We start from the raw sequence: 456,788 nt of genomic DNA on the forward strand, positions 1-456,788 counted from the left end.
GCAACTCGGACAACCCTCTTCCACCCACCCCCACGAAGCAGAAACCGGCCCGCACCCCCTCCCCGTAGCGCCCGCCCGCACACCGCCCACCCGAACTATGGTGTCCCGCCACATACACCCCTGACCTGCCCCTTCCTACGGTATGGCGACACGGAAACGTCCCCGCCAACTGTCCGGAAGTGGTACCCATGGCCGCCGCAGCAACCGCTCCCCCACCCCCGTCCAACCTCCGCCGCATCGTCGCCGCGAGCCTCGTCGGAACGACCGTCGAGTGGTACGACTTCTTCCTGTACGGATCGGCTGCCGCGCTGGTCTTCAACAAACTGTTCTTCCCCGGGACCGACCCGCTCGTCGGTACCCTGCTCTCCTTCCTCACGTACGCGGTCGGCTTCGCCGCCCGGCCCATCGGCGCCCTGGTGTTCGGCCACTACGGCGACCGGCTCGGGCGCAAGAAGCTGTTGGTGCTCAGTCTGCTGCTGATGGGTGGCGCGACGTTCGCCATCGGGCTGCTGCCGACGCACGCGACCATCGGGACCGCCGCTCCGGTCCTGCTCACCGTCCTGCGTCTGGTGCAGGGCTTCGCGCTCGGCGGCGAGTGGGGCGGGGCCGTGCTGCTGGTCTCGGAGCACGGTGACGCGAAGCGGCGCGGATTCTGGGCCTCCTGGCCGCAGACCGGCGCTCCGGCGGGGCAGTTGCTCGCCACCGGCGTGCTCGCGGCGCTGACGGCGCTGATGTCCGATGCGGCGTTCCTGAGCTGGGGATGGCGCATCCCCTTCCTGCTCTCCGGCCTGCTCGTGATACTCGGCCTGTGGATTCGTCTCTCTGTCGATGAATCACCTGTGTTCAAGGCCGCTCTGGCCCAGGCGGCGGCACGCAGGGAGAGCGCCGGGGCGGCCGAGAAGATGCCCATCGTCGCCGTACTGCGCCATCACTGGCGGGACGTTCTGATCGCCATGGGCGCGCGCATGGCGGAGAACATCAGCTACTACGTCATCACGGCGTTCATCCTCGTGTACGCGACCACGGCCGTGGAGCTGAGCAGGCAGACGGCGCTCAATGCCGTACTCATCGCCTCCGCCGTGCACTTCGTGGTGATCCCGATGTGGGGCGCGCTGTCCGACCGGATCGGGCGCAGGCCGGTCTATCTCATCGGCGCGGTCGGCGTGGGGCTGTGGATGTTCCCGTTCTTCGCGCTGATCGACACCGGGAGCTTCGGCTATCTGCTGCTCGCCATCACCGTGGGGCTCATCTTCCACGGCGCCATGTACGCACCGCAGGCGGCCTTCTTCTCGGAGATGTTCGCGACGCGCATGCGGTACTCGGGGGCGTCCATCGGGGCGCAGTTCTCGTCGGTCGCGGCCGGAGCGCCGGCGCCGCTGATCGCCACCGCGCTGCTCGTCGACTACGACAGTTCGACGCCCATCGCCCTGTACGTCATCGCCGCCGCCCTGCTCACTGTGGTGGCGATCGTGTGCGCGAAGGAGACCCGTAGCCGGGACCTGTCGGACATCGGGCCGGCTCCGGAGGACGGACCGGGCGCGCAGGCCCCGCTGCCCGCCGACGCGCGCAGCGTCTGAGAGGTCGTTCCCTCTCGTCGGGCCGTGCGGAGCGGGCCGCCCCTCACCTCATCGGTGAGGGGCGGCCCGCTGCGGTCCGGTGCCCCGTGCCCTACGGCTGCTGGGGGGTGGGTTCGAACCAGGTCGGTCCGTCGGTGAGGGCCTGCTTGATCCGGAACAGGGAGAACTCGTTCAGCGGCGGCAGGGTGTCGACGGAGAACCAGCCCACCTCCAACGACTCGTCGTCGTTGACGCGCGCCTCACCGCCGGTGGCCCGGCAGCGGAACGTGAGGTCGAGGTACTGGCACCGGTCGCCGTTCGCGTACTGGACGGGCTTCAGTGCCTGGGTGAGCACCACCCGCTCCGCCACACAGTGCACGGCCGTCTCCTCGTACACCTCGCGTTCGGCTGTCGCCGCGGGTTCCTCCCCCGGTTCGCAGATGCCGCCGATGACAGCCCATTTGCCGGTGTCGGCGCGCCGCCCGAGCAGCACCCGGTCCTCGTCGTCGAAGACGACCGCGGTGACTCCGGGCAGCAGGAGCAGCTGATGGCCCGCGGTCGCGCGGATGTCTCGGATGAAGTCGGGAGTAGCCATGCGCCGAGCCTACGTGTCCGTACCACCGGCCACGGGGCCGGTGGATCCTCGCAGCCTGCGGGCGCGCACGCCCCGGACCGTCACCCAGCCGAGGCCGGCCACGGCGATCAGCGCGAGGACGCCCTCGGGCAGCGGGCCCATCCGGGTCGCGGGGGTCAGCGAGGACCGCAGCGGCACCTCGTCGACGAGGGCGGCCGGGGTGAACATCTCCGTCTTCTGCACGATCGTCCCGTCCGGCCGGATCACGGCGCTGACGCCGCTGGTGACGGGGACGACGACGGACCGCCCGTGTTCGACCGCGCGCACCTGGCTCATGGCCAGTTGCTGGTACGTCATCTCGCTGCGCCCGAAGGTCGCGTTGTTGCTCGGTACGGCGATGAGCCGGCCGCCGTGCTTGACGGTGTCGCGCACCGCGTCGTCGAACGCGGCCTCGTAACAGGTGACGAGCCCGACCTTCGTACCCGCCAGGTCGAACACACCGACCGTCTTGCCGGGTCCGAAGTCCCGCTGCACCCGGTCGACGTCCTTGCTGAAGATGCGGACGAACGAGCGCATCGGCATGTACTCGCCGAACGGCTGGATGTGGCGCTTGTCGTACGTGGCGACGGGGCCGTCGGCCGGGTCCCACTGGATGAGGGTGTTGCGCAGGGGCCCCTCTTCGGGAGAGACGACGGCGCCGATGACCGTGGGGACGCCGATGGCCCTGACGGCGTCGTCGATCACGATCCGGGCGTCGGGGTTGCGGTACGGGTCCAGGTCGGAGGAGTTCTCCGGCCACAGGACGAAGTCGGGCTGGGGCACCTTGCCCGCCTTCACCTCCCGCGCGAGCTGTTCCGTGCGGCGGGCGTGGTTGTCCAGGACCGCGCGGCGCTGGGCGTTGAAGTCGAGGCCGAGACGCGGCACGTTGCCCTGGATCGCGGCGACGGTCGCGGTGCCCTCCTCCGCCGAGGCGTCGACGAGGGGCAGGGCGGCGAAGGCCGCCGCCACGGGTACGGCGACGGTCACGGCCGCCGCGGCGACCGCGGCCCGGGGGACGGTGCCGGTGGCGCGGTACTGGCGGAAGCGGCGTACCGCCTCGAAGAGCCCGAAGCCGCACAGCACGACGGCGAAGGAGAGCAGCGGGGTGCCGCCCAGGGCCGCGAGCGGCAGGAACACGCTCTCCGCCTGGCCGAAGGCGATCTTCCCCCAGGGGAAGCCGCCGAACGGCACCCGGGCCCGGAGCGCTTCGTCCAGTGTCCAGACGGCGGCGGCCCAGACCGGCCAGTAGGCGAGCCGGCTGACCGCGCTGATCCCGACGCAGCCCACCGCGATGAAGAGCGCTTCGGCGGCGGCCAGCGCCAGCCACGGTACGGGGCCGACCTCCTCCCCGGTCCAGTGCAGGAGCGGCAGCATGAAGCCGAGGCCCGCGAGGAGACCGAGCCCGAACGCCGCCCGCAGCCTGCGTCCGAAGAGGACCCAGCCGAGGAGGGCGAAACCGGGCAGAACCAGCCACCACAGGGGGCGCGGCGGGAAGCTCGCGTACAGCAGCGCACCGGAGAGTGCTGCGGCGGCCGGGCGGGCGAGCCGCGGCCACAGCTTTCTGCCGCGGGACGCGGGGGCGGGCGGCGGTTCGTCTACGGAGGTGATGGTGGCGCTCACCTGGCGGAGTCTACGGCGGCGGGCTGTGGGCGACGGAGCCCGGGACGTCCCGGCCGGGTCGGGTGACGGACGGGAAGCGCATGATGCCTCAACGTTTCTGCCTCTTTCCCCCACACATCGGCCCGTCGGCCGTTAGCGTGTGCGCCAGTCGCTGCCGACCGGCCTGATCCGGCCGTCGTGGGCGGGACGGTCGAGGTCGGGGGGTCGACACGATGACCGCAACGGTGGGCCGGTACGGCACGAGCGAGCGCGGCAACGCCTCCGACGCGGCAGGAGCCGTGATCCTCGCCGCCTGCGCGATCTGGTCGCTGGTCAGTGCCGCGGGCCGCGACACCCGGCCGGAAGGCGTACTGCTCGCGCTGCTGGCGGTCGCGGCCGGCTTCGCCTGCGGCCGGATCTGCGGGACGCTCCTCCCGGTCGTCGCCGCCTCGGCCGCCGCGCTCGCCGCCCTGGTCATGGCCCTGGTCTCGCGCCACGGGATGCCGGGCGCCACGGCCGCGGCCGACATCACCCCGGGGCACACGGGGGCCGCCGCCGCCCTGCTCGTACTGGCCGCGGGTTCGGCCTGCTGCGCGGCTGCCGCGGCGGGCCGGACCTCGCTGCGCGTCACCCTGCGGCTGCTCGCTCTCGGCACCGCGTGCGCGGCGCTCACCCTCGGCTCGGTGTTCGGCTTCATGGCGGCCCTGGGGGTGCTGCTCTGCTCACTGGCCGCCGGCCGGATGCGCCGCAGACTGCTGGGTCTCGCCGGGCTGGGGCTGGTCGCCGGGCTCATGGTGGGGCTGTCCTGGGCGGTGGCCGAGGACGCGTTGCCGAAGGGCCTCTCGGTCTCGCTGGAGGGGCCGCTCACCCGGAACCGGGTGCTGCTCTGGCACGACGCCATCGAGCTGGCGAAGGAGAACCCGCTGCTCGGTGTGGGACCGGACCGCTTCGGGGAGCTGAGCCCCACCGCCCGGGAGTCCCTGCACTCCGACGGCAAGCCGCACTCCGCCCCCTTCCAGCAGGCCGCCGAGCAGGGAGTGGTGGGCGTCGGGCTGCTGGGGACGGCCTACGGCTGGCTGCTGTACGTGCTGTGGCGTTCGCCGCGGACCACTGCCGTCGTCCTGACGGCGGGTGCGGCGCTCACCGCCCTCGCGGCCCTGGCGGTCGTCGGCAACGCTCTGAGCTTCACACCGGTGACGGCGGGAGCGGGGCTGCTGGCGGGACTGGCCTCGGCGCGGCGCCCGGTGGGCGAGGACGCCGGGCTGCCGGGTGAGCCGGCCGGAAGTACCCCGCCGGAGACGTGAGACACCTGTGCGCCGGTCCCGGGTGGCCGCCCGCCGCCCTGCCTGCGTCAGGCCTCCGTGGGCCGGGGCCCCGTCGTCGGCAGGTGCAGCCGGTCGCGGATGAACCGGACCGCCGCCTCCGCGTCGTCCACCGTGACGGTGAAGGTCCTGCCGTCGCCGAGCCTCAGCACCAGGCCCTCGCCCCGGCGCACCACCACGGCCGTGCCCTGCTCGGGGCGCCAGCGATAGCCCCAGCCGCCCCATTCGCGCGGGGTGACCTTGGGGGCGAACTCCGCGCCCACCACATGGGTCAGCAGGATGCGGCGGCGTGGCAGGCCGATGTGGCCGCAGCGCACCTCCAGGGCGTCCCCGTCCACCTTGACCGCCACATGGACGAAGGCGAGGGTCCCGAACAGGATGAGCAGTCCGGCGGCGACGCAGCCGATCACGGACATCAGCAGAGGGGCGATGCCGGAGGTCCAAGCCGAGTCGACGGCGAGCTCGATACCGAGGGCCATGCAGCCCGCGCCCGCGGCTGCGAGCAGCCACTGGCCACGGTTGGTGGCGCGCCCGGTCCAGACCGTGGACGGGGCCTCGCTCGAACCGTGGCTGCCCTTGGTGATGTGGTCCCTCATGCCAAGCAGCGTACTCAGATTCCGTGCGCCGGGGAGGGTCCTCGCGCCCGGCCCGAGGCGGTTCTGCGCGTCAGCGGACGGGCGCGAGCGCCTTGAGCAGGCGCCCTTCCTCGTAGGCCAGAGCGGCTTCCGGCAGGTCGGCGGCGCGTCCGCTGAGGATGACGGCGAGCGTGCCGGCCGGTTGGGCCGACGGAGCGGTCCCGGCGCCGATACGGCGCAGCGCCTGGGCGGCGACGGCATCGGCCGAGCCGTGCAGCGCGACCGGGGCGCCCCCGGTCTGCTGGACGGCCGCGCGGATGCGTTCGCCGACCAGCTCGTAGTGGGTGCAGCCCAGGACGACGGTCCGGACGTCCGGCGGGGTGAGGGCCGCCGCCGCGGCGATGGCCCGGTCGATGCCCGGCTCGTCAGCGTGCTGTACGGCGTCGGCGAGGCCGGGGCAGGGCACCTCGGTGACGGCGACGGAGTCGGCGAAGTCACGGATGAGTGCGCGCTGGTACGGGCTGCCGGTGGTCGCCGGGGTCGCCCAGATGGCGACGGGGCCGCCGCCCGTGGCCGCCGGCTTGATGGCGGGCACGGTCCCGATGACCGGCAGCGCGGGCTCCAGCTCGGCGCGGAGGGCGGGCAGCGCGTGGACGGAGGCCGTGTTGCAGGCGATGATCAGCGCGTCCGGCCGGTGGACGGCCGCCGCGCGGGCGACGTCGAGTGCGTGCGCGGTCACGTCCTGCGGTGTACGCGGTCCCCAGGGCATCCCGTCCGGGTCGGAGGAGAGCACCAGATCGGCGTCCGGCCGCAGCCGGCGCACCGCCGCAGCCGTCGGGAGCAGGCCGATTCCGGAGTCCATCAGGGCGATCTTCACCCGGTCACCATAGTCGACGCCCCTTGCGGCCCCGCAGAAGTGGGGCAGACTTCGGCGGATGAGCGCCGTTGCCTGGATCGCCGTGGGATCGCTGGTCGTGTGGGTGTGGCTGCTGCTGGGCCAGGGCTTCTTCTGGCGTACCGACCAGCGGCTTCCCCGGCGTGCGGACCCGGTGCGCTGGCCCTCGGTGGCCGTCGTCGTCCCGGCCCGGGACGAGGCCGACATGCTGCCGGTGAGCCTGCCGTCACTGCTCGCGCAGGATTATCCGGGCGAGGCCGAGATCTTCCTGGTCGACGACTGCAGCAAGGACGGCACCGGTGATCTCGCCCGCACCCTGTCCGTACGGTACGGAGGGCTGCCGCTCACGGTCTCCTCGCCGGGTGAGCCGGAAGCGGGCTGGACCGGCAAGCTCTGGGCCGTGCGGCACGGGATCACGCTGGCCAAGGCCCGGAAGCCGGAGTTCCTGCTGCTGACGGACGCGGACATCGCCCATGAGCCGGACAGTCTGCGGGAGCTGGTGGCCGCCGCGACCGCGGGTACCGGGGCCGGTTTCGACCTGGTCTCCCAGATGGCCCGGCTGCGGGTGGTCAGCACCTGGGAACGGCTGATCGTGCCGGCGTTCGTCTACTTCTTCGGACAGCTCTATCCGTTCCGGCGGGTGAACCGGGCCGGCTCGGGGACGGCCGCCGCCGCGGGCGGCTGTGTGCTGCTGCGCACGGAGGCGGCCGAGCGGGCGCGGATTCCCGAGTCCATCCGGCAGGCCGTGATCGACGACGTGTCGCTGGCGCGTGCCGTGCAGCGCAGTGGCGGCCGGATCTGGCTGGGGCTGGCGGAGCGGGTGGACAGCGTGCGCCCGTATCCGAAGCTCGGGGATCTGTGGCGGATGGTCTCGCGGAGCGCGTACACGCAGTTGCGGCACAGTCCCCTGCTGCTCGCCGGGACGGTGCCGGGCCTCGCGCTCGTCTATCTCGCACCGCCCGTCACGCTGGTGACCGGGCTGCTGACGGGAGACGCCGTGGCGGCGTGGGCGGGCGGTGCCGCGTGGGCGGTGATGGCGGGGACGTACATGCCGATGCTGGCGTACTACCGGCAGTCGCTGTGGCTCGCGCCGCTGCTGCCGGTCACCGCGCTGCTGTATCTGCTGATGACGGTCGATTCGGCCGTGCAGCACCACCGCGGGCGCGGTGCGGCCTGGAAGGGGCGTACGTACGCCCGTCCCGAGGCCGCACCGGACCGGTGACGCGTGCGGCGCGGATTCACTTGCGGCCCGGGGTCCAGTTCATTCCCCAGCCGTAGGCGGCGTCGATGGTGCGCTGCGGGCTCACTCCGCGCTGCGGGACCAGATAGCGGGCCTCCCGCTGCACGGTGAGGTCTCCCCCGTTGTTGGTGATCAGTGCGAGCGCGCAGACGGTCGAGGGCACGGTGCACTCGTCGAGGGAGAAGTCGATGGCGGCGCCGTGCTGTGGCTGGAGGGTGACCGTGGCATGGAGATCGGCGAAACTCCGGGCTCCCTCGTAGATGGTGACGAAGATCAGGAGGCGGCGCAGCCGGTCCTTGTGGTCGAGGTTGACCGTGAGGTTCTCGCCGGTGGAGAGGGCGCCCGTACGGTCGTCGCCGTCGAGATGGACGTAGGGCGGTCGGCTGAGGGAGCCGAAGGAGTTTCCGAGCGCCTGGACAACTCCCTTGCTCCCGTCGGTGAGTTCGTAGAGTGCGCAGAGATCGAGATCGAGGTCGGCGTGCATCGCGACGGCTCGGCCGAGCTTGGCGCCCCAGCTCTTGAACTGTTTGCGCACTTCCCAGTTGAGGTTCACGCGGAGCGCGCCGGAGGTGCCGCCCTGTTTGGACAGGGAGACGGTTGGCGTCTCCTTGGTGAGCGTGACCTTCGTGAGTCTCACGGGCTGCGTCGCGGGCGTGACCGGCGGTGCGGCCGGTACGGGCGGCGGTGCCATCGGGACCGGCGGGGTCGGACTCAAGGTCCTGTGTGACGTCTGGGGCCGGGGAGACTGCTGCGCCTGCTGTGGTTCGTCGACGGAAATACCGAAGTCCGTGGCAAGACCTTCGAGCCCGGTCCTGTATCCCTGGCCGACGGCCCGGAACTTCCAGGCTCCCTGGCGCAGGTAGAGCTCACCCAGGATGAACGCGGTCTCGACGGTCGCGTCGGTGCTCTCGAACCGGGCCGTCTCCGCACCGCTCGCCGTGTCCACGACCCGTACGTACAGTCCCGTCACCCGGCCGAAGTTCCCGCCGTCCGCCGAGGCCGCGACGACGATGCGGTCGATGGAGGGCTCGATACGCGAGAAATCGACGGCGAGGGTGTCCGTGACCCGGTCGCCATCGGCCGCCTTGCCCTCGTGACGCACCGCGCCCGATGCGTGGGCCGGCTGGTTGTAGAAGACGAAGTCCGCGTCGCTGCGTACCTTGCCGGAGGCGAGAAGAAGTGCCGAGGCATCCACGTCCGGTGCTCCCGGGGTTTTGTGCCACCCCAATTCGACCCGCACGGCCTGAGCCGGCACCGGAACATTGGTTCCTTTAAGCATGGTCATGCTCGCCCCCATCGCGAGTCCGGCTACCCGAATGCGTTTCCCGGGACAACCTAATCCCCGGTGTGCCGGGGAGCCCACAACCGTGACGGGTCCGGCCGGGCGATCCGCCCCCGCCCGAAGGCCGTCGATCCGACTCGCGGCCTTGTCACGACTGTTGTCCTCCTTGACGATGACGGGCCGATCGGCCTGGGGGACACTGCGCTGATGAGCGACGGAGCATCTCGGACACCGCAGGAACGGGCCCTTGGCCATGTCGCGTCACTCGCGTCGGGCCCTCCGGTGGACCCGGTGCTGCGGACGACCCTCAACTTCCACCCGGACCGTATGCTGCACGGCACGTCGATGCTGGATGCTCTGGCCGAGGACGGTGTCTACCGGTCGCAGTTCGTCACGGGGACCAGCAACGGCGGACTGACCGCGCGTCCAGGCGGAGACCGGTGGCGCTGGGAGAGCCGGATCTTCAACGGCGCGTACGACGAGGCGCCTACTCAACTGCGGCCCGTATACGGGGCGTTGAACTTTCGCCACAAGCCGGTCGGCGCAGCGCCACGGTTCGGCTCCGCCCACTTCCGGCTGACTGCCCAGACGCTGGCGCGGACCACGCTCTGCTACCCGGACAGTTTCCTTCAACCCTCGGATTTCGGTGTCGCGGACCGCATGGGGCTCATCGAGATCGCCCTGGCCGACAGCCAGGACGACCTCGACGACTACATCGAGGCCCAGATCCACGGACCGGTCCGGCCGAAGGACCATGTCGAGGCGCTGGTCCTGGACCCCTGCTATCGAGGCACGGCCGTCGAAGTCGCGGCCCTGCGCCTCGGCTGCCCCGTGGAGTGGCACCCCGGATTCCGCCTCGGGATCGAGGAACTCCGCCGCCACCCCGACTACCGAGGTCAGGAGTACGTCGACCTGGGCACTCGGCTTGCCGTCGACGGCGTACTCGATCCCCGCATCGTCGGAAACGCCGCACGTGCAGGCCACTACGATCCACAGGCGCTCAAGAAGGTGTGGCACTATCTGGCGCGCTTCGGGGCGCCAGGCAGGACCGCCGACGCATCGGTGAGGACGGAACCGGAGGAGCGAGTCGTACTCGATGGCCTTCATTGAGCGACTGATGCCCGAGAGCCGGGCCTCGGTGCTCTCTCAGCCGGCGTGAAGGATCCGAAAGCGATCGGGTTCCGCCGGATCTCGGTCAACGACCTGGATGGGCGTCCTGGCCCATTGCCACACGCTGATGCCCGGCATGCGGGAGAACCGGATCTGCCCACGGGTGCCTTCGACGACAACGCGTGGCCAGGACATGGCGATGCGCGCCCGGTCCGCGCCCTGACGACGCAGTACGTCGGCGAGGACGGCGACCGTGTCGTAGCCCTCGAAGGCGACGAAGGAGGGTGCTTCGGCCAGCCGCTCGCGGAGGGTCGTCCCGACTCGTGCGCCGAGGGGGCCGAGGCGCTCGGGCAGGTAGCGCAGGAACGGGATGCCGGCGCCGTCGTCGCCCAGCAACGTCGCCCATGCGGCGAACTCCGGTTGCCCGGCCGGAGCACCGATCATGATCCCGGCGAGGCGCTGGTCGCGGCGGACCGCCTCGACGATCGGCACGGCGGGGTCCGGGTGGCCGACCAGGAGGAGGAGGGCTGTCGCACCACTGCCGACCAGTTCGTCGCACACGGCCGCGGGGGTGAGCGCACTCATATCGAGCTCGACGACGGTGCCGCCCCGTGGAGCGAGGTGGTCCCGCAGAATGCGCGTCCCGGATGCCCAGTAGACACTCGGCTGGGCAGCTACGGCGATGCGGTCGTGGCCCGCGCCGAGGAGGAAGTCCGCGTAGAGCTGCCAGCCGCGGGACTGCGGCGGGGCGAGGCGCGCGACCCAATCCGTCGGCTGTTCGGTGAGCGCGTCGAGAACAGCTGACGAGCAGAGGAACGGCAGTCCGAGGGCGTCGGCCCTGGCGGCAGCGGCGCGAGCGACGACACTGTGATACTCCCCTGCCAAGGCGGCCACCCCGAGGCGAGCCAACTCGTCCACGGCCGCCGCGGCCCTCTGCGGATCGGCTGCGGTGTCCCGGACCACCAGCTCAAGTGGTCTTCCGACGATCCCTCCGGCGTCATTGACGTCGCGAACGGCCAGCTCGATTCCGGCGAGCAGGTGCCGGCCCGCCTCGGCCCAGCCGGGCCGGCTGAGCGGAACGAGAGCGCCGATCCGTACGGGTGATCCGTCGGTCCGATCCGTTTCGGAAGCCGATGGTGGTGTGCTCATGCGGTGGCGTCTCCCTTGTGGCAATTCGGTCGCAGGGTGCCCGAATCGCCGAGTAGCAGGACCCGGTGGAACGCATCCGTCTCGTCTCGCCGTGGCGGGCGCACCTGCGTGATCACGCCGGATATTGCATCCACCGTCGTCGCCGACAGGCAACTGATTATGTGTTCGGGTGCGCGGACCCGAGGCGTACGGAACGGCTCGTCGAACAGCGCAACGCGCTGCACCTGGGCGGAGACCGCGTCCTCGTGGCCGTCTCAGCGGCCGGTCGGGAGCGTGGTCGCGAAGTCCTCGAACCAGGCGAGCACGTCGGGGTGGGTGACCGTGCCCTCGGCGGTCACGTCAGCGGCGCGGTTCCCCTGGATGATGCGCTTGACGGGGACCTCCAGCTTCTTGCCGGTCAGGGTACGGGGCACGGCGGCGATCGGAATGATGGCATCCGGAACGTGCCGGGGCGAGAGTTCGTCCTTGATGAACGTCGCGATGGTGGTCCGGAGCGTGGCGTCGAAGGCTGCCCCTTCGGCTACGACGACGAAGAGGGGCATGAAGTAGCCGCCGTCCGGCAGTTCGGCGCCGATGACCAGGCTGTCCGCGATCTGTGGGAGTTGCTCGACGACGGCGTAGATGTCGGCGGAGCCCATCCGCACGCCCATCCGGTTGAGCGTCGAATCCGAGCGTCCGGCCACCACGACCGACAGGTCGGGGTCGATCGTGACCCAGTCGCCGTGCCGCCACACCTGGGGATACACGTCGAAATAGCTCGCCAGATAGCGCAGGTTCTCAGGGTCGTCGACGAAGTGCAGCGGCATCGAGGGCAGCGGCGCCGTCACCACCAGTTCCCCCTGTTCTCCGACCAGTGGCTGTCCGGAGGCGTCCCAGGCGGCGAGGGAGACGCCGAGTGCGGGACACTGGATCCGGCCGACGCGCACCGGCAGCAGGGGGGAACCCCCGGCGAGGACCGAGCAGATGTCGGTTCCTCCGCAGATCGACTGCAGCCACGCATCGGGGGCGAGGCGGTCGTAGACCCAACGCCATGTGCTGCCAGGAAGCGACGAGCCGGTCTGCAGCACGGACCGCAGAGCGCTCAGGTCGGTCTCGGCCGCCGGGTGGGCATTCGCCTTCTCCGCAGCGACCAGGTAGGCCGCACCCACGCCGACCATCGTCGCCCGGGTCTGCTCGGCCACCTTCCACACGCCGTTGACGTCGGGGTACGTGGGGCTGCCGTCGTACAGGACGATCGTGGCGCCGTGCAGCAGGCCGCCGACCATGAAGTTCCACACCATCCAGCTGGTGGAGGTCTGGAAGAAGAAGCGGTCGTCGCTCCGCAGATCGACGCCGAGGCCCAGAGCCTTGAGCAGCTCGACGACGATGCCGCCGTGGCTCTGCACCATGCCCTTCGGTACGCCCGTGGTGCCGGACGACCACAGGATCCACAGCGGGTGGTCGAAGGGGACGTCGGCGAAGCTGAGCTCCGCCCGCTTGTCGAGCAGCGCGGACCAGTTGTGCTGCACCACCTCGGGCCGCCGGCACCACGAGGTGGGAGGGGCGGACGCATAGAGGTGGTCGACCGCGATCAGGTGCCGGACCGTGGGCAGTCCGTCCACGATCTCGGCGGCCGACGGACGCCGGTCGAACTCCTTGCCCCCGTAGGAGTAGCCGTCCGCGGCCACCAGCACCGTGGGCTCCGCCTGCCGCAGCCGAGCGAGCACGCCGGGCGTGCCGAATTCCGGCGAGCACACCGTCCACACCGCGCCGACAGCGGCACTGGCCAGCAGCGCGACCACGGCGTGCGACGTGTTGGGGAGATACCCGGCGACGCGGTCACCAGGACCCACGCCCATCGCTCGCAGAGATGCGGCGACAGCGGCGACGTCGCGTCCGAGCTGCTGCCACGACGTCTCCTCGGGAACGCCGTCTTCCGAGACGCTGATCAGGGCCGGGCGCTCGTCGGTCGAGCGGGAGAAGCACCGCTCGGCGAAGTTCATCCGCGCTCCCGTGAACCAGGTGGCTCCGGGCATCGACGCGTCAGCCAGCACCTCGTCGTAGCCGCTGACGGCATCGAGGCCGTAGAACTCCCAGATCGCGGACCAGAAGGCAGATGTGTCGGTGGTGCTCCATCGCCACAGCTCCGGGTAGTCGGAGAAGGTCAGTCCCCGTGTTTCGCTCAGCCGGCGCATGAAGGCGGCCGTGTTGGAGCTTTCGGCGGTCGCGCGGCTCGGGGACCACAGCAGGTCGGGATCGGTGCTCATCAGCGCCTCCGGGGGCAGGGTGCGGTTTCGGGCCGTCGCGTCCATGACCCGTGCGGTGGGGACCGGTGCGTCGGTCAGGCGGACATGTCGGCCGGGGTCCGGCCGAGCTCGCGGATGAACTCCTCCGCCCGGGGCCATGCGCCGTAGCCGGAGGCAGGGTTGAGGTGGCCGACCGGGCCGAGGTCCACGAGGCGGCTGCCCCACGCCCGGGCGAGACCGGCGACGCGACCGGCGTCGGCCAGGGGATCGTTCGTACTCGCCGCGACGATGCTGCGGAAGGGCAGAGCGGTCCGCGGCACGGGTGTCCAGCCGTTGTCGCGCAGGGTCTCCAGGCTGGTATAGCCCTCCGGCATCGTGGTCTCGAAGTCGGGTGGCGTCGCGAGCAGCGCTCCCCTGACCGGACGCCGGTGTCGTTGTGCCCAGTGCACAGTCGTCATTACACCGGCGCTGTGGGCGACGATGACGACCGGCCCGGAGATGTCCGACACCAGCTCGTCCAGTGCGGCGACCTGGGCGTCGCAGCTCAGTCTGTCCTTCTCCAGCGGGGGGAGGGTCCGGGCATCGGCGATCTTGTCGGCCAGGACGGTCTGCCAGTGCTCCGGCACGTGATCACGCAGTCCGGGGACGATCACGACCGTCGGTTCCGTGGTGAGGCTCATGACTGCAACTCCGCCTTCTTGAGCGCCGGATCGGGGAGCAGCCCCAGGCGGCGCAGATCTCTCTCGTAGGAGAACATTCCGATCGTGAAGACCACGCTGGTCACCAGGGCTACGAGCGGGATCAGCCGCAGGGCGCCGAGGAGGCCCAGGTGGTCCGCGAGCATGCCCGTCACCGCGGGCCCGGGGGCGAGCCCGAGCAGGCTGTTGGCCAGGGTGAGCGTGGCGAAGGCCGTCGCCGCGATGGCGGCGGGGGTCAGATTGGCGACCATCGCGGCCGCCGGTCCGGCGGTGCCTGCGGCCACCAGGGTCCCGCCCCCGATCAGCAGGAGTTGCAGCGGGCCGGCCGGCAGGTGGAATCCCGCCATCAGCAGCACGAGCGACCCAAGACTGCACGCGATCGCCACCGCCCACTTCCGGGCTGCGGCCTTCCGGCTGAGGCGGTCCGCGACGATCCCGCAGAGGATCATGCCGGCGCCACCGATCAGCGCGAAGACCCCTGCGACGAGGCCGGCTTCACCAGGAGGCATGTCGTAGTACCGGTTGAGGAAGCTGGGCATCCAGGCGAGCAGGGCCATGGCAATGAACATCTGCAGCCCGCTGCCGACGTACGCGCAGACCACGGAGACCGACGAGAACAGCCGCGGCAACTGGGTTCGGACGGGGGCACGTTCGCCGGACATCGACGTGTTCCGCTTCGTCGAGGCCGACCCCAGTCTCTTCTCTGTGATGAGGAAGCCGTAGACGGCGGCCAGCCCGAGCCCGAAGAGTCCCATCACGCCGAAGGCCCAACGCCAGCCGAGCTCCTGGGCAACGGCACCGCCGATCGACACCCCCAGCACGGATCCGAACGAACCTCCCGCGATGAAAGCCCCGGAGAGCGTGGCCCGCACGCCGACAGGAAACACGCTCAGGACCACCGCGATGCCCACACTCCCGTACGCCGCCTCCCCGACGCCGACCATGAACCTGCCGAGGAGCATCTGGCCGTAGCTCGCGGCGATGGCGCAGCCCAGCGTCGCCAGGCTCCAGGCTGTCGCCGAGAGGACGAGGATTCTGACCCGTCCCCAGCGGTCGGCCAGCAAGGACAGAGGAAACGTGAGCACACCGACCATCAGGGCCACGACGCCGCTGAGCGTGCCCAACTTGGCGTCGGAGACCAGCCATTCAGCTTTCAGCAGGGGAAAGACGGCGTTGAGGACCTGCCGCGACATGTAGTCGGACAACAGCAGCCCGAAACTCAGGGCGAAGACCAGCCAGGCGTAGCGACGGGACACGGCCGGCGGGGCGGGCGACGTGTCCGGCACCGGTGTGCCGGCAGTCTGAAGTCTCATGGGCGTCACCTTTCGTCTCTGGTCAGGGCTCAGAACGTGGCGTCGCCGACGATCCCGGCGCGCTCCATCTTGCGGACGGCGGGCCAGTAGTCCTGGACGGCGTAGTGCTGGGTGGAGCGGTTGTCCCAGATGGCGACGCTGTTCTTCTCCCAGCGCCAGCGCACTTGGTACTCGGGGACGGCCGCCTGGCTGATCAGGTAGTTCAGAAGGTTGCCGGCGCCGGGCGCGTAGTCCTGGCCGAAGCGCACGTTCTCCGGCGTGTGGTAGTTGACGAAGTGCGTGGTGAAGGCGTTGACGAAGAGGATCTCCTCGCCGGTCTCCGGATGGGTGCGCACCACCGGGTGCTCCGGGTCCGGAAAACGGGCCTTCAGTTCGTGGCGTTGCTCCGCCGCCATCGCGGCGCCGAAGGTCGCCTCGATGCTGTGCCGCGCACGCAGGCCCGCGACCTGGGCCTTGATGTGCTCGGGCAGCCTGCGGTACGCCTCGGCCATGTTGACCCAGATCGTGTCACCGCCCACCTCCGGTGTCTCCACGCAGCGCAGTACCGCGCCCATGGGCGGGGCCGCGCGCCAGGTCGCGTCGCAGTGCAGGGCGTTCTCGTAGTGCTCGGGCTTGCTGTCCAGGTCCTTGTAGATACGGACGAGGCCCGGGTGGGCGGGGTCGCTGCCGGCCACCGGGTGGTCCTCCAGCGGACCGAAGCGCGCCGCGAAGGCGACGTGTTCGGCGCGGGAGATGTCCTGGTCGCGCAGGAAGAGGACCTTGTACCGCAGCAGCAGTTCCTTGATCTGCGTGAACAGGTCGTCGTCACGCGAGGCTTCGCCGAGGTTCACGCCGAAGAGTTCGGCTCCGATGGTGCAGGTCAGCGGCTCAACCCTGATCGAGGCACGGCGTCCGCCGGTGCGCGCCGGAGCCGGCGCGCCTTCCCTCGGGTGCATGGTCTGGGGCATCGTGCTCACTCCTGGTTGTCGTGGAATTCGTGCCATGGGATACGCGAGGTGCTCGGATGCGGCGTACTCAGACGACGAAGACGGAGGATCCCGTGGTGCGCCCTCCTTCGAGATCGCGATGGGCCTGTGCCGCGTCGGGAAGGGCGTACCGCTGGTTGGTCTCGACCTTGATACGTCCGGACTCGACGTGTCCGAACAGCTCACCGGCCAGCGCGGCGCGCTCCGCCGGCTCGGCGATGTAGTCGGCCAGAGCCGGCCGCGTCACGAACAGCGAGCCGTGGATGGCCAGTTGCATGGCGTCGAGCGGCGGCACCCCGGAGGCCGTGCCGAAGCACACCAGCAGGCCGCGGCGCTGCAGGGAGGCCATGGATCCGGCGACGGTGTCCTTGCCGACGCTGTCGAAGACGACCGGGACGCCCTTGCCGTCCGTAATCTCGCGCACCCGCTCGGCCACGTTCTCCCGCCTGTAGTAGACGATGTGATCGCAGCCGTGGGCGCGGGCGACCTCGGCCTTCTCCTCGCTGGAGACCGTCCCGATCACGGTGATGCCGAGCAGCTTCGCCCACTGGGAGAGGATCAGGCCGACGCCGCCCGCCGCCGCATGGAGCAGTACGGTGTCGCCGGACTTCAGCGGGTGGATGCGGCGCAGCAGATAGGCCGAGGTGAGGCCGCGCATGGTCATGGCCGCCGCGGTCTCGCAGCTGATCCCGTCCGGCAGTTTGATCAGTGAGTCCGCGGGCATGACCCGCTCCGTGCTGTAGGCGCCCAGGGGGCTGCCGGTGTAGGTGACCCGGTCTCCCTCGGCGACGTCCGTCACGCCCTCGCCCACGGCCTCGATCACACCCGATGCCTCCACACCGAGACCCGCGGGCAGCGGAGCCGGGTACAGGCCGGTGCGGAAGTAGGTGTCGGCGAAATTGAGTCCGACGGCGACGTGCCGGATGCGTACCTCGCCCGGGCCCGGCTCGCCGGTGGTGACCTCCTCCCACCTCATGACGTCGGGGCCACCGGTTTCATGGAAGCGAATGGCATGTGCCATGACGTGCTCCGTTTGCTCGTGTGCAGGGCTGAGTGGGGTGGTGCGGGGCGGCGGCGGAATGGCCGCCGCCCGTGGGGGGGGTGGGTCAGTTCGTGGCGTCGCGCAGCATGGAGCCGCGCTGTCCGGGGCGGCGGTTGGGCACCATGCCGAGCCGCGCCAGGGTCTCGTCGGCGTCCGCGTACCATTCGCCGATCCGGTAGATCCGCTTGGCGTCCTGCCCGGTGGCGACCTCACGGCCCAGCGCATCGGCGATCCGGACCATCTGCTCGACCTGCTCGACGGACGACATCCGCTCGCCCTTGCGCTGCCACAGGTTGTCCTCGTTGCCCACCCGCACGTGCGCACCGAGGGCGATGCCGACCGCGCCCATCGGCGCCACCGCGCGCATGGATGCCTCGATGGTGAGCACGGCGCCGTCCGGGACGCGGCGGATGAACTCGACCAGGTCGGCGGGGTGCCGACCGGCGAACCCACCGCCGATGGCGACGTAGTTCAGCACCAGCGGTCCGCTGTAGATGCCCTTGCGGATCAGCCGTTCCACGGTCTCCAGCTGTGCCATGTTGGCGAGTTGGAAGTGCGGCTGGACGTCCTTGGCCCGGAGCCGCTCGAGGTGTTCGAGATAGAAGTCCGGCCCGGCCTCGACCACCATGTCCCGGTATGCCTTGTAGTACGCCGGCTTGGCGATCGAGGTGCCCTCGATGTCCTCGTCGTCGAAGAGCTCGACGATGTTCATCTGGTTGGTGTTGATCGCGATCGTCACCTGGTCGGGCCTGGGGGTGATCTCGGCCAGCATGTGGCGGGTGTCGTAGCTGAGCCACTTGGCGTCTCCGCCCTCGTCCTCGGGGGCGAAGGAGATGGATCCGCCGATCTGCAGGACCATGTCCGGCACGGCCTCGCGCAGCCGGGCCATCAGCTCGTTGAACATGGAGAGGCGCTTGGAGCCGTGGCCGTCCAGCTCGCGTACATGGATGTGCAGCACCGTGGCGCCGGCGTTGTAGCAGTCGACGGCCGCCTGCACATGCTCGTCCATGGTGAGCGGGAGGTCGTCGGCGTCACCGGGCAGCCACTCCGGCCCGTAGGGCGCGGCCTGGATGACCAGCTTCTCCTGGTTCTCCGGGTACAGGGAGTCGTCGAAGAAATGCATGGTCCATCTCCTTTGTGGGGCGGGCTTCTGTCGGTCGGTGCGTTCACCCGCTGCCCGCGGCGCTGCCTGCGGCGTGGTGCCAGAAGGGCAGGCGAGATGCGGGGGCGAGGGCGCTGAAGGGATTCCCGGGGTCGCCGATCGCTCGGATACGATCAGCGGGCGGTGTGGAGGGATCACGCGGCGTCGGGCAGGGATTCCTGCTCGTCCTCGTGGGCCGACCATGTCCCTTGCGGTAATCCCACGTTAAGGGCGGGTTACGGGACGCGCTTGACCGAAAGTGACAGAAGACTTGACGCTTGGGGACACGCCCGGGCTCGCGCCCGGCCGCCTCCCGTCAGTCCTCGCCCGGGCGCCGCTGCACGGTCCCGCGGACTCGCCACTCCCTGGGACTACAGCCGAACCGCTCGCGGAACCAGCGCGAGAAGGCGCTCGGTGCGGAGAATCCCAGCAGTCCGGAGATCTCCGTGAACGATCGGCGTGGGTTCGCGACGAGTTGTTCCGCGAGCTGGATGCGTGTCGCGTTCAGAACCGAGGAGAACGTCTCGCCCGAGACCGCCAGATGCCGGTGGACCGTCCTCCGGTCGACGCCGAGGCTGTCCGCGACCTGCTCGATCGAACAGCGCCCGGTGGGCAGCAGGACTTCGATCAGCTCGCTCACGCGGTCCAGCACGGTGGTGTCCCTGGACACCGCGATGGACTCGAAGTACTGCCGGGCGTAGGTCCGCAGCAGCGGGTCCGACATGGGGTTGGGTGCCTTGAGATCGCTGGCGTAGAAGACGATCCCGTTGAATTCCCGCCCGAATTCCACCACGGGGCCGAAGACGCGCCGGTGGGTGGCGATATCCGCCGGCGCGTCGTGGGTGAAGCACACGGACAGCGGTTGCCACCGGTCACCGAGAAAGCTGCGGAGCACGCCGTGGAAGGCCCCCACGGCCAGCTCGGTGGCCTGACGGGTGGACATGGCCTCACCCACTTCGAGGCTCACCTTGAGGGTGGCCAGGCCGCTCGCCTCGGAGAGCCGGCTGTGGAGCATCTCGTTGTACATGTACTCGTGGCGGACGAGGAGTTCGAGGGCGCTGCGGACATCGGGCTCGTCGCGCAGGACCAGACTGATCGGGCCGAGATTGGACACGCGGCGTCGCTCGGCGAGGAGCAGGCCGAAGTCCTCTCGATGCGAGGACGCCGCCGAGCGTTCGAGCAACTCGATGACCGCCGCGCCGGGGATCCACCGGTCCGGGACCGCGAGGCCGACGGGGTCCAGGCCCACGCGCTTCATCAGGGCCCGGGGATCGAGACCGAGCGACTGGCTGACCTCGACATAGCTGCTCAGCGCTGCATTGCGGACAAGAGGCTTCATGGGCGCACTCCAGGGGGGCTCTGTCCCCAAGTGATAAGTGAGATGTCACTTCACGTCAAGTAACGGATCACGTGGTGACCTAGCGTTGCACCACCGCAGTGGAACTCTCCGCCTGGACGCGGCGACCCGGCCGGTCGGAAATCCAGCGGACCACACCCTCGCAGATGACCAAGGGGGCCACCATGGAAAACGTGATCAACACACTGCGTCGGCCCCATTCCGGGCCGGCCGTGTGGAAAGGGCCGGAGCTGGCCGACTCGGGAGAATGGGTCCTACGGCTCTCACCTGCGCAGATCGACGAACTCGACAGGGCTCTGCACGCGGTGCACGAGCAGAGCCTTCCCCTGTTGAAGGTCACAGCCGGTGACTTTCCGCTGCCTACGCTGGCCGGTGAGCTGGAGCGCATCGCTGACGTACTGGAGAACGGACGGGGCTTCGTACTCGTCAAACGCATTCCGGTCGAGCGTTACGGGCAGGCCGCGGCGAGCACGATCTTCTGGGGACTGGGACGCCATCTCGGGACACCGGTCTCACAGAACGCGTCGGGCCATATGCTCGGCCATGCCCGGGACACCGGCCGTAGCCTGGCGGACCCGGCGACGCGCGGATATCAGACCCGCGCCGGCCTGCCCTTTCACACCGACGGTTCCGATGTCCTCGGACTTCTGTGCCTGCGAGGGGCGCGCTCCGGCGCGCGGAACGCCGTCGTCAGCTCGGCAGCGGTCCACAACGCCGTCCTGGCGCGGCGGCCGGATCTGGTCGAGCGGCTGTATCACACCCATTTCTTCGATCGCCGGGAAGAGCACGCCCCCGATGACCTCCCGTACACCGCGCTGCCGCTCGCGTCCTGGAGCCGGAGCAGGCTGAGCATGCGCTACAACCGCTGTTATCTGGAGTCCGCGCAGCGCTTTCCCGGCGTTCCCCGCCTCGACCCGAAGGACAGGGAACTGTTCGACCTCGTCGACGCATTGGCGGAGTCACCGGAATTCCGGCTCGATATCGACTTCGAGGTCGGCGACCTGCTGTTCGTGAACAACCACACCGTTCTTCATTCCCGTACCGGGTACGAGGACTTCGCCCAGCCCGACCTGAAGCGCCACGTCCTACGGCTGTGGCTGTCCGTGGGGCAGGGAGGCGGCGGGGTCTCCCCTCGCGACATCGTCGGGACACAGAATTCCGCGCGTCTCCGCCACCTCCGGTGACTGTCAGCGCCGACACCCCGCCAACCCAGCCCGAAGAGGAAACGACATGGACAACCTCGCCGCACTCCTGACGAAGTCCGCCCGGTCGGACGGCGACCGCGTCGCCGTTCGCCAGGACGACATCGCCCTCACCTACGGCCAACTCAACGACGCGAGTGCCCGGTTCGCCACCCTGCTGCGGAGCAAGGGGGCACGGCCGGGCGATCGCATCGCGTTGGTCATGCCCAACGTCGCCTGGTTCCCGGTGGCGTACTACGGCATCCTCCGTTGCGGTGGCGTGGTCGTACCGATGAATCCGCTGTTGAAGGCGCGTGAAGTCGGGTTCGTCCTCCGGGATTCCGGTTCCCGGCTCGTGGTGACATCCCCTGACTTCACGCACGAGGTCGAAGCAGCCGCGGCGGAAGCCGGGGTCGGCTGCCTGGTCACCGACACGACGACGTACGACGCCTCGGAGCAGGACTCCGAAGGCATGTACCGGGTCGCCGACCGGGCGGCGGACGACACCGCCGTGATCCTCTACACGTCCGGCACGACAGGAACCCCCAAGGGGGCCGAGCTGACCCACCGCAATCTGATGACCAACGCGGCCACCACGGCCGAGACGCTGCTCCACATCGGGCCGGACGACGTGCTGTTCGGGGGCCTGCCGCTGTTCCACGCCTTCGGGCAGACCTGCGCCCTCAACACCGCCGTCGCTGCGGGCGCCACCCTGACCTTGTTGCCGCGGTTCGAGCCGGCCAGGGCGCTGGAGATCATGCACCGGGACGGAGCCACCGTCTTTCTGGGCGTCCCCACGATGTACTCGGCCCTGCTCAGCAGCAAGGTTCGCGACGGGCACGGTCTCCCACGTCTGCGTCTGGCCGTTTCCGGCGGTGCTTCTCTGCCGGTCGAGGTACTGCACACCTTCGAACGGGAATTCGCCGTCACGGTACTGGAGGGCTACGGCCTCTCGGAGACTTCACCGGTCGCTTCGTTCAATCCTCCGGACCAGCCGCGCAAGGCCGGCTCGATCGGCCTCCCGATCCGCGGTGTCGAACTCAAACTCGTGGCCGACGACGGCACTTCGGTGGCTCCGGGCGAGGTGGGCGAGATCGCGATCCGGGGCGAGAACGTGATGAGGTGCTATTGGAACCGTCCGGAGGAGACCGCGGAAGCCGTCCGGGACGGGTGGTTCCACAGCGGTGATCTCGCCCGTGTCGACGACGACGGCTATTACTTCGTCGTCGACCGGAAGAAGGACCTCATCATCCGTGGCGGATACAACGTCTATCCGCGCGAGATCGAGGAAGTGCTCTACGAACACCCGGCCGTCGCGGAAGCCGCGGTCGTCGGCGTGCCGCACGGGATCCACGGGGAGGAGATAGCCGCTGTCGTCACTCTGCGGGACGGTTCCCGGGTCACCACCGACGAGATTCGCGACCATGTCAAACAGCGGGTGGCTGCGTACAAGTACCCACGGATCGTCACCTTCACCGACGCGCTCCCCAAGGGCGCAACGGGCAAGATCCTCAAGCGGGAGATCGTCGTCGAGCAGAAGGCTCCCAGGGACTGAACCGGCCGGATCGCGGAAGCGGTCACTCACCGGCGGGGTGCCGCTGCTCGTGGGCGGAGAGTTCCTCGGCGAGGATCGGAACCCCCATGTTGCAGGCGTGAATGCCGAGCACGGTGGTCAGCTTGAGCACTTCGAGGATCTCTTCCCGGGTCACGCCGAGCTCCAACGCGGCTCGTATATGGCGCCTGACCCCGGGCGAGTACATATGGGTGGAGGCGGCATCCACGGCAATGCACAACAGCTCCACGACCTTCGGCTCCAGCACCCCGTTCCTCCAGGGCATCGTTGCCGTGTTCATGAACTCCTCGGTCCACTCGGGATCCCATGCGTACAACTGGTCCCACAGCGGATTCCAGCTGCCGTTCGCCCGCATCCGGCCAACGGTTGTCGAAGAACTCTCCATGGTGTGCCCTTCCCCAGCAGGAGTGGATCGACGGCAACACTAGGCTTCTGGGGCTCCCGTGACTTGACCTCAGGGGGCAGGTGATGTGCCACTTCGAGACATCGTCGGCGAGGGCTCAGGGGATCTAGGGTCTTTCGTTTGGATCAGGCCGGATCAGGGAGCGGGGTCTGGTGTGGGCAGCTGCAAGGCGGAGGAGGGAGTCGACGCGGAGCGTCGGCGACCGACGACAACGCCGGAGGGGGCCCCTCCCTGCTCGAGCGAAGCCGAGAGCTCGGGGGAGCGCGCGCCAAGGCACGCGAGCCCGGCATGATCCAAACGAGAGGCCCTAGTTACCGTCTCGCCGTTCTGCGAGCCGGCCCAGCAGTCCGCCGGCTTGAGCTCGTTCTGACGCCCGGCCAGGAGTACCCCCAGTGCCGCCGGCGCCCAGGCCCTCGATCGGGTCACGCCTGCAGCGAGCGCCACGGGCGGGTCATGCGTTCGGCGGGGGTGCCGTCGAGTACGCGGGCGGTGCGGGAGGCGGGGTCGAGGACCACGGTGGCCAGGCTCGCCCAGCGCCGGCCCGTCGGGGCGGTCATGTCGGGGAGGCAGGTCACCGGGGGCTCCCCCGGTCCGGTGACCAGCCGTTCGGTCAGTTCCTCGGCATGGTCGACGGGGTCCCGCGTGAGCCGGTCGCGGAGAAAGGCGTATCGCTGGCCCGAGTCGGGCTGGTAGAGCCAGGTCTTCTCGTGCGTGGACGGCACCGTGGTGAGGAAGTGGTTGGTGCGCAGATGTGTTCCCTCCTCCACTTCGGGAACCTCGAAGATGCCCACCGGGCTGAGGTCGAGAAGCACGGCGCTGTGTCTGTCGAAGAGGGTGAAGGATCCGGACGAGGTGAGCGGGGCGTCGTGCAGGATCTCCACCGCGTGCTCGCTGCACTCGGCCTCTTCGAGAACGAGGGCAGCGAGCACGTGCATCGGTATGCCGCCGACGCGGTCGTCCCGGTGGCCGAGGATGTTGAAGTGGAGGGCGAGTCCCGCGCTGTTCACGCCGATCTTGGCGAGGATGCCGTGTTCGGTGATGCCGACGTACCGGTGGTCGCCGCCGGCACTGTCGAGGGTGTGCCAGGAGGAACTGAGCTCGACGTGCCAGTCCCAGGTCTGCACGCCGATGCGGGTGGTGCTGCCGTCGGGCGTGCGGAGACGCCGCACGATGGTCGAGCACTCGCCGGGCGGGACACTACGGCTACGGGCGAGGATTTCGGTACGGGCGTTGAGCGCGGCGACCTGCCAGGCTTCGACCCGGGCCCCGTCGGCGACGCCCTCGATCTGCTTGCGCAGGGCGGGGCGGAAGGCGCCGACGGCATCGAGTGCGCGGCAGGCGTCGTCGCGGACGGTTGCCGGTCCGATCCCGGCGAGGGTGAAGAGGCGGTCGTAGACGTCGAGGGTGCTGTGCAGACCGTCGGCGAGCTGCCGGCCCCGTGACCGTCCGCGCAGGTACGGGTCGGTGGCGTCCGCGGTCACGTGCGGGCGGGCGTCGGGGCGGGCGTACGGTGCAGAGGTCACGGAGCACCTTCCTGGGGCGTGTGGTGGAGGACGGAACCACCGACGATCGTGGCGAGGACGGGGTTGCCGGCCTGTTCCTCAGGGGTCAGGCCGAGGGGGTCGCGGGCGAATACGGTGAGGTCCGCCAGGTAGCCGGGGGCGATCCGGCCGAGCTGGTCGGCGGCGCCCGCGGCGACGGCGGGTGCCCGGGTCATCCCCGCATAGGCTTCCCGGGCGCTGATGCGCTGGCCGGGTTGGACGGGTGCGGTCATCGGCTGGTCCACGGGCCGACGCAGCTGCGCGTCGGAGAGGGCGATGCGCGGGTCGCCGATACCGATGGGCCAGTCGGATCCGAGGGCGACGACGGCACCGTGGTCGAGCAGGTCGCGCGTGCGCCAGCCATGGGCGGCCCGCTGCGGCCCGATCCGGTGGGACCAGTTGTCGCTCTGGTCGGCCCTGGTCATGCGGGTTGCGTGCACGGGCTGAAGGCCGGCGACGACGCCGAGGGCGGCGAAGCGGGGAAGAAGGTCGTCGGGAATCGACTCGATGTGCTCGATCCGGTGGGGGGCGGATGCCGCGTGGCCGGTCTCCTCGATGACGTCGAGGGCGGTGCGTACCGCCCGGTCGCCGATGGCGTGCGTAACGGTGGGGATCCCACGCTCGGTGAAGAACCGGATGGCCTCGCGGTAGCGTTCCATGTCCTTCCACAGGGGGCGGCGGTTCTGTCCGAAGACATCGGGGTGCTCGAACCAGGCGGAGCCGTTGTCAGCGGTGCCGTCCAGCATGAACTTGGCGCCCGCGACGTTCCAGCGGCGCCCGGCGAGGCCCTGTTGGGTGGCGACCGTCTCCCAGACACTCCGCGTGGAGTCGGCGGGAACGAGCGGTGAACAGCGCACGCGCAGCGGCAGGTCCCCGTTCTCCTCGATGCTCCGGTAGACGTCTTCGGACGGTGCGGTGAAGTCCAGTGCGTGCAGCCCGGTGAGGCCCGTGGCCGCGAAGGCGCGTAGCCGGTTGCCGACGTGCTGGGCCGCGACGGGAAGCGGTACGTCGGGGTAGTGGGCGAAGACGAGTTCCATGGCCTGGAGTTCAAGGACGAAGCCGGTGGGCCGGCCGTCGGGGCCGACGACGATCTCGGATGCGTCGTCGAAGGTCTCCGCGCCGGTGAGGCCGATGTGGCGGACCGCGGCGGGGCTGACCACGAGGGCGTGCGCGTCACGCGTCATGAGGGAGATGGGCACACCGGGAAAGCGTCGCTCCAGCGAGTGACCGTCGGGTTCCCCGCCGAAGACGTTCACGTCGAGGTCGAATCCGGTCACCCACGACGCGGGGCCCTGGTCCGCAAGTCGCCGCGCTATCCGTAGGTGCACCTCGTCGAGGGTGGTCGCTCCGCCGAGGTCGAGGCCGGTTCCGACCTCGATGGCACCCCACACCGGGTGGGCGTGGGCGTCGGTCAGGCCCGGGGTGAGGGTCGCCCCGGGGAAGTCGAGCACTTCGGTGGTGTTCCCCTCCCAGTGGCGCAGGACGTGGTCCCCGCCCACGGCGACGATCCGGCCGTCATGGATGGCCACCACGGTGGCCGTGGCTGCAGCGGGTACGGAGTCGAAGTTCTCCACCCGCGCGGCACGCACGATGAGGTCGGCGTTCACACCCGGCTCCGTCCGCGCTGAACGGTCGCACTCGAGAAGACGCCGCATGCGCGTCCCAGGAACCAGTACAAGGCCGCGGAGCCGAGAACACCGACGGGTATCGCGAGGTTGAGTCCGCCCATAGCGGAGGCGAGCGGCCCGTCCCAGGAGGTCGAACCGGCACACAGTGTCGCGGCGGTGGCGCCGGCCAGGGTGGCCAGTGCACCGGCCCAGTTGACGCCCGCGCGGTACCAGAAGGGGCTGGTGCGGCTCTCGTCGTGGAGCTGCTCGCCGTCGTAGCGGTTGCGTCGGAGGATGACGTCGGTGGCGTAGACGGCCATGCATGGGCCGGTGATCACCACGACCAGCTCCGTCATGGTGTTGACCGAGGTGAGGAAGTCGAAGACCAGGAGAGCGAAGAGGGTCATGGTGGTGCCGATGACACCGATGACCAGCACGGCGATCGTCCGGGGCAGTCGTACACCGATGGACTGCATCGAGAGGCCGGAACTGTAGGCGGTGATGCCGTTGTTCGCCACGGTGTTCACCACCACGGCGGTGACGAAGGCGGGAACGAACCAAGGCGGCATGATGCTCTCCAGTGCGGCCTGCGGGTCGCTCATGTCGAGCGTGGTCGCCGCGAGGGCACCGATCGCCGTGAAGACGACGCTCGGCAGGAAGGCGCCGAACGCGGTCCACAGCGCGATGGCACGTCCACTGGTCTGCCGCGGCAGGTAGCGGGCGAGGTCGGGGCTGTTGGAGTACGACAGGGGCGCGGAGGCGACGATGGTGAGGCCGGATGCCAGGGCGACGGCGTGTTCGAGCCCGGTGAGCGGTTCGGCAGGCGTGTAGGACCAGTCCGTGTGCCCGAGGACCATCACGCTCAGGGCAAGGAACACCAGGGTGAGGAAGATGGTCAGCGCGCCGTACAGACGGACGATCGTCGCGTGCCCGTAGATGGCGATGAGGATGGTGACGCCCGCGATCAGACAGACCACCGCGGCATCCAGGGACGCGGACTGCGGTACGCCCAGCTGGGCCGTCATGCCGAGGCCGGCCAGGGAGGCCGCCGACCAGTTCAGTGCCAGGTAGAGCGCGGCGATGAGCCAGCCGGTGAGCGCGACGACGATCTTGTTCCCGACCACGCCGTACATGGCCCGGGAGATCACGGAACCGGAGGTGCCCGCGGCGGGGCCGCTGACGGCGATGAAGCCGGTCAGAAGCCAGAAGAGGTTCCCGGCGACGATGACGGCCATCGCCTCGGCCAAGGGCAGCCCCATCAGGATGAGGGTTCCGCCGACCACGAAGCTCAGGTAACTCACGTTCGGCGCAGCCCAGATGGAGAACAGCTCACGGGCTGTGCCGTGCCGCTCCGAGTCGGGCACGACGTCGATGCCCCGGCTCTCGAGCGAGCCCGCTCGGTCACGTCCGGGAGCGGTTACGGCCGTGACTGGGCCTTCCGGAGAACGCTGCATGGGAGGTTCCTTCGACGAGACGAAACGACGGCACTGTCCTCGCCGCCGAGGGTGCGGCCAGAGGCGACCACGTCTTATTGGTGGAGACACCAATAAGCTATTGGTGCGTTATCCAATAGGGTGATGTGCATGACGTCAACCCCCAGGCCGGCGCGGACCCGCAAGACTGCGGAGGAGCGGCGGACCGAGATCCTGCAGACCGCTGCCCGTCTCGCACTGGAACGGGGCATCGAGCGCGTGACGATGCAGCTCGTCGCCGACGAGCTAGGGGTACGACCAGGTCTGATCAGCCACTACTTTCCGACGATCGACGACCTGCTGTGCGAGGCCTTCGCCCGAGCGGTCACAGGCGAACGCGACGCCCTGCTGCCGTCGACGGAGGCCGGCCTACCGCCGACGCGCCGGCTGAGCCTCCTGCTGAACCGCCTCGGGAGCGAGGACTTCGTCGCTCTCGGCAGGCTGTGGCTCAACGCCCGCCACCTTTCCCGCTACCGCCCCAACCTGCGGCGCACCGTTGCCGAGCAGGAGGCGATCATGCGTGACACCCTCACCGCCGTGATCGAGGACGGCGTACGAAGTGGCGACTTCGCCCCCAGCGACGCCCTGGAAGCCTGCGTGATCATCCTCGTGACGATCGACGGCCTCGGCAGCTACGCGAACGACGACCTGGGATTCACCCACCCCGCACTCGACACGATCGTGTTCACCACGGCCGAGCGCGAACTCGGCCTCCCCCCTGGCGCCTTGAGCGACAGCGACTGACCTCCGCCTACGGGCGTCGCGCCGTGACGGGGCGCCGCCCAGGGAACCGATCAGCCGGGCAGCGCTCTCCTGGGATCGGCCGGAGCCATGTCCCGTGCGATCTCGCGTGCTGTGCGAGCGAAGAGTTCCGTCGCACGGTTGCCGCCGTCGGACCGCCACATCAGGCTGTATCCGAGGGGCTTGTCTCCTGCCACCGGGACGTAGGAGATGCCGGGACGGCCGTGGTAGAGGGCGATGTGGGCCCCTGCCAGGAGGGCCCCCTTGCCACCGGCGACGAGCGTCAGTGCCTCCTGGAAGTTGGTGACGGACGGGCCCTGCTCGATCGGCCTGCCGCTGGGGGTGCGCGTCGGCAGCTGATGATCCAGCCAGTACTCCGGGATGTCTCCCGCGATCGTCAGCAACGGAACACCGGTCAGGTCTTCGAGCGTCACCGCGTCCCGTCCGGCCAGGGGGTGCCCGGCGGCGACCGCCAGCACCCTGTCCTCGGCCAGAAGCGTCGGTCCGCGGGTCAAGTCGTCCTCCTGGACCGGGAAATCCGTCAGCTGGAGGTCGAAGTCGCCCTTCCGCAGCATTCCGTACGGGTCGGAGAGCGGCACCTCGCAGACCTCGACGGTGAGTTCGGGATGGCTGACGCGCAGCTTCTCGGTCGCCTTCATCACCATCTCTCCGGCCAGGGGTGTCGAGAAGCCGACGTGCAGGACCCCCTCGATGCCGCGTGCAGACGTGACGGCTCGTGCCAGGGCGTTCTCGATGCCGCGGTAGTGGGGTTCGAGGTCGTCACGGAGGCGGCTGCCCAGGGCGGTGAGGGCCACGCTGCGGCTCGTGCGCGTGAACAGCGGCGCTCCGACGCGGCGCTCCAGCTTCTGGACGAGCTGGCTCACCCGGGCGCGGGAGAGGCGCAGGCGGGTGGCGGTCCGGCCGAAGTGCAGTTCTTCGGCGAGTACGAGAAAGCATTCGAGTTCGCTCTGGTCCACGTACGTCTCCGGATCGCGTGGGACATGGATCGGTAAGCCTGGCTTTCCGAACGTTGCGATCATCGCTGTTGTTCCCGTCCGAGACGTAGCGAAAGCTTGAGGCATCACCAACACCGTCCACTCCGGAAGGAGTTCATCGTCATGAGTGTCTTGAGTACGTCGAACGGGATGAGCGCGAGCAAGTGGGGCGTCCTGCTCGTGCTGTGCGGCGCGATCTTCCTCGAAGGTATCGATGTCGCCATGCTCAACGTGGCGCTGCCGGCGATCCGGGCCGACCTCGGCCTCTCCACCGGTGAGCTGCAGTGGGTCATGAGCGCATACGTCCTCGGTTACGGCGGCTTCATGCTCCTCGGCGGACGCGCGGCCGATCTGTTCGGACGCCGCCGGATGTTCCTCCTCTGGCTCACCGTCTTCCTGCTGTTCTCCGGGCTCGGCGGATTCGCCACCGAGGGGTGGATGCTGATCGTCGCGCGATTCGTCACGGGCGTCGCCGCGGCCTTCATGACCCCTGCGGGTCTTTCCATCATCACCACCGGCTTCGCCGAGGGCCCGGAACGGAACAAGGCCCTCCTCATCTACTCGGGCACCGCTGCGGGAGGGTTCACGATCGGGCTGGTCGCCGGTGGGCTGCTCACCGCCGTCGGCTGGCGGTGGGTCTTCTTCGCCCCGGTCGTCCTCTCCTTCCTCATCCTCGTCGCGGCTCTCGCCTTCGTCCCCACGTCGGAACGCCCGGACAGAACGGGTAAGCGCGTCGACGCCGCCGGTGCGCTCACCGTCACCTCGGCCCTCGTGCTGATCGTGCTGGGTATCGAGCGTGCGGCCCACGCCGGTTTCGCGGCCAGCGCCGGCACCTTGCTCGCCGGGCTGGCGTTCCTCGCGGCCTTCCTCCTCATCGAACGGCGCTCCGCCGAGCCGCTGGTCCGCCTGGGCATCTTCCGCAACGGCTCCCTGGTGCGGGCGAACCTCTCGGCGATGCTGTTCGCCGCCGGGTTCTTCGGCTTCCAGTTCCTGGTCGTGCTGTACCTCCAGGAACTGCGCGACTGGTCGACACTGCAGACGAGCTTCGCGATGCTGGTCATCGGGGTCGACGCGATTCTCTCGCCGACCCTCACCCCACGGCTGGTCAACCGCTTCGGCAACGCCAAGGTGATCTTCGGGGGGCTCCTGCTGGCGGTGCTCTCCTACGGGCTGTTCCTCCCCCTGGGCGCGGACTGGAGCTACGCGGCGATGTTCCCGAGCCTGATCGTCCTCGGCCTCGCGTTCTCCCTGGCGTACGGCCCGCTCACCATCGTGGCCACGGAAGGGATCGCCGAGGAGGAGCAGGGGCTCGCGGGCGGACTCCTCTACACCGCCTTCCAGTTCGGCGCCGCCCTCGGGCTCTCCGCGGTCACCGCGGTCAGCGTGGCGGCCACGCACGCGGAGACTCCCGCCGCACTGCTGGACGGCTACCGGGCCGGCCTGCTCGTCCCGTTCGTGGCGGCGATCCTCGCAGCTGCCGTCAGCGCGTTCGGTCTCCGCACCCGGCGGGGCACTGGGCCGGCCCCCTCGATGGGCGCAGCCGCTGAACGTACCGACGTCCCCGTCTCCCGCTGATCCTGAAAGGACCGACTCATGACCACCACCGTCAGCGAGTTCTCCGAGATCCAGGACTCCTTCCTCGACTACGTCCGCGACATCAAGTACGCGACCATGATCACCGTCGACCGTCGGAACCGCCCGCGCGCCCGTGTGCTGCTGCCCGTGTGGGAGATCGTCGACGGCGGGCCGGTCGGCTGGCTCGCGGCGTACCGGACCCCGGTCAAAAGCGCGCACCTCGCGGGCAACCCCCACACGACGTACTCGTACTGGAATCCCCGCCAGAACGCGGTCTTCGTGGACAGCGTCTCCACCTGGGCCGACGACGAGGAATCCAGACGTCACGCGTGGGACCTGTACAAGCGGGGCGGTCCGCCGGGGGTGGGCTACGACCCGGTCCACTACTGGCGTGGCGGTCCCGACGATCCCGGCTACCACGTCCTGCGGATCGATCCCTGGCGCATACAGCTCGTCCGCGGGTCCGATCTGCGCAGCACGCTGTGGCGGGGGCAGGACCCGGCCCCGGGGGTCACCTCGTCCGCCGCCCCGGGGGACCCGGACGAGGCCGCCACCAGCTGAATCCTCATGAGAGGGACGGATGCCCCGCTCCGACGGGGGCATCCGTCCCTCTCACGCGTCGTTCCCGCTCCGGCGGGCGAGGGCCGGTGGTGTCACGGCCGTGATCACCGTCCCTGCGGCTCCCGCTACTCGTCGATCGCCGCCCCGAACTGCGCATCGGCCGCCGGCGCCCCGAGACGTGCCCCGTCGTAGCTCCACGTGCCCCTGGCGACCAGCCCCGTCGACGACGCAGGAACGACCCATACGAAACCGTCGTTGGTGTTCTCGCCCGGGGCCGCCGCCAGCAGGCCGAACAGGCCGTCCTTGTCGGCGTCGATCAGCCGGACCTGGCCACCCCAGCGGTCCGAGGTCTCGGCGACGCCGGGGATGTCGGCGAGGTTCTGGTCGAAGCTCTTCACGCCGACGTCGGTGAGGCCGAAGGGCGCGCCCCGCATTACCCACACCCCGCCCGCGTCGGCCACGGTGCCGATGTCCTCGCCGGGAGCGCCGACCGCGAGGTCCGGCAGGCCGTCGCCGTCGGTGTCGCCGGCCGACAGCTCGGCGCCCCACTGGTCTCCCGCCTCGGCGACACCGGGAACGCCGGGAGAGTCCTGGGTCCACGTCTGCACCTCCTCCGGTTCGAGGCCGGACAGGTCGCCCCGGCCCAGATAGACGGAGATGCCGCCGCCCAGCGGCGAGCCCACACCTGTGTCGCCGATGACGAGGTCGTCCTGGCCGGTGCCGTCCCAGTCACCGGAGACGATGGCCGGCCCGCCCCCGAACGTGCCGCCGTCACCGAGGTCGGCGATGTCCTGGGCGCCGTGCAGCACCTGCACCGAGCCGATGCCCGGCTGATCACCGGTGGTGACCCCGGAGATCGCCAAGTCGGCCCAGGAGTCCTCGTTGTAGTTGCCGTGGCTGAGGTTGCGGAACTCGAAGCCGGTGTCCAGCGGTGCGAAGTCCCGTGCCCGAACGCTGCGGTCCGACACCTGCAGCCGCTGCGCCGTCGCGCCGGGCGGGGCGGTGAAGAACAGCAGCGCGTCGTCCGCCAGTACGGCGATCGAGTCGCGCGGATGGGCGTTCGGATCGGCCGGGTCCGGGGCGAAGTACCGGGCCGCTTCGATCCCCCGCCCGAAGTTCGCGCCCGCCCGCAGCTCGTCGGGGTCCTGCAGCCAGGTGCTGTCGGCCCCGTGCAGCCCGGTCGGGGAGCCCCAGAAGACGGTCGCACCGCCCGCGTCGGACAGTCCCCCCAGGTCCTCGCCGGGAACGCCGACGATCACGTCGTCGTACCCGTCGTTGTCCAGGTCCCCGGAGGCTGTGGCGCGCCCGAAGCCGTCGCCGGCCTCGGCGCCGCCGGGTACGCCGGAGGAGTTCTGGTGCAGGACGGTCCGCTTCGTGGTGCTCAGACCGTTCGCCGAGCTGTACTGCACGCTGATGTATCCGGCACCCTTGACGCCGCTGATCGCCGCCCCCGGGGCGCCGATCAGCACGTCGTCGAAGCCGTTGCCGTCGTAGTCGCAATTGCGCTGCTGCCAGCCGATGGACGGGAAGGGCACCGCGGCGTGTGCGGCGGGGGCCTCGAAGACGGCGCCGCCACCGAGGGTGAGGAGTGCCGCGGCCGTAAGGGCCGCGCTTTTGATGTGACGCACAAGAACCTCCGTGGTCTCCTGGGTTGCCAACGGCGTCCCTGCTCAGCCGCGGTGACGGTGCCTGGGAGGCAGCGGAGGTGCGCGGTCGGTTCCCCGGGCGGGACGCCGGAGCACCGACCGGTGCAGGGAGGGAAGTGCCGGGCAACGCTGCCGCGCCCATCGCCGAACGGCGTGGAATCGCGTGCGGCGTCCCCCGTCGGGTACTGCCGTGAGGGCAATGCCGTATTGCACTCACCCAGAAGACATCCCAGGTTCGTCCAGGGTTGTACGCATCGCCTGACGATCGCCCGATTCGGTGCGGTCCCGGGGAGGCGTGCGTGGACGAACTCAGACGTGCAGGGTGGGCCGGTAGACGAGCTCCTGGATGTCGCCGTCGAGCGTCCGGTGCTCGATCAGCTCGAGGTCGAAGTCGGCCCCACCCCGGAAGACCGGGTCCAGCCCGGTCCGACCGGTGATCACGGGGAAGAGCGTCACCTGGACGCGGTCGACCAGACCGGCGGCCATCAACGCCCGGTTCATCGACAGGCTGCCGTGCGAGCGCAACGGCACCTCGGACTCCTCCTTGAGGCGAGCGACGACGTCGACGGCATCGCCGCTTTCGACGTGCGCATCCGGCCAGTCGAGAGGCCCTTCCAGCGTGGTCGACACCACCGTTGCCGGCAGGCCCCTCATCTGCGTGACCCATGGGTCACGCACCTCGGACTCCTCGGTGCTCGCGGCCAGCATCCGCGCGAACAGCCGATAGGTGTTGGCTCCGAAGACCATCCGCTGCTCCTCGCCGTACAGGGCGAGGCGGTGGTCGAGAAGCTCGGGGCCCTGCTTGCCCCAGTAGCCGGTCCAGTTGCCGCCGGCGGCGCCGAAGCCGTCGAGGCTGGAAAAGACGTCGAATGTATAGCTGACGGTCATGATGCTCTCCTCATGTGCGGCACATCGTGCGTCGGGGATACGGGGCCGGCGACCACAGCGCGACTCCGCGGGGGTTCAGGGCGGATTCGGTCGTCGGACACGGGCTGCCGATGCTGGCACGAGTGAGGGTGTGCGAGTCGCGATTCGGCGCCGTTTTGGCCCGACTGCTCCCGTTTCACCCCACGTCGCAGGACCGTGCGCCGGGTGATGTCTTCTTATCGGCGTACACGCGCGTCCGCTCAGGACGGTGCAAGCGAACGCGCTCGGCCCCATGACCGGGTAAGGGTGCTCGGGGTAATCGGGAGGCGATACGGCTGCGGGATGCGGACCACTTCGACGGGTGATCGTGATGCGGCCCGTCCTGGAGATGTACGCGCTCGACGGCTTCGACCTCTGGTCTGTCGCCGAGATCAAAGCATTCGACTTCCTTCCTCTCAGTGGCGAGCTCTCACTCTCCGAGGTCGGAACGGCGGTAATGGGCGTCACCTTCCTGCCCGGTTGTCGCGACGGCCTGGAGGACCGGCGCGACTGTGACAAGCTCGGCATGGACGGAACCCTCCTCGGATTCGGCCACGCCCCCGTGTCGCCGCTTGCGGAGCGATTCGGCGAGACCGTCCGGCTCACCGTCAACGCCGAGCCGGGCGACAGTCCGGCGATCGAACTGCGCGTGTCCGAGCTCCGCGACCTGCTCACCGGTACCGAGCGCGACCTGGCCGACTTCCTCGCGCCGGCGGCCGACTGGCCCTCCGCCACGAGGGCGAGCCCCTGGACCGTCATCGTATGCAACGCGGTGAACACGTTCGTGTTTACCTGCCTGGGACTGGGCACTTCGACGTCCAGGTGCGGGCGTTGAGAAGCCGTGCGCTTTCCGTTCGGTGGTTGATCAGTCGAGCGGAAATGCCCCCGCTGTTAACGGGGGCTTTAACGTTGCCTTGGCGGGCCGGGCCAACAAAAGCAGCGTAAAACGGATAACCCCAAGATTGGGGCTCCCCAATCAGCACATCGTGGGCTTAACTTAGGTGCCATGACCTCCCCCCGCTCCACCTACGGCGGCGGCTACTACGCCGCACCGTCGTTCCCCGACACTCCGATCTACGACTCCTTGGTCGCGGAGCGGGGCACCCCTCAGATCGCGCCGATCCGAGTGCCTGCCGCCTACGACACCGGCAACAGTTATCTGCCGGCCCTGCCGTCGGCGCTGCCGGCCCTTCCCGCGGCTCCGTCCCAGCCGTCCTACGGGTACCCGCAGTCTGCGCCTCAGCAGTACCAGCAGGCGCCGATGCAGCCCGCACAGCTGCAGCACGCCCCTGCGCCGTACATCCCGCAGCAGCCTCAATCGCCCCGCGGTTATCAGCAGCAGCCCCAGCCGCAGCGTCCCGCGCCGAGCACGGGCTACGAGTCGATGCGTCCCGCTTCGCCCCGGCCTGCCCCGGTGCCGTCTCCGTACGAGGACCCGTACAACCGTCCGTACCAGGGCCGGGGATACTGACCGGCTGGCAGGATGGGCGCATGGATCTTCCCGTGCTCCAGGCCGTCCATATCCATCCGGTCAAGTCACTGGCCGCGTGTGCGCGGAGTGAGGCCGCCGTCGAGCCATGGGGACTCGACGGCGACCGCCGCTGGATGCTCGTCGACGCGGCGGACAAGGCCGTGACCCAGCGCCAGCGGGCTCGCATGGCGCTGATCTCCGCCGAGCCCCTGCCGGGCGGTGGGATCGAGCTGTCGGCGCCGGGGAGCGCTCCGCTGACCGTGCAAGTGCCCGCGGCGGGCCGCACGGTGGCCGTTGACCTGTTCAAGCAGAAGATCGAGGTCGTGGAGGCGGCGACGGCCGCCCATGAGTGGCTCGGCGCGTTCCTCGGGGCGGAGGTCCGGCTCGTCCACCTCGACGCGCCCGCGCACCGCAGGCCCATTCCGCCCGAACACAGCAGACTCCTGGATCCGGCGCACGCGCGCCCGGGCGAGACCGTCAGCCTCGCCGACGAGTTTCCGCTGCTGCTCACCACTCTCGCCTCGCTGGACGCCCTCAACTCCCTCGTCGCCCAGGGCGAACGGCCTGACGAGGGGCCTCTGCCGATGAACCGGTTCCGGCCGAATGTCGTCGTGGCGGGCACCGCCCCGTGGGTGGAGGACGACTGGCGGCGCATAGCCATCGGTGAGGTCACCTTCCGCGTGGTGAAATCCTGCGGGCGCTGCGCCATCACCACCACAGACCAGGCGACGGCGGAGCGCGGCAGGGAGCCCCTGCGGACGCTCGCCCGTCATCGCCGCATCGGGAACGACCTCGTCTTCGGGCGGCATCTGATCCCCGACGGGACCGGAGTGATCCGCGTCGGGGACCCTGTCCGCATCCTCGACTGACAGGCCTCCACCGGGCGGCCGGCTGCCGCCCGGCTGCGGCTGATTCCAGGGAACTCTGCCGGAGTGCCCGGACGTTGGGCAGCGTGAGGTTGCTCTCTCTTCGCCTCTCCGGGGTGCGAACCCTGCCGTATCGGGTTATCACGGATACGGAAGGGGGTGGCGACTGTGCGAGCGGTCCCGGGAGTCTGGCGGTGGCGGCACAATCCGCTGCGCCGTGCCACCGACCGCTTCGAGGCGTGGGTGGCCCTGCTCGCTCTGCTCCTGATGCTGCTGGTCGCGCCGGTGGTCGGCTGGATGTGCGGTTCGCTCACGGACGACGCGCTCCAGCGTTCGGTACGGGCCCAGCACGCCGAGCGCCATGTCACGACGGCCGTCGTGGTGCGCCGGGCGGACCGGCCGGGCCAGTTCGTCGGCGATTCCGAAGTGGCGTCGGAGCGCGCCGCGCAGACCTCGGTGGTGGCCCGCTGGCGGACCCCCGACGGCACCGTGCGAACGGGACGGGTGACGACCACGTCCAAGGTCACGGGTCCCGGCTCCCAGGTGCGGATCTGGACGGACGAGCAAGGCAGGCCGGCCCTGCGCCCGATGGACGCACCCACCGCGCACACCCACGCGGCACTGGCCGGATTCGGTGTGTTCCTCCTCTCCGCCGGCCTGGTCGAAGCGGCCCGCCGGGTGATCGTGTGGCAGCTGCGGCTGCGGCGGTACGCCCAGTGGGACCGGGCCTGGGCCAAGGCCGGTCCGGACTGGGGCAGGACCGGCACGGGCAGCTGACGAAAGGGTTCCGGGCGGCCTCCGGCCCGACCCCGTGGGGCTGATGAGCAGCCGACTCGTCAACTCCCGCCCGTCGCGCGCGCTACGGTGGACCGGCCCGCCCGACTCCTCGGCAGGCGGACCCGGACTCAGCGCTGCCGGAAGGCCGGCGGCTCCGGCATCGCACGGGATGCGGACAGGCACGAGGCAGCGCACACAGCACGAGGTGGGGGCACAGCAGCGCCATGGCACAGGGCACGGTCCAGGTGACGCACACCGGCACATCGCGATGGCGGCGCCGCACGGGTGAATACGCTTCGCTCACCGCAGCCCTGGAGGCCGCGGCCGAGGGCGATGTGCTCACCATCGCCCCCGGGACGTACCGGGAGAATCTTGTGGTCCACCGCGCGGTGACGCTGCGCGGCCCCGAAGGGTCCGTCGGTTCCGTGCGGATCGCGCCGATCGACGGCGTACCCCTGACCGTGCGGGCCTCCGCCGTCATCCAGGATCTTCATGTGGAGGGCCAGGACTCCGCGGCTCCCGCCGTGCTCGTCGAAGAGGGCACTCCGGAGCTCTCGGATCTTCGGATCGTGACGAGGTCGGCCGCCGGGATGGAGGTGCGGGGTGCCGCCAGGCCCTCCGTGCGCCGCTGCACCGTCGACAATCCGGCCGGGGTCGGCATCGCCGTGCTCGACGGGGCGGGCGGGGTGTTCGAGGAGTGCGAGATCGTCTCGGCCGGGCAGTCCGGTGTGTCCGTCCGCGACGGCGCGCGTCCCCGGCTGGAGCGCTGCCGCGTCCACCACACGTCGGGCGCCGGGCTGAGCGTGACCGGCGAGGGCAGTTCCCTGGAGGCCGTGGGCTGCGAGGTGTACGAGGTCAAGGGCAGCGGGGTCCAGGTCACGGCCCGCGGCACCGCCCATCTCACCGACTGCACCGTGCACCGCACCGCCGCGGACGGCATCACGCTGGACACCGACGCGGTCCTCACCCTCGCCGACTGCGACATTCACGACATCCCCGAGAACGCGGTGGATCTGAGGTCCCGTTCGGTCCTCACGCTGACCCGTTCCACCGTGCGCAGGTTCGGCCGCAACGGACTGTCGGTCTGGGACCCGGGCACGCGGGTGGACGCCAACCAGTGCGAGATCCACGACAGCACGGGCGACTACCCGGCGGTCTGGGTCAGCGACGGTGCGACCGTGATACTCGATTCGTGCCGCGTCCACGACGTGCCCGACGCCCTCTTCGTCCTCGACCGGGGCTCTCGCGCCGACGTGGTGGACAGCGACCTCTCGCAGATCCGCAACACCGCCGTCTCCGTGAGCGACGGAGCGACGGCGCAGCTGGACGACTGCCGCATCCGCGAGGCGTCCACGGGCGCCTGGTTCCGCGACCACGGCAGCGGCGGCACGCTGAACAACTGCACGATCGACGCCGCGCAGACCGGGGTCATCGTCACCAAGGGCGCCGACCCCACCATCGAGCGCTGCACCGTCACCTCGCCCGCCGAGGCCGGTTTCTACGTCTCCGCCGAGGGGCGTGGCACCTTCGACAGCTGCCGGGTCACCGGGAGCGAGGGCTACGGCTTCCACGTCATGGACGGCTGCCGCACCACCCTCAGGCGCTGCCGGACGGAACGGTGCGCCCGGGGCGGCTACGAATTCGCCGAGGGCGGCCTGTCCCAGGCCGACGGGTCCGGAGCGGGTCCGGTGGCGGAGGACTGCACGAGCGACGAGAGCGCCCTCCGTGGCGCCGGTACTCCCCCTCCCGCGGTCCTGACGGCGACCCAGTCGACGCCGGGGCTGCTCAGCGCGATGCCCGACCAGCGCGTGCACGCCGCCGACCCCGCCCCGGAGGCTCCGGCCGAACCGGTACGCGACTCCGGGGCCGTCCTCGGTGAACTGGACGCGCTGGTGGGCCTCGACAGCGTCAAGCGCGAGGTGCGGGCCCTCACCGACATGATCGAGGTCGGCAGGCGCCGCAGGGAGGCCGGGCTCAAGGCGGCCTCGGTCCGCCGCCACCTCGTCTTCACCGGCTCCCCCGGTACGGGCAAGACGACGGTGGCGCGGCTGTACGGCGAGATCCTGGCCTCCCTCGGGGTGCTGGAGCGCGGCCACCTGGTCGAGGTGTCCCGGGTGGACCTCGTCGGCGAGCACATCGGCTCCACCGCCATCAGGACCCAGGAGGCGTTCGACCGGGCGCGTGGCGGGGTCCTCTTCGTCGACGAGGCGTACGCCCTGTCGCCGGAGGACTCCGGCCGGGACTTCGGCCGCGAGGCGATCGACACGCTGGTGAAGCTCATGGAGGACCACCGGGACGCGGTGGTGGTGATCGTCGCCGGCTACACCCACGAGATGGAGCGGTTCCTCACCGTCAACCCCGGTGTGGCGTCCCGTTTCTCACGGACCATCACCTTCAGCGACTACCTGCCCGAAGAGCTGCTGCGCATCGTCGAGCAGCAGGCGGACGAGCACGAGTACAGCCTGGCGGACGGAACCGGGGAGGCGCTGCTCAAGTACTTCACCGAGCTGCCCAAGGGTCCCGCCTTCGGTAACGGCCGCACGGCCCGCCAGACCTTCGAGTCGATGGTGGAGCGGCACGCGGGGAGGGTCGCCCAGCTCGCCGAGACGAGCACGGACGACCTCACCCTGCTCTATCCGGAGGACCTTCCCGAGCTGCCCTGAACCTCCGCATCCGCCTGCCGGGGCAGGACCGCGTCGAGCTGTTGGAGAAGGGCGGCGCGCTCCTGCGCGAAAACGGGGTCCGCCTGGTAGTCGGAGTGCCCCAGGATCGGTTCGGGCAGCGGGAGTTCGGCGGTACGGCCGTAGACCAGCGGGTCCTTCAACGGCCCCCGGTCGACCTCCTGCCTCGCGCCCTCCTCGATACGCACGGGGCCGCCGATCGGGTCGGTGGCGCGCCACAGGTTGCGCCAGCAGTGCACGGAGCGGTGCAGCCCCTCCAGGGCCACGGGGCCGAAGTACGCGGGGAACCAGCGTCCGTACAGCCGCTCGATCGGCGAGCCGTAGGTGAGCAGTGCGACCCTTCGCCGGGTCGCGTCGGGGAGTTGCCAGACCGCGGACGCGGCCAGGACGCTGCCCTGGGAGTGGCCCGAGATGACGAGCCGGCCGCGGGTGCGTCCGGTCCAGGCGGACATCCGGGAGGACAGGTCGGGAACGGCCCGCTCGGCGTAACAGGGCGGGGCGAAGGGGTGGGCGGCGCGCGGCCAGAACGTACCGACGTCCCATAGGATGCCGATGGTGCGCCTGGCGGAGACGTCGCGGTAGGCGCGCCGTCCCCAGGTGACGAAGAGGATGAAGCCGACGCCGATCATCCAGGAGCCGGTCGACTGCGCCGCTTCGGCCATCGATTCGATGACGGGGCTGGCTCCGTCCATGGCCAGACCGGGCACCTGTCCGGTGGCCCAGGACCCGGCGACCGCTCCCGCGCCGAGCAGGAGGGTGGCGCCGGAAAGAGCGCCGAGGAGCCGGGGTGCGGAGTCGGTGAGCGCGGCGGTGGCGCGGGTCCTGGCGATCCGCCGGGTCCGTTCGGGGTCGGGCCGCTTCTCCCCGTACTCCGCCTCGACGGCGGGGCCCGTGCGGCGGGCGTTGCGCACGGTGCGGACGATCAGGGCGAGGACCGGGACGAGCAGGAGCAGGAGCAGGACGGGGATGACGGACGCCTGCCAGCTCAGCAGGACGGGCGGGCCCTCGATGACGGATCCGCGGCCCATGCCAGGGGTGCCGGAGCCGTCGAGCCAGTCGGCGACGCGCTGGGCGACCCCGCCGGTCATGACGCCGCCGAGTGCGCAGGCGAGCATCGCCACCGCGGGTCCGCCCAGTCCGTGCAGGGAGGTGCGGGGTTCGGGGTTGCGGGCGTAGAGGCTCAGGGCGACGGCGGCGAGAGCGACGACCAGGGCGCCCTGGCCGATGGCGAGGACCCGGAAGGTGACCTCGCCGGGGAGGACGCCGTCGGACACCCAGCCGGGGCGCGACCAGGAGGCGTACACCGCGGCGACGAGGAGCAGGGCGAGGGCGGTGGCGGGCAGGAAGGTGACGACGGCCCGGTCGATTCTGTTGTCGACGCGGCGTTCGCTGCGGCCACGGCGGCAGACCACGAGGACGACGACGAGGCCGCACGCCACGAGAGCCGCCTCGAACAGGCCGCCGAGGGTGCCGGACACGGGACTGCCGCCGGCCCGGTCGTGCCGGGCGGCGGCGCCCCCCACGGAGGCGGCGACGGTGAGGAATCCGGCGGCGGTGTGGGCTGCGCGCAGACGGGCGACGAGCCGGCGTCCGTACCAGAAGCCGGGCCGGCCGAGCGCGGGGCGGACGACCGGCGGGACGGCGGTTCCCGCCGGAGCCGGCTCCTGCCCCGGCGTGTCCGCCTCCGTCGGTTCCGTTGCCGTGCGGTCCTCCTCCGGTTCGGCTCCGGAGAGGGGGCGCTGCGACTCGTAGGCGCTCCAGGTCCGGTTGGACAGGTACCAGAGCAGTCCGACCAGGGCGGCGGGCACGAGCGCGGCCACCACGAGCCGCCGGCCGGGCTGCGACCACCAGCCGCCCTGGGCCGTCGAGAGGAACCCCAGCCAGGAGCGGCGCCCTGAGCACTCCGGTGTGCCCGCGCACTGCCAGGCCGCCAGGTCGAGGGCGACTTCGCAGGCTGCTGCGGTGAGGAGCACGGTGAGGCTGAGGGCGACCAGGCGCACGAGCAGCCCGTACAGGCGGATCGCCCGGGTACGGCCGGGGGCGCTGGGCCGCATCCAGTGGGCGAGGTTCACCACCATGAAGGGCAGCAGGAGCAGCCAGAGGGCGCGGGAGCCGTTGCCCGACGTGAGGTTGGACCAGCAGTACGCCTCCGCGACGGGTTCGTCGCGGTGGCGTTCCGGGTCCTGCTCGGCGGCGATGTCCTCGGTACGCCGGTAGATGGCCGCCGTGGCGTCACCGGTGACGCGGGTCGTGCGGGGGTCGCGCAGCATCGCCTCGGGAGTGGTTCCGCCGACACCGTGGACCAGGAGTTCCAGCGCGGCCCCGGTGCTCTGCGGGGGCGGGATGGCAGGGGGCAATTCGATGACTCGCTCTCTGGGCCGCGCGGCCCGTGGACCGACGGAGGAGGGACGGGGAAGGGACGGGGACCGCGCGGGGCGGTGCGAGGTCACCAGAATCGCGGACCGGAGCCGCTCGTGGCGCCGATCTCACGGAATCTCCCCAGTGACGCGGCCGAAGGGGGTGCGTGGCAGGATGAGTACGTCCGGCAGCCGCTGCGGGACCGTACGACCAGAGGGAAGGACCGGACCCGGCGTTGAGCGAGAATCAGAATCTGCTCGCGGAGCAGCGGCGTGCCCTGATCCTCGACGAGGTGCGCAAGCGTGGCGGGGTCAGGGTCAACGAACTGACCCGCAGGCTGAATGTCTCCGACATGACGATCCGTCGGGATCTGGATGCGCTGGCCCGTCAGGGTGTCATCGAGAAGGTGCACGGCGGCGCGGTTCCGCTGGTCGAGACGAGCACGCACGAGCCCGGTTTCGAGGCCAAGTCGGCGCTGGAGCTGAGCGCCAAGGAAGACATCGCGCGGGCCGCCGCGGCCATGGCCGCGCCCGGCAGTGCGATCGCCCTGTCCGGCGGGACGACCACGTACGCGCTGGCCCAGCAGCTCCTGGACGTACCCGATCTGACGGTCGTGACGAACTCGGTGCGGGTCGCCGACGTGTTCCACGGTGCGCAGCGCACGGCGGCGGCGGGCGGTTCCCGGACGGGCGCCGCCACGGTCGTGCTGACCGGTGGCGTGCGTACGCCTTCCGATTCCCTCGTCGGCCCCGTCGCCGACCGGGCGATCGCTTCGCTCCACTTCGATGTGCTGTTCCTCGGGGTGCACGGCATCTCGGTCGAGGCCGGGCTGTCGACCCCGAATCTGGCGGAGGCCGAGACGAACCGTCGTTTCGTGCGCGCCGCGCGCCGGGTCGTCGTGGTCGCGGACCACACCAAGTGGGGCACGGTGGGCCTGAGTTCGTTCGCCGGACTCGACGAGGTGGACACCTTCGTCACCGACGCCGGGCTGTCGGCCGGTTCACGCGCCGAGATCGAGGAGCACCTGCCGGGCCTGGTGGTGGCGGGCGGCTCCGCCGACGCGGTCCTCTAGGGAGTGTCCGGAGGTTCCGCTCAGCTGGCGGCGGGCCCGGGACGTCCTAGGATCTTGCTGTGGCCGTCTTCCGGATCGAGCGTTTCACTCCCCTCCCCGCCGCCGAGGCATGGCGCCGGGTGACCGACTGGGAGCGGCACGGCGCGTTCGTCCCCCTCACCTCGGTGACCGTCCCCACCGGTCTGCCCACCCGGATCGGCACGGTCTTCGTGGCCCGGACCGGCCTGGGTCCGCTGGCCTTCGACGACCCGATGGAAGTGGTCAGGTGGACACCGCCCGCCGCCGGGCGGGCGGGCCTCTGCCAGTTGGAGAAGCGCGGTTCGGTGGTTCTGGGGCGCGCGGCGATCGACGTCTACCCGACGGGTTCGGGTTCCCATGTGGTGTGGGTGGAGGAGCTGCGCGTCCGTCTGCTGCCGCGCTGGGGCGATCCGCTGGTCGCCTCCGCGGGCCGCCGGGCCTTCACCCGGGTGCTCGACAGGCTGCTGGACGAGGTGCCGGTCCACCACCCTTAGGCCCTCTCGCAGGGGGCGGTGTGACCGTCACATCATTGACTCGTTTGTCGGTGTGACGGTTTTCGCCTACGGCTCAGAGGGCACCGAATTCATGCCGATCCACCACCCGCAGCAACCGCAGCACCTTTCCGAGGGCGGCAGCGCGCATTCCGGAGTGCAGCAGGCCGAGGCCGCGCTCGTGGAGCACTATCCGCGTCTCGTCCGGCTCGCCTATCTCGTCCTTCCGCCGTCGCTCGGCCGGCACCGGCGGGTGCTCGCCGCGCACGGGACGGTGCAACGGGCACTGCCCGGTCCCCGAACGAGCCCCGAGCAGCCTGCCGTTCCCGTTCTCTCGCGGGTTCCGGCGCAGACCCGGGGCGCCATACCGGCAGGGGGCGCGGACCGGCAGCCGGCATCCCCCGCGTACGTCTGGATGCGGCTGCGGGTGATCCGTACCGCGCTGTCGTACGAGCAGCGGCCCCGCTGGTGGCCCGCCCGGCTCCCGGCGCCGGCCGCGCTGCGTCCGACGGCCCCGGTCGTCTGGGGCCTGCGGCTCTTCCCCCGGGCCGGCGGCGTCGAGGAACTGGTGCTGGACCGGGCGCTCTCCCAGGTGCCGGGCACCGTGCGGGCGGCGTTCGCCCTCCAGACGCTGGAAGCCCTGTCCGAGGCGGAGGTCCGTGCGCTGCTGGGGCAGGCGGGCGCCACCGATCCGGCGCTCGCGGTGCGCGCGGCGGGGCGGCTGATGGCACCCGACCGCGCGGCATCCGAAGTCCTGCTGCGTTCCGGCGAGTTCGATCCCTGCACGGTGCAGACACGACCGAGTGATCTGCTGCGGCGCAGGCACCGGCTGCGGGCCGTGGCGGCAGCCGCCGCCCTGTGCGTGGCCGCAGGCGCGCTCGTCGTGGTGGTCCGGGACGGCTCCACGGGTGTCGTGGACGGCGGGCCGGCGGGGCAGGCGGCGTCCGCCCCGGCGCTCGACCCCGCGGGCCTGCTGCGGACGGCGCCGGAGGTGTGGGCGGACACCTCGCGCGTCGACTTCACCGCGTGGCCCGCCCGCGGTGACCGTACCGACGACCGTGAGCTGCTGGGCCGGGCCCTGCGCGTCTGGGGGCTGACGGCGCGTACCGCCACGGTCTCCACCACCCCGGGCACGGTCGCGGCACCGCCCGTACAGCCGCCCCGGCTGCTGTACGCGGGCGAGGTGGACGGTGCGGCCGTGGTGCTCCTCCACGACGGCGGCGTACGTCTCGTGCGGTACGCGGAACCGCTGTCGGGACGGGGTGAGCCGGCCTTGGACTTCGCACGGACGGACGACGCAGGTGTGACGACGGGAGCCGCCGTGGTGGTCAGCCGCGGAGGCGACGGGGCGAGGTTCCTGCTGGCTCCGTGGATCGCGGAGAGCTCCACGCGCGACCTGCTGGCACCGGACGTCCCGGCCCGCGCGCTGGTCGTCGGCCGGGACGGGGTGACGGCCGCCGTGCCGCGTCCCGCGCCGAGCGGCGCCTGCGACACCTGGCCGGCGCTCCAACTGCGGTCCTCGGAGCGCATCGTGGAGAAGCACGCCTTCCTCCTCACGGATCTCGGCGATCTGGCTCCGGCACACCTCACCTACACGCCTCGTCCGGCCGAGGGGGCGCCGCCGCGTCAGCCGCGCGAGGCGACCGGTGCTCCCGCGCTGCTGAGCTGGGCACGTACGGCGTGTTCGCTGCGGGCGGTACGCGGCAGCGGCGTACAGGCGGTCAACAACTGGGAGTTCGCCGAGCAGACCCTTCCGGAGACCCGCGCTTCGGCGGGCTGGCTGTGCACCAGGGCGGACACCTGGCGGGGGCCCGGCCGTGTGCTGGTGCAGTTCGTCCAGCCCGGCCCCTCGCGCACGGCACCCGCTGCGGTGGTCGCCGACCGCGACGACACGGCACTGTGCAGCAGGTTCGGGCAGCACATCCTGGCGGGCACGCACTGGAAGGCCCCGTCGGGCCGCTGGTACGTCCTCGCGGCGGGGAGCCGGGCGGTGAGCCGGATCGAGGCGAGCGGCGCGGCACGCGGCACCGCGAACGGGACGACGCTCGCGGTACGGGCTCCGCGGAACGCGTCGGTCGGCCTGACGGCCCGGCTGCGGACGGGTGGAACGCTGGCCGCGGTTCGATGAGAGGAGCCGGGCGGGACTTCGCGGACATCCCACAGGCGCACCGTGGCGGACATCTGGCGGCCGGGCCGCTATCGTGTGCGCGGTTCCGCCCTGCCGACAGCACCGGAGGTGCGTTCATGGCACGCCGACTCCGCTCCGTAGGACTCGACTTCGTCGATTCCGCCCCGCTGCGCCTGGTCTTCGCCTCCGAGGTGTCCGCGCCTCCGGACGTGGTGTACCGGGCGCTCGCCGAGGAGGTGGAATCCTGGCCGGGCTGGTTCACCTCGGTGACGCGGGCCCGGCCCGTCGACGGGGGCGCGGGCCGGGAGGTCCGGCTCAAGGGCGGCACCGTGTTCCGTGAGACGGTCCTCGCGAAGGAACCGGGCGAGCGGTACGCGTACCGGGTGGACGAGACCAACGCCCCTGGCGTGTCGGCCTTGTTGGAGGAGTGGCGGCTCACTCCGGCCGGGACCGGGACGCGGGTGCAGTGGACGTTCGCCACGGACGGGGGCGCGCTGTTCCGGTTCGGGGTGCGCCTGGGGCGGGCAGGGCTCGGCCGGGCCTTCCGCGGCGCCGTGGACAGGCTCGGGCGGCGGCTGGCCGGGACCGCCGCCTGATCCGGCCCCGTCCTGACAGAAGGCTCAGGCGGGCCAGTGCCCGGTGGCCAGGAAGTGGTCGATGGTCTCGGTGTACGGGGCGATGTCCAGGCCCTGACCACTGAGCCAGCTGTCGGAGTAGTACTTGTCGAGGTAGCGGTCGCCCGGGTCGCAGATCAGCGTCACGATGCTGCCGGTGCTGCCCTGTTCCACCATCTCGGCGACCAGCTTGAAGGCGCTCCAGAGCCCCGTACCCGTCGATCCGCCCGCCTTGCGGCCGATGGCGCGTTCCAGCGCGCGTACCGCGGCGATGCTGGCCGCGTCCGGCACCTTCATCATCCGGTCGATGGCGCCGGGCAGGAAGCTGGGTTCCATCCGGGGCCTGCCGATGCCCTCGATGCGGGAGCCGCAGTCGCTGGTGGCCAGCGGGTTGTGGTGGGTCCAGCCGTCGAAGAAACAGGAGTTCTCGGGGTCGGGCACACAGATGCGGGTGTCGTGCTGCATGTAGTGGACGTAGCGCGCGATCGTCGCCGAGGTGCCGCCCGTCCCCGCCGTGGCGACGATCCAGGCGGGCTCCGGGTACCTCTCCAGCCTGAGCTGCTGGTAGATGGACTCCGCGATGTTGTTGTTGCCGCGCCAGTCCGTGGCCCGCTCCGCGTAGGTGAACTGGTCCATGTAGTGGCCGCCGGTCTCCGCCGCGAGTGCCGCGGACTCCTCGTACATCTTCCGGGAGTCGTCGACGAAGTGGCACTGTCCGCCGTGGAATTCGATCAGCCGGCACTTCTCGGGGCTGGTGGTGCGCGGCATCACCGCGATGAACGGCACGCCGATCAGCTTCGCGAAGTACGCCTCCGACACGGCGGTCGAGCCGCTGGACGCCTCGATGACCGGTTTGCCCCTGCGGATCCAGCCGTTGCAGAGCCCGTAGAGGAACAGCGAACGGGCGAGCCGGTGCTTGAGGCTGCCGGTGGGATGCGTCGACTCGTCCTTGAGGTAGAGGTCGATGCCCCACTGTTCGGGCAGCGGGAAGCGCAGGAGGTGGGTGTCGGCCGAGCGGTTGGCGTCGGCCTGGACCTTGCGTACGGCTTCCTTCAGCCAGGCCCGGTACTCCGGGTCGGTACGGTCGATGTCCACGGTCGCCGCAGCCCCACCGTCACGTCTGTGCCCACTGGTGTCCATCAGCGCATTCCTCCTCGTGTCACCGGTACTCGCCGACCCCCACGATATTCCCCCCACCTGCACAAACGTTGACTTTGATGCTCCATAGCCCTGCCTTGGTGCTGACCGGCCGACACCTGGTGCCGACGGCCGGAGCCGGGCAGACTGCACAGGAGGAGAACAGTCACGAAGGGGGCGATTCGCCGTGCGGGAACCGGAGTTCAGCGCGAGCGGGGTCAGGATCGAACGGTGGGCCCGCTCGCTCACGAAGGCCGGCTGCGTCGTCGTCAAGGACGGCCGCGTGGCTCTTCTGACGAGCAACGGCAGGGAGATCGACAGCGCTCCGGTGGGGGCGGTCCGGGTGGGCAGGGGGTGGTTTCCGGCGGCGGACTCGGCGATCGCGCGGCTCAACGGGGTGCGCTACCGGCTGACGATGGGGCAACGGAGCCGCAGGCACGACGGGGCGGCGCCCGCCCGGCGCCTTCTCGACGTACTGCGCAGCGCGGGGGCCGCCAGCCGCTGACGGTGACGGCCGGACACCGCGAGTTGCGGAGCGCGACCGCCTGGGTCACTCTGGACCCACGTCACTGATGGTGCACCGGCGGTGACACTGTGATCCAGTCTCCGCCGGAGCGCGACAAACAGACCAGAGACAGCAGCCAGCCATCTGCTGGATCCGTTCCTTCGTCTTCTTCCGGACCTATTTCGGGGAGTCGCAGCCGTGATCAGCGAGCCAAGCAGGCACTGCGCGGTGGAGCTCCATGCCCTGCCGTCGCGGATCGGTCAGGTCCGCAGAATAATCTCGGCGCAACTGCGCTACTGGCATCTCGATCCTCTGATCGACCATGCAGCGCTCGGCGTCACCGAACTACTGACCAACGTCCACCGGCATGCCCAGCCGGACAAGGCGTGCACCGTCGAGATCGAGCTGCTGCTCGACCGGCTGACGGTCTCCGTCCACGACCACGACCCGCGGCTGCCCACCATGGGCAACGCCGACTCGGACTCCACATCGGGCCGCGGACTTGCACTGATCGCCGCCGTCAGCGAGAGCTGGGGCGTGCGGTCGGCCGACGGGGCGGGCAAGGTCGTCTGGTTCACCCTCCCCGCACCCTGTCCCGTGTCCACCCTGCCGCCGCTCGCGGTGTACGGGTCGACCACCGACGGGCCATTCGCCTACGTGCCGTTGGAACCGGCGGCACACGTACCCGCCCGGTCGGCCGTCGTCGGCTGACCGGACGGGGGCGGGCGCACCGCGTGCGCCCGCACTACTCGGTGGCGACGGCACGCAGTACGTCGAGGCGTGCGGCGCGCCGGGCGGGCCGCCATCCGGCCAGCGCGCCGGCGGCGAGCCCCACCAGACCGACGACCAGCAGCCTGCCCGGTGCCGGGGCGAAGGCGAAGGCGGTGTCGCCCGAGCCTTCGGACGCCTCGACGAGGACCCAGCCTAGGAAGGTGCCGAGCAGCAGGCCGCCCGCCGTTCCGAACGCGGCGACCAGGACGGATTCCCAGCGGACCATGGCCCGTAGCTGGTTCCTGGTCTGTCCGACGGCCCTCAGCAGGCCCAGTTCCCTGGTCCGTTCGTGGATGGCCAGGGTGAGGGTGTTGGCGATGCCCAGGAGTGCGATCAGCACGGCGAGCGCCAGCAGGGCGTAGATCAGCGTGAGCATCATGTCGATGCCTCCGGCCGAGGACTGCGCGTACTCCTCGCGGGTCTGGACCTCCGGACTGCCGTGGGCCGCCGCGGTCCGCTCAACGGCGGCCTTTCCCTCGTCGGCGCCCACACCGTCCTCGAAGGCCACGGCAATCAGGGAGTCGGAGTCCTGCGCCCGGTGCGGCGCCCAGGCCGCGCGGGTGACGACGTAGTCACCGGCGAGCTCGGACTGTTCGAAGACGGCGCGGACCGTGAAGGTCTGCCGGGTGCCGTCGGCGAACGTGAGCCGGGTGGTGGAGCCGGTGCGCAGGCCGCGCTTGTCGGCCTCCGTGTCCGACAGTGCGATGCCGTCCGTTCCGAGCGCGTCCAGGGACCCGTCGACCGCTCCGAGGTCCAGGACTTCGGCGAGGGCGGCCGGGTCGGTGACGGTGAGGGCGCGCCCCGCGCCGTCGACCTCCGCGACTCCCTTGCCGAGGCCGACCGCGGTGCGGACCTCGGGCAACCGGTCCACGGCGGGCGCGAGCTCCGGACTGAGCCCGCTGCCTCCGGCACCGAACGCGGGCGCACTGATCGCCACGTCTCCGGCGAAGGACCGATCCACGGTCTCGTCCATGGTCGCCTTCAGCGAGGCGCCGAAGACGGTGAAGAGGGAGACAACGGCGACCCCGGTCATCAGTGCCGTGGCGGTGGCCGATGTGCGCTTCGGGCTGCGCAGCGCGTTGCGCTTGGCCAGCGCGCCCGTGACGCCGCGCAGCCGGTCGAGCGGCGCGCCGATGACACGTACGGCGTACGAGGAGGCGACCGGACCGAGCACCACGAAGGAGACCAGTACGAGGACGGCTCCCGTGCCCGACAGCCAAACGGACGGGGTGACGAGGACGCCGGTCAGGGTGACGGCGACCGCGACGGCGAGCAGCGCACCGCCGGCGACGACCCGCTTCCGGGAGGCCGCGGAGTCGTCGACCGCGGTCTCGCGCAGGGCGGCGAGCGGGGCGATGCGGCCGGCGCGGAGGGCGGGCACGAGGGCGGAGCCGAGGCAGACGAGGATGCCGACGCCCAGGGGCAGGAGCATGGAGAGCCCGCTGATGACCAGCGCGCCTTCGGGGAACGGGAATCCGACGGCGGGGAACAGGGCCTGGAGTCCCGCGGCCATCGCGATACCGCCGACCAGACCGGCCGCCGACGCGACGATCCCGACGACGGTGGCCTCGGCGAGGGTCGAGCCGACGATCTGGCGGCGGGAGGCGCCCAGTGCGCGCAGCAGCGCGTTCTCGCGGGTGCGCTGGGCGACGACGATCGCGAAGGTGTTGTGGATGGAGAACGTCGCGACGAGCAGCACGATCCCGGAGAACACCAGGAGCAGTGTGGTGAACAGGCTCAGGAAGGCACCGGAGATCATGTCCTGGTTCTCGGTGGCGGACGCCTGTCCGGTGATGGCCTCCACACCGTCGGGCAGGACGGGGCGGAGCGCGGCGACGAGTTCCCGCTGATCGGTCCCGGGGCCGGCCCGCACCTGGATGCTCGCCGCCTCGCCGGGCCCGGGCATGAGGTACTTCTCGGCGTCGGCCTGCGTCATGCCGGTGTAGGTCACCTGGGCCATGCCGTCCTCGCCGCCGAAGGTGGCCAGTCCGACGACGGTGACGCGTACGGGTTCGGGGGTGCGCAGTACGGTCGTGTCGCCGATCCTCAGCCCGCCCCTGTCGGCGGTGCCGCGGTTGACGACGACCTCGCCGGGCGCCGAGGGCGCGCGTCCCTCGGCGAGCCGGTAGGGGTTGAGTTCGGGGTCGTCGATCCAGTTCCCCGCGACGGTGGGCGGCCCCTGACCGCCGATGGGTTCGCCGTCGGAGCCGATGAGCTGGCCGGCGCCCTCGATGCGGGGAGCCGCGGCGGCGACCCCGGGGATCCGCTCGATCTGCCGCACCAGGCCGGTGCTCACGGGGCGCCGGGTGCCCTGGGTCTCGCCCTCGACGGTGACCACGTCGGCGCTGCGCACGACCGCGTCCGTACCACTGGCCGCGGTGCCGAACATGCTGTCGAAGCCGGCGCGCAGGGTGTCGCCCATGACGAGGGTTCCGGCGAGGAAGGCCACTCCGAGCAGGACGGCGGTGAACGTCCCGGCGAAGCGCCGTTTGCGGGCGCGGAGCGAGGAGAGGCTGAGGCGCACGGAGGCGCGGGTACGGGTCACGACGACACCCCCGCCCTGCCCGACGGCGCGTCGAATGCCTTGAGACGGTCGAGTACGCGCTCCGCCGTGGGCTCCTGCATCCGGTCGACGAGCCGCCCGTCCGCGAGGAAGACGACCTCGTCGGCGTGGGCGGCGGCGACCGGGTCGTGGGTGACCATGACGACGGTGCGGGAGGTCTCGCGGACCGTTCGGCCCAGGAGCCGCAGGACCTCGTCGCCCGCGCGGGAGTCGAGGTTGCCGGTCGGTTCGTCGGCGAAGACGACATCGGGGCTGCCCGCGAACGCCCTGGCCACGGCCACGCGTTGCTGCTGGCCGCCGGAGAGTTCGCTCGGCCGGTGGTGCAGCCGGTCGCGCAGCCCGACGGTGTCGATTAGGGCGTCGAGCCACTCACGGTCGCCCCGCTCCCCCGCGAGGTCCATCGGCAGCGTGATGTTCTCGGCGACGGTGAGGGTCGGGAGGAGATTGAAGGACTGGAAGACGAACCCGATGCGCTGCCGCCGCAGGAGGGTGAGCCTGCGGTCGTCGAGCGTGCCCAGATCGGTGCCGCCGACGAAGGCGGAGCCGGACGTGAGCGTGTCGAGGCCGGCGGCGCAGTGCATCAGAGTCGATTTGCCCGAGCCGGAGGGCCCCATGATCGCGGTGAAGCGGCCGGGCGGAAAGCCGATGCTCACCCCGTCCAGGGCCCTGACCTCGGTGTCCCCGGAGCCGTAGACCTTCACGGCGTCGACGACCTGAGCAGCTGTGGTGGCCGCGGAGGGTGCGGTGCGGGCGGTGGCGGTCATGCCGCACCGTCCTTCGTGCGGCCGAACTGCTCGTCCAGGACGGAGAGCCGGCGCCAGTACTCCTCCTCGTCGATCTCCCCTGCGGCGAAGCGCCGGCCGAGGAGCGCGATGGGCGAGGAGACACCGGGGCCGCCCTCGCCCTTGCGGGCCTGCCAGGGGGCCCGGCGTCCGCGCAGGACGGTGCGGCGCAGGAGGGTCACACCGCCGATGACGACGGCCGCCCAGATGATCGGGAAGAGGAGGATCCAGGGTCCGGGTCCGCCGGAGTGCGCCAGGGTGTTCATCTCGGTCAGCTCCCTCGTCAGAGGTCGTGGCTCGCGTTCTTCTGTCGCTTACGAGCCTGTCGCGACAAGGGGGCCGAGTCGTCGTACGGCCAGCGGCACTGCGCGTACCCCCGCGGGAGTACGCGGGGGCGCGGGGCCTGCTCCCCACGGCGCTCACGCCTCGATTCCCGAGGTGCTCACGCCTTGATCCGCCGCGGTGGTCATGCCTCGATGGATTCTGTACCTACTGGTATGTACAGTGCTCGCATGAGCACTCCGGACCGTCTGATCGAAGCCACCCAGGAGCTGCTGTGGGAGCGCGGCTACGTGGGGACGAGCCCCAAGGCCATCCAGCAGCGGGCCGGCGCCGGCCAGGGCAGCATGTACCACCACTTCGCGGGCAAGCCCGGTCTGGCGCGCGCGGCAATCCTGCGCACCACCGCCCAACTCCGCAAGGAGGCAGGAGAGTTGCTCGACGCGCCCGGCACGGCGCGGGAGCGGATCTCCGCGTATCTGCTGCGCGAGCGGGACGTGTTGAGGGGCTGCCCGGTGGGACGGCTGACGATGGACCCGGAGGTCATGGCCGGCGACGAACTGCGCGCGCCCGTCGACGAGACCCTCGCCTGGCTCCGGGGAAGACTCGCCGAGCTCGTCCAGGAGGGCGTGGACCAGGGCGAGTTCGCGCCGGGCATCGTCCCGGAGGAGATCGCGGCGGCGCTGGTCGCGACCGTCCAGGGCGGCTACGTGCTCGCACGCGCCTCGGGCTCCCCCGTCGCGTTCGACGCGGCCGTCGCCGGTCTGCTCTCCCTGCTCACGTCTCGTCACCCCGCCGCCTGAGGAGCGCTCCGTGCACGCCATGCAGTACGAGATCACCCTTCCCGCCGACTATGACATGGGGATCATCCGCGAACGCGTCGCCATGAAGGGGCACCTTCTCGACGCATTCCCCGGTCTCGGCCTCAAGGCGTATCTGATGCGCCAACGGGGCGAGCACTCGCCGGTCAACCAGTACGCCCCGCTCTATCTCTGGTCCGCCCCCGAAGGCATGAACGCCTTCCTCCTGGGGCCCGGATTCCAGGGCGTCGTCAACGACTTCGGAAGGCCCGCGGTGCGGCACTGGGCGGGTCTCTCGTACGCGGAGGGACGCGCGGCCTCCGCACGCCCCCGTACCGCCGTGCGCCGTCGCGAGCAGCTCCCGGAGACGGCCGACCCCGGGGCAGCGATCCCCGCCGCGGCGGAGGAGTCGCTGCGGCAGGCCACCCTGCCGGGGGCGGTCGCCACGGCGCTGGCCCTGGACCCGGCACGCTGGGAACTGCTTCACCTCAGCCTCTGGGAGCAGGAGGCGCCCGAGGTGGCGGGTGACCGGTTCGAGGTACTGCACCTGTCCGAACCGGAGCGGGACCGGCTGGACAGGGGCAGGCAGTGGTGAGCACGGTCCGGAGGGCGCTCGGCGCTTTCCCCGCCGGGTAGCTGGGGGGCGCCCCGGCTGGAGCACGTTCTCGGGAAGGGGCCGCCGGACACCGTGCCGACCGGCAATCCGGCACGCGCGTTCGTGTACGGTCCGCCGCCCCATTCGGGGCAGGCGCGGCGGACCACCCCCCGTCCGAGCCAGGTCAGGCGAGCGCGGCGAGCGGGTCGTCGAGCACGGGCTGCCAGGCGAGTTCGGCCGCGCCCACCAGACTGTTGTGGGCCAGGGTGCACGGCAGGATCGGCACACTGCCGCTGCGCCCCCACAGGCTGCGGTCGGCGACCACCGCTCGGAGCCGCTCCGGGTCGGCGTCGAGGAGGTCGCGGTGGAGTCCGCCGAGGATGATGCGGTCCGGGTTGAGGATGTTGACCAGGCCGGCGAGTCCCAGGCCGAGCCGGTCGATCAGCTCCTCGGCTGCGTTGCGTACGGCCGCGTCCTCGTACTCGGTACGCAGCAGATCACCGGCCTGCTTGAGCAGCGACTCCTCCGGCCCCGGTTCCCGGCGGGCGGTGGTGAGGAAGGCGAGCGGGTCGGTTTCGACGTCCAGGCAGCCGCGGCCACCGCAGTGACAGGGGCGCCCCTCGGCGTTCACCGTGAGGTGTCCGACCTCCAGGGCGAGCCCGGAACTGCCGCTGTGCAGACGCCCGTCGAGAACCAGTGCGCCGCCCACACCACGGTGTCCGGTGGCGACACAGAGCAGGTGCTGGGCGCCACGTCCGGCGCCGTGCCGGTGTTCGGCGAGGGCGGCCAGGTTGACGTCGTTCCCGGTGAACGCGGGACCGGTGATGCCCGTCTCGCGGACGCAGTCGGCAAAGATCTCGCGGACGGGCGAGCCGGCGGGCCAGGCGATGTGCAGCGGATTGAGGGCGGTGCCCTCCGGTTCCGCGACGGCGGAGGGGACGGCGAGTCCTGCGCCGACGCAGCGCAGTCCGCTGTCGTGCAGCAGCCGTGCGCCCGCGGCGACGACCTCGCCGAGGACCTGGGCGGGGTCGGCCATGACGGCGACGCATCCGGGTGCGGTGGCGACGATCCGGCCGCCGAGTCCGACCAGCGCGGCACGGAACCCGTCGGCGTGGACCTGGGCGGCGAGGGCCACCGGGCCGGTCTCGCTGACGGCGAGCCGGTGCGAGGGGCGGCCCTGCGAACCGGCTGCGGAGCCGGGGCTGGAGTCGACGCGGATGAGCCCGAGCGCCTCCAGCTCCGCGGCGACCGCGCCGGCCGTGGCGCGCGTGACGCCGAGTTCCGAGGTCAGTACGGCGCGCGTGGGCGCGCGTCCGGTGTGGACCAGTTCGAGCGCGGGTCCGAGCGCGCTGCGGCCCCGCTCCAACTTTGTCCGGGTAGTGGTCGCCTTGCCGTTCATGGGGGCGAGTCTCCCATGATCCGGAGCCTCTGCCGACGCCCAGGTGCCGTGCGGTGCCTGCCGTGGGCCATGACGGGCGGCCGTCTTGCATCCACTGTCCGGGCACCCCTATGCTGAGTTTGTGCCGCAACTAAACAAACTGCGGACGGCCCTACCGGGGGGATCTGGCGGAGACACCGCCCCACCCTCGTCGGCCCGACTCCGTACCGCCCTGACCATATTCTTCGCCCTCGACGGCTTCCTCTTCGCCGGCTGGGTGGTGCGTATCCCGGCCATCAAGCACCAGACCGGCGCCACGGCCTCCACCCTCGGGCTCGCCCTGCTGGGCGTCTCCGCCGGCGCCGTGATCACCATGATGCTCACGGGCAGGCTCTGCCGGCGCTACGGAAGTCACTCCGTCACCGTGATCTGCGGCGTCCTGCTCCCCCTGAGCATCGCGCTGCCCGCCCGGACCCACTCGCCGCTCGCCCTCGGGCTCGTACTGCTGGTGTTCGGCGCCGCGTACGGCGGCATGAACGTGGCGATGAACAGCGCCGCCGTCGATCTGGTCGCCGCCCTCCGCCGCCCCGTGATGCCCAGCTTCCACGCCGCGTTCAGCCTCGGCGGCATGATCGGCGCCGGCCTCGGCGGACTGGTCGCGGAACGCCTCTCCGCCGCCACGCATCTGACGGTGCTCACCTGCGTCGGTCTGTTGGTCACCGCGGCGGCGGGACCGACGCTGCTGCGCCACAAGGGCGCCTCGGCGGCCCCTGCCCCCAGCGGGCCGTCCGCATCCGCCGCCCCGCGGCGGATGTCCGGGCGGGCCCGCCGGTTCGTGCTCCTCTTCGGAGTGATCGCGCTCTGCACCGCGTACGGCGAAGGCGCGCTGGCCGACTGGGGCGCCCTGCACCTGGAGCAGGACCTCAAGGCCACACCCGGCCTCGCCGCAGCCGGATACTCCCTGTTCGCCCTGACGATGACCATCGGCCGGCTCACCGGCACGGCGCTGCTGGAACGACTGGGCCAGACCCGGACGCTCGCCCTGGGCGGCGCGACGGCAGCGGCGGGCATGCTGCTCGGAGCGCTCGCACCGACGGCCTGGCTCGCTCTCGCCGGCTTCGCCGTGACCGGTCTCGGACTGGCCAACATCTTCCCCGTCGCGGTCGGCCGGGCCGGAGAGCTCGCCGGTCCGAGCGGAGTGGCAGCCGCGTCGACGCTCGGCTACGGCGGAATGCTCCTGGGCCCGCCCGCCATCGGCTTCCTGGCCGACTGGTTCTCCCTGCCGGTGGCGCTGACGACGGTGGCGCTCCTGGCCGCTGCCGCGGCGGTGCTGGGGTACGGCGCACGCAACGCCACGCACGCGTGACATCGGGCCGGACCCACGGTCCGGCCCCTGGCAGAATCACGACATGGAGATCGTCGAGCACATCAACTCAGTTTCCGAACAAGGCCGTTCACTGGCATCTGCGGCCGAGGAGGCTGGACCCGGTGCAACGGTGCCGACCTGCCCCGGCTGGCAGGTCCGCAACCTGCTCCGCCACACCGGCATGGTGCACCGCTGGGCTACCGCGTTCGTGGCCGAAGGCCACACGGAGTACCACCCGGACGGCGGTGAACCCGATCTGGACGGGGCCGAGTTGCTCGCCTGGTTCCGCGAGGGCCACGGCCGGCTGACCGACGCGCTGAAGGCCGCGCCCGACGACCTCGACTGCTGGACCTTCCTGCCCGCACCGTCCCCGCTGGCGTTCTGGGCACGACGACAGGCCCACGAGACCACGATTCACCGGGTGGACGCCGAGTCGGCACGCGGCGGGCCGCTCTCCCCCGTCCCGCACGCCCTGGCCCTCGACGGGATCGACGAACTGGTCACCGGCTTCCACGCCCGGCCGAAGAGCCGAGTGCGGACCGACACGCCACGCACCCTGCGGGTGCGCGTCACGGACGCGGACGCGGCGTGGACCGTACGCCTGTCGGCCGGCCCCCCGCAGGCCGTACGCGGCGGGACCTCCTCGGAACAGGAGCCCGTCGACTGCGAGTTGAGCGGAACGGCCGAGCAGCTGTACCTCGCACTCTGGAACCGTCTGCCGCTGTCGGCGGTCACGCTCACCGGCGATCGCGGACCGGCCCTGCTGTGGGCGGAGAACTCCGGGATCAACTAGGAGCTGTCCGGCCGACCATGGTCATGGGCGGTCCGGCATGATGCCGGGATGAGCACCATCGTCGAGTTCTTCACGGCTCCGGATGACGCGTCAGCAGCTCTGGTTCTTCAGACCGGGCCGCGACGCGCATTCGAGTCGCTCTCTTTCGGTAACTTCGATCCCGAAGAGGCTGTGATCGAGTGGGAGTGCCTGTTTGTCGGCGTCAGCTTCGACGGCCTCGTCGAAGCTGACGAGCCTCGTCTCATCGCTGGCCAGCACGATGATGGGTGTGTCGTCTTCGCGATCTCGCCTCGTCTGTCCGCAGCGCTCGCCGAGGCCGAGCGGTCCGAGTTGAAGGGTGCCGCCGCCGCTTGGTCCTTGCAGCGAGCGGAGGACGGCGAGGCCATTGACGCGGAGATCGCCGAAGTGATCCTGAGTGATGTAGCCGATCTCGTCAGCAGGGCCCAACGCCAGGGCCAGAATGTCTATTGCTGGGTCGCGTAGGAGTTCACGTTCGGAGCCAGATTGCAACGGACGCCGTGGTGGCGGTGCCGAGGAAGACATAGCCGCGCTGGTCGTAGCGCGTGGCGACAGCTCGGGACTGTTTGAGGCGGTTGATCGCACGCTCGACGGTGTTGCGCTTCTTGTACCGCTCCTCGTCGAAGGCTGGTGGCCGTCCGCCACGTGAGCCTTTGCTCAGGCGGGCGGCCTGGCTGTCGACCTTCTCCGGGATGGTGTGCCGGATGCCCCGCCCTCGCAGGTAATCGCGGCATGGCCTGTTGCTGTATGCCTTGCAGCCGCCAGGCTGTCTGGCTTTCTGCGGGGACTTCCCGGCCCGACGCGGGGGACGCGGATCTTCTCCAGGACGGGCATGAACTGGGTCCAGTCCGCCCGCTGTCCTGGCGTAACGATCAGGGACAGTGGGCGGCAGCGGCCGTCCGCGCTCAGGTGGAGCTTGCTGGTGAACCCGCCCCGCGAGCAGCCCAGGCCCTCGCCTCCCGCACCACCTCCACCCGGCGGGCGACCAGGCTCTGCCACGGCGTCTCGACCTGGTGTTCCATCCCTGAGGCCCCCTTTGATCCCGGGGCCGGCGGTGGGTCGGTGCGGGCGTCGGCCGCCTGCTGATGCGCACGGACGATGGTGGAGTCGACCGAGATGCCCCAGTCGATCTCGCCTACGGCATCGGCCGCGGCCTGGACCTGCTGGAGCAGACGCTCCCAGGTGCCGTCGGCCGACCAAAGGCGATGGCGTTCATAGACGGTCTTCCACGGACCGAACCGTTCGGGCAGATCGCGCCACTGCACCCCGGTCCGCACCCGGTGCAGGATCCCGTCGATCACCTGCCGGTGATCCCGCCACCTTCCACAACGCCCGTTGCTGACTGGCAGGAACGGCTGCAGCCGTTCCCACTCGGCATCACTCAGATCGCCCCGCCCCATGCCCACAGGAACGACTCGGGCACGGAGTAGTCACATGACCGGCCGGACAAGTCCTAGGGTCTTTCGTTTGGATCAGGCCGGACCCCCGCGAGCCCGGCATGATCCAAACGAGAGGCCCTCGTCCTGATGCGCAACGGGCGCCTCCGCGGCGCCCGTCCCCCCGCCGCCGGGTTCAGCCCTGCGGCCCGTTCAACATCCGTGAGAGCACCGAGCGTTGCAGCGGCCGGGCCTCCGCGTGCACGGCCCGGCCCTTGTCCGTCAGCGTGACACGCACGCCGCGCCGGTCCTCGCTGCACATTCCCCGGCAGACCAGCTCGTCCTTCTCCAGCCGGGCGATGAGGCGCGAGAGCGCGCTCTGGCTGAGATGGACCCTGGAGGCGATCTCCTGTACGCGGTACGCGGCGCCGCCGTCCTCGGCAGCGCCCTCCGCGAGGACGTCCAGCACCTCGAAGTCACTGGCACCGAGACCGTGCCGGTGCAGCGCGCGGTCGAGCTCGCACAGGGTCCTCGCGTGCAGCGCGAGGATGTCGCGCCACTCGTCGACGAGTACCCGCTCGGACTTGTTCCCTGCCATAACCGCACGTTAGCAGAGGAGACACACTTTGTTGCAAGAGAATTAAATGCGCTTGCATTCAATGCACGTGCATGTACTGTCTCCGCATGACCTCTCCGCTCAACGTCCCCGATTCGCAAGAGCGTTGGAGCCCGCGCCTCTGGGGCACCTTGCTGGTGCTCTGCGGCGCGATGTTCCTGGATGCTCTCGACGTCTCCATGGTCGGCGTCGCCCTCCCGTCCATCGCCGACGACCTCGGTCTCGGCACCTCAAGCCTTCAGTGGATCGTCAGCGGCTACATCCTCGGCTACGGAGGGCTGCTCCTTCTCGGTGGCCGTGCGGCCGACCTGCTCGGCAGGCGCCGCGTCTTCCTGATCGCCCTGGCCGTGTTCGCACTCGCCTCGCTCCTCGGTGGACTCGTCGATTCGGGTCCGCTGCTCATCGCCAGCCGCTTCATCAAGGGACTCAGCGCCGCGTTCACCGCGCCGGCCGGTCTCTCGATCATCACCACGACCTTCAAGGAGGGCACACAGCGCAACCGTGCCCTGTCCATCTACACGACCTGCGCGGCCACCGGTTTCTCCATGGGCCTCGTCCTGTCCGGCCTGCTCACCCAGCTCTCCTGGCGCTGGACGATGCTGCTGCCCGCGCCGATCGCCCTGCTGGCCCTGGTGGCCGGCCTGAAACTGATCCCGCACAGCGACCGCGACCGCACCAGCCGTGGCTACGACCTGCCGGGCGCCGTCACCGGCACGGCCTCCATGCTGTTGCTGGTCTTCACCGTCGTCCAGGCCCCCGAGGTGGGCTGGGCCTCCGCCCGCACCCTGCTGTCCTTCCTCGCCGTGGTCGTCCTCCTCACCACCTTCGTCCTGATCGAGCAGCGCACGGCGAGCCCACTGATCCGGCTCGGGGTGCTGCGCTCCGGCAACCAGATCCGGGCGCAGCTGGGTGCGGCGGCCTTCTTCGGCAGTTATGTCGGCTTCCAGTTCCTGGTCACCCAGTACATGCAGTCGCTGCTCGGCTGGTCCGCCCTGCAGACCGCGCTGGCCTTCCTGCCCGCGGGCGTACTGGTCGCCCTCTCCTCCACGAAGATCGGCGCCGTGGTGGACCGGTTCGGCACGCCGCGCCTGATCGCGGCCGGCTTCGCCTTCCTCGTCGTCGGCTACGCGCTCTTCCTGCGCATCAGCCTCACCCCGTCCTATGCGGCCGTCATCCTGCCCTCGATGCTGCTGCTCGGCGCGGCCTGCGCGGTGGCCTTCCCCTCGCTCAACATCCAGGCGACCAACGGAGTCGACGACGACGAGCAGGGCATGGTCTCGGGACTGCTCAACACCTCCTTCCAGGTGGGCGGTGCCATCTTCCTGGCCGTCGTGACGGCCGCCATCACCGCGGACGGCAGCGGCGACGGCTCGCCGCAGGCCGTGCTCGACAGCTTCCGGCCGGGCCTGGTCGTGGTGACCGTCATCGCGCTCGCCGGACTGCTGATCACCCTGACGGGCCTGCGTCGGGACCGCCCCGCACAGCACACGGTGCTCGTCGCCTCGTCCGAGGGGGACCGCGCGGCGGCAGCGGCGACAACGGCCGCAGCGGGCCCGGCCGTCGGCACCGGAGCCGCGAAGGTCCGGGACTGATCCGCCGACAGGGGGTGCTGGCCGAGGGCGCGTTCTTGCCGCCGGCCAGCACCCCCTGTGACACTTCGGGCATGGGACGACGCAGCCAGGAGGATCGCGACGCGATCACCGTCGAGATCGGCTACGCCTTGGTGAGCGCGTCCTTCGTCGCGGCTGCCGGATTCGGCGGCACAGTCGCCCCGGCCCTGTTCCTCGATCTGCCCGGCACCGTCGAACGCGTCCTGACCATGGCCGGCGGCACGATCGCCGCGCTCGCCTTCATCGCCCGTGTCGTCCATGTCCTGTGGCGATTCCCGCGCCGGACCGACGGGCACGCCCTGCCTCAGCAGTCGACGGGGACGTCGCCGCAGCCGCAGTCGTCCGATCAGCCGAGCCAGCCGGGCCGCACGAGTCCCGACTCGTAGGCGAGAACGACCAGTTGGGCCCGGTCCCGGGCGCCGAGCTTCACCATGGTCCGGCTGACATGGGTCTTGGCGGTCAGCGGGCTGACGACGAGCCTGCGGGCGATCTCCTCGTTGGAGAGACCGATCCCGACCAGTGCCATCACCTCCCTTTCCCGATCAGTGAGTTCGTCCAGGGCCGTCGCCTCCGCAGGCTCCTTGGAGCGGGCTGCGAACTCGGCGATCAGACGGCGCGTCACCCCGGGCGACAGCAGGGCGTCTCCACCGACCACCGCGCGTACCGCCCGCAGGAGTTCCTCCGGTTCGGTGTCCTTGACCAGGAAGCCGGAGGCTCCGGACCGGATCGCCTCGAAGACGTACTCGTCGAGCTCGAAGGTGGTGAGCATGACCACCTTCACCTCGCCCAGCCCGGGGTCCTCGGTGATCGTGCGCGTCGCGGCGAGACCGTCCAGGCGCGGCATGCGGATGTCCATCAGCACCGCGTCGGGCCGCAGTTCACGCACCAGACGGACGGCTTCCACGCCGTCGGCGGCCTCCCCGGCCACCTCGATGTCCGGCTGGGCGTCCAACAGCGCCCGGAAGCCGGCCCGAACCAGCAGTTGATCGTCGGCGAGCAGTACGCGGATCACGGTGTCTCCTCTTCCGGCGGCGCCGCCGGGTCCTGCGAACCGGCCGGCAGCGGGAACTCCGCGCTCACCCGGAAACCGCCTCCGGGCCGGGGCCCCGCCTCGATGGTGCCACCGAGCGCCGCCGCCCGCTCCCGCATTCCGACGAGTCCGTTGCCACTGCCCCCGGCGTCGTCGCCGGTCGCGGGGCCCACGTCGTCGATACGCAGCCAGAGGCGCCCGGCTCCGTAACCGACCCGGACCGCCGCCGTGCGCGACCCCGAGTGCCGCACCACGTTCGTCAGGGCCTCCTGCACGATGCGGAAGGCGGCGAGATCGGTGCCGGGCGGGACCGCACCACGCTCCCCCTCGGTCTCGACGGTGACCGACAGCCCGGCCCCCGACGCCTGTTCCACCAGTTCGGGCAAGCGGTCGAGTCCCGGGGCCGGGGCCAGGGGGGCGTCGCCCGGGGTCCGGAGATTGGCGAGCACCTGACGCACCTCGCCCAGGGCCTCCTTGCTGGCGGACTTGATGGTGGTGAGCGCGATGCGCGCCTGCTCCGGGTCGGAGTCGAGCAGCGCGAGGCCCACCCCGGCCTGGACGTTGATGACGGAAATGCTGTGGGCGAGGACGTCGTGGAGCTCCCGGGCCATCCGCAGCCGTTCCTCGTCGGCCCGCCGCCTGTCCGCCGCCTCCCGCTCCGCACGCGCCGCCGCCCACTGCTCACGGCGTACCCGCAGGAGCTCGGCGGCGGCGACGATCGCGATCACCCAGGCGGTGACGACGGCCTCCTGACCCCAGCCGGCCGCGGTGTCGCCGGATGGCGGCAGCCATCGGTAGAGCCAGTGCGCCAGGAGCAGATGACCGGCCCAGAGCACCCCGAGCGACCACCAGGCGGCGCGCCGGTGCCCGGAGACGATGGCGCTGAAGCAGCCCACGGCCACGGCGACGAAGACGGGGCCGTACGGATAGCCCGCGCCGAGATAGACGAGAGTCGCGGCGGAGGTGACCGTCAGCGCCGCCACCGGGCGGCGGTGACGGAACAGCAGCACCGCGACGGCGACGAACAGCAGAATCCGTGCGAACACGTCCAGCGGCCGGCGGTCCTGCGACTCCGCCGCGAAGGTCGTACCCGCCATGACGAAGGCCAGGAGTGCCACGGTCGACGGCCACGGCAGCCCCGCGGCCGTCCGCGCCCCGTCGACCGGCCCACCGGCCCCGGACAGCCAGCGCGGCAGCCTTCCGCGCTCCCCCGGCCTGCCGGCCCCCCGGTGGGGACCGTCACTTCTGCGCGCTCGCTGCTCTTCCATGGCGGCCACGCTAGACGGACGGCCGCCCGGCGGGCGTCCGCCGGGCGTGGTGATCAGTGGTACTCCCTGGGGAGTACTCCGGGGCGGGCCGACGGCGCGGGGCGGTCCTGCGGGACGCCGCCGGGCGAGGGGTGGCCCGGCGCGCCGGCCCGGCCCCGTCGGCGCCGGTCAGTCGTGCCGGGGCCGGGTGGGGGCCGGGTTGGGTACGTCGGTGATCCCGACCGCACGGGCGAGATCGCCCGCGGCCTGCCGGAACATCGCCTCCCTGGCCTCGACGACCCGGTTGAACTGGCCGAAGACCTCGAAGGAGATCAGGCCGAAGAGCTGCGCCCAGGCCGCGACCAGTGCGACGACGACGGCGGGCGGCAGGTCGGGGGCGAGGTCGGCTGCCATCCGGGCGGCCTCGGGGCGCAGTTCCTCCGAAAGCGGCGGAACCGCAAGCCCGTCGGCGCGGTAGGCGTCACGGACGAGGCCGATGAGGACGAGCCCCACGCGGGAGGCGGGGCCGACGGTGTCCTGCGGGGCGATGTAGCCGGGGACGGGCGACCCGTAGATCAGCGCGTACTCGTGGGGGTGGGCGACGGCCCAGTCCCGTACGGCGCAGGCGACCGCCGTCCAGCGCTCCCGATACCCGCCGACGGCCGCACCGGACGCCCTGGTTCCCGACGCCCTGCTGCCGGACGCGCTGCTGCCCGACGCCCCGGTTCCAGGCGCCCCCGCAGGCCCTCCGGCGGCATCCCGGGCGGCCTCCGCCGTCTCGCCCACGGCGTCGTAGGCATCGACGATGAGCGCCGTCAGCAGTTCGTCACGGCTGGGGAAGTAGCGATAGAGCGCCGAGGAGACCATGCCCAGTTCGCGGGCGACCGCTCGCAGGGACAGCTTCGCGGCGCCGTCCGCCGCGAGCTGCTTCCGCGCCTCGTCCTTGATGGCGGCGGTCACTTCGATGCGGGCGCGTTCCCTGGCCCCTTTGATCTTGCTCATGACGTCCACTCTCCCACGAAAACAGAGCACCGGCCAATATAGAGAGCAGTGCTCTTGCTTTTGCGCACCCGTCTCGTACACACTGATCTCAAGCGAGAGCACCGCTCTCCAATAGCCGGAGGTTCCCATGTCGCAGCCGTACTACCTTCAGGGAAGCCCGTTCGCCATCCGGATGAACAGCGCCATCGGCTGGCTCGCCCGGCACGGCATCAGCCTGCTCGGCACGGCGGAGATGTCGGTGCGCGGCCGGAAGAGCGGTCAGATGCAGCGCATCCCCGTGAACCCCCACGTCCACGAGGGCGCGCAGTACCTGGTCTCGGCCCGCGGCCACTCCCAGTGGGTGCGCAACATGCGGGCCGCGGGCGGCGGTGAGCTGCGCGTGGGCCGCAGAACCCGGACCTTCACGGCCGTGGAGATCGCGGACGACGAGCAGAAGATGCTGATCGTCCGCGCCTACCTGGAGCGGTGGGGCTGGGAGGTCAACCAGTACTTCAAGGGCATCACCGCGAAGTCGACCGACGCGGAGCTGCTCGCGGCCTGCCCCGACCACCCCGTCTTCCGGATCACCGTCCAGGGCTGAGCAGCCCGCCACCGGACCGCTCGGCCACCGGAGAAGCCCCGCCTCCGGACCCGCCCCGGCCATCGGAGAAGCCCCGCTCCCGGACGGACCCGCCCGGCCACCGGGACCCCTCGGTTTCGGCCTCGCGACCCCGGTGCCCCGCTAGCGGTCCATCGCCGACAGCGCCCGCTGCGCCAGCGGGTGCGTACGGACCAGCTCGGCGAGCGAGGTCGTCCCCCGCGTCACGCCGGCGAACGCCGTCCAGGCCGGCCGGAAGCCCGTCAGCACGGCGTGCAGAACCCCGGGGCGGCGCTCGAACAGCTTGAGCATGCGACGGCCGACGCTCATCTCGACGCCCAGCCCCGCCTTGATGGCGAACGCGTAGTTGAGGGCCTGGCGCCGGGCATCGACCGCGTCGTGCGACTCCGCGATCCGGACCGCCCACTCACCCGCGAGGCGCCCGGAGCGCAGCGCGAACGAGATCCCCTCCCGGGTCCACGGCTCCAGCAGTCCCGCCGCGTCCCCGCACACCACCACCCGGCCGCGCGAGAGCGGTGAGTCGTCGCTGCGGCAGCGCGTGAGATGACCGGAGGAGATCTTCGGCTCGAAGCCGGCGAGCCCGAGCCGGGCGATGAAGTCCTCCAGATACCGCTTGGTGCCCGCGCCGTCGCCGCGCGCCGAGATCACACCGACCGTCAGGGTGTCACCCTTGGGGAAGACCCACCCGTAACTTCCGGGCATCGGGCCCCAGTCGATGAGCACCCGCCCCGCCCAGTCCTCCGCGACCGTCTCCGGAACCGGGATCTCCGCCTCCAGACCAAGGTCCACCTGGTCGAGCTTGACCCCGACGTGTGCTCCTATGCGGCCCGCGCTGCCGTCGGCACCGACGACCGCCCGGGCGAGCACGGTCTCGCCGCCGGTGAGCACCACGGCGACCGTACGCCGGTCCGGCACGGCCGAGCCGTGCTGCTCCACGCGCTGCACCGCGACGCCGGTGCGCAGTTCGGCGCCCGCCTTCTGTGCGTGCTCCACCAGACCCGCGTCGAACTCGGGCCGGTTGATCAGCCCGAAGAGCATGCGCCTGGAGCGGCGGGTGCGGGCGAACTTCCCGTTGAGCGAGAAGGTGACGGCGTGGACCCGGTCCTGCAGGGGCAGTTCGAAGCCCGGGGGCAGGGAGTCACGCGAATACCCGATGATGCCGCCGCCGCACGTCTTGTACCGGGGCAGTTCGGCCTTCTCCAGCAGGAGCACCCGTCGGCCCGCGACGGCCGCCGCATACGCCGCGGAGGCTCCGGCCGGACCCGCGCCGACTACGACCACGTCCCATACCGACTCCGGTACCGACGGCTCTTCGTGCTCACGTCCGGCGTCTGCGTTCTCGCTGCTCACGATGTGCTTCTGCTCCCGATCCGACCAGTGGCCCCAGCTGCTCACGGCATCCTACGGCGCGTTGCGGCCGAGCCCCCCTGTGGGAGGATCGGCCATGCTTTTGTCGTACATTCGACGCCGCACCCACAGCGTCACCCACGATGCGTACACCACCGCGCCGTAGACATAACGTCGCACCCACGAGGAGCGTGCCCATGACCGCCCGTCCGATTCCCGAGACCGTCGCTTCGCTGATGCCCCGCGCCAAGACGGAGCTGGCCGAGCTGGTGGCGTTCCGGTCGGTGGCGGATCCCGCGCAGTTCCCGAAGAGCGAGTGCGAGGGGGCCGCCCGCTGGGTCGCCGACGCACTGCGCGCCGAGGACTTCCAGGACGTCGCCCTGCTCGACACGCCTGACGGCACCCAGTCGGTCTACGGATCCCTGCCCGGCCCCGCCGGTGCCCCGACCGTGCTGCTCTACGCGCACTACGACGTACAGCCGCCGCTCGACGAGTCGGCCTGGCTCTCCCCGCCCTTCGAGCTGACCGAGCGCGACGGCCGGTGGTTCGGCCGCGGTGCCGCCGACTGCAAGGGCGGCTTCATCATGCATCTGCTCGCGCTGCGCGCCCTCAAGGCGAACGGCGGCGTCCCGGTCTCCGTCAAGGTGATCGTGGAGGGCTCGGAGGAGCAGGGCACCGGCGGTCTGGAGCGGTACGCGGAGGCGCACCCCGAGCTGCTCGTCGCCGACACGATCGTCATCGGTGACACCGGGAACTTCCGGGTCGGCCTGCCCACGGTCACCGCGACGCTGCGCGGTATGACGATGCTGCGGGTGACGCTCGACACCCTCGAAGGGAACCTGCACTCGGGGCAGTTCGGCGGCGCGGCCCCCGATGCGCTGGCCGCGATGATCCAGCTGCTGGCGTCGCTGCGCGCGGCGGACGGCACGACCACGGTCGACGGCCTCACCTCGGACACGACGTGGGAAGGGCTGCAGTACCCGGAGGGCGAGTTCCGCAAGGACGCGAAGGTCCTCGACGGTGTGGAGCTGATCGGTACGGGCACGGTCGCGGACCGCATCTGGGCGCGGCCGGCCGTCACCGTCATCGGTATCGACTGCCCGCCGGTCGTGGGAGCCACGCCGTCGGTCCAGGCGAGCGCGCGGGCCCAGATCAGCCTGCGGGTTCCGCCGGGCCACGACGCCGCCGAGGCGACGAAGCTGCTGACCGCGCACCTGGAGTCGCACGCCCCGTGGGGTGCGCGGGTCGCCGTGGAGCAGGTCGGCCAGGGCCAGCCGTTCCGCGCGGACATCACCAGCCCCGCGTACACGTCGATGGCGGACGCCATGCGGGTGGCGTACCCGGGCGAGGAGATGCAGTCCTCCGGCATGGGCGGCTCGATCCCGCTGTGCAACACCCTCGCGGGCCTGTACCCGGAGGCGGAGATCCTGCTGATCGGTCTGAGCGAGCCCGAGGCGCAGATCCACGCGGTGAACGAGAGCGTGTCGCCCGAGGAACTGGAGCGGCTCTCGGTCACCGAGGCGCTGTTCCTGCAGAACTACGCGGACTCCAAGAGGGCCTGACCCCGGCCACGGCCGGTTCCCGGCGAAGTCGCCAGGAGCAGATTTCCGTGCGGCGGACCTGAGCAGCTGCCTAGGTTCGCCGCATGGAACTCGTCGAGGTGCTCCCTCAGCTGCACATGTTCCGCTTCCGGATCGGCCAGGCGTATCTCTGGCGGGACGGCGCGGACCTGACCCTGATCGACGCGGGCGACATCAACGCGGCGTCCGCCATCGAGAACGCCGTGCGCGGTCTCGGCCTGGACCCCGCGGGGATCAGCCGGATCGTCGTCACCCACGGTCACCGCGACCACTACGGTGCCGCCCAGGAACTCGCCGACCGGTACGGCGCCGACATCCTGGCCCACGGCCTCGACGCCCCGTCGATCCGGGGCGAGGAGCCGGTGCCCGATCCCGTACTCCTCGACTGGGAACGCCCGTTGTACGCGAACGGGCTGACCGTCCCCCCGGCTCCGCCGACCCGGGTCGACCACGAGGTGGCGGACGGCGACGAGCTGCCGTTCGGCGGGGGCGCCCGGATCGTCCACGCCCCCGGCCACACCCCTGGCTCCATCGGCATCCATCTGCCGTACTACGACGTGCTGTTCACGGGCGACTCCGTGGCCGGCGTCGACCAGGCGATGCTGGGCGTGTTCAACACCGACCCCGCTCAGGCCCAGGACTCGTTCCGGCGACTGGCCGCGCTGGCCCCGTCCGTCGCCTGTTTCGGCCACGGCGACCCGCTCACCGCCGACGCGCCGGCGATCCTGCGGGCAGCCGCCGACCGGGACCCGGCAGGGTGACGGGCCGGCCTGACCGGCGGCGTCGGGCCCGCCGGGCGGTGCCGGTCACCCCACCGGCACCCCGGCCTCCAGATTGAGCACCGAAGAGCGCTCGCGGGCCCGCAGCGCCCACCGCAGGCGTTCGTAGCGCGTGGGCGGCAGCATGGACGCCGCCTCCTCCTCGGTGACGAACCGCCATCCGCGCAACTCGGCCCCTGGCAGCACTAGTTGATCGGCAACCTCGCGGCGCAGCAGGCCGCCGTCGAAGAGGAAGCGCAACCCGCCGTAGCCGGGCGGTCGCGGCGACTCCCAGTCGATGACCAGAAGCTTCGGCACCGTGTCGAGGCGCAGCCCGATCTCTTCGGCGACCTCCCGGATTCCGGCCTGCGCGGGAGCCTCGCCCGCCTCCACGACGCCGCCGGGGAATTCCCAGCCGGGTTTGTACGTGGGGTCGACGAGCAGGACCCGGTCCTGCTCGTCGAAGAACAGGACTCCGGCGGCGACGGTCTCCGCGGTCGGCTCCGGCGTCTGGACGATGCCGCACTCCCTGGCCGCCCCGGTGCGTACGGCCTCGGCGATGCGCTCGGCCGTCTCGTGCGGGGTGAGGGTGCTGGTGTCGATCGTGTGGGCGTCGGCGGTGATCCAGCCGAGGGCCGCCCGGTAGGGCTCGATGTGGTCCAGGGCCCAGTCCTGGATGCGTCCGCCGGGCTCAGGACGGTCGGCGAACTCCTCCCGGCCGGAGATCCGTTCACGCAGGATCGTTTCCTCCGGCGAGAGGAGCACATGACGCACGGGTATCCGCCGGGCGGCGAGTCCTCCGAAGATCTCGTCGCGGTACTCCTGGCGGAGCAGGGTCATCGGCACGACGAGCACCCCGGGCAGCTCGGCGAGGAGCGCGGCTGCCGTGTCCACCACCATGCGCCGCCAGATCGGCAGGTCCTGGAAGTCGGTGACCTCGGCGAGCCTCTTCTGCGGCAGCAGGTGACTCAGTCCCGCACCGGTCAGTTCGGGATCGTACACAGTGCTGTTCGGGAGCAGATCGATCAGTTCGCACGCGGCGCTCGTCTTGCCCGCACCGAACGCACCGTTGATCCAGACGATCATTCGTACTCCAAGACGGGAAGGCCTCTGAACAGGGACGGAGCAGCATCGTGCAAGTCATCTGGGAGCGACATGGGAAAGGAAGGCGTCCACAACCCCGCACCCACTACTTCTTTCTCCCATACGCGCCGAAGGTAGTCCACGATTCCCTCCTCCATCGCGACCGTCACCTCGCTGTACACACCCTCCACACCCGGAAGCTCATGCCCCATTCGGGCCTCCACCGCCACGCGCGGAATGCCACCCGACTCAGCGCGTGGCCGTCTCCGTACGCGAGGGCACCATCTCCTCCTCCCCACTGCTCAAGCGCGGCGTCATCGCCGACAACGACCCCATCGAGCAGGAGAAGGCGATGAAGTTCAACGCGCTGCTCACGAACGCCGTGCTCTTCCACAGCGCCCTGGACATCGCGGAGATCGTGCGGCAGCTGCTGGAGGAGGGATGGGAGATCGACCCGGAAGACCTGGCGCACATCTCGCCGTACCTGACCGAACACATCAACCGGTTCGGCGAGTACAGCACCCACGAACTCGGCATCCAGCCCGAGGCGTACGACCCGAAACTCGACGTCGACTTCACCCCGCTGCGCGAGCAGGACCTGACCCCCGCCGGCCTCGGCCAGGCCGCCTGAACCGTGAGGTGAACTAGCTGGTGACGTCCTTCACGGGAGCGGACCGGTATACCCCAGAAACCTGCTGCGAGGGTCAGCCTCCAACACCGTGGCCTGGGCAGATGATCCGATAGCGCTGCCGTGGGGACGGGGTTTGTGACGGTTCTCGTAAGCCCTCGCCGTATTTCAGAGGGATACCCGCGCTGTTCTGCCAGCGGCAGAACACCAGCCGGACCGGGCTCGACGATCACTACAGTCCAGTCTCATGAGGACGATTACGACGCGTACGGTCGAGTATCCGGCCGACGGTTTGACGATGATCGGGCACCTCGCGCTCCCGGCCGGCGTCGACCGCCGGCCCGCGGTGCTGCTCGGACCAGAGGGCATGGGGCTCAGCGACGTCGAGCGCCGCCGGGCCGATGCTCTCGCCGAACTGGGATATGTAGCGCTGGCCTTCGACCTTCACGGCGGGCGCTATTTGGGCGACCCCGAGGAGATGCTGGCCCGTTGCCTGCCGCTGCTCGCTGATCCGGACCGGATGCGGGGCATCGGCCATGCGGCGCTCGACGTGTTGCGCACCGAACCGCGGACCGACCCCGACCGGATCGCCGCCGTCGGCTACGGCACCGGGGGCGCCGTCGGGCTGGAACTCGGGCGCGGCGGCGTCAGCCTGCGCGCGATCGGGACAGTCAACGGACTGACCACGGGCCGACCGGGCGAGGCGGCGCGCATTCGCTGCCCGGTGTGGGCCGGGGTCGGGTCGGAAGACCCGATCATGCCGCCCGCGCAACGGAACGCGTTCACCGCTGAGATGCAGGCCGCGGGCATCGACTGGCGCCTCGCGGTCTACGGTGGCGCCTTGCACGCCTTCCACCACCCGCCGGTCGATCACCCCACGGTCCCCGGCGTCGGCTACCACCCACAGCACGCGCAGCGAGCCTGGCGCGACGTCGTCGACCTGCTCGCCGAGTGCCTGCCCGTGACGGAGGATCTGGGGCATGTCCCAGGTAAGCATGCTGGCGCCGGGCACTGACAGTCCCCTCCCCTCAAGTCCGCACAGCAGAACCGCATTCGGGCGGATGCTCGATCGCGGATACGCGTTCGCAACTGCCGCAGTAGATGCCGGATTTACCCCGACAGAGCCCCTACCGTGATCACCGCGACCTGCGGCGGGCCATTCCGGCCGCCGGGGCGAGGTGTACGCATTTACTGCGGCAGCCGGTCAGAGGTCTGCTCAGACCCGTGCGCACCTCAAGAACTCACAGTTTCCTCGGGGAATTCTCCGACGGAGTGGCGACGGACGGCACCGTTTTCCGACGAGTCGCGGTCGCGGTGGCCTCATGCGGTCCGGGTGCGTCGCGCTCGGCTTCGAGCCAGCCCAGCCGAGCCGCCTGGAAGCCCAGCTGTACGCGATTCTGTACCTTCGCGACGTCCATCAGGTGCCGGACCCGGCGCTGCACCGTTCGCAGGGATCCGCGGAGTTGGGCGGCGATCGCTTGGTCGGTGAGGCCGGTCAGCGACAGGCTGAGGATCTGTGCATCCAGATCATCGATGCCGGACGCGTTCTGCAAGGCCCCGGCAGAGGTGACAAACTGCGTCGCCTTCTCCCATTCGGACTCGAACAGTGCTATCAGCGCGTCGAGCAGGCTGCTCGAGTACACGAGCAGGGCTTCCGCCGGTGCTGCATCGGTCCGACCGAGGAGTGGAACAATGGCGAACTCGCGGTCTACGATGAAGAGTTTCAGTGGCACGGTCTCGGCGAATCGGACCTCCTCTCCTGCGGCCCGCGCACGGGCAATCTCGTCGAACGACGGGACTCCCTCATTGAGCATCGCATTCTCGGGCACCGGGCGTTCGAGTACCACGCGGTAACGGACACCGCGCGCGATGACAGCGCCGTCGGTCCTGTTGCCGACCACGAAGACTGGCGCCTTGACGAAGTTCATGACCTCCTTCCGTGCACCGAGTTGTATTTGTCCGACACGCTCGCGAATGGCCTCGGTGCCGTGGATCACATCAATGACGTCACCGACGCCGCGCCCGAGGGCCGCCGAGCGGTAGATTTTGTCGAGGGAGTCGAGTTCGAGTTCCGCCCGCTTGAGCTCGTTCTGCCGCTGGCGCAGGAGTGCCTGCAGCGCCGCCGCCGGCGGGGAGGCCACGAATCGAGTGGGATCCCCGAGGCTGCGCGTGGCGAGTCTCCGGTCTTCGAGCACGCCGAGGATGCACACGACCTGGCGGGCTTCGCGGCCGACGGACTCGGCGAGTTCGGCGGGGGTGGCGGAGGCTACCGAGATGAGCGCGCGGTAGGTCTCCGACTCTGCGGTGCTTAGTCCCAGCACGTCCGAAAGCATGGTACTCCTCCGCGAATTGGTCGGCCCTGGCTATTTTGGCTGGGTTTGATTTTGATTCCCTGATGGCCGGTCGGCGAAGTGTCGGCTGCCTGCGGGAAAGGGCGATCGGGCACGCTGGGGCGGCCCTCCGACTCCTCGGCTCGCGGTTTGGCGGCCCTGGACGAACGTGCGCTGGGCCGGATCGCCGGCGCGGGCGCGGGCCCCACGATCTGGACTGCTGGGTCCGCCTGCCGGCCGTGCACAATCGGTCCGACTTCAAGCGGGGAGCGGGCCGGCGAGTTGAACCGACTTGGGCTGAACCGGGCAGTTACTGGCCACCGGTCCGCGATCGTTGGCCCTGCCCGTATTCGGCGAGGCTTCGCCGAATACGCGGGAGACGGCCGGGGCGAGACTCACGTCTCGCCCCGGTCGCGGCCCTCCGGTTGGGTTCATCGCTTCACCGGTTCACCTCAGCGCAGTTGGTACGCCTTGGGAATCGTCTGCTTGACGGTGTCCCCCGCACTGTCGGTCGCGGTGATCCGCAGTCCGACTTCTCCGGGAGCCTCGTCACGCTTCGGGTGCTCGATTTGCGCGGTGAACGTGTTCTGCTTGTCGGCCTGGGTGGTGATTGCCGGCTGCCAGGTCTTGCCGCCGTCGACGCTGGCCTCGACCCGCAACTTCGTCACGGTCGGTGGCTTGCTGAGCCGATCCTGGTAGTAGCCGGTGACGGTGATGGAGTGGAGGCCGCCGGCCTTGGCGGTGTTGTCCAGATCAAGGCCCAGGTCGTACCGCAGGAAGATCAGCGGCTCCGGACGGCACTTACCAGGATCCTTGACGATGGCGTCCGCGATGCACGGTTGCGACGTCGGCGTGTCTGCCTTGTCCGGCCGGTCGGACGTGTACTCCCACACGGTCTTGACCCCGTTGGTGTCCGCCTCGTACGAGTAGCGGGCTGATTCCGCAGGCAGGTCGTACGTGATGACGTCAGCGCTACCGCAACTCGTCATCGCGAGCACCCCGAGGGCTGTCAGCGCCGCAAGGTTCACTGTCCGGCGCCACTTCGATGGCACGGTCGCGTTCATCGGACCGGTCTCCTTTCTCGCTTCGGTCATCACCGCTTGCTCCCCGACACCAGGTTCGGCGCGTTGCCGGGCTCGCCGAGCTGGAAGGCGAACTCGAGGGGTACGAGCCGTTGCTCGAGTTCGTCGCCGGCCTGGTTGGAAAGGCGGACGTCACAGGTGGTACAGGTCCCTATCCCGTAGAGGAGCGGGAACAAGACCGTTTCGTTGACCATGCCGATCACGGCCTGCCGGCCGCCTCCGCTGCCGGTCAGGTACATGGTCGGCCAGAATCGGTCGGCCTCCCGGCAGCCGGCGCACGGCAGGCCGACGCTGTTGGTGAAGCCCGACTTGGTGCGGACCTGGGGCACCGCGCCGGGCAGGGACGGGCCCGTGCTCCAGTTGATCGTGTTCTTCCTGTCGAGCGCCAGGTCCTGGGTTTCGCCCGGGCGCGATCCAGTCGCCAGCACGGACGGCCCGACGTAATGCCTGGTGGCCAGCTCAAATGTGTCGACCGCGTGGTCGTCCCGCGTGACCCACGTGGTGAGCTGCCGTTGGCTGGCCGGCTTGGGCAGGTCCATCTCCACTGCAACCGGGCCGGCGTCGGTGGTCCGGCTCCAGCCGAAGTAGGAAGTCACCCCGAGCCGGTCGGCGTGGATACGGTGGTCGACACGGTCGAGCTCCTCGGGCAGGACCTGGTGCGGCAGGCTGGCGGGGATCCGACCGTTGGTGCTGAACGCCAGCGCGTAGCTCTTCGACACCTCGCTGTTGCCGCCGAGTTCGACCTGGACGCCGGGCGTCGCCCCGCCCTCGATCCGCCGGATCAGCGTGGCGGCCTCGGCCGGGGGTACGGTCACGATCGGCAACGCCGCGTACTCCTCGACCGGCGGGCAGCTGTCCGGACCGTTCTCGCAGTTGTAGTGCCGGGTCCCGTACGACTCCAGGGTGACCCGGTCGGTCCCGCCGGCCACCAGCACCCCGATCGCACCCGCCGCGGCAGCCGCGGCCACTCGCTCACGGAGTGCGGTGAAGTTGCAGGTCGTCGTGCAGATGTCGGTCGGCCGCACCAGCACCAGCGCGCCCTTGGCGTCGACCTTGGCGAGCTCCTCGGCCGAGCCGGTGCCCGCGTAGACCACGGGCTTCTGACCATTGGTGGGCAGTCGAGGGATCGTCAACTGCACGTGGCGGACCTGGTTCCTTCCGTCTTCCTTCCATCCCTGGGTCCCGCCGTGGATGGAGGTGTCCGGCGTCGCGTAGCGGGCGCCGAGGTCGAAGGAGTCACCGTTGCCCGTGACCTTCATCGTTACTGACGGCGGTACCAGGACATGCTGGCTGTTGAAGGAGAGCGTGCCGAGGCTCACCTCGCTGGTCGGCAGTGCCCACCAGTTAGGTTCACCGGGACCGTAGGTGGTGCCGAGCTTTGCGGCAAGCCCCCAATTGCCGTCCACAGAGGCCCGCTTGATCTGGAAGGCCGCGCCGTATGTCTCCGTCGACTCCGGGGCGTTCACTCTGATCGGCTTGGCCTTCCGCAAGTCCAGCTCCACCGTGGTCGCCCCGGTGACCTGCACCTGCGGTGCCATCGGTGCGGCCCTGTGCAGCTCACCGGCCGCGTCCCGCCACGTCATCGTGAGCGCCGACGCGACAGTACCGGCGAAGACCCTGGCCTTGATCGTCTCGCCCCCCGGTGCCACCTGCGGGTCCTCGTAAAGGCCCAGCTTGTCCTCGTTCATCGGGACGATCAGCGCGTTGCCGTACCGGACGTCGGTGGCGCCGGCCGGAGGAATGACCTTGATGGTCAGGTCGTGACGGATCGGCTCCAGGAACGCCGAGATCCGCGACGTTCCCAGCGTCGTCCCCGTGCTGTCCTTGGCGGTCAGGGCGCCTGCGTATCCACCGTACTGCCCGGCATCCTCTGCCAACTTGGCGTTCAGGGTCACCGCGACGTCGGTCGAACCCTTGGCGGGCACGGTCACCTGGTCGGCGCTGAGCGTGAACAGCCCCGCCGGCGTGGGCTTGCCCGCGTAGGAGGCCGAGGCGGAGAGCGTCAGCGTGATCGGCTCGTCGGTCCAGTTGGTGTAGGTGACCGTCTTGGACGTCGACGAGTGCGGGAACTCGAAGCGGCCGAAGTTCAGGTTCCCGTCCGGGATGATCTTCGGATCGATCGCACGGGCCACGTCCACCCGGCCGGCCCCCTGCGCGTACACGTCGTGGCCCAGGTCCTTGGCGGTGGCCATCAGCAGCGCCTTGATTTGCCGCCCGCTGAAGTCCGGGTACTTCTGGGCGATGATCGCCGCGGCGCCGGCCATGTGGGGCGTGGCCATGGAAGTGCCACTGGCGGACGTGTAGTAGTCGTCCACGACCGTGCCCATCGCGGTGCCCTTGGCCCGGGCGGCGGCGATGGCGACGCCCGGAGCCGCGATGTCCGGCTTGGCCCCGCCGTCCCCGATCCGAGGTCCGCGGCTGGAGAAGGGGGCCATCTGGTCGCTCTTGTCCACGGCCGCGACCGTCAGCGCCTCGTCGGCTGAACCCGGCGACCCGACCGTCTTGGCGTCCGGGCCGTTGTTGCCCGCGGCAATGACGAACAGGGTGCCGTAATCAAGGCTGAGCTTGTTCACCGCCTTGCTCAGCACGTCCGTTCCGTCGGAGGCCGGGCCACCGAGGCTCATGTTCACCACATCGGCACCGGACTGGGCGGCCCACTCCATGCCGGCGATGACCGCGTCGCCGGAGCACGAGCCGTCCGAACCGCAGACTCTGCCGATGAGCAGATTCGCACCGGGCGCCACACCGCGACGCAGCCCGTCGGAGGCCTCTCCGGTGCCGGCGATCGTGGACGCCACATGGGTACCGTGCCCGTGTTCGTCCACCGCTCCAGTCGGGCTGCCGGTGAAGTCAACCGCCTCGGCGATCCGGTCGGCGAGATCGGGGTGGGTGGCATCGATGCCACTGTCCAGCACCGCGACCTTCACGTTTGAACCGTCATAGCCGCGGCTCCAAGCGGCGGGCGCGCCGATCTGCGGTACGGACGTGTCGAGCTGAATCTTCGTCAGCTCGTTCAGCCACACCTTTTTCACTCCGGCAAGCGGGCCGACGGTCCGAGCGGCGGAGGCGGACTTGCCGGCGTTCTTCTCCCGTACCTCTCGCCACCACTCGCCGTTGCCCTTGATGGTCATCGAGCGGGCGTTGATGCTCTTCAGGACGCGCTTAGCCTTGGTACCGGCGGCGGTCGGCGCCGTCCGAGCGCTGGTCTTTCCGGTGTACGCGGCGATAGCCGGGACCTCACCGGTCGTACCCTCGGCCGCCCAAGCGGCCAGCTTGCCAAGGTTGAAGAGCTCCCAGTCCAGCAGGTCGGCACGGATCAACGGCAACACGTCATCCGGTACGACGTAGACCTGGCCGCTCCTGGTGATGGTCTGGAAGAGCACCGACTCGTTCCCGGGCCGCGTTGCCTGCTCGATCTCGTGGACGACCGGCTTCCCGTCCGCGGTGACACCGATCTGCACCTTGTCGCCGGTCATCAGCGTCAGTGACAGCTTTGCCTGAGTTCCGGCGGCGGCGCGGAGAAGGCTGCTGTCGCCGACCGAAGTGGGCAGGACCTGGTTGAGGGTGGTAGGGGCAGACGGGGCGGGGGTTGGGTCGGCAGCATTCGCCGAGGTGGTCGGTATGACCATCCCGAGGACCGTGATGCCGGTGATCGCGACGGCGAGCCGTTGCCCGAAACGCCTCATCGCCAGGCCTCCTGAGATGCCGTTCTGTGAGCTTCTCCGTAAATCTGCTGTATGGATTGCACAAGCGACTCCCAGTCGTCGTGGCAAAGAATCAGTTCAGACAGATACTCAGGCTCGGCATGGGCAAAGACAACTGATAGGCAGTGGCGTATTTCCTCCTTGTCGGAAACCCGCCACAACAGCCGTCCGGACAACCGACGGGGAACCACCGAGCCGCTCTGGCGATGCTCTTCGGGCGCAACGGAGAGCCACTTCAAGATGCGCGGCAAGTCCCCGGCAATCCAACCCCGGAGAATTCACGGACAGGAAAGACTGCCGGGGCCACATAAAGCCCCAAGGCTGTGAAGATATGCGCATTCCGGAAGGGACCCGTACTTTGTCGGCAGCGGAATTCCAGGTGCGGTTCCCGCACCTGAATGGGCTTCAGCGGCGGTTGATGCCGGGGCCGAGGCCCGGTCGCCGGGCCACGGCGTAATCAAGGTGGCTGCGCCCCTGGCACAAGGACATGCCTCGCGCCAGGGGCGCAGTCAGCAACTCAGGGTCTGCCGCGAGGGTCAGCGCACGGCGTAGGCCCTGATCAGGGTCTGCTCGATCTTGCTGCCGTTGGCGTCCTGTGCCTCGACGCGCAGCGACACATGGCCCGATGACGGATTGCGGACGGACACCTTGTAGTTGCCGTCGGTCTTGGTCTTTACCGTCGCGGGGCTCCAGGTGGCACCGTCGTCGGTGGACACCTCCACCTCGACCCCGTCGATGTCCGGGGTGGCGCCGGTCTGGAGCGCGAACGCCAGATCGAAGTCGTCCGCGCCCTGGGCGACTGCCCACTCCATGCCGGCGATGACCCCCGACTGGGGGCCACTGCCGCCGCTGTTGAGCACCTTGCCGATGTACAGGTCGGCGCCCGGCGCCACCCCCTTGAATGCGCCGCCCGACGCGGCACCCGAGCCGACGACGGTCGAGGCGACATGCGTGCCGTGACCGTGGTGGTCGACCGCATCGGGGTCGTCGGTGAAGTTCTGTGCCTGCTTCACCCGCCCCGCCACATCAGGGTGGTTCGGGTCGATACCGGTCTCGAGGACGGCCACCTTGGTGCCGGTGCCGTCGTAGCCGGCCGCCCACGCCTCCGGCGCGCCGATCTGCGGGACGCTCTGATCCAGCGTCACCTGCACCGGCCGGTCGAGCCAGAGCTTCTTGATGCCGTGGGCAAGCTTCGGCGCGGTCGTCGCGGCGCCGTCGTAGTCGACCGCCTCCCAGAACGTTGCCGCCTTCTTCTTGCTCGCGCGCAGCGCCACCGCGTTGGCGCTGGGCAGCTCGTCGGCCTTCACCGAACCGGCCGGCGCGGCCTGCCTGAGGGCCTTGCCCGCCTTGCCCGGCTTGCCCGCGAAGGTCGCCATCAGCGGCACGGCGGGGCGGTGCGCGTCGTCGTAGCCGTACTCGACCAGCTTGGTGACAGAAGCCTTGCTGACGTGGGGCCGGGCGACGGTTCGCAGACCAGGCCCCGGCCGGCGCGGGCTGCGGCGCCCGCATGGGGCTAACTGGCAACGGGCGAAGGTGCTGTTGTCCACGCGGTTGAGTGTTGTTCCCGCACCGGCTACCGGACTACTGGGCAGATGACCCAACTTTGCCACCACGCACCCACCTAGGGCCTTTCGTTCGGATCAGGCCGGATCAGGGAGCGGGGTCCGGTGCTGATCCAAACGAAGCCCTAGCGGCCCTCGACGGCCGGGTCATCGATGACGGCGCCGGCTTCGACGACCCTCACGGCCAGCGCCGTCCGGGACGACACCTCGAGTTTGCGCATCGCTGCTCCCACGTGCCGCGCGACCGTCTTCGGCGACAGGACGAGGACACCAGCGATCTCCCGGTTGGTCCGGCCCCCGACGAGCAGCCGGACCACGTCGCGCTCCCGGGGAGACAGTTGATTGCCGTAGCTTCGCCGCCCACCCTGCCACGACGGACGCTTCACCTCGGCACCGTGTGCACGCAGCGTATGCATGACGCGCTCGGCATCGCGACGAGCGCCGAGGGTGGACAACCCCTGGAAGGTCTCCGCAAGAATGGAGAGCGCCGCATCCGACCGGTCCGCACGCAGCAGACAGTCGGCCTGTCGCTCGCGGCTGAGCAGGGCGTCGTACGGCCGCGGGAGGTCCTGCCACGCGTCGGCGGCACGCGCGAACAGTTCGGCGGCGCCGAGGGGATCGCTTTGATACTGGGCCAGGATCGCCCTGCAGGTCGACACGGCGGCGTGCGGGCCAGGTGCACGGCGATCGCGCACTCCCGCTGCGAAAGCGTCGACCAGGTCGCCGGCTTCGTCGGAGCGGCCGGCCATGAACAGCGCCTCGGCCCGTACCGGGGCGAGTTCGGTGGCCCAGATCCAGGTGCCTTTGTGTTCCAGGAACCGGATCGGCTTGTCGGTCAACTCCAGCACATCATCGATCCGGCCGGCGCCGAGCCGAAGCCTGGCCAGGGCGCCGGCAGGTTCGACGGAGTGCTCCGCCCCGCCATGGCGGTCCGCCTGTTCGAGGACGAGCCGCAGGCACGCGTCCGCTCGGTCCCGATCACCGCGGGCCGCGTACAGCAAGCCGGTGACCATGGCCGGCGCCAGGCGACTGACCGGCTGCAGGAGTTCCTCGTCACCGGCCAGCGATCCGGCCCGGTCGGCCAGCCCGTCCCAGGCCCCGGTGAGCCAGTCCAGCTGAGCCAGCGTCGCCTGCCCGACCCTGCGAAGCTTCAGGTACTCATACCTGTCGGCCAGGCCAACGGCGCGCGTGAGCAACCGCCTTGCCTCCGGGTACCTTCCCCAGATCAGCGCCATGTGCCCGACGTTGAGTCGGCCGATCGTAATGTCCTGCCTCTCCTCGGTGGTGGACGCGTCATCGGCGATCAACGCCGCCTCCGCCCACCCCTCCTCCTCACCGAGCAGCAACAGCCCGCTCGCCCGTCCGACCCGGATCTTCATCCGGTCCCGCGGCGCCATCGAGGCCGGCACCTGCGCCACGCGCCGCAGCCACCTGAGGTGTTCGGCCGCCGGTGTCGTCGTCCCGTACGGCAGGCCGAGGAACATCATCGCGCGGGCCGCCTTCGCCGGGTCGTGCCCGAGGTCGGGCAGCGCGCATTCCGCCTCGATCCGCGACTGCTCGAACGCCTCCATCTGCTGCAGCAGACGGGCCACATGGAAGCGGATCTCCGCTGCCTCGTTCGGCGCCGGCTCACCGGTGTCCAGCACGAGGCGGAGGGCGTCCATCAGTTCGCGGTATCTTTCGTGCCCGCTGAGCAGAGCGAACGGAACTTTACTGGTCAGCCGGACCACGTCGGCGGGCGGCAGATCGGCGTTGGTGAGCAGATCGTGCAGCAGGACGACCGCCGTCGCATCGTCACCCGAGGCCAGGGCGAGGTCGGCAGACTGTTCCGCGTACCGGCACCATGCCGTCATGTCGCCGGCCTCCCGGAAGTGGCGCGCCAGCTGGGCGACCGGGGACGGGGTGGCGCCTTCGAGGACGTGCGCGACACGCAGGTGCATCGCCCGTCGCTGCGGCGCAGGAATCGCCTCGTACACCGCGCGGCACGCCAGCATGTGCCGGAACGAGACCAGCCCGCTCGCATCCTCCCTCAGCAGCCCTGAACCCACTGCCTCCGCCAGGCCTGCCAGCCGGCTCGCCGGATCGCCTTCCGGCGCCATCACCTCGACGACGGCGCCCTCGGGGGCGGGGGCCGTGAGTACGGCGGCCGCGCGCAGCGCCGCCTGCGCCGCGGGGCCGAGCCGGGCACTGCGTTCCAGCACGGCATCCCGCACCGTGGGCGGTACGTCGATCTCACTCGGCCGGTGCCGCACCCAGGAATCACCCCGCCTGGTCAGGTCGGCGCGGTTCCACATCAGCCGGACGGACTCCTCGATCGCGAGCGGAAGCCCATCGGTCCGGTCGTGCAGGAAGGTCGCGAACTCGTCGGAAACCCGTTCCCCACCGAGCATCGAGGACACCATTTCGGCAGTCCCGTGGACATCCAGCGGCTCCAACGTCAGCCGCAGCCGCGCCGCTCCCACCGGTTGGCGCGACGTCAACCGCAGCAGCAGGGAGTCCGGCGCGATCTCCTCCGGACGGTAACTCACGAGCAGGCTGACCCGTTGCCTTTGGCGTGATGCCAGGAACAGCAGAAACTCCAGGGTGGCCTCATCTGCCCAGTGCACGTCCTCCACCGCGAGCAACCCGATCTCGAGCCGTTCGAGGATCTCCTCGATGGCCCGGAACAGCCGGTGCCGTGCCGCTGCCGCGTCTTCCGCCGGGTCGGGTGCCGGCGGCAGCGCCGACGCCCACTCGGGGAACAACGGCCGGAGCGCCCCCGCCAACCCGCTCAGGCCGAGCCCGGCGACATCCTCGGTCGCCGGTCGGATCGCGTCCACCACCGGACCGAGCGTGAAGGGCTGCCGAACGGCCGGGCAGGTCGCCAGCAGTACCCGCTGCCGGGCCGGGGTATGCGTCGCGAGCAGCTCCTGGACCAGCCGGCTCTTACCAATCCCGGCCTCGCCCTCGACCAGCACGATCACCGGCGGGTCCAACAGCACGGCCCTCAGGGCGGCGAGCTCGCGCTCGCGTCCGATCAAGCCGGGTGACGCGATCGCCGGCAGGTTGCGTGGGTCAGAACCGCAGGGAGACATTTGCCCTATCACGGGAGAGAGCCGACGGCATTCCCGAAACGTCGTGCCGGGTCGGGTGGTCAGGGAGCAGCGTGAGTAGAGGTTACAAGGCGGGATGGCGGGCAGGTAGGCCACGGCGGAAGCAGCACCAGGTGGGACCGAGAGTCTTGTGGGACTGTCCTCGGGTGTGCCCGGGGCAGGCGGCGGCGCCCCGGGTGCGCCGCCGTGGCCCTCCAGTGCATCGGCTTCTGCGGGCGGCGCGTTCGCGGCGGTGTGTGCTGCGATGTTCCGTGCCTGTGATCCGGCCGGCCCGCTCGTGCCTGCGCAATGCGGACGGCATCGAGGATGAGGCGGGTATCGGCGTCGGGGTGGGAGGTCATCGCAATGTGGCGTCCGCCGCTCTGCCGAGCGGCGGACTCGCGCGCGGCGCGATGGCCGAAGTGAGGGTCGCTCCCGGTCCCGGCGGTCCGTGTCCGAGTCGTATGAAGTGGGCTCGACAACAATCAGGACGTCTCGCCCGTCGGCGCGGAGCAGCGTCGCCACTCGGGCACTCGCGTCGTCAAGTTCCGCGTACGTCAGGACTGCCTCGGACTCGTATACGGCGACGCGACCGCCGTGCACCAGGAATGTGGCGAGGTTGGTCAAGTCGTTGCCTCCTTGGGTCGGCACGGCCGGCGCGTCTGCCGCGGGCCCGGTGCCGCGCGCCCTGTCCGTGGTCGAACGGGGGATCATCCGCCAGGGTGTCCTGCGCGGTCGCCGGCTGGCCGTGGGTCACGTGCGGTGCAACCCGCGGAACCACAACGATAGGTCGCGCGACATCCGAGCACTTGACGTGGCGGGACAGTCGACTTGCCTTTCGGGGACAGGACCGAGAGGAGCGCGATGAGACCGCTTGTTCGCACCGCGGCGCTCAACGACTATGCGCAGTTGAGCCAAGCTGGGCATCGACCCGCAGTTGCTGATGCAGAGCGTGGGCCTGGACGTCGCCGCCCTGACCTCGCAGGACAGGTAGATCTCCGGTGCGGCCGTGGTCAGTCTGCTGGAACTCTCGGCGGCCGACTCCGGCCGTGAGGACTTCGGCCCGCGGATGTCCGAGCTCCGGCAACTCGGCAGTCTCGGCCCCATCAGCCGCGCCCTCCGCGAGGAACCGCACGTCCGCAGTGTGCTGGAGCTGCTGCTGCGCCATGAACACATGTACAAGGAGGCACTGCTGTTGCCAATCCCAGGTTCTCCGCCTCGGGCCGCTCAGCGCGCCGCCGCACCATCAGGGTGCGCACTCGAGGTGTCGTCCCGGACGGCGCCGGCCGTGAGGGTCGTCGAAGCCGGCGTCGTCATCGATGACCTGGCCGTCGACGGCCGCTGGGGCCTCTCGTTGGGATCATGCCGGGCTCGCGGGGTCCGGCCTGATCCGAACGAAAGCCCCTAGGTGGGTGCGTGGTGGCAAAGTTGGGTCATCTGCCCAGTAGTCCGGTAGCCGGTGCGGGAACAACACTCAACCGCGTGGACAACAGCACCTTCGCCCGTTGCCAGTTAGCCCCATGCGGGCGCCGCAGCCCGCGCCGGCCGGGGCCTGGTCCGCGAACCGTCGCCCGGCCCCACGTCCGCAAGGCTTCTGCCGCACGGTCGAATCCGACGGGCCGCCTCGACCGGCCCAGCCGTCCTGGCTCTTGATGCAGCGAGGTTCCGGGACGAACCCCGCAGGCTGATCGGCCGGTGGCGGATCGCTGCCGCCGCAGCAGGGCGCGCGGTCCGCAGCCCAGGCGCTACGGCACCGATCGCTCCGGAGAGCAGCACCGGCCCGCACCAAGTGAGGAGGCGCTTGTGCATTCCTCACCACGTTCACGGCGAACTCGAAGGAACGGCATCTCACGAGGCCTGGCGATGAGGCGCTTCGGGCAACGGTTGGCCGCCGCGATCACCGGCATCACCGTCCTCGGGGTGGTCATATCGACCACCCCGGCGAATGCCGCCGGCCCGCCCCGTCTGCCCATACCGCCGTCAACCAGAGCCTGCCCGACTTCGGTCGGCGACAGCCTTCTCCGCGCTGCCGCCGGAGCGACCGACAGTGCTGGGGACACCGCCACGCAGACGATTCCCGAAGCGTCCCAACGCGCTGAGGTGAATCGATGAAGCGATGAAACCAACCCGAGGGCCCGGCCGGGGCGAGACGTGACTCGCCGCAGCCGTCTCTCGCTTATTCGGCCAAGCCTCGCCGAATACGGGCGGGCCAATGCTCGCAGACCCCGCTCAATCCTCGCCTATCGATTGGCGATGGCTGCCCTGCCGGGCCGCCGGTCGACTCGCACGCAGAAAGGAATTCACGTGACGCGCAGACGTCGCCAATTGCTCGCCGCACTCGTGGCCGGGATTCTCGCTGTCTTGGCCTGTGTAGTGGCAACTTATCCGTCAGGAACCGGAGCACAGGTCGAGCTGGGTCAGGATCTGGACAAGCTGCACCAGGCCGCCCCTGGTGCCCTGTTCGAGGAAGGCGGGGAATCCGGCGAGGAGGGCGAGGAAAACCCGGGATCCGCCGGGCAAGCCGCATTCCTCCGGCGCGCCTACCCCGGTGACACCATCACCGTGGCGCAGATGAACGGCGCGCGCGCCGCCTACCGCACGGCCAAGGGCCGCTCGTTCCCGACGGGCAAGGGAAAGAAGGGCACTTGGGTCTCGGTGGGGCCCAAGGAGGCGGTCTACCCGTACTCCGAGAACCGCGACTCGTCCAGCTATCTGCCCAACGAGTACGTCGCGGGCGGCCGTACCACTGCAGTGGCGATCAGCCCCACCTGCGTACCGGGTCGCTGCAAGATGTGGATCGCGGCCGCCGGTGGTGGCGTCTGGCGGACCGACAACGCGCTCGCCGACGAGCCGCCCTGGCGGTACCTCGGCGGGCCGCTGGGCATCAACGCCGCCGGTTCGCTGACCATCGACCGCAACGACGCTACCGGCAACACGGTCTACGTCGGCACTGGCGAGGCCAACGGCTGCTCCTCCGGTTGCGTGGCCGGCGTCGGCATCTACAAGTCCACCGACGCCGGCGAAACCTGGACCGGGCCACTGGGCCAGGCGGAACTCGGTGGCAAGGGCATCGGCCAGATCGCGATCGAGCCGGGTGACCCCCGGACGATCTACGTCGGCACCAGCACCGCGATGCGCGGTGTGTCGAGCGTCTGCTGCTCCGGGATCAGCCGTCCGGTGCCCGACTCGGCCAAGTGGGGCCTCTACAAGTCCACTGATGGCGGAGCCACTTGGGCCTTCGTCCACAACGGGTCGGCCGACGCCGCGGACTGCACCGGCAGCCAAGCCGAGTACAACAACGAGACCGCCTGCTCGCCGCAGGGTGTCCAGGGCGTCGAACTGGACCCCAGCGACCCGGAGACCGTGTACGCGGGCTCGTGGGCGCGGGGCATCTGGCGGTCGCCGGACGGCGGTGCCACCTGGACGCAGATCAAGCCGTCGCTCAACGCGACGATCGCCTATACCCGGCCCGCCTTCGACGTGACCCGGCTGCCGAACGGCAAGACCCGGATGTACGTCCACGAGGGCAACATGAGCAAGCCGGCCTCCCGGCTGTTCCGCAGCGATGACGTGGCCACCGGCACCCCGGCCTTCACCGATCTGACCAGCTCCGACGTCGCCAACCCCGGGTACGCCTGGCTAGGCCTCTGCGGCCAGCTGTGCTGGTACGACATCTTCGTCCACACCCCGGAGGGGCACCCTGACGTGGTCTACGTCGGCGGTTCCTACTCCTACGGTGACACCACCGCCAACAAGAAGGCGGTGGTGCTCTCCACCGACGCCGGGGAGAGCGGTACCGACATGACGTTCGACGGCACCGACGAGCTGCATCCGAACGGCCTGCACCCGGACCAGCAGGCCCTGGTGACGAACCCCAACAACCCGTTCCAGTTCTTTGAGGCCAGCGACGGCGGCATGATGCGGTCCAGCGGCACGTTCGTCGACCGCTCGGCGTGGTGCGACAGCCCTCGCCGGATCATGAGCGAGAAAGCGAAACCCCGCTGCAGGCAGATGCTCTCCCGCATCCCGAGTGAGCTGCAGAGCCTCAACAAGGGACTGTCCACCTTGCAGTTCAACAGCCTGTCGGTCAGCCCGCACAACAGCGGCCTGCTACAGGGCGGGACACAGGACAACGGCACCTGGCAGACCGACGGCAGCCCGAACCTGTGGCGGAACACCGCGATCGGCGACGGCGGCCAGTCGGGCTTCGACGTCGGCCGGCCGGAGTTCCGCTTCCACACCTTCTCCGGCACGGCTGTGGAGGTGAACTTCAGCAACGGGAACAGCGACGACTGGATCTGGACCAGCGACCCGATCAACGGGAAGGCCTTCACCGAGTTCTACGCGCCGGTCATCAGCGACCCGAAGGTCAGCGGCACGATGTTCGCCGGCGCGGGACGGTCGGTCTACCGGACCAAGACGTTCGGGCTCGGTGACCGGACGCCCGAGGAGGCCAATCGGCTCTGCAATCTCAGGACCCGCGACCGCACCGTGGTGTGCGGCGACTGGGTCGAGCTCGGGTCCGACCCGCTCAACGCCACTTCCTGGGGCGACCGGTCCGGGCGCGGGGTGGTGGCCGTCGAGCGCACCACCGCCGACACCGCGACCGCTTGGGCGGCGACGGCCACCGGCCGGGTGTTCATCTCCCACAACGTCGACGCGGAGTCGGCGACCTCGGTCTCCTGGACCCGGATCGACGACGACGCGGTGACCCCGAACCGGTTCATCAGCAGCATCCACGTCGACCCCGCTGACGAAAACCACGCCTGGATCTCCTACAGCGGCTTCGACTCGGCCACGCCGACCACAACGGGGCACATGTTCGAGGTCCGGTTCGACCCGGCGACCGGCACGGCCAGCTGGACCGACCGCTCGTACGACTTCGGTGACACACCGGTCAATGACCTGGTGCGCGACGACGCTACCGGTGACCTCTACGCGGCAACCGACTTCGGCGTGCTGCGGCTCGCGGCCGGGACCACGACGTGGACCAAAAGCGCTCCGGGGATACCCAACGTCGAGGTGGCGGGCCTGACCGTCGTGCCGGGCAAGCAGATCCTCTACGCCGCGACCCACGGGCTCGGAGCCTGGCGGCTCAATCTCGGCGCTGAATGACGCTCAAGAAACACCGCGAGGGGCCGCACCCGCGGCCCCTCGCCCTGGATCAACTCGCGCCACAGGGTGGGGCCCGGCCCGCCTCCCAGAGGTGGCAAGGCTTAGCTGATGTGCAGCTGCATACAGAGAAAAGTGAGAAAGATGATCAAGCGTCGAATGGCCCTCGCGGCAGGTGTCGCGGCCCTCCTGGTCGGCTGCGGAACCACGGCCGTGCCCGCCACCAGCGGCGACACGACCATCCGTGTCCAGGTCTCGGGCGAGCCGGGGGAGACTGCCGGATATAGCGCGATAGCGAAAACCTACGAGCAGAGCCATCCCGGGACGAAGGTGCACATCGTGCCCGTCGCGGAGAAGTCCGATCACCTCACCCGCCTGTCGACAGCGTTCGCCGGCGGCAATCCGCCGGATGTCTTCCTGATCAACTACCGGGAGTACGCCCAGTTCGCGGCCCGCGGCGCGATCGAACCGATCGGCCCTCGCCTGGCCGGCGTCGGCGTGGACACCGCGGACTACTACCAGCAGCCGATCAGCGCGTTCACGTACGACGGGCAGGTGCAGTGCATGCCCCAGAACCTCTCCTCGCTGGTCGTCTACTACAACCGCACGCTGTTCGCCAAGGCGGGTATGCAAGCCCCGACGCCGGGGTGGACCTTCGAGCAGTTCAAGGAAGCGGCCATCCGACTCACCGACGACGGCGTCCATGGCCTGGGATTGGATCCCTCCCTCGTGCGCCTTGCTCCGTTCGTCTGGAGCAACGGCGGCGACATCGTCGACGACCCCGAGCACCCGACGCGACTCACGCTCGACACACCCGCTGCTCGGCAGACCCTGGAGTCGCTGGTGCAGCTCGTGCGTGGCGATGGAACAGGACCGGACAGAACGGAGCTCGCGGGTCAGGACCTGCAGGCCCGATTCGCCTCCGGCAAGCTCGCGATGTTCCTCGATTCCCGTAAGGAAACCCCGGCCCTGCGCGAAGTACAGGGTCTCGACTGGGACGTCGCCGCCCTGCCGGTGACCCGCAAGCCGGCCGGCGTCCTGCACTCGGACGCCTACTGCATCGCCCGCAAGTCGAAGCACCACGACGAAGCCGCCCGCTTCATCGCCTTCGCCATCGGGAAGGACGGCCAGCGGATCACCGCGTTGAGCGGACGTGTGGTGCCCTCCCTTCGCGAGGTCGCCAAGTCGTCGGCCTTCCTCAACCCTGTCAGGAAGCCGGCCAACTCCCAGGCGTTCCTTGACGGCATTCCGCATCTCAAGAGCCTCCCGGTCCTGGCAACCTGGCCGGAGATCGAGGACATAGCCGGCGAGGAACTGGCCCGCGCCTTTTACGACGGTGCACCCCTGGATGACGTGATCAAGCGGATCGACGAGCGCACCCGGCCGTTGTTCACCTCCAGTGACGGCACCCGATGAGGAGGCTTCTGTCAGTGCTGATCACCGCAGGGGCCGGCGTATCCCTGCTGACGGCCTGCACCCTCCCCACGTCAAACACCGAACCCGGGCCCGGCGCGGCAGAAGCCGCTGCCATCTGCCCGAGCCCCAGCCCGGCAGCCGATATCCCGGACATACCGTCCGGGTTCAAGGCCGACGAGCTCGGTGTGGTCACCGCCGTCAGCAAGCAGCCCGACTTCACCTCTGTGGTGATCTCCACCCGGGCATCGTTCCGGGATGCCGTCATACGCATGCACAAGCTGGTGGACGAAGCCGGCTTCACCGTCCTCAGCGCGGAGGATGACGGTATCGACGTGGAGGTCTTCGTCAAGACACCCCACGGCCAGGGGATCATCAGCATGGCCGAGGCGCCGTGCGGCCAGGTCATGACGAATGCGGAACTACCGGAGCCCCCGAAATGACAGAGCATCGGGAGGCATCTGTACGGCGATCGGCTCGACTTCGCGGCAGCACGGCAGGACGGGCCTTGGCGGCCTGCATGGTCGGGGTCGTGTTCCTCTCCCCGCTGGCCATCATGGCCGTCGGCTCGCTGCGCAAGCCTGGACTGCCGCCTCCTGGCGGGCTCGAACTCCGGCCGGACGTGTTCTGGTCGGGTAACTACGGGACCGTTGCGGGGCTGATCCCGCTCGGCCAGCAGCTGCTGAACTCGGTCCTCGTCGTGTCAACCGCGGTACCGGTCACCGTACTTGTCGCCTCCTGGGCCGGGTTCGCGATCGCCATGGCGCGCCCCGCCGTACGACGCCCGCTGATCGGCATCGCGCTGGTGATGCTCAGCATGCCCGCGTCCGCCATGTGGGTGCCGCGCAAGGTGATGCTGGAGCAGCTGGGGCTGACCGACCACACCCTCGTCGTCGCGCTGCCCGCGGTCATGGGAACCACACCGTTCTACGTGCTGCTCTTCGCACTCGCCTACCACCGCATCCCACGGTCCTTGTACGAGGTCGCGGCAGTCGAACAGGCATCGGCGTTTCGTATCTGGAGGTCGGTCGCATTCCCACTCGCCCGGCCGACCATGTTCGCCGTGGCCGCGCTCGCCTTCGCCGCCTACTGGGGGAACTTCATCGACCCGCTCATCCTGCTCACCACGGAGGACGACTGGCCAGTCGCACTCGGCCTGCGCACCCTCGCCGCACTCGAGCCGACACTGCATCCGCTCTACATGGCAGCAGCCGTCATGGCCACCGCCCCCGTCGCGCTCGCCTTCCTGGCCGCACAACGAGCGCTCGCCCCCCGCCGCGGCTTGGAGACATGACCATGGGCATCGCAATCCACGGTGCACACAAGTCCTACCGTTCACGCCGTAAGCAGTCCATCACCGCCCTGACCGAGGTCGATCTGCAGGTGGCCAGGGGCGAGCTCATGGTGGTCGTAGGACCGTCAGGTTCCGGTAAAAGCACTCTGCTCAGAGCAACCGCCGGACTCGAGGCACTCGACGCCGGTCGAATCGAGATCGGCGGACGCGACGTCACGACGGCCGCACCGGGCGATCGAGACATTTCACTGGTCTTCCAGGACTACGCGCTCTTCCCCCACCTCACCGTCGCCGAGAACATCGCCTTCGGCCAGCGCGCCCGAGGCGTGCCCAAGACCCAGATCACCACCGACGTCGATCAGGCCGCATCCATGCTCGGCCTCACCGCCGCTCTGGCCCGGTACCCCCGCGAACTGTCAGGTGGAGAACGCCAACGCGTAGCACTCGCCCGGGCCATGATCCGCCGGCCCAATGCCTTCCTCCTCGACGAACCCCTCGCCAACCTCGACCCCGACCTGCGACTGCGCACGCGCGCCGAAATCCGCGAACTCCAGCGCCGCCTGGGCGTGTCGATGCTTTACGTCACCCACGACCAGACCGAGGCACTTGCTCTGGGCGACCGTATCGCCGTCGTCCGAGCAGGCCGCATCGAGCAGGTGGGCACACCTGACGAGCTCTACGCGCGCCCAGGCACGGCATTCATCGCACGCTTCATCGGAGCTCTGCCGATGAACCTGCTGCCACCCGAAGCGCTGGGCCGCGAGAACGGTCCGGTGACCGGCATCCGACCTGAGCGCACACACCTGGCACCTGCCGGACACGGGCATCTGACGGGACGCGTCGCCGCCGTGGAGCCAAGCGGCGAAGAGACGGTCCTTCACGTCGTGTGCCCCGACACCACGCGCATTCTGGTCAGGGTGCCGTCCTCGGCCGCTGTGCCCCGGCCCGGAAGCGAGACCGGCATCACCTGGAGCAACGCCGACGAACACCACTTCGCTTCGGCCGAAGGACCGCGCACCGCATGAACGATCAACACTGCCGACCCACTCGGCCCACTCCTCACCGCAGATGGGGCAGCGTGCGCACACCCTCACTCAGACATCGGCCGACAGCACTGGCCCTACCATGGCTCGCCGCCACAGCCCTTCTGGTGGGCATCCCACTCATCGGCTCGGCATGGCTCGCCTTCACCGACTACTACGGTTTCGGCGCCCCCTCATTCACCGGCCTCGACAACTGGCACCGACTCGCCACCGACGAAACCTTCTGGCACTCTCTCGCCAACTCGGCCAAGATCGCAGCCATAGCCATACCCCTGCGAACCGCACTCGCCATCGGCTGCGCGTTGCTACTCCACCGCCGCAGCAGCGTGAACAGCGCCGCCCGCACCGCAGTATTCCTGCCGTCCATCATTCCTGACGCCGCATGGGCTCTCCTGTGGCTCTGGCTGCTCAACCCTCTTTACGGGCCGCTCCCCCTCACCCTCGAAGCATTCGGCCTCCCCTCACCCGGCTGGTTCACCGACCCTGCTGCAGCACGAGGCGGACTCGCGCTCGTCGCATCCCTCCAGATGGGCGAGGGTTTCCTCGTCGCCCTCGCAGCCCGCCGCCTCCTGCCACGCTCCCTGCACGAAGCCGCCGCCATGGAAGGCGCGGGACGCACCTTCACCTTCAGACGCATCACGCTGCCGCTGATGGCACCGATCCTTACTTTGCTCGCACTGCGGGACGTCGTCCTCCTCCTGCACACCACGTTCATCCCGGCCCTGCTGATCACAGCCGGCGAACCGCACTCCGCGACACTGGTGGCACCGCTCTACGTCTACCGCCGCGCATTCCTGTACGGCGAGCTCGGGTATGCCAGCACCCTCTCGATCACGCTGCTGGTCACCGCTGCTGCCGTCGCAGCCGCTCAGCTGATCGTTCTTCACCGCACCCGTCTTCTCGAGCTGCTCTGACCCGAATCCGCAGGCAGTGGCGGAGGCCGGCGGCTGATACGTCGAGACGTGCGCTTCCGGTTTGAGACGACCGGCTACACCAGCAGGACTTTGCTGTCCGACCTGGGACACCGATGAGCGGGGGTGGACGCCGACCGGCTCCACCAAAGTCAACGGTTGCAGCCAGGACGATGACTGCAGGACCCGGCGCTTATGACCGTTTCCGCCTCCCTAGGCGCTATGGATCAGGGGGCAGCCAGGTAGCGGGAAGGGTGACGACGGCGGGAGGGGGAGCACCGGTGGATTCGAGGAGCCCGTGAGGAGCTGAGCCCGTCGCAAGATCGAAAGACACGCTGCCGCCGGAGTACGTGACGCTGAGGAAGGACACCGCGCTGCCGGAGAACGTGGCGTGTTTGAAGCTCACCCTGCCGCCGGAGAACACAGAGCTCGAGAAGATCACGTAGCCGCCGGAGAACGTGCATTGTCGAAACTGGCCCCGCCGCTGGAGAACTCGGTGCCCATGAAGAACACCCTGCTGCGATCAGAGAACGTGGCCTTGTCCAAGTCCAGTGTGCCGCCAGGGGAGAACTTTGCGTTGCTGAAAGACACCCTGCCGCCGCAGAATCTGGCCGCAGTGAAGATCACCCTGCCGCCCAATAGCAAGCGTGGCGCTGGCGAAGTCCAGGTTGCCGTCGGAGAACGTGGCACCGGTGAAGTCCAGCCAGCCGTCGATGCTTGCACCAGTGAGGTCGAGGTTGTGCCCTTGCCAGGAGCGGCTGGTTCCCTGAGGACGTCGATAGTGATCGCCGATGAGACGCAAGATCGTGTGCCGCACCTCGCGTTGTTCACGGTACCGGTTGCTCTTGTCCTCGTGGGCCTCGCGCTGCTCGTCGGTGAGCGAGGTGCCGTCGGGCGGGTCGCCGGGATCAGGAGAGAAAGGCAGGCGAAGGTAGGCGCATAGGACGTCGATGCAGGTCTGGCGTAGGTCCCGCGTGGGTGCGTCGTCGGCGAGGCCGGCCAGAGCGTGAACCCCGCCCAGCCGGACGGGCGGGGAGGCGGAACCGAGTTTGTCGATGGCCTGGGAAAAGCGTTCGGTATGGAGCCGGGTGGCCTCACGGTGGGCGCCAGCCTCGTCGACGCGCTGGCGGCGGTAAGCCACGACCAGGGCGACGAGCGCGCCCGCCCCGGCGACCACCCCGAAGGAGAGCTTCACCAAGTCGAAGAGCGTCGACGCGTCGAGCTTCTCGGTGGTGTCGATTCCCGTGAAGCCCAACAGGACCACCAGGCCGTAGAAGATGCCGCCTGCGACCAGGACGGCAGCAGCGAAGGTGACGGTCAGAGCCCGGCCGACCTTCCACAGGCGCAGTTCCCGGTTGTCTGCAGTTGATCGCAGCTGTCGGTTGGTCGTCACAGAGACGTAGACAAGGCTCCGAGATCCACGGTTGCAGTGAGCCATCTGCGGATGCACCGCTCCACGTCAGGGCCAAGGCGCACGCACCACCTCGTGTCAGCGGCCAGCCATCGCCATAAGCCAGAGACCTGCAAGGACACGCCCTACTTGATCGACCGTCACTGCTACCAGCTGACTGACTTCAAGCAGACACATCGCATCGTCCTGGTCCACGTCGTCACCGCGTCGCGCACCAGCTGGCGCATCATGCGCACCTCGGCCACCGAGGCGCGGGTGCCAGCCCCCGTACGCGATACGGACTGGGTCGCCAACCGCTCCCGGGGAGCACGGACGTTCCCTGCGCGTAGCCTCCGCCACATCCCTCCAACGCCAACCCGGCAAAGCAGAGCCCTTCCCCGCGCAGTCGGCGACCCGGCCGTATACCGTGCATGACATCCCATCTCCGTGCAGATGATCTTGGATTCCGGCCGGACGGCACACGCGTGATCAACCGATGGGCAACAGTGCCGGCCACCACGCGGGCACATCACCCAATGCGCATGCCTGCCTGGTGGCCCCCGCCAGAAGGTGCCACACCGTCATCGCAGGCCAGAGCAGCAGTACGGCCAGGGCGAGCACGCCGAGAGCGGGAACCAGCACTCGCTGCGCGTCCGGAGGCCCGCTCAGTCCGATCCACGCCGCCACTCCGGCCAGACCCATCACGGTTGAACTGACCAGGACATGGAGCAGGGTAGAGCCCGGCTCCCCCACTCCGCAGTCCCGCCAAGCATGGCCGAGCAGGAGCCCATGAGCATAGAAGCAGAGAACGAATACGAGCCACGGCGCCAACGAGGGCTCCCGGCCGTCCCTCCGCAGCAATCGGCTGCCCCAGCCGTCCGCCAGACACCGGAACAGATACCACCACGCCGACAGACCGATCACGCCAAGCACCAACCGCGCCGGTGGACCGATATCGGCAACAACTGCCTGGCCCGGCACTCCCACCGCGACGATCGCCGCGAACAGCACCAGGCGCCAGTCGATCCATATACGCCCTTGCAACAGACCTCCAACGAAGCGGATGCGCGACCGCCGGCCGGGCGCACATGCGCCCGGCCGGCGGTCAGCCTACGGGCCGGTTCCACCCGGTCGACTGCTGTGCTCGGTCATCATTGGACCCAGAAGTCCCGCTCTCCGTGTCGGCGCCAGTCGTTTGACGGGCTGCCCCAGTTCTCCCAGAACTTGAGGTTCTGGATCTCGTCGTCCGACGGCGGGTTCACTGAGAAGTCGACGGCTGTGGCCACCAAACCGACCGGGGTTCCGAGAAGTTTCCCGAACGACTTCTGGAGGACTTCTTGAGCCGCCAGTTTGGAAACCGCTTCGGCCCCGGACTCCGCCATCCCGATACAGCCGTTCCAGCACCCGGCTTCCGCACGGTGACCTGGCCGTCGGTCGGGTGTCCCTGGCAGAGATCGCAGACCGGTTCGACACACCGGCCTACGTCCTGGACGAGTGAGGTCCGCGGGCGGTGCCGCGCCTACCGGGACGCCTTCCCAGAAGCGGACGTTCTCTACGCCGCCAAGGCATTTCTCCCCCGCGCGATGGTGCGCTGGGTGGAGGAGGAAGGTTTGGGCCTGGACGCGAAGCTCAGCTTGCCGAACTGCTGACCCGACGCGGGGCCCTCGACCTGCCTTGACGCATCCGCCAATTGCTTCGGAGAGAAGAAGCCGATTCCTTCGTAAACACCTCGTGCAACGTCTCTCTACCGGGGCTGACCGTTCACATTGTCCTCGAACAGTTCCCGGGTACGGCGCAGCAGCGCTGTCCGTACGTCGTCCGGTGACAGGACCCGCAGCGGTGTGGCCAGGCTGAGGAGATACTTCGCGAGCCCGTCCGCGTCGGGGCCGCCGATGTCGACGATCGTGGCGTCGCTGCCCTCCGGGCGGTGGGTACCGACCGTCGGCGGGATCAGCCGAAGCGCCTGCTCCACAGGCAGAGGGAGGCGGATCGTCACGTAGAGCGGGTAGGCGCCCGTCGCTATGGCGCGGGAAACAAGCAGAGCCGGGTCAGGTGGGTCGACGAGTTCCACCTGGCGCCCTGTCGGCTGTATCCGGCCGACCCTGTCGGCCCGGAAGGTACGCCACTCTTCGCGGGTCACGTCCCGGGCGACGAAGTACCAACGGCGTCCCGTGTGCACCAGGCGGTACGGGTCGACGTCCCGGACCGTGGCCTTCCCTTCCCGATCGCGGTAGGACAGGCGGCTGCGCTCGCCCCGGAGACACGCGCCGGCCAATTCCAGCAGCATGCCGGGCGCGATCTGCGGCTCGTCGAGCCTTGTGGTGTGAACGAAGGCGGCGTCCATCTCACCCAGCCTGTCCGCGATCCGGCGTGGCAGAACCTGACGCAGTTTCAGTAGGGCGGACAGCGCGGCCTGGTCGCTGCCGAGGACGCCGCTGAGCGCGGCCTCGCGCAGCGCGACGGCCACGGCGAGTGCCTCTTCGTCATCGAGGACCAACGGCGGCAGCCGTGCTCCGGCGCGGAGGCGATAACCGCCCCATGGCCCGGGGTCGGACTCGACTCCGTAGCCGAGTTCTCGGAGCCTGGCGATGTCCCGCCGCACCGTGCGCTCGGTGACGGTCATCTGGTCGGCCAGCTCGCCGCAGGTCCACGACGGTCGCACGGACAGCAGTGAGACCAGTCGCAGCAGACGGGCGGATGTGCTGATCACGTTCCGAAGTGTCCCGCATAACCAGGACCGAATCTGTCCTGGTCCCGTCATAGCGTCTTCCTCATGAGCACTGGAAACCCGTCCGCACCCGCGATCCACTACTCGGCCGTCACTTTCGACTGCCCGGACCCCGCCGAACTGGCCCGCTTCTACGGCGATGCCCTCGGCCTGCCCGTCGCTTACTCCAGCGACGACTTCATCCTGCTCGGCCAGGAGGGCTCGGCCGGACTGGGGTTCAATCGGCTGACCGACTACAGGCGTCCCACCTGGCCGGACCCTTCCCAGGAGAAGCAGGCCCACATCGAACTGGGCGTCGACGACCTGGAGTCCGCGCAGGCTCTCCTGCTGGCCCTGGGCGCTGTCGAGCCCCCGACTCAGCCCCAGCCCGACCGGTGGAGGGTCCTGCTGGACCCCGCTGGCCACCCGTTCTGCATCACCACTCTGGTCTGAACATGATCGGCAGACTGATGACCATGACCGCGCATCCGGGCAGGGGTGGCGAACTCGCCGCCGTCCTGCTGAGGGTCGCGGAAAGGCTGCACGGCTTCCCTGGCTGTGAGATCTACCTGATCAGCCAGGACACAGCAGACCCGGACACGGTGCACGTCACCGAGGTCTGGCAGGACGACACCAGCGCGCAGGCCGCCCTTGCCGCTCCGCCGCCCGCCGGCGGCCCCGGCCCCGCAGAAGTCCTCGCGCTGCTGTCGTCCCCACCGCACCGCACAGACCTCACCGTCCTCGGCGGAGTAGGCGTTCCCACCGCCGACGGCCAGCCGTGACAGACGCCCCTGGTCGCAGGAAGAATGCACTCCCGTGAGCCTCCACTACGAAGTCGTCTTCACGTGCTTCCTCCGGGACGACACGCCCGACACGGTCCTGGCAGCCCTGCGATGGCACCTCGGCCTGGCCCTCGAGCGTCCACCAGAGCTCGACGCGGAGGAGCACTCGTATCCACTGCTCTCCCCGGATCCGGACAGTCGCCTGCCAGGAGGCGATTTCGTGTCCCTACGACGCCAGTCCCGAGGCTTCACGCCCGGTGGTGAGCTCCACGCATGGGGACTGTTCAGCCGCAACCTCTGGCTCGACGACATGATGGGTGACCTCTACACCGTCCTGGACCTGGTCGCACCCCACGTCGAAGAACCTGGCTACAGCGGGTACTTCCGGGAGGAGTTCGACACCGAGCCGACCGTCTTCACGTTCCGAGACGGCACCTTCGGGCCACTGAAACTCTGAATCCAGTTCAGTCCCTGAACGCCGAAAGGGTTAGAAAAACAAGCTGAGAGACCGCACCTTCCGACCGCTTCCCGTGCGCGAACAGATGATCCACAAGCCGGGAATGGCCAAGCACCGTCGGCCAGGCGGCCCTGAAGCCGGCACTGGGGCCGATCTTCGAGGCGGGTTTCCTCCCGTGTTCCTACGGGTTCCGCCCGAAACACCGGGCTCATGACGCGCTTGCCGAGAGCCGCCCCCGCTGTGCGAGTCCTCCGGGCCGGGACCGGGTGGGAACGGCCGTAACGGGAAGAGCGGGACGTCGTTGGAGCCATCATCAACAGGGACGACGAGGGGGGCGCGCCATGCGCCGGACAGTGCTTGAGCAGTTTCCCGCGGGCGGTCCGCGGGGCAGCTGGCCCGCGGAGGAGTTCGCGGCGGCCCGCCGCGGGGAGGGCATGGCAGCCGAAGTGGTGATGGACCTGGAGCAGGACGCCTTCCTGGTGATCGTGCCCCAGCAGGCGACGGACCGAGGCCGCCGAAACCCCTGACCGCCGGGGTCGGGAAACGGTCCAGGGGGTGCCCGGCCTGACGATCCGGGCACCCCCTGGAAGTCCTGGGCGGGGCCTCTACCGGACGGCCGCGGCCGGGGATCCCTTCGCTTCCGCCCGCTTCTCCTCCGCCGCCCAGGCGGCGGCTGCGGCGCCCACCAGGCCCGCGTCGGTGCCCATCACCGCGGGCGCGACCTTGAGGTGCCTGACGAAGGAGAGCGTGGCGTAGTCGCGCAGGGACCGCCGCAGCGGCTCGAAGAGGACCTCACCGGCTCCGGCCACACCCCCGCCGATCACTGCGATGTCGATCTCGGCGAGGGTCGCGGTGGCGGCGATTCCGGCGGCCAGCGCCTGGGCGGCACGCTCGTACGAGGCGATGGCCACCGGGTTTCCGGCCCGGGCGGAAGCGGCGACTGCCGCGGCGGTGCTGTCGCCGTCCGGGCCCGGGAGCCAGCCGCCCTCAAGGGCACGGCGCGCGATGTTCGGCCCGCTGGCGATGCGCTCGACGCAGCCGCGCGCACCGCAGGGGCAGAGGTCGCCGTCCAGGTCCACGCAGATGTGACCGATGTGACCGGCGTTTCCCGTGGGGCCCGGGTGCAGCTTCCCGCCGAGCACCAGGCCCCCGCCGACTCCGGTGGAGACGACCAGGCAGAGCGCGTTGTCGTACCCACGGGCGGCACCGAGCCAGTGCTCGGCCGCGGTCATCGCGACGCCGTCGCCGACCAGCGTGACGGGCAGCCCGCCCGTCGCCGCGGCCACCCGGTCGACCAGGGGAAAGTCCCGCCAGCCCGGGACGTTGACCGGGCTGACCGTGCCGGCCGACGCGTCCACCGGACCCGCGCTGCCGATCCCGACGGCACCGGCCCGCTCCCACAGCGAGGACGCCTTCAGCTCGGCGAGGACGTCGGCGACCGCCCCCATCACCGCCTCGGCACCCTCACGGGCGGGCGTCGGACGCTGCGTCCGCACGAGGAGGGCGCCGTCACCGTCCACCAACCCGCCGGCGATCTTGGTGCCGCCGATGTCGAGCGCGGCGACGAGGTCGGTATGCATCGGTGTGGGCTCTCCGGATGGTGAGGGGGCGGACCTGCGCGTTCAGTCAATAGTCTGCACAGTCTCCATTCAGCTGACAACGTTGTCCAGGGCCTATGCTCGACGCCACAGCCTCCGGCACCCCTCACGGCACCCTCGCGCGGGGGCCGGATCACCCTCACCCGACGACAGGACAGCGCACCGTGGCCGAGACCGCCCGTCACTCCGAGAACCGCTACGGCAACCGGCCGACCATGAAAGATGTGGCAGCCCGCGCCGGAGTGGGCCTCAAGACGGTCTCCCGGGTGGTGAACAGCGAGGCCGGCGTCACGCCCGACACCGAGCGTCGCGTCCAGGAAGCGATCGACGCCCTCGGCTTTCGCCGCAACGACAGCGCGCGGGTCCTGCGCAAGGGCCGTACCGCCTCCATCGGGCTCGTCCTGGAGGACCTGGCCGACCCGTTCTACGGTCCGCTGAGCCGCGCCGTCGAAGAGGTCGCCCGCGCCCACGGCGCACTCCTGATCAACGGTTCCAGCGCCGAGGACCCCGAGCGCGAGCAGGAACTGGTCCTCGCGCTCTGCGCCCGCCGGGTGGACGGCCTGATCGTGATCCCGGCGGGCGACGACCACCGCTACCTGGAGCCCGAGATAAAGGCGGGCATCGCCACGGTCTTCGTGGACCGCCCGGCCGGCCGGATCGACGCCGACATGGTCCTCTCCGACAGCTTCGGCGGCGCACGCGAAGGCGTCGCCCACCTCATCGCGCACGGCCACCGCAGGATCGGCTTCATCGGTGACCAACCCCGCATCCACACCGCGACCGAGCGACTGCGCGGCTACCACGCGGCGATGACCGACGCCGGCATCACCGTCGACGACGCCTGGGTCTCCCTCGGCTCGACCGACCCGGCCCGGGTCCGGACGGCGGCCGAGACGATGCTCTCCGGCCCCGAACCGGTCACCGCCCTCTTCGCAGGCAACAACCGTGTGACGGTGACGGCGGTACGCGTCCTGGCGGACCGCGAACGACCCGTCGCCCTGGTCGGGTTCGACGACATCGAGCTGGCCGACCTGCTCGGCATCACCGTCATCTCCCAGGACGCCGCCGCGGTCGGCCGCACGGCGGCCGAACACCTCTTCCGCCGCCTCGACGGCGCGGACCACCCCCCGGCCCGCGTCGAACTCCCGACGACACTGGTCCCCCGCGGCTCCGGCGAACTCCCGCCCGCCTGAGGGCCCTTCGTGCGGCCGACGCGCGCCGGGCGGGCGACAACCAGGGCGTCCCCCGCTACGGTGCCGTGACCGTCAGGCCGCCGCGGCGCGGGGAGGCGAAGGCGTCGAGGTCGGCACGGGTCAGGCCGGTGAGCTGGGCCACCTCCGCCGTGTCGAGTGCTCCGCAGTCGATGCCGCGCAGCAGGTAGCCGCTGAGGGCCTTGGCGGTCGCGGGTTCGTCCATCACGTCGCCGCCGGCCTTGGCCACGTAGGCGGCGAGGCGGGCGGCGGCCTGCTCCAGGCCCTCGCGGTAGAAGGCGTAGACGGCCGCGTAACGGGTCGGCAGGTGGCCGGGGTGCATGTCCCAGCCCTGGTAGTAGGCGCGGGCCAGGGCGCGGCGGGTGAGGCCGTAGTGGAGGCGCCATGCCTCGTGGACCTGGTGGGTGGGGCCGACGGGCAGCACGTTCGTGGAGCCGTCGGAGACGCGTACGCCGGTTCCCGCCGCGGCGACCTGCATGACGGCCTTGGCGTGGTCGGCGGCCGGGTGGTCGCTCGCCTGGTAGGCGGCGCTGACGCCGACGCAGGCGCTGTAGTCGAAGGTGCCGTAGTGGAGGCCCGTCGCGCGGCCCCGGGCGGCGTCGATCATGCGGGCGACGGCCGCGGTGCCGTCGGCGGCGAGGATGGACTGGCTGGTCTCGATCTGGATCTCGAAGCCGAGCCGCCCCGACGGCAGCCCGTGCGCGGTCTCGAAGGCTTCGAGCAGTTGGACGAAGGCGGTGACCTGCTCGGGGTAGGTCACCTTCGGCAGGGTCAGGACGAGCCCGTCGGGCAGACCGCCCGCCTGCATCAGGCCGGTGAGGAAGACATCGGTCGTGCGGATGCCCCGGTCGCGTACCGCGGCTTCCATGCACTTCATCCGGATGCCCATGTACGGGGCGGCCGTGCCGTTCGCGTACGCCTCGGAGACCAGCCGGGCGGCGCGGGCGGCGGCCTCGTCCTCCTCGGCGTCGGAGCGGGGTCCGTAGCCGTCCTCGAAGTCGATGCGCAGGTCCTCGACCGGCTCGCGCTCCAGCTTGGCGCGTACGCGGTCGTGGACGGGGCCCGCGAGTTCGGCCGGGATGCCGAGCACCTCGGCCAGGGCCGCGGCGTCGGGGGCGTGCTCGTCGAGGGCCTTCAGCGCCTGGTCGCCCCAGGAGCGGATGGTTCCCTCGGTGAAGACGTCGCCGGGGACGTAGACGGTGTGGACGGGCTGGCGGGTGCCGGGGTCTCCCGGGTAACGGCGGGCGAGTTCCGCGTCCACCGACGTCAGGGAGGCACTGATGCCCTCGCTGACCGCACCGGCGAGGCTCGTTGCCACCTTCTCCTGCTGACCCATTCCCACACCCTCCAAACGCTCACTGTTTCCGCTTCCCGGAATCAGTAATCCACATAGCGAAGTTAGTAGGCGGCTGCGACCTGCGTCAATGGTTGCCCGAAAGCGGCCGGGGCCGCGCGGTGAGATCACCACGCGGCCCCGGTCCTTCGGAACTTTCCCAGCTCAGCCCTTGCGGGTCTGGATTTCCTGGGTGAGTTGGGGGACGACGGTGAAGAGGTCTCCGACGATGCCGTAGTCGACGAGGTCGAAGATGGGGGCTTCGGCGTCCTTGTTGATCGCGACGATGGTCTTGGAGGTCTGCATGCCTGCGCGGTGCTGGATGGCGCCGGAGATGCCGGAGGCGATGTAGAGCTGGGGGGAGACGGACTTGCCGGTCTGGCCGACCTGGTTGGTGTGGGGGTACCAGCCGGCGTCGACGGCGGCGCGGGAGGCGCCGACGGCTGCGCCGAGGGAGTCGGCGAGGGCTTCGATGATGTGGAAGTTCTCCGCGCCGTTGACGCCGCGTCCGCCGGAGACGACGATCGCAGCTTCGGTGAGCTCGGGGCGGCCGGTGGATTCGCGGGGGGTGCGGGAGGTGACCTTGGTGCCGGTGGCCTGGGCGGAGAAGGTGACGGGCAGGTTCTCCACGGTGCCGGCGGCGGGTGCGGCCTCGACGGGAGCGGAGTTCGGCTTCACGGTGATGACGGGGGTGCCCTTGGAGATACGGGACTTGGTGGTGAAGGACGCGGCGAACGCGGCCTGGGTGGCGACGGGGCCCTGCTCGCCGGCTTCGAGGTCGATCGCGTCGGTGATGAGGCCCGAGCCGGTGCGGACCGCGAGGCGGGCGGCGATCTCCTTGCCCTCGGCGGACGAGGGGACCAGCACGGCGGTCGGGGACACGGCCTGGAAGGCGGCGTGCAGGGCGTCGACCTTGGGAACGACGAGGTACTCGGCGAACTCGGGGGCCTCGGCGGTCAGGACCTTGACCGCGCCGTGCTCGGCCAGGACCGTCGCGGTCTGCGCGGCGTTCGTGCCGAGCGCGACGGCGACCGGGTCACCGATCCGGCGGGCCAGGGTCAGCAGCTCCAGGGTGGGCTTGCGGACGGCACCATCGACATGATCGACGTAGACGAGGACTTCAGCCATGGGAATGCTCCTGCGTGGATGAGAGAAGAGACGGGGTCGTGCAGGGGGCCGGGTCCTAGATGAACTTCTGGCCCGCGAGGAACTCGGCGAGCTGCTTGCCGCCCTCGCCCTCGTCCTTCACGATCGTGCCCGCGGTGCGGGCCGGGCGCTGGGTCGCGGTGTCCACCACGGTCCAGGAACCCGCGAGACCGACCTCGTCCGCCTCGATGTCCAGGTCCTCCAGGTCCAGGGACTCCACCGGCTTCTTCTTCGCCGCCATGATCCCCTTGAACGAGGGGTAACGCGCCTCGCCGGACTGGTCGGTCACCGAGACCACCGCCGGGAGCGAGGCCTCCAGCAGCTCCGAGGCACTGTCACCGTCACGACGCCCGGTCACGACAGTGCCCTCGACCTTGACCTCGGACAGCAGCGTGACCTGCGGGACACCCAGCCGCTCCGCGAGGATCGCCGGGAGCACACCCATCGTGCCGTCCGTCGAGGCCATACCGGCGATCACCAGGTCGTAACCCGTCTTCTCGATCGCCTTCGCCAGCACCAGCGACGTCGCCATCACATCGGAACCATGAAGATCGTCGTCCTCGACATGCACAGCCTTGTCCGCACCCATCGACAACGCCTTGCGCAACGCGTCCTTCGCGTCCTCCGGACCCACCGTCACCACCGTGACCACGGCATCATCCGCACCATCCGCGATCTGCAGCGCCTGCTCCACCGCATACTCATCCAGCTCCGACAACAGACCGTCCACATCCTCACGGTCCACCGTCAGGTCATCGGCGAAATGCCGGTCACCAGTCGCGTCGGGCACATGCTTCACACAGACAACGATCCTCAAGCTCACGCCGGCTCTCCTACTGCATCGTCATTTCCGGGCTGCCTTGTTGCTCGCAGCATAGGCGCCTGATGGGGCGGTTTCCGGTCGTGGCGACCGGCGCTCCGAACTGAATATTACTAATCAGTACACCCAGTGCGTCACCCATAAGCAAGCGCTTGGACTGTGATCTGCCCAACGCACCGGACCCCTGTTGCGCCTGGGGCGGATCAGTCTCGCAGAGCGGTGAAGCGACCCTGGTGATAGACGAGCGGACGGCCGCCTCCGGCCGGGTCTCCGGCCACGACCTGGGCGATGACGATGCGGTGGTCCCCCGCCGGAACCCGTGCCACGACACGGCAGACCAGCCAGGCGAGGACTCCGCCCAGCACCGGCACACCTTCCGGTCCGCTACGCCAGTCGGTGGACGGACCGAAGCGGTCGGCACCGCTGCGCGCGAACGTGGCCGCCAGTTCCTGCTGATGCTCGCCGAGTATGTGGACACCGATGTGCTCCGCCTCGGAGACCACGGGCCAGCTGGAGGACGAGGTCCCCACCCCGAAGGAGATCAGCGGCGGCTCGGCGGCCACGGAGTTGAGGGAGGTGGCGGTGAATCCGACCGGCGACTCACCGGCCGCGGTGATCACGGCGACGCCCGCGGCGTGCTGCCGGAAGACGGAACGGAGGAGGGCGGGCGAGGCCGTCCGGGGGACGTCGAGCTCGGGCGAAGCCGTCATGGAACTGTCCTTCTGCTGTGGGTGCGTACGGGGCCGTGGGTGCTCAGACACCCGGACAGCGCGCACTCGCGTTACGGGCCAGGTCGACGTGGACCCGGCCGTAGAGAAGGAGTTCTGGCGGCATAGCGTCAGACTGACGATGCGTGGCGGGTGCAGTCAAGTGCGTTCCGCAATGTGGGAGATGCATCACGGTCCGTCACATCGCCTGCCCGAGAGCCGCGACGACGTCGACGGTGCGTGGCTGCCCCGCCGCGCGGCGGACGATCCTGCCCTCCGCGTCGAGGACCAGCACGGTGGGCGTCCTGGTGATCTCCAGGGTGCGCACCAGAGTGAGATGTGCCTCGGCGTCGATTTCGACGTGGGCGACTCCTTCGACCATCCCGGCCACCTCGACGAGGGTCCGGCGGGTGGCCCGGCAGGGCTGGCAGAAGGCGCTGGAGAACTGGACGAGTGTGGCCCGCTCCCCCAATTCCACGCCGAGTTGGGACGCGTCGAGCCTGTCGGCACGTGTCCGTCCGTCCACCTTCCGCCTCCTGTCAGAGCTCTTCGCAAAGGGTCAGCACCGGGCAGCCACGAGACATTCCCGGAGGTACCACGTGATGAGAATCTCGCGCCCCGTACCCGCCGGGGCTGGCCACGGCGTCGCGCATGGGGCACGATCGGCCCAATGCCGAAAACCTACGGCTGCGTAACTTCCGCCGGGAGAACCTCCCCAGGCATTGAAGAAGGGTCTTCTCCAGATGGCAGAACTCGTCTATCGGCCGGTCATCGGCGCCGCTCTCACCTTGTTCAAGGCGCTGGACCTGAAGATCGACACTCAGGGTTCGGAGCACATCCCGAAGACCGGCGGTGCGGTTCTGGTCAGCAACCACATCAGCTACCTGGACTTCATCTTCACGGGCCTGGGCGCCCTGCCGCAGAAGCGGCTGGTCCGCTTCATGGCCAAGGAATCGGTCTTCCGCCACAAGGTCTCCGGTCCCCTGATGCGGGGCATGAAGCACATCCCCGTGGACCGGAACCAGGGTGAGGACGCGTACGCGCACGCACTCGCCTCGCTGCGGTCCGGCGAGATCGTCGGAGTGTTCCCCGAGGCGACGATCTCGCAGTCGTTCACGCTGAAGAGCTTCAAGTCGGGCGCGGCACGGCTGGCACAGGAAGCCGGCGTACCGCTGATCCCGATGGCGCTGTGGGGCACCCAGCGGATCTGGACGAAGGGCCGGCCCCGTAACTTCGGCCGCAGCCACATCCCGGTCACCATCCGGGTGGGCGAGCCGATGGAGGCCCCGACCGACCAGTACGCGGGCGCGATCACCCGGCGCCTGCGGGACCGGGTGCAGGAGCTCCTCGAAGCGGCGCAGCGCGCCTATCCGGTGCGCCCCAAGGACGCCGGCGACACCTGGTGGGTCCCGGCCCACCTCGGCGGTACGGCTCCGACGCCCGCCGAGGTGCGCGAGCAGGGCTGACCGCCCGGCGTCAGTTCGGGGTGTGGACGGTGATCCGCGCCCCGGGACTCAGCTTCTCCAGCGATTCGGCGAGTTCGGTGCCCGCGGCACGGAGCTCGCCGATCGTCATGGGGGCGAGCCGCTCCAGCAGGAACACGGCGTTCACGGATTCCTCGGTGAGGCGCGTGCGTACCCCCTGGCGCCAGTTCCAGCGGCGGCAGGTGACGCCCTCGTCGTCGCACCAGACGACTTCGCCGGGCTCCGGGTGGTCGGTGACCTCTTCGCCCCCCGCGGCCGTGAGGAAGGGCTCCTGCCCCGTGGCGCGTACGAGTCGCATGGCGCCCTTGATGCGGTCGGCGTCCTCGCCGCCGACCGGGATCAGATGGGCGACGCTGACCGCGTTGTAGGCGTCGACGAGCCGGTTGATGCGTGGCAGCCCGCCGTCGGCGAGTGCGCGCTTGGCGAGGGCCTCGGCGGAGTTGCGGGTGCGGGAGGGCTTGGCGCCGAACGCCGTGTAGACCTCGCGCCAGGCCGCGACGTGGGGGTCCTCGTGCGGGGCCCGTCCGCCGAGGCGTTCGGCGAGCCGGCGCGCGGCGTCGTCCAGCAGGGCGGCGCTCGCGTCGTCGCTCGGACCGTTGACCAGGCCGTGCGCCTCGATGACGAGGTGGGCGAAGCCGGGTGCGAGGGTGCGTACGTCGTCGGAAACAGTGAAAGTCGGGGTCATCGTCTGCCTTGCCTTCGGCGCGGAACGGTCAGAGTTCGGTGGGGAGGGTCCGCCACAGCTCCGGGCGGTCCGCGGCGGTGCGCAGGGCACCGAGAATCGCCGGGTGCGGTGCGGCATACAGTACCGGATAGTCCATTTCATTGAACTCCGGACGGACGACCCAGGCCAGCCGCTCCTCGTCCAGGGAGAACCGCGCGTCCACGCCCGGCTTGTTGCCCCGCGCGTCCTGACGGGCCCAGCGCTCCCGGCCCGGCAGTTTCAGCGCGATCAGCCCGTGGACGGAGGGGTTCGTGCCGTCGTCGTCGGCGAGCCGCTGGTAGCAGAGACCGGCCGGGATGCCCGCCGCGCGCAGCAGCGCGGCCAGGGCGTGCGCCTTGGCGTAGCAGACGCCGGTGCGGGCGCCGAGGACGTCGGAGGCGCGCCAGGTGACCCGCAGGTCCCCCGAGTCGGCGGAGTGCTCGATGGAATCGCGTACGAAGCCGAAGGCCGCGGATGCGTATGTATATGCGTCGATCGTTTCGGACCGGAGTCGTTCGGCGGTCTTCCGCACACAGGGGTGTTCATGATCGATGACGTCATCCGCAGCAAGATATGCGGAGATGTCAGAAATCTGCTGGGTGAGCTCCATAGTCGCGGAGCATACGGAAGCGGTCGACCGGAAGCCAATGACTTTCCGATCGACCGCATATGTATGCGAAGACTACTTCGCCATTTCTTCCTTCAGCGCCTGCACGAAGGCGTCCACGTCTTCCTCTGTCGTGTCGTACGCGCACATCCAGCGGACGTCACCGGCCGCCTCGTCCCAGAAGTAGAAACGGAAACGCTTCTGCAGCCGTTCGCTCACGTCGTGCGGGAGCCGCGCGAACACGGCGTTGGCCTGGACGGGGTGCAGGATCTCCACACCGTCCACGCCACGGACCCCCTCGGCCAGCCGCTGGGCCATGGCGTTGGCGTGGCGGGCGTTGCGCAGCCAGAGGTCGCGCGCCAGCAGTGCTTCCAGCTGGACCGAGACGAAGCGCATCTTGGAGGCGAGCTGCATCGACAGCTTGCGAAGGTGCTTCATCGCACGGACCGAGTCCGGGTCGAGGACGATGACCGCCTCACCGAAGAGCGCGCCGTTCTTGGTTCCCCCGAAGGAGAGGACGTCGACGCCGACCGTGTTGGTGAACGTACGCATGGGCACGTCCAGCGACGCGGCGGCGTTGGCTATCCGGGCCCCGTCGAGGTGCACCTTCATGCCGTGCCCGTGGGCGTGTTCGCAGATGGCGCGGATCTCGTCGGGGGTGTAGACCGTGCCCAGTTCGGTGTTCTGGGTGATCGACACGACCTGCGGCATCGCCCGGTGCTCGTCGTCCCAGCCGTACGCCTGCCGGTCGATGAGCTCGGGTGTCAGCTTGCCGTCGGGCGTCGGCACGGTGAGCAGCTTCAGGCCGCCCATCCGCTCCGGGGCGCCCCCCTCGTCCACGTTGATGTGCGCGGACTCGGCGCAGATCACGGCGCCCCAGCGGTCGGTCAGCGCCTGGAGGGCGAGGACGTTGGCACCGGTGCCGTTGAAGACCGGGAACGCCTCGGAGCCGGCACCGAAGTGACTGTGCACGACGCGCTGGAGGTGCTCGGTGTAGTCGTCCTCGCCGTAGGCGACCTGGTGGCCGCCGTTGGCGAGGGCGAGGGCGGCGAGAACCTCGGGGTGCGCGCCCGCGTAGTTGTCACTCGCGAATCCGCGTACCTGCGGATCGTGGTGTCGGCGCGCGTCGGTCCTCACGGTTGCGGGGTCAGCCACAGGCGCTTTCCGTTCACTTCTCCGGCGGGCATGTCCCAGACGCCGGCGATGGCCTCGGCCAGCTCCTTGACGTCGGTGAAGCCCGCGAACTTCGCATTCGGGCGCTCGGCGCGCATCGCGTCGTGCACCAGTGCCTTGACGACCAGGATCGCAGCCGCGGTCTTCGGACCTTCGTCACCCCCCGCCTTGCGGAAGGCGTCGGCGAGCGCGAGCGTCCACGCCTCGGCCGCGGCCTTGGACGCGGAGTAGGCGGCGTTGCCCGCGGTGGGAGCGCTCGCTCCCGCCGCGCTGATGAGCACGTAGCGGCCCCGGTCACTGCGCTGGAGGCCCTGCTGGAAGGCGAGCGAGGTGGACTGGACCGTGCGGATCAGGAGCTTCTCCAGAAGATCCCAGTCCTTGAGGTCCGTCTCGGCGAAGGTGGAGCTGCCGCGCCAGCCGCCGACGAGGTGCACCAGGCCGTCGATCCGGCCGAACTCCTTCTCCGTCTTGTCCGCCCAGTCCCGGGCTGCTGCCAGGTCGAGCAGATCGACGGTGTCGCCGGTGACGGTCGCGCCGCCGTGGGCGTAGCGTGCGGCATCGACGGCCTCCGCGAGCCGCTCGGCGTTGGCGTCGGACGCGACGACGATCGCGCCGGCCTCGGCAAGTCTCAGCAGGGTGGCCCGGCCCGCCGGTCCGGCCGCTCCTGCCACGGCGATGACCGCACCTTCGAGCGCGCTCCCGTTGCCGTCAACCGTTCCGGTCATGGACTCCGCCTCCTTGGGACGAGCGCTCACGCGGCTGCCTGCTCGGCGTCGGCCGCGGTGATCCCCTTGGTCGAGGCGATCACGTTCTTCAGCTTCTTGGAGAGTGCCTCATAGAACATGCTCAGGGGAAACTCGTCCGGAAGCACGTCGTCGACGAGCTTGCGCGGCGGCTGGGTCAGGTCCAGGGCGTCCGGTCCCTTGGCCCAGCGGGAGCCCGGGTGCGGGGCGAGGTAGGTGGACACCAGGTCGTACGCGGCGAACCAGTGGACCAGCTTCGGGCGGTCGATGCCGTCGCGGTACAGGGTCTCGATCTCGGCGCAGAGCTGGTTGGTGACCTTGGGAGCCCGCTCCCAGTCGATCTTCAGCGTGTTGTCCGTCCAGCGCACCACGTCGTGCTTGTGCAGGTACGCGAAGAGGAGCTGGCCGCCGAGACCGTCGTAGTTGCGGACGCGCTCGCCGGTGACGGGGAAGCGGAACATGCGGTCGAAGAGCACCGCGTACTGCACGTCACGGCCGTGCGCGTTGCCTTCGGCCTCCAGCTTCACGGCCTCCTTGAAGGCGGTGAGGTCGCAGCGCAGCTCCTCCAGGCCGTACATCCAGAACGGCTGGCGCTGCTTGATCATGAAGGGGTCGAACGGCAGGTCGCCGTGGCTGTGGGTGCGGTCGTGGACCATGTCCCAGAGCACGAACGCCTGCTCGCAGCGGGTCTGGTCGCCGATCATCTCGCGGATGTCCTCGGGCAGCTCGACGCCCAGGAGGTCGACGGACGCCTCGGTGACCCGGCGGAAGCGGGCGGCCTCGCGGTCGCAGAAGATGCCGCCCCAGCTGAAGCGCTCGGGGGCCTCGCGCACGGCGATGGTCTCGGGGAAGAGCACCGCCGAGTTGGTGTCGTAGCCCGAGGTGAAGTCCTCGAAGGTGATACCGCAGAAAAGCGGGTTGTCGTAGCGCGTGGCTTCGAGGTCGGCGAGCCACTCGGGCCAGACCATCCGCAGCACGACCGCTTCGAGGTTGCGGTCCGGGTTGCCGTTCTGCGTGTACATCGCGAAGACGACCAGGTGCTGGAGGCCGTCGGCGCGGTTCTTGGCCGGCTGGAAGGCCAGCAGCGAGTCCAGGAAGTCCGGGACGCCGAAGCCTTCGGCGGCCCAGCGACGCAGGTCCGCGACCAGGGCGCGGTGGTACGCGGCGTCGTGCGGGAGCAGCGGGGAGAGCTCCTCGATCGCGGCGACCACACGATCGAGCGTCGCGGCAGCGGTCGCGGGCGACGGCGCGTGCTCGGCGGCGAAGTCGATGGATCCGTCCTTCGACTGCCAGGGACGGATCTCCTCCACGGCCTTCTTGAGCGCGGGCCAGGCAGCGTGCTCGACCACCCGCGGGGCGGTCGCTATGACGCCGTCGGCGACGTCGTGCACAAGAATTTCCGTCATAACACTTCCTCCACGGGAGAACCTCGCGTTAAGCAACCGTATCTGTGTGCGGGTGCTCAGGACAAGTGGAGCTCAGAAGATTATCCTGCCGACCCCCCGTTCTCACCGCTGTTTTTCCTGCGCGGTGACCCGACGGAACGGGTTCCGTCCGGCTCGCCCAGGCTTCCGAACGGCAGGCGACACAACGCAGTTGCCCCGTGCACGACCGGTCCTTCCGCAGGGACGGGCCACTAGGCTCCGCACTGCCGCAGTGCCGTATTGCCGTAGTGCCGCGTGGGTAGGAGCCGCACGCGGGGAGCCGTCGACGGAAGCGAGATTGCCTTGACTTTTCTCACCATCGGTCATCGCGGGGTCATGGGTGTCGAACCGGAGAACACCCTGCGGTCCTTCGTCCACGCGGAACAGGCCGGCATGGACGCCATCGAGCTCGACCTCCACCTGAGCAAGGACGGCGCGCTCGCCGTCATGCACGACGCCGCGGTGGACCGCACGACCGACGGCACGGGGCAGATCGCCGAGAGGACGATGGCCGAGCTGCGCGGGCTCGACGCCGGGCAGGGCGAGCGGGTGCCCGTCTTCGAGGAGGTCCTCGACGCCGTCGCGGCACCGCTCCAGGCGGAGATCAAGGACGTCGCCGCCGCGCGGGCGCTCGCCGAGGTGATGCTGCGACGCGATCTCGTGGAGCGGGTGGAGGTGTCGTCGTTCCACGACGAGGCGGTCGCCGAGATCGCACAGCTGGTGCCCGGCGTGCGGACGGTGCTCATCGCCAGCCGCTGGGGCGGCGACGTGGTGGAGCGGGCGAAGGCGGTGGGCGCGGCGACACTCGCGCTGAACATCCGCCGTCTCACGCTGGAGACGGTCGAGGAGGCGCACGCCGAGAACCTGAAGGTGATCGGCTGGGTGGTGAACACCCAGGACCAGCTGCGCCTGGTGCGCGCGCTCGGCCTCGACGGCGCGACGACCGACTTCCCGGAGATCCGCCGCGCGGGCCGCTTCACCGCGTAACGGGCGGCGGCTCCGCGCGGGCGTGGACAGGGGTGGAGCGGGTCGAACCGTGCGGGCGGATCAGGCCGCGGGAAGGTCCTTGATCAACAGCTCGAACGCGAGATCGTCGCGCTGGGGAACGCCGAAGCGCTCGTCGCCGTACGGGAAGGGGGTCAGCTTTCCCGTACGGCGGTAGCCGCGGCGCTCGTACCAGGCGATCAGCTCCTCACGGACGGAGATCACCGTCATGTGCATCTCCCGCACGCTCCAGCTCTCCACCACCGTGCGCTCGGCCTCGGCGATGATCACCTTGCCGAGGCCCGCCCCCTGGAGTTCGGGCCGGACCGCGAACATGCCGAAGTAGGCCGCGTCACCCCGGTGTTCGAGCTGACAGCAGGCGACCGGCTCCCCGTCGCGCTCCACCACGAGCAGGCGGCCGGAGGGCGCGGTGACGACGGCGCGTACCCCGTCCGCGTCCGTCCGCTGCCCCTGGAGAATGTCCGCCTCGGTGGTCCACCCGGCCCGGCTGGAGTCGCCGCGATAGGCGGACTCGATGAGCCGCACGAGCGCGGGCACGTCGTCCTCGGTCGCGTCGCGGAAGGTGAGCTGTCCCGAGTCCCGGGGCGGGGCCGTGTCCATGGTGATGCTCTCCGTTTCTGTGCTGCCGACGGTGCGGCACGAGACTAACCCGGCCCCGACCGCCCCCCGCAGGCCCGTCCGCGCTCCCCCTGCACCTCAATGCGCCGGGTACGGGGGTGCGGAACGCGGGCATCGATGGGGCGACACCGGTTTCGTACGCCTGAGGGGGAGGTGCGCCGTGCACGGACCGGCGCTGTCCGGCTGGCTGCTGATGGTGTTGTGCGCGGTGGCGGGCGCCTCCTGTCTGTCACGTACGCGCGTCACCACGGGGGAAGAGCGCAGAGCCGCGCGCGCCGAGGCGGTGATGGGCTTCGGCATGGCCGCGATGGCGGTGCCCGCCGCGCTGCTCACGCCGCCGTCCTGGGCCTGGGCCGTGTACGCCGTGCTGTTCGGCGGAGCCGCGCTGCAAGCCCTGCGGTCCGTACGGTTCGGGGGGCACCACCTGCACCACCTCGTCGGGTCGCTGGCGATGGTCTACATGGCCGTGACGATGGCCCCCGGAGCGGGTCACGGCGGGCACGGCGCCACCCCGTCCGCCGGAGGCATCCCCCTGCTGACCGGCCTGCTGCTGGCCTACTACGCGTTCTACGTCCTGCGATCGGCGGGCCGCCTGATCCCCGTGGCCGCAGCCGCCGGAGCCCCGGGAGGCGGCCTGGGCCGGGGGCCGCAGCCGGAGCTGGCACTGGCCTGCCGGCTGACGATGGGCATAGCCATGTTCGCGATGTTGCTCACCCTGTGAGACAGAAGGCCCGCCGGACCGTGTCCTACGTCACTTGCCGAACGCAGCCATACCCGTGAGTACCCGGCGCTCAATAGGCTGACCGCATGTTGGTCTCCCTCGTGCTGCTGCTGCTCGGCGCACTGGCCGCTCTCGTGACCCCCCGCCTGATGGCGCGGGCACAGTGGCCGGAGCGCGAGCCGGTGGTGGCCCTGTGGGTCTGGCAGTGCGTCGTGGCGGGGGTACTGCTGTCGTTCGGGCTCTCCATGACCTTCAGTGCGTCCGCCGCCTGGCAGGCGGTCCGGGGGCATGTGTTCGCGCCCGCGCCGCACGCGGTGGTCGAGGCGTACGCCCTGGCGGCGTACGGCCCCTGGTCGGCCGTCATCGCCGTGCTGTTGGCTCTCGGGGGCGCGTGGACGCTGGCGATGCTGGTACGGGAGATCCGCCGGGCGCAGTCGCGGCGCGCGCGTCGTCGCACGGAACTCCTGGTCCGTTCCCCCCTGATGCCCGGCGAGACCCCCGGCAGCGAGCGGCTCGTGGTGCTGGAGGGCGACCGCCCCGACGCCTGGTGGCTGCCGGGCGCCGCACCCCAACTGGTCATCACCACTGCCGCACTGGGCCGCCTGAAGGGCCGTCAGCTGGACGCGGTCCTGGCGCACGAGCAGGGGCACGCCCGGGCGCGGCACGACTGGCTGCTTCACTGTTCGGGCGCTCTGGCCACGGGATTCCCGCAGATTCCGGTGTTCGCCGCGTTCCGTGACGAGATGCACCGTCTCGTCGAACTCGCCGCGGACGACGTGGCATCGCGCCGCTTCGGGCGGCTCACCACCGCGCTCGCGCTGGTCGGGCTCAACGAGGACCGGGGCGTGTTCGGTCCCTGCCCGTCGACGGACGCACAAGTGCCGCTGCGGGTGAACCGGTTGCTGGCACCGACGGAGCGGCTCACCGCGGGCCGGAAGCTCCGGCTGACCGCGGCGGCCACGCTGTTGCCCGTCGTACCTCTGCTGGTGGCATTCGCTCCGGGACTCAGCGCCCTGGGATAGCCGGTCGCGGGGGCCGTCGGCGAGGATCACCCCATGCGCCTCATGGACCGCCCCCACCTCCACTCCCCCGACCATCGCAGCGCGGACCCACGCCTCGTGCGCACGGGTCTCGTCTGCGCGGCCCTCTCGGTGGCCCTCGTGATCCTGGTGGCGGTGAGCTGGTCCCCCCTCATGTCGTTGGACCGCACGATCGCCGACACCCTGCACCGCAACGCCGTGAACGAACCGGCACTGGTGCAGGTCAACCGCGTGCTGACCGACTGGGTGTGGGACCCCTGGACGATGCGCGCCGCGATCGCCGTCACGGCGATCGCCCTGTGGTGGCGTGGCTCCAGGTGGCTCGCCGTCTGGGTGGCCGCGACGAGCGCGCTCTCCACCCTCGTACAGCAAGTGCTCAAGGCGGCTGTCGACCGGGAAAGGCCCCGGTGGCCGGACCCGGTGGACTCCGCGCACTACGCGGCCTTCCCCTCGGGACACGTGATGACCGCGGTGGTGACCTGCGCGCTCCTGCTGTGGCTGCTGCGGCTGCACGGAACGGGACCGCTGGTGTGGCGGACCGCACTGGTGGTCGCGGTCGTGTCGGTCGTCGGCGTCGCGTTCACCCGGATCTACCTCGGGGTCCACTGGATGACCGATGTGGTGGGCGGCACGCTGCTGGGGGTGACCATGGCCGTGTTCTCGATCCTCGGCTACACCGTGTTCCGGGATCGCCGGGCCGACGGGCGGAAGGAACGGGGGAGGCTGTCCCGGGCCGATCGAGGCCACGGGCACCGTCACACCGATGGGATTCAGCCATAAACCCGGCCGATGTGGAGATGTGAGGGATATCCCCGTCGCACAATGTGTCGGATTGTCGGATCGGGGTCGTAGCCTTGTACGTATGCCCACCACTCCGACCTCGTCCGACTCCGTGCGTTCCGCCTCCGCCGTCAACGAAGCAATTCGCGACCTGTGGCAGCGCTCGGGCGGATACCTGACCCCGGACGACGAGGCGGAGTACCAGCGACTGCTGGTGGAGTGGGCAGCGGCTGCGGGCACGGTCGTGCGGTCCGCCGCCTGACGGACGAAACGTTCCGCTTCGCGGGACGCGCTGTGCGATGCTGCTGGGATGATCGACCGGCCCACCGTGCTCATACACCGCCTGGCAGGCCGGGACCTCTCCCCCGCCGACGGGCTCTCCGCGCTGCTGACCGCGTACCACTTGCGTACCGAGGCCGAGAAGGGCCTCACCGTCGACCGTGCGGACGCGCTGCCCGCGCGCTATCGCGCGGAGATCCTGTCGCCGCAGAGCGCCTTCGCCGACGACGTCGTGGTGATCGCCAGAAGCGAGGGCGCGCCAGTGGGCTGCCTGGTGGTGACCGCCCCGGTCGACGGGCGGACGGAGATCAAACGGCTGTGGGTGGATCCTGCGATGCGGGGCGCCGGCATCGCGTCCTCGCTGGTCGGGTGCGCGCTGGATCACGCGGCACAGATCGGCGCGGGTCCGGTGGCGCTCTCCGTGTGGAGCTGGCGTACGGGAGCCATCGCGCTCTACGAGCGGCTCGGCTTCACCACGGTCGACTCGTGGGACGCCCGCGACGGGCTGGTCTGCATGGAACACGCCTGAATCCGGCGATCCCCCGCATCGCCGGAGCCGGACGGACACCGCGTCGGCCGGCCCCCGGAGGGTCCGGCCGACGCAGGGATACGGCGTGTCCCCGTGGTGCTCATCAGGTGATGAGGCACTCCGCCGGGCGATGCACGGCCCGACGGGTCACCTCACGTACGCGTCCGGAACGACAGACCCTAGCGGTCGAAGTAGTCCGGCTGCGTCTGGACGTTGAGCTCGTCCAACCGCACCCTCTTCGCCGGGTCGGTCCGCCGGTCGTCGAGCTTCAGCACGTCGAAGCCCTTGGCGATGTCGTTGCTGTAGATGTGGCCGTTGTAGTAGTACGCGGACCACGGACCGGCGGTGGTGACCCGGTCCAGGGTGACGGGACCGCGCTCGAAGAACGCGATCTCCTTCGGCTCGGCGGAGTTGGTGAAGTCCCACACCGAGACGCCGCCCTGGTACCACGCCTGGACCATCAGGTCGCGGCCCTTGACCGGGATGATCGAACCGTTGTGGGCGACGCAGACCTCGGCGTCGGCCTGGTGGCGATCGATCTTGAAGTAGCTGCGGAAGACCAGCTTGCGGTGGTCGCCGCGGCCGACGATGTCGTAGATGCCGTCGGCGCCACGGTTCGGGCCGATCGCCTCGTTGCAGGTCGCCGCGCCGCCGCCACCGAGCTCGTCGGTGAAGACGACCTTGTTGGCACCCTGGTTGAAGGTCGCCGAGTGCCAGAACGCGAAGTTCACGTTGTCCTGAACACGGTCGATGATCTTCGGGTTCTCCGGGTCCTCGATCGAGAACAGGAGGCCGTCACCCATGCAGGCGCCGGCAGCCAGGTCCTTCGAAGGCAGCACGGTGATGTCGTGGCAGCCGGTCGTCTTGGAGACGCCCGGGTTGGTCGGCGCGCCCGGGTTCCCGCCGTCCGCGAAGAGCACCGGGAAGTTCACGATCCGGGCTTCCTCGGGGGCGCTGCGCGGCACCTTGATGACGGAGATTCCGTCATGCGGCGGCTGGCAGTCGGGGAACGTCTCGTTCGGCGAGTACGAGGAAACGTAGATGTACACGTTCGAACGCTTGGGAACCAGCGTGTGGGTGTGCGAACCGCACGCGGTCTCGACAGCGGCGACGTACTTCGGGTTGGTCTTGTCGCTGATGTCGAAGATCTTCATGCCCTCCCAGGAGGACTTCTCCGTGGCGGGCTGAGAGGTGCTCGCACACGAGTTGTCGCTGCGCGAGGAGTCGGTGGAGAGGAAGAGCAGGTCGCCGGAGACCGTGATGTCGTTCTGCGATCCGGGACAGAGCACCTGCGCGACGGTCTTCGGGGACGACGGCCTGCTGATGTCGTAGATCACGAAGCCGTCGTAGTTGCCGGAGAAGGCGTACTTCCCCTGGAACGCCAGGTCCGAGTTGGTGCCCTTGAGGGCGTCCTTCGGAACGTTGGCGAGGTGCTTGATGTTCGGGCTGTGGACGATCTCGTCCACGCCGGGTATCTCGCCGCTCTGGATCGCGGCCGTGGCTTCGGCCTCCTGGCCGGCGGAGATGCCCTTGCGGGTGGTGGGGGCATCACCGGGATCGGGCGTCGCGACGGCGGTTCCGGCGGTCAGCAGAGTGGCGAAGAGCCCGGCCGCGGCTGCTGCCACACCCAGACGTCTGCGCCGCACGCGGGTGGTGTGCAACGAGGTCACTGTGTCCTCCCTAGTATCCGTTCATAGTTGAACGGGTTCACGGACCCCGGCAGTATCGTCCCTTCCATGTGCACATCAACAGATGGCAACAGAGACGTAATAAAAGTTTTTGATCACTGCCCTGTGGAAGCGTGTTAGGACGGTGTGCAACACACCCATGTGGCACAGGAGGTCGCCGTGTTGATCCGCCGTCAGACCCGACGCATGCGCGGAGCCGCTCTCGCGACAGCGGTCGCAGCTGCCCTTCTCACCCTCGGCGCCTGCGACTCGGGGAGCGGGGACAAGGACGCGAACGCCAAGGCGGACAAGGGCCCTTCGGTGGTGGCGCCCGGAAAACCGGGCGAGCCCGCCCGGCGCCTCTCCGCCGACGAGGCCCGGAAGGAAGTCGGGGTTCCGGCCCCCAACTCCGCGGACTTCCGCTACGCGCAGATGATGATCGAGCACCACGCGCAGGCTCTGGTGATGACGGATCTCGTCGCCGACCGCGCGGGCTCCTCGACGGTCGAACGCTTCGCGGATCGCATCGCATCAGGTCAGAAGCCTGAAATCGCCGCGATGGAAGGTTGGCTGAAAAAGAACGGTGGGGACAAGCGCAAGCCGACCCACGACCACTCCACGATGCCGGGCATGGCGACGGAGGCGCAGCTGAAGGAACTGCGTGCCGCACGCGGCAAGACCTTCGACGAGCTCTTCCTCAAGATGATGATCACCCACCACCAGGGAGCGATCACCATGGCGACGGAGGCCCTCTCCGAGGGCAACGACGTGCCGATCGAGGAGATGGCGACGGATGTCGTCGCCCAGCAGACGGTGGAGATCGACCGGATGCGCTCCCTGCTGAAGTGACGGCCGCGGCGGCCGGAGAAGCCGGGCCCGCGACCCTCCCTCGATCCGTGCGGCGGTGCGATGCTGGAAGCAGCCCGCGGGAAGAGGTGCGCCGTGCTCCGTGTCGCCGTCATCGGTTCGGGCCCCAGTGGGGTCTACACCGCCCAGGCCCTGACCCAGCAGACCCTGGTGCCGGACGTGCGGGTGCACGTCCTGGACCGGCTGCCGACGCCGTACGGGCTGGTGCGCTACGGCGTCGCACCCGACCACGAGAAGATCAAGTCCCTCCAGAACAGCCTCCGGGCCGTTCTGGAGGACGAACGGATCACCTTCGTCGGCCATGTCGAGGTGGGCGGGGAGACGGGGCTCTCACCCGACCGGCTCAATGAGCTCTACCACGCGGTCGTCTACTGCGTGGGGGCGGCGACCGACCGCGGCCTGTCGGTGCCCGGCGAGGATCTGCCCGGCAGCTTCTCCGCCACGCAGTTCGTCTCCTGGTACAGCGCGCACCCGGATGCGGTCGTCGACGGTTTCGCGCTCCGGGCCCGCTCCGCCGTGGTGATCGGGGTGGGCAACGTGGCGGTCGACGTGGCGCGGATCCTGGCGCGCGGCGCGGACGAGCTCAGATCCACCGACGTGCCACCCGCCGCGCTGAGCGCGCTCGCGGGCAGTCTCGTGCGCGATGTGCACATCGCGGGCAGGCGCGGCCCCTCGCAGGCCCGGTTCACCACCAAGGAGCTGCGGGAACTCGGCGCGCTGCCGCGGGCCCGGATGCTCGTGGACGCCGCGGAGCTCGCCCGCGACCCGGCGTACAGGGCACCCGCGGGCGGCCCGGACACGCCACCGCTGCCCGCCGTGGTGCGGCGCAATCTCGAAGTCCTCCGCGGCTGGGCCACGGAGCCGCCGTCCGCCACGGCCGAGCGGCTCCGCCGCATCCATCTCCGGTTCTTCCTGCGGCCGGTGGAGCTGCTGGAACGCGCGGGGCGGGTCGCGGGCGTGCGGTTCGCGCACACGATGCCGGACGGCGCGGGCGGCGTACGGGACACGGGTACGTACGAGGACGTCGAGGCCGGGCTCGTCCTGCGGGCCGTCGGCTACCGGGGGCTGCCGCTGCCCGGCCTGCCCTTCGACAGCGCGCGCGGAACCGTGCCCCATCTGGCGGGGCGGGTCCTCAGGAACGGGGCGCCCTCACCCGGTGAGTACGTCGCGGGGTGGATCAAGCGGGGGCCGACCGGCGTGATCGGCTCGAACCGTTCGTGCGCCAAGGAGACCGTCGCCTCACTGATCGAGGACGCTCCCCTCCTGCTGCGGCGGTCCGTCGCGGCCGATCCGCTCAACACCCTGCGGAGCTGGGGGCTGCGGCCCGTCGAATGGGACGGCTGGCTGGCGATCGAGCGCGCCGAGGCGGCACTCGGGCGCTCGCTCGGCCGCGGGCAGGTGAAGATCCCGGACTGGGCCGGTCTGCTCGACGCGGCGCGGGGCGACGCGGACTGATCCGGGACGACGGGGGTGCGGGCCGCCGGACGCGTGGGTCAGCCCGGAAGTACGGCGCCGAGGCGTTCCGCCTGCCGGTCCGCGGCGGCGAGCACGGTGGCGAGGAGTCCCGGGAAGAGTGCGTCCAGGTCCTCCGTGCGCAAGCTGCTCACCTTGGCGGTGCCCCGGTAGGTCTGGTGGATGACCCCGCTCTCGCGCAGGACCCGGAAGTGGTGCGTGGTGGTGGACTTGGACACCGGAAGGTCGAACGTGGAGCAGGCCAACTGATCCTCCGTACCCGCCAGTTGCCGGACGATGCGCAGCCGGACGGGGTCGGCGAGGGCGTGCAGGACGCCCTCGACACGGATCTCGTCACGGGCGGGATGGGCCAGTGCGCGGGAGCCGGCCGCGGTCTCGGGGTCTGCGGTGGTGGCGCTTGCGGGGGTCACGGTGGCTCCACTTCGTCCAGGGAACTCCATTGTACGAGAGTCGTCGTAGTTCCGGGACAGGGAGGCGCCGGGGCGGTTGCGCCGCCCAAGAGCCGCGCCGCACCGGTCACTTCCGTGTCGCCACGACCAGCCGGGCACGGGGGCTGCCGTCCGGACGGGTGCCGAGGTCGGTCAGCGGCACCAGCCGCACGGTGAATCCCGCACCGACCAGATCGTCGAGGACATCGGGGAGCGGAAAGGTCCGGTAGTACATGACGAAGGTCGGCCGCCACAACGCGTTGCGCACCCGCATCGCCAGGTCGAAGCCCAAGAGCGTCCAGTACGTCTTCGAGCCCACCGCGGGCGGCGCTCCGATCGGAAAGACGAACCGGCCGCCGGGCCGCAGCGAGGCGTACACCTGCGCGAAGAGGGCAGGCCGCTCCTTCGGCAGGAAGTGCCCGAACGCTCCGAGGCTGAGGGCCACGTCGAAGGCGGGCGCGAACGGCAGGGCCAGCGCGTCCGCCCGCACCCAGTCGACCGCCGGACCGGTGCCGGACCTGTCCTCGCGGGCCAGGGCGGACCGGCCGGCGGCCAGCATGCCCGCACTGAAATCGACACCGGTGACCCGCTCACCGCACACCCGGCGCAGCACGCTCACCCCCGCCCCGGTGCCGCAGCAGACATCGAGTCCCGTGCCGAACGGCCCGAGCGGCCGGAGCTCACGGGTGACCGCGTCGAGCACGCGGTCCGGGGTCCGGTAGGGGGTCAGGTCGAACTTCGGGGCGAGCAGGTCGTATCCGCGCTCGATGGAGGAGAGCGCCTGGACGGCCAGTTCGCGGAGCGTGGGGCCCTCTGGAGTGAACATCGCGGGTCAGCGTACCCAGCACGGGCCCCGGAGCGGGGCGGGACGCGGCGTCAGACGGCCCAGCCGTACTGCTCGGGCACGTGCACCGCTCCACTGCCCAGTTCGCGCGCGGCGTTGCGGGCGAAGTAGGGGTCCCGCAGCAGTTCCCTGCCGAGCAGCACGGCATCCGCCCGGTTGTCGGCGAGGATCTTGTCGGCCTGGACGGGGTCGGTGATCAGACCGACCGCGGCCACGGGGAGACCCGCCTCGGCGCGGACGCGCTCGGCGAACGGCACCTGGTAGCCGGGGCCGACGGGGATGCTCGCCCGGGGCGCGAGCCCGCCGGTCGAGACGTCGAGCAGGTCGACTCCGTGCGCCCGCAGCTCGCGCGCGAAGCGGACCGTGTCGTCGCCCGTCCAGCCTTCCCGCTCGTCGTCGGCGTTCTCGGTGAGCCAGTCGGTGGCGGAGATCCGGAAGAACAGCGGAAGTTCCTCGGGCCACACCGCGCGCACCGCGTCGACGACCTCCAGCGCGAAGCGGGTGCGGTTCTCGAACGAGCCTCCGTAGGCGTCGGTGCGGTGGTTGCTGTGCGGGGAGAGGAACTCGCCGATCAGATATCCGTGCGCGCCGTGCACCTCGGCGACCTGGAAGCCGGCCGCCAGCGCCCGGCGGGCGGCGTCCGCGAACTGCGCGACGATGTCGTCGATCTCCTCCGCGGTCAGCTCATGCGGAGCCGGGCGGTCGTCGTCGTACGCCACGGGGCTGGGGGCGACGGGACGCCAGCCCTCGCTGTCCGGTGCACCGGCGTCGATCGGGCCGCCGCCGCGCCAGGGGCGTTCCGTCGATCCCTTCCGGCCGGCGTGGGCGAGCTGGATCCCCGGGATGGTTCCCTGGCCGACGAGGAAGTCGGTGATCCGGCGGAACGCCTCCACCTGCGTGTCGTTCCAGAGGCCCAGGTCCGCGGGGCTGATCCGGCCCTCCGGGCTGACCGCCGTGGCCTCGACCAGGATGAGGCCGGTGCCGCCCGCGGCGCGCGCCCCGTAGTGCGCGAAGTGCCAGTCGTTGGCGACGCCCGCGTTCGGCCCGAAGACCTCGGCACTGTACTGGCACATGGGTGCCATCCAGATGCGGTTGGGAATGGTCAGCGATCGCAGGACGTAGGGCTCGAAAAGGGCGCTCACGAAGGACTCCGTTTCACCTGATGCGACGGGCACGGCAGACGCGGCGGACCAGCACCGCGCCTTGTACGAGAAACACCGTACTACGACGATCGTCGAATTACGAAGCCTCTCGTACAACCAGGACCCGCGCCCTCCCGGCGCAGCCCGCTCAGGCTTCGGCCGGCGGGCGGTACCGCAGCGTGATGTCGGCGTCGGCTGCGTACGCCTGGGTCCAGCTGCGCCCGGCGCCCGACTTCCAGGTCACCTGGGAGGTGGCCCCGTCGTTCCTGACGCTCTCCACCGTCATGGCCCGGTCCCCGTCGCGCACGTCCCCCCGGCGCAGCTCGTGCGCCTTGACGGTGACGGGCTCCGCCGACGGTGCCCGCTCCGCCTCCTCGGCGGCCCGGACGAGCGCGGCGGCGAGCTCCCTCGCCACCCCCGGCGCGCAGGACCAGGAGAGCCCCTCCGGGAGCGCGGCGAACCGGATGCCCACCCGGGCCGCGTCCGGGGCCACCTCGACGGGCACAGGGCGCCCCTGGGCGTCCTCGATCTCGATACTCATGGCTGTCGCCTCCTCGTCCCGCGCACGACCTTAGCCGTGACCTGCGGGAACCCTGACGGGGCGGACTCCCGTGCGCACCGCCTCGGCCGTCAGCCCGCGTAGACGTCCAGGCGGCCGCACATCCCGAAGCGTCCGAGGGCGAAGGGCTGTTCCGCGTGGACGGAGGCGTCGGCGAGATGGCCGGGGTCGGCGACCGCGAGGGCGTCGAGCTGGGTACGGGTCGCCTCCGCCGCGGCAGCCGCACCCCGCAGCCAGCGTTCGCGCCAGTCGTCCGTCCGGGGGCGGACGAGGGCAGCCGCGGCCCGGTGGAAAGCGGCCAGGGGCCCTGGGTCGCCCGCTTCGGCGGCGTCACGGAGGGCGAGGAAGCCCTCCACGGCGAGGTCGCGGCGGGCGCGCGCCGCCTTCTCCTGCTCGGCCTCGGTGCCGTCCACCGGTAGGTCCACGACCTCCCGGTAGACGGCGGGACCGGCCAGGAAGCGGGGCGGGAGGGTGAGCACGGCGTCCCCGGCCTCCGGCAGACCGCTGTTCTGCATGAGGACGACGATGCGCAGGCCGTCCTCGTTGACCAGGCGGTGGATGGTGCCGGGCGTGAACCACACGAGGGCTCCGGGAGAGAGCGGTGTCTGCCGGAACCCGGTCGCGGTGAGCGTCTGCACGGACCCCCTTCCGCCGACGACGACGTACCCCTCGGAGCAGGTCAGATGGAGGTGCGGGGTACCGCCGCGCAGACCGTCCGCGGCGGGCCAGTCGTAGACCCGCAGATGGGAGACGGCCACCGCACCCGGCAGCCCTTCGAAAGTCACCACAGGAGCTCCTCGGTGTCGACGCCCGGCTCGGTAAGCGCTTTCTGACGGCGCACGCTAGGCCGCGCCGGGAACAGGGTCAAGAGGGCCTGCCGGGACCCGGGGCCGCACTCGGCTGCGGAACCGTGCCATCGCCGCTCCGACCTGCGGGAACGGCTTCTCTGCGCGCCACTGTCAGTGGCCGGGTGCAGACTGGCCCGTATCCGACTCAACGGCGTTTCGGGAGGTCTCTGTCATGACCGACGTACTACTCACCGTAGGCACCCGCAAAGGACTCTTCATCGGCCGCAGGCGCGACGGTGCGTGGGAGTTCGACGGTCCGCATTTCAACGCCCAGGCGATCTACTCGATCGCGATCGACACCCGCCGTGACACCCCCCGGCTGCTCGTCGGCGGCGACAGCGCGCACTGGGGCCCCTCGGTGTTCCACTCCGACGATCTGGGTGCGACCTGGGTCGAGCCCAAGCAACCGGCGGTGAAGTTCCCCCAGTTCACCGAAGCCTCGCTGGAGAGGGTCTGGCAGCTCCATCCGGCCGGCCCCGAAGCGCCGGACGTGGTGTACGCGGGCACCGAACCGGCGGCCCTGTTCCGCTCCGAGGACGGCGGCGAGTCCTTCGAGCTGGTGCGCCCGCTGTGGGAGCACCCGACTCGTTCGAAGTGGGTGCCCGGCGGGGGCGGCGAGGGCCTGCACACCATCCTGACCGACCCGAGGGACCCCCGGGCGGTCACCGTCGCGGTCTCCACGGCGGGGGTGTTCCGCACCAAGGACGGCGGTGAGAGCTGGGCCCCGGCGAACAGAGGGGTGTCGGCGGTCTTCCTGCCGGACCCGGATCCGGAGTTCGGCCAGTGCGTCCACAAGGTGACGCGGGACGCGGCCGATCCGGACCGGCTCTATCTCCAGAACCACTGGGGCGTGTTCCGCAGCGACGACTCCGGGGACTCCTGGACGGACATCGGCGAGGGTCTGCCCTCCGACTTCGGATTCGCCGCAGCCGCCCACCCGCACCGCGGGGAGACGGCCTACATCTTCCCGATCACCGCGGACTCCGACCGCGTCCCGGCCGATCGCCGCTGCCGGGTGTTCCGTACGAGCGACGCGGGCCGGACCTGGGAACCGCTGTCGTCGGGGCTTCCGCAGGGCGCGCACTACGGCACGGTCCTGCGCGACGCGCTCTGCACGGACGACGCCGACCCGGCGGGCGTCTACTTCGGCAATCGCAACGGCGAGGTGTTCGCCAGCGCGGACGACGGCGACACCTGGCAGCAGCTCCTCTCGCATCTGCCGGACGTGCTGTGCGTACGGGCGGCGCTGATCGGCTGACCGGCACCTCACCGCGGCGCGGGGGGACGACGACGCCCTCACAGGTCAGTTGATCGGTGTGGTCGTATCACCAGTAGAGTGCGGCCCGTGGCAGCACGACCGTTGAAAGAAATCGTCGAGCCCGGGTGGGCGCAAGCCCTTGAGCCCGTGGCCGAACGCGTCGCCGCGATGGGCGACTTCCTGCGCACCGAGATCGCCGCGGGGCGCACCTACCTGCCCGCGGGACCGCATGTCCTGCGTGCGTTCCAGCAGCCGTTCGACGAGGTGCGGGTTCTGATCGTCGGTCAGGACCCGTATCCCACTCCCGGGCACGCGATCGGTCTCAGCTTCGCGGTGGCGCCGGACGTCAGTCCGCTGCCGGGCAGTCTGGAGAACATCTTCCGGGAGCTGCACGCGGACCTGGGACTCCCCAGGCCGTCCAACGGCGATCTGACACCGTGGACGCGCCAGGGGGTGCTGCTGCTCAACAGGGCGCTGACCACCGCACCCCGGCGGCCCGCGGCCCACCGCGGCAAGGGCTGGGAAGAGGTCACGGAGCAGGCCATCCGCGCGCTGGTGGCGCGGGGCACTCCCCTCGTGTCGGTGCTGTGGGGGCGTGATGCCCGCAATCTGCGCCCGCTGCTGGGCACCTACCCGGCCATCGAGTCCTCGCACCCCTCCCCCATGTCGGCGGACCGGGGCTTCTTCGGCTCACGGCCCTTCAGCCGGACCAACGAGCTGCTGGAGCGCCAGGGAGCGCAACCAGTCGACTGGCGGCTTCCGTGACGGCTCCCCCGGGCGGGTACGTCCTCGGCGTCGACTCCGGCGGATCGGGGCTGCGGGTGGCGCTCGGGTTGGTCGGGGACGAACAGCCCGTTTCGACGACGGTCTGTTCCGAACCGGTGCGGACGGGGTCCGGCGGTATCGACGCGGACCATCTGCTGGCACAACTGCTGCCCGCCGTCCGGCACCTGCTGGACGGTGCCGCGGAGCGCCGGGAGGACGGCCCCGCCGGCATCGCCGCGTTCGCGATCGGGGCGGCCGGGATGGCGACGCTCGGTGAGCAGTTGCGCGCGGAGCTGCCCGGCGCGCTCGCCGCCGAACTGGGCGTGCGGCGGATGGCACTGGCCGCCGACGCGGTGACCGCGTACGCGGGCGCGCTCGGCCAGCGGCCGGGCGCGGTGGTCGCGGGCGGCACGGGCATGATCGCGCTCGGCACGGACCTGTCGGACTGGCACAGGGCCGACGGCTGGGGACATCTTCTGGGTGACTGCGGGGGCGGGGCCTGGATCGGGCGGGCCGGGCTCGACGCGGCCATGCGCGCCCACGACGGACGGCGCGGCGGGTCACCCGCCCTGCTCGCCCGCCTGGTGGCCGTCTTCGGTCCGGCGACGGACCTGCCCGGCCTGCTCTATCCACGCACGGACCGGCCGGCGCTGCTCGCCTCCTTCGCCCCCGAGGTCGCGGCGTGCGCCGGGGACGATCCGGTCGCGGCGGGCATCCTGCGCGAGGCGGCGGCCCATATCGCCGAGACGGCCGCCGCGGTGTGTCCCGAGGCCGGACCGGAGGGTGCGGAGCAGCGCGAAGTGGCCCTCACCGGTGGCCTGTTCCGGATGGGTGACCCCCTCCTCGCGCCCCTGCGCGAAGAGCTGGCGCGACAGGTGCCGCAGGCGGTGGTGGTGCCCGCCGCGGGCGACCCGCTCACCGGTTCCCTGCGCATCGCCCGGGCGTTGGCGGGCCCCGGTCTCCGACTGCCGCTCCACCCGACCCTGCTGTTCGTGCCGAACGCGGCACCCGAGACCACGAGCGGGTCCGCGCAGGGGCATGGGCCGGGTGCCGATTAGGGATACGAGGAGCTATTCGGGAAGACATTCCGGCCGACAGAGCGGGGCAGTTGACCGCTATGCGACTCAACGGACATTAGCGGACAGATAACGCCTGACTGGGCCCTCCCCGAACAGAGGAGCACCCAAAACCAGTAGCATGCGGCGCCATGAGCACCCCCACTGGGCCCGCTTCCGGCCTGCCTGTACGAATGCCGCGACCTCGCCAGTCCGGACGGCACCGCCGCCCGGAGCCCGTGGTCGCACCCGAGGGCGCTGCCGCGCTCGTTCTTGCCGTTCCCGGTACCCCTTCTTCGGCCACGCGCAGCCTGGCCGAAGAGGTCATCAGCATCGCCCGTTCCGAGCTCCCCGGCCTGAATGCCCGGATCGGATATCTCGACGGCGACGACGCCGAGTACCCCACTCTCGCCTCCGTGCTCGCCCACGCCGCCGCAGAGCGCGTCGCGCGGTACGAGCAGGGCATCGCGGCGGGCCGTGAGGTCACCGCCCCCGAAGGTCCGTCCGCCGTCGTGGTGCCGCTTCTCGCGGGACCCGACAACGCCCTCATCCGGCGGATACGGCAGGCAGTGATGGACAGCGGCACGCAGGTGGAGCTGACCGACGTGCTCGGCCCGCACCCGCTGCTCGCCGAGGCACTGCACGTGCGCCTCTCGGAGGCCGGGCTGGCGCGCGCCGACCGCGCCAGGCTGTTCACCGTGGCGACCGCGGCGGACGGCATCGTGCTGGCCACCGTGGGCGGCGACGAGGCCGTGCAGGCCGCCGGGATCACCGGCATGCTGCTGGCCGCGCGCCTCGCCGTGCCGGTGATGGCCGCCGCGCTCGACGTGGAGGGTTCAGTCGCCTCGATCGCCGAGCAGCTGCAGAACTCCGGCTCGGCCCAGCTGGCGCTGGCGCCGTACCTGGTGGGCCCGGAGATCGACGCGAGCCTGCTGGACGCCGCGGCGAAGGAGGCCGGCTGCGCGACGGCCGAGCCGCTGGGCGCCTACCCGGCCATCGGCAAGCTGGTGCTGTCGCTCTACGCGACCGCCCTCGGCATCACCCCTGCGACGCCGCAGGGGGCGCAGGGCGCCCAGGCGCACTGATCCGCCACTGACCCGACGCACGTCGGCCGGTGCGGTACGGACCCGGGATTCCGGGTCCGTACCGCACCGGCCGTTTTCCTTGCGCGCGCCCGCCGGGGCGCGCGAGGCCCCCGGACGTCAGGCGAAGGCCACGCAGGACGGCGCGGGGACGTCCAGCGAGCCGGCGTGCTGGGGGATGCCCGTCGCGGCGTCCACGGCGAACCAGCTGACGTTTCCGGAACGCTCGTTGGCGGCGTACAGCCACTGCCCCGTGGGGTCGAGGGCCAGGCCACGGGGCCAGTGCCCACCACAGCCCACGGACGCGGCCAGGGCGGCCTTCTCGCCGGTCACGTCCAGGGTGAGGACCGAGATGCTGTCGTGCCCCCGGTTCGCGACCCACAGGAACCGCCCGTCGTGCGAGACGACCGCCTCGGACGGGTACGTGCGCTGCTCGGGACCGGTGATCACGTCGTCGGGCAGAACGGCCGTGACGGCGACCGGTTCGAGGACGCCGGTGGCCGCGTCCCAGGCGCAGACGGTGAGGGTCGGGTCGAGTTCACCGACGACATAGGCGAAGCGGCCCGCGGGATGGAAGGCCAGATGGCGGGGGCCCGAACCGGGGCTCAGCGCCGTCTCCCCGTGCAGCCTCAGCTGCCCCGTGTCCGGGTCGACCACGCAGACGCGCACCGAGTCGGTGCCGAGGTCGACGCTCAGCAGCCACTGGCCCGACGGGTCGGCCAGCACCCCGTGGGCGTGCGGGGCGGTCTGGCGGGAGGCGTCCGGCCCGCCGCCCTCGTGCAGAAGAACCGATTCGGCAGGGCCGAGCGAGCCGTCGCCCCGCACCGGGAGCACGGTGACACCGCCGGAGCCGTAGTTCGCCGTGACCACACGGCCGGCGGCGAGCGTCAGATGCGTGGGACCGTCCGCGCGCACGGACTGCGGGGTGCCCAGCAGGCGCGGTACGTCACCTGAGACGTCGAAGGCGGCAGCCGCTCCCTTCGAGGTCTCGCTGACCGCGTAGAGCGCCGTTCCGCCCGGCCCGGGGCCGAGGCCGCTCACCAGGTACGACGGGTCGGGGAGGACATCGGTGGAACCCAGCACGGTCAGCGCACCGGTCTCCCGGTCCACGGCGGCGGCGGTGATCCCCTGTCCGCCCGCCGAGGTGAACGACCCAATGAATGCCCGCCCTGCGCTGTTCCCGCTCATCGCGATACCCCTCTTCACCGTCTGCCGCGATCTTTGGGCCGACGGTAGCAGGAAGCACTTTCTGGTCCAGACCAATTGGGATCACCGGCGAACCTTTCCGGCGGCCCCCGAGGCGGCGCGGTCAGGCGGTGACGAGCGGCGCGCGCGGGGAGGTCCGCAGGGGCGCGGCAAGATCGCCCAGCGCCCGCTCCAGGGCGTGCAGGTGGGCGAGTGCGGCCTCGGCGCCGGGGTGGTGGTGCGGGGCCTGCTGAGGGACGGACAGACGGTCGGTCAGGGCCTGTCCGGGCGGCGCGAGCGCCAGCACGGCGGCCTCGACCCGGTGGCAGGCCGCGGTGAGCCGCGCGTCGTGGGAGGCGTCCGGATCGGCCGCCACCGTGGCGAGACCGCGCACCTCTCGGGCGCAGGCGTCGAGCAGCTCCAGCACCTGCCGGGCGCGCGCCTTGCGTGCCCGCAGCGGACTGGCGGGGTGCACGAGCGGGGCCAGCGACAGCCTGGCCCGACCGAGCAGCAGTTCCAGTTCGGCGGCGAGCGGTGCCGGGTCCGCCTGCTCGTCACCGGCCAGGCGCATCGCGGCGGCGCCGGTGCAGCGGTGCACACAGTGCAGCGCGCGCTGGATCCACGCCTCGGTCGTCGCATGGGTGGTGACGGGCAGGATCAGGGCGACTCCGATGACCGCGCCGAGAGCGCCGGCGGCCGTCTCCTCGAAGCGCAGCCACAGCAGTCCCGGGTGCAGGACGCCGAGGAGCCCGTACAGCAGCCCTGCCATCACGGTGACGAAGAACGTCATCCAGCTGTACGAGGGCCCGGCGGTGTAGAAGATGCCGAAGACGCACACGGCGACGAGGGCCGCCGTCGGTGCGGGTGCGCCGTGCAGCGGTACGGCGACGAGCAGGCCCACGGCGATCCCGGCGACCGTTCCCACGACCCGGCGCAGGCCGCGGACAAGCGTCTCGCCGCGCGAGGCCGTGTTGACGAAGATCCACCAGGCGGTGCCGACGGCCCAGTACCAGCGGTCCGGGGAGAGCAGCAGGCCGACCGCGAGCGCGATCGCACAGGCCGCCGTGGCCTGGAGCGCCTGGCGGGTGGTGGGCCTCGCGAGCCCCCGTCCGGAGAGCGGGGCGGGCTGGGCGGGCGGCGGGGTACGCCGCTCGATGCACCAGGCCCCGAAGCGCACGGCGCAGGAGGCCGCCACGGCCAGCGCCACCGCTCCGTACAGCTCGGGCAGCTGTCCGGGGACCGCGTGCAGGAACTGGGTGCTGAAGAACATCATGAAGCCGAAGATCCCGAGCGCGTGCCCTCGGGGGCCCCAGCGGCGCGCGTACACCCCGGCGAAGACGACGGCGAGCCAGCTGACGGACCGCAGCAGCGGCTGCCCGTGCAAGGTGCTGGCCAGGGCGAGGACGGGGAATCCGACGACCGGCAGCAGCACGGTCGTCACGGCCTGCCTGCGGACGGTCGGGTCACCGACGGTGAACAGCGCCAGGAGCGCGGCGAGCCCTCCGGTGATGGACGCGGTCAGGGACAGGCCGGCCAGTTCGGCGGCGGCCACCGCCAGCCCGATGCCGAGCACCGCACGCAGCGAGACCCGCAGTCGTACACGCCCCGGATCAGGGGCCACGAACATCCTCTTCACGACGGTCGGACCGCCCCCTTCGGCTGGAGAACACCCTCTTGTGAACGGCAAAGGCGCCGCGTAACCGGAAGCGGCTTCGTCGCCGTCCGGCGCTGCGCAGCGCCATGGATGAGTCCAGGAAAGCATCCTGCGGGACAGTGGCTCAACTCGACGAGCGTGTGCTGTGCCATTGGTACAGTGAGGATTCGTTTTACCGAGCCAGGAAGAGGCCAACGGACCATGGCTGTGGATTCGCTCGACACCCGCATCCTGCGTCTGCTGATCGAGCAGCCGCGCACCAGCGCGCGGGAGTACGCGCGCATCCTCGGGATCGCCCGCGGCACGCTCCAGGCCCGGCTCGACCGCCTGGAGCGCGACGGTGTGATCACCGGCACGGGGCCCGCGCTCTCCCCCGCCGCCCTCGGCCATCCCGTGCTCGCCTTCGTCCACCTGGAGGTCACCCAGGGACACCTGGACGAGGTGGGTGAGGCCCTCTCCGCCGTGCCGGAGATCATCGAGGCGTTCTCGACGACCGGCGGCGGCGATCTGCTGACCCGGGTCGTCGCCCGCGACAACGGACATCTGGAGGATGTGATCCAGCAGCTGATCCAGCTTCCGGGCGTGGTCAGGACCCGGACGGAGGTGGCGCTGCGCGAGCGGGTGGCGCACCGCGTGCTGCCTCTGGTCGAAGCGGTGGGCCGGACCGCCGGCGGCACGGACTGACCCTGCCCGGCATGCTGGGAGCCATGAGCTCACCGCGCACCCAGGTCCCCCGCGTCATCTTCGATCTCGACGGCACCCTCGTGGACAGCGAGCCGAACTACTACGAGGCGGGCCGCCGCCTCCTCGCCCGGTACGGGGTGGCGGATTTCAGCTGGGAGCACCACACCCGCTTCATCGGGATCGGCACCCGGGAGACCCTGACCGCGCTGCGCGCCGAGTACGGGATCCAGGCGCCGGTCGACGAACTGCTGGCCGGCAAGAACGCCCTCTATCTCGAACTGGCCGGCTCCTCCACCGAGGTCTTCCCCGAGATGCGCGCGCTCGTGGAACGCCTGCACGGTGCGGCTGTCCCGATGGCCGTGGCCTCGGGTTCGTCCCGCGAGGCGATCGGGGCGGTGCTCGCCGTCACCGGTCTCGACGCGTACATCCCCCTGTACGTCTCCGCCGAGGAGGTCCCGCACGGCAAGCCGGAGCCCGACGTGTTCCTGGAGGCCGCGCGCCGGATGGGAGCGGAACCGGCCGACTGCGTCGTGCTGGAGGACGCGGCTCCGGGCGCGGCGGCGGCGCACGCGGCGGGCATGCGCTGCCTGGCCGTCCCCTACGTGACCGCGACGGCGGGCGACCCGGCGTTCCTGGCGGCGGAACTGCTCTTCGCGGGCGGGCAGCGCGAGTTCACGGCCCGGGCCGCGTACGAGTGGCTGCTCCCGACGGGCGGCCCCGGGGCCGCCGTACCGATTGGCTGATTGCCGCCCCCACCAGGGCATCCCGTCCGTGGTGGCAGGTCACCGGTGCCAACTGCGGTCCCGCAGGCCGATATCCTGACCGGGCCGCGCACGCCTTCCTCGTCCTGATCCCGATGAGCCCGAAGAGGTCGCTTCCGCGGCTGTCGAAGCGGGCCACAGTTCGAGATTGGTGCACAGGTGCTGGTAGCTGGTCGGTACCGGTTGATATCCCCTATCGGCCGCGGCGGCATGGGCGAGGTGTGGCGCGCGACGGACGAAGTGCTCGGCCGCGCCGTCGCCGTGAAGCTGTTGCTGGGCGACCGGGACGACGCGTCGTCGGCCGCCCGGTTCCGCCTGGAGGCACAGACCGCCGCGCGGCTGAGTCACCCTCACCTGGTGGCCGTGTTCGACTTCGGGGCCTGGGAGGACCGCTTCTATCTCGTCATGGAGCTGGTCGAGGGCAGGAGTCTCAGTGATCTGCTCGCGGCCCAGGAGACGGTCCATCCGGAGTACGTGGCGCGGATCGCGGGCGAGGCCGCCGCCGGCCTGGCCGCCGCCCACCGGCAGGGCGTCGTCCACCGCGACATCAAGCCCGGAAACCTCATGCTGGACGCCGAAGGGTCGGTCAAGATAGGCGACTTCGGGATCGCCCAGTTCGTCGACGATCCCGCCACGGCACTGACCACCGCCGGACAGATCGTGGGCACGAGTCTCTATCTGGCCCCGGAGCGCGCGCTCGGCCGCACGGCCGACTCGGCGTCGGACATGTACTCCCTGGGCTGTGTGATCTACCAACTCCTGTTCGGCCACCCGCCGTTCCGCTCCGACACGGCGACGGCGACGCTCTATCAGCATGTGGACACCCCGCCCGTGCCGCTGCGTCAGCGGGGCGTGGACATCTCCCCGGCGTTCGACGCCTATCTGCTGAGCCTGCTCGCCAAGCAGCCCGAGGACCGGCCCGGCGCCCAGCAGGTGTCCGACTGGTTCCGCACCGATGCCTGGCGCGGGCGCCCGGAGCCCCTGCCTCCGCACGTCGCCCCCGCTCCGGTGCACACGTCGGCACCCTCCCCGGCGCGCGCGCCGCTCACCTCGCCGATGTCCGCGGGTACGCAGCGGTCCGGGGCCGGGCCGGACACCGCGGGCGGTTCCGCGGGCCCCACGACGTACCGGCTGCCGCAGGCCACCGGCCGAAGACGGGCTCCCGCACCCGCCCGCAGGCGGAGCACCCGTGAGGCGATCCGGCGCCGTCCACGCGTGGCCAGCGCCATCGCGGGGACGGCCGCCTTCATCGCTGCCGTGTACCTGGGCATGGTCCTGTTCGCGCCGGACCCCAGCTCCGCCGACACACCGGCCACCGACCCCACGGCGACGACCGGGCCCGTGACGCCGGCCGAGGGCGGGACGGCATCGGACGCTCCGGCCGAGGACGCCGGGCAGCAGGACGGCGTCGCCACCGAGGACGAGCAGGGCAAGGACCACAAGGACCGCCCGAAGGACAAGGACCGCAGGGAAGAGGACCAGAACGACGACTGAGGCCCGGCACGGTCCGGTGGGTTGGTTCGCCACAACCGATGACCCGGGCATGCGCGTCATACAGGGCATACCGTCGGTCCGCGGTGAATGCTGGTCGGGCGTACGCCGTGTCCGGCCGGCCCGTCCGGCTCCTCCCGCCGCGTGCGCCGATGCCGATGCCGACGAACGGGGAATTCGATGCGTGTCCGTCCTGCCCTCGCCGCCTCATCCGCGGCCGTCCTCGCCCTGCTGGCCACGTCCGGCGCTCCCGCCGCCGCCGCCCCAGGCCCCGCCGTCTGCGCGGAGAGTGCGCTCAGGGTGACCGCCACCGCCTCGCCCGACGTCACGGACGTGGTGCGGATCAGCGTCACCAACAAGGGCGCACGGCCGTGTGTCGTCGACCGGATTCCCACCGTGACCTTCGGGGACCTGGACGGTGCGGCGCTGCCGGTGCCGGACACCACGAGCGCGGCGTACCGGCTGGGCGGGGGGCGCTCCGCGTACGCGGCCGTACGCACGCTGGACCCCGCATCGACGGAGCTGCGCCTCGTGGACGGCATGACCGTCGCCGGGCATCCCGCGCACTACGGGCGGACGTTCGACGCCGCCGCCCTCGGGATGCCGGACGGGATCCGGGTCCGGGAACCCGTCACCACGTGGTGGCACTCCACGCAGGACCGGGCCGACGCGGTGCTCGCCGAGCACACCCGCTGATACGGAGTCCGGCCGGTGGCCCCGCCGCCCACCGGCCCACCGCCGTGCGGTCCACCGCCCCGGGCCGCACAGTGGAAGAAGGAGCTGTGGGCGGGAGGACCTGGCGTGAACACCGACGACGCACGGCGGACCGGTACAGGTCCGGAGCAGCACGGGAACGACGCCGCGACGGGTGACGCGCCCCGGTTCGTGGTGCAGATCCACGACGCCCGCCGCATGCACTTCGACTTCCGGCTGGAGGTCGACGGCGTACTGAAGTCCTGGGCGGTGCCCCGGGGCCCCTCGGACAATCCGCGCGACAAGCGGCTGGCCGTTCCGACGCAGGACCATCCGCTGGAGTACCGCGAGTTCGAGGGCGTCATTCCGCAGGACGAGCAAGGGGGCGGCACGGTCATCGTCTGGGACCAGGGCACCTACCGGCCGCTCAGCCACGACGAGCAGGGCACGCCCGTCTCGTTCGAAGAGGCCCTGGAGCTCGGTCACGCGACGTTCTGGCTGGACGGTGCCAAACTCCGCGGCGAATTCGCCCTCACCCGCTTCCGGGTGGGCGACGAGGCGCCGGGCGGGGGCCAGGTCGCCTGGCTGCTGATCAAGGCGAACGACAACCGGGCCGTGCACGACAGGCCCGGCACCCCCAACCCGTACCACGCAAGGTCGGCCCGCACCGGGCGCACACTGCACCAGGTCGAGGCCGCGGAGCGCGAGCACAGCGGCTGAGGCGCGGGACGGCAACGGGCGGCCGAGGTGTCCAACCGTGCGGCCGGGCCGCTATCCGTCCTCGGTGGAACGGATGTCCGCGAGCGCGTCGAGATAGAGATCCCGTTTGTCGGGGCGGGCCCGGCCGGCCGCGTGCCGGAGTGCGGGTACCGCCGCGGCGCCCATCCGGCGGAGCCCCTCGGCCGCTGCCCTGCGTACGACGGGCCGGGGATGGTCCAGCAGGACCGTCAGTGCGGGGACGGCCGGTTCCCAGCCGGCGTGGGTCAGGGTCCGGATCGCCAGGCGCAGGATGTCCGGCTGGGGGTCGTCGAGCAGGATCGCCGTGTGGTGCAGATGGGTGTGCCTCTCCAGCATCCGGCGCGAGGTCCGGTGGGCGTGGAGGCGGACCCCCGGCCTGGGGTGGGTCAGCAGGTCCTCGATCAGCTCCCGCAGTGCGGGGTCGTGGTCCGGGGCCGGGCCGCTGTGCTCCTCGGCCAGGCGGGTGAGGGCCCGGCGTACCCGTGCCGGATCGCCGGTGCGGGCCAGTTCCAGCAGGTCCTCCCGCGTGGGGCGGCTCCCCGTACCGGCCAAGCCGTCGCGGTGACGGTCCAGCGGTGTTCGCGGCGCGGCGATGTCCTCCCGTGCGGCATCCTCGCCCCGCAGCGGTCCGTCGACGAGGCGGAGTCCGTCCGCCAGGTCGTCCCGTCCTTCGGTACGGAGCCGTCGGCAGACCCGCGTCAGTGCGGACGTACGCAGCAGCGCAGGGCCGGACAGGAGGTCCAGATAGCCCCATGCCCCGTCGGCGAGGTGGCCGTCGAGGCTCTGTGCCAGCACGTCGGCGGGGGCGTTGCGCAGCGCACGCCCCGCGTCCGCCCGGAGGGCTGCGGGGCCGTGTTCCCACCACTCCAGGAGCAGCGGAATCAGCGGGACCAGGGGCCAGGAGCCGAGACGCAGCGCGACGTGCACGACCCGTTCCCTCACGATCCCCTCGCTCCGCAACTCCGTGTCGCCGAGGGCGGTCAGGGTCCGGGCCATCGCCTCGTCGACGCGTACGGTCACGCGGCCCCGGAGGAAGGCCCGGAGCACGGCCAGGGACGCCTCGGGCTCGGGCCAGGTCAGCAGCTCCCGCGCGGCGGCGTTCCGGCGGTCCGGGGCGTCGGCCTCCAGCATCGTCAGCAGACGGGCGCGCAGGGCGGTCGAGCGCGGCTGGTCGAGGTCGTCGTACCGCACGGACCTGGGGTCTTCGGACCGGGCGGAGGCCGTCTCCGCCATCGTCCACGGGGGCACGTCGAGGGGCTGAAGGTCCGTCATCCAGTCCAGGAGAGCGGCCCGGACACCTGCGTCGGCACCGGGAAAGACGTCGACGAGGGCGCTCAGGCGAACCCTTGAGTCCGGAGTGCTCCCGGAGTCGCGGCGGCGGAACTCCTCCAGGGTCTGCCGCGTACGCAGGGCCGTGTCCAGCGCCGTACGCCAGGCCGCGGCGTCGGACAGGGAGCGCTCGTGGACCGGTGTGCCTGTCCCGGCGCCCCGCTCGACGGCCTCGGGCGGCCCCACCGTGAACGCCTCGCGCAGCACGGCGGTCTCGGCCCGCCACGGATCCGCGCCGAGCCGGGCTGCCGCGAGCGCGTGGTCGAGGTCACCGCGGAGCAGCACCGCACCGCAGCCCCGGAGCAGGGTGAGCGTGGCCGTGCTTCCCGCGAGGGCGGGCGGCTGTGCACGTACGGCGTCGGCGAGGGCCGGTCGGGTCGCGGCCGGGAGCCGGGGCGCGACGGCCACGAGTACGCCGAGGAGCTGGTGCCCGTACGAGAGCCCGCCGGTGTCCCTGCCGTCGCCCGCCGTCCGTCCGAGCTCGTCGGTCAGGAGCCGGGCGGACCGGGCGAAGGCGGTCAGTTCCGCGTCGGCCCAGGGTGCGGGGCACAGCCGCAGCGCGAAGCGCAGAACGCGGTGCCGGCCCGCCGCGTCCGGCGTGGCAACGGCCAGCCGCAGCCACTGCGCCAGCGTCGGCCGCAGGTCCCGCATCCGACCGGGGGACGGCGGAACGGGGCGTACGGCGAGGCGCAGGGCGACCGGATCGCTCCACTCCCCGGCAAGGAGCGAACTGACGTCGGCGTCCGGGGATTCCCGGGGCCCGGGCCCCGGAGCCGTGGGTGCGGTGACGCCGTGCCCGGCCATCGCCTCCGCGAGGTCCCCGGCCGTCCCGGAGCCGAGGGTGACCCGGCCGGCGGCAAGCAGGGTGAGCAGGGCGGGTACGGCCGGGGATTCCTGCTCGTCCAGCGCCAGGACGGAGCGTGCCGACAGCATGCCGTCGAGTGCCTCCAGCAGGAGGGCGCGGGTTCTCTCGTCGTCGGCTCCTTCGGCTGCCGCGAGGACGGTCGCCGCGAACGCCCCGCCGAGGACAGCGCGCAACGCCTCGACGAGGGAGGCCCGCAGACCCGGATTGTCGTGGCGGCCCAGGACGGAGAGGAGCTTCGGTACGGCGGCGGGGGCGCCGGCCCGTGCCAGGGCCGAGGCCGCGGTCTTCCTGACGTTCATGGTGGGGTGATCGAGGCAGGCGGCGATCGGCAGGCAGGCCCAGCGGGCGCGCGCGTGTCCGAGGGCGAGGAGCGCCTGGCGTACGGTCTGGACGTCCTGCGCCCGGGTCAGAGCGATCAGGGTCGCCGACAGTGCCTGCGCGTCGTGCCCCTCGGCGTCCCTGGCGAGCAGCGCGATCACCTGCTTGCGTACGTGCCGGTCGCGGTGGCGCAGGAACCGGTGCACGCGGGGACGGGTGTGCGCGGAGGGTGCCTGGAGCAACAGCTTGAGCAGGATGGCCTGTTCCCCGGCGGACAGCCCCGGCCGCTCCAGCAGATCGAGCGCCAGGGAGGCGACGAGCGCGTGGCCCGCCTCGCGCGCGTCCGCCGTGCCGAGCAGGCAGACCGGCCGGATTCGCTGCCGCGCGCGGAGCCGACCGCCGAGGGCGTGCACCGCGTCGACGATCTCCTGGGGCACGGACGGCTCGCCGACGGCTCGGCCGTCGTCCGTCGGCGGGTCGTCGGCCAGTGCTTCCCACGAGGCCGCGAGTCCGCCCACGACGCGCAGCAGCAGATCGGCGACGGCGGGCAGAGCGCCCGCGCTCCCGCGCGCTGCCAGCCCGCACAGGGCCACCACCGGGTCGTCGGGGTCCGGGCGGGAGCCGAGGAGGGCGAGTTCCTGCTCGTCGGGGCCGCCGAGATCGGCGGCGATGCGGGCCGGCACCTCGGCGGGATCGAGGCGGCCGAGGATGTCGCGCCGCCGTCGTGGATCCGCGTTCAGGTGCCACAGCAGCTCAAGCGCCCGGTTCCGCACGGAACGGAACGGCGGTGCGATCGCTCCGGCGGCCGTCGTCAGCCCCAGTCCTTCGGCGAGCGCCGCCACCGTACGCTGCCCCCCTATGGCCTCCAGTGTGTCGAGGGCTGCCCCGGGGACGACGGGCAGCAGCGCCAGCACGGCTTCCTCGGCGTCCGTATGACGCAGTGCGCGGATCGCGTCGAGGAACGGCCCGGGTTCGGGCGCCGACGGGAGTACGCGGGTGAGGGCCGCCCCGATCGGGAGCTCCCCGGTGCCCTGCCCGGCGAGGGCGACGAGCAGGGCGAGCCGGCGCGGCCAGCCCGGATCGTCGGCGGGCGCGTCCACCAGTTCGCGGAACAGCTCCTCACGGCAGGTGAACAGCACGGTCGCGAAGGCATGGGCCGGGATCGAGTGGTCGGCCAGCGCCAGGCCGACGAGAGCGCGGACGTGCCGGACGCCGGGGAAGTGGCCGCGCCGGTGGAGGCCGCGCAGACAGGCCGTCACGGGACCGCCGAGAAGCAGCGGATCCTCCGCGGCGATCGCCGTCAGGTCATCGATGTCCCCGCGTTCCGCAAGACCGCCCAGGAGCTCCATACCCCGCCGGCGCAGGCCCGGCGGATGTTCCGGATCCTCGGTCACCTGCCGGAGCACGGAGGCGTGCCCGTGGTGGGCCGCGGCGTCGAGCGCGGCGGCGGCCACCTCGGGGCTCGTGGTTTCCCGGCCGGTGGTGAGGAACGCGGCGAGACGTACCGCAGGCAGTGGCTCCGTGGCGGCCCACGGCTCGGTGAGTGCGGCCAGCGCCGCGGTGACCACGGCAGCACTGTCCGCGTCGAGCAACCGCGTCAGGTGCGCGCGCACCTGCGCGGGAGCCAGAAGTCCGGCGTACAGACCCTGCCGGGCCAGCCGCAGGGACTCGGCCTGCAGAACGGAGTCGCCACTGCCCACCAGTTCGGCCACGAGGTCCGCAGGACGGTGCGCGTGCGCGACGTCCGCTTCCCGTACGGCCTGGTAGAGCGGCTCCCCCGGGATCTCGTCCCGGATCACTGCCGGTCCGTTGAGCAACTCGGCCCGCAGCCAGGCGATCCGGACCCGTGCGGGCAGCGCGGCGGCACGCCACTCGGGCCGGCGGCGCCCCCGCAGATGAGGGCCGAGCCGCTCGTGGAGCTCCGCCAGGACGAGCCATTCCTCCGGTGACTCGGCCGCCCCCCGGCCGGGACCGGGATCGGGGAGCAGCGTGGCGAGTTGGGCCAGGTCCGCCCCGCGCGTGCACCGGTCCGGCGCGACGCGTTCGGCGAGCATCGTCAGTCCCAGATACCGCACGCGCCGGTCGCGGTGCCGGACGACGCGTCCCAGAACGGCCGTCGGGCAGGTCCGGGGGTCGAGGTGGCGGGCCAGCCATCCGACGTCGGCCTGCCGGATCGCCTGATGGAGCTGTTCGTCTGCGGGCGTCGTCACACCCGGATACTAGGCAGGCCGCCCGCGGCCCCTCCATCGAGTTGATGCCCCCTGGCGTCAGGGGACCGCGGCTCCTTGTGCACGGCCCTGGCCGCGAGTTGCTCGCGCAGCCGGGTCAGTCGGGCGATCTCCGCGTCGAGTACGGCGAGGCGGCGCTCCACGACTCCGGCGCCACCCCTGTCCGCACCACACCCGTCCGCCCCGCGCACATCTGGCCCGCCCACATCTGGCCCGCCCACGTCAGCCCCGCCCACGTCCCCGAACGTTCCGCAGCGCCGCTGGGGGTCCTCCAGCAGCAGGTCCAGCCGGTCCGCGCAGCTGTGTACGTCCTCGACGGTGAGGCCCTGCGACAGCAGCACGCGGATGACCCGGATCCGGGCGACGTCGCGCGGGCCGTACTGGCGCTGCCCCGTGGCGCTGCGTGACGGCGGGGGCAGCAGCCCCCGTTCCTCGTAGAACCTGAGCGCCCGCGGCGTGGTCCCCGCCGCTGCCGCCGCGTCCCCGATCCGCATCCGCCACCCCCACTGCTCCCGATGCTTCTACGACACGACTACAACTCCACGACCACGGCGCCGAGATGCTGTCCGACCATCACCTCGTGCAACGCCTGCGCGGCACGGTCCATGCCCGCGATGCGCACATGGGGGAAGGTGATCTCCCCGGACCGCAGCAGCGGCCCGAACCGCCGGTTCCACTCCGCGTGGGCTTCCGGGTGGTCGAGTCCGCTGATCCCGCGCAGCGTGATCCGCTTCACGACGAGCTGGAACGAGTCGATCTCGACGGGGGCCGTGGTGCCGCTCCCCCGCTCCGACAGCTGCCCGGACAGCGCTCCGACCAGCGCGAACCGCGCACCTGGACGCGCCACCCCGATGGCCGCGCGCAGCTGTTCGCCGCCCACCATGTCAATGAGGACGTCGATGCCGTCGGGCGCCGCCTCGGCCAGCCGGGCGGCCGTCGATCGGGCGTCATCCCTCAGCACGACGGCGTCGTATCCGAGATCACTCGTCATACGTTCCGCCTTCGCGGGCGAACCGGTGCTTCCGATCACCCGGCCCGCGCCCAGCAGACGGGCGATCTGTCCCGCCATGGATCCGACCGCACCGGCGCCTCCCGAGACGAACACCGTCTCACCGGGCCGGAGTTCGGCGCCCCGGGTGAGCGCCGCGTAGGCCAGCGGCCCCTGGGAGAGGTGAGCGACCGGGTCCGGCAGCGTGTCGTCGAGCCGGGTGTATCCGCCGGCCGGCACCACGGCGAACTCACGCCAGCCGAGCCAGTGCGAGACCAGCTCACCGACCTGCGGTCCGTCCGCCCCGCCGGCCTCCACGACCTCGCCGACGGCCGCCCCGAACAGCGTGTCCCCGGGCAGCAGCCCGGGGAAGGGTGCCCCTTCCACTCCGCCGCCGATCACCGTACGCAGGGCGGGGAACACCTGGAAGTACCGGTTGCGCACGAGCACGTCGCCCTCGCCCGGCCGCGGCACGGGCTTCCGGACGAGGCGGAAGTGCTCGGGGCGCGGGAGCCCTCCGGGCACGGCGGCGAGCTGGACCTCCCGGGAGGTCCGGGGCAGCGGAAGGACGGCGGTCATGGGTGAACTCCTCGTCTACAGGCTCCCGTTCGGCCGGGCCGGCCGGCGAGCACGCAGACGCTAAACCCTCACCCGCACGTCAAGGTCAACCCCTGACGGGAAGGGCGACGGCCTGCTCCGCCACTCTTCGCCCGGCCCGGCGGACCGCGGGGCCCATCGCGCAGGACGCGGCGAGGAGGAGAGCGCCGAGCAGGAGCCAGCCCGGCACCCCCCAGGTCACCAGCAGGGTGGTCAGCAGCAGGGGGCCCAGGGTGCGGGCGGCCGTCACACTCGTACCGAAGAAGCCCTGGTACTCGCCGATGCGGTCGGCGGGTGCCAGATCGAAGCTGATCTGCCAGGAGCCCGCGGACTGGAGCATCTCCGCGAGCACGAGCAGCAGCGAGGCACCGACGAGGACCGCTGCCGCCGCCCAGGGCGGCACGCCCGCGGCCGACAGGGCGAACACCCCGCACGCGGCGCACATGACGAGGCCCGAACGCCGCACGGCCCGTACGGCCGAGGGCAGTCCGGTGACACCCCGGGCGGCGCGCACCTGGAAGAGCGTCACGGCGAGGGTGTTGAGGACGAACAGTGCCGACACGAGCCAGTCCGGCGCCTGTGTCCGCTCGGTGATCCACAGCGGAATGCCCAGGCTGAGCAGGGGCATGCGCAGCAGCAGGACCGCGTTGAGGAGCGTGATCACGGCATAGGGGCGGTCGCGCAGCACCGCAGGTCCCCGGGTCCCGGCCGACGGCAGGGGCGGCGGGGCGGGCAGGCGCAGCAGGACCAGTGCGCAGATCACGAAGCTGACGGCGTCCAGCGCGAAGACGGCGAGATAGGCGGACCGGGTGCCGTGGTGCAGTGCGAGACCGCCGAGCGCGGCACCGACAGCCAGTCCCGCGTTGAGGGTCGACTGCAGATGGGCGAGTACGCCGGTCCGCTCCTCCTTCGTCACGAGTCCGGCCAGCAGGGCCTGGCGCGCGGCGGCGAGTCCGGACTGCGTGATCGCGTACAGCGTCGCAGCGGCCAGGAACAGGACGAAGGACCGGATCAGCAGGAACGAGGCCACGGCCGCCGCCGTACCGAGTGCGAGCACGACGGCCGTTCCGCGCGGGCCCCGCCGGTCGGCGAGCCGTCCGAGCGGCACACCGACGAGCGAGCCGAGCGCCCAGGCGATCGTCAGCCCGAGGCCGACCCTGGACGGGGCCAGACCGATGACGTACGTGAAGTAGAGCGCCGAAGTGACGTAGTAGGCGCCGTCTCCCACGGAGTTGCTGAGCTGGGCGACGGCCAGGATCCGGGGCGGTCCTGCGGTCGGCAGAAGCCGGTGCGTTGTCATCACGGACATGACACTACGGACGGAATGGCGCCCCCTTCTGGACCAATGACGACTCAGGAATCTGGGCCAATCGCCCCGCCTTCCGTCCGAGGTTCCGCCCGATCGACGGATCGCGGCCGGGCATTCGCCACCGCCTCCGTCACGGCGTCCGTCAGGCCGTGAACGGCGGCATCCGCCCGTCCTGCCTACCGGGCTCTGCCGGCGGTGCACCGCCGGCACCGGAAGGCGGCGGCGAGGAGGGGCGCACGAGTGGCCCGCACCGGTGCCTTCGTGCAGCATGGTGGCGAGGACCGGCCGCGTGTCCGCGCACGCCGCGGGGCGATCGGCCGGGCCACCCATGCACAAGTCCATGCCAGGAACCCCGACGATGGCGGCACAGCACCAGGCGGAGGGCGCCACGCGCCGGCCGACGCCCGTGTGCGCCGCACACCGTCGCCCCGGGCGCCCGCGAGGGCCGGGCGGCATCATGCCGGTCCGGTCTGGAGGTGTACGCACCGTGACCGTCTCGCATTCACAGCAGAGGTCTCCCCAGCAGAGGTCGACGACGGGCGCCTCGGGTTTCGGTGCGCCGTGCTGGGCGAGCCTCGCGACGCGTGATCTCGCCTCGGCCCAGGACTTCTACGGTGCGGTGCTGGCCTGGACGTTCCGCGACACGGACCTGGGTGACGAATTCAGCGTGGCCCTCTCCGACGGGGTGCCGACGGCCGGTCTGGGAGAGCTGGCGGCCACCCTGCACATCGCGAACGACTGGACACCGTACTTCGCCGTCCCCGACGCCGATGTGGCCGGTGCCCGTATCAGGGAACGCAGCGGAACCCTCGCCGTCGGACCGATCGACTTCCCGATCGGGCGTGCGGCGATCGGCGCCGATCGCGACGGCGCCCGGTTCGGCATCTGGGAAGGGCGGCTCGTCGCCGACTGGCAGGCGTGGCGCGAGCACCGCCCCTGGTGGCTCGACCTGACGACCCCCAACCCCTTCGAGGCCGCCCTCTTCTACGGCGAGATCCTGGACTGGGCGTCGGACCGTCCCGGCTGCTGCGACGTCGGCTACGAGCACGACGACGTGGTGCTGCGCGACGAGGGCCGCGTCGCCGCCCTGATCACCGCGGGCGCCGAGAAGAAGGACACCGGCCCGGGGAGCGGACCGCGCTGGAACGTACATTTCCCCGTGCAGGACATGGAGGCGGCGCTGGAGGCTGCGGCACGCCACGGCGGCCGGGTCATCGATCGACGCGTCTCGGCCCGCGACGACGGTGCCACCCTCTGCGACCCCGACGGGGCCGTGTTCTGTATCGCCGCGGCGACCAGCCCCCCGCATGCGAACGGCATCGACCGGATGTGACACAAGGTCGTGAAGCGGCGGTCATGAGCGCCTGAACGGGCCATGACCGGCCCTCCGAGCACCCCTGATCACTGAGCGTGTCCGTACCGGATGCGCGGCTGGGACGACGCTGGTTCTCTGTCACTGTCCCCCCTCCCCCGACCCAGGAGTGACCATGAACGCTGCTTCCCGGCCCGCGGGCCGTTCCCAGCAAATGCGCCAGAAGGCAAGCGAGTTGAGCCAGGCCGCGGAGCGCACGACCGACCCCGAGCACCGCGTGCGACTCCAGCAGAAGGCCCAGCGGCTCCTGACCGAGAGCGAGCAGGACGGCAACGAGGCCGACGAATGGGTCGGCGGACGGTGACGGCTGGGGCCCTTCCGGACCAGGCCGGACCGGCGGGGCCGGGCGGTGTTCACCTACCCGCCCGGCCCTCGGACGGCACGGACGGCGAGCCGCCGGAGCACGGGAACCGGAACCGCTCCACCGGCAGGGGAACCGCCGGCACGTCTGCTGCGTGATGATGGACAGGAGAGTCATCGCCGCAGCAGAGGTGAACCGGCGCCGCTCCACGGGGCCGGCTCGGAAGGGGCGGCCGTCATGCACACCTCCGGAATCAAGAGGCCGGTCGCAGCCTCACTCGCCGCGCTCACCCTCGTCATCACGGCAGCGTGCGCCGGCTCGGGCGGAGGCGGGGCAACTCCCTCTCCGGACGGATCCGTTACGCCGACGACATCCGCTGCGCGCGCCGACGTCCTCGCTGTGAAGATCGACAACGTCGCACCCGCCCGGCCGCCGACCGGCCTGGAGAACGCCGACCTCGTCTACGTGGAGCAGGTGGAGGCAGGACTCAGCCGGATACTCGCCGCCTACTCCTCCGACGTGCCGTCCGTGATCGGCCCCGTACGCAGCGCCCGCGAGACGGATCTGGAACTGCTGAGGCAGTTCGACAAGCCCACGCTCGCCTACTCCGGCGCCCAGTCACGACTCCTGCCGTCGATCGAGGCGGCCCCGCTCGACCCGCTGCCTCCGTCGAAGGCGCCGAACGCCTACTTCCGCAGCCCCGACCGTGCTGCACCGCACAATCTCTATCTGCGCCCCGAGAAGATTCCGCACGACTCCACCGACGTGAACGCGGCCGAGGACATCGGGCTCCGCTTCGCTGCCGCACCGGCGGGCGGCACACCCGTCGACGAGCGCACCGTGGCCTACCCGTCGGCACGCTTCACCTTCACCTGGTCCGCGGACAGCGGCCGTTGGCTGATCGGCATGGACGGCAGCCCGGCTCGAACGGCCTCCGGAGAACGGCTCGGAACGGCCAACGTGCTCCTGCAGAACGTGGACGTGCACCCCTCCCGGTTCCGGGACCGGGGCGGGAACACCACGCCCTTCACCGAGACCGTGGGCTCCGGCTCCGCTCGTGTCCTGCGCGACGGCACGGCGTACGACGTCTCATGGGAGCGGGACACAGCCGCTTCGGCGACCGAGTTCACCACCAACGACGGCAAGCCGATGACGTTCGCCGACGGCCAGATCTGGATCGTGTTCGTACCGAAGTGATCCCTGGGACGCCGGAGGGACGTACGCCTCCGGCCCTGGGCTCCCCCGCTACAGCGGGCGCTGCCAGGTCTGGCCGACGAGGTCGTGCCCGAAGCTGTGGTGGGCCTCCTCGGCGACCAGCTCGAAACCCTGCTGCTGATAGATGCGCCGGGCCGAGCCGAGGACGTCGTTGGTCCACAGGGTGATCCCCTCGTACCCGGTCTCCCCCGCGAAGCGCAGGCACTCCTCGACCAGACGACGCCCCAGGCTCAGTCCACGCGCGGCGGGATCGACGAGCAGCAGACGCAGCTTCGCGGTTCGCTCGTCGCCGCGTACGCAGAAGACGCAGCCGACCCGCACCCCGTCGACCTCGGCGATCCACGCCTCCTGCGGTCCGGGGTCCTTCTCGTCGGTGTAGTCGGCGACGATCCGGGCCACGAGCGCCTCGAAGCCGGTGTCCCAGCCGAACTCCCTCGCGTAGAGCTCGCCGTGCGCCATCACCACCCAGCCGAGGTCCCCGGGCCGGCCCAACGGCCGGATGACTGCTTCGCGCTCTGCCATGACTTTCTCGCTCCCGCTTCACTGAAACGACTGTTTCAGTAGACTAGCCCGGTGACCCGATCCGCGACAAACCCCTCACCACGACAGCAGGAACTCCTGGAAGCGGCGTACGCGTACGCCCTGCGCAGCGGCCTGGGCGACCTGTCCCTGCGCCCGCTCGCCGAGGAGATCGGCTCCAGCCCCCGCGTCCTGCTCTACCTCTTCGGCAGCAAGGACGGCCTGATCCGCGCCCTGCTCGCGCGGGCCAGGGCCGACGAGCTGGCCGTCGTCCAGGAACTCACCGACGCGCGGGAGCGGCCCGAAGGTCTGGAGCCGGTCGCCCGTGAGCTCTGGCGGTGGCTGTCCGAGGACGCCCACCGCGGCCTGCTGACGCTCTGGGTCGAGAGCTACGCCCGCTCCCTCATCGACCCGGCAGGCCCCTGGTCCGGATTCGCCCGCGACACGGTCGGCGACTGGCTCACGCTGCTCGCCGCCGGCCAGCCCCCCGGGATCCGCGGCACCGAAGCCGGGCGCGCACAGTGCACGCTCGTGCTGGCCGTCCTGCGGGGAGCGCTGCTGGATCTGCTCGCCACCGGCGACACCGCGCGCACGAGCGCGGCGGTCCACCTCCAGCTGGCCGCGATAAAGTGACGTCACCTCATGGATGCGGAAACGGGATACGAGATGACCACCGTCCCCCCGGGGACGGTGACGCTGTCCGACCGGCGGACGCAGCGCCGTTGGTCGGTCGGGATCTCCCCGTTCGAGCTCGCCGCGGTCCCGGTCACCCAGGCGCGGTACGCACAGGTCACCGGCGGGCGGCCGAGCACCGCGCACGGTGACCGGCTGCCCGTCGAGGGCGTTTCGTGGCTGGACGCGGTCCGGTTCTGCAACGCCCTGTCCGGCGCCGAGGGGCTGACGCCCGCGTACGGCATCCGCGGGGACGACGCCCAGGACGTCGAGTGGGACGCCTCCGCCGACGGATACCGGCTGCCGACCGAGGCCGAGTGGGAGCACGCCTGCCGTGCGGGGACGACGGACGCGCGGTACGGCCGCCTCGACGAGATCGCCTGGCATCGCGGCAACTCGCAGGAGCGGATGCACGAGGTCGGCGGCAAGCAGCCCAACGCGTGGGGCCTGCACGACATGCTGGGCAACGTGTGGGAGTGGTGCTGGGACGTCTACGACCCCGAGGTCTACGGAACCTACCGAGTGCTGCGCGGCGGTGGCTGGTTCGACGAACGGTGGAGCTGCCGGGCGTCGGTACGCCGCCGCAGCCACCCGACGTTCCGGATCGACGACGTGGGTTTCCGCCTCGCACGGTCCGTCGCGCGGTGAAGAGCGCCGGGTGACCGTCGGGGCACGGCACCCGGGCGGTTCAGCGCCACTCGTCGTGGACGACCTTGTCGACCGTCTCCAGGACCACTTCGCCTGCGCTCAGGTCGGCACCGGACGCCGGGCGCACCCGTGCACCGGGCCAGATCAGCTGCGGCGGGGTGCCGATGACGCGGCAGCGGAACATGAAGCCCTCGGGGAACCGAACGAGGGACTCGTTGCGCGCCAATTCGGTGTAGCGGTGCACCACCGTCGCCCGGACCACGACCCCGTAGCCGGTGCTCTGCTCTGATTCCAGGTCGCTCGATGCGCAGACGGGACACAGGAGCCGCCGGAAGGAGGCTGTTCCGCACCAACGGCAACGCTGATAGATGAGACCGGTTCTCTCGCGCACCGCCGTAGCGGTACCGCTTCCTGGCTGGGACACGTGTCGACCCCCTGCACTCGGCTGGTGAGCGTCGCGCCATCACGCGACGCCCACGCACCATATGGCACTGAGTGCCGAACAGTAAAGGTACTGAGTGCCTTTACTCGTCAGCCGGAGCCGAGAGCGCACTCGATCTGCTGCACCACCCGCCACATCGGGGCGCCCTTCGCGGCCACCATGACGATCACGTCGCCACCCGCGTCCACCTGCACGTCCCCGCCCGCGCCCCGGCCCTCGGCACGGTCCGTACCCCGGTCCGCGGCCCCCGCGGCTGCCGGCAGTCCGGCCGCCTTCCCCCATACGTCACGCACCAGACCGAGGGCCTGGTCCACGGCGACCTCCGCGTCGCCCACTCCACCCGAACGGAGCCAGGACCGCAGCGCGTTGTTGTGCGCGGCCACGACCGCGGCGGCCACCACGTCGGCCCGCAGACCACCTTCGGACGCCTCGGCCCAGCGCCCGCGCAGATAGCCGGCCAGCGTGCGTTCGTACCGGCGCACCACGGACAGCTCGTACGTGCGCAGCCCAGGAACCTCCTGCGTCAGCCCGTAGCGCTGTACGGAGAATTCGGGGTTCGCCGCGTACATCCGCATGACGAGCCGGGCGGCGTCGCACACCGCGCCGACCGGATCGGGATCGTCGCGCCGCTCCTCCAGGAGTGCGGTCATGTCGGCCAGACAGCGCTCGTGGTCGGGGAAGACCGCGTCCTCCTTCGACGGGAAGTACCGGAAGAACGAGCGGCGCCCGACGCCCGCCCGCGCCACGATGTCGTCCACCGTGGTCTGCTCGAAGCCGCGCTCCAGGAACAGCTGGAAGGCGACCTCGGCGAGCGCCTGCCGCATGGGCACCTTGACGGGGGAATCCTCGGAGGCCGGTTCGGCTGCCGCCCTGCGTCGTTTGCGCGCTTCAGTCATGCCGGGAACGTAACACCGGAATGCACTGATTGGCACTAGGTACCTTGCATGAGGGTACTGAGTGCCATAATGTCGATCGTACGAACCGCATCAGCTAGGAGAGCCGGCGTGAGCTTGAGGATCGTTGTCTGTGTGAAGCATGTGCCCGACGCGACTGGTGACCGGCATTTCGCCGATGACCTGACGGTGGACCGTGAGGATGTGGACGGTCTGTTGTCGGAGCTGGATGAGTATGCGGTGGAGCAGGCGCTGCAGATCGCGGATGGTGCGGATGATGCCGTGGTCACGGTGGTGACGGTGGGTCCGGAGGACGCGAAGGACGCGTTGCGCAAGGCGTTGTCGATGGGTGCGGACAAGGCTGTGCATGTCGAGGACGACGATCTTCATGGTTCCGATGTGATGGCGACGTCGCTGGTGCTGGCGAAGGCGATCGAGAAGACGGGTTACGACCTGGTGATCGCCGGTATGGCCTCGACGGACGGCACGATGGGTGTGCTCCCGGCGATCCTCGCGGAGCGGCTGGGTGTCCCGCAGGTCACGCTGCTGTCCGAGGTCAAGGTCGAGGGCACTGTCGTGACCGGGCGTCGTGACGGTGACAGTGCCTCGGAGCTGCTGGAGGCCTCGCTCCCGGCGGTGGTCTCGGTGACCGACCAGTCCGGCGAGGCGCGTTACCCCTCGTTCAAGGGGATCATGGCGGCGAAGAAGAAGCCGGTGGAGTCCCTGGACCTGGAGGACCTGGACATCGAGGCGGACGAGGTCGGTCTCGCGGGTTCCTGGACCGTGGTGGACACCGCGACCCAGCGCCCGGCCCGCACCGCGGGCACGATCGTGAAGGACGAGGGCGAGGGCGGCAAGCAGCTCGCCGAGTTCCTCGCGGGCCAGAAGTTCATCTAGGACCCGGCCCCCTGCACGACCCCGTCTCTTCTCTCATCCACGCAGGAGCATTCCCATGGCTGAAGTCCTCGTCTACGTCGATCATGTCGATGGTGCCGTCCGCAAGCCCACCCTGGAGCTGCTGACCCTGGCCCGCCGGATCGGTGACCCGGTCGCCCTCGCGCTCGGCACGAACGCCGCGCAGACCGCGACGGTCCTGGCCGAGCACGGCGCGGTCAAGGTCCTGACCGCCGAGGCCCCCGAGTTCGCCGAGTACCTCGTCGTTCCCAAGGTCGACGCCCTGCACGCCGCCTACCAGGCCGTGTCCCCGACCGCCGTGCTGGTCCCCTCGTCCGCCGAGGGCAAGGAGATCGCCGCCCGCCTCGCGGTCCGCACCGGCTCGGGCCTCATCACCGACGCGATCGACCTCGAAGCCGGCGAGCAGGGCCCCGTCGCCACCCAGGCCGCGTTCGCCGCGTCCTTCACCACCAAGTCCCGTATCTCCAAGGGCACCCCCGTCATCACCGTGAAGCCGAACTCCGCCCCCGTCGAGGCCGCACCCGCCGCCGGCACCGTGGAGAACCTGCCCGTCACCTTCTCCGCCCAGGCCACCGGCACCAAGGTCACCTCCCGCACCCCCCGCGAATCCACCGGCCGCCCCGAGCTCACCGAAGCCGCGATCGTCGTCTCCGGCGGACGCGGCGTCAACGGCGCGGAGAACTTCCACATCATCGAAGCCCTCGCCGACTCCCTCGGCGCAGCCGTCGGCGCCTCCCGCGCCGCCGTCGACGCCGGCTGGTACCCCCACACCAACCAGGTCGGCCAGACCGGCAAGTCCGTCTCCCCCCAGCTCTACATCGCCTCCGGCATCTCCGGCGCCATCCAGCACCGCGCAGGCATGCAGACCTCCAAGACCATCGTCGCGATCAACAAGGACGCCGAAGCCCCCATCTTCGACCTCGTCGACTACGGCATCGTCGGAGACCTCTTCACCGTCGTCCCCCAACTCACCCAGGAAATCCACACCCGCAAGGGCTGAAGCACGCTGCGTACTTGCTGCCCCGAGGGCCCGTGGTGATCGTCACCACGGGCCCTCGGCCGTTCCCGCGCGGCGCGGGAACGCCTTGCCCGGCCGGTCCGGTGGCGTGACCTGGCGGAGCCACGAGCCGGGCCCGGCGGAACCTGCACACCGAATGCGCAGTCCGGTCACGGCCTTCCACCCGCGGCCACAGGCCCGGACCAGTGCGCAGCGTCTTTGGTGCGGAAGTGTCCGACTTCAAGCAAAAGGACTTCCGACCAAAGGGAATTCAATTGGTGAAGCTCATGGAGGACCTGCCCCCAAAACATGAACACGCCTGCACGCAAAGCTAGGTGATGGAGGGAAGAACCCCAGATCAGACGCCTTTCGATTGGCTGTGCCCGGCGCCCTCGTGCTTTGATCCTGACCCATGCGGGAGCCGCGAAAAGCGGTTCTCGACAAGGCACGAATTCCACACGAAGGGCAGCGCTCATCATGAACTTCACCCCCCAGGTCGAGACCGCCGAGATTTCCGACGCCGACCTCGACAACGTCTCCGGCGGCCTCGTGGGCGGCGTGCTCGGCAACGTCACCGCCACGGCCGACTCGATCGCCCCGGTCTCCGGCATCGTCGGTTCGGTCACCGGTGTGAACACCGGTGCCGTCAGCGGTCTGGCCACCGGTCTCGTCTCCGGTCTCTGAGACTGTGCGTGCGCCCCGGAACCCTTCGGTTCCGGGGCTCATCGCCGAAAGCGACAGGTGAGGGAAGAGTTCCGTGCGCTTCCGCCAACAGGCCCTTTCCAAGCTCCAGTCGCCGGAGGAGCTCGACCTCCCGGTGCGTTTCGCCCGTCCGCAGGGCCGGCTCGTCCTGGGTGTCACCCTGGCCGTCATGGCCGCGGCCTGCTTCTGGGCCACGACGGGCACCGTCTCCTCCACCCGGAGCGCGCCCGGCATCCTCACGTACGCGCAGGGCAGTTACGTGCTCCAGAGCCCCGTCGCGGGCCAGATCACCGACGTACTCGCCGAGGAGGGCCGGACTCTCCCCGCCGGTTCACCCCTGCTCAAGGTCCGTACGGAGCAAGGGGACCGGGTCGTACGCACGATCGCCGCGGGCCGGCTGACCGCTCTCTCCGCCACGATCGGAGCCGTGGTCGCCACCGGAGCGGACGTGGCGAGCGTGGAGCGGATCGACGGCGCCGACGATCCCCTGATGGCGGTCCTGTACGTACCGGGCGACAGCGGCCAGGCCGTACCCGTGGGTGCCTCGGTCGATCTCACCGTCCAGGGCGTGCCCGCCCAGCAGTTCGGAGTGCTGCGCGGCCGGGTGACGGCCGTCGGCAGGGTCTCGCTGACCAGCCGGCAGATAGCCCGTTCCCTCGGTGACGACCAGCTCGGCGAGCAGTTCTCGCTGCACGGCAGGCCGGTGGCGGTCCTCGTGAAGCTCGAACGGTCGCCCGCGACGAAGTCCGGCTACCGGTGGTCGTCGCACCAGGGCCCCCCGTACGCGATCGGCTCCATGACCCCGGCCACGGGCGTCGTCCACCTGGCCGACCAGCGCCCGATCGATTGGCTGCTCCCTTGACCGCCCCGCACGCCTCCCCCTCGACACAGCAGCTCCCGCCGCCCGGCCGCGGCCGGCACCGTCCCGGCAAGGCGCCCGGCGACAGGGGCCGTTCACGTGCCCGGTCGGCGCCGAAGGGGCCGAAGCCGAAGACCGTCCGCAGCCCGACCGTCCTCCAGATGGAAGCCCTGGAATGCGGCGCCGCCTCCCTGGCCATGGTCCTCGCGCACTACGGCAGGCATGTCCCCCTGGAGGAGCTGCGGATCGCCTGCGGCGTCTCGCGCGACGGCTCACGCGCCAGCAACGTACTGAAAGCGGCGCGCAGTTACGGGCTGCGGGCCAAGGGGATGCAGATGGAACCGGCCGCCCTCGCGGAGGTCCGGGCCCCGGCCATCCTGTTCTGGGAGTTCAACCACTACGTCGTGTACGACGGCATGGGACGCCGGCTCGGACGGCGCGGGGTGCACATCAACGACCCGGACAAGGGCCGTCGGTTCGTCACCACGGAGGACTTCGACACCAGCTTCACCGGCATCGTCCTGGTCCTCGAACCCGACGACGGATTCCGGCGCGGCGGCAGGAAGCCCGGCATCATGGGGGCGTTGCCGGCCCGGCTGCGCGGCACCTCCGGCACGATGCTGGCCGCGCTGCTCGCCAGCATCCTGCTCGTGGCCGTCGGAGCGACGCTTCCGGCGCTCAGCCGTACGTACATCGACATGTTCCTGATCGGTGATCAGCGCTCCCTGCTGGGCGTGCTGTTCACGGCGATGGGCACCATGGTGGCGCTCACCGTCGTCCTGACCTGGCTGCAGCAGGCGAATCTGCTGCGCGGGCGCATCATCTCCTCCACGCTCGGCAGCGCCCGGTTCTTCCGGCATCTGCTCAGGCTGCCGGTCACCTTCTTCTCCCAGCGCAGCCCCGCGGACCTCGTCCAGCGTCTCCAGTCCAACGACGCGGTGGCCGAGACCCTCGCCCGGGATCTCACAGCTGCGGGTGTGGACGGGATCGTCGTCCTCCTCTACGCCCTCCTGCTCTGGACGTACGATCCGCAGCTGACCGTCATCGGTGTGGGCCTCGCCCTCCTCAACGTCGTCGCGATGCGCGTCGTCGTACGTCTGCGGGCCACCGGTACCCAGAAGCTGCGGGCCGACAGCGCCCGGCTCACCAACACCTCGTACACCGGCCTGCAGTTGATCGAGACGATGAAGGCCACCGGGGGCGAGGACGGATACTTCCGCCGCTGGGCCGGGCAGCACGCGACGACGCTCGACGAGCAGCAGCGCCTCGGTGTGCCGAGTGCGTGGCTGGGCATCGTCGCTCCCGCTCTGGCCACGTTCAACAGCGCGCTGATCCTCTGGATCGGCGGGCTGCGCGCGGTCGAGGGCGCCGTCTCGATCGGGCTGCTGGTCGCCTTCCAGTCCCTGGTGACCCGGTTCACCGCCCCGGTCACCCGGCTCAACGGGGTGGCGGGGCGCATCCAGGACTTCGCGGCCGACGTGGCGCGGCTGAAGGATGTGGAGAACTTCCCGGTGGATCCGCTCTACTCCCGGGAGGAGACCTCGTCGAGCACGCGCAGGCTGAAGGGACATGTGACGCTGGACGAGATCACCTTCGGCTACAGCCCGCTCGACAAGCCGCTGCTGACCGGCTTCTCGCTGTCCGTCGGACCGGGGCAGCAGGTGGCGCTGGTCGGCGGGTCCGGCAGCGGCAAGTCCACGGTGTCCCGGCTGATTTCGGGGCTGTACAGCCCGTGGGAGGGCACGATCCGCATCGACGGACAGCGCCTGGAGGACATTCCCCGCAGTGCGCTGGCCGCCTCGGTCTCCTTCGTCGACCAGGACGTCTTCCTCTTCGAGGGAACGGTCCGGGACAACGTGGCCCTGTGGGACCCCTCGGTCCCGGACGAGGCCGTCGTCGCGGCCCTCCAGGACGCGGCGCTGTACGAGGTCGTCGCCCGCCGGCCGGGCGGCATCCACGGCCGCGTGGAGCAGGACGGGCGCAACTTCTCCGGCGGTCAGCGGCAGCGTCTGGAGATCGCCCGGGCGCTGGTGCGCCGGCCGAGCGTCCTGGTGCTCGACGAGGTCACCAGCGCCCTGGACGCCGAGACCGAGCAGCTCGTCATCGACGCGCTGCGGCGACGGGGCTGCGCCTGCGTGGTGATCGCGCACCGGCTCAGCACCGTCCGCGACAGCGACGAGATCGTGGTGCTGGACCACGGCCGCGTGGTGGAGCGCGGACGGCACGAGGAACTGGTCGCCGCGGCGGGACCGTACGCCCAGCTGGTCAAGGAGCACTGAGGTGGTATCCGTACACCCGGTCGCGGACCCCGGAGCCATGGGGCACGACGCGGTCATCGGCGCGCTGGGCGGCCTCGGCCGGCAGATCGAGTGCACCGGTCTGCGCAGCCTCTCCCTGGAGGGGCCGCAGGTGCTGTGGCTCGTCCTCGGCGGCGCGCTGGACCTGTTCGCGGTCGACACGGTGGAGCAGGGTCACTGGCATTTCCTGGGCCGGCTGGAACCTGGGACGCTGCTCCTGGGACCGGTCGAGGGGCCGCAGCACACCCTGATCGGCAGGCCGCTCCAGGGCTGCGTGCTGCGCCGGATCGCGCTGCGGGAGCTGTACCGGCCCGAGTATCCGCACCCCGGTACCCACGAGGGCCAGTACCTCAGCCGGTACGACACCGGGGACGGCACGCTGAGTCTGCTGGAGCACGCCTTCTCCCTCGGGGTGGGTCGCGGTCAGCGCGTCCTGTTCGAAGCCCCGCTGGACGGCCGGACCGCTCTCGACGAGACGCCGGCCGACGACGACGTGCTGTGGCTCCCGGTCTCGCCGGGCAGTGTGCAGTACGGCGCCGCGTTCAGCGCGGAGGCGGCCGGTGATCTGCTCGTCGACGGCGAGCTGTGGCAGGGCATGGTCAACCGGCAGTACCGGTTGCTGTCCGCGCTGGACCGCTGGATCGAGCGGCTGGAGCGTGCGCACGAGGACCGGGCGGCGGCCGGCATCAAGGCGGGCGAAGCCGTACGGGACGAGGCCGACCGGGCTCTGCTCACCTCCATAGGCCGTAGCGGGAGGGCCGCGGCCCCTGCCGCGGGAGCCGGTGACGACGCCACGTACGCGGCCTGCCGGCTGGTCGCGGGTGCGGCCGGCATCACGCTCGCGCAGCCCCCGCCGGGTGACGTAGTGAACGACCGGACGGACCCGGTCGAGCGGGTCGCGGTCCACTCGCGGGTCCGGACCCGCGCGGTCCGGCTCACCGGCCGCTGGTGGCGGGAGAACGCCGGCCCGCTGGTGGGCCACCGGTCCGCCACGGGCACCCCGGTCGCCCTGCTGTGGCGCCGGGGCCGCTACGAGGCGGTCAATCCGGTGACCGGCCGCAGGACCCGTGTCGACAGCAGGCATGCCGGTGACTTCGAGCAGCGCGCCGTCATGTTCTACCGCCCCCTGCCCGAAAGGCCGTTGAGCAAGTGGCGGCTGCTGCGTTTCGGTCTGCGCGGTACGGGGGCCGATCTGCGCAGCCTGGCGCTGGCCGGGCCGGTGACGGTCGGGCTCGGCGCGCTGGTCCCGGTCGCGACGGGGCAGATCCTGGGTGTCCATGTGCCCAACGCCGAGACCGGCCTCATCGCGCAGGTCTCACTGGCCGTGATCATCGCCGGGGTGGTCTCGGCCGCCTTCATGCTGCTGCAGAACCTCACGGTCCTGCGGATGGAGGGCCGCATCGAGAGCACCCTCCAACCGGCGGTGTGGGACCGGCTGCTGCGGCTGCCGACCTCGTTCTTCGCCGAGCGGTCCACCGGGGAGCTGGCGAGCGCGGCGATGGGTGTCAGTGCGATCCGGCGCGTCCTGTCGGGTGTCGGGCCCGTCGCCCTCCAGGCGGGCACGGTCGGCGCGATGAACCTATTCCTGCTGTTCTGGTTCAGTGCGCCGCTGGCGCTGGCCGCGATCGGGATGCTGATCGTGATCTCCGCGGTGTTCCTCACCATGGGGATGTGGGAGCTGCGGTGGCAGCGCAGTCTGGTGGAGCTCGGCAACAAACTCAACAACCAGGCGTTCCAGACGCTGCGCGGGCTGCCCAAACTGCGTGTGGCCGGGGCGGAGAGCTTCGCGTACGCCTCCTGGGCCCGGGAGTTCGCCCGCAGCCGTGAGCTCCAGCAGCGGGCCGGCCGGATCAAGAATCTGACGACGGTCCTCGACGCGACCTATCTGCCGCTGTGTTCACTGGCCATGTTCGTCCTGCTGGCGGGGCCTGCCCGGGGGTCGCTGTCGGCGAGTGCCTTCCTGACGTTCAACACCTCCGTGACGATGCTGCTGGCCTCGGTCACCCAGCTCACCGGGGCGTTCGTCTCGGCTGCGGCGGCGCTGCCGATGTTCGAGCAGATCAAGCCCCTGCTCGACGCGGCACCCGAGGTGCGCGGTGCGAGCACCCAGCCGGGGCCGTTGTCCGGGGCGATCGAGGTCAGAGGGGTCTCCTTCCGGTACGCCGACGACGGTCCGGCGGTGCTGGACGAGGTGTCGCTGACGGTGGGGGCCGGCGAGTTCGTGGCGGTGGTGGGGCCCAGCGGCTGCGGGAAGTCGACGCTGCTGCGGCTGCTCATAGGCTTCGACCGGCCCGCCACGGGGAGTGTCCTGTACGACGGTCAGGACCTGGCGGCGCTCGACCAGGCGGCCGTACGCCGCCAGTGCGGGGTCGTGCTGCAGAATGCCCAGCCGTTCACGGGATCGATCCTGGAGTGCGTCTGCGGCTCCGAGGTGTTCACCGAGGAGGAGGTCTGGGAGGCCGCCGCGCTGGCGGGTCTCGCCGAGGACATCAAGCGGATGCCGATGGGGCTGCACACCATGATCTCCGGCGGCGGCGCGATCTCCGGTGGTCAGCGGCAGCGGCTGATGATCGCCCAGGCGCTCGTGCGCCGTCCCCGCATCCTGTTCTTCGACGAGGCCACCAGCGCCCTGGACAACGAGACCCAGCGCATCGTGATCGAGAGCACCCGGGCGCTGCGGGCGACCCGGGTCGTGATCGCACACCGGCTCTCCACGGTGCTGGACGCCGACCGGGTGATCGTCATGTCGGAGGGCCGCGTCGTACAGCAGGGTCCGCCCGCCGAGCTGCTCGCGGACCCGGGCGGACGGCTGCACGAGTTGGTGCGGCGCCAGATGCAGTAGGGGCCCGGTCCGTCCGGGCCGAATCTCCCGGCCGAATGGGGGCGTCCTGGTCCGGCGCGGGGCACGGATCCGCACCCGCTCCTACGCTCGGTGGCAGGGCGCGTGCGGAGAGTTCCGGTCGGGGGTGACGGAAGCCTGCCGGGCGGCCATGGGAAGCACCCCCCGAGGAGAGCCGTCATGACCGAAGCAACCGATCCCGTCGAGGCCGACCGGGCACTCAAGACCAGACACCGGAAGATGTGGGCCCTGGGGGACTACCCCGTGGTGGCCGCCCGGCTGATCCCGGACCTCGGCCCGGACCTGGTCCGGGCCTGCGGTGTACGGAGCGGCGAGCGCGTCCTGGACGTCGCGGCCGGATCGGGCAACGCCGCCATCCCCGCGGCCCTGGCCGGCGCGGAGGTCGTGGCGTGCGACCTGACGCCCGAACTGCTGGCGGCCGGGCAGGAACTGGCGGCCGTGCGCGGTGTCGGGCTGGAGTGGAGGGTGGGGGACGCGGAGGCGCTGCCCTTCGACGACGACGCGTTCGACACCGTGATGTCGTGCGTGGGCATCATGTTCGCCCCGCATCACCAGGCAGGGGCCGACGAGCTGGTCCGTGTCTGCCGTCCCGGCGGCACGATCGGCCTGCTCAACTGGACCCCGGAAGGGTTCATCGGCCAGATGTTCGCCGCGATGAAGCCGTACGCCCCCACGCCGCCGCCCGGGGCGCAGCCCCCGCCGCTGTGGGGGCGGGAGGACCACGTCCGTGCGCTGCTCGGCGACCGGGTGACGGACGTCGAGGTGCAGCGGCGGACCGTACGGGTCGATCTGTTCGGGAAGCCCGGTGACTTCAGGGAGTTCTTCAAGGCCAACTACGGGCCGACCATCGCGACGTACCGGCACATCGCGGAGGACCCGGAACGGGTCGCCGCTCTGGACAGCGCTCTCGACGACCTCGCGTCGCGCCACACCGACGGGGCGGGCCCGACGGGCATGGACTGGGAATACCTGCTGGTCACCGCACACAAGCGCGGCTGACCGACCCGGCGGGCGGTGGCGCCGGGGCCCTGCCGCGGCCTCGGTGCGCCCCCCTGCCGCCCGCACTACATTACCGACCGGTATGTCGTGACTTATTGCGCGACTGACAGTAGAACTCGTTCCCATTCCATCGAGAGTGAGGAACGTGAAATGAGCGATCCCAGCCCCGGCGGCAGCACCGCCAAGGGTGTCTCGCGCCGCCGTCTGATCACCGGAGCCGGCTCCGTTCTCGGAGCCGCCGCCCTTGCCGGCCCCTTATCCGCGACCCGCTCGTGGGCCGCCGCCGCCTCCTCGGTGATCGGCACCGGGGAGCACGTACCGGCCCTCGTGATCGGCACCGGGTACGGCGGCTCCGTCGCCGCCCTGCGTCTCGCGCAGGCGGGTGTCCCCGTCCACATGGTCGAGATGGGCATGGCCTGGGACACCCCGGGTGCGGACGGCAAGATCTTCGCCAACACGACCACGCCCGACCACCGGTCGTTCTGGCTCCGCACCAGGACCAAGCAGCCCCTCAGCAACTTCCTCGGCTTCCCCATCGACAAGGACGTCTCCCGCTACACCGGAATCCTGGACGCCGAGGAGTTCAGCGGCATCACGGTCTACCAGGGCCGCGGCGTCGGGGGCGGCTCGCTGGTCAACGGCGGCATGGCCGTCACGCCCCGGCGCGAGAACTTCGGCGCCGTCCTCCCCACGGTCAACGCCGAGGAGATGTACAGCACCTACTACCCGCGAGCCAACGCCGCCCTCGGGGTCAGCACCGTCGACCCGGCCTGGTTCGAGTCCGCCGACTGCTACCGCTACGCCCGCGTCGGCCGCAAGCACGCCCAGCGCTCGGGGTTCCCGTTCGTCTTCGTGCCCGACGTGTACGACTGGGACTACATGAAACAGGAGGCGGCGGGAACCGTCCCCAAGTCGGCCCTGGCCGGTGAGATCCTCTACGGCAACAACTACGGCAAGAAGTCGCTCCAGCAGACCTACCTCTCCCGGATCAGGGCGACCGGCAGGGTGACCATCTCACCGCTGCACAAGGTCACTTCCGTCACCGCGTCCCCCGGCGGCGGCTACACGGTCGTCATCGACCAGCTCACCACCACCGGTGCCACGGCGGCCACCAAGACGGTGACCGCGGACAAGGTGTTCTTCGCGGCCGGCAGCGTCGGCACCAGCAAGCTGCTGACCGGCCTCAAGGCCACCGGCGCACTGCCCGCCCTCAACGACGAGATCGGCAGGGGCTGGGGCGACAACGGCAACGTCATGTGCGGGCGCGCCAACCACATGTGGGACCCCACCGGCGCCCTGCAGTCGAGCATCCCGTGCTCCGGCATCGACAACTGGGCGGCGGGCGGCGCGTTCGCCGAGGTCGCCCCGCTGCCGACGGGGATCGAGACCTACGCGTCGTTCTACCTGTCGATCACCCGGAACCCCAACCGGGCCCGGTTCACCTGGAACGCCGCGGCGGGCCGCGTGGACCTGGACTGGCAGACCGCCTGGAAGCAGCCGTCCATCGACATGGCCAAGACGATCTTCGACAAGATCAACGCCAAGGAGGGGACGATCTACCGGACCGACCTCTTCGGCCTCTACAAGATCTGGGGCGACCACCTCACGTACCACCCGCTCGGCGGCGCGGTGCTGGACAAGGCCACCGACAACTACGGCCGCCTCCGCGGCTACTCCGGCCTGTACGTCATCGACGGCGCGCTGATCCCGGGCAACACGAGCGTCAATCCGTTCGTCACCATCACCGCGCTCGCCGAACGGAACATCGAGAGGATCATCGCCACCGATCTGTGAGGACCCGTACGAAGGCCCCGCGTGACGACCTTCCGTGGGGTTCGGCCGGCCCACCCGTACCGCATCAGTGCCCGGGCAGCACGCACACCGTGTCGAGGCCCAGCACGTGGTTGAGCCGGCCGAACGCCAGCCAGGAGCCGATGCTCATGCTGAGCTCGACGATCTCCGACTGGCTGTAGTGCGCGGTCATCCTGCTCCAGAACTCGTCGTCGATACCGTGGTGGTCCACTGCGTACCGCTCCGCGTACTCGGCGGCCAGCCGCGTCCGGTCGTCGAAGACCTCGGTGGTACGCCAGTCCGTCACCGCCTCGGCGAACTCCTCCTCGACCTTCTGTCCGTCGCGTTCGGTCCGCCAGTCCAGGCAGAACGCGCACCCGTTGATCTGTGCGACCCGCAGCCGCGCGGCCTCGAACTCGCGGAGGCCGAGCGTCGTGTGGGCGTACACCGCCAGGGAGAAGTTCGAGGCGGCGATCCCGATGCCGGGAACCATGTCGCCCCACACGTACTCGATGGGGTTCTTGCCCTCGGGGATGTCGATGTTCATCACTGTCTCCTTCCGAGCCTGCCCACCGCGGGGCGCAGCGGGACGTCGAGCGCGTCGTACAGTCCGGGGTCCGCGGCCACGAGCCAGTCGATGGCACCGACCAGCCGGCCGACCGCGGTGGCGTTCCCTCCCGCGGAACGGTTCTCGCCCTCGTCGTCGGCCACGACCGTGACCTCGATCCGCGGACGGCCTTCGATGATCACGCGGTGCGCACCGTCGCCGTCGGGCGGTGCCGGCCAGTCCGGCGCGCAGGACGGATGGATACGGGTGATGTGCTCGACGACGATGCGGGGCTCGCCCCCGACGATGCCCTGGACCTCGAACCGCACCGCGCCCTGCGTACCGGCCTCGAAGTCGCCCATCGTCCTGGTGCTCACCGTGGCGTCGAGCGGACGCCGGTGCATGGTCTCGCGGATCTCGTCGAGCTCGACGCCCAGGGCCCTGGCCATCAGCCGTATCTGGCCGCCCCACACCATGGTCGGGACGGACGGCGCGAGCATCAGCGGCTGGTAGTCCATCGGCCGGCCCATGCCGATGAGGTCCCTGACCGACTCCTCCTGCTCGTACGTGGAGTAGTCGAAGATCTCCTGGCAGCGAACGGCGTCCACCACGGAGCCGAGGCCGCTGGCCAGCAGCGGCAGCACGTCGTTGCCCCAGCCGGGGTCGACGCCGGAGACGAACAGTGAGCCGCCGCCCTCGGCGATGGCCGCCAGCACCGGTTCCCGGAGTTCCGGCGGGGCGTTCACCGGGTCGTAGAGCCCGTAGACGGCCGGGGTGACGACGACGGCCCCCGCCCGGATCGCCCGGCAGATGTCGGCGAGTGCCTCGTCGAGGCGGATGTCACCGGAGGCCGCGTACACCACGGCGCCCGGCCGCGCGGCCAGTACCGCGCCGATGTCGTCGGTCGCCGCGACCCCGAGGTCCCGGCCGAGGCCGCCGAGATCGCCCGCGTCGCGGCCGGTCTTGGCGGGGTCGTGGACGAGCACGTCGGTCAGTTCCAGTGCCGGATGGGCATCGACGGCACGGATGGCCGCGCGTCCGACATTTCCGGTACCCCAGACAACCGTGGAAATCATGCGGCGGAGGGTAGCGCGGTGCATGACAGGTTCCTAGGGCCTGTCGTCAAACTGCCGTCGTTCGGCCGAAGGCCGGGCCGTGCGGTGTCCGGTGCGTGCGATCGCAAGGCGCCAGGATGTCCTCGTAGCGGAGCTAGCGGAGCTACGAGGACATCCCGGCAACGCCGCGAGCGTGCGTGCCGGACACCGCGCGGCAGACGGCAGTTTGACGACAGGCCCTAGCCCGTCACCCATCCGTCCGAACCGGAACGAAAGGCGCTAGGACACTCCCTAGGACCGCCGGCGGGGCTTGCCGCGTTTGGCGCCCTTGGAGCCCGCGGAACCGCTTCGGGGGTTCTTGCCTGCCGAGGACCTGCCGGCGGCGGGCTTCCGCTTGGCCGCCGCGGTCTCGGCGCGCTTGCTCTTCGGCTGCGGCGGGGTCGGGGGACGGCCCCGTGTGCTGTTCACGGTCCGGCCGCGGACGATCCCGATGAACTCCTCCACCAGGTCGGTGGTCTCCTCCTCCGGCCACGACAGGGCGATGCGGGACTCGGGAGCCTCCAGGACCGTCCGGTAGGTGAGGTCCTTGCGGTGGTACAGACGGGCGAGCGACTGCGGGACGACGAGCACGCCCACCCCGGCCGCCACCAGCTCGATCGCGTCCTCCGTCGTGGCGGGGCGCTCGATCGCGGGCCTTCCCGGCAGGGCGCCCTCCCAGTCGAGGGTGTCGTCCAGGGGATGCAGCACGATCTCGTCGGCCAGATCCGCGGCGGACACCTCCTCCACCGCTGCCACGAGGTGGTCCTTCGGGACCACGACGACGGTCGCCTCGGTGTACAGCGGGATCGCGCTGAGGTCCGTCCGGTCGATCGGCAGCCGGACGAAACCGGCGTCGGCCGCACCGCCCCGCAGTGCGTCGGGGGCTTCGGCGGGGGATACCGCGACCAGGGTCAGCGGGACGTCGGGCAGCCGCTCGTTCCAGATACGCACCCACTTGGTGGGCGTCACCCCCGGAACGTACGCGAGCCGGAACGAGGGGCGTACTTCCGGGCTTGTCACCCCGCCAGGTTACCGGTCGTGGTCGGAGGTAGCGCACATGCTCGATACTCTTGACACCATGACGTCGCACCAGAGCACCCAGACGATGAAGCCCGCAACAGCGGCAAAGAAGCTGGGTGTGTACCTCGAAGCCACCCCCGCCGAGTTCCAGGAGGGTGTCGTCTCACGCACCGAGCTGAGTGAGCTCCAGGCCAATCCGCCCGAGTGGCTGCTGGAACTGCGTCGCAACGGCCCGCACCCCCGGCCCGTGGTCGCGGCCAAGCTGGGCATCTCCATCTCGGGCCTCGCCCGCGGCGGGATCACCGACGCGCTCACCACCGAGCAGATCGACGCGCTCAAGGACGACAGCCCCGAGTGGCTGCAGAAGGAGCGCGCGACCCAGGCCGAGGTCCGCAAGGAGACCGTCCGCATCAAGGAGAAGAACGCGGAGCGCGAGGCCAAGGCCCGCGAGCCGCGCGACTGACCCCGCACTTGGGTGAGCCCTCGGGCCTCTCGTTCGGATCATGCCGGGCTCGCGCCTGGTCCGAACGAGAGGCCCGAGGCGTTCCGGGACCCGTCCGGCCGGCAGGACCGGCGCGCGCGTGCCGTGCGCCGGAATCCTGAGGCGGCGGCACGCCCGGAATGCGCGTGACCAGGAGCGCTGAAACCATGGGCGGATGGAGTCAGACCGAAAGGGCGGCATACCGAAGCCCGTCAGCGAGGAGGTCCGGTGACCGCTGGACAGCACGTTCTGCGGGGCCGCACCGCCGTGGTGACCGGCGCCGCCCGCGGTGTGGGAGCGGCCCTCGCCAGAGAGCTGTCCGAGCGAGGCGCCCGGGTGGCCCTGCTCGGGCTGGAGGAGGAAGCGCTCGCCGCCGTGGCCGCGACGCTTCCGACACCGGCGCTGGCCCGGTACGTGGACGTCACCGACGACGCGGCGATGGCCGAGGCCGCCGAAGAGGTACGCCGCCGGCTCGGCGAGGCGTCCGTCGTGGTCGCCAGTGCGGGGGTGGCCGAGGGCGGCCCCTTCATCGACTCCGACCCGGCCACCTGGCGCCGTGTGATCGAGGTCAACCTCGTGGGAAGCTCGGTCACCGCGCGCTCGTTCCTGCCCGACCTGCTCGACACCCGGGGCTACTACCTCCAGATCGCCTCACTGGCGTCGATCGGCTCGGCGCCGATGATGAGCGCCTACTGCGCCTCGAAGGCCGGTGTGGAGTCCTTCGCCCACTCGCTGCGCGCCGAACTCGACCCGCGTGGCGTCGGCGTGGGCACGGCCTATCTCAACTGGACCGACACGGACATGATCCGCGACGCGGACCAGCACCCCGTACTGCGTGAACTGCGCGCCCACATGCCCCCGCCGGCCCGGAAGATCTATCCCGCCCGGTACGTGGCCGAGGCCCTGGTGAACGCCGTCGAGCGGCGCGCGCCCACCGTGTACGTGCCCCGGTGGCTGCGGGGCGTACAGGTGGTGCGCGCCGCTCTGCCCGGTCTGGTCGTCCGGTACGCGCGGCAGGAACTGACGCGCTCGGAGTTCTCCGGAACGGGCCTGCTGGGAGCGGGCGGACGCGCGGCGGCCCAGAACCTCTGAAGGGCCTCGGCGCGACGTATCCGACGTCAGGGCGCCCCGGGAAGCGGAGCGCGCGGAGCCGTACGTCCGGGCACGGAGCCGGCCTCGGCGAGCCAGGCGCCGGCGATCAGTTCGTGGCCGGACGGACTCGGGTGGACCCCGTCCGGGGCCAGTGCCGCCGCCCCGCTCTCCGCGGCGGCGCGGGGCATGAACAGGTCCGCGCGGACCACCTGCGCCCGGTTGGCGCGCGCCGCGCGCAGGACCGCGTCGGTGCGGGGCGCCAGGTCCTCGTACCAGCCCTCCTGGTCCGAGGTGACCGGAAGCAGGAAGGGCGTGATGACGACCAGCCGGGCGGTGAGCTTGCGCCGGGTGTACGCGAGCAGGCCGTCGAGGCTCGACTCGAACTCGTCGACCGGGCTGACGAGCCCGCGGTCGTAGCGCCGCCAGGTGTCGTTGATTCCGATCTTGACCGTGACGACGGTGGGCCGCTGCTCGATGACGTCGGTGGCCCAACGGGATTCGAGGTCGTACACCCGATGGCCGCTCACGCCCTTGTTGATGACCGTGGGGCCCGGGCCGGTGCCCGCTCCGGCCCGCAGCACGCGCGCGATCTCACGGACGTAACCGTTGCCGAGCGAGGCAGGGTCCGTACGGTCGCGGCCCGCGTCGGTGATGGAGTCACCGATGAACAGGAGTGTGTCGTCTGCCGTGAAGTGCATGCCTGCCTCCTTGTTGAGCGTGTCGGTCGTCCTGGCCCCTGGGGTCACCGCGCGCGTCTCGGCCTGCGGGTCACCGCGTCCCGCAGGGTCCCGGCCTCGCGTGCCAGTACGGCGGGGTCGGCGCCGGGCACGAACTCCAGGAGCGCGTCGGGTCGCAGTCGCTGCTCGCGCAGAACGTCGAAGACCCCCGCCCACAGGTCCTCGCGCGCGGCGAGCGGCAGTCGGTGATTGCCCGGCCACCATGAGAAGACGTGTACCGCGCAGACCCGGTCCCCGAGTGCGGAGAGCCCGGCGAGCGCCGTGTCGTCGGGAGCGTCCTGGGGCGGCTGCCAGTACGTGCGGAGCTGGGGCGCGCCCACCTCGTCCAGCAGCCGGAGGGTCGATGCGACGGTGTCCGTCAGGGTCTTCGCGTGGAACTCCAGGCCGAGTTCGAGGCCGTGGTCGGCCGCGATCCGGGACGCCTCCCGCAGACCCGCCACGACTCCCCGCCGCTCGGCCGGCGAAGCCTCCCCCGATCCGGCGTCACCGGCCCAGACCCGCATCCGCGGTGCTCCGAGGAGCACCGCGGTACGGGCGAGCGCCGGGAACCCCGCCAGTTCGCCCGGAGCGGCACGGAAGTACGAGCCGTACGAGCAGCAGACGAGTCCGTGCCGGTCGGTGGCGTCGCGGACCGCGCGGACCGTGTCCGGTTCGTGCGGAGGCGCGTGCACGTCCGCTCCCCACTCGACCAGTTCGAGGCCCGCTTCCGCGGCCCGGCGTGCGACGTCCGCGGCGGGGAGGTGCCGGAAGGTGACGGAGCACAGCCCGAGCCGGGGCGCGGTCGGGGAAGGCGTCACGACGCGTTCGGACCCACGTCCGCCGTCGTGAGGGGACGGCGGAGCGGCGCCGCCGTCGCGTACTCGTCGGCACCGATGTCCCGGGTGGTGCCGCGCGGGTGGCCGTCGACGTCGTCGGTCACGCCCGGGCTCCCCCACGTCGCGGCGCCGATCGCCGGGCTGCCCGCCGACAGCCGGGACACCCCGTCGGACTCCGGCTGCAGGGCCGGGTCGACCAGGGTGTAGCCCCCGGAGGGGATGTTGCCGACGGTCGCGGCACCCCACAGGATGTTGCTCTGCCAGGTGAAGCCGGTGGTGGCCCCCATCGCGACCAGGCTTCCCGTGTCGGCGACCAGCACGTTGTCGGCGACGACGACGTTCTGGGGCTCGTAGACGCGGGTCTCGCCCGAGAGCGTCTCCGCGTTGCCGAACAGGGTGTTGTGCACGATCACCGCCCGGTCGCAGGCATCGTTGCCGCGGCGCTCGTCGGCCGTCTCACCCGAGTTGTGGTCGCGGGTGCTGCCGCTGCCGATCACCATGGCCCGTCCGGAGAGACCGGCCACATAGTTGTTGGCGATCAGATGGTCGTTGCCGTACAGGCGCAGTCCCTCCTTGCCGCCGAGCACGTAGTTGCTCTCCACCCTGGTGCGGTTGCCGTGGCGCAGGACGATGCCGCCGAGGCTGTCGCGGATGGTGTTGTAACGGACGGTGTTGTCCGAGGACTTCACCGAGATGGCTTCGGGGTCTCCGTCGCAGCGCTCGAACAGGTTGTACTCCACGACCGCGTGGGCGCTCGACAGCGCCCGGGGGCTGACGCCGAGACGGATCGGCTCCCCGCCGTTGGCGCCGGCGAAGGTGTGGTCGGAGAAGTGGTTCCTGAGGATGTGCACGTTCTGCGCCATGGACGAGGTGCCCCCGCCCTCCACTCCGAGGAAGATGCCGAGCGTGGTCTTGCCGTGGAAGTGGTTGCGGTCGACCTTGCTGCCGTCCGCGCGCACCATCACCCAGTGCAGGCCCTCGATGTCGGCGAGCTGGAAGTCGTTGCGGGTCAGCCGGATGTTCGAGCAGTCCGCGGGCAGTTCCAGGGTGGTGCTCTGCCGGAAGCCGAAGCCGCTGACCGTGATGTTGCTGGATCCGCTGAAGACGAAGCTGCGCTCGCCCTTGAGCACCGCGCCTCCGCGGGACGCGGAGACGATCGTGATGGGTGCGGCCGGCGTGCCGTTCTTGCCGGTGACGTCGATGGAACTGCCGGACGGGACGGTGTAGGTGCCGTCGGCCAGGACGATCCGGGCTCCCGGCACCGCGTTGTCGATCGCGTTCTGAAGGTCGCTCAGGGAGCTGACCGTGGCCGTTGCGGCCCGGCGGGACGACGCGGCGTTCGCCGTGTGCAGGGTGCCGAGGGGGACGGCGGCGAGGGCCGCTCCGAGGACGGTGCCGGTGAGGAACGTGCGGCGTTGCATGATGCCTCCGGTGAAGTGGGTGGTCGTGCGGCGCGGACGCGGTGTCAGCCGCCGGCCGGGGTGTCCAGAAAGAGCTCGATGACGGGCACGAGTGTGTCGGGGCGCTGGACGGGGAGTTGGAGCGTGAGCGTGCCCGCGGGCTGTCCGCCCATCTCGGTGTTGAGCGCGGGCTCTCCGGGGGCGATCTCGATCCGGGTGATCTCGGACGCGTCGTTCAGGAGCTGGGCGTAGCGCACCCGGCCGGCCAGTCCCGGCAGGTGGAGATGGCGCAGCGGCCAGGAGAACAGGTGGACGTAGAGCCGGTCGCCGCGCTGGGTGTAGCGGCAGTCGGAGGGGGCGGTGTACGCGGACGGGCCGCAGCCGCGGACCGACCGCTCGTGCAGGTCCGTCCACCGGGCCAGTTCACCGAGGACGGCGACGGCCCGCGGGTCGAGGTCGCCGCGGCCGGTGGGGCCGACGTTGAGCAGCAGGTTGCCGCCCTTGGACACACCGTCGACGAGCATGCGGACCAGCAGGTCGGCGCTCTTGTGGTCGAGGTTGTCGCGGTCGTAGCCCCAGCTGCCGTTGAGGGTCTGGCACGCCTCCCACACCACGGGCCGGCCGTTCCTGGTCATCGGACCGGAGGGCTGGTACTGCTCGGGAGTGACGAAGTCGCCGGCCAGGCCGGTCCGGTCGTTGACGAGGACGTGCGGCTGGAGCTCGCGGATCATCTCCAGGAGCCCGGCCGAGTCCCAGTCGTCGGGGCCCTTGCCGCCCCACCAGTGGCGTCCGGCGTAGGAGAAGTCGAAGAACAGGTAGTCGACGGGTCCGAAGCCGGTGAGCAACTCGCGGACCTGACCGTGCAGATACTGCTGGTAGTCGCGGATGTCACGGTCGGCCGCCGCGGCTTTGAACTCCTCGTCGTCGCGCTGCGGGTGGGTGCCGTCGACCGGGAAGGAGGGGTGGTGCCAGTCGATCAGCGAGTAGTAGAAGCCGACCTTGAGCCCCTCGGCGCGGCAGGCCCGGACGAACGGCTCGACGAGGTCGCGGCCGTACGGGGTGTTGGTGACCTTGTAGTCGGTGAGGGCGCTGTCCCACAGGCAGAAGCCGTCGTGGTGCTTGGTGGTCAGCACGACGTACCGCATGCCGGCCGCCTTGGCCGCCCTCGCCCACCGGACCGGGTCGTAACGGTCGGGGTCGAAGTGGTCGAAGTAGACCTGGTACTGCTCGTCGGACTGCTTCTCCCGGTTCTTGACCCACTCGTGCCGGGCGGCGAGGGAGTACAGGCCCCAGTGGACGAACATGCCGAACCGGTCGGTGGTGAACCACGTCGTGTCCGGAGCAGTGGCCGGAGCCGGTGCGTCGGCGGGCACGGACGGGGACGCCGATCGGGTGTCAGCGGTCGAGGTCACGGGGGGTCGCTCCTTGGGTTCGTCGGATGGTGGCACGGCGGCGGGGTCGGTGCTGGGGGGTACGGGGCGGGTGGCGGACTGCTTGCCGGGTCAGCCCTTCAGGGCGCCGGAGGACAGGCCGTGGACGAAGGAGCGCTGGAAGAACAGGAAGACGACCACGGAGGGGAGCAGGGCCAGCAGGGAAGCCGCCATCACCACTCCGGGAGTGACGTCGGGATCGATCCGCAGCGTGCGCAGCGCCAGCGGGAGCGTGTAGGAGGAGGAGTCGGTGGCGACGAGGAGGGGCAGCAGGTACTGGTCCCAGATCATCGTGAAGCCGAACACCCCGATGACGCCCAGCGCCGGCTTGCACATCGGCAGAATGATCTGGGCGAAGATGCGCAGATCGCCGGCGCCGTCGATGCGGGCGGCCTCTTCGAGTTCCCGGGGCACGTCCTTCATGAACTCGGTCATCACCAGGATGGAGAAGCCCCAGGCGCCCAGCGGGACGATCATCCCGGCGAGGGTGCCGATGAGGTTGAAGTGGACGACCGGCAGGTCGGCGAGGATCAGTGACAGCGGCAGGGCCAGGATCTCCTCGGGCAGCATCAGCGTCGCCAGGATCGCCACGAGGGCGACGGTCATTCCGGGGAAGACCTTCCTGGCCAGCGCGTAGCCGGCCAGGACGGAGACGGCCACCTGGAGCAGCAGCCCGCCGCCGACCACGAAGAAGGAGTTCAGCAGGTACGCCAGGACGCCCTGGTCGAAGGCGATCCGGAAGTTGTCCAGGGTGACGCCCGAGGGGATGACGCTCAGCTGGGTCGGGTCCTTGACCCTGCTGAAGGCGCTGACCAGCAGGGCGAGCAGCGGACCGGCGAAGACGATGAGGACCAGGACGTACGTGGCGGCCTTCAGTATCCGCCCGCCCGGGCTCCTGGCCTCGGTCAGGCCCAGCGCGGTCTCGTTCGGCGTGTTCACTTGCTCTCCCTCCGTCGCACCAGGTGGACGACGACCGTCAGGATCAGCGTCGCGATGAACAGCAGAACTGCTCCCGCCGCGCCGACCCCGAGCCGGTTCTGCTCCAGCCCGAGCTTGTAGATCAGGGTCATCACGACCTCGGTAGAGCCGTCGGGACCACCGTTGGTGAGCAGGAACACCTCGGTGAACACGCGCAGTCCGCGTATCGCGGCGAGGATGAACAGGATGGTGAACACCGACCGCAGGCCGGGCACCGTCACGTGCCACACGCGCTGCATCCTGGAGGCGCCGTCGACCTTCGCGGCCTCGTACAGGCCGCGGTCCACGCTCGCGAGCCCGGCGAGGAAGATCATCATGTCGTACGGTGCGCCTCGCCAGATGCCCGTGACCATGATGGACGTGATCGAGGTGTCGGGGTGGTTGATGAACCCGGAGGGTCCCATCCCCACCAGGCCGAGGAGGGAGTTGAGCATGCCGTCCTCGGTCGGGTGGTACATGATCCGCCACAGCTCGGCGACGACGGCGATCGGTACCACGACCGGCAGGAACGCCGCGGAGCGCACGAACCCGAGCCGGCGGCCCTGCCCCTCCATCAGGAGGGCGAGCACCAGGCCGAGGAGCATGGAGCCCGCCGTCTGCCCGACGGCGAGGACGACCGTGTGCCAGACGGCCTCACGGAATCCTTCGGAGCCGAGCACGGTGGAGTAGTTCTCGGTGCCGACCCACCGGTTCCCGAGGTAGGGCTGGACTTCCTGGAAGGACATCGTCAGCGCGTTGGCCATCGGGATGAACTTGAAGTACAGGAAGAGGAGCAGGGCCGGGGCCAGGAACAGCCAGGGCGTCCACCAACGGCCCGCCCGGCGGCTGTGCCTGGGGCGGCCCGCGGCGGTCCCGGGGGCCGGGCGCCCCGTTGGGCCGGTGACCCGCCCCCCGCGCAGCGGGGCGCGTTTCACCTGGTCGAGGCTCATGACGCGGCGATTCCCTGTTCCTTGAGGATGTCGCCGAGCTGCTTGTCGAGATCACGCAGCTCGGTGCCGGTGTCCAGTTCGCAGTCGGCCAGCAGTGCGTTGATGGTCTCCGCCGTGGTCTGCCGCACGGCGGTCCAGTTCGGGATCGAGGGGGCGTACCGTCCGGCGGAGCCGTAGATCTCGGCGTAGGTCTGCCAGCGCGGGTCCGTGCGGATCGTGGAGATGTCGACCGTCTTGTTGACGGGCAGTTGCACGGTGAAGCCCGTCTCGCCCGTCATTCCGGTCCGCTGCCCCTCGGCGGAGATGGCATAGCCGGCGAAGGCGTCCTGGCCGGCCTGGTTCTCGGAACCCGCCATGAGATAGACGGAGCCGCCCTCGGCGAGCACGGTCGCGTCCTTCGGTCCCTTGGGCATCGGGACGACCTCGTACTTGTCCTTGCCCAGGACCTCGTCGAAGCGGGGCAGCAGGTACGGGCCGACGGCGAACATGCCGGTCCGTCCCGACTCGAACGTCTCGTTCGTGGGCGGGGTGTCCATGGTGACGGCGCCGGGCTGGATGGCCTTGGAGGTGCAGCCGAGGTCGCGGAACCACTGGACGGCCTTCACCGATTCCTTCGTGGTCATCGCGGGCTTGTACGTGCCTTTCCCGGTCTCGGTGATGAAGTCCCCGCCCGCGGCCCAGAGGAAGTTGGAGAAGTACCAGGAGGCGTATCCCCGCTTGGTCGACAGCGGCGCGGCCAGGCCCGAGGTGTTCTTCTTCCCGTCGCCGTCGGGGTCCTTGGTGGTGAACGCCTCGGCCATCGCGGTGAACTCGTCCCAGTTCGTCGGGACTTCGAGCTTCAGCTTCTCGCGCCAGTCCTTGCGGATGAGCAGGGCGGTGGCCTGCGCCGAGTACGGCAGGCCGAACTGCTTGCCGTCCAGGCTCTTTCCGGATGAGAGGCCCTGGTCGATGAGCTCTCCGGTGTTCTTGATCTTGCCGAGGTCTATCTCCCGGAGCAGGCCCTGACTGTGCATGGCGCCGAGCTGCGTCACGTCGTTCATGACGATGTCGGGGAGGTTCTTCTGTGCCGCCCGCTGCTGCAGCTTGGTCTCGAAGTCGTCGAAGATGGCGGTGACTTTGACCTTGTAGCCGGTGGACTTCTCGAAGGCCGCGGCGAGTGCGAGCGTGCCCTTCTCCCCCGGTCCACCCGGTGTCGTCCTGGTCCAGAGCTCCAGGGGCGCCTTCGCGTTCTGCTCGACGTCCGCCCCCGCGGGACCCGATGTACAGCTGGTGAGGATCAGTGTCGAAGCGAGGAAACCCGCTCCGACCCACCGCGATCTCTGCATCACAACTCCCGTTTCACTGCATCACAGCGGCCTCTGGTAAGCGCTTGCCGGGGACGCTAATGGGGCATCAAATCCCGCGTCAATACTCCGATGAATACAAAATTCTGGCGACGCCTCATGCCGGACCGGCCGTACACCTCCCCGTACACCACTCCCCCGGCCACCGCCGCCGGACCGGGCCGGAGATCACGACACCCCACCCTCTGACCCCGAATTCTGGCTGTACAGGGCAGTGCACCAGCCGGATTCACTTCGATCACGTACGATGCCGACCCCTCGCAGGGCCACCAGGACACCCGTAACTCCGCACCCCTTGAAGCCACTTCAATCATCCGATGTATCGTCACGTTTGAGCGGACTGGCCGAAATATCGAACAGGCCGCGCCAACCTTCGACACACAGTCGGACACGTCCACACACACCCGACCGGCCGCCGGGCCGCGGGCCGAATCGCTGACACAACGTCAGCGCAGTAGCCGAGGAGCGTCATCGCCATGGACGAGACGGCACCCAGACCGACAGCCCTCCTGGTCATGGAGGAGGAACGGAGGGCGGACGTCTATCCGCCCGAGGTGCTGGCCGGCATCGATCTGCTCGTGGACCGGCAGGGCCCGCCCCTCACCCGCCAGCACCTCGACGACCGTCCCGAGGAACTGCGTCGCACGGAGATCCTGTTCACCGGCTGGGGTGCTCCGGTTCTCGACGCCGCCTTCCTGTCCCGGGCCCCCGGGCTGCGCGCCGTGTTCGTCGCGGCGGGCTCCGTACGACACCTGACCACGCCCGCGTTCTGGGAGCGCGGCATCCCGATCGTCTCCGCCGCGGCGGCGAACGCCACCCCGGTGGCGGAGTTCGCCCTCGCGCAAATACTCCTCGGACTGAAGCAGGTCCACCGCATCGGCCGCGAGGTGACCGCCGGTCGCCGCTACCCGCAGCAGGACCCCAGGGTCCCGGGCGCCTACCGCTCACGCGTGGGTCTGCTGGGCCTCGGCCACATCGGCCGACTCCTCGCGGCGCACCTCAGCCGCTTCGACGTCGAGGTCCTCGCGACGGACCCCCTCACCCCTGCCGACACCGCACAGGAGCTGGGCGTACGACTCGTCGGCATCGAGGAACTGTTCGCCGACTGCCACGTCGTCAGCCTCCACGCACCGCTCCTGCCCGAGACCCGCGGCTCGGTCGGAGCGCTCCTGCTGAACTCCCTGATGCCGGGCGCGACGCTGATCAACACGGCCCGGGGCGCGCTCGTCGACGAGGAGGCACTGGCGGAGGTCATGCAGGCCAGGCCCGACCTCACCGCCGTACTCGATGTCACGCACCCGGAGCCCCCGGACCCCGGCTCACCGCTCTTCACCCTCCCCAACGTCCTCCTGACACCCCACCTCGGCGGCGCGCTCGGCGCCGAACGCAACCGGCTCGGGCACCTCGTCCTCGACGAACTAGGACGCCTCCTGGACGGCCGGCCCCTCCTGCACGCCATCGATCCCGCTCACGCCGCGTCCCTGGCCTGACGCTGCGGGGAGCGGCCCGGGCCGGGTCCTTCTTCAGCAGGTGCCGTGCGGCCTCCGCCTGAACATTGACCTCCTCCTCGGCGCAGGCCACCCGGGCGTAGTCTTCGCTCAGATGGCGACGGTGGGGGGCGGAACGGATGACGGCTGAGCCGGCGCAGAGGTGGGATTCGACCCTCGATTCGGTCGTGGTGTACGCGCGGGGCGCGGTCTGCCGACGCCTGGCCCGGGGCAGCGTGTCGCCCGACGGCCGGGTACGGGTGACGGGGCTGCCCCGCTCCCTCGACCCGCTCTCCCTGCGGGCCCGGGTCCTGGACTCTCCCGGAGTGCGCGTCACCGAGGCCCGCGTGGAGATCGGGGCCGAGCCGCTCGGCAGGGAAGCGCCCGATGCGCTGCGGCGCGAGGTCGACCGGCTGACCGACGCGTGCGAGGCGGCGCAAGAGCGCCGGGACCGACAGCTGGGCCTGATCGAGGAGATCAGGGCTCTCCACCCGGTCGCGCCCGCCCGCAGGCGCGAGGAATCGCACCGCCGCACCCCGGTCGACGCGTGGCTGGAGCTTGCCGACTTCGTCGACGAGCGCCTGGCGGGACTGCACACCCGCCTCCTCGCGACGGAAGAGGAACTGCGCACCGTCGACCACGAGCTCACCATCGCCGTCGACAGGCTCGCCCGCGCCTCCACCGACGCACCGTCAGCGCACGTGGAGACCACGGTCTGCGCGGTCCTGACCCTCGACGGAACCGGTGAGGCGGAGGTGGAGGTGGAGCTGCAGTACGGGGTGCCGGGCGCCGTCTGGGTTCCGGCCTACCGTCTCGCCTACCGTCAGGGCGACGGCAGCGGACGTCTGGTGCTGCGCGCCTCGGTCGCCCAGCGGACCGGCGAGGACTGGACCGGCGTACGCGTGGGGCTGGCCACGGCAGACCTTCGGCGCCGCACCGACCTGCCGCGCCTGCGCTCGATCCGGATCGGGCGCAGTCAGCCCGCCCCCGCGCCGTCCGGCTGGCGCGAACCCCCGGCCGGGCTCGTCGACCTGTTCTCCGGGTACGACGCGGCAGGCCCCCGCCCGGCCCCGACCGCCGCAGCCGCGTCCCTCCGGACCGGCGCCCTGGCCGGAGGCACCGCGGGCGGCTACGCGTCCGGTCCCGTTCCACCACCGCCGCCTCCCCCGCCCGCACCGCAGAGCTACGGCGCTCCGCCGGCCACGGGCCCGGCGCCCGGCGGCGTATCCGGCGGTTTCCCGGAGGTCGTCGGTGCCGGGATGCCCGCCCTCGCACCGCCGATCGGGTCGCGGCCGGGCAGCATGCCGCGTACCGGCGCCCCGTCCTTCGCGGGTGCCCGCGCCGCCGTGCCGCCCGCGGCTCCCGGATCGGCTGCGCCGCCCTCTTCTCCGGCACCTGCGGCCGGTCCGCCGCAGCCGAGCGGCGCGGAGCTCGACTACGCGGCCCTTGTCCTGTGCGGCCCGGACGAGCAGGACGGCCGCAGGGGCCGGCTGTTTCCCGGCTCTCCCTTCGACCCGGTGGCGGCCGAGCACCGCCGCCGCGCCGAGACGGTGGCCTCGCTGCCGCTGCCCGGACAGGCCGTGCGGCCCCGTGAGTCGGCGGGTTCCTTCGACCAGCGCTTCGATGCCACCGCCCGCGCCGACATCCCGTCGGACGGGACCTGGCACACCGTCACCGTCTGCGAGATCCCGGTCGGCCTGCGTACCGAGTACCTCTGTGTGCCGTCCGTGGAGCAGACCGTGTATTCGACGCTGGTGCTCTCCAACACCGTCGACCAGGCGCTGCCGGCGGGCCCGGTGGAGGTCACCGTCGACGACGACTTCCTGCTGACGGCCGCACTGCCCACGCTCGCCCCCGGCGGTGTCCGGCGGATGGGGCTCGGGCCGGCCGAGGGCATCCGGGTCACCCGCCGTACGCACCTGCACGAGTCGACCTCGGGCCTGCGCAACACCACCACCGTGCTCGACCACCGCGTCCACGTGGAGCTGGCCAGCCGGCTCGCGAGGCCCGTCACCGTGGAAGTCCGCGAGCGGGTACCGGTCACCTCCGATCCGGACGTCCGGATCGAGGAACGGGCGGACTGGACGGCACCCGAGGAAGGCACGGGGCCCGATCGGCACGCACCGGGCACCCGCGTCTGGCGAACGGACCTGCCCGCAGGTGCCACGGCCGCCTTCGACGGCGGCTACGAGATCCGCATCCCGGCCGGCAAGGCTCTGGTCGACGGCAACCGCAGGAGCTGACACACGCCATGTCCACCACCCCGAAGCCGATCGCCCTCCCCGTCACCGCCGTCACCTGCCTAGAGGATCGCGCCCACATCGAGCGCGCCGTCGTGCTCGATCTGGAGGCCGGGGTCCAGCGGCTGCGTCTCGGGCCGGTCAGTGCGCTGGCCGTCGACCGGACGCTCCACGCCGAGCTGACCGCCGATCACCTCGCGAGCGTGCTCGACGTACGGATCGTCCGCAGCTGGACGCCGCGCGGGCCGATGGCCTCGCCCGAGGACGACTCCGCCCTGCGCCACCGCGTACACGCCCTCGAAGAGGAGCAGGTGGCACTGGAGCAGCGACGCGACCGGCTGCGGGCCCGCCTCGGACTGCTCGGCCGGCTCGCCGCCGATCTGCTGCGGGAGATCGGCGAAGGCGCAGGCTCCGGGGAGCCCGACCGTCCCCGCTGGGCCCGCGAACTGGACCGGGTCGACGACGAACGCGACGAGCACGGCGAGCAACTCCGCGCTGTGGAAGCCCAACTGGACGCTCTCGCTGTCGAACTCGGCAAGGCCCAGGAGGCCATGCATCTCTCCGAGGAGGAGCCCGCCGAGCTGGTCGGCCATGTCGAGCTGACCGTGGAGGCCGCGGTCGCCGGGCCGGTCGGCCTGCGTCTGAGCCACCTCACCCCGTGCGCGCTGTGGCGGCCCGCCTACCGGGCCGTGCTCGACGGCGAATCGCTGACGCTGGAGACCGAGGCGATGGTCTGGCAGCGCACCGGTGAGGACTGGTCGGACGTACGGCTGACGCTGTCGACGGCCCGCTCGTCGCTGGCCACCGAACCACCACGGCTGGGCGAGGACCGGCTGACGCTCGAGGACCGCTCCCCGGCGGAACGCCGCACGGTCGACGTCGAGCTGCGCGAGGAGGCCATCAGCACCCTCGGCCCTGCCCCGGTGCTCGGCCTTCCGGGGGTGGACGACGGGGGCGAGGCGCGGGTGCTGAACTCCCCCGCGCCGGTCTCGGTGCCCGGCGACGGCCGCGCCCACCGCGTACCGCTCTCCGCGTTCACCACCGCCGCACCCAGTGAGTACGCCTGCTCACCGGAGTTGTCACCCCTGGTCACCCAGGTGGTGCGCTTCGACAACGTGTCCGGCCACGCGCTGCTCGCCGGGCCCGTGGACCTGGTCCGCGACAGCGGATTCATCGGCCGCGGCACACTGGACTTCACGGCCCCCGGCGCCCCCGTCGAGCTGGCCTTCGGCGGCTGTGACGACTCGGGAGTGGTCCGGCATGCCGAGGAGTCCCGCACCTTTGCGGGTATCACCCAGCGGACGGTGGTCACCCGCACGGTCCGGCTGCACCTGTCCCGGTTCTCCGCACCTGGGGAACACGACGCGCGGGTGGTCGTCGTACGGGAGCGAATCCCTGTCTCCGAGGTCTCGGCGGTGGAGATCCGCCTGCACGAGGACGCATGTTCCCCGGCGCCCGACGCGGTCGACGCCGACGGCATCGCCCGCTGGAACGTCACCCTCCCACCCGGCAGCCGCCGTACGGTCACCCTGGTGTACGCGCTGTCGGCGAGCGCCAAGGTCACCGGCCTCTGAGGCCGCCGGTGGGCAGGATCGGGCACGGTTCGGGCACGCACACCCCGTACCGGAACTTCCCCACCGGAAAGACCTTCATCGAGGCCGCGTACCCGCGTTGATGCCGGCCATCGCCTCGGGCCGAGGGAAAGACCGGGTGCCGGACGTACCGGGTGAGTTTGGCGAAACCCGGGGAATAAGTGGCGACAGACGATGGGAGGTTGCCATGGATGGCAGAGATCTGGAACTCGGCGAGCTTCTGGCCGCCGCGGAGTCCGCGCCGCCCGGGGAGTCGGTCGGTGTGATCGCGCACGATCTGCGCAAGCGCTTCGGGGCAGAGTGTGTGTCGTTCCTGTTCGTCGATCTCATGGGGCAGCGGCTGCTGCGCCTGACCGCGCCCGCCGAGGGTGACATAACGGACGCTGCGGAGCGTATCGATCTGCAAGGCAGCGTGTACGACACGGTGCTCCGCAGCCAGCGCCAGTACGTGGAGCCGGACGGTCAGGGCGGACAGCGCGTGATCTCGCCGGTGAGCAATCGTGGCGACTGCATCGGTGTGCTGGAAGTGACACTGCAGTACGCCGACGACGCGGTGCTCGGACAGATCAGCGACGCAGCCCACGCGCTGGCCTACATCATCGTCACGGACCGCCGCTTCACCGACCTGTACCACGCCGGCCGGCGCACCACTCGGACCAGCCTGGCCGCCGAGATCCAGCATCAGCTGCTCCCTTCGGCCTCCTGCTGCGAGGCTCCCCAGTTCACCCTCGCCGCAGGTCTCGTCCCGGCCGACGACATAGGCGGCGACACCTATGACTACACCCTCGATCAGGACACGCTGTACCTGTCCATCACCGATGCCATGGGTCACGACACCGAATCCGCCCTGCTGGCCACGTTGGTCACCGCTGCCCTGCGCGGCGCCCGCCGCACGGGAGGCGACGCGCTGCATCAGGCCCAGAGCGCTCACGAGGCGCTGCTGAGCAACAGCCGCGGGCTGGCCACCGGACAACTGCTGTGCATCCATCTCGAAACGGGCACCTGCGAACTGGTCAACGCGGGACATCCCTGGCCTCTGCGCCTGAGGGACGGTGCTGCCGAGGCCGAGGAGGTCCAGCTCGCCGTGAACCTGCCGTTCGGCGTCGCAGCGCCCACCTCCTACCAGCTCCAGGAGCTTCAGTTGCTCCCCGGCGACCGCTTGGTCCTGCTCACCGACGGCATGCAGGATCGCGGTGCCGCAGCGGTCGATCTGGCCTCTCTCGTGGGCGACACCCGAGCCTCGCATCCCAGGGAGGCCGTTCGCGCCCTGACCACAGCGGTCCTGGATGCCTGCCGGGGCAACCTCAAGGACGACGCCACTGTCGTCATCCTGGACTGGCACGGTGCCGAAGGGTTCCCTCCGCGAGGCGCTCGCGCAGCGTATGGCGACTACGAATCGGCAAGCAGACCATGAGAGGCCCGGAAGGTCGTCCCCGTCATGACCGCTCCTCCGGGTCCTCGAGGAGCTGCTCCGTCCAGATGGTCTTGCCGGAGGCGGTATAACGGCTGCCCCAGCGGTGGGTGAGCTGGGCGACCAGGAACAGCCCGCGGCCACCCTCATCGGTGAGGCGGGCCCTGCGCAGATGCGGCTGCGTCTGGCTCGGGTCGGACACCTCGCAGATCAGTCGTCGGTCCTTGATGAGACGAAGCAGCACCGGACCACCGGCGTAGCGCATGGCGTTGGTGACCAGTTCACTGACGATCAGTTCGGTGGTGAACACGAGTTCGTCGAGTCCCCACCGGGTCAGCTGGCCGGCCGCCTCGGCCCGGGCATCCGCGACCCGCTCCACGTCCGCGGGGAACTCCCACGAGGCCACCGCTCCTTCGGTCGAAGCCCATACGCGCGCCACCAGCAGTGCGGCGTCGTCGTCCGGCGGCTCGCCGAGGAAGGGAGCGAGGACGGCCTGCCCCAGGTCCTGCACCGGAAGCGGACGCCGTCCGCTGGGCGGCGCCCCGGTCCCGAGCTGCTCGACGACGACATCACGCGCGCCGTCCTTGGCGAGTGACCCGGCCAGAAGGGCGAGGACGTCTCCGGGTGCGATGTCCAGCTCGATGGGTTCGAACGGAGCGCCTCCGAGCCCCAGGGCAGCTCCCACGGGGAGCTCCACCGTGCCGGCGGCGCCACCGTCCGCGGGTGCCAGCAGCGGGGCCGGATGCCCGGCGCTCGCCATCGAGCACCGGCCGCTGACGGGGTCGTACACCGCGTACAGGCAGGTGGCGCCGCGCACGGAGCCGTCCCTCGCCTCCGGCAGTTGCTGTTCGGCGAGCCGTACGACCAGGTCGTCGAGGTGGGTGAGCAGTTCGTCGGGGGCGGGGTCGAGGTCGGCGAGAGTACGTACGGCGGTCTGGAGGCACCCCATGGCAGCGGAGGCGTTCAGCCCGTGACCGACGACGGTGCCGACCACGAGCGCCACCTGGGTGGAGGACAGGATGATGACGTCGAACCAACTCCCGCCCGTACCCGCCGCCGTGCGACCCGCTACGTAGAAGCCTGCTGTGTCCGCCGCGGTCACCGCCACCACGGGCTGGGGGAGGAGGCTGCGCTGCAGCGCCTCGGCCATACGGCGCTCCCGGGTGTAGCGGCGGGCATTGTCGATCGCCAGGCCCGCCCGGGAACCGATGTCCGAGGCGAGCGCGGCGGCCTCCTCGTCGAACGGCGCCCGTTCCGCCGTGCGCCAGAGCGCGACCGCGCCGAGCACCCGGCCTCTGGCGTGCAGGGGCACGACCATGAACGACGTGGCGCCCGGGGCCTGCAGCAGCCGCTTGCGCCTCTCGTCGTCTCCGATCCGCGCCCTGAGCTCGGAGACGTCGCGGTCGAAACGCGCGGTGCCCGCCCGGAGCAGGTCACCCTCCGCGCCCTGGACCCGGACGACCGAGTCGAGGGGATACAGCCCGGCGGGCCAGTGACCGTCCCGCGCGACCGCCGCGACACGCAGCAGCGTCGCGCCGGTCAGCAGATCGCCTGGTTCCTTTCCCACCAGGACCGTCTCCGTCACGTCCACCGCGGCGAGATCCGCGAACTCGGGGACGAGCAGGTCGGTCAGTACCTCGGCGTTGCGCCGCACGTCCAGGGACTGGCCGAGGCGGGCGGACGCCGCCGCTACCAGGGCCGAGTGCCGGCGCGAGCGCTCCTGCTCCGTCACGTCGGTGAACGTGACGGCGACACCGCGCAACGTCCCGTCCCTGCCCCGGAGCGGCATCGCCGAGATCGACACGCTCCGCTCACGGTGGGGGCTTACGGCGAGCCGGGCGCTGCTCACGAAGTCGATGAGCGCCTCACCGGTTTCGGCGACCTGGCGCAGGCCGCCTTCGATACGCGCACCGTCCTCGGGTACGAGCAGAGTTTGCAGGCTCTGCCCCAGCCGACCTCCCGAAAGCTGCGAAAGCACCGGGTCGGGATCGCCGGGCGCGGGATTCGTTCTGGTCACGCGGAGGTCCGTGTCATGAATGGCGATGCCGATCCCGCTCTGGGTGAACATGGCCCGCAGCAGTGCCTCGTCCTCGTCCCGCCGATCGGCGACGGCCGCCGGCATGATCCGCATGAGGAAGGCCGGCCGTGGCGAGGCTTCCACCGGCAGCAGGTCCAGACGTACGGCCAGCGGCTCCGGGCACCTGCGCCGAAGCCTGGCTTGCACGGAGGTGAAGGAAGGGTCCGGAGCGCGCTCGCGCAACTTCTGCCAGACACCCGGCTCAGCGAAGAGGTCGTCGGCCCTCGTGCCGCGCAGCTCCTCCGCAGGAACCCCGATCAGCGCCACGGCGTCGGCCGTGCACCCCCGGATCGTCCCGTCCTGGTCGACCACGAGCACCGCGGTGTCCTCCGGCCGCCCGGGGCCCGAGCCTGGGCCTGGAGTCTGCTCGCTTCCGCTCACTCGTCGATCACTCCCGGGCTGCGGTCACACCAGCTACGGCCCCTGCGTTTCGGCATCTCTACCGGGACCGTGCGCGCGCAGCCCCTGCCGGCTCTCCACCGCCATTGTTCCGCAGCCCGTCCCCGTCCGCCTTTCGGCCGGAGACGCGGGCAAGGGCCCCCGCACCGCCCGGCGGCGGGCCCGCGGACGCGGGTCCCGGTGCCGTAGGCAGTGCAGCTCCGGTTGTCGGCGCCGGACGGCCGGCGGACGGTGCCGCCGGGGTCAGCCCGACTTCGGCGGCTTCTGCGCGTCGAAGGCGAACAGCGTGTTCTTCGCCGCGGCCACGATCACCGTACGCCCCGCAACGGTCACGCGCGGGCTTGCGCCCTGCTCGCCCGTCAGACCATCGGCCTGCGGGTCTGTTGTCCACAGGGGCTTGCCGTCGTCCGGCGCCAGCGCGACCACCCGGCCGGTGGCCGAGCTGAAGTACAGCGCGCCGGCTCCCGCCGCGGGACCCGATGCGCCCTCCACGCTCGTCTGCCGCGACCACTTCTTCCGGCCGGTCGCGGGGTCGAGCGCCGTGACGAGACCGGTCTGCCCGCTCACGTAGACGGCGCCGTCCGCCATGCCGGGCGTCCCCGCGTACGTCTCGGCCAGTCGGGAGTACGTGACCTTCCGCGAGGCCGGGTCGACCCGCGCCACTCCGTCGTACCCGGCCAACGCCGCTCCCTCCATGTGTTCCTGAAGGAGTACGAGCCTGCCGTCGGCGAAGCCCATCGGCACGGCGGGGCCGTCTACCGCGATGGGCGTGCCCAGCGTCCCCGAGGCGAGATCGACCGTGTGCAGGGTGGGGTGGCGCACCTCCAGGGCATCCAGCTCCGCGTCCGTAGCGCACATCGCCAGGACCTGTGGCCCCGCCGGGACGGGAGCGCACTGCGTGCCCGCGGGGAAAGAGGTCCTCCAGGTGACCTCACCGCTGTGGGCGTCCCGGGCCTCGAAGCGGGAGTTGGAAGCATCGACCGTCACGACGGCGGAGCCGACCACGACGGCGTCCTGGGTCCGGCCCGTGACGGCCGTCGACTGGGCGCCGGACGGTACGGACCACAGCTCCCGGCCGTTGTTCGCGTCGATGGCCACCACCTCGCTGGAAGGGTCCTGCGGGGCGTCCTGGGCGGCGAAGCGGTAACCGAGCACCGTGTCGTCGGTGGCGCCCACCAGGTGCATGCCCTGGACGGGGACGCCCGGGCTCTTCGCCGTCCACACCCGCGAGCCGTCCAAGGCGCTGATGCGGGCGGCCACAACACCGCCGCCCCCGCAGAACAGCGCGTCGCCGCGCGCGACGCAACGCAGCTCGTCGGGGATGTCCTCGCGGCCGCCCGGCACGGTCGTGCGCCACGGCTCGAAGCCGTCCGGAAGGACGGCTCCCGGCGCCGCCACGCTGTTCTTCCTGTCGCCGTCGCTGTTCCCCCCGAAGCCGCCCGCCTGCAGCGCGGCGACTCCCCCGCCGATCGCTGCGACCGCGACCGCCGCCGCGAGCACAGGACGCCACCGGCGACGCAGACGGCGCCCAATGGGAGTGCCGGTGCTCCCTGTATCGGGACCTGCCGGGGCGGTGGACGGAGCAGTCGGCGCAGGAGTAGCCGGCGTCACGAGGTGATGCTGGGTGATCATGTCGCGGGTGCGGCCCGCGCCGCCCCCGTTCGCGTCGGTCCCCCCGAGATCGGCCGGCAGGTCCCGCAGCAGCACGAGGAGTTCGTCCGCCGAGGGGCGCCCCTCGGGCTCCTTGTCCAGGCACAACTCGACGACCGCGCGCAAGGCCGCCGGCACGGCATCCAGCGTCGGCTCCTCGTGCACCACCTGATATGCCGTCATGTACGGGCTGTCCGCGTCGAAGGGACCGTGACCCGTCGCCGAGTACACCAGCAGCGTCCCCAGCGAGAAGACATCGGACCGCGGCCCCACACCACGCGGCGCCTGCAACTGCTCCGGCGACATGAAGGGCGGCGTACCGATGACCCGCCCGGTCATCGTCAGTGTCTGCTGGTCCACGGCGCGCGAGATGCCGAAGTCGATGACGCGCGGGCCCTCGGGCGAGAGGACGACGTTCGAGGGCTTCAGGTCACGGTGGACGACGCCCACCCGGTGGATGTCGCGCAGCGCCTCCGCCAGCCCGATGGCGAGCCTCCTCAGCTCCGCTCCGTCCAGCGGGCCCTTCGTGGCGATGTGCTGGGCGAGCGTGTGCCCCTCGATATAGGTCGTCGCCATCCACGGCTGCTCGGCCTCAGGGGCCGCGTCGACCACGGCGGCGGTGAACGCACCGCTCACCCGCCTCGCCGCCGCCACCTCCTGCCGGAAACGGGTGCGGAACTCGTCGTCCCCCGCGAACTGCTGGTGGATCAGTTTGATCGCGACAGGTCGTCCCGAGCTCGTACGGGCCAGGAAGACCGTGCCCATGCCACCCGAGCCGAGCCGCGCCTCGAGCGGATAACCGCCGATCTCGACTGGATCGCCTCCGCGCAGCGACACTCTTCCCGTCCTCCCGTTCCCCGTGCACGTCTGCCACCACGGGCCTGCGTATCTGTCCTGCACACAAACTAGCCGCAGGGCAGTACGGCAGAGCAACGCGGGTGACGAACAGGGAGCTCGGTGTCCCTCCCTTGGGGAGATCACCCTCGCTGACGGCCGACTGCCCGAGGAAGCTCAGCCGCACCTGCCCGTGGCGCAGGCCGCCGGGACGCCGGACTCCCGCTGCGGGCGTGACCCTACGCTCCGCGTGTGCGGGTGCAGCGGCGGGCGAAGTCGAGCGTGCGGGTGTAGCACTCCTCGACGCCCTCGTCGGAGATGCCTACCCACAGGTGGTTGCCGCCGGTGACCAGACGGAGGTCGGGTTGATGACCGGCCTCTCGGAGGGCCTGGGCAAGGCGGACGGACTGCCGGACGGGGATCAGGGCGTCGTCCGTGCCGTGCAGGATCAGGAAGGGCGGCGCATGCGGGCCGACGTGTGTGACGGGGCTGGCGTCGCGGGCGGCCTCGGGCCGGTCCGCCGGGGCGCCTCCGAGCAGCAGGGCCTCGAAGGTGGACGGGTCGTGGGCGTCGTACGTGCCCGCCGGCCGATCCTCGGCGAGTGCGGGCAGGTCCGTGGGGGCGTACCAGGTGACACAGCCGGCGACGGTTCCGGGCGGCAGGGTGAGCGCGCTCAGTGCGGCGAGGTGTCCGCCGGCGGACTCGCCCCACAGGACGGTACGGGTGGCATCGAGACCGAGGTCGGCCGCGCGGGTGCGCAGCCAGGTCACCAGGGCGGTCAGGTCCTCTGTCTGGGCGGGGTGGGGGGCCTCGCCGCTGAGGCGGTAGTCGGGGCAGACGACGGCGAACCCGGCCTGGGCCAGCCGGGCGAAGGGGCCGGGCTCACCGGACCGGAAGCGGGGGCCGAGGTCGTCGCGCAGTCCTGTGCGCCAGGCGCCGCCGTGGACGAAGACGACGACCGGCACGGGGCCGGGCGCGGTCTCGGGCAGCCACAGGTCGGCGGTGAGCGGGCGGCTGCCTTCGGGGACGGCGTAGACGGCGCCGCGCAGCAACCGGACGCCGTCGGCGGGGTGGGCCGGGTGCGGCAGCGGCAGGACGGCCGGATCGGGCGGGGCCAGCAGATGGAACGGGAAGGGAGCGGTGCCGGTCACCGTGCCGGTCCCGTCGTTTCAGCGCGCCGTGCGGGCAGGATGCGGTGGGCGTTGGCGGTGGTCAGCGTCCGCCAGTCGGCGGAGCCCTCCGGGGCGGGAGCGGCGTCCAGGCTCGCGATGTGGGCCTCCACACCGGCGGCGGGGGTCCAGCAGTGGTCGCTGCCGTACAGGAGCCGGTCGTTGCCCACAAGGCCCTGCAGGGCCGGGAGTTGGCGGGGCAGGGCGGGGCCTGCCACGTCGTAGTAGAGGCGGCCCAGTTGTTCGACGGCGCCGGGCGACTCGGTGCCGGCGGGCATGAACATCTTCATGAACCCTTCGATGCGGTCGGCCAGCACCGGCAGGGCGCCACCGCAGTGCGGGACGATCACGGTGACGTTGCCGTACCGCTCGAGAGTGCCGGCCATGAGCAGGTCGGTGACGGTGCGGGCGGTGTCGAAGATGAACTCGACCATCGGGCGGGGACGGCCGAGGGCGGACTGCTCCCAGCACACGGGGGAGGTCGGGTGGAGGAAGACGACCGCGCCGCGCCGGTCGAGTTCGGCCCAGACGGGTTCGAGGTCCGGGTTGCCGAGATAGGTGCCGTGGGTGTTGGTTTCCAGGACCACGCCGTCGGCACCCAGAGTGTCGAAGGCATGAGCGATCTCCGCCAGGGCTCCGTCGACGTCCGGCAGGGGAAGGGAGGCGAACAGGCCGAAGCGGCCGGGGTGTTCGCGTACGGTGTCGGCCCCGTCCTCGTTGACCTCCCGTGCCAGGCGGCGGGCAGCGGCATCGTCGCCGAAGTGGATGCCCGGGGAGGAGATCGACAGCACCGAGGTGGCGATTCCACAACGGTCCATCAGTTCCACGTGCGCGGCGGCTGACCAGCGGGGCCAGGCGGGCACCCCGTCGGGGAGTTCGTGCCCGGCCTCGCGCGCCTGACGGACGTAGGAGTCGGTGACGAAGTGGGCGTGGACGTCGAGGTACCCGGGGGCGCCGGCGGACATGGGCGGTTCCTTACTCTGGGACGGACGGCGAAGGGGTGGTGCGGCGGCGGGTCAGGCGGTTGCGGAGAGCGGTGGCGGCACGTTCGCCGAGCACGATGCCGGCCAGCCCGGTCAGGCCGATGAGGGGTGGGGCGGGCGAGGTCAGGTCCAGCGCCCAGTACACGGCCCCCATGAGCAGCCCGGCGGTGAAGGCGAGCGCTGCTTGCCGAAGGAGGGGGCGGGTGATGCCGGGGGCCTTCATCCGGCCTCCAGTGCCATCTGGCCCAGCAACATGCCCAGCAGGCCGACCAGGGCGATCGGGGGCGGTGCGGGTGACGTGACCCGCACCGCCGCGTACAGCACGCCGACCAGAACGCCGGCGAGCAAGGCTTTGACGTACGGCACGGGGATTCTCAGCTTCCCGTGCGCCACTTGTGGTCGGGCAGGAAGTTCACGTCGTACTGCTGAGGCACCGTTCCGAACTTCTGCGGTTCGGGGATGAACGGCCGCTGCGGCAGGCCGTGTTCCTCCGTGGGGGTGCCGAGGTTCTCGAAGAACCGCTCGAAGGTTCCGCCCGGACCGGCGGCGACGCCGACGATGCGGCTGTGGTGGCGTTCGATGCGATAGGCGTGCGGGCAGTTCTTCGGCACGAAGCCGAAGTCGCCCGAGGTGAGGACCTTCTCGTGCTGCCCACCCTCCAGGTCCTCGACGAACAGGCGCACCGCGCCGTCGGTGATGTAGAAGACCTCGTAGGTGTCCGGGTGGGAGTGGGCGGGGATGACGTCGCCCTTGGGTCCCTCGCAGGTGAAGAAGTTGAAGGTGTTCTCCGTCTGCTCGCCGCCGGCGTAGACGGTGAACATGTCGGTGAAGAGATGAGCGCGGTCGCCCATGCCCTTCTCGATGAAGTACGGCTTCCCCGGCTCGGGCGGAATGTGTGAGCGCTCGCGGTATCGGGTGGCGAACTCGATGGTCATCGTGGTCCTTCCTGACTGCGGACGGCAGAGGGCGGCGCGCAGCGGGTGGCTGGGTACGGTGAAGAGAAGGCGGCCGACGGACGCCGCGTGCCTCGAGGTCGGCACGACGGAGCCGGAACCTTGGCGTCTCGTCGTGCGGTGAGGCGCTCTTCAGCCACGCTAGGGCCGGCGAAAGGAGCTGCTCGGCGTAGAGTCGGGCAGGCGATGAAGAAAAACGGACAGATCGCGGCCGGAGGCGGTGCGGCCGGGATCCCTGTCGTGTCCTACCGCCCGAGCCCCGGAAGACCACCGGGTCTGGAGATCCTCGACCTTCCCGGGCTCACCGCCCGTGCGGTCGAGCGCGGGATTCCCGTCACCGAACCCGCGCGTCCGGCGTTCCACCTGATCGTCGCCATGCACGGCGGGCAGCTGGAGTGCTCGGTGGACTTCACGTCGTACACGCTGGGCGCCGGCGACTGGCTGTGGGTGTGGCCCGGGCAGGTCCTGCAGTTGGCGGACGGACCGGGGGACGGCGATGCCACCGTGCTGGTCTTCCCGACGGGCTTCCCCAGCACCGCGGCCTACGCCTTCGTCCGGGACGGCGAGCACCTGCCGAACCGCCGCATCACCCCGGGCCCCGCGCGCCAGGCGGCCCTGCTCCGCCTCCTGGACGCGCTGGTGGAGGAGCACGACGATCTGTCCGGCCTGCCGCTGGAGGCGTACGTCGAGACGCTGGCCGACCTGCTCTCGGTGATCCTCATCCGGCTCGTCCACCTCGGCGATCCGCGACGGCACGCCCGTTCCGGTGGCAATGCGCCCTTCCACCTGTTCTGCCAGGCCGTCGAGGAGGGCTTCGGCCGCACCCACCGGGTCGAGGACTACGCCGCCCAGCTCGGTTACAGCTCGCGCACTCTCACCCGCGCCACCCAGGCGGCCCTCGGCTGCGGCGCCAAGCGCTACGTCGACGACCGGGTACTGCTAGAGGCCAAGCGCCTGCTCATCCACAGCTCGCTGCCGCCGGCCGCCATCAGCAATCGGATCGGTTTCGCCTACCCGACCGTCTTCAGCGCCTTCTTCCGTCAGCACACCGGCATGACGCCGACCGAGTTCCGGGCTCTGGCCAAGGGCTGAGGTGGGGGACGACGTCGTTCCGACCCTCAGGACGGATGACATGGCATCGCGCGAAGATGTCGCTCAGGCCATGAATCCCGGGGGCCTACGAGCACACCGCTGGAACCCGAGGTGTGCGGACCGTTCGCCGCCTGCGAACGGTCCGCACGCCCGTGGTCAGAGCTGGTTGATCGCGCGCATCGCCAGGCCCTCGGTGCCGGCCCAACCGTTCACCCGCGCCGCGTCGTCGTAGGAGACGGAGGAGAGGCCGTCGGGCAGGTCGAAGATGAGCGTGCCGTTGAGTTCGGTGCCCTCACCGGCGACCAGGGTGGCGGTGAACCGGTCGGACTGGTCGTACTCCGCCTCGCCGCCCTCGTCGTTACCGAAGACGTACAGGCCCGCGTACGCCGTGCCGTCTCCTTCGACGACGACGGGCTCGGTGTCCGGCTCTCCGAGCGTCTCGACGGTGGAGGCGTCGTTACCGGCCCCGAGCCGCACCAGCGGTGCCTCGTTGAGGACGCAGGGCTTCTTGTTGCCGTTGGTGACGGTCAGCAGGAAGTGGCGGGGGGTCTCCCCGGACGAGTCCTGCAGCTCGACCGCGGTGTTGAGGTCGGTGACTTTGCAGTCCTCGTAATCGGTGCCGTTGCCCCCGCCGGTTTCGCCGCCGCCCCCGGTCGTGTCGCCGGCCGAGCCGCCACTGCCGCTTTCGGTGGCGGAGTCGCCCGACGCCTCGGGACTCTTCGACTCGCTCTCCCCGGCCGACGCGGAGACCGACGGGGCGGCGTTGTCCTCGCCCCCGGAAGGCTCGCAGCCGGTAGCCCCCAGCAGCGCCGCGACCGCGGCGGCCCCCAAGAGGGTGCCGCGCAGGCCCTGACGTATCGATCCGACTCTCACTGTCTTCGAGTGCACGCTGTGTTCCCACTCCCCCGGGACCAGCCCTTACGACCGGTCGTGGCCTCAAGCTCTACACAGCCATTCTGGTTGTCGGCCCATCAGTCGGTCACCCCGGATCCGGGGCTGTTACAGCCCTCGGACGAACCGATGCCTTGGTGTGACAGAGCGTCAAATGAGCGTCGCCGGCGGGCGCCACTGCACCAGTCCGGGTCCGCCACCGTATGCCGTCTATCAGCTGCCGCCGGGCCCACACCGGCGGACGGCCCGGCTTGATGCCATGCGGCAGTAACGGCTCCAGCCGGGCCCACTGGCTGTTCGTCAGGTCACCACGATCCACAGCACGTGATCATTCACAACCAAGATCCACTTTCGCGATAGATCGCCCCTACGGGGTAATGTCCCGCGAGTGGAGATCGTGGAAATGACCTCGCTGGAACGTCGCCTCTGTCAGGCATTCCCTCGCGGCGAACCGATCGACCTGCGCCAGTCCCAGGACGAGAACCCCGAACAGCCCAGCGCCTGGGGTCCCGAACGGACCGTCCGCGCCGAGGTCATCCGCACCCTCCTCCTCGGTGGTCCGTCCGAACCCGGCGAGGTGCCCGCCCTCCACCTCACCGGTGCGCGGATCACCGGCCTCCTGAATCTTCAGCACGCAGAGATACCGCACCCCATCCGCCTGAACGTTTGCCACTTCGAGCAACCGCCAGACTTCCGCGGAGCGCAGACCCGCCAGCTTGATCTCAGTGCGTCCTGCCTCCCCACCCTCATGGCCACCGCCATACGCGTCGACGACGACCTCCGGCTCACTGGCTGCTGTATCCCCGGAAGCGTGCAGCTGGGCAGCGCACAGGTCTCCGGCGGAATCTTCCTCGACCGCGCCCGCCTCGGCGTCGACGGCGGGTGCGTCCTCCAGCTCAGCCATGCCTCCGTCGGCAACGACATCTGGGCACCCCAACTGGTGGCCCACGGCGAGATCCGCATCGGAGCCGCCCGCATAGAAGGCGCCCTTGATCTCGAAGACGCCCACATCAAGAACTCGGCAGGTGATGCCCTCAACGCCGCCCACCTGACGGTCGGGACCAGACTCAACGCGGGCGGCCTCGTGGCCGAAGGCCGCGTCAGACTCACCGCCACCAAGGTCACCGGCTGGCTCACCTTCATGGAGGCCCGGCTCCGCAACCCGGGCGGTGTCGCACTGGGCATCAGTAGCTGTGAGGCAGCAGGGTTCTCACTCTGGGACGCGGCTCCAGTCTCAGGCCACGTCAAAATGCACTACGCCAACTTCAAGGTCATCCACGCCAAGCCCGAAGTCTGGCCCGTCACGGTACGTCTGGAGGGCCTGACGTACGAGACCCTCGCCCCGCGGCTGCCGGCCGCACAACGACTCGCCCTGCTCGAGCGAGACGAAGACGGCTTCGTGCAGCACGCCTACGAGCAACTCGCGGCCTCGTACCGCCGCGTCGGTGACGACGCCGAAGCCCGTGCAGTCCAACTCGCCAAGCAACGCCGGCACCGGACCACGCTGCCCTGGTACGGAAAACTCTGGGGCTACCTCCAGGACGCCACTGTCGGCTACGGTTTCCGCCCCATTCGTGCTGTGGCCTGGCTCCTGGCTCTTCTGCTCCTCGGCTCAGTCGCCTACGGACTGAACCATCCACCCGCGGCCGAGCGGGGCAAAGGCCCGGAATTCAACCCCGTCATCTATGCCCTCGACCTCCTCCTGCCCATCATCGACTTCGGCCAGGAAAAGGCATTCACTCCGACCGGCCCTTACCAGTGGCTGTCCTATCTCCTGATCGCAGCAGGTTGGATCCTCGCCACAACCATCGCCGCCGGAGTGACCCGCAATCTCAACCGCCAATAGCCCGTCCTGCCTGCAAGCGAGGCGACCGTGTTGGTCGCAGTCCACAGTGAGGGGCTGTGACCAGTACCTTCGCAACAGGCCCTAGTGCATCAGCTCGGAGTGGGGGTGCTCTGGCGCTGCCGGACAGATGTAGAGCTGCTGGTCGTAGCCGCTGCCGATCTGGACGGCGGTCGGTTGCCTTGGAGCAGGGTTGGTCCCGAGGGGCGCGACGCGGGCATCGCGGGTGACGCGACCGCGGTCGTGCACCTCAATGCCTTGGGCGCGGAAGAAGTCGATCACGGCCTGACCCTCCGGCCCGGTGTGGCTGGAGGACGGACCGGTGTGTTCTCGGTCTTCGAAAACTTCGTTCGGGAGCCAGCTGCTGTCGTCGTCGCCCTCGAACGTGGCCATGGTCAGTAGGGCATCCATGTCGCTGCCGCAGGCAGGGCAGAGCCGCGGGGTGGGGTCGGTGGCGCCCCAGCGAGGCCAGCCGCCGACTTTCCAGCCGGGTGCGGCGGCCAACTCACGGTCGTAGAACTCCTCCGGGGACGACGCGTAGTCGTCCACATCGGTGACGGCTGCCTGCCATTCGCTCCAGGTCCCGAGCTGCTCCTGGAATTCCTTGCTCAACTCCAGGTGGTCGGGGTATTCGGTGACCTGCTCCGGGTTGAGCAGGCACGGCTCGGGCAGGTAGTTGTCGAACTGCATCGCGGGCGGCTCGGGGGGTGTGGTGAGGATGTCGGTGACCGTGGCTGCCGACCGCCAGAACAGCGCGGTCCTGGGCATGATCGGGTGATCGAAGGGACACCACAGGACTTGGAGCAGGTCCGCTCCTTCAGGCGCGTGCAGATCGGGCACGTCCCGCAGGTACAACTGGGCGACCGGCAGCATGGCTATGGACCCCTCGTACGGTGCGATGGCCACCCTCAGGGGAAACTTCCGAGGGGGGCGGATTCGCTCCAGGGCCTCTCGCTCCTGCGGGGTCAGGCCCCTGCCGCGCGAGGCGGCACGGATCTGCCGTTCCAGCCTCACGTCCGCTGGAGACAGAGCCTCGTTCATTCCGTCCACCACATGAGGGCCGTCGCAGTGCGGCCACGGCTCGTCGGCGGGCCATAGCAGCGGTCCGCCGATGGAACTGTCCTGCGGTGACGGAGACCCCGGGCGGGGGTGCAACCTAGTCGCCGTGCGCGCCAGCGGCGCCAGCTGAGGAAAGACCGCTGTGACGTCGAACGGCCGCGGTGGAGTGGTCGGAGTTCTGTTCACAGCCGCGATCTTGCCAACTCACTCTGACAACGCTCGCAGCCACCTCGGAGCAACCTCTCCCCCAGGCGAAACCCTGCAGGGTTGACCTGCACCTCTCAGGTACTCAAAACACTCGCTGAGAGAACCGTCAGATCATCGGGGCGCGCGCTTCACACGACAGACCGGAGAAGGCGAAGGAAGCCTTCAAGCACTGGCTCCTGAGAGCGCGAACCCGCCCTCCACGATGTGCCCAACACGGCCTGGCCACACGCATATAGGGGGCACGGACGTGTGAGGCGTGCGTCGGGTCGGACCGGGACACCCTTCCCTCCGGCACCGGGTTCGCTTCCGCCCGGAGCTCAGCTGACGTCCCCGCCATGCCGAGGCTTCGGAGCACCTGGTGGCACGAAGCACGCGGTGACTGTCTTGCCCGACGCCTGCGGATGCGTGGCCCAGCCGTCGGCGAGCGCGTCGACGATGGCCAGTCCGCGGCCTCCGGTCGTCGTGAGGTCTTCGGGCTGCTTGGCAGGGGGAAGGGGGTCGGAGTCGTGGACACTCACATGCAGGCAGTGGCTGTCCCAGGTGAGGACCAGCTGGGCGTCGCTGTGCGCGTGCACGTGCGCGTTGGTGATCAGCTCGGAGACACTGAGCAGTATCGCGTCCACTGTTTCGGGGGCGCTCTCGGTCCACTCCAGGGACATCAGGTGCCCCTGCGTCCACCGCCGACCGGCCCGCACCCCTTGCGACACCGGAAACGATTGCGCCCATCCCACCGCGCGCAGCGACGTGTTGTCCTTCCCCATCGGTCCTCCCTCACTCCGCTCTCTTCCTGCCCTCCTACCCCCGGCTTCGAAGGGCACCCCGGAATCCTCGTCACAGAGCCCGGCCGACGTCCCGAAGCCGAAGCGGAAACGAGGTCTGCCCTTCGGATGTCAGGGCACACGCACATCACCCCCTTCGAGAGGAGCACACCATGACCGGCATAGCCGCAGCCGTCCTGTTCGCCATCGCTTTCCTGATCAACGCAGCAGACATCACCACCAACGACGTCTTGTCCTCCGTGAACCTCATGCTCCTGGGCCTGACACTCCTTGCCCTGCACACCGCCGGAATCGGAGCCGGCCGCCGCCGCCCCTCCCGCAGACGCTGACGGCGCCGGCGGGACCCGGCGCGGGAGAGCGCTCATCAAGCCTTCTCCGTCGAAGTGCGCCCTGTGGCATCGGGTCACCGTAGGAGTGCGTCGAGAACCGTGCGGTCCCAGGACCTGTTCTGAGTCCGGATCACGGGAGTGTCCGGCAGACGCCGGCATACCCAACCTCTTGTCAGACACCGCTGTTTGTCAGACACCGCTGTTACGTTGGCGCGAGGATCTTGATTCGACCTCCGGAGAGGGCGTATGTACGACGAACGGCTCGCCGAGTTCTCCCGCGAGCGGCTGGACGGCCGTCCGGTACCCGACGATCTGCGCGTGCTGCTGGTGGCGCAGTGGGAGGGCCGCACCGACTTCACCCGCCTGCTCGACCTCGACTTCTTCGAGTCGGGAGAGGTCCACCCGCTCCTGGACACCAGCTATCTGAGCGAAAAGGAACGCGCGGACCCGGAGATGCAGGCCGTCAACGCCGCAGCCGCGGAGATGGCCACGTACGTCAAGCTCGTGGCGAAGGGCGGAAAGGGGTGGATCGGCTACTGGCTGCACCCCGACGAACCCGCGGACCGTGCCTGGCTCCTCGTAGAGCTGGACACCGAGTTCACCTTCTGGAGCCCGGTCGGCCTCACCCTGGCCGAGGGGGCCGCCGCCGAGCGGGCAAGCTACCAGGATGAGCCCGACGAGCGAATCGCGTTCACACAACTGGCCGCCGAACTCGCCGAGCTGGGCCTACCGCTGGGCACCCAGGACTACGACGCCCTTGATGACACCGAGTACAGGGTGGTCCCGGAGAAACTCATGGAGGAGCTGACCGAAGCCGAACGCGAGAAGCGCGGTCTTCGCTGAGCGGGAGACGCCGGCGCCCTGGTGCCACAAAGGCCCGCCATGCACCCGGAACCTCTCCAGTTGGGCCCGGTGCAGTGTTCGTTCGAGTCGAAGTTGGGCGTGAGCGTCCGAACAGGCTACCGGCGCGCGGGGGCTGTGGCTCCGGTGGCCGCCGGCTCTTCTGGCAATTCGTCGGCGATCAACGGCAGGTCGGTCTGCTCTGATCCGACTACGCTGGTGGCGTTTTCACACTTGAACGAAGGACACAAATGGCTCGCCCTTACAACCCCGGACCGAAACAGTTCGTCTTCGCTGTCGGTGATGGCAACGACCAGCAGGTCTCCGTAGGCGACCCTCAGGAAGCGTACGTAGCATTCTCCGCGTTCTTCCGAAATCGAGATTCTGATACCTACACCATCGAAGATGAACCCGCGAGCCAAAGCTTGGTGCTCATGCCCGGTCAAGGTGTGATCGCCCGGATCGAGGCGGCGGCGGATCAGTCTCGGACGGAATACCTCCAGGTCGATAGGGCCAATCGCTACCTGCCGAGCGCGATGCTGTTTTTCGAGAACGGATATTCCGGCCTCGACTACTTCGGCCAGTGGTTCTCGGACCTCGCGGACCTCGACGCGTCACCGGAGACTCGCGGTGCTACCCGCGCCGCCACGTTCACGACCGAAGCCGCGGCAATCGAAGAAGTCGGTCGGATCTGGGGAGATTCGGGCATCGTAGACCCGAGCGACCAGTACTACGTCTTCTTCGACTCGCATGATGTCGGCGATGACCGAGCTGAACGAGCCGAACTGCTCAAGTTGATCGAATTCCTCGGTATCGAACGAGTCGACGCCCCGGCCGAGGCCGCCGATGGCGAAGTCTGGGTGCGCACCGACACGCGCCTCGACGCCGAATTTGAACGGTGGTCATGAACAGATGGTTCGGGATGGGGCTGCAACATCGCCCAAGGTCTGACTCGACCATGACGGGCCTGCTCGCTCCGGGTGGCGTGGGTGTACACGAAAGCGGCTGGTCAGATCGGTGTAGGCAGGACTCGCCAGTCCCTTCTGATGGGGAAGACTGAGTCCATGAGAGACATAGTCTTCACGCGCAGGAGCGGCTGGATCCCGAACGTGATCCGCGAGGCCGGTGAACTGAAGCTGACGCTCGGTGCCGGGGCCGACGCCAACCATGAGCCTCGCACGTTCACGTTCTCGATCGGGGAAGCCCATCTTGCGGTGATCCGGGAGGACCTGGCCAGACACCTGCTGCTGTGGAGTGCGGTCCTTCCCCTGTGCGACGCCGCCGGCACCCGGGACCGGCTCGACGAGAACGCTGCCGTCGCACTCCTGGACCCGATCCTCCTCTCCGCGCCCGCGGACGTCGACGCGCTCTTCCAACGCATCCAGTGGGACAGGGGTCGGCTCATCGCCCATGGGGCTGACATCGATCTGCTCGAGCGCGGTCAGGTCTGCGCGGCGATGGGCGCGGCGACAGAGACGTCCAACGGGAAACGAGCTCAGGAGTACCACGCGAACCGCCGTCGCGCCGAGCGCGGAGCAGTACTCGGTCCACTCGACGCCGCGATTCTGAGGTACACGGGCCAGTACCTGCACGGTGCGACGATTCCGAAGCGGATGCCCGATGCCGTCGCCCCCGCGCTGCTGCCGGAGGTCATGCGTGTGATCGCCACCGCGGAGCAGGCATGCGCCGGGATGCGGATCGGCCGCGATCCGCGACGGGGCAAGCGCGCCACGGACAAGCGCGACTGGGACCGGATGGCGACGACGGTCGACGCGGCCGTGCGCCGTGCACACCCTGAGCTCGTCGATGACGCGGTGCATACCGTGAGCTTCCTGATGTGCTCGGAGGCCACGGACCGCTCCAGGAGCACGCCCATGGAGGATGACGAGGAGGCTGCCGACACCCGCGCCGACTTCGGCGAGAGTGCAAGGAAGACGATCCTGTCGTTCACCGACGACAAGGGCGTCGAGAAGAAGTGGATCCAGGACAATCACCGCACTGCCACCGCGGAATTCTGGGAGTTCGTCGGCGATCGCTCTGCCGCGGACAACGAAGTGTTCACCATCGAGGACGAGGAAATGGGCGAAGGGATCCAGCTCCACTTCTACGCGGACTCCATCGCCCGGGTCACGACGGTGCACGAGGGTGAAGGCGGCGGGTCGGATCCGGAGTACCGGGTCGAGTACAGCCTGGTCGACGGGATCGGCGGGTACCGGACCCTGGTGAGCGCCTTCGTCCGCGGCGGCTGCGCCGCACTCGAACAGCACGGCTCTTGGATCTCGGATGCCGCTGAGTTCGAGCGCGCGCGCCGGCGGCGCGACGCCAAGTAGTCCGCCGATGCTTGCCCTCACCGGTGCTACCCGCCGCTGGGAACCCAAACGGCTCCGGCTCCGACTGTTCACCAGCGCCGCCCGACTCGTAAGACGACCACTGCCCCTCCGCTCCTGGACCTCGCCCGCGAGTATTCGCTCCTTGTATTTCCAGAGCTTCTCCCGCTCCTCCCACATCAGATTGTCAGCCAGCTTGTTCACCTCTTCCCACGCGGTAGACCCGCCCGGCAGAAGGCGCCCCTGACTCGTCGTGCGATCAACCCACGCCATCGGATTCCGGCCGGTAGACCCGAAGGCACCGACAACCACAGCAGAGCTCTGCCACAATCCCTGCCAGGACGAACTACTCGTCCCCATCGGCTTGCGAGGAAGGATCAGCAGTGGCGCAGAGCCGCAAGGGGCATTACCGGGCAGCGACTTACGTCAGGCCTACAACGGTCTCCCGACGCATGAAGAAGCCCGCCACTTGGGTCGTGGTGACTCTTGCAGTGGTCGCCATTGCCGCCTGGAACACCCTCTTCGGCGGCGGTTCCGATGCTCCCGCTACAACACCCAAGCAGACGACTCCCACTGCCCAGGTGTCGCCGGCCCGATAGGCCGAGCGCTCAACCCCGCTCGGGACGTACGGTACTACCGTCCTTCCTCCGCCAGAGTCTCCCTGGCCATGTCTGGGGCTTCCGGTCTTCTGCAGCAGAAGGCGTCAAGTCCTGCTCTCTGTCGTCCTGTTCCACGCGGATTCTCTTCCACACCTCCTTCCACTGCCGCACCTGGTCCTCAGGTACTCCGCACGCCGACAAGTACGTGGGGATCGCAGTCCATGTACGCGGAAGCGTCTCGCGATTCAGCAAGTTGCTGACCGTGCCGTCCGCAATCTTGCGGCCCGATCGTTGGCTGATCGCCTTCTGCGACAGCCCGGACACCACCCGGACATCCCCGAGCCGCGCGATGAACCCCTCGGCTGTCCGGATACCACCGGGCGAGGGCCAGGCGCGGAGGGACGGATCCGGGCCACCGGACGTACTGACGGGAGAGTCCGGGTCGAACGCTCGGTTTCGACCGAGAGCCAGTCGGGCTCCCGTGTTCCGATTTCTGGCCTGTGGCTCGGGGCGCGACTGAGCGGCCAACGACACCCTCAGATGCCGATACACCGCGTCGAGCTCCAGCAACTCGGGACCGCCGACTATTCCACTGCGCAGAACTTCCAGCAGTTGCCCGGTGAAGGCCGTGTAGGTCTCACCTGGCGGAGCGAGAGCGGCACTCGTTTCCGAGGATGCGGCCAGAAGGTAACTCCCCTCCACTGAAGCGTGATCGACCAGCTTCGGGGGGCCGCCAGCCATGGTGCCCAAGGCGAGTCCGCTGAAGCAGCAGTCCAGCAGGAGAACCTGCCGTTCCGAGCGCCCCGCCAGGACTGCCTGGCGTAGCCACTCATAGTGGACAGACGACTCCGGCCAGTCCTGCTGGGATTTGGGCAACGCCAGCTGCAAACGGCTTTGCAGATCCACCAGGCCGTGTCCGGCGTAGTACACCAGCAGGGTGTCCCGGGCCTCCAGGGAAGCAGCCCGCAACGCGGCCATCACCTCGTCGGTGGACCCGGGGTTCGCCAAGATCACACAGTGCTCCGGCCGCAGCCCCCATGAGGTGGGCGACGCGAGCGCTTCGGCGAGTGCGGCCAGATTGTTGGTAACGGCCGGCAACGGCTCAAGGTGATCGAATCGGCTCGATCCGATGAGGACGGCACGCGATGCTCCCGGATCAGGCAACACACTCACTCGCCTCAGCTCTCCCCGCTCTGTCCGTCGTCCAGGACACGGATCACACGCCGCACCTCGTCGTCGCTGCAGTTGGTGAGCGCGATGGTCGTGTCGTCCCTGGTGATCGTGATCTGCGGGCTCTGCGGTCGAGTCCGCTTCCAGGCGATGACAGCCATCACGAATGAGGCCGCACTCCAGCCATTCTCGGTAACCATCTTGATTACTTCCAGGGTCGCCCCCATCTGCCCCGGCTGAGGGTGCCCGTCCGCTTTCACCTCCGAAGTGGAGGACCGCCGTACGGCTGCGTCGTTCCGCAGCCAGGCATGCAGCGACCGCAGTTCGCCCGCACCTTGCTCCATACGCAGATCGACGTGCATTGACGCCTCCTGACTCCCGATCTGCTGTCCTACTCGGACCTGCCGATACATCGTCGTTCAAAGTCCCGGCGGGCGAGGACATTTCCCCGGAACTTCCGCATGGTCAAGGCCAGCCAGGAGGGGCGTGACCGCCGAGGGCGCCACCACCGGCGACGGCCCCGCGCCCCCGCCGCCGACACGGCCGGCTCCCAACGCGGGGGCCGTCGCGGACTCCGTGCGTCGGTCAGTACAGGGTCCAGACCTGGTGGCCGCCACCGGTGGCGGCCCACTGCTGGAGGCCCGTGCCGGGCCCGGTGGACGAGCGCCGGCTCAGGCTGAACTACGCGCACGTCAACTCCTGACCTCGTGAGGGTCTGCCGCACGATCGGGTGACATCTGAAGTGACCTGTCCTGTAGGGCAGGTGGAAAGAATGTCGCTGCGCCCGTCGTGGACACGTCGCGTGCTGTGTACTGCACAGCGATCGTGGGTCGCAATTTCGGTCCCGGAAATTCGTCCGGGCGCTTGGACGGCACCAGATCGCCGGCTCGATAGGGCGAGGCGGGGCGGCAGGCGACAACGCGGTCGTGGAGTTCTTCTTCAGCCTGCTGCAGAAGAACATCCTCGATCGTCATAACCACACCGGCCCTCCAAGCCGCGTTCCCGAACCCGTCTCCCAGCCCTGCAGCAGACCCGACCGTCCGGCATGATGCTCCCTTCAGCTACGCACCGAGGGGGACCACCTATGAAAAATGACGAAGTCGCGGACCTGACGAACTTCCTCCAAGCTCGTATTGACGAGGACGAAGCTGGGGCACAGGCCGTGAAGCCCGACTCGGCCGAGGGCACCGCAGGGCTGAAGGCCCGGGTTCTCGCAGACATCTCCGCCAAACGTGGTGTCCTGCGCTTTGTGGAGCAGATGCAGCAGGACGCAGAGCAGGACGACTTCATGGTTCACCGTCCCGCCATGATTGTGCTCTCTGCGACTGCGTTCCCGCTCCGCCATCTCGTTGCGGCATACGCCTCACACCCCGACTTCCGGCCTGAATGGTTGCCGAACGAGGAGGAAGTCGAGCCGGACCCGAAACTCAGTCGCTCCGCCCGGGCATAGGTCGCAGGACTTACAAAGAGATCAAGGCCCGTCACGGCTTCACGCGATGGCGGGCCTTCACTCCCCTGTCACCCTCGGCCGGCACTCGCCGGCATAACGACGCGTTCGGCCAGGCCGCGTCAGGCGTGGCCGAGGAGTTCCTCGCGCCGGGCCAGCGTCCAGGGGCGCTAGTCGTCACGGTCAATGGGCAGCCTCCCGTGGTCACCCATGTCATCGCCTTCGCCCGGCGGTCTCCCGCGCCGCGGATGGCGAGGTGAAGGGCAAGTTCCTCGGCCGTGCAGGTGGGCTACAGCCGCTGCCCACGTTCGAGTTCACCAGCGAAATCACCGGCGGCGCCACTGGAGGTCGGCGGCGAAGGCCAGCTTCGATAGACAGGCGAACGCTCCCCAGGGGCCATCGTGCTCGTTCGGCACCACGGGCCTATCACCGAGTTGCTCGCGGGTGACATCCCCTAGGCAAACATCGCCGCGCAGCATCGCTGACCCAGTCCTGCCCAGAACTGGGCTCTCTCACTCGGTGCGGCCGGACATCACTCCTACGTGACGACAGACGCAGCCCTACCCGAAGAACGACAGACGAACGTGACGGTTTGCATTATCGCGATTCGTATCCACCAACCTCCGTTAAGGCAACCCTGAGGATAGCTGGCCACACCAATGAGAGATTGGTTGGGATTCGACTCTCCGGGAAGCTGCCACTGCTGATCCGCGAGGCACGCACATCGTTCAGACCCGAGCTACTGTGCTGACCACCCTCGCCGTAGGGCTGGACGTGATAAAGACCGTCACGTGCGAACAAGCGGCACTTCGTAGGAGTTCGACTCGGCGGACAGAGTCATCTGCCAACGATACGGTCGCGCTCGTCCTGGGATCTCTCGGCCTCGCGGTCGACCTACGCTGCAATCCAACGACGACACGACAGAACGGTCTTCCCCTCAGCGCACCGCGGGACGTCAGGGAAGCGCGACGAGGGCCGTGGCGTGGTGTCGAGGCTCATGTCCTGAGCGCATTCCGCGATCGTCCGTGCGGGACAAGCGGAGCCACTGGTGAAGGGTTGACGACCGGTCGGGCCATGTGGTTGTGGCCGTTGCTTGGAGTAGCGCAAAGATCCGAAACCGGCCGGCCGTACCCGGATGGCGGCTAACGTGGATGTGACGGATCACCTGAATGCTGGGGGCGGCATGGGACTGGCGAACGAAAAGATCATTTCCCAGGTGGAGGACCTGCTGCGGGGCATGGTCGTCATTCCCTCCATCCAGCGCGACTTCGTCTGGATGCGGCCTGACGTACGTGATCTCTTCGATTCGCTCTACCGGGGCTATCCGGTCGGCGCCCTGCTGCTGTGGAAGACCGGCCTGAGCGTCCCGTTCAAAACTGCCGCCGTCGTCCAGACCGACAAGACGACGCACCAACCCCTCTATCTGCTGGACGGACAGCAGCGGCTGACCTCCCTCGCCTGGGTCTACCGACCTCAGTCGAAGGCCGACGGTCGGCACATAGACCTGCGCTTCGACGTGCGTACCGAAGAATTCGTCACCCCGAGCGCCGTGCAGCGCAAGGATCCGCTCCTGATCCCGGTGTCGACGCTCCTGCAGGAGAACGTGCAGTTCTATCCGGTCCTGATCAAGGCCGGGGTGTCCCCCGACGACCCGGACTTCGGCACCTGGATGCAGCGGCTGCAGAAGGTGAACAACATCCGGTATCACCAGATCGCCGTCATCACCTATGAGTCCGACGATTACGAGGAGGTCGCCGAGCTCTTCGCCCGGCTGAACAAGGGCGGCCGACGGCTGTCCAAGGGCGATCTCGTGTACAGCGCCATCGCGGCCCGTTGGTCCGCCGGCCTGGACACCATGGATGCCTTTCACCAGGAACTGCGGGACAGCGACTTCGACCTGAACAGGGAAGCCGTCCTGCGCCTCATGAGCCTCCTCGCGGGCACCGGCGCCCATCACATCAAGCTCATCGGAGCGGAGGTGGACGAGACCGCGCTGAAGGAGGCATGGCACGCCACCGAGAGGGCCCTTCGCTTCGCCATCGACTTCCTGAAAGGCGAGTGCTCGATCCCCCGGTCCGAGATCCTCTCCTCGCCGAATGTCACGATCGTGCCTGCCCTGCTACTCCACCATCGGAGCGGCAAGCTGCGTCCGGGAGAGGCGCAGCTGCTGCGTCGCTGGGTGTACACGGCTATGGCCTTCAGCCACTACTCGCTGCAGGTCGAGGGCAAGCTCGACGCGGAGGCCCGGCTGATCAGGTCCCGTGCCGGGGAGGACCTGTTCGCCGAGCTCATCCGTCGTGCCTCCGGCCCCCGCTCCCTGGACAGCGCCCTCCACCCTAGGGACCTGGAGCAGAAGTACTCCACGCACGCCTTCTTCAAACTGCTCTACATCGCCGCGCTGCGGGACAGGGCGCGGGACTGGGCGACCAACATCGCCATCAACGATCAGCCGATGAGCAGCGGTTCCAGGATCGAGTTCCACCACGTGTTCCCTCGCGCCCGGGTCCAGGGGACGTACGCGAAGGAGGAGTGGAACAGCCTCGCCAACCTGGCCTTCGTCACCGGTCAGACCAACAAGATGATCTCCTCCGGGCTGCCAGCCGAGTACATGGCGGGCATCGCGCCGGAGCGCCTGGCCGAACAGTGGATCCCCAGCGACCCGGAGCTGCGGTCCCTGGACCGGTTCCCCGACTTCCTGGCTGCGCGCAGGAGCCTGCTGGCCAACGTCCTCAACGAACTCCTGGGTCTGCCCGCTTATGCCGGGGGGACCATCCGTCAGGACTCCGACGAGATGCCCGCCGACGAGACCGTGATCGCGGAAGATCCTTCCGCGCCCGCACTGGTCAAGGCAGACGTGCAGGCGTTGCGCACGGAGCAGGGCGTCGAGTTGCACGCCGTCTACGAAGGTCGGCGCACCACCGCCTACTACGATCCGCCGTCCCGCACCGTGACGATCCCCTCCGGCCCCGGCCGCGGCGTGTACGAGTCCCCCAGCGGGGCGGCGGTAGCCGTGGTGCGGGCTCTCAACCCGCACGTCAACCCGAACCGTAACGGGTGGTCGTTCTGGACCGTCACGGCCACGGGGACGCTCCTGCAAAGCATCCGGTGACGGACGGCAGCCACGGCTGTGCACGTTGTCTGCTGCCCGTCCTACGTCAGACATCTCGATCAACAGCCCGGGGATTCGCTCGTTGCACTCCACGGCCATCACCCGATCGGTGGCCAACTCGAAGAAGCTCAGTGTTCAGCATGGATGCAGGTGCCGTATCACCACCAGACCAAGAACCCGTCGGCAGCCTCACTCCGGGGGCAGTTGGCGCGGCCGGACTTGCTATCTACAGTCCGCAAAAAGTCGGCGTTCTATCCGAGGAAACTCAACCGCACCCGCCGCTCCGCATTGTCGACGTTCGTGTCCACCAGGCAGACCGACTGCCACGTACCGAGCTCCAGCCGCCCCCCGATCACCGGCAGCGTCGCATGCGGCGGGACCAGCGCGGGGAGTACGTGGTCGCGGCCGTGGCCCGGGCTGCCGTGGCGGTGCTGCCAGCGGTCGTCGGCGGGGAGCAGGGTGTGGAGGGCGGCCAGCAGGTCGGCGTCGCTGCCCGCCCCGGTTTCCAGGACGGCGATTCCGGCCGTCGCGTGCGGCACGAAGATGTTGAGGAGGCCGTCCCGGCCGTGGGCGGCGGCGGTGAGGAACTGTTCGCACTCCGCCGTCAGGTCGGTGACGGTCTCGGCCGTCCCGGTGGTGACGGTCAGGACGCGTGTGGTGAAGGTATCCGGCATGGTGCCATTCTCCCTCTCACGCGCTGGGATCGCGCGTCCACAGAACGAGACGCCATTGACCGGTTCCGTTCCGCGTCGCTACGTTCTGCGCCATGTTCCGTTCAGCTCTGCTCACTTCGCGCGGTCACATCGACCTGCTGCGGGTGGCCTCCGCCGCGTGTTGTCGCGGCTGCTGACGTTCTCTCAGCGCTTCTCCCTACGGTGACCGGGTGCGTGACGCGCCCGCTCCTGCCGTACGCGTCCGCGCACCGCCTCACCCTCCCCCTCCTGTTGCGCCTGCCGTTGCACCCGCGCGTCCGCCTGTCCTAGCGGACCCGCGCCCGGCATGGTGCGGCACGGCGTACGGGGCGTGAGGGGTGCGGCCCCCGCGTTTCCCTGCTCATGGAGTCCTCATGACCGTTGACCATGCCCCGCCGGATATATCGCCGGTATCCGGTAAGTCCTTCCCCTCCCCCGCGCCTCCCCTCGATCTGGAACCGGTCCTGCCAGAGGCGGCATCAGGTCTGCGGCTCGGTTCGGTGCCGCGATGGATACGGCGCACCATCGGCCCGCTGCTGCTTCTCGCGCTGTGGCAGGTGTCCAGCGCCACCGGGGTCCTGCACCCGGACGTGCTTGCCTCTCCCGGCACCATCGCCCGTGCCGGTGCGGATCTGATCGCGGACGGCACCCTGCCCTCCGCGATGGGTGTGTCGCTCCGGCGGGTCGCCGTGGGGCTGCTGCTCGGCGGGATCATCGGCACGGCACTCGCGCTGGTGTCCGGGCTCTCCCGGCTCGGCGAGGACCTGGTCGACGCGACCGTGCAGATGCTCCGGACGGTTCCCTGGGTCGGCCTGATCCCTCTGTTCATCATCTGGCTCGGGATCGGCGAAGCCCCGAAGGTGGCACTGATCGCGCTCGGGGTCGCCTTCCATCTGTATCTGAACGTGTATGCCGGAATCCGCGGTGTCGACGCCCAACTCATCGAGGCAGGGCAGTCGTTGGGGCTCGGCCGGTGGGGTCTGATCCGGCATGTGGTGCTGCCGGGTGCGCTGCCCGGCGCCATGACGGGGCTGCGCTACTCGCTCGCGACCGCCTGGCTGGCGCTCGTGTTCGGCGAGTCGATCAACGCCGACGCCGGCATCGGGTTCCTGATGAACCAGGCACGGGAGTTCTTCCGGACCGACGTCATCGTCGTCTGCCTCGTCGTCTACGCCTTCCTCGGCCTCACCGCCGATGTCATCGTCCGCATTCTCGAAAGGCTGCTGCTGCAATGGCGACCGACCTTCACGGGCCAGTGACCGCCCCCGGCGCCGAGCCGGACCCCGCCGTACGGATCGAGGGGCTGACCCGGTCCTTCGCCGGAAGGCCCGTGATCGACGGGCTCGATCTGACCCTGCGGGCAGGGGAGTTCACCGCCCTGCTCGGGCGGAGCGGCTGCGGGAAGTCCACTCTGCTGCGGGTGCTCGCCGGGCTGGACCGCGAGATCAAGGGCACGGTGCTCGTGCCCAGGCGGCGGGCCGTCGCCTTCCAGGCCCCGCGGCTGATGCCGTGGAAGCGGGTGTGGCGCAACGTACTGCTCGGGCTGCCGGGCAACCCCGAACGCGCCGTGGCCGAGAAGGCGTTGGCGGAGGTGGGGCTGTCCGAGCGTTCGGGCGCCTGGCCCAAGACGCTCTCCGGCGGCGAGGCGCAGCGCGCTTCGCTGGCCCGGGCTCTGGTGCGCGAGCCCGATCTGCTGCTGCTCGACGAGCCGTTCGGCGCGCTCGACGCACTGACCAGGATCAAGGCCCAGCAGTTGGTGGCCGAGCTATGGCAACGGCGTGGCTGCGCCGTGCTGTTGGTCACCCATGACGTGGACGAGGCGCTCCTGCTCGCGGACCGGGCCCTGGTGATGAGGGACGGCGGGATCGCCTACGACACCCCCGTGGACCTGGACCGGCCGCGCGGTGTCGGCAGCCCCGGATTCGCCGCCCTGCGCTCGCGACTGCTGGCCGAGCTGGGCGTCGAGAGCCCGTCCGCTCCGGCCGAGGCCGCCTGAACCGGACCACCACTCACTCCATACCACCTCCCGAAGGAGAAACCATGAGACGCCGTACCCTGCCCGCCCTGCTGCTGCCGTTCACCCTGCTGCTCGCCGCCTGCGGCGGGACGTCCTCCGCCGACACCGGGAGCACCACGGACGGCTCGGGCGCCGTCACGCTCAACGTCGGTGACCAGAAGGGCGGTTACGAAGCCATCCTGCGCGCTTCCGGAGAGCTCGACGACCTCGACTACCGCATCAAGTGGTCCACCTTCACCTCCGGACCACCCCTGCTCGAAGCGGTCAACGCAAAGGCCGTGGACATAGGAGGGGTCGGCAACACGCCGCCGGTCTTCGCCGCCGGCGCCGACTCGAAGATCGTCGTGGTGGGAGCCACCCATGGCTCGTCGGCCGGTGAGGTGATCGTGGTTCCCGGGGACTCGCCCCTGAAGAGCCCCGCGCAGCTCAAGGGCAAGTCGATCGCGGTGGCGCAGGGCAGCTCCGCCCACTACCAGTTGGTCGCCTCCCTGAAGAAGTCCGGCCTGTCCGTCTCCGACGTCGAGCTGAACTATCTGCAGCCCGCCGACGCGCTGGCCGCGTTCAGCCGGGGCAAGGTCGACGCCTGGGCGATCTGGGACCCGTACACCTCGCAGATCCTGCGCACCACGAAGGCCCGGGTACTGACCACCGGCGAAGGCGTGGTCAACGGGCTCGGCTTCCAGGTCGCCTCGCCCTCCGCCCTCGCGGACAAGAAGAAGTCGCGGGCCATCGGCGACCTGCTGGTGCGTCTGGAGCGGGCGCAGGGCTGGGTGTTCAAGCACCCCGAGGCGTGGGCGAAGGTCTGGGCGAAGGAGACGGGCCTGCCGTACGAGGTGGCGCTCGACGCGGTGAAGCGCAGCTACGGCACGCGGGTCCCGGTCGCCATCGATCCCGCCGCGATCGCCTCCGAACAGGCGATCGCCGACACGTTCGCCGAACTGAAGCTGATTCCCCGCCGCTTCACCTTCGAGGACTACGTCGACACCCGCTTCAACCGTGATCTCCCCCCTTCCTCCACCGCTCCGCGTTCCTACGGAAAGGCATCCTCATGACCGTCTCCCTGCACTGGTTCCTGCCGACGGGCGGCGACGGCCGGACTCTGGTCGACCGGCACGCCTACACCGACGGCGGAATCAAGCGCGACCGGATCACTCCCGTCAGCGGCATCCGCGCGCCCGATATCGAGTACCTGATCCAGATCGCCAAAGCGGCCGAACAGCTGGGCTTCGAAGCCGTACTGACGCCGACCGGCACCTGGTGCGAGGACGCCTGGCTGACGACGGTCGCGCTGGCCCAGCACACCGAGCGGCTGAAGTTCCTCGTCGCCTTCAGGCCCGGGGTCATCTCCCCCGTGCTCGCCGCGCAGATGGCTGCCACGTACCAGCGGATCACGCGGGGGCGGCTGCTGCTCAACGTGGTGACGGGCGGCGACTCCACGGAGCAGCGGCGCTTCGGGGACCACCTGGACCACGACCGGCGCTATGCCCGTACCGCCGAGTTCCTGTCGGTGGTGAAGGGCGCGTGGAGCGGGCGGCCGTACGACTTCGCGGGCGAGCACTACCAGGTCGACGGTGCGCTGACGGCACTGCCGCCCGACCCACTGCCGGAGATCTTCTTCGGCGGTTCCTCGGCCGCGGCCGGGCCGGTGGCGGCGGCGCATGCCGATGTCTATCTGACCTGGGGCGAGCCCCCGGCCGCCGTCAAGGAGAAGATCGACTGGATCCGGCGGCTGGCGGAGGAGCAGGGACGCACCGTCCGCTTCGGGATACGGCTGCACACCATCTCGCGCGACTCCTCGCGCGAGGCGTGGGCGACGGCTGACCGGCTGCTCGGCGATCTCGACCCCGAGACGATCGCCGCGGCGCAGCAGGCGCTGGGGCGGAGCGAGTCGGTGGGCCAGCAGCGGATGCTCGCGCTGCACGGCGGATCCCGCGACAAGCTGGAGATCTCGCCGAATCTCTGGGCGGGTGTCGGTCTGGTACGGGGCGGGGCGGGAACGGCCCTGGTCGGCAGTCATGCGGAGGTGGCCGACCGGATCGAGGAGTACCACGCACTGGGTGTGGAGCACTTCGTGCTCTCCGGATATCCGCATCTGGAGGAGGCGTACTGGTTCGGCGAGGGCGTGACGCCGGAGCTGGCGGCGCGGGGGCTCCTGTCATCGGTCCCGGCCTCACCGCTGCTCTCGGTGCCCGCGGCCAACGGGCGTCCGGCATCGGCCCCGGGCGGCGCTCCGCTACTCGTCGCCGGGGGCCGCTGAGCGGAACCCGGCCGACGAGTCCTGGATCTTCCCGGGCACGGGAAGATCCAGGACCCGGACGCAGTTGGTAGAAGCGTGAACAACTTCGGGATGCGTGAGCTGGACGTGGTCGTGGTGGGCGCCGGGCAGGCGGGCCTGTCGAGCGCCCACCACCTGCGGCGGGCCGGGCTGGAGCCGGACCGCGACTTCGTCGTCCTCGACCACGCCCCCCGGGCGGGCGGCGCCTGGCAGTACCGCTGGCCCTCCCTCACGTACGGCAAGGTCCACGGCATGCACGCCCTGCCGGGCATGGAGCTGACCGGCGCCGACCCCGCCCGGCCCTCCTCCGAGGTGATCGGCGAGTACTTCGACGCGTACGAACAGCACTTCGACCTGCGGGTCCACCGGCCGGTGGAGGTGTACGCCGTGCGCGAGGGGGACGGCGGCCGGCTGCTCGTGGAAACCTCCGAGGGGACGTACGCCACCCGTGCCCTGATCAGTGCGACGGGCACCTGGGACCGGCCCTTCTGGCCGCGCTACCCGGGCCAGGAGACCTTCCGGGGACGCCAGCTGCACACGGCGGGCTACGCGGGGCCCGCCGAGTTCGCCGGGCAACGGGTGGTCGTCGTCGGGGGTGGCGCCTCCGGCACCCAGCACCTGATGGAGATCGCCGACGTGGCGGCCGAGACGTTCTGGATGACCCGCAGGCCCCCGGTGTTCAGGGACGGGCCGTTCGGCGAGGAGCAGGGGCGCGCCGCCGTGGCCATGGTGGAGGACCGCGTACGGCGCGGACTGCCGCCCCGGAGCGTGGTGAGCGTGACCGGGCTGCCCCTCACGGAGGCGGTCCGGGACGCGCGCGAGCGCGGAGTCCTCGACCGGATCGAGATGTTCGACCGCATCACTCCGGCCGGGGTCGCCTGGGACGACGGCCGGACCGTGGAGGCCGACGTGATCCTGTGGGCGACCGGATTCCGGGCGGCCGTCGACCATCTGACCCCGCTGAAGCTCCGCGAGCCCGGCGGCGGCATCAAGCTCGACGGCACCCAGGTGGTACGGGACGAGCGCATCCATCTCGTCGGGTACGGCCCGTCGGCCAGCACGATCGGGGCCAATCGCGCGGGACGGGCCGCGGTCCGTTCGGTGATGCGCCTGCTGGACCGGGCCGGTCGGGCCGAGCCCGCCCCGGTCCCCGCCTGACGCGAGCGCCGGGCTCAGCCCGTGGTGGCGGAGCTGCGGTTGCGGTTGAATTCCTCGACGTTCGTGAGCTGCTCGTCATAGCTGTCGGTGAAGCGGGTGTCCCCCGGCCCGACGGTGACGAAGTACAGCCAGGGTCCGGGCGGCGGACTGATGGCCGCCTGCATGGCCTGCTCCCCCGGGTTGCCGATGGGGGTCGGCGGGAGCCCCTTGCGCTCGTAACTGTTGTACGGGCTGTCGATCTTCGTGTCGCCCGTGGTGGTGTCCAGGGTGGACCGCTTCAGCGCGTAGTTGAGCGTCGAGTCCATTTGCAGCGACATGTCCTGGGCCAGCCGGTTGTAGACGACCCTGGCCACCTTGCCCATGTCGGAGACGGTGTCGGCCTCCGCCTGGACGACCGAGGCGATCGTCACCGTCTGGTAGACCGAGACGCTGTTGCGCTCGGCCCCCGCGGTGATGTGGTCCGCACCGAACCGCTTGACCGCCGTGTCCACCATGTAGCGCAGCAGGCTCGCGGGCGTCGTGTCCTCATCGACGGGATACGTCGCCGGGAAGAGGTAGCCCTCGGGGTTGCCGCCTGCCGCGTCCGGGAGCGACAGTTCGGCCGTGGGGACGGCCTTCTCCGTGGAACCCGGCGCCAGACCGAGCGCCTTGTCCGCCGCCTCGTACACCTGGGAGGCGCGCCACCCTTCGGGGATCACCAGGGAGCGTGCCTGCGCCTTCTCCTCATCCGAACCGAGGACCAGCAGGGGCACCAGCACCGCTGCCGCCAGGACGAGGACGGCGCCGATGAGCATCACCAGCCGCCCGCGCCGGGTCGGGCGGAGTCTGTGGCGGGGCGGGGCGGACCGGGACTCGTTCACCATGCGGGCACGTTAACCCGGACATATGCACCAATCCGGCATCTGGCGACGGACGACACGAACCGCACAGGCATCACCAGAACACGCGAACAAGGAATCGGGTGTTCGCTCGAACGCGTGGTCGCATCGGTTTTCGTTGCTCAACTCCGCTGCGGAGCCTGATGATTACAGGGCGCAAGCGACGGGCTGCAGACCGCGACCGCGCAGTCCCACATATGCACCACGCACAAGGAGAAACACCAGATGAACTTCCTCACCAACCTGCTCGCCGGCGTCGTCCACTTCGTGGGTTGGCTCGTCTGACCATCGCTCCACCGGCGCCGCCGCTCCCCGTCCCACGGGAGCGGCGGCGCTGCCGTGTGCGGTCCCCCTCAGCCCTGGGACGGCCCGGCAGCCGGCCCCGCGAAGGGCGGCAGGGCGGCGAATCCGGGGTCGACCGTGACGGACTCGGCGAGTGCGTCGAGGATCCTGCGCACGCGACTGAGCGGATGGTCCGGGAACTCGGCGTCCCACCGGGCATGGTCGGCCACATGGAAGGGAAGCCCGCCCTGGACATCGGGGGCGTACGGATGCGGGCGGAAGTACTGCTCGGGGCCGACCTTGGCGAGCACCACGGCTTCGCGCATCCCCGTCATGCCACGTTCGACGGCCTGGATCTTCACGACGGTGCTGCATCTCGCGCGCGGCACCGTGAAGCTGCCGATGAACGCCTGCCCGCTGGGCGCGCCGGGCAGGGGCAGCTTCAGTATCTGGCGCAGGGCGGGGACACCACCGAGCTTCTTCACCGATGCTTCGATCAGCCCGCCGCCGACCTGTGCGGTGTAGCGGGTGAGCGAGCTGCGCAGGGTCGGGCCGTCGTCCAGTCCGGCTGCCAGATCCGGGGGCAGGTCGAAGAAGTGCAGCGTCACCACGTCGCCGTCGTCATTCGCCCAGGCATCGGTGTCCACAGGCCGGAATCCGGGGAGTTCGACCCCGTACAGAGCTCTCATGCGCGGCGATCATGCCCTACGCCGGTCCGGCGGCCCACTTCGGGTCCTGGTTCACTGTGCGACCGGTGCCGGTTCCCGTTGGGTGTCGCGGCGGATCAGGGCCGCGTACCGGCCCTCCCGGCCGAGGAGCTCCTCATGGGTGCCGCGCTCCGCCGTGCGACCACCGTCCAGGACGATGATCTGGTCCGCGCCGCGGACCGTGGACAGCCGGTGCGCGATCGTGAGTGTGGTGCGTCCGGCGGAGAGCGCGTCGATCGCCGACTGCACGGCGTGTTCCGTACGCGTATCGAGCGCGCTCGTGGCTTCGTCGAGGATCAGCACAGGAGGGTCCCGCAGAATCGTGCGGGCGATCGCCAGCCGCTGCTTCTCGCCGCCGGAGAAGCGGTAGCCCCGCTCTCCGACCAGGGTGTCGTACCCGTCGGGCAGCGAGGCGATGTGGTCGTGGATCTGTGCGGCGCGGGCCGCTGCCTCGATCTCCGCGTCGGTCGCCTCCGGCTTGGCGAAGCGGAGGTTCTCGGCGACGGAGGCATGGAAGAGATAGGTCTCCTGGGAGACCACACCGACGGCCCTGGCCAGGGTGTCGAAGTCGAGGTCCCGGACGTCGACGCCGTCGATCGTGACCCGGCCGCCGGTGACGTCGTACAGCCGGGGGACGAGATAGCTGAGGGTCGACTTGCCCGAACCGGTGGGTCCGACGACGGCCAGACTGCTGCCGGCGGGCACGGTGACGTCGATGCCCGTGAGGGTGGGTCCGCTCTTCTCGTCGTAAGCGAAGTCGACCTCCTCGAAGGCGACCTCGCCGCGGATCTTGTCCAGCCGCACCGGCTTCTCGGGCTCGGTGATGTCCACCTTCAGGTCGAGGTACTCGAAGATCCGCTGGAAGAGCGCGAGGGACGTCTGCATCTGCACTCCGGTGGAGAGCAGGCTCACGGCGGGCCGGAACAGGCCCTGCTGGAGCGAGACGAAGGCGACGAGCGTGCCGAGGGAGACGGCGGTGGCACCCGACTGGAGTGTCATACCGGCCGCCCAGTAGATGACGGCGGGCATGGCCGCCATCACGATGCCGATCGTCGACATCCGCCAGCGCCCGGCCATGCTGGAGCGCACTTCGAGGTCGACGAGACGCTCGGACTCCTCGGCGAAGCCCTTGGTGAGCGATTCGGAACGCCCCATGGTGCGGCCGAGGAGGATGCCGCTGACCGAGAGGGACTCGGTGACCGTGGCGGCCATGGCGGCCATCTGCTTCTGGCGCTGCGTCGTGATCCTCTTGCGCTCGCGGCCCACCCGTCGGCTGATCCACACGAAGACAGGCAGCAGAAGCAGCGAGACGACGGTGAGCCGCCAGTCGAGCGCGAGCATGGCGACGACGGTGGCGATGACCGCGGTGAGGTTGGAGACCAGCGAGGTCGCGGTCGAGGTGACCGTCGCCTGCATGCCGCCGATGTCGCTGGCGATGCGGGACTGCACCTCGCCCGTGCGGGTCTTGGTGAAGAAGGCCAGCGGCATCCGCTGGAGCTGGGTGTAGACGGCGGTGCGCAGGTCGTGCATGACGCGCTGGCCGACCGTCGTGGAGATCAGGGTCTGCACCACGCCGAAGACGCTGGTCATCACGGCGGTGAGGATCATGCCGAGGGCGAGCAGCGAGAGCAGGCCCGTGCGGCCCTGGGGAATGGCGGTGTCGAGGATCTCGCGCAGCAGGAACGGCGAGGCCACCGACACCAGCGACGAGGCGCCGACCAGTAGACCGACCAGCGCGAGGCGGCCACGGTAGGGGCGGAAGAGACGGAAGATGCGGCGCAGCTCTGCGGGCGGCTGGGCGGCATCCTTGGGCGGGGGCGTCCACGCGGGTTCGTCGGGTTTCATGGGCTCCTTCGGCAGACGTGCGGCAATGGAATTTCGAAGAGCATAGCTCATTGTTACCTATACTCACAATGAACGGAGTCCTGATATTGTTCCTTCATGGACTCCCCCGATTCCGACGGCCTGCTGGCCGAACAGCTGCTGCGGCTCACCCGCAGGCTCCACCGCATCCAGAGCCGCCAGCTGGAGCCGATCGGCATCACACCCGCACAGTTCCGGCTGCTGCGCACCGTCGCGCACTACGACGGCCCGCCCCGGATGGCCGATCTCGCACAGCGCCTGGACGTCGTCCCGCGCGCCGTGACCAGCCTGGTCGACGCCCTGGAGGCCGGCGGCCGGGTGCGCCGCGCACCGGACCCGGCCAGCCGCCGGGTGGTGCGCGTCGAGATCACCGACGAGGGCCGCGCCACTCTCCGGTCCCTGCGCAGCGCGCGCCGGGCCGCCGCAGAGGAGATCCTTGCTCCATTGACCGCCGATCAGCGTGAGGTGCTCGGCGGCCTGCTGTCCGCTCTGGTCGACGGGATGCCGGAGCGCCGCTGCTGAGACGGCGCCGAGCGCCGCACCGCCGAGGGGACCTGCCATGCCGCTGCTGGAACCGAAGCCGGAATCCCTCCGTCCTGGCACGGCGCGCACGCCGTCCCACGACCGGGTCCCCGACCGGATGGCGCAGGGCACGCCGGAGCCCCTGCGCTCGGAGCTGGTGGCCCTGCTCGGCGCCGACAAGGTGCTGTGGAAGATCTCCGACCTCGTGCGGTACGCCTCCGACGCCAGCCCCTACCGCTTCCTCCCCCAGGTGGTGCTCGTCCCGGAGGACATCGACGACATCTCCGCGATCCTCTCCTACGCCCACGGCAAGGGCCGCGAGGTGGTGTTCCGGGCCGCGGGCACCAGCCTGAACGGCCAGGCCCAGGGCGAGGACATCCTCGTGGACGTACGCCGTCACTGGACGGGGGTCGAGGTCCTGGACGGCGGGGCGCAGGCCCGGATCGGACCCGGGACCACCGTCCTGCGGGCCAACGCCGCACTCGCCGCGCACGGCCGGCTGCTGGGTCCCGACCCGGCCAGCGCCATCGCGTGCACGGTCGGCGGGGTCGTCGCCAACAACGCTTCCGGGATGACCGCGGGGACGACCCGGAATTCGTACCGCACCCTCGCCTCGCTCACCTTCGTGCTGCCCGGCGGCACCGTCGTCGATACGGCGGACCCGGCCGCGGACGACCGGCTGGCCCGTGCCGAACCGCGCCTGTGCGAGGGCCTGCTCGCGCTCAAGGCGGAGATCGAGGCGGACGAGGAGCTCACCGCCAGGATCCGCGCCAAGTACGAGATCAAGAACACCAACGGATACCGCCTCGACGCGTTCCTCGACGGTGCGACGCCCGCGGAGATCCTTCGTGGGCTGATGGTCGGCTCCGAAGGCACCTTCGGCTTCATCTCCGAGGTCGTCTTCGACACGCTGCCCCTGGACCGCAGGGTCTCGTCGGCGCTCCTGTTCTTCCCCTCGCTGTCGGCCGCCGCCGCGGCCGTTCCCCGCTTCAACGAGGCGGGCGCGATCGCCGTGGAGCTGATGGACGGCAACACCCTGCGTGCCTCGGTCAGCGTCAAGGGGGTCCCGGCCGACTGGGCGGCCCTGCCCAAGGAGACGACGGCGCTGCTGGTGGAGTTCCGCGCCCCCGACGAGGCCGGACAGGAGGCGTACGAGAGGGCGGCGGCCGAGGTCGTCGCCGGTCTGGAACTCGTCACGCCGGCCCTCTCGGTCACCAACGCGTTCACCCGCGACACCGCGGCCATCGCCGGTTACTGGAAGGCGCGCAAAGCCTTCGTCACCGCGGTCGGCGGCTCCCGCCCGTCCGGTACGACCCTGATCACGGAGGACTTCGCCGTGCCGCCGGCGCGCCTCGCCGAAGCCTGCCGGGCACTCCTGGAGCTCCAGGCCGAGCACGGGTTCGACGCGGCGGTCGCAGGCCACGCGGCCCACGGAAACCTGCACTTCCTGCTCGCCTTCGACGCCGCGGAACCCTCCGACGTCGACCGGTACGCCGCCTTCATGGACGACTTCTGCCTGCTCGTCGTCGACCGGTTCGACGGCTCGCTGAAGGCCGAGCACGCCACGGGGCGCAATATCGCGCCGTTCCTGGAGCTGGAGTGGGGCTCGAAGGCGACGGAGCTGATGTGGCGTACGAAGCAGGTCATCGATCCCGACGGAGTGCTCGCTCCCCGCATCGTCCTCGACCGTGACCCGAAGGCCCATCTGCGCGGGCTCAAGACGATCCCGAAGGTGGAGGCGGTCGCCGATCCGTGCATCGAGTGCGGCTTCTGCGAACCGACCTGCCCCAGCGAGGACCTGACCACCACACCGCGCCAACGCATCGTGCTGCGGCGGGAGATGATGCGCCAGAGCGACGGCGCCCCGGTGGAGGACGGTCTGCTCGACGCGTACGGGTACGACGCGGTGGACACCTGCGCGGGCGACTCCACCTGCAAACTGGCCTGCCCGGTCGGCATCGACACCGGGGCGATGATGAAGGACTTCCGTCATCGGCGGCACTCCCCGCGCGAGGAGCGGATCGCCGCGCTGACCGCGAAGAACTTCGGGGCGGTGGAGACCGCGGCCCGTCTGGCGGTGGCCGCGGCCGACCGCATCACCGACCGGATCGGCGACCGCCTGCTGGAATCCGTCACCGGGCTCGCCCGCAAGGCCGTGCGCCCGGACCTGGTGCCCGAGTGGCTGCCGGAGATTCCCGGCGCCGCCGCCCGCAAGCCGCCCCGCACGTCCAGGGTCGGCGCCCACGCCGTCTACTACCCGGCGTGCGTGAACCGCATCTTCGCCGGCCCCGATCCGCAGCAGCCCTCACTGGCCGAGGCCGTCGTCGCCGTCTCCGCCCGCGCCGGAAAGCCCGTGTGGATCCCCGACGACGTCACGGGCACCTGCTGCGCCACGATCTGGCACTCCAAGGGCTACGACGAGGGCAACAGGGTGATGGCCAACCGCATGGTGGAGGCCGCCTGGGGCTGGACCGCGGGCGGAAAGCTCCCCCTGGTCGTCGACGCCTCGTCGTGCACCCTGGGCATCGCTCACGAGGTGGTGCCCTACCTCACCGAGGACAACCGGGAGCTGCACCGCGAGCTGACCGTCGTCGACTCGCTCGTGTGGGCGGCGGACGAGCTTTTGCCGGAGCTGACGGTGCTTCGCAGGACCGGTTCGGCGGTCCTGCACCCGACCTGCTCGATGGAGCACCTGGGCGACGTCGGGCATCTGCGCAGGGTCGCCGAGGCATGCGCCGATGAGGTGGTCGTACCGGACGACGCAGGGTGCTGCGCCTTCGCGGGCGACCGCGGCATGCTGCACAAGGAACTGACGGCTTCGGCCACCGCGAAGGAGGCGGCGGAGGTCGGCGCCCGTGCGTACGACGTGTATCTGTCGGCCAACCGGATGTGCGAGATCGGGATGGACCGGGCGACGGGGCAGCGGTACCACTCGGTGCTGATGGAGCTGGAGCGGGCGACCCGCCCGTAGGTACGGAACGCCGCGACGGCGGCGGCCGGATCTGGCCCCCGGGAGGCCCCGGCGCGGAAAACCGTTTGCCTCGGACCAGGGCAGGACGCGAACCTTGCACGGTTTGGTCCCCCACCCATCCACTGTTTCCGAGGTCCACGGACCTCCGCCCTTCCGAGCCCTGGGACGTCATGCAGATTCGCGATCTTCCGTACTCAGATCCTGGCGATCCGGATGTCCGGTCAGGTCCACGGTTCCTGTTCTGGCTCGGGCGCAATCAGCTCGCCGGACAGCTCAAGTCCCTTTCCTGGGGACTCCTTCACCAGTGCGCCATCGCCGGGCTCCCGCTCACCGTCGGTCTCGCGGTCCAGGCGGTCATCGACCGCTCGGGCGGCGGCCTCGCGCGGGCGGGCGGCCTGATCGTGGCGCTCGGCGTGCTCATCGCGGTCGGCGACACGATGCTCCACCGGACCGCCGTCACCAACTGGATCACCGCCGCGGCCCGGGTGCAGCAGCTCCTGGCCCGCAAGACCGCCGAGCTCGGTTCGGCGCTCACCCGCCGGGTCGCCGCCGGTGAGGTCGTCGCCGTCTCCACCGGCGATGTCGAGAAGATCGGCTGGTTCGTCGAAGCCCTTTCCCGCTTCGCCGCCGCAGCGACCGCGCTCGTCCTGATCTGCGTCGGACTCGTCGTCTATCTCCCCACGCTGGGCGTGCTGGTGGCCGTCGCCATGCCGGTCCTGGCCCTGGCCGTACTGCCCCTGCTCCCCCGGGCCACCCGGCGTGCCGACGTCCAGCGCGAGAAGGCGGGCAAGGCGACGGAGCTGGCCTCCGACACAGTCGCCGGTCTGCGGGTCCTGCGCGGCATCGGCGGTGAGGAGCTCTTCCTCGGCCGCTACCGGCGCGCTTCCCAGGAGGTGCGCAAGGCCGCCGTCCGCAGTGCCCGGATGTGGGCGCTGATCTCGGCGATCCAGGTGTTCCTCCCGGGCGTACTGCTGATCTCCCTGGTCGTGTACGGGGCGACGCTGGCCCGGGACGGCCGCATCGACGTGGGCCAGCTGGTCACCGTATACAGCGCGGCGACCCTGATGCTGTTCCCACTGCGGCACTTCGAGGAGATCGCCATGGCGTACTCCTTCTCCCGGCCGTCCGCGAAGCGCGCGGTCCGGGTGCTTTCCCTGCATCGCAGCGAGCAGCCCTCGACGACCGAGGACATGGCCCCGAGCGGCGACCTGTACGACCCGGCCACCGGTCTGATGGCCCCCGAGGGGCTGTTCACCGCCGTGGTGTGCGGCGATCCCGACGAGGCCGGGCGACTGGCCGAACGGCTGGGCGGTCACGTCCAGACCGAGGACGACCCGGACGGCGCCGCCCCGAAGCCGAAGGCACCGTCGGTGCTGCTCGGCGGCGTGGCCCTGGACGAACTGCCGCTGGACCGCGCACGGACCGCTGTGCTCGTCCAGGACAAGGATCCGGTGCTGCTCTCAGGGACGCTGCGCGAGTTGCTCGACGTTCCGTCCTCAGGTCTCGTGACCGCCGAGGACGCCCTGTCGGCGGCCCAGTGCGCCGATGTGCTGGACGCGCTGGCGCAGGCTTCGCCCGACACGGACGGCGATCCGATGGGGACCCGGATCACCGAGCGCGGCCGTTCGCTCTCCGGTGGCCAGCGCCAGCGGCTCGCCCTGGCCCGTTCGCTGGTCACGGACCCGGAGGCGCTGGTGCTCGACGAGCCGACCTCCGCTGTCGACTCGCACACGGAGGCCCGGGTGGCCGCCGGCATCAAGCGGCTGCGTCAGGGCCGCACGACCGTGGCGTTCGCCTCGTCGCCGCTGCTGCTCGACCTCGCCGACCGGGTGGTACTGGTCCACGAGGGCGCCGTCGTGGCCGTGGGCCCGCACCGCGAACTGCTGCGCGACGAACCCCGGTACCGGGCGGTCGTCACACGCGAGACCGAGGACGAAATGGCGGCCCTGACCGCACAGGAACAGATCACGGCGCCCGGACGGGCCGCCGTGATCGAGGAAATCGAGGAGAGGGCATGATCGGCGTCGCACCACCGGCGTACGACCCGGCCGCCCCGGAGTCGGCGACGACCCTGCCGGTCGGCACACCGACGACCGTGCGCGGTTACGTACGCGACCTGCTGCGCCGCCACCGCAAGCCGTTCGCCGTGCTCGTCTCGGTGAACGCGGTCGCGGTGATCGCCTCGATCACCGGCCCGTATCTGCTGGGCGGGCTGGTCGAGGACCTGTCGAACGGGGTCACGGACCTCCATCTGGAGCGCACCGCCGCGGTGTTCGCGCTCGCGCTCGTCGTGCAGACCGTGTTCACCCGGACCATGCGCCTGCGCGGCGCGATGCTCGGTGAGGAGATGCTGGCCGATCTGCGCGAGGACTTCCTCGTCCGGTCGGTCGGACTGCCGCCGGGCGTCCTGGAGCGGGCCGGGACGGGCGACCTGCTGTCCAGGATCACCACGGACATCGACCGGCTCGCGAACGCGATGCGGGAGGCCGTGCCGCAGCTGGCGATCGGCGTGGTGTGGGCGGGGCTGCTGCTCGGCGCACTCACGGTGACGGCCCCGCCGCTGGCACTGGCGGTCCTGATCGCTCTCCCGGTCCTGATCGTCGGCTGCCGCTGGTACTTCCGGCGGGCTCCTTCGGCGTACCGCTCGGAGGCCGCCGGGTACGCGTCCGTCGCGGCGATGCTCGCCGAGACCGTGGACGCCGGGCGGACGGTGGAGGCGCACCGTCTGGGGGCCCGCCGGGTCGCGCTGTCGGACCGTCGGATCACGGAGTGGACCGCCTGGGAGCGGTACACGCTGTTCCTCCGCTCGGTGCTGTTCCCGGTCATCAACGCCACGTACGTGACGATCCTCGGCGCGGTGCTGCTGCTCGGCGGCTGGTTCGTGCTGGAGGGCTGGCTCACCGTCGGCCAGCTGACGACCGGTGCGCTGCTGGCACAGATGATGGTCGACCCGATCGGGCTGATCCTGCGGTGGTACGACGAGTTGCAGGTCGCCCAGGTCTCCCTGGCCCGGCTGGTGGGTGTACGGGACATCGAGCCGGACGCGGGGGACGACGAGGTCGGCCCCGAGGGTCGCGCCGTCCGGGCCGACGAGGTGCACTTCGGCTACCGGGCCGGAGTCGACGTCCTGCACAAGGTCACCCTGGACGTGGCTCCGGGCACGCGGCTGGCCCTGGTCGGCCCGTCGGGTGCGGGCAAGTCCACGCTGGGTCGGCTGCTGGCCGGGATCTACGCACCGCGCACGGGTGAAGTGACGCTGGGCGGTGCGGAGTTGTCACGGATGACTGCGGAGCGGGTGCGGCAGCACGTCGCCCTGGTCAACCAGGAGCACCACGTGTTCGTGGGTTCGCTGCGCGACAATCTGCTGCTGGCCCGCACCGGTGCAGAGGACGCGGAGCTGTGGGCGTCCCTGGCGGCCGTCGACGCGGACGGCTGGGCGAAGGCCCTGGACAAGGGGCTGGACACCGAGGTCGGTTCGGGCGGTCTCGCGCTCACTCCCGCGCAGGCGCAGCAGATCGCGCTGGCCCGGCTGGTGCTCGCGGACCCGCACACGCTGGTGCTGGACGAGGCGACCTCGCTGCTGGACCCGCGGGCCGCCCGGCATCTGGAGCGTTCGCTGGCCAAGGTGCTGGACGGCCGTACGGTGGTGGCCATCGCGCACCGGCTGCACACCGCGCACGACGCGGATGTGATCGCGGTCGTGGAGAGCGGCCGGATCAGTGAACTGGGCAGCCACGACGAGCTGGTGGCCGCGGACGGTGCGTACGCGGCGCTGTGGCGGTCCTGGCACGGCTGATCCAGGTCACCGGACTCCCGGGCGAAGCGAACGTGCCGAGCCACGCTCATTAGGGTGTGGCAGGTGAAGGATTCGAACGTGACTGCGGGTACTCCGGACTGTCGCAGCGCCGCGCGGTATCTGTGGTGGCTGGTGACCAGTCAACGCCGACGGGTCGCCGCCGGTGCGCTGCTCGGCAGCGCCTGGATGGTCTGCCTGACACTCCCGCCGTACCTGCTGTCACGCGCCATCGACGACGGGCTGGAACCCGGGCATTGGCCCGCTCTGGCCGGCTGGGTCGCGGCGCTGTTCGGTGTGGGCGTGCTGAACGCGTGGCTGGCCATCATGCGGCACCGCACGATGACCAGGGTGCGGATGGATGCCGCCTTCCGTTCGGTGCAGGTGGTGGTCGGGCAGGCGACCAGGCTGGGCGGGGCGCTGCCGCGCCGGGCCACGGCCGGGGAGGTCGTCACGATCGGGTTCCGTGACGTCGGCGTGATCGCCGGCACGCTGACCGTCACCGGCCCCGGTGTCGGCGCGGTCCTCGCCTATGTCGTCGTGGCCGTGCTGCTGCTGACCGTCTCCCCCCTCCTCGCCGCGGTGGTGCTGCTCGGCGTCCCCCTTCTCGCGGTGCTGGTCGGCCCGCTGCTCGGGCGACTGCAGGGCGTCGAGACGACGTACCGGGAGCATCAGGGCGTGCTCGCCGCCCGGTTCGCGGACATCGTCGGGGGCCTGCGCGTCCTCAACGGCATCGGCGGCAAGGAGGTGTACGCCGAGCGCTACCGGCACGGCTCGCGGACCGTACAAGCGGAGGGGTACCGCGTCGGCACGGTAACGAGCTGGATCCAGGCTCTCGGTGTCGGGCTTCCCACCCTGTTCCTCGGGACGGTGACCTGGCTGGCGGCCCGGATGGCCGCTCAAGGAGCGATCACCGTCGGCGAGTTGGTCGCGGTCTACGGGTACGCCGCGGTGCTCGTGGTGCCGGTCGCGTTCTTCATCGAGAGCGGCTACCTCCTCAGCCGCGGTCTCGTCGCGGCCCGCAGGGTCGTACGTTTCCTGGTCCTGGAACCCGATTCCGGCGGCACGGACGCGCATTCGGACGGGCCGGAGTCGCCGTCCACGCTTCGTGATCCGGCATCGGGCGTCGAAGTGGAGCCCGGCAGACTGACCGCGTTGGTCAGCGCCCGGCCGTCCGATTCCGCGGCGGTGGTCGACCGCCTCGGCCGGTTCACCGCGTCGGCCGCGACCTGGGGCGCGATACGCCTCGCCGACATCGACCTGACCCAGATTCGCCGACGGATCCTCGTCGCGGACAACGAGGCCGACCTGTTCGCCGGCCCGCTGCGCGAGGTGATCTGCGGCACCCGGGACCGGGACGCGGACGCCATCGCCCGCGCTCTGCACGCGGGCATGGCGCAGGACGTCGTCCGCGGCCTGCCGGACGGACTCGACTCGCGCGTCGACGCGCAGGGGCGGAACCTCTCCGGAGGTCAGCGCCAGCGCATCCGCCTGGTCCGGGCCCTGCTCGCCGATCCCGAGGTGCTCCTCGCGGTCGAGCCCACCTCGGCGGTCGACGCGCACACCGAGGCGGCCGTCGCGACCCGGCTGCGCGCCGCGCGGACCGGCCGCACCACGCTCGTCACCAGCACATCGCCGCTCCTCCTGGATCAGGCGGACACCGTGACCTACCTGGTCGACGGTTCCGTCGCGGACACCGGCAGCCATCGCGAACTCCTGGAGCGGCAGCCCGGCTACCGGCTCCTGGTGTCACGCGGCCTGGACGACGAGGACGACGACCCTGCGGACGACGGAACCGTCCCGCCGCTCCGGGAGGCCGTACGATGACTGCCCGCTCACGGTCCCTGCCCATCGCCGGACCGTCCGAGGTACGCCGTGCGGCGCTCCGGCTGATCCGGCTGGACGGTCGCGCCTTCGCCGTCATGATCGGCCTGAACGCGCTGGCCGCCACTGCCGGACTCGCCGGCCCGTGGCTGCTCGGCCGCATCATCGACGAGGTCAGGTCCGGGGGCGCGGTGGCCTCGGTGGACCGCCTCGCGCTCACCATGCTCGTCTTCGCGCTGGCGCAGCTCCTCCTGGCCCGTTACGCCGGCTACGTCGGACACCGCTTCGGCGAGCGGACCCTGGCACGTATTCGCGAGCAGTTCGCCGAACGGGCGCTGGCGCTGCCCGCCGCGGTGGCCGAGCGGGCCGGAACCGGCGACCTGATGACCCGGGGCACCACCGATGTGGCCGCGGTCGGCGCCACGCTCCGGGATGCCGGACCCGAGGTCCTCATCGCCGGAGTCCAGGCGCTGTTCATCCTCGGCGCGGTCTTCGTGCTCGACCCGCTGCTCGGTGCGTGCGGGGTGCTGGGGCTGCTCGGCATCTGGTTCGCCGCCCGCTGGTATCTGCGCCGGGCGCTCACCGCCTACCTCGCCGAGGGGGCCGCCAACTCGGCTCTCGCGGAGCAGCTCGCGGCCACCGCCGCCGGCGCCCGCACCATCGAAGCCCTCGGACTGCAGCAACGCCGCATCGCGGCCTGCCAGGAGGACATCGAAACGTGCCGCAGCACCCGGACCCGCACCCTGTTCCTCCGCAGCGTGCTCTTCCCGGCCGTGGACATCTCGTACGTCATTCCCGTGGTCGGTGTCCTGCTGATCGGCGGCGTGCTGCTCGACCACGGCACGATGAGCCTCGGCGCGGTCGTCGCCTCGGCCCTGTATCTGCGGCAGCTCTCCCAGCCCCTGGACACCATCCTTCAGCAGCTGGAGCAGGTGCAGAGCAGCAGCGCCTCCTTCGCCAGGGTCGAGGGCATCGGCCTGGCCGCACAGGCACCTCCGGCCGCGTCCCCCGCACCGGCCGACGACCGGATCGACGTGGCCGGTGTGCGCTACGCCTACGACGACGGGGGCGACGTCCTGCACGGTGTCGACCTGTCGGTCCGGCCCGGCGAGCGCCTGGTGATCGTCGGTCCCTCCGGCGCGGGCAAGACCACCCTCGGCAGACTGCTGGCCGGCACGGACACTCCGCACACCGGCTCGGTGACGGTGGGAAAGGTCCCGGTCGCCGGCCTGGACCCGGACCAACTGCGCCGGCACGTCGTCCTCGTCACCCAGGAGCACCACGTGTTCCTGGGCACGGTCCGGGACAACCTGCAGATCGCCTCCGCTCGCGCCACGGACGCCGAGCTGCGCGCGGCTCTCCTCGCGGTCGGCGCCGAGTGGGCCGACGAGCTGCCGGACGGCCTGGACACGGATCTGGGGCACGGAGGGCACCGGCCGGACGGGGCTCAGGCACAGCAGCTCGCGCTGGCGCGCGTGGTGCTGGCCGACCCGCACACGCTGATCCTCGACGAGGCCACCGCACTCCTGGATCCGAGGACCGCCCGGCACACGGAACGGGCGCTGGCCGCCGTCCTCGAAGGCCGGACCGTCGTCGCCATCGCGCACCGGTTGCAGACGGCCCACGACGCCGACCGGGTGGCCGTGATGGAGGACGGCCGCCTCACCGAACTCGGCACCCACGACGATCTCGTAGCGGCCGGCGGGGCCTACGCCGCACTCTGGCACTCGTGGCACGGCGATGGGCACGACGAGAGGCACGACGAGAAGCACGAAGAGGGCCACGGCGAGGGGCGTCCCTCCTCCTGAGCCGTGTCCCGCCGGGGTGCCGTCAGGAGGCGAACTCCGATGCGGCCGGTAAGGATGAGGAGTGACTCACCCGGAATCAGGGGCAGGCGAGGACAGGACCGCGTAAGCCCGAGAAGGGACGCACACCGTGGCACGACCCAGGATTCTCGTTGTCGGCGCCGGCTTTGCCGGGGTCGAGTGCGTACGCCGGCTGGAGCGCAGGCTCGTCCCCGGCGAAGCCGAGATCACGCTCGTCACACCGTTCTCGTACCAGCTGTATCTGCCGCTCCTGCCGCAGGTCGCCGCTGGTGTACTCACGCCCCAGTCGGTCGCCGTCTCGCTGCGCCGAAGCAAGCGCCACCGCACCCGGATCGTGCCGGGCGGGGCCATTGGAGTGGATACCGACGCGAAGGTCTGCGTCGTCCGCAAGATCACCGACGAGATCGTGAACGAGCCGTACGACTACATCGTGCTGGCCGCCGGCAGCGTCACCCGGACCTTCGACATCCCCGGTCTGGTGGACCACGCCCGGGGGATGAAGACCCTCGCCGAGGCCGCCTACATCCGGGACCACGTGATCGCGCAGCTCGACCTCGCCGACGCCAGTCAGGACGAGGAGGAGCGGGCCTCGCGGCTCCAGTTCGTCGTGGTCGGCGGCGGATACGCGGGCACCGAGACCGCGGCCTGTCTGCAACGGCTCACCAGCAGCGCCCTCAAGCACTACCCGAGGCTCGACCCGAAGCTCATCAAGTGGCATCTGATCGACATCGCCCCGAGGCTCATGCCCGAACTCGGGGAAAAGCTCGGCACGGACGCCATGGAGATCCTGCGCAAGCGCGGGATCGAGGTCTCGCTCGGTGTCTCGATCGCCGAGGCGACCGCGGAGACGGTGACCTTCACCGACGGCCGGGTCCTGCCCTGCCGCACCCTGATCTGGACGGCCGGTGTCGCCGCCAGCCCGCTGATCGCGACGCTCGGCGCGGAGACGGTACGCGGACGCCTCGCGGTGACGCCCGAGCTCTCGCTGCGCGGTTCGGACGGCGTGTTCGCGCTCGGCGACGCCGCGGCCGTGCCCGATCTGGCGAAGGGCGACGGAGCCGTCTGCCCGCCCACCGCCCAGCACGCCATGCGCCAGGGCCGCACGCTCGCGGACAACCTGATCGCCACGCTGCGCGGCATGCCGCTGATGCCGTACGAGCACAAGGACCTCGGTCTGGTGGTCGACCTGGGCGGCCGGGACGCCGTGTCGAAGCCGCTCGGCATCGAGCTGAAGGGCCTCCCGGCCCAGGCCGTGGCCCGCGGCTATCACTGGTCGGCGCTACGGACGAACGTCGCCAAGACCCGGGTCCTGACGAACTGGATGCTGAACGCGATCGCCGGTGACGACTTCGTACGGACCGGTTTCCAGCTGCGCAGTCCGGCGACCCTGCGGGACTTCGAGTACACGGACTCCTATCTCACTCCGGAGCAGGTCCGCGCGCACACCGCCGCGACGGTGATCCGCCACTGACCGGTCCCGGCGGAGCCACCCGGCGGACCCGGCCGTTTCAGGTCTGCCGGGAGAGAACCGTTTCGACCGTGTCCGCCTCCTCCGGCCGCTTGTCCTCCCGGTAGCGCACCACCCGCGCGAACCGCAGAGTGACTCCGGCCGGGTAGCGGGTGGAGCGCTGGAGGCCGTCGTAGGCGATCTCGACGACGAGTTCCGGACGCACGGTCACCACGTGCCCGTCGTCGCCGGTGGAGAGTTCGCCCAGCCGTTCGGTCTGCCAGGCGAGCACGGTGTCGGTGAGCCCCTTGAAGGTCTTGCCGAGCATGGCGTACGAGCCGTCGGGCCGCCGCGCACCGAGATGCAGGTTGGACAGCTTCCCGGTGCGCCGCCCATGCCCCCATTCGGCCGCGAGCACCACGAGGTCCAGGGTGTGCACCGGCTTGACCTTCAGCCAGGACGCGCCGCGCCGGCCCGCGCTGTAGGGCGCGTCGAGACTCTTGACCACCACTCCCTCGTGCCCCCGGGCCAGCGTGGCGGCGAAGAACGCGTCGGCTGCCTCCCGCGGCGACGCTCCGGCCGGCTCGGACACGAGGACCCGGCGCACCCGCATCCGCTCGGGGACCAGCCCGGCCAGCGCCGCGTGCCGTTCGGTGAAGGGCAGGTCGAGCAGGTCCCGGCCCTCGACGGACAGCGCGTCGAAGAAGACGGGCACGACGGGGACGGTGGCCGCCGCACCGGCCACATCGCGCCGGGAGCCCACCCGGGCCGCGGTCTCCTGGAACGGACGGGGGCGGCCGTCGGCGCCGAGCGCGATCACCTCGCCGTCGAGGATGAACCGTTCACCGGGAAAGGCGCGTAGGGCTTCGGCGATGTCCGGAAGGCGCTCGGTGACGTCGTCGAGCGTCCTGGTCCAGAGACGGACGCTGTCGCCGTCCCTGTGCGCCTGGACACGGATGCCGTCCAGTTTCTCCTCGACGACACAGGGGCCGAGCTTGTCGATCGCCTCGGCGACCGACCGGGCGGTGTGCGCGAGCATCGGGAAAACGGGGCGTCCCACGGTGAGCCGGAACGCGCCGAGCGCCTCCGGCCCCCGCTCCAGCAGGTCCCGGGCGACCGCTTGCAGCGAACCGGCGAGCATCACGGCCCGTCGTACGTCCTCGGGCGGCGCCCCGGCGGCCCGGGCGAGGGCGTCGGCGGCGACGGCGTCCAGGGCGCCCTGGCGTACCTCGCCGGTGAGCAGCGCGCGCAGGAAGTGCTGCTCATCGGCGGTGGCGTGGCCGAGGAGCCGCTGCAGGCGGGCGCGACGGCTTGCCTGGGAACCGGGGCCGGCGAGCGCTCCGATGCCCGTCAGTTCCGCGTCCACCTCGGCGACCGTGAGGGTCGGCTCGACGGCGGGCGCCACCGGGTCGCCCAGCGTGCTCCAGCCGATGCCGAGCCGTCCCTGTGGAAGGCGGCCGGAGAGATAGGGGATGACGATCGGCACGTCGTCCGGCGCGGTGTCCCGGAACAGGTCGGCCAGCAGGGCGACCTTCCGGGACCGTGCCGACGTCGCGGCGACATCCAGGGACACACGGGCGAGCCGGGCTAGCAGCATGCAGTCATGGTGCTACGGCTCCCCGCGCACCGCCCGGGGAGACGAGGGCGGCGGGGAGCGGTGAAACCGTCAGATGACGTTGAGGGCGGCGGCGCCGCCCACTCCCCCGAGCACCATGAAGACCGGCATCAGCACCTTGAGCTCCACCCAGCTGCCGGCCCGGAAGCGCATCGCCTTCGGCGGCCCGATCGGGTACCAGCGCTTGCGCCCCAGCGGGATCGGCCACAGGATCGGGCAGCCCGAGACGGTGAGCGCGTCGCCGATGTCATGGACCAGCGCTCCCAGCACGATGGGCAGCCCGAGCCAGAGGTACTCCTGGCCCGGGGCGGTGAACAGCCAGTCGGAACCGTTGCCCGCCTTGTCCAGGACACCGGCCAGGATCCAGGCGCTGGTCGCTCCGAGCAGCCAGACCAGGACGTCGCTGGACATCCGGGCGGCCCGCCACAGCAGTCCTTCGACGGCGAGCACCAGGTGGACGAAGAGAATCGCCAGGACCGCCCACCGGCCGCCGGTGACCGCCGCGACCGAGGCGCCCGCACCGATCAGGACGGCCCACAGCCAGGTGTGGGTCAGGGTCCGGTGGCCTCCGCTCCTGCGCGGGTCGCCGGGTCCTCGGGTCGCCTTGTAGACGGCGTACGAGAGCTTGTCGACGATCTCGCACAGGCCCTTGGAGACCGGGCCGAAGGCCCGCGAGATGGTCGCCGACTTGTGGTCGAGGTCGGGGGCGAGCGCGGCACCCGCGCAGATCAGCCCGCCCACGACGAGCACGGGCCAGGGCATCGGATGACCGGCGGCGGCAGCCGCAGCGCCCACCCCCAGCCAGGCCGCTGCCCCTGACAGAGAGTGCGCCGGTCCCATCATGGTCGTTCCCGCCCCCGTAGATCGTGCGTGGCCATGGCCCGTGCGGCACGGCCGAGTTGAGTGGGAAGCGTATCGTCCGTGATCTTCGGCTGGTCCGCCGGTTCCCTCATCCGGTCGGAAGACAGGCAAGATGGGGGTGTGACCCTTATCGATCAGCTTCCCCCGACCGCCGACCCGGACGCCCTCTTCGAGGCATTCTCGACCTGGACCGAGACTCAGGGCATCACCCTCTATCCGGCTCAGGAAGAGGCGCTGATCGAGGTCGTCTCCGGGGCGAACGTGATCCTTTCGACGCCCACGGGCTCGGGGAAGAGCCTGGTCGCCGCCGGTGCGCACTTCACGGCGCTGGCCCAGGACAAGGTCACCTTCTACACCGCGCCGATCAAGGCGCTGGTCTCGGAGAAGTTCTTCGACCTGTGCAAGCTCTTCGGCACGGAGAACGTCGGCATGCTCACCGGCGACGCCTCGGTCAACGCCGACGCCCCGGTCATCTGCTGCACCGCCGAGGTGCTGGCCTCGATCGCCCTGCGCGACGGCAAGTACGCCGACATCGGCCAGGTCGTGATGGACGAGTTCCACTTCTACGCGGAGCAGGACCGCGGCTGGGCCTGGCAGATCCCGATCCTGGAACTGCCGCAGGCCCAGTTCGTCCTGATGTCGGCGACGCTCGGCGACGTCGCGATGTTCGAGAAGGACCTCACGCGCCGCACCGGCCGGCCCACCTCGGTGGTGCGCTCGGCGACCCGGCCGGTCCCGCTCAGTTACGAGTACCGCCTGACGCCGATCACCGAGACGCTCACCGAACTGCTGGACACCCGGCAGTCGCCCGTCTACATCGTGCACTTCACCCAGGCCGCGGCCGTCGAGCGGGCTCAGTCGCTCATGAGCATCAACATGTGCACGAAGGAGGAGAAGGAGAAGATCGCCGACCTGATCGGCAACTTCCGCTTCACCACCAAGTTCGGGCAGAACCTCTCGCGTTACGTCCGCCACGGCATCGGGGTCCACCACGCCGGGATGCTCCCCAAGTACCGGCGGCTGGTGGAGAAGCTCGCCCAGGCGGGTCTGCTGAAGGTGATCTGCGGTACGGACACCCTCGGTGTCGGCGTCAACGTCCCCATCCGCACGGTGCTGTTCACCGCACTCACCAAGTACGACGGCACCCGGGTCCGTACGCTGCGCGCCCGGGAGTTCCACCAGATCGCCGGCCGCGCCGGGCGGGCCGGGTTCGACACGGCGGGCTTCGTCGTCGCCCAGGCGCCCGAGCACGTCATCGAGAACGAGAAGGCCGTCAAGAAGGCGGGCGACGACCCGAAGAAGAAGCGCAAGGTGGTCCGCAAGAAGGCCCCCGAGGGCTTCGTCGCCTGGTCGGAGACCACCTTCGACAAGCTGATCCAGTCCGATCCGGAGCCGCTGACCTCCCGCTTCCGGGTCACGCACACGATGCTGCTCTCCGTGATCGCGCGCCCCGGCAACGCCTTCGAGGCGATGCGGCATCTGCTGGAGGACAACCACGAGCCGCGCAAGGCGCAGCTCCGTCACATCAGGCGGGCCATCGCCATCTACCGCTCGCTGCTCGACGGCGGTGTGGTGGAGCAGCTGGACACGCCGGACGCCGAGGGCCGGATCGTCCGGCTCACCGTCGACCTCCAGCAGGACTTCGCGCTCAACCAGCCGCTGTCCACCTTCGCGCTGGCCTCGTTCGATCTGCTGGACGTCGAATCCCCTTCGTACGCCCTGGACATGGTCTCCGTCGTCGAGTCCACCCTGGACGACCCCCGGCAGATCCTCGCCGCCCAGCAGAACAAGGCGCGGGGCGAGGCGGTCGGCCGGATGAAGGCGGACGGGGTCGAGTACGAGGAGCGCATGGAGCTGCTCCAGGACGTCACGTATCCGAAGCCGCTGAGCGAGCTGCTGTGGCACGCGTACGACGTGTACCGCAAGAGCCACCCGTGGGTCGGGGACCACCCGGTGTCGCCGAAGTCGGTGATCCGGGACATGTACGAACGGGCCATGACCTTCACGGAGTTCACCTCGAACTACGAGCTGGCACGTACGGAGGGCATCGTCCTGCGCTATCTCGCGGGCGCGTACAAGGCTCTTGAGCACACCATCCCGGACGACCTGAAGTCCGAGGACCTGGAGGACCTGATCGCCTGGCTCGGCGAGATGGTCCGGCAGGTGGACTCCAGCCTCCTGGACGAGTGGGAGCAGCTCGCCAACCCGGAGGTGGAGACCGCCGAGCAGGCACAGGAGCGGGCGGACGAGGTCAAGCCCGTCACGTCGAACGCGCGCGCCTTCCGGGTCCTGGTCCGCAACGCGATGTTCCGCCGGGTGGAGCTGGCGGCGCTGGACCGCGTCCGCGAACTGGGCGAGATGGACGGCGAGTCGGGCTGGGACGAGGACGCCTGGGGCGAGGCGATGGACGGGTACTGGGACGCGCACGAGGACCTGGGAACCGGCCCCGACGCCCGCGGGCCGAAGCTGCTGAAGATCGACGAGGACCGGGAGCACGGTCTGTGGCGGGTCTGGCAGGCTTTCGCCGACCCGGCTGGGGACCACGACTGGGGCATCAGCGCCGAGGTCGACTTGGCCGCGTCCGACGAGGAGGGCCGGGCGGTCGTCCGGGTCACCTCGGTGGGTCAGTTGTGACGAGGAACCGGCTTCGAGAGTGGAGAAGAACCGTATGACGAACCCCGCCGAGCGTCTGGTCGACCTTCTCGACCTGGAGCGGATCGAGGTCAACATCTTCCGTGGCCGCAGTCCGCAGGAGTCCCTTCAGCGGGTCTTCGGCGGCCAGGTCGCCGGGCAGGCGCTGGTGGCGGCGGGCCGCACGACCGACGGCGACCGCCCGGTCCACTCGCTGCACGCCTACTTCCTGCGGCCGGGGCGCCCCGGCGTGCCGATCGTCTACGAGGTCGAGCGGGTGCGTGACGGCCGGTCCTTCACCACCCGCCGGGTCACGGCGGTGCAGGAGGGCCGGACGATCTTCAATCTGACGGCGTCCTTCCACCGTCCGGAGGAAGGCAGCTTCGAACACCAGCTGCCGCCCGCCCGCGAGGTTCCCGACCCCGACGATCTGCCGACCGTCGCCGACGAGGTGCGTGAGCACCTGGGCGCCCTGCCCGAGGCGCTGGAGCGGATGGCCAGGCGCCAGCCCTTCGACATCCGGTACGTCGACCGGCTGCGCTGGACGCACGAGGAGATCAAGGACGCCGATCCGCGCAGCGCCGTGTGGATGCGCGCGGTCGGTCCGCTGGGCGACGACCCGCTGGTCCACACCTGCGCGCTGACGTACGCGAGCGACATGACGCTGCTCGACGCGGTCCGGATTCCGGTGGAGCCCCTGTGGGGGCCGCGTGGTTTCGACATGGCGTCGCTGGACCACGCGATGTGGTTCCACCGGCCGTTCCGGGCGGACGAGTGGTTCCTGTACGACCAGGAGTCGCCGATCGCCACGGGCGGGCGCGGGCTGGCCCGTGGCCGTATCTACGACCGCCAGGGTCAGCTGCTGGTGTCGGTGGTGCAGGAGGGGTTGTTCCGACGGCTCGACGCCTAGTGGATCAGGCCGGACGAGAGGCCCTGGAGCCCCCGTTCGGTACGGCCGCTGCCGGGCTCAGATGCCCGGCAGCGTGTCCTGGTCGACCTCGTGGCGGCGGGTGCGGATGTCCGGTGCGGCGGGGTGCAGTTTGGCGTCGCAGGCGGGGCCGAGGCCGGTACGGCGGGACGCCGTACCGGTGAGCGGCCGTCCGCACATCCGGCAGCGCACCGGGCGGCGGCCCTCGGGTACGCCGGTGTCGGGGAGGGGCTCGGAATCCGGTTCGGGAGAAGGCACGGCCCGATCATCTCAGGGGCGGACCGCGGTGCGCCCGTGCACAGGCGCACCCCCCTCTTTCACCGAATCCCTGATCAGGGATATCCTCTCTGATATGAGAGAGGCAGAGGCCCTGGAGCCCGGCTCGGTCGATGCCCGGCTGGCCGCCCGGCTGGGCGAGCTGCGTACCGAGCACGGCTGGTCGCTCGACGAGCTGTCCCGGCGGAGCGGGGTGAGCCGCTCGACGCTGTCGCGTCTGGAGCGCGGCGAGCTGAGCCCGACCGCCGCGCTGCTCGGGCGGCTGTGCGCCGTGTACGAGCGGACCATGTCGCGCCTCCTGATGGAGGTGGAGGCCGAACCTCCCATGCTGGTGCCCGCCGAGCGGCAGCCCGTGTGGCGGGACGAGACCTCGGGCTTCGTCCGCCGCTCCGTCTCCCCGCCGCACGCCGGGCTGCGGGGCGAGGTGATCGAGGGCCGGCTCGACGCGGGCGCCGTCGTCTCCTACGAGGACCCGCCCGTGGCCGGGCTCGAACAGCACCTCTGGGTCCTGGAAGGCGCACTGGAGATCACCGTGCAGGGGACCGTCCACACGGTGCGCACCGGCGACTGCCTGCGGTTCCGGCTCCGGGGCCCCTCACGCTTCCACTGCCCGGGTCCCGGCCCGGTCCGCTACGCCCTGCTGATCGTCCTCCCCTGACCCCGTACCCTCCCGCCCCTCAGAAAGGCACCTGCGACATGACCGAGATCGCCCCCGTCACCGGACCCGAACTGGTCACGTACGCCGATGAGTTGGCTGCCCTCCTGGTGGATACGGTCAACGGCGGGTCCTCGGTGGGCTTCCTCGCTCCGCTCGACCGCGCCGAGGCCGCCTCGTGGTGGCGCGAGCGGGCCGCACACGTCGAGGCGGGCCACCACATGGTGTGGCTCGCCCGTGACGGGGAACGGGTCGTGGGCACCATCGGCCTGATCCGCGCGTCCCTGCCGAACGCCCGCCACCGCGCGGAGGTGGCGAAGCTGATGGTCCGGCCCTCGGCCCAGGGGCAGGGCCTCGGCCGCCGCCTGCTCGCCGCCGCCGAAGAGGCCGCCGTCGGGGCCGGCATCACCCTGCTGATCCTGGACACCGAGTCGGGCAGCCCCGCCGAACGCCTCTACCGCTCGGCGGGCTGGACGGAGTCCGGGTCCATCCCGGACTACGCGGGCAACCCGGCCGGCGAGCTCAGGCCGACCACCTTCTACTACAGGACACCGTGCGCGCCCGCCGCGTCCGGGGAAGCACAATGAAGACCGGACACCATCCGACCGAGGAGTAGTTCCATGACGCTGTACGACATCCCGCTCCACACTCTCACCGGCGAGCCGACCACGCTCGGCGCCCACCGGGGCAAGGTGCTCCTGGTGGTCAACGTGGCCTCCAAGTGCGGACTGACCCCGCAGTACGAGGGCCTGGAGCGGCTCCAGAAGCAGTACGGCGACCGCGGTTTCACCGTCCTCGGTGTTCCCTGCAACCAGTTCGCGGGCCAGGAGCCGGGCAGCGCCGAGGAGATCCAGAGCTTCTGCTCGGCCACGTACGGCGTCAGCTTCCCGCTCCTGGAGAAGCTCGACGTCAACGGTGACGGCCGGCACCCGCTGTACACGGAGCTGACGAAACTCGCGGACGCCGACGGCTCGGCCGGTGACGTCCAGTGGAACTTCGAGAAGTTCCTGATCTCCGCGACGGGCGAGCCGGTCGCCCGCATCCGCCCCCGCACCGAGCCGGAGGACACCGAGGTCATCGCGGCCATCGAGGCCCAGCTGCCGGCCTGACGTACGGGGCCGGACGGGCTCGGGAATCAAGCCCGTCCGGCACCTGGGGCCCCACGGCGGCGACCGGACGGCCCGGTGGCCTTGCGGTCACCGCGCTAGCGGATCGGCATGCCCGACAGCGTGCGCGCGATCACGAGGCGCTGGATCTCGCTGGTGCCCTCGAAGATGGTGTAGATCGCGGCGTCGCGGTGCATCCGCTCCACCGGGTACTCACGGGTGAAGCCGTTGCCGCCGAGGATCTGGATGGCCTGGCCGGTGACCTTCTTGGCCGTCTCGCTCGCGTAGAGCTTCGACATGGAGCCCTCCGCCGAGGTGAACGGCTTGCCCGCGGTCGCCATCCAGGAGGCGCGCCAGACCAGCAGCCGGGCCGCGTCGATCTGCGTACGCATGTCGGCGAGCTGGAAGGCGACGCCCTGGTTGTCGATGATCGGACGGCCGAACTGCGTACGGGTCTTCGCGTAGTCGAGCGCGACCTCGTACGCGGCGCGGGCGGTACCGACGGCCATGGCACCGACGGCGGGGCGGGATGCCTCGAAGGTGGCCATCGCGGCGTTCTTGACGCGCTCGCCGCCACCGGACCTGGCCCTCTCGCGGGCCCGCGCCATGCGCTCGTCCAGCTTCTCCTTGCCGCCCAGCAGGCAGCTGCCCGGCACCCGCACGTCCTCCAGGACGACCTCGGCGGTGTGCGAGGCGCGGATGCCGTGCTTCTTGAACTTCTGGCCCTGGGAGAGACCCGCGGTGGCCGGCGGCACGATGAAGGAGGCGTGGCCCTTGGAGCCGAGCTCCGGGTCGACGACCGCGACGACGACGTGGACATTGGCGATTCCGCCGTTGGTCGCCCAGGTCTTCGTACCGTTGAGGACCCATTCGTCCTTGGCCTCGTCGTAGACCGCGCGGGTTCGCATCGCGCCCACGTCGGAACCCGCGTCCGGCTCGGACGAACAGAAGGCGGCGACCTTCACGTCGTTCGCGTCGCCGTACATCTGCGGAATCCAGGTGCCGATCTGCTCCTCGGTGCCGTTGGCGAGGACGCCCACGGCCGCCAGGCCCGTACCGACGATGGAGAGGGCGATACCCGCGTCGCCCCAGAAGAGCTCCTCCATGGCCATCGGGATGCCGAGGCCCGTGGGGTCGAAGAACTGCTGGGCGTAGAAGTCGAGGGAGTAGATGCCGACCTTGGCGGCCTCCTGGATGACGGGCCAGGGAGTCTCCTCGCGCTCGTCCCACTCCGAAGCGGCCGGCCGGATGACATCCGCCGCGAAGCCGTGGAGCCAGTCACGGACCTGCTTCTGGTCCTCGTTGAGATCGAGCGTGAACTCGGCCATGTTCCCCTCCATGCACTGCCGTAAAATTGATACGTTACTTGCGGTAACTACAGTCTGTTACCGACAAGTAGGCACTGTCAACCACCAGGAGTCCGATCCGCGTCACCGCTGGGCATGGTGTTACGTTGCGCAGGCGTGAAGAAAAGGCATGGCCAGGGGTGGGGAGACACGACATGGAGACCACACGACAGGCCGAGCGTCAGCGGAGCGCGGCCGAGCGCCGTCGCCGCGAGCTGCTCGAGGCCGCGGACCGGGTGGTGCTCAGGGACGGGCCCAAGGCGTCGATGAACGCGATCGCCGCGGAGGCCGGGATCACCAAACCCATCCTCTACCGGCACTTCGGCGACAAGGGCGGCCTCTACCGCGCGCTCGCCAAGCGCCACACAGACGCCCTGCTCAGCGCCCTGCGTGCGGCCCTCGACGCGCCCGCCGACCGCCGCGAGCGGGTCGAGGCGACACTCGACACCTATCTCGCGGCGATCGAGGCACGCCCCCAGGTCTATCGCTTCCTGATGCACCCCTCCGACGACGCCGCCCCCTCGCCCGAGCAGGGCTTCGACGTCGGCAGGCACTCCGCCCCGCTGCTGCGCCGGCTCGGCGAGGAGCTGGGCAAGGTGATCGCCGAAAGGGTCGACCTCGGTCCGGACAACGACCAGATGGCCCGGATCTGGGGTCACGGAATCGTCGGGATGATGCACGCGGCGGGCGACTGGTGGCTGGGCGACCGCCCCTGCTCGCGCGATCAGTTGGTGCGCAGCCTCGCCGATCTGCTCTGGGGCAGGCTCGCCGAGGCCGGCGACCGGCCCGGCGGACCGGTCTTCTGACCGCGCTCAGCCGATGGGCCCCCACGGCGCCCGCCGGGCGGCACGGACCGCCCTGGTGCGGCGCAGCCCGGTGAGCCGGTCCGTGTAGACGGTCCCTCCGAGGTGATCGCACTCGTGCTGGAGGCACCGGGCGAACCAGCCGGTACCGGTGACCCGCAGGGGTGCGCCGTCCATGTCGGTTCCTTCGACGACGGCGTGGTCGAAGCGATCGGTGCCGGCCTCCAGACCCGGAAGTGAAAGGCACCCCTCCGGTCCGCGTACGGTGATGCCGTCCACCTCGACCAGTTTCGGATTCACCAGATGCCCCAGGTGACGAACATCATCGTCATCCGGACAGTCGTACACGAACACCTTCAGCGGAACGCCGATCTGATTGGCGGCGAGCCCGACACCCTGTGCCGCGTACATCGTGGCGAACATGTCCTCGACCAGTCGGGCCAGGGCCGGACCGAAGTCGGTGACGTCCTCGCAGGGGCTGTGGAGGACGGGGTCTCCGTACAGACTCATGGCGCGAATGAGTCCGGAACTACCGGGGATCGGGCGGTTTCGCATGGCGGCAAGCGTACGTTCCACCGCGGCCCGCGCCTTCCCGTGGTGCCGCGGTGCGGTCGTGGCACCGGACATCGATAGGCTGGGCGCGGACCGATGCAAGGAGGATCTAGGACGATGGCAGGCAACACGGAGCCGTTGTCGCCGCGGGCCAAGCTCGCCGTGACGGCGGGCAAGGCCGCGGCGGCGGTGTCGCGCGCTGCGGGGCGCGGCAGCGGATCGGTGATCGGCGGCCGGGTGGCGCTCAAGCTCGACCCCGACCTGCTGGGGCGGCTGGCGCAGCACCTGGACGTGATCCTCGTGTCGGCGACGAACGGCAAGACGACCACCACCAGGCTGATCGCCGAGGCACTGCGGGCCGCTGGGCCCGTCGTGTCGAACGCGCTGGGCGCCAACATGCCGGCGGGGATCACCTCCGCGCTGGCCGGTGGCTCGGACGCGAAGTACGGCGTGATCGAGGTCGACGAGAAGTACCTCGCCGGCGTCGCCCGCGACACGACGCCCAAGGTGATCGCGCTTCTGAACCTCTCGCGCGACCAGCTGGACCGCGCCGCGGAGACCCGGATGCTGGCCGAGAAGTGGCGTGAGGGTCTGTCCGGCTCGAAGGCCGTGATCGTCGCCAACGCCGACGACCCGCTGATCGTCTGGGCGGCGTCCTCCTCCCCCAATGTGGTGTGGGTCGCGGCCGGCCAGGCGTGGAAGGACGACGCCTGGTCCTGCCCCTCGTGCGGTGGTGTGATGCAGCGCCCCGGCGACGACTGGTTCTGCGGCGAGTGCGGTTTCCGCCGCCCCGCCCCGAGCTGGGCGCTGAACGGCGACTACGTCCTCGACCCGCACGGCTCGGCCTGGCCGATCCACCTCCAGCTGCCGGGTCGCGCGAACAAGGCGAACGCCACCAGCTCGGCCGCGGTGGCCGCGGTCTTCGGTGTGCCGCCGCAGGTCGCCCTGGAGCGCATGTACCAGGTGCAGGCGGTGGCGGGCCGCTACGACGTCGTCACCTTCCTCGGCCGTGAGCTGCGGCTCCTGCTGGCGAAGAACCCGGCGGGCTGGCTCGAAACGTTTTCCCTGATCGATCCGCCGCCCACGCCGGTGATCCTCTCCGTCAACGCCCGTGGTGCGGACGGCACGGACACCTCGTGGCTCTGGGACGTCGACTACACCCAGCTGTACGGCCACCCGATCTTCGTGCTCGGTGACCGCAAGCTGGACCTCGCGGTGCGCCTCGAGGTGGCCGGTCTCGACTTCCGGGTCTGCGAGACCCTGGACGAGGCCGTCCAGCTGGCGCCGCCCGGTCGTATCGAGGTCATTGCCAACTACACCGCCTTCCAGGATCTGCGCCGTCGTGTCGGCAACTGACCCCGGCCCCGGCCCCCTCCGGAGAGGACGAAGCATGAGCAACAACAGCCTGCGGCTGGTGTGGGTCTACCCCGACCTCCTCAGCACCTACGGCGACCAGGGCAACGCCCTCGTGGTGGAGCGCCGGGCCCGCCAGCGCGGCCTCGACGTGCAGCGCGTCGACGTCCGCAGCGACCAGCCGATTCCCACCTCCGGCGACATCTACCTGATCGGTGGCGGTGAGGACCGGCCGCAGCGGCTCGCCGCCGAGCGGCTGCGCCGCGACGGCGGTCTGAGCCGGGCCGCGTCCAACGGCGCGATCATCTTCTCGGTGTGCGCGGGCTACCAGATCCTCGGCCACGAGTTCATCAACGACCTCGGGGAGCGCGAGCCGGGTCTCGGCCTGCTCGACGTGGTCTCCACGCGCGGCGAGGGTGCGCGGTGCGTCGGCGACGTCCTCGCGGACATCGACCCGAACCTGGGCCTGCCGCCCCTGACCGGTTTCGAGAACCACCAGGGCGTCACCCATCTCGGCCCGACGGCACGGCCGTTCGCCCGGGTGCAGTTCGGCCGGGGCAACGGCACCGGGGACGGCACCGAAGGCGCGTACAACGACACCGTGTTCGGCACGTACATGCACGGTCCCGTGATGGCACGCAATCCGATGATCGCGGATCTGCTGCTGAAACTGGCTCTCGACGTGAACGCGCTGCCGCCGACCGACGACCGCTGGTACGAGGCGCTGCGCTCCGAGCGCATCGCCGCGGCGACGCAGCCCGCCTGAGGCCGTTTCGGCTCAACTGAGCAGCGTCCAGCAGGCGGACGCCCGGTTCGGTCCCGCCACCCTGCGCCGGTAGGGTGGCGGGGATCAAACCGGACGACGTGGTCCGGTCGTCGGCCCCACGTTGCAAAGGTTTCCCGGGCAATGCGAATTGGTGTACTCACCTCCGGCGGCGACTGCCCCGGCCTGAACGCCGTCATCCGATCCGTCGTGCACCGCGCGGTGGTGGACCACGGCGACGAGGTCATCGGCTTCCACGACGGCTGGAGGGGCCTTCTCGAGTGCGACTACCGCAAGCTCGACCTCGACGCGGTCGGCGGCATCCTCGCCCGTGGCGGCACCATCCTCGGCTCTTCCCGCGTCCAGCCGGCCCATCTGCGTGACGGTGTGGAGCGGGCCAGGGGCCACGTCTCCGACCTCGGCCTCGACGCGGTCATCCCGATCGGCGGCGAGGGCACGCTGAAGGCGGCCAACCTCCTCTCCGAGGCGGGTCTGCCGATCGTCGGCGTGCCGAAGACCATCGACAACGACATCGCCTCCACCGACGTGACCTTCGGTTTCGACACCGCGGTCGGTGTCGCCACCGAGGCCCTGGACCGGCTGAAGACGACCGCCGAGTCGCACCAACGGGTGCTGATCGTCGAGGTCATGGGCCGTCACACCGGATGGATCGCCCTGCACTCGGGCATGGCGGCCGGTGCGCACGCCATCGTCGTCCCGGAGCGCCCCTTCGACATCGACGAGCTGACCACACTCGTCGGGCGGCGCTTCTCGGCCGGCAAGAAGTTCGCGATCGTCGTGGTCGCCGAGGGCGCGAAGCCGCAGGCCGGCTCCATGGAGTTCGCCCAGGGCACCAAGGACATCTACGGGCACGAGCGGTTCGCCGGAGTGGCGACGCAGCTCTCCATCGAGCTGGAGCACCGGCTCGGCAAGGAGGCCCGCCCGGTGATCCTCGGCCACGTCCAGCGCGGCGGCACCCCGACCGCGTACGACCGGGTCCTCGCGACCCGCTTCGGCTGGCACGCGGTGGAGGCGGCGCACCGCGGCGAGTTCGGCATGATGACGGCCCTGCGCGGCACGGACATCACGATGGTGCCGCTGGCGGAGGCCGTCGAGACCCTGAAGACGGTTCCGGCGGAGCGCTACGCCGAGGCGGAGTGCGTGCTCTGACCCGCTCGTAGTCATGGACTGCCCCCGGCCGCAGCTGCGGCCGGGGGCAGTTCTACTCTGGACCCGGACAAGCGGCACGAATCGGGGACGTCCCCAGCGGGAGTGAACAGATGGACCACAGCGGGCACGGCATGAACATGGATCTGCCGCCGTTCACGCTGGGACGTGGACTGGCTTTTTCCGCGGACCCGTTCTTCCTGGTCGGCTGCGTCCTGGCGCTCGCGCTGTACGGGTACGCCGTGCTCCGCTTGCGCAGACGCGGCGACAGCTGGCCGGTCAACCGGACCGTCTTCTTCGTCGTCGGTGTGCTCTCGATCGCCCTGGTGATGTGCACCAGGCTGAACGACTACGGCATGGTCATGTTCAGCGTGCACATGGTGCAGCACATGGTGATCAGCATGCTGTCGCCGATCCTGCTGCTGCTCGGCGCACCGGTGACGCTGACGCTGCGGGCACTGCCGGTCGCCGGCCGGGACCGGACCGGGCCCCGCGAAGTACTCCTCATGCTGCTGCACAGCCGGTACATGAAGATCATCACGCACCCGGTGTTCACGATCCCGCTCTTCATCGCCAGTCTGTACGCGCTCTACTTCACCCCGATCTTCGACTTCCTGATGGGATCGAAGCCCGGCCATCTGGCGATGATGCTGCACTTCCTCGCCGTGGGCCTGGTGTTCTTCTGGCCGATCATGGGCATCGACCCGGGTCCGCACCGGCCCGGCTACCTGATGCGGATGCTGGAGCTCTTCGCGGGCATGCCGTTCCACGCGTTCTTCGGGATCGCGCTGATGATGGCCAGCGGGCCGATGGTGGAGACGTACAAGAATCCCCCGGCCTCGCTCGGCATCGATGCGCTGAGTGACCAGAACTGGGCGGGCGGTATCGCCTGGGCCTTCAGCGAGATCCCCTCGGTGCTCGTGCTGATCGCGCTGGTCTTCCAGTGGTACCGCTCCGAACAGCGCACCGCGAAGCGCTCGGACCGGGCCGCCGACCGGGACGGCGACAAGGAGCTCGCGGCGTACAACGCGTATCTCGCCTCTTTGCAGGCGCGCGGACAGTAGCGCGGAGCGCACTCGCGGGGCGACCATGGGCTCAACGGCCGCGCGGCCGGTGAGGGAGTGCGCGCATGTCCGGATCCGTGAAGACCATGGGAGTGCTCACCCTCGGGACACTGGTCGCCATCACGGCGTACACGGTGGCTCTGGGGAGCAACGGCTGGCTCTGGTTCGGCTGGGTGGTACTGGGCCTGGCGACGCTGGGAATGGCGGCCACACAGGAGAGCTGAGCCCGCTCCTGCGTTGCGGCGCGGGCAACGGGCAGAAGCCTGGCACCGGCGTGGTGACTGATCAGTACGGTCCCGCCCTCGCAACGGGCGCTCTAGACTGACGGTCTCCCCGCACCACGATGACCTGGCACGACACAGCCCTGAGCCGACCGGCAGAGCGAGGTGCACCCTCCGTGTTCTATTACGTCCTGAAATACGTTGTGCTGGGGCCAGTGTTGCGCCTGTTGTTCCGGCCGCGGATCGAGGGCCTGGAACACATTCCCGACGACGGGGCGGCCATCGTCGCCGGGAATCACCTGTCGTTCTCCGACCACTTCCTGATGCCGGCGATCATCAAGCGGCGCATCACCTTTCTCGCGAAGGCGGAGTACTTCACGGGGCCCGGTCTCAAGGGCCGTCTGACCGCGGCCTTCTTCCGCAGCGCGGGGCAGATCCCGGTGGACCGTTCCGGCAAGGACGCCGGTCAGGCCGCGATCCGCGAAGGACTCGGTGTCCTGGCCAAGGGCGAGCTGCTGGGGATCTACCCGGAGGGCACCCGCTCGCACGACGGGCGGCTGTACAAGGGCAAGGTCGGGGTCGCCGTGATGGCGATCAAGGCGGGAGTGCCGGTGGTCCCGTGCGCGATGGTCGGCACCTTCGAGATCCAGCCGCCCGGCCAGGTCGTCCCGAGGATCAAGCAGGTCACGATCCGCTTCGGTGAACCGCTGGACTTCTCCCGGTACGCCGGTCTGGAGGACCAGAAGGCGGCGATCCGGGCCGTCACCGACGAGATCATGTACGCGATCCTCGGTCTGTCCGGTCAGGAGTACGTCGACGAGTACGCGGCCAAGGTGAAGGCCGCGCAGGCGGACCAGCCGAGGAAGTTCCCGCGGCTGCGACGCTGACCGCGAATCTGCCCTCAGCCGATCGCCCTGGCCCGGTACCGGCCCGCCCCCTAGCGTCTCCCTCATGAGCAGAGGAAACGCATTCGTGCTCGGCGCGACGGGACAGATCGGGCGGGTGGCCGTCACGGCCCTCGTCGAGGACGGCTGGGAGGTGACCGCCGCCTCGCACGGCGGCGGCCGGGACGGCACCTGGCCGGACGGGGTGCGCAGCGTCCGCCTCGACCGGGACGAGGAGGGAGCACTCACGGCGGCCCTGGGCGAGGGCTGCGACGTCCTCGTCGACATGGTGGCGTACGACGGCGCGCACGCCCGGCAGCTGACCGGTCTCGCGGACCGGATCGGGTCGGCCGTGGTCATCTCCAGCGGCGCGGTGTACGAGGACGACCGGGGCCGCAGCTTCGACACCCAGGACCGGCCGGACGGCGGCCCGCGGTACCCACTGCCGATCCCCGAGTCCCTCGCCACCGTGGCACCGGGCGACGGTACGTACGCGACGCGCAAGATCCGCCTGGAGCGCGATCTGCTGGCCGCCGCCGAGACCCTGCCGGTGACGCTGCTGCGGGCCGGTGCCGTCCACGGGCCGTTCTGCCGCACTCCGCGCGAGCTGTACTTCGTGAAGCGCGCGCTGGACGGGCGGGCGCGCCGGGTGCTGGCCTACGGGGGCACCAGCCGCTTCCACCCCGTGCACGTCTCGAACGTGGCGGAGCTGATCCGGCTCGCCGCGCTGCGGCCCGGTACCCGTGTGCTGAACGCGGCGGACCCCGAGGCCCCGACGGTCGCCGAGATCGGGACGGCCGTCGACGAGGTGCTCGGCACGCGCACCGAGACCGTACTGCTGGCGGGCGCTCCGGCCCCGGGCGGGGTCGGTGAGACCCCCTGGAGCGCCGCGCACTCCATCGTGTACGACATGGCGGCTGCGGAGCGGGAGCTCGGTTACCGGCCGGTGACCGGCTATGCGGAGTCCCTGCCGGAGACCGTGTCCTGGCTCGCCGGCCGGCTCGACGGCCGGGACTGGACGGACGCGTTCCCGAAGATGGCACGGAACTACGGCGACATCTTCGACTACGCGGCGGAGGACGCCTGGCTGGAGCAGTACGACCGGGGCGTGTGAGGCACCGGGCAGAGCGAAGGGGCGGCCGGATGGGAATCCGGCCGCCCCTTGCCCCTGGCGGATGTGCTTACGGCTTCGGTGTGGCGTGCGGGGCGCACGTCACGTCGTGCCGGTCGGTCTCCCCGGTGAGCAGGTAGGTGTCCACCCGCTCGTTGATGCAGGGGTTGAGCAGGCCCGTGACGCCGTGCGAACCGGCGTCCTTCTCGGTGATGAGACGCGAGCCCTTGAAGCGCTTGTGCAGCTCGACGGCGCCCTCGTACGGAGTGGCGGCGTCACGCGTGGACTGCACGATCAGCACGGTCGGCAGACCCTTGCCGGTCCTGACCTCCAGCGGAGTCTGCTGCTTGGCCGACCAGGTCGAACAGGGCAGGTTCATCCAGGCGTTGGCCCAGGTCATGAACGGGTAGTCCTTGTGGAGCCGGGTGTTGTCCCGGTCCCACCGCTGCCAGCTCGTGGGCCACTTGGCGTCCGCGCACTCGACGGCCGTGTACACGGCGTTGCCGTTCTCCGAGGACGCGTTGCCCGCGAGGTCCGACATGTCGGGGCCCGCGGCGTCGACCAGTGCCTGGGTGTCGCCGCCCCGGTAGGCGCTCCAGATCCGGGCGACGGGCGCCCAGCTGGAGTCGTAGTACGGAGCGCTCTGGAAGAAGCCGATGAGCTCGGCGGGGCCGACGACTCCACCGATCGGGTCCTTCTTGGCGGCGGCGCGCAGTTCCAGCCACGCCTGCTCGACCTTCTCCGGAGTGTCACCGATGTGGAAGGTGGCGTCGTTCTGGGCGACCCACGCCTTCCAGTCGTTCCAGCGGGTCTGGAAGGCGATGTCCTGGTTGAGGTTGGCCTCGTACCAGATGTTGTCCTTCGCCGGGTTGACCACACTGTCGACGACCATGCGGCGCACATGGGTCGGGAAGAGCGTGCCGTAGACCGCACCGAGGTAGGTGCCGTAGGAGACGCCCAGGAAGTTGAGCTTCTTCTCGCCGAGCGCGGCGCGGATGACGTCCAGGTCGCGCGCGGTGTTGGGCGTGGTCATGTGCGGCAGCATGTCGCCGCTGCGTTCGGCGCAGCCGTCCGCGTACTCGGCGGCCAGCTTGCGCTGGGCGCGCTTGTCGGCCTCGTTGTCCGGGACCGGGTCGGCCTTCGGTGCCTTGACGAACTCCTGCGGGTCGATGCAGGAGATCGGCGCCGAGTGGCCGACACCGCGCGGGTCGAAGCCGACGAAGTCGTACGCCTTCGAGGTCTTCACCCAGAGCGGGTTCTTCGTGACGACCCTGTTCGGGAACCTGAGCCCCGAACCGCCGGGGCCGCCCGGGTTGTAGACGAGAGCGCCCTGGCGCTCCGCCGCGGTGCCCGTGCTGACGGCCCGGTCAACGGCCAGCTTGATCTTCTTGCCGTTGGGCTTGGCGTAGTCGAGCGGGACGGTCACCCAGCCGCACTGGATGGGCGTGGAGAGCGCCCAGTCGGCGGGGCAGTCCTGCCAGTCGATACCGGCCTGCGCGGCCCGTGCGGCGGCCAGCTGAACGCCGTACGCCTCGGAGCCGCTGTGGTGACGCCCGTCGGCGCTGGCCGCCGGTGCGGCTATCGCGCCCGCTATGAGCGTGCCCGCGATCAGAGCGCCGGCCGAACCGAGCACTGCTGTGCGTCTCAAGTGGAACCTCCCCCATTGTCCGATGCGCCGCCGGTGGCGGCGCAGTTCATCGGTCCTTCCAGCGGATCCTTTCGTCTGTGGGGTTCCTGAGAACAGGGCGTACACGTGTTTCTTTACCGAACCAATAACCGGTGACCTCGGTCCCGCTGAGCGAACTCGCCCTCAGTCGAGGGAACTCAGCTCGCCCAGGGCGTCGTCCAGCACTCCGCGGAGCAGCCGTGCGTCGGCCGCGACGGCGGTCACCAGCACGGCGGGGCCGGCCAGCGGGGTGAGCACGGCGGTCGGATTCAGCAGCCGGGCCTTCGGGCCGGACTCCTCGAATCCCGGGTCCACGACGAGGAGCTGGCCCACGGCTCGGTGCCCGCCGAGCACGGCGCCACCGTCCCAGCCGCCGGGTGCGCCCGGCCCGTAGGCGAGTTGCTGGTCCAGCAGCGGCCGGCCTGCACGGAGCACGGTGAGCCGGGTGGTGAGGGTCCCGGTGCTCTCGCCGTGCCGGCCGAGGATCTGTTCCTCGCGCAGCACCAGGCGTGCCGAGGCGGCCAGTTCGACCCGGGTGGTCATGTGCAGCTTGCTGCCGTACGCGGAGACGAGCTGTTCCGGGAGCCAGCGCAGTTCCGCCTCCTCCCCCACGGTCAGCCGCACGTCGTACGTCGCGGGCCCGGCCTCCGGCGTCGCCCCGGGCAGGGCGACCGTGGCCGCGGCGGAGTCGACGGTCAGCCGCGCCCCGTCCCGGACGTCCGCCTCGACGGCGAGCCGGTCGCCGCCGAGCGGCGCGGTCATGGCGCCGACGACGGTGACGCGGGCGTACGGGGCGAGGGCCGACCGGGTACGGCGCAGGGCGAGCGGCCCGCCGCTCTCCAGTACGGGGAGCGCGGTGGAGCCCCGGCCGTCGGGGACCGCGGTGATACGGGCCGTGGCCTGGACGCTCATGCGGTCCAGGCGGCGAGCTGCGCGCGCACCCAGTCGGCCACGGGGGCGACACCTTCGCCGGACGTCAGAGAGGTGAAGACGACGGGCAGTTCACCGCGCTGCTCGGCGGCGTCACGGGCCATCCGGCCGAGGTCCGAGCCGACGTACGGGGCGAGGTCGGTCTTGTTGACGACGAGGAGGTCGGCGGTGGTGACACCGGGGCCGCCCTTGCGGGGGATGTCGTCGCCGCCCGCCACGTCGATGACGAAGACCTGCGCGTCGACCAGGCCCTTGGAGAACGTGGCGGTGAGGTTGTCGCCGCCGGACTCGACCAGGATGAGGTCGAGCGGGCCGACGGCGTCCTCAAGGTCCTCGACGGCTTCGAGGTTGGCGGAGATGTCGTCGCGGATCGCGGTGTGCGGGCAGGCTCCGGTCTCGACGGCCTGGATGCGCTCGGGCGGCAGGACGGCGTTGCGGAGCAGGAAGGCGGCGTCCTCGCGGGTGTAGATGTCGTTGGTGACGACGGCGATGGACAGCTGGTCGCGCAGAGTGCGGCAGAGGGCGGCGACGGTCGCGGTCTTGCCGGAGCCGACCGGACCGCCGAGTCCGATGCGCAGGGCACGCCGGGTGCCGTCGGGCCGTGCGGCGTCGGCGCTCACGGCGGCGGGTCCGTCGTGGGTGTGGTCGAGGTGCATGGGGCGGCTCCTGATGGTGCGGTTACGAGGCGAAGAGGCGGACCGGCCAGGCGGCGTGCGCTTCGGCGGTGATGTCGAGCAGGGGGGCCGAGGCGGCGGGCAGCGCGTCGAGGCCGTGGCGTGCGGCGGTGGCCGCCCGCGCGGCGACCCGGTCGAGCTCGGGGGCGAGGCGGGCGAGGACGGCGGTGGCCTCGAAGGGGTCGAGGGAGAGCAGCCGGACGACCGCGGTGGCCGGCCCGCTGACCGTCTCGTACGCGACACAGTGCGCGGCGTCCTCGGGTTCGAGTCCCGCGGACCGCGCGGTGAGGCCGAGGACGACGGGCTGATGGGCGCCGCGCGGCCGGGCGGCGGCGAGCCCGGCCAGTTCGGGGCTGGGCCAGGTGGCCCGTGCGGCCCGCATCAGCTGACGGCCCAGCTTGCGCGACACGGCCCGCAGGGCGGGTGAGGGGGTACGGGCGTCGGCAGCCTCGTCGAGTGCGAGCGGGTCGAGGCCGTGGGTGGCCGCCGCGGCGAGCGCGGCGGAGGTGAGTCCCGTGGTGTGGAGCCGGCCCCGGCAGAATGCGGCGAGGTCGTCGGCGTTACGGATGCGTCCTTCCTTGACGGCCGGTTCGGCTCCACCGGAGTGGGCGTGACCACCGGCGGGGAACCGGCCGTCGGCGAGGACGAGCAGCGCTGCGCGCGTCATGGGCTGCTTTCGCTCGGAGTGGGGAGTCGGAGGAATCGGGAGGCGCGGGAGCCGGAGGGCTCAGAACAGGAAGTAGCGCTGAGCGAGCGGGAGTTCCGCGGCGGGTTCGGGGACGACGAGTTCACCGTCGATGGTCACGGCGAAGCTGTCGGGGTCGACCTCGACCCGTGTCAGCGCGTCGTTCTCCCGCATGTCCGCCTTGGTGACTCCCCGGGTGCTGGTGATCGGCACGAACCGCTTGCCGAGGCCGAGGCGTTCCGGCAGCCCGTCCTCGATGGCGGCGCCCGCCACGAAGTTGAGCGAGTTGGCGGCGGGCGCACGGCCCAGTGCGCCGAACATCGGCCGGGGCATGACCGGTTGCGGGGTGGGGATCGAGGCGTTGGCGTCGCCCATCTGCGCGTAGGCGATCTGGCCTCCCTTGATGACGGTCTGCGGCTTGACGCCGAAGAACGCCGGGTCCCAGAGCACGAGGTCGGCGAGCTTGCCGGTCTCGACCGAGCCGATCTCCCGGTCCAGGCCCTGCGCCACCGCCGGGTTGATCGTGTATTTGGCGACATAGCGACGGATACGGCGGTTGTCGGCCCGCCCGTCACCGGGCAGCGCGCCGCGCCTCTTCTTCATCACGTGCGCCGTCTGCCAGGTACGCATGATCACTTCGCCGACGCGGCCCATCGCCTGGGCGTCGGAGGAGATGATCGAGATCGCCCCGAGGTCGTGGAGGATGTCCTCCGCCGCGATGGTCGAGGGCCGGATGCGTGACTCGGCGAAGGCGAGGTCCTCCGGCACGGCCGGGTTGAGGTGGTGACACACCATCAGCATGTCGAGGTGTTCCTCGATGGTGTTGACGGTGTGCGGCCGGGTCGGGTTGGTGGAGCTCGGCAGGATGTACGGCTCCGAGACCACGGTGATGATGTCGGGGGCGTGCCCGCCACCCGCACCTTCGGTGTGGTACGCGTGGATCGAGCGCCCGGCGATGGCGGCCAGGGTGTCACCGACGAAGCCGGCCTCGTTGAGCGTGTCCGTGTGGATGGCGAGCTGGGCGCCGCTCTCCTCGCACACCCGGAGGCAGGCGTCGATGACGGCGGGCGTGGCCCCCCAGTCCTCATGGATCTTGAACCCGATTGCCCCGCCACGGAGTTGGGCGCGCATCGCGTCGCCGGACATCGTGTTTCCCTTGCCGAGCAGCCCGATGTTGACCGGGAAGCCCTCCAGCGCCTCGAACATCCGGGCAAGGTGCCAGGCCCCGGGGGTGACGGTGGTCGCCTTGGTCCCTTCGGCCGGTCCCGTACCGCCGCCCACGAGCGTGGTGACACCGGAGGACAGCGCCTGGTCGACGATGGTCGGCGAGATGAAGTGGACGTGCGCGTCGACGGCGCCCGCCGTCAGGATCTTGCCGTTGCCCGCGATGATCTCGGTCTCGGGACCGATGACCAGGTCGGGGTGCACGCCGTCCATGGTGTCGGGGTTGCCGGCCTTGCCGATCCCGGTGATCCGGCCGTCCCGGATGCCGATGTCGGCCTTGACGACGCCCCAGTGGTCGATGACGACGGCGCCGGTGATCACGGTGTCGGGAGCACCTTCGGCGCGGCTGGTGCGCGCCTGCCCCATGGACTCGCGGATCACCTTGCCGCCGCCGAACACGGCCTCGTCACCGGCGAGTCCGGGGCCGCCGGAGCGGTCCTCCTCGATCTCGGCGAACAGCTCGGTGTCGGCGAGCCGGATGCGGTCGCCGGTGGTGGGGCCGAACAGGTCTGCGTAGACCGCGCGGTGGAGCTCAGGCATCGAGGGCACCTCCGGTTTCGCCGCGCAGGCCGGGGACGATGCGCAGCCCTGCGAGCGGGACGAGTTCGACGTCGACGGGAATGCCGGGCTCGAAGCGGACGGCGGTGCCGGCGGCGATGTTGAGCCGCTGCCCGCGGGCCGCGGCACGGTCGAAGTCCAGGCCGGGGTTGGCCTCGGCGAAGTGGTAGTGCGAGCCGACCTGGACGGGCCGGTCCGCGGCGTTCAGGACGGAGATACGGGTGACGGCACGGCCTTCGTTGAGCGGTACGGGGCCGTCCCCGTACAGGATCTCTCCGGGAATCATCGCGGCGCTCCCCCGTCAGACGATCGGGTCGTGGACGGTGACGAGCTTGGTGCCGTCCGGGAAGGTGGCTTCGACCTGGACGTCGTGGATCATCTCGGGGATGCCCTCCATGACGTCGTCACGGGTGAGCAGCTTGCGGCCGGACGCCATGAGTTCGGAGACCGTGCGGCCGTCACGCGCGCCTTCCAGCAGATGCGCGGTGATCAGGGCGACGGCCTCCGGGTGATTGAGCCGCAGCCCGCGTGCCCGGCGCTTCTCCGCCACGTCGGCAGCCACATGGATGAGCAGGCGTTCCTGCTCGTGCGGGGTCAGTTGCACGCTTCCACCTCTTCGTCTTCCGCCCAGTACCTGCCCTGGACGCAGCGGGACCCTATCCGCCTTCAACGGTTTGTTGATCTTCGGAACGGGGTCCTGCGGCGAGGTATTGCACGTTAGGGCGGAAGTTTTTCCGGCGCGTTAACTGGCCCTTTGCACATCCATGGACATCAGGCCCCGCAGACCGTCCTCGAGGACCTCGGGCTCCATGTCACCGAACAGCGCCAACTGCACGATGAACCCCTGGGCCGTGGCGATCAGCGTGCGGGCGACGTGGTCGGCGGGCAGATCGGTGCGGAGCATGCCGTTGGCGCGGTACGCCTCCACCAGTTCACCCCAGGCCGCCCGAAGGCCGCCGTACGCCTCGCCGAGCGTGCTGCCGAGCCGCTCGCTGCGCAGGGTCTCCGACCAGACCTGCAGGATCAGACCCGCGTACGCCTGCCGGTCGAGGGCGAGCTGCCCGGCGTCGAACAGCGTGCGGGTCACCCGGCCGATGAGCACGTCGGGCGTCGGCGGCGGGGTGGTGCGGGCGGCCTCCTCGAAGGCGTGGCGCACCCCGCCGACCGCATCGCCCGCGATGGCGGCGATCAGGTCGTCCTTGCCGCTGAAGTAGCGGTAGACGGCGCCGGCCGAGAGCCCGACCTCCTTGAACACGTCCTGCATCGAGGTGCCGTGGAATCCGTCGCGGGCGAAGCAGCGGGCCGCGCCGTCGAGGATCTGACGGCGCCGGGCGTCTAGGTGTTCCTGGGATACACGAGCCATGGCCTCAACCTAAAACGAACGTTCCTTCTTGACAAGGTCGCACGTCCCGCAGGACAGTGGAAGCCTACTTAAAACGAACGATCCTTCTCTTAAACTTCCGATGGGAGGCCCCCATGCCCCACGTGCCCCTCACGTCCACCGAGCGCAATCGCCGCACGGTGGCAGTGATCCTCCTCGTCCCCGTCGTGCTGGCCCTGGCCCTCTGGGCCTTCGCCTGGCCCGCCGCCCGGATCGCCCCGCGGGACCTCCCCGTCGGGATCGTCGGCACCGCACCCGCCGCCGACCAGCTCCAGGAGCGGATGGAGCAGCGCGCAGGCGCGTTCGAGATCCACCGTTACGAGGACGAGGCCGACGCCCGCGCGGCTATCGAGAACCGGGTCGTATACGGCGCCGTCGTCGCCGCTCCCACCGGCCCTCAGCTCCTCACCGCCACCGCGGCCGGCCCCGTGGTGGCCCAGCTGCTGCGCGATGCCGTCACCGCGTCCGCACCCCCGGGCACCGAGATCCAGGTCACGGACGTCGTCAAGGCGCCCGCGGGCGATCCGCGCGGCAGCGCCCTCGGCGCGAGCGCCCTTCCGCTGGCCCTGGCCGGGGTCGCGGCAGGAGCCCTCGTGACCCTGATGGGACTGCGGGGCACCCGGGCCGCGCTTGCCCTGACCGGCGCGGCGGCGCTGGTCGGCCTCACGGCGGCGGCGCTGGCCCACAGCTGGCTCGGCGTACTCGCCGGAGACTGGTGGACCGAGGCCGGGGCCCTGGCACTGATCGTGCTGTCCATCGGCGCGGTGGTCGCCGGTCTCGCAGCCCTGCTGGGACCGAAGGGCATCGGCCTCGGCGCACTCCTGATGGTGCTGCTCGGCAACTCGTTCTCCGGCCTCACCAGCGCACCGGAGATGCTCCCCGAGCCGGTCGGGGCGATCGGTCAGCTGCTGCCGCCCGGCGCGGGCGGATCACTGCTGCGGTCGGTCGGCTTCTTCGACGGCCGCGCGGCCGGCGGTCCCGCACTGACCCTCACCCTGTGGGCCGCGGCCGGTCTGGCCGTCGTGATCCTGGGCGGCCGGCGCCGCGACAAGGCGGAGGCCGCCCCGGCGGCCGGCATACCGGAGCCCGCGCTGACGCACTGACGCACCGCCGACGCGCCTGACGCGCCGGATCATCGGACCGCCGTGCACCCCCGCTGTAGCGGACGGGGGTGCACGGCATTTTCGCGTGCGCGGACCGTAGGCGTCCGGGGTGCGAGTCAGTCGTCCCGGTCGTGGTGACTGCGGTGTTCGGCGGCGATACCGAAGCTGCGCCGTTCGCCCGGAGCGGACGTCACCGAGCGGATGGAGGACACCGAGCGGATCACCTGCTCCTCCGCCGCGGCCTCCTCGTCCTCAAGTCGCTGCAGGTCAGCGGCGGAAACAAGCGCGATGAGCGGCTTTCCGTGCCGCGTCACGACCACGCGTTCCCCACCGTAGACGACGCGGTTGATCAGTTCGGCGAGCTCCGCCCGGGCTTGCGTCACCGGAATCTCGTAGGCCATAGTCCCCATCATAACCTTGTGTACGTCCTGTACATTTCTTACGGAGGACCGAACCATGATCCGTCCCGCCGCCCGATACGTACTGCCGGAGTTCACCGAGCGCACCGCGACCGGCACCCGGACCCTCGACCCGTACTCGAAGCTGCTGTCCGAGCGGATCATCTTCCTGGGCACCCCCGTCGACGACACCGCGACGACCGACCTCATCGCCCAGTTCATGTACCTGGAGTACGCGGACCCCGACCGGCCCATCTCGCTGTACATCAACTCCCCCGGCGGCTCGTTCACCGCCATGGCCGCGATCTACGACACGATGCAGTACCTGACCTGCGAGGTGGAGACCTTCTGCCTCGGCCAGGCCGGCTCCTCCGCCGCGATCCTGCTCGCGGCCGGCGCACCGGGCCGCCGACATGCCCTGCCCGGCGCCCGGGTAGTCATTCAGCAACCCGCCCTGCCCGAGGCCGTGCAGGGCCAGCCATCCGATCTCGAGATCGAGGCACGCGAGTTGATGCGCGTGCGCGAGATGCTCACGGGAATGCTGGTCCGGCACACCGGCCGGTCCACCGAGCAAGTCACCGCCGACATCGAGCGGGACACCATCCTGGACGCCGCAGCCGCCAAGGCGTACGGGGTGGTGGACCACGTCATGGAGAACCGCAGTCCGTCCCAGCCGCCGCACACCGCGAGGTGAACCGCCGATGCTGCCACCGGAGTTCCCGCCACTCCCCGCACTGACCCGCGCCGAGGGGGAGTTCATCGACTGCTACTTGGAAGTGCTCGACCAACTGGGCCGGATCAACCCGGCGCGCGGCAGCGACACCTACAGCGCGCTGAGGGCAGCACAGGCGCTGGCCTCCCGGGCCGGAGCGCTGCGCGACGCCCTCACCTCGATGCACGAGCGGGGCGAGACGCAGATCCACGCGGGCACCCTGGCGCGGGCGTTGCGGGTGCTCGACGGGGAGCGGCGCGCGGAGCGGGTCACCGTACCCCCCGTCGGCACGAGTTGATCAGCCGCTTCCCCGACTCCCTTTTCCGGAGCGCTTTTCGGGCGCACGGGCGACACGCCCGATGCCCGGACCGAATTTCCTCGCTCGTTCGGCGTAGGCCGTCCCCCTCACGAGGGACAGCTCAACTTGCGCGAAGCGTGTGCACTGTGGGCGGAATCTGGCGCTCCGCCGCTGGTACGAGGCCGGTCGGGGCCTCGTGATCCCGACGCAAATCCACCCTGTCCACCCGAATGGATCAGTGGTGACGAGCCTCACATAACACCGTTTCAGCTCGGAAAACCGGCAGTCCGTGAGTCAAGATCCCTGGGACGACAAGCCCCCGCCACCGCGGCGGGGCGGTCCGGGCGGACGCCGAGTCCTGCCGCTGTCCGGATGACTGGTCGACAGGAGTGGATCGGCAGGAGTGGAGGACCCGAGCACAACGGGTCGACCGGGAGACCGGCCGTCCCTCGGGGTGAAGCCGCTGCGTGCGGCCGGGCAACTTCGCCAGCCCGAACCCGACAGGTCATCCTTCACAGGCGGCTGACGAAGGGTTGCGCATGTCTGCGCAGGTTCATGTCCCGTCACTTCTCGCCCGGGCCGGTACGGCCTCGGTGCTCACGCTCGCTCTCGGCACCACCATGATGGCCCCGGGCATCGTGAACGATGCCGAGGCGGCCACTCATTCGACGAAGGCGCTCAAGATCGCCGCCTCGAAGAAGGGTTCGCCCTACAAGTACGGAGCCGCGGGCCCCCGCAGGTTCGACTGTTCGGGCCTCACGCTGTACTCGTTCAAAAGGGTGGGCAAGAAGCTCCCCCGCACGGCCCAGCAGCAGTACAACAAGACCCGCCACATCTCCTCCTCGAAGCGGCAGCGCGGCGACCTAGTCTTCTTCCACTACGGCCGCAGCGTCTACCACGTGGGCATCTACGCCGGCCACGGGCGGATCTGGCACTCCCCGAAGTCCGGGTCCGTCGTGCGCCTGGAACGGATCTGGTCCAAGAGCGTCTGGTACGGACGGGTGCGCTGACCGGAGCCCCTGCCGCCTCAGTGCAGCAGGGGCCCACCCACCAGCACGAGCCCCAGCGCGGTGAGTGCCGCGCCGCTGCCACCCTCGATCGCCCGGGCGGTACGCGGCCGGCGCAGCCACCGGCCGAGCCGGTCCACGAGCAGGGCCACGGCCGGGAACCACACGAGGGCCAGCAGGACGACGACTGCCGCGAGCAGCAGCGTTCGCGGCAGTGGGGCCTGGCCGTCCGGTACGAACTGGGGCAGCAGACTGAGGAAGAGGACGGGCGCCTTGGGATTCAGGGCGTTGGTCAGGAATCCCTGCCGCAGCGAGCGCCCGAGCGCTTCGGGCGCCTGTTCCGGTGCCGCGTCCTGAGCCGTTCCGGCGGTCGCCGGACGCCGCCGTATCGCGTACAGCGCGCTCAGCCCGAGGTAGAGCACGTACGCGCCGCCGAGCAGCTGGACGGTGCGGAAGAGCACGGGCATCGTCACCAGCACCGCGGCGAGGCCCGCCACGGCGAGCGCGGTGTGCACCAGCAGGCCCCCGGCGACTCCCAGCGCGGTGGCCACCCCGGCCCGCCGCGAGGCCAGAGCGTTGCGTACGACCACGGTGAAGTCGGCTCCCGGCAGTGCCACCATTCCCGCGGCGACTCCGGTGAAGGCCAGCAGTTGTGCGTCCATGGGTACACCATGGACCGGCCGACCCTTTAGCGTGTACTTGCAATCTTCTGGGTCTGCCAAAAGGAACGCTTAATGTACGACCCGACGCGCCTGGCGGCGCTGGTGGCGGTCGCCGAGGCCGGTTCGATCACGCGCGCGGCGGCCCGCCTGGGCTACACCGCCCCCGCGCTCTCGCAGCAGCTGGCCAAGCTGGAGCGGGAGGCCGGTGCCGAGCTGCTGGTACGCCATCACCGCGGCGCGCGGCTCACGGCGGCCGGTGAGCTGCTGGCGGGGCGGGCCAGGCGGGTCCTGGACGAGATGGACCAGGCCCGTCACGAGCTGGCACGGCTCTCCGGGCTGTCCGGCGGGCGGCTGCGGGTCGCCACGTTCACGACGGCAGGCATCCATCTGCTGCCGCCGGTGCTGAGCGCGTTCCGGCGGGCCCACCCGGACGTCGAACTGACCGTGGCCGATTTCGAGCCGCCCAGCGGGGTCGCCGCCGTGGCCTCGGGCGAGGTGGATCTCGCACTGACCCACGCGTACGAGCCGGCCGTCGCCGATCCGCTGCCCGCGGGGGTCGCCGCCGAACCGCTGCTGGTGGAGGAACTGGTCGTGATCACAGCCGTCGGCCAGGTCCTCGCGGAGGGCACGGGACGGCTTCCGGTGACCGAGCTGGCGGGCCGGCCGCTGATCAGCAGCGCGCCGACGCATCCGCCCCGGCGCGGCGTGGAGAGCGCCCTGGCCGAGGCGGGGGCGACGCCCGCCGTGGTGTGCGAGTCCCCCGGCTACGGGCTGGTGTGCGCCCTGGTCAGCGCGGGGCTCGGGGCGGCGGTGGTGCCGGAGATGGTCGCCGCGATGTCTCCGACGCCGCTCGCCGTACGACGGCTCGACCCCGCCGCCTTCCGGCGGACCATTTCGGTGGTGCACCGCGGTGACCGGGCGACCGCGGCTGCCGCGACACTGACGGCGCTGTTGCGCAGTGGCTTCGGCCGCGCGGCCACGGCCCACTGACCGGCCGTTCTCCGGGATCAGCTCTGGACGGGAACGGTCCAGGGAAGCTCGATCCAGACCGTCTTGCCCCCCTCGGCCGTGGGACTCACGGTGAGCCGCCCGCCGCACTCCTTGGCCAGACAGCGGATGATGACCATGCCCCGCCCGTTGTCCTGCTGGACGGCCGCGGGAAGGCGCCGGGGCCAGCGGGGGTGACTGTCCGTCACTCCCAGCCGCAGCTCCTCGTCCCGGTCGAGCCGGAGGTCCACGGTGAAGGTGGGCGACTGCCCGAGCGTGTGCTGCACGGCGTTGGTGGCCAGCTCGGAGACGATCAGGCGGATGCTGTCGGCGATCTCGGTGTCGTCCGGGAGGCCCCAGTCCGTGAGTACCCGGGCCACGTATCTGCGCGCCGAGGAGACCGAGACCGGATCGCTCGGCAGAGTGACGGATGCTTCTTGATGGTCTGCCATGGCGGCCCCGTCCCTTCCCGGCCCGGCCGACCCGAGGTCGGCAGGGTTGTGCTTCGCGCCAGATTGCCACTGATGCCGCTCTCTGTAACGACGATCCACCAAGATATGCATATATCTGTCGCCCAAAGTGGTGAACTCTGCCACGGAAGACTGTATTTGGGCGGCACACTGGCCGCCGATGGCGGAGGAGGGAGGCCGGCGATGCGGCACGGCCCCGCGGTGCGACGGCGCAAGCTCGGCGAGGAGCTGAGGAGTCTGCGCCACACGACCGGACTGACGAGCCGGGAGGCCGCGCAGCTGCTCGGCTGGCACCAGTCGAAGGTGAGCCGGATCGAGACGGGCACCAGCGGTGTGACTCCGGCCGACGTGTCCCGGCTGCTGGACGCCTACGGCGTGGACGACCGCCAGCTGTGCTCGCTTCTCGAAGCACTCGCCGGCTCGGCGGGCGGCGGCGGTACGGGGTGGTGGCACGCGTACCGCGGTCTCATCCCGCCGCAGTACCGCGACTTCATCAGTCTGGAGTCCCAGGCCGGGACCGTGCGCACCTTGGAGACCTCCGTGGTGCCCGGGCTGCTGCAGACCGCCGACTACGCGCGGGCGGTGACGACGGCCTCGCTGGACGGGCTGCCGGCCGGGCAGCTCGACTCCCTGGTGGACGTGCGCCTGGCCCGGCAGGGAGTGCTGCGGGCGGACCCGCCCCTGAAGCTCAGCGCGGTGCTCGACGAAGCGGTGCTGCGGCGCGAGGTCGGCGGTCCCCGGGTCATGAGCGAGCAGTTGCGCCATCTGTCGCAGGTGGCCCAATTACCGCACGTGGAACTCCAGTTGCTTCCCTTCAGCGTCGGTGGCTACGTCGGGCTCACCGGCCCTTTCGTCATCTTCTCCTTTCCGAACATTTCTGATCTGGATGTGGTCGTTCTTGACCACTTGACGAGTAGCCTCTATCTGGAGCGGAAAGAAGACCTTGAGGCGTACAGCTCGGCCTTCCGCACCCTGCAGGCGCACGCGCTGTCGCCGGAGCGTTCGTTGGACCTGATCGCCGCGATCCTCCGCGGCGACCGGACCGCCTGACTGCCCGAGGAGGGCATCATGTCCGACCGCCTCGCCCCGCCCGCGTCACTGCCCGGCTCACCCCCCGGACCACGGTGGCGCCGCAGCAGCCGCAGCACCGGAATGAACAACTGCGTGGAAGCCGCGCCGCTCGGTGGCGAACGGCTCGCCGTACGGGACTCGAAGGACGTGGACCGGCCACCGCTCCGCTTCTCCGCGACGGCCTGGTCCTCCTTCGTCTCCGGGCTGCACGGCCTCCCGCTCAGCTGACCGGAACCGACGCTCCGTCGGGAGCGGTCCGCACGATCGTGGCCACCGCGGCCGTGATCTGCTCCGGTGTCAGATCTGCCCGCGCGGTCAGCCTCAGCCGCGAGATCCCGTCCGGCACCGACGGCGGCCGGAAACAGCCCACCGCGATTCCGGCCGCCCGGCAGTCGGCCGCCCAGCGCACCGCCGTATCCGCGGACGGCGCCCGGACGGACACCACCGCGGCATCGGGGCGGGCCGCCGTGAGCCCGGCCGCGGTCAGCCGTTCGTACAGCGCCGTGGCCACCGCGCGGGCCCGGTCGGCCCTCTCCGGTTCGCGCTTCAGCAGGTTCAGGGCGCCCAGGGCTCCGCCCACCGCCGCCGGCGCGAGTCCGGTGTCGAAGATGAAGGTGCGCGCCGTGTTGACCAGGTGGTCGATGACCCGGGCCGGTCCGAGGACCGCTCCGCCCTGGCTGCCCAGGGACTTGGAGAGGGTGAGCGTGGCGACGATCCCCTCGCCGCCCGCGAGCCCGGAGGCGGCGAGCGCGCCGCGCCCGCCTTCTCCGAGGACGCCCAGGCCGTGCGCGTCGTCGACCAGCAGGGCGGCGTCCTCGGCCCGGCACGCGTCGGCGAGCGCGGTCAGCGGGGCGGCGTCGCCGTCCACCGAGAAGACCGAGTCGGTCACGGCCAGGGCGCGGCCGTCGTGCGCGTGCAGGGCCTTGCGTACGGCCTCGGGCTCCGCGTGCGGCACCACGGCCGTAGCCGCCCGGGAGAGCCTGCACCCGTCGACGATCGAGGCGTGGTTGCCCGCGTCGGAGACGATCAGTGAGCCGTGGCCGGAGAGCGCGGTGAGGGCGGCGAGGTTGGCCGCGTACCCCGAGGAGAACACCAGGGCCGCCTCGAATCCGCAGAACGCCGCCAGTTCGCGTTCGAGTGCGGCGTGCAGGTCGGTGGAACCGGTGACGAGCCGCGATCCGGTGGCGCCCGCACCCCACCGAAGTGCCGCGTCGGCGGCGGCGGCCGTGACCTCGGGGTGCCGGGTGAGTCCCAGGTAGTCGTTGCTCGCGAGGTCCAGCAGTTCCGTTTCGGCGGGGCGCGGGCGCACGGTGCGGACGAGTCCGGCAGCGGCACGGCGGCGGGCCTCGTAGTCGATCCAGTCGAACGGGGCGAAGGACATGAGGTGGTCCCTTTTGTAGGCAGCTCACAGACCCTAGCCGCGGGCGCAGCGGGTCAGGGTGTGGCAATACCCACACCCTTCGCCGCCTCTTCTGTCTGGTTCCTCCTTGGCCGATACCGGTGCCGTACGTCAGGATCATCGCCATGGACCTGCTGAACACGCTGGTGGACAAGGGGCTGCGGCGCGAACTGCCGACCCGCGAAGAAGCGCTCGCCGTGCTGGCGACCTCGGACGACGAACTGCTCGACGTGGTGGCCGCCGCGGGGCGGGTACGCCGCCAGTGGTTCGGGCGGCGCGTGAAACTGAACTATCTGGTCAATCTGAAGTCCGGGCTCTGCCCCGAGGACTGCTCGTACTGCTCGCAGCGGCTCGGCTCGAAGGCCGAGATCCTCAAGTACACCTGGCTGAAGCCGGACGAGGCGTCCAAGGCTGCGGCCGCCGGGGTCGCGGGAGGCGCCAAGCGCGTATGCCTGGTGGCGAGCGGCCGTGGTCCGACCGACCGCGACGTCGACCGGGTGTCGCAGACCATCGAGGCGATCAAGGACCAGAACGAGGGCGTCGAGGTGTGCGCCTGTCTCGGCCTGCTCTCCGACGGCCAGGCCGAGCGGCTGCGTACCGCGGGTGCCGACGCGTACAACCACAACCTCAACACGTCCGAGGGGACGTACGGGGAGATCACCACCACGCACACCTACGCCGACCGGGTGGAGACCGTGCAGCAGGCGCAGGCCGCCGGGCTGTCCGCCTGCTCCGGCCTGATCGCCGGTATGGGCGAGAGCGACGAGGACCTCGTCGACGTCGTCTTCTCGCTGCGCGAGCTGGACCCGGACTCGGTGCCGGTGAACTTCCTCATCCCGTTCGAGGGCACCCCGCTCGCGAAGGAGTGGAACCTCACCCCGCAGCGCTGCCTGCGCATCCTCGCGATGGTCCGCTTCGTCTGCCCGGACGTCGAGGTGCGGCTCGCGGGTGGTCGCGAGGTCCACCTGCGCTCGATGCAGCCGCTCGCCCTGAACCTGGTCAACTCGATCTTCCTGGGTGACTACCTGACCAGTGAGGGACAGGCCGGCCAGACCGACCTGGACATGATCGCGGACGCCGGTTTCGAGGTGGAGGGCGCGGACACGACGACACTGCCCAGGCACCGCACGCAGGCCGCCGGTGGCTGCGGCTCGCACGACGGGGGCCGCGACTCGCACGAAGGAGGCTGTGGTTCGCACGCCGGGGGCTGCGCTCCTTGCGGCGACGCCGCCGAAGCGCCGGCCCCGGACGCCTCCGAGGTGCCGGCGGCGCGCACGGACCTGGTGGCGGTCCGCCGCCGCGGTGCCGGGACGGACCTCGCGCCCAATGCCTGAGCCGCTCTCCCCCACCGAGCTGCGCGCCCTGGACCGGGCTCATGTGTGGCATCCCTATGGCCCGATGCCGGGCCGTCAGGAACCGCTGGTCGTGGAGTCCGCGTCCGGTGTGCGCCTCCGGCTCGCCGAAGAGGCTTACGGGCAGCGCGAGTTGGTCGACGGCATGTCGTCCTGGTGGTCCGCGGTGCACGGCTACAACCACCCGGTGCTCAACGAGGCCGCGCGCGGCCAGCTGGACCGGATGAGCCACGTGATGTTCGGCGGGCTCACGCACGAGCCCGCCGTGCGTCTGGCGACCCGGCTCGTGGAGATCACCCCGGAACCGTTGCAGCACGTGTTCCTCTCCGATTCCGGTTCGGTGTCGGTCGAGGTGGCCGTGAAGATGTGTCTCCAGTACTGGCGCTCGGCCGGCAGGCCGGCCAAGCGGCGGCTGCTGACCTGGCGCGGCGGCTACCACGGCGACACCTGGCAGCCGATGTCGGTGTGCGATCCCGAGGGCGGGATGCATGAGCTGTGGTCGGGCGCACTGCCCCGGCAGGTCTTCGCGGACGCGCCGCCGGACGGCTTCGACGCGGAGCCCGACGACGCCTACGTGGCCCATCTGCGGGCACGGATCGCGGACCACGCCGATGAGCTGGCCGCGGTGATCGTGGAGCCGGTGGTGCAGGGTGCCGGGGGCATGCGGTTCCACTCCCCCGCGTATCTGCGCGTGCTGCGTGAGGCGTGCGACGCACATGACGTGCTGCTGGTGTTCGACGAGATCGCGACGGGCTTCGGCCGTACGGGGCAGTTGTTCGCGGCCGGACACGCCGGCGTCTCGCCGGATGTCATGTGCGTCGGCAAGGCGCTGACCGGTGGCTATCTGACGATGGCGGCGACGCTGTGCACCTCCCGGGTGGCCGAGGGCATCTCAAGTGGCGAGGTGCCCGTCCTCGCGCACGGCCCGACGTTCATGGGGAATCCGCTCGCCGCCGCGGTGGCCTGCGCATCGGTGGATCTGCTGCTGGGCCAGGACTGGGAGCAGGAGGTCAAGCGGATCGGCACCGGGCTGCGGGACGGTCTCGCGGAGGCGGCCGGACTGCCCGGGGTGCTGGACGTCCGGGTGCTGGGCGCCATCGGCGTCGTACAGCTGGATCACGAGGTGGACATGGAGGCCGCGACCCGGGCGGCGGTACGGGAAGGGGTCTGGCTGCGACCCTTCCGCGACCTCATCTACACCATGCCGCCGTATGTGACCGGCGACGACGACGTGGCGCGGATCTGTCGCGCCGTGTGCGCTGCGGCTCGGGAGGGCTGAGATGACGATTCTGGTGGTGACGGGTACCGGCACCGAGATCGGAAAGACCGTGGTGACCGCGGCCATCGCCGCGGTGGCCGGGGATCGCAGGGTGGCCGTGCTCAAGCCCGCCCAGACCGGCCTCGCCCCCGGCGAACCCGGGGACGCGGCCGAGGTGGTGCGGCTCGCCGGCGGGCATGTCACGCCGGTCGAACTGGCCCGGTTCCCCGACCCGCTGGCCCCCGCGACCGCCGCACGCAGGGCCGGACTCGCGCCGGTGCGTCCGTACGAGGTGGCCGAGGCGGCCGGGAAGCTGGCGGCCGAGTACGACCTGGTGCTCGTCGAGGGGGCGGGCGGTCTGCTCGTACGGTTCGACGACGAGGGCTCCACGCTCGCGGACGTGGCCGGGCTGCTGGGCGCGCCGGTGCTGGTGGTGACCCCCGCGGGGCTCGGAACGCTCAATTCCACCGCGCTGACCTCGGAGGCGCTGCGGGCCCGTGGCCTGGAGTGTCTGGGCGTGGTGGTGGGCAGCATGCCGGCCGAGCCGGATCTGGCCGCCCGGTGCAATATCGACGACCTCCCGGTCGCGGCAGGCGCTCCCCTGCTCGGCGCGGTGCCGGCCGGTGCGGGATCGCTGGCTCCGGAGGACTTCAGGGCGCGCGCGGCGAGTTGGCTGGCCCCGGCACTCGGCGGGCACCGGAGGGCGTGACGACGACCGGCTGAGCGGGCCCGTTCGGGGGAGAATCGAAGAAGCCGAACGTGTTCTTCGAGGAGGCCGCCATGCATCTGCGCAGTACGAAGATCCCGCGGGACGCGGTGCACCACCCCGTCTTCGCCCGGTTCTACGCCCGGATGAGCGTGGCCGCCGACACGAGGGGCGGCGTGGCCGCCTATCGCGTGGAGCTGCTGGCCGGCCTGTCGGGCCGGGCGATCGAGATCGGCGCGGGCAACGGTCTGAACTTCGCGCACTACCCGGCGGCCGTCTCCGAGGTCGTGGCGATCGAGCCGGAACGGAGGCTGCGCCAACTGGCGGCCGGCGCCGCGCTGCGGGCGGAGGTCCCGGTGGACGTGGTGCCCGGTACGGCCGAGGCCCTGCCGGTGAAGAGCGAAGCCTTCGACGCCGCGGTGGCCTCCCTGGTCCTGTGCACCGTACGGGATCTGCCGCGCGCCCTGGCCGAGATCAGGCGGGTGCTGCGGCCCGGGGGTGAGCTGCGCTTCTTCGAGCACGGGCTGGCCCCGGGCCGCGCACTGGCGACGACGCAGCGGATGGCGGACCGTACGGTCTGGCCGCTGCTCTTCGGCGGATGTCACACGGCGCGGGACACGATCGCCGCGATCGAGGCGGCCGGCTTCGAGATGGGCACGTACCGCAGGCTGCGGATTCCGGAGAAGGGGATGCAACTCCCCTCCTCCCCCTGCGTCCTGGGTGTGGCCCGCCGTCCGTTCTCGGACGACTGACGCGTCAGTCCTCGCCCTGCCCGCCGCTGTCCAGCTGGTCCGCGAAGGCTCTCAGGGCGTCGGCCAGTTCCTGTTTGGTCGGCAACTGGTCGACCTTCGCTTCGAGTTCACCGATGCGCGCGGTGAGCTCGCCGAGATCGGCCGGGGGTGTCGGCTGACCGGAGCCGCTCGGGTCGGGGCCCTCCGAGGGGACGGGGGATTCGGACGGCTCCCCGCCACCGGTGCTGCCGGAACCGCCGACACTCCCGCCGCTGTCCGAACCGCCGCTGTCCACGCCGCCGGTCGAACCGCCGTCCGTGGTGCCGACGGTCCCGCCGTCCGTTCCACCGGAGCCGTCCGTGGGTACGGGCGTCGGGTCGCCGCTCTCCGAACCGCCCGTCACGCCCGCCGTCACCCCGCCCGAGGTGCCCCCGTCGTCCGGGGCGCCGACGGCGATGGCTCCGCCCACGCCGAGGACCACCGCGGCTGCCGTGCCGACGAGGGTGACCGTCATCCGTCTGGTCCGTCCGATGCCTCTCAGGCGCGCTATGCGTGTCATGCCCGGGACATTAGCCTCGCGCGGGTGCGGAAGAGGGCATTCCGACGACCTCCCGCACCATGCGCCACGGCCCGCTCGGACAGGGCGTCCGGAATCACACGCTCCACTGACGCAGTTCGGCGGCGATGGCCCGGACGTCGGCCTTGCCCTCCTTGACCAGCCTGGCCAGGTCGCGCACCTGCTCGGGCGAGGTGATGACCTTCAGCCCCGAGGCCACGAGATAGCCGTAGGCGACGGCCGAGGCGAACATCGCGTTGGAGTGTTCGAGCGCGGGCACATGAAGCAGGAGCTGCAGGAGAGCGGCGGCCCGGGCGTGCGGGTCGCTGTACACGGGGCTGCCGAAGATCTCCGCCTCGTGACGGCTGACCGCGGCGACGAGCGCGCCCCAGTCGACGACCTGCGGATCACCGGGCGTCTTGTGCTCGGCGACCATCAGCAGCCAGGAAAGGTCGATCTTCAGATTCAACGGGCTCCTTCGCCCTCCGCACCGAACTCGTCCGCGAAAACCGACTCGTACTGCTTCATGAAGTCGGCCGCGGCTTCGACGAAGGTGTGGCCCACCTCGCCCGCGTCCTGCTTCACGAGCTCCTCGATGTACCGGTTCACACTCATCCCCCTCTGCAGCGCACGCTGTCGCGCGGCCTCGGCGGTGGCCTCGTCCACTCGTACGTTCAACTGGGTCTTGGGCACTCCATCACGCTAGCGCGCACCCGCTAGCACCAGCAAGGCCAGGCGGGCCGTGCCCCGTACACGTGCTTGCGGGACCGGATACGGCGCAGGGCGGGCGGCCCGGTCGGCGGGCCCGCCCATATGCCGGAATCCGGTCGACGCTCCCGGCTGGCCGGTGATGGGATGGCCGCCATGAATGATCTTGCGATACGGGCTGCCGAATCCACCGACCTGGACAATGTCCTCGCCTTCTGGAAGGTCGCCGCCGAAGGCACCAGCATCAGTGACGACCAGGACGGCATACGGCGGCTGATCGACCGCGACCCGGGCGCCCTGATCCTCGCGGAGCACGACGGTGTCCTGGCCGGCACCGTCATCGCCGGCTTCGACGGCTGGCGGTGCCATCTGTACCGGCTCGCGGTCCATCCCGGCCGGCGCCGCCGTGGCATCGGCGCCGCCCTGCTGGCGGCGGCGGAGGAACGGTTCACCGAACTGGGCGGGCGACGCGGCGACGCGATGGTCCTCGACCACAACGACCTGGCCCGGCATGCGTGGCGCGCCGCGGGGTACGCGCCGGAGCCCCAGTGGAGCCGCTGGGTGAAGCACCTCACCCGCTGAGACCGCGGGCGGAGCGGCGTGCCGGGGCCCCGCGGAGGCGCCCTCGCCGCGCCGCGCGGCGCACCGGCCGCCCCGGCGGCCCTTACGATGTCCTGTCATCCGACCGCCCCCACGAAAGGTGTGAGCGTCCGCCCATGGGCGAGCCTCCGAGTAGCCGACATCGCATCCATCGCGCGATCCCCCTGCCCCTGCCCGATCATGGGACGGAGGTGAACCGATGACCGAAGTGCTTCTGCTTCTCGTGGCGGTACTGCTCTCACTGGCCTGCGGCGCCTTCGTCGCGGCGGAGTTCTCCCTGACCACGGTCGAGCGCGGCGAGCTCGAACGGGCGGTCGACCGGGGGGAGCGGGGTGCGGCGAGCGCCCTCAAGGCCGTGCGCAGCCTCACCTTCCAGCTGTCCGGAGCGCAGCTCGGCATCACCGTCACCAATCTGGTGGTCGGCATGCTCGCCGAACCCTCCATCGCGGCACTCCTCCGCGGACCCCTCGAAGCGATGGGCGCCTCCCCCGGTGTGGCGTCCTCGGTGGCCCTGGTGATCGGTACCGCCCTGTCCACCGTCGTCCTGATGGTGGTCGGCGAACTCGTCCCGAAGAACTGGGCGATCTCCTCACCACTGGCCGTGGCGAAGGCGGTGGCCACCCCGCAACGGGTGTTCACCGCTGTCTTCCGCCCCTTCATCAGCCACCTCAACAACACCGCGAACCGCATCGTGCGCCGCTTCGGCCTCGAACCGGCCGAGGAACTCGCCTCCGCCCGCAGCCCCCAGGAGCTGGTGGCGCTGGCACGCCACTCGGCCAAGGAGGGCGCGCTGGAGGCGGACACCGCCGAACTCTTCGTACGCACCCTCAACCTGGCGGAGCTGACCGCCGAGAACGTGATGACCCCGCGCGTCCAGGTGACCGCCCTCGAAATACAGGCCACCGCCGAGGACGTCGCGAACGCCACGCGCGCGACCGGGCTCTCCCGCTTCCCCGTCTACCGAGGAAATCTGGACTCCGTCGTCGGCGTCGTCCACATCAAGGACGTGCTGGCGATTCCGGCCGACGAAAGGCCCCGCAGGAGGGTCTCGGACATGCTGCGGGAGCCCCTGCTCGTACCGGAGACGCTCACCGTGGACCGGCTGCTCGACCGGCTGTCCGGCAAGCTGGCCATGGCCGTCGTCATCGACGAGTACGGCGGCACGGCGGGCGTCGTGACGCTGGAGGACATCGTCGAGGAGGTCGTCGGCGAGGTGCGCGACGAACACGATCCGCACGAGACACCGGACCTCGCACCGGCCGGTGAGGACGCCGACGGACGCACCCTCTGGTCCGCGGACGGCGCGGCCCGCACCGACCAGCTCAGGACCATCGGGCTGCGGGTGCCGGACGGACCGTACGAAACGCTGGCCGGGCTGATCGCAGCCCAGGTCGGACGCATCCCGGTGGTGGGTGACACCGTCGAACTGACCGGCTGGCGCATCGACGTGGTGGACGCCTCCGGGCGCCGCGCCGCGCGGGCGCTCCTGCACGCGCCGCTTACCGGCTCCCACGAGCTGACGGAGAACGAACGATGACCGCCGTCCAGCTCTTCATCGGCCTGCTCACCCTGGTCGTCAACGCCTTCTTCGTCGGCGCGGAGTTCGCGATGATCTCCGTACGCCGCAGCCAGATCGAGCCCGAGGCAGAGGCGGGGAACCGGCGCGCGCACAGTGTGATCTGGGGCCTCGAACACGTGTCGGCGCTACTCGCGGCGGCGCAGCTCGGCATCACGCTGTGCACGCTGGTGCTGGGTATCGTCGCCGAGCCCGCCATCGCGCATCTGCTGGAGCCCCTGTTCGACCTGATCGGCATGCCGCACGGCCTGGTGCATCCGGTGTCGTTCGTGATCGCGCTGTCCGTGGCGACGTATCTGCACATGCTCCTGGGCGAGATGGTGCCCAAGAACATCGCACTCGCCGAGCCGGCCCGCAGCGCGCTGCTGCTCGGTCCCCCGCTGGTGGCGCTGGCCCGCGGCCTGCGCCCGGTGATCTTCACCATCAACGCCTTCGCGAACACGCTGCTCAAGCTGCTGCGGGTGGAGACCAAGGACGAGGTGTCCGCGACCTTCTCCGACGACGAGCTGGCCCGGCTGGTGAAGGACGCGGGGGACGCCGGCCTGGTCGACGACCGTTCGGCCGAACGGCTCCGGCATGCGCTGGAGCTGGGCAGGCGCCCGGTCCGCGACGTCGTCCTCCCGGTGGACCGGGTGGTGTCCACCCGGGTCGGGACGACGCCCGAGGAACTGGAGAGGCTCTCCACCGAGACCGGCTTCTCGCGCTTCCCGGTCATGGACAGCGAGGAACGGATTCTGGGCTACCTCCACGTGAAGGACGCTCTGGACGCGACGCCGCGCGATGTCCCCTTCCCGGTGACGGCGATGCGCCCGATCGCCCGGGTGCGGGCGTCGACACCGCTCGACGACGTACTGACGGCGCTGCGGCGCAGTCGTACGCACCTGGCGGCCGTCGTCGACGAGGACGACCGGCTGGCCGGGCTCGTCACGATGGAGGACGTGCTGCGTGAGCTGGTGGGACGGCCTCAGGGGCGCTGATACCGGTCCCGCTCCAGCAGCTCGCGAGGCGGTGGATACCGGCGCGGTACCATCGCAGGGCCATGGAAATGAATGCCTCCTACACCAGTCTTGTCGCGGTCGGCGACTCCTTCACCGAGGGCATGTCGGACCTCCTCCCCGACGGCTCGTACCGCGGCTGGGCCGATGTCCTGGCCACCCGCCTCGCGGCCCGCACCCCCGGTTTCCGGTACGCCAACCTCGCCGTGCGCGGGAAGCTGATCCGCCAGATCGTCGAGGAGCAGGTGGACGTCGCCGCGGCCATGAAGGCGGACGTCGTCACGCTCGTGGGCGGACTCAACGACACCCTGCGGCCGAAGTGCGACATGGGCATGGTGCGGGCCCGGCTGGAAGAGGCCGTCGAACGCCTCGCGCCGTCGTGCGGACAGCTCGTGCTGATGCGCAGCCCCGGGCGCAACGGCCCGGTGATGGAGCGCTTCCGGCCGCGCATGGAGGAGCTGTTCTCCCTGATCGACTACCTGGCGGCCCGGCACGGTGCGCTGGTCGTCGATCTGTACGGTGCGGAGTCGCTGGGCGACCCCCGGATGTGGGACGTGGACAGGCTCCATCTCACCGCGGAGGGCCACCGCCGGGTGGCCGAGGCGGTGTGGCAGGCGCTGGGGCTGCCCGCGGAGCAGGACTGGCGTACGCCGATGCCGGCGACGGTGCCGCCGCGCTGGGCCGTGCGCCGGGTCGACGACGTACGGTTCGCCCGCCGGCATCTGGCGCCGTGGATCGGACGACGGCTGACCGGCCGGTCGTCCGGCGACGGGCGTCCGCCGAAGCGTGCGGAACTGCTGCCGTACGAGCCGCCGCTCAGCTGAGACCCGCAGGCGGTCCGTCGCCGTGCAGCGGCCACGCCGACGACCCCTCGGCCGGCAGCTCGACCGCGGCTTGTTAGCGGTGCCTTCGCGCCCTGTTCACCAGGCGTTACGCGGCTTCTCCCGAGGGCCGATCAGCATTCCCCCATGACGCACATGACTCGTGTCAGGGCCTCCTCCTACGCCCTCGCCACAGCCCTTCTCGTCGGTCTCGCGGCCCCCACCGCGACCGCCGCCCACCACCTCCCCGCCGGACACGACCGCTCCTCCCACGAGCGCATCCCGTTCACCGCAGCCACGGTGACGGCCACCGGCAACGGCGCGTACACCGTGGAGTGGAAGGCCCCTGGCATACGCCGCGTCGCCGTCCGGGCCAACGGCCGCACCGTCGCCTCCGGCGGGTCGACGGGCAAGGTCACCGTTCGCGGACTGCCCGCAGCCGACCGCCAGTGGTTCGACCTGGTCCCCGAGCACGGCGGATCCCTGCACCTCGCCGACCGGCTGATCCAGCTCCAGGGCGCGGTCAACTTCCGTGACGCGGGCGGCTATCGCACCAGGGACGGCCACTGGGTGAAGATGGGCGAGATCTACCGCTCGGACGCCCTCGACAAGCTGACGGACGCCGACCTGGCGAAGCTCCGGAGGCTGTCCGTCGTCACGGTCTTCGACCTGCGCATGGAGTCGGAACGCAGCGCCGCCCCGGACCGCGTCCCGTCGAGCGCCACGCAGGTCGTCGCCGATGTGCTCGCCGGATCGCCGACCTTCACCGCCATGCCGAAGACCGCCGCCGAGGCCGAGGCGATGATGGTCGACGGCGAGAAGTTCATGGTCAGCGGCTCCACCGCCAAGTCGGCCTACCGCATGGTGTTCTCCGGGATCGCGGACGAGGACGCGCGCGCCGTCCTCTTCCACTGCACGGCGGGCAAGGACCGTACCGGCTGGGCGAACGCCGCCCTGCTGACGGCCCTCGGCGTGCCCCGCTCCACGGTGATGGCGGACTACCTGGCATCCAACGACTACCGGTCCGAGGCGAACGCCGCGGCGCTCGCCTCGATGCCTGCCGAGCAGGCCGCGGTGTACAAGCCGCTGCTCGACGTGCGCCCCGAGTACCTCAACTCCGGCTTCCAGGAGGTCTCCGAGAAGCTCGGCTCCTTCGGAACGTACGAGAAGCAGGCACTCGGTCTGGACAGCAAGGATCTCCGCGAGCTGAAGCGGGACCTGCTGGTCGGCTGACCACGTCAGCCCCCGGCTGCCCTGCGCCGACTGTTCCCGGCGGCGCAGGGCCCACGCGATGAGGCGATCCAGGCTCCGCAGGTCGTCATACGAACGCAGCAATCTCACGACACCCGGGAATCGGCGACGGCACACGGAGATGATCCGGGCGTCACCGGTTCCGGGGCGGCGGTCCGGTTGGCCGGCAGTCGCCCCTGTTCCATGCTGGCGCTTGGCAGGACGCTCACCACCAAGGCGACGGAGGTCGCCACGAGGAGGAGAGAAGGCCATGACCGCACGCACGGGCCGGGTGATCTGCGACATCACGATCTCGGCCGACGGGTACTCGGCCGGGCTCAACCAGACCGAGGACCGCCCGTTCGGCGACGACGGCGGCGACGGCTCGGGCGCCGAGCTGCACGCCTGGATGTTCGACACCCCCGACGAGAACCGGGCCGAGGTCGACCAGCTGAAGGCCGCCAGGGCATTCATCATGGGGCGCAACATGTTCGGCCCCGTGCGTGGCGCATGGGATCGGCAGTGGAACGGCTGGTGGGGCGAGAATCCGCCCTTCCACGCTCCGGTATTCGTGCTCACCCACCACGCGCGCGAGCCGCAGCCGATGGACGGCGGCACCACGTACCACTTCGTCACCGACGGAATCGCCTCGGCACTGGCACAGGCACGCGCGGCGGCCGGCGAGGGCGACGTCCTGATCCACGGCGGCGCGACCACCATCAACCAGTACCTCGCTGCCGGTCTGGTCGACGAGCTGCGACTGCACATGGTGCCGCTCACGCTCGGCGCCGGCACGCGGCTGTTCGAGGGCGTCCCGCCACTGAAGCTGGAGCAGGTGGCGTCGCGGCCGGCGAGTCTGGTCACGCACGTGACCTACCGCGTGCTGGTGTGAGCTCCAGGGCGGAGCCGCCGGGCCCCAGGGCGCCTGACGGTGGCCCGGGAGGCTCCGACCTGGACTTTTATGGACGTTGCGGACGCTCACGAACTGGTCAGGACGACAGGTAAGCTCTGGACACGTGACTGCTGTGTCTGCGAAGCCTCGCATCCCCAATGTCCTGGCCGGCCGCTACGCCTCCACGGAGCTGGCCGTCCTCTGGTCCCCCGAGCAGAAGGTGAAGCTGGAGCGCCAGCTGTGGCTGGCGGTGCTGCGCGCTCAGAAGGACCTCGGGATCGAGGTGCCTGACGCCGCCCTCGCCGACTACGAACGCGTACTCGACCAGGTCGACCTGGTCTCCATCGCCGAGCGCGAAAAGATCACCCGGCACGACGTGAAGGCCCGGATCGAGGAGTTCAACGCCCTCGCCGGCCACGAGCAGGTCCACAAGGGCATGACGTCCCGGGACCTCACCGAGAACGTCGAGCAGCTCCAGATCCGGCTCTCGCTGGAACTGATGCGGGACCGCACGGTGGCCGTCCTGGCCCGGCTCGGCAAGCTGGCGGGCGAATACCGCGAGCTGGTCATCGCCGGCCGGTCCCACAACGTGGCCGCCCAGGCGACGACCCTCGGCAAGCGTTTCGCGACCGCCGCGGACGAGCTGCTGGTGGCTTACGGACGGCTGGAGGATCTCCTCGGCCGCTACCCGCTGCGTGGCATCAAGGGCCCCGTCGGCACCGCCCAGGACATGCTCGACCTGCTCGGCGGCGACGCCGCGAAGCTCGCCGACCTGGAACAGCGCATCGCCGGTCACCTCGGCTTCGCCCAGGCATTCACCTCGGTCGGCCAGGTCTACCCCCGCTCGCTCGACTACGACGTCGTGACCGCACTGGTTCAGCTGGCCGCGGCACCCTCTTCGGTCGCGAAGACCGTCCGCCTGATGGCCGGCCACGAGCTGGTGACCGAGGGCTTCAAGCCCGGCCAGGTCGGCTCGTCCGCCATGCCGCACAAGATGAACACCCGCTCGTGCGAGCGTGTCAACGGCCTGATGGTGATCCTGCGCGGCTACGCCTCGATGACGGGCGAGCTGGCGGGCGACCAGTGGAACGAGGGCGACGTGTCCTGCTCGGTGGTCCGCCGAGTGGCACTTCCCGATGCGTTCTTCGCCTTCGACGGCCTCCTTGAGACGTTCCTGACGGTGCTGGACGAGTTCGGTGCGTTCCCCGCTGTCGTGGCGCGTGAGCTGGACCGTTACCTGCCGTTCCTCGCCACCACCAAGGTCCTCATGGGCGCGGTACGGGCAGGGGTCGGCCGCGAGGTCGCGCACGAGGCCATCAAGGAGCACGCGGTCGCCTCGGCGCTGGCCATGCGGGAGCAGGGCGCGGAGCGCAACGAGCTGCTGGACAAGCTGGCCGCAGACGAGCGCATCCCGCTCGACCGCGCACAGCTGGACGCGCTGATGGCCGACAAGCTCTCCTTCACCGGCGCGGCCGGCGACCAGGTCACCGCCGTGGTGTCCCGGATCGAGGAGATCACCAAGCAGCACCCGGAGGCCGCGGGCTACGCCCCCGGCTCCATCCTCTGAGGGACCGGCCCCATAACCGGATGACACCCGAAGAACTCCTGGCCGCCCGCGACCGCATCGTTCCCGATGTGGCCGTGGGCGGTCTGCGTGTGCTGTTCTGCGGCATCAACCCCAGCCTCATGACCGCCGCCACAGGCTTCCACTTCGCCCACCCGGGAAACCGCTTCTGGCCGGTGCTCCATCTGTCCGGCTTCACTCCCCGTCGGCTGAAGCCGTCCGAGCAGAGCGAGCTTCCGGGCTACGGCCTGGGCATCACCAATGTGGTGGCGAGAGCCACGGCACGGGCCGACGAACTGAGCGCCGCCGAGTTCCGCGAGGGCGGTCGGCTCCTGACGGCGAAGGTGGAGCAACTGGAACCGGAGTGGCTCGCCGTCGTCGGGGTCACGGCCTACCGCACGGCCTTCGGTGAGCGCCGCGCACAGATCGGCCCGCAGGAGCGGAGGATCGGCGGGGCGCGGGTCTGGGCCCTGCCCAACCCCAGCGGGCTGAACGCCCACTGGACCGCCCGGACCATGGCCGACGAGTACGCCCGTCTCCGGGCCGCCGCCATCGGTACCGACAGCCCAGCCACCGAGCAGAGCTGAGTCGGACCGCCCGGGCGACGCCGGCCGGCCACATTCCACCGGCGCACCACTCGACCACAGGGCTCCTGGCCCGTCGCTCCGACACCGGGACCGCTGACTCCCGAGCCCGACGGAGTGCGCTCCACGGGGAAGTCCCGGGCGCGCATCCCGTCGATGGGGCGGAGATGGTGTGCGGTCGTCGTGCAGTCAGTAAAGGTTCCCTCACTGACAAGGAGCGCCCGTGCGACCGCCGTACCCGGGGCCCCGTCACTTCGCGGTCAGGTGCGTTCACGCGTCCCTGTTCCGCACCGCCCACCATCCCGCCAGCAGTGCCGCTCCGGCCCATGCCGCCGTCACAGCCAGCCCGGCCCACGGCCCGAGGCTGCCTTCCGGGTTCTGGTGCAGCACCAACTGCCCTGCCCGGTCGGGCAGATACTGGGCCGCTCCCCCCGCGATGTCACCGATCACGAAGGAGACGATGAGGATGAAGGGGATGAGCAGGCTCAGCACCGCGACGGCGCTGCGCAGCAGTGCCGCAAGTCCCGCGGCGAACAACGCCATCAGCGCCAGATAGATGCCGCCTCCGAAGGCCGCGCGCAGCGCGCCGGGCTCGTCCAGGCCGATGGCGTACTCCCCCATGAACAGCTGACCCACAAGGAACGTGGTGAAGCTGGTGACCAGACCCACGACGAGCGCGAGCACACCGATCACCGACATCTTGGCCAGGTAGAAGAGTCCTCTGCGGGGCACGGCGGAGAGGGATATCCGCAGAGCACCGTTCAGATATTCGGAGGAGAGCGCGGTCGCACCGAAGCTGATGGCCGCGATCTGGCCGAAGTTCAACGCGTAGAACGCCCCGAAGAGCAGCTCGGCCCCTTCGTTGTCGGCCTCCGCCTGTCCCACGGTGGCGAACGTGAGCACGGTGACGGCCAGCGTGGCGAGGAAGACGGCTATCAGCGAGCCGGCGACCGAGCGGACCGATCTGATCTTGATCCACTCGGAGCGGAGAACTGCGGTCGTCGACATGGTCACGCCTCCTGACGAGTGGTGGTGGACGCACCGGCGGACGCGAATTCGGTCTCCGCCGCTGTGAGGTCGAGGTATGCCTGCTCCAACGTGGCCTGCTCATCGATGAGTTCGAGGATGGGAATCCCTTCGAAGGCGGCGATGGCACCGATCTCCTCCGCCCTGACTCCTTCGACGGTCCAGCGGCCGTCATCGCCCTGCACGGGGTCGTGCCCCTTCCGTACCAGGATGTCCCGGAGCCGCGCCGACTCGGTCGTGCGCACCCGCACCCGGGGCTTGCTGCGGGAGTCGAGGAACTCCTGCATCGGCAGGTCGGCGAGGAGCCGCCCCTTCCCGAGAACCACCAGATGGTCGGCGAAAGACGATGTCTCGTTCATCAGATGACTGGAGACGAGGACCGTACGGCCTTCGCGTGCCAGCCGCTTCATCAGCTCACGGATCCAGACGATGCCCTCCGGGTCCAGCCCGTTGGACGGTTCGTCCAGCATGACCACCTCCGGGTCGCCGAGGAGGGCGGCGGCTATGCCGAGGCGCTGCCGCATACCGAGCGAGAAGGTCTTGATCCGCTTCCCCGCGACCTGGCTGAGGCCGGCCTCCTCCAGAACCTCGTCGACCCGGGCGTCCGCAATGCCGTTGCTCGCACTGAGCGCGAGCAGATGATTCCGCGCGGTCCGCGATCCGTGGGCGGCCTGGGCATCGAGCAGTGCACCGACCTTGCGCAGTGGATCGTCGAGGGTCGCGTACGCCTGTCCGCCGATGGTGGCAGTGCCGCCCGTGGGCCGGTCGAGGCCGAGGACGAGGCGCATGGTGGTGGACTTGCCCGCGCCGTTGGGGCCGAGGAAGCCCGTGACCCGGCCCGGCCGCACAGTGAACGTGAGGCGGTCCACGGCACGGGTCGCGCCGTATTCCTTCGTGAGCTCATGAACGTTGATGCTGGTCATGTCCTCAGCCTCGCCGCCGTCCCCCGTCTCCGGCCTCCCCCACCCGTGTAGATCATCTCCCTCGCTCGGGGGAGCCGCCGCGGCTGCCGCGCTGGCACGATGGCTCACATGTACCGCTTCCTCGCTCCGCTGGCCCGGCCGGCCACGTACAGCCGCTGGCTGCACCTCATCAGTCCGGTCGCCGTGGCCAGTGTGTGGATGTTCATCTCCCCGGAGACGCCGTGGGTGCTCATGCTCATGGCGGTTCCCGTCGGCCTGGTTCCGGCCATGCGCCTGGCCGAGGGCATTCAGGGGCAGTTGCTGCTCACACCGTGGGAGCGCGGCAGGCGGGGTGCCGCGATCACGGTGGCGCCCTCGTCGACCTGGGCGGACCGGTGGCGGACCGTGCTCTGGCTGGAGGTGCGGCTCCTGCTCGCCATACCGGTCATGTTCGCGACGGTCTGGCTGCCGGCCACCTCCGTCGACCTCGTCATCACGGGGTTCGGGGGAGGCCCCAGCAACGATTGGCTGGTGCGGGGGGTCGAACCCCACTGGTGGTATGTCCTCCTGACTCCCTTTCCCATCCTTCTCCTTCTCGGCGTCGTCACGGTGGGCGGCAACGTGGCCATGGCAGCCGCCCGCCGGCTGCTCGGCCCGACCGCCAGGGAGAAGATGACCGCCCTGGAGGAGCGCACCGAGCAACTGCTGGAGCGCAATCGCATCGCGCGCGAACTCCACGACTCGATCGGGCACGCGCTGACGGTGGCGGTCGTGCAGGCCGGAGCCGCGCGCGCGGCGAACGATCCCGCGTTCACGGAGCGGGCGCTCGCCGCAATCGAGGAGACGGGCCGGGAGGCGTTGGACGACCTGGAGCGGGTGCTGCGGGTGCTGCGCGAGTCGGGCAAGCCCATAGCCGGGCAGCCCACGCTCGTCGAGGCGGACCGGCTGCTGGATTCGGCGCGCGGCTCGGGCGCGAAGGTCGAGGCAGAGGTGTCCGGTGCGCTGGACCTGGTGCCTGGTCCGGTGTCCCGCGAGGGGTACCGGATCCTCCAGGAGTCCCTGACCAACGCCCTTCGCCACGCGGGAACGGTGCCCGTCCGGGTGAGGATCGGAGTGGTGGACGGGTGGCTGGAGCTCGAAGTGGCGAATCCGCTGACCGGCACGACGAGCATCTCGGGCGGCGGCAGCGGGCTGCGCGGCATACGGGAGCGGGCCGCCCTGTTGGGAGGAAAGGCGAAGACCGGTCCCTACGACGGCGAATGGAGGGTGCACGCGAGCCTTCCGCTGGAGCGCATACGCTGAGCGGATGCCGGTTACCGTTCTTCTGGTCGACGACGAACCCCTCGTACGTGCGGGACTGCGTGCGGTCCTCGACGCACAGCCCGACATCGAGGTGGTGGGCGAGGCGGGCGACGGCGCCGCGGTGATTCCGCTGGTGCGGCAGCTGCGGCCCGATGTGGTCGCGATGGATGTGCGTATGCCGCTGATGGACGGCATCGAGGCGACCAAGGTCCTGCTGAGGACGGTGCCGCAGCCGCCGAAGATCCTGGTGGTGACGACGTTCGAGAACGACGAGTACATCTACGAGGCACTGCGGGCGGGAGCTGACGGATTTCTGCTCAAGCGCGCCCGGCCCACGGAGATCGTCAACGCGGTGCGGCTGGTGGCGGAGGGGGAGTCGCTCCTGTTCCCGGCCGCGGTCCGCCAGCTCGCCGCCGAGTACGGCACGAGCAAGGCCCGGGCGGCCATGGAGCGGGCTTCGCTCACCGAGCGCGAGGAGGCGGTGCTCCGGTTGATGGCCAGGGGCCTGTCCAACTCGGAGATCGCCGCCAAGCTCGTCGTCGGTGTCGAGACGGTGAAGTCGCATGTCAGTGCCGTCCTGGCCAAGTTGGGGGCGAGGGATCGCACCCAGGCGGTGATCGCCGCGTACGAGTCCGGCTTCGTGGCTCCAAGCTGACGCAGGTCACCTCTCGATACCGTCTCCGGCCCGTGGTCGCTGCACCACCGACCAGCGAGTACGATCCGGCAGACATGCGCGCGAGCTGGGAGGACACACCGTGGGCCGGCTGACCGGAGGGGACCCGTCTCTGTTGAGGCGGATCAATTCCGCAGTGGTACTGCACGCCCTGAGAGGCGCGGGTTCTCCGACCCTGACGGACCTGACCCGGATCACGGGACTTTCCCGTCCCACGGTCGAAGGTGTCGTCGAGGGCCTCTTCGAGGCCGGACTGGTCGTCGAGGCACAGGCCGACGAGGGCGAGGCCCGGCGGCAGGGAAGGCCGGCCCGGCGGTTCCGGTTCCGGGCCGAGGCGGGCCATCTGCTGGGCGTCGAGATCGGACCGCACCGGGTCTCCGCGCTGCTGTCCGGGCTGGACGGCCGCATCATCGGCGCCGGCTCACGGGCGGTGTCGGAGACCGCGGGTGCCGACGACCGGCTCGACCAGGTCAGGGCCGTGATCGCCGACGTACTGCGGCGTACAGGAGTGGCCCGCAGCAGTCTGCGGGCGGTCGGTGTGGGCAGCCCGGGCATTGTGGAGGCCGACGGGACCGTACGTCTGGGGACCGCGTTGCCCGAGTGGACCGGACTCGCCCTCGGGGAGCGGCTTCGGCGGTCGTTCCGCTGCCCCGTTCTCGTGGAGAACGACGCCAACGCCGCTGCGGTGGCCGAGCACTGGAAGGGCGCGGCGACCGAGTCGGACGACATCGTGTTCGTCCTGGCGGGGCTCAGCCCCGGTGCCGGTTCGCTGATCGGGGGCCGGCTGCACCGAGGGTTCGGTGGCGCGGCCGGTGAGATCGGCGCGCTGCATCTGCTGGGCCGGGACGTGACGCCGGAGCGGCTGCTGTCGACGACCGACACTCCGCTCGACCCTCTGGACGAGCACGCGGTGGCCGCCGTCTTCGCGGCGGCCCGTCGTGGTGACGCCGGTGCGCAGGCGGCCATGGAGCGGTTCATCCAGCGCCTGGTCCACGACGTCGCCGCACTGGTGCTCGCACTCGATCCGGAGCTCGTGGTGATCGGCGGCTGGGCCGCGGGGCTGGACGGTGTCCTGGACCCGCTCCGCGGGGAACTGGCCCGCTACTGCCTCCGCCCGCCCCGGGTCACGCTCTCCCTGCTGGGCGAGGCCGCCGTCGCCACCGGCGCCCTGCGGCTGGCACTGGACCATGTCGAGGAGCAGCTCTTCGCGGTGGAGGGCACGGCAACGGCCCGCCGCTGACTGCGACGGGCCGCACGGTGCACAGGAACGGGCAGCTCGGAAGCCGCGTTACGGAAGGTCAGGAAGCCTGCGCCACCTGGTCTTCGTGGCTGATCTCCAGCGCGCCCGAGTCCCCGAAGGTGAGCCGGCAGGTGTCGGCCCGGTAGGTGGCCACGGAGACCGCCGCCGTGCCGTTCTCCGCGAAGTAGCGTGTGGTGACGACGAGAACGGGGGCGCCGGGAAGCCTGTCGAGCTCCTTGGCGTCGTCCGCCCGTGCCGATCCGAGCTCCACCGAGCGGTCCTGGCCGTTGAGGCCCAGACGGTGCAGCTCGCGCAGGACGCTCCGCGCGCGAGCCGGACCCGAAGGGGCGTCGATCGCGGAGAGAGCGGGCACCGACGAGGACGGGACGTAGAGAAGTTCCGCCGCGAGTGCCTGACCGTGGCTGACCCGGATGCGGCGCACCACGTGCACGGTGTCCCCGGCGTCCACGTCGAGCATCCCGCTCACGGCAGCCGGAGCGGTCGCGGTGGTGCAGTCGACGGGCTGCCACGCCTCGCCGTCGCCGCCCGTCCAGTCCTGCTGCGCGGTGGACACGGCGACACCCACGCGCGGCGGGGCGACAGTGGTCCCCACGCCGCGGCGACGCTGGAGCCGGCCTTCGAGTTCGAGCTGCTCCAGAGCCTGCCGGAGCGTGGCTCGGGCGACACCGAACCGAGCTGCGAGGTCACGCTCGTTGGGCAGGATCTCCCCCACCGCAAAGTCCGAGTCGAGTGCCTCACTGAGCACGGTCTTGAGGTGCCAGTACTTCGGCTCCTGTACCGAATCCAGCTGCGTGGTCCCCACCCTGTCCTCCGCAATCGCCCAGCGGCTTTCCGCGACGTTATTTATTAAAGGTTCCTGTCTTAACGTTGAGACCATAGGACGGTGCACCCCCTTGGTCAAGACCAATCCTCATTCAGTAACGGAGTGAAACGGTGCCGCACCGCAGAGCGTTCACAGGACGTTCTTGGTGCCGTGAGCCGCGCGCAGCACAAAGCCCCACGTCCGGGCGGGTCCGTGGGGCCGAGTGCGGGTACGGGTGGGGCTCGCGATGCCCGTCGCCATAAGGCGGACGGGAGTTATTCGAGAGGCAGTCCGGAGAGCTTGTCCGGATTACGAATGATATAGGCGCATTGGATTACTCCGTCCTTGACGTCCACCTGGAAGAAGGTGTCCGGCTTACCGCCGACGAGGACCACCAGAGCCGGACCGCCGTTCAGTTCGGCCACTCGGAATTCCGTGTCCGGGTCCTGCCCCTGTGCGACGGCGACGAGGAAGCGGCCGACCTTGTCGGCGGTTTCGATGACCCGCCGCGGCGCCTTCGACTTGCCTCCGCTGTCGCTGACGAGCCTCACATCCGGCGCCAGCAGCGCGAGCAGCTGGTCGAGATCACCACCGGAGGCCGCGGCGAGGAACCGTTCGGTCAGGTCGCGGCGCTCCGCCGGATCGACGTCGTAGCGCGGCTTCCCCTCCTCCACATGACGCTTGGCGCGTCCGGCGAGCTGGCGCACAGCGGCCTCGGTCCGGTCGAGGGTGGCGGCGATCTCGGCGTACGGAAACCCGAACGCCTCACGCAGCACGAAGACGGCCCGCTCCAGGGGCGAGAGGGATTCGAGGACGACGAGGACGGCGAGGGACACGGAGTCGGCGAGGACCGCCCGTTCCGCGGTGTCGGGGACGGACGGCCCGAAGTCGGTGACGACCGGTTCGGGCAGCCACGGGCCGACGTACGCCTCGCGCCGGGACTGCACCTGGCGCAGCCGGTCGATGGCGAGGCGGGTGGTGATCCGTACGAGATAGGCCCTCGGTTCCCGTACGTCGTCCCGCGTCGCGGACGACCAGCGCAGCCATGCCTCCTGCACCACGTCCTCGGCGTCGGCGATGCGCCCGAGCATCCGGTAGGCAACTCCGGTGAGCACGGGCCGGTGTTCTTCGAAGAGATCGGTCACGGTGTTGGCAGTCACCGTTCCATCCCAGCCCAGACGAGGTGAGCTGTCCAGCGGGAATCGCGGGGGCTCTTGAACTGCTGGCTACTGGACGGTAATTGTTGTTGACACGACGTCTAAATCCCCAGGGAGCAGCCGTATGGCCACCACGGCCTCGTTCACAGTCGTTTCCGCCGGAGAACGGCACAGTGTGTCGGTAGCGTACGAGCGGACCGGGGCCGGTGAGCCCCTGCTCCTTCTCCACGGCATCGGGCACCACCGTCAGGCATGGGACCCGGTGGTGGGGATACTCGCCGCCGAGCGCGAGGTCATCGCCGTGGATCTGCCCGGTTTCGGCACCTCCCCCGGCCTGCCGGACGGCCTCCCCTACGACCTCGCCACGGTCGCCCCGGTGCTCGGGGCGTTCTGCGAGGAGCTGGGTGTGCGGAGTCCGCACGTGGCCGGCAACTCGCTCGGGGGGCTCCTCGCCCTGGAACTGGGCCGCCTGAAGCTCGCCCGTTCGGTGACGGCTCTCTCCCCCGCCGGCTTCTGGACGCCCGGCGAGCGCCGCTACGCCTTCGCGACGCTGCGCGCGATGCGGCGCGGCGCCCTGTCGATGCCGCCGGCGCTGATCGAGCGCCTCTCGACCGGGGCCGCCGGGCGCGCCGCGCTGACGAGCACCATCTACGCGCGGCCCGGGCGCCGTTCGCCCGAGGCCGTCGTCGCGGAGACGTTCGCCCTGCGCGAGGCGACAGGGTTCCATCGGACGCTGGCTGTCGGCAGGAACGTCGCCTTCACCGACGACGTCCCCGGTCTCCCCGTGACCATCGCCTGGGGCAGCCAGGACCGGCTGCTGCTGCGCAGGCAGGGAATCCGGGCCAAGCACACCATCCCGGGCGCCCGGCTGGTGCGGCTGCCGGGCTGCGGTCATGTGCCGATGAACGACGACCCCGCAGCGGTGGCGCGCGTCATTCTCGACACGAGCCGCTGAGCGTTCCAGGGGCGGGTGGCCGGGGGCCAAGGCCCGCTTGTTCACCTGGGGTTGGCGTGGTGGCCGCCAACGGGCACTAGGCATGGGTCGGCAGCAGCCACCTCTGCCCGACCGCACCCCTGCCCCGGAGGCCCACCGATGTCGTTGCCCACGCACGTCCCGCACCCCGGCCGCCGTACCGTCCTGCGCGGCTCACTCCTCGCGTCGGCCGCCGTCACCCTCCCGACCGCCGTCTCCGCGGCTCCCGCCTTCGCGCTCTCCGGCCGGCCGAGCGCCCGGTGGGGCGTCCAGACGGGTGCGGTGACCTCGTCCTCCGCCCTGGTGTGGGTGCGATCGGACCGTCCGGCCCGGATGCTCGTCGAGACCTCGGCCACCGAGTCGTTCCGCCGGGCCCGCCGATGGGACGGTCCGCTCATCGGGTCCCGTACGGACTTCACCGGCACGACTCCGCTGTACGGGCTGCCGCCGGGCGAGCAGGTGCACTACCGGGTGACGCTCGCCGACCCGCACGATCCGCGCCGGACGGGCAAGCCGGTGTACGGAACGTTCCGCACCGCCCCAGCGCGGCGCCGCGACGGGGTGCGCTTCCTGTGGTCGGGCGACATCGCGGGCCAGGGCTGGGGCATCAATCCGGACATCGGCGGCTACCGGGTGTACGACGAGATGCGCCGCCTCGACCCGGACTTCTTCCTCTGCAGCGGGGACAGCATCTACGCGGACGGGGTGATCGAGCCGAGCGTGACGCTGCCGGACGGCCGGATCTGGCGCAACATCACCACGGAGGAGAAGGCGAAGGTCGCCGAGACGCTCGACGAGTACCGGGGCAACTTCCGCTACAACCTGCTGGACGAGAACGTGCGCGCGTTCAACGCGCAGGTGCCCTCCGTCGTCCAGTGGGACGACCACGAGGTCCGTAACAACTGGTATCCCGGCCAGATCCTCGACGACGTGCGCTACACCGAGAAGAACGTGGACGTGCTGGCGGCCCGCTCGATGCGGGCGTTCCGCGAGTACGTCCCGCTCCCGGCGCCGCACGGCGGCTCCAGCGAGGGGCGGATGCACCGCGTCGTCCGGCACGGTCCGCTCCTCGACGTCTTCGTCCTGGACATGCGCTCCTTCCGCAACGCCAACTCCCCCGGCCGGCAGGCCGACGACACGACGGGCATCCTCGGCGCCGAACAGCTCGTCTGGCTCAAGCGGGAACTGTCGCGGTCGCGCGCCACGTGGAAGGTGATCGCCGCGGACATGCCGCTGGGGCTGATCGTCCCGGACGGTGCGACGAACTTCGAGGCGGTGGCCCAGGGCGATCCCGGCGCTCCGCTCGGCCGCGAGCTCCAGCTGGCCGATCTGCTGCGGCACATCAAGCGGCAGCGGATCACCGGCACGGTGTGGCTGACGGCCGACGTCCACTACACGTCCGCGCAGCACTACTCCCCCGAGCGCGCCGCCTTCAAGGACTTCGCGCCGTTCTGGGAGTTCGTGTCGGGCCCGCTGGCCGCCGGAGGTTTCCCGGCGAACAAGCTCGATGCGACGTTCGGACCCGACCAGGTCTTCGTCCGGGCGCCCGAGCGGGCGAACGTCTCCCCCATGGAGTCGCCACAGTACTTCGGCGAAGTGGACATCGACGGGGAGAGCGGCGAGTTCACGGTACGGCTGCGGGCGCAGGGCGGAACGGTCCTGTTCAGCAAGGTTCTCCAGCCGGGACTCATCGGCCAGTGAGTCGAAAGACAGTGCGAGAACCCGACAAAAAGAGACGATAGGCAACCAGATCCACACTTAACCCATCAGTCACAAGACGTTCGTGATCAGGCAACACCGCTCGGTCACAGTGAGGACATGACTGATGTGACATCCGCGAAGAGCGCCCGCCGTCCGCACCACTGGCGGCGGGACCTGATCGAGCTGGCAGCCCTGTTCACGGCCGTGGCCGTGGCCGACGCGATCGCCAACCTCATCGGGCACCAGCCCGACGGCCCCTATCTGCTCATCGCCTCGGCCGTGGCCCTGGTCGCCACGGCCACGTTCCACACGTGGTGGGCCCGCCGCCACAGCCACGCCCCGCCGGGTGCGGGCGGCGAGGAGGCCGCGCCGGACGCCGGCGCCGCGGCCTCGCTGACCGCCGAGGACACCGTCCTGTGGCGGATGCGGACGACCGTGCGCGACGCACCGGGCAGCCTGGCCGCCCTGTGCATCGCGCTCGCCCGTTTCCGGGTCGACATCCTGACGCTCCAGACCCACCCGCTGGCCGACGGCACCGTCGACGAGTTCCTGCTGCGGGCCCCCGCCACGCTCCAGGCCCAGCAGCTCAGCCGGGAGATCTCCGCGGCGGGCGGCAGCTCCACCTGGATCGAGCGCGCGGACGCCCACGACCTGGTCGACACCCCGACGCGGGTCCTCGGCCTCGCCACCCGTACCGCGCTGGACGCCGCCGAACTTCCCCTGGCACTGCGCCAGTTGCTCGGCCGCTGCACGATCCACTCGCTGCCCGCCGTCTCCATCACCGGTCGCGCCACCGGTGAGAGCGCACCCGTCGAAGGTGTGCTGGAGGAGACCGTGATGCGCCTGCGCGATCCCTCCGGCGGTGTCATCACCGTGGAGCGCCCGCACCTGCCGTTCACGCCGACCGAGTTCGCGCGCGCTCGCGCCCTCGTGGAACTCGACGCACGGCTCGGCCCCCGTGTCCCGCGCAGCGAGGACGTACTCACCCTCCCCGAGGGCAACGAGATCACCGTCCGGCGCGCGGACCGCGGCGACCTCACCGCGGCCCGCGCCATGCACGACCGCTGCTCCGAGCGGACCCTCGGACTGCGCTATCACGGCCCGGTGCGCGACGCCGACCGCTACCTCGACCACCTGCTGAGCCCGCGCTTCGGCCGCACCCTCGCCGTGCAGACGGCCTCGGGCAGGCTCGTGGCGCTCGGCCACCTGCTCTGGGACGGCGACGAGACCGAGGTCGCCCTGCTCGTCGAGGACGACTGGCAGCGCCGCGGCATCGGCTCCGAACTGCTGGGCCGACTGGTGGCACTGGCCGTCGAGGCCGGCTGCGAGAGCGTCTACGCCGTGACCCAGGCCCACAACACGGGCATGGTCGCGGCGATGCGCGGGCTCGAACTGCCCCTCGACTACCAGATCGAGGAAGGCACGCTCGTCATCACAGCCCGACTGGAGTCGTCTCCCGTCCGTTCGCTGCCGCCGTACGAGCGGGCTGAACAGACGGGTCGCTGAGCGCCTGGCACAGGTCGGCCCACAGGTCCTCGACGTCCTCCAGGCCGACCGACATGCGCAGCAGCCGGTCTCCGACCCCGGATCCGTGACGGTCTCCCTCGGCCACAATGCGGTGGCTGATGGAGGCCGGGTGCTGGATCAGCGAGTCCACGCTGCCGAGGCTGACGGCGGGCGTGACGAGCCGCACCGCGGCGATCACCCGGTGCGGGTCCCCGTACACCTCGAACGAGACCATCGCACCGCCCACCTTCGGATAGTGCACGCGGGCGATGCGCGGGTCGGCGGTGAGCCGCCGGGCGAGCTCGGCGGCGCTCGCCGACGCGGCCCGTACCCGTACCGGGAGGGTGGACAGCCCGCGCAGCAGCAGATATCCGGCGAGGGGATGCAGGACGCCGCCGGTGGCGAAGCGCACCTGGCGCAGGGTCGCCGCGAACTCCTCGTCGCAGGCCACGACGCCGCCCATCACGTCGCCGTGCCCGCCCAGGTACTTGGTGGCACTGTGCAGCACGATCCGCGCACCGTGCTCGACCGGCCGCTGGAGCACCGGGGTCGCGAAGGTGTTGTCGACCAGCAGCGGCACGGACCCGCAGGCGTGTGCGACGGCCCGGATGTCCACCTCGGCCAGGGTCGGGTTGGCGGGAGTCTCGACCATCACGAGGCCGGTGTCGGGACGGATGGCGTCGGCGATGCCGGCCGGGTCGGTCCAGGTCACCTCCGTGCCGAGGAGTCCGGCGCCCAGGAGGTGGTCGCTGCAGCCGTAGAGCGGCCGGACGGCGACGACATGGCGCAGGCCGAGGCTCGCGCGGGCCAGCAGGACAGCGGTGAGTGCCGCCATTCCGCTGGCGAACGCGACGGCGCTCTCGGCCCCTTCGAGACGGGCCAGAGCCGTTTCGAAGCGGGCCGTGGTCGGGTTGTCGAGGCGCGCGTAGATCGGCGGCCCGTCCGGCCGGGCGCCGGTGGTGGCAAAGGCGTCGATCCGCTCGGCCTCGCCCCTCGAGTCGTACGAGGGGTAGGTGGTGGACAGGTCGAGCGGCGGGGCGTGCAGTCCGAGGGAGGCGAGATCGTCGCGTCCCGCGTGCACGGCTTCGGTGGCCAGCGCCCGGGACGGGGGTGAGGTCCGGGGCGTCATCGAGGCTTCGGTGTCCATGTCATCACTCTGAACAGCTACCGGGCCGTCGGGGAAAAAGGCCGTGTTACGTTCGACGTATGGCTGATTCTGTCGTTCTCGATCCGGTGGACCTGCATATTCTGCGGCTCCTTCAGAACGATTCACGGACCACGTACCGGGAGCTGGCCGCCGAGGTCGGCGTGGCCCCGTCCACGTGTCTCGACCGGGTGACCCGGCTGCGCCGCTCCGGCGTCATCCTCGGCCATCAGCTGCGCCTCGATCCGGCCCGCCTGGGCCGCGGGGTGCAGGCGCTGCTCCTGGTGCAGGTCCGGCCGCACCGCCGCGAGCTCATCGGCCCGTTCGTTGACCGGATCAGGGCGCTGCCGGAGTCCCGCGCGCTGTTCCACCTCACGGGCCCCGACGACTACCTCGTCCAGGTGGCCGTGGCCGACACGGCGGATCTCCAGCGGCTGGTGCTGGACGAGTTCACCTCGCGCCGCGAAGTGGCCCGGGTGGAAACCCGGCTGATCTTCCAGCAGTGGGAGTGCGGGCCCCTGTTGCCGCCGGGGTCGCCGCCGGGCGACTGATTCCCCGTGATGGTGACGCGAAGGCCCTCGTCGTACGAGGATGTCGGCATGTCAGACACTTCTCAGAGCGCGCTGCCCCGCCAGGTCGCCGACGCCTACGTCGACGCATTCATCGAACTCGACCCGATCACCGGCACGTATCTCGGCATCGCCGAAAGCGCGCGCCGCCTGCCCGACTTCTCGCCCGCGGGTCAGGCGGCCCTCGCCGACCTCGCCCGCGAGACCCTGGCAAAGCTCGACGCCGCGGAGAAGCTGCCGGGTGCGGACAGCGAGGCCGAACGCCGGTGCGGACGGCTGCTGCGCGAGCGGCTCACCGCCGAACTCGGCGTCCACGACGCCGACGAGGGTCTGCGCGTCGTCTCCAACCTCCACTCGCCGGTGCACAGCCTCCGCGAGGTGTTCACGGTCACGCCGACCGACACGGACGAGGACTGGGCCGCCGTCGTGGACCGTCTGCGCGCCGTCCCGGCCGCGCTGGAGGGATACCGCGCCTCGCTCGAACTCGGTCTGGAGCGCAAGCTGTACGCGGGCCCGCGCCCGACCGCGACGTTCATCGAGCAGCTGACGGACTGGGCGGGCAACGGCGACACGGGGTTCTTCCAGGACTTCGTCGCCCCCGGCCCGGACGCCCTGCGCGAGGAGCTGGCCGCCGCGGCCGGCGGTGCCACGGCAGGGCTGGTCGCGCTGCGCGACTGGATGAGCGAGGTGTACGCCCCGGCGGTCGAGGGCGCTCCGGACACCGTGGGCCGTGAGCGGTACGCACGCTGGGCGCGCCAGTACAACGGCGCCGACCTGGATCTCGACGAGGCGTACGCGTACGGCTGGTCCGAGTACCACCGCCTGCTGGTCGAGATGAAGGCCGAGGCGGAGAAGATCCTGCCGGGCGCCGGTCCCTGGGAGGCGCTCGCCCACCTCGATGTGCACGGCGAGCACATCGAGGGCGTCGACGAGGTACGGGTGTGGCTGCAGAACCTGATGGACGAAGCCATCGAGGCCCTTGACGGCACCCACTTCGAACTCGCCGAGCGGGTACGGAAGGTGGAGTCCCACATCGCCCCGCCGGGCGGCGCCGCGGCCCCGTACTACACCGGCCCCTCCGAGGACTTCTCGCGCCCCGGACGGACCTGGCTGCCCACGATGGGCGAGACCCGCTTCCCCGTGTACGACCTGGTGTCCACCTGGTACCACGAGGGGGTTCCCGGCCACCATCTGCAGATCGCGCAGTGGACGCACGTGGCGGAGAACCTCTCTCGCTACCAGGCGTCGCTGGGCCACGTGAGCGCCAACGCCGAAGGCTGGGCGCTCTACGCGGAGCGGCTGATGGACGAACTGGGCTACCTTCCCGACGCGGAGCGCCGGCTCGGCTACCTGGACGCGCAGATGATGCGTGCCTGCCGGGTGATCGTGGACATCGGCATGCACCTGGAGCTGGAGATTCCGGCGGACTCGCCCTTCCACCCCGGCGAGCGGTGGACGCCCGACCTGGCCCAGGAGTTCTTCGGCAGCCACAGCGGCCGGCCCGCCGACTTCGTCGAGAGCGAGCTGACCCGCTATCTGTCGATGCCGGGGCAGGCCATCGGCTACAAGCTGGGCGAGCGCGCCTGGCTGCTGGGCCGGGAGAACGCCCGCAAGGCCCACGGCGACGCGTTCGACGCGAAGGCGTGGCACATGGCCGCCCTCTCACAGGGTTCCCTCGGTCTGGACGACCTGGTGGACGAGCTGTCCCGGCTCTGATCCCGCGGCCCGGCGACCGGACGGGCGCGTCCGGTCGCCGGTTCGTTCCCGGTCGCCGGTTCGTTCCCGGTCGCCCGTTCGTTCCCGGTCGCCGGGCGGGCTCCCTGTTTCAGTCCAGTGCCATGAGGCCGGCCGCCGTCGGCCGGAAGCCGCAGCCGGCGTAGAAGTCCGCCAGCTCGGGCTCGTAGTCAACGTGGAGCCACTGCGCGCCGCGCTCGCGCGCCTGCTCGGCCGCCGTCGTCACGAGGCGGCGGCCGAGCCCCCGCCTCCGCTCCTCGGGATGCACCGTCGTGTCGAGCACGAAGGCGTGCAGCCCGCCGTCGCCCGCGACGTTGACGTATCCCACCAGCCGGTCCGCCCGGCGCGCGGCGAGCCAGAGCAGGCTGCGCTCCAGGACGGGGCCGAATCGCGTGTCGCGATGGCCGGGCCAGGCGCTCGCGAAGAGGGCGTTGAGTTCCGCGTCGGTCAGCGGCGGACTGATCTCGATGTTCATGGGCTCGCCGTCAGCAGCCGCAGTCCTCGGAGTCGGCGGGCGCGGTGAGCGTGTCCGCGGTGCGCCGCTCACGTCCCTCCCAGGTCTCGAACTCGAAGCCCTCACGCGCCCAGTACTCGAAGCCGCCGAGCATCTCCTTGACCTGGTAGCCGAGCTGGGCCAGGGCGAGAGCGGCGCGCGTCGCACCGTTGCAGCCCGGTCCCCAGCAGTACGTGACCACGGGGACGGCAGGGTCGAGGAGTTCGTGGGCCTGTTCGGCGATGAGGGCGGTGGGCAGGTGCACCGCGCCGGGAATGTGCCCCTGGTCCCAGGAGGCGGTGGAACGGGAGTCGAGGACGACGAATCCGGGGTCGCCGTCCGCCGCGAGGGCCGCCGCGACGTCGGAGACATCGGCGTGGAAGGCGAGCGACGCACCGAAGTAGGCGGCCGCCGCGGCCGGGGAGGCCGGCGGAACGCGCAGGACGGGGTTGGCTCCGGTGGTGATCAGCTGTGAGGTCATGACCAGAAATCTATGGCCAGTGATCATCTGGAGGAAGTGAGGATCCCCGGCATCCCACTTGATCTGCCGGGGATTTCCCTGTTGTCTTCCCCTCATGACCGACTATTCCCCGGACGCCACGGACTGGCGCATCCTCGACGTCCTTCAGCGCGACGGCCGGGCCTCGTTCGCCGAGCTGGCGCGCGCCGTCGCGATGTCCCCGAGCGCGGTCACCGAGCGGGTGCGCCGCCTGGAAGAACTCGGGGTGATCACCGGGTACGCCGCGGTGGTGGACCCCGATCGGCTCGGGCTGCCGATTCTCGCCCTCGTGCGGCTGCGCTACCCGAACGGCAACTACAAGCCGTTCCACGACCTGACCGACACCACGCCGGAGATCGTGGAGGCCCACCACGTGACGGGGGACGACTGCTTCGTCCTCAAGGTCACCGCCCGGTCCATGGGCCATCTGGAACAGGTCACCGGCCGGATCGGCGCCCTCGGCGCCGTGACCACCAGCATCGTGTACTCCTCCCCGCTCCCCCGGCGGCCGATCAGCCGCTGACACCGCCCGCCGTACGGTGGCGGACCGCCGACCCCTGCCGTTCCTTGACCACTTCGAGCTGGGCGGGGATGCGGCGCCGCAGATCGGCCACGTGGCTGACGATGCCGACGCTGCGGTCGCGTTCCCGCAGCGAGTCCAGCACGTCGAGCACCTCGTCGAGGGTCTGCTCGTCCAGGCTGCCGAAGCCCTCGTCGATGAAGAGCGTGTCCAGCCGTACGCCGCCTGCCTCGTCGGTGACGACGTCGGCGAGGCCGAGCGCCAGCGCGAGCGAGGCGAAGAAGGTCTCGCCGCCGGACAGGGTCGCCGTGTCGCGCTCCTTGCCGGTCCACGCGTCGACGACGTGGAGGCCGAGCCCTGCGCGGCGACCGCCGGAGCGGGCGTCCGAGTGGACCAGGGTGTAGCGGCCCGACGACATCCTCTGGAGCCGGGCGGTGGCAGCGGCGGCGACCTGTTCGAGCCGGGCCGCGAGCACGTACGCCTCCAGGCGCATCTTGCGTTCGTTGTCGGCGGAGGTGCCCGCGGTCAGCCCGGCGAGCCGGGCCACCCGCTCGTACTCCCGGCGCAGCGGCCCCAGCCCCCGGACCTCGTCGGCGGTGCGCCGCGACAGCCGGTCGAGTTCGGAGCACCGTTCCCCGGCCGCGGCGCGTGCCGCCGAGGCGTCGCGCAGTAGCCGGTCGGCGGTGGCGTACGCGGACTGCGCGGCGTCCGGATCCGCCGGCGGGCGTTCGGCGGCGGCGTGTGCGTCCTGTTCGGCGAGCCGGTCGGCGACGGCGGCGGCCTCGGCCTGCCAGGCGTCGATCCGGTGCTGGAGTTCGCGGTGCGCGACGTCGGTGAGAAGTGTCGCCGCCGCGGCGTCGGGGGTGTCGAATCCGGCCCTGAACGCGGCGTCGGCGAGCCGGTCGTCGGCCTCCTTGCGTCGCTGCGCCGCGCTCTGCTCGTCCCGAACGGCCTCGGCCGCCTCGGCGAGCAGTCCCACTCTGCGTTCCAGCCGGTGCGCGTGCGCGCCGACGGTCGCCGAATCGCCGCGCGCGGTCACCAACTCAGCCTCAAGCACGGCCTGTTCACGGTCGAGCCCCTCCCTCTGGGAGGTGCGGGCCGCGGCACGGCGCTCCGCCTGCTGGCGCTGCTCGAGCCGGCCCGCGTGCTCCCGCTCGGCGGCGGCAAGGGCTTCACGGGCGGCGTGCGTACCGGCGGCCAGGCGGTGGGCTGAGGCATGCTCCCCGGCCAACCCGGTTACCAGTGAGTCGAGTTCGGCGACCGACGGGCCGGTGACGGTGAGCTCGCCGGACTCCTCCGACGCCCCGTCCTGCACCGTCCCCTCCGCGGCCTCGGCGCTCGCCCCGGCGAACCTCTCGCGTATGGAGCCGAGTTCATGCTCCGCGGTGGTGCGCGCCGCCTCCGCGCGCCGGTGCGCGGCGAGGGCGGCCTCCTCGGTGGCCCGGTCCACATGTCCGTCTCCGGGCAGTGCGGGGTCCGGGTGGTCGGCGGAGCCGCAGACCGTGCAGGCGGCGCCGTCCACCAGCCCGGCCGCCAGTTCCGCGGCGATGTCCCGCAGGCGCCGCTCCCGCAGTTCCAGCCAGTGCTCGTGCGCCGCGAGCGCGCCCTCTCGTGCGGCGGACATCCGACGGGCGGCGGCGCCTGCCTCCACGGCGAGCGCGTCACGCCGCCGGGCCGCTTCCAGCCGCCGGCGCGCAGGGGCCAGACGACCGGCCAGCTGCTCGGCGCGGGTCGCCGCCTCCTGGGCCTCCTCTATGCGCTCCTGGAGCTCGTGCCGGGTGGCGTCCCAGCCCGCGAGCCACTGCCCGGTCTCCTGGATCAGCTCGTCGTCGGCACGTGACTGCCGTTCGAGCGTGGCCCGTTCGGCGTCGATCTCCGCGCTCCGCCGCTCGGCTCGGCGCGCCGAGTCCAGCCCGCCCAGTTCCTGACGGAACCGGCGCTCCAGCGTGGCGAGTTGCTCCGCGCCCGCGTCGGCCAGGTCGGCGGGCAGCTGGGCGCGCGACCGCTCACGGGCCTCGTTCGCCGCGCGGTACGCCCGCTCCGCCTCGTCCCGCAGGTCCAGGGCCGGGGCGACCAGGTCCGCCTTGCGCGCACGTTCCAGCCGTTCGCCGCACCGGTCCCGTTCGGGGCGGCCCGCCTCGAGCGCGGCGGCGCGGTGCCGGGTCTCCTCGTACCGCTGCTGGAGCCTGGCGAGCTCGTGTTCGGCGTCGAGCGCCTGGCGGGCCGCCGCCTGCCGGCTCTCGGCCGCGGACAGGGCCCATTCGGCGACGGTGAGCCGTTCCCGTGCGCCGGCGCGTGCCACGGCTGCCCACTCCAGGACGCCTTCGGCAAGCCCGGGCTCGCCCGGCCGGTCCTCGGGCAGCGGCCACTCCCGCCCGGCAGGCCCGGCCGCCTGCGCGATCCGCTGGGCGAGGCCGATGATCTGCTCGTCCCCTGTCCTGACCTGCGCCTCGGCGCCACGGCGGAGCTCGGCCAGCCGTTCCTCGACCGCCGCGAAGCGCCGGGTGTCGAAGAGTCTGCCGAGCAGCCTGCCGCGGGCCTCCGCGTCGGCGCGCAGGAAGCGGGCGAAGTCTCCCTGGGGCAGCAGCACGACCTGGCAGAACTGCTCCCTGCTCATCCCGATGAGCTCGGAGAGCTCCTCCCCGATCTCCTGGTGCGAACGGCTGAGGGGACGCCAGCCCTTCTCGGCGTCGTACTCCCGCAGGCGGCTCTGTGCCTTCTCGGTCGTGAAGCCGGTGCCCTTCTTCTTGCGGCGGGGCTGGGCCGGCAGCCGGGTCACCTCCAGGCGGCGCTCGCCGACGGTCAGCTCCAGGCAGACCTCGGTGGGCAGTCCTTCCGGAGCGTGATCGCTGCGCAGTGAGGTGCCGGGGCTCTGCCGGGCGCCGGGTACCGCCCCGTACAGCGCGTAGCAGACGGCGTCGAGGACGGAGGTCTTCCCGGCGCCGGTCGGGCCGTGCAGCAGGAAGAGTCCGGCCGAGGAGAGCGCGTCGAAGTCGACCTCCTGGGTGGCGCCGAAGGGGCCGAAGGCCGTGATCGCGAGCCGGTGGAGCCTCACCGCGACACCTCGTCCACGCCGCTGTCCACCCGTACGTCGTCGAAGGCGGCGCGCAGCACCGTCCGTTCCTGCTCGTCCGGTCCGCTGCCACCGCGCACATGGGCCACGAAGTCCTCCGCGATCTGGTGGTCGTCGCGTCCTCTGAGGCGCTGTGCGTACGAGGCGAGGGGGTCGTCGGGGGCCCGTTCCGGGTCGAAGACCAGGCTCAGGGTGTGCGGGAAGCGCTCCATGAGACGGGCCATCGGCTCGTCCGGGCGCACCGGGTCGGTGAGCGTGGCCTCCACCCAGGACTCCCGGTGCTCCTCGTGACGGGGGTCGTCGAGCAGGGTGTCGAGGTGTCCGCGGAGCCGGACGAGGCCGCGGGGCACCGGGCAGTCGACGCGTTCGGCGGCGAGGGAGCCCTCCCCGTCGAGATCGACCAGCCACATCGTCTTGCGGTGGTCCGCTTCGGAGAAGGAGTAGGCGAGCGGGGAGCCGGAGTAGCGCACGCGCTCGGTGACGCGCTGGCTGCCGTGCAGATGCCCCAGTGCCACGTAGTCGACGCCGTCGAAGACTCCGGCCGGCACGGCGGCGACCCCGCCGACGGTGATGTCGCGTTCGCTGTCGCTGGGCTCGCCGCCCGCGACAAAGGCATGGGCGAGGACCACCGACCGGGTCCCGGCCGGCCTGGTCGCGAGGTCGGCGCGGACCCGGTCCATGGCGGCCGTGAGGACCGCCTCGTGGCCCGCCCTGGAGGCACCAAGGGTGTCCTTGACGAGCGCGGGTTCCAGATAGGGCAGCCCGTAGAACGCCACCTCGCCGTGTCCGTCGCTCAGGACGACGGGGGTGCCGCAGCCCTCGGGGTCGGTACGCAGGTGGATTCCGGCCCGCCCGATCAGACCGGCGCCGACGCCGAGCCTGCGGGCCGAGTCGTGGTTCCCGGAGATCATGACGGTCGGGACTCCGGCGGCGGCGAGACGGTGCAGGGCGTCGTCGAACAGCTCGACGGCGGACAGCGGCGGCACGGCCCGGTCGTAGACGTCCCCGGACACCAGGACGACGTCGGCCCCGCGCTCGTCCACCGTGGCCACCAGGTGATCGAGGAAGGTCCGCTGGGCGTCCAGCATCGGCACACGGTGGAGCGAGCGCCCCAGATGCCAGTCCGAGGTGTGCAGAATCCTCAAGACACCACTCCGACGGCTACGACCTGCATGTTCTTCTTCCTCTGCCCGCGGGCCGGCCCGTGGTCCCACGATCGGCACCGACCACGCTAACGCCGGTGGTCTCCGGATCCCGCACGAATCATGGTTTCAGACGTCCCCGTACGCTTCCCCGCCCAGTTCGAGCGTGGCCGACCCCGCCGTCGCATCGGCCAGCCAGGCCGTGAATCCTTCGACGTCGGCGTCCGGCAGGCCGATCGCGATGGTCACCGCCTCCGCGTAGCCGACCTCGCGGACGGCGATGCCGGTGGCCCGCAGATCGTTCTCCAGCTTGCCCGCGCGCTGGTGGTCCACCGTGACCGTCGCCAGCCGGAAGCGCCGGCGCGCGATCGTGCCGACCTCGTCGAGCGCTTCGCCGACGGCTCCGCCGTAGGCCCGGATCAGTCCGCCGGCGCCGAGCTTCACACCCCCGTAGTAGCGGGTGACGACAGCGACGACGTAACGCATCTCACGGCGCATGAGCATGTGCAGCATGGGAACGCCGGCCGTCCCGCCGGGCTCGCCGTCGTCGGACGCCTTCTGTACGGAGGCGTCGGCGCCGATCACGTACGCGAAGCAGTTGTGGCTGGCGGTGGGGTGCTCCTTGCGTACGCGTGCGACGAAGTCCTGCGCCTCCTGCTCGGTGGCGGCGGGCGCGAGCGCGCAGATGAAGCGCGACCGGCTGATCTCGGTCTCGTGCACGCCCGCTCGGGCGACTGTCCGGTACTGCTCCTGCATCCGGCCACCCTATGCGCCGCTCGGAGCGGGTACGGCCGCCCGCCCGTGACACCGGAGTTCCGGGCGGCGGGCGCCGCCGGTCCTGCGTGGGAATCCCCGGCGCCCGCCGCAGGTTGCCCAGTCAGTGAGTATTCGCGTCTGCGGGAAGGCATGACATGCACGGCGATCACGACACCATCCGCAAGATCCTCACCGAGTCGGGTGACGTCTGGGCCGTCGTCGGCCTGTCGTCGAACGAGTCCCGCGCGGCCTACGGGGTCGCGGCGGTGCTCCAGCGCTACGGCAAGAAGATCGTGCCGGTGCATCCCAAGGCCGAGACCGTGCACGGGGAACCGGGCTATCCGTCCCTGGACGCCATTCCGTTCAAGGTCGACGTGGTGGACGTGTTCGTGAACAGCGATCTCGCGGGCGCCGTCGCCGACGAGGCGGTGGCCATCGGGGCCGGAGCCGTCTGGTTCCAGCTCGGGGTCGTCGACGAGGCCGCCTACGGGCGGACCACGGCGGCCGGGCTCGACATGGTCATGGACCGCTGCCCCGCCATCGAGATCCCGCTCCTCGGCTGAGCACCACGAGGCGTGCTGTCGCGCGGAGCCGTCGGCCGGGACAATGACCGGTGTGAGCGACCTCCTCAGCGGTGAGCGGTTGGCCGTCCAGTTGTCGGAGCTCGGCGTGCGTCGGGGCGGAGTGCTGCTGGTGCACGCCTCGATGCGCTCCGTCGGCGCGGTCGACGGTGGCGTGCGGACGATGGTGGATGCCCTGCGGCTGGCCGTGGGGCCGGAGGGGACCCTCGTGGTCCCCGCGATCACTCCGGAGAACTCCGACACCTCGCCCGCGTACCGGCGCAGCGTCCACGGTCTCACCGACGAGGCGCGCGAGGCGGTGCGCGCCGCGATGCCCCCGTTCGACCGGGCGACCACGCCCGCGCCGTCCGTGGGCCGGCTCGCCGAGGCGGTGCGGCTGACACCGGGCGCCGAGCGCAGCGGCCACCCGCAGACCTCGTTCGCCGCGCTGGGGCCCGCGGCCCGGACCCTGACCGCGGGCCACAGCCCCGACTGCCACTACGGCGAGGCGTCCCCGCTCGCCCGGCTGTATGCGTGCGATGCGCGCATCCTGCTGCTGGGGACGGGGTTCGACACGTGTACCGCCTTCCACCTCGCCGAGTACCGGGTGACGCGTCCGCCCCGCCGCCGCTACCGCTGCGTGGTGACGGCGCAGGGGCTGCGGCGTTGGTGGGAGTACGAGGACGTCGATCTGGACGACAGCGACTTCGCCGCGCTGGGCCGGGATTTCGAACGGTCGGACACCACGGGGGCCGTGCGCGCGGGACCGGTCGGGGCGGCGCACAGCAGGCTCGTCCGCCTCACCGCAGCCGTCGACTTCGCGGCCGGATGGCTGGACGAGCACCGGGTGGCCCGCCCGGCGGACCCGGCGGAAGCGATCCGTCCGTAGTGCACGGGCCACCGGGCAGGACTGCGACCTGCAGGCGGGCTACGACCGTTGGCCGGAGCACGTATGTACCAACTGCCGTGCCTGCGCTCATACTTGCGGCGTGTCGGACCTATGGGGGAGGCGCCGGATGAAGCAGTTGATCTGCACCGAGGACGGCCGTCAACTGGCCGTCGAGCACTACGGCAAGCCGCACGGAAGACCCGTCTTTCTTCTGCACGGCACGCCGGGCAGCCGGCTCGGGCCGGCCCCCCGGGGCTCCGTGCTGTACCGGCTCGGCGTGCACCTCATCGCCTACGACCGCCCGGGTTACGGGGATTCGGACCGGCTCCCGGGGCGCCCCGTGGCGCATGTCGCCCAGGACGTCGCCACGATCGCGGACGCGCTGGGCATCGAGCGGTTCGGCGTCGTAGGCCGGTCCGGCGGGGCGCCGCACGCCCTCGCCTGCGCGGCGCTGCTGCCGGGCCGTGCGGCCAGGACCGCGGCGCTCGTCGGACTGGCGCCGCGCGACGCGCAGGGCCTGGACTGGTTCGACGGCATGACCGAGTCGAATGTCCGCGAGTACGACAACGCCGCTGCCGGACCACGCCAGTTGACGGCCGCGCTGGAGTTCCGGTCGACGACGATCCGGGCGGATCCGGCGGGCATGGTGGCCGATATGCACAGCACGCTCCCCGCGTCGGATCGGGGCATCGTCGCCGATGCCGGCATCCGGGCGATGCTCACCCGCAACTTCGCCGAGGGGCTGCGCAGTTCGGCCGACGGCTGGGTCGACGACGTGATGTCGTTCAGCACCGACTGGGGGTTCCGCCCCGAGGACATCGCCTCGCCGGTCCTGCTCTGGCACGGCGAGGACGACGTCTTCGCACCCGTGTCGCACACCCGGTGGCTGGCCGAGCACATCCCCGGTGCCGAACTGGTGGTGGAGCGGGGCGCCGCACACTTCGGCGCACTGAGGGTGCTGGCCCGGGTCCTCGACTGGACGTCCAGGTGAACCACCGGCCCTGACCCGGGCCCCCGGGCGGACGTCCAGGCGAACCGCCCGCCGGGGACCGGGCCCCCGGCCGGACGTCCTGCTGAACCGTCCGGCCGGGACCCGCCCCGCTCCCCGTGTGCCGCCCGGCCTCAGACCGGCTGCGGCTCCAGGTCGCGGCTGACCCGGCGCCAGGAGCGGGCCGACTCGGTGATCGGGTGGTCCGCCCCCAGCCGCGCCGCGGCCGGATCGAGGACCTCGGCCCGCATCCGCTGCGCCTCGACCTCGCGGCCCGCCGCACGCAGGGTGATCGCGAGGTTGGAGCGGCAGACGAGCACATCGGGGTGGGCCGCCCCGTACCTCGCCATCAGCCCTTCCAGCGCGACGCGTTCCCACTGTTCCGCGTCCTCGGGGCGGTGCAGGTCTCCGTAGGCGTTGGCGAGGTTGATCGCCGCGCACAGCGTGTAGGGGTGGGCCGGCCCCAACTGGTCCTCCAGCAGGGCCCGGACGTCCTCGCCCACCTCCGCCGCCCGCCGGGCCTCGCCGAGCCCCCGCAGGTAGATACCGACGTTGTTGCGGCAGGCCAGCGTGAAGGGGTGTTCCTCGCCCAGGCTCTCCCGGTAGCCCTCCAGCGACTGGAGGGCGAGGTCGAGGGCCGCCTGCTTGTCCCCGACCGCCGAGAAGTCGGCGGCCAGGTTCAGCCCGCAGGCCAGGGCGTCGGGCACCTTGGCCCCGTACCTCCCCCGGTAGCGGCTGTACGTCTCCTCGGTGAGCCGCTTCGCCTCGTGCGGATGTCCGGCCTTGCGCAGCGACACCGCGAGGCTCTTGGCCGTACGCAGCGCCTCGGGTACGTCGGCGTTGAGCACGCTCCGGTCGAAGGCGGCGATCACCTCGCGCAGGACCTGTACCGAAGCCTCGTACTCCCCGGTCTCCCGCAGGTCACGGGCGAGGTGGCCCTTGGTGGTGAGGGTGTAGGGGTGGTCCACGGTGAGCAGGGCGCTCCGCCGCTCGACGGTCTGCTCGTCCAGCCGCCTGGCGCGCTCGCTGTCGCCGGTCAGCCGGTAGTCGATCGCGAGGTTGTTGGCGGCCGTCAGGGTGCGCGGGTGGTCCTCGCCGAAGGTCTCACGCATGCCGCGGTAGATCCGCACGTCCCGTTCCAGCGCCTCGTCGAAGCGGCCCAGGGCCCGCAGGTCGGCGGCGAGGCTCCCGGTGGTGATCAGCACGTTCGGGTGGTCGGGGTGGAACACCCGGATCTGCCGCTCCCTCGTGTCCTCGTCCAGGGCGAGCGCCGCGTGGTACTTGCCCTGGGCCCGGAGCGCGTTGGCCAGTTCGAAGCGGAGGTTCAGCGTCTGCTTGTCGTCCTCGCCGAGTTCCCGGGTCCAGGTGCGGTTGAGCTGTGTCCCCAGGAGCCGTGCGTTCTCCAGTTCACCGCGCTTGAGGAGGTAGCGGATCCGGTCGAGCATGAGCTGGCGGCCCGACTCCTCGTCGCAGTCGGCGATGCCCGATGCCCCGAGGTGCGGCCAGATCAGCTCGAAGCTCGGCCAGGTGCGCGGGTCGTTCACCGGGCTGTCCAGTTCCCCGGTGTCCTGCGGCCGGGCAGCCGCCAGAGTGACGTGCACCTCGTGCGCCGCCTTCTCCTGCTCGTCCGGGGACATCCCGGATCGGACGGCGGCCTGCACGAGACGGTGCACCTGGATGCTGCTGTCGGCGGGGTCCACCTTGGCGAGCGCGAAGCGGTTGAGCGCCTGGGTGACCTTGCCGAGCATGTACCGCTCGCGCAGGTCGGGGTCGTACGGCAGGAGCGAGCGCAGCATCGAGTCGCTGCCGATGAGACTCATCGAGATCGGCTCGGCCGAGAAGAAGGCGCACAGCTCCAGGAGCCGTACGGCGGCCTGGGACTCCTCGCGGAGCCTGGCGATGGAGATGTTCCAGGTGGCGCCGATCTGCTGGGCGTAGTCGTCGGGTGTGCCCAGGGACAGGACCTTGGTGCTCTGTTCCCGGAGCTGCTGCACGTAGTCGTCGACCGGGGTGGCCGTTTCGGCGAGCCAGGCGGCCGCGACCTCGACGGCCAGCGGCAGGTCGCCGACGGCCTCGGCCACGCGGTCCGCGTCCCGTGCGGGCAGCTTGCGGACCCGTCGGCAGATGTGTTCGACGCTCTCGGAGCGGATGAAGACCTCGACCTCCGTCGTCTCGACCTGGGCCGATACCGGCTTGTTGCGGCAGGTGGCGAGGATGTGGCCGTAGAGGGAGCCCGAGATGGGCGCGGTCTCGTCGGCGAAGACGTCCAGGGCGCTGTCGAGGTCCTCGACGTTGTCGAAGATGAGCAGCCAGCGGGAGTACGGCGTTCCGCTGCGTAACGCCTCCAGGGCCGCCATGGCGGCGTCGGTGACCCCGTCACCGGTGCGCAGTCCCATCTCGGCGGCCAGTTCGGCGAGCGAGGAGAGCACCCGGTCTGGCTGCTCGGACTCGACCCACCACACCAGGTCGTAGTCGGCGCGGAAGCGATGGGCGTACTCCCGGGCGACCTGGGTCTTCCCGACCCCGCCGAGTCCGTAGAGGACCTGGGGCAGGCGCTGCCCCGAGCGGGTGTCGCCGCGCAACTGGTCGCGGAGTCTTTCCAGTACGGAGGCGCGCCCGGTGAACCAGGCGTGCCGGGGGCGTACGTTCCACACCTGCGGCGCTGCGCCCGGGAAGCGGGGGCCGCCCACCGGCACGGGCGGCGACGCGGCGGGCTCGTCCCGGTCCAGGGCGCCGAGGAGTGCGGAGGCGGCCTCGTTCTCGTCGAGCCGCACGAGGTCGACGACCGCGCGGCTGCTCGCGGGCAGGTTCAGCCGTACGTCTCCGACCCGGACGGGTATCAGCTGGCGGCGGCTCCCGGTGGGGTCGAGGCTGACCACGGAGTCCCACAGGTTCCTGGCCTGGAGGGAGTTCTGGTACGCCTGCGAGACGACGGAGACGACGCGGTACGTGCCCCCCGGGGCGAACGCGGACTCCGCGCCCGCCACCTGTGCCGTCCGGACGTCGACGCCGACGACGTGGAAACCCGCCCGGGTGAGCACGGCCTCCAGCCAGTCGGCCCACATCTGGTCCTCGGCCACGTAGGTGAGCACCACGTTGGACGGCGGGACGGGCCGCCGCCGGGTGTACGCCGCGACGTAGCCGAGCCGTTCGGCCTCGTCCATCGGCGGCAGCGCGCTCACCGCTCCGTCGGTGAGCACCGAGGTGAGGCGCTCGCAGGAGGTGAGCATGGAGCTGGACACGTTGGGCGCGTCCCCGAAGGTCGCGAGGATCTCCTCGTACGCGTAGAAGGGCCGGTAGGGAATCTCCACCGAGCCCCAGTAGCCCGCCAGTTCCTCGCTGCTCAGTCCGCTCGGGAAACCGCTGAAGCTCTCCCGGGCGAGGGCCCGGCCGGCGTCGGCCTTCTCCTTCTCGCCGTCGTCGATGCGCATCGGTACCGGCAGGATGCGGATGTGCTTGTCGTGGAAGCGCTCTTCGATGTCGCGGGCCACGGCGGCGGCACCGTCGATGCTCTGATCGCTCAACGTGAAGCAGACGACCAGCACTTGAGGCATCTGGACGGTGCAGATGTCCCCGATGTCACTGATCCCGGTCCGGCTGTCGATGAGGGTGTAGTCGTAATGGCGCTGCATGTCGGTACGCATCGCGTCGAAGAACTGGCCGCCGTCGTAACGCTCGTAGAAGTCCTCCCAGTCCATCCGTCCCACGGTCGCCGAGTAGTCCCGGTTGCGCCGCCCCGCGGAGACGAAGTCGAGGCTCCCGCCGAAGGGGAAGGTCCAGTTCAGGGAGGTGGCGTGCGGGCGGACCCGGGCGTAGTCGCGGTGCCATTCGGGCTCCCGCTCGGCGGGCCGTCGTACCTCCTCCTGGTATTCGGTGATCAGGTTGATCACCCCGGGAGTGGCCTCCAGGTCGGAGAAGTCGAGAAAGGGGTGGAAGAAGCGGTGCAGGCCCGGCGCCTCCAGGTCCCAGTCGACGGCGAGCACCCGATATCCGTTGGCTGCCAGGATCCAGGCGGTGTTGGCCAGAGCCATGGTGCGCCCGGTGCCGCCTTTGTACGAGTAAAAGGTGACGATGGTGCCTTCACGGTTCTCGGACATCCGAGGATCCCTCCACGTCGTCGGCATTGGCTTTGGCCTGGTGCGATCCGTCAGGAGGGGTGACGTGAACATCGGCGCCGTAACCGACGCCGCCGGGTAGCACGCGTGGTATCCGCCCGCCCCGCCCCTCCGGGGGGTAGGTCTTCGCCTGAGCCGTGTAGTGCCGGTCGGCAGCCCGCACCGCGCGCGGCAGCTCCTCGCTGAACGCTTCGAGCGTGGGCACTCCGGCGCCGGGTGAGCGGTGGCCGCCGGTCGTCTCGGCCGCGAAGATCTCCGCGGCGGAGTGCAGGGATTCCGAACGGTGCACGGAATCCGGGTCCTCGCGGTTCCAGGGGACCATGATGCTGATCCAGGGCCGGTCCTGGGCGCAGAGCCGCCGCAGCAGATCCCTTCGGTGCGGGGCTTCGAGCGCCCACTGGTCGAGAAGCAGCAGCCCCGGGGCGCTGGGACCCCCGGCGGCCAGCAGCCGTTCGGCCTCGGCCTCGAAGTCGCCCACCCGCACCAGGTAGTCGAGGTTGCGCACGAGATCGCCCGCGTGGTCGGCGAGCGGGCGGGAGGACTTGGGGTGGTACGGGTTCCAGTCCCGGGCATCCGCCCCGTAGCAGTCGGGGCCCCGGTCCTCCGGCCGGTCGGCCTGCGAACAGGCGAGCACGGCTATGTCCATCTCGCGGGCGGGCCCCGGCGGCCCGAAGGCGCTCGGCACCGCCAGGTAGTCCTGGTGGGGATGGCCCTCGGCCATCCGAATCTCCTCGGCGACCTTGACGATGCGTTTGGCCAGCAGGTACACCGCACGCTCGTACTGGTCCCTGAGGTATCTGAGCTTGATCAGCCCGTAGAAGCCCTCACCGGCGTAGTCGTCCCCGAAGGTCGCGTGGTTGAACTGGAGCCGCTCCGCCGGCTGCGGAAGCTGCTTGGGCGGTACGGGCACCCAGAGCGCGGGGACGATCCCGGTCATCGGGGTGCTGTTGTACTGGGCAGCCTGATGGTGCACGGCCCGGCTTGAGAACGCGTACCATTCACGGCCGCACTGTTCGCTCAGGAAATAGCGCGGCGAGTAGAGCGGCACGAAGACCCGGCAGTACGCCAGCGCCTCGGACAGCCTCTCCTGCCACCCTTCGCCCGGCTGCATCTGCTGATCCATGAATCCGGCGGGTACGCCCGCCGGAAGTGAGGTCAGTTGCAGTACGTGCGCGCACAGGTCCCGATAGAACCTCTCCACCCAGACGTTCGGGTCCTTGTCCTTCGGATGGTTCTTCGGCGTATGCGCGTAGCTGAGAAAGAAGTATGGCTTTGGTTCGTCTCCCCCGGCTCCCACAGCTCCACTGGCCAACGTCTCCCCCGGTCCCTGTTGCTGGGCCCTCAGTGTAGGAAACGTCGATTCCCCGGCGGAACCACGCGAACACATCAATTAGCTGATCCAATTGATCAAATCTCAATTTGGATCAATCAATTGATGCCATATCTGCCAAATCCGGAGCTGTATATGATCATTGGCCGGAAGAAGCCGACGCGTTCCAGGCCGCCCGGTGCATCTCCGCAGCCCGTCGCGCGTCGGCGAGGGCGGCCTGCGGAACCTTCTCCGCCGACCAGCCCGCGACCGTCTCCCCCATGCCCGCGACGAAGCGCTCGCCCAGGGGGGTGAGCACCCCGGATCCGGCGAGTTCGTCCACCGCGGCGGCCGTCTGCTCGCGCCACCGGGCGAACTGCGCCTCGGCCGCACGCACGGCCGGCCCGGAGGCATTCAGTCGTCGCACCCGCCAGAAGTCCGTCACGGCGATGTGGGCGTACGTGCCCTGCATCAGGCCCTCCAGGGGCCGCGGATCGTCGCGCCAGGGAGCGTAGAACAGCCGGCCCCCGTCGTCCGGGTCGTACAGGTCGTGGCTGTCCAGGACCGCACCCAGCTTGACGTGCTGGAACTCGTGGACGATCAGCAGGGCGAGCAGGTCGGGCGTGACGGGCCGCGCGGCACCGATCGCGCCGAACGCCTCCCGGGACGCGGCGCTCACATCGCTGCCGTCCGGTGCGTGCAGCGGGGTGACGGCGCGCAGCCCCGCGGCCACTCCCGGCGCGTAGACGGGCAGTTCACGCCGGATCAGCGACCAGGCGTCGGCGAGGTCCTCGGACCACAGCTTCGCCTCGCCTCCGGAGAGCCGGTCCGAGACGGGCCACTGGTGGCTGTCGCGCATCGGGTCGGTGTCCTCCAGCGCCACGGTCCAGCCGGGCAGTTCCACCAGCCGTACGGGCCGCCAGTTCGGGACGAGCCCGTCGGCGCCGCTGTCCCAGCCGATCTCCAGGCACCGCCCCGCGGCCCGCACCGTGAACCCGTCCGGGCCCGCCTCCACCTCGGCCAGCTCCGTGTCGCCGGGGAGCGACACCGTGCCGAGGCCCGGCAGCCTCAGCAGCCCCTCGCGCACCGGCACCGTGACCCTGTCGCCGCGCCGGGCGCGCAGGGCGCAGGCGGCGGCGATCTCCGCGAGCCCCTTTCCCGCGGTGTCCGGGGCGCGGCCGTCCAGCGCCCGCAGGGCCCAGGGCCGCAGATACGGATGCGCGACCACGGCGTCCACCACGGCGGGCAGCGAGGTGTCGAGATCGACCAGCAGCTCCCAGGCCGGGATTCCGTACCGGTCGGTCCGGGGACCCCGTTCGTGCACGGCCGCGAGGAGGTGCCTGTCGAGATCCAGCTGGCTCTCCGCCAGCCGCTCCACGGTCCCGGCACCGCCGAATCCCCTGGCCAGTTCCTCCAGGTCGAGGTCGGCGAGCGACGGCTCCGGCGCGGCGGCGGGGGCGATGGCCTCCCGGTCCCGGATGTTCACGATGAGCTCCATCAGATCGGCGCAGAACACCGAGGGGTTGTCGAAACCACTGCCTCCGCTGCCGGTCCGGTACCGGTGGGCATAGAGACCGCCGCCGCAGGAGGTGACCACCGGGCAGGCCCTGCACTCCTCGGCGAGCCCCTCGATCCCCTGCTGCCGGGAGAGCAGCCCGGGGTGGCCGAGCACCTCGTCCAGCGAGTGCGTGAAGACGTCCATCCCGGTCGCGGGCGCGTCCTCGTAGGCCGTTTTCAGACTGTCCGCCTGCTCGAACGTTCCGTCGGTCTCGATCACCACGAGGTCGGCGGGCGCCAGTCCGAGGGATTCGGTGAGGCTGCTCTCGCCGCGCAGCGTGCGCCGGACGGAGTCGAAGAGGCGCACGGGTACGGGCCGCCCGTCCGCCTCCCAGCGCCGGTGGACGACGTCCAGCCAGTCCGCGTACGGCGTCGTCGAGCCGTCCGGGCGGGGCGGCGGTACGTCCCAGGTCGCGTGCGGCAGGAGGAAGTCCATGCGGGGCGGGTCGAGGGCGACGAGTGCCTCGTACACGGCGACGGGATCGTTCTCGATGTCGATCGTGCAGAGCAGGCCGGCGAACAGGTGCCGGTAGCGGGGCGTGCTGAGCAGGTGGACGGCCTTGAGGACCTGCGCGTGGCTGCTGCGGCCGTCGGCGTAGCGGCGGTGGCGGTCGTTGGAGGTCCGGTCTCCGTCCAGCGACACTCCGACCTTGATGCCCAGGTCTCGGAAGAGCTCGCAGAACCGTTCGTTCAGCAGTACGCCGTTGGTGTGGATGCGCAGATCGAGGGTGCTCACGCCGTCCAGTGCGCGGTAGAGCTCCTCGGCCGCCGTCCGCAGCCTCGCGGTGCCCGCGAGCAGCGGTTCACCGCCGTGCAGGACGACATGGACCTCGGGAAGGCAATGGTCCCGGGCGTGGTCGGCGATCCGCTCCGCCGCCTTGGCCAGGATTTCTTGGGACACCACCTTGGGCCGGCCACGCCAACTCGTGTCAGCGTGCTCGTACACGTAGCAGTGGTCGCAAGCGAGGTCACAGCGGCTGTGCATCTTCAGCACAAATTGACTCAAGGAGAGCGGCGGCCGGTCCATGGTGGTGTCTGTGTCCGGCTACTCAGACCGACGACTGAAAGGCCGCGACGACCAGCGGACTCGCCCCTGAGCCGGTCGACAGCAGACGGCTGAGGGAAGCGGGCACCGCGCCGCCGCCCTGAACAGCGGCACTCTTCGCCAGCGGCACCCGGGGAACTGACTGTCGGCGGGGAGCGAGCCCCGGCCGGCCGGCTGCGGAGACGAGTGAAATGTCCATGAAGAGCCTCTCAGAGAGAATAACGAGGGCCCGTGCACGGACGGCGGAATTTCGCCGTCCGCATATCACGGGCCCTCATTTCTGCATAACGGAACAAAGAACGCAAATCAGACACAAGCCGAATGGCTGAAATTCCGACACACCCGGCCCCCTGTGCCGCAAACACCGATCCGGGCACCCGAGTGCTTCCCGAGAAGGGAATGCACTCCTTCGGGCGAGCGGCAAGCGTGATCCTTTCGGGCACGCATACAGTTCGCGCGAACGAGTTCGAGGGCAGCGGGCGGGCCATGATGCACACCCTCCTATGCCGCCCGGACCGAAACCCGGAATTCATGAAAGATGATTCCGGACAGCAATGAATCAGACACCGAGACCCTCGACGAGGACCGCGTTCGGCAGCGCCGCAAGGGCCTTGCCCGGCACGATCAGCTTTCCGCGGCGCCGGCCGCTGCCGATCAGTACGTACTCCTCGTCGGCCACCGCGGGGTCGATCAGCACGGGCCAGGCCGCGGGCAGCCCCACCGGGGTGACCCCGCCGTACTCCATACCGGCCTCGGCGAGGGCCGCGTCCATCGGGGCGAAGGAGACCCTGCGCGCGCCGAGGTGCTTGCGCAGCGCCCCGTTCATGTCGATGCGCGACCGGGAGAGCACCACGCAGGCGGCCGTCGTCACTTCGCCGCCGCGCTTGCCCGCCACGACCACGCAGTTGGCGGACCGGTCGAGCAGGTCGGCACCGTGCCGCTCGACGAAGGCGGCGGTGTCGGCGATCGCCGGATCGGTGTCGACATAGACGATCCGATCGGCCGGCACACCACCCCACCCGGCCTCGACGGCACGCGCAACGGGCGGCGTCAGCAGGTCGATACGGTCCACAGCGGGAGAGGCGTCCTCGAAGGAGCCCACGGGTGCGCGCATGCGGAATACGCTAACAGCCTTTACCTGGCGGGGAGTTCACGTCTCAGCGGGCGGGAGGGACCGAGACCGCCATGGTGAACTCGACCGGCTGCGCACCGTCGTTGCGGTAGCCGTGCGACACGTGCGCCTCGAACGTCGCGGAGGTCCCGGCCGGCACCGTGTGCCGCTCGCCGTCGACGACCAGGGTCAGTTCGCCCGCGGTGACGTGGAGCAGTTCCACGGTCCCCTCGGGATGCGGATCCGAGGCACTTCCGTCGCCGGGCATCAGACGCCAGGACCACAGCTCCAGGGGGCCCGCGGCGTCCGTGCCGACCAGCAGGGTGGTCGAACTCCCCGCATCCGTCGACCACATGCGTACGGCCTGGTCGGCGGGGATCAGCCGGACCTGCGGCCCCTGCTCGTAGTCGAGCAGCGTGGTGATGCTGACGCCGAGCGCGTCGGCGAGCTTGACGGTGGTGCCGACGCTGGGATTGGTGCGCGCCTGTTCGATCTGGATGATCATGCCGCGGCTGACCCCCGCGCGGGCGGCCAGGGCATCCAGGGTGAAGCCGCGCTCGCCCCGCCACCGCTTGAGATTGCGCGCGAGCGACTGAGTGAGCTGATCGAGGTCAGACACGTTCCGTCCAATATTCTGGATGACAGAGTTCAAAATACTGCACTACGGTGTGGTGCACCGAACCGTTCACCGCACTGTACTGCGAGGCCCGCCATGACAGCATTGTTCGCCCTGGCCACCAGCCTGCTCTGGGGCCTGGCCGACTTCGGCGGCGGGCTGCTCACCCGGCGGACGCCGGCGCTGACCGTGGTGGTCGTCTCGCAGACCATCGCGGCCCTCGTGCTCGGTGTCGTCGTGCTCGCGACCGGTGCCTGGCGCGAGGCCGGCGGACTGCTGTGGTTCGCGGTGGCCGCGGGCGTCGTCGGACCGGTGGCGATGCTGAGCTTCTACAAGGCGCTGGCACTCGGCCCGATGGGGGTCGTCTCGCCGCTCGGCTCGCTGGGCGTGGCCGTGCCGGTGAGTGTCGGGCTGATGGTCGGCGAGCGGCCGGGGCTGCTCCAGCTCGCCGGTGTCGCCGTCGCCGTGGTCGGCATCGTGCTGGCGGGCGGGCCCGAACTGCGCGGAGCGCCGGTGCGGCGCCGGGCCGTGCTGCTGACGCTGCTTGCGGCGTTCGGGTTCGGCGCGGTGATGGCGCTGATCTCCGAGGCGTCCACGACGGTCACCGGCCTGTTCCTCGCGCTGTTCGTCCAGCGCGTCACCAACGTCGCGGTCGGCGGTGCGGCTCTCTTCGTCTCGGTACGCCGAGGGGGCCGGGCGCTGCCCGAGGACGGCGGCCGGGCCGTCGTCGTGGCCGCGCTGCCCGCGCTCGCCTTCGTCGGACTCGCCGACGTCGCCGCCAACGGCACCTACGCGGTCGCCGCCCAGCACGGCCCGGTCACCGTGGCCGCCGTGCTGGCCTCGCTCTACCCGGTGGTGACGGCGCTGGCCGCGCGCGGCGTGCTGGGCGAACGGCTGCGGGGCATCCAGGCGGCGGGAGCGGGACTGGCCCTGGTGGGGACGGTCCTGCTGGCGTCGGGCTAGGCCCCCTCCACGACAGACTCTAGGAGCGCTCGGGGGTCTCCGGTTCGAGTTCCGCGAGGAACAGCAGCTGTTCGGGGGTGACGCCCTCCGGAATCGGGACGGGCGCGGGCGTACGGAGCGGCGGCTGCCAGCCCTTGTCGGGGTCCCAGCTCCGTACGACACGGGCCGGCGCGCCGGCCACCACGGCGTGGTCGGGGACCTCACCGCGGACGACCGCCCCGGCGGCGACCACGACGTTGCGGCCGAGCCTGGCCCCCGGAAGGATCACCGCGCCCGTGCCGATCCAGCAGCCGGGGCCGATCACGACCGGTTCCATACGCGGCCACTGCCTGCCGACGGGCTCGTGCGGATCGTCGTAGCTGTGGTTGGTGGAGGTGATGTAGACGTACGGGCCGCAGTACGTGTCCGAGCCGATCGTCACCGTGGTGTCGGCGATGACATGGCTGCCCCTGCCGAGCACGACGCCGTTGCCCAGGGTGAGGACGGTCTCCGGGCCCAGATCGAGATCGGGCATCAGTCCGGCCGTGAGCGTCACCTGCTCGCCGATGACGCAGTGGTCGCCGAGCTCGATCCACGGCTCCCCGAACACCGTGCCCTGCGGAAAGGCCAGCCGCGTCCCCGGGCCGATCCGCCGGAACCGCAGCCGTCCGGGGTGCTCCGCGGTGACCGCGCCGGTCTCCTGCACCCAGGCCCAGGCGCGGTGGACGGCCCGGGACAGGACGCTGCGCCGCCGGGCGGCGAGCGAGGAGAACGTGTTTCTGTTCTTCGGCACCCGCACACCGTAGTGGGCGCGGCAGGGGCAGGTCGGCGCCCCGGCCTGTGATGTTCACCCCACCCCACCCCCGCCACCGGCGCGGGGCGTCGCCTACGGTTCCTCCGGAGCGAGCGCACCACACCGGAGCACGAAGGAGAAGGCCATGGCCGAGCAGGCGTTGATCATGGGTATGGGCGGCAAGGAGCCCCACATCGACGCGGACGCCTTCGTGGCACCGACCGCCGTCGTGATCGGCGAGGTCACGATGGCCCCGGGTTCCAGCGTCTGGTACCAGGCGGTGCTCCGGGCGGACTGCGGTCCCATCAGCCTGGGCCCGGACAGCAACATCCAGGACAACTGCAGCGTTCACACCGACCCCGGTTTCCCGCTCACGGTCGGTGCCCGGGTCTCGGTCGGCCACAACGCGGTCCTGCACGGCTGCACGATCGAGGACGACGTCCTGGTCGGCATGGGCGCCACCGTGCTCAACGGCGCGCACATCGGCACGGGTTCACTGGTCGCGGCCCAGGCCCTCGTACCGCAGGGCATGCGCGTGCCGCCGTACTCGCTCGTCGCCGGGGTGCCCGCCAAGGTCAAGCGGGAGCTGACCGAGGAGGAGCGCGAGGGCGTCAGGTTCAACGCCGTCGGCTACGTCGAGCTGGCCAAGGCGCACCGTCAGGAGCACGAAGGCTGAGGCCGGACCCGGCCGCCGGTTCAGTCGGCGGCCGGCACCGCCGCCGGCTCGGGAGCGGGGGTGCCGGCGCCCTGCGCGGCGGCCTTCCTGGCCCGGTTCTTGAGCACGAGCATCGAGGTCAGGCCGATCAGCACGGCGAGCACCAGGCCGAGCCACGAGAAGCGCTTCAGCCACGCCTCGGCGACGATGCCGACGGAGTAGATGACGGCGGTCGTGCCGCCGGCCCAGAGGATGCCGCCGAAGACGTTGGCGATCAGGAACTTCCAGTACGGCATGTGCAGGACGCCCGCCAGCGGTCCGGCGAAGATGCGCAGCAGCGCCACGAAGCGGCCGAAGAAGACCGCCCACATGCCCCACTTCTCGAAGGAGCGCTCCGCCATGGCGATCTGGGCCTCGCCGAAGTGCTTGGGGAACCGGCCGCCGAGCCAGGCGAGCAGGGGCCTGCCGCCCCGGCGGCCGATGGCGTAACCGATCGAGTCACCGATGATCGCGCCGGCCGAGGCGCAGATGCCCAGCACCACCGGATCGACGTCTCCGTGCTGCGAGGCGAGAAGCGCCGAACTGACGAGGATGATCTCGCCCGGCAGCGGAATGCCCAGACTCTCGAGTCCGATGACGACCCCCACGAGGAGGTAGATGCTGACCGCGGGAACGGTCTCGAGCCACTCCTGGACGTGCAACGCCGGTTCCTCCCGTACAGGTTCCGCAGCCGCGCCCCGCGCAGTTGCTCACCGCCCACCGCGCACCTCGGTGGCGCACGGCGGGCAGCCTACCCGTCCCGGCAGCACGCAGGGCCGCCGCGCCCCCTGCGGGGGTGCGCGACGGCCCTGCCGGAGACCGGACGTCAGCTGTGCGGACGCAGCGTCCAGACGACGGTCATCTCGCCCGTCACCGCGCCGTCGCCCCGCCGGATCTCGATCGCGACGGGGAACTCGGGCCGCTTGCCCTCGTCGAGCTCGGCGACGACTTCGGCGGCGGGACGGCCGAGCGTCGCCACCGCGGTGACCTCGCCCATCGCCAGCTTCTTGTAGCCGATCTCCGCCGACACGGCGAGCGGCACCGCACGCGTCATCTGGTCGCCGAAGGCGGCGATGACTATCGCACCGCTCGCGGATTCGGCGAGCGTGAACATCGCTCCGGCGTGCGGGCCGCCGACGTGGTTGTGGTAATCGGCCTGGTCGGGCAGCCGGACGACCGCGCGGTCCGCGGTCGTCTCCAGGAACTCCAGGTTGAGGGTCCTGGCCATCGGAACGGTCGCGACGAGCATCTCGCCGACTGTCATCTGTTCAGCGCTCATGCGCCGAAGGTTACTCACGAGTAGTGCTGTTTGGCCATCCCCGCACGGGGGCGGGCGTAGCAGCGGGCCCGTGGTCCCTCTATGGTTACTGGCCATGTGGCCAGGACAGCAGCCGCCCGGGGGCGAGCAGAACCCGCAGGACCAGAATCAGAACCCGTACCAGCAGCCGGGGTACCAGCAGCCGAATCCCTATCAGCAGCCGGGATACCAGCAGCCGGGCTACCAGCAGCCCAATCCGTACCAGCAGCCGACCGTGCCGCAGTACGCCGTTCCGGGGCAGCCCGGCGGCCCGCAGGGCGACGACAAGAAGAAGACGACGATCGTCGCGATCGTCGCCGCCACCGCGGTCGTCGTGACGGCGGTCGTCACCGGCGTGATCGTGCTGGGCAAGGACGACGAGAGCGGCGGCAAGACGGTCGCCGACGACAAGAAGTCGTCCGAGTCGGCCAAGCCGTCCGAGTCGGCGTCGTCCCCTGCTGCCAATCCGCGGGGCGGCGGTGACGCCGAGCCCGTGATCCCGGGGTGGAAGGTCGTCACCAACCCCAAGTGGGGCACCCAGTTCGACGTCCCGGGTGACTGGGAGGTCGCGGGCACGGGTGTGATCTCCGGTTTCGAGGACGCCAAGAACCCCGAGGGTCCGCCCGCGGTCGGTTTCTCCGCACCGGCCTACTACAAGAGCAAGTGGTGCATCGACGACGCGGACAAGGACGGCACCAAGGAGGACACCGGTCTGGCCGGTGTCGGTACCAAGGGTGCCCAGGGCGCGAAGAGCACCGACGAGGCCGCCAGGAACGAGGCGGGCAACTGGGTGTGGGCCGCCTACGCCCAGGAGGAGCCCAAGGGCACCGTCAAGGTGGGCCAGCCCAAGCCGTACACCACCAAGTCGGGTCTCTCCGGCAGCGTGGTGACCGCCACGGCGGCGGGCGTCTCCAAGAAGGAGAAGTGCGACACCGACGGCAAGTCGATCGCCTTCACCTTCACGAACGCCAAGAAGGAGTACTCGACCTGGGTCCTGTACGCCAACGCCGGCGTCGACGACGAACTCCCGGACGCCACGATCCAGAAGATCCTGAGCACGGTGCGGCTGGCGAAGTCCTCGTCCTGATCCCCGCCCGTAATCGATTTGTGGGTACGGGGTCCAGGTGGCGATAGTCCCCTGGTGACCTCCGACTCCGTACCTCCCGTCCCTGCCGTCCGCCCCGTCGGCGCCGGCCGCAACTACGGTCTGCTGACCGCCGCCGCGATCGTCACGAGCCTGGGCACCCATGGCGCGCTGATCGCGGCGGCGTTCGCGGTTCTGGAGTCGGGAGGCGACGGCGGCGACGTCGGACTGGTCGCCGCCGCGCGGACCGCGCCGCTGGTGCTCTTCCTGCTCATCGGCGGCGCGATCGCGGACCGCCTGCCGCGCCATCGGGTGATGGTGGCCGCGAACTCCCTGAACTGCGTGTCGCAGGCGGTCTTCGCCTGGCTGGTCCTGACCGGCGATCCCCAGCTGTGGCAGATGATGCTGCTGACCGCCCTCTGCGGCACGGGGCAGGCGTTCTTCAACCCGGCCGCCGAGGGCATGCTGATGTCCAGCGTCGACGCGGAGCACGCCAGTCGCGCGTTCGCGCTCTTCCGGATGTCGATGCACGGGGCGGCCATCGGCGGCGCCGCTCTCGGCGGGGCGATGATCGCGGCCATGGACCCGGGCTGGGTGCTCGCCGTCGATGCCGCCGCCTTCGCCGTCGCCGGGGCGCTGCGGGCGTTCCTCGACGTGAGTCATATCCCCGTGCGCGCGGCGGGCGGCGGGCTGCTGGCCGATCTGCGCGAGGGCTGGCAGGAGTTCGTCGGCCGCCCCTGGCTGTGGGCGATCGTGGCGCAGTTCTCCGTGGTCGTGGCGGTCGTCGCGGCGGCCGAGTCGGTGTACGGGCCCCTGGTCGCCCGGGACGAACTCGGCGGCGCGCGCCCCTGGGGCTTCGCGCTCGCCGCGTTCGGCGTCGGCACCCTGGCCGGAGCGGTTCTGATGATGCGCTGGAAGCCGCGGCGGCTGCTGCTGGCCGGGACCCTCTGCGTCTTCCCGCTGGCCCTGCCGTCGGCGGGGCTCGCGGTGCCGCTGCCGGTGTCCGGACTGGCCGCGGTGATGTTCGTCAGCGGGGTCGCCATCGAGGTGTTCGGGGTCTCCTGGATGACGGCGATGCACCAGGAGATTCCGGAGGAGAAGCTGTCGCGGGTCTCCGCCTACGACTGGTTCGGCTCCGTCGCCATGGTGCCGCTTGCCACCGCCGTGGCCGGCCCGGTGGAGGGGCTCGTCGGCCGTAGCCAGGCGCTCTGGGGGTGCGCGGCGCTGGTCGTGCTGGTGACGGCGCTCGTGCTGCTCGTGCCGGACGTACGCAATCTGACGCGCCGTACGAGCAAGGAGATCGCCGGGGACATGGCGAAGCTCCCGGCCGCGAGGGAGCCCGCCGCGCCCTCAGCCGATGCTGAAGGCGCCGTCGGGGGGCTCGGGTGAGGCGACCGCCTCACTGTCCCGCACCGGCCCGGCGTCTCCGATGAGCCGGGTCAGCGCGGCCCCGTACTCGACCCTGGCCGGGAAGGCGTCGCCCGCGCAGAGGCGGGTGAGCGGTCCGGGGTCGACGGCGCTGTGCGAGGCGACGAGCACCACGTTGCCGAAGCGCCGGCCACGCAGCACGGCGGGTTCGGCGATCAGGAGGAGTTCGTCGAAGACCGCCGCGAAGGTGGCCAGTTGGGACCGGAGGAATCCGAAGGGCGCGCCGTCCGCCAGATTCGCGGCGTAGATCCCGTCCTCGCGCAGGACCCGTCCCGCGGCTCGCGCGTACTCGACGGAGGTGAGGTGGGCGGGCACCCTGGAGCCGCCGAAGACATCGGCGATCAGGACGTCCGCCGAGTCCGGTGGCGCCTGTTCGAGCCAGCCGCGGGCGTCGGTGCCGTGCACGCCGATCCCCGCCCCCTCGGGCAGCGGCAGATGCTCGGCGACCAGCGCCAGCAGTCCGCGGTCCGCCTCCGCCACGTCCTGCCGCGAACCCGGCCGGGTGGTGGCGACGTAGCGGGGCAGGGTGAGTGCCCCGCCGCCGAGGTGGATCACGTCGAGGGCCGCGCCGGGTCCGGCGGCACAGTCCAGTACGTGGGCCAGGCGCCGTACGTACTCGAACTCCAGGTACGTCGGATCGTCCAGGTCGACGTACGACTGCGGGGCCTCGTCGACCGTGAGCAGCCAGGCCCGGTCGCGGTCGACGTCGGGCAGCAGTCGGGCGGTGCCGTGATCGACGTCGCGGATGACGGGTATGGGCTCGTTCACTCCCCCATTGTGAGGTGTCGGATCCTCCTCCCGGCCCGGGTGGGCCCGGAGGAGGATCCGCCCTCGGTCAGAGCAGCCCGGTGACCGTACCGGCGCCGACCGTCCGGCCGCCTTCGCGGATCGCGAAGCCGAGACCGGCCTCCAGCGGGACGTCGCGGCCGAGCTCGACGGTCATGGTGACCGTCTCACCCGGGCGCGCCACCGCCGCGTCCCCGAGGTCGATGTCTCCGACGACATCGGCGGTACGGATGTAGAACTGCGGCCGGTAGCCGGTGGTGACCGGGGTGGTGCGGCCCCCTTCGCGCCCCGACAGGACGTACACCTGGGCGGTGAAGCGGCGGCTCGGAACGACGCTGCCCGGCGCGGCCACCACATCGCCGCGGCGCACCCGGTCGCGCTCCACTCCGCGCAGCAGCAGCGCGACGTTGTCGCCGGCCTCCGCGGACTCCATCGGCTTGCCGAAGGTCTCCAGACCCGTGACGACCGTCTCGATGTCCGCCCCGAGCACCGACACCCGGTCGCCGACGCGGACCGTTCCGCGCTCGACGGCACCGGTGACGACGGTGCCGCGGCCGGTGATGGTGAGCACGTTCTCCACCGGCAGCAGGAACGGCGCGTCGGTGTAGCGCACCGGCATCGGTACGTACGTGTCGACGGCGTCCAGCAGGCCCTCGATCGACGCGGTCCAGCGCGGGTCGCCCTCCAGTGCGCCCAGTCCCGACACCCGGACGACGGGGACGGTGTCACCGCCGTAGCCGTGCGCGGACAGCAGGTCGCGGACCTCCAGCTCGACCAGGTCGGTCAGCTCGGGGTCGCCCGCGTCGGCCTTGTTGAGGGCGACGACGATGTGGTCGACGCCCACCTGGCGGGCGAGCAGGACGTGCTCCGCGGTCTGCGGCATGATCCCGTCGAGCGCGGAGACCACGAGGATCGCCCCGTCGAGCTGGGCCGCCCCGGTGACCATGTTCTTGATGTAGTCGGCGTGGCCGGGCATGTCGACGTGGGCGTAGTGCCGGGTGTCCGTCTCGTACTCGACGTGCGCGATGTTGATGGTGATGCCGCGCTGCGCCTCCTCGGGCGCCCGGTCGATCCGGTCGAACGCGACGTAGGAGGTGCTGCTGCCGGAGCGGTCGCTGAGGACCTTGGTGATGGCTGCGGTGAGGGTGGTCTTGCCGTGGTCGACATGGCCCATGGTGCCGATGTTCAGGTGCGGCTTGGTGCGCACGTATGCCGTCTTGGGCATGGCTCGTTCCTTGGATTCGAAGCTGAGAGAGAAGACCCCAGGGCCCCGCCGACCCTCCCCTTACGGGGTCCGCCGGACTGTCGGGGGAGGGTCAGCTTCGGGCGCCGCCGAGGGGCGCTGCCACGGCCGTCGCGGTGGGTACGGCAGCCTTCGGCGCGTCCGCGACTGCGGACTGCGCTGCGAGGAAGGCGTACCGGAACATGCCCCTGATCATGGCCGAACGGCGTGCGCCCGTCGAACGGTTTTCCCGTCGGCCGGGCGGACGGAGCGGCAGCCGGGCGGGGAAGGGCAGTTCGCCCGCCGCTCGTGGGCCCGACGGACATTACGGCGATCACACACGCCTTTCGGTTACTCTCCCCGGATGCTCGACCCCGTCCCCGCCGCCCGGCCCTCCGGCGGTCTCGCAGTGCGCTGTACGCAGGCGCTGCTCTCCCCGTGGTCCCGGCTGTCGCTGCTCGTGGTGATGCTGGTGTCCGCCGCCGCGACGATGCTTCTCCTCGAGCCGCAGCGGCTGCTCGCGTCCGGCTGGCCACCCGAGCTGACGGGCGGCGCGGCGGCGATGGTGTTCGGCCTCGCGTACGGCGTGTGCACCGTGGCGTTCGTGCCCCGTCCGCTGCTGAACCTCGCGGCGGGCGCGCTCTTCGGAGCCCAGGCCGGTCTGGCCGCGGCTCTGGCGGGCACGGTGCTCGGGGCGGGTGTCTCGTTCATGCTGGGCCGGGTGCTGGGGCAGGACGCGCTCCGTACGCTGGTGCGCGGCCGGTGGCTGAAGGCCGCGGACGGTCTGCTCAGCAGGCACGGCTTCCGTTCCATGCTGGCGCTCCGGCTCTTCCCCGGTGTGCCGTTCGCCGCGGCCAACTACTGTGCGGCGACCTCGCGGATGGGATATCCGCCCTTCCTCCTGGCCACCGGACTCGGCTCCATCCCGAACACGGCCGCGTACGTCGTCGCGGGCAGCGAGGCGGCCTCCCCCACGTCCCCGGCGTTCCTGGCGGCGATGGGTTTCATCGTGCTCTCGGGGGCGGGCGCGGCCCTGGTCGCCTGGCGCAAGCGCCACCGGCTCGGCGCCGGGTGACCCCCTGATCCCGGCGGGCGGCAGGGGGCAGGCGGGAGCCCGTTCACCGACAGGCGATACGCTGCCCGCGACCGACAAAGGATCTCCGGGGCGCAGGCGTCCCGTCCCTCAATGACCGCAATCCGCACGCTGCCGACGGCCTTCGTGTCCGTCGGCCGATGCATGATCACCTCCGGGATGGCCTTAGCCCCATGAGCTGGTTCGAATCATTCGTCCTGGGCCTCGTTCAGGGACTGACCGAGTTCCTGCCGATCTCCTCCAGCGCCCATCTGCGGCTCACCGCCGCTTTCGCGGGCTGGCACGACCCGGGTGCGGCGTTCACCGCCATCACCCAGATCGGCACGGAGACGGCGGTCCTCATCTACTTCCGCAAGGACATCTCCCGGATCGTCTCGGCCTGGTTCCGCTCGCTGACAGACTCCGCCATGCGCAGGGACCACGACGCCCAGATGGGCTGGCTGGTCATCGTGGGATCGATCCCCATCGGTGTGCTGGGTGTGACGTTCAAGGACCAGATCGAGGGCCCGTTCCGTGATCTGCGTCTGATCGCGACCACGCTGATCGTCATGGGCATCGTCCTCGGCATCGCGGACCGTCTCGCCGCCCGCGACGAGGCCGGCGGCAAGCACCGCGCGGTCAAGGAGCGCAAGACGCTCAAGGAGCTGGGCATCCGGGACGGCCTGATCTTCGGCTTCTGCCAGGCGATGGCGCTGATCCCGGGTGTGTCCCGTTCCGGGGCGACGATCAGCGGTGGTCTGCTGATGGGCTACACCCGTGAGGCGGCGGCCCGGTATTCGTTCCTGCTCGCGATTCCGGCCGTGCTGGCCTCGGGCGTCTTCGAGCTGAAGGACGCGGGCGACGGCGGCCACGTGTCCTGGGGCCCGACGATCTTCGCGACGTTCATCGCCTTCGGCGTGGGTTACGCGGTCATCTCGTGGTTCATGAAGTTCATCACGACCAAGAGCTTCATGCCGTTCGTCATCTACCGCGTGCTGCTCGGCATCCTCCTGTTCGTGCTGGTGGGGGCCGGTGTGCTGAGCCCCCACGCGGGTGAATCCGGGGGCTGAGAAGGCCCGCGAGAGGCGGATACCTCTGGCCTGGAACTCACTCCGGGTCGCCCCCCGTGTGTGCCCACTCATCCGGCCGGGCCCCGCTCATCGACCCAGAGCGGTCGAGTCTGACTGCGTCACCCCTAATTGCCCGGTCGCATCGCGCGCAGATCATTATCTGGCCACCTCCGCCTCGCGCGCCGAGCAAGACACCATGTCCGAGCACGCCCGCGGGAACCACGAGTAGGCGGCACCGTTAGCCGGCCGCGCCCGCTGCTCGCCGAGGTCGACGTCCGCGCCGACGCTGAGACGGGTGCGGCACCAGACGCAGCGCCATCCGCGCTGCTGCTGCTCGGTCAGGTCACTGACCGGTGGTAAATCCCTCACTGTCATGGCGATCCCCGGCTCGTCGTTGATCAGGTACGTGACCAGCGTGACGGACGGAGAGGGGGCTAACGCTCACAAAACTGTGAGCGTTAGCAGCCCAGAGGGTGAGCGTGACTACAGGCCGATCCAGGCAGCCATGTGTCCGAGGCTGTCCGGCGCGCGGCGAGAGAGGTGGACCAGCCCCTTGACGGTCTCGCGGGCCCCTGGGTGGTAGCGGGTCTGCTCTGGGGCTGCGTGCCGGGCCTCGACAATGCTGGTCAGTGCCGCCTCGGTGCGGCCGGTCTCCATCTCGGAGCGGGCCTTGTCGATGAGGAAGTGCGCCCGCCGCGATGTGGCTAGGGCAGGTGAAAGATCGATGCGCTGGGCCTGGGTGAGCGCTTCGTCGTACTGGCGCATCTCCACGGCGGCGGACATCTGGTGCAGCGCCACGTTCGTCGGCCCGAAGGACAGCCAGTGGACGTCGGAGGCGTCGCCAGTCTTGGACCGGACTTCCGTGATGTCCCGGTTCGCCCAGCCCTGGCCACAGCAGACCCCCGGGTTGGATCACCGGTGCGCCTATACGGGTCACTTCCGGGCGTCCCCCGAGCGAAAGATGCTCGGTGGGGGTAGGTCGCTTCGCGCAAGGTGACCTTGGGATCCGTGAGGAGATCAGCTGTGTACGCAGTAATTCGACGTTACGAAGGAGTGACCGACTCTGCCGAGGCGGGACACCGAGTGGATGAGGGATTCGTGCCTCTCCTGCGCCGGGTCCCCGGCTTCGTGGCCTACTACTGGGTGGACGCCGGGGGCGGAGTGATGGTCTCTACCAGCGTCTTTGAAGACCAGTCCGGGGCCGAAGAGTCGATCGAGCGGGCGGCGGACTTCGTAAGGGACAACCTCGCGTCGCTGCTCCCCAACCGTCCTCAGGTCACGGCCGGCATGGTTGTGGCCGCTGGGTAGCGGCCTACTAAGGGGGCCGCTGGATCCCCGCCACCTCCACTCCGACGACCTGGCCCTTCATGAAACTCCGGCCGGAGCCAAAATCACGGCTCTGCCCGGAGTTCCGTGATGGTCAATCTGCGGGGTTGATGGGGCCGCGTGATCGACGGCGCCGGGGTCTCCCTGGCATCGGAGTCGGTATCTTCCAGCCGTACATCAGGGCCAGTGCGATGAATCTCGGGTCGCGTCGGCCATATCCCGTCGCCTCGCGAATCTCGGTGATCGCTTCGGTCCATCCTCGCTGTTCAACGAGGTTCCGGGCCCAGTCCTGAGCTGTCCGCGGGACGGGCATCCCAAGGCCGCGGATGATGTCGGAATCCCATCTCTGCCTGCGAGCGCGCCAGATTCGCACCCGTGCTGCTACCGGCCCCGAGACGGGCACAGCCGCGTCGCCGTCGAGGCGCGGGTGGGGCATGACTTGCTGGCGTCGAGGGGACGTACAGCAACGTCACCCCAGCGATGGAGCGTGCCGTCACGGAGTCGTTGCAGGTCCGATGGGTGCAGTTCGCGCGGACGTTGGAGCAGGGCTGGGAGCCCAGTTCTCCCAAACCTCTCCCAGTGGATCTTGCAGGGTGGATGACGAAGCAGGTCACGGCCGCAGCGAGGCCCAACTGACCGACTGGTTCATGAAGTTCATCACTACCAAGAGCTTCATGCCGTTCGTCATCTACCGCGTGCTGCTCGGCATCCTCCTGTTCGTGCTGGTGGGGGCCGGTGTGCTGAGCCCCCACGCGGGTGAGTCGGCAGGCTAGGGCCTGTCCTCCCGCCACTGGGCGTACGGGACGCGGGCGATCTCCCGTACGCCGCCGAGGGTGCCCCACTCGTTCCTGCCGAGCCGGGTGAGGGGGCGCAGCTTCGTGATCTCGGGGTGGCCGTCCGTCATGACCTCCTCGTCCACGACGGCGTGGACGACGCGGCCGAAGACGACGGTGGAGTCGCCGAGCAGGACGGTGCTGTGGAGTTCGCATTCGAGCGCCACGGGCGACCCGGCCACCCTCGGCGGCCCGACCCGGAGGCTGGGTTCCGGTTCGATGCCGACGGCCTCGAACTCGCTCACGCCGCGCGGGAAGTCCGTCGCCGTCGCGTTGATCTGCTCGAAGAGGTGCTCGGGCGCGAAGTTCACGACGAAGGACCCGGTCGCCTCGATATTGCGCAGCGAGTCCTTCCGCCCGACCGAGGTGAACTGGACGATCGGCGGCGTCACGCAGGCGATCGTGAAGAAGGAGTGCGGGGCGAGGTTCGGCGTTTCCCCGTCGGGGCCGAGGGTGGACACCCAGGCGATGGGCCGTGGGACGACCACGGAGGTCAGGAGCCGGTAGAAGGCGCCGCTGCCGGTCTGCCCGGGATCGAAGTCGATGCGCATGCACCCAGTATCCGGACGGACCGCGGCCTCGGCGCACCGGGCCGGAGGCCGTACGGTTCGCAGTGGGACAAGGGCTGGGGAGAGGCGCGATGACGACGGACGACCTGCGGACCGTGACGAACTGGGCGGGGAACATCGGCTTCACGGCCGGCGAGGTGACGCGGCCCGCCTCCCTGGACGAGCTGCGGCGCGTCGTGGCGGACGGGCGGCACGTGCGGGTGCTGGGCAGCGGGCACTCGTTCAACACGATCGCCGACAGCGACGACGTGCTCGTCTCACTGGCCGGGCTGCCGCCGGCCGTCGACGTCGACACCGCCGCCCGCACCGTGCGGGTGGCGGGCGGGGTGCGCTACGCCGAGCTGGCCCGGCGGGTGCACGAGCGGGGTCTGGCGCTGCACAACATGGCCTCGTTGCCGCACATCTCCGTCGCCGGTTCGGTCTCCACAGGTACGCATGGTTCGGGCGACGCGAACGGGGCGCTGGCGACGGCAGTCCGGGAGGTGGAACTGGTCACCTCCGACGGCGAGCTGCTGACACTAGGCCGCGACAAGGACGGCGCCCGCTTCGGCGGGGCGGTCGTCGCGCTGGGCGCGCTCGGTGCGGTGACCTCGCTGACCCTGGACCTGGTGCCCGGTTTCGACGTGCGGCAGTACGTCCACACGGGCCTGGAACTGTCCGACGCCCTGGCGCACTTCGACGCGATCACGTCGGCCGGGTACAGCGTGAGCCTGTTCACCCGGTGGCGGGAGTCGTCCTTCGGCCAGGTGTGGCTCAAGTGCCGCGCCGACGAGCCGCGGCCCGCGTTCCCGTGGGCGGCGCCCGCCGTGGAACAGCTCCACCCGGTGCCCGGTATGCCGACGGCCAACTGCACGCCGCAGCTGGGCGTGCCCGGTCCCGCGCACGAGCGGCTGCCCCACTTCCGTGCGGAGTTCACGCCCAGCAGCGGCGCGGAGCTCCAGTCCGAGTACCTCGTGGCCCGCGCGGACGCCGTGGCGGCGCTGACCGTGCTGGACGGAATGCGGGAGAGCATCGCGCCCGTGCTCCAGGTCTGCGAGGTGCGGACGATGTCCGGGGACGAGCAGTGGCTGAGTCCCGCCCACGGGCGGGACACGGTCGGCCTGCATTTCACCTGGGTGCCCGAGACCGCGGACGTCCTGCCCGTGCTCGCCCTGCTGGAGGAACGCCTCGCTCCGTTCGCCCCGCGCCCGCACTGGGGGAAGGTCTTCACCGTGCCTCCCGAGCGACTCCGGGAGCGCTATCCGCGGATGGCCGACTTCGAGGCGCTGGTACGGGAGCTGGATCCGGCGGCCACGTTCACGAACGGCTTCCTGCGGGACGTGCTGTACGGCGGGTGACGGCCCGGGGTCGTCCGGGCCGTCACGGTCCGGTCATGGCACGCGTCAGCGGCCGAGCCGGATGACGTTCCAGGACAGCGGTTCGAGGACGGCGTGGAGCCGGCCGTCGGTGAGTGTGGTGCCGTCGACGGTGTGCGGGACCACGCGCTCCTGGTCGTCGAGGGTGTTGCGGGCCTCCGGGTCCGCGTCGCAGAGCGCGGTGTGCTCGACGACCTCGGTGACGCCGAGGTCGTACAGGGCGACGTCGAGCGGCAGCGGTTCGCTCCGGCCGCGGTTGACCGCGAACACGGTGACGGTGCCGTCCTCGCCGTGCACGGCCGTGGCGTGCAGCAGGTCCACCTCGCCGAACTTCCGTGTCTCGTACGTCGGTGAGTCCACGCGTACGTCGAGGACGCGTCCGCGTCCGTACCGCGAGGTCTGCGCGAAGGGGAAGAACGTGGTCTGCTTCCACGCCGGGCCGCCGGGCTCCGCCAGGATCGGCGCGATGACGTTGACGAGCTGGGCGAGGCAGGCGACGGACACCCGGTCCGCGTGGCGCAGCAGGGCGATGAGCAGGGAGCCGACGACGACGGCGTCCGTGACGGAGTAGTTGTCCTCCAGGAGCCGGGGCGCCTCGGGCCAGTCGGCGGCGTCCTCCCCGGCGTCGGGACGGGGCCTGGACATGTACCAGACGTTCCACTCGTCGAAGGAGAGGTTGATCTTCTTCGTGGACTTCAGCCGGGCGCCCACGTGGTCGCAGGTGGCGACGACGTTCTCGATGAACGATTCCATGTCGACGGCGGATGCCAGGAAGGAGTCGCGGTCGCCGTCGATCTCCTCGTAATAGGCGTGCAGCGACACGTAGTCGACGAGGTCGTACGTCTCGGCGAGGACCGTGGCCTCCCACGCGGCGAAGGTCTCCATCGACTGGTGGGAGGAGCCGCAGGCGACGAGTTCGACGGTGGGGTCGATCTGCCGCATCGCCCGGGCGGTCTCGGCGGCCAGACGACCGTACTCCTGGGCGGTCTTGTGACCGGTCTGCCAGGGGCCGTCCACCTCGTTGCCCAGACACCACAGCCGGATTCCGTACGGGTCCTTGTCACCGTGGGCGGCGCGCAGGTCGGAAAGGGCCGTTCCCCCGGGGTGGTTGGCGTACTCCTGGAGCTCCAGCGCCTCGGCGACTCCGCGTGTGCCGAGGTTGACGGCCATCATCGGCTGGGCCTGCGGGCCTGCCTTCCCGAGGAAGTCCATGAACTCGGCGAGCCCGAAGCGGTTGGTCTCCGTGGAGCGCCAGGCCAGGTCGAGCCGGCGCGGTCGCTCCTCCACCGGGCCGACGGAGTCCTCCCACTTGTAGCCGGAGACGAAGTTGCCGCCGGGATAGCGCACCGCCGTCACCCCGAGCTCGCGGATCAGGGCGAGGACGTCCGTACGGAGGCCCGCCTCGTCGGCCGAGGGGTGTCCGGGCTCGTGGATCCCGGTGTAGACACAGCGGCCCAGGTGCTCGACGAAGGAGCCGAAGAGCCGGGGGTCCACGTCGCCGACGGCGAAGTCGGGGTGCAGGGTGAAGCGGGCGGAACGGGTCATGGGTCCCTCGATCGGTAGCTGCGGTTGTTCGATATACCGAATGCTGCTCGTTACCTCGAACGGGACCGTAGAATCGAACATCATCCGCGTCAATGACCCCTGCGGACTTCCCCCGGACGGCCATCGGAGCCGTGGGCGGCGACTCCCTTTCGGATCATCCTCCAAGTGGTTCCGCATATGCTCCAGATATCCGCGACCTACCTTGCAGATGCAAGACGCACCCGAATATCTTGTCGCACATGCAGTCCTACACAATCGGCCAGGCGGCCCGCCTGCTCGGCGTCAGTCCCGACACCGCCCGGCGCTGGGCCGACGCGGGACGGGTGGCCACCCACCGGGACGAGGCCGGGCGCCGTCTCGTCGACGGACGGGACCTCGCGGCCCTCGCCGTCGAGGTCGGCCGTCCCGGGAGCGAGGAGGACGACCCCTCCTTCACCTCCGCACGCAACGCCTTCCCGGGGATCGTCACCGCGGTCAAACTCGGCGATGTCGCGGCCCAGGTCGAGATCCAGGCCGGGCCGCACCGGATCGTCTCGCTCCTGACGCGCGAGGCGGTCGAGGAACTCGGCCTGGCCGTCGGCATGCGGGCCACCGCCCGCGTGAAGTCGACCAACGTGCACATCGACCGCACCTGACCCGGCCGGCCGCGACCGGCCGCCCGACACGTTCCCAAGGAGGCTCCCGCCCATGCCCCCCACGTTCTCCGGACGTCGTATCGCCGCCGGCGTGCTGACCGCCGCCGTGCTCGTACCGCTCGCGGCCTGCGGAAGCGACGGCGGCAGCGAGGACGGCGCTTCCGGCGCGCCGGACACCCGGCTCACGGTCCTCGCCGCGGCCTCCCTCACCGACGTGTTCGCCACGGCGGGCGCGGCGTACGAGAAGGAGCACCCCGGCACGAACGTGACGTTCTCCTTCGCCGGCTCCCAGGAGCTCGCCGCCCAGGTCGAGCAGGGCGCCCCGGCGGACGCGCTGGTCACCGCCGACACGAAGACCATGGCCGGGCTGGAATCCGAGACGGGCACGCCCACCGTGATCGCGAAGAACCGCCTGGTCATCGCCACCGGTGAGGGCAACCCGGAAGGGATCAAGGGCCTGGCGGACCTGACCGACAGCCGGCTGAAGGTGGTTCTCGCCGCACCGGAGGTCCCCGTGGGCCGGTACAGCAAGCAGATCCTGGACGCCCAGAAGCTCACCGTGAAGCCGGTCTCGCAGGAGACGGACGTCCGCGCGGTCCTCAGCAAGGTCGCGCTCGGCGAGGCGGACGCGGGCCTCGTCTACCGGACGGACGCCGCGTCGGACGTGGACCGGGTCGACGCGGTGGACATCCCCGACGGACAGAACGCCGTCGCCTCCTACCCGGCCGCCACCCTGCGGCAGTCGGAGAACGCGGAGGCCGCCACGGCGTTCGTGAGGTGGCTCGGCGGCCCCGAAGCGCAGAAGATCCTTCAGGACGCGGGGTTCCAGAAGCCGTAACCGCGCGGCTCCCGACCGGGGGGGCCGCGTCCGTCCCCGGTCGTTCCCCCGGTCCACGTCCCCGTTCAGGAAGCGCCGATGAGCCGCCTTCGCCGCCGTACCGCCGGCCCCCGTACTCCCATGGCGCTGGCCGTGCCCGCGCTGCTCGCGATCGCGTTCCTCCTCATGCCGCTGGTCGGCATCCTGGCGCGTACGTCCTGGAGCGACCTGAGCACCCATCTGACGAGCCCAGGCGTCACCGAGGCGCTGAAACTCTCGCTGCTCGTCTCGTTCTGGGCGCTGGGGCTCTCCCTCGTCCTCGGTGTGCCACTGGCCTGGCTCCTGGCCCGCGTCGACTTTCCCGGCAAGGCACTGGTCCGTTCGCTCGTGCTGCTGCCGATGGTGCTGCCGCCCACGGTCGGAGGCGTGGCGCTGCTGCTCGCCTTCGGGCGGCGCGGGCTGCTCGGGCCCTGGCTGGAGGACACCTTCGGCATCACGCTGCCGTTCCACACCTCGGGCGCGGTGCTCGCCGCCACGTTCGTCGCGATGCCGTTCCTCGTCATCAGCCTCGAAGGCGCCCTCGCCGGGCTGCGTCCCAGTTACGAGGAGACCGCGGGCTCCCTGGGGGCGTCGCCCCTGCGGGTCTTCGGGACCGTCACCCTGCCGATGGTCGCTCCCGGCCTCGCCGCGGGAGCCGCGCTGACCTGGGCGCGGGCCCTCGGGGAGTTCGGTGCGACCATCACCTTCGCGGGAAACCTCCCGGGTACCACCCAGACCCTGCCGCTTCAGGTCTATCTGCTGCTCCAGGACTCCCCCGAAGCCGCGACGTCCGTCTCCCTGCTCCTGCTGGCGATCGCCATGGCCGTCCTCGTCGCGCTGCGGGGCCGCTGGACGGGCGGAGTGGGAGGCCGCGTCCGTGAGTCCCGTGTCCCGGCCGACGACCCCGCACGGACCCCGGCGGTGCCGCCGGCCGCCGTACCCGACGAACAGGCGGTTCCCGGGCAGCGGTGGCCGCTTCACGCGGTGGTCACCGGGTTCGACCGGCTGACGCTGGACGCCGAACCCGGCACCACCATCGCCGTCGTCGGTCCGAACGGGGCCGGCAAGACCACCCTCCTGCGCGCCCTTCTCGGCCTCACCCCCAGGGCCCATGCCGAACTCCGCCTCGGCGGAACCGACGTCACCGACCTGCCACCGCACCGCCGGGGCGTCGCCTGGGTCCCCCAGGACGGCGCGCTCTTTCCCCACCTCAGCGCCCTGACCAACACGGCGTACGGGCTCCGCGCACACGGCGTCCCCCGGGCCGCGGCACGGCGCGAGGCGCAGCGGTGGCTCGACCGGCTGGGCGTGGGCCACCTCGCCCACCGCAGGCCGGCCCAGCTCTCCGGCGGTCAGGCGGGCCGCGTCGCCCTGGCACGCGGTCTCGCCGCCCGGCCCCGTCTGCTGCTGCTGGACGAACCTCTCGCGGCCCTCGACCAGACCACCCGCGCCCAGGTGCGCCACACCCTGCGCGCCCACCTCGACGGCTTCGCCGGGGTCTGCCTGATCGTCACGCACGATCCGGTCGAGGCGGTAGCGCTGGCCGACCGGGTCCTGGTGCTGGAGGACGGCCGGACGGTCCAGGACGCCCCGCCGGCCGAGGTCACCCGCCACCCGCGCTCGCCCTGGGTCGCCCGCATGCTCGGCAGCAACGCCTGGACGGGAACCGCCACCTCCGACGGGCTCGCACTGAGCACCGGAGCCCACCTCGTGGCCGCGGAACCCGTCGCGCCCGGCACCGACGCCCTCGCCGTGATCGCCCCCGAAGCGGTGGCCCTCCACCGGAACCGCCCGGAGGGCAGCCCCCGCAACGTCTACGCCGGCACCGTCCGCGAGATCACCGCGCTCGGCAGCCGCCTGCGGATCCTCGTCGACTGCGAGGGGGCGCCCGGACTCGTCGCGGAGATCACCCCGGCGTCCGCCGCCGAACTGGGCCTCCACGAGGGAAGCGCCGTGTTCGCCGGCATCAAGGCCACCGAGGTACGGCTCGTCCGCCACTGACACCGCCGGGGCCTGTGCCGCTCACGCCGCCTCCCCCGCTTTCCCCTCCGTCGCGAACTCCGGGAACCAGGTGCCGGATTCCTCCGACTACTGGGACGAAGCACAGTGACACGAGCGGTATCAGGGGCCCATGCGGCCCAGGAGGAGGCCGACAGGCATGCACTGGTACGAGGACGACTCCCTGTGGTCCGACTTCGCGCCCACGATGTTCTCCGCAGGCCGCACGGCGGCGACGGCCGCTCTGGTGGAGTCGTCGCCCCTGCTGGACTTCCCACCGGGCAGCCGGGTGCTCGATCTGTGCTGCGGTCCGGGGCTGTTCCTGGTGCCGCTGGCCCGTCGCGGGTACGCCGTCACCGGCGTCGACCTCTCGCCGTCGATGCTGGAGCGCGCGGGGAACGCCTGCGAGCAGGCGGGAGCCGAAGTGCGCCTGGAGCGGGCGGACATGCTGACGTACACGGCGCCGGGCGCGTTCGACGTGGTGCTCAACGTCTTCACGTCCTTCGGGTACTTCGAGGATCCCGAGGACAATCTGCGGGTCCTGCGCAACGCGTGGGAGAGCCTCGCCCCCGGCGGCCAGCTCCTGGCGGACGTCATGGGCAAGGAGGTGCTGGCGGGCTGGATCGGACGCCCGCAGGCCGTGGACCTGCCCGACGGTTCGTACGTCGTCCAGCGGGACACCGTGCTCGACAGCTGGCGGCGGTTGCGGACCGACTGGACGCTGGTGAAAGGCACTTCGGCGCGTACGGCCTCGCTGACGTCCTGGCTCTACAGCGCCGCCGAACTGCACGCGCTCTTCGAGAGCGCCGGATTCACCGATGTCGAGTGCTTCGGCGGCTTCGACGGATCGGGTTACGACCACCGGTCCGAGCGGCTGATCGTCCGCGGGCGGCGCAAGTGAACCCCCGTGCGGAGGCGAGCACTTCCGCGGCGGACGCGCTTACCGGGCCGGGGACCGTCCACGAGCACATCACCGACGCCATCAAGGCCCCCGACCTGGTCAGGCTGGACGGCGACGTCGTGCTGGCCCGCTTCGAGACGATGAAGGTCTACGCGGCGCTCGGCGCCGTCCGTTCGCTGCTGCGGCGGGGACGGATCGTCCCCGGCCAGACCCTGATCGACAGTTCGAGCGGCATCTACGCACTCGCCCTCGCGATGGCCTGCCACCGCTACGGGCTGCGCTGCCACATCGTCGCGTCCACGACGGTCGACTCGGTGATGCGCGCCCAACTGGAGATCCTGGGCGCCACGGTCGACCAGATGCCTCCTTCGCAGAGCCTTCTCCTCGACCAGGAGCGCCGGGTGCGCCACGTGCGCCGGCTCCTCGCCGACCGGCCCGACTTCCACTGGATGCGGCAGTACCACGACGCCGTCCACTACGAGGGGTACCGGGAGTGCGCCGACCTCGTCTCCGGGGCGCTGCCCGAAGGGCCGGTGACCGTCGTGGGTGCCGTGGGCACGGGGGCCTCCACGGGAGGTCTCGCCCAGGCCCTGCGGGCGTCCGGGCGGTCGGTGCGCCTGGTGGGTGTCCAGCCGTTCGGCAGCGTCACCTTCGGCAGCGAGCAGTTCAGCGACCCGGACGCGATCATCGCCGGGATCGGCAGCTCCATCCCCTTCCGGAACGTGCGCCACGAGTTGTACGACACGGTGCACTGGCTGGACTTCCGGCATGCGATGGCCGGCGCGGTCGGACTGCTGCGGCAGCACGCGGTGTTCGCGGGACTGTCCACCGGGGCGGCGCATCTCGTCGCCTCGTGGGAGGCCGCCCGGGACCCCGGGCGCATCCATCTCGTCCTCGGCGCCGACACCGGCCACCGCTACGCGGAGCGGGTCTTCGCCCGGCACGCCGAGGCCCAGGACATGGCGGCCCTCCGGCCCCTGACCATCGGGGCACTCACCGAACTGCGCCCGCCCTGGTCGGTGATGGAGTGGGCCCACCGCGCCGCTCCGGCCGGCGCCCGCTGTGCCGGGGAGAGCCTCCCCGGTCCCGTACCGTCCGTGGAGCTGACGCCATGACCATCGCCGCACTCGAATCTCTCTCCTTCGGCCTGGGCCGCATGGCCTCGGCCGCCGCGGAGGCCGGACACCGGCTGTGTCTGCTCACCCGCGACAGGTCGGTGTACCGGCACGAGCTGGACACCCTCCCTCAGGAAGCGCTGACCGTCGTCGACGTCGACACGAACGACCCGGCCGCGGTCCGGAGCGCGCTGTCCGCCGTGCCCGGTCTGGCCGGGCTGATCAACACCACCGACACCTGGAGCGTGCCGGCGGCCGACCTCGCGGCGGAATTCGGCCTGCCGGGGCCGGACCCGGCAGCGGTGCGGCTGCTGCGCGACAAGTCCCGGGTGCGCGGTCTGCTGCACAGCCGGGGTCTGAGCCGCAGCGCCGCCGTGCACATCGTGCCGGGCGCCGCCGCGGCCGGGGACGTCCTGCGCGAGGTGGGTCTGCCCGCGGTGCTGAAGGACTCGGCGGGCACCTCCTCACGCAACGTATGGATCGTCCACGACCGGGAGGCGCTGCGCGGCGCCCTCGACGAGGCGGGGCAACGGCCGCTCATGGGCGGGCTGTTCGCGGAGGGCTTCCTGGCCGGCCCGCTGTACAGCGCGGAGACGATCAGCTGGGACGGCGCCACACGGCTGCTCGGTGTCCTGAGCCGCCAGACCTCGCGGCAGCCGGCGGTACGGGAGGAGGCCGCCGCCTTCCCGGTCGCGCTGCCGGACCCCGAGCGGCGCGGTATCGAGGAGTGGGTCGGCCGGATCCTGCTCGCGGCGGGACACCGGAGCGGCTTCGCCCACGTGGAGTTCGTCCTGACGGCCGAGGGCCCCGAGCTCGTCGAGATCAACCGCCGGATCGGCGGGGCGCTCGTGGGAGAGGTCCTGTGCCGCTCCCTCGGGACGAACGTGTACGCGGCCATGATGGAGGAGGCGCTCGGCCGGCGTCCCCGGCTGATGGACGCCCCGCTCGGCTCGGGCGGACCGGCGTTCGGCTTCGTCCTGGTCCACGCGGACCATCCGGGTGTCCTGAAGGGCTGGCTCGGCCTGGACGAACTGGCGTCCTTCCCCGGCTCGGTGCGCTGGTATCCCACGAAGGAACCGGGCGACGCCCTGCCGGACGTCGGCGACCAGCGGGGCTGCACGGGCATCGTGCTGGCGGAGGCCGAGACGGCGGAGCTGGCGCAGCACCGGGCGTGGAGCGCGGCCACCTGGGTGCGGCCGGTCGTCACCGGTGGGCCGTGAGGCCACGGCCGCCGGGAAGCGGGTCACGGGCCCGCAGGCATTCCTGCTGGCCGGCTCGTTCCTGATCACCCTCGGCAGCTTCGCGGTCCTGCCGTACATGTCGGTGCTGCTGCACCAGCGGCTCGGGCTGGGGCTCGGCACGGTCGGATTCGTGCTCGCCGTCGCCTCGTTGGTGCAGTTCTCCGGAGGTGTGGCGGCGGGGGCCGTGGCGGGCCGGATCGGTCTGCGGGCGACGATGCTGGTGGCGCTCGCACTGCGCACGGCGGGGTTCGCGACGTTCGTACCGGGGCTGCGGAGCCCTGTCCTCGCGGTCGGTGCGCTGGCGCTGGTGTCGTGCGGGGCCGCGCTCTATCTGCCGGCCAACAAGGCGTACTTGGTGGAGGGCGCCACGGAGGCGGAACGGCCCCGCGTGCTGTCGGCCGGAAACTCGGCGTTCAACGCGGGCATGGCCCTCGGGCCGCCGGCGGCGGCGCCGTTCGTCCTGGGTTCACCGGCCGTGCTGTTCTCCTGCGTCGCCGCGCTGTTCGCCCTCGTCGGCGCGGGCCATGCCCTGCTGCCGCCGGCCGGTTCCGGACCGGGAACGGCTTCCGCTCCCACCGGGAACGGGGCATCCCCGGGCGGAGGGACGGGCCCCTCTCCCTTCGCGGCGACCGTCCTCGCCGTGTACGTCTTCATGTTCTTCCAGCACTACCTGGCCCTGTACGCGGTGCCTCGCACCTCGGCCGCCTTCTACGGGGCGGTGCTGATGGGGTACGCGGGCCTCCTGGTGATCGCCCAGCCCCTGCTGTCGGGGCGGATCGCCGCGCTGAGCCACCGGACGGCGATGCGGGTGGGGTTCGGATCCATGGCCGCCGGGACGGCGGTCATCGGCGTCGGGGGGTACGTGGGCATCGGTGCCGGTGCGGTGCTGATGTGCCTGGGCGAGATAGTGCTCTTCCTGAAGAACGACCTGGAGGCGCTGGCCCGTTCGTCCGCACCCCCCGCCACGATCTTCGGAAGGCAGCGGCTGGCGGCGGGAATCGGCGCGTTCGGGAGCGGGATCGTCGGGGGCCAGTTGTACGCGGCGGCGGATGCGGCGGGCTCCGCACGGGGGTTCTGGGCGGCGGTCTGCCTCCAGGCACTGATCCTGCCCGTGTGTCTCCACCGGCGTCGGAAGGGTCCTGGTCCAGGACCCTTCCGACGCCCGGGAATCAAGCCCGCCGGGTCACGGCACTAGGTCGTGTCCGGACGGGCCGAGGGGCGCCGCCGGTTCCGTGCTCCACGCCGCGGCGAGATCGCGCCGGGCGCGCGCTACACGGGAGCGCACCGTGCCGATCGGGCAGCCCGCGGTGTCCGCGGTCTCCTCGTAGGACATCCCCAGGAGCTGGGTGAGGACGAATGCCTGGCGCCGCGCGGGGTCGATGCTCCGCAACGCGTCGAAGAGCGCCACCGTCTCGTCGAATCCCGGCACATGGCGTGGCTGGGCACGTTCGGCCGCGGCCTGCCAGTCCGCCGTGTCGGCGATCCGCGGCCGGACCGAGGCCGTGCGGTAGCAGTCGATGACGACGCGCCGGGCGATGGCCAGCAGCCAGGTGCGGGCACAGGAACGTCCCGCGAAGCCGGCCAGGCCCGTCATGGCCCGCAGATAGGTCTCCTGGGCCAGGTCCTCGGCGCCCGGCCCGTCGGCACCGAGGTACGCGACGAAGCGGCGTACGTCGTCATAGGTCGCCCGGACGAAGCGCTCGGCCGCCTCACGGTCACCGCAGCCGGCGGCCAGCGCCCAGCCGGTGATCTCTAAGTCGCTCCGCCGCGCGGAAGACGGCCCGGCGGAGGCCGGCCGGGCAGGGGAGAGCGTCGGGGCAGGGGTCATCACAGCACGTCCTTCGTGTCTTTCGCGGAGCCGCGGTGTCCACACACGGGCTCCTCGTGACCGGCTCCCCCGCCCGTCGCCGTGCGTCAGGGGGTGGAACCGGCATGCCTGTCACGGGCACGTGCGCGCGAACGGCGCGTACGTCCCGGAGACCGCCCGGAAGTCAGCGGGCGGGTGAAGGTCGGACAGGGAGGACGTACGGAGGCGGGCCGCGCAGGGACAGGCCGTGCAGCAGCAGAAGGTCCTGGAGGCGGCGTCCCGGCCTGCGCCGCGTGCGCCAGCGCGTGACCGGTCCCGCCGGCGAGCCGACGCTCCACAGCCGCAACGCCGTCCACAGCGGCGCGCAGACGAACAGCGCGAGGGAGCGGCCGAGCCGGACGAGGGCCCGCTCGCCGCGCCACAGCCACCAGCCGCAGACCAGCCCGGCGACCAGGTGGGCCGCCGCCATGCCTGTGGTGAACACCGAACCGTCGAAGGCCGCCACGACGGCCATCGGATCCGACGGGCTCTCGGCCGTCACCCCGTGGTCCGAGTGGCCCACGGGGCCCGAGTGGTGTCCGGCCATCGTGTGGCCGGTAGCGGACCGCGCTCCGGGCAGGCACGACGGGAGGGAGCTGAAGAGGGCGTGCAGGACCACCTGGCCCAGGGCACTGGCCGCGACGACGACGGAAGCGTGCCGCTCCCTGCCCGCCAGCCACCAGCCGGCGCCGGTCGCCGGCAACAGGGCTGCCACCAGGACGGGCAGCGGCAAGGTCCCGCCGGACATGGAGGCATGGCCGAGCCCGGACACGGCGACGCACACGACCGAGAACATCACGGCGCGTACGAAGCGGAGTGCGCGTCCGGCTTCCATGACCGCCATCGTGCCAGCGTCCCCCGTCCTCGCGAGAAGACCATCAGATCCTGAAACAGCATCAGTTGACCCGCTATGCGAGGACACGATCAACCTGTGATCCATGTCACACAGAACCCGGGGGAACTTTCCCCCGCCGTCCTCCGACTGCTCCAACGACGCACCCGTGCACGCCTGGTGGCCCGGGGACGCGCCCTCACCGCCGACGCGACCGAAGAGGCAGCACGATGAAGCCGTCCCCAGCGCCACCCGCACCCGAACCCGTCGAGGCCGACGCCCCCGCCGCCGACACCGGCGACCGGCAGACACGCCCCACCCTGCGCTCCGATCTCCGCGCCTCCCTCCCCGACGGTCTCGTCGCCCTGGCGGTGACCGGAGCCGTCTTCGCGCTGCTCTACGTCCGGATCAAGGCCAAGACCTCATCGACGGTGTCCGTCATGCCGTTCATGGCCGACGCGGGCGGCTTCTGGATGTACTTCCTGAGCCAGGCGTTCGGATGGTCCGCACTGCTGTGGGCATGGGGCACGGTCGTCCTCGGCCTCATGCTCTCCGGCCCCCGTCCGCGCCGGCTCCCGCTCTCGGGCCCGCGTCTCGAACGCCTCCACCGCACCACGAGCCTCAACACGATGGCCCTCATAGCGGCTCACGCCCTGCTCTTCGCCGCCGAACTCGTACGCCACGACACCGCTCGCTGGCACTCGGCAGTCGCCACCGCGTTCGTGGAGGCGTTCGTCCCGGGCGGGTACGACTCGGGCACCGGCAGGATCGCCATCCCCGTCGGACAGGCCGCGCTGTACCTCGCCGTCCCCCTGGGCCTGCTCTTCTACGTCAGGCACCGCATCGGTCCGAAGACCTGGCGGATCCTGCACCGCTGCGTGATCGTCGTGTACGTCCTCAGCGTCTGGCACACCCTGCTCTACGGGACGAACGTCTGGTACGACGGCTGGTTCCGGAACACCGTCTGGCTCCTCCAGCTCCCGATCGCGGCCCTGCTGCTCCTGCGTCTGCTGAAGCCGGCCCGCCGCTCGGAGCGCCTGCCCCGGCCCGGCACCGGGTCGGCGGCGGGCTGGACCCTGCGCCTGACCGGCCGGCTGGCGGTCGCCGGTGTCGTCGTGGCCGTGCTCGCGGTCGTGCTCAGCGGACATGACGGCGGACGGGCCGTTCCCCCCGAGAACACGTCCTCCACCCACAACCACGACTGAGCCCCGGACGGGTGTGCGTCCCGGGCGACGGGCGCCGGACGGCCGTAGCGTTCGGACCGTGCGCCACGTCCCCGGCAGGGGGCGAAGGTCCCGCGGCCGGGGGCGAAAGTCCCTCCCGTCCGCGCTGCGCAGGGACCAGGCTGGGAGGTGCACCACCGGACCCTGGAGGGAATCATGACCGCCACCGACCTTCCCGTGATCGCCGCAGTCGACGGTTCCGCGCACAGCCGGCAGGCCCTCGACTGGGCCGCCCAGGAGGCCCTGCGGCGGCAGCTGCCCCTGATGATCGTGCACGTCCGGCCGCCGACCCGGCGGATGAGCCAGGAGACCCAGCTCCGCGACGCGGAGGAACTGCTGACGGAATCCGTACGGCGGACCGCCCGGCTCGCTCCGGAACTGCACCCGTCGACCCTCGCGCCGCTGGACTTCCCGGCGGCGGCCCTGATCTCGCTCGCCCAGGACGCGTCGATGGTCGTGCTGGGCTCGCGCGGCCTGGGCGGCTTCCGCTCCCTCATGATCGGCTCCAACAGCCTGGCCGTCGCCTCGATGGCACCGTGCCCGGTCGTCGTCGTGCACGGCGAGAACAACGAGGACGACGAGACCTCGGTGGCGGAGACGCTCCCGGACATCGTCGCGGGAGTGGCCGCCGACGAGAGCAGCGAGGCGGTGCTGGAGTTCGCGTTCTCGACGGCCGCGGCCAGGCCCGGTGCCCGGCTGCGCCTCGTCCACGGGTGGACGATGTTCTCCTCGATGCTCTCCGGCGGTCCCGTCTTCGACCGGGACGCGGCGGCGGACGTGGCCGAGCGGAGTCTCGCGGAGGTGACCGCGGGCTGGCAGGAGAAGTACCCGCAGGTGGAGGTCGTACGCGAACCCGTCAGCGGCTCCGCCTCGCGCACCCTGGTCACCGCCTCGGGCACCGCGTCGCTGACCGTCGTCGGCCGGCGCAAGGGCGGCGAGTCCCTCGGGCTCGGTCTCTCCCCGGTCGCCCAGACGACGGTGACGCACGCGCTCGGTCCGGTGGCCGTCGTCCCCTGCTGACGTGACGGGCGGTCACGGCCCCTGCAGGCCCCTTGGCCTGACGGGTCCGTTGACCGAGACTTGGCCGATGACACAGCGCGTGGCTCTGGCGACGGTGATGGACCAGCTCTCCATCGATGCGGTGATCACCGGCTATGCGGTGGCGGTGGACGACGGCGCGTGGGCGGACTACCGCGCCCTGTTCGTGCCGGACGGCCGCGCCGACTACCGGGGTGCGGGCGGCATGGAGGGCCCGGCCGCCGACGTCGCGCAGTGGCTCGCGGAGACCATGCGGCTGTTCCCGGTCCGTCAGCACCTGATCGTCAACCGGCGGATCGACCTCCAGGACCTGGGCGGCTACCCGGGCGACCGCGCCCGGGTGCGGGCCGACTACCTCAACCCGATGCGGCTGGACGCGGGCGGACAGGACACGGCCGCGGGCGGGGAGACGGCACCGAACTTCGTCTCGGGTGGCCGCTACACCTTCGAGCTCCTGCGTACGGAGCCGGGCTGGGGCATCCGCAGCGTCGTCGTCCATGAGAAGTGGCGGCGCGTACAGGGCTGATCGGGCCGCTCGGACCACCACGGCGGCGCGCCCGCAGCACACGCCCGCTGTCCGCCCGGGATGCTCTCCTCCACACTGGGACCAGAGCCTGACCACGCGGCGACGGACATCGCCCACCAGGCAGGTCGAGGAGGGCGCGGGATGGGCATGCGGATCGGGCGAGCCCCGGCGGGCCGGATTCCGGCCGACGGAAGCCCCGTCGGGCGGACCCCGGACAGCCGGCGGGAGCAGGTCGCGGCCCTGCTGCGGTCGCCCTGGTGGCGCGGCGCGGCGGCCCTGCTCGCCGGCGCCCTGCCCGCCCTCGCGTTTCCGGCACCGTCGCTGTGGTGGTTCGCGTACGTCGCGCTGGTGCCCTGGCTCCTGCTGATCCGTGCGGCACCCACGGCCCGTCGCGCCGCCCTGGACGGCTGGCTCGGCGGGATCGGCTTCGTCATCGCCGTACATCACTGGCTGGTGCCGAGCCTGCATGTGTTCATCGTCGTACTGGCCGCGCTGCTCGGCCTGTTGTGGGCACCCTGGGGTCTGCTCGTGGCCCGGCTGCTCGGCGGACCGCCCTCGGGCCGGCGCTGCGCGCTGGCCGTCGCCGCGGTGCCGGCCGGGTGGCTGATGATCGAGCTGGTGCGGTCCTGGGAGGGGCTCGGCGGCCCCTGGGGGCTGCTCGGAGCCAGTCAGTGGGAGTTCGCGCCCGCGCTGCGCGTGGCGTCGGTGGGCGGCGTATGGCTCGTGAGCCTGCTCGTCCTCGCCGTGAACACCGCGGTCGCCCTGCTGCTCGTCACGCCCCGGGCCCGTACGGCGGCAGCCGCCTCGCTCGTGGCCTGCGCGCTGGCCGTGGGGGCGGTCTGGGCCTGGGCACCTCAACCGGAACGGACCGGGCAGGTCCGGATCGCCGTCGTGCAGCCGGGCGTGGTGGACGGCACGGGCAGCGTGGAGCGCCGCCTCGCACGCAGCGCGGAGCTGACGCGCGGGCTCGCGGGACAGGACGTCGACCTGGTGGTGTGGGGCGAGAGCAGTGTCGGCGTGGACCTGACCCACAGCCCCGCCTCCGCGGCCAGGATCGCGGAGCTGTCGCGCGAGGTCGGGGCCGAGGTGCTGGTCAACGCGGACGCCCGGCAGACGGACGGCTCGGAGCGGACCGGGATCTTCAAGTCGGCGGTCCTGGTGGGTCCGGACGGGCCGACCGGGGCCCGCTACGACAAGATGCGCCTGGTCCCGTTCGGCGAGTACGTCCCGCTGCGTTCGCTGCTGGGCTGGGCCACCTCGGTCGGCAAGGCCGCGGGCGAGGACCGGCTGCGCGGGACCCGTCCGGTGGTGATGGACGTGCCCGGTGCCGAGGGGCTGCGGATCGGGCCCCTGGTGTGCTTCGAGTCCGCGTTCCCCGACATGAGCAGGCGGCTGACGCGGGACGGTGCCCAGGTGCTGATCGCCCAGTCGTCGACCTCGACGTTCCAGCACAGCTGGGCACCCGCACAGCATGCCTCGCTCGGCGCCCTGCGCGCGGCCGAGAGCGGCCGTCCGATGGTGCACGCCACGCTCACCGGGGTGAGTGCGGTGTACGGCCCGCAGGGCGAGAGGGTCGGCTCACCGCTCGGTACGGACGCGAGTACGGCCGCCGTCTTCGACGTCCCTCTCGCAACGGGCACCACGCTCTATGTGCGGTTCGGCGACTGGGCGGTGTACGCGGCACTGGCACTGCTGGCCGCGCTGCTCGCCGCCGAGGGTACGCGGCTCCTCAGACGGCCTGCTCCAGAGCGTCCCGCACCACCCGCTCGCACAGTTCATGGGTCGCCAGAGCGTCCCGGGCACTGAGCAGCTTTCCGGCCCGCACCGCGTCGAGGAACGACAGCACGCTCTGCTCGATGCCCCGCTGACGGGCGACCGGCACCCAGTCGCCGCGCCGCCGCACGCTGGGCTGGCCCTTGTGGTCGATGATCTCGGCGAGGTTGAGCACCTGGCGCTTGGAGTCCTGTCCCGAGACCTCCAGGATCTCCTCGGTCGATCCGTTGAGCCGGTTCATCATGCCGATCGCGGTGAACCCCTCGCCGGACAGCTGGAGCACGACGTGGTGCATCAGCCCGTCGACGATCCTCGCCCGCACGGAGGTGCTCTCGATCTGTCCCGGGACCAGGAAGCGCAGGGTGTCGACGACATGGATGAAGTCGTCGAGCACCAGGGTCCGCGGGTCCTCGGGCAGTCCCACCCGGTTCTTCTGCATGAGGATCAGTTCGCGCGGGTGCTCGGCGCACTGCGCGTAGCCGGGCGCGAGCCTGCGGTTGAAACCGACGGCGAGGCTGACACCGCGTTCCTCGGCCAGCGTCACCAGCCGTTCGGAGTCGGCGAATTCGTAGGCGAGGGGCTTGTCGACGTACGTGGGGACGCCCGCTTCGACGAGACGGCGGGTGATCTCCGGGTGCACCGCTGTCGGGGCGTGCACGAAGGCCGCGTCGAGCCCCTGGGCGAGCAGCGATTCGAGGTCCGTGTGGCACTGCGCCGCCGGAATCCGGTGGGTCTCGGCGACGGCGGCCAGGGTCGCCGGGGTGCGGGTCTGCAGATGCAGTTCGACCCCGGGCAAGGTGCTCAGCACCGGCAGATACGCCTTCTGCGCGATGTCGCCCAGCCCGATACAGCCGACCTTCACAGGGGTCTCCCTCATCACTGTCCTACGCGCGTCCTCGGCTCCGCAGCATACGTGCGCTGCGGCGGCTCCCAGTCGGCGATGCCGTCGAGGGCGCGCAGGACGAGTCCGGGGCCGAGGCGGTTGACGGTGGCCATGAGGCTGTCGCGGAGGGCGACGGCGGGGGTGCTGGACCACGACATCAGCCGGGCGACCTGTGCCGACCTGCGGACCAACGCGGTGGTCCGGGGCAGCCGGGCCGCGCTGTACGCCGCGAGCCCCTCCCCCAGGTCGCCGCCGGGGGCGACGTGGTGCGCCAGCACGACGGCGTCCTCGATGGCCTGGTTCCCGCCCTGGGCGAGGGTGGGCGCCATGGCGTGCGCGGCGTCGCCGATCAGCACGGCGCGCCCCCGGTGGAAGGACGGCAGGGGGTCGATCATGTGGTGCACGTCGTGGCGGAGGAGCCGGCCGGGCTCGGTGGCGGCGATGAGCTCGGGGATCGGGTCGTGCCAGTCACCGAACCGGCGCAGCAGTTCCGCCTTCTCGTCGTCGGCCGCCCTGCCTCCGGCGGGCGTGACGGCGCCGGCGTAGGCGTAGATGCGGCCGTCCTTGAGCGGATGAGTGCCCCAGAGAGCGCCCCTGCCCCAGCTCTCGTGCGGGGCGAAGGGCCGCCCGAGGCCGGGGACCACGGCGCGCCAGGTGGTGAATCCGGCGTACGAGGGGCCGGGATGGCGGGGGAAGAGCATCGTGCGGACCGCCGAGTGGATGCCGTCGGCTCCGACGACGAGGTCGGCCTCGATGTCGCCGGAGGAGGTCCGGACGACGGCCCGGCTGCCTCCCACGCGTCCCGGGCTCACGAGTTCCGCGGCGGTGCCGGTACGGAGGGCCGATGCGGGCAGGCCGGTGGCGAGGATGCCGACCAGGGTGGCGCGGTGGAGCAGGACCAGCGCGCCGCCGAAACGCTCGGCGGCGGCTGCGCTGTTCGTCCGGGAGAGCCAGCGGCCGCTCGGGGACCGCATGCCGCCGTCGCCCTGCCAGGCGGCGAGGGACCTGATCGCGTCGCCCAGCCCGATGACGTCCAGCGCGCGCTGGGAGTTGGGTGCGAGGCTGATCGCCGCTCCGACGGGTTCCAGCGACGGGGCGCGCTCCAGCACGGTCACCTGCCAGCCGCTCCTGTGCAGGGCCGCTCCGGCGGTGAGACCGCCGATTCCGCTGCCGATGACTACCGCGTGGTTCCTGGTCATGACGCCCCCTCGTAACTACACCTGTAGTGACGACCTCCACCGTACTACAGGTGTAGTTAGGCGGGTAGGTTGGCCCCATGGCCACACGCACCGACGGAACGCCCGGCCGTTCCCGCGCCGATCTGATCGCCGACACCGCGCTGACCCTCCTCGCCGAGCGCGGGATGCGGGGGCTCACCCATCGCGCGGTGGACGAGCACGCCGGACTCCCCCAGGGCTCGACGTCGAACCACGCCCGCACCCGGCAGGCCCTGCTGGAGGCGGCCGTGCGCCGTCTCGCCGAGCAGGAGGCCCGGCTGCTGACCCCCGGAGAGCTCCCGCGGCCCGGCTCGGCCCCCGGCGGCTCCGAGGACGTGGCGGCCGGGCTCGCCCGCGCGCTGCACCGGTATCTGACGGGCCATCCCGAGTACCTGATCTGCCGTTACGAACTGGCCCTGGAGTCCACCCGGCGCCCGGAGCTCCGGGCGTTCTTCGACGCGGCGGGCCGGCAGTTCCGCGAACCGCTGGTGGCACTGATGACCGCGGCGGGGTCGGCCGAACCGGAGCGCCACGCGCTGACCCTCGTGGCCTGGGCCGAAGGAATGATGTTCTCGTGCGCCGTGGGCTCGTACACCACATCCGTACCGACGGAGGCCGAACTGCGTACGGGCATCGCCGAACTCCTTCACGGAATGCTGGCACCACGGGGCTGTTAGTCCCTGGCCCGGGTCATGATCCGTACGCGAGGATGACCGGCATGACGACACCTGAACGATCCGAACCCGCCATCGCCGCCGCGGAACGCCCGATGCTCGAAGGCTGGCTGGACTTCCACCGCGAGACGCTGGCCTCGAAGTGCGCCGGACTCACCGACGAACAGCTGCGGGAGGCGTCGGTGCCGCCCTCGGAGTTCACGCTCCTCGGGCTGATGCGGCATATGGCGGAGGTCGAGCGCGGCTGGTTCCGTGAGGTGCTGGTCGGCGAGGACGTGCCGGCGATCTACGGAACGGACGAGGACCCCGACGGCGAGTTCCATCTCACCGATGCGGACACCTGGGACGAGGCGCACACGACCTGGCGCGCCGAGATCGAGCAGGCCAGGACGAACGCGGCCACGTACGAGCTCGACGACCTGTCGGTCGGCCTGAGCAGCAGCGGCAAGCCGTTCAACCTCCGCTGGATCTACACGCACATGATCGAGGAGTACGCGCGCCACAACGGCCACGCGGACCTCGTACGGGAGCGGGTCGACGGCGCGACCGGCGTCTGACCCTTCCGACGGGTCCGCGCCCGGGCGCCCTGCGCCCGGCGCACGACCGGCGCCCTGCGCCCGCTTCGCGCGGTGGCGTCCGCCGTCACCTCGCTGACCGGGTCACCCGTGCGAGCCAATCCCGGTCCACCGGCTCCCGTCACACCCCGCAACACCAGCAGAGTTGGCGGGTGCATCGAACCAGAATCACCACGAAGCTCCTGGTGGGGGTGGCCGTCACGGCCGTCTCCGGCTGTGTGGCGGTGGAGCCCCGGGCGGGCGTCCCGCCCCGGCCCGGGACCAGCAGGCCCGTCCAGGACGTGGCCCCTCAGATCGTGCAGCCGCCCGTCCGCGAGTCCCTGGGGTCCCTGCCGGATCCCACGCCCTCCGCGTCCGCCACCCCGGCTGAGTCTCCGGCCGGGGCCGCCGGCACTGAGCCGCGCGCGCCCCGTCAGCGGGGGCCCGCCCAGACGCCTTCCCGGCGGGCGCCGCACCCGGCTCCCCGTGTCCCTCCCGCTGCCGCACCGGCAGCACCCGCCCCGCCCCTCACGGGGACGGACGTCTGCGCCCTGGGCCGTGGCTACGGGGGATGGCCGGCGGGCAGCACCCAGGCCAGGATCTGCGAGGAGACCTACGACCGCTGATCCCGGCCGGCCGGTGCGGCGCCCGGTCCGCGCGCCGGGCAGCCCCGCCGGAGACAGCGGGGCCCGTCGCATCCGACGGGCCCCGTGTCACTGCTCGCGCATCCGCTGTTCCAGCCGCCCGATGGCCGCGCGCACCCCTCCGCCGTACCCGTCGTGCGTGAGGACGTCGGCGGTGTCCCGGGCCCGGTCCAGATGGATACGGGCCGCGTCGGGGCGGTGGAGTTTCAGATAGTCCGCCGCGAGATTGAGATGCAGCGAGGGGTAGAAGGCGCGCACCGCGAGCGCGTCCTGATGCTGTGCCACCCGCTCGTCGGTCAGGCCGTCCGCCGCGGTCAGTGCCCGCAGGTCCCAGGCCAGTTCGTCCCCGGGGTCGTCCTGCGTGTCGGCCATGTAGTGCGCCAGGGTGCAGCGGTGGAGAGCGTCGCCGTCCTCCCCGATCTCGGACCAGATGACACCGAAGCGATTCCGGGCCTCCTCACGGTCCCCGCCGTGGAGCAGCATGATCGCCTGGCCGATCCTGGTCATGACGGCGTCCTGCGACGCCTCCTGCTGCTCCGACACTGCGGTCTCCTTCGCGCCCGTCCGGCCCGTTCCGGTCGTCCCGACGCTAGCCGCCGCAGTGGGCAATCCCGCTCAGGCGCGGACCCGGCCCCGTCGGCCGGGCCCGCGCACGGCGCGGGCCCGACCCGGTCAGCCGAGGTCGGGGATGCGCCAGTCGATGGCCTCGTGCCCCTGGGCGGCGACGGCCTCGTTGATGCTGGTGAACGGGTGCGAGCCGAACCACCGCTTCGCGGAGAGCGGGGAGGGATGCGCGCCCTTCACCACCACATGGCGCTCCTCGTCGATCAGCGGGAGCTTCTTCTGCGCGTAGTTGCCCCAGAGCACGAAGACGGCGGGGTCGGGGCGCTCGGCCACGGCCCTGATCACCGCGTCGGTGACCTTCTCCCAGCCCTTGCCCTTGTGCGAGTTGGCCTCGCCGCCCCGGACCGTGAGCACCGCGTTGAGCAGGAGGACGCCCTGCTCGGCCCACGGCATCAGATAGCCGTTGTCCGGGATGGGCAGGCCGAGCTCCGCCTGCATCTCCTTGTAGATGTTGCGCAGCGAGGGAGGCGTCTTGACCCCGGGCTGCACGGAGAAGCACAGTCCGTGCCCCTGGCCCGCTCCGTGGTACGGATCCTGGCCCAGGATGAGGACCTTCACCTTGTCGTACGGAGTGGCGTCCAGCGCGGCGAAGACCTGTTCGCGCGGCGGATACACCGGCCCCTTGGCCCGCTCTTCCTCGACGAAGTCCGCAAGCTCCTTGAAGTACGGCTTCTGCAGTTCTTCGCCGAGGACGCCGCGCCAGGACTCGGGCAGCAGGTCGGTGTCGGTCACGTCCACAACCTCCGGTGAGCAATCAGTTCTTGACCACAGAACCTACCGGGGGCCACTGACAACGACCCCGGCCAGCCCTACCAGCTGGTCTTCCGGTACAGCTCCCACAGCTGCATGACCGTCTGCGGGTCCAGGGCCCGCTCGCCGCCGCCGATGTCCTCGCCCGCCGCGACGTACAGCTTGCCCTGCCACAGCGGCAGCAGACGGACGTCCTCGACGAGGATCTGCTGGGCCTGCTCGAACTGCTTGCTGACCGCGCCGCGGTCGCTCTCCTGGCGGGAGGACGGCAGCAGCTCGTCGGTGATCTCCGCGTTCAGGTACGGGGTGCCGGTGACGCTCTCCTTGCCCACGAAGGGGGCGATGAAGTTGTCCGGGTCCGGGAAGTCCGGGAACCAGCCACGTCCGAAGACGGGGTAGTCGCCCTTGGTGAAGCCTTCCTGGAAGGTCGTCCACGGCGCGCTCTTCAGCGTGATCTCGAAGAGCCCGGACTCCTCCAGCTGACGCTTCAGCTCGGCGAACTCGGGAGCGGTCGAGGAGCCGTACCGGTCGGTCGTGAACCAGAAGGTCATCTTGACCGGCTCGGTGATGCCCGCCTTGGTCAGGATGGCCTTGGCCTTGGTCTGGCTGGGGTCGCCGAAGGTGTCGAAGAAGCTGGTGGTGTGCCCGGCGATCCCCTTCGGAACCATCGAGTACAGGGGCTCCGCCGTGCCCTGGTAGACCTTGGCGACCAGGGCGTCCCGGTTCACGAGCTGGGCGATGGCCCGCCGTACCGCGAGGTTCCCCGCGGCGGGGTCCTTCGGGTTGAAGACCAGGAACCGGATGTCCGCGCCGACCGTCTCGACGATCTGGAGACCGTTGTTGTCGGACTTGTTGTCCTCCAGGCTGACCACTTCCTCGGCAGTCAGACCGCGGTACGTGGCGTCGATCTCCTTCTTCTTCAGCGCGGCCACCATCGAGGCGGAGTCGTCGAAGTACCGGATGGTCACGGCGTTGTTCTTGCGGTTGGCGAAGCCCCGGTAGTCGGGGTTCTTCGTCAGTTCGGACGTCTTCTTGGGCTCGTACGACTCCAGGAGGTACGGGCCCGAGCCGGTGACCTTGCCGTCGTCGCGGATCTTGTCCTTGGGGTACTCGCTGGGCGCGACCAGTGACATCGCCGGGGTGGCGAGGATGAACGGGAAGGTGGCGTCCGACTTGTTGAGGTGGAAGATGACCGTGTCGTCACCCTTCGTCTCCACCCGGTCCAGGGAACCGAGCATGCCGAGGGGGCCACCCTTGACCTTGATGGTCCTGATCCGGTCGATGGAGTACTTCACGGCCTCGGCGTCGAGCTTCTCGCCGTTGGAGAACTTCAGGTTCTTACGGAGCGTGCACCGGTAGGCCATGCTCGTGGCGTCGGTGAACGTGCAGGAATCGGCCGCGTCGGGCTCGGGACTCGTACTGCCGGTGGGGAAGCTCACCAGGGTCTGGAAGACGTTCCTCATCAGCTCCCAGGAGCCGTCCCAGGCCGCAGCGGGGTCGAGGGTCGAGGGCGAGCTCGTCGTACCGACCGATATCTGCTGATCCGTTTCGGAACTGCTGTCGGACAGCAGACCGCAGCCGGCCAGCAGTGACAGGGAAGCAAGGGCTGCAGCAGCCTGCAGACTGGCCCGGTAGAACACGTGCACGCTCCTCGATCAGCCATGGGTCGGCAGACCATACCGCAGCGCCCCATCGGGTCAATCCGCTGGCCCGACGGGGCACTTGAGTCAATCAGGGCGAAACCCGCTCAGGCCGTCTCAGGCCACGCCGGCATTCAGGAAGATCCCGCCGTCCACGACGAGGGTCTGACCGGTGATCCAGTCGGACTGCTCGGAGGTGAGGAACGCGGCCGCACCGCCGATGTCCTGCGGGACGCCGAGCCGGCCGAGCGGATAGGCGGCAGCCGCCTCCGCTTCCCGGCCCTCGTACAGCGCCTCGGCGAACTTGGTCTTCACCACGGCCGGGGCGATCGCGTTGACCCGGACGACCGGCGCGAACTCGTGCGCCAGCTGGAGGGTCAGGTTGACCATGGCGGCCTTGCTCATGCCGTACGCGCCGATGAAGGGCGAGGCGGAGACACCGGCGACCGAGGCGATGTTGACGATCGCCCCGCCGTTGTCCCTCTGCCACGCCTTCCAGGTCTGCTGGGCGAAGCCGAGGGCCGAGATCACATTGGTCTCGTAGACCTTGCGGGCGACGTTGAGGTCCATCTCGGCCATCGGGCCGAACACCGGGTTCGTACCGGCGTTGTTGATCAAGAAGTCGACGCGACCGAAGACCTCCATGGTGCGGGCGACGGCCGCCGCCTGGTGCTCCTCGTCGGCCGCCTTGCCGGGGATGCCGATCGCCCGGTCGGCGCCGAGCTTCTCGACGGCCTCCTTGAGCGCGTCCTCTCCCCGGCCGGTGATGCAGACCCGGTCGCCGCGGGCGACGAGAGCCTCGGCGATCCCGTAACCGATGCCGCGGCTCCCGCCCGTGATGAGGGCGACCTTGCCACTGTCCTGCGCAGTCATGCTGTCCCCTGCCCTTCGGGTTAGTTGAGCGGTCCGCCGGCGACGTACATGACCTGACCGGAGACGAACCCGGCGTCCTCGCCCGCGAAGAAGGCGATGGCGTTGGCGATGTCCTCGGGGTGACCGACACGCTGCACCGGGATCTGGGTCGCCGCCGCGGCCTGGAACTCCTCGAAGCCCATGCCGACGCGGGCGGCCGTCTGCGCGGTCATCTCGGTGACGATGAAGCCGGGCGCGACGGCGTTGGCGGTGATGCCGAACTTGCCGAGCTCCTTGGCGAGGGTCTTGGTGAAGCCCTGCAGGCCGGCCTTCACGGCGGCGTAGTTGGCCTGGCCGCGGTTGCCGAGCGCCGAGGAGGAGGACAGCGACACGATCCGGCCGAACTTGGCGTCCACCATGTGCTTCTGGACGGCCTTGGCCATCAGGAACGCGCCCTTGAGGTGCACGTTCATCACGATGTCCCAGTCGGACTCGCTCATCTTGAAGAGCAGGTTGTCCCGGAGGACACCCGCGTTGTTGACGAGGATCGTCGGGGCGCCCAGCTCGGCGGCGACCCGCGCGACGGCGGCCTCCACCTGCGCGCTGTCCGACACATCGCAGCCGACCGCGAGGGCGGTACCCCCGGCGGCGGTGATCTTCTCGACCGTGTCCTTGCAGGCCGCCTCGTCGAGGTCGAGTACGGCGACGGCGCGGCCCTCGGCCGCCAGGCGCACTGCGGTGGCGGCGCCAATGCCCCGCGCCGCTCCCGTCACGATGGCGACACGCTGCTCGGTGGTGGACATGCTTGGTTCTCCTCGCCCTTGGATCGCGGCTCAGCGGACGTGGGACGTTCCCTGACAGAAAAGTTCCCGATGACTGAGCAACCGCTTAGTACCTTCAGCAGACGAGACGCTAGAAGCCCTGGCACCCGGTGTCAACGGCACCCGGGCCCCAGGGCGCATGTCACACTCGCCGGCGCCGCGACCGGGCTCTCCCGCGCGGCGCCGCCGAGTGCCGCGTCAGCGCACGAGCAGGTCGAGCAGCCGTTCGACCTCGGCCGCCGGATCGGCGGTGAGACCGCTGTGTACGGCGCCGGGCTGGACGACCGTGGAACGCGGCGCGATCAGCCAGCGGAAGCGCCGGCCCGGGTCGTCACCCGACGCCTGGCCCGCCGCGTCGCCGCCGTCGCAGACCCCCTCGACGGCGCGCAGTGCGGCCCGTACGCCCACCACGTCGGCCTGCGGGTCCAGCGCCGCGAGCTTGCGCTCGTCGAGATGCGTACGGGCCGCCACGAAGGACTTCGCCCGGCAGTACACGAGCACGCCCGCGTTGAAACACTCACCGCGCTCGACCCGGGGGACGACCCGCAGCACCGCGTACTCGAAGACATCGCGCTGGTTCATCGGCCGCCGTCCTTGTTCAGCTCGCCACTGCCCTGCTCCTCGCGCTGCTGCGCGGGCCGGGGGGCCAGACGCTCGACGAGCCAGCCCGGAGCCTGCGAGGGCTTCGTCCCGGCCGGCGCGTCCAGCACGATCCGCTCATGAATGCTGCCGGCACGCGCCAGGAGCGGTGCCACGTAGGCCCGGCGCAGCGCGTCCGTCGAATCGAAGCCGGGCTCGTCGACCAGCCACTCGCCGGGGACATCGGCGACGACCTCGGTGAGCAGTTCCTCGGTGACGAGCGGGGCCAGCTCGGCAGCGGCAGCCGCGATGTCCGGGGCGAAGGGCGCGAGGACGTGGTCCGAGGCGTTGTAGGGCTTGGCCGCCGAGGTCTGCGCCCCCGGCCAGTTGTGGTGCCAGATCATCGTGGCTCCGTGGTCGATCAGCCAGAGATCACCGTGCCAGACCAGCGTATTGGGGTTCCGCCACGACCGGTCGACATTGTTGATCAGCGCGTCGAACCAGACGACCTTCCCGGCCTCGGCCGGTTCCACCTGGTACGCGAGCGGATCGAACCCCAGCGAGCCGGGGAGGTAGTCCATGCCGAGGTTCAGCCCACCGCTCGCCTTCAGCAGCTCCTGGACCTCCTGGTCCGGCTCCGCCAGCCCGATGACGGGGTCGAGCTGAATGGTCACGAGCTCCGGGACGCGCAGCCCCAGCCGACGGCCGAGCTCCCCGCAGATGACCTCGGCGACGAGGGTCTTGCGGCCCTGCCCCGCGCCGGTGAACTTCATGACGTACGTGCCGAGATCGTCGGCCTCGACGATCCCGGGGAGCGAGCCGCCCTCCCGCAGGGGCGTGACGTAGCGGGTCGCCGTGACTTCTGTGAGCATTTCCCCAGGCTATCGGGCGCGCGGTCAGCTTCTCGAGGGCATAAGGCGCAGCCCCCGCGGCTTGCCCGCCGGAGCACTGTCCGACCCCGGCCGTAGCCTGGCGGTCGTCCGCACCGCTCAGGAGGTACGCCCATGGATCCCACGACCGCCCGTTTCATCTCGTGCGCCACGGCCCTGCCGGCCGCCGAGCTCGCGGTGGTGTACGAGGCTTCCCTGGACCGGTGGTCCCAGGGCGGGCGGGAGGGCAGCCGGGCGGCGCGGGTGTCCGCCTCGGAGCAGTCCGCGATCGGCCACGCCGTCGGGTCGGCGCTGCTCCCCCGTGTCGACGAGCTGGAGCAGGTCCGCAGGGGCCTGCACTCGGACGCCAAGTCCGCCTGCGTCATCGCCGCACGGGCCGTGCACAAGCGCACGAAACTGACCGAGGCCCAGTACCGCGCGCTCCTCGACCCGTTCACCGCGGCCGGTGTCCCCGTGCCCGACCGGGACGACCTCCAGCACCCCGGCGGCACCCCGTGACGGCCGCGACGGGCTCCGCGTGCTGCCGTAGGCACGCTCGTCGGCACCTGCCGTCGCCGGACCGCCCCTCGGCTGCGGCATCGGCTCCGGGTCCGCGCGTTCTCAGTGGCCGGCCAGTTCTCCGCTGAGCCGGGCGTGCAGGTCGGCGCTGACGTCGTTCAGACCCGTGATCTCGACGGTCTTGCCCCGCTCCGCGTACCTGGTCTGTATCGCGTCGAGCGCGGCGACGGACGAGGCGTCCCAGATGTGCGCGGCGGACAGGTCGATGACGACGCGTTCCGGGTCGGTGGCGTAGGCGAACCGGCCGACGAGGTCATTGGACGAGGCGAAGAACAGTTCGCCGGTCACGGAGTACACCACCCTGCCGCCGCCGGGGTCCGTCACCGAGGTGACGTCGGCGAAGCGGGCGACGCGCTTGGCGAACACGACCATGGCGGTGACCGAACCGACGACGACACCGACGGCCAGGTTGTGGGTGCCCACGACGCAGCCGACGGTGATCACCATGACGGCGATCTCCCCGGCCGGCATCCGCCTGAGCGTCTTGGGGGCGACGGAGTGCCAGTCGAACGTCGCGAACGACACCATCACCATCACGGCGACCAGGGCCGCCATCGGAATGTCGGAGACGATCGGCCCGAAGGCGATGCACAGCACCATCAGGAACGCCCCGGCCAGGAACGTGGACAGCCGGGTCCGGGCGCCGGAGACCTTCACGTTGATCATCGTCTGGCCGATCATCGCGCAGCCGCCCATGCCGCCCAGGAAGCCGGTGACGATGTTGGCGATGCCCTGCCCGATCGACTCGCGGGTCTTGTTGGAGTGGGTGTCGGTGATGTCGTCGACGAGCTTCGCGGTCATCAGCGACTCCATCAGACCGACCAGCGCCATCGCGAAGGCGTACGGCGCGATCGTCGTCAGGGTGTCCATCGTGAACGGCACGTCCGGCAGGCCGGGCACCGGCAGCGAGGACGGCAGCGCACCCTTGTCGCCCACGGTCGGCACCGCGATCCCGGCCGCCACGGTGAGGGCGGTGAGGACGACGATGGAGACCAGAGGGGCCGGAACCGCCGTGCTGATCTTCGGCAGGAACACCAGGAGGGCCAGGCCGGCCGCGAGCAGCGGGTAGACGGGCCACGGCACGTCGCGCACCTCGGGGATCTGCGCGACGAAGACGAGAATGGCGAGGGAGTTGACGAAGCCGACCATCACCGAGCGCGGGATGAACCGCATCAGCCGCGCCACGCCGAGCGCACCCAGCACGATCTGGAAGATGCCGGCCAGGATCACCGCGGCGAAGAGATAGCCGAGCCCGTGCTCGCGGTTCAGAGGCGCGATGACCAGGGCCACGGCACCGGTCGCCGCCGAGATCATCGCCCGCCGCCCGCCGACGACCGAGATGACCACGGCCATCGTGAACGAGGCGAACAAGCCGATCGCCGGGTCGACCCCGGCGATGATCGAGAACGAGATGGCCTCGGGAATCAGCGCGAGCGCGACCACCAGGCCGCCCAGTACCTCGGTACGCCACACCTTCGGATCGGAGAGCCAGTCCGGACGCAGACCGCGCAGCATCGCGGCGGGAGACACAACGGAAGAGGACAAGGGAAGGGGAACCTGTCGTGCTCGGGCGCACCCCGCTGGGGCGTACGGAAGGACGCGGACGGGCCGGGCCGGCACCGCGCGGTCGGCCCGCGGAGCGAGCCGGAAACGACGGCGGGACGGAGCGACGGCGGCCACGGACGGGCCGCCCGCTCACATCCCGGGGTGCGGCATCACGGTGGACAGGCGGCCGAGCCGGGCATCCTGGGCTCGCGCACGCACTCTCCTGCAAGAATCGGGTGTTCGCCGGGGGCGCCATCGGCCCCGACACGGCACGGGTCAGGGCAGCCGCAGGCACCCTGACCACGAGCAACTCTACCCTAACGTTAGGGTAGAGATCGGTGGCGCCGTACGGGCTCGGCCCGCCAGGACGAGAAGGCGGACCCCACGCGTGAACGACAAGCACATGCAGATCGGCGAAGTCGCCGCGCGGACGGAGCTGTCCCTGCGCACCATCCGGCACTACGAGGAGTCGGGCCTGGTCGCCCCCTCCGCCCGCTCCCAGGGCGGCTTCCGCCTCTACACCGAGACGGACGTCGCCCGGCTGATGGTCATCCGGCGGATGAAGCCGCTCGGCTTCACGCTTGACCAGATGCGCGATCTCCTCGACGCCACCGACCGCCTCGACTCCGGGGAGGATCTCGACGCGGGGGAACGCGAGGCCCTGATGGACCGCGTCCGCGCGTACGAGCAGGCGGCCACCGAGCAGGTCGACCGGCTCCGCGTCCAGCTCTCGCGCGCCGAGGACTTCGCCGCCACGCTCAGGACCCGCCTGGAACAGGGCGCAGCCGCCACCGAACCGTCCTGACCGTCACGCGCCCCGTTCCCCCGTCCCGGAGAAGTTACCGCCGTTCCTGAACACGGCGGCGCCCACTCGCGTATGCATGGTCGACGTCATGTATTCGATGAAGGGAAAGCCGGCATGAGCGCATCGCAGGAGCGTCAGATCCGCCTCGGGCGCCGCACGGTCGTCGCCGCGGTCGGCGCGGCAGGGGTGGCCGCCGCGCTCACCGCGTGCGGGAACGAGACGGCCTCGACGGGCGCGGACAGCGCGAAGGCCGGCGGTGAGATCCTCGCGAAGACCGCCGACATCCCCGAGGGCGGCGGAATGGTCTTCGCCGACCAGGGTGTCGTGGTGACGCAGCCGAAGGCCGGTGAGTTCAAGGCGTTCTCGTCGAAGTGCACGCACCAGGGCTGCGCGGTGAAGGGCATCTCGGCGGGCGTGATCACCTGCCCCTGCCACGGCAGCACGTTCGACGCCGAGACCGGCACGGTGACCGGCGGGCCCGCGACCCAGCCGCTGCCCGCCAAGGCCATCAAGGTCGAGGGCGGCTCGATCAGCCTGGCGTAGCCGGCCCCTGCCGCCCCGGGCGCTTCCAGCACGCCAGCGCCTCGTCGGTGGTGGTGATCGTGGCGACGAGCGCGAGCGTGTTACGGATCATCGCGGGGGTGTACTCGGCAGGCACCCCCGCGATGGCGTCGGCCGGTACGACCGCCGTGTAGCCGAGGTTCACCGCGTCGAAGACGGCGTTCGGGATCGCCACGTTGGCCGAGACCCCGGTGACGATCAGGGTCCGGCAGCCAAGATTGCGGAGCAGCGCGTCCACGTCCGTGCCGGCCAGCGGGGAAAGGCCGTGCAGCCGCCGTACGACGAAGTCCTCGTCCGCCACCTCGATGGGAGCGGCGACGCGTACCGCCGTGCTTCCGGTGTACTGCTGGACGGGCAGACGGGCAGCGGCCCTGAAGAGGCGGGCGTTGTGGTTGGCGCCGCGCCCGTCCGGGCGGCGCTCGGCAACGGCGTGCACGACCTGGACACCCGACTCGTGCGCCGCGGCGACCAGCCGCGCGATCCTGGTGAGCACACCGGAGGACCGGGCCTCCTTGGCGAGTTCCGGCAGCGCGCTGTCGTGGCCCACGACACCCTGCTGGCATTCGACGGTGAGCAGGACGGTGGTCGCCGGATCGAGCTGTTCGGCGAGGCGGTCCTTCGACTCCTTCGAGGGCACGACGTCCCCTTTCGTACGTGTCGGCAGGGCGGGCGAGGCTAGCGCCCATTGCGTGACGAGGGAAGAGACTCCATGATTTCCTGACACCCAGTCAGTTCATTGGCCCAGCAGGAGGGATCGCCCCATGACCGCGACTCAGCGGCGAGGCCGCCGGATCATGATGAATCCCGGCGAGCGGGATTCCTACCTCGCCGGTCTGCGCACCTGCCGGGTGGCCACCGTCGCCGAGGACGGCCGCCCGCACATCGGGGCGCTGTGGTTCGTCTGGGACGGCACCTCGCTCTGGCTGTACTCGATCACCCGGAGTCTGCGGTGGTCCCAGCTGCGGCAGGACCCCCGGATCGCCGTGGTCGTCGACGACGGGGTGGAGTACGGAGAGCTGCGCGGCGTGGAGCTCTCCGGCACGGCGGTCTTCGTCGGCGAGGCGCCCCGTACCGGCGAGAGCTGCGCCGAACTGGACGTGCCCGAGCAGTTGTTCGCGGCGAAGTACTTCGGCATGGACACCATGCCGCACGACGGCCGGCATGCCTGGCTGCGCCTCACACCCGACACCATCACCTCCTGGGACTTCCGGAAACTGGCGGCTCTCCAGTAGAGGCGCCCGTCAGCCCCCGGGGTGGGTGACGGCGGGCGCGTCGAGCGTCCGGCCCGCCGCGCGCAGCGCCTCGACCGCCGCCCTGATCGAGGGCCGCCGGTCCGCGTCGGTCCGCCACACGGCGTGGATGTGACGGCGCATCTGCTGCCGTACGGGCACCAGCCGCACCCCGTCCGGCACCGGACCGCGCCCGAGCCTCGGGGCCACGCAGACCCCGAAACCGGCCGCGATCAGCGCGAGCTGGGTGTGGTGCTCGCCCGCGAGGTGCGCGATACGGGGCTCGATCCCCTTGGAGCGCAGGGTGAACATGAGCCACTCGTAACAGAATTCGCCCTCGGGCCAGGACACCCATTCGTCGTCGGCGAAGTCCTCCAGGTCGACTTCGGCGCGGTCCGCGAGCGGATGACCGGACGGCATGGCGATGTCCGGTGCGTCGTCGAGGAGTTCGGCCTTGGCGAGGCCACCGGGCACCGGCAGACGCTTGTTGCTCCAGTCGAGCACCACCGCGAGGTCGCTGTCGCCGCGGAGCACCGCACGGATGCCGTCCTCGGGCTCCAGTTCCTTTGTGCAGACCTTGAGTTCGGGGTGCTCCGCACGCAGCGCCGTGAGTGCGGCGGGGAAGAGTCCGCGGGCCGCGGTCGGGAAGGCCGCGATCCGGACCTCACCCACCACCCGGCCGCGCTGCGCCTCGATGTCGGACTGCGCGAGTGCCACCTGGGAGAGAATCCGGGCCGCGTGGTCGGCGAGCAGCCGGCCCGCGTCGGTGAGGCGGACTCCGCGCCCGTTCTTGGCGAGCAGCTGCTGCCCGACCTCCCGCTCCAGTTTGGCCATCTGCTGCGAGACCGCCGACGTCGTGACGTGCAGCCCGTCGGCCGCCCCGCTCACCGAGCCGTGCCGCGCGAGGGCGTCCAGCGTCCGCAGCCGCTCCAGATTCAACATGTAAGAAATGCTACGCGAACACCCCTAGAAAGTCTCACTTGTCCTACGTGGTTCCGGTCGTCATCCTTGAGCCCATGAGCGCCCCCTCCGCCCCGCGAGCAGTACCGGGAACCTCCCCCGCCGCCGGCTCCCCTCCCCCGCCCACCCTTGCCGCGGCTCCCGCCGGGCGCAGGCCGGTGGACTGGCGCATCCGCTTCGCGGCACTCGCGCTCATCTGGGGTTTCAGCTTCCTGCTCATCAAGGTGGGCACCGACGGGTACGCCCCGCTCCAGGTCGCCTTCGGGCGCCTGCTGTCGGGTGCGGCGGTGCTCGCCGTCGCCATGGCGGTGCGCCGCGAACGCCTGCCGCGCTCCGCCGGGACCTGGGGCCGTCTGTTCGTCGCCGCACTGTTCCTCAACGCGCTGCCGTTCTCGCTGTTCGCCTACGCCGAGCTCACCATCCCCTCGACGCTCGCCGGGATCTGCAACGCCACCTCACCGCTGTGGGGAATGGCGCTCTCGCTCGTCGCGCTCTCCGAGGACCGCCCGACCCGCCGCCGCGTCGCCGGCCTCGGGCTCGGCTTCATCGGTGTGCTGACCGTGCTCGGCGCGTGGCAGGGCTTCTCCGGGCTGGACTTCACCGGTACGGCGATGGCGCTCCTCGCCGCCCTCTGCTACCCGGTCGGCTGGATCTACGTACGCCGGACCCTGACGGACACCGGTTCGTCGGCTCTCGCGCTGACCGGCAGCCAGCTCCTCGTCGGCACGGTCCAACTCGCCCTGGTGACACCCTTCTTCACCGCCGCACCCGACGGTTTCCCGCTCCTGCCGACGCTCTCGGTGCTGGCTCTGGGGGCGATCGGCACGGGGTTCGCCATGCTCCTCCAGTACGAACTGGTCCAGGAGGTCGGCCCGACGACCGCGCAGATGGTGACCTACTTCATCCCGGTCATCGCCACCGCCGCCGGAGTGGCCCTGCTCGGCGAACAGCTGAGCTGGAACACTCCGGTCGGGGCCCTGATCGTCCTTGCCGGGGCGGCCCTCACCCAGAGCCGCGCCCGCACCCCGGCCGGTACGCCGCCCGGGAAGAAGCGGCCCCGGCGGAAGGAACAGCTCAGCCGAAGCTGATCGGCCGGGCCGGGCCCGCCGCCGCGGCGACCGCGTCCGCCAGCGGTTCGATGTCGGCGGCGGTCAGCCCCGACACGGTGAGCCGCACCCCTTGCGGGGCGGACATCCGGAAGCGCGCCCCGGGCGCCACCGCCCAGCCGGCGCGCAGCAGCCGGGTCACGGCTCCGGTCTCGTCACTGACGGGCACCCACACGTTCATCCCGCTCCGGCCGTGCGCCGGGACGCCGCGGTCCGCCAGCGCCCGGACGAGCGCGTCCCGCCGCTCCGCGTAGGCCCGGGCAACGGCCGCCGGGTCCACCGCCTTCGAGGTCCACAGGTGCACCACGGCCTGCTGCAGCAGTGTGCTGACCCAGCCGGGCCCCAGCTGCTGCCGCCCGGCCACCCGGTCCACCGTGACCGCGTCCCCGGTCAGCACGGCGAGCCGCAGATCCGGCCCGTACGCCTTCGCGACGGACCGCACGAACGCCCAGCGGTCCGTGACCCCCGTCAGCGGATGCAGCGGGAGGTCGACGATGGCGTGCCCGTGGTCGTCCTCGATCAGCAGGACTCCGGGATGGGCGGCGAGCACCGCCCGCAGTTCGCGCGCCCGGCCGGCGCCGACCGCCGCGCCCGTGGGGTTCTGCGCACGGTCGGTGACCACCAGCGCTCGCGCGCCCGCCCGCAGCGCCTGCTCCACATCCGCGGTGCGCGGCCCTTCGTCGTCCACGCCGACGGGAACGGCGTGCAGGCCCAGTGCCGGTACGAGATCGAGCAGGGCGCCCCATCCGGGGTCCTCCACCGCGACCGCGTCGCCCGGCTTCAGATGCGCCGACAGGACGCGCTCGATCGCGTCGAGCGACCCGGACGTCACGACCACGGGCCCTGCGGACACCCCGTCGGCGTCCATCGCGGCCCGGGCGAGCGCGGCCAGCTCCGGAAGCACCGGCTCGTCCCCGTACAGCCCGGGCCGCGCCGTGTTCGCGCGCGCGGCCGAGGCCAGCGCGGCGCCGAGATCCGGCAGCAGGTCCGGATCCGGGTTCCCCTCCCCCAAGTCCCTGACGCCAGGGGGCACTTCGACTCGCAGGGAGCCGCGCGCGGTGCTCGCCGGGCGGGGCCGGACCCGGCTGCCCCGGCGCCCGGCGGTCTCGATCACCCCGCGCTCGCGCAGCGTTCGGTAGGCAGCCGCCACCGTATTCGGGTTGACGCCCAGCCGGGCCGCCAACTCACGCATGGGGGGCAGGACATGCCCGGGCGCGAGCTCACCCGACCCGACCGCCCGCTCCACGCTCTCGGCAATCTCGGATGCACGCCGCCCACTGATCGGATAGTCTCCTAGCACAAACATCATTATGCACTAGTGCAATGGAGTACGCAATGTCGGACACCGCCGAGCCGGACACGATCACGCCCGACGGCGCGGGCCCGCGCGTCGCCGCCGCCTACGAGCCGACGGACCGGACGGTCCCGAGCAGGGGCCGCGAACGCGCCACCTACGACCGCGAGCTGGTCCACTCGGTTCTCGACGCGGCCTACCTCTGCCACCTCGGCTTCGTACGGGACGGGGCGCCGGTCGTCCTGCCGACCCTCTTCGGCCGGGTGGGCGAGCGGCTCTACGTGCACGGTTCGACGGGTTCCCGGCCGCTGCTGGCGGCGGGCAGGACGGACCCGGGCCTCCCGGTCTGCCTCACGGTCACGCATGTCGACGGCCTGGTCCTGGCACGCTCCGCCTTCCACCACTCGATGAACTACCGCTCGGTGGTCGTCCACGGCACGGCCCGTACGGTCACCGACCCCGAGGAGCGCCGGATAGCGCTCGACGCCATCGTCGACCAGGTCGTGCCCGGCCGGTCGCAGGACTCGCGGCCCGCGGACGCGAAGGAGCTCGCCGCGACCGCGGTGATCCGCCTGGACCTCGACGAGGTCTCCGCCAAGGTCCGCACCGGCGGCCCGAACGACGATCCCGAGGACGTCTCGCTCCCCTACTGGGCGGGCGTCGTCCCGCTCACCCGCGGCCACGCCGCTCCGGTCCCGGCCGACGACCTGGACCCGGCGATCGCGGTCCCGGAGTATCTGACGTCCCTCTGAACGGCGTTCGCGTGGCGGGCCCGCCACGGAGCCGGCCCGTCACACAGCCGCACCGCCACCGGGCAGGCGCCGAGTCGGACGAGCACCGCCTCCCGGCGCGCGACGGCCGCCCGGCGCGCCTCGGCGGCGGCGAGACCGACCACCGCGACGAGCTCCGTATGCGGGCAGCGACGATCCGCCCGGGGACTGCCCGAGCCCGGTCCTCGTCCTGAGTCGCCGCCCGCGCTGGACGGCAGGCGGCGCAAGCACCGTCGGATGCTTGACCCTCAGGCCAGCGGGTGTCCGGCGGGCACCTGCCCCTGGGCTTCCCCGGCATCCTCCGTGCCCGGGGCGCCGGCCCCGGAGGCCACCGGTCCGGAAGGCGGCTTCGGCGCCGAGGACTGGGCGATGAACGCGCCGATCAGCACCAGGCTGCCGCCGATGAGCTGAGGCGGCGACAGGTGCTCGCCGAGCAGCACCCAGGCGAGCACGGTCGCGAGGACCGCCTCCAGACAGGCCACCACGCCCGCCACCTGCGGGGAGAGCAGCCGCACCGAGATGACCCCGGTGACGTAGGCGACGACGGTCGCGAGCAGCACGATCCAGACGAGCAGCAGCCACGCGGGGACGTCCGTCCCGTTCATGTCGGCGGTGCCCCCGAGAAGTGCCCAGTCCATGCCCCACGGCCGGGCGACCACGGTGAGGACCGCGGCGCCGATGAGGAGTCCGTACGCGATCACGCCGACCGGATGCGGAGGTTCGGCGTGCTTTCCGCCTTCGGCGTCCTGGCCGCCCTGGTCGGAGAGGACGAAGTAGCCGACCTGACAGCAGGCGGCGCCGAGCGCGAGGAGCAGCCCGACGACGTCGAAGCTCAGCCCCGACCAGACCTCGACGACGCAGGCGAGTCCGCCGACCGCGAGAACGACGCCGACGGCCGCGGCCCGGGTGACCGGCCTGCGCTGCACGAACCGCACCCAGCCGAGCACGAGCGCGGGCGCCAGATACTCGACGAGGAGGGCCACACCGACGGGGATGCGGGAGATGGCGGCGAAGTAGCACGCCTGCACACCCGCGACGGCGAGCAGCCCGAAACCTGCCAGCAGGGCGGGCCGTTCACGGACCAGATTCCGGTGGCGCCAGGCAACCGGCAGCATGACGAGAGCGGCTCCCGCCACCCGTAGCCACACCACGTGCAGCGGGTCGAGCCCCGCCTCGATCAGCGGCTTGGCCGCCACTCCCGAACCACCGAATGCGAACGCCGAGGCCAGGGCTAGTCCCAGGCCGGCGCTTCTCCCCTGAGACGCGTACATCGGCACATCATGACAGGTGCCATCAGTACCGTCACCCCTGTCACGACTGTCATGCCCGGCCGGACGCCTCCGCTATGCGGTCGGCCGTACGGTCCGCCAGCCAGGCGACGTCGACGCCTGCCCGGTCGAGCACCTCCACCGCACGGCACTCGCGGTCCGCGGCGAGCGCGGCGAGCAGATCCAGACCACCGGCGCGGCTCTCCCCACGCCGCTCCGCACGCACCCGCGCCTCTTCCATGCCGGCCACGGCCGAGGGGGACCAGCCGTCCGCCTCCGCCTCGCGCACCTGGGACACCGCACCCGAGTTCTCGACCGCCCCCTGCCAGCGGAGCCCGTATCCGATGCTGCGCTGCACGAGGTAGCCGAGCACCTTCGCGAGCTGCGGACCGCCGTCGAAGGCCGCACGGACCTCGGGGTCCGACTCGATGAGCGAGTGCAGCAGGTGGGCGGTGTCGATGTGGCGGTCACCGTCGCGCAGGGCCCGCCTGCGCGCGCCGGTCACCACCGAAGCCAGTTCCACAGTGAATCGGGAATCGAGCTCGGCACGGTTCGGTGCGGGCTGTTCGGGTATCCGCGGCGTCCGGTTTTGCACACCTCTCACCCCATCAGTCCCGTGGCCTGAAGACATCCCCGGAGGGGCCCATTCGCACATCCCACCCAAGTTGGGCACACCAGCTCGGTTCCTCATCCTTCTGGATGAGATCCGGCAGCCGCACGGTGCCGATCAGGAGAAACGGCGCGCGCCGCCTTGCCACGCGCTCCCGGAGCAACCGCGGGCCACGGTGCGCACGTCCCTCAGGCCACAGCCCGATGACGGCGCCGGAGGGAGGGCGGGCAGCATGTTCTGGATGGTCGCACTGCTGGCGGTCGACGGCCGACAGTACGTCTACCGGGTCTACGCACCGGACGACGCACTGCCCGCCGACCTCTTCTGGGCGGCGTTCCACTGCCACGACGAGGGCCCGCACCCCCGCGCGTCCGACTGGTTCGACTCCGCCGCGATCTGGCGCAGCCGCCAGACCCAGCAGATCTGACAGGTCATCAGTATTGAATGTTCTTGCCGCTGCCGCTACGTTCCGCGACACCGTAACCCGACGAGCAAGGGGTGGTCGCATGGCCGAAGTCAGCGCGGAGGCACGCATCGAAGCACCGGCCGAGAAGGTCTGGGCGCAGCTGACGGACTTCTCGGCGTACGGCGAGTGGAACGCCACCCACACCAGCTTCCCGAAGGGCGGTCCGGACTCCCTTGAGCTCGCGGCCACCTACGAGGAGAACATGAAACTGATGGGCTTCCCGGCCGAGGTGACATGGACGGTCTCGGAGCTGGAGGCGGGGCGGCTGCTGACGACCACGGGCAAGGGGCCGATGGGCGTCAACCTGACCATGCGCTACGCCCTGACCCCGGACGGGGACGCCACCACGGTGCGGATCGACGGGGAGTTCACCGGCGCGGCGGTCTCCCTGATGGCCGGCAAGCTCAAGGATTCGGCCACGTCCGCCCTGCACGAATCACTGCGCAAGCTGGGCGGCCTGGTCGCCGCCTGACCGCCCGCGCACGACAGCTCCACAGTCGGCCCACGACGCCGGAAGGGCCCCGCGGCTACCGGCCGCGGGGCCCTTCGCAGTCGACTCCCGCACGACGGGGTCAGCCCTCGTCGGCCAGAATCAGATAGAGCTTCTTACGGGCGTCGTTGATGACGGCGAGTGCCTTCTGCCGCTGCTCGGCGGACCCGGTCTTCCAGACCTGGCCGTACGCCTCCATCAGACCGAAGCCGGCCTGGCGGATCTCATTGACGCTCTCCCAGTCGATACCGCGTCCGGCCTCTTCCCACGGCGCGTCGGGGCCCGACTCGGCCTCGGTGCGCCCGGCCTCGGTGAGCGTGAACAGCTTCTTGCCGCCCTCGGTCTCGCTGACGATCAGACCCTCGTCCTCCAGCAGCTGGAGGGTCGGATAGACGGAACCCGGGCTGGGCCGCCAGGCCCCACCGCTCCGCTCTCCGATCTCCTGGATCATCTCGTAGCCGTGCATCGGCCGGTCCTTGAGCAGCGTGAGGATCGACGCGCGCACATCACCGCGCCGCGCCCTCCCCCTGCCGCCGCCCCGACCGCGCCCGCCACCGAAAGGCCCCCCACCGAAGGGCGGACCGAACGGCCCGAAGGCTGCCCGCCTCCCCTCGAAGTCGCCCTGACCGCGATGACCGGGCCCGCAGTGCCCATGTCCGTGCTCATTGCCCTGTCCATGTGAACGCATCGCTACGCTCCTTCCATCGTTGATCTGTCGCGATGCCTCAACGATATATCGGTACGTGTCGCTTGGCAATGCCCTTCTCCGTGGGCGACTGTCCGTCCTGGTGCGCCGTGGCGTGCCGGCGACAGAGTCCCCAGCGGCCCGTGCTCTCATCTGCGACGGCTGTTTCCCACTCGCGCTGCTGGCTAGCTTGTGGGCATGACGGAGCACCCCGGGTTCGGCGCGATGCTGGCGTGGCTGCTGGACCACAGAGAGCTCGGCGCGCAGGAATTGGCCGACCGCGCCGAGCTGGACGCGGACGCGGTCCGCTCAGTGCTTGCAGGCGATAGCCCCGGCGAGGAACTGCTCCGACGGCTTGCGCCGGCACTGGGATTCCACGCCGTCGATCTGTTCATCCTCGCGGGGCTGGCGGTCCCGGACGACATGGCGCCGCTGGACACCGCTGCCGCGACATGGGTGAAGGACGCGGTGACGGATGCGGTGCGTCTCCCCTCAGCGGGACGCCGTGAACTCCGGCAGCTGATCCGCTCACTGCCGCAGGAGGAACGGCGTGCCGGCTTCGCCCCGAAACCGCTCATGCCCCTCCCGGGCGGTCCGGGCGCTCGGGTCATCCGCATGCTCCAGCACCGCAACCTGAACTGGTCGGGAATGGCGATGACGCTTGCGTTCGTGACGCCCACCTACCTGTCGGCAGCCACGTACGGTGCGATCGGCTCCGATCGCAAGGAGCTGACCCCGCGCCTGGTGACGGACTTCTCCGCCCTGCTGGGGATCGACGCCCTCGACCTGGCCGCGCTGACGGGCGTCACTCTGCATGACGTACCACCGCCTCCGACCCGGGCGGCGGTGGACACCGCAGCGCTGCTGTGGGAGGCGCGACGCCTCTCCGCCGAGCAGGCACGACACGTCTCCGAGCGTGCACATTCCATGCGTGGAGACTTCCGCGAGCGCACTTCATAGAACTGCCCGGACCCTGACACCCGCCGGCAGTCATGGCGCCAGTGCCCGCGGTTCAGTGGCATGCGGACGACCGACTTCGTTGAGACAGGACAGCAATCGCCCGGTCCGGCTGCCCGCCCCCACCCCGCTTGCGGTCCAGTCGCCGCGGATTGGCCTTGGCCCGCGGATCCCCGGCGGCTCTACCGTCGCGTCATGAGGATTCGTATCGTCGACGCGTTCACCGACCGCCCCTTCGCCGGCAACCCCGCCGGGGTCCTGCTCCTGGACTCCGAGGGCTTCCCGGACGACACCTGGCTCCAGCAGGTCGCAGCCGAGGTCAACCTCGCCGAGACCGCGTTCGCCCACCCCCTGCCGCCGGGCGGGGAGGCCGACTGGGCACTGCGCTGGTTCACCCCGGTCACCGAGGTCGACATGTGCGGGCACGCCACCCTCGCCACGGCGCACGTCCTGCACACCACGGGGATCGCGAGCGGCGAGGTGCGCTTCGCGGCGCGCTGCGGAGTCCTCACGGCCACCGCCCACCGGGACGGCACGCTGACCCTCGACTTCCCGACGGCCCCGCTGACCCCCGCCACCGCCCCGCCCGGACTGGCGGAGGCCCTCGGCGCGGAGCCCCTCACCGTCCTCGACACCGGGGAGCACATCGGCGACCTGCTGGTCGAGCTCGCGGACGAGGCAGCGGTACGCGCGCTGACGCCGGACTTCCCCGGGCTCGTCGCCTGTTCGCGGCGCGGGATCATCGCCACCGCCCCGGCCGGGGACCCCTCGCGCGGCTACGACTTCGTCTCGCGCGGGTTCTTCCCCCGGGTCGGCATCGACGAGGACCCGGTGACCGGCAGCGCGCACACGGCCCTCGCGCCGTTCTGGTCGGCGCGCCTGGGCCGGGACGAGCTCACCGGCCTGCAGTGCTCGGCCAGGTCCGGCCTCGTCCGTACGTCGCTGCGCGGCGAGCGCACCCTGCTGACCGGCCACGCCGTCACTGTCATCGACGGCGAACTGCTCACCGCGCCCTGACAGCCCGACGGGGCGTACGAGAACTCCGTACGCCCCGTCGTCGGCCCGCCGCTCACGGCGTGGGCAGCCAGTCCACCGTCCCGGCGAGCAGCGCGTAGCCGACGAACGCGCCGATATCGAGCAGCGCATGCGCGACGACCAGCGGTCCGACGCGCCCCCAACGCCGGTACAGCAGCACGAAAACCACACCCATCACCAGGTTCCCGATGAAACCGCCGATGCCCTGATACAGGTGATAGGAGCCGCGGAGCACCGAACTGGCCACCAGGGCGGCCATCGGCGTCCAGCCCAACTGCCCCAGCCTGCGGAGCAGATAGCCGACGACGATCACCTCCTCCAGTACGGAGTTCTGGAGCGCGGAGAGAATCAGTACGGGGAACTTCCACCACACGTCCGGCAGCGACTCCGGCACCACCGTCAGGTTGAACCCGGTGGCCCGCGCCACGAGATAGAAGGCGAGCCCGGCGCTGCCGATGCCGGCGGCGACCAGGGTGCCGCGGCCGAGGTCGGACCCGGGCCTGGTGCGGTCGAAACCGATCACCCGGAGGCTCGCGCCCTCCCTGATCAGGAAGTGGGCCACGAGGGCGACCGGGACCAGAGCCGATGCGATACCGAACAGTTGCCAGGCGAGATCCAGCCAGGGCCGCCCCGGCGCGTACGAACCGTTCAGCGTGGCCGCCTGGTCCTTCAGTCCCCCCGGCTTCGTCAGCGACCCGACGAAACTGATGAGGGCAGACACCCCGCTGGCCCCGAGCGAGAGAGCCAGGACCAGCACCGTTTCGGACCGCAAGATCCTTCGCGGTACGGCCTCTTGGGGATAAATATCAGCCACGCGCCCCGCCTCCACCTGTACACCTGCCTTTAGTTGTGCATTCGCATCTCATCCCGCCCACCGTCCCGCTAGGGTCTCGAATGCAGGTACGAAGATCATGCTCGACCGGCCGGGGGACGACCACCATTGGTGATGGTGTGGTCCCCCTTTTCCTTGTTCATCCTCAAGGAGGGGCACCACCGACATGGGACGTCACAGCTTGCCCGACGGCTATACGGCGGAGGGCGCCGGGGACGCCCCTCCCCGGCGCCGCCGCACCGTCGCCATCGCCACCATGCTCGTGCTCGCAGTGGCGGCGGGAACGGCGGTCGCCGCGCAGGGCGGTCTGCTGTCGTTCTCCGAGTCCTGTGAGGACTCGGCGGTGCGGCTGTCCGTGGCCGCCTCCCCCGACATAGCCCCCGCCGTGCGCGCCGTCGCCGACCAGGCGCGCGCGGACGAGGTGAGATCGGACGGCCACTGCCTGTACGTCGAGGTGGCGGCCCGCGACTCCTACAAGGTCGCGGACGCACTGGCCAGAGGTGACAAGGCCCCCGACTACGAGGTCTGGCTGCCGGACTCGGACCTCTGGCTGGACCGGGCGATGGGCAACGGCGACGGCATCCCGGTCGCGCCGGGCGACTCCGTGGCCTCCTCCCCGGTGGCCCTCGCCATGGTGCCGTCCGCGTCCCGGACGCTCGGCTGGCCCAGGAAGACGTACTCCTGGGCCGAGTTGGTGGCCTCGGCCATGCAGTCGGACAAGGTGCGTCTCGGCGCCGCCGACCCCGCCCGCAGCGCCACCGGGCTGCTGGCGCTCGCCAGCATCGGCGCGTCCTCCGACGAGCAGGGCGGGGACAGCGACACCCGGGTCGCCGAGACCGCGAAGGTCCTGGCGCAGCGGATGTCCGACAGCGACGCCCATGTGCTGGAGACCCTGGCCCAGGACAGCTCGGGAGCCGAGGAGGGCAACCCCAGACGGAACCAGGCGGTGCTGCTCTCGGAGCAGGCGGCCTTCACGCACAACGCCGACTCGACCGGCGGCGGGAAGCTCGACCTCTTCTACCCGAAGGACGGCACCCCGCTGCTCAACTATCCGTACGCGCTGGTCAACGAACCGGAACTGACCACCAACGAGAGCCGGGCCGCCCTGCGGTTCATGACCCTGCTCAGGAGCGAGAGCTCCCAGCGCACGCTGGCGAAGCGGGGGTTTCGTACCGCCGACGGCACCGCGGGCACGTCGGTCGTCGCCTCGGCGGGCGGCAGGAAGCCCCAGCCGTACGCCACCTCGGCCGCCGCCCCGCCGTCCGCGGCGGCGCTCCAGGAGACGCTCGGCATGTGGACGATCACCGTGCAGAGCGCACGGCTCACCACGGTCGTCGACGCCTCCGGTTCCATGGCCACCCTCGTGCCGGGCCGCGGCCAGTCACGGATGGACGTCACCAAGGCGTCCCTGATCCAGGCGCTCAGCCAGTTCACGCCCAACGACGAGATCGGGCTCTGGGAGTTCGCGACGACGCTCGACGGCTCCAAGGACTACCGCAAGCTGATGCCCACCCGCCGGCTCGGCGACACGGCGAAGGGCGGGGCCACCCACCGGGAGGCGCTCGCCGCCGCGTTCGCCGCGCTCCAGCCCGTACCGAACGGCGCCACGGGCCTCTACGACACGACACTGGCCTCGTACAAGGAGGCACTGTCGACGTACGTGAAGGGCAAGTTCAACGCCCTGGTGATCTTGACGGACGGCTCCAACCAGGACCCCCGGAGCATCTCCCGCAGCGCGCTGATCGACCAGCTCAAGACGCTCACGGACCCGGCGCGCCCCGTGCCGATCCTCGCCATCGCCGTCGGTCCGGACGCCGATCGCGAGGAGGTGGCCGACATCGCGGAGGTGACCGGGGGCGGCGGCTACCAGGTCACCGACCCGGCCGAGATCCAGGCCGTCATCCTCCAGGCGATCATGACGGCCGGACAGAGCGGCCACGCCGCGGGCGAGTAGCCCGCGGCGCGTCCCGGCACCCTCGTCGCTCAGGGCGCCGGGAATCCCACGGGCCAGGTGTGCACGGGCTCACCCGCCTGCATCAGTTCGCCGTAACGCCGGGTGGTGGCGGCCAGGGCCGCGTCCCGTTCGAGACCCGCCTCCAGGGCCCGGTGGTAGGTGTCGACCTGCCAGGAGGCACCGTTCATCCGCCGCTTGCACCGCTCCTCGATGACACCGAGGTAGAGATCGCGGTCCGCGGGCTCGATGTTCCAGGCATCGAGCCCGGCGGCGGCCAGGGGCAGCAGTTCGTCGCGTACGAGCTTGACCGCGGGCACCTTGGTCACGCCGCCCGAGCGGCCGGGGCGCGGCCAGAGCAGCTCGGCGTCGATGCCGTACCGGCAGGCGGTGTCGAAGTTCTCGGCGGCTGCGGCGAACGGCAGCCTGCTCCAGACGGGCCGCGGCTCCTCTGCCAGCGCGCGCACGAGGCCGTAGTAGAAGGCCGCGTTCGCGATCACGTCGGTCACGGTGGGGCCGGCGGGCAGGACCCGGTTCTCGACCCGCAGGTGCGGAACACCGCCCGCCAGACCGTAGACCGGACGGTTCCACCGGTAGACCGTCCCGTTGTGCAGAACGAGCTCCGCCAGTTGCGGCACTCCGCCCTCGTCGAGCACGCGCAGCGGGTCCTCGTCGTCGCAGATGGGCAGCAGCGGCGGGAAGTAGCGCAGGTTCTCCTCGAAGAGTTCGTACGCGGAGCTGATCCAGCGCTCCCCGAACCAGGTCCTCGGGCGCACGCCCTGATTGCGGAACTCCGGCGGCCGGACGTCCGTGGCCTGCTGGAACAGCGGCGGCCTGGACTCCCGCCACAGCTCCTTGCCGAACAGGAAGGGGGCGTTGGCCCCGAGTGCGATCTGCACGGGGGCGATGGCCTGCGCCGCGTTCCACACGTCGGCGAAGCGGTCCGGCGTCACCTGAAGGTGCAACTGGACCGAGGTGCAGGCCGATTCGGGAGCGATGGACGGAGAGGTGAAGACGAGCCGTTCGACGCCCTCGATATCGAGAGCGAAATCCTCGCCGCGCGCCGCCGCCATTTGGTCGTTGAGCAGGGTGTAGCGGTCGACCTGCGAGAGATTCGCCGAGACCACGTCCTCCCGCCCCAAGGTCGGCAGGATTCCGATCATCAGGATGCCCGCGTCGACCTCACCGGCCTTCCGGTGGGCATAGGCGAGGCCGGTCCTCAGCTCCTCGGCGAGCTGATCGAAAACACGGCCGCTCAGACGGTGCGGAACGATGTTTACTTCGAGATTGAACATCCCTAGTTCGGTCTGGAAATCCTTGCTCGCGATGCGCTGGAGCACCTCGGCATTCATCATCCGCGGCATACCGTCCGCACCTGCGAGATTCAGCTCTATCTCCAGCCCCATGAGATTCCTGGGGCGCTCGAACCTCCGCTCGGACAGCAGCCTCCCCAGCCCCTCCAGGCACTGGTTGAGCTTGTCGCGGTACGCCTGCCGATCGGACAGGTCAAAGGCGCCCGCCACGACCTTCTCCCCCATCGCAGCGTCCTTCCTAGGTTGACCGGCCTGCGGACCAGGCCGTTCGTATCACGATCGATAATGCCCAGACGAGGTGATCGATAACGCCCTCACGGACCCCGTCCAGACGATAGTCTGATGAAGGAGGCCGGGGGCACATTCCATCGGCAAGGCGCGGGTGCACATTCCTCTTCCGGATGCGCGGGTAATGCGCCGTCGAGTTTCAGCCTACCGCCGTCTCGGGTAAACCCCTGGCGGAGGACGACCGGGCCGACCGTATCGCCAGAAACTCCGCATTCCGAAGTCCTGATACCGCCTTGCGGACAATATGGAAATCGGCTAGCGGAAACATTGTGTGAACACGCGTCGTATAAACTCCGCGAACGAGGCAGAGAGTTGACGCACAGGCCCCGATACCGGCCGTCCTCTGGCCCCGGCACGCCGACAGCGCCGTCTGCACCCGCCCACGCATCACCGTGTCTCCCAAGTGAGAGGCGACTCACCATGCCGCTGCATGTACCTCAGGCTCCCGCGCCCGCATTGCGCAGCGTTCTCGCGGCACTCGGTTCTCCCACCGCAGTCCGCGAGGCCCGCACACCCGCTCTCCGGTCCGTCCAGGGACCGCTGAGCCCCGAACTCCCGCTCCCCGTCCACGTACTGGACCGGATCGGTCCGAACGAGGCAGCTCCCACCACCCGCCTCGCCGGCTGGCGCTTCCTGATCCGTAGCGGGGACCGCGCGATCGCCGCCGCGGACACCATGCTGACCCCGGACGGCTGGGCCTTCTCGCACTTCTTCGAGGGTCCGTACATCACCTCGACGGAGCTGGCCGTACGACAGGCCGAAGCGGCGACGACCGCGTGCCAGCCGCGCCTGTTGTCCATCCCGGGGCTCTACATGCTCACGCTGTGGCTGCACGGTGACATCACAGCCGACCCCTCCGGCGGCACGCTCGCGCCCACCGACGTTCTCGTACCGCTCGCACCCGCACCGCCGGGCATCGCCGCCCACCGTCCGCACGCGGTCGCCGATCTGCTGCCCGTGATGACCTTGCGCATTCCCCCCGGCCCGCTGCTCGGCTCGCCGGCCTGACCACGTCCGCCGCCCCCGCCACGCCGCCCCCACCACCGGGGCTCCCTGGCGGGGGCGCACTGCTGCCCGTCCGGGCTAGTCCGTACGGGCCACCCCGAACCACCCGAAAAGACAGTGGAGTTGCCCTGAACCGCCCGGCCGGGTGATGCGTCCTGAGAGGAGGACGAGAGCTGCCGCGAAATCCCTGCGGAATGACGCCCGTGGGGCAACACTGGGACCGGACCGACTGATACGGGGGCGGCCATGAACACACCGTCAAGCCGCAGGACAATCAACTCAACGCAGCGAAAGAACCCATCCATGTGCCAGCACCAGCCACCCTGCCCGTCCGCCGACTCCGCCGACCGGGAAGCCGCGCGCCTCACGGCACACCACCCGGAGCAGGGCTGGAGCCTGCTGTGCAACGGCGTCCTGCTCTTCGAGGACACCGGCGAGCTGCTCCCGGACGGGCAGATCATCGCACCGCACCGGCCGCTGGAAACGGGCCGGGTCATGAAAGCCGCCTGACAGCGGCCGTACGAACTGGGGCCGGCCGGAGAAGTCTCCGCACCGGCCCCGACGCATGTCCGCGTCACGCTCTACTTCAGGTGCCTCAGTGGTCGTACTCGTCCAGCGGCGGGCAGGAGCAGACCAGGTTGCGGTCGCCGAAGGCACCGTCGATCCGGCGCACCGGCGGCCAGTACTTGTCCGCGGGCGACACACCGGCGGGGAAGACCGCCGTCTCACGGCTGTAGCCGTGCGCCCACTCGCCACCGAGCGCCGCCGCCGTGTGCGGCGCGTTGCCCAGCGGGTTGTCGTCCGCGCTCCACTCACCGGAGGCGACCTTCTCGATCTCGCCGCGAATGGCGATCATCGTGTCGCAGAAGCGGTCGAGCTCGGCGAGGTTCTCGCTCTCGGTCGGCTCGATCATCAGCGTCCCGGCCACCGGGAACGACATGGTCGGCGAGTGGAAGCCGTAGTCGATCAGGCGCTTGGCCACGTCGTCGATGCTGACGCCGGTCGCCTTGGAGATCGGACGCAGGTCGACGATGCACTCGTGCGCGACCAGACCGGCCGGGCCGTTGTACAGGATCGGGTAGTGGGGTTCGAGCCGCTTGGCGATGTAGTTCGCGGCGAGCACGGCCACCTGCGTGGCCCGCTTGAGGCCCTCTCCGCCCATCAGGCGCACGTACGCCCAGGAGATGGGCAGAATGCCCGCCGAGCCCCACGGGGCGGCCGAGATCGGCCCCACGCCGGTCTCCGGGCCCGCGGCGGGCTGGAGCGGGTGGTTCGGGAGGTAGGGCGCGAGGTGGGCGCGCACGCCGACCGGGCCGACGCCCGGACCGCCGCCGCCGTGCGGGATGCAGAAGGTCTTGTGCAGGTTCAGGTGCGAGACGTCGCCACCGAACTTGCCCGGCTTCGCGAGACCGACCAGCGCGTTGAGGTTGGCGCCGTCGACGTACACCTGGCCGCCCGCGTCGTGCACCTCGCCGCAGATGTCCGCGACGTGCTCCTCGAAGACACCGTGCGTCGAGGGGTACGTGATCATGAGCACGGCGAGCTCGTCGCGGTGCTTCTCGATCTTCGCGCGCAGGTCCGCGATGTCGACCTCGCCGTCGTCGGCGGTCTTCACCACGACGACCTTCATACCCGCCATCACGGCGCTCGCGGCATTGGTGCCGTGCGCCGAGGAGGGGATCAGGCAGACCGTGCGCCCCTCGTCGCCGTTGGCGCGGTGGTACGCGCGGACGGCCAGCAGGCCGGCGAACTCACCCTGCGAGCCGGCGTTCGGCTGGATGGAGACGGCGTCGTAGCCCGTGACCTCGGCCAGGCGCTCCTCCAGCTCGCGGATCAGGGTCAGGAAGCCCTGGGCCTGCTCGGCCGGCGCGAAGGGGTGCAGCGCGCCGAACTCGGGCCAGGTGATCGACTCCATCTCCGTGGTCGCGTTCAGCTTCATCGTGCAGGAGCCGAGCGGGATCATGCCGCGGTCCAGCGCGTAGTCGCGGTCGGCCAGCTTGCGCAGGTAGCGCAGCATCGCCGTCTCGGAACGGTGCTGGTGGAACACGGGGTGGGAAAGGATCGAGTCGGTGCGCAGCAGCCCCTCGGGCAGCGTGTCGGCGGCGACCTCGTCCAGCGCCTCGACGTCGCCGTCGGTGCCGAAGGCGGCCCAGACAGCGGCGACCTGCGTACGGGTCGTGGTCTCGTCGCAGGCGAGGGAGACCAGGTCGCCGTCGACGAGCCGCAGGTTCACACCGCGCTCACGGGCCTCCGAGACGATCTCCGCGGCCTTGCCGGGAACCCGCACGGTGATCGTGTCGAAGTAGGAACCGTGCACCACGTCGACACCGGCGGACCGCAGGCCCTCGGCGAGGATCGTGGCGTAGCGGTGCGTGCGCCGGGCGATCGTCCGCAGCCCGTCGGGGCCGTGGTAGACGGCGTACATGCCGGCCATCACGGCGAGCAGCACCTGAGCGGTACAGATGTTGCTGGTGGCCTTCTCCCGGCGGATGTGCTGCTCGCGGGTCTGGAGGGCCAGGCGGTACGCCTTGTTGCCGTCGGCGTCCACGGAGACACCGACCAGACGGCCGGGCAGGGAGCGGGCGAACTTCTCGCGTACGGCCATGAAGCCGGCGTGCGGTCCGCCGAAGCCCATCGGCACGCCGAAGCGCTGCGTGGTGCCGACCGCGATGTCCGCGCCCAGCTCGCCGGGCGAGGTGAGCAGGGTCAGGGCCAGCAGGTCGGCGGCGACGGTCACGATCGCGCCGAGCTCGTGGGCCTGCTCGATGACGGGCTTGATGTCCCGGACGGCTCCGGAGGCACCCGGGTACTGGAGCAGCACACCGAAGACACCGCGCTCGGCGGCTTCCGCGGGAATGCCCTCGGAGAGGTCGGCCACGAGGACCTCGACTCCGGTCGGCTCCGCACGGGTCTCTATCACCGCGATCGTCTGCGGCAGGGTGTCCGCGTCGACCAGGAAGACGCCGTTCTTCACCTTGCCGACGCGCCGCGCCAGCGCCATGGCCTCGGCGGCGGCGGTGCCCTCGTCGAGCAGGGAGGCGCCCGAGGTCGGCAGCCCGGTCAGCTCGGCGACCATGGTCTGGAAGTTGAGGAGCGCCTCGAGGCGGCCCTGGGAGATCTCCGGCTGGTACGGGGTGTACGCCGTGTACCAGGCCGGGTTCTCCATGACGTTGCGGAGGATCACCGGCGGGGTGAAGGTGCCGTAGTAGCCGAGCCCGATCATCGGGGCCAGCACCTGGTTGCGGTCGGCGAGGGAGCGCAGCTCGGCCAGCACCTCGGCCTCGGTGCGGGCGGCGGGGAGGTTCAGCGCCTCCGCACTCCTGATCACGTCGGGCACCGCGGCGGCGGTGAGCTCGTCGAGGGAGCCGTAGCCGACCTGGGCGAGCATCTTCGCCTGGGCCTCGCCATCGGGCCCGATGTGGCGCTGCTCGAAGGGAATGCCCTGCTCCAGCTGGGAGAGCGGAGTGCGACGGGGGGTCATGATGGAGGCCTCCTGGTCTGTCACGACCTGCGAGGGGCACCACGGCGTGGGTGCCCGAACGGCCTCCCCCTCTGTCATCTCAACCTGAGAGCTTCACCGGTATCCCAGGGGTACCGGCTTTCACCGTCGGTGAGGAAGGGTCCCGCGCCGGCATGTGCCCGTGCGAGTCCCGTCCTGCTTTCCAGAGTGACCTCAACCGTGCGGTACGGGGGCCTGAGAGATTCCGGGGAGGATTTGCTCCTTCGGCGCCTCCGGGTTCTCACCGGAGGACTCTCCCGCACGGGGTCAGCAGCCACTGCCAGCGTACCAGCGGGCACACCCCGGCCGTCTCGAGTGGCCGCCGCCCCCGATCTGCACTTTCGTAGTGCTTGTGGAGTAATAGGGGAACCACCCTCAGTTGTTGCGACCAGTGGGAGGCACCGTGCAGACCGATATCGATCCGCGCAGCCTGATCGGCCGCAAGGCATTCGACCGCAAGGGCGCCAAGATCGGAACGGTGGATGAGGTCTATCTCGACGACGCGACCGGGGTTCCCGAGTGGGCGGCCGTTCGTACCGGGCTGTTCAGCAGGGACGCCTTCGTCCCGCTGGAACCGAGCGAGTTCGTCGACGACGCGCTGCGCATCCCCTTCGACCGCGCGTTGATCAAGGACGCGCCGGACTTCGGCGTCGGCAGGCATCTCTCACCGGAACAGGAGCTCCAGCTCTACCGCCACTACGGCCTGGACTCGCCGCCGCCCGAGGAAACCGGCCCGGACCGGGACTTCGGCAGGCTGGCCGGCCAGGAGGAGTAGTCCACCGGGTCCCTCACCAGCGGCAGCGGCTCGGCCGGCTGCAGCTCCGGGTCGTCGATCCGGAACGTGCGCACCCGGCCCGGGGCGTCGCCCGGCTCCTCGAACCGCACGGTAACCCGGCCCACGCCGCTCCCCTGGACCCACCCGTGGCCGTACGTCCCGTGCTGCACGTCGTGTCCCGCCGGCCAGCGCCGCGCGGCGAGCTGCTCGGGGGTCTCCTCGGCGACATCGCCGGGATCCTCCGCCGGTTCCTCGTCGGCTCCGGTCCCGGTCGCCGCCTCGGACCCCGAGGCGGCGCTGAGCACGTCCGCGGCCTGCGCGAACAGATCCTCCTGGGTGAAGTCCGCCAGCCCCGTGACGCCCACTCCGAGCAGCCGTACGCCGCCGGTGGTGTCGACGGCCTCCAGCAGCCGCGCGGCGGCCTCCCTGACGACCGTGGGGTCATCCGTGGGGCCCCGCAGGGTCTCGGAGCGGGTGAGCGTCGAGAAGTCGTAGCGCCGCACCTTGAGCACGACGGTCCGCCCCGACCGCTCCGCGGCCCTCAGCCGCCGCACACACCGGTCGGCGAGCCGTTCCACCTCGGTCCTGACGCGCACCCGGTCGTGCAGGTCCACATCGAAGGTGTCCTCGACCGACACGGACTTGGCATCGCGCTCCGCCACCACGGGCCGGTCGTCGTACCCGAGCGCCATGAGGTGCAGCGAGGCCCCGTGCGCCTTTCCCAGCAGCCGTACGAGCTCCGCCTCGCCGGCATCGGCCAGGTCGCGGACGGTGGTCATCCCGGCCCGTCGCAGATGGTCTCCGGTGGCCGGCCCGACACCCGGCAGGATGCGCACGGACATGGGTGCGAGCAGCTCCCGTTCGGTACCCGGCTCGATGAGGAACAGGCCGTCCGGCTTGGCCTCCTCCGAGGCGATCTTGGCCAGCATCTTGGACCCGGCCAGACCGACGGAACCGGTGAGGCCGGTGACGGCCCTGATCGCGGTACGCAGCTGCTCGCCGATCTCGCGGGCCGAGGCCGAGTCGTCGGCGACCCCACCGGCCTCCAGGTCGACGAACGCCTCGTCCAGACTGAGCGGCTCCACGAGGGGTGACAGGCGCCCCAGGAGCCCCATCACCTGGTCGCTCACCATTCTGTACAGGGTGAAGCGCGGCACCAGGTAGGCGGCGTTGGGGGCGAGCCTGCGGGCCTGGGCCATCGGCATCGCCGAGTGCACCCCGAAGCGCCGTGCCTCGTACGACGCGGTGGCCACGACCCCGCGTGGCCCGAGACCGCCCACCACCACGGGCTTGCCGCGCAGACTCGGCTTCGCCGCCTGCTCCGCGGAGGCGTAGAAGGCATCCATGTCCAGATGCAGGATGGTGGGCGCGGCTCTCACATCAACCGATGCTGCCCTATGGCACTGACAATCGGCCTGCCCGGCGCCTCCGGAGGCCCGGGCAGTTCGCACCACTCAGCCGGCGCGGTTGCGCCGCCTGGCCAGTTCGTCGGCGGGGTTGTTGCCGATCAGCGTCTCGCCCGTGTCGACGCGCTCGCCGTGCAGTTGGGACAGGGCCACGTCCACGTCCCGCCAGACGACGCCGACGGCGATGCCGAAGACGCCCTGACCCCCCTGCAGCAGCTTCACGACCTCGTCGGGCGAGGAGCACTCGTAGACCGTCGCGCCGTCGCTCATCAGCGTCATGCGTTCGAGGTCCTGGAATCCACGGGCCCTGAGGTGCTGCACCGTGGTGCGGATGTTCTGCAGAGCGACGCCCGTGTCCAGGAATCGCTTCACGATCTTGAGGAGGACCACGTCCCGGAAACTGTAGAGACGCTGGGTCCCCGATCCGTACGCCGGGCGCACACTCGGCTCGACCAGCCCCGTGCGCGCCCAGTAGTCCAGCTGCCGATAGGTGATACCCGCCGCCGCACACGCGGTCGGGCCCCGGTAGCCGATGTCGCTGTCGCCCACCGCCGCCACGCCGTCCGCCGCCACCACCGGCTGAACCGGCTGCCTGATGGTGTGGTCGGCTGCACTGCCCTGCTGCGGATACGGCCCGCCCGCCACCGTACCGTCGCCGCTGCTTCTCACGCCGACCTCCGTCCTTGACCTGCCCTCTCGAAGGTAGGCAGTCACTCGGGGTGCGTCAACGATCGCCACACTCGGCACGCCGAGTGATAATCACCCTGAGGGTGGTTTCCCGTGACTCGCTACCGGGAACGGCTTGTCGGATGCGCTGACAGCACCCCTGCTGGACGGTCACTGACTGTTGGTATCGAAATCCTCCGGCGAGATCTGGTCGAGGAACTCGCGGAACTTCTCCACCTCGTCCTCCTGCTCGTCGGGGATCGCGATCCCCGCATCGTCCAGCACCCCGTCACTGCCGTAGATCGGCGTACCGGTGCGCAGGGCGAGCGCTATGGCGTCGGACGGCCGCGCGCTCACCTCGACCCCGCTCGCGAAGACCAGCTCCGCGTAGAAGACCCCTTCGCGGAGGTCCGTGATACGGACCTCGGTGAGCTCCTGGCCTACGGCCTCGAGCACATCCTTGAAGAGATCATGGGTCAGCGGCCTGGCCGGAGCCATGCCCTGCTGGGCGAAGGCGATCGCTGTCGCCTCGCCGGGACCGATCCAAATGGGGAGGTACCGGTCGCCTCCCACTTCACGCAGGAGCACGATCGGTTGATTGGAGGGCATTTCCACCCGGACACCCACAACGTCGAGCTCGTTCACACAGCAACCCTAGGACGTGCTCGCCATGTTTGGGTAGTCGGGCTCGGCCGAGCTCAGTGGAGTCGGATGCCGAGAGCGGTCTGCACGAGCGCCGAGTGGAGCCGTACGGAGAGCTCCGCCAGCTCTTTCGCGGTGGCCTCGGCATGGGCTCTGGTCTGCGGATTCCTGTGCCGGCGCAGGGGTGCGACCACCTGCTCGACGAGTCCGGCCTCTCGATCGGCGGCGGCTCGCATGGCCCTCAGATGCCGCGGTTCCAGACCGAATCGCCCCAGATCCGCCACAAGTTTTGCCACCGTGACCATCTCGGCGTCGTACGCGCCTTCCGGAGTCGCCGAGATCAGCCCGTAGGACTCCCACTCGTCGAGCTGGTCCTCGGTGACCTCGGCGGCGGCGAGAAGCTCGGAACGCCCGATCCTGGCCGCTGTGGCCCTGCCCGGGTCGGCATCCCAGGAGCCGTCGGGATCCCGCTGCCCGCCCGCGGCCGGGAGGGCGACGTTCTCACCCCTGGCCAGGGCGTCCAGATGGCCGCGGATGACCTTGAGCGGCAGGTAGTGGTCCCGCTGCATCCGCAGGACCTGCGCCAGCCGCTCGACGTCCGCGGAGCTGAACTTCCGGTATCCGGAAGGCGTGCGCTGCGGCTCGATCAGCCCTTCGGCCTCGAGGAACCGGATCTTGGAGATGGTGACTTCGGGAAACTCGTCGCGCAGGCGGAGGAGCACCGTACCGATGCTCATCGCCCGCTCGTCCGCGGAGGCGGTGCCGTGACCGGCACCGCCCGTGGATGTTCGCAGCATGGACCTTCCTGGGGGTCCCCCCGGACGGAGTCCGGGAGAGGTCACACGCCCCGCTGGCTCGCGTAGAAGACCAGCCGGTACTTCCCGATCTGGACTTCGTCGCCGTTGGTCAGCGGAACGGAATCGATGCGCTCACGGTTGACGTACGTACCGTTGAGGCTGCCGACATCCCCGACCGTGAAACTGCCGTCGGGGTTCCTGCGGAATTCCACATGCCGCCTCGACACGGTGACGTCGTCGAGGAAGATGTCGCTCTGCGGGTGACGGCCCGCGGTGGTCAGGTCGCCGTCCAGCAGGAAGCGACTGCCCGAGTTGGGGCCACGGCGCACCACCAGCAGCGCGGACCCCGCCGGGAGGGCGTCGACGGCGGCCTGGGCCTCCGGCGAGAGCGAGGGGAGCATGGTCTGCCCCGTCGCCTCCGCCTCGTACGCCTCGAGACCGGAGATCGAAATGGTCGACGTGGTCTCCGACGCCCGCTCCGGCACTCCGCCCCTGAGCGGCGCACCGCAGTTGGAACAGAATCGGCTGGCCTCGGCGTTGCGATGCCCGCACCTCGTGCAAACCGGCATGGACGAGCCCTCCGGGGCGTGGGTAAACCCTCCACCCGTACTTGAGGTTGATGGTTCCCCGAAACCTATGCGTCCGGCACCGGCAGGGTCAACAGACGACGCGCCGGGAGTGCCCGAAATGTCACCGGCAGAACCGGACACTTCGTCACGGAAGAGCGGGCGGTCCACGCCCTGCTCCTCACCCTGGCCATGCCGCGGAGCGCGGTGGCGGGCAGCGCTGCTGCTGTCCTCGCGTGCGCTCTTTCCGAACAACTTCGCAAACAACTTCACGGGCGTTTCCCCTTGACCGACATAGACCCGCCCGTGGGGCAGGACGAACCCTGAATGACCACACCTGCCGACCCGGACATCTTCACAACGTCCGTATCCACTCGACAGTTTCCACCACGCGCCACCAATACGATGCGCCGACCCCCCGGAACCTCCTGCCCGTGTCCCTCGGCGCCCATGCGCCACGGGCTCACTGGGGCGACGACCGAGCGTAGTCAGGCCGCTCCGCCGGTCGCAAGGCATCAACGACGATGTCGTCGGACCGTTCGACCCGCGCGGTGGCCTGCTCCTTCTCCAGCGTCTGCACGACTCCGCCGGGGATGTTCAGCGCCGGCTCCAGGTCCTGCGGCTTCCCGATGACCTTGAACTCGTACGGCGCCCGGACCTTGTGGCCGTCGACCTCGATCGCTCCCCCTTCACCGGAGAAGTACGTACTGGCCACCACGCGGACGCCGTCGACCTCGATGGCCTCCGCACCGGCCGCCCGCAGTTCCTGGATCGCGTCGAGCAGCATGTCCGCCTCGACCGCGCCGCTGGGGTCGCTGATGGTCAGCGTGATGCCCGGACCGTGCGCCGCCACGGTGCCCGCGAGGATCCCGAGCTGACGCTCCTTCTCGAGCGTCTGCTTCCGGGCCTCTTCGGCCTGGTCGGAGCTGTTCTCGAGCTCCGTGCGCTGATCGTCGAGGCGCTGCTTCTCGTCCTCCAGCCGCTGGGTCCGGTCGTCGACCTCGTCGAGGATGCGGACCAGGTCCTCCTGGCGGGCGCCGCGCAGCGCGCTGTTGTCGCTGTTCGACCTGACCTGGATGGCCAGCCCCAGCCCGAGGACGAACAGCAGCAGGGCGACGATGAGTTGGGCCCGGCTGACCCGTGGCGGCCAGAGACCGGCCATCAGCCGCCGACGCCCGGAGTTCTCTTCCGGGGCGGATGCAGATGCGAGTGCGGGTGCGTCGACCGGCTGCTCGCCGGTGCGCTCCTCGCCGCTGGGGGTTTCGTCGTTGCTCATCGGCCTCAAGCCCGGAAGACGTGCCGGCGGATCGCGGCGGCGTTGGAGAAGATGCGGATGCCGAGCACGACCACCACACCGGTGGAGAGCTGGGCTCCGACACCCAGCTTGTCGCCGAGGAACACGATCAGAGCGGCCACCACCACGTTCGAGAGGAAGGAGACCACGAAGACCTTGTCCACGAAGATTCCGTCCAGCATGGCCCGCAGGCCACCGAAGACGGCGTCGAGCGCAGCCACGACGGCGATCGGCAGGTAGGGCTCGACCACCGCCGGCACCTCGGGCCGGACCAACAGTCCGACCACGACTCCCACGACGAGGCCCAGTACGGCGATCACGATGTGCCCTTCCCTGTATCCGCCCCACCACTGCCGGTGTCCGCGGCCTTCGGCTCTGCTGTACGCACGATCAGGCTCGGCGCTGCGGGCAGCCGTACCTTCTCCTGATCGGAAATGCTGGTACGGATGTCGAAGCTCTCCTGCAGCGCGTGGAGATACTGCCCGTCGGCACTGTCCTGGAACGCCGTGGCGAGCCTCTTGCCGTCCCCCACCGCGAGCACCGTGTACGGCGGCACGAGCGGTCTGTTGTCGACCAGTATGGCGTCGCCCGCCGCGCGGATCGCCGAAAGTGCGGTCAGCCGCTGCCCGTTGATGGCGATGGCTTCCGCCCCGGACTGCCAGAGGCCGTTGACCACGCGTTGCATGTCGCGGTCCCGTACGCGGCCCGTGTCGGCGAAACCGGTCGACTCACGCGGACCGCCTCCGCCCTGGTCGGTGTCCTCCGCGTCGTCGACGACGAGCTTCACTCCGGGTCCTTCGACCGCGGTCGCTCCGGAAAGCAGCGCGACCAGTTCGGCCTGGTCGCCGCCGTGCTGTTCGAGGGCCTTGCGCTGCCGCTCGCTCACGTCCGTACGCAACTCCTCGACGTCTGATTCGAGGGCGTCGGCCGCAGTGGTCTCCCCGTCGATGCGGTCGATGAGCTCTTCGCGCTCCTTGGCCACCACAGGGGCCGAGATCCGCGCCTCCGCGGCACCGAGGGTCACCACGAGAGCGGCCAGCACAAGACCCGCGGCAAGTCCGAGCTTCGACTTCAGCGTGCGGGGCAGCCCCGCGCTCCCGTCGGCCTTACGGCGCGCGGAAGCCTCGGCGTATCCCTCGTCGAGGCTGTGGTCCATCACGTTGGTCAGCAGCGACATGGACGCGTCGGGGCGCGCGGGCGGAGAGGCGGTGCTCCGATCGGGGGACTGCTGCGACATGCCGCACATCGTCGCACGTCACCCTGGCTACCGCCGAATGGCCCCACCGATGCGCCGGAAGCGGTGCCGTGACAGCTCCCGGCGCACCGTACCCGGGTCAGTCGCCGGTGCTGTCCACGATGGCCGACCACTCGTCGAGGAGCGCCTGCGCCGATGCGTCGTCGGGACCCTCCGCCCACAGATGGGTGACCGCCTCGGCCGGGTCGGGCAGCACCATCACCCAGCGCCCGTCTGCCTCGACGACGCGGACGCCGTCCGTGGTGTCCACGCTGCGCTCCCCCGCCGCCTCCACGACGCGACGCATGACGAGCCCCTTGACCGCCCAGGGCGTCGCCAGGTCACGGCGCAGCACATGGGCGCGCGGAATGCGGGCGTCGATCTGGCTGAGGGTGAGCTGGGTCCTCGCCACGAGGGCGAGCAGCCGGACGAACGCGGCCGAGCCGTCGAAAACGCTGCTGAATTCGGGAACGATGAAGCCACCGCGCCCGTCTCCACCGAAGATGGTGTTCTCTTCGCGGCCCACGCGGGTCAGGTCGTCCGGCGATGTGGTGGTCCACTCGACCTGGGTGCCGTGGTACGCGGCAACCTGCTCCGCGACGCGCGTGGTCGTCACGGGCAGCGCGACCCGCCCGCTGCGCCGCTCCGCGGCCACGAGGTCGAGCATCACCAGCAGCGCCCGGTCGTCCTCGATGATCCGGCCCAGTTCGTCGACGAGAGAGAGGCGCTCACCCACGGGGTCGAACCGCACCCCGAAAGCGGCCCGCGCGGAGGAGACGATCTCTCCGAGCCGCACCAGCCCCGCGCGCCTGGTCTCGGCCGTCTCGGTGGGCCTGGACTCGTCGAGCCCGGGGTTGATGGTCAGCGCGTCGACGCCGAGCCGCCCCAGCAGGCTGGGCAGCACGAGTCCGGCGCTGCCGTTGGAGGCGTCGACGACGACCTTGAGGTTCGCGTCGGCGATCCCGGTCGTGTCGACGTTACGGAGCAGGGATCCCGTGTACGAGTCGAAGACGCTGGACGGGAAGTGCAGATCCCCGATCTCACCGGGGAAGGCCCTGCGGTACTCCTGGCGGGCGTAGACCCGGTCCAGCTTGCGTTGCAGCGCCTGCGAGAGGTCCGCTCCCCGCTCGTCGATGAACATGATGTCGACCGAGTCGGGCACCCCGGGAGACGTACGGATCATGATGCCGCCGGCACTGCCGCGCGCGGTCTGCTGACGGGCCACGGGCAGGGGGACGTTCTCCAGGTCCCTGACATCGATCGCGCTCGCCTGGAGCGCCGAGATGACGGCTCTCTTCAGTGCACGGGCGCCACGGGAGTGGTCACGTGCCGTCGTGACCGTCGACCCCTTCTTGAGGATCGTGGCGTACGCACCGGCGAGCCGCACCGCGAGCTCCGGGGTGATCTCGACGTTCAGGATGCCGGAGACACCGCGGGCGCCGAAGAGATGCGCCTGTCCGCGCGATTCCCAGATCACCGAGGTGTTGACGAAGGCCCCGGCCTCGATCGTCTTGAACGGGTAGACCCGCACATTTCCCTGAATGATCGATTCCTCGCCGACCAGACACTCGTCGCCGATGACCGCACCGTCCTCGATGCGGGCTGCCCGCATGATGTCGGTGTTCTTGCCGATCACACAGCCGCGCAGATTGCTGTGCTGGCCGATGTAGACGTTGTCGTGCACGACCGCCCGGTGCAGGAAGGCGCCGGACTTGACGACGACGTTGGACCCCACGACGGTGTGCTCGCGGATCTCGACGTCCGCCTCGACCTTGGCGTAGTCACCGATGTACAGGGGGCCGCGCAGCACGGCGTCGGGGTGCACCTCGGCGCCTTCCGCCACCCATACGCCCGGGGAGATCTCGAAGCCGTCGAGCTCGACGTCGACCTTGCGCTCCAGGACGTCGGCCTGAGCCTTCACATAGCTCTCGTGCGTGCCCACGTCCTCCCAGTAGCCCTCGGCGACATAGCCGTAGATCGGCTTGCCTTCCTTCATGAGCTGCGGGAACACATCTCCGGACCAGTCCACGGAGGTGTCTGCCTGGACGTAGTTGAATACCTCGGGCTCCATCACGTAGATGCCCGTATTGACGGTGTCCGAGAAGACCTGTCCCCAGGTCGGCTTCTCGAGGAATCGCTCGACCTGTCCCTCTTCGTCGACGATCGTGATCCCGAATTCCAGAGGATTCGGGACCCTCGTCAGACAGACGGTGACAAGCCCGCCCTTCGCCTTGTGGAAGGCGATGAGTTCGGTGAGGTCGAAGTCGGTGAGCGCGTCACCCGAGATGACGAGGAATGTGTCGTCCTTGAGAGCTTCCTCGGCGTTCTTCACACTCCCCGCTGTGCCGAGTGGCTTCTCCTCATTGGCATAGGTCAGTTCCATCCCGAGTTCTTCGCCGTCGCCGAAGTAGTTCTTGACGAGAGAGGCGAGGAACTGGACGGTAACGACGGTCTCATTGAGCCCATGCCGTTTGAGCAGCCGAAGCACATGCTCCATGATGGGCCGATTGGCCACGGGCAGAAGTGGCTTGGGCATGCTTGAGGTCATGGGGCGAAGGCGAGTGCCTTCACCACCAGCCATCACGACGGCCTTCATGTCGGAAACGTCCTCCTTGAAGAGACGACGGTCTAGCCGACTTTGCCCGTCGGGGCATCATCAAGACATCACGTGCGGGCCGGCAACGCTGCACGGCACCGCATCAACGAGCTCAATCGGCTACTTCATCCGCCTTGACGAGCCGGCGGACCTGGACCACGTAGAGGATCCCTGCCCACCAGTAGAGCGTTGTACCCCATCCGGCGAACGCCCATCCGAAAATGGCGGCCAACGTAGCAAGCCAACCACTTCCGTCACTGAGCAGCAACAAGGGGAAGGCGTACATCAGGTTGAACGTTGCAGCTTTCCCGAGGAAGTTGACCTGGGGAGGCGGATAGCCGTGCCGGCGGAGGATCCCGACCATCACCAGCAGCATGAGCTCGCGGGCGAGCAGTGCCGCGGTGAGCCACCACGGCAGGATCTCCCGCCAGGTCAGCCCGACGAGGGTCGAAAGAATGTAGAGACGGTCGGCCGCGGGGTCCAGGAGCCGTCCGAGGCTGCTGATCTGGTTCCACCGACGGGCGAGCTTTCCGTCGAGGTAGTCACTGATGCCGCTGAGCATCAGCACCAGCAGGGCCCAGCCGTCGCTCTCGGGCCCGCCGAACTCGGGGCGAAGAATCAGCCACAGGAAGAGCGGGACCCCGGCAAGGCGAGCCATGCTGAGGATATTGGGGATGGTGAGGACCCGGTCCGTCTGAACCCGAGTCTCCTGGACCTCCACCCGGGGGCCTCCTGTGAAGAATGTGCCAATGATGCCCCCTGACCCTACCCTCAGCCCGCGCGCGTCGGTGCACGGGGGTCTCGGAAAGGCAGAGCCGTGAACGCAGAAAAGCCCCGCACCTAAAGGTGCGGGGCTTTCCCGGAATAATTGTTCGGCGGCGTCCTACTCTCCCACAGGGTCCCCCCTGCAGTACCATCGGCGCTGAAAGGCTTAGCTTCCGGGTTCGGAATGTAACCGGGCGTTTCCCTAACGCAATGACCACCGAAACACTATGAAATTTGAACGCTGGCAAAAACACAGCTGTTCGTTATTTCAGAACTAACACAGTGGACGCGAGCAACTGAGGACAAGCCCTCGGCCTATTAGTACCAGTCAGCTCCACCCGTTACCGGGCTTCCACATCTGGCCTATCAACCCAGTCGTCTACTGGGAGCCTTAACCCCTCAAAGGGGGTGGGAATACTCATCTCGAAGCAGGCTTCCCGCTTAGATGCTTTCAGCGGTTATCCTTTCCGAACGTAGCCAACCAGCCATGCCCTTGGCAGGACAACTGGCACACCAGAGGTTCGTCCGTCCCGGTCCTCTCGTACTAGGGACAGCCCTTCTCAATATTCCTACGCGCACAGCGGATAGGGACCGAACTGTCTCACGACGTTCTAAACCCAGCTCGCGTACCGCTTTAATGGGCGAACAGCCCAACCCTTGGGACCGACTCCAGCCCCAGGATGCGACGAGCCGACATCGAGGTGCCAAACCATCCCGTCGATATGGACTCTTGGGGAAGATCAGCCTGTTATCCCCGGGGTACCTTTTATCCGTTGAGCGACAGCGCTTCCACAAGCCACTGCCGGATCACTAGTCCCGACTTTCGTCCCTGCTCGACCCGTCGGTCTCACAGTCAAGCTCCCTTGTGCACTTACACTCAACACCTGATTGCCAACCAGGCTGAGGGAACCTTTGGGCGCCTCCGTTACTCTTTAGGAGGCAACCGCCCCAGTTAAACTACCCATCAGACACTGTCCCTGATCCGGATCACGGACCCAGGTTAGACATCCAGCACGACCAGAGTGGTATTTCAACGACGACTCCACAACCACTGGCGTGGCCGCTTCAAAGTCTCCCACCTATCCTACACAAGCCGAACCGAACACCAATATCAAACTATAGTAAAGGTCCCGGGGTCTTTCCGTCCTGCTGCGCGAAACGAGCATCTTTACTCGTAGTGCAATTTCACCGGGCCTATGGTTGAGACAGTCGAGAAGTCGTTACGCCATTCGTGCAGGTCGGAACTTACCCGACAAGGAATTTCGCTACCTTAGGATGGTTATAGTTACCACCGCCGTTTACTGGCGCTTAAGTTCTCAGCTTCGCACACCCGAAAGTGCACTAACCGGTCCCCTTAACGTTCCAGCACCGGGCAGGCGTCAGTCCGTATACATCGCCTTACGGCTTCGCACGGACCTGTGTTTTTAGTAAACAGTCGCTTCTCGCTGGTCTCTGCGGCCACCCCCAGCTCACCGAGTAAATCGGATCACCAGTGATGGCCCCCCTTCTCCCGAAGTTACGGGGGCATTTTGCCGAGTTCCTTAACCATAGTTCACCCGAACGCCTCGGTATTCTCTACCTGACCACCTGAGTCGGTTTAGGGTACGGGCCGCCATGAAACTCGCTAGAGGCTTTTCTCGACAGCATAGGATCATCCACTTCACCACAATCGGCTCGGCATCAGGTCTCAGCCTTAATGTGTGACGGATTTGCCTATCACACGGCCTACACCCTTACCCCGGGAACTACCACCGCCCGGGTTGGACTACCTTCCTGCGTCACCCCATCGCTTACCTACTACAAGTCTGGTTCATCGGCTCCACCACTACCCTCAACTCCGAAGAGATCGGGCCGGCTTCACGGACTTAGCATCGCCTGATTCAGTACTGGGCGTTTCAAAGCGGGTACCGGAATATCAACCGGTTGTCCATCGACTACGCCTGTCGGCCTCGCCTTAGGTCCCGACTTACCCTGGGCAGATCAGCTTGACCCAGGAACCCTTAGTCAATCGGCGCACACGTTTCTCACGTGTGTATCGCTACTCATGCCTGCATTCTCACTCGTGAACCGTCCACAACTCGCTTCCGCGGCTGCTTCACCCGGCACACGACGCTCCCCTACCCATCCATACTCCCGTTGGGGATATGTGTATGAATGACACGACTTCGGCGGTACGCTTGAGCCCCGCTACATTGTCGGCGCGGAATCACTTGACCAGTGAGCTATTACGCACTCTTTCAAGGGTGGCTGCTTCTAAGCCAACCTCCTGGTTGTCTCTGCGACTCCACATCCTTTCCCACTTAGCGTACGCTTAGGGGCCTTAGTCGATGCTCTGGGCTGTTTCCCTCTCGACCATGGAGCTTATCCCCCACAGTCTCACTGCCGTGCTCTCACTTACCGGCATTCGGAGTTTGGCTAAGGTCAGTAACCCGGTAGGGCCCATCGCCTATCCAGTGCTCTACCTCCGGCAAGAAACACACGACGCTGCACCTAAATGCATTTCGGGGAGAACCAGCTATCACGGAGTTTGATTGGCCTTTCACCCCTAACCACAGGTCATCCCCCAGGTTTTCAACCCTGGTGGGTTCGGTCCTCCACGAAGTCTTACCTCCGCTTCAACCTGCCCATGGCTAGATCACTCCGCTTCGGGTCTAGAGCGTGCAACTCAATCGCCCTATTCGGACTCGCTTTCGCTACGGCTTCCCCACACGGGTTAACCTCGCTACACACCGCTAACTCGCAGGCTCATTCTTCAAAAGGCACGCAGTCACGACTGCATGTGCAAGCACATACAGCGACGCTCCCACGGCTTGTAGGCACACGGTTTCAGGTACTATTTCACTCCGCTCCCGCGGTACTTTTCACCATTCCCTCACGGTACTATCCGCTATCGGTCACCAGGGAATATTTAGGCTTAGCGGGTGGTCCCGCCAGATTCACACGGGATTTCTCGGGCCCCGTGCTACTTGGGTGTCTCTTAAACGAGCCGTTGATGTTTCAGCTACGGGGGTCTTACCCTCTACGCCGGACCTTTCGCATGTCCTTCGCCTACACCAACGGTTTCTGACTCGTCTCACAGTCGGCAGACTATGAAAAAGAGATCCCACAACCCCGCATGCGCAACCCCTGCCGGGTATCACACGCATACGGTTTGGCCTCATCCAGTTTCGCTCGCCACTACTCCCGGAATCACGGTTGTTTTCTCTTCCTGCGGGTACTGAGATGTTTCACTTCCCCGCGTTCCCTCCACACTGCCTATGTGTTCAGCAGTGGGTGACAGCCCATGACGACTGCCGGGTTTCCCCATTCGGAAACCCCCGGATCAAAGCTTGGTTGACAGCTCCCCGGGGACTATCGTGGCCTCCCACGTCCTTCATCGGTTCCTGGTGCCAAGGCATCCACCGTGCGCCCTTAAAAACTTGGCCACAGATGCTCGCGTCCACTGTGCAGTTCTCAAACAACGACCAGCCACCCATCACCCCACCCTTACAGGCGAGTTCACTGGGGCCGGCAGCAGAAGGCGACCTTACGGCCGTACCTTCAGATACCCAACAGCGTGCCCGACCCGACCGATCCATTTCTTCTTTCCACGCCGAAGCAGTACTCGAAGAAACAACCTGTCGTGCCGAATAGTCAACGTTCCACCCATGAGCAACCACCGTCGAACATTTGCCGACGAAATGGTCTCTGGATTCCCCGAAGAGAATCTAGATGCTCCTTAGAAAGGAGGTGATCCAGCCGCACCTTCCGGTACGGCTACCTTGTTACGACTTCGTCCCAATCGCCAGTCCCACCTTCGACAGCTCCCTCCCACAAGGGGTTGGGCCACCGGCTTCGGGTGTTACCGACTTTCGTGACGTGACGGGCGGTGTGTACAAGGCCCGGGAACGTATTCACCGCAGCAATGCTGATCTGCGATTACTAGCAACTCCGACTTCATGGGGTCGAGTTGCAGACCCCAATCCGAACTGAGACCGGCTTTTTGAGATTCGCTCCGCCTCGCGGCATCGCAGCTCATTGTACCGGCCATTGTAGCACGTGTGCAGCCCAAGACATAAGGGGCATGATGACTTGACGTCGTCCCCACCTTCCTCCGAGTTGACCCCGGCAGTCTCCTGTGAGTCCCCATCACCCCGAAGGGCATGCTGGCAACACAGAACAAGGGTTGCGCTCGTTGCGGGACTTAACCCAACATCTCACGACACGAGCTGACGACAGCCATGCACCACCTGTATACCGACCACAAGGGGGGCACCATCTCTGATGCTTTCCGGTATATGTCAAGCCTTGGTAAGGTTCTTCGCGTTGCGTCGAATTAAGCCACATGCTCCGCTGCTTGTGCGGGCCCCCGTCAATTCCTTTGAGTTTTAGCCTTGCGGCCGTACTCCCCAGGCGGGGAACTTAATGCGTTAGCTGCGGCACCGACGACGTGGAATGTCGCCAACACCTAGTTCCCAACGTTTACGGCGTGGACTACCAGGGTATCTAATCCTGTTCGCTCCCCACGCTTTCGCTCCTCAGCGTCAGTAATGGCCCAGAGATCCGCCTTCGCCACCGGTGTTCCTCCTGATATCTGCGCATTTCACCGCTACACCAGGAATTCCGATCTCCCCTACCACACTCTAGCTAGCCCGTATCGAATGCAGACTCGGGGTTAAGCCCCGAGCTTTCACATCCGACGTGACAAGCCGCCTACGAGCTCTTTACGCCCAATAATTCCGGACAACGCTCGCACCCTACGTATTACCGCGGCTGCTGGCACGTAGTTAGCCGGTGCTTCTTCTGCAGGTACCGTCACTTGCGCTTCTTCCCTGCTGAAAGAGGTTTACAACCCGAAGGCCGTCATCCCTCACGCGGCGTCGCTGCATCAGGCTTTCGCCCATTGTGCAATATTCCCCACTGCTGCCTCCCGTAGGAGTCTGGGCCGTGTCTCAGTCCCAGTGTGGCCGGTCGCCCTCTCAGGCCGGCTACCCGTCGTCGCCTTGGTAGGCCATTACCCCACCAACAAGCTGATAGGCCGCGGGCTCATCCTTCACCGCCGGAGCTTTTAACCCCCGCCCATGCAGGCAGGAGTGTTATCCGGTATTAGACCCCGTTTCCAGGGCTTGTCCCAGAGTGAAGGGCAGATTGCCCACGTGTTACTCACCCGTTCGCCACTAATCCACCCCGAAGGGCTTCATCGTTCGACTTGCATGTGTTAAGCACGCCGCCAGCGTTCGTCCTGAGCCAGGATCAAACTCTCCATGAATGTTTTCCCGTAATCGGGAGAGCACCATAAAAGAGCGGAACGACCGAGTCGGAATATGACCGATCGTTCACAGCGTCCTCGCTAGTGTTGCCTACCCGCCACATGGGCCGGTAGGACTTCAAAGGAACCACCAACCCACCGAAGTGGGCCGGGGTATCAACATATTTGGCGTTGACTTTTGGCACGCTGTTGAGTTCTCAAGGAACGGACGCTTCCTTCGGTCCCGTTTCACCGGGGCCCTCCGGGCGCTTCCCTTCGTTCTTGCGTTTCCGACTCTATCAGACTCTTTCGTGTCCGATTCCCGGTCGAAGCGGGATTTGCCTTTCAGGGAATTCGCTTTCGCGCTTTTCCCTTTCCGGCGAGTCCGACTCTATCAGCCATTTCCCGTTCCCCTTGACCAGTCCCGCAGGCATGCGGGAGCGGAAGTCAGGGTTAGGATCTGGGCTTAATGGTCGCCGCCGACCCCCGACTCAATGTCGCGTTGGGGTCAGGCAGGAGTACGACAGTACAGGCCGCCGGGAGTCGAGGCAAATCGTTTCTGGTGCACCCCTAGGTCCGCCAACCGGTAGGTCTCGGGCGGAACCGGGACTTCATATGACTTACCCTGCTGAGCAGTACGCCGTCCCCCATCAGCCACGGCGGCGACACACGAAGCTCCACCCCCTGGGAGGCTCCCCATGACCAACGTGACGTCCCCTCTTGCCGGACGCGCCATCGGACTCACCGCGGTGCCCGACCCGGTCTTCTCCGGCGCCATGGTCGGTCCCGGAACGGCGATCGACCCCGTGCGCGAGCCGTCGGAGGCCGTATCCCCGATCGACGGCATCGTGGTCTCCCTTCACCCGCACGCCTTCGTCGTCGTCGACAGCGAAGGCCACGGCGTGCTGACGCACCTCGGCATCGACACCGTCCAGCTCAACGGCGAGGGCTTCGAGCTTCTCGTCAACAAGGGCGACACGGTCGTCCGCGGGCAGGGCATCGTGCGCTGGGACCCGGCTGCAGTGGAGGCGGCCGGCAAGTCGGCCATCTGCCCGATCGTCGCGCTCGAAGCCACCGCCGACTCCCTCTCCGACGTCCGTGAGGACGGCGACGTGAAGATCGGCGACACGCTGTTCGGCTGGCAGTAACACCTAAGTACACGGACCAGCCAGATGGACAACCGCCGCGGTGGCTCAGTCACCGCACAACCGGAGACGGGTGAAATGGAGACAACGCTGCGAGGCGTCGGTGTGAGCCACGGTGTGGCGATCGGCGAGGTTCGGCATATGGGTACGGCGGTTCTCGAACCGCCGGCCAAGCAGATTCCCGCGGAGGAGGCCGAGCGCGAACAGGGGCGTGCCCGGCAGGCTGTGGAAGCTGTTGCCGCCGACCTGATTGCACGCGGCAATCTGGCCGGGGGCGAGGCTCAGCACGTGCTCGAGGCCCAGGCCATGATGGCGCAGGACCCCGAGCTCATCGCTGATGTGGACCGGCGTATCGCCGTCGGCAGCACCGCCGAGCGCGGTATCTACGACGCGTTCGCCGCCTACCGTGCTCTGCTGGCCAACGCCGGTGAGTATCTGGCGGGGCGGGTCGCGGACCTCGACGACGTGCGGAACCGGATCGTCGCCCGGCTGCTCGGTGTGCCGATGCCGGGTGTCCCGGACAGCGACGAGCCGTACGTGCTCATCGCGCGGGATCTCGCGCCGGCCGACACGGCTCTGCTCGACCCGACTCTGGTGCTCGGATTCGTGACCGAGGAGGGCGGGCCCACCAGCCACAGCGCCATTCTCGCGCGGGCGCTCGGTGTTCCTGCCGTCGTGGCGCTGCCCGGTGCCGGCGAACTGGCCGAGGGCACGGTTGTCGCGGTCGACGGCTCGACCGGCGAGATCTTCGTCGAGCCGAGCGACGAGAAGCGCGCGGAGATGGAGAGCGCTGCCGCGGCCCGCAAGGCCGCGCTGTCCGCTGCGACCGGTCCGGGTGCGACCTCGGACGGCCACAAGGTTCCGCTGCTCGCCAACATCGGTGGCCCCGGCGACGTGCCGGCGGCCTTGGAGGCGGGCGCCGAGGGCGTCGGGCTGTTCCGTACGGAGTTCCTGTTCCTCGACGACAGCAAGCACGCGCCGTCCGAGGAGAAGCAGGTCACGGCGTACCGCGCGGTGCTGGAGGCGTTCCCCGAAGGCCGTGTGGTCGTACGGGTGCTGGACGCGGGCGCGGACAAGCCGCTGGACTTCCTGACCCCGGCGGACGAGCCGAACCCGGCACTGGGTGTGCGGGGGCTGCGCAGCCTGCTGGACCACCCCGATGTGCTGCGGACGCAGCTGACGGCGCTGGCGAAGGCGGTCGAGGGGCTGCCCGTCTATCTCGAGGTCATGGCGCCGATGGTCGCCGACCGCGCGGATGCCAAGGCGTTCGCCGATGCCTGCCGCGAGGCCGGGCTCCAGGCGAAGTTCGGCGCGATGGTGGAGATTCCGTCCGCCGCGCTCCGGGCCCGTTCGATCCTGCAGGAGGTGGAGTTCCTGTCGCTGGGTACCAATGACCTGGCGCAGTACACCTTCGCCGCCGACCGTCAGGTGGGGGCCGTGTCCCGGCTCCAGGACCCGTGGCAGCCGGCGCTGCTGGACCTGGTCGCGCTGTCGGCCGATGCCGCCAAGGCCGAGGGCAAGAGCTGCGGTGTCTGTGGTGAGGCCGCCTCGGACCCGCTCCTCGCCTGTGTGCTGACCGGTCTGGGCGTCACCTCTCTCTCGATGGGTGCGGCGTCCATTCCCTACGTACGCGCCACGCTGGCCAAGCACACGCTGGCCCAGTGCGAGCGTGCGGCTGCCGCCGCGCGTGCTGCGGACTCCGCCGAAGAGGCGCGGAGCGCCGCACAGGCGGTGCTGTCGGGCGAGTAGTCCGGCGCGGTGATCGTGAAGGGGCTTCCCGCCGATGGTGGCGGGGAGCCCCTTCTGCTCGTCAGCGGTGGGTTTCGGGTGCGTCGGCGCCGATGTCGAATCCGGCGCTGTACTCGACGCCCGATTCCGGGGCGACCGGTTCGCCCGTGTCGGCGTCGGTGCAGTAGGCGCTGAAGACCTCTCCTTCGGTGAGCGGTACGAGACTGCCGCGGATCAGCCGCCAGCCGTGGACCCGGTCAGGGGTGTCCGGACGGCTCGTACGGAGGACCACTCCCCCGCGGCTCTCCAGGGCGATGCCCACCGCGAGGACGGTGGCGAACTCGGCTCCTTCGGTGGAGTCGAGCCGGGCCGGGCCCGTGTCGCCGCACTCGGTGTGGAGGACGGCCAGGAGCTGTTCGTTCTCCGTGGGGGTGCTGCACACCACGTGGTGGGTGCCGGGCCCGGCTGTCGCCAGGAGGCGGGCCAGGAGGTGCGAGGCCCGGTCGAAGGCGGCGCGTCCGATGTCCTGCCCGCAGTCGGCGCAGTCGCCGAGGCCGGCCAGGAGCATCGTGGCGTACTCCCAGGTGGCGCGGCGGACGGCCCGGGCGACGAGGAGCGGGACCAGGTCGTCGATGGGCTGGCCCGTGTAGGTCACGGTGGCGCCGACCGCGGCGAACTCGGCGGTGAAGCGGGTGCGGCTGGCGCCGCTGTCCGGGTCGAGGCCCGCTTCGGCGCAGTACTCCGCGTAGTCCTCGGGGTCGAAGAGGGCGACGGTGGTGTGCATGCCCTGGGCGGCGAGCGTCCTGAGCAGTCCTTCGACCTGCTGGAGATAGACGGTGTGGTCGTCGAAGGTGAAGCTGCGGTAGAGCCTCATCGCCGCGAAGTCCTGGGCGTCGACCAGGAGGCCGATGGTGTTGGGTGCTTCGCGGCGCAGCGTGCGCCGCATGGATGTGGTCTGCCTGTACTGCCGGGTGTGCGCCATGTGTCCCCCTGTGCGCTGTGGATCAATGCTCACTCAGCGTAATCAGGGGGACTGACAGTGGCCCTGCCGTGCGGTGGGTCAGTGGCGTGTGCGGGCGAGCTCCACGTAGAAGTGGAGGAGTTCGAGGTTGTCCACGGAGCCCGGGTTGACGGCCTTGGCCAGGGGCGTGCCCTGGAGGAGGCGCTTGACCGGAACCTCGATGCGCTTGCCGGTGAGGGTGTGCGGAATGGCGGGCACCTCGATGACCTCGTCGGGCACGTGGCGCGGGGAGAGGTTCTCGCGGATGGTCCGTTTGATGGTGTCGCGCAGCCTGTCGTCGAGGGTGGCGCCTTCGGCGAGGTGGACGAAGAGCGGCATCCAGTAGCCGCCGGCGGGTTCCTCCAGGCCGATCACGAGGGATTCGCGGATCTCGGGGAGCCGTTCGACGGCCTCGTAGATGTCGGCCGAGCCCATGCGTACGCCCTGGCGGTTGAGCGTGGAGTCCGAGCGGCCGTGGATGACGACCGAGCCGTGGTCGGTCATCGTGATCCAGTCCCCGTGGCGCCAGACGCCGGGAAACATGTCGAAGTAGCTGTCGTGGTAGCGGCTGCCGTCGGGGTCGTTCCAGAAGCGGATGGGCATCGAGGGCAGCGGGTTGGTGACGACGAGCTCGCCGACCTCGCCGGTGAGCGGCTTGCCGGTGGCGTCCCAGGACTGGAGGTCCGTGCCCAGGCAGGGGGCCTGGAGTTCACCGATGTGTACGGGGAGCGTCGGGACCGCGCCGGCGAAGCAGCTGCAGACGTCCGTGCCGCCGCTGACCGAGGCGATCCAGAGGTCTTCTGCCACCTCGTCGTGGAGCCAGCGGAAGCCGTCGGGCGGCAGCGGGGAGCCGGTGGTGGCCACGCACTGGACACGGGAGAGGTCGTAGTCCCGTCCGGGGTGGATTCCGGCCTTGCGGCAGGCCATGACGTACGCGGCCGAGGTACCGAAGAGGGTGGCTCCGGTCTGTTCGGCGACACGCCACTGGGCGCCGACGTCCGGATAGCCGGGGCTGCCGTCGTACAGCACGACCGTGGTGCCGGTGAGCAGGCCGGAGACGAGGAAGTTCCACATCATCCAGCCGGTGGACGTGTACCAGAAGAAGCGGTCGTCGGGACCGAGGTCGCAGTGCAGGCCGATCTGCTTGAAGTGTTCGAGCAGGATGCCGCCCTGGGACTGGACGATCGCCTTGGGGAGTCCGGTGGTGCCGGAGGAGTACAGCACCCAGAGCGGGTGGTCGAAGGGGACCTGCTCGAACACGGGCTCGGTGTCCGCGGCCGTGAGGGCCGACCATTCGAGGGTGCCTTCGGGCGCGTCCGTGCCGAGCAGCGGGATGTGGACGACGGCGCGCAGGGTGGGGAGGTCCCGGCGCAGCTCCGCGACGGTGTCGGTGCGGTCGTGTTCCTTGCCTCCGTAGCGGTAGCCGTCGACGGTGAACAGTACGACGGGTTCGACCTGCTGGAAGCGGTCGAGGACGCTGCGGGCGCCGAAGTCCGGGGCGCAGGAGGTCCACACCGCGCCGACGGCCGCGGTGGCGAGGAAGGCCACGACCGCTTGGGGGACGTTGGGGAGGTACCCGCTGACCCGGTCGCCGGGGGTGACGCCGAGCGCGCGGAGTTCGGCGGCGAGTGAGCCGACCTGGCGGCGCAGGGCCGACCAGCTGATCGGCACCTGGGTGTGGTTCTCGTCGACGTGGAGCAGGGCGGGCGCGCCGGCCCTGAGCGGGTCCTCGGCGGTGCGCAGGGCGTGCTCCGCGTAGTTGAGGGTGGCGCCGGGGAACCACTGGGCGCCGGGCATGGAGCGTTCACCGATGACGGCCTCGTACGGGGTGGAGAACCGTACGTCGAACCAGTCGGCAACGGCCTTCCAGAAGGTGTCGAGTTCATCGACCGACCAGCGGTGCAGTGCCGCGTATCCGCCTTCGGCCGGTGCTCCGTACCGCCCGGCCGCCCAGTGCTGGAAGCGGGTGACGGCCGCGGCGGCGATGCGGTCGTCGTCGGGCTCCCACAGGGGGGTTTCGTCGGCACGTGCGGTCATGGAACGGCTCCTGGATGTAACGGGTACGCGGGTGGGCGTGTCGCGCGCACGTGCTGGGGTGTGCGCGTGAGCGGCTTTCACGGACGATGCCATGTGATCGTCTTTCGCACCAGGGTTGGCCTGCCATGGTTGCGTGTCCCGTTATGTGGTGGGGCCACGGGTGAACGGAAGTTGAACGCGGCCCGGTCGTACGCCGCAGGCTGGCAGGGTGGGCCGCATGGACGGTCGTGACCTGGTGCGCTCGGTGAAGATGGTCGGTTCGGTACAGGGGCTGCGCACGGTGCGCACCGCGTGGCGGCACCGGCGTGCGGACGCGCGGGCGCTGCCGCCGCGCGGTGCGGAGCGGGCGAGGGTGCCGGGCTTGTTGACGGGGGCCGATCCGGGGCCCGGCGGGGGCGTCCTGAAGTTCGCCCGTTCGGAGCTGCGGATACGTGTGGCGGCGGGCGGTGCGGTGTTCTGGGCCTGGGACGGGGCCGGGCCGTTGCCGTCGTACGCCCTGCCCGGTCCCGAGCCGGAACCGGACCCTCGTGCCGCGCTGGAGCCGGACAAGGACGGCGGCTGGCAGGTGGTCTCGGAGCGGTTGACGGTCGCGGTGTCGCGGCACGGGGCGGTCGAGCTGCGGACGCCCGGAGGTCTGGTGCTCCGCCGGGAGCTGCCGCCGCGCTGGTGGGAGCCGGTGGCGGGGGGCCGGGCGCGGTGGGTCCAGCGGTCCGAGGTGCCGGCCGACGCGCGGTTCTTCGGGCTGGGCGGGCAGGCCCGTGGTCTCCGGCTGCGCGACGGTACGTACCGGCTGTGGAACCCCGGGCCGGGCGGGGGTCCGGGTCCCGGTGACGATCCGCTGTGTCTCACGATGCCCGTGCACCTGGTGGTGTCCGACGCGGGTACGCACCTGGCGTTCCACGACAACTCCTGGTCGGGGCAGGTGACCTTGGGCGAGGGCGAGGAGGGCGCGGGCTCCGGGCACGACAGGCCGGGCACCTGTGAGGTGCGGATGGACGGCGGTCCCCTGCGGTGCTGGGTGGTCGCGGGGACACCGGCCCGGGTGCTGCGGGGGTGGACCGCGTTGACCGGTGCGCCCGCGCTGCCGCCGTCCTGGGCACTGGGTGCGCAGCATGCCCGGTCGGGGTCCGGGGGTGCGGAGGAGGTACGGCGGATCGTGGCGGGGTACCGCGAGCGGAAGCTGCCGCTGTCCGTCCTGCACCTGGACGGCGACGCGCGGCAGGTGTTCACCGGAGGCGGAGAGCAGGTTCCGGGTCCGTCCCGGCGGGCGCAGGAACCGGCCGAGGGCGGTGTCCGGCTGGTGTCGGTCGTCGGAGCAGCGGTGGAGGCGGCGCCGGGGAACGCCGTGTTCGACGCCGGGCGGCGGATCGGCACGGCTGGTGCGTATGTCAGGGACGCCGGGGGGCGTGCGGTGCGTGGCGCGGGGCGTCAAGGTGCGTACGTCTATCCGGACTTCACCGATCCGCTGGTACGGGAGTGGTGGGGCACGCTCTACGAGGAGCGGCTGGACCAGGGGTTCTCCGGTGTGTGGCACGACGTGGACGCGCCGGCCTCCTTGCCGGCGGTCGGTGGTCCGGGGCTTCCCCTCTCGGCGCGGCACTCGCTGGAGGGCCGAGGTGGTGATCACCGCGAGGCGCACAACCTCTACGGGCTGGCCATGGCCCGGGCCGGTTACGAGGGCCTGCGCCGGCTGCGGCCGGACGAGCGGCCGTTCCTGGTCTCGCGTTCCGGGTGGGCGGGCGTGCAGCGGTACGGGGGTGTGTGGTCCGGTGACGCGGCGGCCGGCTGGCCGGGGCTGCGGGCCTCGCTCGCCCCGGTGATGGGTCTCGGGCTGTGCGGGGTGCCGTACTCGGGGGCGGACGGGGACGGGGCGGAGGGCGCGCAGGCGTCGACGCCCTCGCCCGAGCTGTATCTGCGCCGGCTCCAGCTGGCCGCGTTTCTGCCGCTGTTCCGTACCCGTGCGGCCGTGGGCACGGAGGGGCGGGAACCGTGGGAGTTCGCGCCGGGGGTCCTCGAACATGCGAAGGCCGCGCTCGACGGGCGTGAGCGGCTGCACCCGTACTTCGTCTCGCTGGCGCAGGTGGCCCGGCTGACGGGCGCCCCGTATGTGCGGCCGTTGTGGTGGGGTTCGCCCGGCGACCGCACCTTGCGGGACTGCGAGGACGCCTTCCTGCTGGGCGATGCGCTGCTGGTGGCGCCGGTCCTGGAGTGCGGGGCGGAGCGGCGGGCGGTGCGGCTTCCGCGCGGGCGCTGGTACGACACGGTGACCGGGGAGGCGTACGAGGGGCCCGGGCAGGTGGTGGTGGGCGCCCCGTTGTCGCGGATTCCGGTGCTGGCGCGGGCCGGTGCGGTGATTCCGGTGCGGGGTGCGGAGGGCGTTCTCGAACTGGAGGTGTGGGCTCCGCCGGTGGGGCGTTCGGGCGGGGGCCTGGTGGTGCGCGATGCGGGCGACGGATGGGCACAGGCGGAGATCGAGCGGTACACGACACGGATGGCGGGCGGGCGCGTGGTGGTCGAGCGGGAGGGCGAGGAAGGGGAGGCGGTACCTCCGGTGCGGGTGCGGGGGCTGTAGCGGGGCCGCCGGCCCCGGCGTCAGCCGTACTGGCCGGCGAACCAGGCGTGGGCAGCGCGGGTGTGGAGAGGGAAGGCCAGTTCCCGGGCGGTGCGCAGCACGTCGTAGCCGTCGGTCTCGTCGGTGGGTACGGAGGGCGGGAGCGCGGCGGCCGGGCGCGGGGGCAGCAGGCCGAAGAGCAGAAGGTGGCCGTCCGGGCTGCTCATCGCGTCGGCCAGGCGGACGTCCTGCTCGTGGGCCTCGATGCCGGTTTCCTCGCGGAGCTCTCGTACCACCGCGTGGCGCCAGTCCTCCGTGTGGTCGACGAATCCGCCCGGGAGCGCGATTCCGCCCAGCTGGGGTGGGATGGTGCGGGTGATGACGACGAGTCCGCCGCCCTGCGTGTCGGTGACGGGCAGCAGGGCCACGGCGACCGGGAGCGGGTTGCGGTAGGCGGTGGCCCCGCACGCGGCACAGGTCCGGGGCCAGGAGGTGGCCGATTCCGCGGAGTACGGCGTACCGCAGCTTCCGCAGTAGGCGTGGGAGGCGGGCGGCGTTGGCGGGTTCGTGGGCGCGGACACGGGCGGACTGTATCCGATCACTCTTCCGCGGGGCCCTCGGAGCTGATAGACGATGTGCGCATGACAGGAATTCGCACTGCCTTCCGCACTCTGGCGGCCACGGCCGCCACCCTGCTCGCCGTGACCGTCGCCGCCCCGGTGGCCGGGGCCTCACCCGAACCGAAGGCCCCACGGGAGTTCGTCTCGCTGCGATCCGTCGATCCGACGATCATTCAGGAGATGCGCTACACCACCCCCCACAACTTCATGGGCACGCCCGTGGACGGCTACCGGCAGCCGGTCTGCATCCTGACCCGGCCCGCCGCCCGCGCGCTGCACGAGGCGCAGACCCGGCTGCTGCGTCAGGGCTATTCGCTCAAGGTGTACGACTGCTACCGGCCGCAGCGGGCCGTGGACCACTTCGTGCGCTGGGCGAAGGATCTCGACGACCAGGCCATGAAGGGCGAGTTCTATCCGCTCGTCGACAAGACGCGGCTGTTCGAGGACGGTTACATCGCGGAGAAGTCCGGACACAGCAGGGGCAGCACGGTGGACCTGACTCTGGTCCGGCTGCCGGCCCTGCCCACGCGGCCATATCTGCCGGGCGAGGCGCTGACGCCCTGCTACGCACCGCAGTCCGAGCGTTTTCCCGACAACTCGGTCGACATGGGGACGGGTTATGACTGTTTCGACACCCTGTCGCACACCGACGACCCGCGGATCCAGGGTGTCCAGCGCGCCAACCGGCAGCTGCTGAAGCAGACGCTCGTCGGCCTGGGCTTCGTGAATCTGGCCGAGGAGTGGTGGCACTTCACCTTCAAGCCGGAACTCTTCCCCGACACCTACTTCGACTTCCCGGTGGCCACCCGCTCCGTCGCGGGGCACTGAGACAGGCTTCTGCCTCCTGCCTGGGAACGGGCGGCCGGGACCACCCCCGTCGGCTCCGGCCGCCCGTTCTCCTCTTCGGACGCGGAAAGGCCGTATCCGGTTGCCGTTCCAGCCATTACGGTGCCGGTATGTCACAGCAGACGTTCGATTCGTACGAGGAATTCTGGCCGTACTACGTGGCGATGCACTCCCGGGCCGCCACCCGCTGGGTCCATCTGACCGGGACGCTGACCGGCCTCACGATCGCCGCCTACGGGCTGGCGCGCGGGCGGCGGCGGTACGTGGCGGCGCTGCCGCTCATCGGGTACGGGGCCGCCTGGCCGGCGCACTTCTTCATCGAGAAGAACAACCCGGCCTCGTTCGGGCATCCCGCCTGGTCCCTGCGCGGTGACGTGCAGATGATCCGGATGATGCTCGCGGGCCGGGACGGGGAGCTGGCAGAGACCGCCGCCAAGTGGCTCGCCGAGAACCGCTGACCGTGGCACACTTCTGACGTTCCGTCAGATTCAGTGCCGGGGAGGGGCTTTGTCGCACACGCGCACACCCGTAGTGGCCGGTTGGTTCACCGAGGACTGCACCGAAGAGGACTTCCGGCTGCTGGGGACCCGCTGCTCCGGCTGTTCCACGGTCTCCTTCCCCCGCGAGGACGGCTTCTGCCGCAACCCCGGCTGTCCGGGCGGGGAACCGGCCGAGGTGCAGCTCTCCAAGCAGGGCACCGTCTGGTCGTTCACCGACGGCCGCTACCGGCCCCCTCCCCCGTACGTCTCCGATCCGGACGTGCCCTGGGAGCCCTGCACCCTGGTCGCCGTCGAGCTGGCCGCCGAGCGCATCGTCGTCCTGGGACAGGCCGCGCCCGGAGTGGGGATCGCGGACCTGACGATCGGGATGACGGTCGAGGCCGTGCCCGGCGTGCTCGCCGACGCCGTCGGGAGCGAGGACCTGCGGGCGACGTGGAACTGGCGGCCCGTGCCCACCCCGGATTCCGGGGCACCGGACGGAGGCGCGGCATGACCGGCGACGTGGCGGTTCTCGGGGCCGGGATGCACCCGTGGGGCAAGTGGGGGCGCAGCTTCGTCCAGTACGGCAGGGTCGCGGCGAAGGCGGCGCTCGCCGACGCGGGCCTCGACTGGCGCGACGTGGGCTCCGTGGTCGGCGCGGAGACCGTGCGGGGCGGCTATCCGGGGTACGTGGCGGGCGCGACGTTCGCGCAGGCGCTCGGCTGGCAGGGCGCACGTGTGACCAGTGTGTACGCGGCCTGCGCCTCGGGCGCCCAGGCCGTCAACGCCGCCCGGGCCCAGATCCTGGCCGGCCTGGCCGATGTGGTCCTGGTGGTGGGAGCGGACGCGGCGCCCAAGGGCTTCTTCGCCCCGGCCGGCGGCGACCGGCCCGACGACCCCGACTGGCTGCGCTTCCGGATCCTCGGGGCGACGAACCCCGCGTACTTCGCGCTCTACGCCCGCCGCAGGATGGCGCTGTACGGGGACACGACCGACGACTTCGCCCTGGTCAAGGTCAAGAACGCGGCGGCGGGCGCCCTCAACGCCAACGCCCGGTACCGCGCGCCCGTGACGTCCGCGCAGGTCGCCGCGTCCGCCGTGGTCGCCGATCCGCTGCGGCTCCTCGACATCTGCGCCACCTCCGACGGCGCGGCGGCCCTCGTCCTGTCCAGCATGGAGTTCGCCAGGCGCCACGGCGCCGGGAACCCCGTCCGTATCCGCGCCGTCTCGACCGTCACCCCGACCTTCCCGAGGACCGTGCTGGACCTGCCCGACATCGCGACGGACTCCGCCGTGGCGGTGGAGCCCGCTCCGGAGAGCTTCCGCGCCTCGATCGCCCGGGCCGCGTACGAGGAGGCGGGCCTCGGTCCGACGGACCTCTCGCTCGCCGAGGTGTACGACCTCTCCACCGCGCTGGAGCTGGAGTGGTACGAGGACATCGGGCTGTGCGCGCCCGGGGACGGCGCGAAGCTCGTACGCGAGGGGGTGACCGCGCTCGGCGGCGGTGTTCCGGTCAACGCCAGTGGCGGGCTGGCCTCCTTCGGGGAGGCGGTGCCGGCCCAGGCGATCGCTCAGGTCTGCGAGCTGACGTGGCAGTTGCGCGGGACGGCGGGCGACCGTCAGGTGCCGGGCGCCCGTGCCGGGATCACGGCGAATCAGGGGCTGTTCGGCCACGGTTCCGCCGTGATCGCGGTGCGCTGAGGCGGGGCCGACCGGGGTACGGGCCGCCCGTACGACGCTTGACCCGTACCCCGGTCGGCGGGGGTACGGGCCACGTGCGGCCGTGCCGGTCAGGTCGTCGCGGGTTCCCGGAGCCGGTCGGCCCGGGCCATCGCGTGTTCCACCACCGCGACCAGGACGTCCCGTACGGACGGGCGGTCGCGGGCGTCGCACAGGAGCACCGGCACCTCGGGGTCGAGGTCGAGCGCCGCCTGGACCGTCTCGACGGGGAACCGGTCGGCCCCCTCGAAGCAGTTGACGGCCACGGCGAACGGGATCGCCCGGCGCTCGAAGTAGTCGACCGCCGCGAAGCAGTCCTCCAGGCGTCTCGTGTCCGCGAGGACGACGGCGCCCAGGGCACCCTGGGACAACTCGTCCCACAGGAACCAGAAACGGTCCTGCCCCGGTGTGCCGAACAGATAGAGCACCAGGTCCTCGCGCAGCGTGATGCGGCCGAAGTCCATCGCCACCGTGGTGGTGGTCTTCGCCTCCACGCCCTCCAGGTCGTCCACCGGACGGCCCGCCTCGCTCAGCCTCTCCTCCGTGCGCAGCGGTCTGATCTCGCTGACCGCGCCCACCAGGGTCGTCTTGCCCACTCCGAAGCCGCCCGCCACCAGGATTTTCAGGGTAACGGGCTCAACGGGCCGCCTCTTGCGGCTAGAGCGCCCGAAGGCCATTGATCACCTCGCGAAGAATGTTCACGTCCGGCAGCTCGGCCGGCGGAACGGGACGGGTTACGTGCACCAGCTCGTCCTCCACGAGATCACCGACCAGGACCCGGACCACCCCGACGGGGAGGTCCAGCCCGGCCGCGAGTTCCGCGATCGACTGGGGCATGTCACTGCAGAGTTCGACGATCTCCACGTGTTCCGGGGAGAGCGTCTGGTCCCGGCCTGGATCGTCGGCCGCCGGTTCGGGGACGACGATCGCGATCAGGTCGAGGCGGTGGCGGGACGCGCTGCTCGTACGCCCCCGGGTCATCGCGTACGGGCGGACCACAGGTCCCGCGTCGGCGTCGTACCAACGCGACGACTGGGAGCCGGCGGGCGGGGCCGGGGATCCGGAGACGGCGCCCCGGGAGGAGTCAGCGCTCATGCCATCCACTCACCCTCCGGCGGGCAGACCGGTCGTCCGGGGGGCGTTGGCCAGGTGGGCCCCCACCCGCTTGACCATCAGCGTCATCTCGTAGGCCACCTGACCGACGTCGGAGTCGGAGTGGGCCAGGACGGCGAGACAGCTGCCGTCGCCGGCCGCGGTGACGAAGAGGAACGCCTCGTCGAGCTCGACGACGGTCTGGCGCACACGGCCCGCGTCGAAGTGACGGCCCACGCCCTTGGCGAGGCTGTGGAACCCGGAGGCGACCGCCGCCAGGTGCTCACTGTCCTCCCGGGTCAGGTCCTTGGACGTGCCGGTGGCGAGACCGTCGCTGGAGAGCACCAGCGCCTTGTGGATGCTGCCGACGCGGTCGACGAGTTCGTCGAGGAGCCAGTTGAGTTCGCCGGAGCCGTGGCGGCTCGCGTCGGGTGCTGCGGCGTTCGGTGCGGTCATGGACCGTCCCCTCCCGGAGTGGTTCCTGGTGCTGTCTCGCCGCGGCCGGCCGTGTCTTCGGCGTTCTCACGCCGGCCACGCTGCCAGCCACGCTGTAGCGAAGCCATGCGATTGCGTACTTCGTCCGCGTCGCGTTCGAGGTCGTCGACGGCGTCCGCGGGGGTGTGGGCGGGAGTCCGGTGTGCGGATTCCTCCCGGAGCTGGGGGGCGAGGTTCGCCTGCCGGACCCGGCGGGGCAGACCTCCCACGGTCTCCCGTACCGGTCCCGCGGCAGGGGCCTCGGGGGACGACGGGAGGGAGTCCGCGCCGGTGACCGTGGGGTGGGCACGGCCCGCCTCGTCCACCCGGCGGCCCCGGTCGGCGACCAGGGTCGGGGGCTTGCGACGGGGCAGGGGCACCGGCCCCGCCGGACGCATCGGGCGGACATCGGCCTCGCGTCCGCCGGTCTGGTCGGCGGCCTGCTGGTGCTGGTCGCGGTCGGCGTCGCGGCGCACGTCCCGGGCACGGAAGATGCCGCCGCGTTCGCTCTCGGTGTCCTCCAGGTCGGAGACGCCGTCGAGCACGGGAGCGAGGGCCGGGTCGAGCTCGGGGTCGACACGGTTCGGGGCCTGCGGGAAGCCCAGGGGGTCCAGCGGACCTTCGAGTTCCACGGGCCCGTCGAGGACCGAGGGTCCGACGAGTCCGGTGGGCACCGGAGACAGGACGGAGGAACGGCCGCCCTCCTTCGTACCGCTGTCGGTGACGCCGTCTTCGCGGGAACCGGCACCTGCGGGCGCGTCGATGCCCGGGCGTCCGCCGCCGATCGCCCGTTCCGCTCTGCGGTCGAGACGGAATCCGGTGCCGTGGGTGTCCGGTGCGTCCGTCAGCAGGGCGGCCGGGATGAACACGACCGCGGTGGTCCCTCCGTACGGGGACCTCTGGAGGGAGACGCGTACGTTCTGCCGCTGGGCGAGCCGGCTGACCACGAAGAGGCCCAGCCGGTCGGTGTCGGAGAGCTCGAAGTCGGGGGTCTCGGCGAGCCGGAGGTTGGCGTCGAGGAGAACCTCGGGGGCCATGCCGAGGCCGCGGTCGTGGATCTCCAGCGTGAATCCGTTGGCGACGCGCTCACCGTGCACCTGGACCGCGGTGTGCGGCGGCGAGAACACGGTGGCGTTCTCCAGGAGTTCGGCGATCAGGTGGGTGAGGTCGGCCACGGCGGGGCCGCCCACTCCGATGCGCGGCAGCCGGCGGACCTCGATCCGTTCGTAGTCCTCCACCTCCGCGACCGCGGCCCGCACCACGTCCATCAGCTGGATCGGCTTGCGCCACTGGCGGGACGGGGCGGCTCCGGAGAGGATCACGAGACCCTCGGCGTGCCGCCGCATGCGGGTGGTGAGGTGGTCGAGCCGGAAGAGGTCGGCCAGCTCGTCGCTGTTCTCGGTGCGCCGCTCCATGGCGTCGAGGAGCGTCAACTGGCGGTGCAGGAGTACCTGGTTGCGGCGGGCGAGGTTCACGAACACCTCGGAGACGCCGCGGCGCATGTCGGCCTGCTTGACCGCGGCCTCGACGGCGGCGCGCTGGAGCGTGTTGAGCGCCTGGCCGACCTGTCCGATCTCGTCGCGCTCGTACTGGAGGTGCGGGGCCTCGGTCTCGACGTCCACCTGTTCGCCCGCGGCGAGCCGGCGCATCACGCTCGGCAGCCGCACACCGGACACCTCGTGGGCGTCCTTGCGGAGCCGGGAGAGGTCGCGGACGAGCTCACGGCCGATCCGTACGGAGACGAAGATCGAGACGAGCAGCGCGAGGAAGCCGAGCACACCGGCGACCCCTGCCTGGACCAGCACGCGGTAGCCGGCCGGTTCGGCGCGGTCCTGGAAGCGGTTGGTCATCTCGGTCGAGTCGTTGGCGAGCAGGTTCAGGACCGGTTCGGTCACTTCCTGCCAGCGCTCCGCGTCGACGCTGCCCGGCTTCTTGAAGGGGCCCGCGCCGATGAGCGTCCTCTCCGCGGTACGCAGGGGTTCGGTGTCGGGGCCGCCCCAGAACCGCTCCATGCGGCGGCGTTCGGACGCCGGCAGGAGTTCGAGGTTCACCTCGTACAGCAGCTTGCGGCCGGCGACCAGGTCGGAGGCAACGCGCAACTCACCGGCGTCGAGCCGGCCGGCGATCAGCCCGGAGGCGATCAACGCGTCCTCGCGGGAGAGCATTTCGCGTGCGCGTGAGACCCCGACCAGGGCCCGGACCTGCTTGTCCATCGATACGTTCTCCATGGTGTGGAGACCGTTGAGGAAGCGGTAGCAGGGGTCGATGAGCCGGTTGTAGAACTCCAGCGCCCGTGCGCGGTCGATGGTGCGCCGCTCGACCGACTGCCGCAGGGCGTCCAGGCCGTCGACGGCGCCGAGGATCGAGTCGAGCTGCTCCTCCGCGTCCGGCCGGAGCGTGTCGCGGATGCCCTCGTGCTGCGCGCTCTCCCTGACGTCCGCCACGACGCGGTCGGTGGCGGCGCGTTGGCGTCGCAGGAGGGGCAGGGCGTCGGAGGCCCGGGGGTCGGCGAGGAAGATCAGTGTCTGGCGGCGCTCGCCCTGGACGGCACGGACCGTGTCCTCCAGAGGGTGGCCGACCTTCTCCATGATCGAACCGGCGCCCATGAGTTCGCCGGCCTCACGGCCCGTGATGTAGGTGGCGAAGACCCAGAGGCCGGTGAGGGAGACGAGCGGCACCATCAGCAACGCCACGATCTTCCTGCGGATGGACTTCCCGCGAAAGCGCATGGCCTCCCCCAGCTCGGCCCCGCGGTGCGGGGTGGTTACGTCGGTGGCTCGCCGGTCCCTGTCGGTGTCCGGTCGGCGTTCCGTCGGCATCCGTCAACAAACGGCGCGAGCCTACTACTGACACCGAGACAACTCGAAGGCGCGTCCGGGCGAATTTCGGCCGCCCTGGCGCGACTTGATCAGGAGTTGTCCTGGTATTCCCGGAGATGAAATTCGCGAAAGCGACAGCTGAGGCCCTGGGGACTGCCACATTTACCGAACAGTCAGTTGGCTGGATTTCTTCGATCCGTGGCCTTCGGGGCCCGATGACCCCCTTCGGCGGGAATCTTCACAGCCTGGCATTCGTCCATCTGTACGGGGCAGGAAGCTGAATGGGTGCGTACGGCAGGGCAGGAGACGCCGCCCGCGTGGAACGGCCGTAATCCGGGCAGTCACCCTGAAGTCGGACAGCGGTGGGGAGTTGAAGGTTCGTGGACACGGAAGAGCATCGGAGCGAGCGGCCGTCGGAGCGGTCGGACCGGATTCCGCGGCAGCTCTGGGTGGAGGAGCCCGCGGTGCGTCGGCGCATGCCCGACCCGGTGCGGACGGCGGCCGTGCGGGCCGTACTCATCACGTCGCTGACGCTCATACAGGGCATGGTGGCGTTCCTGTGCGCCATGGCGGGCTCGTGGCCGGCCTTCCCGATCATGCTCAGCAGTGTGGGCAGCACGGTGATCGCGACGTGGTCGGTCCTGGACGTGTGGGTCACGCGCCAGGTGTGGAATCAGCGCAACGGTGTGGTGTCCGTGCCGAGCAGCACGGCGCGGCGGATGCGGCGCGAGCGGCGGCGGGCCCGCCGGACGGCCAGGAACGCGGAGCGGCAGGCCACGCGGATACGCCGCCGGGACACGGGCGGCCTGTCCCGGGCCTGACCGGCCACCGCGTCCCGGCTCGCGGACGGAGCTACTGCCCGGCCTGCGCCCGTGCCGCCGCCTGGGCCTGGGCCGCCTCCTCGGCTGCCTGGGGAGTGCGCTTGAACATCCGGGTCGCGGTGATCTCGCCGTGGACGGTCTCGGCTTCCGGGTCCTGCTGCGGCAGTCCGGGCCGCAGGTGCTCCTCCACGCTGATGTACTTCAGCCCCGCCCGCAGGTCGGCGTCGTTGCGGAGACGGATGACCAGCGGGAATTCGGCGAGGGCCGTCGTGTCGAACAGGCCGGTCGTGTAGAGCAGCTGGACACCCAGCGCGTCCGACACCGCTCGCTGGAGCTCCAGCAGATACGTGGCGTTGGCACGGCCGATGGGGTTGTCGAGGAACAGCGTGCCGGCGTGCCGGTGCCGGTCCCGGCCCCGGTCATTGCTGCGGAGCGCTGCCATCGTGCAGTACAGGGCGATCGCCGCGGTGAGCAGTTGGCCGCCGGAGAAGACGTCCCCCATCTGTCCGACCGGGACCCTTTCGGCGCGGAGCACCGCGTCCGGCTTGAGGATCTCCACGGCGATGCCCTTGGGCTGGAGAGCTGCCTGGACACCGCGCAGCAGCAGGGACATTCCGTCCCTGCGCAGGTCGGAGTTCTTCTTGAGGGCGGCGTGCGTGGCCTCGTCGATGACCTCGCCGAGCCGTTCGGTGAGCGTGGCCTGGTCGGGCTCCTCGAAGCGGATCCGCAGGAATTCCTGGCCGGACCACTCCCCCAGTCCCTCCGGGAGCTGCGAGAGCCGCTGCGCGGAGCGGAGGGTGGCGAGGGCGGACTCCACGAGCCCGCGCAGCCGGTCGACGATGGAGTCGCGGTTGCGCTCCAGCTGGGCCATCTCGTCGGTGAGGACGCGGAGCCGGGGTGCGAAGGCGGCGGCCCACTTCTCCGCGTGCTCGGGAAGGGCCGAGGCGGGAAGCTCCCGGATCTGCTGGCGTGCGGGGGTGCGGACCTGCTCGTACCGGGTGGAGTTGGCGTGCCGTACGAGCACATCGCTCGCTTCCCGTACGGCGGTCTCGGCCGCCGAGAGGTCGGCCGCGCAGCCGCGCAGGGAACGGCGGGCCTCGGCGGCGGACTGCCGGGCCTCGTCGAGGGTGCCGGGGTACGGCTCGGGGGTCTCGGCCTCGTCGTCGGCGCCGTGGTCCCGGAGCAGGTCGCGCAGGAGGGCCGCCGTCTCCTCGAAGCCACCGGCCGAGTCCTCGGCGGTGCGGTGGGCGTGGAGCAGTTCCGTGTGGGCGGCCCGGGCGGTGTCCAGGGCGCCGGTGGCGGAGGCCAGTTCGGACGTGGCCGTACGGAGCAGGCTCTGCGCCTGTTCGGCATCGGCCGGGACCAGCTCGTCCGGAAGCTCCGTGTGGTGGGGCTGCTCGTCGGTGGGGGCGAGCCGTTCGGCCTCGCCGCGGAACCGGCCGAGCTGCTCGCTGGCGGTGGACGCCCGGGTCTCCAGGAGCTGGACCAGCGACTCGGCGCGGGCCGCAGCCGCCTGCCGGGAGGGGCCGTCGGCGCCGTCGGTGCCTTCCAGGAGCTGGGCGGCGCGGGTGCGGACCTTGTTGGTGAGGCGGTCGAGCTCGGCGAGTGCGGCGCTCTCGTCGCTCTCGGCGCGGGCCTGCTCGGCGCGCAGGTCGGCGCCGACGCCGACCTTCTCGTAGAGCTGGGACGCCGCGCGGTACGCCTCGCGGAGCGCGGGCAGTGAGGTACGGGCGGCGTCCGCCGCCGGCTCGGGGAGCTTCTCCGGGGCACCGGCGATCTCGGCCCGTTCGGCGCGCAGGGCACGGGCGGTACGGCGGGCGTCATCACCGGCGCGCTGGGCCGCGCGGCGGTCCTCGTCGGCGGCGCGTGCGCGCTCCAGGCAGGTGGTGGCCCGGGCTTCGGATTCGGCCGCCTCGTCGACGAGTTCCCTCAGCCGGGACTGCCACCGGGCGCGTTCGCGCAGACGGAAGGCGAGACCGGCGAGGGCGTCGGCCGCCCGGCGGGCTCGCTGGGCTGCTTCCTGGCGTTCCTCACGGACGCGGGAGGTGTCGGCGGCGGCCTCGTCGGCCTCCGCGCGGACCGTGCGGGCCTCCGCGAGGGCGGCCTGGGCGGTTTCGGCGGTGGTACGGGCGGTGCGGGCCGTCTCGGCCAGTTCGGCGAGCCTGCCGGGCGGGCAGTCGGCGCGCCAGGAGCCGATGCGGGCGGCGAGGGAGCGGTCAGCGGTGAGCCGGGCCGCCAGGGTCCGGATGTCCTCGTCGCGGGCGGCGGCGCGGTGCCTGAGGGCCTGCCTCTCCTCGTCGGCCGCGTGTTCGTCGTGCATCGCCGGGTTCGGCGGGACCAGGAAGACCCCGTCCGTCCCGTCGCCGTCGCCCGGTGCCGGGACGGGGGCGAGGAGTGCGGCTGCCGTACCGACGGCGACCGCGGAGCGGGGCAGCAGGGCGGCGCCGCCCAGCACCTCACGGGCGCGGGCGTGGGATTCGGGGTCGGTGATCACGACGCCGTCGACCAGTTCGGGGCGGGCCGCCAGGACCGCCGCGTGGTCGGCGGGGTCGACGGCCTGGGCGAGGTAGCGCCAGCCCGGGAGGGCCGGAATGCCGTGCTCGCCGAGGTACTCGACGGTGGCCAGGACGTCGGGGCCGGGCGGCAGCAGTCCTCCGTCGCCGAGCGCGCCGAGGATCCGCGCGTCGTCGGCGGCGCCGGTGCGGAGCTCGAAGAGCCTGCGCTCGGCGGCGGCGACGCCCTGGTCGAGCAGCTCGCGGAGCTCGTCCGCGCTGCTGTCGAACTCCTCGGCGCCGAGCGCCTGTTCCATGGCGCGGGCCGGTCCGCCGGTGACGGGTTCGGCGACGGCCACCTGCCCGCCGGGCCCGGACGTGCCGGCGTGGGCGGCGTCCCCGGGGGCGGTCCGGCCGTCCTGGGTACCGGCGCCGTGCGGCTCGTCCGGGTCGGTGGCGTCTCCGCCCGCTCCCTGGCGGGGCCTCGGCACTCCCGTGGGCTGCGCCGAGGGGAGACCGAGCAGGTCGGCGATGCGGTGGTCGGCGGCGATGGACTCGGCGGCCCTGAACTCCGCCTCGTACGACTGTTCCGCCGCCTGCGCCCCGTCGGAGGCCCGTGCGGCGGCGAGTTCGGCCCGGCTCTCGGTGGCCGCGGCTTCCCTGGCGCGGTCCGCCGCCGCCCTGGCCGCCTCCCTGGCGGTGTCCCAGGCGGCGACCGCCGCCTGTTCCGACTCGCTCGCGGCGAGGGCCGCGCGTGCCGGGTCCGCGTCGGGCGCCGTGTCGTCGAGCCAGCCCGCCCGTACGGCTTCGGCCGTCTCCTGCTCGACCTCCGCGAGGCGCTGGCGGAGGTGGCCCGCCTCGCTGCGGGCCCGCTGGGCTTCGGTGGCGGCGGTGGTGGCGTCGCGGTGGGCCCGTTCTCCGGTGGCCTGGAGGACGTCGGAGCGCTCCTCCTCCTCGTTGGCCACGCGCTCCCCCGCCTCGGCGGCGGTGTGCAGGGCGCGTACGAGATCGGCGGCGGCCGTGGCCCGGGCGGCGAGGGCCGGGGCCGCGTCGCGCTCGGCCTCGCGGATGGCCACGGCGACCCGTGCGGAGCGGTCCGCCGCGGCACGGTGGCGCAGGACCGCTTCGGCCGCCTGCCAGGCGGAGTGCAGCGTGCGCGCCTCGGCCAGTTCGCGGCGCTGGGCGGCTGCGCCCTTCTCGGCGGCGGTCAGGGCCAGCGACGCGTGCCGGTAGGCGAGTTCGGCCGCGATCAGGGCGCGGCTGCTGCGCGCCCGCTCGGCCTCGGTGACGGTGTGGGCGGCGGCCGTGACCTGCTGGGCGAGCTCGCCGGTACGGGAGCGTTCCCCGGCGGCGCGGGCGGAGAGCCTGCGGGCGAGGGTGCGTGTGCGCCGTTCGGCGCCGGCGTGGACGTCCCTGCTGCGGGCACGGGTGTCGGCCGCCTCGACGATCCGGCCGAGCAGGTCCACGGAGCCTGCGGTGAAGTCGCGTTCGGCGGTGAGCTCGGCGCGGCGGCCCAGCTTGTTGCCGAAGCCGCTGACCAGGTCGGCGAGACCGTCGGTGTCACGGGTGTCGGTGACGGCGCGGAGCAGCAGGTCGGTGAAGTCGGAGTCCTTCTTGACGGCGAAGAGACCTGCGGCCTCTCCCTCGTCGGCGTTCATCTCGCGCTGGTAGCGGAAGAGTTCCGGGTCGAGTCCGAGGTCGCCGAGGTGCTCGTTCCACCGGTCGTGGATCTCTTCCCAGTGCACGTCGAGGTGCTGGTAGAACTTGCCGGCGTCCGTGAGGGCGTCGCGGAAGCCCTTCATCGTGCGGCGCCTGCCCCGCGCGCCGGAGACGCCTTCGACGGGGCGTCCCACGGCGGTGGCCTCGGCGACCGGCAGCGAGTCGAGGCTGAGGCCGGGCCCGGGGCGGAAGGAGTACCACGCCTCCCCGAACTTGCGGGGGTCGCTGGAGACCTGCCGTCCGCGCCACTCGCTGACCTTGCCGACGACGACGCACTCGCCGGTGAGGGTGTGCTGCCACTCCAGCGCGACATGGCCGCAGTCGTCGGCGAGCAGGAACTTGCGCAGCACGCCGGAGCTGGCGCCGCCCAGGGTGTTGCGGTGGCCGGGCAGCATCACCGAGAAGATCAGCTTCAGCAGGACGGACTTGCCGCCGCCGTTCTCCAGGAAGAGCACGCCGGCGGGCGCGGGGCGGCGCGGCGGGCCGACCGGCTCGTCCTCGAAGAACTCCGCCTGGGCCGGGGCGGGGTTGGGTACGGGCTCTCCGACACCGCGCAGGTCAAGCACGGTGTCGGCGTAGCGCGCACCGGCGGGCCCGATGGAGTAGAGGCGGACCCGGGACAACTCGTACATGGCGGCGGACTCTCGTCGTTCAGGCAGCGGGAGGGAAACGTCGGGGGCGGGGGCCGGTGGCGGCCGGGCCCGCGTGCGGGTCAGGCGTGGAAGGGCAGGCCCTCGTCGGCGGCCAGCTCGGGGCTGTCGGCGTCCGGTGGGGGCAGCAGCGTGGCCGTGCCGTCCGAGACCGGGACGACTCCGAGCTCCAGGAGTTCGGCCATCGCGGCGCTGCCCGCCATGTCGCGGACCTGGAGCTGGTAGCGGGCGGTGGTGCGGTACGCGCCTCCGGCGTCATCGCCGGTGCGCTGGAGGAAGCCCGAGTCCGTGAGGAAGGCCACGGCCTTGCCGATGATGCCGGTGGTGGAGCCGGCCAGCCGGCGGGCGTCCTTCGTCGCGCCGGTGGCGCTGCGCCGGGCGTAGATCCGCCAGCCGGCTTCGAGTCCGGGGGCGTCGGTGGCCGGGTCGGTGTTGTCGCCCTGCTCCTCGGCCCGCTCCTCCAGGCGGTGGCACGCCTGGCGTACGAAGGCGTCGACGCCGTTGACCGTGATGCGGCCGATGTATCCGTTGTCGGCGAGGTCCTCGGGGCGCGGGAAGGCCATCGCGGCGACGGCGAGGTGGGCCAGGCCGTGGAGGAAGCGGTCGGCGGAGTCGGAGGATGCGCGGCGGGCGTAGTCGCCCATGCGCACGGCGAAGACCGAGTCCTCCGCCGCGGTGACGGCCATCCCGGCGCGGGTGGACACCTCCATGACGATCAGGCCCAGTCCGGTGGCCACCGCGTCGGCGAGCCGGGCGAAGGCTGGCTCCTCCCGGTAGCGGCGGAGCAGTTCGGCGTACTCGGCGTCCCGGGCGGGCAGCAGTTTGGGCTGGAGCCCGAAGGAGACGAGCCGCGCCGCGTCGGCGGCGTCGGCCGGTGTCACGGGCGCCGGAGCGCTCGCCTCGGCCGCCGGGGCGGCGTCTGCCGTCTCGCTCCACGCGTCGGTGTGCTCGGCGTGGTACTCGCTCACGGTTGGGGCTCCTCGGTGCGGAAACTGCGGAAACTCCGGGAACCGGAGGGGTGTCGTCCATCGGCCCACGGACGGCGGGCGTACGGGCTCGGTACGTACGGGCGTGGGGCGTACGGACGCGGGGCGTGCGGCGCCGCGCAGGCGCGGGTGCTCATGACGCCTCCCTGCGGTCCGCGGTCGCCGCGGCGGCGTCCAGCAGCGCGGTGCCCACTATCAGGTCGGCGCCGCCGAACTCCGGGTCGTCCAGCTCCGTACCGTCGTCCACGGCGAAGAGCAGGCGCCGCTCGCCCTGGCGGTACGCGGTGCCGACCGGGGGGCTCGCGGCGTGGACGGCGAGCAGGGCGACCAGGTAGGGCAAGTCGGGATCGCTGCGCCGGGCCTCGGCCAGAAGGCCGGACAGCCGGCGCGGTGCGTCGTGCTCCAGATCGAGCAGCGCCATGGCGTTCGCGAGCTGGTCCTCGCTGAACCGGCTGTCGTCGGGGGTGGCGATCAGGTCGGGTTCGGGCATCTCCGCGCCCAGGTGCTCGCGTTCCATGGGCGGCGTGAGCAGCATGTCGACGAGGTCACCGACCCGTACGGAGGTGGGCGTACGCAGCCCGGTGCCGTTGGCGAAGAAGGCGTCCGTGGCGCGGATGGCCTGTTCGACGGGAAGCGGGAGCAGCGGGGTGACCAGCTGCCCGTACAGATCGAGACCCGCGCGTGCCGTCGGGGCGGCGAATGCCTGCCGGTCCTGTTCGGCGCGGAACAGCGGGCCGGCCTCCAGCAGCCTGGACTGGAGCTGGGTGTGGCGGCGGATGCAGTCCTTGACGATGTCGACGAGCTCGGCCGCGCGGCGCTTGTGCTCAGGGTCCTCGGCCTCGTCCCGTGACTTGCGGATGTTGGTGAGGATCGCGTTCTCGTGGCGGTAACGGTCGGCGACGTGGTCCAGCGCTTCGGCGATCATGTCCGGGACCGTGTTGAGCCAGTCGACGGCGCGCACGTTGCGCCGGGTCGCCTCCAGGGTCCTGCGGAGCGTTTCCGCGTACTGCACGGTGCGGTAGCGGGCCTGCTCGGCGGCGAGCTGCGCGTCGGCGAGGCGCCCCCGGCTGATCAGCACCTCCAGCTTCACCTCGGCGGCGATCTGCGCGCTGGTGACGTCGGTGTCCAGGGCTCCGACGAGGACGTTGACCGCCTCGTCGGTGGCGCGCAGGTAGACGCTGCCGCCGTACCCGGGGACCTCTTCGATGAGCTTGAAGTCGTAGTCCCTGCGGACGTACACCCCGTCCGGTCCGAACGTGCCGTACACCGCGCGGAAACCCCGGTCCACGCTGCCGACGTTGATCAGGTTCTCCAGCACCCAGCGGGCCACCCGCTCGTGCTCGGCGACCGGGCGCCGGGGGGCCTGTGCCCCGACCCGCGGCAGGAGTCTGGTCACTATCTGGTCGTGGTCGGCGCCCGTGTCGAAGTCCATGTTGAGCGTGACCAGGTCGATGGCGGCGAGGGCGACCTCAGCCATCGAGTAGACCGTGTACTCACCGGCGAGATTCGCCTTGCGCACGTCGAGGTCGTGCAGCGGCGCCGTGCAGGCGAGCGCGCGCAGCCGTCGCGAGAGCCCCTCATCGGCGGCGGGGCCCTGGGCGGGCCGCGGGCCCCCGCTGAGCTGGGGCGCAGCGTTGTCCGTGTAGGCAGGCGAAGTCACGCTGCACAGATTAGGTCCTCGCACCGACAACGGTCGAAACGGCGCAGAAGCGACCAACCGACCGGGAGCCGCCGGAGGCCCGCGGGCCACGGCTCGTCCGGTGCGGTGGAGCCCCGGGTCAGGGGGTCTCCGGCGCCGTGCGGGGCCCGTAGCCGCCGCCTCCCGGCGTGCGCAGGACGAGGACGTCCCCGGCGTCCAGGGCGGCGGTGTCACAGCCCTTCAGCGGGGTCACCGTCGTACCGTCGGCGCGCTCGATGTGCTGACTGCCCGTACCGCCGGGACCGCCGCCGGCCATTCCGTACGGGGGTACGCGGCGGTGGCTCGACAGGAGCGCCACGGTGACGGGTTCGAGGAAGCGGATACGCCGTTCCACCCCCTGTCCGCCGTGCCACCGGCCGGCCCCGCCGCTGTCCGTACGCACCTCGAAGCTCTCCAGCAGCACCGGGTAGCGCCACTCCAGGACCTCGGGGTCGGTGAGCCGGGAGTTGGTCATATGGGTCTGCACGGCGTCGGTGCCGTCGAAGCCGTCGCCCGCCCCCGATCCGCTGGCCACCGTCTCGTAGTACTGGACGCGGTCGTTGCCGAAGGTGAGGTTGTTCATCGTGCCGGAGCCCTCCGCCTGGATGCCGAGGGCCGCGTAGAGGGCGCCGGTGACGGCCTGGGAGGTCTCCACGTTGCCCGCGACGGTCGCCGCCGGGTGGACGGGTGCCAGCATCGATCCTTCGGGCACCCGTACGTCCAGGGGCTTGAGGCAGCCGCTGTTGAGCGGGATGTCCTCGGCCACCAGTGTCCTGAAGACGTAGAGGACGGCGGCCATGACCACGGACCTTGGCGCGTTGAAGTTCCCCGGCTGCTGCGGCGAGGTGCCGGCGAAGTCGAGTACGGCGCTGCGGGCCTCCCGGTCCACGGTCAGCGTCACCTCGACGACCGCGCCGTTGTCGGTCTCGTAGCGGTACGAGCCGTCGTCCAGACCGGCGACGATGCGGCGGACGGACTCCTCCGCGTTGTCCTGCACGTGACGCATGTACGCCTCGACGACGGCGGTACCGAACTGGTCGGCCATGCGCCGCAGTTCGGTGATGCCCTTCTCGTTGGCGGCGATCTGGGCCCGGAGATCGGCGAGGTTGGTGTCGGGGTCGCGCGAGGGGTGGGCGGCGGTCGTCAGGAGTGCGCGCGTCTCGGCCTCGCGGAGCCGTCCGTCCCGTACGAGGAGCCAGTTGTCGAACAGGACGCCTTCTTCGTGGATCGTGCGGCTGAAGGCGGGCATCGAGCCGGGGGTGATGCCGCCGATCTCGGCGTGGTGACCGCGTGATGCCACGAGAAAGCGCGGACCGTTCCCGCCTTCCCCGGCCTGCTCGTCGAACACGGGCGTCACCACCGTCACATCGGGGAGGTGAGTGCCGCCGTGGTACGGATCGTTGATCGCGTACACGTCTCCGGGGCGCATCGTGGTCCTGTTGCGCAGGAGCACCTCCTTGATGGACTCCCCCATCGAGCCGAGGTGGACCGGGATGTGCGGGGCGTTGGCGATGAGATTGCCGTCGCCGTCGAAGAGGGCGCAGGAGAAGTCCAGCCGCTCCTTGATGTTCACGGAATGGGCGGTGTTCTCCAGGCGTACGCCCATCTGCTCGGCGATCGACATGAAGAGGCTGTTGAAGACCTCCAGCATGACCGGGTCGACTCCGGTTCCGACGGCCGTCCGGTCGGGGCGCGGGCGGACCCGGGTCAGCACGAGATGTCCGGTGGGAGCGGCCGACGCCTGCCAGCCCGGGTCGACGACGGTGGTGGCGTCGCTCTCGGCGACGATCGCGGGGCCGGTGACGGTGTCCGTCGTACGGAGTTCCGCGCGGCGGTACAGCCGGGCGTCCTGCCACCGCCCTTCGGTGAACATCCGTACGGTGTCGTGCGGGCGCGGGCCCCGCGCGGGGTCCGCCCGGTCCGCCGGACGCGCCGTGCGGTGCGGTCCGGCCGCTCCCGTCGCCTCCACGGTGACCGCCTCGACGACCAGCGGTTTGTCCATCGTGAAGCCGTAGCGCGCCCGGTGCACGGCGAGGAACTCCTCGCTCATCGCGGACACCGTGCCGAGGTCTACGGGGAGGCTCGCGTCCGTCCCGCCGTAGCGCAGGAGCACGCGCGCCCGGGTGGTGACGGCGGAGTCCGGTACGCCGTCGGCGCGGAGGTCGGCCCGGGTGCGGCCGGCCAGTTCCTCGCAGAGCGTCTTCAGGCGGACGAGGGCCGCCTCGTCGAGTTCCGCCTCGACGGACTGCTCGCGTATCGCCGTGGCGTCGGCCAGACCGATGCCGTAGGCGGAGAGCACCCCGGCGAACGGGGGTACGAGGACGGTGTCGACGCCCAGTGCGTCGGCGACCGCGCACGCGTGCTGGCCACCCGCTCCGCCGAACGCGGACAGGGCATAGCGCGTGATGTCGTGCCCGCGCTGCACGGAGATCTTCTTGACGGCGTTGGCCATGTTCAGGACGGCGATCTCCAGGAAGCCCGCCGCGACCTGGGCCGCGGTCCGCCGGCTGCCGGTGGCCCGTGCCACGTCCGCGGCCAGGGCCTCGAAGCGTTCGTGCACGGCCACGGTGTCCAGGGGCTGGTCGCCGCCGGGGCCGAAGACCGCGGGGAAGTGCGCGGGCTGGACCCTTCCCAGCATCACGTTGGCGTCGGTGACGGTCAGGGGTCCGCCGCGGCGGTAGCAGGCGGGGCCGGGGTCGGCGCCCGCGGAGTCGGGTCCGACCCGGTAGCGCCGGCCGTCGAAGTGCAGGACGGAACCTCCGCCGGCGGCCACGGTATGGATGCTCATCATGGGGGCGCGCATCCGCACTCCGGCGACCTGGGTGCCGAGCTCCCGCTCGAACTCGCCCCCGTAGTGCGACACATCGGTGGAGGTGCCGCCCATGTCGAAGCCGATGACCCGGTCGTGTCCGGCCTGTGCGGACGTACGGGCCATGCCGACGACGCCTCCGGCGGGTCCGGAGAGCACCGCGTCCTTGCCGCGGAAATGGGCGGCCTCCCGCAGTCCACCGTTGGACTGCATGAACATCAGGCGGATGCCGCGGAGTTCACCGGCGACCTGGTCGACGTACCGGCGCAGGATCGGTGAGAGGTATGCGTCGACGACGGTGGTGTCGCCCCGCGGTACGAGCTTGATCAGCGGGCTGACCTCGTGGGAGCAGCTGACCTGCGTGAAACCCAGGCCGCGGGCCGCGTCGGCGACGGCGGATTCGTGGGCGGGGTGCCGGTAGCCGTGCATGAGCACGACCGCCGCGCTCGTGATTCCGTCGTTCCTCGCGGCCCGCAGCCGCTCGGTCACCTCGGGGAGGTCGAGGGCCTTCACGATCGTGCCCCGCGCGTCGACGCGCTCCGGAACCTCGATCACCCTCTCGTACACGGCCTCGGGAAGGACGATGTGGCGGTCGAAGAGGCGGGGACGGTTCTGGTACGCGATCCTCAGCGCGTCCCGGAAGCCTTCCGTGACGACGAGCACGGTCGGCTCACCGGTCCGCTCCAGGAGTGCGTTGGTCGCGACGGTGGTGCCCATCTTGACCACGGAGATCCGGTCCGCGGGGACGGGGTCGCCGGGCTGGAGGCCGAGCAGGCGCCTGATCCCGGCGACGGCCGCGTCCTGGTAACGGTCCGGGTCGTGGGAGAGGAGCTTGTGGCTGATCAGATGGCCCTCGGGGTCCCGGCCCACCACGTCGGTGAAGGTGCCGCCACGGTCGATCCAGAACTCCCAGCGTCCAGTCATCCCTCCATTCTGGCCCGGGACACGGGCGAGGGGGAAGGTGGCGAAGCCGGGGTGGGCGGGCCCGGGGTGCCGCGGTCGCGGGCGGGCGGTCCCAGTGCGGCCAGGGCGTGCAGCAGGTCCCGCTCGGCCTCGCGGTCGAGCGTTCCGCCGGTGCCGCGTGCCGCGTGGCGGATCTCCGCCGCCGCCAGGCACAGCAGTTGGGGCAGCAGGTCGGTGGAGCGGCGGGCCACCCAGCCGGTGCCCGCGGTGGCCAGCCAGAGCGCGGCGTCGGCGCGGGTGGGCGGTGGCTGCCCGGGTTCGGTGCCGGGCGGGGCGCCGGGGGTTAGGGTCTTTCGTTTGGATCAGGCCGGATCAGGGAGCGGGGTCTGGTGCGGGCAGCTGCAAGGCGGAGGAGGGAGTCGACGCGGAGCGTCGGCGACCGACGACAACGCCGCAGATGCCCGCACCAGGGCACGCGAGCCCGGCCTGATCCAAACGAGAGGGCCTAGTCCGCGCTCGTGGAGCAGACGGTGGAATCCGGCGGCGACCTTGCGGTGTCCGCGCTCGGCGGGGTGGAGGCGGTCCACGCTCCACAGGGAACGGTCCCGGACCCAGGTCCGGTCCGAGGCGTGCAGATGGACGGCGTCGTAGCGCGCGGAGAGCGCGTGCACGACGGCGTTGACGGCGTGCTGCCGCCTGGCCAGGGGGCGGGCGAGCGGCGCGGGAAGCCCGAGTACGGACCCGGGGTCGGGCAGGCAGGCCGTCAGGATCACGGCTCCGCCCGCGGCGAGGAGCCCGCAGACCTCGTCGAGCCTCCGCGCCAGGCCCGTGAGGTCGACGGAGCGGCGCAGGGTGTCGTTGACGCCGACGACGACGGAGGCCACGTCGGGGCGGAAGGCCGCTGCCGCCGCGGCCTGGCGGTCACGGACATCGCCGGACAGGGCGCCGCTGACGGCGAGGTTGCGGAACTCCACGCCCCGCACCCCGTCGTCCAGTCCCTCGGCGAGCAGGGCGGCCCAGCCCCGCCGCCCGCCCGGCACGGGGTCCCCGACACCCTCGGTGAACGAGTCCCCGAGCGCCACGAACCGTACGGCGGGGCGTCTGCCCCGTACCGCCGTAGGACCGCTTCCGGCCACCGCCGCCCCGGACGGCCTGCGGACATCCGGCGGCCGGTCCGCACCGGCGGCTCCGCCGGCTTCCCCGACCCCGACTCCGACTCCCCTTCCGGTTCCGGCCCGCCCCCTCATGCCCGCGCCCCTGCGGTCCCGTGGAACTCCGGCACCTCGTGGGCTGCGAGGAAGGCGGCCACCGAGCGGTCCCAGCCGAAGAGTTCGGCCCGGGAGCGGGCCGCCGCGCGGCGCTCCCGTTCCGGGCCGGCCAGCAGGGCGCGTACCGCCGCGGCGAATGCCTCGCCCGTGTCGGCGGCGGCCGGTCCGGCGGCGCCGACCACCTCCGGCAGGGCGGAGGAGGCGCTCACCACCACCGGGGTGCCGCAGGCGAGCGCCTCCAGCGCCGACAGGCCGAACGTCTCGGCGGGGCCGGGGGCCAGGCAGATGTCGGCGGCGGCCTGGAGGTCCGCCACCCGCTCCCGGCCGGACACGTGTCCCAGGAACTCGACCGGCAGGCCCGCCGTCCGGGCCCGGTGGGCCAGCCCCGACCGCAGCGGCCCGTCTCCCGCGACGAGCAGCGCGGCGCGCACGCCGAGGCCCCGCAGCACCGCCAGCGCGTCCAGGGCCCGTCCCGGCCGCTTCTCCACCGAGAGGCGGGAGCAGAGCAGCAGCAGGACGTCCTCGCCGCGCAGGTGCCGGGCGCGCAGCGCCGTGCTGCGCCGCTCCGGGCGGCAGCGACGCAGGTCCACGCCGAGCGGGGCGCGCACCACGTTGCGTGCCCCGATCCGGCCGAACTCGCGCTCCGCCCACTGGGTGGTGCAGACGATCCGCGTGTAGGCGCGGGCGCTGCGCGCGTTGAGGCGGTCGGCCGTGCGCGCCGCCGCCGCGGCGGGGACTCCCCAGGCGCGCAGAACCCCGTCCGCCGTCTCGTGGGAGACCATCACGGCGGGTGTCCTGGCTCGCCGCGCCCACTCGCCCGTCCACCGCAGTGTCGTCCGGTCGGACACCTCCAGCCGGTCCGGGCGCAGGGTTTCCAGCAGGCCGGTGAGGCGGCGGCGGTCCGCCAGCACGCGGTAGCCGCCGGTGCCCGGCAGTACCGGTCCGGGCAGCGTGATCACCCTGCCCTGCGGTGTCCGCTCGTCGCGGGCGGAGGAACCCGGCACGATCAGCACAGGCTCGTGTCCGGCGGCGAGGTAGCCGCGGCCCAGCTCCTCCAGGGCCGTACGCAGACCGCCGGACGCGGGCGTGACGAAGTTGGCCAGCCGTACAATCCGCAGGCCCCCGGGGCCGCGCGCGCCGGCGGTGTTCACGCGGCCACCGCCGTCCGGTCGCGCAGCACCTCGTCGTAGTGGTCCAGGAGCCGGTCGCCGACGGCGGCCCAGGTGCGGGCCTCGACCGTGGTCCGCGCCGCCCGTCCGAACGCCGCCGCGCGTGCGGGGTCCGCGAGGAGCGAACCGACCGCGGCGGCGACCGCTCCGGCGTCGTGCGGGGGAACCAGCAGCCCGGTGCGCCCGTGGTCGACGAGATCGAGCGGTCCTCCCGCCGCCGGTGCGACCACGGGCACCCCGGAGGCCATGGCCTCCTGCACCGTCTGGCAGAAGGTCTCGTACGGGCCGGTGTGCGCGAAGACGTCCAGCGAGGCGAAGAGCCGGGCCAGGTCCTCACCGGTCCGGCGGCCGAGGAAGGCGGCGCCCGGCAGGGCCGTACGCAGCGATGCCCCGCTCGGTCCGTCGCCGACGACCACGACCCGGACGCCGGGCAGGGCGCAGACCCCGGCGAGGAGTTCGACGTGCTTCTCCGGGGCGAGCCGTCCGACGTACCCGACGAGCTTCTCCCCCGCCGGGGCGAGACCGCGGCGCAGCGCCTCGTCCCGGAGGTCCGGGCGGAACCGTACGGTGTCGACGCCTCGCGGCCACAGGTGCACACGCGGTACACCGTGACCGGTGAGGTCGCGCAGGGCGGCGGTGGAGGGGGCGAGGGTGCGGTCGGCGGCGCTGTGGACCGCGCGCATCCGGCGCCAGGCGGCGTTCTCGCCGGTGCCCAGATACGTACGGGCGTAGCCGGCCAGGTCGGTCTGGTAGACGGCCACGGTCGGCAGTCCGAGCCGTGTGGCGACCGCCATGCCGCGCACCCCGAGCACGAACGGCCCGGCCAGGTGGACCAGTTCGGCTCGGTGCGCGGTGAGGGCCGCCGCGAGCCGGCGGCTGGGCAGGGCCACCCGGACCTGCGGATAGCCGGGCAGCGGCAGGGAGGGGACGCGCACCACGGGGTACGGCTCGCCGTCCTCGTGGCTGCCGGTGCCCGCCGAGCTTCTGACGGTGGCCGTCGCCCCGGGCGTGGCCGGGGCTATGACGAGCGGCCGGTGACCGCGGGCGGCGAGATGCCGTGCGGTCTGGAGGGTGCAGTGGGCCACGCCGTTGACATCGGGCGGGAAGGATTCGGTGACGATGACGACACGCATACCCGTGTTGTCGCCGCGCCGGACGTGGCTGGGCCGACTTGGATCTTTCCGCCCGGGGAACGTCCCATGAGCGTTTGCGCCGCGTGGCCCGCCGGCGCCCCCGTCCCCGCGCCCTCGTCAGACGGCGGGGGCGTCGGGTCCGATCCTGCTGCGCACCGCCGTCTGCACCTCGGCCTCCTCGGCCGGGTCCGCGGCCAGCCGCCGCAGACGTTCGGCGACCCTGATGTCACCGGTCTCCGCGTGCAGGGCGGCGACCTCCCGGGTCGTCTCCTCGCAGTCCCACAGGCATTCGACGGCGAATCCGGTGGGGAAGGACGGGTCGGTGGCGGCCAGCGCACGGGCTGCCCGTCCACGCAGGTGGGAGGAGGACGTCTCGCGGTAGACGTGGCGGAGTACGGGAGCGGCGCAGGCGATGCCGAGCCGGCCGGTGCCGTCCACGAGGGTCCACAGCCGCTGGGCGTCGGGCCCCTCGCCGCGTACGGCCTCGCGCAGGGCGCCGAGGACCAGCGGGGCGTCCTGTGCCCCGCCGCGGCAGGCGAGCACACCGGCGGCCGATGCTCCGAGCGCGTCGGGCCGGTGGGCCCACCGGCGGGCACGGTCCACCGCCGCGTCTCCGCACATCCGCTCGAAGGCGCTGACAGCGGCTTCGGAGACGGTCCGCGAGGGGCCGGAGGCGGCGGCTTCGATGAGGTCGAGGACGGCGGGGTCCCGGGCCTCGACGAGGTAGTGGAGCGAGGCGCAGCGGGCGCCTTCGGGGCCGCTGCGGGCAGCCTCGATGATCATGGGCCGGTCGTCGGGGCCGGCGACGGCGGACAGGCAGCGGGCTGCCGGTACGTGGAGGACGCTGCCCCGCTCCAGTCCCTGCTGGGCCCAGTCGAACACGGCCTGGACGCTCCAGCCGGGGCGGGGGCCGCCGGGTCGCATCTGGCGCTGCCAGCGGTCGAAGGAGCCCTGTTCGGTGGCTGCCCTGACCCGGGCGCCGACCTCGTCCCGCGGGTCGTCGGCCCAGAGCCGCCAGGGGCGGGGCTCGAAGGCGTCGCGGACGACCGCGGCCAGGTCGGCGGTTCCCTCGGGAGTGTCGGGGAAGCGGGCAAGCACGGGCACGGCGAGGGAGCGCAGTCCGGCGTCGTCGTCCCGCAGGGCGAGCTCGTCGAGCGCCCAGGCCCAGTTCGAGCCGGTCGCCGCGTAGCGCCGCAGCAGGGCGAGGGCGTCCTCACGACCGTACGAGGCGAGGTGTCCGAGGACGGCGAGGGCCAGACCCGTGCGTGAGTCGTCGGTGTCGAGGTGGTCCTCGGGGTCGGACAGGTGCCGGTCGATCTCTTCGATGCCGCCGTCGAGATCGAGGTACAGGCGCGCGTAGTAGAGGGAGCGGTTCTCGACCTGCCAGTCGTGACGCGGATCGCTCAGGACGCAGTGGTTGAGAGCCGCCAGGGCCTCGGGGCGTGGCGCGGCGAGCGCGTGGAGCGTGCCGTCGCCGCGGCCCCTCTGCAGCAGGCCGAGCAGGGTGCCGCTCGGCGCTATGAACGGATCAAACATGGGAAAAGCCTCACATCAAGCTGTCGACGCAACCGGGACTGTGCAGTTCCAAGTGCCGGGAGGGCACTAGGCCGCGCAGCAACATGATCGGCCGACCGCCGTCTTCTGCCTGGTGTAGACCATCTTCCTCTGCCTCTCGTCGGTGGTCCTGAGCGGACCCGCGACGTCATGATGACCCAGCCATTTCGCCACCGCGACCACATTTACGACGGACCGGTCGGCGCGTGCGCCACAGAGCGGCCCGGCAGGCATCCGCGCGATCACGTCAGCGGGCCCCGAAGAGTTCCAGCAGGTCGGCCTTGCCGAACATGCGCGCGGTGTCGAGCGCGGACGGCGTACCGGAGGCCGGATCGGCCCCTGCGGCGAGCAGCGCCTCGATCACGGCGTCCTCGCCCTTGAAGACGGCGCCGGCGAGCGGGGTCTGCCCCCGGTCATTGGCCCGGTCCGGGTCGGCGCCACGGCCGACGAGGGCGGTGACCGCCTCGGCGTGACCGTGATAGGCGGCGAGCATCAGCAGGGAGTCGCCCCGGTCGTTGGTGAGGTTCGCGGGCACACCCGCGTCGACGTACGCGGCGAGCGCGTCGGTCTCACCGCGGCGGGCCAGGTCGAAGACCTTGGTCGCCAGCTCGACCACCTCGGGATCGGGGGTTTCGCTCATCGGACGGACCGCCTTCCATAACCGTTGTCGTTGCCGCTGACCTGGTGGGGAGTACGGCAGGGGGCCGTACGAGTGAATCGACAGGGTACTGCTCCCGCGCCGACATGACCCGACCGGTATGAGGCAAAAGATCACCAGGTGAGACCCGTTTCGGTCACGGAGCGTCGATGCGTTCCGCCCGGAGACCCTTCCCTTGTCCGCCAGTCAAGTGAAAATGTCAGCTTTTCACTCAATTGCACCTTTTATCGTATAGATACTTCCCGTAATCCTGGAAGGACTCATGGTGACTGTCCCCCCAACCAGGAGAACGACTCATGATCCTTTCCATCTCGGGCGTCGTACTGCTCGGCATCATCGTCTTTCTGTTCTTCAAGAAGGACGGCCTCAAGGCATCGCACGCCATGATCTGCGCCCTGTTCGGCTTCTATCTGGCCGGCACCGCCATCGCACCGAGCATCACGGCAGGTGGGGCGAGCCTCGCCGGCCTGCTCGGCGGGATCAAGTTCTGACGCTCAGCGACCGTTCCCACCCCTTCAGGAGACCGACGTGGCCCGGCGACCACTCCCCCGCATTCTGAGCAGCGGCAGCGCATCGATCACTCGCAGTCGAGAGTTCGCGCGCACGGCCGCCGACAACGCCACCGACGTCCTCCATCCGCTGATCACGATCGTTCGTGGTCTGCGGCTGCTGGCCGCAGCAGGTCGGCAGAAGTGGGCCGCGACGGCCAAGGACCGGCGTGGTCCCACGCTGTTCCTCGCCGCGGCCTGCGTACTCGTGGTGGCGCTCATCCCGTACGGGCCTCTACTGGCCGTGATCACGGTGATGAGCGCTGCCGCATGGAAGGGGCGGGACCGTACGCCCGTGAAGACCGGCCCCGACGAGGCGGAGACCGGGCGGCTCCAGGCCCTCTACGAGGCGCTCGTCCCGTACTTCTCGACAGCCGACGACCCCAGTCCGCTGTTCTCCCACGGCGGCGACTGGGAGAAGGGCTTCGGCAGCCACACCTTCGACGCCGACGGGCGTCTCACCCGCCTCCAGGTGAACTACCCCGCGTACTTCACCGACAGCGAGCCGGCCTCCCGCGCCCGGATCGAGCAACTGCTCCGGGCCAAGTCCGGCCGTGGCCGCGAATACCACTTCGCCTGGGACGAGGAGAGCAACCACCTCGTCATGACCGTGCTCGACGCGCTGCCCGTCACGATCGCCGCCCAGCGCTTCGTGACCGCACCCGGCGAGACCGTGCTCGGATTCACCGACGCCGACGCCGTCCAGCGCACCGTGCCCGTGCAGGACGGCGACGCCACGCGTGACGCGCCGCCGGTGATCTGGCGGACCGGGGCCCGCTCGACGGAACCCCATCTGCTCGTCTTCGGACAGCCCGGCAGCGGCACCACCAGCCTGATGCGCTCCATCGCGCTCCAGGCTCTCCAGCACGGCGACATCATCGTCGTCGAAGGCAGCGGAACCGGAGAGTACGGCTGCCTGACCGGGCGCAGCGGAGTGCTGGCCGTGGAGTGCGGACTCGCCGGGGCGCTGGCGACCCTCGAATGGGCGGCCCACGAGACCGAGCGGCGGCTGATCGCCGCCAACCGGGCGCGCCAGGCCGGGCACCCCGCCCCCGACGACACCAAGCGTCCGCTCTGGATCCTGCTGGACCGGCCGAGCGTCCTGGGCCACCTGGCCGCCGCCGACGGCAGGCCCGACCCCCAGGAACTCCTTCAGGTGCCGCTCCGGCACGGCAGGGCGGCCGGGGTCACCGTGGTCATGGCGGACCAGTTCGACAGCATCGAGACCCTGACCGAGACCGTACGGACCCACACGCGCGCCAGGGCCGTCCTCGGCCCGGCCTCGCGCGAGCAGATCGAGGCGGTGCTCGGCGCGGAGCCGCACACCACCCCGACCCCGGACGTACCGCCGGGCCGGGGGTACGCGCGCCTGGGCACGGGTCCCGTCCTGCGGCTCCAGGTACCGGCCACCCCGGACCCGTACGACGACGCCACCAGCGAGGCCCATCGGCAGGCCGTGCTGGACCTGCTGCCCGACCGGCAGTCCGCCGCTTCCGCGGAGGCCGTGACGGCTTCCGTAGCCGTGGCCGTCGAGGCGGCCGTCGCGGAGCCCGTCCCCAGGGACCCGCTGATCGGCGCTCCGGCGATCGCCGAGGGGTGAGGACCGCCGGCAGACGATGACGAACGGCGGTGGGCGGGTGGCGGACACGGAGTCCGCCACCCGCCCACCGCCGTTCCCGCGCAGGACGTTCCCGACCGCGCCGTTCCCGCGCAGGCCGCTCCCGGCCGTCGGACAGGCTCCCGGCCGTCAGGCCACGAACGTCCTCGGAGCCTCGGCCCCCGAGCTCGCACCCGAGCGGACGAGCTCGGCCGCCGCGGCGAGCCGCAGCGCCGCCTCGTCCGCCACCCGGCCGCCCACCGTGAACGGCAGCCGCACATAGCCCTCGAACGCCCCGTCGACCCCGAACCGGGGACCGGACGGAACACGGACACCGACCCGCTCGCCCGCCACGGCCAGCCGCGAACCCGAGAGCCCACCCGTACGCACCCAGAGGGTGAGTCCGCCACGGGGTACCTCGAACTCCCAATCCGGCAGCTCCCGGCGCAGCGCCCCCACCAGGTCGTCCCTGTTCTCCCGGGCCTGCGCGCGCCGGATCTCCACCGCCTGCTCCCAGCCGCCCGTGCGCATCAGCCAGTTGACGGCGAGCTGCTCCAGCACCGGCGTCCCCATGTCCGCGTAGGCGCGGGCCGCGACGAGGCTGCGGATCACGTCCGGCGCCGCGCGGACCCAGCCGATCCGCATCCCGGCCCAGAACGCCTTGCTCGCGGAGCCCACGGTCAGGACGGTGCTGCCCGCCGGGTCGAAGGCGCAGACCCTGCGCGGCATGTCGACGTCCGCGTCCAGGAAGAGCTCGTTCATGGTCTCGTCGACGACGAGGACCGTGCCCGCGGCGCGTGCCGCGTCGACGAGATCGCGCCGCTGCTGCTCGTCGGCGAGTGCCCCGGTCGGGTTGTGGAAGTCGGCGACCACGTAGGCGAGGCGGGGCGCGGAGTCGCGCAGGACCTGACGCCAGCGGTTCATGTCCCAGCCGCCGAGCCCCTCCTCCATCGCGACCGGCACCAGCCGGGCACCGGCCTCCCGCATCAGCTGGAGGATGTTGGCGTACGAGGGCGACTCGACCGCGATCCGCTCGCCGCGTCCGGCGAACAGATGACAGATCGCGTCGATGGCACCCATCGCCCCGGTGGTGACCATGATCTGTTCGGGCATCGTCGCGACACCGCGCTCGGTGTACCGGGCGGCGATCATCTGCCGCAGGGCCGGCAGCCCCGCCGGGTAGTCGCCGTGGGTGTGCGCGTAGGGAGGCAGCTCCTCCAGGGCGCCCTGTACGGCGCGGGTCAGCCAGGGCTCGGGCGCGGGCAGCGAGGCGCAGCCGAGGTCGATCATCGAGCCGAGCGACTCCGGGGGCAGCGGTTCCAGTCCCCGGGCAGGCAGCGGGTTGCCCGCGGGCACCGCGGTCCAGCTGCCGGCGCCCCGGCGGGACTCCAGGAATCCTTCGGCCCGCAGCGCCTCGTAGGCGGCGGCGACGGTCGTACGGCTGACGGAGAGGGCGAGCGCCAGTTCCCGTTCGGCGGGCAGCCGCGCGGCCACCGGGACCCGGCCTTCGAGGACGAGCAGCCGGACCCCGTCGGCGAGGGCACGATAGGCGGGCTGCTTGCGGCTGCCGGGCCCGGCAGGCCGGGAGTGCTGGGCCTGAAGCTGCCGGGCAAGCTGTGCCGCACCCACCGTTGAAGTCCACTGCGCCATGGAAATCAGTCCACCTTCCTCGGATTGGCCATAGTTGGCAGCCAATCCCCCGCCACAGAGTGACACGGAGCAGTCCACTACCACCACATCAGGGGTACCACGTGTACGACTCCACCGGCCTGCGCCGGACCCACATGACCCGGCGGCTGATCCAGCTGTATGCGGGCCTGACCCTGTACGGGGCGAGTTCGGCGCTCCTCGTCCGTGCCGAACTCGGCCTCGAACCGTGGGGCGTCCTGCACCAGGGCCTCACCGAACTGACCGGCATCTCCATCGGTGTCGTCTCGATCGCCGTCGGCGCGATCGTGCTGCTGCTGTGGATTCCGCTCAGGCAGCGTCCCGGGCTGGGCACCGTCTCCAACGTCTTCGTCGTCGGCCTCGCCATGGACGGCACGCTCGCCCTCGTACCGGAGATCCACGGACTGGGCATGCAGATCCCGGCGATGGTTCTCGGCATCCTGCTCAACGGCGTGGCGACGGGGCTGTACATCACGGCCCGCTTCGGTCCCGGCCCCCGCGACGGACTGATGACCGGCCTCCACCGGGCCACCGGGCGCTCCGTCCGGCTGGTCCGCACGGCGATCGAGGTGGCCGTCGTGGCGACCGGATTCCTGCTCGGCGGGTCCCTGGGCGCCGGCACGGTCCTGTACGCGCTGGCGATCGGCCCGCTCGCCCAGTTCTTCCTGCGCGTGTTCGCCGTCCCCGGGCCCGACGACGTCACCGCCGGGGCCACCGCGCCGTCACCCGAGCAGGCGATACTGCCGCAGTGACTCATGGACGCCACCCCTACCTGGACCATCCCTCCCCGATTCCGTTCGCGCACCGCGGCGGAGCGGCGGACGGACTGGAGAACACCGCGGAGGCCTTCCGCCGGGCCGAGGACGCGGGCTACCGCTACTTCGAGACCGATGTGCACACCACCTCGGACGGCAGGCTCGTGGCTTTCCACGACACCACGCTCGACCGGGTGACGGACGCCCGGGGACGGATCTCGGACCTGCCGTGGAGCGAGGTGAGCCGCGCACGCGTGGCGGGCCGCGAACCCCTGCCGCTCTTCGAGGACCTGCTGGAGGAATTCCCGCACGCCCGGTGGAACGTCGACATCAAGGCGGAGCCCGCCCTCCTCCCCCTCGTCGACCTCGTCCGCCGGACCGGCGCCTGGGACCGGGTATGCGTCGGCTCCTTCTCGGAGGCCCGGGTGGCACGGGCGCACCGTCTGGCGGGTCCGCGCCTGGCGACCTCGTACGGTGTCCGGGGCGTCCTCGGCCTGCGGCTGCGCTCGTACGGGATCCCGGCGGCGCTCCGGGCGGGCGCCGTGTGCGCGCAGGTCCCGGAGAGTCAGAACGGCATCCGGGTGGTGGACCGCAGGTTCGTCCGGACGGCGCACGCGCGCGGGCTCCAGGTGCACGTCTGGACCGTGAACGAACCGGAACGGATGGCGGCGCTCCTCGACCTCGGAGTGGATGGCATCATGACCGATCACATCGAGACGCTGCGCACGGTGCTGAGCGAGCGGGGGGCCTGGGCCTGACGCCCGCTCGTCCGCGTCGCACGGGGACGAGCGAGGGGGCGCGGTGTGAGCACCGGTACCGCAGGAACGGCCGATCCGGCGGAGCGGCCCACCGGGGCCGCCGACCGCCGCCGCGAGCAGCGCGGCTGGTACTTCTACGACTTCGCCTGCTCCGTCTACTCGACGAGCGTCCTCACCGTGTTCCTCGGCCCCTATCTGACGTCGGTCGCCAAGGCCGCCGCCGACGCCGAGGGCTTCGTGCACCCCCTGGGCATACCCGTGCGGGCCGGCTCGCTGTTCGCGTACGCCGTCTCGGTCTCCATGGTCGTGGCCGTCCTGGTGATGCCGATGGCGGGCGCGGCCGCGGACCGTACGGGGCGCAAGAAGCCCCTGCTGGCGGCGGCGGCTTACACGGGTGCGGCGGCCACGACCGGGATGTTCTTCCTGGACGGACACCGCTATCTGCTCGGCGCGTTCCTCCTGATCGTGGCCAACGCCTCGATCTCCGTGTCGATGGTGCTGTACAACTCCTACCTCCCGCAGATCGCGGAGCCGGACGAACGGGACGCGGTCTCCTCCCGGGGCTGGGCCTTCGGGTACACCTCCGGCGCGCTCGTCCTCGTACTGAATCTGGTCCTCTACACCGGCCACGACTCCTTCGGGCTCTCCGAGTCGGAGGCCGTACGGATCTGTCTCGCCTCCGCGGGCGTCTGGTGGGGCGCCTTCACCGTCGTACCGCTGCGGCGGCTGCGCGACCGGAGCGTGCGGCCCGGTGGTGCGGGCGCGGTCGGATCAGGCTGGAAGCAGCTCCTGGCGACCCTCCGCGACATGCGACGGCATCCGCTGACCCTGTCGTTCCTGCTCGCCTACCTCGTCTACAACGACGGGATCCAGACGGTGATCTCGCAGGCTTCGCTGTACGGCTCCGAGGAGCTCGGCCTCGACCAGACGACGCTGATCACGGCGGTACTGCTGGTTCAGGTCCTCGCGGTGGCGGGCGCCCTGGGGATGGGCCGGCTCGCCCGGGTGTACGGCGCGAAGCGCACGATCCTCGCCTCGCTGGTCGTCTGGACGCTGATCCTTCTCGCCGCGTACGTGCTTCCGGCGGGTGAACCGCTCTTCTTCTACTCCCTGGCGGCGGCGATCGGGCTGGTGCTGGGCGGCAGCCAGGCCCTGTCGCGCTCGCTGTTCTCCCATCTGGTGCCCCGCGGCAAGGAGGCGGAGTACTTCTCCGCGTACGAGATGAGCGACCGCGGACTGAGCTGGCTGGGGCCCTTGGTGTTCGGCCTCGCCTACCAGCTGACCGGCAGTTATCGGGATGCGCTGATCTCGTTGGTGGTCTTCTTCGCGCTCGGTACCGTACTGCTGGCACGGGTGCCGGTGCGGGCCGCCGCGGCGGCGGCGGGCAACCCCGTTCCGGCACGGATTTAGACGTTGAAGTGAAAGGCCGGTAGTGTACGCCTTTGGCCTGCCCGGAGGACCGTTACTGCGAGCGGAAGAAGCCAAACCGTTGGGTGACAACTTCTGCCAGATGTGACAAACCGGGCATTGGTGGGTACCTAAAACCCTGGAAACCCAGAACAAGCAGCGGCACGACGGGCGACGCAGACCGGCAACGGGAATCTTTACCGCCGACCGGACGTTGACCGGATGACGACGACAGCGACACCTGTCCTGTGGGCGACAAGCCCGGGAGGCACGATTCATGAGTGAGCGAGCTCTCCGCGGCACGCGACTCGTGGTTACCAGCTACGAGACGGACCGCGGCATCGATCTGGCCCCGCGCCAGGCGGTGGAGTACGCATGCCAGAACGGACATCGATTTGAGATGCCGTTCTCGGTAGAGGCGGAAATTCCGCCGGAGTGGGAGTGCAAGGCGTGCGGCGCCATGGCACTCCTGGTGGACGGGGATGGCCCCGAGGAGAAGAAGGGCAAGCCTGCGCGTACGCACTGGGACATGCTCATGGAGCGGCGCACCCGCGAGGAGCTTGAGGAGGTGCTGGCCGAGAGGCTGGCGGTTCTGCGCTCCGGAGCCATGAACATTGCCGTGCACCCGCGGGACAGCAGGAAGTCTGCCTGACCGCGTACAGCCGCACAGATACAAGAGCCGCGGGCCGGGACACAGAACATGTGTCCCGGCCCGCGGCTTTTTGTGCCCCGCTCCCGGAGCCACATGGCCGATGCCCGCGGGCACGAACCCGCGGGCATCGGTCACAGGTGGAATCAGGGAGTCACGCGGAACGTCAGGGAGTCAGGGGCGGCCGGGGGCCCTCGTCGGGGCGGGGACCCGCCTGGGTGCCGTCCTCGCGGATGACCTCTCCCTGGACGACCTTTCCGTCCGGGCGGTGCATCCGGGCCTGCTGGAAGGCGTCCGAGAGGCTGCCGGGTGAAGCGGCCCTCATCCGGCGCTCCAGGGACCGTTCCGTGAATCGCCCGAGCGCGGTGCGGACCGGCGGCACCAGCAGGAGCAGGCCGGCGACGTCCGAGACCAGGCCGGGGATCATCAGCAGCACGCCGCCGAGCATCAGGAAGCCGTTGCCCTTGCGGCCGGCGGCGGGAGGGGGCGGGACGGCGGAGGCACCGCCCGGTCCGCCCGGCATCTGCTGGAACGTCTCGGAGAGGTTGCGGAAGGCCCGTCGTCCGGCCCGCTTCATCACCGCGGCCCCGAGCACGGCACCGGCCACCAGGAGCAGCAGCACGACGAAGCCGCTGGTAGCCTCCGCGACCACGGTCAGCAGCCAGATCTCCAGCACCACCCAGGCGGCGAGGCCCAGGGGCAGCAGCGTGCGGGCGCGTGAGCGCCGTGGACGTTTCGGGGGCGGTGTGCCGGTCGTCATGAACCCAGTGTGCCCGTACGGGCGTGCAAACGGCGTAAGAGGGTGATCATGGCGCCGGGACGGCGCGGGGTCAGCCGGACTTGCGGCCCAGGACCTTGTTCGCCCGGCTGGTGATGCCCCAGCCGGTGACCCGCCACAGCGCCTCGACGAGGATGTCGCGGCTCATCTTGGAGTCGCCGATCTCGCGCTCCATGAAGGTGATGGGGACCTCGACGACGTGATAGCCCGCCTCGACGGAGCGTCTGGCCAGGTCGACCTGGAAGCAGTAGCCCTGCGAGGCGACCTCGTCGAGTCCCAGACCGGCCAGGGTCTCCGTACGGAAGGCGCGGTAGCCGCCGGTGACGTCCCGGACCGACAGTCCGAGCAGCATCCGGGAGTACAGGCTTCCGCCGCGGGAGATCACCTCGCGGTGCTTGGGCCAGTTGACGACCCGGCCGCCGGGCACCCAGCGCGAGCCGAGGACCAGGTCGGCGCCCTTCAGCGCGGTGAGCAGCCGGGGCAGCTCCTCGGGCTGGTGCGAGCCGTCGGCGTCCATCTCGACGAGGACTCCGTAGCCGTGCTCGGTGCCCCAGCGGAAGCCCGCCAGATAGGCGGCGCCGAGGCCCTCCTTGCCCTTGCGGTGCAGGACGTGGACGTGGTCGTCCCCCGCCGCGAGCTCGTCGGCGACCTTGCCGGTGCCGTCGGGACTGTTGTCGTCGGCGACCAGGATGTCGGCATCCGGAACGGCGGCGCGCACCCGGCCAACGATCAGCTCGATGTTCTCGGCCTCGTTGTAGGTCGGAATGATCACCAGGACTCTGCCGAGCGGGCCGTACTGCCGCTGACCGCCGTCGTTCACAACTGCCCCTTAAAGTCCGTACGCAGGTGTCCACCATATCCAGCGCCCCGGCACGGGTCGCCGACGCGGTCGCGGCGGTCGCGACCGTGGACGGACAGAAGCACGGAACTACGGACAGAACTGCGGATCGGGGCCCGGCGTCCTTCGGGCCGACCTGGGACCCGCTGGCTGCGGGTCGACCGAAAGCCGTTGTCTACTGAACGTCCGGGCCCCACCCGGGTCGCACCCTCCGTCCGGCTGAAACCTTCCCTCGCCCCCGAGGCGCGGGCGCTGAACCTGGCTGTCAGGGGTGGTGCGCCGGTGCGGCACACCGCCCCATGACCCAGCGGCGTTCGACGACTGCGTGGACGTTTAACCGGTCGGACGTCCTGTGGTGGACTCGGCCGAACCTACCGGCCGGTGGGCGCGTTCTGTCAATAGTCGTTTGACCTGCGACTTTCAACCAAAATGCCTGGTCAGTGACGAAGATCCGCAGGTCGCGGCAGAGTGGGCGCGCCATCGGCCGGCGGTACGAAATGTCCGTACGTCACTCGTTCGGCCGTACGTAGACACTTTGTCCGAAGACAACGGTCCGCAGACAGACCGGAAGTTCGGCACCAGGAGTGAGATCGGGCAGGCCGGGGGTACCGGACCGGGGGTCGGTCGACCAGCGGGCGACCCGGTCGTCGGGCGCCTGGACGACCAGTTCGGCCGTACGCCAGATCGCGTAGTCGGCCGGGGCGCCCGGCACGAGAGTGCCTGCGTCGTCGCGGCCGACGGCCCGCCAGCCCCCGCGGGTGTGGGCGGTGAATCCGGCGCGTACGGAGATCCGGTGCTCGGGCGTCCGGTGGAACGCGGCGGCCCGCACGGTGCCCCACGGGTCGAGAGGGGTGACCGGGCTGTCCGAGCCGAAGGCCAGCGGCACGCCGACGCGCAGCAGCGCCGCGTACGGGTTCAGGGTCCTGGCCCGCTCGGTGCCCAGCCGCTGGGCGTACATGCCGTCCTCGCCGCCCCAGGCGGCGTCGAAGGCGGGCTGGACGGACGCGGTCAGGCCCAGCTCGGCGAAGGCGGCGATGGTCTCGGGGGTGAGCATCTCGGCGTGCTCGACGCGGTGCCGGGCGGCGCGGACGCGGGCGAGCCCCACGGTCTCGGACGCGGCCCGGACGCCCGCCACGACGGCGGCGACGGCGGCGTCGCCGATGGCGTGGAATCCGGCCTGGAGTCCGGCCTCGGTGCAGGCCGCGACGTGGGCGGCGATCGCGGCCGCGTCCAGGTGGGCGGTACCGGTGTGCGGAGCGTCCGCGTACGGCTCGTGGAGACAGGCCGTGTGCGAGCCGAGCGAGCCGTCGACGAAGAGGTCGCCGGCCGCCCCGATCGCGCCGAGCTCCCGGATGCGGCGGGCACCCTTCTCGTCGCTGATCCGCTCGGCCCAGTAACCGTGCACCCTCGGTCCCGGCTGCTCGGCGGCGAGCTTGAGCAGCCCGGTGAAGTCGTCCTCGTCGGAGATGTCGGGGCCCGCGCACTCGTGGACCGTTCCGATGCCGAGCGAGGCGGCGTGCCGCAGGGCCGCACGCTGCGCCTCCGTCCGCTGACGGGCCGAAAGGGCGCCGTGCGCGGCGGAACGCACGGCGTGGTGCGCGGGGCCGGTGAGAGGGGCGTCGGGGTGGTAGCCGACGAGCTCCGTCACGCCGGGGACCAGGTCCAGGAGCGCGGTCGTGACGACCGCGGAGTGCACATCGATCCGGGGGAGATAGACGGGCCGGCCGCCGGCCGCCGCGTCGAGCTCGGTACGCGACGGCGGGCGCTGCTCGGGCCAGCGCGTGGCGTCCCAGCCGTGACCGAGCAGGACACGGTCCCCGGGGTGGGTGCGCACGAACGCGCGCACGAGGCCGAGGGCATCGGCGAGGCTGCGGGCGCCTGAGAGGTCGAGCCCGGTCAGGGCGAGGCCGGTGGACGTGGTGTGGACGTGGGCGTCGGTGAACGCCGGGGTGACCAGGGCCCCGTCGAGGTCGATCACCTCGTCGACCCCGCTCGCGAAGGCGTCGGCGGCCCCCTCGGAGCCGACCCAGGCGACGTGGCCGCGTTCGACGACCATCGCGGTGGCGAACGGGTCGGCTGGACTGTGGACGTCTCCACCGCGCAGCAGCACGGTGCGGTGGTCGCTCTGGGGGGCGGTGCTCTCGGTCATGGGACCAGTCTCGCGCCTGCCCGGAGCGCCGCGGTCCGCGGCCCCCTCAGATGTGCGGGGGCCGCGCCTCGTACGGGGTCGAGAGGACGACGGTCGTGCGCGTGGACACACCGGCGAGGGTGCGGATGCGGGTGAGCAGGTGCTCCAGTTCGAGGGGGGTCGCCACCCGCACCTTGAGGATGTAGTTCTCGTCGCCCGCGACGCTGTGGCACGCCTCCAGTTCCGGGACCTCGGAAAGCCGCTCCGAGATGTCGTCGGGTGCGCTGGGGTCGAACGGTTTCACCGAGATGAACGCGGTGAGGGGCAGGCCGACGGCCTCGGGGTCGACGACCGCGGCATAGCCGCGGATCACCCCGCGCTGCTCCAGCCGGCGGACACGCTGATGAACCGCCGAGGTGGACAGGCCCGTGGCCTTGCCCAGGTCGGTGTAGCTCATCCGCCCGTCCTTGACGAGCAACTCCACAATCTGACGGTCCAGCTCCTCCATGCGGATCAACCTATGCCCCCGTCCCCTTCCGGCACAGCCGTAAGGGCCCCGGAAGGGCACCTGCGGGGGGCATGTGACGAATGCCACAGGTTTACGGATGGGTAGCGGACGGCCTCGCGGTTACGGCCGACGCGTGACGGGAAGTGCTTGCTGTGGCCGAGGCCACGGCGCCTTGTCGGCCCACCCGAGGGGGGAATTCCCATGCAGAGCCTGAAGCTCACCGGACGTACCGAACCGGAACCCGTCGATCCGGACGAGGACGGCACGCCCGACGCGTACGACACGTTCGAGATGTACCGGGTGATCTGCCCGGACTGCGCGCAGCCGATCGCGCTGCTGGCCGACGAGGACGTCCTGCCGGAGCACGCGCTGTGCCCGAGCCCCTGGAACCCGTTCGGCCTCACGGTCTGCGCGGGTACGGGCCGCTCCGCGGCCGGGGCCCGCCCCGCCGACGAGTCGCTCGACGCCCAGGAGCAGGAGACGGCCCTCCTCCTGACGCTCCCCCAGGGTCTCGACTGGCGGATGCAGCCGTTCTCGCACGCCGGCGGCGTGGGTTCGCGCCCGCTGCGGGTGCCGCAGATGCGGCGTCACGCCGCCTGACGTACTACTGTCGCGCCGCACCACGACGGGTCGCCCGGCGTGGTGCCGACAGCCACTCACCGGCCGGTCCCTCAGGGCCGGCACGGCGAAGAGCCCGGCCGGAGACGGCCCGGCGCGTCACGTACACCTGACGAACTGGCGCTCGAACGGGTCCGGCAGTGACCCGTTCCCGGCTTCCGGCGTTGGATCTGTATGACCACGCTGCATTCCACGGCCGGCCCAGGTCGACGCCGTCTCGTCGCTCCGACCCCCGAGGAATCGGTTCCGCAGCCCGGTGCGCCGTCCCGGTCGCAGCCCGCGCCCCAGCCCGTGTCCCGACCCGGGACGCAGGAGCGTCAGCGCACCGCGCCCCAGCCCATGCCGCAGCCCACGACGCAGGGACTGGGCCGGCCGGGCATGTCGCACTCGGCCGACCCGCCCATCTACCGCGCGATGCTGCGCCATTGGGAGAGCGCGGGACGGACGCTGCCGGGCCGCCACGACACGGAGTGGAACCGCATCATGACGACACCCGTGTGGTCGGACGTGCGCGTCAGCGCGTCTCGGGGCCCGCGAGGTGACGGGCGATGACCATGCGCTGGATCTGATTGGTGCCTTCGACGATCTGGAGCACCTTGGCCTCGCGCATCAGCCGTTCGACGGGGAAGTCGAGCGTGTAGCCGTAGCCGCCGAGCACCTGGACCGCGTCCGTGGTCACCCGCATGGCCGCGTCCGTGCAGAACAGCTTCGCCATCGCCGCCTCCCGGGAGAACGGCCGGCCGGCGTCGCGCAGACGGGCCGCCGCCAGGTAGAGCGACCGGCCGGCCTCGATCTGGGTGGCCATGTCGGCGAGCATGAACCGCAGGCCCTGGAAGTCGGCGATCGGACGGCCGAACTGGCGCCGTGCGGTGGCGTATTCGACCGCCTCCGTCAGAGCCGCCTGAGCCACACCGATGGCACAGGCAGCGATCCCGAGCCGGCCGGAGTCGAGCGCGGACAGGGCGATGGCGAATCCCTGCCCCTCCTCACCGATGCGGCGGGAGTCGGGAATCCGGACGCCGTCGAAGTTCAGCTGGGCGGTGGGCGAGCCCTTCATGCCCATCTTCTTCTCGGGGAGGGCCGCGTTCATGCCTTCCGCGTCACCCGGGACCAGGAAGGCCGTGATGCCGCGGGGGCCGTCGACACCCGTGCGCGCCAGCACCGTGTAGAAGTCGGCGATCCCGCCGTGGGTGATCCACGCCTTCGTACCGGTGATGACCCAGTCGTCACCGTCGCGCACGGCCTTCGTGCGCAGCGAGGCGGCGTCGGAGCCCGAGGCGGGCTCGGAGAGGCAGTAGGCGCCCAGCAGGCCGCCGGAGAGCATCGCCGGCAGGTGCGCGGCCTGCTGCTCCTTGGTGCCGTAACCGGCGAGTGCGTGGCAGGCCAGCGAATGGACGCTGACGCCGAGGCCGACGGTGAGCCGGGCGGCGGCGAGCTCTTCCAGGACCTGGAGGTAGACCTCGTACGGCTGGTCACCGCCGCCGTGGTCCGAGTCGTAGGGCAGTCCCAGCAGCCCGGACTCGGAGAGCAGGGTGAAGACCTCGCGCGGGAACAGGCCCGCTTCCTCCTCCTCGGCCGCGCGGGGCGCGATCTCCCTGGACACGATGTCGCGTACGAGTGCGACAAGCTGCCGGGACTCCTCGGTGGGCAGGCTGCGTTCCACCAGCTGCGGGGCACGGTCGGACATGACTGCGCTCTCCTCCCTGTCGGGCGTAGCGGCGGTCGCACGCGCGGGGTAGGAGCGGCGCCGCCGGGTGATCCCGGGCTCGGCCCGGAAAAGCATGACTCCCCAACCGATCCTGCCCTCTCGGATCACAAGAGGCGCTGGCCAGCGGCTGTGGCGGGTTGAGTATGCCCGATCGGAGCGCTTCCGTCACGGGGTGCACGGCGGCACCGGGCGGTCCCGGAAATGGTCCGCACCATTGGGCCGACCGGTCCGGGCCTGCCGGAGTTCCGCCGGCGCCTCCGTCTCCGGGGCCGGCCGGTGGGGCGGGGAGTCCGGTGACCCCTCCGCCCCCGAGCCGTCAGAGGATTCCCAGCGACTTCAGGACCCGGCTCTGCGCCGCCGTCGGAGCGGCGGGGAAGTAGAGGTAGCAGACTCCCCCGGTGCCTCCCCTGACCTTGCCGGTGGCGTCGTAGCGCTTCGTGCGGAGCCAGATGTTCTCCCATTCGCGCCGCCGGTAGACGCGGCGTACCGCCTCGTTGGACGGCGACGCCGGGTCGTTGGCGATCACGTCGCCCTCGGCGGTGAAGCCGATCACCGTCATCAGGTGGCCCGAGGTGCCGTAGCCCGCCCCGGTCAGCTCCTCCTTGAGGAAGGACTGTGACGTTATGACCGGGACGCCCGCGCCGACCAGCTTCTCCAGGTCCGTGAGCGAGCCGAGGCGGGTGACCACCGCGCTCATGTCCTTGTACGTGGCGGCGTAGGCGGCGTTGAAGGGCCAGTTGCCGCAGCCTTCGTACTGGTGGTCGTACGTGTACCGGGCCGCGTGGCAGACCTGCGGGTCGACGATGTCCGGCCTGACCCAGGCCAGGTCGTCCGCGGTGGGCCTGCGTCCCCAGTACTCGACGATCATCTGCGAGGAGGTGGGGCTGCACCACGCCTCACCGCCGTTGTCGTACTCGGGGTACTCCCCCACGTGGACGTTCTGCGAGTAGCGCGGCACAGCGAGCTCGCGGGCGAGCCCCGGTGCGGTGGCGGGGACGGTGAAACGGTCCGGGACGTCGGACGCCATCGCGCCGACGCGCCAGACCGTGGGCGTGAGGGCGGTGCCCGGCGTGCGGTGGAGTGTGAGCCGCAGGCGGTACGAGAGCAGACGGAGCCCGCTCGCCGCGTCGTCCACGGAGAAGGTGTCGGTCCAGATGGAGCTCTTGCCGTCGCTCTGGTCGTCGACGGAGGTGCGGCGGATGTCGCCGTCGCCCGCCGCCCAGCGGCCCATGACGTACCAGGGGGTGTCGGTGCCGTCGGAGTAGGTGCCGAGCAGTTCGATCTGGACCCAGGTGCCCGCGGGGGCATCGGCGTTCCAGGAGGCGATCACCTCGGTGGCTGGGACCTTCGAGCGGTGGACCGGTGAGGTCCACGTCGCGTACTCCCAGGAGCTGGTCGTACCGGTGTGCGGGTCGGTGTAGTCGCTGCGCCCGGCGGGGGCGGAGATCACCAGCCCGGGCCTGCGGCCCGCGACCACGCGTGTGCCCGATCCGGAGCCGCAGCGCCAGTCGGTGTACGTGTTCCAGAAGCGGTTGTCCACCAGCGGGGCCGCGGCCGTGGGGGCGGCGGGTCCTGCGGGGCCGGCGGCCGCGGCCGTGGCGGGGACTGCGGCTGCCACCGCACCACCACTCGCCGCCGCGAGCGCGGCGGTCAGCACGGTCCTGCGCGAAGTCGGTCTGGTCATGGGCGAGACCCCCGGTCGTAAGCGGAATGGGGCTGCGGGTGCTGATCAGGTGGGCCAACTATTGCGGGTCGCGGCCCCGTTCGGCCAGCGATTCGGCTCGTGCCGCTGGACCAATATTGGTCTGGTCCACTGGCGTGACCTGCGGTTGCTTCGGCCGGGATCGTAGGCTGGGCGGATGACCGACCTCGCCGAGCACGCCCGTGGCCTGCGGGCCCTGCCCCCGTCCTGCGGTCCGGTGCGGCTGCTCGCGGTGGACGGGCACGCCGGCTCGGGCAAGAGCACCTTCGCGGCCCGTCTCTCGGCGGCGCTCGACGACGCGCCCGTCCTTCATCTGGACGACCTCGCGACCCATGACGAGCTCTTCGCCTGGACGGACAGGCTGCACGAGCAGGTCCTCGCCCCCCTCGCGCGCGGCGAGCGCGCGCACTACGCGCCGTACGACTGGACCCTGCGGCGCTTCGGCCCCGCGCGGACGCTGGAGCCCGCGCCCGTGGTGCTGCTGGAGGGCGTGGGCTCCGGGCGGCGCGAGGTACGTCCCCTGCTCGCGGGACTGCTGTGGATGGAGCTGGCGAGCGGTCCGTCCTGGGAGCGCGGCCGGCACCGCGACGGGCCCGCGCTCGGGGAGTTCTGGGACGGCTGGACCGCCGCCGAGGAGCGGCATTTCGCCGACGACCCCTCACGACCCTTCGCCGATGCACTGATACGGCAGTTGCCCGTGGGGTACGAGTGGCTGAAGGGGCCCCGAGCCACCACAGGGGCGAGCCATTTCGTCACCCACGGTGACAGCGCGACACCGCCCTACTGAGCAGTCCGAAATCGGCTCGGAAGTGCCTCAACTCGGCTTGACCGAGGGGCCGTACAGGTCTTACGTTCTCAATGTGCGGCTTTTCGGAGCCCCCGCAGACGCGAAGCCCCCGGTTGTTCCCCCGTGATCGGGGGCTTCGTTCTGCGCGCGCACCTCCTCCACCGGCTCCACAAGGAGCCTTTCGCTTACCCACGGTCACGACTGCATCGTCGGCCACACCCTTAGCCGCGTACTGCCTTCGCAGGTACGATGCACTGCGGTGCGGTCAATTCCCGTCCCCGGCACGGTGATTCGGCGTGCCCAGGTGGGCATGCTGTGCGGGCGGGACATCCTGGGGCACGGTTTGTGGGGGACCTGATGGACATCGGCACGCAGGGCGCACAGGCCCCCGCCGACCTGGCCTGGCTGCGCGGTGTGGACGCCTACACGATGGGCGCGTACCCGCAGGCCGAGGAGGAGTTCAGAACCGCGGTGCGCTTCGACCCCGGCATGGCGGACGGCTGGCTCGGCCTCCATGCCCTGCGGGTCGACACGACGACGGCTCTGCTCCGCATGTACCGCCATCGCGAACGTTTCGGGGAACAGCGCGCCCGGCATCGCCGCACGCTCAACTCCTGGTACTGGCTGGGCTGGTGGGTGCAGCCCGTGCTGGAGAGCCCGCGCGACCTGCTCCTCGCGCACGCCTCCCACTGGCTGGACGGCCGCCACGTGCCCGAACTCGACCGGGCCCTGGCCGGGCTTCCGCCGGTCGACGCGGATCCGCAGGTGCGGTTCCTGCACGCCTGCCGCTCGTATCTGGTCAAGGACTGGGAACAGCTCGTACGCAACACCGAGCAGCTCGTCGAGGACCCGCTGCTGGGCATCGAGGCAGGACTGTTCGGGGGCATGGCCCGGGTGCGTCTGGAGATGTACGGGCAGGCCGAACCGCTGCTCTCCGCCGCGCTGATGCGCTGCCGCAGCGAGCAGCCGCAGCGCAAGGAACTGCGCTACTGGCTGGCGAGGGCCCACGAGGGCACCGGCCGGAGCGCCGCGGCGCTGCCCCTCTACCGTGCGGTGCACCGCATCGACCCGGCGTTCATGGACACCTCGGCCCGGCTCGCGGCGATCTCCGAGGGCGACGGGTACGACGACTCCGCCGACCTGGCCTCCGTGGCCCTGACGGGCTTCGGTTCGGACGGCCTGGGCACCGAGACCCAGATCGACGGCGACGCGCTCCTGGGCACGGATCTGGTCGACGGCCGGGAGCCGTGGCTCGGCGGCGATCCGCAGGGCCTGGCGGGAATCGTCGCACCGCCACCGGCCGACGGGGTGCGGGAGAAGTCGCCGGCGGCAGGCCGGCCGGGGCCTCCGGTCTTCCCGGCGGGGCCCAGTGACCCGGAGCTGCTCGCCGAGGCGCTGGCCGAGCTGGAGCGCATGGTCGGCCTCGAACCCGTGAAACGGCAGGTCAAGGCCCTGTCCGCCCAGCTGAACATGGCGCGCCTGCGCGCCGAGCAGGGCCTTCCCGTCCAGCCGCCCAAACGGCACTTCGTCTTCTCCGGCCCCTCGGGCACGGGCAAGACGACGGTGGCCCGCATTCTCGGGCGGGTCTTCTACGCACTGGGCCTGCTCGGCGGTGACCATCTGGTGGAAGCCCAACGGGCCGACCTGGTGGGCGAGTTCCTCGGTCAGACGGCGGTCAAGGCGAACGAGCTGATCGACTCGGCGCTCGGCGGGGTGCTCTTCGTCGACGAGGCGTACAGCCTCTCCAACTCCGGTTACAGCAAGGGCGACGCGTACGGGGACGAGGCCCTTCAGGTGCTCCTCAAGCGTGCCGAGGACAACCGGGACCATCTCGTGGTGATCCTCGCGGGCTACCCGGAGGGCATGGACCGGCTGCTCGCCACGAATCCCGGTCTCTCCTCGCGCTTCACCAGCCGCGTCGACTTCCCCAGCTACCGGCCGCTGGAACTGACGGCCATCGGCGGGGTGCTGGCCGCGGACAACGGGGACGTCTGGGACGAGGAGTCCCTGGAGGAGCTGCGCAGCATCAGCGGGCACGTCGTGGACCAGGGATGGATCGACGAGCTGGGCAACGGCCGGTTCCTGCGGACCCTGTACGAGAAGAGCTGCGCCTACCGTGATCTTCGGCTGTCCGGGTACGCGGCGGTGCCGACCCGGGACGATCTCGCCACCCTGCGCCTGCCGGATCTCATGCAGGCGTACGGCGAGGTGCTGTCCGGCCGGGGGCCGGTGAACCGGGGCCCGCAGGAACCCGGCGCGGCCTGACGGAGTGGCGTGCGGGGCGTCCGGCGGGCCGGTTCGTCCTCGATCGCCGGACCGGCCGGAAGACTGCCCTCCATCGCCGGACGGGCTTGATGGCCGCCCGCCCGGCGAAGAAGGCCCGGAACCGCTCGGCGCTTTGATGTGCGCCGCCCGGCGTCAGGGGCGTCCGGCCATGGCCTTCCGCTCCTTCTGGTCCGCCGGTACGTCCACCGTGCGGCGCGGTACGGAGATCCGGTGGGCCGGATCGCGGACCTCGCCCACCAGCATTTCCAGGACGTCCTCCATGGCGACCAGGCCGAGTACCCGCCCTGAGGCGTCGGCGACCTGGGCCAGGTGCGTCGCGGCGCGGCGCATCACGGTCAGGGCGTCGTCGAGCGGGAGCTCCGCGCGTACGGTCGCCATCGGGCGCCAGACCTGCTGCGGCACGGCGCGCTCGTCGTCCTCCAGGTCCAGCACGTCCTTGACGTGCAGGTAGCCCATGAACGGACCGCCGCCCTCCGCGCAGACCGGGAACCGCGAGAAGCCGGTGCGAACGGTCAGTTCCTCGACCTGGCGCGGGGTGACGGACGGGTCCACCGTGACCAGGGACCCCCGGCTGAGCAGCACATCGGTGACGGGCCTGCTGCCCATCTCCAGCGCGTCCTCCAGGCGCTCCTGCGCGGCCGGCTCGATGAGTCCGGCCTGTCCGGAGTCCTCGACGAGCCGGTTGAGCTGCTCGCTGGTGAAGACCGCCTCGACCTCGTCCTTGGGCTCGACGCCGAAGAGCCGCAGGACGAGCCGCGCGCAGACGCCCAGGGCCGCCGTGACCGGCCGGCAGAGCCGGGCGAAGCCGACGAGGGCCGGGCTGAGCCACAGCGCGGTCTTTTCGGGGGCGGCCATCGCCAGGTTCTTCGGGACCATTTCGCCGATGACGAGGTGGAGGAAGACGACGAGGGCCAGGGCCAGTGCGTATCCGAGGGGGTGGACGAGTCCTTCGGGTACGTGCGCGGCGTGGAAGACCGGCTCCAGGAGATGGGCGACGGTCGGCTCGGCGACGGCTCCCAGGGTGAGGGAGCAGAGGGTGATGCCGAACTGGGCCGCGGCCATCATCTGCGGCAGGTTCTCCAGTCCGTACAGGACCTGCCTGGCCCGGCTCGATCCGCTCGCGGCGAGCGGTTCGACCTGGCTGCGCCGCACGGATACCAGCGCGAACTCGGCGCCGACGAAGAAGCCGTTCGCGAGCACGAGCAGTCCGGCGAACAGCAACTGGACGAGACTCATCGCACGGCCTCCAGCAGGCGGTGGGAGAAGGCTTCGCCGGCCGGTGCCGGCTCGTCGGTCAGGCGCACGAAGCGGACCTGCTCGGCCCGGTAGTGGCCGACCTGGCGGACGCCGATACGCCAGCCGGGGAGCTCGGCCCGGTCACCGGGGGCGGGGATGCGCCCCAGCAGGTCCGCGATCAGGCCGGCGACGGTCTCGTACGGCCCGTCGGGCACGTCGAGGCCGATCCGGCGCAGGGTGAGGACCCGGCAGCTTCCCTCGACGTCCCAGGCGGGACGCCCGTCGTCGGCGACGGCGGGGACGAGTTCGGGCCGGTCGGCGCCTACGGCGTCGTGCTCGTCCCTGACCTCGCCGACGAGCTCCTCGATGATGTCCTCCAGGGTGACGACGCCGGCGGTCCCGCCGTACTCGTCGACCACCACCGCTATCGGCTGCTCGTTGCGCAGCCGGTGCAGCAGCTGCTCCACCGGGAGCGTCTCCGGGACCAGGAGCGGCGGTACGGCGATCCGGCCGGCCGGGGTGCGCAGTCTGTCGCCCGCGGGGACCGCGAGGGCGTCCTTGAGGTGGACCATGCCGACGACCTCGTCGATGCGTTCCCGGTAGACCGGGAAGCGGGAGAGGCCGGTGGCACGGGTGAGGTTGAGGACGTCCGCGGCGGTGGCCGAGGACTGGAGGGCACTGACCTTCACGCGCGGGGTCATGACGTGCTGCGCCGTGAGCCCGGCGAGCGAGAGGGTGCGTACGAAGAGGTCGGCGGTGTCCTGTTCCAGGGCGCCGGCCTCGGCCGAGTGCTGGGCCAGCGAGACCAGCTCGCCCGGGGTGCGGGCGGAGGCCATTTCGTCGGTGGGCTCGACGCCCATCAGTCGGACCAGCCGGTTGGCGACGGTGTTCAGCGCGGTGATCACCGGCCGCAGGGCGGCGGCGAAACGATGCTGGGGACCGGCGACGAACCGGGCGACCTGGAGCGGCCGTGAGACCGCCCAGTTCTTCGGTACGAGTTCGCCGATCACCATCTGCACGGCGGATGCCAGCAGCATGCCGATCACGACGCTGACCCCGGAGACGGCCCCGGCGGGCAGTCCGGTGGCGGTGAGGGGTCCGGCGAGCAGCTGGGCGAGCGCCGGTTCGGCGAGCATGCCGACGACCAGCGAGGTGATGGTGATGCCCAGCTGGGTGCCGGAGAGCTGGAAGGAGAGTTCGCGCAGGGCGGCGACGACGGTGCGGGCCCGCCGGTCGCCTTCGGCGGCGGCGCGTTCGGCGTCCGGCCGCTCCACCGTGACGAGCCCGAACTCGGCTGCCACGAAGAATCCGTTGGCGAGGATGAGAAGGAATGCCGCAGCGAGCAGCAGCAGGGGGGTGGTCATACCGCCGCCTCCGGGAAGAGCGTGAGCTCAGGCTCTGCTGGGGCGGCGCAGGTACTACCGGACGATCCGTCCATTGCTGGAGGGAGTCACTCCTTGGGTCGCAGGAAAGCCCCGCCGGCCTCGTGGACCTCTCGTGCGGGGCGGGGCGCACCGGGCGCCGCCGCCCTCAAGAGTAGTCAAGAAGGGGCCGTACGGGGCAGGGGGCTCAGCCGTTCTCCGTACCGGCGTCCGCTCCGGTGCCGTGGAATTCGGCGAGTGCGCGGAGCGCGCGGGCGTCCCGGACGGCCTGTTCCTTGGCGATTCCGGGCTGGATGCCGAGGGCGGGCAGGCTGGTGCCGTCGCTGAGGTCGAGGAAGACCCAGGGGTCTCCGACCCGCAGGTTGACGCGGAGGATCTCCGCCCAGGCCAGCCTGCGGGTGCGGGTGAGATTGACGACCGTGACACCGTCCTCGTCGGCGACGACCTTCGGCCGGCTGAGGAGGGCCAGGACGCCGAAGAAGAGCAGCGCCACGAAGACGAAACTGGTCCGCTCCCCCGCGCTCAGCTTCTCCAGCGCCAGGGCGACGACGGTGATGACGACGAACATCGCCAGCCCCACGGTCAGCAGGACCACTCGGGTGAGGGTGGGCCTGAAGGTGACCGGGAGGGCGGGACGTTCGGGCCGGGGCGCGGGGGCGGTCATCGGGTTCTCTGTCTTCCGGTGTTCGTGGTTCCCGGCCGTCAGAGGCGGCAGGCGTGGATGGCCGTGGTGAGGATGGCGCGGGCACCCAGTTCGTACAGGTCGTCCATGATCCGCTGGGCCTCCTTGGCGGCGACCATCGAGCGGACCGCGACCCAGCCCTCGTGGTGCAGCGGGGAGATGGTCGGCGACTCCAGGCCCGGGGTGAGGGCCACGGCGCGCTCCAGGTGCTCCACGCGGCAGTCGTAGTCCATCATCACGTAGCTGCGGGCGACCAGGACGCCCTGGAGGCGGCGCAGGAACTGCTCCACCTTGGGCTCGTCGGCAGGGGCGCCCTTGCGACGGATCACGACCGCTTCCGAGGACATGATCGGCTCGCCGATGACTTCCAGACCGGCGTTGCGCATGCTGGTGCCGGTCTCCACCACATCGGCGATGATCTGGGCGACACCGAGCTCGATGGCCGTCTCGACCGCGCCGTCGAGGTGCACGACCGATGCCTTGACACCCACTTCGGCGAGGTGCTTGGCGACGATGCCCTCGTAGGAGGTGGCGACCGTCATGCCGTCGAAGTCCTGCGGGCCGGTGGCCGTGCCGGGCTTCGTGGCGTAACGGAAGGTGGAGCGGGCGAAGCCGAGCTGGAGGATCTCCTCGGCGTCGGCACCGGAGTCCAGCAGCAGGTCGCGGCCGGTGATGCCGATGTCCAGGCGGCCGGAGCTGACGTAGATCGCGATGTCGCGCGGCCGCAGGTAGAAGAACTCGACCTCGTTCGTGGGGTCGACCAGGACGAGTTCCTTCGACTCCTTGCGCTGCTGGTAGCCCGCCTCATGGAGCATCGCCATCGCAGGCCCGGAGATTGCACCCTTGTTGGGGACGGCGATGCGCAGCATGAGGTCAGGTTTCCTTTGTGCGGAGGGAGTTCCGGGAACGTGCGGGGGTGTGCTCAGAGGTGGGCGTAGACGTCGTCGAGGGAGATTCCGCGGGCGACCATCATCACCTGGACGTGGTACAGCAGTTGCGAGATCTCCTCGGCAGCGGCCTCTTTGCCCTCGTATTCGGCGGCCATCCAGACTTCGGCGGCCTCCTCGACGACCTTCTTGCCGATGGCATGCACTCCCTTGTCCACCAGTTCGGCGGTACGGGAGGTGGAGGGGTCGCCGTTGGCGGCCTTGAGCTGCAGCTCGGCGAAGAGCTCTTCGAAGGTTTTGTTCGCCATGATGTCCTTAAGAATACGGGTCGCCGACCGGGACTCAGCGCCAGGGTTCGCTGACGGTGCGCAGCGTCGCGGCGGTCGCGACGGCCGCGGTGACCGCTTCGTGACCCTTGTCCTCGTTGGATCCTTCGAGGCCGGCCCGGTCGAGCGCCTGCTCCTCGGTGTCACAGGTGAGGACACCGAAGCCGACGGGGACCCCGGTATCGACGGTGACCTGGGTGAGGCCGTTGGTGACGCCCTGGGACACGTACTCGAAGTGCGGGGTGCCACCGCGGATGATCACGCCGAGGGCGACGATCGCGTCGTAACCGCGTCCGGCGAGGACCTTCGCGACGACCGGGAGCTCGAAGCTGCCGGGGACGCGGAGCAGGGTCGGCTCGTCGATGCCCAGGTCGTGCAGGGCGCGCAGCGCGCCGTCGACGAGACCGTCCATGACCTTCTCGTGCCACTGGGCCGCGATCACCGCGACCCGCAGGTCACCGCAGTTGCGTACGGACAGTTCGGGTGCGCCCTTGCCGCTCATGTCTCTCCTACCGCTCGTTCCGTGATCTTTACTGGTTGCCGCAGGTCGACGCGGTGGCCGCGTCGAGCCAGGGCAGGTCGTGCCCCATGCGGTCGCGCTTGGTGCGCAGGTACCGCAGGTTGTGCTCGCCGGCCTGGACGGGCATGGGTTCGCGGCCGGTCACCGCCAGGCCGTGGCGCAGGACCGCCGCGGTCTTGTCGGGGTTGTTGGTCATCAGCCGGACGCTGCGGACACCGAGGTCGAGGAGCATCCGGGCGCCCGCGGCGTAGTCACGGGCGTCGGCGGGCAGACCGAGTTCCAGGTTGGCGTCGAGGGTGTCCACGCCCTTCTCCTGGAGCTCGTACGCGCGGAGCTTCGACAGCAGGCCGATGCCGCGGCCCTCGTGGCCCCGGAGATAGACGACGATGCCGCGCCCCTCCTGCGTGATGCGCTCCATGGAGGCGTGCAGCTGGGGGCCGCAGTCGCAGCGCTGGGACTGGAAGATGTCGCCGGTCAGGCACTCGGAGTGGACCCGGACCAGCACGTCGTCGCCGTCGCCGATGTCGCCGTGGACGAGGGCCACGTGCTCGACACCGTCGGTGACCGAGCGGTAGCCGTACGCGGTGAACTCGCCGAACGCGGTCGGCAGCCGGACCTCGGCCTCGCGGCGGACCGTCGGCTCGGAGCTGCGGCGGTAGGCGATCAGGTCCTCGATGGAGATGATCGTGAGTCCGTGCTTGCGGGCGAAGGGGACCAGCTCGGGGAGGCGCAGCATGACGCCGTCCTCGCCCGCGATCTCCACGATGGCGCCCGCGGGCCGCAGCCCGGCGAGCCGGGCCAGGTCGACGGCGGCCTCGGTGTGGCCGTTGCGGACGAGGACACCGCCCGAGCGGGCGCGGAGCGGGAAGATGTGGCCGGGGCGGACGAAGTCGCCGGGCCCCGCCTCGCCGCCCGCCAGCATGCGGAGCGTGGTGGCGCGGTCGGCGGCGGAGATGCCGGTGGTCACGCCGTGCGCGGCGGAGGCGTCCACGGAGACGGTGAAGGCGGTCTTCATCGACTCGGTGTTGTGGTCCACCATCTGAGGCAGTTCGAGCCGTTCCAGCTCGCCGCTCTCCATGGGCGCGCAGATCAGTCCGCGGCACTCGCTCATCATGAAGGCGACGATCTCCGGGGTGGCCTTCTCCGCGGCGATGACGAGGTCGCCCTCGTTCTCGCGGTCCTCGTCGTCGACGACGACGACGGGGCGTCCGGCGGCGATGTCGCGGATGGCCTGCTCGACGGGGTCGAGGGAGAGGTCCACGACGTGCGGGCCGTGTTCCGGGTGCAACCAGGTGGGCTGGGCAGTCATGCCGTGGCTCCTTCCAGAGCGGGTGTCCGCGTACGCAGCCACCAGTCGCGCATGCCCCACAGGACGAGAGCCCCGTAGACGACGTAGATGAGACCGGAGAAGGCGAGACCGCTGTGGAAGTTCAGCGGTACGCCGACCAGGTCGACGAGCAGCCAGGCGAACCAGAACTCGACCATGCCGCGGGCCTGGGCGAGCATGGCGACGAGCGTGCCGGCGAATATGTACGCGTCGGCCCACGGGCTCCAGGACAGCGAGGGGAACGCGGTGAAGAGGCCGCCCACGGCGAGGGTGCCGAGTGCGGCGCCGCCGATCAGGTAGCCGCGTTCGCGCCAGGTCGCGAAGCGGACGGCGAGGGAGCCGTCCTGCGCCTGCTGCCGGCCGCGGGTCCACTGCTGCCATCCCCAGACGGCGACGGCGATGACCACGAGCTGCTTGCCGACGCTTCCGGCCTGTTGCACGGAGACGTTGGCGGCCACCAGGACGACGCCGGAGAGGAGTTGGGCGGGCCAGGTCCACACGGAGCGGAGCCAGCCCAGGGTCAGGGCGATCAGACCGATCGTGTTTCCGATCAGGTCGGACCAGATGATGTGCTGGCCGAAGGCGGTGAACGCCTCCGAGTTCAGCCAGGAGAGGGCGCTCACTTCACCGGCTCCTCGGGCTGCTGGACCGCGCCGCCGCCGAGCAGGCGCTCGACGTACTTCGCGATGACGTCCACCTCGAGGTTGACCGGGTCGCCCGCCTGCTTGAGGCCGAGCGTGGTCAGGTCGAGGGTGGTGGGGATGAGGCTGATCGTGAAGTAGTCGGTGCCGGCCTCGACGACGGTCAGGCTCACGCCGTCGACGGTGATCGAGCCCTTCTCCACGACGTACCGGGTCAGCTCCTCGGGCAGGGAGATCTTCACGATCTCCCAGTGCTCGGAGACCTCGCGGCCGAGGATGCGGCCGGTGCCGTCGACGTGCCCCTGGACGATGTGTCCGCCGAGCCTGCCGCCGAGTGCCATGGGCCGCTCCAGGTTGACCCGGGAGCCGGTCTCCAGGGCGCCGAGGCTGGAGCGGTTCAGGGTTTCCGCCATCACATCGGCGGTGAACTCGTGCTCGCCGAGGTCGACGACGGTGAGGCAGACGCCGTTGACGGCGATCGAGTCGCCGTGCTTGGCGCCTTCGGTGACGACGGGGCCACGCAGGCGGAAGCGGGAGGCGTCGTCGAGCTTCTCGACGGCGGTGACCTCACCCAGTTCTTCGACAATTCCGGTGAACACTCAGTTTCCCTTCCGAGCAGGGACGGGGACGGCGGTGATGCGCAGATCGGGGCCGATGCGTTCGGTCTCGGTCACATCGAGGCGCAACGCCCGGGAGATGGTGGAGATTCCGGCATCGGCGAGGGCAGCGGGGCCCGCGCCGAGAAGGACCGGAGCGAGATAGCCGACGACCTTGTCGACCGTTCCCGCGGCGACGAAGGCACCGGCCAGGGTCGGACCGCCTTCGAGGAGTACGGAGCGGATGTCCCGTGCGTACAGGGCGCCGAGCAGGGCCTCGATGTCGAGACCGGGCCCGGTGGCGGAGCGGGGCAGCCTGAGCACGGTCTCTTCGGGGAGGTGGGCCGTGTCGGCGTCCTCGGCGACCGCGATCAGGGTGGGAGCGGTGCCGTCGAGGACCCGGGCGCCCGGCCGTACGGCGGTGGCGCCGGTGTCGACGACCACCCTGAGCGGCTGGTGCGCGCCGTCGATGCCGCGTACGCCCAGCTGCGGGTCGTCGGCGCGGGCGGTGCCGGAGCCGACGACCACGGCGTCGGCCTCGGCGCGCAGCCGGTGGACGTCGGCGCGGGCTTCGGGGGAGGTGATCCAGCGGCTGGTGGCGTCGGCGGCGGCGATCCGGCCGTCGAGCGTCGCGGCGTACTTCCACAGGACGTACGGGCGGCCGAGCCGCACCGAGGTGAGCCAGGCGGCGTTGCCCGCCTCGGCCTCGTCGGCGAGGAGCCCCTGCCGGGCCTCGACGCCTGCCGCGCGGAGGGTGTCCGCACCGCCTGTGGCCTGCGGATTCGGGTCCGCGACCGCGTAGCGGACCCGGCTGACACCGGCCTCGGCCAGCGCCTGGGCGCAGGGGCCGGTGCGACCGGTGTGGTTGCAGGGTTCGAGGGTGACGTAGGCGGTTCCGCCCCGGGCGCGCTCGCCGGCCGCGCGCAGGGCGTGGATCTCGGCGTGGGGGCCGCCGGCCCGCTGGTGGAAGCCTTCACCGGCCGGTTCCCCGGCGGCGTCGAGAATGACGCATCCGACGACCGGGTTCGGGCTGGTGGAGCCGAGACCGCGGGCTGCGAGCGCGATCGCTCGCCGCATGGCGGTGATGTCGGCTGCGGTGTCCACCGGGTCCTCCTGCCTCTTCGGGCACGGACTCCGGGGCCTGTCGATGACGACAGATGAAGCGGGACGCAACAGGGAACGCCACACACGGCTAAACGGATGCACGTGTCCCGGAGATCCGGAACGCATCCGCCGACGGCGGCGTACCTGTGACAACCCGCCGCGCACTGCCTCCCATCCGGACTTTAACCGTCGGTCCAGGAATCCCACCTGGTCAACCGGCCGCTGGATGCGGACGGGTCGCGGACTATAACCGCCGGTTCGGAATTGCACCGACCCCGGAGTGCGCTGCTGCTGGTACAGGACCAGTCTGCCACGGACGCTCGTCGGCCATACGGGCGAGTCCTTGTGGAGTGACTCACAGGATCCCGCGGCAGGGGTACGCACCGGACAGTCGAGGACGGATGGTCCAGACCTATTGACTCACTGGTCTAGTCCTCTTAATCTCTGCGTCACCTCCGAGGTTCGGTCCAGGGTGTGCGCACACCCTGGACCCCAACACGACCCACCCCCCTTGCCAGTTGTGTTCTGCCGACCTCCCCAGGAGGAACGACAAATGCTGTCCCCCACTCGTGCGAGAGCCACCCTGCTCGCAGCCGGCGCAGCCGTCGCCGGGCTGCTCGTGGGCGGCCTCGCCGCCACCCCCTCGGCCGCCGCCGACCAGGAGTCCTGTCGTCCGGACGGGCTGTACGAAACCCCCGGCGTGGACGTCCCGTACTGCTCGGTCTACGACAGTGACGGCCGCGAGAAGATGGGCGCCGACCACCAGCGGCGCGTCATCGGTTACTTCACCAACTGGCGCACCGGCAAGGACGGCAAAGCCGCCTACCTCGCCTCCGACATCCCGTGGGACAAGGTCACCCACCTGAATTACGCGTTCGCGCACATCGACGGCCAGAACAAGATCTCCGTCGGCTCCGACAGCCCGCAGAACGCCTCCACCGGGATGACCTGGCCGGGCGTGGCGGGAGCCGAGATGGACCCGGCACTCCCCTACAAGGGCCATTTCAACCTGCTCAACAAGTTCAAGAAGCAGCACCCGAACGTGAAGACCCTGGTGTCGGTGGGCGGCTGGGCCGAGACCGGCGGGTACTTCGACGACAACGGCGACCGGGTGAACTCCGGCGGCTTCTACTCGATGGCGACCAACGCCGACGGCTCGGTCAACCAGGCGGGCATCGACACCTTCGCCGACTCGACCGTCGACTTCATCAAGAAGTACGGCTTCAACGGCGTCGACATCGACTACGAGTACCCGACCACGATGAAGGACGCGGGCAACCCGCTCGACCACACGCTGGCCAACGCCCGCCGGGCCGGACTCGTCAAGAGCTACGCCGCGCTGATGAAGACGCTGCGCGAGAAGCTCGACCGGGCCTCGGCCGCCGACGGCAAGCACTACCTGCTGACCGTGGCCGCACCGTCCTCGGGCTACCTGCTGCGCGGCATGGAGACCTTCCAGGTCCAGAAGTACCTGGACTACGTCAACATCATGTCCTACGACCTGCACGGCGCCTGGAACGAGTACGTCGGTCCGAACGCTTCGCTCTTCGACGACGGCAAGGACGCGGAGCTCGCTCAGGCCGGGGTGTACTCGACCTCGCAGTACGGCGGGGTCGGCTACCTCAACACCGACTGGGCCTACCACTACTTCCGCGGCTCGATGCCGGCCGGCCGTATCAACATCGGCCTGCCGTACTACACCCGCGGCTTCAAGAACGTGCAGGGCGGGACGGACGGCCTGTGGGGCAAGGCGCCCACGACCGAGTGCCCGGCCGGGGCGGGCCTGACCAAGTGCGGCGACGGAGCCGTCGGTATCGACAACCTCTGGCACGACCTGGACACCAGCGGCAAGGAAGCACCTGCCGGTTCCAACCCGATGTGGCACGCGAAGAACCTGGAGAAGGGCGTGGTCGGCGACTACGTCACCCAGTACGGATTCCCCACCGACACGAAGCTGACGGGCACCTACGCCCGCAAGTACGACTCGACGCTGGTCGCACCGTGGCTGTGGAACGCCGAGAAGAAGGTCTTCCTCTCCACCGAGGACGAGCAGTCGATCGCCGCCAAGGCGGACTACGTCGTCGACCGCGGCATCGGCGGCACGATGATCTGGGAGCTCGCGGGCGACTACGCGTTCAACGCCGGGAAGGGCCAGTACGAGCCGGGGTCCACGCTCACGTCGGCGATGTACGAGAAGTTCAAGTCGGCCACCCCGTACGGCGCGAAGCGGTCCACGATCGACCTGCCCACCGAGGCGCTGGACATCGACGTGTCCTTCGGCCAGTTCCCGCTCGGTGACTCCAACTACCCGATCAGCCCCAAGCTGAAGATCACCAACAACACGAAGGCCACGCTGCCCGGCGGTACCGAGTTCCGGTTCGACTACGCCACCTCGGCCCCCGCCAACGCCAAGGACCAGTCGGGCTTCGGCACGACGATCGTCCGCAGCGACCACACCGCCGCGAACAACATCGGCGGACTCAAGGGCGACTACAACCGCGTCTCGCTGAAGCTCCCGGCCTGGCAGACCCTGGCCCCGGGCGCCTCGGTGGAGCTGGACTTCGTCTACTACCTGCCGACCTCGACGCCGTCCAACTGGACGGTGACCTTCGGCGGGAAGTCGTACGCCCTCGCCGGTGACCTGGCCCGCGGCACGACCGTGGTCGAGCCCGGCACGGGCACCAGCCCCTCGCCGGACCCGTCCGCCACGCCGACCCCGGACCCGTCCACCAGCCCGTCCCCGGGCGGCAGTTGCACGGCGGCGGCCTGGAGCGCGACCGCCGAGTACGGCTCGGGCACGACCGTCAGCCACGCCGGCCACCAGTGGAAGGCCAAGTGGTGGACGAAGGGGGAAACGCCCGGCACCACCGGTGAATGGGGTGTCTGGCAGGACCTCGGGGCCTGCTGAGACCCCGTCAGGACCGCCGTGCGGTGACCGGAACGCCCCCGGTCACCGCACGGCCATGTGTACGGGCGCCCTGTGGGCCGCGTCAGCCGCCGGGGGCGAACAGGACGTCCTGGGCGGCCTCGCGGGCCGCCACCAGCGCCCCGCGCAGCACCGCGGCTCCGCCCAGCGCCCCGGCCCTGACCTCCGTGGGCAACGGCGACAGCCTGGCCAGCCGCTCCTCGACCCGCGAGGCCAGCTCGCCGCCGCCCGCGTGGCCCACCTCGCCCGCCAGGACCAGACAGCCCGGGTCGAGCACCGAGACCACCGAGGCGGCCCCGAGCGCGACGCGGTCGGCGAGCGCGTCCAGGAAGGCGTCGCCGCCCGCGGCACCCGCCAGTGCGGCGTGCACCGCGTGGACCGCGGCCGGGTCCTGCTGGCCGCCCCGGGCACCCCCGGGCGCCTGCGCCGGTACGCCGTGCCGGGCGGCCAGCTCGCAGACGGCTGCCGAGCCCACCAGCGAGTGGAAACCGCCGTCGCAGTTGAGGGCCGAAGGCACCCCGGTCGTCCACGGCACGGGCAGGAAGCCGATCTCACCCGCGCCGCCGGAGGCTCCGCGGCGCAGCTTGCCGTCGAGCATGACGGCGGCGCCGATGCCGTGGCCGAGCCAGAGCAGAACGAAGGTGTCGCGGTCGCGGGCCGCACCGACGCGCCGTTCCGCGACGGCCGCGAGGTTGGTCTCGTTCTCCACGAGCACGGTGGCGGGCAGCCTCTGCTGGAGTGCGGCGACGAGCCCCCGGTGCCAGGCGGGCAGGCCGCTCGTCTGCCGGAGTTCCCCGGTGGCCGGGTCGATCAGTCCGGGGGCACCGATGCCGACGCTGTGCAGGGGGGCGGAGCCCGCCGTGCGTGCCGTGCGTTCCAGCAGCGCGACGGCCTGCTCGATGGCGGGGCCGGTGCCGGTCCCGCCGTCGATGGGCAGGGTGTCCTCGGCGAGCGTCACCCCGAGGAGGTCGGCGACGACCACGGCGACTCTGTCGGTGCGTACGTCCAGGGCCGCGAGGTGCGCGCGGTCGGCGACGATCCCGTACAGCCGGGCGTTGGGGCCGCGCCGCTCGGCGCCGCTCTCGCCGACGACCCGGATCAGTCCGGCCCCCTGGAGCCGCTCGACGAGGTCGGCGACGGTGGGGCGGGAGAGTCCGGTCAGTGCTTTCAGCTGCGTGGCCGTCAAGGGGCCGTCCTCCTGGAGCAGTTCCAGGGCGAGCCGGTCGTTGATGGCCCGGGCGGTGCTCGGTGAAGCGGGCATGCCGCGATCCTTCCAGATCCTTCCCCGCACGAGAGCGTCTATTTATCAGGCAGGGTTCCTGATAGTTTACGGCACGCGTAGTGGAGAAGGCCGCCGGGACCCCGGCGGGCCACACGTCCAGGGGAGGGCACGGCGGTATGACGACGGATTCCACCAACACGGTCTTCGGCAGGGAACAGGTGAGGCGGGCCAGGATCGCGGTCGCCGCGGTCTTCACCGTGCACGGAGCGGTGACCGGCAGCTTCGCCACCCGCGTGCCCTGGATCCAGGACCACGCCTCGGTGAGCGCGGGTCAGCTCGGCCTCGCTCTCGCCTTCCCCGCCATCGGCGCTTCGCTCTCGATGCCCCTGGCGGGCCGGATCAGCCACCGCTTCGGCGCCAGGACCGCGCTGCGCGGACTACTGGTGCTCTGGACGCTGGCGCTGGTCCTGCCGGCGCTGGCCCCGAACCTCGTGACGCTCTGCGCGGCGCTCTTCGTGTACGGAGCGACGGCCGGAATGTCGGACGTGGCGATGAACGCGCTCGGCGTCGAGGTGGAGAACCGGCTCGACAAGTCGATCATGTCCGGGCTGCACGGGATGTGGAGCGTCGGCGCCCTGATCGGTTCGGCGGCCGGCACCGTCGCCGCCCACCTCGGCACGGACGCCAGGCTGCACCACACCCTCGCGGCCCTGGTGCTCACGGCGCTCGGGCTGATCGCCTGCCAGGGAGTGCTGGACCTGCGCAGCGAGGCGGACGAGGAGCCGCCGCCGCGCTTCACCCTGCCGCCGAAGTCGGCGTTGGTCATCGGCGCGGTGGGCTTCTGCGCGGTGTTCGCCGAGGGCGCCAGCCTGGATTGGTCGGCGGTCTACCTCAAGGACATCATGGGCAGTTCCGCGGGTCTGGCCGCCGCGTCCACGACGGCGTTCGCGCTGACGATGGCCGTGGCCAGGATCGCCGGCGACAAGGTCGTGGACCGGTTCGGCGCGGTCAGGACCGTCCGGGCCGGCGGTGTGCTGGCCACGGCGGGCGGACTGCTCGTGGTCCTGGCGCCCGACGCCGCCCTGGCGATGTGCGGCTTCGGACTGCTCGGTCTCGGTGTCGCCGTCGTCGTCCCGCTGGCGTTCGCCGCGGCGGGGCGCAGCGGCCCCAACCCGAGTCAGGCCATCGCGGGCGTCGCGACGATCACGTACACCTCCGGGCTCATCGCCCCCTCCGCGATCGGCTCGCTGGCCGAGGCGACCTCGCTCGTCGTGTCGTTCGGTCTGGTGACGGCGCTGGCCTTCGGCCTGGTGCTGGGCGCGGGCGTGCTGCGCGGAGCCGATCGCACGCCCACGGGCGGCGGCGTCCCCGGCCCGTCGCCTGCGAAGGCCGGGACCCCGACCTGAGACCGGCGGGTGCCGGGGCCGGCCGGGGGCTCCGGCGCCCGGGGCGCTGCACGGGTGCGGTGGCCTGCGGCATTAACATGGCGCTGATCTTTTCGGCGGGTGAACACTCCGCACGGATTTACGCGGTGAACACTCCGCACGGACAGACTTGGAGCAACCATGGGCGGCCTCGGCGTGCGCTGGACCTTGCACGGCGACGGGAAGACCCCCGCGCCGGGGGCCGTGGTGAGGCCCGACGAGCGGCTCTCCTGGCCCCGTACGTTCGGACTGGGCGCCCAGCACGTGGTGGCCATGTTCGGCGCCTCGTTCGTCGCCCCGTCGCACCCATGATGAACACGGACACTCGGCACTTCCCCACAGAGCAGGGGGTGCGCCAGGCGGGTGCCCCTCGGAACCATCCGTTCCGCCAATGAACGAAGCTGTCCGACCTCGTCGGCCGGGCCTCATCACCACCCAGCAACACATCAAGGAGCAAGACCATGGCGGGCTTCGGCTGGAAGCTTCACGGCGACGGCAAGAGCCTCGCACCGGGCGAAGTCGTAAGACCGGATGAGCGGCTCACCTGGGGGCGCACCACCGGCCTCGGTGCGCAGCATGTGGTCTCCATGATCGGAGCCTGCTTCGTCGCCCCCATCTTGATGGGGCTGGACGCCAACCTCGCTGTCATGGCATCCGGCGTGGCCACCATCCTCTTCCTGCTCATCACCCGTGGCCGTATCCCCAGCTATCTCGGCAGCAGCCTGTCCTTCATCGGCGTGGCTGCCGTCATCAAGACTCAGGGCGGCGACGCGGCAACCCTCACCGGCGCACTGCTGGTCGTCGGCGCGGTCCTCTTCCTGTGCGGGGCGGTTGTTCGCGCCCTGGGCGCCCGCATCATCCACGCCGTTCTCCCGCCGGTGGTCACCGGCGCGGTGGTCATGCTCATCGGGTTCAACCTGGCTCCCGTCACCGCCGGCACCTACTGGCCCCAGGATCAGTGGACCGCGCTGCTCACCATGCTCTTCACGGGCTTCGCCCTCGTCGTACTGCGCGGCTTCTGGTCCCGTATCGCGATCTTCCTCGGCCTGGCCTTCGGCTACCTGATCTCTTGGGTCTTCGACCGCGTCTTCGGCAAGATCCACTCCCCCGCCGGAGGTACGGAATCGGTCGACCACTGGCGCCTCGACCTCTCAGGGGTGGCCAGGGCCGACTGGGTCGGCTTTCCCACCTTCCATGCCCCGAGCTTCTCCCTCTCCGCCGTTCTGGTCGCCCTGCCCGTCGTCATCGCGCTCATCGCCGAGAATGCCGGACACGTCAAGGCCGTCGGCGAGATGACCGGCGATCCGTTGGATGACAAGCTCGGCACGGCGATCATGGCGGACGGTGCGGCCACCGTGCTGTCGACGTCGGTCGGCGGTCCCGCCACGACCACGTACGCCGAGAACATCGGCGTCATGGCCGCCACCCGCGTCTACTCGACCGCCGCCTACTGGTGCGCCGCCGGCTTCGCGATCCTGTTCGGGCTCTGCCCCAAGTTCGGTGCCGTCGTGGCCGCCATTCCCGGCGGGGTCCTCGGCGGGATCACCGTCATCCTCTACGGCATGATCGGCCTGCTGGGCGCCCAGATCTGGGTTCGCTCCCGCGTCGACCTGTCCAACCCGCTCCACCTCGTACCCGTGGCCGCGGGACTCATCATCGGAATCGGCAACGTCAGCCTGACGCTCACCGAGAACTTCCAGCTCAGCGGCATCGCGTTGGGGACGTTGATCGTTGTCGTCGGCTACCACGCCCTTCGAGCCCTGGCACCAGCCCATATGAAGGACGAGCCACCGCTCGCCGAATCGAGCAATCCGGGGTACGACCGAGGTCTTGACCAATCTTGATCACAGGCATTCCTGTACCAGGAGCTGTCGGCCAGCGCCTGGTACATGGCGGCCCACCACAAGTTCGGATCTTCCTCGGCCAAGCCTGCGGCCTCGTCCCGCAGGCTTGGCCGACAACCGACGGGGCGTTGCGTGAGGATGTATCGGAGGCTGCTCAATTCACGAGTTGCCTGCGAACCGTAAAGGGACGCGAGCCCGAATATGGCTGCTGCGGATCCGGCAGGGTGTCCGCGAGGAGGGCGGGGCAAGTGAACGAGTCCGATGTCCCGCGGCAGGAGTCTGTCTGGTTGGTGGCGGCGAACGTTGTGGCCTGGCGTCGATGCGGAGTCGGCGGCCAGGAACTGCGCCCGGGGACGAAGTGCTTCAAGGGTGGGGCGAAGGTGTACATAGCCAATGCGTACTGGGGTCCGGGAGGCGATCGGGTCACGGTGGTCGGACGTGAACGGCACACCAGCCGGTGGATCGTCATCGACACGGCGACGCGCCACCTCCACGGCTTCCGACCGAAGCTCGTCCATACCCCGCGCGTCTTGGAGCGGCTGCGTGAGGCAGGACGCGAACGTGGACTCGGCGCGGACTACGCAGCGGACGCCTCCGCGACGCTGGAGCGGTATGCGCGCCAGTACCGCGCCGAGACGGCGCCGTACAGTCCGCACCCGGACCGATGCCTGTGCCACGCCTGCCTCACCGGCGAGTCCGGGTAAAGCGTGTTCTTTCGATAGGCCAGTCAGTTGATCGGGTGTGTCCGTCCGGTTAGTGATCACTGATGCGGCCGCCGATGCCGGCCAATCCGGTCCGGAGGCGACATGGGGCTGACCATCGTCGGACCTTGGAAGGCATTGCATGGAAATACCGCACCTGCTCGCCCTGGAGAGAGCTCCCTGCTGAACTTGGTTCTTTCCAGACCGCGCACAAACGCTTGATCAGATGGGCGATCGATGGGATGTGGGAGCGGATCTTCGGTGCCGTCCTCTCTGCTGCAGATGCCAGCGACGACATCGGTCGGACCGTGTCGGTGGATTCCACCGTCTGCCGTGCCCACCATCACGCAGCAGGTGCCGGTGGCAATGCTGCAGCTGACCGGCCCGAGCCGGCGGACCACGCGCTCGGACGATCCCGTGGTGGCCTGAGTACGAAAGTGCACCTGGCCAGCGACGACCAAGCCCATACGGGCCGTCATCCCGCAGCCTGCCGACCAGCTCGCCCACCACCAACGGCGCGGCAGCCGCGGCGGGCGGCCACCTGGATTCGATCCGGAGGTCTACAGGAAGCGGAATGCCGTCGAGCGGTGCATCAACCGCCTCGAACAGTGGCGCGGTCTAGCCATGCGAACAGACAAACTCGCCATCGCCTAGCAGGCTGCACTGCACCTTGCTGCCATCCTCATTTGGACTCGGACGTGAGCAAGGAGACACGGCCTAAAGCGTGTTGCAGAAGGCTGTGTGGTGGAGTGCTGACGCTGGCTGCAGTCCTGTCTGATCATGCGGTGAGGGCGTGGTTGTGCATGTGGGCGACGGCCTGGGCTGCGTGATGGAGTCCGTTGCCGTGCTGTCGACAGTCGCGGAGGATCTTGTAGTTCTTCATGCGAGCGAAGGCGTGCTCGACGCGGGCACGGGCTTTGGTGCATTACAGGGCCGCCCAGGTTCGACCGGCCGACCAGTGAGGGGGACCGCCCGCAGCCGAGCCCAGTACGCGTGCAGCGGACGCCGGTCCGGGCAGTGACTGGCTGACCATTTCAGTCGTTGCTCCCGGGAAGCGCACCGTGACAATATTCGACGAGTGTTCGACTACGGGGACGACGCCGACGACATGGCCGGGCCACCCGCCCGGCCTTCAAGGATCTCTGACTTGGCCGACTGGCCTGCGCCCGAGATGCCTCCGTCACCGCGTGAGGCGCCGAGATCGGCCACTGCCAAGGCGCCGGAGGGCGACCCGACATCGGCTGCTCGACACGAGTTTGCTGTGTTGCTGGGTGAGTTCCGGCGAACGGCGTTGCTAGTACCGCTGGATGAGGCCAGCGATCTGTGGTCGGCGAAGCAGAACGGTGTGCGCTGGATCTGTGCGTTCTCGGACGAGGAGGCTCTGGCCCGCTTCGCACGCGCTCGTGGGGATGCCGAGCGGGAGTGGACGTACCGGACGGTGCTGGGTGCGCGGTTGTTGGATGTGATGGTGCCGATGCTGCCGGGTCCTGCGGGGGTGGCGCTGGATGCGGGCAGTGAGGACGGTGGGATGTTGTTCCCGCCGGTGGCGGGCATTGTGCCGGAGGCGTTTGCGGTGGATCTCGGGGGGATGCAGTGAGCGGGGAGAGTCCTGATCTTGATGTGCCGCCGGAGGCGTTGGCCGCGATCGCGAAGGGGATCGACCTGGCGCACGCGGAGCTGAAGGAGCTCGGGTTCATCGGCCAGGCGTCGACGGGGCGGGGGTTTGCGGATCTTGCGTTGTCGGGGCTGGAGTTGGGGCACGGTGGGCTGGCGTCGGAGTTCCAGACGTTCTGCGACCGCTGGGATTGGGGTGTGCGGGCCCTGACGCAGAAGGGGAACGGCTTCGCGCTCGGGGTCGGGCTGTCGGCGGGTTCCTTCGCAGAGCAGGAGCAGTACATCAAGGACTCGTTCAAGGTCGGTGTGAACTCCCTGAACGGGAATCCGCACCTGTCCGAGGACGACGTCAAGAAGATGAGCTGGGACACGATCAGCAGTCAGTCCGCGTACGACAACCCGGACTACAGCGCGGAGTCGATGCTCGAGGCCCACGGCGAGGTTCAGCAGAACTGGCAGGACACTGCCTACGACGTGGAGGACTCCGCGCTCGACTCGATGGAGCGCAGCGGTCTGATCGACCCGGGGGTGCGGGCGGCGGCGGATGAACACCTCAAGGAGCAGCTTGATCCGTCGCAGGAGACGATCGATCAGGCTGAGCAGCCGCGGTGGGGGGAGCGTCGCTGATGGTGGACTGGGGAAAGCTCGGCGGAGACCTCTACGACGGGGCCGGCGATCTGGTCGACAAGGGCAAGGAGCTTGTCGGCGAGGGCATCGACAAGGGCACCGATGTGGTCGGCTCCGGTCTGGAGAAGGTCGGTGCCGACTCGTGGGCGGACTCGGTCGAGGACTGGGGGGATGAGACCGCGTCTTCGCTGGGTGCGGAGGTCGGGGAGCAGCAGCTCGGGCAGAGCGAGGAAGCGAACGAGCTGATCCACGGCAGGCCGGAGAAGATCGCCGCGGCGGTGAAGAACCTGCGGGATTTCCAGAAGGCGTTCGATCTCGTCGGTGGCGGGATGAAACGGCTCGACTCCGGTCACTGGAAGGGCGTGGCCGCCGATACCTTCCGGGAGAAGTTCCAGACCCTGCCCACCGACTGGGTGCGGGCGGCGGATGCGTTCGAGGACGCGGCCTCGGCGTTGGAGACGTACGCGCAGACGGTCACCGGCGCGCAGGCCAAGGCGCGTGAGGCGATCGCTCTCCACAAGGAGGGCAAGCAGAACTACGAGACGGCCGCTGCCGCGTTCCGGAAGAAGGCGGCAGCCTACGACGCGGTCCGCAACACCGATCACCCGCTGCCGCATCCGGGGGAGTTCTCAGATCCGAGCGTGGCCAAGCGGCAGCACGCGCAGGAGATCCTGGAGCGTGCCCGACAAGCGCGTAACGAGGCTGCCGAAGCGGCCAAGGGCGCGATCACTGCCGCTATGGCGCACGCCCCGAAGGAACCGACCGGCCTGGACCGGGCCAAGCAGGAGTTCTTGGACTACGGGGTGGGTCAGGGCATCGAGCTCGCCCATGTCGGTGGCGGGGTCATCAAGGGCACAGCGGGACTGCTCAACTTCGTCCGCTCGGTCAACCCGACCGATCCGTACAACCTGACGCACCCGGCCGAGTACTACAAGGGCGTCAACATGACGCTCGCCGGACTCGCTTCCACCGCCGCCAACCCGGACCGTGCGCTCAAGAACGCCTGGGACGCCGCCAAGGGCGACCCCTCCGAATTCATCGGCCGACTCCTCCCCGAGCTGGTAGGCACCAAGGGTGCCGGGGGCCTGATCAAGGGCGGCCTACGGGCCGGGATGAAGGACCTCCCCAAACGCCCCAAAGGCCAGAACCGCCAAGGCCACGAGGCGAACCCCGACTCCAATGGGCAGCAATGCAGCAAGGTCAAGTGTGACGGAGACCCCATCGACGTCGCCACCGGTCGCATGCTGCTCCCGCAGACGGACATCGTGCTGCCGGGATCGCTGCCCCTGGTCTTCGAGCGCGTCTTCGACTCCTCGCGCCACGCCGGCCACTGGTTCGGCACCGGCTGGTCGAGCACGGTCGACCAACGCCTGGAGATCGACGCGGAAGGCGTGGTCTTCAGCTGCAACGAGGGCAGCCTGCTCGCCTACCCGCATCCCGCGCCTG

Annotated in this window: 410 protein-coding genes, 3 rRNA genes, 8 pseudogenes and 3 riboswitches (1 of these 424 running past the window's edge); of the genes and pseudogenes, 212 read left to right on the forward strand and 209 right to left on the reverse strand. The window is 70.7% G+C overall.

Annotated features, from left to right (window positions below):
• Positions 1-188 precede the first annotated feature (188 nt).
• Entirely contained in the window at positions 189-1,577 is a 1,389-nt protein-coding gene (locus OG230_RS03470) for an MFS transporter (protein ID WP_328908636.1), read from the forward strand.
• A gap of 91 nt (positions 1,578-1,668) precedes the next feature.
• On the opposite strand, the gene OG230_RS03475 is transcribed toward OG230_RS03470, so the two are convergent.
• Positions 1,669-2,151, reverse strand: a complete 483-nt coding sequence (locus OG230_RS03475; RefSeq protein WP_328908637.1) for an NUDIX hydrolase — start codon at positions 2,149-2,151, stop codon at positions 1,669-1,671.
• A 9-nt stretch (positions 2,152-2,160) separates the two neighbouring features.
• A complete protein-coding gene (lnt, locus tag OG230_RS03480; RefSeq protein ID WP_328908638.1) occupies positions 2,161-3,789 on the reverse strand; it encodes an apolipoprotein N-acyltransferase in 1,629 nt (542 codons plus the stop codon).
• Positions 3,790-4,001: 212 nt separating this feature from the next.
• On the opposite strand from lnt (OG230_RS03480), the gene OG230_RS03485 reads away from it, so the two are divergent.
• Positions 4,002-5,072, forward strand: coding sequence for an O-antigen ligase family protein (locus tag OG230_RS03485; RefSeq protein WP_328908639.1), 1,071 nt, complete (start codon positions 4,002-4,004; stop codon positions 5,070-5,072).
• Positions 5,073-5,119: 47 nt separating this feature from the next.
• Here OG230_RS03485 and OG230_RS03490 read toward each other — a convergent pair whose 3' ends face one another.
• Positions 5,120-5,686, reverse strand: a complete 567-nt coding sequence (locus OG230_RS03490; protein ID WP_328908640.1) for a hypothetical protein — start codon at positions 5,684-5,686, stop codon at positions 5,120-5,122.
• A gap of 70 nt (positions 5,687-5,756) precedes the next feature.
• On the reverse strand, positions 5,757-6,542 hold the full coding sequence (locus OG230_RS03495; protein ID WP_328908641.1) for a glutamate racemase: 786 nt from the start codon (positions 6,540-6,542) through the stop codon (positions 5,757-5,759).
• Positions 6,543-6,600: 58 nt separating this feature from the next.
• Here OG230_RS03495 and OG230_RS03500 point away from each other — a divergent pair, with 58 nt between their 5' ends.
• Complete coding sequence (locus OG230_RS03500) at positions 6,601-7,782, forward strand: glycosyltransferase (RefSeq protein ID WP_328908642.1); 1,182 nt, start codon at positions 6,601-6,603, stop codon at positions 7,780-7,782.
• 16 nt (positions 7,783-7,798) lie between these two features.
• Here the strand turns inward: OG230_RS03500 and OG230_RS03505 are convergent, their stop codons facing one another.
• Positions 7,799-9,097, reverse strand: coding sequence for a TerD family protein (locus tag OG230_RS03505; protein ID WP_328908643.1), 1,299 nt, complete (start codon positions 9,095-9,097; stop codon positions 7,799-7,801).
• 192 nt (positions 9,098-9,289) lie between these two features.
• On the opposite strand from OG230_RS03505, the gene OG230_RS03510 reads away from it, so the two are divergent.
• Positions 9,290-10,192 (forward strand): DUF3626 domain-containing protein, encoded by a 903-nt coding sequence (locus OG230_RS03510; RefSeq protein WP_328908644.1) that lies wholly within the window; start codon positions 9,290-9,292, stop codon positions 10,190-10,192.
• A gap of 36 nt (positions 10,193-10,228) precedes the next feature.
• On the opposite strand, the gene OG230_RS03515 is transcribed toward OG230_RS03510, so the two are convergent.
• From OG230_RS03515 to OG230_RS03550, 8 genes are all read right to left on the reverse strand, one after another.
• Positions 10,229-11,341: an ABC transporter substrate-binding protein gene (locus OG230_RS03515; RefSeq protein ID WP_443051486.1), complete on the reverse strand. Its 1,113-nt coding sequence runs from the start codon at positions 11,339-11,341 to the stop codon at positions 10,229-10,231.
• Positions 11,342-11,595: 254 nt separating this feature from the next.
• Positions 11,596-13,587: an acetoacetate--CoA ligase gene (locus tag OG230_RS03520; protein ID WP_328908645.1), complete on the reverse strand. Its 1,992-nt coding sequence runs from the start codon at positions 13,585-13,587 to the stop codon at positions 11,596-11,598.
• Positions 13,588-13,661: 74 nt separating this feature from the next.
• On the reverse strand, positions 13,662-14,246 hold the full coding sequence (locus OG230_RS03525) for an RBBP9/YdeN family alpha/beta hydrolase (protein ID WP_328908646.1): 585 nt from the start codon (positions 14,244-14,246) through the stop codon (positions 13,662-13,664).
• Positions 14,243-15,577, reverse strand: coding sequence for an MFS transporter (locus OG230_RS03530; RefSeq protein WP_328908647.1), 1,335 nt, complete (start codon positions 15,575-15,577; stop codon positions 14,243-14,245). The genes OG230_RS03525 and OG230_RS03530 overlap by 4 nt, the downstream gene beginning before the upstream one ends.
• A 29-nt stretch (positions 15,578-15,606) precedes the next feature.
• On the reverse strand, positions 15,607-16,524 hold the full coding sequence (locus OG230_RS03535) for a TauD/TfdA dioxygenase family protein (protein WP_328908648.1): 918 nt from the start codon (positions 16,522-16,524) through the stop codon (positions 15,607-15,609).
• Between the two features lie 67 nt (positions 16,525-16,591).
• The gene (locus tag OG230_RS03540; protein WP_328908649.1) at positions 16,592-17,563 is read right to left on the reverse strand and encodes a quinone oxidoreductase family protein; all 972 of its coding nucleotides are present in this window, start codon (positions 17,561-17,563) and stop codon (positions 16,592-16,594) included.
• A gap of 85 nt (positions 17,564-17,648) precedes the next feature.
• Positions 17,649-18,707 (reverse strand): 3-keto-5-aminohexanoate cleavage protein, encoded by a 1,059-nt coding sequence (locus OG230_RS03545; protein WP_328908650.1) that lies wholly within the window; start codon positions 18,705-18,707, stop codon positions 17,649-17,651.
• A 334-nt stretch (positions 18,708-19,041) separates the two neighbouring features.
• Positions 19,042-20,064 (reverse strand): AraC family transcriptional regulator, encoded by a 1,023-nt coding sequence (locus OG230_RS03550; RefSeq protein WP_328908651.1) that lies wholly within the window; start codon positions 20,062-20,064, stop codon positions 19,042-19,044.
• A gap of 164 nt (positions 20,065-20,228) precedes the next feature.
• On the opposite strand from OG230_RS03550, the gene OG230_RS03555 reads away from it, so the two are divergent.
• Positions 20,229-21,266, forward strand: coding sequence for a TauD/TfdA family dioxygenase (locus OG230_RS03555; protein ID WP_328908652.1), 1,038 nt, complete (start codon positions 20,229-20,231; stop codon positions 21,264-21,266).
• Between the two features lie 46 nt (positions 21,267-21,312).
• A complete protein-coding gene (locus OG230_RS03560) occupies positions 21,313-22,818 on the forward strand; it encodes a long-chain-fatty-acid--CoA ligase (protein WP_328908653.1) in 1,506 nt (501 codons plus the stop codon).
• A gap of 22 nt (positions 22,819-22,840) precedes the next feature.
• On the opposite strand, the gene OG230_RS03565 is transcribed toward OG230_RS03560, so the two are convergent.
• From OG230_RS03565 to OG230_RS03580, 4 genes are all read right to left on the reverse strand, one after another.
• Entirely contained in the window at positions 22,841-23,191 is a 351-nt protein-coding gene (locus OG230_RS03565) for a carboxymuconolactone decarboxylase family protein (RefSeq protein ID WP_328908654.1), read from the reverse strand.
• 470 nt (positions 23,192-23,661) lie between these two features.
• Positions 23,662-24,762, reverse strand: coding sequence for a C45 family peptidase (locus OG230_RS03570; protein ID WP_328908655.1), 1,101 nt, complete (start codon positions 24,760-24,762; stop codon positions 23,662-23,664).
• Positions 24,759-26,387, reverse strand: a complete 1,629-nt coding sequence (locus OG230_RS03575) for an amidohydrolase (protein ID WP_328908656.1) — start codon at positions 26,385-26,387, stop codon at positions 24,759-24,761. Before OG230_RS03575 ends, OG230_RS03570 begins: the two co-directional genes overlap by 4 nt.
• The gene (locus tag OG230_RS03580; protein WP_328908657.1) at positions 26,384-27,841 is read right to left on the reverse strand and encodes a purine-cytosine permease family protein; all 1,458 of its coding nucleotides are present in this window, start codon (positions 27,839-27,841) and stop codon (positions 26,384-26,386) included. The genes OG230_RS03575 and OG230_RS03580 overlap by 4 nt, the downstream gene beginning before the upstream one ends.
• A 129-nt stretch (positions 27,842-27,970) precedes the next feature.
• Here OG230_RS03580 and OG230_RS03585 point away from each other — a divergent pair, with 129 nt between their 5' ends.
• A complete protein-coding gene (locus tag OG230_RS03585) occupies positions 27,971-28,603 on the forward strand; it encodes a TetR/AcrR family transcriptional regulator (RefSeq protein ID WP_328908658.1) in 633 nt (210 codons plus the stop codon).
• 50 nt (positions 28,604-28,653) lie between these two features.
• On the opposite strand, the gene OG230_RS03590 is transcribed toward OG230_RS03585, so the two are convergent.
• The gene (locus OG230_RS03590) at positions 28,654-29,577 is read right to left on the reverse strand and encodes a LysR family transcriptional regulator (RefSeq protein ID WP_328908659.1); all 924 of its coding nucleotides are present in this window, start codon (positions 29,575-29,577) and stop codon (positions 28,654-28,656) included.
• A 168-nt stretch (positions 29,578-29,745) separates the two neighbouring features.
• Here OG230_RS03590 and OG230_RS03595 point away from each other — a divergent pair, with 168 nt between their 5' ends.
• The gene (locus OG230_RS03595; RefSeq protein ID WP_328911286.1) at positions 29,746-31,170 is read left to right on the forward strand and encodes an MFS transporter; all 1,425 of its coding nucleotides are present in this window, start codon (positions 29,746-29,748) and stop codon (positions 31,168-31,170) included.
• An 18-nt stretch (positions 31,171-31,188) separates the two neighbouring features.
• Positions 31,189-31,731, forward strand: coding sequence for a pyridoxamine 5'-phosphate oxidase family protein (locus OG230_RS03600; protein WP_328908660.1), 543 nt, complete (start codon positions 31,189-31,191; stop codon positions 31,729-31,731).
• A 125-nt stretch (positions 31,732-31,856) separates the two neighbouring features.
• On the opposite strand, the gene OG230_RS03605 is transcribed toward OG230_RS03600, so the two are convergent.
• Together OG230_RS03605 and OG230_RS03610 are read right to left on the reverse strand one after the other, a co-directional pair.
• Positions 31,857-33,359 (reverse strand): FG-GAP repeat protein, encoded by a 1,503-nt coding sequence (locus OG230_RS03605; protein WP_328908661.1) that lies wholly within the window; start codon positions 33,357-33,359, stop codon positions 31,857-31,859.
• A 327-nt stretch (positions 33,360-33,686) separates the two neighbouring features.
• A complete protein-coding gene (locus tag OG230_RS03610) occupies positions 33,687-34,265 on the reverse strand; it encodes a dihydrofolate reductase family protein (RefSeq protein ID WP_328908662.1) in 579 nt (192 codons plus the stop codon).
• A 349-nt stretch (positions 34,266-34,614) separates the two neighbouring features.
• Here OG230_RS03610 and OG230_RS03615 point away from each other — a divergent pair, with 349 nt between their 5' ends.
• From OG230_RS03615 to OG230_RS03635, 5 genes are all read left to right on the forward strand, one after another.
• The gene (locus OG230_RS03615) at positions 34,615-35,118 is read left to right on the forward strand and encodes a hypothetical protein (RefSeq protein WP_328911287.1); all 504 of its coding nucleotides are present in this window, start codon (positions 34,615-34,617) and stop codon (positions 35,116-35,118) included.
• Between the two features lie 171 nt (positions 35,119-35,289).
• The gene (locus OG230_RS03620; RefSeq protein ID WP_328908663.1) at positions 35,290-35,754 is read left to right on the forward strand and encodes a DUF6643 family protein; all 465 of its coding nucleotides are present in this window, start codon (positions 35,290-35,292) and stop codon (positions 35,752-35,754) included.
• Between the two features lie 20 nt (positions 35,755-35,774).
• Complete coding sequence (locus OG230_RS03625; protein ID WP_328908664.1) at positions 35,775-36,623, forward strand: MOSC domain-containing protein; 849 nt, start codon at positions 35,775-35,777, stop codon at positions 36,621-36,623.
• Between the two features lie 156 nt (positions 36,624-36,779).
• Positions 36,780-37,397, forward strand: a complete 618-nt coding sequence (locus OG230_RS03630) for an Rv1733c family protein (protein WP_443051487.1) — start codon at positions 36,780-36,782, stop codon at positions 37,395-37,397.
• Positions 37,398-37,621: 224 nt separating this feature from the next.
• Positions 37,622-40,060: a right-handed parallel beta-helix repeat-containing protein gene (locus OG230_RS03635; RefSeq protein WP_328908665.1), complete on the forward strand. Its 2,439-nt coding sequence runs from the start codon at positions 37,622-37,624 to the stop codon at positions 40,058-40,060.
• Here the strand turns inward: OG230_RS03635 and OG230_RS03640 are convergent.
• Positions 40,030-42,435, reverse strand: a complete 2,406-nt coding sequence (locus OG230_RS03640) for a hypothetical protein (RefSeq protein ID WP_443051488.1) — start codon at positions 42,433-42,435, stop codon at positions 40,030-40,032. The genes OG230_RS03635 and OG230_RS03640 overlap by 31 nt on opposite strands.
• 236 nt (positions 42,436-42,671) lie before the next feature.
• Between OG230_RS03640 and OG230_RS03645 the strand changes: the two genes are divergently transcribed.
• The 4 genes from OG230_RS03645 to OG230_RS03660 all read left to right on the forward strand — a co-directional run bounded on the left by OG230_RS03645 (position 42,672) and on the right by OG230_RS03660 (position 46,741).
• Complete coding sequence (locus OG230_RS03645) at positions 42,672-43,508, forward strand: DeoR/GlpR family DNA-binding transcription regulator (RefSeq protein WP_328908666.1); 837 nt, start codon at positions 42,672-42,674, stop codon at positions 43,506-43,508.
• A gap of 59 nt (positions 43,509-43,567) precedes the next feature.
• Positions 43,568-44,020 (forward strand): SRPBCC family protein, encoded by a 453-nt coding sequence (locus OG230_RS03650; protein WP_328908667.1) that lies wholly within the window; start codon positions 43,568-43,570, stop codon positions 44,018-44,020.
• Positions 44,021-44,111: 91 nt separating this feature from the next.
• Entirely contained in the window at positions 44,112-46,145 is a 2,034-nt protein-coding gene (locus tag OG230_RS03655; protein WP_328908668.1) for a hypothetical protein, read from the forward strand.
• A 116-nt stretch (positions 46,146-46,261) separates the two neighbouring features.
• Complete coding sequence (locus OG230_RS03660; RefSeq protein WP_328908669.1) at positions 46,262-46,741, forward strand: SRPBCC family protein; 480 nt, start codon at positions 46,262-46,264, stop codon at positions 46,739-46,741.
• Between the two features lie 24 nt (positions 46,742-46,765).
• Here OG230_RS03660 and OG230_RS03665 read toward each other — a convergent pair whose 3' ends face one another.
• Positions 46,766-47,899, reverse strand: a complete 1,134-nt coding sequence (locus tag OG230_RS03665) for a PLP-dependent cysteine synthase family protein (protein WP_328908670.1) — start codon at positions 47,897-47,899, stop codon at positions 46,766-46,768.
• A 184-nt stretch (positions 47,900-48,083) separates the two neighbouring features.
• Between OG230_RS03665 and OG230_RS03670 the strand changes: the two genes are divergently transcribed.
• Entirely contained in the window at positions 48,084-48,401 is a 318-nt protein-coding gene (locus OG230_RS03670; protein ID WP_328908671.1) for a hypothetical protein, read from the forward strand.
• Positions 48,402-48,599: 198 nt separating this feature from the next.
• Positions 48,600-49,112: an ATP-binding protein gene (locus tag OG230_RS03675; protein WP_328908672.1), complete on the forward strand. Its 513-nt coding sequence runs from the start codon at positions 48,600-48,602 to the stop codon at positions 49,110-49,112.
• Between the two features lie 34 nt (positions 49,113-49,146).
• Here OG230_RS03675 and OG230_RS03680 read toward each other — a convergent pair whose 3' ends face one another.
• The 3 genes from OG230_RS03680 to OG230_RS03690 are packed head-to-tail and all read right to left on the reverse strand — an operon-like array spanning position 49,147 to position 52,783.
• Positions 49,147-51,717, reverse strand: coding sequence for an ABC transporter permease (locus OG230_RS03680; RefSeq protein ID WP_328908673.1), 2,571 nt, complete (start codon positions 51,715-51,717; stop codon positions 49,147-49,149).
• A complete protein-coding gene (locus OG230_RS03685; protein ID WP_328908674.1) occupies positions 51,714-52,499 on the reverse strand; it encodes an ABC transporter ATP-binding protein in 786 nt (261 codons plus the stop codon). The genes OG230_RS03680 and OG230_RS03685 overlap by 4 nt, the downstream gene beginning before the upstream one ends.
• Positions 52,496-52,783, reverse strand: coding sequence for an SHOCT domain-containing protein (locus OG230_RS03690; protein WP_328908675.1), 288 nt, complete (start codon positions 52,781-52,783; stop codon positions 52,496-52,498). Before OG230_RS03690 ends, OG230_RS03685 begins: the two co-directional genes overlap by 4 nt.
• Positions 52,784-53,029: 246 nt before the next feature.
• Between OG230_RS03690 and OG230_RS03695 the strand changes: the two genes are divergently transcribed.
• The gene (locus OG230_RS03695; protein ID WP_328908676.1) at positions 53,030-53,599 is read left to right on the forward strand and encodes a TetR/AcrR family transcriptional regulator; all 570 of its coding nucleotides are present in this window, start codon (positions 53,030-53,032) and stop codon (positions 53,597-53,599) included.
• Between the two features lie 10 nt (positions 53,600-53,609).
• Positions 53,610-54,191 (forward strand): DUF4865 family protein, encoded by a 582-nt coding sequence (locus OG230_RS03700; protein ID WP_328908677.1) that lies wholly within the window; start codon positions 53,610-53,612, stop codon positions 54,189-54,191.
• A gap of 184 nt (positions 54,192-54,375) precedes the next feature.
• Here the strand turns inward: OG230_RS03700 and OG230_RS03705 are convergent, their stop codons facing one another.
• Positions 54,376-55,590, reverse strand: coding sequence for an ROK family protein (locus tag OG230_RS03705; protein ID WP_328908678.1), 1,215 nt, complete (start codon positions 55,588-55,590; stop codon positions 54,376-54,378).
• A 217-nt stretch (positions 55,591-55,807) separates the two neighbouring features.
• Between OG230_RS03705 and OG230_RS03710 the strand changes: the two genes are divergently transcribed.
• The 3 genes from OG230_RS03710 to OG230_RS03720 are packed head-to-tail and all read left to right on the forward strand — an operon-like array spanning position 55,808 to position 58,211.
• Positions 55,808-56,935 carry an MFS transporter gene (locus OG230_RS03710; RefSeq protein WP_328911290.1) on the forward strand — a complete coding sequence of 376 codons (1,128 nt, stop codon included), beginning with the start codon at positions 55,808-55,810 and terminating at the stop codon, positions 56,933-56,935.
• Positions 56,936-56,978: 43 nt separating this feature from the next.
• Entirely contained in the window at positions 56,979-57,728 is a 750-nt protein-coding gene (locus OG230_RS03715) for a maleylpyruvate isomerase family mycothiol-dependent enzyme (RefSeq protein WP_328908679.1), read from the forward strand.
• Positions 57,729-57,776: 48 nt separating this feature from the next.
• Positions 57,777-58,211, forward strand: a complete 435-nt coding sequence (locus tag OG230_RS03720; RefSeq protein WP_328908680.1) for a hypothetical protein — start codon at positions 57,777-57,779, stop codon at positions 58,209-58,211.
• Between the two features lie 4 nt (positions 58,212-58,215).
• Here OG230_RS03720 and OG230_RS03725 read toward each other — a convergent pair.
• Together OG230_RS03725 and OG230_RS03730 are read right to left on the reverse strand one after the other, a co-directional pair.
• Positions 58,216-59,146, reverse strand: a pseudogene (locus OG230_RS03725) (IS5 family transposase).
• Between the two features lie 172 nt (positions 59,147-59,318).
• The gene (locus OG230_RS03730; RefSeq protein ID WP_328908681.1) at positions 59,319-59,720 is read right to left on the reverse strand and encodes a MarR family winged helix-turn-helix transcriptional regulator; all 402 of its coding nucleotides are present in this window, start codon (positions 59,718-59,720) and stop codon (positions 59,319-59,321) included.
• Between the two features lie 86 nt (positions 59,721-59,806).
• Here OG230_RS03730 and OG230_RS03735 point away from each other — a divergent pair, with 86 nt between their 5' ends.
• Entirely contained in the window at positions 59,807-61,330 is a 1,524-nt protein-coding gene (locus OG230_RS03735) for an MFS transporter (RefSeq protein WP_328908682.1), read from the forward strand.
• A gap of 71 nt (positions 61,331-61,401) precedes the next feature.
• The gene (locus OG230_RS03740; RefSeq protein ID WP_328908683.1) at positions 61,402-61,734 is read left to right on the forward strand and encodes a DUF6332 family protein; all 333 of its coding nucleotides are present in this window, start codon (positions 61,402-61,404) and stop codon (positions 61,732-61,734) included.
• Here the strand turns inward: OG230_RS03740 and OG230_RS03745 are convergent.
• The 3 genes from OG230_RS03745 to OG230_RS03755 form a co-directional block, all read right to left on the reverse strand.
• Positions 61,695-62,360 (reverse strand): response regulator transcription factor, encoded by a 666-nt coding sequence (locus tag OG230_RS03745; RefSeq protein ID WP_328908684.1) that lies wholly within the window; start codon positions 62,358-62,360, stop codon positions 61,695-61,697. The two genes, OG230_RS03740 and OG230_RS03745, sit on opposite strands and share 40 nt — an antisense overlap.
• The gene (locus OG230_RS03750; RefSeq protein WP_328908685.1) at positions 62,357-63,646 is read right to left on the reverse strand and encodes a sensor histidine kinase; all 1,290 of its coding nucleotides are present in this window, start codon (positions 63,644-63,646) and stop codon (positions 62,357-62,359) included. The genes OG230_RS03745 and OG230_RS03750 overlap by 4 nt, the downstream gene beginning before the upstream one ends.
• 168 nt (positions 63,647-63,814) lie before the next feature.
• Positions 63,815-64,627, reverse strand: coding sequence for a TetR/AcrR family transcriptional regulator (locus tag OG230_RS03755; RefSeq protein WP_328908686.1), 813 nt, complete (start codon positions 64,625-64,627; stop codon positions 63,815-63,817).
• A gap of 127 nt (positions 64,628-64,754) precedes the next feature.
• Between OG230_RS03755 and OG230_RS03760 the strand changes: the two genes are divergently transcribed.
• On the forward strand, positions 64,755-65,207 hold the full coding sequence (locus OG230_RS03760; protein ID WP_328908687.1) for a nitroreductase family deazaflavin-dependent oxidoreductase: 453 nt from the start codon (positions 64,755-64,757) through the stop codon (positions 65,205-65,207).
• Positions 65,208-65,348: 141 nt separating this feature from the next.
• Here the strand turns inward: OG230_RS03760 and OG230_RS03765 are convergent, their stop codons facing one another.
• Positions 65,349-66,575: a geranylgeranyl reductase family protein gene (locus tag OG230_RS03765; protein ID WP_328908688.1), complete on the reverse strand. Its 1,227-nt coding sequence runs from the start codon at positions 66,573-66,575 to the stop codon at positions 65,349-65,351.
• Between the two features lie 194 nt (positions 66,576-66,769).
• Between OG230_RS03765 and OG230_RS03770 the strand changes: the two genes are divergently transcribed.
• Positions 66,770-68,134, forward strand: a complete 1,365-nt coding sequence (locus tag OG230_RS03770; RefSeq protein WP_328908689.1) for a dipeptidase — start codon at positions 66,770-66,772, stop codon at positions 68,132-68,134.
• 83 nt (positions 68,135-68,217) lie between these two features.
• Positions 68,218-68,913, forward strand: a complete 696-nt coding sequence (locus tag OG230_RS03775) for an MBL fold metallo-hydrolase (protein WP_328908690.1) — start codon at positions 68,218-68,220, stop codon at positions 68,911-68,913.
• A 45-nt stretch (positions 68,914-68,958) separates the two neighbouring features.
• Here the strand turns inward: OG230_RS03775 and OG230_RS03780 are convergent, their stop codons facing one another.
• A complete protein-coding gene (locus tag OG230_RS03780) occupies positions 68,959-69,996 on the reverse strand; it encodes an NUDIX hydrolase (RefSeq protein ID WP_328908691.1) in 1,038 nt (345 codons plus the stop codon).
• A 253-nt stretch (positions 69,997-70,249) separates the two neighbouring features.
• Between OG230_RS03780 and OG230_RS03785 the strand changes: the two genes are divergently transcribed.
• A complete protein-coding gene (locus tag OG230_RS03785) occupies positions 70,250-70,624 on the forward strand; it encodes a Tn3 family transposase (RefSeq protein WP_328908692.1) in 375 nt (124 codons plus the stop codon).
• Between the two features lie 244 nt (positions 70,625-70,868).
• Complete coding sequence (locus tag OG230_RS03790) at positions 70,869-71,636, forward strand: dienelactone hydrolase family protein (protein ID WP_328908693.1); 768 nt, start codon at positions 70,869-70,871, stop codon at positions 71,634-71,636.
• Positions 71,637-71,862: 226 nt separating this feature from the next.
• On the opposite strand, the gene OG230_RS03795 is transcribed toward OG230_RS03790, so the two are convergent.
• From OG230_RS03795 to OG230_RS03815, 5 genes are all read right to left on the reverse strand, one after another.
• Positions 71,863-72,954, reverse strand: coding sequence for a helix-turn-helix domain-containing protein (locus tag OG230_RS03795; RefSeq protein ID WP_328908694.1), 1,092 nt, complete (start codon positions 72,952-72,954; stop codon positions 71,863-71,865).
• Positions 72,955-73,403: 449 nt separating this feature from the next.
• A complete protein-coding gene (locus OG230_RS03800) occupies positions 73,404-74,048 on the reverse strand; it encodes a hypothetical protein (RefSeq protein WP_328908695.1) in 645 nt (214 codons plus the stop codon).
• Positions 74,045-77,719 (reverse strand): S8 family peptidase, encoded by a 3,675-nt coding sequence (locus OG230_RS03805; protein ID WP_328908696.1) that lies wholly within the window; start codon positions 77,717-77,719, stop codon positions 74,045-74,047. Before OG230_RS03805 ends, OG230_RS03800 begins: the two co-directional genes overlap by 4 nt.
• 554 nt (positions 77,720-78,273) lie before the next feature.
• Entirely contained in the window at positions 78,274-79,284 is a 1,011-nt protein-coding gene (locus OG230_RS03810) for a S8 family peptidase (protein ID WP_328908697.1), read from the reverse strand.
• 140 nt (positions 79,285-79,424) lie between these two features.
• Positions 79,425-82,319 (reverse strand): ATP-binding protein, encoded by a 2,895-nt coding sequence (locus OG230_RS03815; RefSeq protein WP_328908698.1) that lies wholly within the window; start codon positions 82,317-82,319, stop codon positions 79,425-79,427.
• 1,060 nt (positions 82,320-83,379) lie between these two features.
• On the opposite strand from OG230_RS03815, the gene OG230_RS03820 reads away from it, so the two are divergent.
• Complete coding sequence (locus OG230_RS03820) at positions 83,380-83,778, forward strand: AraC family transcriptional regulator ligand-binding domain-containing protein (RefSeq protein ID WP_328908699.1); 399 nt, start codon at positions 83,380-83,382, stop codon at positions 83,776-83,778.
• Between the two features lie 980 nt (positions 83,779-84,758).
• On the opposite strand, the gene OG230_RS03825 is transcribed toward OG230_RS03820, so the two are convergent.
• Positions 84,759-84,890, reverse strand: coding sequence for a hypothetical protein (locus tag OG230_RS03825; protein ID WP_328908700.1), 132 nt, complete (start codon positions 84,888-84,890; stop codon positions 84,759-84,761).
• Positions 84,891-84,941: 51 nt separating this feature from the next.
• Here OG230_RS03825 and OG230_RS03830 point away from each other — a divergent pair, with 51 nt between their 5' ends.
• The 6 genes from OG230_RS03830 (at position 84,942) to OG230_RS03855 (ending at position 92,146) form a co-directional block, all read left to right on the forward strand.
• The gene (locus OG230_RS03830) at positions 84,942-87,485 is read left to right on the forward strand and encodes a WD40/YVTN/BNR-like repeat-containing protein (protein ID WP_328908701.1); all 2,544 of its coding nucleotides are present in this window, start codon (positions 84,942-84,944) and stop codon (positions 87,483-87,485) included.
• Positions 87,486-87,626: 141 nt separating this feature from the next.
• Entirely contained in the window at positions 87,627-88,898 is a 1,272-nt protein-coding gene (locus OG230_RS03835) for an ABC transporter substrate-binding protein (RefSeq protein WP_328908702.1), read from the forward strand.
• 14 nt (positions 88,899-88,912) lie between these two features.
• Complete coding sequence (locus OG230_RS03840; RefSeq protein ID WP_328908703.1) at positions 88,913-89,338, forward strand: hypothetical protein; 426 nt, start codon at positions 88,913-88,915, stop codon at positions 89,336-89,338.
• An 89-nt stretch (positions 89,339-89,427) separates the two neighbouring features.
• Positions 89,428-90,189: a carbohydrate ABC transporter permease gene (locus tag OG230_RS03845; RefSeq protein ID WP_328908704.1), complete on the forward strand. Its 762-nt coding sequence runs from the start codon at positions 89,428-89,430 to the stop codon at positions 90,187-90,189.
• Positions 90,190-90,191: 2 nt separating this feature from the next.
• The gene (locus tag OG230_RS03850) at positions 90,192-91,214 is read left to right on the forward strand and encodes an ABC transporter ATP-binding protein (RefSeq protein ID WP_328908705.1); all 1,023 of its coding nucleotides are present in this window, start codon (positions 90,192-90,194) and stop codon (positions 91,212-91,214) included.
• Positions 91,215-91,339: 125 nt separating this feature from the next.
• Positions 91,340-92,146 (forward strand): carbohydrate ABC transporter permease, encoded by an 807-nt coding sequence (locus OG230_RS03855; protein ID WP_328908706.1) that lies wholly within the window; start codon positions 91,340-91,342, stop codon positions 92,144-92,146.
• A gap of 520 nt (positions 92,147-92,666) precedes the next feature.
• Here OG230_RS03855 and OG230_RS03860 read toward each other — a convergent pair.
• Positions 92,667-93,536, reverse strand: a complete 870-nt coding sequence (locus tag OG230_RS03860; protein WP_328908707.1) for a hypothetical protein — start codon at positions 93,534-93,536, stop codon at positions 92,667-92,669.
• 486 nt (positions 93,537-94,022) lie between these two features.
• On the reverse strand, positions 94,023-94,577 hold the full coding sequence (locus tag OG230_RS03865) for a hypothetical protein (protein ID WP_328908708.1): 555 nt from the start codon (positions 94,575-94,577) through the stop codon (positions 94,023-94,025).
• Between the two features lie 352 nt (positions 94,578-94,929).
• Here OG230_RS03865 and OG230_RS03870 point away from each other — a divergent pair.
• Positions 94,930-95,155: pseudogene (locus OG230_RS03870) on the forward strand (diaminopimelate decarboxylase); the annotation flags it as partial.
• 122 nt (positions 95,156-95,277) lie between these two features.
• Here OG230_RS03870 and OG230_RS03875 read toward each other — a convergent pair.
• Positions 95,278-96,243 carry a helix-turn-helix transcriptional regulator gene (locus OG230_RS03875; RefSeq protein WP_328908709.1) on the reverse strand — a complete coding sequence of 322 codons (966 nt, stop codon included), beginning with the start codon at positions 96,241-96,243 and terminating at the stop codon, positions 95,278-95,280.
• Positions 96,244-96,306: 63 nt separating this feature from the next.
• Between OG230_RS03875 and OG230_RS03880 the strand changes: the two genes are divergently transcribed.
• The 4 genes from OG230_RS03880 to OG230_RS03895 all read left to right on the forward strand — a co-directional run bounded on the left by OG230_RS03880 (position 96,307) and on the right by OG230_RS03895 (position 98,006).
• Complete coding sequence (locus OG230_RS03880) at positions 96,307-96,693, forward strand: VOC family protein (protein ID WP_328908710.1); 387 nt, start codon at positions 96,307-96,309, stop codon at positions 96,691-96,693.
• Positions 96,694-96,695: 2 nt separating this feature from the next.
• The gene (locus OG230_RS03885) at positions 96,696-97,022 is read left to right on the forward strand and encodes a putative quinol monooxygenase (protein WP_328908711.1); all 327 of its coding nucleotides are present in this window, start codon (positions 96,696-96,698) and stop codon (positions 97,020-97,022) included.
• 34 nt (positions 97,023-97,056) lie between these two features.
• Positions 97,057-97,479, forward strand: a complete 423-nt coding sequence (locus tag OG230_RS03890; protein ID WP_328908712.1) for a hypothetical protein — start codon at positions 97,057-97,059, stop codon at positions 97,477-97,479.
• Positions 97,480-97,820: 341 nt separating this feature from the next.
• Entirely contained in the window at positions 97,821-98,006 is a 186-nt protein-coding gene (locus tag OG230_RS03895) for a hypothetical protein (protein WP_328908713.1), read from the forward strand.
• 78 nt (positions 98,007-98,084) lie between these two features.
• On the opposite strand, the gene OG230_RS03900 is transcribed toward OG230_RS03895, so the two are convergent.
• Complete coding sequence (locus OG230_RS03900; RefSeq protein ID WP_328908714.1) at positions 98,085-99,059, reverse strand: ROK family protein; 975 nt, start codon at positions 99,057-99,059, stop codon at positions 98,085-98,087.
• Between the two features lie 182 nt (positions 99,060-99,241).
• Between OG230_RS03900 and OG230_RS03905 the strand changes: the two genes are divergently transcribed.
• Positions 99,242-100,270, forward strand: a complete 1,029-nt coding sequence (locus tag OG230_RS03905) for a LacI family DNA-binding transcriptional regulator (RefSeq protein ID WP_328908715.1) — start codon at positions 99,242-99,244, stop codon at positions 100,268-100,270.
• Between the two features lie 55 nt (positions 100,271-100,325).
• On the opposite strand, the gene OG230_RS03910 is transcribed toward OG230_RS03905, so the two are convergent.
• From OG230_RS03910 to OG230_RS03930, 5 genes are all read right to left on the reverse strand, one after another.
• On the reverse strand, positions 100,326-101,624 hold the full coding sequence (locus tag OG230_RS03910) for a DUF6986 family protein (RefSeq protein WP_328908716.1): 1,299 nt from the start codon (positions 101,622-101,624) through the stop codon (positions 100,326-100,328).
• Between the two features lie 162 nt (positions 101,625-101,786).
• On the reverse strand, positions 101,787-102,749 hold the full coding sequence (locus OG230_RS03915) for an electron transfer flavoprotein subunit alpha/FixB family protein (RefSeq protein WP_328908717.1): 963 nt from the start codon (positions 102,747-102,749) through the stop codon (positions 101,787-101,789).
• 55 nt (positions 102,750-102,804) lie between these two features.
• Positions 102,805-103,590, reverse strand: a complete 786-nt coding sequence (locus tag OG230_RS03920; RefSeq protein WP_328908718.1) for an electron transfer flavoprotein subunit beta/FixA family protein — start codon at positions 103,588-103,590, stop codon at positions 102,805-102,807.
• Positions 103,591-103,790: 200 nt separating this feature from the next.
• Entirely contained in the window at positions 103,791-104,297 is a 507-nt protein-coding gene (locus OG230_RS03925; protein WP_328908719.1) for a flavin reductase family protein, read from the reverse strand.
• Positions 104,298-104,493: 196 nt separating this feature from the next.
• A complete protein-coding gene (locus OG230_RS03930) occupies positions 104,494-104,820 on the reverse strand; it encodes a TlpA family protein disulfide reductase (RefSeq protein WP_328908720.1) in 327 nt (108 codons plus the stop codon).
• Between the two features lie 217 nt (positions 104,821-105,037).
• On the opposite strand from OG230_RS03930, the gene OG230_RS03935 reads away from it, so the two are divergent.
• Positions 105,038-105,760 (forward strand): lysophospholipid acyltransferase family protein, encoded by a 723-nt coding sequence (locus OG230_RS03935; protein ID WP_328908721.1) that lies wholly within the window; start codon positions 105,038-105,040, stop codon positions 105,758-105,760.
• A 10-nt stretch (positions 105,761-105,770) separates the two neighbouring features.
• Here OG230_RS03935 and OG230_RS03940 read toward each other — a convergent pair whose 3' ends face one another.
• The 5 genes from OG230_RS03940 to OG230_RS03960 all read right to left on the reverse strand — a co-directional run bounded on the left by OG230_RS03940 (position 105,771) and on the right by OG230_RS03960 (position 110,410).
• Positions 105,771-106,463 (reverse strand): B3/B4 domain-containing protein, encoded by a 693-nt coding sequence (locus OG230_RS03940; protein WP_328908722.1) that lies wholly within the window; start codon positions 106,461-106,463, stop codon positions 105,771-105,773.
• A 28-nt stretch (positions 106,464-106,491) separates the two neighbouring features.
• Positions 106,492-107,091 carry a transglutaminase domain-containing protein gene (locus OG230_RS03945; RefSeq protein WP_328908723.1) on the reverse strand — a complete coding sequence of 200 codons (600 nt, stop codon included), beginning with the start codon at positions 107,089-107,091 and terminating at the stop codon, positions 106,492-106,494.
• 72 nt (positions 107,092-107,163) lie between these two features.
• Positions 107,164-108,225, reverse strand: a complete 1,062-nt coding sequence (locus OG230_RS03950; RefSeq protein ID WP_328911291.1) for a threonine aldolase family protein — start codon at positions 108,223-108,225, stop codon at positions 107,164-107,166.
• Positions 108,222-108,986, reverse strand: a complete 765-nt coding sequence (locus tag OG230_RS03955; RefSeq protein ID WP_328908724.1) for an SDR family oxidoreductase — start codon at positions 108,984-108,986, stop codon at positions 108,222-108,224. The genes OG230_RS03950 and OG230_RS03955 overlap by 4 nt, the downstream gene beginning before the upstream one ends.
• Positions 108,987-109,012: 26 nt before the next feature.
• On the reverse strand, positions 109,013-110,410 hold the full coding sequence (locus OG230_RS03960; protein ID WP_328908725.1) for a DUF6421 family protein: 1,398 nt from the start codon (positions 110,408-110,410) through the stop codon (positions 109,013-109,015).
• A 321-nt stretch (positions 110,411-110,731) separates the two neighbouring features.
• Between OG230_RS03960 and OG230_RS03965 the strand changes: the two genes are divergently transcribed.
• Positions 110,732-111,415, forward strand: coding sequence for a glycerophosphodiester phosphodiesterase (locus tag OG230_RS03965; protein WP_328908726.1), 684 nt, complete (start codon positions 110,732-110,734; stop codon positions 111,413-111,415).
• A 60-nt stretch (positions 111,416-111,475) separates the two neighbouring features.
• On the opposite strand, the gene OG230_RS03970 is transcribed toward OG230_RS03965, so the two are convergent.
• Entirely contained in the window at positions 111,476-112,033 is a 558-nt protein-coding gene (locus OG230_RS03970) for a GNAT family N-acetyltransferase (RefSeq protein WP_328908727.1), read from the reverse strand.
• A 178-nt stretch (positions 112,034-112,211) separates the two neighbouring features.
• Between OG230_RS03970 and OG230_RS03975 the strand changes: the two genes are divergently transcribed.
• The 5 genes from OG230_RS03975 to OG230_RS03995 all read left to right on the forward strand — a co-directional run bounded on the left by OG230_RS03975 (position 112,212) and on the right by OG230_RS03995 (position 115,400).
• Complete coding sequence (locus OG230_RS03975) at positions 112,212-112,772, forward strand: DUF5134 domain-containing protein (protein ID WP_328908728.1); 561 nt, start codon at positions 112,212-112,214, stop codon at positions 112,770-112,772.
• A gap of 86 nt (positions 112,773-112,858) precedes the next feature.
• Positions 112,859-113,794 (forward strand): M56 family metallopeptidase, encoded by a 936-nt coding sequence (locus OG230_RS03980; protein WP_328908729.1) that lies wholly within the window; start codon positions 112,859-112,861, stop codon positions 113,792-113,794.
• Positions 113,795-113,836: 42 nt separating this feature from the next.
• The gene (locus tag OG230_RS03985; protein WP_328911292.1) at positions 113,837-114,592 is read left to right on the forward strand and encodes a phosphatase PAP2 family protein; all 756 of its coding nucleotides are present in this window, start codon (positions 113,837-113,839) and stop codon (positions 114,590-114,592) included.
• A gap of 82 nt (positions 114,593-114,674) precedes the next feature.
• A complete protein-coding gene (locus tag OG230_RS03990; RefSeq protein ID WP_328908730.1) occupies positions 114,675-114,854 on the forward strand; it encodes a hypothetical protein in 180 nt (59 codons plus the stop codon).
• Positions 114,855-114,902: 48 nt separating this feature from the next.
• Entirely contained in the window at positions 114,903-115,400 is a 498-nt protein-coding gene (locus OG230_RS03995) for a GNAT family N-acetyltransferase (RefSeq protein WP_328908731.1), read from the forward strand.
• 179 nt (positions 115,401-115,579) lie between these two features.
• Here OG230_RS03995 and OG230_RS04000 read toward each other — a convergent pair whose 3' ends face one another.
• Complete coding sequence (locus OG230_RS04000) at positions 115,580-117,070, reverse strand: LVIVD repeat-containing protein (RefSeq protein WP_328908732.1); 1,491 nt, start codon at positions 117,068-117,070, stop codon at positions 115,580-115,582.
• Positions 117,071-117,229: 159 nt separating this feature from the next.
• Here OG230_RS04000 and OG230_RS04005 point away from each other — a divergent pair, with 159 nt between their 5' ends.
• Together OG230_RS04005 and OG230_RS04010 are read left to right on the forward strand one after the other, a co-directional pair.
• Positions 117,230-117,916 carry a DUF305 domain-containing protein gene (locus OG230_RS04005; protein WP_328911293.1) on the forward strand — a complete coding sequence of 229 codons (687 nt, stop codon included), beginning with the start codon at positions 117,230-117,232 and terminating at the stop codon, positions 117,914-117,916.
• 93 nt (positions 117,917-118,009) lie between these two features.
• Positions 118,010-119,389, forward strand: a complete 1,380-nt coding sequence (locus tag OG230_RS04010; protein ID WP_328908733.1) for an FAD-dependent oxidoreductase — start codon at positions 118,010-118,012, stop codon at positions 119,387-119,389.
• Positions 119,390-119,427: 38 nt separating this feature from the next.
• Here OG230_RS04010 and OG230_RS04015 read toward each other — a convergent pair whose 3' ends face one another.
• The 5 genes from OG230_RS04015 to OG230_RS04035 all read right to left on the reverse strand — a co-directional run bounded on the left by OG230_RS04015 (position 119,428) and on the right by OG230_RS04035 (position 123,168).
• A complete protein-coding gene (locus OG230_RS04015) occupies positions 119,428-119,817 on the reverse strand; it encodes an ArsR/SmtB family transcription factor (protein WP_328908734.1) in 390 nt (129 codons plus the stop codon).
• Positions 119,818-119,923: 106 nt separating this feature from the next.
• Entirely contained in the window at positions 119,924-120,661 is a 738-nt protein-coding gene (locus OG230_RS04020; protein WP_328908735.1) for a class I SAM-dependent methyltransferase, read from the reverse strand.
• A gap of 50 nt (positions 120,662-120,711) precedes the next feature.
• Complete coding sequence (locus OG230_RS04025; RefSeq protein WP_328908736.1) at positions 120,712-121,821, reverse strand: NADH:flavin oxidoreductase/NADH oxidase; 1,110 nt, start codon at positions 121,819-121,821, stop codon at positions 120,712-120,714.
• A 148-nt stretch (positions 121,822-121,969) separates the two neighbouring features.
• Entirely contained in the window at positions 121,970-122,362 is a 393-nt protein-coding gene (locus tag OG230_RS04030) for a hypothetical protein (protein ID WP_328908737.1), read from the reverse strand.
• A gap of 89 nt (positions 122,363-122,451) precedes the next feature.
• Entirely contained in the window at positions 122,452-123,168 is a 717-nt protein-coding gene (locus tag OG230_RS04035; RefSeq protein ID WP_328908738.1) for a cupin domain-containing protein, read from the reverse strand.
• 232 nt (positions 123,169-123,400) lie between these two features.
• On the opposite strand from OG230_RS04035, the gene OG230_RS04040 reads away from it, so the two are divergent.
• The 4 genes from OG230_RS04040 (at position 123,401) to OG230_RS04055 (ending at position 127,391) form a co-directional block, all read left to right on the forward strand.
• Entirely contained in the window at positions 123,401-124,486 is a 1,086-nt protein-coding gene (locus tag OG230_RS04040) for a WD40/YVTN/BNR-like repeat-containing protein (protein ID WP_328908739.1), read from the forward strand.
• Positions 124,487-124,573: 87 nt separating this feature from the next.
• Complete coding sequence (locus OG230_RS04045) at positions 124,574-125,251, forward strand: uracil-DNA glycosylase (protein WP_328908740.1); 678 nt, start codon at positions 124,574-124,576, stop codon at positions 125,249-125,251.
• A complete protein-coding gene (locus OG230_RS04050; RefSeq protein ID WP_328911294.1) occupies positions 125,236-126,309 on the forward strand; it encodes an N-acetylglucosamine kinase in 1,074 nt (357 codons plus the stop codon). Before OG230_RS04045 ends, OG230_RS04050 begins: the two co-directional genes overlap by 16 nt.
• A 149-nt stretch (positions 126,310-126,458) precedes the next feature.
• Positions 126,459-127,391, forward strand: coding sequence for a sirohydrochlorin chelatase (locus OG230_RS04055; protein WP_328908741.1), 933 nt, complete (start codon positions 126,459-126,461; stop codon positions 127,389-127,391).
• 117 nt (positions 127,392-127,508) lie between these two features.
• Here OG230_RS04055 and OG230_RS04060 read toward each other — a convergent pair whose 3' ends face one another.
• Together OG230_RS04060 and OG230_RS04065 are read right to left on the reverse strand one after the other, a co-directional pair.
• The gene (locus OG230_RS04060; protein WP_328908742.1) at positions 127,509-128,576 is read right to left on the reverse strand and encodes a lactonase family protein; all 1,068 of its coding nucleotides are present in this window, start codon (positions 128,574-128,576) and stop codon (positions 127,509-127,511) included.
• A 121-nt stretch (positions 128,577-128,697) separates the two neighbouring features.
• Complete coding sequence (locus OG230_RS04065; protein ID WP_328911295.1) at positions 128,698-130,200, reverse strand: FUSC family protein; 1,503 nt, start codon at positions 130,198-130,200, stop codon at positions 128,698-128,700.
• 228 nt (positions 130,201-130,428) lie between these two features.
• Here OG230_RS04065 and OG230_RS04070 point away from each other — a divergent pair, with 228 nt between their 5' ends.
• From OG230_RS04070 to OG230_RS04090, 5 genes are all read left to right on the forward strand, one after another.
• Positions 130,429-130,911: an Lrp/AsnC family transcriptional regulator gene (locus OG230_RS04070; RefSeq protein WP_328908743.1), complete on the forward strand. Its 483-nt coding sequence runs from the start codon at positions 130,429-130,431 to the stop codon at positions 130,909-130,911.
• Between the two features lie 23 nt (positions 130,912-130,934).
• Entirely contained in the window at positions 130,935-131,654 is a 720-nt protein-coding gene (locus tag OG230_RS04075; RefSeq protein WP_328908744.1) for an HAD family hydrolase, read from the forward strand.
• A gap of 228 nt (positions 131,655-131,882) precedes the next feature.
• Positions 131,883-133,166, forward strand: a complete 1,284-nt coding sequence (locus OG230_RS04080) for a serine/threonine-protein kinase (RefSeq protein ID WP_328908745.1) — start codon at positions 131,883-131,885, stop codon at positions 133,164-133,166.
• A gap of 177 nt (positions 133,167-133,343) precedes the next feature.
• Positions 133,344-133,859, forward strand: coding sequence for a DUF4232 domain-containing protein (locus OG230_RS04085; RefSeq protein ID WP_328908746.1), 516 nt, complete (start codon positions 133,344-133,346; stop codon positions 133,857-133,859).
• Positions 133,860-134,048: 189 nt separating this feature from the next.
• Entirely contained in the window at positions 134,049-134,576 is a 528-nt protein-coding gene (locus OG230_RS04090; RefSeq protein ID WP_328911296.1) for a DNA polymerase ligase N-terminal domain-containing protein, read from the forward strand.
• 51 nt (positions 134,577-134,627) lie between these two features.
• Here the strand turns inward: OG230_RS04090 and OG230_RS04095 are convergent, their stop codons facing one another.
• From OG230_RS04095 to OG230_RS04110, 4 genes are all read right to left on the reverse strand, one after another.
• Positions 134,628-139,316 carry a HEAT repeat domain-containing protein gene (locus OG230_RS04095; RefSeq protein ID WP_328908747.1) on the reverse strand — a complete coding sequence of 1,563 codons (4,689 nt, stop codon included), beginning with the start codon at positions 139,314-139,316 and terminating at the stop codon, positions 134,628-134,630.
• On the reverse strand, positions 139,313-139,828 hold the full coding sequence (locus tag OG230_RS04100) for a MerR family transcriptional regulator (protein ID WP_328908748.1): 516 nt from the start codon (positions 139,826-139,828) through the stop codon (positions 139,313-139,315). Before OG230_RS04100 ends, OG230_RS04095 begins: the two co-directional genes overlap by 4 nt.
• Before the next feature lie 38 nt (positions 139,829-139,866).
• Positions 139,867-140,901 carry an MDR family NADP-dependent oxidoreductase gene (locus OG230_RS04105; protein ID WP_328908749.1) on the reverse strand — a complete coding sequence of 345 codons (1,035 nt, stop codon included), beginning with the start codon at positions 140,899-140,901 and terminating at the stop codon, positions 139,867-139,869.
• 85 nt (positions 140,902-140,986) lie between these two features.
• The gene (locus OG230_RS04110) at positions 140,987-142,228 is read right to left on the reverse strand and encodes an MFS transporter (RefSeq protein WP_443051490.1); all 1,242 of its coding nucleotides are present in this window, start codon (positions 142,226-142,228) and stop codon (positions 140,987-140,989) included.
• 487 nt (positions 142,229-142,715) lie between these two features.
• Between OG230_RS04110 and OG230_RS04115 the strand changes: the two genes are divergently transcribed.
• The 3 genes from OG230_RS04115 to OG230_RS04125 all read left to right on the forward strand — a co-directional run bounded on the left by OG230_RS04115 (position 142,716) and on the right by OG230_RS04125 (position 145,098).
• Positions 142,716-143,561 carry a VOC family protein gene (locus tag OG230_RS04115; protein ID WP_328908750.1) on the forward strand — a complete coding sequence of 282 codons (846 nt, stop codon included), beginning with the start codon at positions 142,716-142,718 and terminating at the stop codon, positions 143,559-143,561.
• Between the two features lie 154 nt (positions 143,562-143,715).
• The gene (locus OG230_RS04120; protein WP_328908751.1) at positions 143,716-143,904 is read left to right on the forward strand and encodes a DUF6381 family protein; all 189 of its coding nucleotides are present in this window, start codon (positions 143,716-143,718) and stop codon (positions 143,902-143,904) included.
• Between the two features lie 234 nt (positions 143,905-144,138).
• Positions 144,139-145,098: a DUF3048 domain-containing protein gene (locus OG230_RS04125; protein ID WP_328908752.1), complete on the forward strand. Its 960-nt coding sequence runs from the start codon at positions 144,139-144,141 to the stop codon at positions 145,096-145,098.
• A 48-nt stretch (positions 145,099-145,146) separates the two neighbouring features.
• Here OG230_RS04125 and OG230_RS04130 read toward each other — a convergent pair whose 3' ends face one another.
• A complete protein-coding gene (locus tag OG230_RS04130) occupies positions 145,147-145,638 on the reverse strand; it encodes a GNAT family N-acetyltransferase (RefSeq protein WP_328908753.1) in 492 nt (163 codons plus the stop codon).
• Between the two features lie 51 nt (positions 145,639-145,689).
• On the opposite strand from OG230_RS04130, the gene OG230_RS04135 reads away from it, so the two are divergent.
• Together OG230_RS04135 and OG230_RS04140 are read left to right on the forward strand one after the other, a co-directional pair.
• Complete coding sequence (locus tag OG230_RS04135; protein WP_328908754.1) at positions 145,690-146,268, forward strand: TetR/AcrR family transcriptional regulator; 579 nt, start codon at positions 145,690-145,692, stop codon at positions 146,266-146,268.
• A 9-nt stretch (positions 146,269-146,277) separates the two neighbouring features.
• The gene (locus OG230_RS04140) at positions 146,278-146,955 is read left to right on the forward strand and encodes a formylglycine-generating enzyme family protein (protein ID WP_328908755.1); all 678 of its coding nucleotides are present in this window, start codon (positions 146,278-146,280) and stop codon (positions 146,953-146,955) included.
• Between the two features lie 40 nt (positions 146,956-146,995).
• On the opposite strand, the gene OG230_RS04145 is transcribed toward OG230_RS04140, so the two are convergent.
• Together OG230_RS04145 and OG230_RS04150 are read right to left on the reverse strand one after the other, a co-directional pair.
• Positions 146,996-147,379, reverse strand: a complete 384-nt coding sequence (locus tag OG230_RS04145; protein WP_443051491.1) for a Zn-ribbon domain-containing OB-fold protein — start codon at positions 147,377-147,379, stop codon at positions 146,996-146,998.
• A gap of 107 nt (positions 147,380-147,486) precedes the next feature.
• Positions 147,487-148,221 (reverse strand): TetR family transcriptional regulator, encoded by a 735-nt coding sequence (locus OG230_RS04150; RefSeq protein ID WP_328911298.1) that lies wholly within the window; start codon positions 148,219-148,221, stop codon positions 147,487-147,489.
• 180 nt (positions 148,222-148,401) lie between these two features.
• Between OG230_RS04150 and OG230_RS04155 the strand changes: the two genes are divergently transcribed.
• The 8 genes from OG230_RS04155 (at position 148,402) to OG230_RS04190 (ending at position 159,713) form a co-directional block, all read left to right on the forward strand.
• The gene (locus OG230_RS04155; RefSeq protein WP_328908718.1) at positions 148,402-149,187 is read left to right on the forward strand and encodes an electron transfer flavoprotein subunit beta/FixA family protein; all 786 of its coding nucleotides are present in this window, start codon (positions 148,402-148,404) and stop codon (positions 149,185-149,187) included.
• A 55-nt stretch (positions 149,188-149,242) separates the two neighbouring features.
• A complete protein-coding gene (locus OG230_RS04160; protein WP_328908757.1) occupies positions 149,243-150,205 on the forward strand; it encodes an electron transfer flavoprotein subunit alpha/FixB family protein in 963 nt (320 codons plus the stop codon).
• A 474-nt stretch (positions 150,206-150,679) separates the two neighbouring features.
• Positions 150,680-150,886 carry a type A2 lantipeptide gene (locus tag OG230_RS04165; RefSeq protein ID WP_328908758.1) on the forward strand — a complete coding sequence of 69 codons (207 nt, stop codon included), beginning with the start codon at positions 150,680-150,682 and terminating at the stop codon, positions 150,884-150,886.
• A 73-nt stretch (positions 150,887-150,959) separates the two neighbouring features.
• Positions 150,960-151,766 carry an HlyD family efflux transporter periplasmic adaptor subunit gene (locus OG230_RS04170; protein ID WP_328908759.1) on the forward strand — a complete coding sequence of 269 codons (807 nt, stop codon included), beginning with the start codon at positions 150,960-150,962 and terminating at the stop codon, positions 151,764-151,766.
• The gene (locus OG230_RS04175; protein WP_328908760.1) at positions 151,763-154,042 is read left to right on the forward strand and encodes an NHLP family bacteriocin export ABC transporter peptidase/permease/ATPase subunit; all 2,280 of its coding nucleotides are present in this window, start codon (positions 151,763-151,765) and stop codon (positions 154,040-154,042) included. The genes OG230_RS04170 and OG230_RS04175 overlap by 4 nt, the downstream gene beginning before the upstream one ends.
• A 37-nt stretch (positions 154,043-154,079) precedes the next feature.
• Positions 154,080-156,902, forward strand: coding sequence for an NHLP bacteriocin export ABC transporter permease/ATPase subunit (locus OG230_RS04180; RefSeq protein WP_328911299.1), 2,823 nt, complete (start codon positions 154,080-154,082; stop codon positions 156,900-156,902).
• A gap of 177 nt (positions 156,903-157,079) precedes the next feature.
• Positions 157,080-157,919 carry a class I SAM-dependent methyltransferase gene (locus tag OG230_RS04185; protein ID WP_328908761.1) on the forward strand — a complete coding sequence of 280 codons (840 nt, stop codon included), beginning with the start codon at positions 157,080-157,082 and terminating at the stop codon, positions 157,917-157,919.
• Positions 157,920-158,069: 150 nt separating this feature from the next.
• Positions 158,070-159,713: a GMC oxidoreductase gene (locus OG230_RS04190; protein ID WP_328908762.1), complete on the forward strand. Its 1,644-nt coding sequence runs from the start codon at positions 158,070-158,072 to the stop codon at positions 159,711-159,713.
• A 64-nt stretch (positions 159,714-159,777) separates the two neighbouring features.
• Here the strand turns inward: OG230_RS04190 and OG230_RS04195 are convergent, their stop codons facing one another.
• From OG230_RS04195 to OG230_RS04205, 3 genes are all read right to left on the reverse strand, one after another.
• Positions 159,778-160,257, reverse strand: coding sequence for a carboxymuconolactone decarboxylase family protein (locus OG230_RS04195; RefSeq protein WP_328908763.1), 480 nt, complete (start codon positions 160,255-160,257; stop codon positions 159,778-159,780).
• Positions 160,257-161,333, reverse strand: a complete 1,077-nt coding sequence (locus OG230_RS04200) for an NAD(P)H-dependent amine dehydrogenase family protein (protein ID WP_328908764.1) — start codon at positions 161,331-161,333, stop codon at positions 160,257-160,259. The genes OG230_RS04195 and OG230_RS04200 overlap by 1 nt, the downstream gene beginning before the upstream one ends.
• Before the next feature lie 270 nt (positions 161,334-161,603).
• Positions 161,604-162,371 (reverse strand): LysR substrate-binding domain-containing protein, encoded by a 768-nt coding sequence (locus tag OG230_RS04205; protein ID WP_328908765.1) that lies wholly within the window; start codon positions 162,369-162,371, stop codon positions 161,604-161,606.
• 58 nt (positions 162,372-162,429) lie between these two features.
• Between OG230_RS04205 and OG230_RS04210 the strand changes: the two genes are divergently transcribed.
• Positions 162,430-162,834 (forward strand): DUF5997 family protein, encoded by a 405-nt coding sequence (locus tag OG230_RS04210; protein ID WP_328908766.1) that lies wholly within the window; start codon positions 162,430-162,432, stop codon positions 162,832-162,834.
• 246 nt (positions 162,835-163,080) lie between these two features.
• Positions 163,081-163,944, forward strand: a complete 864-nt coding sequence (locus tag OG230_RS04215) for an SDR family oxidoreductase (RefSeq protein ID WP_328908767.1) — start codon at positions 163,081-163,083, stop codon at positions 163,942-163,944.
• Positions 163,945-163,970: 26 nt separating this feature from the next.
• Here the strand turns inward: OG230_RS04215 and OG230_RS04220 are convergent, their stop codons facing one another.
• The 7 genes from OG230_RS04220 to OG230_RS04250 form a co-directional block, all read right to left on the reverse strand.
• Positions 163,971-164,642 carry an SGNH/GDSL hydrolase family protein gene (locus tag OG230_RS04220; protein WP_328908768.1) on the reverse strand — a complete coding sequence of 224 codons (672 nt, stop codon included), beginning with the start codon at positions 164,640-164,642 and terminating at the stop codon, positions 163,971-163,973.
• A 44-nt stretch (positions 164,643-164,686) separates the two neighbouring features.
• Positions 164,687-165,478 (reverse strand): sugar phosphate isomerase/epimerase family protein, encoded by a 792-nt coding sequence (locus tag OG230_RS04225; RefSeq protein WP_328908769.1) that lies wholly within the window; start codon positions 165,476-165,478, stop codon positions 164,687-164,689.
• The gene (locus OG230_RS04230; RefSeq protein WP_328908770.1) at positions 165,475-166,917 is read right to left on the reverse strand and encodes a polysaccharide lyase 6 family protein; all 1,443 of its coding nucleotides are present in this window, start codon (positions 166,915-166,917) and stop codon (positions 165,475-165,477) included. The genes OG230_RS04225 and OG230_RS04230 overlap by 4 nt, the downstream gene beginning before the upstream one ends.
• A gap of 44 nt (positions 166,918-166,961) precedes the next feature.
• Positions 166,962-168,308, reverse strand: a complete 1,347-nt coding sequence (locus OG230_RS04235) for an alpha-L-fucosidase (RefSeq protein WP_443051492.1) — start codon at positions 168,306-168,308, stop codon at positions 166,962-166,964.
• Between the two features lie 90 nt (positions 168,309-168,398).
• Positions 168,399-169,265, reverse strand: coding sequence for a carbohydrate ABC transporter permease (locus tag OG230_RS04240; RefSeq protein WP_328908771.1), 867 nt, complete (start codon positions 169,263-169,265; stop codon positions 168,399-168,401).
• Complete coding sequence (locus OG230_RS04245; protein WP_328908772.1) at positions 169,262-170,233, reverse strand: carbohydrate ABC transporter permease; 972 nt, start codon at positions 170,231-170,233, stop codon at positions 169,262-169,264. The genes OG230_RS04240 and OG230_RS04245 overlap by 4 nt, the downstream gene beginning before the upstream one ends.
• Positions 170,230-171,558, reverse strand: coding sequence for a sugar ABC transporter substrate-binding protein (locus OG230_RS04250; protein ID WP_328908773.1), 1,329 nt, complete (start codon positions 171,556-171,558; stop codon positions 170,230-170,232). The genes OG230_RS04245 and OG230_RS04250 overlap by 4 nt, the downstream gene beginning before the upstream one ends.
• A 494-nt stretch (positions 171,559-172,052) precedes the next feature.
• Between OG230_RS04250 and OG230_RS04255 the strand changes: the two genes are divergently transcribed.
• The 4 genes from OG230_RS04255 (at position 172,053) to OG230_RS04270 (ending at position 178,309) form a co-directional block, all read left to right on the forward strand.
• On the forward strand, positions 172,053-173,066 hold the full coding sequence (locus OG230_RS04255; protein ID WP_328908774.1) for a hydroxyacid dehydrogenase: 1,014 nt from the start codon (positions 172,053-172,055) through the stop codon (positions 173,064-173,066).
• 137 nt (positions 173,067-173,203) lie between these two features.
• Positions 173,204-175,306, forward strand: coding sequence for a DUF4139 domain-containing protein (locus tag OG230_RS04260; RefSeq protein ID WP_328908775.1), 2,103 nt, complete (start codon positions 173,204-173,206; stop codon positions 175,304-175,306).
• An 8-nt stretch (positions 175,307-175,314) separates the two neighbouring features.
• Complete coding sequence (locus OG230_RS04265; RefSeq protein ID WP_328908776.1) at positions 175,315-176,877, forward strand: mucoidy inhibitor MuiA family protein; 1,563 nt, start codon at positions 175,315-175,317, stop codon at positions 176,875-176,877.
• Between the two features lie 205 nt (positions 176,878-177,082).
• Complete coding sequence (locus OG230_RS04270; protein ID WP_328911301.1) at positions 177,083-178,309, forward strand: PP2C family protein-serine/threonine phosphatase; 1,227 nt, start codon at positions 177,083-177,085, stop codon at positions 178,307-178,309.
• A 22-nt stretch (positions 178,310-178,331) separates the two neighbouring features.
• Here OG230_RS04270 and OG230_RS04275 read toward each other — a convergent pair whose 3' ends face one another.
• From OG230_RS04275 to OG230_RS04305, 7 genes are all read right to left on the reverse strand, one after another.
• On the reverse strand, positions 178,332-180,701 hold the full coding sequence (locus OG230_RS04275; protein WP_328908777.1) for a SpoIIE family protein phosphatase: 2,370 nt from the start codon (positions 180,699-180,701) through the stop codon (positions 178,332-178,334).
• 324 nt (positions 180,702-181,025) lie between these two features.
• Positions 181,026-183,269 carry a protein kinase domain-containing protein gene (locus OG230_RS04280; RefSeq protein WP_328908778.1) on the reverse strand — a complete coding sequence of 748 codons (2,244 nt, stop codon included), beginning with the start codon at positions 183,267-183,269 and terminating at the stop codon, positions 181,026-181,028.
• Between the two features lie 236 nt (positions 183,270-183,505).
• Positions 183,506-184,417: an alpha/beta hydrolase gene (locus tag OG230_RS04285; protein WP_328908779.1), complete on the reverse strand. Its 912-nt coding sequence runs from the start codon at positions 184,415-184,417 to the stop codon at positions 183,506-183,508.
• Positions 184,414-185,400 (reverse strand): amidohydrolase family protein, encoded by a 987-nt coding sequence (locus OG230_RS04290; RefSeq protein ID WP_328908780.1) that lies wholly within the window; start codon positions 185,398-185,400, stop codon positions 184,414-184,416. Before OG230_RS04290 ends, OG230_RS04285 begins: the two co-directional genes overlap by 4 nt.
• Positions 185,401-185,410: 10 nt before the next feature.
• On the reverse strand, positions 185,411-185,641 hold the full coding sequence (locus OG230_RS04295) for a DUF1427 family protein (protein WP_328908781.1): 231 nt from the start codon (positions 185,639-185,641) through the stop codon (positions 185,411-185,413).
• Complete coding sequence (locus tag OG230_RS04300) at positions 185,638-185,784, reverse strand: DUF1427 family protein (RefSeq protein ID WP_328908782.1); 147 nt, start codon at positions 185,782-185,784, stop codon at positions 185,638-185,640. The genes OG230_RS04295 and OG230_RS04300 overlap by 4 nt, the downstream gene beginning before the upstream one ends.
• Before the next feature lie 8 nt (positions 185,785-185,792).
• Positions 185,793-186,353 (reverse strand): quercetin 2,3-dioxygenase, encoded by a 561-nt coding sequence (locus OG230_RS04305; RefSeq protein WP_328911302.1) that lies wholly within the window; start codon positions 186,351-186,353, stop codon positions 185,793-185,795.
• Positions 186,354-186,557: 204 nt separating this feature from the next.
• Here OG230_RS04305 and OG230_RS04310 point away from each other — a divergent pair, with 204 nt between their 5' ends.
• Complete coding sequence (locus OG230_RS04310; RefSeq protein WP_328908783.1) at positions 186,558-187,463, forward strand: helix-turn-helix transcriptional regulator; 906 nt, start codon at positions 186,558-186,560, stop codon at positions 187,461-187,463.
• 156 nt (positions 187,464-187,619) lie between these two features.
• On the opposite strand, the gene OG230_RS04315 is transcribed toward OG230_RS04310, so the two are convergent.
• Entirely contained in the window at positions 187,620-188,351 is a 732-nt protein-coding gene (locus OG230_RS04315) for a DUF4232 domain-containing protein (protein WP_328908784.1), read from the reverse strand.
• A 91-nt stretch (positions 188,352-188,442) separates the two neighbouring features.
• A complete protein-coding gene (locus tag OG230_RS36370) occupies positions 188,443-188,673 on the reverse strand; it encodes a transposase (RefSeq protein ID WP_443051493.1) in 231 nt (76 codons plus the stop codon).
• A gap of 69 nt (positions 188,674-188,742) precedes the next feature.
• Here OG230_RS36370 and OG230_RS04325 point away from each other — a divergent pair, with 69 nt between their 5' ends.
• On the forward strand, positions 188,743-190,200 hold the full coding sequence (locus OG230_RS04325; protein WP_328908785.1) for a membrane-associated oxidoreductase: 1,458 nt from the start codon (positions 188,743-188,745) through the stop codon (positions 190,198-190,200).
• 81 nt (positions 190,201-190,281) lie between these two features.
• Here OG230_RS04325 and OG230_RS04330 read toward each other — a convergent pair whose 3' ends face one another.
• Both OG230_RS04330 and OG230_RS04335 read right to left on the reverse strand, forming a co-directional pair.
• On the reverse strand, positions 190,282-191,103 hold the full coding sequence (locus OG230_RS04330) for a hypothetical protein (RefSeq protein WP_328908786.1): 822 nt from the start codon (positions 191,101-191,103) through the stop codon (positions 190,282-190,284).
• Between the two features lie 677 nt (positions 191,104-191,780).
• Entirely contained in the window at positions 191,781-192,224 is a 444-nt protein-coding gene (locus OG230_RS04335) for an ATP-binding protein (RefSeq protein ID WP_328908787.1), read from the reverse strand.
• Positions 192,225-192,394: 170 nt separating this feature from the next.
• Here OG230_RS04335 and OG230_RS04340 point away from each other — a divergent pair, with 170 nt between their 5' ends.
• The 5 genes and pseudogenes from OG230_RS04340 to OG230_RS36375 form a co-directional block, all read left to right on the forward strand.
• Positions 192,395-192,571, forward strand: coding sequence for a hypothetical protein (locus tag OG230_RS04340; protein ID WP_328908788.1), 177 nt, complete (start codon positions 192,395-192,397; stop codon positions 192,569-192,571).
• Positions 192,572-192,817: 246 nt separating this feature from the next.
• Positions 192,818-193,414, forward strand: coding sequence for a hypothetical protein (locus tag OG230_RS04345; protein ID WP_328908789.1), 597 nt, complete (start codon positions 192,818-192,820; stop codon positions 193,412-193,414).
• Between the two features lie 248 nt (positions 193,415-193,662).
• Complete coding sequence (locus OG230_RS04350) at positions 193,663-194,319, forward strand: DUF6357 family protein (RefSeq protein ID WP_328908790.1); 657 nt, start codon at positions 193,663-193,665, stop codon at positions 194,317-194,319.
• Between the two features lie 156 nt (positions 194,320-194,475).
• A complete protein-coding gene (locus OG230_RS04355; RefSeq protein ID WP_328911303.1) occupies positions 194,476-195,741 on the forward strand; it encodes a DUF6357 family protein in 1,266 nt (421 codons plus the stop codon).
• A gap of 4 nt (positions 195,742-195,745) precedes the next feature.
• Positions 195,746-195,985 (forward strand): annotated as a pseudogene (locus tag OG230_RS36375) (hypothetical protein); the annotation flags it as partial.
• A gap of 361 nt (positions 195,986-196,346) precedes the next feature.
• Here OG230_RS36375 and OG230_RS04360 read toward each other — a convergent pair.
• Both OG230_RS04360 and OG230_RS04365 read right to left on the reverse strand, forming a co-directional pair.
• Positions 196,347-197,510, reverse strand: a complete 1,164-nt coding sequence (locus OG230_RS04360) for a caspase family protein (protein WP_328908791.1) — start codon at positions 197,508-197,510, stop codon at positions 196,347-196,349.
• Between the two features lie 5 nt (positions 197,511-197,515).
• Positions 197,516-197,869 carry an effector-associated constant component EACC1 gene (locus OG230_RS04365; protein ID WP_328908792.1) on the reverse strand — a complete coding sequence of 118 codons (354 nt, stop codon included), beginning with the start codon at positions 197,867-197,869 and terminating at the stop codon, positions 197,516-197,518.
• 447 nt (positions 197,870-198,316) lie between these two features.
• Between OG230_RS04365 and OG230_RS04370 the strand changes: the two are divergent.
• From OG230_RS04370 to OG230_RS04380, 3 genes and pseudogenes are all read left to right on the forward strand, one after another.
• Positions 198,317-198,478 (forward strand): annotated as a pseudogene (locus tag OG230_RS04370) (IS3-like element ISAar45 family transposase); the annotation flags it as partial.
• A 113-nt stretch (positions 198,479-198,591) separates the two neighbouring features.
• Positions 198,592-198,957 carry a DUF6221 family protein gene (locus tag OG230_RS04375; protein ID WP_328908793.1) on the forward strand — a complete coding sequence of 122 codons (366 nt, stop codon included), beginning with the start codon at positions 198,592-198,594 and terminating at the stop codon, positions 198,955-198,957.
• A gap of 1,180 nt (positions 198,958-200,137) precedes the next feature.
• On the forward strand, positions 200,138-202,063 hold the full coding sequence (locus OG230_RS04380; protein ID WP_328908794.1) for a GmrSD restriction endonuclease domain-containing protein: 1,926 nt from the start codon (positions 200,138-200,140) through the stop codon (positions 202,061-202,063).
• A 251-nt stretch (positions 202,064-202,314) separates the two neighbouring features.
• On the opposite strand, the gene OG230_RS04385 is transcribed toward OG230_RS04380, so the two are convergent.
• Positions 202,315-202,737 carry a YjbQ family protein gene (locus OG230_RS04385; protein ID WP_328908795.1) on the reverse strand — a complete coding sequence of 141 codons (423 nt, stop codon included), beginning with the start codon at positions 202,735-202,737 and terminating at the stop codon, positions 202,315-202,317.
• Between the two features lie 92 nt (positions 202,738-202,829).
• On the opposite strand from OG230_RS04385, the gene OG230_RS36380 reads away from it, so the two are divergent.
• The 6 genes from OG230_RS36380 to OG230_RS04410 all read left to right on the forward strand — a co-directional run bounded on the left by OG230_RS36380 (position 202,830) and on the right by OG230_RS04410 (position 208,205).
• On the forward strand, positions 202,830-202,913 hold the full coding sequence (locus tag OG230_RS36380) for a putative leader peptide (protein WP_311307964.1): 84 nt from the start codon (positions 202,830-202,832) through the stop codon (positions 202,911-202,913).
• A 216-nt stretch (positions 202,914-203,129) separates the two neighbouring features.
• Positions 203,130-204,014 (forward strand): ABC transporter permease, encoded by an 885-nt coding sequence (locus OG230_RS04390; protein WP_328908796.1) that lies wholly within the window; start codon positions 203,130-203,132, stop codon positions 204,012-204,014.
• On the forward strand, positions 203,987-204,751 hold the full coding sequence (locus OG230_RS04395) for an ABC transporter ATP-binding protein (RefSeq protein ID WP_328908797.1): 765 nt from the start codon (positions 203,987-203,989) through the stop codon (positions 204,749-204,751). The genes OG230_RS04390 and OG230_RS04395 overlap by 28 nt, the downstream gene beginning before the upstream one ends.
• 44 nt (positions 204,752-204,795) lie before the next feature.
• Positions 204,796-205,824, forward strand: a complete 1,029-nt coding sequence (locus tag OG230_RS04400) for an ABC transporter substrate-binding protein (RefSeq protein ID WP_328908798.1) — start codon at positions 204,796-204,798, stop codon at positions 205,822-205,824.
• A complete protein-coding gene (locus tag OG230_RS04405; RefSeq protein WP_328908799.1) occupies positions 205,821-207,029 on the forward strand; it encodes an LLM class flavin-dependent oxidoreductase in 1,209 nt (402 codons plus the stop codon). Before OG230_RS04400 ends, OG230_RS04405 begins: the two co-directional genes overlap by 4 nt.
• A 90-nt stretch (positions 207,030-207,119) precedes the next feature.
• The gene (locus OG230_RS04410) at positions 207,120-208,205 is read left to right on the forward strand and encodes an NAD(P)-binding domain-containing protein (RefSeq protein ID WP_328911304.1); all 1,086 of its coding nucleotides are present in this window, start codon (positions 207,120-207,122) and stop codon (positions 208,203-208,205) included.
• Between the two features lie 14 nt (positions 208,206-208,219).
• Here OG230_RS04410 and mltG read toward each other — a convergent pair whose 3' ends face one another.
• From mltG to OG230_RS04425, 3 genes are all read right to left on the reverse strand, one after another.
• Positions 208,220-209,068 (reverse strand): endolytic transglycosylase MltG, encoded by an 849-nt coding sequence (gene mltG, locus OG230_RS04415; RefSeq protein ID WP_328908800.1) that lies wholly within the window; start codon positions 209,066-209,068, stop codon positions 208,220-208,222.
• Between the two features lie 368 nt (positions 209,069-209,436).
• The gene (locus OG230_RS04420) at positions 209,437-210,054 is read right to left on the reverse strand and encodes a hypothetical protein (protein WP_328908801.1); all 618 of its coding nucleotides are present in this window, start codon (positions 210,052-210,054) and stop codon (positions 209,437-209,439) included.
• 51 nt (positions 210,055-210,105) lie between these two features.
• Positions 210,106-211,917 carry an ABC transporter ATP-binding protein gene (locus OG230_RS04425; protein ID WP_328908802.1) on the reverse strand — a complete coding sequence of 604 codons (1,812 nt, stop codon included), beginning with the start codon at positions 211,915-211,917 and terminating at the stop codon, positions 210,106-210,108.
• Between the two features lie 96 nt (positions 211,918-212,013).
• Here OG230_RS04425 and OG230_RS04430 point away from each other — a divergent pair, with 96 nt between their 5' ends.
• The 7 genes from OG230_RS04430 to OG230_RS04460 all read left to right on the forward strand — a co-directional run bounded on the left by OG230_RS04430 (position 212,014) and on the right by OG230_RS04460 (position 224,342).
• A complete protein-coding gene (locus tag OG230_RS04430; RefSeq protein ID WP_328908803.1) occupies positions 212,014-212,457 on the forward strand; it encodes a MarR family winged helix-turn-helix transcriptional regulator in 444 nt (147 codons plus the stop codon).
• Between the two features lie 37 nt (positions 212,458-212,494).
• Complete coding sequence (locus OG230_RS04435) at positions 212,495-215,428, forward strand: FAD-binding and (Fe-S)-binding domain-containing protein (RefSeq protein ID WP_328908804.1); 2,934 nt, start codon at positions 212,495-212,497, stop codon at positions 215,426-215,428.
• A 170-nt stretch (positions 215,429-215,598) separates the two neighbouring features.
• Positions 215,599-217,446 (forward strand): ABC transporter ATP-binding protein, encoded by a 1,848-nt coding sequence (locus tag OG230_RS04440; protein ID WP_328908805.1) that lies wholly within the window; start codon positions 215,599-215,601, stop codon positions 217,444-217,446.
• Positions 217,443-219,224 carry an ABC transporter ATP-binding protein gene (locus OG230_RS04445; RefSeq protein ID WP_328908806.1) on the forward strand — a complete coding sequence of 594 codons (1,782 nt, stop codon included), beginning with the start codon at positions 217,443-217,445 and terminating at the stop codon, positions 219,222-219,224. The genes OG230_RS04440 and OG230_RS04445 overlap by 4 nt, the downstream gene beginning before the upstream one ends.
• Positions 219,225-219,287: 63 nt before the next feature.
• Entirely contained in the window at positions 219,288-221,048 is a 1,761-nt protein-coding gene (locus tag OG230_RS04450) for an ABC transporter transmembrane domain-containing protein (protein WP_443051494.1), read from the forward strand.
• The gene (locus OG230_RS04455) at positions 221,045-222,853 is read left to right on the forward strand and encodes an ABC transporter ATP-binding protein (protein WP_328908807.1); all 1,809 of its coding nucleotides are present in this window, start codon (positions 221,045-221,047) and stop codon (positions 222,851-222,853) included. The genes OG230_RS04450 and OG230_RS04455 overlap by 4 nt, the downstream gene beginning before the upstream one ends.
• Before the next feature lie 127 nt (positions 222,854-222,980).
• Positions 222,981-224,342 (forward strand): NAD(P)/FAD-dependent oxidoreductase, encoded by a 1,362-nt coding sequence (locus OG230_RS04460; protein WP_328908808.1) that lies wholly within the window; start codon positions 222,981-222,983, stop codon positions 224,340-224,342.
• Between the two features lie 37 nt (positions 224,343-224,379).
• Here OG230_RS04460 and OG230_RS04465 read toward each other — a convergent pair whose 3' ends face one another.
• On the reverse strand, positions 224,380-225,915 hold the full coding sequence (locus tag OG230_RS04465; protein WP_328908809.1) for an ATP-dependent DNA ligase: 1,536 nt from the start codon (positions 225,913-225,915) through the stop codon (positions 224,380-224,382).
• Positions 225,916-225,984: 69 nt separating this feature from the next.
• Positions 225,985-226,776 carry a metal-dependent hydrolase gene (locus tag OG230_RS04470; protein WP_328908810.1) on the reverse strand — a complete coding sequence of 264 codons (792 nt, stop codon included), beginning with the start codon at positions 226,774-226,776 and terminating at the stop codon, positions 225,985-225,987.
• Positions 226,777-226,914: 138 nt separating this feature from the next.
• Between OG230_RS04470 and OG230_RS04475 the strand changes: the two genes are divergently transcribed.
• Both OG230_RS04475 and OG230_RS04480 read left to right on the forward strand, forming a co-directional pair.
• A complete protein-coding gene (locus tag OG230_RS04475; RefSeq protein WP_328908811.1) occupies positions 226,915-229,428 on the forward strand; it encodes a DEAD/DEAH box helicase in 2,514 nt (837 codons plus the stop codon).
• A 34-nt stretch (positions 229,429-229,462) separates the two neighbouring features.
• Positions 229,463-230,335, forward strand: coding sequence for an acyl-CoA thioesterase (locus OG230_RS04480; protein WP_328908812.1), 873 nt, complete (start codon positions 229,463-229,465; stop codon positions 230,333-230,335).
• Positions 230,336-230,392: 57 nt separating this feature from the next.
• Here OG230_RS04480 and OG230_RS04485 read toward each other — a convergent pair whose 3' ends face one another.
• Positions 230,393-230,611 (reverse strand): DUF6011 domain-containing protein, encoded by a 219-nt coding sequence (locus tag OG230_RS04485; RefSeq protein ID WP_328908813.1) that lies wholly within the window; start codon positions 230,609-230,611, stop codon positions 230,393-230,395.
• A 94-nt stretch (positions 230,612-230,705) separates the two neighbouring features.
• Between OG230_RS04485 and OG230_RS04490 the strand changes: the two genes are divergently transcribed.
• Genes OG230_RS04490 through OG230_RS04500 form a run of 3 tightly spaced genes read left to right on the forward strand, consistent with a single transcriptional unit; the run spans position 230,706 to position 232,393 of the window.
• The gene (locus OG230_RS04490) at positions 230,706-231,287 is read left to right on the forward strand and encodes a helix-turn-helix domain-containing protein (protein WP_328908814.1); all 582 of its coding nucleotides are present in this window, start codon (positions 230,706-230,708) and stop codon (positions 231,285-231,287) included.
• Positions 231,288-231,325: 38 nt separating this feature from the next.
• Positions 231,326-231,871 (forward strand): GNAT family N-acetyltransferase, encoded by a 546-nt coding sequence (locus tag OG230_RS04495; protein WP_328908815.1) that lies wholly within the window; start codon positions 231,326-231,328, stop codon positions 231,869-231,871.
• A gap of 33 nt (positions 231,872-231,904) precedes the next feature.
• Complete coding sequence (locus OG230_RS04500) at positions 231,905-232,393, forward strand: glutathione peroxidase (protein ID WP_328908816.1); 489 nt, start codon at positions 231,905-231,907, stop codon at positions 232,391-232,393.
• Between the two features lie 95 nt (positions 232,394-232,488).
• Here the strand turns inward: OG230_RS04500 and OG230_RS04505 are convergent, their stop codons facing one another.
• The gene (locus OG230_RS04505) at positions 232,489-233,718 is read right to left on the reverse strand and encodes an acyl-CoA dehydrogenase family protein (RefSeq protein ID WP_328908817.1); all 1,230 of its coding nucleotides are present in this window, start codon (positions 233,716-233,718) and stop codon (positions 232,489-232,491) included.
• A 173-nt stretch (positions 233,719-233,891) separates the two neighbouring features.
• Here OG230_RS04505 and OG230_RS04510 point away from each other — a divergent pair, with 173 nt between their 5' ends.
• Positions 233,892-234,542 (forward strand): TetR family transcriptional regulator, encoded by a 651-nt coding sequence (locus tag OG230_RS04510; protein WP_328908818.1) that lies wholly within the window; start codon positions 233,892-233,894, stop codon positions 234,540-234,542.
• A gap of 6 nt (positions 234,543-234,548) precedes the next feature.
• On the opposite strand, the gene def is transcribed toward OG230_RS04510, so the two are convergent.
• Positions 234,549-235,094, reverse strand: a complete 546-nt coding sequence (def, locus tag OG230_RS04515; RefSeq protein ID WP_328908819.1) for a peptide deformylase — start codon at positions 235,092-235,094, stop codon at positions 234,549-234,551.
• A 114-nt stretch (positions 235,095-235,208) separates the two neighbouring features.
• On the opposite strand from def, the gene OG230_RS04520 reads away from it, so the two are divergent.
• The 7 genes from OG230_RS04520 to OG230_RS04550 all read left to right on the forward strand — a co-directional run bounded on the left by OG230_RS04520 (position 235,209) and on the right by OG230_RS04550 (position 241,657).
• The gene (locus OG230_RS04520) at positions 235,209-236,447 is read left to right on the forward strand and encodes a Mur ligase family protein (RefSeq protein ID WP_328908820.1); all 1,239 of its coding nucleotides are present in this window, start codon (positions 235,209-235,211) and stop codon (positions 236,445-236,447) included.
• 34 nt (positions 236,448-236,481) lie between these two features.
• Positions 236,482-237,210 carry a type 1 glutamine amidotransferase gene (locus OG230_RS04525; protein WP_328908821.1) on the forward strand — a complete coding sequence of 243 codons (729 nt, stop codon included), beginning with the start codon at positions 236,482-236,484 and terminating at the stop codon, positions 237,208-237,210.
• Positions 237,211-237,351: 141 nt separating this feature from the next.
• The gene (locus OG230_RS04530; protein ID WP_328908822.1) at positions 237,352-238,377 is read left to right on the forward strand and encodes a 6-phosphofructokinase; all 1,026 of its coding nucleotides are present in this window, start codon (positions 237,352-237,354) and stop codon (positions 238,375-238,377) included.
• A gap of 110 nt (positions 238,378-238,487) precedes the next feature.
• A complete protein-coding gene (locus tag OG230_RS04535; RefSeq protein WP_328908823.1) occupies positions 238,488-239,438 on the forward strand; it encodes a cytochrome c oxidase assembly protein in 951 nt (316 codons plus the stop codon).
• Between the two features lie 65 nt (positions 239,439-239,503).
• A complete protein-coding gene (locus OG230_RS04540) occupies positions 239,504-239,662 on the forward strand; it encodes a hypothetical protein (RefSeq protein WP_328908824.1) in 159 nt (52 codons plus the stop codon).
• Positions 239,663-239,835: 173 nt separating this feature from the next.
• A complete protein-coding gene (locus OG230_RS04545) occupies positions 239,836-240,546 on the forward strand; it encodes a lysophospholipid acyltransferase family protein (RefSeq protein WP_328908825.1) in 711 nt (236 codons plus the stop codon).
• Positions 240,547-240,610: 64 nt separating this feature from the next.
• A complete protein-coding gene (locus OG230_RS04550; RefSeq protein ID WP_328908826.1) occupies positions 240,611-241,657 on the forward strand; it encodes an NAD-dependent epimerase/dehydratase family protein in 1,047 nt (348 codons plus the stop codon).
• Between the two features lie 67 nt (positions 241,658-241,724).
• Here the strand turns inward: OG230_RS04550 and OG230_RS04555 are convergent, their stop codons facing one another.
• The 8 genes from OG230_RS04555 to OG230_RS04590 all read right to left on the reverse strand — a co-directional run bounded on the left by OG230_RS04555 (position 241,725) and on the right by OG230_RS04590 (position 248,754).
• Positions 241,725-243,302: an alpha/beta hydrolase gene (locus OG230_RS04555; RefSeq protein WP_328908827.1), complete on the reverse strand. Its 1,578-nt coding sequence runs from the start codon at positions 243,300-243,302 to the stop codon at positions 241,725-241,727.
• A 162-nt stretch (positions 243,303-243,464) separates the two neighbouring features.
• The gene (locus tag OG230_RS04560; protein ID WP_328908828.1) at positions 243,465-244,232 is read right to left on the reverse strand and encodes an urease accessory protein UreD; all 768 of its coding nucleotides are present in this window, start codon (positions 244,230-244,232) and stop codon (positions 243,465-243,467) included.
• Positions 244,229-244,906, reverse strand: a complete 678-nt coding sequence (gene ureG, locus OG230_RS04565; RefSeq protein ID WP_328908829.1) for an urease accessory protein UreG — start codon at positions 244,904-244,906, stop codon at positions 244,229-244,231. The genes OG230_RS04560 and ureG overlap by 4 nt, the downstream gene beginning before the upstream one ends.
• Positions 244,907-244,928: 22 nt before the next feature.
• Entirely contained in the window at positions 244,929-245,591 is a 663-nt protein-coding gene (locus OG230_RS04570) for an urease accessory protein UreF (RefSeq protein ID WP_328908830.1), read from the reverse strand.
• A 60-nt stretch (positions 245,592-245,651) separates the two neighbouring features.
• Positions 245,652-247,373: an urease subunit alpha gene (locus OG230_RS04575; protein ID WP_328908831.1), complete on the reverse strand. Its 1,722-nt coding sequence runs from the start codon at positions 247,371-247,373 to the stop codon at positions 245,652-245,654.
• Positions 247,366-247,677: an urease subunit beta gene (locus OG230_RS04580; RefSeq protein ID WP_328908832.1), complete on the reverse strand. Its 312-nt coding sequence runs from the start codon at positions 247,675-247,677 to the stop codon at positions 247,366-247,368. Before OG230_RS04580 ends, OG230_RS04575 begins: the two co-directional genes overlap by 8 nt.
• Before the next feature lie 15 nt (positions 247,678-247,692).
• On the reverse strand, positions 247,693-247,995 hold the full coding sequence (locus tag OG230_RS04585; protein WP_328908833.1) for an urease subunit gamma: 303 nt from the start codon (positions 247,993-247,995) through the stop codon (positions 247,693-247,695).
• 138 nt (positions 247,996-248,133) lie between these two features.
• Complete coding sequence (locus OG230_RS04590) at positions 248,134-248,754, reverse strand: TetR/AcrR family transcriptional regulator (RefSeq protein WP_328908834.1); 621 nt, start codon at positions 248,752-248,754, stop codon at positions 248,134-248,136.
• Between the two features lie 113 nt (positions 248,755-248,867).
• On the opposite strand from OG230_RS04590, the gene OG230_RS04595 reads away from it, so the two are divergent.
• Positions 248,868-249,875 carry an ABC transporter permease gene (locus tag OG230_RS04595; protein ID WP_328908835.1) on the forward strand — a complete coding sequence of 336 codons (1,008 nt, stop codon included), beginning with the start codon at positions 248,868-248,870 and terminating at the stop codon, positions 249,873-249,875.
• Positions 249,876-249,991: 116 nt separating this feature from the next.
• Here OG230_RS04595 and OG230_RS04600 read toward each other — a convergent pair whose 3' ends face one another.
• Positions 249,992-250,276, reverse strand: coding sequence for a type II toxin-antitoxin system Phd/YefM family antitoxin (locus tag OG230_RS04600; RefSeq protein WP_328908836.1), 285 nt, complete (start codon positions 250,274-250,276; stop codon positions 249,992-249,994).
• 55 nt (positions 250,277-250,331) lie between these two features.
• Here OG230_RS04600 and OG230_RS04605 point away from each other — a divergent pair, with 55 nt between their 5' ends.
• The 3 genes from OG230_RS04605 (at position 250,332) to OG230_RS04615 (ending at position 252,293) form a co-directional block, all read left to right on the forward strand.
• Entirely contained in the window at positions 250,332-250,967 is a 636-nt protein-coding gene (locus OG230_RS04605; RefSeq protein WP_328908837.1) for an ATP-dependent Clp protease proteolytic subunit, read from the forward strand.
• 7 nt (positions 250,968-250,974) lie between these two features.
• Complete coding sequence (locus tag OG230_RS04610; RefSeq protein WP_328908838.1) at positions 250,975-251,283, forward strand: hypothetical protein; 309 nt, start codon at positions 250,975-250,977, stop codon at positions 251,281-251,283.
• Between the two features lie 371 nt (positions 251,284-251,654).
• Positions 251,655-251,819: riboswitch (cyclic di-AMP (ydaO/yuaA leader) on the forward strand.
• A 3-nt stretch (positions 251,820-251,822) separates the two neighbouring features.
• Entirely contained in the window at positions 251,823-252,293 is a 471-nt protein-coding gene (locus OG230_RS04615; RefSeq protein WP_328908839.1) for a C40 family peptidase, read from the forward strand.
• Between the two features lie 17 nt (positions 252,294-252,310).
• On the opposite strand, the gene OG230_RS04620 is transcribed toward OG230_RS04615, so the two are convergent.
• Positions 252,311-252,952 (reverse strand): LysE family translocator, encoded by a 642-nt coding sequence (locus OG230_RS04620; protein WP_328908840.1) that lies wholly within the window; start codon positions 252,950-252,952, stop codon positions 252,311-252,313.
• Between the two features lie 72 nt (positions 252,953-253,024).
• On the opposite strand from OG230_RS04620, the gene OG230_RS04625 reads away from it, so the two are divergent.
• Positions 253,025-253,942 (forward strand): LysR family transcriptional regulator, encoded by a 918-nt coding sequence (locus tag OG230_RS04625; protein WP_328908841.1) that lies wholly within the window; start codon positions 253,025-253,027, stop codon positions 253,940-253,942.
• Between the two features lie 17 nt (positions 253,943-253,959).
• On the opposite strand, the gene OG230_RS04630 is transcribed toward OG230_RS04625, so the two are convergent.
• Entirely contained in the window at positions 253,960-254,391 is a 432-nt protein-coding gene (locus tag OG230_RS04630; protein ID WP_328908842.1) for an ATP-binding protein, read from the reverse strand.
• A gap of 201 nt (positions 254,392-254,592) precedes the next feature.
• Here OG230_RS04630 and OG230_RS04635 point away from each other — a divergent pair, with 201 nt between their 5' ends.
• Both OG230_RS04635 and OG230_RS04640 read left to right on the forward strand, forming a co-directional pair.
• On the forward strand, positions 254,593-255,459 hold the full coding sequence (locus OG230_RS04635; protein WP_328908843.1) for a helix-turn-helix domain-containing protein: 867 nt from the start codon (positions 254,593-254,595) through the stop codon (positions 255,457-255,459).
• Between the two features lie 18 nt (positions 255,460-255,477).
• Positions 255,478-255,708, forward strand: coding sequence for a DUF397 domain-containing protein (locus tag OG230_RS04640; protein ID WP_328908844.1), 231 nt, complete (start codon positions 255,478-255,480; stop codon positions 255,706-255,708).
• Here the strand turns inward: OG230_RS04640 and OG230_RS04645 are convergent.
• A complete protein-coding gene (locus OG230_RS04645) occupies positions 255,701-256,861 on the reverse strand; it encodes an 8-amino-7-oxononanoate synthase (RefSeq protein WP_328908845.1) in 1,161 nt (386 codons plus the stop codon). The genes OG230_RS04640 and OG230_RS04645 overlap by 8 nt on opposite strands.
• Before the next feature lie 143 nt (positions 256,862-257,004).
• Here OG230_RS04645 and bioB point away from each other — a divergent pair, with 143 nt between their 5' ends.
• The 4 genes from bioB to OG230_RS04665 all read left to right on the forward strand — a co-directional run bounded on the left by bioB (position 257,005) and on the right by OG230_RS04665 (position 260,947).
• A complete protein-coding gene (gene bioB / locus OG230_RS04650; protein WP_328908846.1) occupies positions 257,005-258,213 on the forward strand; it encodes a biotin synthase BioB in 1,209 nt (402 codons plus the stop codon).
• Positions 258,206-259,510 (forward strand): adenosylmethionine--8-amino-7-oxononanoate transaminase, encoded by a 1,305-nt coding sequence (locus OG230_RS04655; protein WP_328908847.1) that lies wholly within the window; start codon positions 258,206-258,208, stop codon positions 259,508-259,510. The genes bioB and OG230_RS04655 overlap by 8 nt, the downstream gene beginning before the upstream one ends.
• 1 nt (position 259,511) lies before the next feature.
• On the forward strand, positions 259,512-260,198 hold the full coding sequence (gene bioD, locus OG230_RS04660) for a dethiobiotin synthase (RefSeq protein ID WP_328908848.1): 687 nt from the start codon (positions 259,512-259,514) through the stop codon (positions 260,196-260,198).
• Between the two features lie 71 nt (positions 260,199-260,269).
• The gene (locus OG230_RS04665) at positions 260,270-260,947 is read left to right on the forward strand and encodes a class I SAM-dependent methyltransferase (protein WP_328911306.1); all 678 of its coding nucleotides are present in this window, start codon (positions 260,270-260,272) and stop codon (positions 260,945-260,947) included.
• A 4-nt stretch (positions 260,948-260,951) separates the two neighbouring features.
• On the opposite strand, the gene OG230_RS04670 is transcribed toward OG230_RS04665, so the two are convergent.
• The 3 genes from OG230_RS04670 to OG230_RS04680 all read right to left on the reverse strand — a co-directional run bounded on the left by OG230_RS04670 (position 260,952) and on the right by OG230_RS04680 (position 262,175).
• Entirely contained in the window at positions 260,952-261,485 is a 534-nt protein-coding gene (locus OG230_RS04670) for a hypothetical protein (RefSeq protein ID WP_328908849.1), read from the reverse strand.
• A 94-nt stretch (positions 261,486-261,579) separates the two neighbouring features.
• A complete protein-coding gene (locus OG230_RS04675) occupies positions 261,580-261,951 on the reverse strand; it encodes a fic family toxin-antitoxin system, toxin component (protein ID WP_328908850.1) in 372 nt (123 codons plus the stop codon).
• Entirely contained in the window at positions 261,948-262,175 is a 228-nt protein-coding gene (locus OG230_RS04680; RefSeq protein ID WP_328908851.1) for an antitoxin, read from the reverse strand. The genes OG230_RS04675 and OG230_RS04680 overlap by 4 nt, the downstream gene beginning before the upstream one ends.
• A 162-nt stretch (positions 262,176-262,337) precedes the next feature.
• On the opposite strand from OG230_RS04680, the gene OG230_RS04685 reads away from it, so the two are divergent.
• The 8 genes from OG230_RS04685 to mug all read left to right on the forward strand — a co-directional run bounded on the left by OG230_RS04685 (position 262,338) and on the right by mug (position 270,455).
• Positions 262,338-262,772, forward strand: coding sequence for a GNAT family N-acetyltransferase (locus tag OG230_RS04685; RefSeq protein WP_328908852.1), 435 nt, complete (start codon positions 262,338-262,340; stop codon positions 262,770-262,772).
• A 217-nt stretch (positions 262,773-262,989) separates the two neighbouring features.
• Positions 262,990-264,327 (forward strand): hemolysin family protein, encoded by a 1,338-nt coding sequence (locus tag OG230_RS04690; RefSeq protein WP_328908853.1) that lies wholly within the window; start codon positions 262,990-262,992, stop codon positions 264,325-264,327.
• The gene (locus OG230_RS04695; RefSeq protein ID WP_328908854.1) at positions 264,324-265,343 is read left to right on the forward strand and encodes a hemolysin family protein; all 1,020 of its coding nucleotides are present in this window, start codon (positions 264,324-264,326) and stop codon (positions 265,341-265,343) included. The genes OG230_RS04690 and OG230_RS04695 overlap by 4 nt, the downstream gene beginning before the upstream one ends.
• A gap of 68 nt (positions 265,344-265,411) precedes the next feature.
• The gene (locus OG230_RS04700; protein WP_443051575.1) at positions 265,412-266,185 is read left to right on the forward strand and encodes an SGNH/GDSL hydrolase family protein; all 774 of its coding nucleotides are present in this window, start codon (positions 265,412-265,414) and stop codon (positions 266,183-266,185) included.
• A 144-nt stretch (positions 266,186-266,329) separates the two neighbouring features.
• Complete coding sequence (locus OG230_RS04705; RefSeq protein WP_328908856.1) at positions 266,330-267,415, forward strand: tyrosine-protein phosphatase; 1,086 nt, start codon at positions 266,330-266,332, stop codon at positions 267,413-267,415.
• Between the two features lie 268 nt (positions 267,416-267,683).
• Positions 267,684-268,304 carry a dihydrofolate reductase family protein gene (locus OG230_RS04710; RefSeq protein WP_328908857.1) on the forward strand — a complete coding sequence of 207 codons (621 nt, stop codon included), beginning with the start codon at positions 267,684-267,686 and terminating at the stop codon, positions 268,302-268,304.
• A gap of 124 nt (positions 268,305-268,428) precedes the next feature.
• Positions 268,429-269,871, forward strand: a complete 1,443-nt coding sequence (purB, locus tag OG230_RS04715) for an adenylosuccinate lyase (RefSeq protein WP_328908858.1) — start codon at positions 268,429-268,431, stop codon at positions 269,869-269,871.
• Positions 269,872-269,891: 20 nt separating this feature from the next.
• Positions 269,892-270,455 carry a G/U mismatch-specific DNA glycosylase gene (gene mug / locus OG230_RS04720; RefSeq protein WP_328908859.1) on the forward strand — a complete coding sequence of 188 codons (564 nt, stop codon included), beginning with the start codon at positions 269,892-269,894 and terminating at the stop codon, positions 270,453-270,455.
• A 267-nt stretch (positions 270,456-270,722) separates the two neighbouring features.
• Here mug and OG230_RS04725 read toward each other — a convergent pair whose 3' ends face one another.
• Complete coding sequence (locus OG230_RS04725) at positions 270,723-271,466, reverse strand: ABC transporter permease (protein ID WP_328908860.1); 744 nt, start codon at positions 271,464-271,466, stop codon at positions 270,723-270,725.
• Positions 271,463-272,401: an ATP-binding cassette domain-containing protein gene (locus tag OG230_RS04730; protein WP_328908861.1), complete on the reverse strand. Its 939-nt coding sequence runs from the start codon at positions 272,399-272,401 to the stop codon at positions 271,463-271,465. Before OG230_RS04730 ends, OG230_RS04725 begins: the two co-directional genes overlap by 4 nt.
• Positions 272,402-272,509: 108 nt before the next feature.
• Here OG230_RS04730 and OG230_RS04735 point away from each other — a divergent pair, with 108 nt between their 5' ends.
• The 3 genes from OG230_RS04735 to OG230_RS04745 all read left to right on the forward strand — a co-directional run bounded on the left by OG230_RS04735 (position 272,510) and on the right by OG230_RS04745 (position 275,595).
• Positions 272,510-273,682: a sensor histidine kinase gene (locus OG230_RS04735; RefSeq protein ID WP_328908862.1), complete on the forward strand. Its 1,173-nt coding sequence runs from the start codon at positions 272,510-272,512 to the stop codon at positions 273,680-273,682.
• A gap of 4 nt (positions 273,683-273,686) precedes the next feature.
• Positions 273,687-274,337, forward strand: a complete 651-nt coding sequence (locus OG230_RS04740; protein ID WP_328908863.1) for a response regulator transcription factor — start codon at positions 273,687-273,689, stop codon at positions 274,335-274,337.
• A gap of 100 nt (positions 274,338-274,437) precedes the next feature.
• A complete protein-coding gene (locus tag OG230_RS04745) occupies positions 274,438-275,595 on the forward strand; it encodes an ROK family transcriptional regulator (protein ID WP_328908864.1) in 1,158 nt (385 codons plus the stop codon).
• 58 nt (positions 275,596-275,653) lie between these two features.
• On the opposite strand, the gene OG230_RS04750 is transcribed toward OG230_RS04745, so the two are convergent.
• Both OG230_RS04750 and OG230_RS04755 read right to left on the reverse strand, forming a co-directional pair.
• Positions 275,654-276,418, reverse strand: a complete 765-nt coding sequence (locus OG230_RS04750) for a GntR family transcriptional regulator (protein ID WP_328908865.1) — start codon at positions 276,416-276,418, stop codon at positions 275,654-275,656.
• A gap of 275 nt (positions 276,419-276,693) precedes the next feature.
• The gene (locus OG230_RS04755; protein ID WP_328908866.1) at positions 276,694-277,578 is read right to left on the reverse strand and encodes an RNA polymerase sigma-70 factor; all 885 of its coding nucleotides are present in this window, start codon (positions 277,576-277,578) and stop codon (positions 276,694-276,696) included.
• Positions 277,579-277,699: 121 nt separating this feature from the next.
• On the opposite strand from OG230_RS04755, the gene OG230_RS04760 reads away from it, so the two are divergent.
• From OG230_RS04760 to OG230_RS04770, 3 genes are all read left to right on the forward strand, one after another.
• On the forward strand, positions 277,700-278,530 hold the full coding sequence (locus tag OG230_RS04760; RefSeq protein WP_328908867.1) for an alpha/beta fold hydrolase: 831 nt from the start codon (positions 277,700-277,702) through the stop codon (positions 278,528-278,530).
• A gap of 138 nt (positions 278,531-278,668) precedes the next feature.
• Positions 278,669-280,249, forward strand: a complete 1,581-nt coding sequence (locus OG230_RS04765) for an alkaline phosphatase D family protein (protein WP_328908868.1) — start codon at positions 278,669-278,671, stop codon at positions 280,247-280,249.
• Positions 280,250-280,375: 126 nt separating this feature from the next.
• On the forward strand, positions 280,376-281,755 hold the full coding sequence (locus OG230_RS04770) for a GNAT family N-acetyltransferase (protein ID WP_328911307.1): 1,380 nt from the start codon (positions 280,376-280,378) through the stop codon (positions 281,753-281,755).
• Here OG230_RS04770 and OG230_RS04775 read toward each other — a convergent pair.
• Positions 281,682-282,902 carry a trans-sulfuration enzyme family protein gene (locus OG230_RS04775; RefSeq protein ID WP_328908869.1) on the reverse strand — a complete coding sequence of 407 codons (1,221 nt, stop codon included), beginning with the start codon at positions 282,900-282,902 and terminating at the stop codon, positions 281,682-281,684. The genes OG230_RS04770 and OG230_RS04775 overlap by 74 nt on opposite strands.
• A gap of 59 nt (positions 282,903-282,961) precedes the next feature.
• Between OG230_RS04775 and OG230_RS04780 the strand changes: the two genes are divergently transcribed.
• A complete protein-coding gene (locus tag OG230_RS04780; RefSeq protein WP_328908870.1) occupies positions 282,962-283,450 on the forward strand; it encodes an Lrp/AsnC family transcriptional regulator in 489 nt (162 codons plus the stop codon).
• Positions 283,451-283,498: 48 nt separating this feature from the next.
• On the forward strand, positions 283,499-285,184 hold the full coding sequence (locus OG230_RS04785; protein WP_328908871.1) for a DUF885 domain-containing protein: 1,686 nt from the start codon (positions 283,499-283,501) through the stop codon (positions 285,182-285,184).
• Positions 285,185-285,293: 109 nt separating this feature from the next.
• Here OG230_RS04785 and OG230_RS04790 read toward each other — a convergent pair whose 3' ends face one another.
• Together OG230_RS04790 and OG230_RS04795 are read right to left on the reverse strand one after the other, a co-directional pair.
• Positions 285,294-285,677: a GNAT family N-acetyltransferase gene (locus tag OG230_RS04790; RefSeq protein ID WP_328908872.1), complete on the reverse strand. Its 384-nt coding sequence runs from the start codon at positions 285,675-285,677 to the stop codon at positions 285,294-285,296.
• A gap of 10 nt (positions 285,678-285,687) precedes the next feature.
• The gene (locus OG230_RS04795) at positions 285,688-286,176 is read right to left on the reverse strand and encodes a rhodanese-like domain-containing protein (protein WP_328908873.1); all 489 of its coding nucleotides are present in this window, start codon (positions 286,174-286,176) and stop codon (positions 285,688-285,690) included.
• 94 nt (positions 286,177-286,270) lie between these two features.
• Here OG230_RS04795 and OG230_RS04800 point away from each other — a divergent pair, with 94 nt between their 5' ends.
• The gene (locus OG230_RS04800) at positions 286,271-286,717 is read left to right on the forward strand and encodes an Lrp/AsnC family transcriptional regulator (RefSeq protein ID WP_328908874.1); all 447 of its coding nucleotides are present in this window, start codon (positions 286,271-286,273) and stop codon (positions 286,715-286,717) included.
• On the opposite strand, the gene OG230_RS04805 is transcribed toward OG230_RS04800, so the two are convergent.
• The 3 genes from OG230_RS04805 to OG230_RS04815 form a co-directional block, all read right to left on the reverse strand.
• Positions 286,707-289,769: an SMC family ATPase gene (locus OG230_RS04805; protein ID WP_328908875.1), complete on the reverse strand. Its 3,063-nt coding sequence runs from the start codon at positions 289,767-289,769 to the stop codon at positions 286,707-286,709. The two genes, OG230_RS04800 and OG230_RS04805, sit on opposite strands and share 11 nt — an antisense overlap.
• Complete coding sequence (locus tag OG230_RS04810; protein ID WP_328908876.1) at positions 289,766-290,932, reverse strand: exonuclease SbcCD subunit D; 1,167 nt, start codon at positions 290,930-290,932, stop codon at positions 289,766-289,768. Before OG230_RS04810 ends, OG230_RS04805 begins: the two co-directional genes overlap by 4 nt.
• Positions 290,933-291,058: 126 nt before the next feature.
• A complete protein-coding gene (locus tag OG230_RS04815; RefSeq protein ID WP_328908877.1) occupies positions 291,059-291,685 on the reverse strand; it encodes a YigZ family protein in 627 nt (208 codons plus the stop codon).
• A 155-nt stretch (positions 291,686-291,840) separates the two neighbouring features.
• Here OG230_RS04815 and OG230_RS04820 point away from each other — a divergent pair, with 155 nt between their 5' ends.
• The 3 genes from OG230_RS04820 (at position 291,841) to OG230_RS04830 (ending at position 294,125) form a co-directional block, all read left to right on the forward strand.
• Complete coding sequence (locus OG230_RS04820; RefSeq protein ID WP_328908878.1) at positions 291,841-292,248, forward strand: CoA-binding protein; 408 nt, start codon at positions 291,841-291,843, stop codon at positions 292,246-292,248.
• Positions 292,249-292,291: 43 nt separating this feature from the next.
• Positions 292,292-293,134 carry an aminoglycoside N(3)-acetyltransferase gene (locus OG230_RS04825; RefSeq protein ID WP_328908879.1) on the forward strand — a complete coding sequence of 281 codons (843 nt, stop codon included), beginning with the start codon at positions 292,292-292,294 and terminating at the stop codon, positions 293,132-293,134.
• A gap of 127 nt (positions 293,135-293,261) precedes the next feature.
• Complete coding sequence (locus tag OG230_RS04830) at positions 293,262-294,125, forward strand: alpha/beta fold hydrolase (RefSeq protein ID WP_328908880.1); 864 nt, start codon at positions 293,262-293,264, stop codon at positions 294,123-294,125.
• A gap of 131 nt (positions 294,126-294,256) precedes the next feature.
• Here the strand turns inward: OG230_RS04830 and fxsT are convergent, their stop codons facing one another.
• The 5 genes from fxsT to OG230_RS04855 form a co-directional block, all read right to left on the reverse strand.
• The gene (gene fxsT / locus OG230_RS04835) at positions 294,257-298,219 is read right to left on the reverse strand and encodes an FxSxx-COOH system tetratricopeptide repeat protein (RefSeq protein ID WP_328908881.1); all 3,963 of its coding nucleotides are present in this window, start codon (positions 298,217-298,219) and stop codon (positions 294,257-294,259) included.
• A complete protein-coding gene (locus OG230_RS04840; protein ID WP_328908882.1) occupies positions 298,203-299,534 on the reverse strand; it encodes a TIR-like protein FxsC in 1,332 nt (443 codons plus the stop codon). Before OG230_RS04840 ends, fxsT begins: the two co-directional genes overlap by 17 nt.
• A gap of 172 nt (positions 299,535-299,706) precedes the next feature.
• Positions 299,707-302,130: an FxsB family cyclophane-forming radical SAM/SPASM peptide maturase gene (locus OG230_RS04845; protein ID WP_328908883.1), complete on the reverse strand. Its 2,424-nt coding sequence runs from the start codon at positions 302,128-302,130 to the stop codon at positions 299,707-299,709.
• A 577-nt stretch (positions 302,131-302,707) separates the two neighbouring features.
• Complete coding sequence (locus OG230_RS04850; protein ID WP_328908884.1) at positions 302,708-303,262, reverse strand: YbaK/EbsC family protein; 555 nt, start codon at positions 303,260-303,262, stop codon at positions 302,708-302,710.
• A 43-nt stretch (positions 303,263-303,305) separates the two neighbouring features.
• A complete protein-coding gene (locus OG230_RS04855) occupies positions 303,306-303,878 on the reverse strand; it encodes a helix-turn-helix domain-containing protein (RefSeq protein ID WP_328908885.1) in 573 nt (190 codons plus the stop codon).
• A gap of 93 nt (positions 303,879-303,971) precedes the next feature.
• On the opposite strand from OG230_RS04855, the gene OG230_RS04860 reads away from it, so the two are divergent.
• Positions 303,972-304,838: a DMT family transporter gene (locus tag OG230_RS04860; protein ID WP_328908886.1), complete on the forward strand. Its 867-nt coding sequence runs from the start codon at positions 303,972-303,974 to the stop codon at positions 304,836-304,838.
• 19 nt (positions 304,839-304,857) lie between these two features.
• Here OG230_RS04860 and OG230_RS04865 read toward each other — a convergent pair whose 3' ends face one another.
• Positions 304,858-305,610, reverse strand: coding sequence for an acyltransferase (locus tag OG230_RS04865; RefSeq protein ID WP_328908887.1), 753 nt, complete (start codon positions 305,608-305,610; stop codon positions 304,858-304,860).
• 145 nt (positions 305,611-305,755) lie between these two features.
• On the opposite strand from OG230_RS04865, the gene OG230_RS04870 reads away from it, so the two are divergent.
• Positions 305,756-306,286, forward strand: coding sequence for a gamma carbonic anhydrase family protein (locus OG230_RS04870; RefSeq protein ID WP_328908888.1), 531 nt, complete (start codon positions 305,756-305,758; stop codon positions 306,284-306,286).
• 20 nt (positions 306,287-306,306) lie between these two features.
• Here OG230_RS04870 and OG230_RS04875 read toward each other — a convergent pair whose 3' ends face one another.
• Together OG230_RS04875 and OG230_RS04880 are read right to left on the reverse strand one after the other, a co-directional pair.
• Positions 306,307-306,966 (reverse strand): DedA family protein, encoded by a 660-nt coding sequence (locus tag OG230_RS04875; protein ID WP_328908889.1) that lies wholly within the window; start codon positions 306,964-306,966, stop codon positions 306,307-306,309.
• A gap of 164 nt (positions 306,967-307,130) precedes the next feature.
• On the reverse strand, positions 307,131-307,568 hold the full coding sequence (locus OG230_RS04880) for a DUF4442 domain-containing protein (protein ID WP_328911308.1): 438 nt from the start codon (positions 307,566-307,568) through the stop codon (positions 307,131-307,133).
• 109 nt (positions 307,569-307,677) lie between these two features.
• Between OG230_RS04880 and OG230_RS04885 the strand changes: the two genes are divergently transcribed.
• Both OG230_RS04885 and OG230_RS04890 read left to right on the forward strand, forming a co-directional pair.
• Entirely contained in the window at positions 307,678-308,688 is a 1,011-nt protein-coding gene (locus OG230_RS04885) for a hypothetical protein (protein ID WP_328908890.1), read from the forward strand.
• Positions 308,689-308,742: 54 nt separating this feature from the next.
• The gene (locus OG230_RS04890; RefSeq protein ID WP_328908891.1) at positions 308,743-310,074 is read left to right on the forward strand and encodes an MFS transporter; all 1,332 of its coding nucleotides are present in this window, start codon (positions 308,743-308,745) and stop codon (positions 310,072-310,074) included.
• Here the strand turns inward: OG230_RS04890 and OG230_RS04895 are convergent.
• Both OG230_RS04895 and tuf read right to left on the reverse strand, forming a co-directional pair.
• Positions 310,036-310,881: a spermidine synthase gene (locus tag OG230_RS04895; RefSeq protein WP_328908892.1), complete on the reverse strand. Its 846-nt coding sequence runs from the start codon at positions 310,879-310,881 to the stop codon at positions 310,036-310,038. The two genes, OG230_RS04890 and OG230_RS04895, sit on opposite strands and share 39 nt — an antisense overlap.
• Before the next feature lie 67 nt (positions 310,882-310,948).
• A complete protein-coding gene (gene tuf, locus OG230_RS04900; protein ID WP_328908893.1) occupies positions 310,949-312,124 on the reverse strand; it encodes an elongation factor Tu in 1,176 nt (391 codons plus the stop codon).
• Between the two features lie 361 nt (positions 312,125-312,485).
• Between tuf and OG230_RS04905 the strand changes: the two genes are divergently transcribed.
• Positions 312,486-313,196, forward strand: coding sequence for a TVP38/TMEM64 family protein (locus tag OG230_RS04905; RefSeq protein ID WP_328908894.1), 711 nt, complete (start codon positions 312,486-312,488; stop codon positions 313,194-313,196).
• Between the two features lie 191 nt (positions 313,197-313,387).
• Positions 313,388-314,263 (forward strand): undecaprenyl-diphosphate phosphatase, encoded by an 876-nt coding sequence (locus OG230_RS04910; protein WP_328908895.1) that lies wholly within the window; start codon positions 313,388-313,390, stop codon positions 314,261-314,263.
• 483 nt (positions 314,264-314,746) lie between these two features.
• On the opposite strand, the pseudogene OG230_RS04915 reads toward OG230_RS04910, so the two are convergent.
• A pseudogene (locus OG230_RS04915) lies at positions 314,747-315,115 on the reverse strand (transcriptional regulator); the annotation flags it as partial.
• A 201-nt stretch (positions 315,116-315,316) separates the two neighbouring features.
• Here OG230_RS04915 and OG230_RS04920 point away from each other — a divergent pair.
• Positions 315,317-315,571, forward strand: coding sequence for a hypothetical protein (locus OG230_RS04920; protein ID WP_328908896.1), 255 nt, complete (start codon positions 315,317-315,319; stop codon positions 315,569-315,571).
• A gap of 659 nt (positions 315,572-316,230) precedes the next feature.
• A pseudogene (locus OG230_RS04925) lies at positions 316,231-316,362 on the forward strand (undecaprenyl-diphosphatase); the annotation flags it as partial.
• On the opposite strand, the gene OG230_RS04930 reads toward OG230_RS04925, so the two are convergent.
• Positions 316,359-316,973 carry a flavin reductase family protein gene (locus OG230_RS04930; RefSeq protein ID WP_328908897.1) on the reverse strand — a complete coding sequence of 205 codons (615 nt, stop codon included), beginning with the start codon at positions 316,971-316,973 and terminating at the stop codon, positions 316,359-316,361. The pseudogene OG230_RS04925 and the gene OG230_RS04930 overlap by 4 nt on opposite strands.
• 89 nt (positions 316,974-317,062) lie before the next feature.
• On the opposite strand from OG230_RS04930, the gene OG230_RS04935 reads away from it, so the two are divergent.
• Positions 317,063-318,328 carry an FAD-binding protein gene (locus OG230_RS04935; RefSeq protein ID WP_328908898.1) on the forward strand — a complete coding sequence of 422 codons (1,266 nt, stop codon included), beginning with the start codon at positions 317,063-317,065 and terminating at the stop codon, positions 318,326-318,328.
• Between the two features lie 45 nt (positions 318,329-318,373).
• On the opposite strand, the gene arfA is transcribed toward OG230_RS04935, so the two are convergent.
• Positions 318,374-319,891: an arabinosylfuranosidase ArfA gene (arfA, locus tag OG230_RS04940; protein WP_328908899.1), complete on the reverse strand. Its 1,518-nt coding sequence runs from the start codon at positions 319,889-319,891 to the stop codon at positions 318,374-318,376.
• Between the two features lie 239 nt (positions 319,892-320,130).
• Between arfA and OG230_RS04945 the strand changes: the two genes are divergently transcribed.
• From OG230_RS04945 to OG230_RS04975, 7 genes are all read left to right on the forward strand, one after another.
• Complete coding sequence (locus tag OG230_RS04945; RefSeq protein ID WP_328908900.1) at positions 320,131-320,526, forward strand: TOBE domain-containing protein; 396 nt, start codon at positions 320,131-320,133, stop codon at positions 320,524-320,526.
• A gap of 52 nt (positions 320,527-320,578) precedes the next feature.
• A complete protein-coding gene (modA, locus tag OG230_RS04950) occupies positions 320,579-321,364 on the forward strand; it encodes a molybdate ABC transporter substrate-binding protein (RefSeq protein ID WP_328908901.1) in 786 nt (261 codons plus the stop codon).
• Positions 321,365-321,442: 78 nt separating this feature from the next.
• Positions 321,443-323,383, forward strand: a complete 1,941-nt coding sequence (locus tag OG230_RS04955) for an ABC transporter permease (protein WP_328908902.1) — start codon at positions 321,443-321,445, stop codon at positions 323,381-323,383.
• A 157-nt stretch (positions 323,384-323,540) separates the two neighbouring features.
• The gene (locus tag OG230_RS04960; protein WP_328908903.1) at positions 323,541-324,281 is read left to right on the forward strand and encodes a class I SAM-dependent methyltransferase; all 741 of its coding nucleotides are present in this window, start codon (positions 323,541-323,543) and stop codon (positions 324,279-324,281) included.
• Complete coding sequence (locus OG230_RS04965) at positions 324,278-325,396, forward strand: pyridoxal-phosphate dependent enzyme (protein ID WP_328908904.1); 1,119 nt, start codon at positions 324,278-324,280, stop codon at positions 325,394-325,396. Before OG230_RS04960 ends, OG230_RS04965 begins: the two co-directional genes overlap by 4 nt.
• The gene (locus OG230_RS04970) at positions 325,393-326,616 is read left to right on the forward strand and encodes an ATP-grasp domain-containing protein (protein ID WP_328908905.1); all 1,224 of its coding nucleotides are present in this window, start codon (positions 325,393-325,395) and stop codon (positions 326,614-326,616) included. The genes OG230_RS04965 and OG230_RS04970 overlap by 4 nt, the downstream gene beginning before the upstream one ends.
• Positions 326,606-327,832, forward strand: a complete 1,227-nt coding sequence (locus OG230_RS04975; RefSeq protein WP_328908906.1) for an MFS transporter — start codon at positions 326,606-326,608, stop codon at positions 327,830-327,832. The genes OG230_RS04970 and OG230_RS04975 overlap by 11 nt, the downstream gene beginning before the upstream one ends.
• On the opposite strand, the gene OG230_RS04980 is transcribed toward OG230_RS04975, so the two are convergent.
• Positions 327,821-328,465 (reverse strand): sigma-70 family RNA polymerase sigma factor, encoded by a 645-nt coding sequence (locus OG230_RS04980; RefSeq protein ID WP_328908907.1) that lies wholly within the window; start codon positions 328,463-328,465, stop codon positions 327,821-327,823. The two genes, OG230_RS04975 and OG230_RS04980, sit on opposite strands and share 12 nt — an antisense overlap.
• Before the next feature lie 163 nt (positions 328,466-328,628).
• Entirely contained in the window at positions 328,629-329,318 is a 690-nt protein-coding gene (locus OG230_RS04985) for a hypothetical protein (RefSeq protein ID WP_328908908.1), read from the reverse strand.
• A 227-nt stretch (positions 329,319-329,545) separates the two neighbouring features.
• Between OG230_RS04985 and OG230_RS04990 the strand changes: the two genes are divergently transcribed.
• The 4 genes from OG230_RS04990 (at position 329,546) to lnt (OG230_RS05005) (ending at position 333,908) form a co-directional block, all read left to right on the forward strand.
• Positions 329,546-330,520, forward strand: a complete 975-nt coding sequence (locus OG230_RS04990; RefSeq protein WP_328908909.1) for a ferric reductase-like transmembrane domain-containing protein — start codon at positions 329,546-329,548, stop codon at positions 330,518-330,520.
• Positions 330,521-330,694: 174 nt separating this feature from the next.
• Positions 330,695-331,558, forward strand: coding sequence for a universal stress protein (locus tag OG230_RS04995; protein ID WP_328908910.1), 864 nt, complete (start codon positions 330,695-330,697; stop codon positions 331,556-331,558).
• Between the two features lie 67 nt (positions 331,559-331,625).
• The gene (locus OG230_RS05000; RefSeq protein WP_328908911.1) at positions 331,626-332,102 is read left to right on the forward strand and encodes a nuclear transport factor 2 family protein; all 477 of its coding nucleotides are present in this window, start codon (positions 331,626-331,628) and stop codon (positions 332,100-332,102) included.
• Positions 332,103-332,243: 141 nt separating this feature from the next.
• Entirely contained in the window at positions 332,244-333,908 is a 1,665-nt protein-coding gene (gene lnt, locus OG230_RS05005; RefSeq protein ID WP_328908912.1) for an apolipoprotein N-acyltransferase, read from the forward strand.
• Here the strand turns inward: lnt (OG230_RS05005) and OG230_RS05010 are convergent.
• Together OG230_RS05010 and OG230_RS05015 are read right to left on the reverse strand one after the other, a co-directional pair.
• Positions 333,832-334,737, reverse strand: a complete 906-nt coding sequence (locus tag OG230_RS05010; protein WP_328911309.1) for a Gfo/Idh/MocA family protein — start codon at positions 334,735-334,737, stop codon at positions 333,832-333,834. The genes lnt (OG230_RS05005) and OG230_RS05010 overlap by 77 nt on opposite strands.
• Positions 334,738-334,751: 14 nt before the next feature.
• Positions 334,752-335,957, reverse strand: coding sequence for an FAD-dependent monooxygenase (locus OG230_RS05015; RefSeq protein WP_328908913.1), 1,206 nt, complete (start codon positions 335,955-335,957; stop codon positions 334,752-334,754).
• Between the two features lie 77 nt (positions 335,958-336,034).
• Between OG230_RS05015 and OG230_RS05020 the strand changes: the two genes are divergently transcribed.
• The 3 genes from OG230_RS05020 (at position 336,035) to OG230_RS05030 (ending at position 337,829) form a co-directional block, all read left to right on the forward strand.
• The gene (locus tag OG230_RS05020) at positions 336,035-336,652 is read left to right on the forward strand and encodes a TetR/AcrR family transcriptional regulator (RefSeq protein WP_328908914.1); all 618 of its coding nucleotides are present in this window, start codon (positions 336,035-336,037) and stop codon (positions 336,650-336,652) included.
• Between the two features lie 41 nt (positions 336,653-336,693).
• Positions 336,694-337,206, forward strand: a complete 513-nt coding sequence (locus tag OG230_RS05025) for a DinB family protein (protein ID WP_328908915.1) — start codon at positions 336,694-336,696, stop codon at positions 337,204-337,206.
• A gap of 170 nt (positions 337,207-337,376) precedes the next feature.
• Entirely contained in the window at positions 337,377-337,829 is a 453-nt protein-coding gene (locus OG230_RS05030) for a hypothetical protein (protein ID WP_328908916.1), read from the forward strand.
• Positions 337,830-337,916: 87 nt separating this feature from the next.
• Here OG230_RS05030 and OG230_RS05035 read toward each other — a convergent pair whose 3' ends face one another.
• The 7 genes from OG230_RS05035 to OG230_RS05065 form a co-directional block, all read right to left on the reverse strand.
• A complete protein-coding gene (locus OG230_RS05035) occupies positions 337,917-338,390 on the reverse strand; it encodes a hypothetical protein (protein WP_328908917.1) in 474 nt (157 codons plus the stop codon).
• Positions 338,391-338,519: 129 nt separating this feature from the next.
• Positions 338,520-339,203 (reverse strand): uracil-DNA glycosylase, encoded by a 684-nt coding sequence (locus OG230_RS05040; protein ID WP_328908918.1) that lies wholly within the window; start codon positions 339,201-339,203, stop codon positions 338,520-338,522.
• A gap of 77 nt (positions 339,204-339,280) precedes the next feature.
• Complete coding sequence (locus OG230_RS05045; RefSeq protein WP_328908919.1) at positions 339,281-340,861, reverse strand: ABC transporter substrate-binding protein; 1,581 nt, start codon at positions 340,859-340,861, stop codon at positions 339,281-339,283.
• Between the two features lie 117 nt (positions 340,862-340,978).
• Entirely contained in the window at positions 340,979-341,734 is a 756-nt protein-coding gene (locus OG230_RS05050) for an SDR family oxidoreductase (RefSeq protein ID WP_328908920.1), read from the reverse strand.
• Positions 341,735-341,754: 20 nt separating this feature from the next.
• On the reverse strand, positions 341,755-342,516 hold the full coding sequence (fabG, locus tag OG230_RS05055; RefSeq protein ID WP_328908921.1) for a 3-oxoacyl-ACP reductase FabG: 762 nt from the start codon (positions 342,514-342,516) through the stop codon (positions 341,755-341,757).
• Between the two features lie 216 nt (positions 342,517-342,732).
• The gene (locus OG230_RS05060; RefSeq protein ID WP_328908922.1) at positions 342,733-343,116 is read right to left on the reverse strand and encodes a DUF3037 domain-containing protein; all 384 of its coding nucleotides are present in this window, start codon (positions 343,114-343,116) and stop codon (positions 342,733-342,735) included.
• Entirely contained in the window at positions 343,113-343,985 is an 873-nt protein-coding gene (locus OG230_RS05065; RefSeq protein ID WP_328908923.1) for a HipA family kinase, read from the reverse strand. The genes OG230_RS05060 and OG230_RS05065 overlap by 4 nt, the downstream gene beginning before the upstream one ends.
• A gap of 132 nt (positions 343,986-344,117) precedes the next feature.
• Between OG230_RS05065 and OG230_RS05070 the strand changes: the two genes are divergently transcribed.
• Positions 344,118-344,501 carry a hypothetical protein gene (locus OG230_RS05070; RefSeq protein WP_328908924.1) on the forward strand — a complete coding sequence of 128 codons (384 nt, stop codon included), beginning with the start codon at positions 344,118-344,120 and terminating at the stop codon, positions 344,499-344,501.
• A gap of 102 nt (positions 344,502-344,603) precedes the next feature.
• Here OG230_RS05070 and OG230_RS05075 read toward each other — a convergent pair whose 3' ends face one another.
• On the reverse strand, positions 344,604-346,076 hold the full coding sequence (locus tag OG230_RS05075) for a SulP family inorganic anion transporter (protein ID WP_328911310.1): 1,473 nt from the start codon (positions 346,074-346,076) through the stop codon (positions 344,604-344,606).
• Between the two features lie 418 nt (positions 346,077-346,494).
• Between OG230_RS05075 and OG230_RS05080 the strand changes: the two genes are divergently transcribed.
• Positions 346,495-346,911, forward strand: coding sequence for a MerR family transcriptional regulator (locus OG230_RS05080; protein WP_328908925.1), 417 nt, complete (start codon positions 346,495-346,497; stop codon positions 346,909-346,911).
• Positions 346,912-347,025: 114 nt separating this feature from the next.
• The gene (locus OG230_RS05085) at positions 347,026-347,454 is read left to right on the forward strand and encodes a Rieske (2Fe-2S) protein (RefSeq protein ID WP_328908926.1); all 429 of its coding nucleotides are present in this window, start codon (positions 347,026-347,028) and stop codon (positions 347,452-347,454) included.
• On the opposite strand, the gene OG230_RS05090 is transcribed toward OG230_RS05085, so the two are convergent.
• Positions 347,441-348,109, reverse strand: coding sequence for a cysteine hydrolase (locus tag OG230_RS05090; protein ID WP_328908927.1), 669 nt, complete (start codon positions 348,107-348,109; stop codon positions 347,441-347,443). The genes OG230_RS05085 and OG230_RS05090 overlap by 14 nt on opposite strands.
• Positions 348,110-348,233: 124 nt before the next feature.
• Here OG230_RS05090 and OG230_RS05095 point away from each other — a divergent pair, with 124 nt between their 5' ends.
• Positions 348,234-348,704 (forward strand): pyridoxamine 5'-phosphate oxidase family protein, encoded by a 471-nt coding sequence (locus OG230_RS05095; protein WP_328908928.1) that lies wholly within the window; start codon positions 348,234-348,236, stop codon positions 348,702-348,704.
• Positions 348,705-348,713: 9 nt separating this feature from the next.
• On the opposite strand, the gene OG230_RS05100 is transcribed toward OG230_RS05095, so the two are convergent.
• Positions 348,714-349,643, reverse strand: a complete 930-nt coding sequence (locus OG230_RS05100; protein WP_328908929.1) for a LysR family transcriptional regulator — start codon at positions 349,641-349,643, stop codon at positions 348,714-348,716.
• A 74-nt stretch (positions 349,644-349,717) separates the two neighbouring features.
• Here OG230_RS05100 and OG230_RS05105 point away from each other — a divergent pair, with 74 nt between their 5' ends.
• Positions 349,718-350,749: a DMT family transporter gene (locus OG230_RS05105; RefSeq protein WP_328908930.1), complete on the forward strand. Its 1,032-nt coding sequence runs from the start codon at positions 349,718-349,720 to the stop codon at positions 350,747-350,749.
• Here OG230_RS05105 and OG230_RS05110 read toward each other — a convergent pair.
• The gene (locus OG230_RS05110) at positions 350,736-352,067 is read right to left on the reverse strand and encodes an aminotransferase class I/II-fold pyridoxal phosphate-dependent enzyme (RefSeq protein WP_328908931.1); all 1,332 of its coding nucleotides are present in this window, start codon (positions 352,065-352,067) and stop codon (positions 350,736-350,738) included. The two genes, OG230_RS05105 and OG230_RS05110, sit on opposite strands and share 14 nt — an antisense overlap.
• A gap of 35 nt (positions 352,068-352,102) precedes the next feature.
• Here OG230_RS05110 and OG230_RS05115 point away from each other — a divergent pair, with 35 nt between their 5' ends.
• Positions 352,103-352,813, forward strand: a complete 711-nt coding sequence (locus OG230_RS05115) for a pyridoxamine 5'-phosphate oxidase family protein (protein WP_328908932.1) — start codon at positions 352,103-352,105, stop codon at positions 352,811-352,813.
• Positions 352,814-353,079: 266 nt separating this feature from the next.
• Here OG230_RS05115 and OG230_RS05120 read toward each other — a convergent pair whose 3' ends face one another.
• Both OG230_RS05120 and OG230_RS05125 read right to left on the reverse strand, forming a co-directional pair.
• Entirely contained in the window at positions 353,080-354,102 is a 1,023-nt protein-coding gene (locus OG230_RS05120; RefSeq protein ID WP_328908933.1) for an EamA family transporter, read from the reverse strand.
• 49 nt (positions 354,103-354,151) lie between these two features.
• Entirely contained in the window at positions 354,152-354,694 is a 543-nt protein-coding gene (locus OG230_RS05125; protein WP_328908934.1) for a Clp protease N-terminal domain-containing protein, read from the reverse strand.
• Positions 354,695-354,941: 247 nt separating this feature from the next.
• On the opposite strand from OG230_RS05125, the gene OG230_RS05130 reads away from it, so the two are divergent.
• On the forward strand, positions 354,942-355,136 hold the full coding sequence (locus tag OG230_RS05130) for a hypothetical protein (RefSeq protein WP_328908935.1): 195 nt from the start codon (positions 354,942-354,944) through the stop codon (positions 355,134-355,136).
• A gap of 79 nt (positions 355,137-355,215) precedes the next feature.
• Positions 355,216-355,647 (forward strand): type II toxin-antitoxin system Rv0910 family toxin, encoded by a 432-nt coding sequence (locus OG230_RS05135; RefSeq protein WP_328908936.1) that lies wholly within the window; start codon positions 355,216-355,218, stop codon positions 355,645-355,647.
• Between the two features lie 100 nt (positions 355,648-355,747).
• Here OG230_RS05135 and OG230_RS05140 read toward each other — a convergent pair whose 3' ends face one another.
• Positions 355,748-356,353, reverse strand: a complete 606-nt coding sequence (locus tag OG230_RS05140; RefSeq protein WP_328908937.1) for a PadR family transcriptional regulator — start codon at positions 356,351-356,353, stop codon at positions 355,748-355,750.
• Positions 356,354-356,548: 195 nt separating this feature from the next.
• On the opposite strand from OG230_RS05140, the gene OG230_RS05145 reads away from it, so the two are divergent.
• Together OG230_RS05145 and OG230_RS05150 are read left to right on the forward strand one after the other, a co-directional pair.
• Entirely contained in the window at positions 356,549-357,310 is a 762-nt protein-coding gene (locus tag OG230_RS05145) for a hypothetical protein (protein WP_328908938.1), read from the forward strand.
• Between the two features lie 192 nt (positions 357,311-357,502).
• Positions 357,503-358,324: a PhzF family phenazine biosynthesis protein gene (locus OG230_RS05150; RefSeq protein WP_328908939.1), complete on the forward strand. Its 822-nt coding sequence runs from the start codon at positions 357,503-357,505 to the stop codon at positions 358,322-358,324.
• Positions 358,325-358,376: 52 nt separating this feature from the next.
• Here OG230_RS05150 and OG230_RS05155 read toward each other — a convergent pair whose 3' ends face one another.
• Positions 358,377-359,156 carry a CPBP family intramembrane glutamic endopeptidase gene (locus tag OG230_RS05155; protein ID WP_328908940.1) on the reverse strand — a complete coding sequence of 260 codons (780 nt, stop codon included), beginning with the start codon at positions 359,154-359,156 and terminating at the stop codon, positions 358,377-358,379.
• A gap of 184 nt (positions 359,157-359,340) precedes the next feature.
• Between OG230_RS05155 and OG230_RS05160 the strand changes: the two genes are divergently transcribed.
• Complete coding sequence (locus tag OG230_RS05160) at positions 359,341-361,128, forward strand: substrate-binding and VWA domain-containing protein (RefSeq protein ID WP_328908941.1); 1,788 nt, start codon at positions 359,341-359,343, stop codon at positions 361,126-361,128.
• A 29-nt stretch (positions 361,129-361,157) separates the two neighbouring features.
• On the opposite strand, the gene OG230_RS05165 is transcribed toward OG230_RS05160, so the two are convergent.
• Positions 361,158-362,663: a glutamate-cysteine ligase family protein gene (locus OG230_RS05165; protein WP_328908942.1), complete on the reverse strand. Its 1,506-nt coding sequence runs from the start codon at positions 362,661-362,663 to the stop codon at positions 361,158-361,160.
• Between the two features lie 483 nt (positions 362,664-363,146).
• Between OG230_RS05165 and OG230_RS05170 the strand changes: the two genes are divergently transcribed.
• A complete protein-coding gene (locus tag OG230_RS05170; RefSeq protein ID WP_328908943.1) occupies positions 363,147-363,734 on the forward strand; it encodes a hypothetical protein in 588 nt (195 codons plus the stop codon).
• 300 nt (positions 363,735-364,034) lie between these two features.
• A complete protein-coding gene (locus OG230_RS05175; RefSeq protein WP_328908944.1) occupies positions 364,035-364,241 on the forward strand; it encodes a DUF5999 family protein in 207 nt (68 codons plus the stop codon).
• An 85-nt stretch (positions 364,242-364,326) separates the two neighbouring features.
• Here OG230_RS05175 and gcvP read toward each other — a convergent pair whose 3' ends face one another.
• Positions 364,327-367,212: an aminomethyl-transferring glycine dehydrogenase gene (gene gcvP, locus OG230_RS05180; protein WP_328908945.1), complete on the reverse strand. Its 2,886-nt coding sequence runs from the start codon at positions 367,210-367,212 to the stop codon at positions 364,327-364,329.
• Positions 367,213-367,403: 191 nt separating this feature from the next.
• A riboswitch (glycine riboswitch) is annotated at positions 367,404-367,500 on the reverse strand.
• Between the two features lie 133 nt (positions 367,501-367,633).
• Here gcvP and OG230_RS05185 point away from each other — a divergent pair.
• The gene (locus OG230_RS05185) at positions 367,634-368,005 is read left to right on the forward strand and encodes a PRC-barrel domain-containing protein (protein WP_328908946.1); all 372 of its coding nucleotides are present in this window, start codon (positions 367,634-367,636) and stop codon (positions 368,003-368,005) included.
• Here the strand turns inward: OG230_RS05185 and OG230_RS05190 are convergent.
• The 13 genes from OG230_RS05190 to OG230_RS05250 form a co-directional block, all read right to left on the reverse strand.
• On the reverse strand, positions 367,927-369,384 hold the full coding sequence (locus OG230_RS05190; RefSeq protein ID WP_328908947.1) for a DNA polymerase IV: 1,458 nt from the start codon (positions 369,382-369,384) through the stop codon (positions 367,927-367,929). The two genes, OG230_RS05185 and OG230_RS05190, sit on opposite strands and share 79 nt — an antisense overlap.
• 75 nt (positions 369,385-369,459) lie before the next feature.
• Positions 369,460-370,080 carry a MerR family transcriptional regulator gene (locus OG230_RS05195; protein WP_328908948.1) on the reverse strand — a complete coding sequence of 207 codons (621 nt, stop codon included), beginning with the start codon at positions 370,078-370,080 and terminating at the stop codon, positions 369,460-369,462.
• Between the two features lie 168 nt (positions 370,081-370,248).
• Positions 370,249-370,722 (reverse strand): bifunctional nuclease family protein, encoded by a 474-nt coding sequence (locus tag OG230_RS05200; protein ID WP_014044725.1) that lies wholly within the window; start codon positions 370,720-370,722, stop codon positions 370,249-370,251.
• 53 nt (positions 370,723-370,775) lie between these two features.
• Entirely contained in the window at positions 370,776-371,516 is a 741-nt protein-coding gene (ftsR, locus tag OG230_RS05205; RefSeq protein ID WP_328908949.1) for a transcriptional regulator FtsR, read from the reverse strand.
• 41 nt (positions 371,517-371,557) lie between these two features.
• Positions 371,558-372,484: an FHA domain-containing protein gene (locus OG230_RS05210; protein ID WP_328911311.1), complete on the reverse strand. Its 927-nt coding sequence runs from the start codon at positions 372,482-372,484 to the stop codon at positions 371,558-371,560.
• A 61-nt stretch (positions 372,485-372,545) separates the two neighbouring features.
• Positions 372,546-373,358, reverse strand: a complete 813-nt coding sequence (locus OG230_RS05215) for a DUF881 domain-containing protein (protein WP_328908950.1) — start codon at positions 373,356-373,358, stop codon at positions 372,546-372,548.
• A gap of 5 nt (positions 373,359-373,363) precedes the next feature.
• Positions 373,364-373,696, reverse strand: a complete 333-nt coding sequence (locus OG230_RS05220; RefSeq protein ID WP_003970459.1) for a small basic family protein — start codon at positions 373,694-373,696, stop codon at positions 373,364-373,366.
• A complete protein-coding gene (locus OG230_RS05225; protein WP_328908951.1) occupies positions 373,693-374,613 on the reverse strand; it encodes a DUF881 domain-containing protein in 921 nt (306 codons plus the stop codon). The genes OG230_RS05220 and OG230_RS05225 overlap by 4 nt, the downstream gene beginning before the upstream one ends.
• 97 nt (positions 374,614-374,710) lie before the next feature.
• Positions 374,711-377,206 (reverse strand): mannose-1-phosphate guanyltransferase, encoded by a 2,496-nt coding sequence (locus OG230_RS05230; RefSeq protein ID WP_328908952.1) that lies wholly within the window; start codon positions 377,204-377,206, stop codon positions 374,711-374,713.
• A 112-nt stretch (positions 377,207-377,318) separates the two neighbouring features.
• Positions 377,319-377,927, reverse strand: coding sequence for a CDP-alcohol phosphatidyltransferase family protein (locus tag OG230_RS05235; protein WP_328908953.1), 609 nt, complete (start codon positions 377,925-377,927; stop codon positions 377,319-377,321).
• A gap of 149 nt (positions 377,928-378,076) precedes the next feature.
• Positions 378,077-378,193 (reverse strand): 5S ribosomal RNA (rrf, locus tag OG230_RS05240).
• Between the two features lie 76 nt (positions 378,194-378,269).
• Positions 378,270-381,396, reverse strand: a 23S ribosomal RNA gene (locus tag OG230_RS05245).
• A 297-nt stretch (positions 381,397-381,693) separates the two neighbouring features.
• Positions 381,694-383,219, reverse strand: a 16S ribosomal RNA gene (locus tag OG230_RS05250).
• The 16S, 23S and 5S rRNA genes sit together here, the layout of an rRNA operon.
• A gap of 677 nt (positions 383,220-383,896) precedes the next feature.
• Here OG230_RS05250 and OG230_RS05255 point away from each other — a divergent pair.
• Positions 383,897-384,346: a PTS sugar transporter subunit IIA gene (locus tag OG230_RS05255; protein WP_328908954.1), complete on the forward strand. Its 450-nt coding sequence runs from the start codon at positions 383,897-383,899 to the stop codon at positions 384,344-384,346.
• A gap of 75 nt (positions 384,347-384,421) precedes the next feature.
• Positions 384,422-386,092 (forward strand): phosphoenolpyruvate--protein phosphotransferase, encoded by a 1,671-nt coding sequence (ptsP, locus tag OG230_RS05260; protein ID WP_328908955.1) that lies wholly within the window; start codon positions 384,422-384,424, stop codon positions 386,090-386,092.
• A gap of 61 nt (positions 386,093-386,153) precedes the next feature.
• Here the strand turns inward: ptsP and OG230_RS05265 are convergent, their stop codons facing one another.
• Together OG230_RS05265 and OG230_RS05270 are read right to left on the reverse strand one after the other, a co-directional pair.
• Entirely contained in the window at positions 386,154-387,053 is a 900-nt protein-coding gene (locus OG230_RS05265) for a hypothetical protein (RefSeq protein WP_328908956.1), read from the reverse strand.
• Between the two features lie 78 nt (positions 387,054-387,131).
• Positions 387,132-389,108 carry an acetoacetate--CoA ligase gene (locus OG230_RS05270; RefSeq protein WP_328908957.1) on the reverse strand — a complete coding sequence of 659 codons (1,977 nt, stop codon included), beginning with the start codon at positions 389,106-389,108 and terminating at the stop codon, positions 387,132-387,134.
• Positions 389,109-389,325: 217 nt separating this feature from the next.
• Here OG230_RS05270 and OG230_RS05275 point away from each other — a divergent pair, with 217 nt between their 5' ends.
• On the forward strand, positions 389,326-391,680 hold the full coding sequence (locus tag OG230_RS05275) for a glycoside hydrolase family 31 protein (RefSeq protein ID WP_328908958.1): 2,355 nt from the start codon (positions 389,326-389,328) through the stop codon (positions 391,678-391,680).
• Positions 391,681-391,700: 20 nt separating this feature from the next.
• Here the strand turns inward: OG230_RS05275 and OG230_RS05280 are convergent, their stop codons facing one another.
• Positions 391,701-392,240, reverse strand: a complete 540-nt coding sequence (locus tag OG230_RS05280) for an NUDIX domain-containing protein (protein ID WP_328908959.1) — start codon at positions 392,238-392,240, stop codon at positions 391,701-391,703.
• 60 nt (positions 392,241-392,300) lie between these two features.
• On the opposite strand from OG230_RS05280, the gene OG230_RS05285 reads away from it, so the two are divergent.
• From OG230_RS05285 to OG230_RS05300, 4 genes are all read left to right on the forward strand, one after another.
• Positions 392,301-393,107: a M15 family metallopeptidase gene (locus OG230_RS05285; protein WP_328908960.1), complete on the forward strand. Its 807-nt coding sequence runs from the start codon at positions 392,301-392,303 to the stop codon at positions 393,105-393,107.
• Between the two features lie 128 nt (positions 393,108-393,235).
• The gene (locus OG230_RS05290; RefSeq protein ID WP_328908961.1) at positions 393,236-393,583 is read left to right on the forward strand and encodes a DUF962 domain-containing protein; all 348 of its coding nucleotides are present in this window, start codon (positions 393,236-393,238) and stop codon (positions 393,581-393,583) included.
• Positions 393,584-393,632: 49 nt separating this feature from the next.
• Entirely contained in the window at positions 393,633-394,118 is a 486-nt protein-coding gene (locus tag OG230_RS05295) for a Zn-ribbon domain-containing OB-fold protein (protein ID WP_328908962.1), read from the forward strand.
• The gene (locus tag OG230_RS05300; protein WP_328908963.1) at positions 394,115-395,305 is read left to right on the forward strand and encodes a lipid-transfer protein; all 1,191 of its coding nucleotides are present in this window, start codon (positions 394,115-394,117) and stop codon (positions 395,303-395,305) included. Before OG230_RS05295 ends, OG230_RS05300 begins: the two co-directional genes overlap by 4 nt.
• Before the next feature lie 89 nt (positions 395,306-395,394).
• Here the strand turns inward: OG230_RS05300 and OG230_RS05305 are convergent, their stop codons facing one another.
• Genes OG230_RS05305 through OG230_RS05320 form a run of 4 tightly spaced genes read right to left on the reverse strand, consistent with a single transcriptional unit; the run spans position 395,395 to position 399,618 of the window.
• Positions 395,395-396,000 (reverse strand): GTP-binding protein, encoded by a 606-nt coding sequence (locus OG230_RS05305; protein ID WP_173311122.1) that lies wholly within the window; start codon positions 395,998-396,000, stop codon positions 395,395-395,397.
• Complete coding sequence (locus tag OG230_RS05310) at positions 395,981-396,418, reverse strand: DUF742 domain-containing protein (RefSeq protein ID WP_328908964.1); 438 nt, start codon at positions 396,416-396,418, stop codon at positions 395,981-395,983. Before OG230_RS05310 ends, OG230_RS05305 begins: the two co-directional genes overlap by 20 nt.
• Before the next feature lie 9 nt (positions 396,419-396,427).
• Positions 396,428-396,871 (reverse strand): roadblock/LC7 domain-containing protein, encoded by a 444-nt coding sequence (locus tag OG230_RS05315; RefSeq protein WP_328908965.1) that lies wholly within the window; start codon positions 396,869-396,871, stop codon positions 396,428-396,430.
• Complete coding sequence (locus OG230_RS05320; RefSeq protein ID WP_328908966.1) at positions 396,868-399,618, reverse strand: sensor histidine kinase; 2,751 nt, start codon at positions 399,616-399,618, stop codon at positions 396,868-396,870. Before OG230_RS05320 ends, OG230_RS05315 begins: the two co-directional genes overlap by 4 nt.
• Positions 399,619-400,088: 470 nt before the next feature.
• Here OG230_RS05320 and OG230_RS05325 point away from each other — a divergent pair, with 470 nt between their 5' ends.
• Positions 400,089-400,529, forward strand: coding sequence for a hypothetical protein (locus tag OG230_RS05325; RefSeq protein ID WP_328908967.1), 441 nt, complete (start codon positions 400,089-400,091; stop codon positions 400,527-400,529).
• Between the two features lie 31 nt (positions 400,530-400,560).
• On the opposite strand, the gene OG230_RS05330 is transcribed toward OG230_RS05325, so the two are convergent.
• The 10 genes from OG230_RS05330 to OG230_RS05375 all read right to left on the reverse strand — a co-directional run bounded on the left by OG230_RS05330 (position 400,561) and on the right by OG230_RS05375 (position 417,530).
• Complete coding sequence (locus OG230_RS05330; RefSeq protein WP_328908968.1) at positions 400,561-405,372, reverse strand: hypothetical protein; 4,812 nt, start codon at positions 405,370-405,372, stop codon at positions 400,561-400,563.
• Positions 405,373-405,452: 80 nt separating this feature from the next.
• Entirely contained in the window at positions 405,453-406,358 is a 906-nt protein-coding gene (locus OG230_RS05335) for a hypothetical protein (protein ID WP_328908969.1), read from the reverse strand.
• A 151-nt stretch (positions 406,359-406,509) separates the two neighbouring features.
• Positions 406,510-408,036 carry a hypothetical protein gene (locus OG230_RS05340; RefSeq protein WP_328908970.1) on the reverse strand — a complete coding sequence of 509 codons (1,527 nt, stop codon included), beginning with the start codon at positions 408,034-408,036 and terminating at the stop codon, positions 406,510-406,512.
• 118 nt (positions 408,037-408,154) lie between these two features.
• A complete protein-coding gene (locus OG230_RS05345; protein ID WP_328908971.1) occupies positions 408,155-411,787 on the reverse strand; it encodes a hydantoinase B/oxoprolinase family protein in 3,633 nt (1,210 codons plus the stop codon).
• Positions 411,784-412,017, reverse strand: coding sequence for a hypothetical protein (locus tag OG230_RS05350; protein WP_443051498.1), 234 nt, complete (start codon positions 412,015-412,017; stop codon positions 411,784-411,786). The genes OG230_RS05345 and OG230_RS05350 overlap by 4 nt, the downstream gene beginning before the upstream one ends.
• A gap of 111 nt (positions 412,018-412,128) precedes the next feature.
• Positions 412,129-412,848 (reverse strand): SGNH/GDSL hydrolase family protein, encoded by a 720-nt coding sequence (locus tag OG230_RS05355; RefSeq protein ID WP_328908972.1) that lies wholly within the window; start codon positions 412,846-412,848, stop codon positions 412,129-412,131.
• 161 nt (positions 412,849-413,009) lie between these two features.
• Positions 413,010-414,185, reverse strand: a complete 1,176-nt coding sequence (locus tag OG230_RS05360) for a glycosyltransferase (protein ID WP_328908973.1) — start codon at positions 414,183-414,185, stop codon at positions 413,010-413,012.
• Complete coding sequence (locus OG230_RS05365; protein WP_328908974.1) at positions 414,182-415,336, reverse strand: glycosyltransferase family 4 protein; 1,155 nt, start codon at positions 415,334-415,336, stop codon at positions 414,182-414,184. Before OG230_RS05365 ends, OG230_RS05360 begins: the two co-directional genes overlap by 4 nt.
• Positions 415,337-415,453: 117 nt before the next feature.
• The gene (locus tag OG230_RS05370; RefSeq protein ID WP_328908975.1) at positions 415,454-416,872 is read right to left on the reverse strand and encodes a HEAT repeat domain-containing protein; all 1,419 of its coding nucleotides are present in this window, start codon (positions 416,870-416,872) and stop codon (positions 415,454-415,456) included.
• A gap of 265 nt (positions 416,873-417,137) precedes the next feature.
• A complete protein-coding gene (locus OG230_RS05375) occupies positions 417,138-417,530 on the reverse strand; it encodes an ankyrin repeat domain-containing protein (protein ID WP_328908976.1) in 393 nt (130 codons plus the stop codon).
• 314 nt (positions 417,531-417,844) lie between these two features.
• Here OG230_RS05375 and OG230_RS05380 point away from each other — a divergent pair, with 314 nt between their 5' ends.
• Complete coding sequence (locus OG230_RS05380) at positions 417,845-418,039, forward strand: hypothetical protein (RefSeq protein ID WP_185301971.1); 195 nt, start codon at positions 417,845-417,847, stop codon at positions 418,037-418,039.
• Between the two features lie 37 nt (positions 418,040-418,076).
• Entirely contained in the window at positions 418,077-419,696 is a 1,620-nt protein-coding gene (locus OG230_RS05385) for a hypothetical protein (RefSeq protein WP_328908977.1), read from the forward strand.
• 147 nt (positions 419,697-419,843) lie between these two features.
• On the opposite strand, the gene OG230_RS05390 is transcribed toward OG230_RS05385, so the two are convergent.
• On the reverse strand, positions 419,844-421,343 hold the full coding sequence (locus OG230_RS05390) for an SCO1417 family MocR-like transcription factor (protein WP_328908978.1): 1,500 nt from the start codon (positions 421,341-421,343) through the stop codon (positions 419,844-419,846).
• Positions 421,344-421,444: 101 nt separating this feature from the next.
• Here OG230_RS05390 and yczE point away from each other — a divergent pair, with 101 nt between their 5' ends.
• The 4 genes from yczE (at position 421,445) to OG230_RS05410 (ending at position 424,933) form a co-directional block, all read left to right on the forward strand.
• Positions 421,445-422,113: a membrane protein YczE gene (gene yczE / locus OG230_RS05395; RefSeq protein ID WP_443051499.1), complete on the forward strand. Its 669-nt coding sequence runs from the start codon at positions 421,445-421,447 to the stop codon at positions 422,111-422,113.
• Complete coding sequence (locus OG230_RS05400) at positions 422,110-422,874, forward strand: glycerophosphodiester phosphodiesterase (protein ID WP_328908979.1); 765 nt, start codon at positions 422,110-422,112, stop codon at positions 422,872-422,874. Before yczE ends, OG230_RS05400 begins: the two co-directional genes overlap by 4 nt.
• Before the next feature lie 45 nt (positions 422,875-422,919).
• On the forward strand, positions 422,920-424,284 hold the full coding sequence (locus tag OG230_RS05405) for an MFS transporter (protein WP_328908980.1): 1,365 nt from the start codon (positions 422,920-422,922) through the stop codon (positions 424,282-424,284).
• Between the two features lie 274 nt (positions 424,285-424,558).
• Positions 424,559-424,933 (forward strand): RNA polymerase-binding protein RbpA, encoded by a 375-nt coding sequence (locus OG230_RS05410; protein ID WP_007262928.1) that lies wholly within the window; start codon positions 424,559-424,561, stop codon positions 424,931-424,933.
• 163 nt (positions 424,934-425,096) lie between these two features.
• On the opposite strand, the gene fxsA is transcribed toward OG230_RS05410, so the two are convergent.
• From fxsA to OG230_RS05430, 4 genes are all read right to left on the reverse strand, one after another.
• Positions 425,097-425,690 (reverse strand): FxsA family membrane protein, encoded by a 594-nt coding sequence (fxsA, locus tag OG230_RS05415; protein ID WP_328908981.1) that lies wholly within the window; start codon positions 425,688-425,690, stop codon positions 425,097-425,099.
• A 70-nt stretch (positions 425,691-425,760) separates the two neighbouring features.
• Positions 425,761-426,528: a polyprenol monophosphomannose synthase gene (locus OG230_RS05420; RefSeq protein ID WP_328908982.1), complete on the reverse strand. Its 768-nt coding sequence runs from the start codon at positions 426,526-426,528 to the stop codon at positions 425,761-425,763.
• Between the two features lie 526 nt (positions 426,529-427,054).
• Complete coding sequence (locus OG230_RS05425) at positions 427,055-428,695, reverse strand: amidohydrolase (RefSeq protein ID WP_328908983.1); 1,641 nt, start codon at positions 428,693-428,695, stop codon at positions 427,055-427,057.
• 46 nt (positions 428,696-428,741) lie between these two features.
• Entirely contained in the window at positions 428,742-429,182 is a 441-nt protein-coding gene (locus tag OG230_RS05430; protein WP_328908984.1) for an Lrp/AsnC family transcriptional regulator, read from the reverse strand.
• A 201-nt stretch (positions 429,183-429,383) separates the two neighbouring features.
• Between OG230_RS05430 and OG230_RS05435 the strand changes: the two genes are divergently transcribed.
• Positions 429,384-429,782, forward strand: coding sequence for a hypothetical protein (locus OG230_RS05435; protein ID WP_328908985.1), 399 nt, complete (start codon positions 429,384-429,386; stop codon positions 429,780-429,782).
• A 532-nt stretch (positions 429,783-430,314) separates the two neighbouring features.
• Here the strand turns inward: OG230_RS05435 and OG230_RS05445 are convergent.
• Entirely contained in the window at positions 430,315-431,487 is a 1,173-nt protein-coding gene (locus tag OG230_RS05445) for an acyl-CoA dehydrogenase family protein (protein WP_328908986.1), read from the reverse strand.
• A 337-nt stretch (positions 431,488-431,824) separates the two neighbouring features.
• Positions 431,825-433,192, reverse strand: coding sequence for a peptidase C39 family protein (locus OG230_RS05450; RefSeq protein WP_328908987.1), 1,368 nt, complete (start codon positions 433,190-433,192; stop codon positions 431,825-431,827).
• 175 nt (positions 433,193-433,367) lie between these two features.
• On the opposite strand from OG230_RS05450, the gene OG230_RS05455 reads away from it, so the two are divergent.
• Both OG230_RS05455 and OG230_RS05460 read left to right on the forward strand, forming a co-directional pair.
• Complete coding sequence (locus OG230_RS05455) at positions 433,368-433,997, forward strand: uridine kinase family protein (RefSeq protein ID WP_328908988.1); 630 nt, start codon at positions 433,368-433,370, stop codon at positions 433,995-433,997.
• Between the two features lie 357 nt (positions 433,998-434,354).
• Entirely contained in the window at positions 434,355-436,262 is a 1,908-nt protein-coding gene (locus tag OG230_RS05460; RefSeq protein WP_328908989.1) for an AAA family ATPase, read from the forward strand.
• Positions 436,263-436,415: 153 nt separating this feature from the next.
• Here the strand turns inward: OG230_RS05460 and OG230_RS05465 are convergent, their stop codons facing one another.
• The 10 genes from OG230_RS05465 to ribD all read right to left on the reverse strand — a co-directional run bounded on the left by OG230_RS05465 (position 436,416) and on the right by ribD (position 444,984).
• On the reverse strand, positions 436,416-437,519 hold the full coding sequence (locus tag OG230_RS05465) for a hemolysin family protein (protein ID WP_328908990.1): 1,104 nt from the start codon (positions 437,517-437,519) through the stop codon (positions 436,416-436,418).
• Positions 437,516-438,883 (reverse strand): hemolysin family protein, encoded by a 1,368-nt coding sequence (locus tag OG230_RS05470; protein ID WP_328908991.1) that lies wholly within the window; start codon positions 438,881-438,883, stop codon positions 437,516-437,518. Before OG230_RS05470 ends, OG230_RS05465 begins: the two co-directional genes overlap by 4 nt.
• Positions 438,884-439,088: 205 nt before the next feature.
• The gene (locus tag OG230_RS05475) at positions 439,089-439,565 is read right to left on the reverse strand and encodes a PH domain-containing protein (protein WP_328908992.1); all 477 of its coding nucleotides are present in this window, start codon (positions 439,563-439,565) and stop codon (positions 439,089-439,091) included.
• A gap of 38 nt (positions 439,566-439,603) precedes the next feature.
• Positions 439,604-440,452, reverse strand: a complete 849-nt coding sequence (gene hisG / locus OG230_RS05480) for an ATP phosphoribosyltransferase (protein ID WP_328908993.1) — start codon at positions 440,450-440,452, stop codon at positions 439,604-439,606.
• Positions 440,453-440,505: 53 nt separating this feature from the next.
• Positions 440,506-440,778 (reverse strand): phosphoribosyl-ATP diphosphatase, encoded by a 273-nt coding sequence (locus OG230_RS05485; RefSeq protein WP_056787177.1) that lies wholly within the window; start codon positions 440,776-440,778, stop codon positions 440,506-440,508.
• Between the two features lie 34 nt (positions 440,779-440,812).
• Positions 440,813-441,298 carry a 6,7-dimethyl-8-ribityllumazine synthase gene (gene ribH / locus OG230_RS05490; protein ID WP_307128077.1) on the reverse strand — a complete coding sequence of 162 codons (486 nt, stop codon included), beginning with the start codon at positions 441,296-441,298 and terminating at the stop codon, positions 440,813-440,815.
• Between the two features lie 28 nt (positions 441,299-441,326).
• On the reverse strand, positions 441,327-442,625 hold the full coding sequence (locus OG230_RS05495) for a bifunctional 3,4-dihydroxy-2-butanone-4-phosphate synthase/GTP cyclohydrolase II (protein ID WP_328908994.1): 1,299 nt from the start codon (positions 442,623-442,625) through the stop codon (positions 441,327-441,329).
• Complete coding sequence (locus OG230_RS05500) at positions 442,622-443,266, reverse strand: nicotinamide mononucleotide transporter family protein (RefSeq protein ID WP_328908995.1); 645 nt, start codon at positions 443,264-443,266, stop codon at positions 442,622-442,624. Before OG230_RS05500 ends, OG230_RS05495 begins: the two co-directional genes overlap by 4 nt.
• Positions 443,263-443,883 carry a riboflavin synthase gene (locus tag OG230_RS05505; RefSeq protein ID WP_328908996.1) on the reverse strand — a complete coding sequence of 207 codons (621 nt, stop codon included), beginning with the start codon at positions 443,881-443,883 and terminating at the stop codon, positions 443,263-443,265. Before OG230_RS05505 ends, OG230_RS05500 begins: the two co-directional genes overlap by 4 nt.
• The gene (gene ribD / locus OG230_RS05510; protein ID WP_328908997.1) at positions 443,884-444,984 is read right to left on the reverse strand and encodes a bifunctional diaminohydroxyphosphoribosylaminopyrimidine deaminase/5-amino-6-(5-phosphoribosylamino)uracil reductase RibD; all 1,101 of its coding nucleotides are present in this window, start codon (positions 444,982-444,984) and stop codon (positions 443,884-443,886) included.
• 157 nt (positions 444,985-445,141) lie between these two features.
• Positions 445,142-445,272: riboswitch (FMN riboswitch) on the reverse strand.
• A gap of 265 nt (positions 445,273-445,537) precedes the next feature.
• Here ribD and OG230_RS05515 point away from each other — a divergent pair.
• Positions 445,538-447,892, forward strand: coding sequence for a chitinase C-terminal domain-containing protein (locus OG230_RS05515; protein ID WP_328908998.1), 2,355 nt, complete (start codon positions 445,538-445,540; stop codon positions 447,890-447,892).
• Between the two features lie 82 nt (positions 447,893-447,974).
• On the opposite strand, the gene OG230_RS05520 is transcribed toward OG230_RS05515, so the two are convergent.
• Positions 447,975-449,171: an ROK family transcriptional regulator gene (locus OG230_RS05520; protein ID WP_328908999.1), complete on the reverse strand. Its 1,197-nt coding sequence runs from the start codon at positions 449,169-449,171 to the stop codon at positions 447,975-447,977.
• 137 nt (positions 449,172-449,308) lie between these two features.
• Between OG230_RS05520 and OG230_RS05525 the strand changes: the two genes are divergently transcribed.
• From OG230_RS05525 to OG230_RS05545, 5 genes and pseudogenes are all read left to right on the forward strand, one after another.
• A complete protein-coding gene (locus tag OG230_RS05525; protein ID WP_328909000.1) occupies positions 449,309-450,538 on the forward strand; it encodes an MFS transporter in 1,230 nt (409 codons plus the stop codon).
• A gap of 159 nt (positions 450,539-450,697) precedes the next feature.
• The gene (locus tag OG230_RS05530; RefSeq protein WP_424921789.1) at positions 450,698-450,868 is read left to right on the forward strand and encodes a hypothetical protein; all 171 of its coding nucleotides are present in this window, start codon (positions 450,698-450,700) and stop codon (positions 450,866-450,868) included.
• A 149-nt stretch (positions 450,869-451,017) separates the two neighbouring features.
• Complete coding sequence (locus OG230_RS05535; protein WP_328909001.1) at positions 451,018-452,400, forward strand: uracil-xanthine permease family protein; 1,383 nt, start codon at positions 451,018-451,020, stop codon at positions 452,398-452,400.
• A 290-nt stretch (positions 452,401-452,690) separates the two neighbouring features.
• Entirely contained in the window at positions 452,691-453,104 is a 414-nt protein-coding gene (locus OG230_RS05540; RefSeq protein WP_328909002.1) for a hypothetical protein, read from the forward strand.
• A 37-nt stretch (positions 453,105-453,141) separates the two neighbouring features.
• Positions 453,142-453,752, forward strand: a pseudogene (locus tag OG230_RS05545) (IS5 family transposase); the annotation flags it as partial.
• Between the two features lie 127 nt (positions 453,753-453,879).
• Here the strand turns inward: OG230_RS05545 and OG230_RS05550 are convergent.
• Positions 453,880-454,020 (reverse strand): annotated as a pseudogene (locus OG230_RS05550) (IS5/IS1182 family transposase); the annotation flags it as partial.
• 189 nt (positions 454,021-454,209) lie between these two features.
• Between OG230_RS05550 and OG230_RS05555 the strand changes: the two are divergent.
• The 3 genes in view from OG230_RS05555 to OG230_RS05565 are tightly spaced (each overlapping or abutting the next) and all read left to right on the forward strand, a layout consistent with a single transcriptional unit that may run on beyond the window.
• The gene (locus OG230_RS05555; protein WP_443051576.1) at positions 454,210-454,698 is read left to right on the forward strand and encodes an SseB family protein; all 489 of its coding nucleotides are present in this window, start codon (positions 454,210-454,212) and stop codon (positions 454,696-454,698) included.
• Complete coding sequence (locus OG230_RS05560; protein ID WP_328909004.1) at positions 454,695-455,342, forward strand: hypothetical protein; 648 nt, start codon at positions 454,695-454,697, stop codon at positions 455,340-455,342. The genes OG230_RS05555 and OG230_RS05560 overlap by 4 nt, the downstream gene beginning before the upstream one ends.
• A protein-coding gene (locus tag OG230_RS05565; protein WP_328909005.1) for a putative T7SS-secreted protein crosses the window boundary here: on the forward strand, positions 455,342-456,788 show its 5' end (the start). Its footprint extends 3,407 nt past the window's final position; only the first 1,447 of its 4,854 coding nucleotides appear in the window; it begins with the start codon at positions 455,342-455,344; its stop codon lies beyond the right edge, outside the window. Before OG230_RS05560 ends, OG230_RS05565 begins: the two co-directional genes overlap by 1 nt.

This window comes from Streptomyces sp. NBC_00234 (assembly GCF_036195325.1).
Lineage (GTDB): Bacteria > Actinomycetota > Actinomycetes > Streptomycetales > Streptomycetaceae > Streptomyces.

What these genes read in the sequence shown, in the direction of transcription:
- OG230_RS04440 (WP_328908805.1), top strand. Translation starts at nt 215,599, where the DNA reads ATGCAGATTCGCGATCTTCCGTACTCAGATCCTGGCGATCCGGATGTC.
- OG230_RS03620 (WP_328908663.1), top strand. Translation starts at nt 35,290, where the DNA reads ATGACCTCCCCCCGCTCCACCTACGGCGGCGGCTACTACGCCGCACCG.
- OG230_RS04340 (WP_328908788.1), top strand. Translation starts at nt 192,395, where the DNA reads ATGACCGGCATAGCCGCAGCCGTCCTGTTCGCCATCGCTTTCCTGATC.
- OG230_RS05535 (WP_328909001.1), top strand. Translation starts at nt 451,018, where the DNA reads ATGGCGGGCTTCGGCTGGAAGCTTCACGGCGACGGCAAGAGCCTCGCA.
- OG230_RS04520 (WP_328908820.1), top strand. Translation starts at nt 235,209, where the DNA reads ATGGCAGGCAACACGGAGCCGTTGTCGCCGCGGGCCAAGCTCGCCGTG.
- OG230_RS04085 (WP_328908746.1), top strand. Translation starts at nt 133,344, where the DNA reads ATGCGTGTCCGTCCTGCCCTCGCCGCCTCATCCGCGGCCGTCCTCGCC.
- OG230_RS04960 (WP_328908903.1), top strand. Translation starts at nt 323,541, where the DNA reads ATGCACTGGTACGAGGACGACTCCCTGTGGTCCGACTTCGCGCCCACG.
- OG230_RS04775 (WP_328908869.1), bottom strand. Translation starts at nt 282,902, where the DNA reads ATGGACACCGAAGCCTCGATGACGCCCCGGACCTCACCCCCGTCCCGG.
- OG230_RS05000 (WP_328908911.1), top strand. Translation starts at nt 331,626, where the DNA reads ATGACACAGCGCGTGGCTCTGGCGACGGTGATGGACCAGCTCTCCATC.
- OG230_RS04355 (WP_328911303.1), top strand. Translation starts at nt 194,476, where the DNA reads ATGAGAGACATAGTCTTCACGCGCAGGAGCGGCTGGATCCCGAACGTG.
- bioB (WP_328908846.1), top strand. Translation starts at nt 257,005, where the DNA reads ATGGACCTGCTGAACACGCTGGTGGACAAGGGGCTGCGGCGCGAACTG.
- OG230_RS03740 (WP_328908683.1), top strand. Translation starts at nt 61,402, where the DNA reads ATGGGACGACGCAGCCAGGAGGATCGCGACGCGATCACCGTCGAGATC.
- OG230_RS05465 (WP_328908990.1), bottom strand. Translation starts at nt 437,519, where the DNA reads ATGAGTCTCGTCCAGTTGCTGTTCGCCGGACTGCTCGTGCTCGCGAAC.
- OG230_RS05290 (WP_328908961.1), top strand. Translation starts at nt 393,236, where the DNA reads ATGTCACAGCAGACGTTCGATTCGTACGAGGAATTCTGGCCGTACTAC.
- OG230_RS04365 (WP_328908792.1), bottom strand. Translation starts at nt 197,869, where the DNA reads ATGCACGTCGATCTGCGTATGGAGCAAGGTGCGGGCGAACTGCGGTCG.
- OG230_RS04685 (WP_328908852.1), top strand. Translation starts at nt 262,338, where the DNA reads ATGGCCGCCATGAATGATCTTGCGATACGGGCTGCCGAATCCACCGAC.
- OG230_RS04405 (WP_328908799.1), top strand. Translation starts at nt 205,821, where the DNA reads ATGACCGTCTCCCTGCACTGGTTCCTGCCGACGGGCGGCGACGGCCGG.
- OG230_RS03635 (WP_328908665.1), top strand. Translation starts at nt 37,622, where the DNA reads ATGGCACAGGGCACGGTCCAGGTGACGCACACCGGCACATCGCGATGG.
- OG230_RS05085 (WP_328908926.1), top strand. Translation starts at nt 347,026, where the DNA reads ATGAGCGCATCGCAGGAGCGTCAGATCCGCCTCGGGCGCCGCACGGTC.
- OG230_RS05460 (WP_328908989.1), top strand. Translation starts at nt 434,355, where the DNA reads ATGGACATCGGCACGCAGGGCGCACAGGCCCCCGCCGACCTGGCCTGG.
- OG230_RS04700 (WP_443051575.1), top strand. Translation starts at nt 265,412, where the DNA reads ATGAATGCCTCCTACACCAGTCTTGTCGCGGTCGGCGACTCCTTCACC.
- OG230_RS05075 (WP_328911310.1), bottom strand. Translation starts at nt 346,076, where the DNA reads ATGCTGCGCGGTCTGCGTCCGGACTGGCTCTCCGATCCGAAGGTGTGG.
- OG230_RS05320 (WP_328908966.1), bottom strand. Translation starts at nt 399,618, where the DNA reads ATGCGCTTTCGCGGGAAGTCCATCCGCAGGAAGATCGTGGCGTTGCTG.
- OG230_RS05530 (WP_424921789.1), top strand. Translation starts at nt 450,698, where the DNA reads ATGGGCGGCCTCGGCGTGCGCTGGACCTTGCACGGCGACGGGAAGACC.
- ftsR (WP_328908949.1), bottom strand. Translation starts at nt 371,516, where the DNA reads ATGCTGCGAACATCCACGGGCGGTGCCGGTCACGGCACCGCCTCCGCG.
- OG230_RS04780 (WP_328908870.1), top strand. Translation starts at nt 282,962, where the DNA reads ATGGCTGATTCTGTCGTTCTCGATCCGGTGGACCTGCATATTCTGCGG.
- OG230_RS04550 (WP_328908826.1), top strand. Translation starts at nt 240,611, where the DNA reads ATGAGCAGAGGAAACGCATTCGTGCTCGGCGCGACGGGACAGATCGGG.
- OG230_RS04730 (WP_328908861.1), bottom strand. Translation starts at nt 272,401, where the DNA reads ATGACCAGCATCAACGTTCATGAGCTCACGAAGGAATACGGCGCGACC.
- OG230_RS03655 (WP_328908668.1), top strand. Translation starts at nt 44,112, where the DNA reads ATGCCGATCCACCACCCGCAGCAACCGCAGCACCTTTCCGAGGGCGGC.
- modA (WP_328908901.1), top strand. Translation starts at nt 320,579, where the DNA reads ATGCCCCCCACGTTCTCCGGACGTCGTATCGCCGCCGGCGTGCTGACC.
- OG230_RS04295 (WP_328908781.1), bottom strand. Translation starts at nt 185,641, where the DNA reads ATGAAGGCCCCCGGCATCACCCGCCCCCTCCTTCGGCAAGCAGCGCTC.
- OG230_RS04400 (WP_328908798.1), top strand. Translation starts at nt 204,796, where the DNA reads ATGAGACGCCGTACCCTGCCCGCCCTGCTGCTGCCGTTCACCCTGCTG.
- OG230_RS04435 (WP_328908804.1), top strand. Translation starts at nt 212,495, where the DNA reads ATGCCGCTGCTGGAACCGAAGCCGGAATCCCTCCGTCCTGGCACGGCG.
- mltG (WP_328908800.1), bottom strand. Translation starts at nt 209,068, where the DNA reads ATGGTGAACGAGTCCCGGTCCGCCCCGCCCCGCCACAGACTCCGCCCG.
- OG230_RS04790 (WP_328908872.1), bottom strand. Translation starts at nt 285,677, where the DNA reads ATGAACATCGAGATCAGTCCGCCGCTGACCGACGCGGAACTCAACGCC.
- OG230_RS03610 (WP_328908662.1), bottom strand. Translation starts at nt 34,265, where the DNA reads ATGACCGTCAGCTATACATTCGACGTCTTTTCCAGCCTCGACGGCTTC.
- OG230_RS03555 (WP_328908652.1), top strand. Translation starts at nt 20,229, where the DNA reads ATGACCAAGGGGGCCACCATGGAAAACGTGATCAACACACTGCGTCGG.
- OG230_RS04120 (WP_328908751.1), top strand. Translation starts at nt 143,716, where the DNA reads ATGAACGCTGCTTCCCGGCCCGCGGGCCGTTCCCAGCAAATGCGCCAG.
- OG230_RS04800 (WP_328908874.1), top strand. Translation starts at nt 286,271, where the DNA reads ATGACCGACTATTCCCCGGACGCCACGGACTGGCGCATCCTCGACGTC.
- OG230_RS04945 (WP_328908900.1), top strand. Translation starts at nt 320,131, where the DNA reads ATGCAGTCCTACACAATCGGCCAGGCGGCCCGCCTGCTCGGCGTCAGT.
- OG230_RS05430 (WP_328908984.1), bottom strand. Translation starts at nt 429,182, where the DNA reads ATGGAGGAGCTGGACCGTCAGATTGTGGAGTTGCTCGTCAAGGACGGG.
- OG230_RS04955 (WP_328908902.1), top strand. Translation starts at nt 321,443, where the DNA reads ATGAGCCGCCTTCGCCGCCGTACCGCCGGCCCCCGTACTCCCATGGCG.
- OG230_RS05455 (WP_328908988.1), top strand. Translation starts at nt 433,368, where the DNA reads ATGACCGACCTCGCCGAGCACGCCCGTGGCCTGCGGGCCCTGCCCCCG.
- OG230_RS05270 (WP_328908957.1), bottom strand. Translation starts at nt 389,108, where the DNA reads ATGACCGCACGTGCCGACGAAACCCCCCTGTGGGAGCCCGACGACGAC.
- OG230_RS04930 (WP_328908897.1), bottom strand. Translation starts at nt 316,973, where the DNA reads ATGCGCATCGACTTCGATCCCGGGCAGACCGGCAGCGGCGCCTTCTAC.
- OG230_RS03780 (WP_328908691.1), bottom strand. Translation starts at nt 69,996, where the DNA reads ATGATCGTCTGGATCAACGGTGCGTTCGGTGCGGGCAAGACGAGCGCC.
- OG230_RS04425 (WP_328908802.1), bottom strand. Translation starts at nt 211,917, where the DNA reads ATGAAACCCGACGAACCCGCGTGGACGCCCCCGCCCAAGGATGCCGCC.
- OG230_RS04580 (WP_328908832.1), bottom strand. Translation starts at nt 247,677, where the DNA reads ATGATTCCCGGAGAGATCCTGTACGGGGACGGCCCCGTACCGCTCAAC.
- OG230_RS04065 (WP_328911295.1), bottom strand. Translation starts at nt 130,200, where the DNA reads ATGTTCGTGGCCCCTGATCCGGGGCGTGTACGACTGCGGGTCTCGCTG.
- ureG (WP_328908829.1), bottom strand. Translation starts at nt 244,906, where the DNA reads ATGCACCTCGACCACACCCACGACGGACCCGCCGCCGTGAGCGCCGAC.
- OG230_RS04230 (WP_328908770.1), bottom strand. Translation starts at nt 166,917, where the DNA reads ATGCAACGCCGCACGTTCCTCACCGGCACCGTCCTCGGAGCGGCCCTC.
- OG230_RS04610 (WP_328908838.1), top strand. Translation starts at nt 250,975, where the DNA reads ATGCTGCCACCGGAGTTCCCGCCACTCCCCGCACTGACCCGCGCCGAG.
- OG230_RS04335 (WP_328908787.1), bottom strand. Translation starts at nt 192,224, where the DNA reads ATGGGGAAGGACAACACGTCGCTGCGCGCGGTGGGATGGGCGCAATCG.
- OG230_RS04480 (WP_328908812.1), top strand. Translation starts at nt 229,463, where the DNA reads ATGACGAACCCCGCCGAGCGTCTGGTCGACCTTCTCGACCTGGAGCGG.
- OG230_RS05150 (WP_328908939.1), top strand. Translation starts at nt 357,503, where the DNA reads ATGAGGATTCGTATCGTCGACGCGTTCACCGACCGCCCCTTCGCCGGC.
- OG230_RS05175 (WP_328908944.1), top strand. Translation starts at nt 364,035, where the DNA reads ATGTGCCAGCACCAGCCACCCTGCCCGTCCGCCGACTCCGCCGACCGG.
- OG230_RS04385 (WP_328908795.1), bottom strand. Translation starts at nt 202,737, where the DNA reads ATGCCGGATACCTTCACCACACGCGTCCTGACCGTCACCACCGGGACG.
- OG230_RS04575 (WP_328908831.1), bottom strand. Translation starts at nt 247,373, where the DNA reads ATGCCTGAGCTCCACCGCGCGGTCTACGCAGACCTGTTCGGCCCCACC.
- OG230_RS03540 (WP_328908649.1), bottom strand. Translation starts at nt 17,563, where the DNA reads ATGGCACATGCCATTCGCTTCCATGAAACCGGTGGCCCCGACGTCATG.
- OG230_RS04410 (WP_328911304.1), top strand. Translation starts at nt 207,120, where the DNA reads ATGCGTGAGCTGGACGTGGTCGTGGTGGGCGCCGGGCAGGCGGGCCTG.
- OG230_RS05555 (WP_443051576.1), top strand. Translation starts at nt 454,210, where the DNA reads ATGGCCGGGCCACCCGCCCGGCCTTCAAGGATCTCTGACTTGGCCGAC.
- OG230_RS05495 (WP_328908994.1), bottom strand. Translation starts at nt 442,625, where the DNA reads ATGACTGCCCAGCCCACCTGGTTGCACCCGGAACACGGCCCGCACGTC.
- OG230_RS04595 (WP_328908835.1), top strand. Translation starts at nt 248,868, where the DNA reads ATGCCCCACGTGCCCCTCACGTCCACCGAGCGCAATCGCCGCACGGTG.
- OG230_RS04180 (WP_328911299.1), top strand. Translation starts at nt 154,080, where the DNA reads ATGGGGCACGACGCGGTCATCGGCGCGCTGGGCGGCCTCGGCCGGCAG.
- OG230_RS05445 (WP_328908986.1), bottom strand. Translation starts at nt 431,487, where the DNA reads ATGTCCGACCGTGCCCCGCAGCTGGTGGAACGCAGCCTGCCCACCGAG.
- OG230_RS03730 (WP_328908681.1), bottom strand. Translation starts at nt 59,720, where the DNA reads ATGGCAGGGAACAAGTCCGAGCGGGTACTCGTCGACGAGTGGCGCGAC.
- fabG (WP_328908921.1), bottom strand. Translation starts at nt 342,516, where the DNA reads ATGTCCACCACCGAGCAGCGTGTCGCCATCGTGACGGGAGCGGCGCGG.
- OG230_RS03980 (WP_328908729.1), top strand. Translation starts at nt 112,859, where the DNA reads ATGTTGGTCTCCCTCGTGCTGCTGCTGCTCGGCGCACTGGCCGCTCTC.
- OG230_RS04635 (WP_328908843.1), top strand. Translation starts at nt 254,593, where the DNA reads ATGCGGCACGGCCCCGCGGTGCGACGGCGCAAGCTCGGCGAGGAGCTG.
- OG230_RS03835 (WP_328908702.1), top strand. Translation starts at nt 87,627, where the DNA reads ATGATCAAGCGTCGAATGGCCCTCGCGGCAGGTGTCGCGGCCCTCCTG.
- OG230_RS03735 (WP_328908682.1), top strand. Translation starts at nt 59,807, where the DNA reads ATGACCTCTCCGCTCAACGTCCCCGATTCGCAAGAGCGTTGGAGCCCG.
- OG230_RS05130 (WP_328908935.1), top strand. Translation starts at nt 354,942, where the DNA reads ATGTTCTGGATGGTCGCACTGCTGGCGGTCGACGGCCGACAGTACGTC.
- OG230_RS03830 (WP_328908701.1), top strand. Translation starts at nt 84,942, where the DNA reads ATGAACGGCGCGCGCGCCGCCTACCGCACGGCCAAGGGCCGCTCGTTC.
- OG230_RS04245 (WP_328908772.1), bottom strand. Translation starts at nt 170,233, where the DNA reads ATGAGCCTCGACCAGGTGAAACGCGCCCCGCTGCGCGGGGGGCGGGTC.
- OG230_RS04445 (WP_328908806.1), top strand. Translation starts at nt 217,443, where the DNA reads ATGATCGGCGTCGCACCACCGGCGTACGACCCGGCCGCCCCGGAGTCG.
- fxsA (WP_328908981.1), bottom strand. Translation starts at nt 425,690, where the DNA reads ATGACGACCGGCACACCGCCCCCGAAACGTCCACGGCGCTCACGCGCC.
- OG230_RS04350 (WP_328908790.1), top strand. Translation starts at nt 193,663, where the DNA reads ATGGCTCGCCCTTACAACCCCGGACCGAAACAGTTCGTCTTCGCTGTC.
- OG230_RS04540 (WP_328908824.1), top strand. Translation starts at nt 239,504, where the DNA reads ATGTCCGGATCCGTGAAGACCATGGGAGTGCTCACCCTCGGGACACTG.
- OG230_RS03525 (WP_328908646.1), bottom strand. Translation starts at nt 14,246, where the DNA reads ATGAGCCTCACCACGGAACCGACGGTCGTGATCGTCCCCGGACTGCGT.
- OG230_RS04655 (WP_328908847.1), top strand. Translation starts at nt 258,206, where the DNA reads ATGCCTGAGCCGCTCTCCCCCACCGAGCTGCGCGCCCTGGACCGGGCT.
- OG230_RS03685 (WP_328908674.1), bottom strand. Translation starts at nt 52,499, where the DNA reads ATGACCGCCACCGCCCGCACCGCACCCTCCGCGGCCACCACAGCTGCT.
- OG230_RS04935 (WP_328908898.1), top strand. Translation starts at nt 317,063, where the DNA reads ATGACGACGGACGACCTGCGGACCGTGACGAACTGGGCGGGGAACATC.
- OG230_RS03470 (WP_328908636.1), top strand. Translation starts at nt 189, where the DNA reads ATGGCCGCCGCAGCAACCGCTCCCCCACCCCCGTCCAACCTCCGCCGC.
- OG230_RS04375 (WP_328908793.1), top strand. Translation starts at nt 198,592, where the DNA reads ATGAAAAATGACGAAGTCGCGGACCTGACGAACTTCCTCCAAGCTCGT.
- OG230_RS04625 (WP_328908841.1), top strand. Translation starts at nt 253,025, where the DNA reads ATGTACGACCCGACGCGCCTGGCGGCGCTGGTGGCGGTCGCCGAGGCC.
- OG230_RS03690 (WP_328908675.1), bottom strand. Translation starts at nt 52,783, where the DNA reads ATGAACACCCTGGCGCACTCCGGCGGACCCGGACCCTGGATCCTCCTC.
- OG230_RS04080 (WP_328908745.1), top strand. Translation starts at nt 131,883, where the DNA reads ATGGGCGAGGTGTGGCGCGCGACGGACGAAGTGCTCGGCCGCGCCGTC.
- OG230_RS03995 (WP_328908731.1), top strand. Translation starts at nt 114,903, where the DNA reads ATGATCGACCGGCCCACCGTGCTCATACACCGCCTGGCAGGCCGGGAC.
- OG230_RS05255 (WP_328908954.1), top strand. Translation starts at nt 383,897, where the DNA reads ATGACCAACGTGACGTCCCCTCTTGCCGGACGCGCCATCGGACTCACC.
- OG230_RS04905 (WP_328908894.1), top strand. Translation starts at nt 312,486, where the DNA reads ATGCTCGACCCCGTCCCCGCCGCCCGGCCCTCCGGCGGTCTCGCAGTG.
- OG230_RS03970 (WP_328908727.1), bottom strand. Translation starts at nt 112,033, where the DNA reads ATGGACACGGCCCCGCCCCGGGACTCGGGACAGCTCACCTTCCGCGAC.
- OG230_RS04125 (WP_328908752.1), top strand. Translation starts at nt 144,139, where the DNA reads ATGCACACCTCCGGAATCAAGAGGCCGGTCGCAGCCTCACTCGCCGCG.
- OG230_RS04590 (WP_328908834.1), bottom strand. Translation starts at nt 248,754, where the DNA reads ATGGCTCGTGTATCCCAGGAACACCTAGACGCCCGGCGCCGTCAGATC.
- OG230_RS04220 (WP_328908768.1), bottom strand. Translation starts at nt 164,642, where the DNA reads ATGCACTTCACGGCAGACGACACACTCCTGTTCATCGGTGACTCCATC.
- OG230_RS03720 (WP_328908680.1), top strand. Translation starts at nt 57,777, where the DNA reads ATGAGCACCATCGTCGAGTTCTTCACGGCTCCGGATGACGCGTCAGCA.
- OG230_RS03990 (WP_328908730.1), top strand. Translation starts at nt 114,675, where the DNA reads ATGCCCACCACTCCGACCTCGTCCGACTCCGTGCGTTCCGCCTCCGCC.
- OG230_RS04850 (WP_328908884.1), bottom strand. Translation starts at nt 303,262, where the DNA reads ATGCGCGCACCCGTGGGCTCCTTCGAGGACGCCTCTCCCGCTGTGGAC.
- OG230_RS05485 (WP_056787177.1), bottom strand. Translation starts at nt 440,778, where the DNA reads ATGGCGAACAAAACCTTCGAAGAGCTCTTCGCCGAGCTGCAGCTCAAG.
- OG230_RS05390 (WP_328908978.1), bottom strand. Translation starts at nt 421,343, where the DNA reads ATGGCGCAGTGGACTTCAACGGTGGGTGCGGCACAGCTTGCCCGGCAG.
- OG230_RS03715 (WP_328908679.1), top strand. Translation starts at nt 56,979, where the DNA reads ATGGAGATCGTCGAGCACATCAACTCAGTTTCCGAACAAGGCCGTTCA.
- OG230_RS05450 (WP_328908987.1), bottom strand. Translation starts at nt 433,192, where the DNA reads ATGACCAGACCGACTTCGCGCAGGACCGTGCTGACCGCCGCGCTCGCG.
- OG230_RS05300 (WP_328908963.1), top strand. Translation starts at nt 394,115, where the DNA reads ATGACCGGCGACGTGGCGGTTCTCGGGGCCGGGATGCACCCGTGGGGC.
- OG230_RS04845 (WP_328908883.1), bottom strand. Translation starts at nt 302,130, where the DNA reads ATGGACCGGCCGCCGCTCTCCTTGAGTCAATTTGTGCTGAAGATGCAC.
- OG230_RS04380 (WP_328908794.1), top strand. Translation starts at nt 200,138, where the DNA reads ATGGGACTGGCGAACGAAAAGATCATTTCCCAGGTGGAGGACCTGCTG.
- OG230_RS04150 (WP_328911298.1), bottom strand. Translation starts at nt 148,221, where the DNA reads ATGCGGCAGGCGCTCGCCGAGGTCGCCTTCCAGCTGTTCCTGGAGCGC.
- OG230_RS04500 (WP_328908816.1), top strand. Translation starts at nt 231,905, where the DNA reads ATGACGCTGTACGACATCCCGCTCCACACTCTCACCGGCGAGCCGACC.
- OG230_RS04765 (WP_328908868.1), top strand. Translation starts at nt 278,669, where the DNA reads ATGTCGTTGCCCACGCACGTCCCGCACCCCGGCCGCCGTACCGTCCTG.
- OG230_RS04980 (WP_328908907.1), bottom strand. Translation starts at nt 328,465, where the DNA reads ATGACCCCTGCCCCGACGCTCTCCCCTGCCCGGCCGGCCTCCGCCGGG.
- OG230_RS05380 (WP_185301971.1), top strand. Translation starts at nt 417,845, where the DNA reads ATGATCCTTTCCATCTCGGGCGTCGTACTGCTCGGCATCATCGTCTTT.
- OG230_RS05475 (WP_328908992.1), bottom strand. Translation starts at nt 439,565, where the DNA reads ATGACCGCCCCCGCGCCCCGGCCCGAACGTCCCGCCCTCCCGGTCACC.
- OG230_RS04530 (WP_328908822.1), top strand. Translation starts at nt 237,352, where the DNA reads ATGCGAATTGGTGTACTCACCTCCGGCGGCGACTGCCCCGGCCTGAAC.
- OG230_RS04870 (WP_328908888.1), top strand. Translation starts at nt 305,756, where the DNA reads ATGGCCGAGCAGGCGTTGATCATGGGTATGGGCGGCAAGGAGCCCCAC.
- OG230_RS05330 (WP_328908968.1), bottom strand. Translation starts at nt 405,372, where the DNA reads ATGTACGAGTTGTCCCGGGTCCGCCTCTACTCCATCGGGCCCGCCGGT.
- OG230_RS05410 (WP_007262928.1), top strand. Translation starts at nt 424,559, where the DNA reads ATGAGTGAGCGAGCTCTCCGCGGCACGCGACTCGTGGTTACCAGCTAC.
- bioD (WP_328908848.1), top strand. Translation starts at nt 259,512, where the DNA reads ATGACGATTCTGGTGGTGACGGGTACCGGCACCGAGATCGGAAAGACC.
- OG230_RS03560 (WP_328908653.1), top strand. Translation starts at nt 21,313, where the DNA reads ATGGACAACCTCGCCGCACTCCTGACGAAGTCCGCCCGGTCGGACGGC.
- OG230_RS03520 (WP_328908645.1), bottom strand. Translation starts at nt 13,587, where the DNA reads ATGAGCACCGATCCCGACCTGCTGTGGTCCCCGAGCCGCGCGACCGCC.
- OG230_RS04495 (WP_328908815.1), top strand. Translation starts at nt 231,326, where the DNA reads ATGACCGAGATCGCCCCCGTCACCGGACCCGAACTGGTCACGTACGCC.
- OG230_RS05425 (WP_328908983.1), bottom strand. Translation starts at nt 428,695, where the DNA reads ATGACCGAGAGCACCGCCCCCCAGAGCGACCACCGCACCGTGCTGCTG.
- OG230_RS03580 (WP_328908657.1), bottom strand. Translation starts at nt 27,841, where the DNA reads ATGCAGCGTTCTCCGGAAGGCCCAGTCACGGCCGTAACCGCTCCCGGA.
- OG230_RS04250 (WP_328908773.1), bottom strand. Translation starts at nt 171,558, where the DNA reads ATGCAGAGATCGCGGTGGGTCGGAGCGGGTTTCCTCGCTTCGACACTG.
- OG230_RS04020 (WP_328908735.1), bottom strand. Translation starts at nt 120,661, where the DNA reads ATGTTCACTCCAGAGGGCCCCACGCTCCGCGAACTGGCCGTCCAGGCG.
- OG230_RS05120 (WP_328908933.1), bottom strand. Translation starts at nt 354,102, where the DNA reads ATGTACGCGTCTCAGGGGAGAAGCGCCGGCCTGGGACTAGCCCTGGCC.
- OG230_RS05165 (WP_328908942.1), bottom strand. Translation starts at nt 362,663, where the DNA reads ATGGGGGAGAAGGTCGTGGCGGGCGCCTTTGACCTGTCCGATCGGCAG.
- OG230_RS04390 (WP_328908796.1), top strand. Translation starts at nt 203,130, where the DNA reads ATGACCGTTGACCATGCCCCGCCGGATATATCGCCGGTATCCGGTAAG.
- OG230_RS04395 (WP_328908797.1), top strand. Translation starts at nt 203,987, where the DNA reads ATGGCGACCGACCTTCACGGGCCAGTGACCGCCCCCGGCGCCGAGCCG.
- OG230_RS04735 (WP_328908862.1), top strand. Translation starts at nt 272,510, where the DNA reads ATGTACCGCTTCCTCGCTCCGCTGGCCCGGCCGGCCACGTACAGCCGC.
- OG230_RS03750 (WP_328908685.1), bottom strand. Translation starts at nt 63,646, where the DNA reads ATGGAAGAGCAGCGAGCGCGCAGAAGTGACGGTCCCCACCGGGGGGCC.
- OG230_RS05095 (WP_328908928.1), top strand. Translation starts at nt 348,234, where the DNA reads ATGACCGCGACTCAGCGGCGAGGCCGCCGGATCATGATGAATCCCGGC.
- OG230_RS04055 (WP_328908741.1), top strand. Translation starts at nt 126,459, where the DNA reads ATGAGCACCCCCACTGGGCCCGCTTCCGGCCTGCCTGTACGAATGCCG.
- OG230_RS03915 (WP_328908717.1), bottom strand. Translation starts at nt 102,749, where the DNA reads ATGGCTGAAGTCCTCGTCTACGTCGATCATGTCGATGGTGCCGTCCGC.
- OG230_RS03805 (WP_328908696.1), bottom strand. Translation starts at nt 77,719, where the DNA reads ATGAGGCGTTTCGGGCAACGGCTCGCCGTCGCGATCACCGGCATCACG.
- OG230_RS04570 (WP_328908830.1), bottom strand. Translation starts at nt 245,591, where the DNA reads ATGACGCGCGCAGCGCTGCTCGTCCTCGCCGACGGCCGGTTCCCCGCC.
- OG230_RS04310 (WP_328908783.1), top strand. Translation starts at nt 186,558, where the DNA reads ATGAAGAAAAACGGACAGATCGCGGCCGGAGGCGGTGCGGCCGGGATC.
- OG230_RS03530 (WP_328908647.1), bottom strand. Translation starts at nt 15,577, where the DNA reads ATGAGACTTCAGACTGCCGGCACACCGGTGCCGGACACGTCGCCCGCC.
- OG230_RS04140 (WP_328908755.1), top strand. Translation starts at nt 146,278, where the DNA reads ATGGATGCGGAAACGGGATACGAGATGACCACCGTCCCCCCGGGGACG.
- OG230_RS03550 (WP_328908651.1), bottom strand. Translation starts at nt 20,064, where the DNA reads ATGAAGCCTCTTGTCCGCAATGCAGCGCTGAGCAGCTATGTCGAGGTC.
- OG230_RS03945 (WP_328908723.1), bottom strand. Translation starts at nt 107,091, where the DNA reads ATGGAGCTCACCCAGCAGATTTCTGACATCTCCGCATATCTTGCTGCG.
- mug (WP_328908859.1), top strand. Translation starts at nt 269,892, where the DNA reads ATGACACCCGAAGAACTCCTGGCCGCCCGCGACCGCATCGTTCCCGAT.
- OG230_RS05105 (WP_328908930.1), top strand. Translation starts at nt 349,718, where the DNA reads ATGAGCGCCCCCTCCGCCCCGCGAGCAGTACCGGGAACCTCCCCCGCC.
- OG230_RS05285 (WP_328908960.1), top strand. Translation starts at nt 392,301, where the DNA reads ATGACAGGAATTCGCACTGCCTTCCGCACTCTGGCGGCCACGGCCGCC.
- OG230_RS03705 (WP_328908678.1), bottom strand. Translation starts at nt 55,590, where the DNA reads ATGAACGGCAAGGCGACCACTACCCGGACAAAGTTGGAGCGGGGCCGC.
- OG230_RS03940 (WP_328908722.1), bottom strand. Translation starts at nt 106,463, where the DNA reads ATGACCCCGACTTTCACTGTTTCCGACGACGTACGCACCCTCGCACCC.
- OG230_RS04820 (WP_328908878.1), top strand. Translation starts at nt 291,841, where the DNA reads ATGCACGGCGATCACGACACCATCCGCAAGATCCTCACCGAGTCGGGT.
- OG230_RS04255 (WP_328908774.1), top strand. Translation starts at nt 172,053, where the DNA reads ATGGACGAGACGGCACCCAGACCGACAGCCCTCCTGGTCATGGAGGAG.
- OG230_RS03935 (WP_328908721.1), top strand. Translation starts at nt 105,038, where the DNA reads ATGGCAGAACTCGTCTATCGGCCGGTCATCGGCGCCGCTCTCACCTTG.
- OG230_RS04345 (WP_328908789.1), top strand. Translation starts at nt 192,818, where the DNA reads ATGTACGACGAACGGCTCGCCGAGTTCTCCCGCGAGCGGCTGGACGGC.
- OG230_RS05050 (WP_328908920.1), bottom strand. Translation starts at nt 341,734, where the DNA reads ATGACTGCGCAGGACAGTGGCAAGGTCGCCCTCATCACGGGCGGGAGC.
- OG230_RS04290 (WP_328908780.1), bottom strand. Translation starts at nt 185,400, where the DNA reads ATGTCCGCCGGCGCCCCCGGGTACCTCGACGTCCACGCCCACTTCGTC.
- OG230_RS04505 (WP_328908817.1), bottom strand. Translation starts at nt 233,718, where the DNA reads ATGGCCGAGTTCACGCTCGATCTCAACGAGGACCAGAAGCAGGTCCGT.
- OG230_RS04880 (WP_328911308.1), bottom strand. Translation starts at nt 307,568, where the DNA reads ATGACAGTCGGCGAGATGCTCGTCGCGACCGTTCCGATGGCCAGGACC.
- OG230_RS04995 (WP_328908910.1), top strand. Translation starts at nt 330,695, where the DNA reads ATGACCGCCACCGACCTTCCCGTGATCGCCGCAGTCGACGGTTCCGCG.
- OG230_RS03910 (WP_328908716.1), bottom strand. Translation starts at nt 101,624, where the DNA reads ATGGGTCAGCAGGAGAAGGTGGCAACGAGCCTCGCCGGTGCGGTCAGC.
- OG230_RS04710 (WP_328908857.1), top strand. Translation starts at nt 267,684, where the DNA reads ATGACCGCACGCACGGGCCGGGTGATCTGCGACATCACGATCTCGGCC.
- OG230_RS03770 (WP_328908689.1), top strand. Translation starts at nt 66,770, where the DNA reads ATGACCGCCCGTCCGATTCCCGAGACCGTCGCTTCGCTGATGCCCCGC.
- OG230_RS05070 (WP_328908924.1), top strand. Translation starts at nt 344,118, where the DNA reads ATGGATCCCACGACCGCCCGTTTCATCTCGTGCGCCACGGCCCTGCCG.
- OG230_RS04060 (WP_328908742.1), bottom strand. Translation starts at nt 128,576, where the DNA reads ATGAGCGGGAACAGCGCAGGGCGGGCATTCATTGGGTCGTTCACCTCG.
- OG230_RS04645 (WP_328908845.1), bottom strand. Translation starts at nt 256,861, where the DNA reads ATGTCCTTCGCCCCGTTCGACTGGATCGACTACGAGGCCCGCCGCCGT.
- OG230_RS04825 (WP_328908879.1), top strand. Translation starts at nt 292,292, where the DNA reads ATGACCGGTGTGAGCGACCTCCTCAGCGGTGAGCGGTTGGCCGTCCAG.
- lnt (WP_328908912.1), top strand. Translation starts at nt 332,244, where the DNA reads ATGGGCATGCGGATCGGGCGAGCCCCGGCGGGCCGGATTCCGGCCGAC.
- OG230_RS03895 (WP_328908713.1), top strand. Translation starts at nt 97,821, where the DNA reads ATGCGCCGGACAGTGCTTGAGCAGTTTCCCGCGGGCGGTCCGCGGGGC.
- OG230_RS03960 (WP_328908725.1), bottom strand. Translation starts at nt 110,410, where the DNA reads ATGACGGAAATTCTTGTGCACGACGTCGCCGACGGCGTCATAGCGACC.
- OG230_RS03695 (WP_328908676.1), top strand. Translation starts at nt 53,030, where the DNA reads ATGAGCACTCCGGACCGTCTGATCGAAGCCACCCAGGAGCTGCTGTGG.
- OG230_RS03660 (WP_328908669.1), top strand. Translation starts at nt 46,262, where the DNA reads ATGGCACGCCGACTCCGCTCCGTAGGACTCGACTTCGTCGATTCCGCC.
- OG230_RS04525 (WP_328908821.1), top strand. Translation starts at nt 236,482, where the DNA reads ATGAGCAACAACAGCCTGCGGCTGGTGTGGGTCTACCCCGACCTCCTC.
- OG230_RS03790 (WP_328908693.1), top strand. Translation starts at nt 70,869, where the DNA reads ATGAGGACGATTACGACGCGTACGGTCGAGTATCCGGCCGACGGTTTG.
- OG230_RS05470 (WP_328908991.1), bottom strand. Translation starts at nt 438,883, where the DNA reads ATGACCACCCCCCTGCTGCTGCTCGCTGCGGCATTCCTTCTCATCCTC.
- OG230_RS04985 (WP_328908908.1), bottom strand. Translation starts at nt 329,318, where the DNA reads ATGGAAGCCGGACGCGCACTCCGCTTCGTACGCGCCGTGATGTTCTCG.
- OG230_RS04695 (WP_328908854.1), top strand. Translation starts at nt 264,324, where the DNA reads ATGACCGCCGTCCAGCTCTTCATCGGCCTGCTCACCCTGGTCGTCAAC.
- OG230_RS03615 (WP_328911287.1), top strand. Translation starts at nt 34,615, where the DNA reads ATGCGGCCCGTCCTGGAGATGTACGCGCTCGACGGCTTCGACCTCTGG.
- OG230_RS03755 (WP_328908686.1), bottom strand. Translation starts at nt 64,627, where the DNA reads ATGAGCAAGATCAAAGGGGCCAGGGAACGCGCCCGCATCGAAGTGACC.
- OG230_RS03595 (WP_328911286.1), top strand. Translation starts at nt 29,746, where the DNA reads ATGAGCGCGAGCAAGTGGGGCGTCCTGCTCGTGCTGTGCGGCGCGATC.
- OG230_RS03515 (WP_443051486.1), bottom strand. Translation starts at nt 11,341, where the DNA reads ATGAGCACACCACCATCGGCTTCCGAAACGGATCGGACCGACGGATCA.
- OG230_RS04305 (WP_328911302.1), bottom strand. Translation starts at nt 186,353, where the DNA reads ATGACCATCGAGTTCGCCACCCGATACCGCGAGCGCTCACACATTCCG.
- OG230_RS04130 (WP_328908753.1), bottom strand. Translation starts at nt 145,638, where the DNA reads ATGGCAGAGCGCGAAGCAGTCATCCGGCCGTTGGGCCGGCCCGGGGAC.
- OG230_RS03760 (WP_328908687.1), top strand. Translation starts at nt 64,755, where the DNA reads ATGTCGCAGCCGTACTACCTTCAGGGAAGCCCGTTCGCCATCCGGATG.
- OG230_RS03535 (WP_328908648.1), bottom strand. Translation starts at nt 16,524, where the DNA reads ATGCCCCAGACCATGCACCCGAGGGAAGGCGCGCCGGCTCCGGCGCGC.
- OG230_RS05160 (WP_328908941.1), top strand. Translation starts at nt 359,341, where the DNA reads ATGGGACGTCACAGCTTGCCCGACGGCTATACGGCGGAGGGCGCCGGG.
- OG230_RS04470 (WP_328908810.1), bottom strand. Translation starts at nt 226,776, where the DNA reads ATGATGGGACCGGCGCACTCTCTGTCAGGGGCAGCGGCCTGGCTGGGG.
- OG230_RS04105 (WP_328908749.1), bottom strand. Translation starts at nt 140,901, where the DNA reads ATGACCGCCGTCCTTCCGCTGCCCCGGACCTCCCGGGAGGTCCAGCTC.
- OG230_RS04510 (WP_328908818.1), top strand. Translation starts at nt 233,892, where the DNA reads ATGGAGACCACACGACAGGCCGAGCGTCAGCGGAGCGCGGCCGAGCGC.
- OG230_RS04690 (WP_328908853.1), top strand. Translation starts at nt 262,990, where the DNA reads ATGACCGAAGTGCTTCTGCTTCTCGTGGCGGTACTGCTCTCACTGGCC.
- hisG (WP_328908993.1), bottom strand. Translation starts at nt 440,452, where the DNA reads ATGCTGCGCATCGCCGTCCCCAACAAGGGTGCAATCTCCGGGCCTGCG.
- OG230_RS03850 (WP_328908705.1), top strand. Translation starts at nt 90,192, where the DNA reads ATGGGCATCGCAATCCACGGTGCACACAAGTCCTACCGTTCACGCCGT.
- OG230_RS04420 (WP_328908801.1), bottom strand. Translation starts at nt 210,054, where the DNA reads ATGAGAGCTCTGTACGGGGTCGAACTCCCCGGATTCCGGCCTGTGGAC.
- OG230_RS03925 (WP_328908719.1), bottom strand. Translation starts at nt 104,297, where the DNA reads ATGACGGCTTCGCCCGAGCTCGACGTCCCCCGGACGGCCTCGCCCGCC.
- OG230_RS05435 (WP_328908985.1), top strand. Translation starts at nt 429,384, where the DNA reads ATGCAGAGCCTGAAGCTCACCGGACGTACCGAACCGGAACCCGTCGAT.
- tuf (WP_328908893.1), bottom strand. Translation starts at nt 312,124, where the DNA reads ATGCCCAAGACGGCATACGTGCGCACCAAGCCGCACCTGAACATCGGC.
- OG230_RS04795 (WP_328908873.1), bottom strand. Translation starts at nt 286,176, where the DNA reads ATGACCTCACAGCTGATCACCACCGGAGCCAACCCCGTCCTGCGCGTT.
- OG230_RS05310 (WP_328908964.1), bottom strand. Translation starts at nt 396,418, where the DNA reads ATGAGCGCTGACTCCTCCCGGGGCGCCGTCTCCGGATCCCCGGCCCCG.
- OG230_RS05025 (WP_328908915.1), top strand. Translation starts at nt 336,694, where the DNA reads ATGACGACACCTGAACGATCCGAACCCGCCATCGCCGCCGCGGAACGC.
- OG230_RS04665 (WP_328911306.1), top strand. Translation starts at nt 260,270, where the DNA reads ATGCATCTGCGCAGTACGAAGATCCCGCGGGACGCGGTGCACCACCCC.
- OG230_RS05100 (WP_328908929.1), bottom strand. Translation starts at nt 349,643, where the DNA reads ATGTTGAATCTGGAGCGGCTGCGGACGCTGGACGCCCTCGCGCGGCAC.
- OG230_RS05520 (WP_328908999.1), bottom strand. Translation starts at nt 449,171, where the DNA reads ATGCCCGCTTCACCGAGCACCGCCCGGGCCATCAACGACCGGCTCGCC.
- OG230_RS04040 (WP_328908739.1), top strand. Translation starts at nt 123,401, where the DNA reads ATGACCGACGTACTACTCACCGTAGGCACCCGCAAAGGACTCTTCATC.
- OG230_RS03500 (WP_328908642.1), top strand. Translation starts at nt 6,601, where the DNA reads ATGAGCGCCGTTGCCTGGATCGCCGTGGGATCGCTGGTCGTGTGGGTG.
- OG230_RS05225 (WP_328908951.1), bottom strand. Translation starts at nt 374,613, where the DNA reads ATGTCGCAGCAGTCCCCCGATCGGAGCACCGCCTCTCCGCCCGCGCGC.
- OG230_RS04885 (WP_328908890.1), top strand. Translation starts at nt 307,678, where the DNA reads ATGTGGCCAGGACAGCAGCCGCCCGGGGGCGAGCAGAACCCGCAGGAC.
- OG230_RS05365 (WP_328908974.1), bottom strand. Translation starts at nt 415,336, where the DNA reads ATGCGTGTCGTCATCGTCACCGAATCCTTCCCGCCCGATGTCAACGGC.
- OG230_RS03505 (WP_328908643.1), bottom strand. Translation starts at nt 9,097, where the DNA reads ATGGGGGCGAGCATGACCATGCTTAAAGGAACCAATGTTCCGGTGCCG.
- ptsP (WP_328908955.1), top strand. Translation starts at nt 384,422, where the DNA reads ATGGAGACAACGCTGCGAGGCGTCGGTGTGAGCCACGGTGTGGCGATC.
- OG230_RS03600 (WP_328908660.1), top strand. Translation starts at nt 31,189, where the DNA reads ATGACCACCACCGTCAGCGAGTTCTCCGAGATCCAGGACTCCTTCCTC.
- OG230_RS04630 (WP_328908842.1), bottom strand. Translation starts at nt 254,391, where the DNA reads ATGGCAGACCATCAAGAAGCATCCGTCACTCTGCCGAGCGATCCGGTC.
- OG230_RS04110 (WP_443051490.1), bottom strand. Translation starts at nt 142,228, where the DNA reads ATGTCCGTGATGACAACGCACCGGCTTCTGCCGACCGCAGGACCGCCC.
- OG230_RS03490 (WP_328908640.1), bottom strand. Translation starts at nt 5,686, where the DNA reads ATGAGGGACCACATCACCAAGGGCAGCCACGGTTCGAGCGAGGCCCCG.
- OG230_RS05140 (WP_328908937.1), bottom strand. Translation starts at nt 356,353, where the DNA reads ATGCGTTCACATGGACAGGGCAATGAGCACGGACATGGGCACTGCGGG.
- OG230_RS04760 (WP_328908867.1), top strand. Translation starts at nt 277,700, where the DNA reads ATGGCCACCACGGCCTCGTTCACAGTCGTTTCCGCCGGAGAACGGCAC.
- OG230_RS04270 (WP_328911301.1), top strand. Translation starts at nt 177,083, where the DNA reads ATGGATGGCAGAGATCTGGAACTCGGCGAGCTTCTGGCCGCCGCGGAG.
- OG230_RS05525 (WP_328909000.1), top strand. Translation starts at nt 449,309, where the DNA reads ATGACGACGGATTCCACCAACACGGTCTTCGGCAGGGAACAGGTGAGG.
- OG230_RS04560 (WP_328908828.1), bottom strand. Translation starts at nt 244,232, where the DNA reads ATGAGCGTCCAGGCCACGGCCCGTATCACCGCGGTCCCCGACGGCCGG.
- OG230_RS03475 (WP_328908637.1), bottom strand. Translation starts at nt 2,151, where the DNA reads ATGGCTACTCCCGACTTCATCCGAGACATCCGCGCGACCGCGGGCCAT.
- OG230_RS04490 (WP_328908814.1), top strand. Translation starts at nt 230,706, where the DNA reads ATGAGAGAGGCAGAGGCCCTGGAGCCCGGCTCGGTCGATGCCCGGCTG.
- OG230_RS04200 (WP_328908764.1), bottom strand. Translation starts at nt 161,333, where the DNA reads ATGATTTCCACGGTTGTCTGGGGTACCGGAAATGTCGGACGCGCGGCC.
- OG230_RS04615 (WP_328908839.1), top strand. Translation starts at nt 251,823, where the DNA reads ATGTCTGCGCAGGTTCATGTCCCGTCACTTCTCGCCCGGGCCGGTACG.
- OG230_RS04265 (WP_328908776.1), top strand. Translation starts at nt 175,315, where the DNA reads ATGTCCACCACCCCGAAGCCGATCGCCCTCCCCGTCACCGCCGTCACC.
- OG230_RS05215 (WP_328908950.1), bottom strand. Translation starts at nt 373,358, where the DNA reads ATGAGCAACGACGAAACCCCCAGCGGCGAGGAGCGCACCGGCGAGCAG.
- OG230_RS04160 (WP_328908757.1), top strand. Translation starts at nt 149,243, where the DNA reads ATGGCTGAAGTCCTCGTCTACGTCGATCATGTCGATGGTGCCGTCCGC.
- OG230_RS05515 (WP_328908998.1), top strand. Translation starts at nt 445,538, where the DNA reads ATGCTGTCCCCCACTCGTGCGAGAGCCACCCTGCTCGCAGCCGGCGCA.
- OG230_RS04210 (WP_328908766.1), top strand. Translation starts at nt 162,430, where the DNA reads ATGACGTCGCACCAGAGCACCCAGACGATGAAGCCCGCAACAGCGGCA.
- OG230_RS03485 (WP_328908639.1), top strand. Translation starts at nt 4,002, where the DNA reads ATGACCGCAACGGTGGGCCGGTACGGCACGAGCGAGCGCGGCAACGCC.
- ribH (WP_307128077.1), bottom strand. Translation starts at nt 441,298, where the DNA reads ATGAGCGGCAAGGGCGCACCCGAACTGTCCGTACGCAACTGCGGTGAC.
- OG230_RS03510 (WP_328908644.1), top strand. Translation starts at nt 9,290, where the DNA reads ATGAGCGACGGAGCATCTCGGACACCGCAGGAACGGGCCCTTGGCCAT.
- OG230_RS04430 (WP_328908803.1), top strand. Translation starts at nt 212,014, where the DNA reads ATGGACTCCCCCGATTCCGACGGCCTGCTGGCCGAACAGCTGCTGCGG.
- OG230_RS03955 (WP_328908724.1), bottom strand. Translation starts at nt 108,986, where the DNA reads ATGACCGGAACGGTTGACGGCAACGGGAGCGCGCTCGAAGGTGCGGTC.
- OG230_RS05375 (WP_328908976.1), bottom strand. Translation starts at nt 417,530, where the DNA reads ATGAGCGAAACCCCCGATCCCGAGGTGGTCGAGCTGGCGACCAAGGTC.
- OG230_RS04260 (WP_328908775.1), top strand. Translation starts at nt 173,204, where the DNA reads ATGACGGCTGAGCCGGCGCAGAGGTGGGATTCGACCCTCGATTCGGTC.
- OG230_RS04620 (WP_328908840.1), bottom strand. Translation starts at nt 252,952, where the DNA reads ATGGACGCACAACTGCTGGCCTTCACCGGAGTCGCCGCGGGAATGGTG.
- OG230_RS03795 (WP_328908694.1), bottom strand. Translation starts at nt 72,954, where the DNA reads ATGCTTTCGGACGTGCTGGGACTAAGCACCGCAGAGTCGGAGACCTAC.
- OG230_RS05020 (WP_328908914.1), top strand. Translation starts at nt 336,035, where the DNA reads ATGGCCACACGCACCGACGGAACGCCCGGCCGTTCCCGCGCCGATCTG.
- OG230_RS03775 (WP_328908690.1), top strand. Translation starts at nt 68,218, where the DNA reads ATGGAACTCGTCGAGGTGCTCCCTCAGCTGCACATGTTCCGCTTCCGG.
- OG230_RS03625 (WP_328908664.1), top strand. Translation starts at nt 35,775, where the DNA reads ATGGATCTTCCCGTGCTCCAGGCCGTCCATATCCATCCGGTCAAGTCA.
- OG230_RS04190 (WP_328908762.1), top strand. Translation starts at nt 158,070, where the DNA reads ATGAGCGATCCCAGCCCCGGCGGCAGCACCGCCAAGGGTGTCTCGCGC.
- OG230_RS05135 (WP_328908936.1), top strand. Translation starts at nt 355,216, where the DNA reads ATGGCCGAAGTCAGCGCGGAGGCACGCATCGAAGCACCGGCCGAGAAG.
- def (WP_328908819.1), bottom strand. Translation starts at nt 235,094, where the DNA reads ATGCGAAACCGCCCGATCCCCGGTAGTTCCGGACTCATTCGCGCCATG.
- OG230_RS03885 (WP_328908711.1), top strand. Translation starts at nt 96,696, where the DNA reads ATGATCGGCAGACTGATGACCATGACCGCGCATCCGGGCAGGGGTGGC.
- OG230_RS05370 (WP_328908975.1), bottom strand. Translation starts at nt 416,872, where the DNA reads ATGTTTGATCCGTTCATAGCGCCGAGCGGCACCCTGCTCGGCCTGCTG.
- OG230_RS05060 (WP_328908922.1), bottom strand. Translation starts at nt 343,116, where the DNA reads ATGAACCAGCGCGATGTCTTCGAGTACGCGGTGCTGCGGGTCGTCCCC.
- OG230_RS05170 (WP_328908943.1), top strand. Translation starts at nt 363,147, where the DNA reads ATGCCGCTGCATGTACCTCAGGCTCCCGCGCCCGCATTGCGCAGCGTT.
- gcvP (WP_328908945.1), bottom strand. Translation starts at nt 367,212, where the DNA reads ATGACCCCCCGTCGCACTCCGCTCTCCCAGCTGGAGCAGGGCATTCCC.
- OG230_RS03545 (WP_328908650.1), bottom strand. Translation starts at nt 18,707, where the DNA reads ATGCATTTCTTCGACGACTCCCTGTACCCGGAGAACCAGGAGAAGCTG.
- OG230_RS04860 (WP_328908886.1), top strand. Translation starts at nt 303,972, where the DNA reads ATGACAGCATTGTTCGCCCTGGCCACCAGCCTGCTCTGGGGCCTGGCC.
- OG230_RS05065 (WP_328908923.1), bottom strand. Translation starts at nt 343,985, where the DNA reads ATGCTCACAGAAGTCACGGCGACCCGCTACGTCACGCCCCTGCGGGAG.
- OG230_RS04185 (WP_328908761.1), top strand. Translation starts at nt 157,080, where the DNA reads ATGACCGAAGCAACCGATCCCGTCGAGGCCGACCGGGCACTCAAGACC.
- OG230_RS04465 (WP_328908809.1), bottom strand. Translation starts at nt 225,915, where the DNA reads ATGCTGCTAGCCCGGCTCGCCCGTGTGTCCCTGGATGTCGCCGCGACG.
- OG230_RS05015 (WP_328908913.1), bottom strand. Translation starts at nt 335,957, where the DNA reads ATGACCAGGAACCACGCGGTAGTCATCGGCAGCGGAATCGGCGGTCTC.
- OG230_RS04455 (WP_328908807.1), top strand. Translation starts at nt 221,045, where the DNA reads ATGACTGCCCGCTCACGGTCCCTGCCCATCGCCGGACCGTCCGAGGTA.
- OG230_RS04740 (WP_328908863.1), top strand. Translation starts at nt 273,687, where the DNA reads ATGCCGGTTACCGTTCTTCTGGTCGACGACGAACCCCTCGTACGTGCG.
- OG230_RS05265 (WP_328908956.1), bottom strand. Translation starts at nt 387,053, where the DNA reads ATGGCGCACACCCGGCAGTACAGGCAGACCACATCCATGCGGCGCACG.
- OG230_RS36380 (WP_311307964.1), top strand. Translation starts at nt 202,830, where the DNA reads ATGTTCCGTTCAGCTCTGCTCACTTCGCGCGGTCACATCGACCTGCTG.
- OG230_RS04070 (WP_328908743.1), top strand. Translation starts at nt 130,429, where the DNA reads ATGGCTGTGGATTCGCTCGACACCCGCATCCTGCGTCTGCTGATCGAG.
- OG230_RS05275 (WP_328908958.1), top strand. Translation starts at nt 389,326, where the DNA reads ATGGACGGTCGTGACCTGGTGCGCTCGGTGAAGATGGTCGGTTCGGTA.
- OG230_RS04670 (WP_328908849.1), bottom strand. Translation starts at nt 261,485, where the DNA reads ATGACACGCATAGCGCGCCTGAGAGGCATCGGACGGACCAGACGGATG.
- OG230_RS04830 (WP_328908880.1), top strand. Translation starts at nt 293,262, where the DNA reads ATGAAGCAGTTGATCTGCACCGAGGACGGCCGTCAACTGGCCGTCGAG.
- OG230_RS05145 (WP_328908938.1), top strand. Translation starts at nt 356,549, where the DNA reads ATGACGGAGCACCCCGGGTTCGGCGCGATGCTGGCGTGGCTGCTGGAC.
- OG230_RS04910 (WP_328908895.1), top strand. Translation starts at nt 313,388, where the DNA reads ATGAGCTGGTTCGAATCATTCGTCCTGGGCCTCGTTCAGGGACTGACC.
- OG230_RS04970 (WP_328908905.1), top strand. Translation starts at nt 325,393, where the DNA reads ATGACCATCGCCGCACTCGAATCTCTCTCCTTCGGCCTGGGCCGCATG.
- OG230_RS04165 (WP_328908758.1), top strand. Translation starts at nt 150,680, where the DNA reads ATGAACTTCACCCCCCAGGTCGAGACCGCCGAGATTTCCGACGCCGAC.
- OG230_RS03565 (WP_328908654.1), bottom strand. Translation starts at nt 23,191, where the DNA reads ATGCGGGCGAACGGCAGCTGGAATCCGCTGTGGGACCAGTTGTACGCA.
- OG230_RS05115 (WP_328908932.1), top strand. Translation starts at nt 352,103, where the DNA reads ATGTCGGACACCGCCGAGCCGGACACGATCACGCCCGACGGCGCGGGC.
- OG230_RS04785 (WP_328908871.1), top strand. Translation starts at nt 283,499, where the DNA reads ATGTCAGACACTTCTCAGAGCGCGCTGCCCCGCCAGGTCGCCGACGCC.
- OG230_RS04640 (WP_328908844.1), top strand. Translation starts at nt 255,478, where the DNA reads ATGTCCGACCGCCTCGCCCCGCCCGCGTCACTGCCCGGCTCACCCCCC.
- OG230_RS03665 (WP_328908670.1), bottom strand. Translation starts at nt 47,899, where the DNA reads ATGGACACCAGTGGGCACAGACGTGACGGTGGGGCTGCGGCGACCGTG.
- OG230_RS03900 (WP_328908714.1), bottom strand. Translation starts at nt 99,059, where the DNA reads ATGCATACCGACCTCGTCGCCGCGCTCGACATCGGCGGCACCAAGATC.
- OG230_RS04195 (WP_328908763.1), bottom strand. Translation starts at nt 160,257, where the DNA reads ATGAACATCGACATCCCCGAGGGCAAGAACCCCATCGAGTACGTGTGG.
- arfA (WP_328908899.1), bottom strand. Translation starts at nt 319,891, where the DNA reads ATGACCCGTTCCGCCCGCTTCACCCTGCACCCCGACTTCGCCGTCGGC.
- OG230_RS05305 (WP_173311122.1), bottom strand. Translation starts at nt 396,000, where the DNA reads ATGGCCTTCGGGCGCTCTAGCCGCAAGAGGCGGCCCGTTGAGCCCGTT.
- fxsT (WP_328908881.1), bottom strand. Translation starts at nt 298,219, where the DNA reads ATGTCCGAGAACCGTGAAGGCACCATCGTCACCTTTTACTCGTACAAA.
- OG230_RS04535 (WP_328908823.1), top strand. Translation starts at nt 238,488, where the DNA reads ATGGACCACAGCGGGCACGGCATGAACATGGATCTGCCGCCGTTCACG.
- OG230_RS03985 (WP_328911292.1), top strand. Translation starts at nt 113,837, where the DNA reads ATGGACCGCCCCCACCTCCACTCCCCCGACCATCGCAGCGCGGACCCA.
- OG230_RS04030 (WP_328908737.1), bottom strand. Translation starts at nt 122,362, where the DNA reads ATGAGTATCGAGATCGAGGACGCCCAGGGGCGCCCTGTGCCCGTCGAG.
- OG230_RS04605 (WP_328908837.1), top strand. Translation starts at nt 250,332, where the DNA reads ATGATCCGTCCCGCCGCCCGATACGTACTGCCGGAGTTCACCGAGCGC.
- OG230_RS04815 (WP_328908877.1), bottom strand. Translation starts at nt 291,685, where the DNA reads ATGCAGGAGCAGTACCGGACAGTCGCCCGAGCGGGCGTGCACGAGACC.
- OG230_RS05230 (WP_328908952.1), bottom strand. Translation starts at nt 377,206, where the DNA reads ATGAAGGCCGTCGTGATGGCTGGTGGTGAAGGCACTCGCCTTCGCCCC.
- OG230_RS03585 (WP_328908658.1), top strand. Translation starts at nt 27,971, where the DNA reads ATGACGTCAACCCCCAGGCCGGCGCGGACCCGCAAGACTGCGGAGGAG.
- OG230_RS05315 (WP_328908965.1), bottom strand. Translation starts at nt 396,871, where the DNA reads ATGACCGCACCGAACGCCGCAGCACCCGACGCGAGCCGCCACGGCTCC.
- OG230_RS05345 (WP_328908971.1), bottom strand. Translation starts at nt 411,787, where the DNA reads ATGACTGGACGCTGGGAGTTCTGGATCGACCGTGGCGGCACCTTCACC.
- OG230_RS04990 (WP_328908909.1), top strand. Translation starts at nt 329,546, where the DNA reads ATGAAGCCGTCCCCAGCGCCACCCGCACCCGAACCCGTCGAGGCCGAC.
- OG230_RS04100 (WP_328908748.1), bottom strand. Translation starts at nt 139,828, where the DNA reads ATGCGGATCGGGGACGCGGCGGCAGCGGCGGGGACCACGCCGCGGGCG.
- OG230_RS04600 (WP_328908836.1), bottom strand. Translation starts at nt 250,276, where the DNA reads ATGGCCTACGAGATTCCGGTGACGCAAGCCCGGGCGGAGCTCGCCGAA.
- OG230_RS03880 (WP_328908710.1), top strand. Translation starts at nt 96,307, where the DNA reads ATGAGCACTGGAAACCCGTCCGCACCCGCGATCCACTACTCGGCCGTC.
- OG230_RS04075 (WP_328908744.1), top strand. Translation starts at nt 130,935, where the DNA reads ATGAGCTCACCGCGCACCCAGGTCCCCCGCGTCATCTTCGATCTCGAC.
- OG230_RS04705 (WP_328908856.1), top strand. Translation starts at nt 266,330, where the DNA reads ATGACGCACATGACTCGTGTCAGGGCCTCCTCCTACGCCCTCGCCACA.